General features: G+C 55.4%; 423 protein-coding genes, 14 tRNA genes, 3 rRNA genes, 1 other RNA gene, 2 pseudogenes and 1 other annotated feature (2 of these 444 only partly in view). Of the genes and pseudogenes, 228 read left to right on the forward strand and 215 right to left on the reverse strand.

Annotated elements, in window-relative coordinates:
• From accA to tilS, 4 genes are all read left to right on the forward strand, one after another.
• Positions 1 to 86 carry the 3' end of an acetyl-CoA carboxylase carboxyl transferase subunit alpha gene (accA, locus tag ELK40_RS04740; RefSeq protein ID WP_008501895.1) on the forward strand. It extends 874 nt beyond the left edge of the window, so 86 of the gene's 960 nt are visible here — the last part of the coding sequence; its start codon lies beyond the left edge, outside the window; it ends in the stop codon at positions 84 to 86.
• A gap of 100 nt (positions 87 to 186) precedes the next feature.
• Positions 187 to 2,319: a lysine decarboxylase LdcC gene (locus tag ELK40_RS04745; RefSeq protein ID WP_127729668.1), complete on the forward strand. Its 2,133-nt coding sequence runs from the start codon at positions 187 to 189 to the stop codon at positions 2,317 to 2,319.
• 65 nt (positions 2,320 to 2,384) lie between these two features.
• Positions 2,385 to 2,774, forward strand: a complete 390-nt coding sequence (locus ELK40_RS04750; protein ID WP_023334583.1) for a VOC family protein — start codon at positions 2,385 to 2,387, stop codon at positions 2,772 to 2,774.
• A gap of 58 nt (positions 2,775 to 2,832) precedes the next feature.
• Positions 2,833 to 4,122: a tRNA lysidine(34) synthetase TilS gene (gene tilS, locus ELK40_RS04755; protein WP_115876398.1), complete on the forward strand. Its 1,290-nt coding sequence runs from the start codon at positions 2,833 to 2,835 to the stop codon at positions 4,120 to 4,122.
• 28 nt (positions 4,123 to 4,150) lie between these two features.
• Here tilS and rof read toward each other — a convergent pair whose 3' ends face one another.
• On the reverse strand, positions 4,151 to 4,411 hold the full coding sequence (gene rof, locus ELK40_RS04760; RefSeq protein ID WP_008501890.1) for a Rho-binding antiterminator: 261 nt from the start codon (positions 4,409 to 4,411) through the stop codon (positions 4,151 to 4,153).
• Positions 4,398 to 4,598 (reverse strand): YaeP family protein, encoded by a 201-nt coding sequence (locus tag ELK40_RS04765; protein ID WP_008501889.1) that lies wholly within the window; start codon positions 4,596 to 4,598, stop codon positions 4,398 to 4,400. Before ELK40_RS04765 ends, rof begins: the two co-directional genes overlap by 14 nt.
• A 196-nt stretch (positions 4,599 to 4,794) precedes the next feature.
• On the opposite strand from ELK40_RS04765, the gene ELK40_RS04770 reads away from it, so the two are divergent.
• Genes ELK40_RS04770 through nlpE form a run of 3 tightly spaced genes read left to right on the forward strand, consistent with a single transcriptional unit; the run spans position 4,795 to position 6,492 of the window.
• Positions 4,795 to 5,340 carry a YaeQ family protein gene (locus tag ELK40_RS04770; RefSeq protein ID WP_115876397.1) on the forward strand — a complete coding sequence of 182 codons (546 nt, stop codon included), beginning with the start codon at positions 4,795 to 4,797 and terminating at the stop codon, positions 5,338 to 5,340.
• A complete protein-coding gene (gene arfB / locus ELK40_RS04775; RefSeq protein ID WP_032649720.1) occupies positions 5,337 to 5,759 on the forward strand; it encodes an alternative ribosome rescue aminoacyl-tRNA hydrolase ArfB in 423 nt (140 codons plus the stop codon). The genes ELK40_RS04770 and arfB overlap by 4 nt, the downstream gene beginning before the upstream one ends.
• 34 nt (positions 5,760 to 5,793) lie before the next feature.
• Complete coding sequence (nlpE, locus tag ELK40_RS04780; protein ID WP_115876396.1) at positions 5,794 to 6,492, forward strand: envelope stress response activation lipoprotein NlpE; 699 nt, start codon at positions 5,794 to 5,796, stop codon at positions 6,490 to 6,492.
• Positions 6,493 to 6,540: 48 nt separating this feature from the next.
• Here nlpE and proS read toward each other — a convergent pair whose 3' ends face one another.
• The 6 genes from proS to metN form a co-directional block, all read right to left on the reverse strand.
• Entirely contained in the window at positions 6,541 to 8,259 is a 1,719-nt protein-coding gene (proS, locus tag ELK40_RS04785; protein ID WP_090418973.1) for a proline--tRNA ligase, read from the reverse strand.
• A 112-nt stretch (positions 8,260 to 8,371) separates the two neighbouring features.
• A complete protein-coding gene (gene tsaA, locus ELK40_RS04790; RefSeq protein WP_127729670.1) occupies positions 8,372 to 9,082 on the reverse strand; it encodes a tRNA (N6-threonylcarbamoyladenosine(37)-N6)-methyltransferase TrmO in 711 nt (236 codons plus the stop codon).
• A complete protein-coding gene (gene rcsF, locus ELK40_RS04795) occupies positions 9,079 to 9,483 on the reverse strand; it encodes an Rcs stress response system protein RcsF (RefSeq protein WP_008501883.1) in 405 nt (134 codons plus the stop codon). The genes tsaA and rcsF overlap by 4 nt, the downstream gene beginning before the upstream one ends.
• A gap of 106 nt (positions 9,484 to 9,589) precedes the next feature.
• Positions 9,590 to 10,405, reverse strand: coding sequence for a methionine ABC transporter substrate-binding lipoprotein MetQ (metQ, locus tag ELK40_RS04800; protein ID WP_014168729.1), 816 nt, complete (start codon positions 10,403 to 10,405; stop codon positions 9,590 to 9,592).
• A gap of 40 nt (positions 10,406 to 10,445) precedes the next feature.
• Positions 10,446 to 11,099: a methionine ABC transporter permease MetI gene (locus ELK40_RS04805; RefSeq protein ID WP_003856130.1), complete on the reverse strand. Its 654-nt coding sequence runs from the start codon at positions 11,097 to 11,099 to the stop codon at positions 10,446 to 10,448.
• A complete protein-coding gene (metN, locus tag ELK40_RS04810; RefSeq protein ID WP_023310475.1) occupies positions 11,092 to 12,123 on the reverse strand; it encodes a methionine ABC transporter ATP-binding protein MetN in 1,032 nt (343 codons plus the stop codon). The genes ELK40_RS04805 and metN overlap by 8 nt, the downstream gene beginning before the upstream one ends.
• Before the next feature lie 188 nt (positions 12,124 to 12,311).
• Between metN and gmhB the strand changes: the two genes are divergently transcribed.
• From gmhB to dkgB, 8 genes are all read left to right on the forward strand, one after another.
• Positions 12,312 to 12,878 carry a D-glycero-beta-D-manno-heptose 1,7-bisphosphate 7-phosphatase gene (gene gmhB / locus ELK40_RS04815; protein WP_045907848.1) on the forward strand — a complete coding sequence of 189 codons (567 nt, stop codon included), beginning with the start codon at positions 12,312 to 12,314 and terminating at the stop codon, positions 12,876 to 12,878.
• Positions 12,879 to 13,246: 368 nt separating this feature from the next.
• Positions 13,247 to 14,788 (forward strand): 16S ribosomal RNA (locus ELK40_RS04820).
• Between the two features lie 69 nt (positions 14,789 to 14,857).
• Positions 14,858 to 14,934 (forward strand) — tRNA-Ile (locus ELK40_RS04825).
• A gap of 43 nt (positions 14,935 to 14,977) precedes the next feature.
• A tRNA-Ala gene (locus ELK40_RS04830) sits at positions 14,978 to 15,053 on the forward strand.
• A gap of 170 nt (positions 15,054 to 15,223) precedes the next feature.
• Positions 15,224 to 18,129, forward strand: a 23S ribosomal RNA gene (locus tag ELK40_RS04835).
• Between the two features lie 72 nt (positions 18,130 to 18,201).
• A 5S ribosomal RNA gene (gene rrf / locus ELK40_RS04840) occupies positions 18,202 to 18,317 on the forward strand.
• The 16S, 23S and 5S rRNA genes sit together here with 3 tRNA genes alongside, the layout of an rRNA operon.
• A 56-nt stretch (positions 18,318 to 18,373) precedes the next feature.
• Positions 18,374 to 18,450: transfer RNA gene (locus tag ELK40_RS04845), tRNA-Asp, on the forward strand.
• Positions 18,451 to 18,610: 160 nt separating this feature from the next.
• Entirely contained in the window at positions 18,611 to 19,414 is an 804-nt protein-coding gene (gene dkgB / locus ELK40_RS04850) for a 2,5-didehydrogluconate reductase DkgB (protein ID WP_115874283.1), read from the forward strand.
• Positions 19,415 to 19,443: 29 nt separating this feature from the next.
• Here the strand turns inward: dkgB and yafC are convergent, their stop codons facing one another.
• Entirely contained in the window at positions 19,444 to 20,349 is a 906-nt protein-coding gene (gene yafC, locus ELK40_RS04855; RefSeq protein ID WP_115874284.1) for a DNA-binding transcriptional regulator YafC, read from the reverse strand.
• 104 nt (positions 20,350 to 20,453) lie between these two features.
• Between yafC and ELK40_RS04860 the strand changes: the two genes are divergently transcribed.
• The 3 genes from ELK40_RS04860 (at position 20,454) to ELK40_RS04870 (ending at position 23,415) form a co-directional block, all read left to right on the forward strand.
• Positions 20,454 to 21,629 carry an MFS transporter gene (locus ELK40_RS04860; RefSeq protein ID WP_115874285.1) on the forward strand — a complete coding sequence of 392 codons (1,176 nt, stop codon included), beginning with the start codon at positions 20,454 to 20,456 and terminating at the stop codon, positions 21,627 to 21,629.
• Positions 21,630 to 21,765: 136 nt separating this feature from the next.
• Positions 21,766 to 22,566, forward strand: a complete 801-nt coding sequence (locus ELK40_RS04865) for an endonuclease/exonuclease/phosphatase family protein (RefSeq protein ID WP_024909448.1) — start codon at positions 21,766 to 21,768, stop codon at positions 22,564 to 22,566.
• A 75-nt stretch (positions 22,567 to 22,641) separates the two neighbouring features.
• Positions 22,642 to 23,415 (forward strand): class I SAM-dependent methyltransferase, encoded by a 774-nt coding sequence (locus ELK40_RS04870; RefSeq protein ID WP_127729672.1) that lies wholly within the window; start codon positions 22,642 to 22,644, stop codon positions 23,413 to 23,415.
• 52 nt (positions 23,416 to 23,467) lie between these two features.
• On the opposite strand, the gene mltD is transcribed toward ELK40_RS04870, so the two are convergent.
• The gene (gene mltD, locus ELK40_RS04875; RefSeq protein ID WP_115874287.1) at positions 23,468 to 24,832 is read right to left on the reverse strand and encodes a murein transglycosylase D; all 1,365 of its coding nucleotides are present in this window, start codon (positions 24,830 to 24,832) and stop codon (positions 23,468 to 23,470) included.
• A 68-nt stretch (positions 24,833 to 24,900) separates the two neighbouring features.
• Positions 24,901 to 25,659 carry a hydroxyacylglutathione hydrolase gene (gene gloB, locus ELK40_RS04880; RefSeq protein ID WP_127729674.1) on the reverse strand — a complete coding sequence of 253 codons (759 nt, stop codon included), beginning with the start codon at positions 25,657 to 25,659 and terminating at the stop codon, positions 24,901 to 24,903.
• A gap of 32 nt (positions 25,660 to 25,691) precedes the next feature.
• On the opposite strand from gloB, the gene ELK40_RS04885 reads away from it, so the two are divergent.
• Positions 25,692 to 26,408, forward strand: coding sequence for a class I SAM-dependent methyltransferase (locus tag ELK40_RS04885; protein ID WP_127729676.1), 717 nt, complete (start codon positions 25,692 to 25,694; stop codon positions 26,406 to 26,408).
• Here the strand turns inward: ELK40_RS04885 and rnhA are convergent, their stop codons facing one another.
• Positions 26,409 to 26,909 (reverse strand): ribonuclease HI, encoded by a 501-nt coding sequence (gene rnhA, locus ELK40_RS04890; protein ID WP_223540539.1) that lies wholly within the window; start codon positions 26,907 to 26,909, stop codon positions 26,409 to 26,411.
• 31 nt (positions 26,910 to 26,940) lie between these two features.
• Between rnhA and dnaQ the strand changes: the two genes are divergently transcribed.
• The 9 genes from dnaQ to ELK40_RS04935 all read left to right on the forward strand — a co-directional run bounded on the left by dnaQ (position 26,941) and on the right by ELK40_RS04935 (position 36,035).
• Positions 26,941 to 27,672: a DNA polymerase III subunit epsilon gene (dnaQ, locus tag ELK40_RS04895; RefSeq protein ID WP_048029949.1), complete on the forward strand. Its 732-nt coding sequence runs from the start codon at positions 26,941 to 26,943 to the stop codon at positions 27,670 to 27,672.
• A 132-nt stretch (positions 27,673 to 27,804) separates the two neighbouring features.
• Positions 27,805 to 27,881: transfer RNA gene (locus ELK40_RS04900), tRNA-Asp, on the forward strand.
• Positions 27,882 to 28,260: 379 nt separating this feature from the next.
• Positions 28,261 to 28,980, forward strand: coding sequence for an FCD domain-containing protein (locus ELK40_RS04905; RefSeq protein ID WP_023334601.1), 720 nt, complete (start codon positions 28,261 to 28,263; stop codon positions 28,978 to 28,980).
• Positions 28,977 to 29,990: an ABC transporter ATP-binding protein gene (locus ELK40_RS04910; RefSeq protein WP_127729678.1), complete on the forward strand. Its 1,014-nt coding sequence runs from the start codon at positions 28,977 to 28,979 to the stop codon at positions 29,988 to 29,990. The genes ELK40_RS04905 and ELK40_RS04910 overlap by 4 nt, the downstream gene beginning before the upstream one ends.
• Complete coding sequence (locus tag ELK40_RS04915) at positions 29,987 to 31,069, forward strand: oligopeptide/dipeptide ABC transporter ATP-binding protein (protein ID WP_127729680.1); 1,083 nt, start codon at positions 29,987 to 29,989, stop codon at positions 31,067 to 31,069. The genes ELK40_RS04910 and ELK40_RS04915 overlap by 4 nt, the downstream gene beginning before the upstream one ends.
• A gap of 2 nt (positions 31,070 to 31,071) precedes the next feature.
• Positions 31,072 to 32,586 carry an ABC transporter substrate-binding protein gene (locus tag ELK40_RS04920; protein WP_181899740.1) on the forward strand — a complete coding sequence of 505 codons (1,515 nt, stop codon included), beginning with the start codon at positions 31,072 to 31,074 and terminating at the stop codon, positions 32,584 to 32,586.
• Between the two features lie 18 nt (positions 32,587 to 32,604).
• The gene (locus ELK40_RS04925; protein WP_047174664.1) at positions 32,605 to 33,546 is read left to right on the forward strand and encodes an ABC transporter permease; all 942 of its coding nucleotides are present in this window, start codon (positions 32,605 to 32,607) and stop codon (positions 33,544 to 33,546) included.
• Between the two features lie 2 nt (positions 33,547 to 33,548).
• Positions 33,549 to 34,424 carry an ABC transporter permease gene (locus ELK40_RS04930; protein ID WP_111965866.1) on the forward strand — a complete coding sequence of 292 codons (876 nt, stop codon included), beginning with the start codon at positions 33,549 to 33,551 and terminating at the stop codon, positions 34,422 to 34,424.
• Between the two features lie 9 nt (positions 34,425 to 34,433).
• Positions 34,434 to 36,035 (forward strand): gamma-glutamyltransferase family protein, encoded by a 1,602-nt coding sequence (locus tag ELK40_RS04935; protein WP_127732733.1) that lies wholly within the window; start codon positions 34,434 to 34,436, stop codon positions 36,033 to 36,035.
• A 51-nt stretch (positions 36,036 to 36,086) separates the two neighbouring features.
• On the opposite strand, the gene ELK40_RS04940 is transcribed toward ELK40_RS04935, so the two are convergent.
• Positions 36,087 to 36,857 carry an amidohydrolase gene (locus ELK40_RS04940; RefSeq protein ID WP_023343415.1) on the reverse strand — a complete coding sequence of 257 codons (771 nt, stop codon included), beginning with the start codon at positions 36,855 to 36,857 and terminating at the stop codon, positions 36,087 to 36,089.
• A 108-nt stretch (positions 36,858 to 36,965) separates the two neighbouring features.
• Positions 36,966 to 39,410, reverse strand: a complete 2,445-nt coding sequence (gene fadE, locus ELK40_RS04945) for an acyl-CoA dehydrogenase FadE (RefSeq protein WP_115874293.1) — start codon at positions 39,408 to 39,410, stop codon at positions 36,966 to 36,968.
• A 239-nt stretch (positions 39,411 to 39,649) separates the two neighbouring features.
• On the opposite strand from fadE, the gene lpcA reads away from it, so the two are divergent.
• A complete protein-coding gene (gene lpcA / locus ELK40_RS04950) occupies positions 39,650 to 40,228 on the forward strand; it encodes a D-sedoheptulose 7-phosphate isomerase (RefSeq protein WP_010427884.1) in 579 nt (192 codons plus the stop codon).
• Positions 40,229 to 40,274: 46 nt separating this feature from the next.
• The gene (locus ELK40_RS04955) at positions 40,275 to 41,042 is read left to right on the forward strand and encodes a class II glutamine amidotransferase (RefSeq protein WP_008500262.1); all 768 of its coding nucleotides are present in this window, start codon (positions 40,275 to 40,277) and stop codon (positions 41,040 to 41,042) included.
• Here ELK40_RS04955 and dpaA read toward each other — a convergent pair.
• Positions 41,013 to 41,753 carry a peptidoglycan meso-diaminopimelic acid protein amidase gene (gene dpaA, locus ELK40_RS04960; RefSeq protein ID WP_023310497.1) on the reverse strand — a complete coding sequence of 247 codons (741 nt, stop codon included), beginning with the start codon at positions 41,751 to 41,753 and terminating at the stop codon, positions 41,013 to 41,015. The genes ELK40_RS04955 and dpaA overlap by 30 nt on opposite strands.
• Before the next feature lie 298 nt (positions 41,754 to 42,051).
• On the opposite strand from dpaA, the gene ELK40_RS04965 reads away from it, so the two are divergent.
• The 8 genes from ELK40_RS04965 (at position 42,052) to dinB (ending at position 49,258) form a co-directional block, all read left to right on the forward strand.
• Complete coding sequence (locus tag ELK40_RS04965; RefSeq protein WP_127729682.1) at positions 42,052 to 43,395, forward strand: Na(+)-translocating NADH-quinone reductase subunit A; 1,344 nt, start codon at positions 42,052 to 42,054, stop codon at positions 43,393 to 43,395.
• A 3-nt stretch (positions 43,396 to 43,398) separates the two neighbouring features.
• Complete coding sequence (locus ELK40_RS04970; RefSeq protein ID WP_127729684.1) at positions 43,399 to 44,634, forward strand: NADH:ubiquinone reductase (Na(+)-transporting) subunit B; 1,236 nt, start codon at positions 43,399 to 43,401, stop codon at positions 44,632 to 44,634.
• On the forward strand, positions 44,627 to 45,421 hold the full coding sequence (locus ELK40_RS04975) for a Na(+)-translocating NADH-quinone reductase subunit C (protein ID WP_115874296.1): 795 nt from the start codon (positions 44,627 to 44,629) through the stop codon (positions 45,419 to 45,421). The genes ELK40_RS04970 and ELK40_RS04975 overlap by 8 nt, the downstream gene beginning before the upstream one ends.
• Entirely contained in the window at positions 45,414 to 46,052 is a 639-nt protein-coding gene (locus ELK40_RS04980) for an NADH:ubiquinone reductase (Na(+)-transporting) subunit D (protein ID WP_115874297.1), read from the forward strand. The genes ELK40_RS04975 and ELK40_RS04980 overlap by 8 nt, the downstream gene beginning before the upstream one ends.
• Before the next feature lie 6 nt (positions 46,053 to 46,058).
• A complete protein-coding gene (nqrE, locus tag ELK40_RS04985; RefSeq protein WP_023334613.1) occupies positions 46,059 to 46,655 on the forward strand; it encodes an NADH:ubiquinone reductase (Na(+)-transporting) subunit E in 597 nt (198 codons plus the stop codon).
• Positions 46,656 to 46,665: 10 nt separating this feature from the next.
• On the forward strand, positions 46,666 to 47,889 hold the full coding sequence (gene nqrF, locus ELK40_RS04990; RefSeq protein WP_127729686.1) for an NADH:ubiquinone reductase (Na(+)-transporting) subunit F: 1,224 nt from the start codon (positions 46,666 to 46,668) through the stop codon (positions 47,887 to 47,889).
• A complete protein-coding gene (gene nqrM, locus ELK40_RS04995) occupies positions 47,889 to 48,092 on the forward strand; it encodes a (Na+)-NQR maturation NqrM (protein WP_023615899.1) in 204 nt (67 codons plus the stop codon). Before nqrF ends, nqrM begins: the two co-directional genes overlap by 1 nt.
• Before the next feature lie 107 nt (positions 48,093 to 48,199).
• Positions 48,200 to 49,258, forward strand: a complete 1,059-nt coding sequence (dinB, locus tag ELK40_RS05000) for a DNA polymerase IV (RefSeq protein WP_111965857.1) — start codon at positions 48,200 to 48,202, stop codon at positions 49,256 to 49,258.
• A gap of 77 nt (positions 49,259 to 49,335) precedes the next feature.
• Here the strand turns inward: dinB and pepD are convergent, their stop codons facing one another.
• A complete protein-coding gene (pepD, locus tag ELK40_RS05005; protein WP_115874299.1) occupies positions 49,336 to 50,793 on the reverse strand; it encodes a cytosol nonspecific dipeptidase in 1,458 nt (485 codons plus the stop codon).
• 260 nt (positions 50,794 to 51,053) lie between these two features.
• Here pepD and gpt point away from each other — a divergent pair, with 260 nt between their 5' ends.
• From gpt to crl, 3 genes are all read left to right on the forward strand, one after another.
• Positions 51,054 to 51,512 carry a xanthine phosphoribosyltransferase gene (gene gpt / locus ELK40_RS05010; protein WP_010427903.1) on the forward strand — a complete coding sequence of 153 codons (459 nt, stop codon included), beginning with the start codon at positions 51,054 to 51,056 and terminating at the stop codon, positions 51,510 to 51,512.
• Positions 51,513 to 51,616: 104 nt separating this feature from the next.
• The gene (gene frsA, locus ELK40_RS05015) at positions 51,617 to 52,861 is read left to right on the forward strand and encodes an esterase FrsA (RefSeq protein ID WP_127729688.1); all 1,245 of its coding nucleotides are present in this window, start codon (positions 51,617 to 51,619) and stop codon (positions 52,859 to 52,861) included.
• 57 nt (positions 52,862 to 52,918) lie between these two features.
• Positions 52,919 to 53,320: a sigma factor-binding protein Crl gene (gene crl, locus ELK40_RS05020; RefSeq protein ID WP_008500249.1), complete on the forward strand. Its 402-nt coding sequence runs from the start codon at positions 52,919 to 52,921 to the stop codon at positions 53,318 to 53,320.
• 136 nt (positions 53,321 to 53,456) lie between these two features.
• On the opposite strand, the gene phoE is transcribed toward crl, so the two are convergent.
• Complete coding sequence (gene phoE, locus ELK40_RS05025) at positions 53,457 to 54,509, reverse strand: phosphoporin PhoE (RefSeq protein ID WP_111965853.1); 1,053 nt, start codon at positions 54,507 to 54,509, stop codon at positions 53,457 to 53,459.
• A gap of 304 nt (positions 54,510 to 54,813) precedes the next feature.
• Between phoE and proB the strand changes: the two genes are divergently transcribed.
• From proB to ELK40_RS05045, 4 genes are all read left to right on the forward strand, one after another.
• Positions 54,814 to 55,917 (forward strand): glutamate 5-kinase, encoded by a 1,104-nt coding sequence (gene proB / locus ELK40_RS05030; RefSeq protein WP_021242883.1) that lies wholly within the window; start codon positions 54,814 to 54,816, stop codon positions 55,915 to 55,917.
• Between the two features lie 11 nt (positions 55,918 to 55,928).
• The gene (gene proA / locus ELK40_RS05035) at positions 55,929 to 57,182 is read left to right on the forward strand and encodes a glutamate-5-semialdehyde dehydrogenase (RefSeq protein WP_127729690.1); all 1,254 of its coding nucleotides are present in this window, start codon (positions 55,929 to 55,931) and stop codon (positions 57,180 to 57,182) included.
• 111 nt (positions 57,183 to 57,293) lie between these two features.
• Positions 57,294 to 57,369: transfer RNA gene (locus ELK40_RS05040), tRNA-Thr, on the forward strand.
• A gap of 87 nt (positions 57,370 to 57,456) precedes the next feature.
• On the forward strand, positions 57,457 to 59,397 hold the full coding sequence (locus ELK40_RS05045; protein WP_127729692.1) for a site-specific integrase: 1,941 nt from the start codon (positions 57,457 to 57,459) through the stop codon (positions 59,395 to 59,397).
• Between the two features lie 123 nt (positions 59,398 to 59,520).
• Here ELK40_RS05045 and ELK40_RS05050 read toward each other — a convergent pair whose 3' ends face one another.
• The 3 genes from ELK40_RS05050 to ELK40_RS05060 all read right to left on the reverse strand — a co-directional run bounded on the left by ELK40_RS05050 (position 59,521) and on the right by ELK40_RS05060 (position 64,116).
• Positions 59,521 to 59,853, reverse strand: a complete 333-nt coding sequence (locus tag ELK40_RS05050) for an NIPSNAP family protein (RefSeq protein ID WP_127729694.1) — start codon at positions 59,851 to 59,853, stop codon at positions 59,521 to 59,523.
• A 163-nt stretch (positions 59,854 to 60,016) separates the two neighbouring features.
• Positions 60,017 to 61,855 carry a UvrD-helicase domain-containing protein gene (locus ELK40_RS05055; RefSeq protein ID WP_127729696.1) on the reverse strand — a complete coding sequence of 613 codons (1,839 nt, stop codon included), beginning with the start codon at positions 61,853 to 61,855 and terminating at the stop codon, positions 60,017 to 60,019.
• Complete coding sequence (locus tag ELK40_RS05060) at positions 61,852 to 64,116, reverse strand: AAA family ATPase (RefSeq protein ID WP_127729698.1); 2,265 nt, start codon at positions 64,114 to 64,116, stop codon at positions 61,852 to 61,854. Before ELK40_RS05060 ends, ELK40_RS05055 begins: the two co-directional genes overlap by 4 nt.
• A gap of 236 nt (positions 64,117 to 64,352) precedes the next feature.
• Here ELK40_RS05060 and ELK40_RS05070 point away from each other — a divergent pair, with 236 nt between their 5' ends.
• Positions 64,353 to 64,910 (forward strand): recombinase family protein, encoded by a 558-nt coding sequence (locus ELK40_RS05070; RefSeq protein WP_047653282.1) that lies wholly within the window; start codon positions 64,353 to 64,355, stop codon positions 64,908 to 64,910.
• Between the two features lie 157 nt (positions 64,911 to 65,067).
• Here ELK40_RS05070 and ELK40_RS05075 read toward each other — a convergent pair whose 3' ends face one another.
• Positions 65,068 to 65,565 carry a hypothetical protein gene (locus ELK40_RS05075; RefSeq protein ID WP_000919052.1) on the reverse strand — a complete coding sequence of 166 codons (498 nt, stop codon included), beginning with the start codon at positions 65,563 to 65,565 and terminating at the stop codon, positions 65,068 to 65,070.
• A 238-nt stretch (positions 65,566 to 65,803) separates the two neighbouring features.
• On the opposite strand from ELK40_RS05075, the gene ELK40_RS05080 reads away from it, so the two are divergent.
• Complete coding sequence (locus tag ELK40_RS05080; RefSeq protein WP_001580470.1) at positions 65,804 to 66,268, forward strand: helix-turn-helix transcriptional regulator; 465 nt, start codon at positions 65,804 to 65,806, stop codon at positions 66,266 to 66,268.
• Positions 66,269 to 66,774: 506 nt separating this feature from the next.
• Here the strand turns inward: ELK40_RS05080 and ELK40_RS05085 are convergent.
• Entirely contained in the window at positions 66,775 to 67,689 is a 915-nt protein-coding gene (locus ELK40_RS05085) for a hypothetical protein (protein WP_127729700.1), read from the reverse strand.
• A 238-nt stretch (positions 67,690 to 67,927) separates the two neighbouring features.
• Between ELK40_RS05085 and ELK40_RS05090 the strand changes: the two genes are divergently transcribed.
• The 4 genes from ELK40_RS05090 to ELK40_RS05105 all read left to right on the forward strand — a co-directional run bounded on the left by ELK40_RS05090 (position 67,928) and on the right by ELK40_RS05105 (position 72,828).
• Positions 67,928 to 68,003: transfer RNA gene (locus ELK40_RS05090), tRNA-Thr, on the forward strand.
• Positions 68,004 to 68,178: 175 nt separating this feature from the next.
• Positions 68,179 to 69,351 carry a tyrosine-type recombinase/integrase gene (locus ELK40_RS05095; protein ID WP_127729702.1) on the forward strand — a complete coding sequence of 391 codons (1,173 nt, stop codon included), beginning with the start codon at positions 68,179 to 68,181 and terminating at the stop codon, positions 69,349 to 69,351.
• A gap of 1 nt (position 69,352) precedes the next feature.
• On the forward strand, positions 69,353 to 70,279 hold the full coding sequence (locus tag ELK40_RS05100) for a DUF1837 domain-containing protein (RefSeq protein WP_127729704.1): 927 nt from the start codon (positions 69,353 to 69,355) through the stop codon (positions 70,277 to 70,279).
• 2 nt (positions 70,280 to 70,281) lie between these two features.
• On the forward strand, positions 70,282 to 72,828 hold the full coding sequence (locus ELK40_RS05105) for a DEAD/DEAH box helicase (RefSeq protein WP_127729706.1): 2,547 nt from the start codon (positions 70,282 to 70,284) through the stop codon (positions 72,826 to 72,828).
• Between the two features lie 621 nt (positions 72,829 to 73,449).
• On the opposite strand, the gene ELK40_RS05110 is transcribed toward ELK40_RS05105, so the two are convergent.
• Positions 73,450 to 74,046, reverse strand: a complete 597-nt coding sequence (locus ELK40_RS05110) for a hypothetical protein (RefSeq protein ID WP_206529378.1) — start codon at positions 74,044 to 74,046, stop codon at positions 73,450 to 73,452.
• A gap of 333 nt (positions 74,047 to 74,379) precedes the next feature.
• Here ELK40_RS05110 and ELK40_RS05115 point away from each other — a divergent pair, with 333 nt between their 5' ends.
• A complete protein-coding gene (locus ELK40_RS05115) occupies positions 74,380 to 74,736 on the forward strand; it encodes a hypothetical protein (RefSeq protein WP_244599403.1) in 357 nt (118 codons plus the stop codon).
• Between the two features lie 5 nt (positions 74,737 to 74,741).
• Here ELK40_RS05115 and ELK40_RS05120 read toward each other — a convergent pair whose 3' ends face one another.
• The 8 genes from ELK40_RS05120 to ELK40_RS05155 form a co-directional block, all read right to left on the reverse strand.
• Entirely contained in the window at positions 74,742 to 75,512 is a 771-nt protein-coding gene (locus ELK40_RS05120) for a DUF4225 domain-containing protein (RefSeq protein ID WP_081758222.1), read from the reverse strand.
• A gap of 161 nt (positions 75,513 to 75,673) precedes the next feature.
• On the reverse strand, positions 75,674 to 76,351 hold the full coding sequence (gene catA / locus ELK40_RS05125) for a type A chloramphenicol O-acetyltransferase (RefSeq protein ID WP_127729708.1): 678 nt from the start codon (positions 76,349 to 76,351) through the stop codon (positions 75,674 to 75,676).
• A gap of 63 nt (positions 76,352 to 76,414) precedes the next feature.
• Positions 76,415 to 78,346 (reverse strand): GGDEF domain-containing phosphodiesterase, encoded by a 1,932-nt coding sequence (locus tag ELK40_RS05130; RefSeq protein ID WP_127729710.1) that lies wholly within the window; start codon positions 78,344 to 78,346, stop codon positions 76,415 to 76,417.
• 17 nt (positions 78,347 to 78,363) lie between these two features.
• On the reverse strand, positions 78,364 to 78,858 hold the full coding sequence (locus ELK40_RS05135; protein ID WP_024909477.1) for a molybdopterin-dependent oxidoreductase: 495 nt from the start codon (positions 78,856 to 78,858) through the stop codon (positions 78,364 to 78,366).
• Positions 78,859 to 79,258: 400 nt separating this feature from the next.
• Positions 79,259 to 79,846 (reverse strand): cytochrome b, encoded by a 588-nt coding sequence (locus ELK40_RS05140; protein WP_127729713.1) that lies wholly within the window; start codon positions 79,844 to 79,846, stop codon positions 79,259 to 79,261.
• Positions 79,843 to 80,916, reverse strand: coding sequence for a catalase family peroxidase (locus ELK40_RS05145; RefSeq protein ID WP_127729715.1), 1,074 nt, complete (start codon positions 80,914 to 80,916; stop codon positions 79,843 to 79,845). The genes ELK40_RS05140 and ELK40_RS05145 overlap by 4 nt, the downstream gene beginning before the upstream one ends.
• A gap of 161 nt (positions 80,917 to 81,077) precedes the next feature.
• The gene (locus ELK40_RS05150; RefSeq protein ID WP_127729717.1) at positions 81,078 to 81,689 is read right to left on the reverse strand and encodes a flavin reductase; all 612 of its coding nucleotides are present in this window, start codon (positions 81,687 to 81,689) and stop codon (positions 81,078 to 81,080) included.
• A gap of 217 nt (positions 81,690 to 81,906) precedes the next feature.
• Complete coding sequence (locus ELK40_RS05155) at positions 81,907 to 83,112, reverse strand: L-dopachrome tautomerase-related protein (protein WP_127729719.1); 1,206 nt, start codon at positions 83,110 to 83,112, stop codon at positions 81,907 to 81,909.
• 109 nt (positions 83,113 to 83,221) lie between these two features.
• Here ELK40_RS05155 and ELK40_RS05160 point away from each other — a divergent pair, with 109 nt between their 5' ends.
• Complete coding sequence (locus ELK40_RS05160) at positions 83,222 to 84,121, forward strand: LysR family transcriptional regulator (protein WP_127729721.1); 900 nt, start codon at positions 83,222 to 83,224, stop codon at positions 84,119 to 84,121.
• A gap of 16 nt (positions 84,122 to 84,137) precedes the next feature.
• Positions 84,138 to 84,647 (forward strand): hypothetical protein, encoded by a 510-nt coding sequence (locus ELK40_RS05165; RefSeq protein WP_115874312.1) that lies wholly within the window; start codon positions 84,138 to 84,140, stop codon positions 84,645 to 84,647.
• A 31-nt stretch (positions 84,648 to 84,678) separates the two neighbouring features.
• Here the strand turns inward: ELK40_RS05165 and ELK40_RS05170 are convergent, their stop codons facing one another.
• Positions 84,679 to 86,463 (reverse strand): diguanylate cyclase, encoded by a 1,785-nt coding sequence (locus tag ELK40_RS05170; protein ID WP_115874313.1) that lies wholly within the window; start codon positions 86,461 to 86,463, stop codon positions 84,679 to 84,681.
• A 119-nt stretch (positions 86,464 to 86,582) separates the two neighbouring features.
• Positions 86,583 to 87,692, reverse strand: a complete 1,110-nt coding sequence (locus tag ELK40_RS05175; RefSeq protein ID WP_024906767.1) for an AI-2E family transporter — start codon at positions 87,690 to 87,692, stop codon at positions 86,583 to 86,585.
• A 334-nt stretch (positions 87,693 to 88,026) separates the two neighbouring features.
• On the opposite strand from ELK40_RS05175, the gene mmuP reads away from it, so the two are divergent.
• The 6 genes from mmuP to tauD all read left to right on the forward strand — a co-directional run bounded on the left by mmuP (position 88,027) and on the right by tauD (position 93,937).
• Positions 88,027 to 89,427, forward strand: a complete 1,401-nt coding sequence (mmuP, locus tag ELK40_RS05180) for an S-methylmethionine permease (RefSeq protein WP_008503244.1) — start codon at positions 88,027 to 88,029, stop codon at positions 89,425 to 89,427.
• Positions 89,414 to 90,346 carry a homocysteine S-methyltransferase gene (gene mmuM / locus ELK40_RS05185; protein WP_127729723.1) on the forward strand — a complete coding sequence of 311 codons (933 nt, stop codon included), beginning with the start codon at positions 89,414 to 89,416 and terminating at the stop codon, positions 90,344 to 90,346. The genes mmuP and mmuM overlap by 14 nt, the downstream gene beginning before the upstream one ends.
• Before the next feature lie 178 nt (positions 90,347 to 90,524).
• Positions 90,525 to 91,487 (forward strand): taurine ABC transporter substrate-binding protein, encoded by a 963-nt coding sequence (gene tauA, locus ELK40_RS05190; RefSeq protein ID WP_001018397.1) that lies wholly within the window; start codon positions 90,525 to 90,527, stop codon positions 91,485 to 91,487.
• 10 nt (positions 91,488 to 91,497) lie between these two features.
• Entirely contained in the window at positions 91,498 to 92,265 is a 768-nt protein-coding gene (tauB, locus tag ELK40_RS05195) for a taurine ABC transporter ATP-binding subunit (RefSeq protein WP_127729725.1), read from the forward strand.
• Entirely contained in the window at positions 92,262 to 93,089 is an 828-nt protein-coding gene (gene tauC, locus ELK40_RS05200) for a taurine ABC transporter permease TauC (protein WP_048225831.1), read from the forward strand. The genes tauB and tauC overlap by 4 nt, the downstream gene beginning before the upstream one ends.
• Positions 93,086 to 93,937, forward strand: coding sequence for a taurine dioxygenase (gene tauD / locus ELK40_RS05205; RefSeq protein ID WP_111963457.1), 852 nt, complete (start codon positions 93,086 to 93,088; stop codon positions 93,935 to 93,937). The genes tauC and tauD overlap by 4 nt, the downstream gene beginning before the upstream one ends.
• A gap of 25 nt (positions 93,938 to 93,962) precedes the next feature.
• Here the strand turns inward: tauD and ELK40_RS05210 are convergent, their stop codons facing one another.
• Positions 93,963 to 95,675: a lysophospholipid acyltransferase family protein gene (locus ELK40_RS05210; RefSeq protein WP_127729727.1), complete on the reverse strand. Its 1,713-nt coding sequence runs from the start codon at positions 95,673 to 95,675 to the stop codon at positions 93,963 to 93,965.
• A gap of 127 nt (positions 95,676 to 95,802) precedes the next feature.
• Positions 95,803 to 96,777: a porphobilinogen synthase gene (gene hemB / locus ELK40_RS05215; RefSeq protein ID WP_028017695.1), complete on the reverse strand. Its 975-nt coding sequence runs from the start codon at positions 96,775 to 96,777 to the stop codon at positions 95,803 to 95,805.
• A 452-nt stretch (positions 96,778 to 97,229) separates the two neighbouring features.
• Between hemB and ELK40_RS05220 the strand changes: the two genes are divergently transcribed.
• Positions 97,230 to 100,004, forward strand: a complete 2,775-nt coding sequence (locus ELK40_RS05220) for an autotransporter outer membrane beta-barrel domain-containing protein (RefSeq protein ID WP_127729729.1) — start codon at positions 97,230 to 97,232, stop codon at positions 100,002 to 100,004.
• A 93-nt stretch (positions 100,005 to 100,097) separates the two neighbouring features.
• Entirely contained in the window at positions 100,098 to 100,721 is a 624-nt protein-coding gene (locus ELK40_RS05225; RefSeq protein ID WP_127729731.1) for a helix-turn-helix domain-containing protein, read from the forward strand.
• Between the two features lie 2 nt (positions 100,722 to 100,723).
• Here ELK40_RS05225 and ampH read toward each other — a convergent pair whose 3' ends face one another.
• Positions 100,724 to 101,884 (reverse strand): D-alanyl-D-alanine-carboxypeptidase/endopeptidase AmpH, encoded by a 1,161-nt coding sequence (ampH, locus tag ELK40_RS05230; RefSeq protein WP_111963450.1) that lies wholly within the window; start codon positions 101,882 to 101,884, stop codon positions 100,724 to 100,726.
• 204 nt (positions 101,885 to 102,088) lie between these two features.
• On the opposite strand from ampH, the gene ELK40_RS05235 reads away from it, so the two are divergent.
• From ELK40_RS05235 to ELK40_RS05245, 3 genes are all read left to right on the forward strand, one after another.
• A complete protein-coding gene (locus ELK40_RS05235; protein WP_127729733.1) occupies positions 102,089 to 102,622 on the forward strand; it encodes an isochorismatase family protein in 534 nt (177 codons plus the stop codon).
• Positions 102,623 to 102,737: 115 nt separating this feature from the next.
• Complete coding sequence (gene sbmA, locus ELK40_RS05240; RefSeq protein ID WP_104949290.1) at positions 102,738 to 103,958, forward strand: peptide antibiotic transporter SbmA; 1,221 nt, start codon at positions 102,738 to 102,740, stop codon at positions 103,956 to 103,958.
• Between the two features lie 14 nt (positions 103,959 to 103,972).
• Positions 103,973 to 105,070 carry a DUF1615 domain-containing protein gene (locus ELK40_RS05245; RefSeq protein WP_115874322.1) on the forward strand — a complete coding sequence of 366 codons (1,098 nt, stop codon included), beginning with the start codon at positions 103,973 to 103,975 and terminating at the stop codon, positions 105,068 to 105,070.
• On the opposite strand, the gene ELK40_RS05250 is transcribed toward ELK40_RS05245, so the two are convergent.
• Positions 105,067 to 105,366: a DUF2755 family protein gene (locus tag ELK40_RS05250; RefSeq protein WP_008503287.1), complete on the reverse strand. Its 300-nt coding sequence runs from the start codon at positions 105,364 to 105,366 to the stop codon at positions 105,067 to 105,069. The genes ELK40_RS05245 and ELK40_RS05250 overlap by 4 nt on opposite strands.
• Positions 105,367 to 105,613: 247 nt before the next feature.
• Between ELK40_RS05250 and ELK40_RS05255 the strand changes: the two genes are divergently transcribed.
• A complete protein-coding gene (locus tag ELK40_RS05255; protein WP_032646131.1) occupies positions 105,614 to 105,850 on the forward strand; it encodes a DUF2754 domain-containing protein in 237 nt (78 codons plus the stop codon).
• On the opposite strand, the gene ddlA is transcribed toward ELK40_RS05255, so the two are convergent.
• Positions 105,847 to 106,947 carry a D-alanine--D-alanine ligase gene (gene ddlA, locus ELK40_RS05260; protein WP_127729735.1) on the reverse strand — a complete coding sequence of 367 codons (1,101 nt, stop codon included), beginning with the start codon at positions 106,945 to 106,947 and terminating at the stop codon, positions 105,847 to 105,849. The two genes, ELK40_RS05255 and ddlA, sit on opposite strands and share 4 nt — an antisense overlap.
• A 103-nt stretch (positions 106,948 to 107,050) precedes the next feature.
• Between ddlA and ELK40_RS05265 the strand changes: the two genes are divergently transcribed.
• The 6 genes from ELK40_RS05265 (at position 107,051) to adrA (ending at position 112,718) form a co-directional block, all read left to right on the forward strand.
• Positions 107,051 to 107,734 (forward strand): extensin family protein, encoded by a 684-nt coding sequence (locus ELK40_RS05265; RefSeq protein WP_127729737.1) that lies wholly within the window; start codon positions 107,051 to 107,053, stop codon positions 107,732 to 107,734.
• Between the two features lie 168 nt (positions 107,735 to 107,902).
• The gene (locus ELK40_RS05270) at positions 107,903 to 109,117 is read left to right on the forward strand and encodes a multidrug efflux MFS transporter (RefSeq protein WP_127729739.1); all 1,215 of its coding nucleotides are present in this window, start codon (positions 107,903 to 107,905) and stop codon (positions 109,115 to 109,117) included.
• Between the two features lie 209 nt (positions 109,118 to 109,326).
• On the forward strand, positions 109,327 to 109,587 hold the full coding sequence (gene iraP, locus ELK40_RS05275) for an anti-adapter protein IraP (protein ID WP_024906786.1): 261 nt from the start codon (positions 109,327 to 109,329) through the stop codon (positions 109,585 to 109,587).
• Positions 109,588 to 109,686: 99 nt separating this feature from the next.
• Complete coding sequence (gene phoA / locus ELK40_RS05280) at positions 109,687 to 111,102, forward strand: alkaline phosphatase (RefSeq protein WP_127729741.1); 1,416 nt, start codon at positions 109,687 to 109,689, stop codon at positions 111,100 to 111,102.
• Positions 111,103 to 111,191: 89 nt separating this feature from the next.
• Positions 111,192 to 111,512, forward strand: coding sequence for a phosphate starvation-inducible protein PsiF (gene psiF, locus ELK40_RS05285; RefSeq protein ID WP_008503278.1), 321 nt, complete (start codon positions 111,192 to 111,194; stop codon positions 111,510 to 111,512).
• Between the two features lie 102 nt (positions 111,513 to 111,614).
• Positions 111,615 to 112,718: a diguanylate cyclase AdrA gene (gene adrA / locus ELK40_RS05290; RefSeq protein WP_127729743.1), complete on the forward strand. Its 1,104-nt coding sequence runs from the start codon at positions 111,615 to 111,617 to the stop codon at positions 112,716 to 112,718.
• A gap of 14 nt (positions 112,719 to 112,732) precedes the next feature.
• Here the strand turns inward: adrA and proC are convergent, their stop codons facing one another.
• Positions 112,733 to 113,542 carry a pyrroline-5-carboxylate reductase gene (gene proC, locus ELK40_RS05295; RefSeq protein ID WP_111963440.1) on the reverse strand — a complete coding sequence of 270 codons (810 nt, stop codon included), beginning with the start codon at positions 113,540 to 113,542 and terminating at the stop codon, positions 112,733 to 112,735.
• A 97-nt stretch (positions 113,543 to 113,639) separates the two neighbouring features.
• Between proC and ELK40_RS05300 the strand changes: the two genes are divergently transcribed.
• The 5 genes from ELK40_RS05300 to ppnP all read left to right on the forward strand — a co-directional run bounded on the left by ELK40_RS05300 (position 113,640) and on the right by ppnP (position 116,277).
• Positions 113,640 to 114,098, forward strand: a complete 459-nt coding sequence (locus tag ELK40_RS05300) for a YaiI/YqxD family protein (RefSeq protein ID WP_010428006.1) — start codon at positions 113,640 to 113,642, stop codon at positions 114,096 to 114,098.
• 144 nt (positions 114,099 to 114,242) lie between these two features.
• A complete protein-coding gene (aroL, locus tag ELK40_RS05305) occupies positions 114,243 to 114,767 on the forward strand; it encodes a shikimate kinase AroL (RefSeq protein WP_032639634.1) in 525 nt (174 codons plus the stop codon).
• 44 nt (positions 114,768 to 114,811) lie between these two features.
• Positions 114,812 to 115,003, forward strand: coding sequence for a protein YaiA (gene yaiA, locus ELK40_RS05310; RefSeq protein ID WP_023334675.1), 192 nt, complete (start codon positions 114,812 to 114,814; stop codon positions 115,001 to 115,003).
• Between the two features lie 237 nt (positions 115,004 to 115,240).
• Positions 115,241 to 115,918: an AroM family protein gene (locus ELK40_RS05315; RefSeq protein ID WP_032661586.1), complete on the forward strand. Its 678-nt coding sequence runs from the start codon at positions 115,241 to 115,243 to the stop codon at positions 115,916 to 115,918.
• 71 nt (positions 115,919 to 115,989) lie between these two features.
• The gene (gene ppnP / locus ELK40_RS05320) at positions 115,990 to 116,277 is read left to right on the forward strand and encodes a pyrimidine/purine nucleoside phosphorylase (protein ID WP_008503270.1); all 288 of its coding nucleotides are present in this window, start codon (positions 115,990 to 115,992) and stop codon (positions 116,275 to 116,277) included.
• Between the two features lie 48 nt (positions 116,278 to 116,325).
• On the opposite strand, the gene rdgC is transcribed toward ppnP, so the two are convergent.
• Positions 116,326 to 117,240 carry a recombination-associated protein RdgC gene (gene rdgC / locus ELK40_RS05325; RefSeq protein ID WP_023310540.1) on the reverse strand — a complete coding sequence of 305 codons (915 nt, stop codon included), beginning with the start codon at positions 117,238 to 117,240 and terminating at the stop codon, positions 116,326 to 116,328.
• Positions 117,241 to 117,363: 123 nt separating this feature from the next.
• On the opposite strand from rdgC, the gene mak reads away from it, so the two are divergent.
• Complete coding sequence (gene mak / locus ELK40_RS05330) at positions 117,364 to 118,269, forward strand: fructokinase (RefSeq protein ID WP_127729745.1); 906 nt, start codon at positions 117,364 to 117,366, stop codon at positions 118,267 to 118,269.
• A 76-nt stretch (positions 118,270 to 118,345) separates the two neighbouring features.
• On the opposite strand, the gene sbcC is transcribed toward mak, so the two are convergent.
• Both sbcC and sbcD read right to left on the reverse strand, forming a co-directional pair.
• A complete protein-coding gene (gene sbcC / locus ELK40_RS05335; RefSeq protein WP_127729747.1) occupies positions 118,346 to 121,477 on the reverse strand; it encodes an exonuclease subunit SbcC in 3,132 nt (1,043 codons plus the stop codon).
• Positions 121,474 to 122,679 (reverse strand): exonuclease subunit SbcD, encoded by a 1,206-nt coding sequence (sbcD, locus tag ELK40_RS05340; protein WP_127729749.1) that lies wholly within the window; start codon positions 122,677 to 122,679, stop codon positions 121,474 to 121,476. The genes sbcC and sbcD overlap by 4 nt, the downstream gene beginning before the upstream one ends.
• Before the next feature lie 187 nt (positions 122,680 to 122,866).
• Here sbcD and phoB point away from each other — a divergent pair, with 187 nt between their 5' ends.
• The 7 genes from phoB to ELK40_RS05375 all read left to right on the forward strand — a co-directional run bounded on the left by phoB (position 122,867) and on the right by ELK40_RS05375 (position 134,124).
• Positions 122,867 to 123,556: a phosphate response regulator transcription factor PhoB gene (phoB, locus tag ELK40_RS05345; protein ID WP_008503265.1), complete on the forward strand. Its 690-nt coding sequence runs from the start codon at positions 122,867 to 122,869 to the stop codon at positions 123,554 to 123,556.
• Between the two features lie 21 nt (positions 123,557 to 123,577).
• A complete protein-coding gene (phoR, locus tag ELK40_RS05350) occupies positions 123,578 to 124,873 on the forward strand; it encodes a phosphate regulon sensor histidine kinase PhoR (protein WP_127729751.1) in 1,296 nt (431 codons plus the stop codon).
• A gap of 409 nt (positions 124,874 to 125,282) precedes the next feature.
• Positions 125,283 to 126,602, forward strand: a complete 1,320-nt coding sequence (brnQ, locus tag ELK40_RS05355; RefSeq protein WP_111963434.1) for a branched-chain amino acid transporter carrier protein BrnQ — start codon at positions 125,283 to 125,285, stop codon at positions 126,600 to 126,602.
• Positions 126,603 to 126,683: 81 nt separating this feature from the next.
• The gene (proY, locus tag ELK40_RS05360; RefSeq protein WP_008503261.1) at positions 126,684 to 128,057 is read left to right on the forward strand and encodes a proline-specific permease ProY; all 1,374 of its coding nucleotides are present in this window, start codon (positions 126,684 to 126,686) and stop codon (positions 128,055 to 128,057) included.
• A gap of 163 nt (positions 128,058 to 128,220) precedes the next feature.
• On the forward strand, positions 128,221 to 130,038 hold the full coding sequence (gene malZ, locus ELK40_RS05365) for a maltodextrin glucosidase (RefSeq protein WP_127729753.1): 1,818 nt from the start codon (positions 128,221 to 128,223) through the stop codon (positions 130,036 to 130,038).
• Positions 130,039 to 130,126: 88 nt separating this feature from the next.
• A complete protein-coding gene (locus ELK40_RS05370) occupies positions 130,127 to 132,742 on the forward strand; it encodes a DUF2339 domain-containing protein (protein ID WP_127729756.1) in 2,616 nt (871 codons plus the stop codon).
• A complete protein-coding gene (locus ELK40_RS05375) occupies positions 132,739 to 134,124 on the forward strand; it encodes a DUF3999 domain-containing protein (RefSeq protein WP_115874335.1) in 1,386 nt (461 codons plus the stop codon). The genes ELK40_RS05370 and ELK40_RS05375 overlap by 4 nt, the downstream gene beginning before the upstream one ends.
• Positions 134,125 to 134,167: 43 nt before the next feature.
• On the opposite strand, the gene ELK40_RS05380 is transcribed toward ELK40_RS05375, so the two are convergent.
• Both ELK40_RS05380 and acpH read right to left on the reverse strand, forming a co-directional pair.
• On the reverse strand, positions 134,168 to 134,770 hold the full coding sequence (locus ELK40_RS05380) for a peroxiredoxin (protein WP_008503347.1): 603 nt from the start codon (positions 134,768 to 134,770) through the stop codon (positions 134,168 to 134,170).
• Positions 134,771 to 134,897: 127 nt separating this feature from the next.
• Positions 134,898 to 135,479 (reverse strand): ACP phosphodiesterase, encoded by a 582-nt coding sequence (gene acpH / locus ELK40_RS05385; RefSeq protein ID WP_115874336.1) that lies wholly within the window; start codon positions 135,477 to 135,479, stop codon positions 134,898 to 134,900.
• Between the two features lie 92 nt (positions 135,480 to 135,571).
• Here acpH and queA point away from each other — a divergent pair, with 92 nt between their 5' ends.
• The 7 genes from queA (at position 135,572) to ELK40_RS05420 (ending at position 142,238) form a co-directional block, all read left to right on the forward strand.
• Complete coding sequence (queA, locus tag ELK40_RS05390; protein ID WP_115874337.1) at positions 135,572 to 136,642, forward strand: tRNA preQ1(34) S-adenosylmethionine ribosyltransferase-isomerase QueA; 1,071 nt, start codon at positions 135,572 to 135,574, stop codon at positions 136,640 to 136,642.
• A 53-nt stretch (positions 136,643 to 136,695) separates the two neighbouring features.
• Positions 136,696 to 137,823 (forward strand): tRNA guanosine(34) transglycosylase Tgt, encoded by a 1,128-nt coding sequence (gene tgt / locus ELK40_RS05395; RefSeq protein ID WP_003859110.1) that lies wholly within the window; start codon positions 136,696 to 136,698, stop codon positions 137,821 to 137,823.
• Positions 137,824 to 137,845: 22 nt separating this feature from the next.
• Complete coding sequence (gene yajC, locus ELK40_RS05400) at positions 137,846 to 138,178, forward strand: preprotein translocase subunit YajC (protein WP_003859109.1); 333 nt, start codon at positions 137,846 to 137,848, stop codon at positions 138,176 to 138,178.
• Positions 138,179 to 138,205: 27 nt separating this feature from the next.
• Entirely contained in the window at positions 138,206 to 140,053 is a 1,848-nt protein-coding gene (gene secD / locus ELK40_RS05405; protein ID WP_127729758.1) for a protein translocase subunit SecD, read from the forward strand.
• A gap of 10 nt (positions 140,054 to 140,063) precedes the next feature.
• A complete protein-coding gene (gene secF / locus ELK40_RS05410) occupies positions 140,064 to 141,035 on the forward strand; it encodes a protein translocase subunit SecF (RefSeq protein ID WP_127729761.1) in 972 nt (323 codons plus the stop codon).
• Positions 141,036 to 141,177: 142 nt separating this feature from the next.
• Positions 141,178 to 141,543, forward strand: a complete 366-nt coding sequence (locus tag ELK40_RS05415) for a VOC family protein (protein WP_115874339.1) — start codon at positions 141,178 to 141,180, stop codon at positions 141,541 to 141,543.
• A 14-nt stretch (positions 141,544 to 141,557) separates the two neighbouring features.
• Entirely contained in the window at positions 141,558 to 142,238 is a 681-nt protein-coding gene (locus ELK40_RS05420) for a YafY family protein (protein WP_111963426.1), read from the forward strand.
• Positions 142,239 to 142,326: 88 nt separating this feature from the next.
• On the opposite strand, the gene ELK40_RS05425 is transcribed toward ELK40_RS05420, so the two are convergent.
• Both ELK40_RS05425 and ELK40_RS05430 read right to left on the reverse strand, forming a co-directional pair.
• Entirely contained in the window at positions 142,327 to 143,205 is an 879-nt protein-coding gene (locus ELK40_RS05425) for a nucleoside-specific channel-forming protein Tsx (protein WP_115876032.1), read from the reverse strand.
• A 270-nt stretch (positions 143,206 to 143,475) separates the two neighbouring features.
• A complete protein-coding gene (locus ELK40_RS05430; protein WP_115876033.1) occupies positions 143,476 to 144,015 on the reverse strand; it encodes a DUF3251 domain-containing protein in 540 nt (179 codons plus the stop codon).
• A 152-nt stretch (positions 144,016 to 144,167) separates the two neighbouring features.
• Between ELK40_RS05430 and nrdR the strand changes: the two genes are divergently transcribed.
• The 5 genes from nrdR (at position 144,168) to thiL (ending at position 147,773) form a co-directional block, all read left to right on the forward strand.
• A complete protein-coding gene (gene nrdR / locus ELK40_RS05435) occupies positions 144,168 to 144,617 on the forward strand; it encodes a transcriptional regulator NrdR (protein ID WP_008503337.1) in 450 nt (149 codons plus the stop codon).
• A gap of 4 nt (positions 144,618 to 144,621) precedes the next feature.
• Positions 144,622 to 145,725, forward strand: a complete 1,104-nt coding sequence (gene ribD / locus ELK40_RS05440) for a bifunctional diaminohydroxyphosphoribosylaminopyrimidine deaminase/5-amino-6-(5-phosphoribosylamino)uracil reductase RibD (RefSeq protein WP_127729763.1) — start codon at positions 144,622 to 144,624, stop codon at positions 145,723 to 145,725.
• Between the two features lie 87 nt (positions 145,726 to 145,812).
• Positions 145,813 to 146,283: a 6,7-dimethyl-8-ribityllumazine synthase gene (gene ribE, locus ELK40_RS05445; RefSeq protein ID WP_006176874.1), complete on the forward strand. Its 471-nt coding sequence runs from the start codon at positions 145,813 to 145,815 to the stop codon at positions 146,281 to 146,283.
• Positions 146,284 to 146,304: 21 nt separating this feature from the next.
• Positions 146,305 to 146,724: a transcription antitermination factor NusB gene (gene nusB / locus ELK40_RS05450; RefSeq protein ID WP_006809908.1), complete on the forward strand. Its 420-nt coding sequence runs from the start codon at positions 146,305 to 146,307 to the stop codon at positions 146,722 to 146,724.
• 77 nt (positions 146,725 to 146,801) lie between these two features.
• A complete protein-coding gene (gene thiL / locus ELK40_RS05455) occupies positions 146,802 to 147,773 on the forward strand; it encodes a thiamine-phosphate kinase (protein WP_127729766.1) in 972 nt (323 codons plus the stop codon).
• Between the two features lie 62 nt (positions 147,774 to 147,835).
• On the opposite strand, the gene ELK40_RS05460 is transcribed toward thiL, so the two are convergent.
• The 4 genes from ELK40_RS05460 to xseB all read right to left on the reverse strand — a co-directional run bounded on the left by ELK40_RS05460 (position 147,836) and on the right by xseB (position 151,902).
• Positions 147,836 to 148,810, reverse strand: coding sequence for an aldo/keto reductase (locus ELK40_RS05460; RefSeq protein WP_127729768.1), 975 nt, complete (start codon positions 148,808 to 148,810; stop codon positions 147,836 to 147,838).
• A gap of 62 nt (positions 148,811 to 148,872) precedes the next feature.
• Positions 148,873 to 150,735 carry a 1-deoxy-D-xylulose-5-phosphate synthase gene (gene dxs, locus ELK40_RS05465; protein WP_127729771.1) on the reverse strand — a complete coding sequence of 621 codons (1,863 nt, stop codon included), beginning with the start codon at positions 150,733 to 150,735 and terminating at the stop codon, positions 148,873 to 148,875.
• A 24-nt stretch (positions 150,736 to 150,759) separates the two neighbouring features.
• Complete coding sequence (gene ispA / locus ELK40_RS05470; RefSeq protein ID WP_115874344.1) at positions 150,760 to 151,659, reverse strand: (2E,6E)-farnesyl diphosphate synthase; 900 nt, start codon at positions 151,657 to 151,659, stop codon at positions 150,760 to 150,762.
• Positions 151,660 to 151,902, reverse strand: a complete 243-nt coding sequence (gene xseB, locus ELK40_RS05475) for an exodeoxyribonuclease VII small subunit (RefSeq protein ID WP_008503331.1) — start codon at positions 151,900 to 151,902, stop codon at positions 151,660 to 151,662.
• 191 nt (positions 151,903 to 152,093) lie between these two features.
• On the opposite strand from xseB, the gene thiI reads away from it, so the two are divergent.
• Positions 152,094 to 153,542 (forward strand): tRNA uracil 4-sulfurtransferase ThiI, encoded by a 1,449-nt coding sequence (gene thiI, locus ELK40_RS05480; RefSeq protein WP_111963420.1) that lies wholly within the window; start codon positions 152,094 to 152,096, stop codon positions 153,540 to 153,542.
• A gap of 94 nt (positions 153,543 to 153,636) precedes the next feature.
• Here the strand turns inward: thiI and yajL are convergent, their stop codons facing one another.
• The gene (gene yajL / locus ELK40_RS05485) at positions 153,637 to 154,230 is read right to left on the reverse strand and encodes a protein deglycase YajL (RefSeq protein WP_115874345.1); all 594 of its coding nucleotides are present in this window, start codon (positions 154,228 to 154,230) and stop codon (positions 153,637 to 153,639) included.
• Positions 154,193 to 155,104, reverse strand: coding sequence for a 2-dehydropantoate 2-reductase (panE, locus tag ELK40_RS05490; RefSeq protein WP_115874346.1), 912 nt, complete (start codon positions 155,102 to 155,104; stop codon positions 154,193 to 154,195). Before panE ends, yajL begins: the two co-directional genes overlap by 38 nt.
• Positions 155,105 to 155,225: 121 nt before the next feature.
• Between panE and ELK40_RS05495 the strand changes: the two genes are divergently transcribed.
• The gene (locus ELK40_RS05495) at positions 155,226 to 155,717 is read left to right on the forward strand and encodes a YajQ family cyclic di-GMP-binding protein (protein ID WP_023334701.1); all 492 of its coding nucleotides are present in this window, start codon (positions 155,226 to 155,228) and stop codon (positions 155,715 to 155,717) included.
• Between the two features lie 31 nt (positions 155,718 to 155,748).
• Here the strand turns inward: ELK40_RS05495 and ELK40_RS05500 are convergent, their stop codons facing one another.
• From ELK40_RS05500 to ELK40_RS05535, 8 genes are all read right to left on the reverse strand, one after another.
• Positions 155,749 to 157,110 carry an MFS transporter gene (locus tag ELK40_RS05500; RefSeq protein ID WP_115874347.1) on the reverse strand — a complete coding sequence of 454 codons (1,362 nt, stop codon included), beginning with the start codon at positions 157,108 to 157,110 and terminating at the stop codon, positions 155,749 to 155,751.
• Between the two features lie 150 nt (positions 157,111 to 157,260).
• Positions 157,261 to 158,148: a heme o synthase gene (gene cyoE, locus ELK40_RS05505; RefSeq protein ID WP_013095848.1), complete on the reverse strand. Its 888-nt coding sequence runs from the start codon at positions 158,146 to 158,148 to the stop codon at positions 157,261 to 157,263.
• An 11-nt stretch (positions 158,149 to 158,159) separates the two neighbouring features.
• Positions 158,160 to 158,486 (reverse strand): cytochrome o ubiquinol oxidase subunit IV, encoded by a 327-nt coding sequence (locus tag ELK40_RS05510; protein ID WP_006176899.1) that lies wholly within the window; start codon positions 158,484 to 158,486, stop codon positions 158,160 to 158,162.
• Entirely contained in the window at positions 158,486 to 159,100 is a 615-nt protein-coding gene (locus tag ELK40_RS05515; protein WP_008503324.1) for a cytochrome o ubiquinol oxidase subunit III, read from the reverse strand. The genes ELK40_RS05510 and ELK40_RS05515 overlap by 1 nt, the downstream gene beginning before the upstream one ends.
• On the reverse strand, positions 159,090 to 161,081 hold the full coding sequence (gene cyoB / locus ELK40_RS05520) for a cytochrome o ubiquinol oxidase subunit I (protein ID WP_014168864.1): 1,992 nt from the start codon (positions 161,079 to 161,081) through the stop codon (positions 159,090 to 159,092). The genes ELK40_RS05515 and cyoB overlap by 11 nt, the downstream gene beginning before the upstream one ends.
• Positions 161,082 to 161,097: 16 nt before the next feature.
• Complete coding sequence (gene cyoA / locus ELK40_RS05525; RefSeq protein ID WP_014882770.1) at positions 161,098 to 162,045, reverse strand: cytochrome o ubiquinol oxidase subunit II; 948 nt, start codon at positions 162,043 to 162,045, stop codon at positions 161,098 to 161,100.
• 477 nt (positions 162,046 to 162,522) lie between these two features.
• Positions 162,523 to 163,998 (reverse strand): muropeptide MFS transporter AmpG, encoded by a 1,476-nt coding sequence (gene ampG, locus ELK40_RS05530; RefSeq protein WP_115874349.1) that lies wholly within the window; start codon positions 163,996 to 163,998, stop codon positions 162,523 to 162,525.
• 46 nt (positions 163,999 to 164,044) lie between these two features.
• A complete protein-coding gene (locus tag ELK40_RS05535) occupies positions 164,045 to 164,623 on the reverse strand; it encodes a lipoprotein (RefSeq protein ID WP_023310568.1) in 579 nt (192 codons plus the stop codon).
• Between the two features lie 305 nt (positions 164,624 to 164,928).
• Between ELK40_RS05535 and bolA the strand changes: the two genes are divergently transcribed.
• The 9 genes from bolA to ELK40_RS05590 all read left to right on the forward strand — a co-directional run bounded on the left by bolA (position 164,929) and on the right by ELK40_RS05590 (position 175,291).
• A complete protein-coding gene (gene bolA / locus ELK40_RS05540; RefSeq protein WP_021241655.1) occupies positions 164,929 to 165,246 on the forward strand; it encodes a transcriptional regulator BolA in 318 nt (105 codons plus the stop codon).
• A gap of 330 nt (positions 165,247 to 165,576) precedes the next feature.
• A complete protein-coding gene (gene tig, locus ELK40_RS05550) occupies positions 165,577 to 166,875 on the forward strand; it encodes a trigger factor (protein WP_115874351.1) in 1,299 nt (432 codons plus the stop codon).
• Positions 166,876 to 167,135: 260 nt separating this feature from the next.
• Positions 167,136 to 167,759: an ATP-dependent Clp endopeptidase proteolytic subunit ClpP gene (gene clpP / locus ELK40_RS05555; protein WP_010428105.1), complete on the forward strand. Its 624-nt coding sequence runs from the start codon at positions 167,136 to 167,138 to the stop codon at positions 167,757 to 167,759.
• Positions 167,760 to 167,885: 126 nt separating this feature from the next.
• Positions 167,886 to 169,160, forward strand: a complete 1,275-nt coding sequence (clpX, locus tag ELK40_RS05560; RefSeq protein ID WP_023310570.1) for an ATP-dependent protease ATP-binding subunit ClpX — start codon at positions 167,886 to 167,888, stop codon at positions 169,158 to 169,160.
• Between the two features lie 182 nt (positions 169,161 to 169,342).
• On the forward strand, positions 169,343 to 171,697 hold the full coding sequence (lon, locus tag ELK40_RS05565; protein WP_023334706.1) for an endopeptidase La: 2,355 nt from the start codon (positions 169,343 to 169,345) through the stop codon (positions 171,695 to 171,697).
• Between the two features lie 210 nt (positions 171,698 to 171,907).
• Entirely contained in the window at positions 171,908 to 172,180 is a 273-nt protein-coding gene (hupB, locus tag ELK40_RS05570) for a nucleoid-associated protein HU-beta (RefSeq protein WP_002444653.1), read from the forward strand.
• Positions 172,181 to 172,392: 212 nt separating this feature from the next.
• On the forward strand, positions 172,393 to 174,264 hold the full coding sequence (ppiD, locus tag ELK40_RS05575; RefSeq protein ID WP_127729774.1) for a peptidylprolyl isomerase: 1,872 nt from the start codon (positions 172,393 to 172,395) through the stop codon (positions 174,262 to 174,264).
• 148 nt (positions 174,265 to 174,412) lie between these two features.
• Entirely contained in the window at positions 174,413 to 174,793 is a 381-nt protein-coding gene (locus tag ELK40_RS05585) for a helix-hairpin-helix domain-containing protein (protein ID WP_033144774.1), read from the forward strand.
• Between the two features lie 99 nt (positions 174,794 to 174,892).
• Positions 174,893 to 175,291, forward strand: coding sequence for a YbgC/FadM family acyl-CoA thioesterase (locus tag ELK40_RS05590; protein WP_024906822.1), 399 nt, complete (start codon positions 174,893 to 174,895; stop codon positions 175,289 to 175,291).
• A 61-nt stretch (positions 175,292 to 175,352) separates the two neighbouring features.
• On the opposite strand, the gene queC is transcribed toward ELK40_RS05590, so the two are convergent.
• Positions 175,353 to 176,048, reverse strand: coding sequence for a 7-cyano-7-deazaguanine synthase QueC (gene queC / locus ELK40_RS05595; RefSeq protein WP_008503311.1), 696 nt, complete (start codon positions 176,046 to 176,048; stop codon positions 175,353 to 175,355).
• 66 nt (positions 176,049 to 176,114) lie between these two features.
• Positions 176,115 to 177,815 (reverse strand): SgrR family transcriptional regulator, encoded by a 1,701-nt coding sequence (locus tag ELK40_RS05600; protein WP_127729776.1) that lies wholly within the window; start codon positions 177,813 to 177,815, stop codon positions 176,115 to 176,117.
• 101 nt (positions 177,816 to 177,916) lie between these two features.
• Between ELK40_RS05600 and cof the strand changes: the two genes are divergently transcribed.
• Positions 177,917 to 178,735 (forward strand): HMP-PP phosphatase, encoded by an 819-nt coding sequence (cof, locus tag ELK40_RS05605; RefSeq protein ID WP_115874355.1) that lies wholly within the window; start codon positions 177,917 to 177,919, stop codon positions 178,733 to 178,735.
• Positions 178,736 to 178,775: 40 nt separating this feature from the next.
• Here cof and ELK40_RS05610 read toward each other — a convergent pair whose 3' ends face one another.
• Positions 178,776 to 179,825, reverse strand: coding sequence for a PLP-dependent cysteine synthase family protein (locus ELK40_RS05610; protein WP_220353779.1), 1,050 nt, complete (start codon positions 179,823 to 179,825; stop codon positions 178,776 to 178,778).
• 112 nt (positions 179,826 to 179,937) lie between these two features.
• On the opposite strand from ELK40_RS05610, the gene ELK40_RS05615 reads away from it, so the two are divergent.
• The 5 genes from ELK40_RS05615 (at position 179,938) to amtB (ending at position 185,857) form a co-directional block, all read left to right on the forward strand.
• Positions 179,938 to 180,396, forward strand: a complete 459-nt coding sequence (locus tag ELK40_RS05615) for an Lrp/AsnC family transcriptional regulator (RefSeq protein ID WP_023310581.1) — start codon at positions 179,938 to 179,940, stop codon at positions 180,394 to 180,396.
• Positions 180,397 to 180,426: 30 nt separating this feature from the next.
• Positions 180,427 to 182,199 (forward strand): SmdA family multidrug ABC transporter permease/ATP-binding protein, encoded by a 1,773-nt coding sequence (locus ELK40_RS05620; RefSeq protein WP_127729778.1) that lies wholly within the window; start codon positions 180,427 to 180,429, stop codon positions 182,197 to 182,199.
• On the forward strand, positions 182,192 to 183,973 hold the full coding sequence (locus ELK40_RS05625) for a SmdB family multidrug efflux ABC transporter permease/ATP-binding protein (protein WP_127729780.1): 1,782 nt from the start codon (positions 182,192 to 182,194) through the stop codon (positions 183,971 to 183,973). The genes ELK40_RS05620 and ELK40_RS05625 overlap by 8 nt, the downstream gene beginning before the upstream one ends.
• 220 nt (positions 183,974 to 184,193) lie before the next feature.
• The gene (gene glnK, locus ELK40_RS05630) at positions 184,194 to 184,532 is read left to right on the forward strand and encodes a P-II family nitrogen regulator (RefSeq protein ID WP_008503304.1); all 339 of its coding nucleotides are present in this window, start codon (positions 184,194 to 184,196) and stop codon (positions 184,530 to 184,532) included.
• A 35-nt stretch (positions 184,533 to 184,567) separates the two neighbouring features.
• A complete protein-coding gene (gene amtB, locus ELK40_RS05635) occupies positions 184,568 to 185,857 on the forward strand; it encodes an ammonium transporter AmtB (protein WP_115874359.1) in 1,290 nt (429 codons plus the stop codon).
• A 96-nt stretch (positions 185,858 to 185,953) separates the two neighbouring features.
• On the opposite strand, the gene tesB is transcribed toward amtB, so the two are convergent.
• Positions 185,954 to 186,814: an acyl-CoA thioesterase II gene (gene tesB / locus ELK40_RS05640; protein ID WP_023310585.1), complete on the reverse strand. Its 861-nt coding sequence runs from the start codon at positions 186,812 to 186,814 to the stop codon at positions 185,954 to 185,956.
• Positions 186,815 to 187,014: 200 nt separating this feature from the next.
• On the opposite strand from tesB, the gene ELK40_RS05645 reads away from it, so the two are divergent.
• Positions 187,015 to 187,542 (forward strand): YbaY family lipoprotein, encoded by a 528-nt coding sequence (locus tag ELK40_RS05645; protein ID WP_024906833.1) that lies wholly within the window; start codon positions 187,015 to 187,017, stop codon positions 187,540 to 187,542.
• Positions 187,543 to 187,575: 33 nt separating this feature from the next.
• Here the strand turns inward: ELK40_RS05645 and ELK40_RS05650 are convergent, their stop codons facing one another.
• A complete protein-coding gene (locus ELK40_RS05650) occupies positions 187,576 to 187,887 on the reverse strand; it encodes an MGMT family protein (protein ID WP_032664021.1) in 312 nt (103 codons plus the stop codon).
• A 170-nt stretch (positions 187,888 to 188,057) separates the two neighbouring features.
• Between ELK40_RS05650 and ffs the strand changes: the two genes are divergently transcribed.
• The 6 genes from ffs (at position 188,058) to ELK40_RS05680 (ending at position 191,383) form a co-directional block, all read left to right on the forward strand.
• Positions 188,058 to 188,154, forward strand: an RNA gene (gene ffs / locus ELK40_RS05655) — signal recognition particle sRNA small type.
• 162 nt (positions 188,155 to 188,316) lie between these two features.
• Positions 188,317 to 189,366 (forward strand): N-acetylmuramidase family protein, encoded by a 1,050-nt coding sequence (locus ELK40_RS05660; RefSeq protein WP_023326799.1) that lies wholly within the window; start codon positions 188,317 to 188,319, stop codon positions 189,364 to 189,366.
• Positions 189,363 to 189,971 (forward strand): hypothetical protein, encoded by a 609-nt coding sequence (locus ELK40_RS22850; RefSeq protein WP_127729783.1) that lies wholly within the window; start codon positions 189,363 to 189,365, stop codon positions 189,969 to 189,971. Before ELK40_RS05660 ends, ELK40_RS22850 begins: the two co-directional genes overlap by 4 nt.
• A 93-nt stretch (positions 189,972 to 190,064) precedes the next feature.
• On the forward strand, positions 190,065 to 190,484 hold the full coding sequence (locus tag ELK40_RS05670; RefSeq protein ID WP_244599404.1) for a hypothetical protein: 420 nt from the start codon (positions 190,065 to 190,067) through the stop codon (positions 190,482 to 190,484).
• 435 nt (positions 190,485 to 190,919) lie between these two features.
• Positions 190,920 to 191,171, forward strand: a complete 252-nt coding sequence (locus ELK40_RS05675; protein ID WP_032638522.1) for a hypothetical protein — start codon at positions 190,920 to 190,922, stop codon at positions 191,169 to 191,171.
• A complete protein-coding gene (locus tag ELK40_RS05680; RefSeq protein ID WP_023310588.1) occupies positions 191,168 to 191,383 on the forward strand; it encodes a hypothetical protein in 216 nt (71 codons plus the stop codon). Before ELK40_RS05675 ends, ELK40_RS05680 begins: the two co-directional genes overlap by 4 nt.
• 81 nt (positions 191,384 to 191,464) lie before the next feature.
• Here the strand turns inward: ELK40_RS05680 and ELK40_RS05685 are convergent, their stop codons facing one another.
• A complete protein-coding gene (locus tag ELK40_RS05685; RefSeq protein ID WP_127729786.1) occupies positions 191,465 to 192,886 on the reverse strand; it encodes a PLP-dependent aminotransferase family protein in 1,422 nt (473 codons plus the stop codon).
• A gap of 86 nt (positions 192,887 to 192,972) precedes the next feature.
• Between ELK40_RS05685 and ELK40_RS05690 the strand changes: the two genes are divergently transcribed.
• The 3 genes from ELK40_RS05690 (at position 192,973) to ELK40_RS05700 (ending at position 197,925) form a co-directional block, all read left to right on the forward strand.
• Entirely contained in the window at positions 192,973 to 193,584 is a 612-nt protein-coding gene (locus ELK40_RS05690) for a hypothetical protein (RefSeq protein ID WP_111963402.1), read from the forward strand.
• A gap of 78 nt (positions 193,585 to 193,662) precedes the next feature.
• Positions 193,663 to 194,733, forward strand: coding sequence for a LacI family DNA-binding transcriptional regulator (locus ELK40_RS05695; protein ID WP_127729788.1), 1,071 nt, complete (start codon positions 193,663 to 193,665; stop codon positions 194,731 to 194,733).
• Positions 194,734 to 194,835: 102 nt separating this feature from the next.
• Complete coding sequence (locus ELK40_RS05700) at positions 194,836 to 197,925, forward strand: beta-galactosidase (protein ID WP_127729790.1); 3,090 nt, start codon at positions 194,836 to 194,838, stop codon at positions 197,923 to 197,925.
• Between the two features lie 39 nt (positions 197,926 to 197,964).
• Here the strand turns inward: ELK40_RS05700 and ELK40_RS05705 are convergent, their stop codons facing one another.
• Positions 197,965 to 198,804 carry a nickel/cobalt efflux protein RcnA gene (locus tag ELK40_RS05705; RefSeq protein ID WP_115874367.1) on the reverse strand — a complete coding sequence of 280 codons (840 nt, stop codon included), beginning with the start codon at positions 198,802 to 198,804 and terminating at the stop codon, positions 197,965 to 197,967.
• A gap of 134 nt (positions 198,805 to 198,938) precedes the next feature.
• Here ELK40_RS05705 and ELK40_RS05710 point away from each other — a divergent pair, with 134 nt between their 5' ends.
• On the forward strand, positions 198,939 to 199,211 hold the full coding sequence (locus ELK40_RS05710) for a metal-sensing transcriptional repressor (RefSeq protein WP_115874368.1): 273 nt from the start codon (positions 198,939 to 198,941) through the stop codon (positions 199,209 to 199,211).
• Here ELK40_RS05710 and ELK40_RS05715 read toward each other — a convergent pair.
• Complete coding sequence (locus ELK40_RS05715; protein ID WP_127729792.1) at positions 199,204 to 200,769, reverse strand: EAL domain-containing protein; 1,566 nt, start codon at positions 200,767 to 200,769, stop codon at positions 199,204 to 199,206. The genes ELK40_RS05710 and ELK40_RS05715 overlap by 8 nt on opposite strands.
• Positions 200,770 to 200,989: 220 nt before the next feature.
• Between ELK40_RS05715 and ELK40_RS05720 the strand changes: the two genes are divergently transcribed.
• The gene (locus ELK40_RS05720) at positions 200,990 to 201,250 is read left to right on the forward strand and encodes a type B 50S ribosomal protein L31 (RefSeq protein ID WP_010428154.1); all 261 of its coding nucleotides are present in this window, start codon (positions 200,990 to 200,992) and stop codon (positions 201,248 to 201,250) included.
• A gap of 2 nt (positions 201,251 to 201,252) precedes the next feature.
• Positions 201,253 to 201,393 carry a type B 50S ribosomal protein L36 gene (ykgO, locus tag ELK40_RS05725; RefSeq protein ID WP_003859006.1) on the forward strand — a complete coding sequence of 47 codons (141 nt, stop codon included), beginning with the start codon at positions 201,253 to 201,255 and terminating at the stop codon, positions 201,391 to 201,393.
• Here the strand turns inward: ykgO and ELK40_RS05730 are convergent.
• Positions 201,390 to 202,100: a GNAT family protein gene (locus tag ELK40_RS05730; RefSeq protein ID WP_127729795.1), complete on the reverse strand. Its 711-nt coding sequence runs from the start codon at positions 202,098 to 202,100 to the stop codon at positions 201,390 to 201,392. The genes ykgO and ELK40_RS05730 overlap by 4 nt on opposite strands.
• 101 nt (positions 202,101 to 202,201) lie before the next feature.
• On the opposite strand from ELK40_RS05730, the gene ELK40_RS05735 reads away from it, so the two are divergent.
• Positions 202,202 to 203,662 carry a PLP-dependent aminotransferase family protein gene (locus tag ELK40_RS05735; RefSeq protein ID WP_127729797.1) on the forward strand — a complete coding sequence of 487 codons (1,461 nt, stop codon included), beginning with the start codon at positions 202,202 to 202,204 and terminating at the stop codon, positions 203,660 to 203,662.
• Here the strand turns inward: ELK40_RS05735 and ELK40_RS05740 are convergent.
• From ELK40_RS05740 to acrA, 6 genes are all read right to left on the reverse strand, one after another.
• On the reverse strand, positions 203,634 to 204,101 hold the full coding sequence (locus ELK40_RS05740) for a YlaC family protein (RefSeq protein ID WP_023310598.1): 468 nt from the start codon (positions 204,099 to 204,101) through the stop codon (positions 203,634 to 203,636). The genes ELK40_RS05735 and ELK40_RS05740 overlap by 29 nt on opposite strands.
• A 117-nt stretch (positions 204,102 to 204,218) precedes the next feature.
• A complete protein-coding gene (gene maa / locus ELK40_RS05745; protein ID WP_023310599.1) occupies positions 204,219 to 204,770 on the reverse strand; it encodes a maltose O-acetyltransferase in 552 nt (183 codons plus the stop codon).
• A 204-nt stretch (positions 204,771 to 204,974) separates the two neighbouring features.
• Positions 204,975 to 205,193, reverse strand: coding sequence for an HHA domain-containing protein (locus tag ELK40_RS05750; protein WP_008499287.1), 219 nt, complete (start codon positions 205,191 to 205,193; stop codon positions 204,975 to 204,977).
• A 27-nt stretch (positions 205,194 to 205,220) separates the two neighbouring features.
• The gene (gene tomB, locus ELK40_RS05755; RefSeq protein WP_008499288.1) at positions 205,221 to 205,595 is read right to left on the reverse strand and encodes an Hha toxicity modulator TomB; all 375 of its coding nucleotides are present in this window, start codon (positions 205,593 to 205,595) and stop codon (positions 205,221 to 205,223) included.
• 510 nt (positions 205,596 to 206,105) lie between these two features.
• On the reverse strand, positions 206,106 to 209,252 hold the full coding sequence (gene acrB, locus ELK40_RS05760; protein ID WP_029741964.1) for a multidrug efflux RND transporter permease subunit AcrB: 3,147 nt from the start codon (positions 209,250 to 209,252) through the stop codon (positions 206,106 to 206,108).
• A 22-nt stretch (positions 209,253 to 209,274) separates the two neighbouring features.
• Positions 209,275 to 210,468 carry a multidrug efflux RND transporter periplasmic adaptor subunit AcrA gene (gene acrA / locus ELK40_RS05765; protein ID WP_045909753.1) on the reverse strand — a complete coding sequence of 398 codons (1,194 nt, stop codon included), beginning with the start codon at positions 210,466 to 210,468 and terminating at the stop codon, positions 209,275 to 209,277.
• Positions 210,469 to 210,608: 140 nt separating this feature from the next.
• Between acrA and acrR the strand changes: the two genes are divergently transcribed.
• Positions 210,609 to 211,262, forward strand: coding sequence for a multidrug efflux transporter transcriptional repressor AcrR (acrR, locus tag ELK40_RS05770; protein ID WP_023310602.1), 654 nt, complete (start codon positions 210,609 to 210,611; stop codon positions 211,260 to 211,262).
• A 113-nt stretch (positions 211,263 to 211,375) separates the two neighbouring features.
• A complete protein-coding gene (mscK, locus tag ELK40_RS05775) occupies positions 211,376 to 214,723 on the forward strand; it encodes a mechanosensitive channel MscK (RefSeq protein WP_127729800.1) in 3,348 nt (1,115 codons plus the stop codon).
• 1 nt (position 214,724) lies between these two features.
• Here the strand turns inward: mscK and rsmS are convergent, their stop codons facing one another.
• Together rsmS and priC are read right to left on the reverse strand one after the other, a co-directional pair.
• Positions 214,725 to 214,901: a pleiotropic regulatory protein RsmS gene (rsmS, locus tag ELK40_RS05780; protein WP_127729803.1), complete on the reverse strand. Its 177-nt coding sequence runs from the start codon at positions 214,899 to 214,901 to the stop codon at positions 214,725 to 214,727.
• Positions 214,902 to 214,915: 14 nt separating this feature from the next.
• The gene (gene priC, locus ELK40_RS05785) at positions 214,916 to 215,443 is read right to left on the reverse strand and encodes a primosomal replication protein N'' (RefSeq protein ID WP_127729805.1); all 528 of its coding nucleotides are present in this window, start codon (positions 215,441 to 215,443) and stop codon (positions 214,916 to 214,918) included.
• A gap of 50 nt (positions 215,444 to 215,493) precedes the next feature.
• Here priC and ELK40_RS05790 point away from each other — a divergent pair, with 50 nt between their 5' ends.
• The 9 genes from ELK40_RS05790 (at position 215,494) to ELK40_RS05830 (ending at position 224,862) form a co-directional block, all read left to right on the forward strand.
• Positions 215,494 to 215,871 carry a DUF454 family protein gene (locus ELK40_RS05790; RefSeq protein ID WP_127729808.1) on the forward strand — a complete coding sequence of 126 codons (378 nt, stop codon included), beginning with the start codon at positions 215,494 to 215,496 and terminating at the stop codon, positions 215,869 to 215,871.
• 150 nt (positions 215,872 to 216,021) lie between these two features.
• Entirely contained in the window at positions 216,022 to 216,573 is a 552-nt protein-coding gene (gene apt, locus ELK40_RS05795) for an adenine phosphoribosyltransferase (protein ID WP_000127359.1), read from the forward strand.
• An 88-nt stretch (positions 216,574 to 216,661) separates the two neighbouring features.
• A complete protein-coding gene (dnaX, locus tag ELK40_RS05800; RefSeq protein ID WP_127729810.1) occupies positions 216,662 to 218,590 on the forward strand; it encodes a DNA polymerase III subunit gamma/tau in 1,929 nt (642 codons plus the stop codon).
• Positions 217,920 to 217,984 (forward strand) — a sequence feature (DnaX frameshifting element). Its footprint overlaps the gene before it by 65 nt.
• A 55-nt stretch (positions 218,591 to 218,645) precedes the next feature.
• Positions 218,646 to 218,978 carry a YbaB/EbfC family nucleoid-associated protein gene (locus ELK40_RS05805; RefSeq protein WP_003858972.1) on the forward strand — a complete coding sequence of 111 codons (333 nt, stop codon included), beginning with the start codon at positions 218,646 to 218,648 and terminating at the stop codon, positions 218,976 to 218,978.
• Positions 218,978 to 219,583, forward strand: coding sequence for a recombination mediator RecR (gene recR, locus ELK40_RS05810; protein ID WP_008499298.1), 606 nt, complete (start codon positions 218,978 to 218,980; stop codon positions 219,581 to 219,583). Before ELK40_RS05805 ends, recR begins: the two co-directional genes overlap by 1 nt.
• 110 nt (positions 219,584 to 219,693) lie before the next feature.
• Positions 219,694 to 221,568, forward strand: a complete 1,875-nt coding sequence (htpG, locus tag ELK40_RS05815; protein ID WP_127729812.1) for a molecular chaperone HtpG — start codon at positions 219,694 to 219,696, stop codon at positions 221,566 to 221,568.
• A 195-nt stretch (positions 221,569 to 221,763) separates the two neighbouring features.
• Positions 221,764 to 222,408, forward strand: coding sequence for an adenylate kinase (gene adk, locus ELK40_RS05820; protein ID WP_006809841.1), 645 nt, complete (start codon positions 221,764 to 221,766; stop codon positions 222,406 to 222,408).
• A 124-nt stretch (positions 222,409 to 222,532) separates the two neighbouring features.
• A complete protein-coding gene (gene hemH, locus ELK40_RS05825; RefSeq protein ID WP_023616311.1) occupies positions 222,533 to 223,495 on the forward strand; it encodes a ferrochelatase in 963 nt (320 codons plus the stop codon).
• A gap of 62 nt (positions 223,496 to 223,557) precedes the next feature.
• The gene (locus ELK40_RS05830) at positions 223,558 to 224,862 is read left to right on the forward strand and encodes an inosine/guanosine kinase (protein ID WP_045909745.1); all 1,305 of its coding nucleotides are present in this window, start codon (positions 223,558 to 223,560) and stop codon (positions 224,860 to 224,862) included.
• Between the two features lie 92 nt (positions 224,863 to 224,954).
• Here the strand turns inward: ELK40_RS05830 and ybaL are convergent, their stop codons facing one another.
• Positions 224,955 to 226,631 carry a YbaL family putative K(+) efflux transporter gene (gene ybaL, locus ELK40_RS05835; protein ID WP_045909744.1) on the reverse strand — a complete coding sequence of 559 codons (1,677 nt, stop codon included), beginning with the start codon at positions 226,629 to 226,631 and terminating at the stop codon, positions 224,955 to 224,957.
• A 230-nt stretch (positions 226,632 to 226,861) separates the two neighbouring features.
• The gene (locus tag ELK40_RS05840) at positions 226,862 to 228,070 is read right to left on the reverse strand and encodes an MFS transporter (protein ID WP_115874380.1); all 1,209 of its coding nucleotides are present in this window, start codon (positions 228,068 to 228,070) and stop codon (positions 226,862 to 226,864) included.
• Between the two features lie 169 nt (positions 228,071 to 228,239).
• Between ELK40_RS05840 and ushA the strand changes: the two genes are divergently transcribed.
• Positions 228,240 to 229,892 (forward strand): bifunctional UDP-sugar hydrolase/5'-nucleotidase UshA, encoded by a 1,653-nt coding sequence (gene ushA, locus ELK40_RS05845; protein ID WP_115874381.1) that lies wholly within the window; start codon positions 228,240 to 228,242, stop codon positions 229,890 to 229,892.
• A gap of 90 nt (positions 229,893 to 229,982) precedes the next feature.
• On the opposite strand, the gene ybaK is transcribed toward ushA, so the two are convergent.
• The 3 genes from ybaK to copA form a co-directional block, all read right to left on the reverse strand.
• The gene (gene ybaK, locus ELK40_RS05850; protein WP_023343509.1) at positions 229,983 to 230,462 is read right to left on the reverse strand and encodes a Cys-tRNA(Pro)/Cys-tRNA(Cys) deacylase YbaK; all 480 of its coding nucleotides are present in this window, start codon (positions 230,460 to 230,462) and stop codon (positions 229,983 to 229,985) included.
• A 199-nt stretch (positions 230,463 to 230,661) separates the two neighbouring features.
• Positions 230,662 to 231,456, reverse strand: a complete 795-nt coding sequence (locus ELK40_RS05855) for a TraB/GumN family protein (protein ID WP_115874382.1) — start codon at positions 231,454 to 231,456, stop codon at positions 230,662 to 230,664.
• Positions 231,457 to 231,506: 50 nt separating this feature from the next.
• Entirely contained in the window at positions 231,507 to 234,005 is a 2,499-nt protein-coding gene (copA, locus tag ELK40_RS05860) for a copper-exporting P-type ATPase CopA (protein WP_127729815.1), read from the reverse strand.
• Positions 234,006 to 234,113: 108 nt separating this feature from the next.
• Between copA and cueR the strand changes: the two genes are divergently transcribed.
• Complete coding sequence (cueR, locus tag ELK40_RS05865) at positions 234,114 to 234,524, forward strand: Cu(I)-responsive transcriptional regulator (RefSeq protein ID WP_127729818.1); 411 nt, start codon at positions 234,114 to 234,116, stop codon at positions 234,522 to 234,524.
• Here cueR and ELK40_RS05870 read toward each other — a convergent pair.
• The 3 genes from ELK40_RS05870 to ELK40_RS05880 are packed head-to-tail and all read right to left on the reverse strand — an operon-like array spanning position 234,521 to position 236,780.
• A complete protein-coding gene (locus tag ELK40_RS05870; RefSeq protein WP_032656590.1) occupies positions 234,521 to 234,973 on the reverse strand; it encodes an NfeD family protein in 453 nt (150 codons plus the stop codon). The genes cueR and ELK40_RS05870 overlap by 4 nt on opposite strands.
• On the reverse strand, positions 234,970 to 235,884 hold the full coding sequence (locus ELK40_RS05875) for an SPFH domain-containing protein (RefSeq protein WP_008499312.1): 915 nt from the start codon (positions 235,882 to 235,884) through the stop codon (positions 234,970 to 234,972). Before ELK40_RS05875 ends, ELK40_RS05870 begins: the two co-directional genes overlap by 4 nt.
• A gap of 44 nt (positions 235,885 to 235,928) precedes the next feature.
• A complete protein-coding gene (locus tag ELK40_RS05880; RefSeq protein WP_127729821.1) occupies positions 235,929 to 236,780 on the reverse strand; it encodes a hypothetical protein in 852 nt (283 codons plus the stop codon).
• A gap of 143 nt (positions 236,781 to 236,923) precedes the next feature.
• Here ELK40_RS05880 and fetA point away from each other — a divergent pair, with 143 nt between their 5' ends.
• Complete coding sequence (gene fetA, locus ELK40_RS05885) at positions 236,924 to 237,595, forward strand: iron ABC transporter ATP-binding protein FetA (protein ID WP_127729823.1); 672 nt, start codon at positions 236,924 to 236,926, stop codon at positions 237,593 to 237,595.
• Complete coding sequence (fetB, locus tag ELK40_RS05890; protein WP_127729826.1) at positions 237,588 to 238,370, forward strand: iron export ABC transporter permease subunit FetB; 783 nt, start codon at positions 237,588 to 237,590, stop codon at positions 238,368 to 238,370. Before fetA ends, fetB begins: the two co-directional genes overlap by 8 nt.
• A 49-nt stretch (positions 238,371 to 238,419) precedes the next feature.
• On the opposite strand, the gene ELK40_RS05895 is transcribed toward fetB, so the two are convergent.
• From ELK40_RS05895 to tesA, 3 genes are read right to left on the reverse strand one after another with little or no spacing between them, the layout of a single operon-like run.
• Positions 238,420 to 239,274 (reverse strand): co-chaperone YbbN, encoded by an 855-nt coding sequence (locus tag ELK40_RS05895; protein ID WP_023310624.1) that lies wholly within the window; start codon positions 239,272 to 239,274, stop codon positions 238,420 to 238,422.
• Between the two features lie 58 nt (positions 239,275 to 239,332).
• On the reverse strand, positions 239,333 to 240,103 hold the full coding sequence (locus ELK40_RS05900; protein ID WP_023617270.1) for an SDR family oxidoreductase: 771 nt from the start codon (positions 240,101 to 240,103) through the stop codon (positions 239,333 to 239,335).
• Positions 240,104 to 240,131: 28 nt separating this feature from the next.
• Entirely contained in the window at positions 240,132 to 240,755 is a 624-nt protein-coding gene (tesA, locus tag ELK40_RS05905; protein ID WP_115874389.1) for a multifunctional acyl-CoA thioesterase I/protease I/lysophospholipase L1, read from the reverse strand.
• Between tesA and ybbA the strand changes: the two genes are divergently transcribed.
• The 3 genes from ybbA (at position 240,726) to ELK40_RS05920 (ending at position 245,153) form a co-directional block, all read left to right on the forward strand.
• On the forward strand, positions 240,726 to 241,412 hold the full coding sequence (gene ybbA / locus ELK40_RS05910) for a putative ABC transporter ATP-binding protein YbbA (protein WP_008499319.1): 687 nt from the start codon (positions 240,726 to 240,728) through the stop codon (positions 241,410 to 241,412). The genes tesA and ybbA overlap by 30 nt on opposite strands.
• Entirely contained in the window at positions 241,409 to 243,823 is a 2,415-nt protein-coding gene (ybbP, locus tag ELK40_RS05915; RefSeq protein ID WP_127729831.1) for a putative ABC transporter permease subunit YbbP, read from the forward strand. The genes ybbA and ybbP overlap by 4 nt, the downstream gene beginning before the upstream one ends.
• A gap of 184 nt (positions 243,824 to 244,007) precedes the next feature.
• Entirely contained in the window at positions 244,008 to 245,153 is a 1,146-nt protein-coding gene (locus ELK40_RS05920; protein ID WP_115874391.1) for a porin, read from the forward strand.
• 87 nt (positions 245,154 to 245,240) lie between these two features.
• Here ELK40_RS05920 and mnmH read toward each other — a convergent pair whose 3' ends face one another.
• The 6 genes from mnmH to ppiB form a co-directional block, all read right to left on the reverse strand.
• Positions 245,241 to 246,311: a tRNA 2-selenouridine(34) synthase MnmH gene (gene mnmH, locus ELK40_RS05925; protein WP_127729833.1), complete on the reverse strand. Its 1,071-nt coding sequence runs from the start codon at positions 246,309 to 246,311 to the stop codon at positions 245,241 to 245,243.
• Between the two features lie 84 nt (positions 246,312 to 246,395).
• Complete coding sequence (gene purK, locus ELK40_RS05930) at positions 246,396 to 247,463, reverse strand: 5-(carboxyamino)imidazole ribonucleotide synthase (protein WP_127729836.1); 1,068 nt, start codon at positions 247,461 to 247,463, stop codon at positions 246,396 to 246,398.
• Positions 247,460 to 247,969, reverse strand: coding sequence for a 5-(carboxyamino)imidazole ribonucleotide mutase (gene purE, locus ELK40_RS05935; protein WP_014882834.1), 510 nt, complete (start codon positions 247,967 to 247,969; stop codon positions 247,460 to 247,462). Before purE ends, purK begins: the two co-directional genes overlap by 4 nt.
• Positions 247,970 to 248,140: 171 nt before the next feature.
• Positions 248,141 to 248,350, reverse strand: coding sequence for a YdgH/BhsA/McbA-like domain containing protein (locus ELK40_RS05940; RefSeq protein ID WP_111963370.1), 210 nt, complete (start codon positions 248,348 to 248,350; stop codon positions 248,141 to 248,143).
• Between the two features lie 138 nt (positions 248,351 to 248,488).
• A complete protein-coding gene (gene lpxH, locus ELK40_RS05945; protein ID WP_127729838.1) occupies positions 248,489 to 249,211 on the reverse strand; it encodes a UDP-2,3-diacylglucosamine diphosphatase in 723 nt (240 codons plus the stop codon).
• Positions 249,212 to 249,214: 3 nt separating this feature from the next.
• Complete coding sequence (gene ppiB / locus ELK40_RS05950; protein ID WP_127729840.1) at positions 249,215 to 249,709, reverse strand: peptidylprolyl isomerase B; 495 nt, start codon at positions 249,707 to 249,709, stop codon at positions 249,215 to 249,217.
• A 174-nt stretch (positions 249,710 to 249,883) separates the two neighbouring features.
• Here ppiB and cysS point away from each other — a divergent pair, with 174 nt between their 5' ends.
• The gene (gene cysS / locus ELK40_RS05955) at positions 249,884 to 251,269 is read left to right on the forward strand and encodes a cysteine--tRNA ligase (RefSeq protein WP_127729843.1); all 1,386 of its coding nucleotides are present in this window, start codon (positions 249,884 to 249,886) and stop codon (positions 251,267 to 251,269) included.
• Between the two features lie 86 nt (positions 251,270 to 251,355).
• On the opposite strand, the gene ELK40_RS05960 is transcribed toward cysS, so the two are convergent.
• From ELK40_RS05960 to folD, 5 genes are all read right to left on the reverse strand, one after another.
• Entirely contained in the window at positions 251,356 to 251,877 is a 522-nt protein-coding gene (locus ELK40_RS05960) for a metal-dependent hydrolase (RefSeq protein ID WP_127729846.1), read from the reverse strand.
• Positions 251,878 to 251,950: 73 nt separating this feature from the next.
• Positions 251,951 to 252,967: a Mal regulon transcriptional regulator MalI gene (gene malI, locus ELK40_RS05965; RefSeq protein WP_127729849.1), complete on the reverse strand. Its 1,017-nt coding sequence runs from the start codon at positions 252,965 to 252,967 to the stop codon at positions 251,951 to 251,953.
• 83 nt (positions 252,968 to 253,050) lie between these two features.
• Positions 253,051 to 254,550 carry a PTS transporter subunit EIIC gene (locus ELK40_RS05970; RefSeq protein ID WP_024906880.1) on the reverse strand — a complete coding sequence of 500 codons (1,500 nt, stop codon included), beginning with the start codon at positions 254,548 to 254,550 and terminating at the stop codon, positions 253,051 to 253,053.
• A gap of 234 nt (positions 254,551 to 254,784) precedes the next feature.
• Positions 254,785 to 254,997, reverse strand: coding sequence for a ribosome-associated protein YbcJ (ybcJ, locus tag ELK40_RS05975; protein ID WP_023334767.1), 213 nt, complete (start codon positions 254,995 to 254,997; stop codon positions 254,785 to 254,787).
• Between the two features lies 1 nt (position 254,998).
• Positions 254,999 to 255,865 (reverse strand): bifunctional methylenetetrahydrofolate dehydrogenase/methenyltetrahydrofolate cyclohydrolase FolD, encoded by an 867-nt coding sequence (gene folD, locus ELK40_RS05980; protein ID WP_008499332.1) that lies wholly within the window; start codon positions 255,863 to 255,865, stop codon positions 254,999 to 255,001.
• A gap of 310 nt (positions 255,866 to 256,175) precedes the next feature.
• On the opposite strand from folD, the gene fimA reads away from it, so the two are divergent.
• The 6 genes from fimA (at position 256,176) to sfmF (ending at position 262,187) form a co-directional block, all read left to right on the forward strand.
• Positions 256,176 to 256,739 carry a type 1 fimbrial major subunit FimA gene (gene fimA / locus ELK40_RS05985; protein WP_023310641.1) on the forward strand — a complete coding sequence of 188 codons (564 nt, stop codon included), beginning with the start codon at positions 256,176 to 256,178 and terminating at the stop codon, positions 256,737 to 256,739.
• A 68-nt stretch (positions 256,740 to 256,807) separates the two neighbouring features.
• Positions 256,808 to 257,353, forward strand: a complete 546-nt coding sequence (fimI, locus tag ELK40_RS05990) for a type 1 fimbrial protein subunit FimI (RefSeq protein ID WP_127729852.1) — start codon at positions 256,808 to 256,810, stop codon at positions 257,351 to 257,353.
• 34 nt (positions 257,354 to 257,387) lie between these two features.
• Positions 257,388 to 258,080 carry a type 1 fimbria chaperone FimC gene (gene fimC / locus ELK40_RS05995; RefSeq protein WP_127729854.1) on the forward strand — a complete coding sequence of 231 codons (693 nt, stop codon included), beginning with the start codon at positions 257,388 to 257,390 and terminating at the stop codon, positions 258,078 to 258,080.
• Positions 258,081 to 258,094: 14 nt separating this feature from the next.
• Complete coding sequence (locus ELK40_RS06000; protein WP_115874400.1) at positions 258,095 to 260,656, forward strand: fimbrial biogenesis usher protein; 2,562 nt, start codon at positions 258,095 to 258,097, stop codon at positions 260,654 to 260,656.
• The gene (gene fimH, locus ELK40_RS06005; protein ID WP_115874401.1) at positions 260,649 to 261,656 is read left to right on the forward strand and encodes a type 1 fimbria D-mannose specific adhesin FimH; all 1,008 of its coding nucleotides are present in this window, start codon (positions 260,649 to 260,651) and stop codon (positions 261,654 to 261,656) included. Before ELK40_RS06000 ends, fimH begins: the two co-directional genes overlap by 8 nt.
• Positions 261,657 to 261,665: 9 nt before the next feature.
• Positions 261,666 to 262,187: a fimbria assembly protein gene (gene sfmF, locus ELK40_RS06010; RefSeq protein ID WP_115874402.1), complete on the forward strand. Its 522-nt coding sequence runs from the start codon at positions 261,666 to 261,668 to the stop codon at positions 262,185 to 262,187.
• A gap of 51 nt (positions 262,188 to 262,238) precedes the next feature.
• On the opposite strand, the gene fimZ is transcribed toward sfmF, so the two are convergent.
• The 3 genes from fimZ to ELK40_RS06030 form a co-directional block, all read right to left on the reverse strand.
• Entirely contained in the window at positions 262,239 to 262,871 is a 633-nt protein-coding gene (gene fimZ / locus ELK40_RS06015; protein ID WP_008499339.1) for a fimbria biosynthesis transcriptional regulator FimZ, read from the reverse strand.
• A gap of 799 nt (positions 262,872 to 263,670) precedes the next feature.
• Complete coding sequence (locus tag ELK40_RS06025) at positions 263,671 to 264,399, reverse strand: response regulator transcription factor (protein ID WP_111963361.1); 729 nt, start codon at positions 264,397 to 264,399, stop codon at positions 263,671 to 263,673.
• Between the two features lie 24 nt (positions 264,400 to 264,423).
• Positions 264,424 to 265,122, reverse strand: coding sequence for an EAL domain-containing protein (locus ELK40_RS06030; protein ID WP_115874403.1), 699 nt, complete (start codon positions 265,120 to 265,122; stop codon positions 264,424 to 264,426).
• Between the two features lie 278 nt (positions 265,123 to 265,400).
• On the opposite strand from ELK40_RS06030, the gene ELK40_RS06035 reads away from it, so the two are divergent.
• The 8 genes from ELK40_RS06035 to pheP all read left to right on the forward strand — a co-directional run bounded on the left by ELK40_RS06035 (position 265,401) and on the right by pheP (position 274,698).
• A tRNA-Arg gene (locus tag ELK40_RS06035) sits at positions 265,401 to 265,477 on the forward strand.
• A gap of 102 nt (positions 265,478 to 265,579) precedes the next feature.
• Positions 265,580 to 266,410, forward strand: coding sequence for a CPBP family intramembrane glutamic endopeptidase (locus ELK40_RS06040; RefSeq protein WP_115874404.1), 831 nt, complete (start codon positions 265,580 to 265,582; stop codon positions 266,408 to 266,410).
• A 354-nt stretch (positions 266,411 to 266,764) separates the two neighbouring features.
• Positions 266,765 to 267,781: an iron ABC transporter substrate-binding protein gene (locus ELK40_RS06045; protein WP_047748646.1), complete on the forward strand. Its 1,017-nt coding sequence runs from the start codon at positions 266,765 to 266,767 to the stop codon at positions 267,779 to 267,781.
• A 24-nt stretch (positions 267,782 to 267,805) separates the two neighbouring features.
• Positions 267,806 to 269,380: an iron ABC transporter permease gene (locus tag ELK40_RS06050; protein ID WP_164850617.1), complete on the forward strand. Its 1,575-nt coding sequence runs from the start codon at positions 267,806 to 267,808 to the stop codon at positions 269,378 to 269,380.
• 1 nt (position 269,381) lies between these two features.
• On the forward strand, positions 269,382 to 270,413 hold the full coding sequence (locus ELK40_RS06055) for an ABC transporter ATP-binding protein (protein WP_115874406.1): 1,032 nt from the start codon (positions 269,382 to 269,384) through the stop codon (positions 270,411 to 270,413).
• Between the two features lie 149 nt (positions 270,414 to 270,562).
• A complete protein-coding gene (gene yahO, locus ELK40_RS06060) occupies positions 270,563 to 270,838 on the forward strand; it encodes a DUF1471 family periplasmic protein YahO (RefSeq protein ID WP_023310654.1) in 276 nt (91 codons plus the stop codon).
• A 184-nt stretch (positions 270,839 to 271,022) separates the two neighbouring features.
• Positions 271,023 to 273,206 (forward strand): TonB-dependent siderophore receptor, encoded by a 2,184-nt coding sequence (locus ELK40_RS06065; protein ID WP_127729858.1) that lies wholly within the window; start codon positions 271,023 to 271,025, stop codon positions 273,204 to 273,206.
• 103 nt (positions 273,207 to 273,309) lie between these two features.
• Positions 273,310 to 274,698 (forward strand): phenylalanine transporter, encoded by a 1,389-nt coding sequence (gene pheP / locus ELK40_RS06070; RefSeq protein ID WP_115874408.1) that lies wholly within the window; start codon positions 273,310 to 273,312, stop codon positions 274,696 to 274,698.
• Positions 274,699 to 274,784: 86 nt separating this feature from the next.
• Here the strand turns inward: pheP and ELK40_RS06075 are convergent, their stop codons facing one another.
• Entirely contained in the window at positions 274,785 to 276,029 is a 1,245-nt protein-coding gene (locus tag ELK40_RS06075) for a mechanosensitive ion channel family protein (protein WP_127729861.1), read from the reverse strand.
• A 65-nt stretch (positions 276,030 to 276,094) separates the two neighbouring features.
• A complete protein-coding gene (locus ELK40_RS06080; protein WP_127729864.1) occupies positions 276,095 to 277,531 on the reverse strand; it encodes an MFS transporter in 1,437 nt (478 codons plus the stop codon).
• 107 nt (positions 277,532 to 277,638) lie between these two features.
• Between ELK40_RS06080 and ELK40_RS06085 the strand changes: the two genes are divergently transcribed.
• On the forward strand, positions 277,639 to 278,508 hold the full coding sequence (locus ELK40_RS06085) for a helix-turn-helix transcriptional regulator (RefSeq protein WP_127729867.1): 870 nt from the start codon (positions 277,639 to 277,641) through the stop codon (positions 278,506 to 278,508).
• Positions 278,509 to 278,538: 30 nt separating this feature from the next.
• Here ELK40_RS06085 and ELK40_RS06090 read toward each other — a convergent pair whose 3' ends face one another.
• From ELK40_RS06090 to ELK40_RS06115, 6 genes are all read right to left on the reverse strand, one after another.
• A complete protein-coding gene (locus tag ELK40_RS06090) occupies positions 278,539 to 279,147 on the reverse strand; it encodes a helix-turn-helix domain-containing protein (protein ID WP_115874412.1) in 609 nt (202 codons plus the stop codon).
• A gap of 397 nt (positions 279,148 to 279,544) precedes the next feature.
• Complete coding sequence (locus ELK40_RS06095; RefSeq protein ID WP_244599410.1) at positions 279,545 to 281,158, reverse strand: ShlB/FhaC/HecB family hemolysin secretion/activation protein; 1,614 nt, start codon at positions 281,156 to 281,158, stop codon at positions 279,545 to 279,547.
• Between the two features lie 146 nt (positions 281,159 to 281,304).
• The gene (locus ELK40_RS06100; protein ID WP_115874414.1) at positions 281,305 to 283,962 is read right to left on the reverse strand and encodes a filamentous hemagglutinin N-terminal domain-containing protein; all 2,658 of its coding nucleotides are present in this window, start codon (positions 283,960 to 283,962) and stop codon (positions 281,305 to 281,307) included.
• 410 nt (positions 283,963 to 284,372) lie between these two features.
• Entirely contained in the window at positions 284,373 to 285,026 is a 654-nt protein-coding gene (gene nfsB, locus ELK40_RS06105; RefSeq protein ID WP_115874415.1) for an oxygen-insensitive NAD(P)H nitroreductase, read from the reverse strand.
• A gap of 120 nt (positions 285,027 to 285,146) precedes the next feature.
• Positions 285,147 to 285,515, reverse strand: a complete 369-nt coding sequence (locus ELK40_RS06110; RefSeq protein WP_115874416.1) for an MmcQ/YjbR family DNA-binding protein — start codon at positions 285,513 to 285,515, stop codon at positions 285,147 to 285,149.
• Positions 285,505 to 286,095, reverse strand: a complete 591-nt coding sequence (locus tag ELK40_RS06115) for a TetR/AcrR family transcriptional regulator (protein ID WP_115874417.1) — start codon at positions 286,093 to 286,095, stop codon at positions 285,505 to 285,507. Before ELK40_RS06115 ends, ELK40_RS06110 begins: the two co-directional genes overlap by 11 nt.
• A gap of 190 nt (positions 286,096 to 286,285) precedes the next feature.
• Here ELK40_RS06115 and ELK40_RS06120 point away from each other — a divergent pair, with 190 nt between their 5' ends.
• Positions 286,286 to 287,389 carry an MBL fold metallo-hydrolase gene (locus tag ELK40_RS06120; RefSeq protein WP_115874418.1) on the forward strand — a complete coding sequence of 368 codons (1,104 nt, stop codon included), beginning with the start codon at positions 286,286 to 286,288 and terminating at the stop codon, positions 287,387 to 287,389.
• Positions 287,390 to 287,421: 32 nt separating this feature from the next.
• Entirely contained in the window at positions 287,422 to 287,763 is a 342-nt protein-coding gene (locus tag ELK40_RS06125; protein ID WP_047650664.1) for a RamA family antibiotic efflux transcriptional regulator, read from the forward strand.
• A gap of 56 nt (positions 287,764 to 287,819) precedes the next feature.
• Here the strand turns inward: ELK40_RS06125 and ELK40_RS06130 are convergent, their stop codons facing one another.
• Positions 287,820 to 288,068 carry a DUF1158 domain-containing protein gene (locus ELK40_RS06130; protein WP_013097677.1) on the reverse strand — a complete coding sequence of 83 codons (249 nt, stop codon included), beginning with the start codon at positions 288,066 to 288,068 and terminating at the stop codon, positions 287,820 to 287,822.
• A 479-nt stretch (positions 288,069 to 288,547) separates the two neighbouring features.
• Between ELK40_RS06130 and ELK40_RS06135 the strand changes: the two genes are divergently transcribed.
• The 3 genes from ELK40_RS06135 (at position 288,548) to ELK40_RS06145 (ending at position 295,563) form a co-directional block, all read left to right on the forward strand.
• The gene (locus ELK40_RS06135; RefSeq protein ID WP_127729870.1) at positions 288,548 to 291,256 is read left to right on the forward strand and encodes a cation-transporting P-type ATPase; all 2,709 of its coding nucleotides are present in this window, start codon (positions 288,548 to 288,550) and stop codon (positions 291,254 to 291,256) included.
• Positions 291,257 to 291,333: 77 nt separating this feature from the next.
• Positions 291,334 to 292,398 (forward strand): efflux RND transporter periplasmic adaptor subunit, encoded by a 1,065-nt coding sequence (locus tag ELK40_RS06140; protein WP_127729873.1) that lies wholly within the window; start codon positions 291,334 to 291,336, stop codon positions 292,396 to 292,398.
• Between the two features lie 9 nt (positions 292,399 to 292,407).
• Positions 292,408 to 295,563 carry an efflux RND transporter permease subunit gene (locus tag ELK40_RS06145; RefSeq protein ID WP_127729877.1) on the forward strand — a complete coding sequence of 1,052 codons (3,156 nt, stop codon included), beginning with the start codon at positions 292,408 to 292,410 and terminating at the stop codon, positions 295,561 to 295,563.
• Here the strand turns inward: ELK40_RS06145 and ELK40_RS06150 are convergent.
• On the reverse strand, positions 295,493 to 296,614 hold the full coding sequence (locus ELK40_RS06150) for a YbdK family carboxylate-amine ligase (protein WP_115874422.1): 1,122 nt from the start codon (positions 296,612 to 296,614) through the stop codon (positions 295,493 to 295,495). The two genes, ELK40_RS06145 and ELK40_RS06150, sit on opposite strands and share 71 nt — an antisense overlap.
• A 104-nt stretch (positions 296,615 to 296,718) precedes the next feature.
• On the opposite strand from ELK40_RS06150, the gene ELK40_RS06155 reads away from it, so the two are divergent.
• Positions 296,719 to 297,609, forward strand: a complete 891-nt coding sequence (locus ELK40_RS06155; RefSeq protein WP_127729880.1) for an oxidoreductase — start codon at positions 296,719 to 296,721, stop codon at positions 297,607 to 297,609.
• Here the strand turns inward: ELK40_RS06155 and ELK40_RS22855 are convergent.
• Positions 297,606 to 297,707: pseudogene (locus tag ELK40_RS22855) on the reverse strand (AraC family transcriptional regulator); the annotation flags it as partial. The gene ELK40_RS06155 and the pseudogene ELK40_RS22855 overlap by 4 nt on opposite strands.
• A 121-nt stretch (positions 297,708 to 297,828) precedes the next feature.
• On the opposite strand from ELK40_RS22855, the gene ELK40_RS06165 reads away from it, so the two are divergent.
• The gene (locus ELK40_RS06165) at positions 297,829 to 298,143 is read left to right on the forward strand and encodes a DUF6678 family protein (RefSeq protein ID WP_115874424.1); all 315 of its coding nucleotides are present in this window, start codon (positions 297,829 to 297,831) and stop codon (positions 298,141 to 298,143) included.
• A gap of 115 nt (positions 298,144 to 298,258) precedes the next feature.
• Here the strand turns inward: ELK40_RS06165 and ELK40_RS06170 are convergent, their stop codons facing one another.
• From ELK40_RS06170 to ELK40_RS06200, 7 genes and pseudogenes are all read right to left on the reverse strand, one after another.
• Positions 298,259 to 298,558 carry a hypothetical protein gene (locus ELK40_RS06170; RefSeq protein ID WP_127729884.1) on the reverse strand — a complete coding sequence of 100 codons (300 nt, stop codon included), beginning with the start codon at positions 298,556 to 298,558 and terminating at the stop codon, positions 298,259 to 298,261.
• Positions 298,559 to 298,788: 230 nt separating this feature from the next.
• Positions 298,789 to 299,292, reverse strand: a complete 504-nt coding sequence (locus ELK40_RS06175; protein WP_127729887.1) for a DUF2569 domain-containing protein — start codon at positions 299,290 to 299,292, stop codon at positions 298,789 to 298,791.
• 281 nt (positions 299,293 to 299,573) lie between these two features.
• On the reverse strand, positions 299,574 to 300,164 hold the full coding sequence (locus ELK40_RS06180; RefSeq protein WP_127729890.1) for a hypothetical protein: 591 nt from the start codon (positions 300,162 to 300,164) through the stop codon (positions 299,574 to 299,576).
• Positions 300,165 to 300,275: 111 nt separating this feature from the next.
• On the reverse strand, positions 300,276 to 300,686 hold the full coding sequence (locus ELK40_RS06185; RefSeq protein WP_127729893.1) for an Imm63 family immunity protein: 411 nt from the start codon (positions 300,684 to 300,686) through the stop codon (positions 300,276 to 300,278).
• 69 nt (positions 300,687 to 300,755) lie between these two features.
• Positions 300,756 to 301,175, reverse strand: coding sequence for a helix-turn-helix domain-containing protein (locus tag ELK40_RS06190; RefSeq protein WP_127729896.1), 420 nt, complete (start codon positions 301,173 to 301,175; stop codon positions 300,756 to 300,758).
• Positions 301,172 to 301,484: pseudogene (locus ELK40_RS06195) on the reverse strand (type II toxin-antitoxin system HigB family toxin). Before ELK40_RS06195 ends, ELK40_RS06190 begins: the two are co-directional and overlap by 4 nt.
• A 325-nt stretch (positions 301,485 to 301,809) precedes the next feature.
• Positions 301,810 to 302,706, reverse strand: a complete 897-nt coding sequence (locus ELK40_RS06200) for a LysR family transcriptional regulator (RefSeq protein WP_115874430.1) — start codon at positions 302,704 to 302,706, stop codon at positions 301,810 to 301,812.
• A gap of 129 nt (positions 302,707 to 302,835) precedes the next feature.
• Here ELK40_RS06200 and ELK40_RS06205 point away from each other — a divergent pair, with 129 nt between their 5' ends.
• Complete coding sequence (locus tag ELK40_RS06205) at positions 302,836 to 303,408, forward strand: flavin reductase family protein (protein ID WP_127729900.1); 573 nt, start codon at positions 302,836 to 302,838, stop codon at positions 303,406 to 303,408.
• A gap of 184 nt (positions 303,409 to 303,592) precedes the next feature.
• Here the strand turns inward: ELK40_RS06205 and ELK40_RS06210 are convergent, their stop codons facing one another.
• From ELK40_RS06210 to ELK40_RS06250, 9 genes are all read right to left on the reverse strand, one after another.
• A complete protein-coding gene (locus ELK40_RS06210) occupies positions 303,593 to 304,048 on the reverse strand; it encodes a hypothetical protein (protein WP_127729902.1) in 456 nt (151 codons plus the stop codon).
• A gap of 231 nt (positions 304,049 to 304,279) precedes the next feature.
• Positions 304,280 to 305,311, reverse strand: a complete 1,032-nt coding sequence (locus ELK40_RS06215; RefSeq protein ID WP_127729905.1) for a C45 family peptidase — start codon at positions 305,309 to 305,311, stop codon at positions 304,280 to 304,282.
• A gap of 21 nt (positions 305,312 to 305,332) precedes the next feature.
• Positions 305,333 to 306,055, reverse strand: a complete 723-nt coding sequence (gene glnQ / locus ELK40_RS06220; RefSeq protein ID WP_115876035.1) for a glutamine ABC transporter ATP-binding protein GlnQ — start codon at positions 306,053 to 306,055, stop codon at positions 305,333 to 305,335.
• Between the two features lie 2 nt (positions 306,056 to 306,057).
• Positions 306,058 to 306,714 carry a glutamine ABC transporter permease GlnP gene (gene glnP / locus ELK40_RS06225; protein ID WP_024906945.1) on the reverse strand — a complete coding sequence of 219 codons (657 nt, stop codon included), beginning with the start codon at positions 306,712 to 306,714 and terminating at the stop codon, positions 306,058 to 306,060.
• Between the two features lie 50 nt (positions 306,715 to 306,764).
• Positions 306,765 to 307,517 carry a glutamine ABC transporter substrate-binding protein GlnH gene (glnH, locus tag ELK40_RS06230; protein ID WP_127729908.1) on the reverse strand — a complete coding sequence of 251 codons (753 nt, stop codon included), beginning with the start codon at positions 307,515 to 307,517 and terminating at the stop codon, positions 306,765 to 306,767.
• A 125-nt stretch (positions 307,518 to 307,642) separates the two neighbouring features.
• Positions 307,643 to 308,197, reverse strand: a complete 555-nt coding sequence (locus ELK40_RS06235; RefSeq protein ID WP_181574023.1) for a carboxymuconolactone decarboxylase family protein — start codon at positions 308,195 to 308,197, stop codon at positions 307,643 to 307,645.
• Positions 308,194 to 309,522, reverse strand: coding sequence for an aspartate aminotransferase family protein (locus tag ELK40_RS06240; RefSeq protein WP_127729911.1), 1,329 nt, complete (start codon positions 309,520 to 309,522; stop codon positions 308,194 to 308,196). Before ELK40_RS06240 ends, ELK40_RS06235 begins: the two co-directional genes overlap by 4 nt.
• Positions 309,523 to 309,649: 127 nt before the next feature.
• Entirely contained in the window at positions 309,650 to 310,507 is an 858-nt protein-coding gene (locus ELK40_RS06245) for a MurR/RpiR family transcriptional regulator (RefSeq protein ID WP_127729913.1), read from the reverse strand.
• Positions 310,508 to 310,735: 228 nt separating this feature from the next.
• Complete coding sequence (locus ELK40_RS06250) at positions 310,736 to 311,617, reverse strand: LysR family transcriptional regulator (protein WP_127729916.1); 882 nt, start codon at positions 311,615 to 311,617, stop codon at positions 310,736 to 310,738.
• 105 nt (positions 311,618 to 311,722) lie between these two features.
• Between ELK40_RS06250 and budA the strand changes: the two genes are divergently transcribed.
• The 4 genes from budA (at position 311,723) to ELK40_RS06270 (ending at position 315,591) form a co-directional block, all read left to right on the forward strand.
• Positions 311,723 to 312,502, forward strand: a complete 780-nt coding sequence (gene budA, locus ELK40_RS06255) for an acetolactate decarboxylase (RefSeq protein WP_115874438.1) — start codon at positions 311,723 to 311,725, stop codon at positions 312,500 to 312,502.
• A gap of 13 nt (positions 312,503 to 312,515) precedes the next feature.
• Positions 312,516 to 314,195: an acetolactate synthase AlsS gene (alsS, locus tag ELK40_RS06260; RefSeq protein ID WP_115874439.1), complete on the forward strand. Its 1,680-nt coding sequence runs from the start codon at positions 312,516 to 312,518 to the stop codon at positions 314,193 to 314,195.
• A 20-nt stretch (positions 314,196 to 314,215) separates the two neighbouring features.
• Entirely contained in the window at positions 314,216 to 314,986 is a 771-nt protein-coding gene (locus tag ELK40_RS06265; protein ID WP_023618768.1) for a (S)-acetoin forming diacetyl reductase, read from the forward strand.
• A gap of 131 nt (positions 314,987 to 315,117) precedes the next feature.
• Positions 315,118 to 315,591: a cold shock domain-containing protein gene (locus tag ELK40_RS06270; RefSeq protein ID WP_111964451.1), complete on the forward strand. Its 474-nt coding sequence runs from the start codon at positions 315,118 to 315,120 to the stop codon at positions 315,589 to 315,591.
• 60 nt (positions 315,592 to 315,651) lie between these two features.
• Here ELK40_RS06270 and ELK40_RS06275 read toward each other — a convergent pair whose 3' ends face one another.
• The 5 genes from ELK40_RS06275 to ELK40_RS06295 form a co-directional block, all read right to left on the reverse strand.
• Complete coding sequence (locus ELK40_RS06275) at positions 315,652 to 316,356, reverse strand: ABC transporter ATP-binding protein (protein WP_127729919.1); 705 nt, start codon at positions 316,354 to 316,356, stop codon at positions 315,652 to 315,654.
• Positions 316,343 to 317,179, reverse strand: coding sequence for an ABC transporter ATP-binding protein (locus tag ELK40_RS06280; RefSeq protein WP_127729921.1), 837 nt, complete (start codon positions 317,177 to 317,179; stop codon positions 316,343 to 316,345). The genes ELK40_RS06275 and ELK40_RS06280 overlap by 14 nt, the downstream gene beginning before the upstream one ends.
• A complete protein-coding gene (locus ELK40_RS06285; RefSeq protein WP_127729924.1) occupies positions 317,172 to 318,005 on the reverse strand; it encodes an ABC transporter permease in 834 nt (277 codons plus the stop codon). The genes ELK40_RS06280 and ELK40_RS06285 overlap by 8 nt, the downstream gene beginning before the upstream one ends.
• Positions 318,005 to 319,018: an ABC transporter permease gene (locus tag ELK40_RS06290; RefSeq protein WP_127729927.1), complete on the reverse strand. Its 1,014-nt coding sequence runs from the start codon at positions 319,016 to 319,018 to the stop codon at positions 318,005 to 318,007. The genes ELK40_RS06285 and ELK40_RS06290 overlap by 1 nt, the downstream gene beginning before the upstream one ends.
• Positions 319,019 to 319,115: 97 nt before the next feature.
• On the reverse strand, positions 319,116 to 320,684 hold the full coding sequence (locus ELK40_RS06295; RefSeq protein WP_127729930.1) for an ABC transporter substrate-binding protein: 1,569 nt from the start codon (positions 320,682 to 320,684) through the stop codon (positions 319,116 to 319,118).
• A 201-nt stretch (positions 320,685 to 320,885) separates the two neighbouring features.
• On the opposite strand from ELK40_RS06295, the gene ELK40_RS06300 reads away from it, so the two are divergent.
• On the forward strand, positions 320,886 to 321,584 hold the full coding sequence (locus ELK40_RS06300; protein ID WP_127729933.1) for a GNAT family protein: 699 nt from the start codon (positions 320,886 to 320,888) through the stop codon (positions 321,582 to 321,584).
• 33 nt (positions 321,585 to 321,617) lie between these two features.
• Here ELK40_RS06300 and ELK40_RS06305 read toward each other — a convergent pair whose 3' ends face one another.
• The 8 genes from ELK40_RS06305 to betI all read right to left on the reverse strand — a co-directional run bounded on the left by ELK40_RS06305 (position 321,618) and on the right by betI (position 330,070).
• Positions 321,618 to 323,312, reverse strand: a complete 1,695-nt coding sequence (locus ELK40_RS06305; RefSeq protein ID WP_127729936.1) for a thiamine pyrophosphate-binding protein — start codon at positions 323,310 to 323,312, stop codon at positions 321,618 to 321,620.
• A 33-nt stretch (positions 323,313 to 323,345) separates the two neighbouring features.
• Positions 323,346 to 324,086 (reverse strand): SDR family oxidoreductase, encoded by a 741-nt coding sequence (locus tag ELK40_RS06310; RefSeq protein ID WP_111964443.1) that lies wholly within the window; start codon positions 324,084 to 324,086, stop codon positions 323,346 to 323,348.
• Between the two features lie 273 nt (positions 324,087 to 324,359).
• Complete coding sequence (locus ELK40_RS06315) at positions 324,360 to 325,007, reverse strand: anti-sigma factor (RefSeq protein ID WP_115874446.1); 648 nt, start codon at positions 325,005 to 325,007, stop codon at positions 324,360 to 324,362.
• Positions 325,004 to 325,558, reverse strand: coding sequence for a sigma-70 family RNA polymerase sigma factor (locus ELK40_RS06320; RefSeq protein ID WP_115874447.1), 555 nt, complete (start codon positions 325,556 to 325,558; stop codon positions 325,004 to 325,006). The genes ELK40_RS06315 and ELK40_RS06320 overlap by 4 nt, the downstream gene beginning before the upstream one ends.
• A 43-nt stretch (positions 325,559 to 325,601) precedes the next feature.
• Complete coding sequence (locus ELK40_RS06325; RefSeq protein ID WP_115874448.1) at positions 325,602 to 326,165, reverse strand: fasciclin domain-containing protein; 564 nt, start codon at positions 326,163 to 326,165, stop codon at positions 325,602 to 325,604.
• A 153-nt stretch (positions 326,166 to 326,318) separates the two neighbouring features.
• Positions 326,319 to 327,983, reverse strand: coding sequence for a choline dehydrogenase (gene betA / locus ELK40_RS06330; RefSeq protein WP_127729938.1), 1,665 nt, complete (start codon positions 327,981 to 327,983; stop codon positions 326,319 to 326,321).
• Between the two features lie 13 nt (positions 327,984 to 327,996).
• Positions 327,997 to 329,469 (reverse strand): betaine-aldehyde dehydrogenase, encoded by a 1,473-nt coding sequence (betB, locus tag ELK40_RS06335; RefSeq protein WP_127729941.1) that lies wholly within the window; start codon positions 329,467 to 329,469, stop codon positions 327,997 to 327,999.
• A 13-nt stretch (positions 329,470 to 329,482) separates the two neighbouring features.
• Positions 329,483 to 330,070, reverse strand: coding sequence for a transcriptional regulator BetI (gene betI, locus ELK40_RS06340; protein ID WP_127732737.1), 588 nt, complete (start codon positions 330,068 to 330,070; stop codon positions 329,483 to 329,485).
• Positions 330,071 to 330,198: 128 nt separating this feature from the next.
• Between betI and betT the strand changes: the two genes are divergently transcribed.
• Positions 330,199 to 332,232 (forward strand): choline BCCT transporter BetT, encoded by a 2,034-nt coding sequence (gene betT, locus ELK40_RS06345; protein WP_127729944.1) that lies wholly within the window; start codon positions 330,199 to 330,201, stop codon positions 332,230 to 332,232.
• A gap of 111 nt (positions 332,233 to 332,343) precedes the next feature.
• Here betT and entD read toward each other — a convergent pair whose 3' ends face one another.
• Both entD and ELK40_RS06355 read right to left on the reverse strand, forming a co-directional pair.
• A complete protein-coding gene (gene entD / locus ELK40_RS06350) occupies positions 332,344 to 333,000 on the reverse strand; it encodes an enterobactin synthase subunit EntD (protein WP_127729947.1) in 657 nt (218 codons plus the stop codon).
• A gap of 86 nt (positions 333,001 to 333,086) precedes the next feature.
• The gene (locus ELK40_RS06355; protein WP_115874453.1) at positions 333,087 to 335,336 is read right to left on the reverse strand and encodes a TonB-dependent siderophore receptor; all 2,250 of its coding nucleotides are present in this window, start codon (positions 335,334 to 335,336) and stop codon (positions 333,087 to 333,089) included.
• Positions 335,337 to 335,480: 144 nt separating this feature from the next.
• Here ELK40_RS06355 and fes point away from each other — a divergent pair, with 144 nt between their 5' ends.
• Genes fes through entF form a run of 3 tightly spaced genes read left to right on the forward strand, consistent with a single transcriptional unit; the run spans position 335,481 to position 340,757 of the window.
• Positions 335,481 to 336,680, forward strand: a complete 1,200-nt coding sequence (fes, locus tag ELK40_RS06360; protein ID WP_115874454.1) for an enterochelin esterase — start codon at positions 335,481 to 335,483, stop codon at positions 336,678 to 336,680.
• Between the two features lie 10 nt (positions 336,681 to 336,690).
• Positions 336,691 to 336,903, forward strand: coding sequence for an MbtH family NRPS accessory protein (locus ELK40_RS06365; protein WP_127729950.1), 213 nt, complete (start codon positions 336,691 to 336,693; stop codon positions 336,901 to 336,903).
• Complete coding sequence (gene entF / locus ELK40_RS06370; RefSeq protein WP_127729953.1) at positions 336,900 to 340,757, forward strand: enterobactin non-ribosomal peptide synthetase EntF; 3,858 nt, start codon at positions 336,900 to 336,902, stop codon at positions 340,755 to 340,757. The genes ELK40_RS06365 and entF overlap by 4 nt, the downstream gene beginning before the upstream one ends.
• A gap of 82 nt (positions 340,758 to 340,839) precedes the next feature.
• Here entF and fepC read toward each other — a convergent pair whose 3' ends face one another.
• The 3 genes from fepC to fepD are packed head-to-tail and all read right to left on the reverse strand — an operon-like array spanning position 340,840 to position 343,624.
• The gene (gene fepC / locus ELK40_RS06375) at positions 340,840 to 341,634 is read right to left on the reverse strand and encodes an iron-enterobactin ABC transporter ATP-binding protein (protein ID WP_127729956.1); all 795 of its coding nucleotides are present in this window, start codon (positions 341,632 to 341,634) and stop codon (positions 340,840 to 340,842) included.
• A complete protein-coding gene (gene fepG / locus ELK40_RS06380) occupies positions 341,631 to 342,620 on the reverse strand; it encodes an iron-enterobactin ABC transporter permease (RefSeq protein WP_127732739.1) in 990 nt (329 codons plus the stop codon). Before fepG ends, fepC begins: the two co-directional genes overlap by 4 nt.
• Complete coding sequence (gene fepD / locus ELK40_RS06385; RefSeq protein WP_127729960.1) at positions 342,620 to 343,624, reverse strand: Fe(3+)-siderophore ABC transporter permease; 1,005 nt, start codon at positions 343,622 to 343,624, stop codon at positions 342,620 to 342,622. Before fepD ends, fepG begins: the two co-directional genes overlap by 1 nt.
• 108 nt (positions 343,625 to 343,732) lie before the next feature.
• Here fepD and entS point away from each other — a divergent pair, with 108 nt between their 5' ends.
• Positions 343,733 to 344,980 carry an enterobactin transporter EntS gene (entS, locus tag ELK40_RS06390; protein WP_127729963.1) on the forward strand — a complete coding sequence of 416 codons (1,248 nt, stop codon included), beginning with the start codon at positions 343,733 to 343,735 and terminating at the stop codon, positions 344,978 to 344,980.
• A 46-nt stretch (positions 344,981 to 345,026) separates the two neighbouring features.
• On the opposite strand, the gene fepB is transcribed toward entS, so the two are convergent.
• Positions 345,027 to 345,986: a Fe2+-enterobactin ABC transporter substrate-binding protein gene (gene fepB / locus ELK40_RS06395; RefSeq protein WP_127729966.1), complete on the reverse strand. Its 960-nt coding sequence runs from the start codon at positions 345,984 to 345,986 to the stop codon at positions 345,027 to 345,029.
• Positions 345,987 to 346,174: 188 nt separating this feature from the next.
• Here fepB and entC point away from each other — a divergent pair, with 188 nt between their 5' ends.
• The 7 genes from entC to ELK40_RS06430 all read left to right on the forward strand — a co-directional run bounded on the left by entC (position 346,175) and on the right by ELK40_RS06430 (position 353,517).
• Positions 346,175 to 347,350: an isochorismate synthase EntC gene (entC, locus tag ELK40_RS06400; protein ID WP_127729969.1), complete on the forward strand. Its 1,176-nt coding sequence runs from the start codon at positions 346,175 to 346,177 to the stop codon at positions 347,348 to 347,350.
• Between the two features lie 9 nt (positions 347,351 to 347,359).
• Positions 347,360 to 348,970 carry a (2,3-dihydroxybenzoyl)adenylate synthase EntE gene (entE, locus tag ELK40_RS06405; protein ID WP_127729972.1) on the forward strand — a complete coding sequence of 537 codons (1,611 nt, stop codon included), beginning with the start codon at positions 347,360 to 347,362 and terminating at the stop codon, positions 348,968 to 348,970.
• 10 nt (positions 348,971 to 348,980) lie between these two features.
• Positions 348,981 to 349,835 (forward strand): isochorismatase, encoded by an 855-nt coding sequence (locus tag ELK40_RS06410; RefSeq protein WP_115874463.1) that lies wholly within the window; start codon positions 348,981 to 348,983, stop codon positions 349,833 to 349,835.
• A complete protein-coding gene (gene entA / locus ELK40_RS06415) occupies positions 349,835 to 350,590 on the forward strand; it encodes a 2,3-dihydro-2,3-dihydroxybenzoate dehydrogenase EntA (RefSeq protein ID WP_127729975.1) in 756 nt (251 codons plus the stop codon). Before ELK40_RS06410 ends, entA begins: the two co-directional genes overlap by 1 nt.
• A complete protein-coding gene (entH, locus tag ELK40_RS06420; RefSeq protein WP_127729977.1) occupies positions 350,591 to 351,004 on the forward strand; it encodes a proofreading thioesterase EntH in 414 nt (137 codons plus the stop codon).
• Between the two features lie 149 nt (positions 351,005 to 351,153).
• A complete protein-coding gene (cstA, locus tag ELK40_RS06425) occupies positions 351,154 to 353,259 on the forward strand; it encodes a pyruvate/proton symporter CstA (protein WP_127729980.1) in 2,106 nt (701 codons plus the stop codon).
• A 60-nt stretch (positions 353,260 to 353,319) separates the two neighbouring features.
• Complete coding sequence (locus ELK40_RS06430; protein ID WP_006809671.1) at positions 353,320 to 353,517, forward strand: YbdD/YjiX family protein; 198 nt, start codon at positions 353,320 to 353,322, stop codon at positions 353,515 to 353,517.
• On the opposite strand, the gene ELK40_RS06435 is transcribed toward ELK40_RS06430, so the two are convergent.
• The 4 genes from ELK40_RS06435 to ELK40_RS06450 form a co-directional block, all read right to left on the reverse strand.
• Positions 353,514 to 353,918 (reverse strand): helix-turn-helix transcriptional regulator, encoded by a 405-nt coding sequence (locus ELK40_RS06435; protein WP_127729982.1) that lies wholly within the window; start codon positions 353,916 to 353,918, stop codon positions 353,514 to 353,516. The two genes, ELK40_RS06430 and ELK40_RS06435, sit on opposite strands and share 4 nt — an antisense overlap.
• On the reverse strand, positions 353,899 to 354,195 hold the full coding sequence (locus ELK40_RS06440; RefSeq protein ID WP_127729985.1) for a type II toxin-antitoxin system RelE/ParE family toxin: 297 nt from the start codon (positions 354,193 to 354,195) through the stop codon (positions 353,899 to 353,901). The genes ELK40_RS06435 and ELK40_RS06440 overlap by 20 nt, the downstream gene beginning before the upstream one ends.
• Before the next feature lie 183 nt (positions 354,196 to 354,378).
• Positions 354,379 to 355,122, reverse strand: coding sequence for a 3-oxoacyl-ACP reductase family protein (locus ELK40_RS06445; protein WP_045909613.1), 744 nt, complete (start codon positions 355,120 to 355,122; stop codon positions 354,379 to 354,381).
• Positions 355,123 to 355,179: 57 nt separating this feature from the next.
• Positions 355,180 to 356,268, reverse strand: coding sequence for an oxidoreductase (locus tag ELK40_RS06450; RefSeq protein ID WP_127729987.1), 1,089 nt, complete (start codon positions 356,266 to 356,268; stop codon positions 355,180 to 355,182).
• A 158-nt stretch (positions 356,269 to 356,426) separates the two neighbouring features.
• Here ELK40_RS06450 and ELK40_RS06455 point away from each other — a divergent pair, with 158 nt between their 5' ends.
• The 4 genes from ELK40_RS06455 to ELK40_RS06470 are packed head-to-tail and all read left to right on the forward strand — an operon-like array spanning position 356,427 to position 361,243.
• Positions 356,427 to 357,929: a sugar ABC transporter ATP-binding protein gene (locus tag ELK40_RS06455; RefSeq protein WP_127729989.1), complete on the forward strand. Its 1,503-nt coding sequence runs from the start codon at positions 356,427 to 356,429 to the stop codon at positions 357,927 to 357,929.
• The gene (locus ELK40_RS06460; RefSeq protein WP_115874471.1) at positions 357,926 to 358,921 is read left to right on the forward strand and encodes an ABC transporter permease; all 996 of its coding nucleotides are present in this window, start codon (positions 357,926 to 357,928) and stop codon (positions 358,919 to 358,921) included. Before ELK40_RS06455 ends, ELK40_RS06460 begins: the two co-directional genes overlap by 4 nt.
• A 19-nt stretch (positions 358,922 to 358,940) precedes the next feature.
• Entirely contained in the window at positions 358,941 to 360,005 is a 1,065-nt protein-coding gene (locus ELK40_RS06465) for a sugar ABC transporter substrate-binding protein (RefSeq protein ID WP_048026943.1), read from the forward strand.
• The gene (locus ELK40_RS06470) at positions 360,002 to 361,243 is read left to right on the forward strand and encodes an LVIVD repeat-containing protein (RefSeq protein ID WP_127729992.1); all 1,242 of its coding nucleotides are present in this window, start codon (positions 360,002 to 360,004) and stop codon (positions 361,241 to 361,243) included. Before ELK40_RS06465 ends, ELK40_RS06470 begins: the two co-directional genes overlap by 4 nt.
• Before the next feature lie 52 nt (positions 361,244 to 361,295).
• On the opposite strand, the gene mtnK is transcribed toward ELK40_RS06470, so the two are convergent.
• Entirely contained in the window at positions 361,296 to 362,495 is a 1,200-nt protein-coding gene (gene mtnK / locus ELK40_RS06475) for an S-methyl-5-thioribose kinase (RefSeq protein ID WP_127729995.1), read from the reverse strand.
• Positions 362,496 to 362,599: 104 nt separating this feature from the next.
• On the opposite strand from mtnK, the gene mtnA reads away from it, so the two are divergent.
• Both mtnA and ELK40_RS06485 read left to right on the forward strand, forming a co-directional pair.
• The gene (gene mtnA / locus ELK40_RS06480; RefSeq protein WP_127729998.1) at positions 362,600 to 363,616 is read left to right on the forward strand and encodes an S-methyl-5-thioribose-1-phosphate isomerase; all 1,017 of its coding nucleotides are present in this window, start codon (positions 362,600 to 362,602) and stop codon (positions 363,614 to 363,616) included.
• A 42-nt stretch (positions 363,617 to 363,658) separates the two neighbouring features.
• The gene (locus ELK40_RS06485) at positions 363,659 to 364,129 is read left to right on the forward strand and encodes an SRPBCC family protein (RefSeq protein WP_127730001.1); all 471 of its coding nucleotides are present in this window, start codon (positions 363,659 to 363,661) and stop codon (positions 364,127 to 364,129) included.
• 53 nt (positions 364,130 to 364,182) lie between these two features.
• Here ELK40_RS06485 and ELK40_RS06490 read toward each other — a convergent pair whose 3' ends face one another.
• From ELK40_RS06490 to ELK40_RS06500, 3 genes are read right to left on the reverse strand one after another with little or no spacing between them, the layout of a single operon-like run.
• Entirely contained in the window at positions 364,183 to 364,725 is a 543-nt protein-coding gene (locus ELK40_RS06490; protein WP_023293046.1) for an acireductone dioxygenase, read from the reverse strand.
• Complete coding sequence (gene mtnC / locus ELK40_RS06495) at positions 364,722 to 365,411, reverse strand: acireductone synthase (RefSeq protein ID WP_127730004.1); 690 nt, start codon at positions 365,409 to 365,411, stop codon at positions 364,722 to 364,724. Before mtnC ends, ELK40_RS06490 begins: the two co-directional genes overlap by 4 nt.
• Positions 365,408 to 366,022: a methylthioribulose 1-phosphate dehydratase gene (locus tag ELK40_RS06500; protein WP_115874478.1), complete on the reverse strand. Its 615-nt coding sequence runs from the start codon at positions 366,020 to 366,022 to the stop codon at positions 365,408 to 365,410. The genes mtnC and ELK40_RS06500 overlap by 4 nt, the downstream gene beginning before the upstream one ends.
• Positions 366,023 to 366,144: 122 nt before the next feature.
• Here ELK40_RS06500 and ELK40_RS06505 point away from each other — a divergent pair, with 122 nt between their 5' ends.
• Positions 366,145 to 367,305: a pyridoxal phosphate-dependent aminotransferase gene (locus ELK40_RS06505; RefSeq protein WP_127730007.1), complete on the forward strand. Its 1,161-nt coding sequence runs from the start codon at positions 366,145 to 366,147 to the stop codon at positions 367,303 to 367,305.
• Here the strand turns inward: ELK40_RS06505 and ELK40_RS06510 are convergent, their stop codons facing one another.
• From ELK40_RS06510 to ELK40_RS06520, 3 genes are all read right to left on the reverse strand, one after another.
• Positions 367,306 to 367,932 carry a ParB/RepB/Spo0J family partition protein gene (locus ELK40_RS06510; protein ID WP_127730010.1) on the reverse strand — a complete coding sequence of 209 codons (627 nt, stop codon included), beginning with the start codon at positions 367,930 to 367,932 and terminating at the stop codon, positions 367,306 to 367,308.
• Entirely contained in the window at positions 367,917 to 369,140 is a 1,224-nt protein-coding gene (locus ELK40_RS06515) for a phosphoadenosine phosphosulfate reductase (protein ID WP_127730013.1), read from the reverse strand. The genes ELK40_RS06510 and ELK40_RS06515 overlap by 16 nt, the downstream gene beginning before the upstream one ends.
• Before the next feature lie 172 nt (positions 369,141 to 369,312).
• Complete coding sequence (locus ELK40_RS06520) at positions 369,313 to 370,212, reverse strand: LysR family transcriptional regulator (RefSeq protein ID WP_127730016.1); 900 nt, start codon at positions 370,210 to 370,212, stop codon at positions 369,313 to 369,315.
• A 622-nt stretch (positions 370,213 to 370,834) separates the two neighbouring features.
• Between ELK40_RS06520 and ahpC the strand changes: the two genes are divergently transcribed.
• Together ahpC and ahpF are read left to right on the forward strand one after the other, a co-directional pair.
• Positions 370,835 to 371,398: an alkyl hydroperoxide reductase subunit C gene (gene ahpC, locus ELK40_RS06525; protein ID WP_014882974.1), complete on the forward strand. Its 564-nt coding sequence runs from the start codon at positions 370,835 to 370,837 to the stop codon at positions 371,396 to 371,398.
• 127 nt (positions 371,399 to 371,525) lie between these two features.
• On the forward strand, positions 371,526 to 373,091 hold the full coding sequence (ahpF, locus tag ELK40_RS06530) for an alkyl hydroperoxide reductase subunit F (protein WP_127730019.1): 1,566 nt from the start codon (positions 371,526 to 371,528) through the stop codon (positions 373,089 to 373,091).
• 60 nt (positions 373,092 to 373,151) lie between these two features.
• Here the strand turns inward: ahpF and uspG are convergent, their stop codons facing one another.
• Positions 373,152 to 373,580 carry a universal stress protein UspG gene (gene uspG / locus ELK40_RS06535; protein ID WP_127730022.1) on the reverse strand — a complete coding sequence of 143 codons (429 nt, stop codon included), beginning with the start codon at positions 373,578 to 373,580 and terminating at the stop codon, positions 373,152 to 373,154.
• A 180-nt stretch (positions 373,581 to 373,760) separates the two neighbouring features.
• On the opposite strand from uspG, the gene ELK40_RS06540 reads away from it, so the two are divergent.
• Complete coding sequence (locus tag ELK40_RS06540; protein ID WP_111964406.1) at positions 373,761 to 374,999, forward strand: zinc-dependent alcohol dehydrogenase; 1,239 nt, start codon at positions 373,761 to 373,763, stop codon at positions 374,997 to 374,999.
• Between the two features lie 8 nt (positions 375,000 to 375,007).
• On the opposite strand, the gene yldA is transcribed toward ELK40_RS06540, so the two are convergent.
• Complete coding sequence (gene yldA / locus ELK40_RS22965; protein WP_271367125.1) at positions 375,008 to 375,097, reverse strand: small membrane protein YldA; 90 nt, start codon at positions 375,095 to 375,097, stop codon at positions 375,008 to 375,010.
• Positions 375,098 to 375,236: 139 nt separating this feature from the next.
• Complete coding sequence (gene rnk, locus ELK40_RS06545; protein ID WP_033144918.1) at positions 375,237 to 375,647, reverse strand: nucleoside diphosphate kinase regulator; 411 nt, start codon at positions 375,645 to 375,647, stop codon at positions 375,237 to 375,239.
• 246 nt (positions 375,648 to 375,893) lie between these two features.
• On the opposite strand from rnk, the gene ELK40_RS06550 reads away from it, so the two are divergent.
• Positions 375,894 to 376,511 carry a flavin reductase family protein gene (locus tag ELK40_RS06550; protein ID WP_111964405.1) on the forward strand — a complete coding sequence of 206 codons (618 nt, stop codon included), beginning with the start codon at positions 375,894 to 375,896 and terminating at the stop codon, positions 376,509 to 376,511.
• Here ELK40_RS06550 and rna read toward each other — a convergent pair.
• Positions 376,505 to 377,314, reverse strand: coding sequence for a ribonuclease I (rna, locus tag ELK40_RS06555; RefSeq protein ID WP_127730025.1), 810 nt, complete (start codon positions 377,312 to 377,314; stop codon positions 376,505 to 376,507). The two genes, ELK40_RS06550 and rna, sit on opposite strands and share 7 nt — an antisense overlap.
• Before the next feature lie 94 nt (positions 377,315 to 377,408).
• Positions 377,409 to 378,776 (reverse strand): anaerobic C4-dicarboxylate transporter DcuC, encoded by a 1,368-nt coding sequence (dcuC, locus tag ELK40_RS06560; RefSeq protein WP_127730028.1) that lies wholly within the window; start codon positions 378,774 to 378,776, stop codon positions 377,409 to 377,411.
• A gap of 392 nt (positions 378,777 to 379,168) precedes the next feature.
• Between dcuC and pagP the strand changes: the two genes are divergently transcribed.
• Entirely contained in the window at positions 379,169 to 379,786 is a 618-nt protein-coding gene (gene pagP, locus ELK40_RS06565) for a lipid IV(A) palmitoyltransferase PagP (protein ID WP_249429395.1), read from the forward strand.
• 190 nt (positions 379,787 to 379,976) lie between these two features.
• The gene (cspE, locus tag ELK40_RS06570; RefSeq protein WP_002439184.1) at positions 379,977 to 380,186 is read left to right on the forward strand and encodes a transcription antiterminator/RNA stability regulator CspE; all 210 of its coding nucleotides are present in this window, start codon (positions 379,977 to 379,979) and stop codon (positions 380,184 to 380,186) included.
• A gap of 219 nt (positions 380,187 to 380,405) precedes the next feature.
• On the opposite strand, the gene crcB is transcribed toward cspE, so the two are convergent.
• Positions 380,406 to 380,789, reverse strand: a complete 384-nt coding sequence (gene crcB, locus ELK40_RS06575; RefSeq protein WP_008501029.1) for a fluoride efflux transporter CrcB — start codon at positions 380,787 to 380,789, stop codon at positions 380,406 to 380,408.
• 67 nt (positions 380,790 to 380,856) lie between these two features.
• On the opposite strand from crcB, the gene ELK40_RS06580 reads away from it, so the two are divergent.
• A complete protein-coding gene (locus ELK40_RS06580; protein WP_127730031.1) occupies positions 380,857 to 381,645 on the forward strand; it encodes a deaminated glutathione amidase in 789 nt (262 codons plus the stop codon).
• Between the two features lie 125 nt (positions 381,646 to 381,770).
• The gene (tatE, locus tag ELK40_RS06585; RefSeq protein ID WP_023310742.1) at positions 381,771 to 381,974 is read left to right on the forward strand and encodes a twin-arginine translocase subunit TatE; all 204 of its coding nucleotides are present in this window, start codon (positions 381,771 to 381,773) and stop codon (positions 381,972 to 381,974) included.
• Between the two features lie 80 nt (positions 381,975 to 382,054).
• Here the strand turns inward: tatE and lipA are convergent, their stop codons facing one another.
• The 14 genes from lipA to leuS form a co-directional block, all read right to left on the reverse strand.
• A complete protein-coding gene (gene lipA / locus ELK40_RS06590; RefSeq protein ID WP_028019480.1) occupies positions 382,055 to 383,020 on the reverse strand; it encodes a lipoyl synthase in 966 nt (321 codons plus the stop codon).
• Positions 383,021 to 383,227: 207 nt separating this feature from the next.
• Positions 383,228 to 384,181 carry a YbeF family transcriptional regulator gene (locus tag ELK40_RS06595; protein WP_115874489.1) on the reverse strand — a complete coding sequence of 318 codons (954 nt, stop codon included), beginning with the start codon at positions 384,179 to 384,181 and terminating at the stop codon, positions 383,228 to 383,230.
• 291 nt (positions 384,182 to 384,472) lie between these two features.
• Positions 384,473 to 385,114, reverse strand: a complete 642-nt coding sequence (gene lipB, locus ELK40_RS06600) for a lipoyl(octanoyl) transferase LipB (protein WP_111964398.1) — start codon at positions 385,112 to 385,114, stop codon at positions 384,473 to 384,475.
• Between the two features lie 94 nt (positions 385,115 to 385,208).
• Positions 385,209 to 385,472, reverse strand: a complete 264-nt coding sequence (gene ybeD / locus ELK40_RS06605) for a DUF493 family protein YbeD (protein WP_006177135.1) — start codon at positions 385,470 to 385,472, stop codon at positions 385,209 to 385,211.
• A 106-nt stretch (positions 385,473 to 385,578) separates the two neighbouring features.
• Complete coding sequence (dacA, locus tag ELK40_RS06610; RefSeq protein WP_032638844.1) at positions 385,579 to 386,790, reverse strand: D-alanyl-D-alanine carboxypeptidase DacA; 1,212 nt, start codon at positions 386,788 to 386,790, stop codon at positions 385,579 to 385,581.
• A 139-nt stretch (positions 386,791 to 386,929) separates the two neighbouring features.
• Positions 386,930 to 388,042: an endolytic peptidoglycan transglycosylase RlpA gene (gene rlpA, locus ELK40_RS06615; RefSeq protein WP_127730034.1), complete on the reverse strand. Its 1,113-nt coding sequence runs from the start codon at positions 388,040 to 388,042 to the stop codon at positions 386,930 to 386,932.
• A gap of 16 nt (positions 388,043 to 388,058) precedes the next feature.
• Positions 388,059 to 389,171, reverse strand: coding sequence for a peptidoglycan glycosyltransferase MrdB (gene mrdB / locus ELK40_RS06620; protein WP_023310746.1), 1,113 nt, complete (start codon positions 389,169 to 389,171; stop codon positions 388,059 to 388,061).
• Positions 389,172 to 389,173: 2 nt separating this feature from the next.
• Entirely contained in the window at positions 389,174 to 391,075 is a 1,902-nt protein-coding gene (mrdA, locus tag ELK40_RS06625; RefSeq protein ID WP_008501038.1) for a peptidoglycan DD-transpeptidase MrdA, read from the reverse strand.
• Between the two features lie 28 nt (positions 391,076 to 391,103).
• Positions 391,104 to 391,571, reverse strand: coding sequence for a 23S rRNA (pseudouridine(1915)-N(3))-methyltransferase RlmH (rlmH, locus tag ELK40_RS06630; protein WP_023310748.1), 468 nt, complete (start codon positions 391,569 to 391,571; stop codon positions 391,104 to 391,106).
• A gap of 3 nt (positions 391,572 to 391,574) precedes the next feature.
• Positions 391,575 to 391,892: a ribosome silencing factor gene (gene rsfS, locus ELK40_RS06635; RefSeq protein ID WP_023334893.1), complete on the reverse strand. Its 318-nt coding sequence runs from the start codon at positions 391,890 to 391,892 to the stop codon at positions 391,575 to 391,577.
• Between the two features lie 268 nt (positions 391,893 to 392,160).
• The gene (nadD, locus tag ELK40_RS06640; RefSeq protein ID WP_045402141.1) at positions 392,161 to 392,826 is read right to left on the reverse strand and encodes a nicotinate-nucleotide adenylyltransferase; all 666 of its coding nucleotides are present in this window, start codon (positions 392,824 to 392,826) and stop codon (positions 392,161 to 392,163) included.
• Positions 392,819 to 393,850 carry a DNA polymerase III subunit delta gene (holA, locus tag ELK40_RS06645; RefSeq protein ID WP_127732741.1) on the reverse strand — a complete coding sequence of 344 codons (1,032 nt, stop codon included), beginning with the start codon at positions 393,848 to 393,850 and terminating at the stop codon, positions 392,819 to 392,821. The genes nadD and holA overlap by 8 nt, the downstream gene beginning before the upstream one ends.
• On the reverse strand, positions 393,850 to 394,419 hold the full coding sequence (gene lptE, locus ELK40_RS06650) for an LPS assembly lipoprotein LptE (protein ID WP_111964394.1): 570 nt from the start codon (positions 394,417 to 394,419) through the stop codon (positions 393,850 to 393,852). The genes holA and lptE overlap by 1 nt, the downstream gene beginning before the upstream one ends.
• Before the next feature lie 14 nt (positions 394,420 to 394,433).
• Positions 394,434 to 397,016 (reverse strand): leucine--tRNA ligase, encoded by a 2,583-nt coding sequence (leuS, locus tag ELK40_RS06655; protein ID WP_146749031.1) that lies wholly within the window; start codon positions 397,014 to 397,016, stop codon positions 394,434 to 394,436.
• A gap of 214 nt (positions 397,017 to 397,230) precedes the next feature.
• Between leuS and ELK40_RS06660 the strand changes: the two genes are divergently transcribed.
• Entirely contained in the window at positions 397,231 to 397,713 is a 483-nt protein-coding gene (locus ELK40_RS06660; protein ID WP_115876039.1) for a zinc ribbon-containing protein, read from the forward strand.
• Between the two features lie 63 nt (positions 397,714 to 397,776).
• Here the strand turns inward: ELK40_RS06660 and rihA are convergent, their stop codons facing one another.
• The 10 genes from rihA to miaB all read right to left on the reverse strand — a co-directional run bounded on the left by rihA (position 397,777) and on the right by miaB (position 408,001).
• Positions 397,777 to 398,715: a pyrimidine-specific ribonucleoside hydrolase RihA gene (gene rihA / locus ELK40_RS06665; RefSeq protein ID WP_127730037.1), complete on the reverse strand. Its 939-nt coding sequence runs from the start codon at positions 398,713 to 398,715 to the stop codon at positions 397,777 to 397,779.
• 120 nt (positions 398,716 to 398,835) lie between these two features.
• Positions 398,836 to 399,561, reverse strand: a complete 726-nt coding sequence (locus tag ELK40_RS06670) for an amino acid ABC transporter ATP-binding protein (protein WP_014883001.1) — start codon at positions 399,559 to 399,561, stop codon at positions 398,836 to 398,838.
• A complete protein-coding gene (gltK, locus tag ELK40_RS06675) occupies positions 399,561 to 400,235 on the reverse strand; it encodes a glutamate/aspartate ABC transporter permease GltK (protein WP_111964391.1) in 675 nt (224 codons plus the stop codon). The genes ELK40_RS06670 and gltK overlap by 1 nt, the downstream gene beginning before the upstream one ends.
• Positions 400,235 to 400,975 carry an amino acid ABC transporter permease gene (locus ELK40_RS06680; RefSeq protein WP_127730040.1) on the reverse strand — a complete coding sequence of 247 codons (741 nt, stop codon included), beginning with the start codon at positions 400,973 to 400,975 and terminating at the stop codon, positions 400,235 to 400,237. The genes gltK and ELK40_RS06680 overlap by 1 nt, the downstream gene beginning before the upstream one ends.
• A gap of 155 nt (positions 400,976 to 401,130) precedes the next feature.
• Positions 401,131 to 402,036, reverse strand: coding sequence for an amino acid ABC transporter substrate-binding protein (locus ELK40_RS06685; protein WP_008501049.1), 906 nt, complete (start codon positions 402,034 to 402,036; stop codon positions 401,131 to 401,133).
• 354 nt (positions 402,037 to 402,390) lie between these two features.
• The gene (gene lnt, locus ELK40_RS06695) at positions 402,391 to 403,929 is read right to left on the reverse strand and encodes an apolipoprotein N-acyltransferase (protein WP_127730042.1); all 1,539 of its coding nucleotides are present in this window, start codon (positions 403,927 to 403,929) and stop codon (positions 402,391 to 402,393) included.
• Positions 403,930 to 403,934: 5 nt separating this feature from the next.
• Complete coding sequence (corC, locus tag ELK40_RS06700; protein WP_021242574.1) at positions 403,935 to 404,813, reverse strand: CNNM family magnesium/cobalt transport protein CorC; 879 nt, start codon at positions 404,811 to 404,813, stop codon at positions 403,935 to 403,937.
• A gap of 89 nt (positions 404,814 to 404,902) precedes the next feature.
• Positions 404,903 to 405,370: an rRNA maturation RNase YbeY gene (gene ybeY / locus ELK40_RS06705; RefSeq protein WP_008501052.1), complete on the reverse strand. Its 468-nt coding sequence runs from the start codon at positions 405,368 to 405,370 to the stop codon at positions 404,903 to 404,905.
• Positions 405,367 to 406,413 (reverse strand): PhoH family protein, encoded by a 1,047-nt coding sequence (locus tag ELK40_RS06710; RefSeq protein WP_008501053.1) that lies wholly within the window; start codon positions 406,411 to 406,413, stop codon positions 405,367 to 405,369. Before ELK40_RS06710 ends, ybeY begins: the two co-directional genes overlap by 4 nt.
• Before the next feature lie 163 nt (positions 406,414 to 406,576).
• On the reverse strand, positions 406,577 to 408,001 hold the full coding sequence (gene miaB / locus ELK40_RS06715) for a tRNA (N6-isopentenyl adenosine(37)-C2)-methylthiotransferase MiaB (protein ID WP_111964387.1): 1,425 nt from the start codon (positions 407,999 to 408,001) through the stop codon (positions 406,577 to 406,579).
• Between the two features lie 135 nt (positions 408,002 to 408,136).
• Between miaB and ubiF the strand changes: the two genes are divergently transcribed.
• Positions 408,137 to 409,312: a 3-demethoxyubiquinol 3-hydroxylase gene (ubiF, locus tag ELK40_RS06720; protein WP_127730045.1), complete on the forward strand. Its 1,176-nt coding sequence runs from the start codon at positions 408,137 to 408,139 to the stop codon at positions 409,310 to 409,312.
• A 97-nt stretch (positions 409,313 to 409,409) separates the two neighbouring features.
• Here ubiF and ELK40_RS06725 read toward each other — a convergent pair.
• From ELK40_RS06725 to nagB, 12 genes are all read right to left on the reverse strand, one after another.
• A tRNA-Gln gene (locus ELK40_RS06725) sits at positions 409,410 to 409,484 on the reverse strand.
• A gap of 36 nt (positions 409,485 to 409,520) precedes the next feature.
• Positions 409,521 to 409,595, reverse strand: a tRNA-Gln gene (locus tag ELK40_RS06730).
• Positions 409,596 to 409,635: 40 nt separating this feature from the next.
• Positions 409,636 to 409,712, reverse strand: a tRNA-Met gene (locus ELK40_RS06735).
• Between the two features lie 17 nt (positions 409,713 to 409,729).
• Positions 409,730 to 409,804 (reverse strand) — tRNA-Gln (locus tag ELK40_RS06740).
• Between the two features lie 32 nt (positions 409,805 to 409,836).
• Positions 409,837 to 409,911: transfer RNA gene (locus ELK40_RS06745), tRNA-Gln, on the reverse strand.
• A gap of 23 nt (positions 409,912 to 409,934) precedes the next feature.
• Positions 409,935 to 410,019, reverse strand: a tRNA-Leu gene (locus ELK40_RS06750).
• Between the two features lie 8 nt (positions 410,020 to 410,027).
• Positions 410,028 to 410,104 (reverse strand) — tRNA-Met (locus ELK40_RS06755).
• 226 nt (positions 410,105 to 410,330) lie between these two features.
• Positions 410,331 to 411,995 carry an asparagine synthase B gene (gene asnB, locus ELK40_RS06760; protein ID WP_010428626.1) on the reverse strand — a complete coding sequence of 555 codons (1,665 nt, stop codon included), beginning with the start codon at positions 411,993 to 411,995 and terminating at the stop codon, positions 410,331 to 410,333.
• A gap of 249 nt (positions 411,996 to 412,244) precedes the next feature.
• On the reverse strand, positions 412,245 to 412,997 hold the full coding sequence (gene nagD, locus ELK40_RS06765) for a ribonucleotide monophosphatase NagD (RefSeq protein ID WP_023310763.1): 753 nt from the start codon (positions 412,995 to 412,997) through the stop codon (positions 412,245 to 412,247).
• Between the two features lie 44 nt (positions 412,998 to 413,041).
• Entirely contained in the window at positions 413,042 to 414,262 is a 1,221-nt protein-coding gene (locus ELK40_RS06770; protein ID WP_021242995.1) for an N-acetylglucosamine repressor, read from the reverse strand.
• Between the two features lie 8 nt (positions 414,263 to 414,270).
• Positions 414,271 to 415,419: an N-acetylglucosamine-6-phosphate deacetylase gene (nagA, locus tag ELK40_RS06775; RefSeq protein WP_127730047.1), complete on the reverse strand. Its 1,149-nt coding sequence runs from the start codon at positions 415,417 to 415,419 to the stop codon at positions 414,271 to 414,273.
• Positions 415,420 to 415,474: 55 nt separating this feature from the next.
• The gene (gene nagB, locus ELK40_RS06780) at positions 415,475 to 416,275 is read right to left on the reverse strand and encodes a glucosamine-6-phosphate deaminase (protein ID WP_013097568.1); all 801 of its coding nucleotides are present in this window, start codon (positions 416,273 to 416,275) and stop codon (positions 415,475 to 415,477) included.
• Between the two features lie 328 nt (positions 416,276 to 416,603).
• Here nagB and nagE point away from each other — a divergent pair, with 328 nt between their 5' ends.
• The 4 genes from nagE to chiQ all read left to right on the forward strand — a co-directional run bounded on the left by nagE (position 416,604) and on the right by chiQ (position 422,680).
• Entirely contained in the window at positions 416,604 to 418,625 is a 2,022-nt protein-coding gene (nagE, locus tag ELK40_RS06785) for an N-acetylglucosamine-specific PTS transporter subunit IIBC (RefSeq protein ID WP_115874499.1), read from the forward strand.
• A gap of 169 nt (positions 418,626 to 418,794) precedes the next feature.
• Positions 418,795 to 420,462 carry a glutamine--tRNA ligase gene (gene glnS / locus ELK40_RS06790; protein ID WP_115874500.1) on the forward strand — a complete coding sequence of 556 codons (1,668 nt, stop codon included), beginning with the start codon at positions 418,795 to 418,797 and terminating at the stop codon, positions 420,460 to 420,462.
• Between the two features lie 446 nt (positions 420,463 to 420,908).
• The gene (gene chiP, locus ELK40_RS06795; protein ID WP_032661118.1) at positions 420,909 to 422,306 is read left to right on the forward strand and encodes a chitoporin; all 1,398 of its coding nucleotides are present in this window, start codon (positions 420,909 to 420,911) and stop codon (positions 422,304 to 422,306) included.
• A 47-nt stretch (positions 422,307 to 422,353) separates the two neighbouring features.
• Positions 422,354 to 422,680, forward strand: a complete 327-nt coding sequence (chiQ, locus tag ELK40_RS06800) for a ChiQ/YbfN family lipoprotein (protein WP_111964473.1) — start codon at positions 422,354 to 422,356, stop codon at positions 422,678 to 422,680.
• Positions 422,681 to 422,773: 93 nt separating this feature from the next.
• Here chiQ and fur read toward each other — a convergent pair whose 3' ends face one another.
• The 4 genes from fur to ybfF all read right to left on the reverse strand — a co-directional run bounded on the left by fur (position 422,774) and on the right by ybfF (position 425,387).
• Positions 422,774 to 423,220, reverse strand: coding sequence for a ferric iron uptake transcriptional regulator (fur, locus tag ELK40_RS06805; RefSeq protein ID WP_014169146.1), 447 nt, complete (start codon positions 423,218 to 423,220; stop codon positions 422,774 to 422,776).
• 291 nt (positions 423,221 to 423,511) lie between these two features.
• Positions 423,512 to 424,042, reverse strand: coding sequence for a flavodoxin FldA (fldA, locus tag ELK40_RS06810; protein WP_008501067.1), 531 nt, complete (start codon positions 424,040 to 424,042; stop codon positions 423,512 to 423,514).
• Between the two features lie 155 nt (positions 424,043 to 424,197).
• Positions 424,198 to 424,485, reverse strand: a complete 288-nt coding sequence (gene ybfE, locus ELK40_RS06815) for a LexA regulated protein (RefSeq protein WP_023334913.1) — start codon at positions 424,483 to 424,485, stop codon at positions 424,198 to 424,200.
• A 128-nt stretch (positions 424,486 to 424,613) separates the two neighbouring features.
• Positions 424,614 to 425,387, reverse strand: coding sequence for an esterase (ybfF, locus tag ELK40_RS06820; protein ID WP_127730049.1), 774 nt, complete (start codon positions 425,385 to 425,387; stop codon positions 424,614 to 424,616).
• A 183-nt stretch (positions 425,388 to 425,570) separates the two neighbouring features.
• On the opposite strand from ybfF, the gene seqA reads away from it, so the two are divergent.
• On the forward strand, positions 425,571 to 426,119 hold the full coding sequence (gene seqA, locus ELK40_RS06825; RefSeq protein ID WP_008501070.1) for a replication initiation negative regulator SeqA: 549 nt from the start codon (positions 425,571 to 425,573) through the stop codon (positions 426,117 to 426,119).
• 24 nt (positions 426,120 to 426,143) lie between these two features.
• Complete coding sequence (gene pgm / locus ELK40_RS06830) at positions 426,144 to 427,784, forward strand: phosphoglucomutase (alpha-D-glucose-1,6-bisphosphate-dependent) (RefSeq protein WP_127730051.1); 1,641 nt, start codon at positions 426,144 to 426,146, stop codon at positions 427,782 to 427,784.
• 90 nt (positions 427,785 to 427,874) lie between these two features.
• Here the strand turns inward: pgm and potE are convergent, their stop codons facing one another.
• The 9 genes from potE to kdpF form a co-directional block, all read right to left on the reverse strand.
• Positions 427,875 to 429,188 (reverse strand): putrescine-ornithine antiporter, encoded by a 1,314-nt coding sequence (potE, locus tag ELK40_RS06835; RefSeq protein ID WP_127730053.1) that lies wholly within the window; start codon positions 429,186 to 429,188, stop codon positions 427,875 to 427,877.
• Positions 429,185 to 431,383 (reverse strand): ornithine decarboxylase SpeF, encoded by a 2,199-nt coding sequence (gene speF, locus ELK40_RS06840; RefSeq protein WP_127730055.1) that lies wholly within the window; start codon positions 431,381 to 431,383, stop codon positions 429,185 to 429,187. The genes potE and speF overlap by 4 nt, the downstream gene beginning before the upstream one ends.
• A gap of 254 nt (positions 431,384 to 431,637) precedes the next feature.
• Positions 431,638 to 431,742: a leader peptide SpeFL gene (speFL, locus tag ELK40_RS06845; RefSeq protein WP_003858645.1), complete on the reverse strand. Its 105-nt coding sequence runs from the start codon at positions 431,740 to 431,742 to the stop codon at positions 431,638 to 431,640.
• Positions 431,743 to 432,021: 279 nt separating this feature from the next.
• Positions 432,022 to 432,699: a two-component system response regulator KdpE gene (gene kdpE / locus ELK40_RS06850; protein ID WP_111964377.1), complete on the reverse strand. Its 678-nt coding sequence runs from the start codon at positions 432,697 to 432,699 to the stop codon at positions 432,022 to 432,024.
• The gene (gene kdpD / locus ELK40_RS06855) at positions 432,696 to 435,383 is read right to left on the reverse strand and encodes a two-component system sensor histidine kinase KdpD (RefSeq protein ID WP_127730057.1); all 2,688 of its coding nucleotides are present in this window, start codon (positions 435,381 to 435,383) and stop codon (positions 432,696 to 432,698) included. Before kdpD ends, kdpE begins: the two co-directional genes overlap by 4 nt.
• A complete protein-coding gene (gene kdpC / locus ELK40_RS06860) occupies positions 435,384 to 435,959 on the reverse strand; it encodes a potassium-transporting ATPase subunit KdpC (RefSeq protein WP_115874505.1) in 576 nt (191 codons plus the stop codon).
• A gap of 12 nt (positions 435,960 to 435,971) precedes the next feature.
• A complete protein-coding gene (gene kdpB, locus ELK40_RS06865; RefSeq protein ID WP_115874506.1) occupies positions 435,972 to 438,020 on the reverse strand; it encodes a potassium-transporting ATPase subunit KdpB in 2,049 nt (682 codons plus the stop codon).
• A gap of 18 nt (positions 438,021 to 438,038) precedes the next feature.
• A complete protein-coding gene (gene kdpA, locus ELK40_RS06870; RefSeq protein ID WP_127730059.1) occupies positions 438,039 to 439,718 on the reverse strand; it encodes a potassium-transporting ATPase subunit KdpA in 1,680 nt (559 codons plus the stop codon).
• Entirely contained in the window at positions 439,718 to 439,807 is a 90-nt protein-coding gene (gene kdpF, locus ELK40_RS06875) for a K(+)-transporting ATPase subunit F (protein WP_014069365.1), read from the reverse strand. Before kdpF ends, kdpA begins: the two co-directional genes overlap by 1 nt.
• A gap of 309 nt (positions 439,808 to 440,116) precedes the next feature.
• On the opposite strand from kdpF, the gene ELK40_RS06880 reads away from it, so the two are divergent.
• The 7 genes from ELK40_RS06880 (at position 440,117) to nei (ending at position 446,220) form a co-directional block, all read left to right on the forward strand.
• On the forward strand, positions 440,117 to 440,323 hold the full coding sequence (locus tag ELK40_RS06880; RefSeq protein ID WP_008501079.1) for a YbfA family protein: 207 nt from the start codon (positions 440,117 to 440,119) through the stop codon (positions 440,321 to 440,323).
• A gap of 596 nt (positions 440,324 to 440,919) precedes the next feature.
• Positions 440,920 to 442,332: a deoxyribodipyrimidine photo-lyase gene (phrB, locus tag ELK40_RS06885; protein ID WP_127730061.1), complete on the forward strand. Its 1,413-nt coding sequence runs from the start codon at positions 440,920 to 440,922 to the stop codon at positions 442,330 to 442,332.
• A 10-nt stretch (positions 442,333 to 442,342) separates the two neighbouring features.
• Entirely contained in the window at positions 442,343 to 443,086 is a 744-nt protein-coding gene (locus ELK40_RS06890; RefSeq protein ID WP_045909572.1) for a type 2 GTP cyclohydrolase I, read from the forward strand.
• A gap of 14 nt (positions 443,087 to 443,100) precedes the next feature.
• Positions 443,101 to 443,757, forward strand: coding sequence for a 5-oxoprolinase subunit PxpB (pxpB, locus tag ELK40_RS06895; protein WP_127730063.1), 657 nt, complete (start codon positions 443,101 to 443,103; stop codon positions 443,755 to 443,757).
• On the forward strand, positions 443,751 to 444,683 hold the full coding sequence (gene pxpC, locus ELK40_RS06900; RefSeq protein ID WP_127730065.1) for a 5-oxoprolinase subunit PxpC: 933 nt from the start codon (positions 443,751 to 443,753) through the stop codon (positions 444,681 to 444,683). The genes pxpB and pxpC overlap by 7 nt, the downstream gene beginning before the upstream one ends.
• On the forward strand, positions 444,670 to 445,410 hold the full coding sequence (gene pxpA, locus ELK40_RS06905) for a 5-oxoprolinase subunit PxpA (RefSeq protein WP_127730067.1): 741 nt from the start codon (positions 444,670 to 444,672) through the stop codon (positions 445,408 to 445,410). The genes pxpC and pxpA overlap by 14 nt, the downstream gene beginning before the upstream one ends.
• An 18-nt stretch (positions 445,411 to 445,428) precedes the next feature.
• Positions 445,429 to 446,220: an endonuclease VIII gene (gene nei, locus ELK40_RS06910; RefSeq protein WP_127730069.1), complete on the forward strand. Its 792-nt coding sequence runs from the start codon at positions 445,429 to 445,431 to the stop codon at positions 446,218 to 446,220.
• A gap of 99 nt (positions 446,221 to 446,319) precedes the next feature.
• On the opposite strand, the gene ELK40_RS06915 is transcribed toward nei, so the two are convergent.
• Entirely contained in the window at positions 446,320 to 447,603 is a 1,284-nt protein-coding gene (locus tag ELK40_RS06915) for a citrate synthase (RefSeq protein ID WP_045909567.1), read from the reverse strand.
• A 639-nt stretch (positions 447,604 to 448,242) separates the two neighbouring features.
• Between ELK40_RS06915 and sdhC the strand changes: the two genes are divergently transcribed.
• The 11 genes from sdhC to cydX form a co-directional block, all read left to right on the forward strand.
• Complete coding sequence (gene sdhC / locus ELK40_RS06920) at positions 448,243 to 448,647, forward strand: succinate dehydrogenase cytochrome b556 subunit (protein WP_020684965.1); 405 nt, start codon at positions 448,243 to 448,245, stop codon at positions 448,645 to 448,647.
• Complete coding sequence (gene sdhD / locus ELK40_RS06925; protein WP_127730071.1) at positions 448,641 to 448,988, forward strand: succinate dehydrogenase membrane anchor subunit; 348 nt, start codon at positions 448,641 to 448,643, stop codon at positions 448,986 to 448,988. Before sdhC ends, sdhD begins: the two co-directional genes overlap by 7 nt.
• On the forward strand, positions 448,988 to 450,754 hold the full coding sequence (gene sdhA / locus ELK40_RS06930; protein WP_024908800.1) for a succinate dehydrogenase flavoprotein subunit: 1,767 nt from the start codon (positions 448,988 to 448,990) through the stop codon (positions 450,752 to 450,754). Before sdhD ends, sdhA begins: the two co-directional genes overlap by 1 nt.
• Before the next feature lie 15 nt (positions 450,755 to 450,769).
• Positions 450,770 to 451,486, forward strand: a complete 717-nt coding sequence (sdhB, locus tag ELK40_RS06935; RefSeq protein ID WP_008501090.1) for a succinate dehydrogenase iron-sulfur subunit SdhB — start codon at positions 450,770 to 450,772, stop codon at positions 451,484 to 451,486.
• A 219-nt stretch (positions 451,487 to 451,705) separates the two neighbouring features.
• Positions 451,706 to 454,513 carry a 2-oxoglutarate dehydrogenase E1 component gene (gene sucA, locus ELK40_RS06940; protein ID WP_115874512.1) on the forward strand — a complete coding sequence of 936 codons (2,808 nt, stop codon included), beginning with the start codon at positions 451,706 to 451,708 and terminating at the stop codon, positions 454,511 to 454,513.
• A 14-nt stretch (positions 454,514 to 454,527) separates the two neighbouring features.
• Positions 454,528 to 455,748 (forward strand): 2-oxoglutarate dehydrogenase complex dihydrolipoyllysine-residue succinyltransferase, encoded by a 1,221-nt coding sequence (gene odhB, locus ELK40_RS06945; protein ID WP_127730073.1) that lies wholly within the window; start codon positions 454,528 to 454,530, stop codon positions 455,746 to 455,748.
• A gap of 83 nt (positions 455,749 to 455,831) precedes the next feature.
• Entirely contained in the window at positions 455,832 to 456,998 is a 1,167-nt protein-coding gene (gene sucC / locus ELK40_RS06950) for an ADP-forming succinate--CoA ligase subunit beta (protein WP_006809579.1), read from the forward strand.
• The gene (gene sucD, locus ELK40_RS06955) at positions 456,998 to 457,867 is read left to right on the forward strand and encodes a succinate--CoA ligase subunit alpha (protein WP_008501094.1); all 870 of its coding nucleotides are present in this window, start codon (positions 456,998 to 457,000) and stop codon (positions 457,865 to 457,867) included. Before sucC ends, sucD begins: the two co-directional genes overlap by 1 nt.
• A 732-nt stretch (positions 457,868 to 458,599) precedes the next feature.
• Complete coding sequence (gene cydA / locus ELK40_RS06960; RefSeq protein WP_032638923.1) at positions 458,600 to 460,168, forward strand: cytochrome ubiquinol oxidase subunit I; 1,569 nt, start codon at positions 458,600 to 458,602, stop codon at positions 460,166 to 460,168.
• A gap of 15 nt (positions 460,169 to 460,183) precedes the next feature.
• Entirely contained in the window at positions 460,184 to 461,323 is a 1,140-nt protein-coding gene (cydB, locus tag ELK40_RS06965; protein ID WP_048226125.1) for a cytochrome d ubiquinol oxidase subunit II, read from the forward strand.
• Positions 461,324 to 461,337: 14 nt separating this feature from the next.
• On the forward strand, positions 461,338 to 461,373 hold the start of the coding sequence (gene cydX, locus ELK40_RS06970) for a cytochrome bd-I oxidase subunit CydX (protein ID WP_003858598.1). It continues 78 nt past the right edge of the window; only the first 36 of its 114 coding nucleotides appear in the window; the start codon lies at positions 461,338 to 461,340; its stop codon lies off the right edge, out of view.

The raw sequence follows: 461,373 nt of genomic DNA on the forward strand, positions 1-461,373 counted from the left end.
CAGACCTGGCGGACCTGGACGTGCTGAGCAAAGAAGATCTGCTCAACCGCCGTTATCAGCGTCTGATGACCTACGGTTACGCGTAAGCCTCACAATTATCTGAAAAGCCGCACAATGTTGCGGCTTTTTTTATACCTGCGGTTTAGCCGGACTATGCTTAGCTAATGTTTTTTAAGGAGGAAGCCCATGAATATCATTGCCATTATGGGGCCACACGGCGTCTTTTATAAAGACGAGCCCATCAAGGAGCTGGAGCAAGCCCTGCAGTCGCGCGGGTATCAGCTAATCTGGCCGCACAACAGCGCCGACCTGCTGAAGTTCATCGAGCACAACCCGCGTATCTGCGGCGTGATCTTCGACTGGGACGAATATGATCTCGAACTGTGCAGCGACATCAACAAGCTGAACGAATACCTCCCGCTGTACGCATTTATTAATACTCACTCAACCATGGACGTCAGCGCCAATGATATGCGTATGGCGCTGTGGTTTTTTGAATATTCCCTCGGCGTGGCGGATGATATTGCGACCCGAATTCAGCAATACACGAATGAATATCTCGATAACATCACTCCGCCGTTTACCCGCGCGCTCTTCACCTACGTGAAGGAGGGGAAATATACCTTCTGTACGCCAGGCCATATGGCGGGGACGGCCTACCAAAAAAGCCCGGTGGGCTGCCTGTTCTATGATTTCTTTGGTGGCAACACGCTGAAAGCGGACGTGTCAATTTCGGTCACCGAATTAGGCTCTCTGCTGGATCACACCGGCCCTCATCTGGAAGCCGAAGAGTATATCGCCCGCACCTTTGGCGCCGAGCAGAGCTATATGGTGACCAACGGCACCTCGACCTCGAACAAAATTGTCGGGATGTACGCCGCGCCTGCCGGCAGCACCCTGCTGATTGACCGTAACTGCCATAAATCGCTGGCGCACCTGCTGATGATGAGCGACGTCGTACCGCTCTGGCTGTCGCCCACGCGTAACGCGCTCGGTATTCTTGGCGGCATTCCGCGCCGGGAGTTTACCCTTGAAGCCATTGAAAGTAAGGTCGCGGCAATTCCTGGTGCAAGCTGGCCTGTTCATGCGGTCATCACCAACTCGACCTACGACGGTCTGCTGTACAACACAAACTGGATCAAAAAGACGCTGGACGTGCCGTCGATCCACTTCGATTCCGCGTGGGTACCGTACACTAATTTCCACCCGATTTACGCGGGTAAAAGCGGCATGAGCGGCGAGCGCGTGCCGGGTAAAGTATTCTTCGAAACGCAGTCGACGCACAAAATGCTGGCCGCGTTTTCCCAGGCTTCGCTTATTCACATTAAAGGCGAGTACGACGAGGAGACCTTTAACGAAGCCTTTATGATGCATACCACCACCTCGCCGAGCTATCCGCTGGTGGCGTCTATCGAAACGGCCGCGGCGATGCTGCGCGGCAACCCGGGTAAACGTCTCATCAACCGTTCGGTGGAGCGCGCGCTGCATTTCCGTAAAGAGGTGCAGCGGCTGAAAGATGAAGCCGACGGCTGGTTCTTTGATATCTGGCAGCCGGAAGAGATTGATGAGGCAGAATGCTGGCCCGTCTCGCCCGGCGAAGACTGGCATGGTTTCCGGGATGCCGATAGCGACCATATGTTCCTCGACCCGGTAAAAGTGACGATCCTGACGCCGGGCATGGACGAGCAGGGCAGGATGAGCGATGAAGGTATTCCGGCCGCGCTGGTCGCGAAATTCCTTGATGAACGTGGCGTGGTGGTGGAGAAAACCGGTCCCTATAACCTGCTGTTCCTGTTCAGCATCGGGATCGACAAAACCCGGGCGATGGGATTGCTGCGCGGGCTGATGGAGTTTAAGCGAGCCTACGATCTCAACCTGCGGGTGAAGAACATGCTGCCGGATCTCTATGCGGAGGATCCTGACTTCTACCGTAATATGCGCATTCAGGATCTGGCCCAGGGGATCCACAGGCTGATCCGTCAGCACGATCTGCCGCGTCTGATGCTTCAGGCGTTCGATGTCTTACCGGAGATGAAGTTTACCCCGCACAAGGCATGGCAGCGCCAGGTGAAAGGGGAGGTCGAAACCGTTGAGCTGGAAAACCTGGTCGGGCGCGTATCGGCGAACATGATCCTGCCCTACCCGCCGGGCGTACCGCTCCTGATGCCGGGAGAGATGATTACCGAAGAGAGTCGGGCCGTGCTCGATTTCCTGCTGATGCTTTGTTCGGTAGGGCGTCACTATCCCGGTTTTGAGACGGATATCCACGGTGCGAAGCGCGACGAAAACGGCGTTTACTGGGTGCGAGTCCTAAAATAAGGGTGACCGCTTGCATGGTGCGGGTTTTCGGTTGTAACGTTCAGGGATCATAAAAAGGAGAAGCTATGCTGGGTTTAAAAGCTGTTCATCATATTGCGATCATTGCGACCGATTACGCGAAAAGTAAGGCCTTCTACTGCGACATCCTTGGCTTCACGCTTATGAGTGAGGCCTACCGCGAGGAGCGCGACTCCTGGAAGGGTGACCTGGCGTTAAACGGGCAGTATGTGATTGAACTGTTCTCTTTTCCTTTTCCGCCTGCTCGTCCGTCCCGCCCGGAAGCCTGCGGCCTGCGCCATCTCGCCTTCAGCGTCGATGACCTGGATAGCGCAGTTAAGCATCTGGAAGCACACGGCGTGACGTGCGAAGCGATTCGCGTCGATCCGTTCACCGACAAGCGCTTTACCTTTTTCAACGACCCGGACGGCCTGCCGCTGGAGCTTTATCAGCAGTAATGTTCGTCCTGTGTGATAATGCCCGCTCAGCTCGGGCATTTTTTATGTGTAATTCCCTATGATCTTACCCGCTATCGCACAAGCCGTTTCACCGTACCGCCAGCTGCTGGTGGGGTTTAGCGGTGGCCTGGATTCCACCGTTCTGCTCCATCGCCTTAAGCGCTGGCGCGATCGGGAACCTGACGTCCAGCTCCGGGCGATGCATATTCATCACGGATTAAGTCCTCACGCAGAGGAGTGGGTGGCGCACTGCGAAGCCTTGTGTGCGGCCTGGGCGATCCCGCTCATCGTTGAACGCGTCATGCTTGCGGAGGAAGGGCTGGGCATCGAGGCGCAGGCACGTAAAGCCCGCTATGCCGCGTTTGCCGGGGCATTACGTACCGGAGAAGCGCTGGTCACGGCCCAGCACCTGGACGATCAGTGTGAAACCTTTCTGCTGGCGCTTAAGCGGGGCAGCGGGCCGGCGGGGCTTTCTGCCATGCCGGCGCGTTCTGAATTTGCCGGCACAACGTTACTGCGTCCGCTGCTTGGCGAGACGCGCGCCTCGCTTGAAGCCTGGGCGCGAGAACATCAGCTGAGCTGGATCGAAGATGAGAGCAACCAGGATGACGGCTATGACCGTAACTTCCTTCGTCTGCGCGTCCTTCCGCTTTTAAGCGAGCGCTGGCCGCATTTCGCCGACGCGACGGCAAGAAGCGCCATGCTGTGCGCCGAACAGGAGTCGCTGCTGGACGAGCTGTTGAGCGGCGAGCTGGCTGGGCTGATTTCTGCCGACGGGGGGCTGGCGATCGCCCCGATGCAAGCGATGAGCCCGGTACGTCGCGCCGCGCTGTTACGCCGCTGGCTTGCCTCTCATCACGCTGCGATGCCGTCGCGGGCGATGCTGAGCCGTATCTGGGACGAGGTTGCCCTGGCGCGGGATGATGCTTCCCCGTGCGTCCACCTGAACGGTTTTGACGTAAGGCGCTACAAAGGGGAACTCTGGTGGGTAAAATCAACGCCTTCACTGACCGATGTGGTGCTCGACTGGCTTTCTCCTGAGCTTCCGCTGATATTGCCCGCTGAGGCTGGACGTGTCTCTATTATACCGTCTGGTCATGTGCGGCTGCCGGAGCCCGGTGAACCGGTAACGGTGCGCTTTAAGGCTGGCGGCATGCTGCATATCGTCGGGCGCAACGGGGGACGCAAGCTGAAGAAAATCTGGCAGGAGTGCAACGTGCCGCCGTGGCAGCGCGACACCACGCCGCTGCTGTTCTATGGTGAAACGTTGATTGCTGCGGCAGGGGTTTTCATTACGGAAGAGGGTTGGACAGAAGAGGGTGTCCGTTTTGAGTGGCAGAAAGCGTAACGGGCAGCCAGGCTGCCCGTTAGTGTCATCAGGATTCGCTCACCACGACGGTGCCGATTTGCGGGTGGCTGAAGCTGGCTATTTTGTCCAGGCGCAGCTCACGCGTCGCACCGGCATCTTCCACTATCAGGTATTCCACATTCTTGCGTGAAACCAGATCGCTGGCTTTTGCCTTCAACACTTCGCCATCTTTTAGCTCCAGCGTCAGTAATAAATGATGCTGGCAGGCGAGTTCGAGGTTGTCATAGTCATCACAATTGATGGGTTGATAAGTATCATTCATCGACATAATCGCTCACCAGTAAATTCGCCGCAGCATAAGCTGCTTTTTCCCTGACCGACTCTGAAAGGCTCTCATCAGAGGCCACTTCATTAAGCACTTTCAATACACAGCCCAACGCGTCCGGGACATACCCCAGATCTCCGCTGGCGATTTCCGCATACCGTTTGCGAATTAACTCACAATAATTATTCACATCCCCTCCCGCCAGCGCACTGACTTACTGTGAGATATCATTAAGCCTACGAAGATAAACTCGGTTTAGCAAGGTGACTATACCATACTCATTTAAGCAATATCAGCGCCTTGATAGCGGTGTATTTATCACCCCATAACAGCCTTTTGCCGCGGTTTTAGCTACAATGAGCGCCTGATTCGAATGGAGTTCTCTCATGGCGCTGAAAGCGACAATTTATAAAGCAGTGGTCAATGTGGCCGATCTTGATCGCAACCAGTTCCTCGACGCGTCGCTTACGCTGGCACGGCATCCCTCCGAAACCCAGGAGCGCATGATGCTGCGCCTGCTGGCGTGGATTAAGTACGCCGACGAGCGTCTGCAGTTTACCCGTGGGTTAAGCGCAGAAGACGAGCCTGAAGCCTGGCTGCGCAACGATCATCTGGGTATCGACTTGTGGATCGAACTCGGCCTGCCTGACGAGCGCAGAATTAAGAAGGCCTGCACCCAGTCCGCTGAAGTGGCCTTATTCGCGTATAATCAGCGTGCTGCGGAGATTTGGTGGCAGCAAAACAAGAGCAAGTGCGGACAGTTTAAAAATCTCACGGTTTGGTATCTGGATGATGAGCAGCTGGCTCAGCTGAGCGAGTTTGCCAGCCGGACCATGGTGTTGCAGGCGACGATTCAGGATGGCGCCATCTGGCTCTCTGGTTCTCAGAATAATCTGGAAATTCATTTGACGGCGTGGCAGCCCGCGTCATGATCGTCTTGTCCCGTAACGTCAGCATTCCTGACAACGAGCTGGAGATTACCGCCATCCGTGCTCAGGGGGCCGGTGGGCAGCACGTCAACAAGGCGTCGACGGCTATCCATTTGCGTTTTGACATTCGGGCCTCGAGCCTGCCAGAGTATTATAAAGAAAGCCTGCTTGCTGCCAGCCATCACCTGATCACCAGCGATGGTGTGATTGTGATCAAAGCCCAGGAGTACCGCAGCCAGGAGCTCAACCGGGAAGCGGCGATAGCCAGGCTGGTGGCGGTCATCAAAGAATTAACGGCAGTACAAAAAAGCCGTCGGGCAACGCGGCCAACCCGCGCATCGAAAGAGCGTCGGCTGTCCTCGAAGGCCCAAAAATCCACAGTGAAAGCACTACGCGGTAAAGTTCGTCGCCCAACAGAGTGACGAAAGGGAACACAATTTTCATAAGGAATTCATTGTGAAAAAAGCATTATGGTCAGCGATGGCAGTGAGCACGCTGTTTGCGCTTTTCGGGTGTAACAACCGCTCCGAAACGCAGATGTTACAACCCACGCAAACGGAAGAGTTAAAACCAATGCAGCAGAGCTGGCGCGGCGTATTGCCTTGCGCAGACTGCGAAGGCATTGAAACGTCTCTGTTCCTGCAAAAAGACGGCACCTGGGTAATGAACCAGCGCTATCAGGGCGCTAAAGAACCCTCGTCATTTGCAACTTACGGAACATGGGCGCGTACGGCTGAGAAGCTGGTTCTGACGGATACCTCCGGTGAGAAAACCTTTTTCCGCGCCAAAGGCGAGGGAATGGAGATGCTTGACCGCGAAGGCAACCCGATTGAATCCCAGTTCAACTACACGCTTGCGCCGGTAAAAGCGGCTCTGCCTGCCACGCCTATGACAATGCGGGGGATGTACTTCTATATGGCGGATGCGGCGATCTTTACCGACTGCGCAACCGGCAGGAAGGTTAGCGTGGCAAACAATGCGCAGCTTGAACGTGATTACGCCGTGGCACGCGGTAATGACAGCAAGCCGGTATTGCTGACGGTTGACGGTCACTTTACGCTTGAAGCAAACCCGGATAGCGGAGAGATGGTGAAAACGCTGGTGGCGGATAAAGGCGCGAAATTTATTGCGGGCAAAGACTGTAACAGTAAATAAGCTGACGTAGCACCATTAAAAAACCCCGCCTGAGCGGGGTTTTTTTGTTTAGCCTTTAATGGCTTTCACCAGGTAATCAAGGATGTCGCCGGTCTTGATCATCTGTTTTTCGCCGCTGCGACGGTATTTGTATTCAATCTCATCGCTGTCAAGGTTACGGTCACCGATAACGACGGTGTGTGGGATGCCGATCAGTTCCATATCGGCGAACATCACGCCCGGACGCTCTTTACGGTCATCCATCAGCACTTCGATGCCCTGAGCACGCAGCTCGGCATACAGCTTCTCGGCCAGCTCCTGCACGCGGTAAGACTTGTGCATGTTCATTGGCAGAATGGCGACCTGGAACGGCGCAATATTGTCCGGCCAGACGATGCCGCGCTCGTCGTAGTTCTGCTCAATTGCCGCAGCCACCACGCGCGTCACCCCGATACCGTAGCAGCCCATGGTCAGGATCTGGTTACGGCCATCTTCGCCCTGAACGGCGGCGTTCAGGGCGCGAGAGTATTTATCGCCCAGCTGGAAGATGTGACCGACCTCGATGCCGCGCTTAATCATCAGGGTACCCTGACCATCCGGGCTTGGATCGCCTGCGACCACGTTACGGATGTCAGCCACTTCCGGCGTCGCCACGTCGCGATCCCAGTTGATGCCGAAGTAGTGTTTACCGTCGATGTTCGCACCAGCGGAGAAGTCGCTCATAGCGGCTACCGTGCGGTCAATAACAACAGGCACCGGCAGATTGACTGGACCCAGTGAACCTGGACCCGCATTGACCACGGCGCGGATTTCCGCTTCCGTGGCGAACGTCAGCGGGCTGGCGACCTGCGGCAGCTTCTCGGCTTTCACTTCGTTCAGCTCGTGATCGCCACGCACCAGCAGGGCAACCAGCGGGTAAGCGCTGCCTTCGGTGGATTTCACCAGCAGCGTTTTCACGGTTTTTTCAACTGGCAGATTGAACTGCTCAACCAGCTCGGCAATGGTTTTCGCGTTTGGCGTATCAACCAGCGTCATCTCTTGCGTTGCCGCAGCACGCGGTTCTTTTGGTGCCAGCGCTTCTGCAAATTCGATGTTCGCCGCGTAGTCTGAAGAGTCAGAGAAGATCACATCGTCTTCACCGCTCTGCGCCAGTACCTGGAACTCATGGGATGCGCTACCGCCGATGGAGCCGGTATCAGCCTGCACAGCACGGAAATCCAGACCCATGCGGGAGAAGATTTTGCTGTATGCCGCGTACATTGCGTCGTAAGTCTCTTGCAGTGATTCCTGAGAGGTATGGAAAGAGTAGGCATCTTTCATCAGGAATTCGCGAGAGCGCATGACGCCGAAACGCGGGCGAACTTCGTCACGGAACTTGGTCTGGATCTGGAAGAAGTTCAGCGGCAGCTGTTTGTAAGAGCTCAGCTCATTACGAATCAGGTCGGTAATAACTTCTTCATGCGTTGGGCCGAGAACGAACGGACGCTCGCCGCGATCGACGAAGCGCAGCAGTTCAGGACCATATTGTTCCCAACGGCCACTCTCCTGCCACAGGTCAGCGGGCTGAACCACAGGCATGGACACCTCGATAGCACCGGCGTTGTTCATCTCTTCACGCACGATGTTTTCGACTTTTTTCAGGACGCGCACGCCGGTCGGCAGCCAGGTATATAACCCGGAGGCCAGCTTGCGGATCATCCCGGCGCGCAGCATCAGCTGATGGCTGATCACTTCGGCGTCGGCAGGCGTCTCCTTCAGAGTGGAGAGCAGATATTGGCTAGTACGCATGTTGTTACGGTTCCATTTCGACGATTGGAACAGGCTGAAACACCAGCCTGACACAAAAAAAGTGGTTTAGTTTACCAGTGTGATAAAGATGCCAAAAGAGAGGAGAACAAAATTACCTTGGTTCAAGGGCAAACACTTCAAAACCTGCCCCGGTGACGCGCCAGCGAACGTTAAAATCCATCAGCCAGACGGCGTACGTTTTTCCTGCTTCCTCTTCTTTACGGTAGGCCGGGCGCGGGTCCTGTGCCAGAACTTCGGTGATGAAATCCCGTAAGCGAGGATAGCGTTTCTCCAGCTGACCGAGCTGTGCGGTTATCTCAGGCGTAAAATACACCGGCATGTCCGCCTGTGGTGCGTCCTGAGCATAACTTGCACGCGCGTTCGGGAGCGCTTCGGCGAAGGGCAAATAGGGCTTGATGTCGATAACCGGCGTGCCGTCGACCAGGTCCAGGCTACCTAACTCCAGTATCACCCGATCTTTCTGGCAGCGTATGCCTTTCAGTTCAACCAGCGACATGCCAACCGGGTTTGGACGGAAGGTCGAGCGCGTTGCAAACACGCCCATTCTCGCATTACCGCCAAGACGAGGAGGACGCACGGTAGGTCGCCAGCCGCCTTCCATCGTCTGGTGAAACACGAACACCACCCATAGATGGCTGAAAGCCTCGAGCCCGCGTACCGCATCGGCCTGATTGTAAGGCGCAATCAGGTGAAGCTCACCGCCGCTTCCGCTGGTGACCAGACCGGGCTGGCGAGGGACGGCGAACTTCTCTTTATAAGGAGAGTGGATAACGCCTATCTGCTCGAACTGAAATGCACTCATTTCGCCGTGATGTTCAGCGCAGAACCGATGCAAACCGCCTGACGGTAGCAGCCCGGCGTGCCGCTGGTGACTTCACAGCTGTGCAGCAGAACCGCGTTAGCTTTCATTTTTGCGGCATTAATCTGCATGCGTTTACGCGCTGTCGGAATATTTGGTGGTGAGTCCTGATTGGTCGCCTGACAGGATTCGCCGCTCACTTCGCCCAGCTCACGGAACGGTTTACCGACGAGTTCGTCCGCTTTCGTGATAATGCGAACCGGCGCAGGGCGAACCACTTTCGGTTTCGCAGGCTCGGTCTTTGGCGGGGTTGCCGTGCTTTGAACAGGTTCAACGGGAGATCTGCTTAGCATAGAACAGCCGCTCAGCATGAGTGCTAAAAGACAGATCGGTAAAGCACGCATAATATTTCCTCAATGGATAATCAAAACGTCAGATATTGAATCAGTTGACTGCACAAATGACAAGACGGGCATAAGCCCGTCCTGATGATATTACACTGAGGTGAGATTACCAGCCTTTAACAGCGCCGCCGTTAAACACTTTGTTGGCTTCCTGGTAAACTTCATCTGACTGATAGGCCTGAACGAATTTCTTCACGTTTTCCGCGTCCTTGTTGTCTTCGCGAGTCACGATCAGGTTAACGTACGGGGAGTCTTTATCTTCAACGAAGATACCGTCTTTGGCTGGCGTCAGGCCAATCTGGCTGGCGTACGTGGTGTTGATAACGGCCAGAGCAATCTGTGCATCGTCCAGAGAACGTGGCAGCTGCGGTGCTTCCAGTTCAACGATTTTCAGATTTTTCGGGTTCTCGGTGACGTCCAGAACGGTTGGCAGCAGGCCAACACCGTCTTTCAGTTTGATCAGGCCCACTTTCTGCAGCAGCAGCAGGGAACGACCAAGGTTAGTTGGGTCGTTAGGTACGGCAACCTGAGAGCCAGGCTGCAGCTCGTCCAGTGATTTAATTTTCTTAGAGTAACCGGCAATCGGATAAACGAAGGTGTTACCGACACCCACCAGTTTATAACCACGATCTTTAATCTGCTGATCCAGGTATGGCTTATGCTGGAAGGCGTTGGCGTCGATATCGCCTTTGCTCAGCGCTTCGTTCGGCAGAACGTAATCGTTGAAGGTCACCAGCTCCACGTCCAGGCCATACTTCTCTTTTGCCACTTTCTGAGCAACTTCCGCAACCTGCTGTTCTGCACCTACGATAACGCCCACTTTAATGTGGTTTGGATCCTTTTCGTCTTGACCGCAACCCACCAGTGCCAGAGAGCCGATCAGCGCGCCTACTGCTGCGAAGGTCTTTAATTTAAACGCCATGTTTTATCCTTAACTCGTAGAGTTTGTGTTGTGTGTAACGTTATTTGTGCGTAACAGCCCGGACGATGCGATCGCCAGAGAACTGGATTAAGTAAACCAGAACAACCAGCAATACCAGAACGGTATTCATCACGGTAGCGTTATATCCAATATAGCCGTACTGGTAACCAATCTGACCTAAACCGCCGGCACCAACGGCACCGCCCATCGCGGAATAACCGACCAGGGTGATAAGCGTAATAGTTGCCGCATTCACCAGCCCTGGCAGCGCCTCAGGCAGCAGAACCTTGCGGACGATCTGCATCGGCGTGGCACCCATCGCACGGGAAGCTTCGATCAAACCGGTTGGGATTTCCAGCAGGGCGTTCTCCACCATACGGGCGATAAACGGCGCAGCACCAACGGTCAGCGGAACGATCGCCGCCTGCAGACCGATAGACGTTCCGACGATCACGCGGGTAAACGGAATCATCCACACCAGTAAAATAATGAACGGGATAGAACGAAAGATGTTCACCAGCGCAGAGAGCGTACGGTACAGCTTCGCGTTCTCAATGATTTGACCCGGACGCGTCACGTACAGCAACACGCCGACCGGCAGGCCAATCACAAAACCAAAGAAGCCAGAGACAAAGGTCATTGCCAGCGTTTCCCAAACGCCGCGAACCAGCAGCCACATCATCGGCTCAGACATAACCCAGTACCTCTACTTTTACGTGATGTTCTTGCAGCCAGGCAATAGCTGCCTGGGTTTCTTCTTGTGTGCCGTGCATTTCTGTCAGCATGATGCCGAACTTCACGCCACCGGCGTAATCCATCTGCGCGCTGATGATGTTGTTGTTCACGTTAAAGCGACGCGCGGTTTCGGAAAGCAGGGGAGCATCAACGGACTGACCGGTGAACTCCATGCGCAGCATCGGGACGCTGTCAGCAGCGGGTTCGGTCTTCAAACGCTCCAGATAGTCTTCCGGGATATCCAGATGCAGGGTGGACTGGATGAACTGCTGCGCCAGCGGGGTTTTCGGATGCGAGAACACTTCACTTACCGTGTCCTGCTCGATCAGTTCACCGTTGCTAATGACCGCCACGCAGTCGCAGATGCGTTTCACCACATCCATCTCGTGCGTAATAAGGAGGATCGTCAGGCCCAGACGACGATTAATGTCTTTCAGCAGTTCCAGAATAGAACGCGTGGTTGCGGGATCCAGTGCGCTGGTGGCCTCATCGCACAGCAGTACCTTAGGATTGCTGGCCAGCGCGCGGGCGATGGCCACACGTTGTTTTTGCCCTCCGGACAGATTTGCCGGGTAGCTATCATGTTTATCGCCCAGACCCACGAGGTCGAGCAGCTCGGTGACGCGACGCTTCACTTCTTCTTTCGGCGTGTTATCCAGCTCAAGCGGTAAGGCAACGTTGCCGAACACGGTGCGGGAAGCCAGCAGGTTAAAGTGCTGGAAAATCATGCCAATCTGACGACGCGCTTTGGTGAGTTCTTTCTCTGAAAGGGCGGTGAGTTCCTGACCGCCAACTTCTACGCTGCCCTGGGTTGGACGCTCAAGCAGGTTAACACAACGGATCAGCGTGCTTTTACCTGCACCCGATGCGCCAATGACGCCATAAATTTGACCAGCAGGAACATGCAGGCTGACATTGTTCAGAGCCTGAATGGTTCGGTTCCCCTGCTGGAACACTTTGGTGATATTGGAAAGTTTAATCATTAGATTATTTTTATCGTATGTAAGTTAGCCGTGGCATTTTCTTCTGCCAGATACGGGTGATGACCGTAAACAAAACGGATGTTAAGGCATCCAGACGTCTAAATCAATCCAACTCTGTACGATGAGCACTTTATTGCGCTGCGATTCATGAGATACTAGTCGAACATGCCTTTTTCAGGAGCAAACCGGTGGCAAAATCAGTACCCGCAATTTTCCTCGATCGTGACGGCACTATTAATGTGGATCACGGTTATGTCCATGAGATTGATGAGTTCGAGTTTATCGAGGGCGTAATAGATGCCATGCGCCAGCTGAAAGAGATGGGGTATGCGCTGGTGGTCGTGACGAACCAGTCCGGTATTGCACGCGGTAAATTCACCGAAGCGCAGTTCGAAACGCTGACGGAATGGATGGACTGGTCGCTGGCCGACCGCGGTGTGGATCTCGATGGCATCTACTATTGTCCGCACCACCCACAGGGAACCGTAGAAGAATATCGTCAGACCTGTGATTGCCGTAAGCCGCATCCGGGAATGTTCATCTCTGCGCAGGAGTTCCTGCACATTGATATGGCGGCTTCTTATATGGTGGGCGATAAACTGGAAGATATGCAGGCAGCTGCAGCAGCGGGTGTAGGGACCAAAATATTAGTGCGCACCGGCAAGCCAGTGACGCCAGAAGCTGAGAATGCGGCGGATTGGGTAATTAATAGTCTGGCCGAGCTGCCAAAAGAGATTAAAAAGCACCAAAAATAGCCTTTCTGGTGAAAAGATGAGCGGTTGAAATAAAAATGCATTTTTCCGCTTGTCATTCCTCGGCGGCCCCCTATAATGCGCCTCCATCGACACGGCGGATGTGAATCACTTCACAAACAGCCCGGTCGGTTGAAGAGAAAAAATCCTGCAATAACGGGTTGACTCTGAAAGAGGAAAGCGTAATATACGCCACCTCGCAACGGTGAGCAAAAGCCGCGTTGCACTGCTCTTTAACAATTTATCAGACAATCTGTGTGGGCACTCAAAGTGACATGGATTCTTAACGTCCTCGGACGAAAAATGAATACCAAGTCTCTGAGTGAACATACGTAATTCATTACGAAGTTTAATTCACGAGCATCAAACTTAAATTGAAGAGTTTGATCATGGCTCAGATTGAACGCTGGCGGCAGGCCTAACACATGCAAGTCGAGCGGCAGCGGAAAGTAGCTTGCTACTTTGCCGGCGAGCGGCGGACGGGTGAGTAATGTCTGGGAAACTGCCTGATGGAGGGGGATAACTACTGGAAACGGTAGCTAATACCGCATAACGTCGCAAGACCAAAGAGGGGGACCTTCGGGCCTCTTGCCATCAGATGTGCCCAGATGGGATTAGCTAGTAGGTGGGGTAATGGCTCACCTAGGCGACGATCCCTAGCTGGTCTGAGAGGATGACCAGCCACACTGGAACTGAGACACGGTCCAGACTCCTACGGGAGGCAGCAGTGGGGAATATTGCACAATGGGCGCAAGCCTGATGCAGCCATGCCGCGTGTATGAAGAAGGCCTTCGGGTTGTAAAGTACTTTCAGCGGGGAGGAAGGCGATAAGGTTAATAACCTTGTCGATTGACGTTACCCGCAGAAGAAGCACCGGCTAACTCCGTGCCAGCAGCCGCGGTAATACGGAGGGTGCAAGCGTTAATCGGAATTACTGGGCGTAAAGCGCACGCAGGCGGTCTGTCAAGTCGGATGTGAAATCCCCGGGCTCAACCTGGGAACTGCATTCGAAACTGGCAGGCTAGAGTCTTGTAGAGGGGGGTAGAATTCCAGGTGTAGCGGTGAAATGCGTAGAGATCTGGAGGAATACCGGTGGCGAAGGCGGCCCCCTGGACAAAGACTGACGCTCAGGTGCGAAAGCGTGGGGAGCAAACAGGATTAGATACCCTGGTAGTCCACGCCGTAAACGATGTCGACTTGGAGGTTGTGCCCTTGAGGCGTGGCTTCCGGAGCTAACGCGTTAAGTCGACCGCCTGGGGAGTACGGCCGCAAGGTTAAAACTCAAATGAATTGACGGGGGCCCGCACAAGCGGTGGAGCATGTGGTTTAATTCGATGCAACGCGAAGAACCTTACCTACTCTTGACATCCAGAGAACTTAGCAGAGATGCTTTGGTGCCTTCGGGAACTCTGAGACAGGTGCTGCATGGCTGTCGTCAGCTCGTGTTGTGAAATGTTGGGTTAAGTCCCGCAACGAGCGCAACCCTTATCCTTTGTTGCCAGCGGTTAGGCCGGGAACTCAAAGGAGACTGCCAGTGATAAACTGGAGGAAGGTGGGGATGACGTCAAGTCATCATGGCCCTTACGAGTAGGGCTACACACGTGCTACAATGGCGCATACAAAGAGAAGCGACCTCGCGAGAGCAAGCGGACCTCATAAAGTGCGTCGTAGTCCGGATTGGAGTCTGCAACTCGACTCCATGAAGTCGGAATCGCTAGTAATCGTAGATCAGAATGCTACGGTGAATACGTTCCCGGGCCTTGTACACACCGCCCGTCACACCATGGGAGTGGGTTGCAAAAGAAGTAGGTAGCTTAACCTTCGGGAGGGCGCTTACCACTTTGTGATTCATGACTGGGGTGAAGTCGTAACAAGGTAACCGTAGGGGAACCTGCGGTTGGATCACCTCCTTACCTTAAAGAACCTGCCTTTGCAGTGCTCACACAGATTGTCTGATGAAAAACAGCAGTAAAAATCTCTGCAGGCTTGTAGCTCAGGTGGTTAGAGCGCACCCCTGATAAGGGTGAGGTCGGTGGTTCAAGTCCACTCAGGCCTACCAAACTCCTTTTAAAGGATGAGCGGTACAGAGATTGCAAAACGATGGGGCTATAGCTCAGCTGGGAGAGCGCCTGCTTTGCACGCAGGAGGTCTGCGGTTCGATCCCGCATAGCTCCACCATCTTTTACTGCAAACACAAGAAAACTTCAGAGTGAACCTGAAAAGGTGCACTGCGAAGTTTTGCTCTTTAAAAATCTGGATCAAGCTGAAAATTGAAACGACACATCTTAATGGTGTGTTCGAGTCTCTCAAATTTTCGCAATCAGAAGTGAAACATCTTCGGGTTGTGAGGTTAAGCGACTAAGCGTACACGGTGGATGCCCTGGCAGTCAGAGGCGATGAAGGACGTGCTAATCTGCGAAAAGCGCCGGCGAGGTGATATGAACCTTTGACCCGGCGATGTCCGAATGGGGAAACCCAGTGTGATTCGTCACACTATCGTTAACTGAATACATAGGTTAACGAGGCGAACCGGGGGAACTGAAACATCTAAGTACCCCGAGGAAAAGAAATCAACCGAGATTCCCCCAGTAGCGGCGAGCGAACGGGGAGCAGCCCAGAGTCTGAATCAGCTTGTGTGTTAGTGGAAGCGTCTGGAAAGTCGCACGGTACAGGGTGACAGTCCCGTACACGAAAGCACACAGGCTGTGAACTCGAAGAGTAGGGCGGGACACGTGGTATCCTGTCTGAATATGGGGGGACCATCCTCCAAGGCTAAATACTCCTGACTGACCGATAGTGAACCAGTACCGTGAGGGAAAGGCGAAAAGAACCCCGGCGAGGGGAGTGAAAAAGAACCTGAAACCGTGTACGTACAAGCAGTGGGAGCACCTTCGTGGTGTGACTGCGTACCTTTTGTATAATGGGTCAGCGACTTATATTCTGTAGCAAGGTTAACCGTATAGGGGAGCCGAAGGGAAACCGAGTCTTAACTGGGCGTTAAGTTGCAGGGTATAGACCCGAAACCCGGTGATCTAGCCATGGGCAGGTTGAAGGTTGGGTAACACTAACTGGAGGACCGAACCGACTAATGTTGAAAAATTAGCGGATGACTTGTGGCTGGGGGTGAAAGGCCAATCAAACCGGGAGATAGCTGGTTCTCCCCGAAAGCTATTTAGGTAGCGCCTCGTGAACTCATCTTCGGGGGTAGAGCACTGTTTCGGCTAGGGGGCCATCCCGGCTTACCAACCCGATGCAAACTACGAATACCGAAGAATGTTATCACGGGAGACACACGGCGGGTGCTAACGTCCGTCGTGAAGAGGGAAACAACCCAGACCGCCAGCTAAGGTCCCAAAGTCATGGTTAAGTGGGAAACGATGTGGGAAGGCACAGACAGCCAGGATGTTGGCTTAGAAGCAGCCATCATTTAAAGAAAGCGTAATAGCTCACTGGTCGAGTCGGCCTGCGCGGAAGATGTAACGGGGCTAAACCATGCACCGAAGCTGCGGCAGCGACGCTTATGCGTTGTTGGGTAGGGGAGCGTTCTGTAAGCCGTTGAAGGTGTGCTGTGAGGCATGCTGGAGGTATCAGAAGTGCGAATGCTGACATAAGTAACGATAAAGCGGGTGAAAAGCCCGCTCGCCGGAAGACCAAGGGTTCCTGTCCAACGTTAATCGGGGCAGGGTGAGTCGACCCCTAAGGCGAGGCCGAAAGGCGTAGTCGATGGGAAACAGGTTAATATTCCTGTACTTGGTGTTACTGCGAAGGGGGGACGGAGAAGGCTATGTTAGCCGGGCGACGGTTGTCCCGGTTTAAGCATGTAGGCGGAGGTTCCAGGTAAATCCGGTACCTTATTAACGCTGAGGTGTGATGACGAGGCACTACGGTGCTGAAGTAACAAATGCCCTGCTTCCAGGAAAAGCCTCTAAGCATCAGGTAACACGAAATCGTACCCCAAACCGACACAGGTGGTCAGGTAGAGAATACCAAGGCGCTTGAGAGAACTCGGGTGAAGGAACTAGGCAAAATGGTGCCGTAACTTCGGGAGAAGGCACGCTGATATGTAGGTGAAGCCCCTGCGGGTGGAGCTGAAATCAGTCGAAGATACCAGCTGGCTGCAACTGTTTATTAAAAACACAGCACTGTGCAAACACGAAAGTGGACGTATACGGTGTGACGCCTGCCCGGTGCCGGAAGGTTAATTGATGGGGTTAGCGGTAACGCGAAGCTCTTGATCGAAGCCCCGGTAAACGGCGGCCGTAACTATAACGGTCCTAAGGTAGCGAAATTCCTTGTCGGGTAAGTTCCGACCTGCACGAATGGCGTAATGATGGCCAGGCTGTCTCCACCCGAGACTCAGTGAAATTGAACTCGCTGTGAAGATGCAGTGTACCCGCGGCAAGACGGAAAGACCCCGTGAACCTTTACTATAGCTTGACACTGAACACTGGTCCTTGATGTGTAGGATAGGTGGGAGGCTTTGAAGCGTGGACGCCAGTCTGCGTGGAGCCGTCCTTGAAATACCACCCTTTAATGGCTGGTGTTCTAACGTAGACCCGTGATCCGGGTTGCGGACAGTGTCTGGTGGGTAGTTTGACTGGGGCGGTCTCCTCCCAAAGAGTAACGGAGGAGCACGAAGGTTAGCTAATCCTGGTCGGACATCAGGAGGTTAGTGCAATGGCATAAGCTAGCTTGACTGCGAGAGTGACGGCTCGAGCAGGTGCGAAAGCAGGTCATAGTGATCCGGTGGTTCTGAATGGAAGGGCCATCGCTCAACGGATAAAAGGTACTCCGGGGATAACAGGCTGATACCGCCCAAGAGTTCATATCGACGGCGGTGTTTGGCACCTCGATGTCGGCTCATCACATCCTGGGGCTGAAGTAGGTCCCAAGGGTATGGCTGTTCGCCATTTAAAGTGGTACGCGAGCTGGGTTTAGAACGTCGTGAGACAGTTCGGTCCCTATCTGCCGTGGGCGCTGGAGAATTGAGGGGGGCTGCTCCTAGTACGAGAGGACCGGAGTGGACGCATCACTGGTGTTCGGGTTGTCATGCCAATGGCACTGCCCGGTAGCTAAATGCGGAAAAGATAAGTGCTGAAAGCATCTAAGCACGAAACTTGCCCCGAGATGAGTTCTCCCTGAGACTTTAAGTCTCCTGAAGGAACGTTAAAGACTATGACGTTGATAGGTCGGGTGTGTAAGCGCAGCGATGCGTTGAGCTAACCGATACTAATGAACCGTGAGGCTTAACCTTACAACGCCGAAGATGTTTTGGCGAAGAGACAGAACAATCAATTTCAGCCTGATACAGATTTAACAGAATTTGCCTGGCGGCTTTAGCGCGGTGGTCCCACCTGACCCCATGCCGAACTCAGAAGTGAAACGCCGTAGCGCCGATGGTAGTGTGGGGTCTCCCCATGTGAGAGTAGGGAACTGCCAGGCATCAAATTAAGTAGTAAGCCGGTGCATTAATCCGGTGGTTACAAGCAGTCTTCGGTGGAGCGGTAGTTCAGTCGGTTAGAATACCTGCCTGTCACGCAGGGGGTCGCGGGTTCGAGTCCCGTCCGTTCCGCCACTTATTAAAAGCCCTGAGCGTTAGCTCAGGGCTTTTTTCTTATCTGACGCTTAATTATTGCGAAATCAGCAAAAATCCTCTGCGTTTTGCGATCTTTTTCTCTATAACAACGCCAGCGATAATCGTCCTCAGTTTACGAACATAACGATTGAGGAATAGTATGACTCTCCCCGCATTTGGTCTGGGCACTTTCCGCCTGAAAGACGACGTTGTTATTGCATCAGTTAAAACCGCACTCGAACTGGGCTATCGCGCGGTTGATACGGCGCAGATCTATGAAAACGAAGCTGCCGTAGGACAAGCTCTCGAAGAGAGTGGTGTACCGCGTAATGAGCTGTTCATCACCACGAAAATCTGGATTGAGAATCTCAGCAAAGACAAGCTGATCCCAAGCCTGAAAGAAAGCCTGAAAAAACTGCGTACTGACTATGTAGATTTGACGCTGATCCACTGGCCATCACCGAATGATGCCGTCTCCGTGGAAGAATTCATGCAGGCATTGCTGGAAGCGAAAAAGCAGGGATTAACCCGCGAAATTGGGATCTCCAACTTCACGATCCCGCTGATGGAAAAAGCTATTGCTGCTGTTGGCGCAGAAAATATTGCGACCAACCAGATTGAGCTGTCTCCGTACCTGCAAAATCGTAAAGTCGTGGACTGGGCAAAACAGCACGGGATCCACATCACCTCATACATGACGCTGGCCTATGGTAAGGCGCTGAAAGATGAAGTGATTACGCGTATCGCTGAGAAACATAGCGCGACTGCCGCGCAGGTCATTCTGGCATGGGCAATGGGTGAAGGTTATGCCGTGATCCCATCTTCAACTAAACGTGAAAACCTGGCGAGCAACCTGTTAGCAACGGATCTTCACCTGGATGCTGACGATAAAAAAGCGATCGCAGCCCTGGAATGCAACGATCGCCTGGTCAGCCCGGAAGGTTTAGCTCCTGACTGGGATTAAGTTTGACCCGCCCTCTGTAACCTGAACCCTCACACAGCTCCTCCGGGAGCTGTTTTTATATGTTCACTCATAAAATCAATAAAGGCACGAATGCGCGTACTCACCGCTCTGTCACTGTAATACACCGCGCTAAAAGGCATTTCGACCGGCAGGCGTTTATCGGCCATCAATTCCACCAGCTCACCCCGGGCAATCTCCTTATCAATCATATAGTCTGACAAGCAGGCGATACCATTTCCTTCAAGGCACAGCTGCTTCAGCGTTTCCCCGCTGTTAGATGACAATCCGCTCGTAATTTCATGAAGTTGACCATCATGACAGGCGACAGGCCAGGTGTTCAGCGATACCGGCTCCGTAAAGCCCAGGCACAGATGCTGCTTCAGTTCTTCAACCGTCTCCGGTTTACCATGTTCAGCAATATACTGTGGCGACGCGATAATTTTACGGTAGCTGGCAAACAGAGGGCGGGCACGCAAGCTTGAATCGGTCAGCGTTCCCGCCCGAATAGCCACATCCACTTTACGCTCGATGAGGTTAATGAACGTCTCTGAGGAGACGAGAGAAAGCGTCATCTCCGGATAGCGTTCGCGGAAAGGTTTAATCAGCGGCATCAGAAAGTGAAGCACAACCGGCGTGGCTGCATCAATGCGCAGTAATCCGCGCGGCGTGCTGCGGGTCTCCATTATCTCGGTCTCCGCTGCGGCCATCTCCTGCAGTACCGACTGCACGCGGCGAAAATAACGCTCTCCTTCTTCCGTCAGGCTCAGCTGTCGCGTCGTTCGGTTGAGCAGACTCACTCCAAGCTTCATCTCCAGTTTTTTTACCGAACGGCTGATGGCTGAGTTAGCCTGTCCCAGCTGTTCGGCCGCGCGGCTAAAGCTGCCGCTTTCAACGACGGCGACAAAGATTGTCAGCTCTTCCGATGTTGCTTTCATTGTTGCACCACCTGCAAAATTCTATTGAGATTTTGACCATTTTTGTTATTTAAGCACTGGCGCATACTGCCTGTCATCTTAATCCTGATGATACGGAGTATTTTATGCCACTGGCGCTACTTGCCCTGACGATCAGTGCCTTTGCAATTGGCACGACCGAATTTGTTATCGTGGGGCTGGTTCCCACTATTGCTAACCAGCTTGCGATCTCGTTACCCTCTGCCGGACTGTTGGTGTCTATCTACGCCCTGGGCGTCGCCGTCGGGGCACCAGTGCTGACGGCACTGACCGGGCGTTTTCCGCGTAAGCAGCTGTTAGTCGCGCTGATGGTGCTATTCACCGCCGGCAACATTCTGGCCTGGCAGGCACCGGACTACACCACGCTGGTGATTGCCCGTCTGTTGACCGGCCTTGCGCACGGGGTGTTCTTCTCGATTGGTTCCACTATTGCAACCAGCCTGGTACCCAAAGAGAAAGCGGCCTCCGCCATTGCGATCATGTTTGGTGGACTGACCGTTGCACTCGTTACGGGCGTACCGCTGGGAACGTTCATCGGACAACACTTCGGCTGGCGCGAAACGTTCCTGGCCGTCTCCTTACTGGGGGTCATCGCCCTGGTGACCAGCCTGCTGCTGGTGCCGTCGAATATTCCAGGCCGGGCGAGCGCCAGCCTGCGCGATCAGCTGAAGGTGCTTACGCATCCGCGTTTGCTGATCATCTACGCGGTAACTGCATTGGGTTATGGCGGCGTATTTACCGCTTTCACCTTCCTGGCGCCGATGATGCAGGATCTGGCTGGCTTCTCCCCCAATGCCGTAAGCTGGATTTTGCTGGGATACGGTATTTCCGTTGCCATTGGTAATATCTGGGGCGGCAAGCTTGCAGATAAGCATGGCGCGGTACCAGCACTGAAATTTATCTTCGCCGCGCTGGTTGTTCTGCTGATGATTTTCCAGTTCACCGCTTCGATACACTACGCCGCGCTGGTCACGGTACTGGTCATGGGGATCTTCGCCTTTGGCAATGTGCCCGGGCTTCAGGTTTACGTTGTCCAGAAAGCCGAGCTTTATACGCCTAATGCAGTGGATGTGGCTTCCGGCCTGAATATTGCCGCTTTTAATATTGGTATCGCGCTGGGCTCCATCGTTGGTGGGCAAACCGTCGAACACTTCGGATTAACCCAGACCCCGTGGATTGGAGCGGTGATTGTCCTGGTGGCCTTCCTGCTGATTGGCCTGAGCGGGCGCCTTGATAAACCTGCTCGCGTCGCGCTGGGTTAATATAAGTAAGCGCTTGCTTACAAAACTGGAAAGCGGTTTCTCAGAAATTGCGTTGAAAGTGTGACCTAAAGTCCCTATAACATTAGAACCAGTCCGTTTTCCGGGCTGGTTCATGTTACAGAGGCTGTTTCCAAAAGTGCGAAAAAATACCTATGCCATGCGTTATGTTGCCGGAATGCCCGCGGAGAGGATCTTGCCTCCGGGGTCATTTGCGAGCATAAGCCAGGCATTACCCGCCGGCACGCCGTTAAGTAGCGATGAGAAAATCCGCGTACTGGTATGGAATATCTTTAAGCAGCAGCGTGCCGAATGGTTATCGGTGCTCAAGAATTTTGGAAAAGATGCCCATCTGGTTCTGCTCCAGGAGGCGCAAACCACCCCGGAGCTGGTACGGTTTGCCACCACGAACTATCTTGCCGCCGACCAGGTGCCTGCATTTGTCCTGCCGCAACATCCCTCAGGCGTGATGACGCTTTCTGCAGCACATCCCGTCTATTGCTGTCCGCTGCGCGAACGCGAACCTATCCTGCGTCTGGCGAAATCGGCGCTGGTGACGGTCTATCCGCTGCCGGATACCCGAATGCTGATGGTTGTGAATATCCATGCGGTAAATTTCAGCCTGGGCGTGGATGTCTACAGTAAGCAGTTACTTCCCATTGGCGATCAGATAGCGCATCACAGCGGGCCCATCATTATGGCCGGTGATTTCAATGCCTGGAGCCGTCCGCGCATGAATGCGCTGTATCGCTTCGCGCGCGAAATGTCGCTGCGTGAAGTTCGTTTTAGCGACGACCAGCGTAAAAAAGCCTTTGGTCGTCCTCTCGATTTCGTCTTCTATCGTGGTTTGAGCGTGCACGATGCCTCTGTTCTGGTGACGCGCGCCTCGGATCATAACCCTCTACTAGTCGAATTCAGTCCCGGCAAACCTGATAAATAATGGTGTGTCAGGTCTGCCGTGGGGCAGGCCTGCGCGGGTGCTGCCCTTTATTTTTCACTCACAAAGGACAGTACGATGACAACAACACACTCCCATCATGACAACGTAGAAAGACAGTTTGGTTCTCAGGCAAGTGCCTATCTGAGCAGCGCCGTTCACGCTTCCGGTCGCGATCTGGTGCGTCTCGGTGAGCGCCTGTCGGCATTTCCGCAGGCGCACGTGCTGGATTTAGGCTGCGGGGCAGGGCATGCCAGCTTCACGGCTGCGCAGCAGGTGGCGCAGGTTACCGCATATGACTTATCCAGCCAGATGCTGGAGGTGGTTGCTGAAGCGGCGAAAGCGAAGGGGCTGAACAACATCAATACGCGCCAGGGCTATGCCGAATCCTTACCGTTTGATGATGCGTCGTTTGAGGTGGTTATCAGCCGTTATTCCGCGCACCACTGGCATGATGTCGGCCAGGCATTACGAGAGGTCAAACGCGTTCTGAAGCCGGGCGGCACATTCATCATTATGGATGTGATGTCACCTGGGCATCCGGTGCGCAATATCTGGCTGCAAACGGTGGAAGCGCTGCGCGACACCTCGCATGTGCAAAACTACGCCAGCGGAGAGTGGTTATCGCTTATCACGGAAGCGGGACTGATTACACGCTCGTTAATCACAGACCGTTTGCCGCTGGAGTTTAGCTCGTGGATAGCGCGTATGCGCACCCCGGAAGCATTAAGTCAGGCGATCAGGCTGTATCAGGAGAGTGCATCCGCGGAGGTAAAGGCGTACTTTGAACTGCAAAACGATGGTTCATTCACCAGCGATACCATCATGGCTGAAGCGCAAAAAGCGGGATAAACAAAAAAGGCACCGAGGGGAATCGGTGCCTTTTTATCTTTCGATCGTGCTATCAGGAGTCTGGCGTAGCACTGTTCTTCACAAACAGCGTCAGCTGGTCGCCAGGTTTCAGATTGTCAGTATCATTGTTCCAGCGCATCACATCCTTGATGTTTACGCCGTGTCGTTTTGCGATACTGGACAGTGAATCGCCCTTGCGCACGCGATAGGTAATGCTATCGCTGTTGCTGGCGAGACGCTGTGCGCTGCTACCTGCACCTACCGTCAGAGTCTGACCCACTTTCAGGCCGGAGCTACGCAGATTATTCCACTGCTGCAGATCTTTCGCATTCACGCCAAGACGTGACGCAATGCCCGAAAGCGTATCACCTGAACGAACCTTATAGCTGCGGCTGTTGACTGATGATGCATCCGCGATCAGCGTTGACTGAACGGCGGCGATTTCACCAGAAGCTAAAGACTCACGTAACTGGTCAGCATGTTTCTGCGGAACCATTACATACTGCGGGCCACTTGCCCCCAGGGTTGAGCCTTTAACGCCAGCATTAAAGGTTTTCAATTTACTTACCGACATACCCGTCATATCAGCAACCTGTTGAATATCAACTGGATTGCTGAGGCGAACACGCGCCAGTGCACGACTTTCGTCTGGTGTTGGCAGTTGTACACCGTAACGCTTGCTGTTCTTGAGAATATCGCTCAAAGCCAGCATTTTCGGTACGTAAATCTTTGTTTCCTGTGGCAGTGAGAGCGACCAAAAATCGGTGGATTTACCCCGTGCTTTATTCGCTTTCATTGCCTTCAGTACACGACCTTCGCCACTATTATACGCTGCGACCGTTAACAGCCAGTCGCCGTCAAACATCTTGTTCAGACGTTGCATCATGTCGAGAGCGGCTGTCGTTGAAGCGACAACATCGCGACGCGCATCATAGTTGCGGGTCTGTTTCAGACCATAGTTTCGCCCTGTGCTCGGAATGATCTGCCAAATGCCTGCGGCATTGGCGCCAGACGTCGCGTGTGGGTCAAAAGCGCTCTCCACTATGGGTAGGAGTACCAGCTCCATAGGCATGTTACGTTTCTTAACTTGCCCGGCTATCCAGTACATATACGGCTCTGCCCGTAACGTTACATCGTGGAGATAGCTCTTATTTCTTAAATACTTCTGTTTCTGTTCGCGAATCCGGGTATTTTCCGGAATTCCCATCTTTAGCTCGTCGCCAATAGAGGTCCACAAGTCTTGATCCTGCGCGAAAGATGTTCCATCGTCCATCCAGCGCGCCGAACTTGCAAACTTCCCTGCTTCCCCTTGACCAGCTGCAGAAAGGCTCTGTGCGTGCTGTTGTACGTTGCTGCCATTCTGTGACTGGCAACCTACAAGCAGGACAGAGGCGAGTAATATCGCTTTTGCCTTCATGTGTGTGTCAATAGTTGCTTAAAAGACGAGCGATGATAACGGCGAAATTTTGAAAAGGCAACCCGCAATTATCTGAAGTTATCTTTCTTTGACCTTAACCATGCAAATCGCTGTTCTGGTTGTTGCAAATTTGTTTCTTGGTTAATTTTATTAATTAAATCAGTATCATCTGTTCGTAAAAATAAATTAATTTGGCGCTCGTTTTTCAGAATTACGGGGAGTGTTTTTTGGTTTTTTGCACGTAACTCCTTCACTTTGTGATAATAATCCTGAATCGCCCGATCCTCAGGCAACAGGCTGACGGCAAACTTCATATTTCCTAATGTATACTCATGAGCGCAACAAATAACGGTGTCATCGGGCAATGAGTTAATCTTCTGTAAAGACTGGTACATTTGCGCTGGCGTACCTTCAAACAATCTTCCGCAGCCTCCGGAGAACAAGGTATCGCCGCAAAAAAGATAAGGCTTACTGTAGAAACACAGATGTCCCAAAGTGTGACCCGGTGTAGCAAATACGGAAAACTCCCACTCACGTATGAGGATATTTTCGCCTTCTTCGACTACATGCGTGATTCCCTTATCTTGTGCTTCTGCCGGTCCGTAAACCGCAAGATGCGGAAAATGAGCGTGCAGTTCAGGCACGCCGCCAGTGTGATCGTTATGATGATGCGTCAACAGAATGGCTTCTGGCTGCCAGTCGTTCTCTTTTATTGCGCGCAGAACAGGGGCCGATTCTCCGGGATCGACAATGACGCATCGACGATCGTCGTCAACCAAAACCCAGATGTAATTGTCCTGAAACGCTGGAATACTGATAAGATTCATACATTACCTCTTATAGCGTGGCGGGTGTTTTGATGAAACCGGCAAGGATACCTCAGACTGTCGCAGCACCGGAACGTTGGGCGGAATTGCCCTGGGGTGAATATTATCGCGAAGCGTTAGAACAACAGCTGAAGCCCTGGCTCGCGAAAATGTATGGCTTTCACCTGCTTAAGATTGGCAATCTCAGCGCGGAAATCAATACCGAAAGCTGCGCTATCTCGCATCAGGTCAACGTCTCTCTCGGCGGATCGCCGGTTCAGGTAAAAGCAGATCCGTTGCATCTGCCGTTTGCGGAAAAATCCGTTGATGCGTGTTTACTCGCTCACACGCTGCCCTGGTGCAGCGATCCGCATCGTCTGCTTCGTGAAGCCGATCGCGTGCTTATTGATGACGGCTGGCTGGTACTTAGCGGATTCAATCCGTTAAGCCTGATGGGGCTGCGTAAGCTGGTGCCGGTGCTACGCAGGAATCCACCTTACAACAGCCGGATGTTCACCATGATGCGCCAGCTCGACTGGCTTTCACTGCTGAACTTTGAAGTGCTCTGCTACGGTGGTTTTCAGGTGCTGCCCTGGGCGCGTCAGGGTGGCGTGGTGCTGAGCACCCATTTCCCCGCCCTGGGCTGTTTGCAGTTTATCGTCGCGCGTAAGCGAACCATTCCCCTTACCCTTAACCCCATGAAGCAGAGCAAATCGAAAACGCCAATCCGCCAGACCGTTGGCGCCACGCGGCAATACAAAAAGCCGTGATCAGGATTCGGGCTGATAGCCCGCGTCCTCATGCGCAGGGTTAGCGGCCGCCGCACGCGCCAGCTCGTCACAACGTTCGTTTTCCGGATGGCCGGCGTGCCCTTTAACCCACTCCCATTTAATCTGGTGCTGACCCAGCGCAGCATCAAGACGTTTCCAGAGATCGACGTTCTTGACCGGTTTCTTATCGGCGGTTTTCCAGCCGCGTTTTTTCCAGTTATGGATCCACTGGGTGATCCCCTGACGCACGTACTGACTGTCGGTACTTAACACCACGTCACAATGTTCTTTTAATGCCTCCAGCGCCACGATGGCCGCCATCAACTCCATCCGGTTGTTGGTGGTCAGAAAATAGCCTTCACTAAAGGTTTTTTCGTGCTGGCGATAGCGCATAATCGCGCCGTAGCCGCCGGGCCCTGGGTTACCGAGACAAGAGCCATCGGTGAAAATTTCTACCTGTTTACGCATCTCTGGTAGACTTCCTGTATTCGAAACGTTCAGTTAAACGATAAGTCTGACATAAATGACCGCTATGAGCACTGCAATTACTCGCCAGATCGTCCTCGATACCGAAACCACCGGTATGAACCAGATCGGCGCGCACTACGAAGGGCATAAGATCATCGAGATCGGCGCCGTTGAAGTGGTGAACCGTCGTCTAACGGGGAACAACTTCCACGTTTACCTCAAGCCCGATCGGCTGGTGGACCCCGAAGCGTTCGGCGTTCACGGGATTGCCGATGAGTTCTTGCTGGATAAGCCGACGTTTGCGGATGTGGCTGACGAGTTCCTGGAATACATCAAGGGCGCTGAGCTTGTCATCCATAACGCCTCGTTCGATATCGGCTTTATGGACTATGAATTCAGCAAGCTTAATCGTGATATCCCGAAGACGAACACCTTCTGTAAGGTGACGGACAGTCTGGCGCTGGCAAGGAAGATGTTCCCCGGCAAGCGTAACAGCCTGGATGCACTCTGCTCGCGCTACGAGATAGACAATACCAAGCGAACGCTCCACGGGGCGTTGCTCGATGCCCAGATCCTGGCCGATGTCTATCTGACGATGACCGGCGGGCAGACGTCAATGAAGTTCAGTATGGAAAATGAGTCGCAGCAGACCCAGGGTGAAGCGGGCATTCAGCGTGTTGTTCGTCAGGCCAGTCGGCTACGGGTTGTTTTAGCCAGTGATGAAGAGCTGCTTAACCACGAATCCCGTCTTGATCTGGTGCAGAAGAAGGGCGGCAGCTGTCTGTGGCGTGCCTGAAAAAGCGCCGGAATGCCTGTAAAATCATCGGTTGGGCGATTTTTGCAGCAAACGATTCAAAACGCGAGAAAAAGCGTTGACGAGATCGGAGGCGCACCGTAATATGCGCCTCGTTCCCCAAACGGGAACAGTGGAGCGGTAGTTCAGTCGGTTAGAATACCTGCCTGTCACGCAGGGGGTCGCGGGTTCGAGTCCCGTCCGTTCCGCCACTATTCAGAAGGCCTGAATCAGAAATGATTCAGGCCTTCGTCGTTTCAGCATTCTGTAATCTCATCCTCTCTCTTATCGTTAACAAAAAGTTAATGTCTATAGTGCAATTAATTAACAATTGCACAGGTGTAGTGCGTTATTTGCACTGTTATTGTGCATTTTGCCACCGCGCCTCTCTTCAGACCTCATTCAGAATGTGTCTTTCTGTAAAAATAATTCACGCAGAATCATTTGGTTATCTCCCGCTTGCCAAAAAAATACCGAACCAATTACGTATTGGTTTGGTTATTGCTTAATCATTAGCACGATAAGCTTCATTCCATATCAATAACTTATCGTTAATAAAAATAAAGCAATGATGAAAGCGAGCGAACCAATATGGAAAAACCGTCACGGTTTCTGGCCAATTCCAGCACCGCGCTTGAGCAGTTGCGCGGGCTAATCAACCAGCATGAGTCAACACCAGGCATACCGCTGCCCACGGAACGTGAGCTGTCGGACACACTCGGCGTAGGACGACGTGAAGTGCGTCGTGCGCTCGACGTGCTGGAAGAAGAGGGGCGCATCTGGCGTAAGCAGGGCAAAGGGACCTTTATTGGCCCGGCGGCACCCGTTGAACCGCTGGCCCTTCAGGGATTGGTTCAGCAGACCAACCTTCTGGAAGTGATGGAAGCTCGTCTACAGCTCGAACCCGGCTTAGCCCGGCTTGCGGCACTGCGTGCCACCAGGGAAAACCTCGCGCTCATGCAGCGCATGCTGGAACGCATCGACAAGGTCAGCCCGGACGACCGCGATCTCAACGAACTCTGGGACAGCGCTTTTCACCGGGCGATTGCCGAGGCTGCGGGCAACCGCCTGATGCTCGGCCTGTTTGATGCCATTGATGCCGTCAGACGTGAACCGGGCTGGCAGCATCTGCGTGAATTAGCCCGCACGCCCGAACGTGTCGACAGCTATAACGACCACCACCATAAGATCATGTCTGCGATTATCCATCGCCAGCCTAATGAAGCCGCGGCCGCCATGCGCGAACACCTGCTCAGCCTGCAAACCGCCCTGATTCAGGCGATCCACCTCGAGGACGACTTCACGCCATGACGACAATCCCCTTTAAGGACGCCACGCCCGTATTGCAAGTAAAAAACCTCAACGTTACGTTCGCGGGCTCGCCGGTAAGCGTGCTTGACGGTATCTCGTTGACCGTCAGGGCGGGCGAAACGCTGGCGCTGGTGGGAGAATCCGGCTGTGGGAAAAGTATCACCTCCCTGGCGCTGATGGGGTTACTGCCCGCCAGCGCACGGATCGTCAGCGGGGAGATGCAGTTTCGTCGCCACGATCTGCGCAAGCTCTCGCCGCGGGAATATGCCGACCTGCGCGGTAGCGAGCTGGCGATGATTTTCCAGGAGCCGATGACCTCGCTCAATCCGGCATTTACGCTGGGGGATCAGCTGAGCGAAGCGGTTATGCGACACCAGAACGTCTCGCGCGCAGAGGCGATGAAGGTCGCGCTGCAGATCCTCGATAAAGTGCAGATCCCGGCGGCAGAGATGCGCCTCAAGGCTTATCCTCACCAGCTTTCCGGCGGCATGCGCCAGCGGGTGATGATTGCAATGGCGCTGATTAACCACCCCAAACTGCTGATTGCCGACGAACCGACCACTGCGCTCGACGTCACCATCCAGGCGCAAATCCTCGCCTTGCTCAACACCTTAAAAGAGGAAACCGGCACGGCGGTACTGATGATCACCCACGATTTGGGCGTGGTGGCAGAAGTCGCCCAGCAGGTAGCGGTGATGTATGCCGGACAGGTAGTGGAGCAGGGGAGCGTGGAGGCGATATTTGCCGATCCGCAGCATCCGTACACCATCGGCCTGATGGGCTCGATTCCCTCCCTTGGCGCACGCAAGGGCCAGCTCTCCACCATTCCCGGCGCGGTCCCGCTCCCGGAATCCATGCCGCAAGGCTGCCGTTTTGCGACGCGCTGTCCGTTTGCGCAGTCGCGCTGCCATGATGAAAAACCGCAGCTCACCACGCTCGGCGCGGGCCATCGGGTCGCCTGCTTCCGCGTGCCGCTCGAACATCACATTGCCCTGGGAGAGACCGCATGACCACGCCCATACTTGAAGCCCGTGACCTCAGCAAGCTTTTCCCAGGCCCCAAAAAGCTCTTTACTCCGGCACGGTTTGTCACGGCGGTCGATCGCGTGTCGCTTGCCGTCATGCCGGGCGAAACGCTGGCGATTGTCGGCGAGTCCGGCTCCGGAAAATCCACGCTTGGCCGTCTGCTGCTGCGCCTGCTGGCCGCCAGCGAAGGGCGCGTATTTTATCAGGGGGAAGAGATCACCCACGCCTCGGGCGCGCGCCTCAATCAGCTCCGCCGCGAGCTGCAGATCATCTTTCAGGATCCCTTCGCGTCCCTGAACCCACGCATGACGGTGGAGCAGATCGTCGGCGAGCCGCTGTGGCTGCACCAGAACATGAAGAAAGCGGACCGCCAGTACCGCGTTGCCGAGCTGCTTAAAACCGTGGGCTTGCCTGCCGCCTGGGCCGGGCGCTATCCGCACGAGTTTTCCGGCGGACAACGCCAGCGTATCGGCATTGCGCGCGCGCTGGCCTCGGGACCGAAGCTGCTGCTGGGGGATGAGCCGGTTTCCGCGCTGGACGTCTCCGTCCAGGCGCAGGTGGTTAACCTGCTGGAGAGCCTGAAGAACCAGCTGGGGCTGACGATGGTGATTGTCGCCCACGGTCTGGCGGTGATCCGCCACATGAGCGATCGCGTGGCGGTCATGTATCTCGGGCAAATCGTCGAGCTCGCCACCGTTGACGAGATTTTTGACGCGCCGCTGCATCCCTATACTCAGGCGCTGATCGCCTCGGCGCCGCAGATGCAGCCGGGCACTGAACGCGACGCACCGCTGCTGCAGGGGGATCTGCCCAACCCGGCCAGCCCGCCGTCCGGCTGTCGTTTCCACACCCGCTGCCCGTACGTCACCGACGAATGCCGCCAGGTTGAGCCGATCAATCAGGTGCTCGACGGTGGACGTCAGGTTGCCTGCCATCGCTGGCAGGAGATCAACCGCGATCGCAGCGTTATTCAGATCGCACCGCCATCCGCCGCTTTTCTGCGCCGCCGCGCGCTGTTTGAACACGCGGCCACTCACTCCTCCCTTCCTTCAAGGAACTCATGATAATGACAATCCGTAATTCTCTTTTGACCGTACTGGGAAGCGTTATGTTGCTTGGCGCGGCGCTGCCCGCTCATTCTGAAAGCGTGCTGCGAATCGGCCTGGGAGCAGACCCGGACATGCTCGACCCGCATCTGGCGCGTACCTACTATGGCCGCTTCGTCTTCGCCTCCCTGTGCGACAGGCTGGTGGACGTGGATGAAAACCTGAAGGTCGTCCCCGGTCTGGCCAAAGACTGGGCGTGGAGTGACGACGGTAAAACCCTGACGCTCATTCTGCGCGAAGGCGTCACCTTCCACGACGGTGAGAAATTCGATGCTGCCGCGGCAAAATACAACCTCGACCGCGCCCTGACCTTAAAAGGCTCTCTGCGTAAAAGCGAGATCTCCTCCGTTGAATCGGTAGAAGTCACCGGCCCGATGCAGATTGCGCTGCACCTGAAAACGCCTGATGCCGCGCTGCTGATGCAGCTCACCGACCGCGCGGGCGCGATGATGGCCCCTGAGGCGGCGAAAAAGCCTGACTTTGCCGCCCATCCCGTCTGTTCTGGCCCGTATAAATTCGACAGCCGCGTGTCCCAGGACCGCATCGTTTTGAGCCGCTTCGACAACTACTGGAACAAAGACGCCTACCACTTCGACAAAATTATCTATCTGCCGATCCCTGATGCCTCCGTGCGTCTGGCGAACCTGCGCGCGGGGGATCTCGACCTGACCGAAGGCATCGCCGCCAGCGACGTGAAAACCGTCGAAGCCGACAGCAAGCTGGCGCTGGCGAAGGTAACTGGCCTGGGCTATCAGGGCATTACCTTCAACATCAACAACGGCAAGGTGCCGGCTAACGACCCGTTCAAAGATGCCCGCGTGCGCGAGGCCTTCTCGCAGGCTATCGACCGCGATGCGTTAAACCAGGTGGTCTTTGAAGGACTGTATACGCCAGCCAACCAGGCGTTTTCACCGGTGAGTCCGTATCACGTCAACCTGCCGGTCCCGCCGCGTGACGTCGACAAGGCCAAAGCGCTGCTGAAAGCGGCAGGCATTACCGCGCCGCTAAACGTCAACCTGCTGGTGCCGAACAACCCAACCTCACAGCAGGTGGGGCAGGTGCTGCAGGCGATGGTCGCCGAGGCGGGCTTTAACCTGAACCTGCAGATGACCGAATTCGCCACGCTGCTCGACCGCCAGCAGAGCGGGGATTATCAACTGAGCTTCTCCGGCTGGTCGGGGCGCCCGGACCCGGACGGCAGCATCTACGGCTTTATCAACAGCAAAGGCACGCTTAACGATGGCCGCTACAGCAACGCGCAGGTCGATGAGTGGCTGATCCAGGCGCGCCAGAGCACCGACCAGGCCGCGCGCCAGCCGCTGTACGACAAGGTGGTGAAGCAGCTGCAAACGGATATGCCGATTGCCTACCTCTACTTCGAGCCGCGCATTTTTGGCCTGAACAAAAGCGTGCAGGGCTTTAAGCCATACCCGGACGGCATCGTGCGTCTGGCGGGTTTGACGCTGGCGAAATAAACGTCCTGAGGAGAACCCATGCTGGAACTGATTTGCAAACGTCTGCTGCTGGCTATTCCGACGCTACTGCTGGTGAGCATGATGGTATTCGGGCTGCAAAAGCTGCTGCCCGGTGATCCGCTGATTGCCATGGCCGGCGAGGAGCGCGATCCGGCGGTCATCGCCCAGCTGCGTGCGGAGCTGAATCTCGATGCGCCGATCCCCGTGCAGTATTTCCACTGGCTGACGCGGGCGCTGCAGGGCGATCTGGGCGTCTCCTTACGTACGCATGAACCGGTGACGCAGCTGATCGCCAGCAAGCTGCCGGTCACGCTGGAGCTGTCGCTGCTGGCGATGATTATCGCGCTGGTGTTTGGCATCAGCATGGGGATCCTCGCGGCGGTGAACAAAAACAGCTGGGTCGATCACGGGGCGAACTTCGTGGCGATCTCGGGGATCTCGATCCCGCACTTCTGGCTGGGGATCCTGCTGATTCTGGTCTTTTCGGTAAACCTGCAGTGGCTCCCCGCGTCCGGCTATGTGCCGTTCAGTGAAGATCCGCTCCAGAACCTGCGCACGCTGCTGCTCCCCGCATCCGTGCTCGGAACGGGTCTCGCGGCAACGCTGATGCGCCACACCCGCGCCTCGATGATTGCCGTGCTGAAGGCGGACTATATCCGCACCGCGCGGGCGAAAGGGCTACTACCGAAAGCGGTGATCCTGAAGCACGCCTTTCGCAACGCGCTGGTGCCGGTAATCACCCTCACCACGCTGCTGTTCGGCGAGCTGCTGGGCGGTGCGGTGCTGACCGAGCAGGTTTTCACCATTCCGGGCTTTGGCAAGATGATCGTCGACTCGGTGTTCAACCGTGACTACGCGGTGGTGCAGGGCGTAGTGCTGATTGTGGCAATCGGCTTCCTGCTGCTCAACCTGCTGGCGGACGTGCTCTACGTCCTTATCAATCCGAAAATGCGAGGGTAACCATGGCGGAACTGACGACGCAAACCGTTGTGCCTGCGCTGCCGCGGGCGCAAAACCGGGTGCTGAAGAAATTCCTCGGCAATAAAAGCGCGGTGATCGGTGCGGTGGTGGTGGGTTTCTTTGTGCTGGTGGCGCTGCTGGCGCCGTGGATCGCCCCTTTCGATCCGGTTAAAGCTAACTTCCTGGCGGTGCGCAAAGCGCCGTCGGCGATGTACTGGTTCGGCACCGACGAACTGGGGCGCGACATTCTATCCCGCATTATCTGGGGGGCGCGCACCTCGCTGATGGCGGGCTGTATGTCGGTCGTTATCGCGGTGGTTATCGGCGTGCCGCTGGGGCTGGTGGCGGGCTACTTCCAGAAGATGTGGGACGGCGTGATCTCGCGGTTTATCGAGGCGCTGCTGGCGTGTCCGTTCCTGATCATGGCGATCGCGCTGGGAGCGTTTTTGGGCCCGAGCCTGACGAACGCCATGATCGCCATCGGTCTTTCGGCGATGCCGATCTTCGCCCGCCTGACGCGCGGTCAGGTGATCGCTATTCGCAACGAAGAGTATATCGACGGCGCGCGGGCGATTGGCCTGCCGGATCGCTGGATCATCATCAAATACGTCCTGCCCAACGTGATGTCGCCGATCCTGGTGCAGGCCACGCTGGCGATTGCCTCAGCGATTATCGCCGAAGCCAGCCTGTCGTTTTTAGGGCTGGGGCAGCAGCCGCCCAATCCGTCCTGGGGCTCAATGCTCAACACCGCGAAAGGGTTTCTTGAGCAGGCGCCGTGGATGTCTGTTTTCCCCGGCGTGGCGATTTTCCTTGCCGTGCAGGGCTTTAATTTACTTGGCGACGGGCTGCGCGATGCGCTCGATCCGCGCCACGACTAAGGAGTCATGATGACCAAAGCGCTTGATTTTACGTCCGGTTACGCTTCACGACGCCCGCCAATGATGGGCCATAATGCTGTTGCCACGTCGCAACCCCTGGCGGCGCAGGCGGGGATGAAAATGCTGCAGCTGGGCGGCAACGCCGTTGATGCGGCCATTGCCACCGCGATGGCGCTGACGGTGGTAGAGCCGACCGGTAACGGGATCGGCAGCGACGCCTTTGCCATCGTCTGGGACGGTGAAAAGCTGCACGGCCTGAACGCCTCCGGTCGTTCGCCTGCGAGCTGGCATGCGGATCTGTTTGCCGGTAAAACCGCGGTGCCGGAAATCGGCTGGGACGCGGTGACCGTGCCGGGGGCGGTATCCGGCTGGGTCGCGCTGGCGGAACGCTTCGGCACGCTGCCGCTGACCACGCTGGCGCAGCCCGCCATTGACTACGCGCGCAACGGTTTCCCGGTCTCCCCGCTGATTGGGCATCTCTGGCAGCGCGGCTATAGCAAGCTGAAAGATCAGCCGGGCTTCAGCGCCTGCTTCGCGCCGGAAGGCCGCGCCCCGCGCGTGGGGGAAATCTTCCGTAACCCGGCGCAGGCGAACTCGCTGGAGCTGATCGCCCGCACCAACGGCGAAGCCTTTTACCGCGGCGAGCTGGCGCAGAAAATTGCTGCCTTCGCCAAAGAGCATGGCGCGCACCTGACGGCCGAGGATCTGGCGAGCCATCGCGTGGACTGGGTAGAGCTGCTGTCGCGCGACTTCGCGGGCGGTTCGGTGCAGGAGCTGCCGCCAAACGGCCAGGGGATCGCCACGCTGATTGCGCTCGGCATTCTTGAGCAGTGCGGCATTGAGAAGCATCATCCGGATTCCGTGCAGTCCCTGCACCTGTCCATTGAGGCGATGAAGCTGGCGCTGGCGGATCTCGACCGCTACGTGGCGGATGAAGATCATATGGCGTTCGCGGCGAAAGAGCTGCTGAGCGACCATTATCTGAAGTCACGCGCGGCGCTTATCGATCATGACAAGGCGTCCGATTTTGTCTACGGTTCCCCGACCCAGAGCGGCACGGTCTACATCAGCAGCGCGGACGCCAGCGGAATGATGGTCTCGTTTATTCAGTCCAACTATATGGGCTTTGGATCAGGCATCGTGGTGCCTGACACCGGCATCAGCCTGCAAAACCGGGGCTGTGGTTTTTCGCTTGATCCCAGTCATCCGAACGCGCTGGCGGGCAGCAAGCGCCCGTTCCACACCATCATTCCGGGCTTTGCGATGGACGGCAACGGCCAGCCGCTGATGACCTTCGGCGTGATGGGCGGCCCGATGCAGGCGCAGGGGCACATGCAGATGGCGCTGCGCATTATGCTGCACGGGCAAAACCCGCAGGCGGCAATCGACGCCCCGCGCTGGCGCGTGGTGCAGGGCAGGGAGGTGATCGTTGAATCGACGTTCGATCGCAACACGATTTCCGCCCTGCGCGAGCGCGGACATCAGATTGTGGTGGAAGATCCGCTTCAGGATTACAACTTCGGTGGCGCGCAGGTAATTTACCGCCTGCCGGAAGGACACTACGTGGCCGCGACGGAAAGCCGCAAGGACGGGCAGGCGCTGGTGAGTTAATATTTTATCCTCCCTCTCCCTTTGGGAGATGGGCGGGGTGAGGGGATAATTTCACTCAATGCTAAACGGATCCGCATCCTGCCACGCCGGGAACTTCTCCCGGTACTCCTTCAGCGCCGTCAACGACAGTTCGGCATCAATGCGCGTTGCCTGGTGCGGCTCGGCGGTGGCGATGATCTCGCCCTGCGGATTCACCACCCGGCTGTCGCCGCGATAGTGATGCCCGTTACCGTCCGTCCCCACGCGGTTGCAGCCCACCACGTACGCCTGGTTCTCTATCGCGCGCGCCACCAGCAGCGACTGCCAGTGCAGGGAGCGCGGTGCAGGCCAGTTGGCAACATACAGCGCCAGGTCGTAATCGTTGCGGTTACGCGACCACACCGGGAAACGCAGGTCGTAGCAGACCAGCGGCAAAATACGCCAGCCGCGCCATTCAAACACCACGCGCTCGTTACCGGCTTCATAGTGATGATGCTCATCCGCCATGCGGAACAGGTGGCGTTTATCGTAGAAATGCACTTTCCCTTCCGGCTCCACCAGCAGGAAGCGGTTCACCGGCCCGCGTTCGGTCTGCAGAGCGGCGCTTCCGGCAATCAGCGCGTTGGTCTGCTGCGCTTTGGCGTGCATCCAGGCGACCACCTCATCCTGAGGCATTGACTGTTTTGCCGCTTCCATGGCGAAGCCGGTGGTGAACATTTCCGGCAGGACAATCACATCACGCCCGGTAATGTCTTCCAGTTGACGATCAAAGTGGCGCAGGTTGGCGGGGCCATCCATCCACACTAAAGGTTGCTGCAAAATAGAAATCTTCAGACCAGGCACAATTCAGACTCCTCAAACGACCACTTTTTGACACTGTAGCACGACATAACGAGAAAATGTGGCAATAAAAAACCCCGCGCGAGGCGGGGTTTGTATAAGCGAAACGCGTTATGCCGCTTCAGGTTTGCGGTGCTTCTCCGGCAGCTTTACCGGCTGCGTCGCCAGCTCGTCCGGTTCGAAATCATCCACGTTAATGCTGCGCAGACGGCTCTCTTCGGCTTTCACCAGCAGAGCGGCTTCATCTTTATTGATAATACCGCCTGCGAGCGCCTGTTTTGCCAGTTCGTCCAGACGGGTAAACGGCAGGTTTTTGCCCAGCTGTTTACAGATCTTCTGATGAATCGGGTCGGCTGCCATCACGTCCAGCAGCGCCTCTTCCAGCAGACCCACCGGGTTATGCTGCGTCGGTGCCAGATACTGACCGCGACCGATGCGGGAGCGGGTTGCGCTCGGAACCTGCAGGATCTTCGCCACCTTGTGGTCCAGCTTGTCGGACGGCGCCAGATGGTGACGACCGGTCGGGAAGATCACCGCGCGCAGGGCACCCGCCACGAAGCGGTTCGGGAAGTTTGCCAGCAGATCGTCAATCGCCTGTTCAGCCTGATACATCGCATCCTGAACGCCCCAGTGTACCAGCGGCAGATCCGCTTCCTGACGGCCTTCATCGTCGTAGCGTTTCAGGACCGCAGAGGCCAGGAAGATCTGGCTCAACACATCGCCCAGACGGGCAGAGATACGCTCGCGACGCTTCAGGCTGCCGCCCAGCACCGCCATGGAGACGTCAGACAGCAGGGCCAGGTTGGCGCTCAGACGGTTCAGATGCTGGTAATAACGTTTGGTTGCATCGCCGGTCGGCGTGGCGCTGGTAAGACCGCGCGTCAGGCCCAGCCAGAAGCTACGTACCTTGTTGCTGCCCACGTGACCGATATGTTTGAACAGCAGCTTATCGAAGGCATCCACGTCGTTGTTCTGCGCAGCGGCCATCTCTTCCAGCACGTACGGATGGCAGCGAATTGCGCCCTGACCGAAGATCATCATGCTGCGGGTCAGGATGTTTGCCCCTTCCACGGTGATGGCAATCGGTGCGCCCTGATAGCCGCGCGCCAGGAAGTTGCCTTCGCCGAGCATAATGCCTTTACCGCCCGCGATATCCATCGCGTCAATAATTGACTGCTGCGCGCGGTGGGTACAGTGGTACTTCACAATGGCCGACAGTACGGCTGGTTTTTCGCCCAGCATAATGCCGTAGGTAATCAGCGTGGCGGCAGCGTCCATCACGTAGGCGTTGCCCGCGATACGCGCCAGCGGCTCTTCGATACCTTCCATCTTTCCGATGGAGATTTTGAACTGACGACGGATGTGCGCGTAGGCACCAATCCCCATCGCCACAGACTTCAGACCGCCGGTTGAGTTCGACGGCAGTGTAATGCCGCGGCCCACAGACAGACATTCCACCAGCATACGCCAGCCCTGACCGGCCATTTTCGGACCACCGATGATGTAGTCAATCGGTACAAAGATATCCTGGCCGCGGGTCGGACCGTTCTGGAACGGTACGTTCAGCGGGAAGTGACGACGACCAATTTCAACGCCTGGGGTAGAGGTTGGGATCAGCGCACAGGTAATGCCCAGATCTTCTTCGCCGCCCAGCAGTCTTTCCGGATCAGAGAGCTTAAAGGCCAGACCCAGCACGGTGGCGATAGGCGCCAGGGTGATATAACGCTTGTTCCAGGTCAGGCGCATGCCCAGTACCTGCTCGCCCTGCCACTCGCCCATGCAGACCACGCCGGTATCCGGGATCGCGCCCGCATCGGAGCCCGCTTCCGGGCTGGTCAGCGCGAAGCAAGGGATTTCCTGACCGCGTGCCAGACGCGGCAGGTAGTGATCTTTCTGCTCTTCAGTACCGTAATGCTGCAGCAGTTCGCCCGGGCCTAAGGAGTTAGGCACGCCAACGGTAATCGCCAGGATCCCGGAGACGCCCGCCAGCTTTTGCAGGACGCGAGCCTGAGCGTAGGCGGAGAACTCCAGGCCGCCGTACTCTTTCTTAATGATCATCGCGAAGAAGCGATGCTCTTTCAGGTACGCCCACAGTTCCGGCGGCAGGTCGGCCATTTCATGGGTGATGGCAAAGTCGTTTGCCATGCGGCACGCTTCTTCAACCGGGCCGTCAATAAAGGCCTGTTCTTCAGCGGTCAGGCGCGGCTGCGGATAGTTATGCAGCTTTTTCCAGTCCGGGTTGCCCTGGAACAGATCGCCTTCCCACCAGGTAGTGCCTGCGTCAATCGCTTCTTTCTCGGTACGCGACATTGGCGGCATCACTTTGCGAAAGCCCTTGAACACCGGCGCAGAGATCATTGATTTACGCATCGGGGCAAAGTTAAACGGCAGAAGAATGATGGCAAGAGGGACTAAAAGCCAGATATTCCAGAGGCCTGCGACGCCAAGCGCAGCCGTCCAGGCCAGAAGAATCAGGCTGCTCAGGAATAAACTCACGCGGTGATAGAACAACACACCGAGCAGAACAACGGTTGCGAGAATGCTCAAAATCATCATAAAGAAAAGCTCCCTTGCTTGTAGGAGGTCTGACCACTTGTGATGATATGGTTGTAGTTGATGTGAATTCCTTTAGCAATGTGTTTACAAAATAATTACAACCTGGTTCACATTGTTCGTGTTTTAGCCGGCACAAAAAATCAAAACGCCGGACGATTCGCATGGCTTTAGCTTCTCGCTTTTCCCGCTATCCGGTACACTCCACTGTGTTATTTCATCAATACTGAAGGATTATCCTCATGTACCAGGATCTTATTCGTAACGAACTGAACGAAGCGGCGGAAACGCTGGCTAACTTTCTGAAAGATGATGCCAATATTCACGCTATTCAGCGCGCAGCGGTCCTGCTGGCCGACAGCTTCAAAGCGGGTGGCAAAGTGCTCTCCTGCGGTAACGGCGGCTCTCACTGTGACGCGATGCACTTCGCAGAAGAGCTGACCGGACGCTATCGCGAAAACCGTCCTGGCTACCCGGCGATTGCGATTTCCGACGTCAGCCACATCTCCTGCGTAGGCAACGACTTCGGTTACGACCACATCTTCTCCCGCTACGTTGAAGCGGTAGGCCGTGAAGGCGACGTGCTGCTGGGGATCTCTACCTCCGGCAACTCCGGCAACGTGATCAAAGCGATCGCCGCCGCGCGTGAAAAAGGGATGAAAGTCATCACCCTGACCGGTAAAGATGGCGGTAAGATGGACGGTACGGCGGATGTCGAAATTCGCGTTCCGCACTTCGGTTATGCTGACCGTATTCAGGAAATTCACATCAAAGTGATCCACATCCTGATCCAGCTGATCGAAAAAGAGATGGTTAAGTAAGACTTCGCTGGGGGCACTCTTGCCCCCGCTGTTGTGGAGGTGTTGTATGTGCGAACTGCTCGGGATGAGCGCCAATGTGCCAACCGATATCTGCTTTAGCTTCACCGGGCTGGTTCAGCGCGGTGGAGGAACCGGGCCGCATAAAGACGGCTGGGGCATCACCTTCTACGAAGGCAAAGGATGTCGCACGTTCAAAGATCCACAGCCCAGCTTTAACTCACCGATTGCCAAACTGGTGCAGGACTATCCCATAAAGTCCCGCTCGGTGATCGCCCACATCCGTCAGGCTAACCGTGGCGAAGTGGCGCTGGAAAATACCCATCCGTTTACACGCGAGCTGTGGGGCCGTAACTGGACCTATGCGCACAACGGGCAACTCACGGGCTATAAATCGCTGGAGACGGGCAATTTCCGCCCGGTCGGCGAGACGGATAGCGAAAAAGCCTTCTGCTGGCTGCTGCACAAGCTGACGGAGCGCTATCCCCGCACGCCCGGCAACATGGCCGCCGTGTTCAAATACATCGCGACGCTGGCAACTGAACTGCGCGAAAAAGGCGTGTTCAACATGCTGCTCTCTGACGGGCGCTATGTGATGGCGTTCTGCTCGACTAATCTGTTCTGGATCACCCGCCGTGCGCCGTTTGGCGTTGCGACGCTTCTCGATCAGGATGTGGAGATAGATTTTCAGAAGGAGACCACACCGAACGATGTGGTCACTGTTATCGCAACGCAGCCGCTGACGGGCAACGAAACCTGGCAAAAGATTATGCCAGGCGAGTGGGTGCTATTTTGTCTCGGGGACCGTGTAATTTGACGCCAGCTGTGGATGGACGACTTCGTGGCTCAGCGGTTTGCTGACCACGTAACGGCCATCTACGATAGAGACCACCGGCGGCTTGTGGGTCTGCTCAAAATAGTCGTACCCTGGCTTCAGCTGTTTCCAGAAATCCGCGTAGTAAGAATATTTGTGACGCGCCATGTTGGCGTCCGTCATGCGGAACGGATAGATGCTGACCTGAACGTTAGGCTGCCCAAAGACCAGCGCGCCCGTCACGAACTGGAAAATCTCATCAATGCCGGAGTCGGTCATCGCATAACAGCCGATAGACACGCAGGCACCGTGGATCATCAGATATTTACCTTCATAACCGTGTGCACGGTCATAGGCATTCGGGAAGCCGATGTTAATGGCTTTATAGAAGCGGCTGTCAGGCTTGAGCTGGCTGCGCTGAACGTTGTAGAACCCTTCCGGACTTTTGAAATCGCCCTGACGCTGTTTTGGCCCCAGTCCGCCGGAGTAGTTACAAATTTTGTAACTATCAAGCAGCTGATATGTCTCGCCCATTTTCACAAACAGATCGAGAGTGCGCTCTTCCTTGAAGATCTGAATATAAACCGGCGATCCCATTAACTGCTGTTTATATTCCTTGCTGACCGGCGTCGTTGAGCTATTACTGCTGAGCAGTCCGGCAAACGACATGCACGGCATCAGAAGCATCGCAATGAACAATGCGATTTTACGCATACTACTAGTTCCTTGATAAAACCATGACCAACTTGCCAGGACGGCAAAAGAGACCCGAAATCAGATTATTCTGTTAGGAGCGCTCACATTAGCACCGCTATAGATTTTCGCAAGAGCCGGGCGGTGAGTTTACAAATTAGTTTTACTTAATAAACCATCAAAATTGCGATGGTTCCAAAAACTTTGCGCATTAGCTCGCAATTTGGCGCGCGCAATGGCGGATACCCTGCCCGCGGAAAGGGGAAAATGTTACACTTTGCGCCCACTGGATTGTTGTTCATGGAAACCTGCTAACCACATGTTTAAAATAAAAAAAGGACTTGATCTGCCGATTGCAGGCGTGCCCGCGCAGCACGTTTCGACAGGCGCAAGCGTCCGTCATGTCGCCATTTTGGGCGACGACTATCTGGGAATGCGCCCTTCAATGCTGGTACAGGAGGGCGATCGCGTGATCAAAGGACAGGCGCTCTTCGAGGGCAAAAAAAATCCCGGCGTGATGTTCACGGCCCCCGCGAGCGGCACCGTTGTGGCCATCAACCGTGGCGAACGGCGCGTTCTGCAGTCGGTGGTCATCCGCATTGAAGGCGATGAAAAGCGTGAGTTTGCCCATTATGACGCCGCAGAACTCGCTGCGCTGAACCGTGACGCCGTTCAGGCTCAGCTTCTGACGTCCGGTTTATGGACCGCGCTTCGTACGCGTCCCTTCAGCAAATCCCCTGTTCCGGGCACGGAACCGGCCGCGATTTTCGTCACGGCAATCGACACCAACCCGCTCAGCGTGGATCCGCAGCCGGTTATTCTGGCGCAGCGCAAAGCCTTTGATGACGGACTGACCGTTTTAACCCGCCTGACTTCGGGGAAAGTCCACGTTTGCCAGGCCGGCGGCGGCAAGCTTGGGGGGCATCCGCAAGGGCAGGTCACGTTTAATGAGTTTGCTGGCCCGCATCCGGCGGGGCTGGTCGGGACGCACATCCATTTCCTTGAGCCAGTAAGCCTGACGAAACAGGTCTGGCACCTTAATTATCAGGACGTCATCGCCATCGGTAAGCTTTTCACCGCTGGTGAACTCTGCGCTGAACGGATAATCGCCATCGGTGGACCGCAGGCTGCAAACCCGCGCCTGGTGAAGACGTTGCTGGGGGCAGACATCAATGAACTGCTGGTGGGGGAAATGAAAGAGGGTGAAAACCGCCTGATTTCCGGTTCGGTCCTCAGTGGCCGCCATGCTGTCAATGCGCACGCGTATCTGGGACGTTTCCATCTGCAGGTCAGCATTGTGCAGGAAGGGCGCGAAAAAGAGCTGTTCGGCTGGGTGCTGCCCGGTGCGGAAAAATACTCCGTCACCCGGACTACGCTGGGCCACTTCCTGCGTAATAAGCTGTTTAGCTTCTCGACCAGCACGCACAGCGGCGAGCGCGCCATGGTCCCGATTGGCAACTACGAGCGCGTCATGCCGCTGGATATTCTGCCTACCATGCTGCTGCGCGATCTGCTCGCTGGGGATACCGATAGCGCGCAGGCGCTGGGCTGTCTGGAACTGGACGAAGAAGATCTGGCGCTCTGTACTTATGTCTGTCCGGGCAAACACGAATATGGACCGGTATTGCGCGAGGTGTTAACCCGCATTGAGCAGGAAGGATAACCGATGGGCTTAAAACACCTCTTTGAAAAAATTGAGCCGCACTTTACCGAAGGGAAGCTCAAAAAGTACTACCCGTTGTATGAAGCCACGACGACTATTTTCTACACGCCGGGGCTGGTGACGAAAGGGGCGGCGCACGTTCGCGATGCCATCGACCTTAAGCGCATGATGATTCTGGTATGGTTTGCGGTCTTCCCGGCGATGTTCTGGGGCATGTACAACGTTGGCTTGCAGACCATTCCGGCGCTGCACCACATGTACGATGCGCAGCAGCTGGCGCAGGTGATCCAGTCTGACTGGCACTACCGCCTGGCCCAGTCGTTAGGGGTGAACTTCGCGCCAGACGCGGGCTGGATGAGCATGATGACGCTGGGCGCGGTGTTCTTCCTGCCGATTTACATCACGGTATTTATCGTGGGTGGCTTCTGGGAAGTGCTGTTCGCCATCATCCGTAAACATGAGATCAACGAAGGCTTCTTCGTGACCTCGATTCTGTTTGCCCTGATTGTCCCGCCAACCTTACCGCTCTGGCAGGCGGCGCTGGGCATCAGTTTCGGCGTGGTGATTGCCAAAGAGATCTTCGGCGGCACCGGGCGGAACTTCCTCAACCCGGCGCTGGCGGGACGTGCGTTCCTCTTCTTTGCCTATCCGGCGCAAATCTCAGGCGATCTGGTCTGGACGGCGGCAGACGGCTTTTCCGGCGCGACGCCGCTTTCACAGTGGGCCGCACACGGCGGCGAAACGCTGGTGAACAACGCTACGGGTCAGCCCGTGACCTGGTTTGATGCCTTTATTGGCAACATTCCGGGCTCCATCGGAGAAGTCTCTACGCTGATGATTTTGCTCGGCGGCGCGATCATTCTTTTTGGCCGCGTGGCCTCCTGGCGAATTGTTGCGGGCGTGATGATCGGCATGGTGCTGACCGCCACCCTGTTCAACGTTATCGGTTCGACCACCAATCCGATGTTCTCCATGCCGTGGTACTGGCATCTGGTGCTGGGTGGCTTCGCGTTCGGCATGATGTTCATGGCAACCGACCCGGTCTCGGCCTCCTTCACTGACAAAGGTAAATGGAGCTATGGCGTGCTCATTGGCGCAATGTGTGTCCTGATCCGCGTGGTCAACCCGGCGTACCCGGAGGGGATGATGCTGGCCATTCTGTTTGCCAATCTGTTTGCGCCACTCTTCGATTACCTGGTGGTGCGGGCCAACATCAAGCGGAGGAAGGCGCGTGGCTGAAGTAAAAAATAACGACAGCATCAGCAAAACGCTGCTGGTGGTACTGGTGCTCTGCCTGGTCTGCTCCATTGTCGTAGCCGGCTCTGCCGTGGGGTTAAAACCCCTGCAGCAGGAGCAACGTGCGCTGGATAAACAGCGCAACATTCTGGCCGTCGCCGGGCTGATGCAGGAAGGAATGAGCGCAGACGACGTTTCTGCCGTCTTTGCTGAACGTATTTCGGCACGTCTGGTGGATTTAAAAACGGGTGAACTGCTCGATAAAGACCCGGCAAAATTCAACCAGGCGCTGGCGCTTAAAGATCCGCAGATGAGCCTGACGCTGGAGGCATCCCAAGATCCCGCGGGGATTAAGCGTCGCAGCAACCTTGCCGAAGTTTATCTGGTTCGCGATCCCCAAAAACGCATTCAGGAAGTGGTACTGCCTATTTACGGTAATGGTCTGTGGTCAATGATGTATGCCTTTGTCGCTCTTGATACCGATGGCCGCACGGTCAAAGGCATTACGTATTACGACCAGGGCGAAACCCCGGGGCTGGGTGGTGAAGTTGAGAACCCTAACTGGCGGGCACAGTTTGTCGGCAAGAAAGTGCTCGACGATAACGGCCTGCCTGCGCTGAAGGTGATGAAAGGGGCGGCTCGTTCCGGTGATGACTACGCCGTTGACGGGCTTTCCGGCGCCACGCTCACATCAAAAGGCGTGCAGCACAGTTTTGATTTCTGGATGGGCGAGCTGGGCTTTGGTCCTTTCCTGAAAAACGTACGTGAAGGAGCGCTGAACAATGGCTGATACCGGTGAACTGAAAGAAGTCAAAAAAGTACTCATTGGCCCACTGCTCGCCAATAACCCGATCACGCTGCAGGTGCTGGGCGTCTGTTCAGCCCTGGCGGTGACGACCAAACTGGAAACGGCGGTAGTGATGACGCTGGCGGTTACGCTGGTCACGGCGTTCTCCAGCATGTTTATCTCGATGATCCGCCACCACATCCCCAACAGCGTGAGGATCATCATCCAGATGGCGATCATCGCCTCGCTGGTGATCGTGGTCGATCAGCTGCTGCGCGCCTTTGCCTATGAAACCTCCAAACAGCTCTCGGTGTTTGTCGGGCTGATTATCACTAACTGTATCGTCATGGGGCGTGCGGAAGCCTACGCCATGAAAATGCCGCCGCTGGCGAGCTTTATGGACGGCATCGGCAACGGCCTCGGCTACGGCGTGATCCTGCTTACGGTTGGGTTTCTGCGCGAGCTGATTGGCAGCGGCAAGCTGTTTGGCATCACGGTGCTGGACACGGTGCAGAACGGCGGCTGGTATCTGCCAAACGGCCTGTTCCTGCTGGCCCCTAGCGCATTTTTCATTATCGGTTTGTTGATCTGGCTGATTCGTACGTTGAGACCAGAACAGCAGGAAAAGGAGTAACCGACGATGGCTCATTACCTGAGTTTATTTGTGCGGGCGGTGTTTGTTGAAAACATGGCGCTCGCGTTTTTCCTGGGCATGTGTACGTTCCTTGCCGTGTCTAAAAAGGTCTCCACGGCATTTGGGCTGGGCGTGGCGGTCACCGTTGTGTTGGGGCTTTCGGTTCCGATTAACAATCTGGTCTACAACTTTGTGCTGCGTGACGGCGCACTGGTGGAGGGGGTTGATCTCAGCTTCCTGAATTTCATCACCTTTATCGGGGTGATCGCGGCGCTGGTGCAAATCCTCGAGATGATCCTCGATAAGTACTTCCCGTCGCTGTACAACGCGCTGGGGATCTTCCTCCCGCTGATCGCGGTGAACTGCGCCATCTTTGGTGGCGTCTCGTTTATGGTTCAGCGTGATTACAACTTCAGTGAATCCGTGGTGTACGGTTTTGGTTCCGGCATCGGCTGGATGCTGGCGATTGTCACCATGGCGGGGATCCGCGAGAAAATGAAATATGCCAACGTGCCTGCGGGTCTGCGTGGCTTAGGGATCACCTTTATCACCACCGGGCTGATGGCGCTGGGCTTTATGTCCTTCTCCGGTGTGCAGCTATAAGGGCTAACAGATGGAAATTATTCTTGGCGTGGTGATGTTCACGCTGATCGTACTGGTGCTGTCAGGGTTAATTCTGGCGGCGCGCGCGAAGCTGGTGAATTCCGGTGACGTGGTGATTGATATTAACGACGACCCGCAGAGTCAGATCCGCACGCCAGCGGGTGACAAACTGCTCAACACGCTCTCCGGTAACGGTATTTTTGTCTCCTCAGCCTGCGGCGGCGGCGGCTCCTGCGGGCAGTGCCGCGTGACGGTAAAAGAGGGCGGTGGCGATATTCTGCCCACCGAGCTGGCGCATATCACTAAGCGTGATGCAAAAGAGGGCTGCCGTCTGGCCTGTCAGGTCGCAGTGCGTCAGAACATGAAGATTGAACTGCCGGAAGAGATTTTCGGCGTCAAAAAATGGGAATGTGAAGTTATTTCTAATGATAACAAAGCCACCTTTATCAAAGAGCTGAAGCTGCGGGTACCGGAAGGGGAAGATGTCCCGTTCCGCGCCGGCGGATACATTCAGATTGAGTGTCCTGAGCATACCGTGGCATATGCGGACTTCGACGTTCCGCAGGCGTACCGCGCCGACTGGGACAAATTCAATCTCTTCCGTTTTGTATCCGAGGTAAAAGAGCCGACGCTGCGCGCCTACTCGATGGCCAACTACCCGGAGGAGAAGGGCATTATCATGCTCAACGTGCGTATCGCCACGCCGCCACCGAATGTGCCGGATGCGCCGCCGGGTGTGATGTCGTCATACATCTGGTCCCTGAAGCCGGGCGATAAGGTGACCATCTCCGGTCCGTTCGGGGAGTTCTTCGCGAAAGATACCGACGCGGAGATGGTCTTTATCGGCGGCGGTGCCGGTATGGCCCCGATGCGCTCGCACATTTTTGACCAGCTCAAGCGGCTCGGCAGCAAGCGTAAAATCAGCTTCTGGTACGGGGCGCGCTCGCTGCGCGAAATGTTCTACGACGACGAGTTTGAACAGCTGGCGCGTGAAAACCCGAACTTTACCTTCCACGTGGCGCTTTCCGATCCGCAGCCGGAAGATAACTGGACGGGCTATACGGGGTTCATTCACAACGTGCTGTATGAAAACTACCTCAAACAGCACCCGGCGCCCGAGGACTGCGAGTTCTATATGTGTGGTCCGCCGATGATGAACGCCGCCGTGATTAAGATGCTGAAAGATCTCGGCGTCGAAGATGAGAACATCATGCTTGATGACTTTGGAGGCTGATGATGCTGACGTTTCTGGCAACCTTTGTGGTTTTTGTGCTTGTCATCTTCGGCATGTCGTTAGGCTGGATCGTTAAGCGGAAAAGCATTCAGGGCAGCTGCGGCGGTATTTCCTCCATTGGTATGGAGAAGGTCTGCGACTGCCCGGAACCGTGCGATGCGCGGAAGAAAAGGATGGCGCGCGAGCAGCAGCGCATTATCTAGTCTTGTCTGTCGGGTATGGCAAAGCCGTCACCCGACAATTTCCACGCACGCTTCTCAACCCTCATTTGTTTACTGTATACTTATCCAGTGATAAGTGAGGGCATACTATGCGCAAAATAATCCATGTTGATATGGACTGCTTTTTTGCCGCAGTGGAGATGCGAGACAACCCGGCGCTGCGGGATATTCCCATCGCCATTGGCGGCAGCCGCGTTCAGCGTGGCGTCATCAGCACCGCCAACTATCCTGCGCGCAAATTTGGCGTGCGCAGCGCCATGCCGACGGCGATGGCCTTAAAGCTTTGTCCTCATCTCACGCTTCTGCCCGGCCGGTTTGAAGCCTATAAAGAGGCTTCCCTTCACATCCGGGAAATCTTCTCCCGCTATACCTCTCTCATAGAGCCGCTGTCGCTCGACGAAGCCTATCTGGACGTGACCGACAGCGTTCACTGCCACGGCTCCGCCACGCTGATGGCGAAGGAGATCCGCCAGACGATTTTCAACGAGCTGAATTTGACGGCGTCGGCGGGCGTCGCGCCCGTTAAATTCCTTGCCAAAATCGCCTCCGATTTAAATAAGCCCAACGGTCAGTACGTCATCACACCGGAAGAGGTGCCTGCATTTTTAAAAACGCTGCCGCTCGGCAAAATCCCCGGGGTAGGAAAAGTTTCTGCCGCAAAGCTGGAAAGCATGGGGCTACGGACCTGTGAAGACGTGCAGCAAAGCGATCTCGCCATGCTGCTCAAGCGTTTCGGGAAGTTTGGCCGCGTGCTGTGGGAGCGCAGCCAGGGAATTGACGATCGCGATGTGAACAGCGAGCGGCTCCGTAAATCCGTCGGCGTTGAGCGAACCCTCATTGAAGATATTCATGACTGGTCCGAATGCGAAATGATCATCACGGAACAGCTTTATCCTGAGCTGGAACGGCGTTTAATCAAGGTGAAGCCGGACCTGCTGATTGCCCGTCAGGGTATCAAATTAAAATTCAACGATTTCCAGCAGACCACGCAGGAACACGTCTGGCCGCGACTGAATAAAGACGATCTTATCGCGACGGCAAAAAAGGCATGGGAAGAGCGCCGGGGCGGGCGAGGGGTAAGGCTGGTGGGATTGCACGTCACGCTGCTGGATCCGCAGCTAGAGCGACAGCTGGTTCTGGGATTGTAAAAAAGCCCGGTGGCGCTACGCTTACCGGGCCTGGATTTTTCACCCTCTTCCACAGGAAGAGGGCTGGGATGAAGATGTTATTTCGCAGGGATCGCTTTCAGCAGTTCAGTCAGCAGCGTCCAGTAGTGACCGACGCTTTCGATATGAACCTGCTCATCCGGCGAGTGTGGACCGGTAATGGTTGGCCCGATGGACACCATATCCATATCCGGATACGGTTTCTTGAACAGACCACATTCCAGACCCGCGTGGATCACCTGAATGTTTGGCGTGCTGTTGAACAGACGCTGGTAAGTTTCACGCACCAGCGCCATCACCGGAGAGCTTGCATCCGGCTGCCAGCCCGGGTAGCTGCCTTTTGCAGACGTTTTCGCGCCCGCCAGCGTGCCCAGAGATTCCAGCATGCTCACCACGTACTCTTTACCGCTGTCGATAAGGGAGCGGATCAGGCAGATGATTTCCGCGCTGTCGTCGCTCATGGTCACCACGCCCACGTTCAGTGAGGTTTCCACCACGCCTTTCGCCACGTCAGAGTTGCGGATCACGCCGTTTGGCGTCGCGTTCAGCAGCTGAACGAAGGAGTCACGAGACTGTACGGTCAGCGCGGCTTTATCTGTAGAAACAGATTCCAGCACTACGGTCAGGTTCTTCTCTTTCGCCGACAGTTCGTTTTTCAGGATATCCAGGTATACGGTGGAGAGTTTTTTCAGCTCGTCCGCTTTTGCTGCTGGAACCGCTACGGTGGCGAACGCTTCGCGTGGGATCGCGTTACGCAGGGTACCGCCGTTGAAATCCACCAGACGCAGATCCAGCTCGGCCGCATGGCCTGCCAGGAAGCGTGCCAGCAGCTTGTTGGCGTTGCCCAGACCCAGGTGAATATCGCCGCCGGAGTGGCCGCCTTTCAGCCCTTTCAGCGTCAGCTTGAAGGTCTGGAAGCCCGCAGGTATCGCTTCGCGCGACAGCGGCAGGGTAGAGATAAAATCAATCCCGCCCGCGCAGCCCATGTAGATCTCGCCTTCTTCTTCTGAGTCGGTGTTGATCAGGATATCCGCCTGCAGCCAGTTCGCCTGCAGACCGAAAGCGCCGTCCATGCCCGCTTCTTCGGTCATGGTCAGCAGCACTTCCAGTGGACCGTGCTCAACGCTGTCGTCAGCCAGCACCGCCAGCGCAGACGCCATACCGATGCCGTTATCCGCGCCCAGCGTGGTACCGCGTGCTTTCACCCAGTCGCCGTCGATGTACGGTTGAATCGGGTCTTTGGTGAAGTCGTGAACGGTGTCGTTGTTCTTCTGTGGCACCATGTCCAGGTGCGCCTGCAGCACAACCGGTTTGCGGTTTTCCATGCCTGCGGTTGCAGGTTTGCGGATCAGAATATTGCCAACCTGGTCGCGTTCAGCATGCAGACCTTTTTCCTTCGCCCAGCCCATAATATGTTCGGCAAGCTGTTCTTCATGGTAGGAAGGGTGTGGAATGGAGCAGATTTTGGCAAAAATATCCCACAGCGGCTGCGGAGATAGTTGAGACAGTTCAGACACGATAAGTCTCCTTGTCGAGGCGCTGCAAACAGGGTTGCAGGTCACAGGGTTAGCAGGTTAATAGTTACCACAAGTCAGGCTTGCGAGATGAAACTGAGAATACCACTTTCTCTGCTGGCTGGTAGCATAAAGCATGTAAAAACTCAGGCAGAGGGCGCTAAACACTGGTTTTTAGTGCGTCAGATCTCTATAATCTCGCGCAACCTATTTCCCCCTCGAACACTTTTTAAGCCGTATAAAAACAGGCTGGGACACTTCACATGAGCGAAAAATACGTCGTCACCTGGGACATGTTGCAGATTCACGCACGCAAACTGGCTGCGCGTCTGATGCCTTCCGAACAGTGGAAAGGCATTATTGCCGTCAGCCGTGGCGGTCTGGTACCGGGGGCGCTGCTGGCACGTGAGCTGGGTATTCGTCATGTCGATACCGTTTGCATCTCCAGCTATGACCATGACAACCAGCGCGAGCTGACCGTGCTGAAACGTGCGGAAGGTGACGGTGAAGGCTTCATCGTTATTGATGACCTGGTGGATACCGGCGGTACTGCGGTCGCTATCCGCGAAATGTATCCTAAAGCGCACTTCGTCACTATCTTCGCTAAACCGGCTGGCCGCCCGCTGGTTGACGATTACGTGATTGATATCCCGCAGGATACCTGGATTGAACAGCCATGGGATATGGGCGTGGTCTTTGTACCGCCGATTTCAGGCCGTTAATACCAGTACGTAACTTTACACGCCCGGCTATGTCGGGCGTTGTTCTTTTTGGCCTGCCACGCGTTACAATAGTCTTCATATGACGTATTCATGGAGGCAACGCAATGACGCAGGCGAATCTCACCGAGACTCTCTTCAAACCCCGTTTCAAACACCCTGAAACGTCGACGCTGGTGCGTCGCTTTAATCCGGGTACCCAGCCTGCCGTCCAGTCCGCGTTAGACGGTAAAAACGTGCCTCACTGGTATCGCATGATTAACCGCCTGATGTGGATCTGGCGCGGTATCGACCCCCGTGAAATCCTTGATGTGCAGGCACGTATCGTGATGAGTGAAGCCGAGCGTACCGACAGCGAACTCTATGATACCGTGGTGGGCTACCGTGGCGGAAACTGGATCTATGAGTGGTCTAAACAGGCGATGGTTTGGCAGCAAAAAGCCAGCCAGGAAGAGGATGCCACGCGCAGCGGCAAGCACTGGCTGCATGCGGCCAATCTCTACGCCATTGCCGCGTATCCACATCTGAAAGGTGATGAGCTGGCTGAGCAGGCACAAGCGCTGGCGAATCGCGCTTACGAAGAGGCAGCTCAACGCCTGCCGGGCCAGATGCGCGAACTCGAGTTTACCATTCCGGGTGGGTCATCCATCACCGGGTTCCTGCATATGCCTGAAGGTGAAGGCCCGTTCCCGACCGTCCTCATGTGCGGCGGGCTAGATTCGCTGCAAATCGACTATTACAGCCTGTATGAGCGCTACTTCGCACCAAAAGGGATCGCGATGCTGACGCTTGATATGCCTTCAATTGGTTTCTCATCCAAATGGAAACTGACTCAGGATTCCAGCCTGCTGCACCAGCATGCGCTAAAAGCGCTGGAAAACATTCCGTGGGTTGACCACACCCGCGTGGCGGCATTCGGCTTCCGTTTCGGCGCGAACGTCGCGGTGCGTCTGGCTTACCTTGAATCTTCTCGCCTTAAAGCCGTCGCCTGCCTCGGCCCGGTTGTACACGCCCTGCTCAGCGATCCTGCCCGTCAGGGCAACGTACCTGAAATGTACCTTGATGTGCTGGCCAGCCGTCTTGGCATGCATGATGCATCAGACGAAGCGCTGCGCGTTGAGCTCAATCGCTACTCGTTAAAAACGCAAGGCTTGCTGGGACGTCGCTGCCAAACGCCGATGCTGTCGGGGTTCTGGAAAAACGATCCGTTTAGCCCGGAAGAAGAGTCGCGCTTAATCACTTCGTCATCTGCGGATGGCAAATTGCTTGAGGTGCCGTTCAGCCCGGTCTATCAGAATTTCGACAAAGCACTGAAAGAGATTACGCGCTGGATAGCTCAGAGATTGTGTTAATAGATTGCTAAATTTCGCTGGTTTGGTAAAACAGTGGCTTCACAAAAGGAGATCGCAATGACGTTACCGAGTGGACACCCGAAAAGTAGATTGATTAAGAAGTTCATGGCTCTTGGCCCGTATATTCGAGAAGAGCAGTGTGAAGAGAATCGCTTTTTTTTCGACTGCCTGGCTGTATGCGTCAACGTGAAGCCTGCACCCGAAAAACGTGAATTCTGGGGCTGGTGGATGGAAATGGAAGCAGAGGAAAAACGCTTTACGTATAGCTACCAGTTTGGCCTGTTTAATAAAGACGGCAACTGGCAGGCGACCACCATTAAAGATCAGGAAGTCATTGACCGCCTGGAATACACCCTGAAAGAGTTTCACGACAAAGCGAGCGCACTGCTGGCGACTCTGGATCTCAAGTTCGAACCCGCAGATGACTTTTCCAGCGAAGCGGTGAAGCTGACTGCCTGATAGCGTCACAGCGCCGGGTGGCGGCTTCGCCTTACCCGGCCTACAAAATGCACTATCCCGTAGGCCCGGTAAGCGCAGCGCCACCGGGCAAAAAAAATCCCGGCTCAACTGCCGGGATTTTCTTATTCGGATAATCTTAGAACTGGTAGGTCATACCCAGTGCAACGATGTCATCGCTGCTCACGCCCAGTTTATTTTTGTCGTCAATCTGGTTGATTTTATAATCAACAAAGGCGGACATATTTTTGTTGAAGTAATAGGTCGCGCCAACGTCAATATATTTCACCAGATCTTCGTCACCAATACCTTCGATATCTTTGCCTTTAGACTGGACATAACCCAGGGACGGGCGCAGACCGAAGTCGAACTGATATTGTGCGACCACTTCAAAGTTCTGCGCTTTATTTGCAAACCCACCGGAAATTGGCGTCATATTGCGCGTTTCAGAATACATTGCAGCCAGATAAATATCGTTCGCATCATATTTCAGACCGGTTGCCCAGGCTTCTGCTTTCTGGCCCTGGCCACGCGCCAGCAGGTTCTGAGCGTTGGTGCGGTCAGAGTTGGTGTAGGCGCCGCTGACGGCGAAATCGCTGCCGCCGAAGTCATAGGTCAGAGAGGTACCAAAACCGTCACCGTTCTGTTTCTTGGCGTCACGGTTTTCGTTTTTTCCCTGGTACTGCAGGGTCATGTCCAGGCCGTCAACCGCGCCGAAGAAGTCGGTGTTACGGTAGGTGGCAAGACCGGTCGCACGCTTGGTCATGAAGTTATCGGTCTGCGCGGAAGAGTCGCCACCGAACTCAGGGAACATATCGGTCCATGCTTCGACGTCATACAGGGCACCCAGGTTACGACCGTAATCCAGTGAACCAAAGTTTTTCAGCTTCAGGCCCGCGAACGCCAGACGCGTCTTCTGAGTAGAGTCGCTCTCGGCTTTGTTACCTGCAAATTCAGATTCCCAACGGCCATAGCCCGTCAGCTGATCGTTAATCTGCGTTTCGCCTTTAAAACCGAAACGAACGTAAGTCTGATCGCCATCTTTGGTAGCATCATCGCTGATGTAGTGCATGGCTTTCACTTTGCCGTACACGTCCAGCTTATTACCATTTTTATTATAAACTTCAGCTGCGTGAACGGATGCAGAAGCCACTACGCCCATAACCATTAATGCCAGAGTGCTCTTTTTCATTTTCGATCCTGTCTTATAAACGCGCTAAAAAATTCGCTGGACGATAAGCTCATGCTTAAGTCCCGTGAAAAAACAGGAAGGGTTTTATCGTTCTGGAATGAAACTTTTATGACAAACTAAGAATAATTTTAAAAAACTGTGATTTATTATTTCGGTAATAAAACTGTCAAATTCTCCCGCTACGCTTCCTGATCCCGCGCAACAAAGTGTTTCGCGATGTGCTAAGGCAGTTGGCAACGGGGCTGACTCCTGTTAAAACGTTCGTTTGACATTACTTTCCCTTATCGTTGAACGGCAGAGAATCATGAGTGACAGCCAGACGCTGGTGGTAAAACTCGGTACCAGTGTTTTAACAGGCGGATCGCGCCGCCTAAATCGCGCCCACATTGTTGAGCTTGTACGTCAGTGCGCTCAGTTACATGCCGCAGGGCATCGTATTGTGATTGTGACCTCCGGGGCGATTGCCGCCGGGCGTGAACACCTGGGTTACCCCGAACTCCCCGCGACGATCGCCTCCAAACAGCTGCTGGCCGCCGTGGGACAAAGCCGACTCATTCAACTCTGGGAACAGCTGTTCTCTATCTATGGCATTCATGTCGGGCAGATGCTCCTGACGCGTGCGGATATGGAAGACAGAGAGCGCTTCCTGAACGCCCGCGATACCCTGCGCGCGCTGCTGGACAACAATATTGTTCCGGTCATTAACGAAAACGATGCCGTTGCTACCGCTGAAATCAAAGTGGGTGATAACGATAACCTCTCGGCGCTGGCCGCCATTCTGGCCGGCGCCGATAAATTACTGCTTCTGACCGATCAGCAGGGGCTGTTCACCGCCGATCCGCGCGCTAACCCGGAAGCCGAGCTGATTACCGACGTTCATGGTATCGACGATGCGCTGCGCGCCATCGCCGGTGACAGCGTTTCAGGCCTCGGAACGGGCGGGATGGGGACCAAGCTGCAGGCCGCCGACGTGGCGTGCCGCGCCGGTATCGACACCATCATTGCGGCGGGCAGCCGCCCTGGCGTGATTGGCGACGTGATGGAAGGCATCTCCGTCGGCACCCGCTTCCACGCTCAGGAATCTCCGCTGGAAAACCGTAAACGCTGGATATTTGGCGCGCCGCCTGCGGGCGAACTCGTCGTCGATGAAGGGGCAACCGCCGCGATTCTGGAACGAGGAAGTTCATTACTTCCTAAAGGAATTAAAAGCGTGACAGGCAACTTCTCCCGTGGTGAAGTGATCCGTATCCGTAACCTCGAAGGCCGCGACATCGCCCACGGCGTAAGCCGCTATAACAGCGATGCCCTGCGCCGCATCGCGGGTCACCATTCGCAGCAGATCGACGCCATTCTGGGCTATGAATATGGCCCGGTTGCCGTGCATCGCGATGACATGATTATTCGTTAAGGAGCCAGAACATGCTGGAACAAATGGGCGCCGCCGCGAAGGCCGCCTCTTACAAACTGGCGCTCCTTTCCAGCCGCGAGAAAAACCGCGTGCTGGAAAAAATCGCTGATTATCTCGAATCACAGTCTCAGGAGATTTTGCTCGCCAACGAGCAGGATTTACTGGAAGCGCGCCGCAACGGTCTGAGCGAAGCGATGCTCGACCGTCTGGCGTTGACCCCGGCCCGCCTGAAAGGCATCGCCGACGATGTTCGTCAGGTATGCAATCTGGCCGACCCGGTAGGGCAGGTGATTGACGGTGGGCTGCTGGACAGCGGTTTACGCCTGGAGCGCCGTCGCGTGCCGCTCGGCGTTATCGGCGTTATTTATGAAGCCCGACCAAACGTGACGGTGGATGTCGCCTCCCTGTGCCTGAAAACCGGCAACGCCGCCATTCTGCGCGGTGGGAAAGAGACCTGGCGCACCAACGCCGCGACGGTGAAAGTCATTCAGCAGGCGCTGGAAGAGTGTGGCTTACCGGCGGGTGCCGTGCAGGCAATTGAGAGCCCGGACCGCGCGCTGGTCAACGAAATGCTTCGCATGGACAAATACATCGACATGCTGATCCCACGCGGTGGCGCGGGCCTGCACAAGCTGTGCCGCGAGCAGTCGACGATTCCGGTGATCACCGGCGGTATCGGCGTGTGTCATATCGTGGTAGACGACAGCGCTGAGATTGCACCGGCGCTGAAGATTATCGTTAACGCGAAGACCCAGCGTCCAAGCACCTGTAACACCGTGGAAACGCTGCTGGTGCATCAGGACATTGCAAACGCCTTCCTGCCGGCCCTGAGCAAACAGATGGCCGAGAGCGGCGTGACGCTGCATGCTGACGCCAGTGCGCTCGCGCTGCTGCAGGATGGCCCGGCTAACGTCGTTCCCGTCAACGCGGAGCAGTACGACGACGAGTTCCTGTCACTGGATCTGAACGTGAAAATCGTGAGCGATCTCGACGACGCGATTGCGCACATCCGTGAGCATGGCACGCAGCATTCTGACGCCATCCTGACGCGTACGCTGCGCAATGCCGATCGCTTCGTGAACGAAGTAGATTCTTCTGCGGTGTATGTGAATGCCTCCACCCGCTTCACCGACGGCGGTCAGTTCGGCCTCGGCGCTGAGGTAGCGGTCAGCACGCAGAAACTGCACGCGCGCGGTCCGATGGGGCTGGAAGCACTGACCACGTATAAGTGGATCGGCTTCGGTGACGATACGATTCGTGCGTAAATAATCACGGGTGATGCAAAAGTAGCCGTTTGATTCAAAAGGGCATTGACGCATCACCCGGTTAGATCTAACCTTTTGCCCCGTGGTTACACTCGTAACCGGCCTCTCAGGGCCGATATAGCTCAGTTGGTAGAGCAGCGCATTCGTAATGCGAAGGTCGTAGGTTCGACTCCTATTATCGGCACCAGTCACTTCTATTTCATTGATTTAATTAACTTTAAATTCATTCAGAGTGAAATCGCGTAGCCTCTCCTACATAGAGGTCATACAGCCGATGGCTCAACGTGATAATCTGTATCGCCGTAGCAGCGGTATTTATGTTGTCCGTATTGCAGTTCCCGCCCGATACCGTCTCTACACGGGACAGCGTGAGATTCACGCTTCAACAGAAACAAACGACATCAGAAAAGCGCGAGCGATTGCCGCAGGTCTATTGGTTGTTTGGCAGCGATGTCTGGGTGAGTATCAAGAATTGGATAGAGAAAAGTTGGTAAGCAGTGCGCCTGCTTTGGCTGGCGAAGGAATGATCAGCCTCGCTGAATTTTGCGGTTTAACGAGCGCTTCCCTGCAACAAGTGGCGCAGCGACTACTTGATACAAATATCCCGCTTTTTTGGCTTGCTGATGGGCGTCCTGCCTACTATGTAGAAGATCTTTCACTCGTTGATAAGGATGATCCTGAGGCTTCTGGATTTATCATCGATAGTGCCATTAACATCGGGATCAGAGGTTCTCTGACCGGTTATGTTCAGCCCCTGGTTTTATCACGTATATTACGTCAGATGATCGCTGGCGAGCTGCTGGATGCAGAAACCGCATTTAAATCCTCAGAGGCTTCATCCAAAGCCGCTTGGTTTGTTGACTTTCCCGGTGTCGAAATCTCGCCTAGTTCATTAATGATTCATCGTGTGCAAGCTGAGCGCTTACGATTATTTTGGCTGTCACATAGCGCAGCGGTTTCTCCAATCATGCCTGAAAAACCAAAAGCAATTCCCCCTGTATTATTGCCCTCATCAATACCGGATAATGAATATGTAAATCGTAAATACTACTCAGTGAAAATGAGCGAGTTATGTGAAAAATATATTCGCTACAAGCGTGGAGGGAAATTCACGGAAAAGGCAGAAAATCGAGTTCGGGAAGGTTTTGGCTTACTCCTTGAAGTCATGGGTGATTCAACGCTTGAAAAAGTTGACCGTGACTTCCTTCGTAAATATGAGAGCTTACTAAGGTCGATACCTGCAAGGCGCGATCTGGCAAAAATAAGATATAAAATCAATGATGTTCATGAATTGATTGTCAAGGCAAAAGAGAATAGTGATCCTCTAATGAGCGATAATGCCGTTCGTAAATATATGCGAATTCTCTTCGAGGCTTTCCAGTGGGCTGATGGAGAAGGCATTTTTATTAAGTCTCCTGCGAATAAATTCTTTGCACCTATTGAAAATGAAAAGATGGATCAGGATTTCAAATCTAATTTCACTGATGAGGATTTGAAAGCTATTTTTGGTATGCCTTGGTATAAACGTGGGACTGTCGATAAAAATAGTCAGGGGCAATTCCATCATTATCGTGCATTTCATTACTGGCTACCGCTAATTGGCTTTTTTACCGGCGCGAGGATAAATGAATTATGTCAGCTTTATCTTGACGATATTAAGCAGGATGCGGTCGGGTTTTATTTCTTCGAAATCAGCAATGAGCGTGCCGATCAGTCGCTAAAAACTATTCATTCGCGGCGGAAAATACCGTTGCATCCGACATTGATCAAACTTGGATTAGTCCGCTATTGCGAAGCATTGAAGAAAGCAGACCATGAACGTTTATTTCCCGAGCTTCCTTACCACCCTGTAAAAGGATATGGCGATAAAGCTTCGGACTGGTTTAATCGCTCGTTGCTCAAAGAACGGTTAGGCTTTGAAAAAGAGAGCAAAAAATCTTTCCATTCATTCCGTCACACGTTTTCTACTAGACTTAAACAAGCTGGAATCGACAGCGAGACGCGTGCGCAGTTTGTTGGGCATATCCGCGGTTCTGGCGAGACAGAGAACCGGTATAGCAAAGATCATCCACCAGCAGCCCTCTATGCTGTGCTTGAGAGCGTTACGTTAGGGCTACCGGAAGTTGCTCCATTTGTTTGCGAAGATGGTGTGGTTGCTGTAGCTGATGCGCTACGGATTAAACAGAGCAACAAATCGCGAAAAGAACCGCAATAGCCTGAATTTCTCTTTTGCTCTAACGCGCTCAGAACGATTTTGGCGCGTTTTTTATTAAGGGTGGTGATTTTCATAGTGCTGAATTTGGATACGCTCAAAACGCGTTTGGTGAAATTTGATGACCTACGATTGCACCCGCAGCCCTTCCACGTTTTCTGATGGTAGATTCATCACTGTTTTAATGCTGGTCTCTATGCTGCCAACGATGTCTTCGCGTGGGCCGCTGCGCCAGTCATCACTTGCGTAAAAAGCATTAAGAACCGTAGCCATGCTTTCAGCACTGTCAAAGGCGCGAATCAGATAGTAGCAATCCGGGTCATGTAACGAGTTACCAAACGAAACAACATCGATCCCGTGGCGTTGGTGCAGGGGAACACTGATTTTCTGCATTATGGCGTGAAAAGCGGCGCCGCTGCCTTTTCGTAAGGTGTATTGCAGTATTTCGACGGTTCTCAATTTTATTCTCCATTAATGGTCGACTGTGTGCTTAAAATAACAAGATGTATAAGTGAACATATTATTCAACACCAACTTTTGTTTCTTACCGATGGTTCGTATTAAGTGAACCAACATTTTTATGATGTCAGTTCACTTTAAAATATCCTATTACTGCTTTTAATTAAATTATTTCTATTTCACTCGAATCAAACCATCCTTTATGTAGTAGGTTTTTTCTTAGCATTTCTGTATTATCTGTATAAGCAAGAATGGCGAGGCTTTTTTGTGCTCGACTACATGTGACGTAAAATAGTCTTCTAGTTCTGTCTTCACTAGTATCTTTACCTTCTTTCTCATTATCTAAATCAGTTTTGGTTTTTTCTTTAACACCGAAAAGTTTGTCATAACTAAACATAAAACCTTTAGCCTCAGAATCATCAATTAAAACTAGAACACGAGGAAATTCTAGACCTTTAACTCCCTGATGAGTATCGATGTTTGTCTTCCCTTTGACATAATTATAATATTTATCAAATTGACATAAAGGAGAGCTAAACGCTTTCTGCCAAGCTTCAATGATATCATCTTGTGAGTTATTGTTACTTTCTAGGATTTCTTGTATAGAATCTGGGACGTCAAGTAATTTTATTTCATTTATCTTATGTAGTAAATTAATTGTGATAAGTTCGGGGTTTGTAGAAATAAAACTCTTTAACATATCAAGAGAGTTTCTGATCTGTGTAAGTGGCGAGGTATTATTTGTGTTTTTTAAAAGATGTTCTCTTTTTAATAAGGGTGCATTTGTTCGTAAAATGTTAGTGATAGTAAAAGTATCATTTTTAATACAGGCGGATATTAATGGTGAAACAATTCCACAAATGAAATTTATATTACCCAGAGAGCCCTCTAAAAGCCCAGTTTTTAATCGCTCAATTTGATAGAGAGGAGTGAACATGTCTATAAAACCCATACGTGTTGCGGCCATATGATGTTCTAATATTAGGGTGTTTACTAATGAATCATGGTTTTCCCAATCATCATCTAAAGTAATTTCTCTCATTCTTTTTTTTACAAACGATTCATCTCTATCTTTATTATCAGAATGACATTCTTTTATAAAAATTCTTACATATCCTTCCTCGGCATCTTCTCTGGCCTTTTGCTTATGATTATCCACTTGACTTCTAATTAAATTAATTAAAGCAACCACTCTTTTTGGAGAACGATAGTTAATGCTTTTTTCAGGTTTTTTCCAGTGTTCGTCAAGGCATGCCTCTAAATCACTTTTACCATCAGAGTATATCCTTTGCATCATGTCCCCTAACAGACCCACCGAGAATGTATCTCTGTTATTTTTCTCAACTTCGAGTAATGCATTCATTAGCAGTTTGTTAGTATCTTGGCTTTCATCAATTAAAAGAATTGGATGGCGATTAACCAATATTTTCTGCATTGTATATTTTCTGTCTAGAAAATAAGAACCGAGTTTAATGACTTCTGAATGATTTAGAGAGTCTTTAGTTCTATTATCCCCGGTAGGGTTGTATGTGAATTTATATACATCTGATAAGTTTTGCAGACGTTTTTCTTTGGAAACTATTTTTCTTTCTCTTTCTAAAGAAGCTTGTGAAACTCTAGTTGTTCTGCTTTGTTTGTCCCTTAAATCAGCTATCTCCGCAGCAATGTTTTCCATTAACCAAGATTTTATATCACTGGAGTGATGCCTAATTAGCTCCCATAGGAAACTATGAATTGTAGACACATCTATTAATTTGTTGAATTTAACTCTTCTTTTTATTTCATCACAAGCCGCATTGGTGTATGTTATCACGGCTATTTTTTTTCCTCTTAGCCTGAACTCTTCTGAGTGACTCTTCAAAATCATTTCCAGAACATTAACTAAAGTCCTGGTTTTACCAGAGCCAGCTCCAGCATAAAGAAGGAAACTATGCTTTTGAGTGCCCGTTAAGTAATTATGTATATTAGAATCTAATATTTCCTCAGTTTGTTTGATAGTCATTTGTTTTCTCCATCACTGGCTAAATCAGAAACAAGCTCTAATTGTTTTATTTTTATCTTTTCTTCGAGCCACTTTAGACCATTACTTATATAATTAGGTGTGTTTAATTTATCGCTTTCGTCATGGTAAAGTATATCTAATGCAAATTCAGCTTTATTACCTTTAGATAAGTGTAAAAATGATTCCTCTCCAAATTCCTCTGCATTTTTGCAATTAGTAATTGATGCTTTGAATTTCTTCACTAAACCATTACCAGTAAGATTACTGAAAAAATCTAGATTATTGTAGACTAATGAGTCTTCGAACGTGTTTGGTAAAAATTCTTGGTTAACACCTTTGAATACAGCCAAAACAGGAATCTGAAAAGCTGAGTAAACATAAAAGAAATCATTATATTTCTTTTCTTTCTTATCTTCCGTGAGTTTATACAATTCATCGACACCGGTAACTTCTGGAACCCAACTTGCAAGCGTTGTATTACTTGTAACGAAACCGCTGCCTTTCTTAGAGGGCTTAACCTTGCCATCTTGTGAATCCTTAGGGTCTAAATCCGTAATAATTAGAGTTAAAAGATTCAAACTAACAATCAGATTCTTTAGTCGATGGGCATGGCTACCACCAATCTCTAATAAGGTAATGTAGCTTTGATTTAAGAAAGGGTAGTGTCTTCTAATTAAGTGAGGAACTAAAATCCTCTCGGCTGGGCCTTCAACAAGAATTACTGCATCTGCAAAGAATAAATCACAATGTGTTGCCTTTAGGTATCTTATTACAAATTTTTCCGTATCATCATTTACACCAAAAACATTGGAAAGATTGATTACTGTTGATACAGGGATCTCATGTTCTTTACAAGCAGGAATTCTTCTAAAGTATCGTAAAGAAGAAAATTTACACTCGTGGGCAATATGGCTCGAATGTGTGCTTATAATGAGTTGTGTATGAAGCTCTTCTTTATCGCCTAAATTATTATGATTCCTCAATATATCATATGCTTTCCTAATGAAGATTTGTTGCACTTGTGCATGCAAGTGAGCTTCAGGTTCTTCAATCAAAACCAAATGCAGGGGAGCTGGAAAATCCTCTTGATTGTCGTCTGCTAATTTTTTATTTGTAGCTTTGCCAACTTTCATCCAACTATCTCTGAACCCCATTAGTCTAAATGCAATTGAGATTAAGTTTTGATAACCTAGTCCATTATAACTCTCTGGCAATCTTAAATAGTCTAAAGATACATTGCTTAAAGCATTAGTTAACTCATATTGAACTGCTGAGTCGTGATTTAAGCCATCAATTGGTTCTATTTTTGTAGAGATTTTTAGTTTAGGATCAGTTACTCCTGGATAGTTGAGGCCTTCAACTTCTTTTATGGCTTGGGAGAAACAGTTTTTTAATCTTTCATCAAATGTATCCTGAGCATCACGAATGGCTTGTAGAGCTTCGATATCTGATAGTTCAGGGCTTTCTATTGGGTTTAGATGTTTCGAATAATAATCTCTCAACTGTGTGTTTAATTTGCTATTCTCTTTGTCGGCAGCAGAGGGGCTTCCAAAGCCACGTTGTGCATTGATCTCATCAATTCTTATTAGATCTTTGAGAGGTATGCCATCAAGTAATGTTTGCTGACTGTCTATTCTTTGGGGTTTGGCTATTCCATTATCAGATGATTCTAATTTCGAAGGATCTAAGCTATAACACTTAATTGTAAACATTGAGTTCAACTTTCTTGAAAGATATTCATAAATATCTTTAGGCCACAATGCTATTGTGTAATTTTCTTTATCAATCCGCTCAGAAATTCGGTCGTGTATATCTAATGAATTTTGGCGGGAAGATATGAAGTCCTCAAAGAAAACATCAAATTTCTTGGGTTCATATCTCAGTCTTACTCCAATTAAACCTCCATTCCACTCTAACGTTGGTAGTATATGATTGACATATTGGAGCTCATTTTCTTTCGCTTCGATCCAAATATCCATGCAAGGAAAAAGATCTGAGAAAGCTTCCTGTGATTTAGCAAGGTCTATATTTTCCTCAGTTAACCATTGTTCAGTGATATCTTTTATTTTTGCCCAATTGCAAAGTGTCAAATCATTTACGCTAAACCGCGAGGCATCAACGAGGAAATGTCCTAAGGCCTCCATTGCAGCCGTTTTACCGCTATTGTTAGCACCAACAAAGAGAGTGGTTTTTTCTGCAATATCTATGCGGACAGACTTCAACTTTCTGAAATTCTTAATTTCAATGAAATTTATTTTCATATTAATAATATCCTTATGAAATTATTTTGCTGTGCTAAAGAAATGTTTACGTTTCGATTAGAACATAACCACTTTGATTGTGTAGTCAATAGAAACCATGATGTAAGAAATCGACCGTTTTCTGGCACCTCCCAATCGCACGCCTTCACACTGTTGGAAAAATAGCCTTGGCTTTTCTGACAGGCCATCCTAATGTTGGCCTCGTTTTCTGGCAGGGGTCAGATGAGGAGATAACAATGGCTACTTTTGGCTACGGGCGTGTTTCAACAACGCAGCAGGATACTGAGAACCAGCGACTGGAGCTTGAGCAAGCTGAGTGGCAAATTGACTATTGGTTTGCCGATATTGTCAGTGGGAAGGTTCCGGCTATGCAACGTAAAGCGTTCTCTGAAATGCTTAGCAAAATTCGCGATGGTGAAACGTTGGTAGTTGCAAAACTAGACCGTCTGGGACGTGATGCGATTGATGTTCTCCAGACGGTCAGGGCACTGGCAGAGCGTAATATCAAGGTGATCGTCCACCAGCTTGGAACTACTGACCTCACTTCTGCTGCCGGTAAGCTTCTGTTGTCTATGCTGGCAGCCGTTGCGGAAATGGAGCGTGACCTACTTATTGAACGCACTCAGGCGGGGCTGTCACGAGCAAAAGCTGAAGGAAAGAAGCTGGGCAGACCGTCGAAAATCGCACCAGAAGCCCGTAGGGCGATTATAGAGAAAAAGAATAGCGGGACCAGTATCAGTGCGTTAGCGCGTGAATACGGTGTTTCCAGAGCGACTATAGCCGCGCTGCTTTAAATGCTTCTAAACTTTCATTGCAACCCCGAGTTTTGGGTTGGTTAGCGTGAGAGATTCAAAACGAAAGAAAGATTGTGACACCGTTTCCGGTTAGAGCAGCAAAGAAGATCGACGAGGTTGAATGCCCCCACTTATAAGTTCGGGGGGCTTATAGTGGTTACTCAAATGAAGCCGCGATGACTTCCCCGGTGTTGGCGTTGAATACACAAAAATATTGGAGTGGTGTTTGAATCCCAAGGCTATTAATCGCCTTAGCTTGTTGCCCGAATATTTGAATAGTTTGTTTGCTCTTGTCGTGCCAGAGGTAGGTGCTGAAAACTGGTTGCTCTTCGCTATCTAGCCACACATGGCGAAATGTCGCTTTCTCATCCATTACCTGTTTGCACTTTTTGACGGGGTTATGATGTGCTTTTGCATAGCATTCTGGCTCGTTAATCAAGCACAAGGCATTTTGTTTTTCTCCCGGGAGTTCAGCGCTAACAGCTGCGAATGCACTTAATCCCAGCACTAGTGAGAGCGTTCCCAGAACACCCCATGAGATTGCTCGTAGAGTGCTGATCTGCCGTTTTGATGTAACGTGCGCGACCATGCTGTAACTGGCCCAACTGAGCACGGCTCCCGCTATCATAGGTAATATAAAATCTGATCCCGCCATGATTTCCTCATTTGCCAAACAACATCACATCTCATAGTGAGCGCTGAAGACACCCAACCTGTGACAGCCATCATACGATATTGGCTTGATTTGTCACTAATAGTATTCATTTTGAATCTTTGATTGTAGCGATACAGACTTCTCGTGAGGGTGATTGTGCTCACAATAGGGATCGTTAGATTCGAAATGTCTCATATGGAGCGTGGCCTTACAGTGGTCAAAATTGCACATTCAGTGCATGAAAAAATCCCTAAGAATACAGTTTGGCGAGCGGGTAAAAGAGTTGCGCGTTGCCACCGGAATGAGCCAGGAAGCGTTTGCGGATCGGTGTGGGTTTGCACGTAGCTATATGAGCCGCATTGAACGTGGCGGTTCTAATGCATCTCTCGATGCCATTGAGGTGCTGGCTAGCGCTCTCAGTGTTGAACCGTGGCAGTTGTTAGTATTCGACTCATCCGAAGAAAACGACCCAGAACTACTGGTTCCCTATGCGGCGGATGGGACGTGCTTTAATCCCGAACTGGCGAGTAGTCGCGATGGTTCATTTGCAGTAGGAGATAAAGCCGCTCAGAAGCGTTTTGGCTCGTTTATCGAAGCCCTTGAATATCTCCGTAGCATGGAGACGGCAAAGTGGCGTAGGCCGAATTCTGCGGGCAATTGGGGAATTGTGTCTGCTGTTAAATGGGATAAGCTTAGGAAGTAGTGCCAGTATAAGGATATAAATTTGGCAAATAGGATTTATACATTGCATCCCCATAATGGATGCTGTCCACCCTAGGACTTTTGATTCTTTCGGCTGTATATAGATAATCATGAAACACGGGTGCGTTACAGAGGCGTTACGTATCGCTTTTAATGTTTTTTATTATTAGATTCAAGTTGTTATGATTTTTGTGGTGGATTCAAAAAATAAACTCACTCCGTGAGTTTTTGCCAGTTTTATTTTGCTCCGAATCTTCACCCTTCCCGAGAGTTGTTCTTCTATGATAACTCAGGCTGCGTAAGCAGCCCGTCGCGACAAAGTCGCGACCCTGTTATTGGGTAATTAGTTACAAAAGTTAGAAAGCTAAGCAATACCCTAGTCATACAAAGAACTATGATTTACGCGGGTTTTATGGCAAAAGAGATAGCTCCCATACTGGGTAAACTAATCGCGCATAAACCCGGTAAATTGTTTTTCAAGGCTATCGTTTCATTCAAATTTTGAGTTCACATCTTTTTCTCATATGAATCTAAACGTTGTAAAACAGCTTTTAATGATGATTTAAGCCTCTTCTCATCGTGGCTTTCCCCTGTCATAAATCTCATTATCTGCGCTAAACTCATGTATGATTTATCGGATATGCGGGAAGCAAGCCAAACATTAACCCAATGAGGAATATGTTTTGCTAGATTTCTCCGTTTTGTTACTGAAACTTCAAGTCTCTCCGTGACTTGTGCAATCCCCAATGAATGCAACTTGCCACCTCGGACATCTCCTTTTTGAAGTTTCCGCCATGAATCACGGTGTTTTTTAGATTGATACTGTGCTAACTCCCATTGAAGGTTTACATTGATCTGTAATGCCCTGATTTTTACGTCAGTTGTCCAATTTAGACGCGCAAATTTTTCTGCCAAGATCCAGTCAAATTCTTCACGCTGAAATAGGTGCTCAAACTCTTCTGCACCTACCGCTTTTTTTTGTCCTTGTATCCATGTCCAGTGCATATCGATGACTTGGCGGTCAATGCTTAATTGGTTTGGTTCATCATCAGACGTTCTTTTAGGTGATGAAGGAAGCGCACGAAATCTCGGAGCTATGTATTGTGAAATATTCAACGCAATTGACAATGACACTGCTTCATCTCGATGGTTTAGGTAATCATTTTTGTTTTCAAGGATAGAGCGTAGACATTGCGCTATATCATTACCATTTTTTGTCAAAACGATCTCTGATGCTTTTGAAACGAGATCTTTAAAAGGAGTAATACCGGGGTGTTTCTCAAGAACTTCTTGAGGTTCGGTAGACATACTACGGGCTGATGTCGCCTGTTCGTTCTCTTTGTCGAGAATCGCAGCAAGGACATCAATTTGCTGATCATTTGGAAGCTCAAGCTGACTACGTAAACTAGTTTCTGATGACATAATTCCCACTCCTTAGTTGAATAAGCGGGACATTATTTTGTGAACTTAGGCTTTTCAATGCTTCTGGTTGGCTATTTTTAAACGGTAACATAACATATTGTTTTATAATTATTTTCATTTTAGGCTATTTTACGTCATGAGTTTTTTAGTGCTCTGTAGAGGACATTGGCTCTCCTACAAAACTGTCCTACAATGCGATTTCATCATTGATTAATGCTTTATGGTTACGCGCCCCAAAGCCGATATAGCTCAGTTGGTAGAGCAGCGCATTCGTAATGCGAAGGTCGTAGGTTCGACTCCTATTATCGGCACCATCTTAACTTCCTCAAACGTCCGTATTCATCCATAAATACTCTGATTTATAACGATTTTACCGCTTTTGGGTCCATCATCGTCTGTAACCATCCAGTAGAATCCGATACGGAATGTGTATAGGATTGTATATAGGATTGTGTATATATTCCTGTTCGGTCTTGGATTCCTATACACATGCCTTTAAACGATATGCAGATTCGTCGCGCTAAGCCTGAAGATAAACCCTATACGCTTGGGGATGGGCAAGGCTTGTCATTGCTTATAGAACGTAATGGAAGCAAGAGCTGGCGGTTCAGCTATCGCTATGCTGGCAAACCCAAAATGATCTCGCTTGGGGTTTACCCAACGATCACCCTTGCTGATGCTCGTTCCCGTCGCGATGAAGCTCGAAAACTTGTGGCAGAAGGAAAGAACCCTAGTGAGGTTCGAAAAGAGCAAAAGTTGGCTCTGCAAACAGAGTCAGAGAACGCCTTCGAAAATATAGCCAGAGAATGGCATCAACTCAAATCTGCTAAATGGTCGGTGGGATATGCATCAGACATCATGGAAGCGTTTAATAACGACATTTTTCCTTATGTCGGAACAAGGCCAGTGGGAGAGATTAAACCGTTAGAGCTGCTGAACGTTCTGCGTAAAATTGAGAAACGTGGTGCGTTGGAGAAAATGCGAAAAGTTAGGCAGCGTTGCTCAGAAGTGTTTCGCTACGCAATTGCAAAAGGTAGGGCGGAGTACAATCCTGCGGCGGATCTCTCCAGCGCTCTCGATGTACACCAATCCAATCAATTCCCGTTCCTAAAAGCTGATGAGATACCTGATTTTCTGCGTGCCTTAGAGGGTTATACCGGGAGTAAGCTTGTCCAGATAGCGACGAAATTACTGATGATTACGGGCGTTAGAACCATCGAATTACGTGCGGCATTGTGGCAAGAATTTGATCTGGATAACGCTATCTGGGAAATTCCTGCTGAAAGGATGAAAATGCGCAGGTCACATCTTGTGCCATTGTCTACTCAGGCGTTAGATTTACTCAATGAACTTAAGACCATGACAGGGAACTATCATTATGTTTTTCCGGGGCGGAATGATCCGGACAAGCCTATGAGTGAGGCGAGTATTAACCAAGTTATCAAGCGTATTGGCTATGGTGGAAAAGTCACTGGGCATGGCTTTAGGCATACTCTATCAACAGTACTTCATGAAAAAGGATATGATAGCGTGTGGATAGAAACTCAATTAGCACATGTGGATAAAAATACTATACGTGGCACTTATAACCACGCGCAATACATTGATAATCGTAAATGCATGTTGCAAAGCTATGCGAATTTTATTTTAGGGAAAGAATAATATGGGCAAGTTTGATAATTTAAATGAATATGTCGCGGTAAGACAAAAAGATTTTGAAAGTTGCATAAATGTTGTAGAACATGAACTCCATATTGATTGTGTATCAACTAATCTGAGATTTCATCATATTAAATTTAATGGAAATGGAACCCCTATGGTGAAGGCGTTAGCTTGTAAGTTATATGAGTATATTATTGATTACTGTCTTTCTGCTCGTGAGCGTTCTGATACTCTTACACCGCAACAATCAATGATATTATCAAAACAAGCCAGAGACTTGTTTCGGCATCCAAAAATTACTGATAACTCACCAGATAAGACAGGTGAAGCAGGTGAGACCTTACTATTTTTTTTAATGGAAGCTGTACTTGGTGCCCCTCAGTTAGTTGCTAAGATGGAGCTAAAAACGAATTCTAATGACGAAGTTAAAGGGTCTGATGGTATACATGTAAGATGGAATGAGCAGGATAAACTTGTTGATTTGTATTTTGGAGAGGCTAAATTATATAAAAAAGTATCAAGTGCGTTAGATGAAGCTTTAAAAAGCATCTCATCATTTCACGAGAGCGAAATGTATAAGCATGAGTTTAATATAGTTACTAAATTTTTCAAATATGCAAATGATGAAATTAAGAATGCAATAAGTGAGCTTATTGTTTCCGGAGAGCCAGGGCCAAATATTAGGCTTAATCACGCCTGTCTCATCGGTTACAATTGGCACAAGTTTAATAAATTAAAAGCTACTAACGAACTGTCTTTAGAGCAGCACTTCCTAAAAGAATTTAAGAATGATTTACCAAGACTAAAAAAATTGTTAGAGGATAAATTTATATCCTTTCCCCAGAAACATCTTAAGTTTGATGTTTTCTTTATTCCCTTTCCTTCAGTCACTGATTTTAGGAATGAATTCAATGCCGCTTTGGACTAATTATGAAAGAGATGAATGAACTATATCTTAGATTGATTAAAGCTAGTGTGGTTAAATTACTCGGTTTTGTCAGGGATGAATTTGCCATCACTCAGGAAGAAATATATAAATTACTCTCATATGCTTCTATCTTATCATTGTCTGATAATGTTCTAGATAAATCAAAATCATATGAGATTGTTAGTCGTGTATTTGAAGTGACTAATGATTTTAACCCTAAATTGATTAATGCTGCAGATCTCATTTTGTCTCGAATAGGGAATTTCCCTGGGCGATTGTTAATGAGAAATAGATTCAATCGAGGGGAGGAACCAGATCTTTCACTACCTTTTTCATTAGAAAGAATAGCGAGAGAGGCAGAGAACTCATTTGATGATAAAAAATTAACAGATTTCCAATATAATCTTTTTTCATCGCTGGATAAATACGCATCGCTTAGCGTATCTGCCCCAACTTCGGCTGGTAAATCATTTGTTTTAACCTTAAATGCAATAAGGTGTATTAAGAATCATTCTAAAGAATGTATAGTTTATATAGTTCCGACTAGAGCACTTATAAGTGAAGTATCTACGAGGATACGAAGTGAATGCATAAATGCAGGTTTATCTAAGACAATAATAAGAACATCCCCAGCTTTAGTGGACAGAGAGAAAATTGTTGAAGGGTTAGTTTATGTATTAACTCAAGAAAGATTTATTAGTTTACTTACCGAGTCAGTAAGTCACCCTGATTTTGTTGTTAATTTACTTTTAATAGACGAAGCACATGAAATACAAAAAGGTAAAAGAGGGATCTTGCTGCAGAATGCAATAGAGGTATCGCTTGATTTATATCCTAATGCTAACGTTATGTTCTCTAGTCCATTAATAAAAAACCCTGAGTATTTTTTATCTGTATTCAAACGAGAATATAGAAGTAAGTATTTTGTCGAAAGGATCTCACCTGTCGCGCAAAATGTTTTATTGGTTAATCAAGTTGATAGGAAAGTAAAAACAATTTGCGTTTCTAACCTGCTAGAAGGAATGCATGTTGATATTGGTGAGTTTGAGATTGATTTTTCTTTCCGTGGTGGAAAGGTTCAGCAGAAATCATCTTTTGCAAAATTTATTTCCGATAATGGAGGGGCCGTGATTGTTTTTGAAAATGATCCTTCTGCTGCTGAAGATGTTGCCCTATCTTTGACAGAAAAACTGATTATTGAAGACGCTCAGCCTGACTACTTGGAATTTATTGATTTTATTAAGGAAGAAATGCATAGCGACTATTCTTTAGCGCATTGCATGGAGCATAAAGTCGCTTTTCATTATGGGAATATGCCATCAATAATTAGAAGTGGGATAGAATATTTTTTCAAACGTGGGGATATACAATATATTGTTTGCACGAGCACCTTGTTGCAAGGGGTTAACCTTCCAGCAAAACATATTATATTAGATAACCCTCATAGTGGTTCCAATTCAATGTCTCGTGCTGACTTTTTAAATTTATCCGGCAGGGCTGGCAGATTACTTCATGAATTTCATGGGAATGTTTGGTGTTTGAGACCTAATGATTGGGATGCAAAAGTTTTTGAAGGTGAAAAGCTTCAGGTTATAAATTCTGCTATGTCTGATGTAATGTTGGATGGTGGTGGGATTATTTGCAATGCTATAGATGGGTTGCTTATTGACCCAATTGAAAAGGATCTTGCTGATGTAGCCTTTGCAAAGCTATTTCACGAAATCAGGCGTGATGATTTACAATTGGAGTATTTCCTCAGAAATGATAAAAGTGAGGGGTATCATGAAGTATTAGAATATAACTTTAATAAAATCTCCATGATGAAAATTAATGTTCCCGATGAGTTGCTTAGAATGAATATCGGGATTAGACCAGATTATATACAAAGACTCTATGATTTATTTAAAGGGTCTGCAAATTTAGATGATTATTCTCTATACTCACCTTTTAAAAAAGGTGGTAAACAAAGAATTGATTTGGCTATTGAAATCATAAGGGATATATTCTCTTGGGATATTAGCCACCAACATTCTCTATGGATAAGTATGCTGGCTCATAAATGGATGACAGGCAAATCATTGAGCAGTCTCATCTCTTTCGAAGTCGACAGAGCATTTTCTCTGGAAGAAAGAAATAAAAGCGAAAAGGATATTTCTTTTAAAAGGAAAAAAGTTTCGTCGACTATTCGTGGTGTTCTCAAAGGTCTAGAGACTCAAGTTAGATATAATTTAGTGAGATATATTAAAGTTTATCAGGATGTTTTAAGGTTTGTCATGGGAGAGCGCAATGAAGGTGCAAAAGCAGTACTGGTGGAAAATATCAGCGCCTATCTGGAATTTGGCTCTTGTAATCCGATTGATTTAAATCTTATGTCATTAGGACTTTCACGTAGCACAGCATTATTAGTCAGAAAGAAAGTAAAACTTCCCCCGGAAGGGACCCCTGAGGATTACCTTTCTTTCCTTAGAAAGGTAAATTTCGATAAGACTTCTATACCGTCATATAGTATGAGGGAAATAAAGGATGTATTGGGAGATATGAAAATTTAAATATTCGCTACTGGCGCGCAATGCTCTTCCTGCCACGCCTGCCCGTTTAAGGAGTTGCGTTTATTGCAATTGCAACGGCGGGCTCTGGCGGCGCTGCGACTGGCGCTAGCAGGGTTACAGGGATGGGGAAAACACCTGCAAAACAATGCATCCTTTGGATGCATTGCTTAATTCGGGAAAAATGACGGTGTTTAGGGGGGACAGGTTACTGCGCGGCCAGTTCGGCGCGGTGACGGAGGTAAATTACACTCTATTCATCGGTGAATAGAGTGTAATTTTTTATCCATCAAGCAGCGTCAAGCGTGGAATACTTTCTACCACGCTGTTCTGCTCTAAACTGCTGAGATTCGCCCTTGTTCCTTTCGTTTCAACAGCGCACCATAGAAGCGAGATTTACCCCCGTCTTGACCATACCAGCTTCTTTAAATTTGTACGATCGGCACCATTTAACCCCACTGCGCGCACTCGTAGCCCCGCCACGCCTGCCCGCTTTATGGAGTGGTTTCATGCAGTTGCATGATAGGCTCTTAACCGCGCCTTATCTGGCCTGAGAAGTAAAAATGCAAGTGCATATAGTCATGCGATTTCAAGCAGTATAGACATGCACTCAGGCTACAGACATCAAAAAACCCGGCACTGGCCGGGCTTAAGTGAGCTGTTCAGGTCAGAACAGCTTTCTTTTTTTCTGTCTTCATGTGGTGCTGAACCGGTCAGACTCATCACGTCGTCCCGGAATCTCAACGGCAATATTTCATTCGTCCACTTAAGCATTAGATTCAGGATAAATTCACGATACAACGTATCTGCATCATTTGTCCCTTCAATAATGCCCGGTATATGCACTGAGCTATTCCGCTCGAATTGCTTGTACTTCATCCAGAGTAGGCTGCTCAATTCGGAACCGTGGAAAATAAAAAAGTCTCGTAAAAGCTCATCGATACGCTCCTCAGTGATGCCATGATGGCAGTTCACATAGGCGTTTGCCTTACGCGCGGTCGTGTCAGCCAGTAGCGGCAGCAGCTCTTCTTTTTCAGTAATCTGCCCGGCCAGTTCTGTGGCTGTTTCCTGTTGTTCCAGATACTCAGCCCGAAGAGCTTTCATCTCCGGCGTTACGATGCCGCCGCTCTGGTTAAGCAATTCCCTGAACTGCGCCCGATTGTCTTTGCTGGCCTGCTCAGTTTCGGTCTGATGCCGGCGGCAGAGCCCTGAGGTTGTCAATGGCTGCTTCTTCGGCCCCTCTGGCTTCCATCCGGGCCTCCGTTTTTAGGTAGAGGTTGATAATCCGGGATTGGCAGCCGGAGGAAAAGCCTTTTGTCAGTGTTTTCTTCTGGAGGGCTATTTTGTATGCGGCATAAGTTGGGGCATTCAGAGTAAGGTCGAGAGTGATGCCCACATTGAAGCTGAATGTACACCAGAGAGAAGATGTTAAATCAAGAAAGAAAGCCTATAAGCTTGCAGATAATGCTGGTTTATCTTCACCCGCCCGGCTATCTCAGGAATTTCGTTAGTAAGGTTAGTGTTTAAAAAAGCTCATCTTAAAGGTATTCTTGCATGAACATACCAATCATGAAGATAGGCGAGCAAGTGGCCAGTGAACTGACGGAAAAAGATCTGCTAGATAATGGTTTTTCGCGTAAGCAATTATCTCGTCTGAAAGAGGTATTAAGCAGGAATGAAAATGCTGGCGAAACGCTTTCAACTTTAGTGGATGATCTAAGTAAGCGTTTTTATGGTGGATTGATTTGTCTGATGCTTATCCTGGCACCGCTGATTTTCCTTCCCGTCTTTTATACTCCCTCTATGCTGGTATATTACCTACCTGTTGCAGTTTTTGGCGCGATTGCAGTCTGGTATCTGATACCGCTAGGCCTTTCATGGAAAGCGCATAAAATGATGAAAGGCCGGTAGGGTTCTCACTGCGTTTTATCGTTACTCTGCAACTGGTAAAGAGTATGCCCAATTTTGGCACCCTTCAACGTTGCCCCGGCACCCTTAATCGCCAGGGCCGTCCGGCTCATGGTGTTTACCTGTCTCATGAAGTCCGGGGCGAGATAACGGTACAGACGCCAGGCATCGGGCTTCAGAGTGAGTTTGAACATACCATAATAGGACGTACTTAGATCTACCATCTGATAAGCAAGTAAACCCACTTTGCGGTCAAAGCCCAGAAATTCTGCCGAACCTTCAAAGCCATCACGCATAAAATTGATGGGTGACGCCTTTCCCGCCAACTTCTGGACACTCTCTGCTGCTGAAGATACGCCATTAAGTACCAGCGTTGCGCCAGCTATGATCCCAAGCATATTTCCGACCGGAACGGATGAGGCAATAACTCCAATACCGCCTGCAACCTGCAAACCGGAAATGACTACACCGATAAAATCGATGGCATAACCAAAGTATTTACCATTCTCTTCATAGATCCTGACTGATGCCGTGAGAACAGACTCACCTGTTCTGAGCATTCTGTCCTGAATCTTCAGATTATTATTTTCCTCGCGAATATTCTGGATACACAGCTGACATTCCTGTTCCGTCGCGCCATTCCTGATGGCTGCCAGTTGATATTTTCCAAAATCACGCACATTGTCCTGAAAACGCATGCGTGTCAGAGCATCTTTAATATGAAATCCCGATACAGCGAGCGCTGTATTCATCAGTTGATTCACTTCTAATGAGGCCATCGTCAGGAAATAGCCAGAAAAGCGATTACCACCTGTATAGATATCCAATTCCTTCCCTCGAATCGTAATAAAACCGAGAACATATAGTAGCACATGCATTTCGGACAGCCGTTAGAACAGTATTCCTTGCTGCCAGCTACCTATCAAAATATTTTAGTGCATCAGCCATTACATTCCTCTGACAGCCCCGACAAACCATCACACATCTCCTGCAACTCATTAAACATCCTTGCCACATGGAAGCCATCGCACACTGAATGATGGACCTGCACCGCGAGCGGCAGCAGTACTTTTCCATCCTGTTCGTAGTATTTTCCAAACGTGAACATAGGCGAAAAGAAGTTCTTCATGTGCGCAATGTTCATATTAAAGTTGGTAAACGTTACCCACGGAATAGACGAGACGAAAAAGACATTTTCCCGGGATTCTTCCTTAGGCCAGTACGAAAGGATATTTCCATAGCGGGCCGTATCTTCTGCATACGTGTTCTGGAAGTGATGAATATTGCCGTCATAGTGGCTCCACAATGACGAAAACGTCTCCGTTTCAGGGTGGAAAATGGTGTAGCTGGGATGAACTTCATTCCATATGACAAGCTCATTGTCCTTCATAGCCATGCGGAACTCAGGATGCCTGTTCATAATTTCAGACAGGAGAAAAATGATCGTCGGGTAAAACTTCCAGCCAACCGCTTTGATGTGTTTCCTCAGCGCGGTAATGTCGATCAGAACGGTTTGGTTAATTGTGCATTCAGCAAATGACTGGAAGACTTCAAAATGCTCCTTCCTTGGCCAACGAGATAAATCAACAGGCGTATAGGCCGGGGCTGTTTTTTTCATTGCTTAACCTTTGATTATCAATCGTCTATATGATTTTGGGCCATAAACTACCGGACAACCATTTCAACCGTATCTAATCTTACTGTCAATCTCAGCCTGGGGTTTTCCGAACAGGTATCCCTGCACGAGATCGCAGCCAAGCGCCTGAAGGCGTTCAAGCTGCGCTTCGGTTTCAACACCTTCTGCAATAACCCGCATATTGAGGCTTTTCGCCATGCCGGTAATTAACTTAACGATATTAAGGGCATCATCCTGCGTGGATATCGGATTCACAAAGGATTTGTCGATTTTGATTTTATCAAAATTGAGTTCGCTCAGTCGTGAGAGTGACGAATAACCCGTTCCGAAATCATCGATAGAAATTTTTACACCCAGCGCTCTGAGCTTTTTGAGAATAGTGATCGGCATGTTGCTGTCACTGAAGAGTGAAGACTCCGTTACCTCTAACTCAAGTCGGCTAGCCGGTAACCCAGTCTCTTTCAGGATGGACTGCACCATCGTTGTAAAAGATTTATTACCCAACTGAATAGGCGAAACGTTTACAGAGATCCTTGCCGGAACGGCCCAGGAAACTGCTTCCCGGCAGGCAAGCTCAAGCACGGTTTTGCCGATCTGATTGATCATCCCCGTTTTTTCAGCGACGGAAATAAAATAATCTGGTGCAAGCATCCCCTTCACCGGGTGTATCCAGCGAATCAGCGCTTCATAGCCGTAAATCTCATTGCTGAATGAATCGACAATAGGCTGATAATAAACAACGAATTCACGGTTATCGATCGCCAGTGCCATATCATGTTCAAGAGTTCTGCTTTCCTGCAACTTTTGCAGCATCCATTGACGGAAAACTTTTATCTGCTGTGAACCCTCTTTTTTGGCTTCGTAGAGCGCCAGATCGGCAAATTTATAAAGATAATCAGAGCGTCGTTCATTATCAGATAAAACGATACCCACGCAGGTGGCGATTTTTATCAGCTGGTTATTTATCGTATAGGGCTGGCTAATATGCTCGCTGATTTCTTTGGCGCGTGAAACGGCAGCAGTTTCGGTGAGTCCACTTGACAGAAGGGCAAACTCGTCTCCGCCTAAACGGTAAAACGTATCCGTTGCGCTGCTCATCGAGGTCAGCCGTCGGGATACCTGATTCAGGAGCAAATCTCCCGTATCGTGGCCATAGGTATCGTTGACCTCTTTGAAGCGGTCTAAATCAAATAACATCACCGTGACGGGGACGTGATTTTTATCTGCCTGAAGATTAATTTTGTTGAGATCGTCCCAGAAGAAAAGGCGGTTTTTCATGCCGGTGAGGGAGTCATGATAAACATCATACTCCAGCTTCGCGTTCTGAATTTGCAGTTTTTCTTTTGATATTTGAAGTTCATCAGCCAGGCTTTTAACCTGCATATGTGCTTTCAGAATGTTTTTATTCTGGTAGATCATTAGGAAGCCAAGAATAAAGCTTAAAATCACCAGGAGCAAAGAAAGTGCGGAATAAATATAATACAGTATTTGTATTTTGTTGTTGGATTCATTAACAGTGTTAATATCTTTTGTTAATGCCGTTGCAGACAGCTGGCTGAGCGGTGCATCGAGCTCATGCATATTTGTCAGGTACGCCTGTAACTCTGGGTGGTTCATTTTTTCAAGATGACTATCGAGATAGGTAAGTATTTTTTCTAAGCGTAAAGCCAGCTCCTGATGCGTTTTATCGCTGTCAATGTAGCGACCTAAATCTCCCCCCTTCATTAAATCGGCCTGGCTAAGCATAATTTCGAGGCGCATGCGGACCTGGTCTATCGTAACGTCATCGGTATCGGTTGCGTATAGACCAAGCCATGATTCAAAACGGTAATACTCTGATACCAGTTGTGCCACGGACCAGGACTCAGTGTATTGAGTCAGTTTTTGCAATTCCTGCTGTCGATCGTAAACAAGGAATGCAATATATCCTGTCGTGATAAAAAGAGAAAAAATGATACCAACCAGTATCCTGTTCATTATGTTCTCCTGAACGACTACTCAATCTTCATTTTGCTAACCTGCCATGCTGATCGTGAGTAATAAATCTGATTATTCAACTCAGGAAGACTGTCATAGGGGTATACAATGAACGATGGGCCTTTATCGCGGATGCGCATATATTCGCCATTGACCTTTAAGGCAAGTATGGCGTTGTATTTTTTAAAGTCGCTGAGAGGGATGACGGTTGAGTAATCATTGAGCGCAATAACATTAACGTTTGTACCTTTTGCACCCACATAATCCATGAGCTTGCTCATTGGGACACCCTCAAACTTCGTACGACCGTTATACCAGGGGGAGGTCGTCTCGAAACTCACTACTCCAAGTTTTTCAAGGCTGGCGAGATCAAACACTGCTTTTCCATTTTCGTTGGTATTTTCTATATTACCGTAAATCGTTAAAATGGGTTTACCAACTGGTTTTGGCAGGTCGCCAGCCCAGGTTACACTTTGTACAAGACAGCATAACAGCAGTAGGGTTAATCGCATTTTGACCTCCACCTTTTTAACGTAAGTATAAGAATTATAATTTAGATATCACACGAGTTGATATATTTTGTTGGGAAGTAAGGGGTTTTATCGTTTTTATTGATATAAACTCATTTTAATCAATGAGTTAGGTGTTGCAGGTGGCAGGGTGTTTGATACTCGAGCGACGCTTAACTTTTTGATAAAAGCTAAAATTGCGGGCATAAATGCTCTTCTGTTTAAAAAATAATCGCTTTAATTGATTGATATTAACTTCCACGACAATTTTTGGATGTCCGTGGCTTTTTGGGACGCGAATCTGGAGACTAAATACGCGCCCCGGTTGTGACCGTAGTTTCAGGATGACGTTGATAAGCGAGGACACGAACATTCTGATTGTGCGTGTCCCATTCCGCTTTGCTTACTTGAGGCCATCCTCGGTTGCCGTCGCCGACTTACCCCCTTTCGCCATGCTGGAAAACACTGCGTCCCGGTAGATCCATGCATGAACGAGTGCCGCAGAGAGATGGACCAGCACCACAGCAAAAAGCAGCTTTGCCAGAAGGCTATGGGCGTCGTGACACCAGGCATACAGTGCTGAACTGGTCGGGACAATCGCCGGCAGGTTGACGCCATCAAACATCACAATCGGCAGGCCGACTGCCGACAGTTGCGCCCAACCCAGCAGCGGCATTGCCAGCATTAGCCCATACAGCATCCAGTGTGATGCCTTTGCGGCAAGCACCTGCCAGACGGGCAAGTCGGCAGGAAGTGGCGGCGTCCGGCTAAGAAGCCGGTTGACCAGACGCACCAGTGCCAGCAGTAAAATGGCGACACCCAGCGGCCGGTGCAGGTCGATTAACCAAATCCGGTGATGCAACGACGTCATCATCGCGACACCGATGAACAGCATCGCCAGGATCATCACCGCCATCAGCCAGTGCAGGCTTCGCGCCAGGATATTGAAATGCTGCGGCGCGTGCTCTCGCATATCTTTATTCGAGCTCATTTTACCTCCTGCTTTTGCACGGCTTCGGTGGCCTTGCCGTAGCCGATTTCCCGCTCGCGGCGGCTGAAAGAGTGGGAGTAGGCAGCGGAGCGTGCGTTTAAGATGGGATCATCAGACACCGCAACGCCTGCTGGAACGACAGAAGGATCAAAGTTAACGTCGCGGCACGCGCCTGTGGATTGTGCTTCGACGCGCGTCACTTCCAGCGTGCCGGCCACCATCTTTTTGCGATCGTCCGGCCATGGCTGGGAAGGATCGTCTACCGGATCGCCCGGCTGTGCGAGCTGCAAAACGTAATCCCAGTAGAGCGGCTTCTGCGCCAGGCGCTGACGCAGGTTTTCAAACAGGAAGTTGTCATCGGCTTTCTGTCGTTCTTCATCGCTTATCGACAGGAAAGGCTCGTGCGGACGCATCATCCAGCGAACGGCCTGGCGATCCCCCTGCGCGTTCACAAGGTAAAAGGCGTTAATGCTGTAAAACGTCGCGCCCGCGAAGCTGCCGGGCGCGGGTTTTTGTGCCGCCCATTTAAGATATTTCTCCGCCTCAGGGTACGCTTTTAAAAAGTCTTTGAGACGCTGCGGGTCCGGTTTTCCGGTGGCTGCATCAACAGCAGTGGCTTTTCGCAAGGCCAGAAAACCTTCCGGGCTGTGCGTGGCGAAGAAAGGCTCGTTGTTCATCGCCATTCGCCATTGTTGCTTGTCATCTGTCTTCAGCAACAGCGCCATGCTCAGGGTTTTGGTCGTACTATCCGGGGCATGGGGATCGCCAGTACCAATAGAGAATCGGCCCACCACGGGCACTTCCTGCTGCGAGAAGAGGCGGGAGGTTGAAAGGGAATCAGCCGAGCCGTTTGGCGTAAAGGTACCGGCAAAGCAGATGCCTTTTCCATGCGCGCGACGAAAACCTGGCGGGAAGGGTTTCGGTGTTTCACCCACCAGTGCCTGGCTGACCGTGCGTGACCCAAGCCAGCCCGCCGTCCATGCAAAAGCAGAAGCCAGCGTACCGGCGACAACGGCGATCGCAGCCAGCGCACCCCAGGTTTTTTTGGACCTCAAATCCAGTTTCGACATAGACGTTTTTCCAGAACAAAATACCATCACCTGTCATGCACAACGTATCGTGCATGACATGTGGTAATACAGTGGCGAATATGGCTCGAGTATAGGAACTAAGGGGCGTAAAGAAAGAATATCACGAAAAGTTTAAATCTTTCCGCTGTCATAAGACCGGATTACTCATCGTGTCGGAAATTTTGACCGAGTCGGTGACCCAGCGTGAAATAGTGGCGAAATATGTAATAGAAGGGGTTCCATTTCTCCACATTAAATTTTACACCCCTCTGAGTACGAATTAATAATACTTCAGATATGTGGACGCAGGTTATCATGGCATCAACGGACACCAGGCTCCCCTGCGAACCGGTCAGCGCCGATCTTCCACAAACTTTAGCCTCTATTTGTACAGGACACTCTTTAATTCTCAACGAGTTAATCGTTACCGCATTTACTTTATGGAAATTTCCGCAGCTAAACTTGTCCTGTTCAAAAACATATCCCATCTTTTTCTTCCATTCCGGTGGCGATGCTTTTCCCGTTTTATTTGCGATAGCTTCAATATTCTGCCAGAGCCTGCTGTCCGGTATGTTCAGGACAATATCGGGATTACCCGTGATATTTTCATAACACTTTCCGGAGGTGCCAAGCCCGAACACGATATTCCGGTCAAGGATCCACCACGACGAGATCGGGCTCAGGTTTGTTGAACCGTCAGGATTTTGGCTGGAGATAATGGCGACCGGTGTACCAAAATATAAAGAAGCAAAATCGACCTGCTGGGTTTTCATTTTTTATCCTTTGAGTAGCGGAGGCCCAGCCTACTTTGTGCAAACGTGCGTTACTTCGGTGAAGCGCGAAGTAAAACGCGCCTCACTACAATTCCCTGGAACGTAATCTTAACCACTTCCTTCTGAGCGGGAGAAAGACATCACGTGCAGCTTTTAAGGAAATAAAATCATCTGAAATTATGAGCCCATTTATGCTGGGCTCCTGGTTTACTTGCTCTTATTTTTGTAAAGCACTGAGAGGCAAGCGCCACAAATCATAGCGTTCTTCTCCCGGTTTAACGGCTCCCGCGAAGTGGTCATTGAGGCGACTCGAGGTAAATACCAGGTCTCCGTTCGGACGGATTGCCGGCGTGTCTGGCCAGCGCACCTCTTCGCTTGCCGCAATCAGCGACATGGAAAGGCTCTCAGGATCGTATCTGACGATGCCATTGCGTGTGACATCGGTAATGTAGAGGTTACCTTTTACATCTGTCACCATTCCGTCGGTGTTGCCCCCCACGCTCCCCAGATTGCGGATCTGCCCGGCAATTTGCGCATCGGTTGACGCGGGCTGCCTCAGTATCGCGGTCGGTACCGCATACGCGCGCGTGCCGGTTGTCACCGTCCAGTACAGCGTGCCCGCATCGGGTGAAAGCGCAATGCCATTGATACCTATCAGTAATGGTTTACCAGGCCAGACTTCAGCCCCGTGCGAGACGACGTTAACGCCAGGCTCAATCTGCAGCGCAGGATGACGATCGAGCACGCGTCGAGCCATACCGGCGGCGAAATCAACGATAATTAGTCCTACCTGGTTTTCAGGAGCACTCCGCGAGCCGCTGTCGGAGATATAGGCGACACGGCGGTTCTCATCGACAACCACATCATTAAGGAAACTTGCCTTGCGGTCCGCTACGCCGTCCAGGGCGATACGTTTAATGGTTCGGCCTGAACTGAGATCCAGCACGACCAGTTTTTGCGACCCCACGGGGGACTCTGTTTCCCCTGCAACAAACCCCATGTCCAGCGCCCAAAGCCAGCCGTTTTTACGGTCAATATAAAAACCGAGCACGTTACGCAGGCTCTGAGAGGGATCGGTGTTCACCGCATTCCCCTCGCGGGATGGAAACGCCGTCAGTCGGGCAGGGCCGGACTGTACCGTTGTATCCAGAATGCTTAACGTGGCGGGTGCTGCGGCGGAAACCAGCCGGGGCGTGCTGACAAAGGCCCGGTCCTTTGCATCAAAGTGGATACCCGCAATAGGGGCATTGACCGAACCGGAGAACGCCGCCGGTATCTTTCCGTCTTGAGCGGTATCCCAGCTCACACCGGCATAGCTTCGCCAGCGCTCCAGAGGCGCGTGTTTCGCCGCGTTGACAACACTCGGGAAAGAGAACAGCGCCGCCATTGCGATGGCGGGCAGAATAAGGGGGCGGTTGAACATTGACAGGCTCCAGTGGAACGTTCAGGTGATGAATGCTGGCCACTTTACTCATCGCCCAACGGGAGATAAATTAGCCAAATTGAAAAACATTTGTTCCTGAGAGAGCAAAATGAGCCGGAAATTCGATTACCTGGGCGACGTTGAAGTGTTCATTGCTGTGGTTGAACACGGCTCATTTACGGGCGCAGCGGTTGCCCTTTCAACCACCCCTTCGGTACTGAGCCGCGCGGTCACTCGCCTGGAAGCGCGTCTTGGACGGCAGCTGTTACAGCGCACGACCCGCCGGGTGGGGCTGACCGAAGCCGGACGCGTCTATCTTGAGCAGGCTCGCTCAGCGTTTTCTCTGCTCGATGACGCCGAACGCGTTGGCCGGGGTCAGGAGGGGGATCTGACCGGTCGCGTGAGAATGAGTGTCCCGACCACCTATGCCCACTACCGCCTGCCGCCGCTGCTGGCTCGCTTTACCCAACAATATCCGCGCGTTCAGGTGGAGCTGAACATTACCAATCGCAACGTTGACCTGATCGCAGAGGGGTTCGATCTGGCGATCCGTCTGGGGCAGTTGCCTGACAGCGGGCTGGTGGCGCGTAAGCTGGAAGACGCGGCATTGCTTCTGGTCGCCTCTCCGGACTACCTGCATCGGAGAGGAAAGCCTCGGACGCTGGAAGAGCTGCAGCGCCATCAGTGCCTGCCATTTATCATGCCGCGCACCGGGCGTATCGCCCCCTGGGTATTTCATGACGAAGGGCGCGATATTGACTGGATACCGGCCTCAACTATCGAAATATCAGACGATGTACTCGGCGTGGTTTCGCTGGCGGAGCAGGGGATGGGGATCTGCCAGAGCTATGAATTTATCGTTCGCGACAGAATAGAGCGCGGCCAGTTAGTTGAGGTGCTGCCGCACCTTCGGGGACGATCGCGACCTTTCTCCGTGCTGTTTGCCCCGCACCGACGTCAGTCAGCAGCCACCCGGGCAATGATTGACCTTCTGACCCGACAAGAATGACAAGGACGAGTCCACCATGAAAAAAGCGCGTTTTTCCTTTTGGATCCCTCTCATCGCGGGCGGGATAGCACTGATATCGGGTTTTGTGGTCTGGTCAGTCAACATTTACCGCGTGACATACCTTTCGATCCGCGGGGAGCAGTACCTTGCCTGTGGGGCGTTGCTGCTGGCGCTGGTGCCGATGGTCTATTTCATCAGAAAGGGGAGACTGAAAGGTAAGCGCCTTGCTGACGCGGTAAAAATTTACCTCGGCTTCTTTATTTGCAGCCTGCCGGTTGCCATGTTCGTGGTCTTTACAACGGCCTGGCTGCTGGAGGGGGTCTATTCGGCCTGGAGCAAACCTTACCGGTATGAGTCCAGTACCCGCCACAGCTGCTCGGGTGCGGAAGTCTACGAGCCGGAATTAAAGAAGGAGATCCGCATCTGTAACCCGCAGGGTAACGTTTATTCCGATACCACCCTGTATGTGGAAAAGCGGAGCAATGCCCTGGGGATTGTGGTGCTTTGGGCTATCACGCGCGCCTGAATCGGGGAAAGTCAGGGCGCGAGAATCAGCGTCAGCCCGCCTCCAGCATCCCAAAACTCACAATCCGCGCGCGTCCCAGCTCTTTTGCCCGGTATAGCGCCACATCCGCAGCGCGCAGCAGGTTGTCGGTCTGGGCATGTTGTGGGTAGCTGGCAATACCAATCGACACGTCCACCGGCCCAATCTCGGTCAGCCCGTAGCGAATCGACAGCTCATGCACGCCGGTGTAAATCTTCTGCGCGCAGGCGTACGCTTCTGCTTCATCGGCACCGGAAAGCAGCACCAGAAACTCCTCGCCCCCGTAGCGGAATGCCAGCCCGTTATCATGTGCGGCCCGCTGAACAATTGACGCCACGCTTTTAATCACCAGGTCGCCCGCTTCATGGCCGAAACGGTCGTTGATGCTCTTGAAGTGGTCAATATCAATCATCATGCAGCTTAACGGTACGCCAGTGCGTATCGCCTGCGCCGTTTGGGTTTGCAGGGTATCTTCCAGATGATGACGGTTACGCAGGCCGGTGAGCGGGTCAAACAACGCTTTTTCCAGCAACGCGTCGCGCAGACGCTGGTTGGCCAGCGCCAGGCCGAGCGCCTCGGCCATCAGTTCCAGATACGCGCGAGAAGGGGCATTGTCCGCTGTGATATTCTGGAAGGAGAGCAGGCCAATGGCCTCGCCCTGAGCGATAAGCGGCACGCAAAGGGCGCTTTCCGCCTGGGATGGCGGAAGATGGTAGCAGGCGATATCCGGCTCGCCGTTCACCGGCGGGTGACTCTGCCCGCGACGCACGGCCCAGCACTCGTCCGGATGGAACGTCGTCTCTTCCCCAACCGGCGAGAGCCATTGCGCGACGCAGCGCATCTGCCACGGTTCGCGATCAAGGACGTAGAGTCGGCCCGCGATCCCCGGCGCGATGTTGGGAGCAAACAGCTCCGCCACGTTAATCACATCGTTAAAGTTCTCACACCCCTGCAGCCGCTGGGTCATGCGCGCCAGCAGCTCGCGGATGGCCCAGTCGGCATCGCGCTCTTTTTCCAGACGCTGCCGCGCCAGGCCGTTTTCACGAAAGATGCTGATGGCCTGGGCCATATCGCCTATCTCATCGATCTGGTTGAAATTGGGCGTTTCAACCGCGTAATCCTGGGATGCCAGACGGTGCACCACGTCGCTCAGGCGGACCACGGGGCGGAGCACGCGGCGTTTTAATATAAAGCCGAGCACAAACAGGAACAGCAGGGCGGTCAGGCCGACCGTCAGCTCAGAGGCGGTACGCAGCGCTTTCGATTTTTTTGTCGCCTCCTGAACGGCGGCGATGACGCGCTTATCGAGTATCTGGCGGAAGTGATCGAGCTGATTCTGCGCGCGCTCAAGCTCCTGCTCATAGGGCTGACCATAGAGTAAGGCAACGGCCTGGGCGTCTTCTCCGCGTTCCAGGCTGGCGAGGGCGGTTCGCTGCTCGTCCTGCAGCTCATCGACGATCTTTATTCCTTCATGCAGCAGGGCCAGTTCTTCATCCGATGCGCCATTATCCTGCAGCTTTTCCAGCCGAAGCTCGATGCGCTTCAGACTGTTTTCTGCCTGGTTATATTCCTTGAGAGCCTGAGGATCTTTTTTGATGACGTACAGCCGTGCTAAATCAGACTGCGCCCAGATATCGGTTTCAATATCTTCCGTCAGCTGATCAAATTTCTGCCGTTGTTCAACGGCCTGGCGCTCGAGGTTATCCGCATTGGACGCCATCAGCATGATGATGCCGGAGGCGATGGTCAGGCAGACCGTGGCCCCATAGGCCCAGTTTGTTATCGTCGCGATTCGCACCAGATGATCCTTTTACGACATGAGTAGGATGGCGTTCTTCAAATTATAGAAAACGTCTGATTTAAGGCGAAAAAAAAGGCGGCTCAGTGCCGCCTGGTGTGGTCTTTATCGTCACGTCCTTACAAATCTGGAGGATTTTTTCCTTCTTCGATGAAGTCGGGGTCCAGCTCTTCGGCGTTACCTTCGTGATCGCGCCCTGAGAAGAGGTTCCAGCAGGCGATAAACAGCGCGGCAATGAGCGGCCCAATCACAAAGCCGTTAATGCCGTACAGCTCCATGCCGCCGAGGGTGGAGATCAGAATCAGGTAGTCCGGCATTTTGGTGTCTTTTCCGACCAGCAGCGGGCGCAGGATATTGTCCACCAGTCCGACGACGATCACGAAGAAGCCGACAATAAACAGCCCCTGCCAGATCTGGTGCGTGGCGAACAGGAAGATTGCGGCGGGCACCCAGACAATCGCCGAGCCGATGGCGGGCACCAGGGAAAGGAAGGCCATCAGAGCGCCCCAGAGCACGCTGCCGTCAATACCGGCAATAGCAAACGCAATCCCGCCGAGGATGCCCTGAACAACCGCCACCGCCGCCGTACCTTTTACCGTGGCCCGCGACACGCCGACGAATTTGGCGAACAGGTGCTGCTTGGCGAAATCAGACAGCGGCAGAGAGTCGAGGATCTGGCGCACCAGATACGGGCCGTCTTTCAGCAGGAAGAACAGCAGATAAAGCATAATGCCGAAGCTAATCGCAAAGCCAAACGTGCCTTTGCCGATCAGGAACGCGCTGCCGGCGAGATATTGCCCGCCCTGTAGGGCAACATCGGAGAGTTTTTTCTGGATCTGCGCCGCGTTGGTCAGGTTGTGATCCGCCAGGAAGCCGCTGGCCCAGTCAGGCAGGTGGTTGAAGATGCTCGCCACCACTTCCGGGAACTGGGTATTGTTCTCCTGCAGTTTGGTGTAAACCACGTTCAGCTCAATGGCGAGCGAGGAGAGGATCACCATCAGCGGAATAAAGACGATCAGGCAGATAATACCGATGGTCAACAGCGAGGCCAGCCCGTTGCGATCCCCCAGCGCGGCGCGCAGCTTGTTTTTTACCGGATTGAAGATAACGGTCAGAATGGCGGCCCACAGAATGGCGGAGAAGTAGGGCGACAGCACGTCGAAGAAGGCCCAGGTGACGAGGGCGAGAATGAAAATAAAGAAACCTTTAGTCAGTCCATTAAAGCGCATAGTGATTCCTGGTAACGAATAAGCAGTGTCGACTATAGAACTGATTGTGAGAATTACCAACCCTTGCGCCGGGCAGTGTTGCGGTATGACTCCGCTCTTCACGGATACCACTTTCGACTGACCGAAGTTCGCCTTTTCCCGCACCATGCTGTAAGTATCTGCTTGCGGAGGTGCTTATGGCCTGGCGTCCGATTCTCTATGTGATCCTCACAACCCACCCCAGACTCAGCGCGCGGCGCGCCCGTTTGCGTCTGGTCATCTAGCTTTTTATTAACAATCGCGGTATAACACACCTTCTTTGGATGTTTAGATGTCCATACGTATAGAAGGTAATATGCAAACACAACAAGAAAATGGGCAGCTTAAGCGCACCATGAAAACACGCCACCTGATTATGCTCTCGCTGGGTGGCGTGATTGGGACAGGGTTATTCTTCAATACCGGCTACATCATTTCCACGACCGGGGCTGCGGGCACGCTGCTGGCGTACCTGATAGGCGCGCTGGTGGTCTGGCTGGTGATGCAGTGTCTGGGCGAACTTTCCGTAGCGATGCCGGAAACCGGCGCGTTCCACGTCTATGCCGCTCGCTATCTTGGCCCGGCGACGGGCTACACCGTGGCATGGCTCTACTGGCTCACCTGGACGGTGGCGCTCGGCTCGAGCTTCACCGCCGCGGGTTTCTGCATGCAGTACTGGTTCCCGCAGGTGCCCGTCTGGGCGTGGTGCGTTGTCTTCTGCGTGGTGATTTTTGGCCTGAACGTCATCTCGACGCGCTTCTTTGCTGAAGGCGAATTCTGGTTCTCGCTGGTGAAAGTCATCACCATCATCGCCTTTATTATTCTGGGTGGCGCGGCGGTCTTTGGCTTTATCCCGATGCAGGATGGTTCACCCGCGCCGGGCTTAAGCAACATTACCGCCGAAGGCTGGTTCCCGCACGGCGGCCTGCCGATCTTGATGACCATGGTGGCGGTGAACTTTGCCTTCTCCGGGACCGAGCTCATCGGTATTGCGGCGGGGGAAACTGAAAATCCGCACAAGGTGATTCCGGTCGCGATCCGCACTACCATTGCGCGCCTCATCATCTTCTTTATCGGCACCGTGTTTGTGCTGGCGGCGCTGATCCCGATGCAGCAGGCGGGCGTGGAAAAGAGCCCGTTCGTGCTGGTGTTTGAAAAGGTCGGTATTCCTTACGCGGCGGATATTTTTAACTTCGTGATCCTGACGGCGATCCTCTCGGCGGCGAACTCCGGGCTGTACGCCTCCGGGCGCATGCTGTGGTCGCTCTCTAATGAGAAAACGCTGCCGCGCTGCTTTGCCCGGGTGAACAAAAACGGCGTACCGCTGACGGCGCTCTCGGTTTCTATGCTCGGCGGCGTGCTGGCGCTGTTCTCAAGCGTGGTGGCGCCGGACACGGTGTTCGTGGCGCTCTCGGCAATTTCGGGCTTTGCGGTGGTGGCGGTGTGGATCAGCATCTGCGCGTCGCACTTCGTTTTCCGTCGTCGCCATCTGCAGTCCGGGCAGCCGCTCTCTGCGCTGCAGTACCGCGCGCCGTGGTATCCGCTTGTGCCAGTGCTCGGGTTTATCCTCTGCGTGGTGGCCTGTGTCGGCCTGTGGTTTGACCCAAGCCAGCGCATTGCCCTTTATTGCGGGATCCCGTTTGTCGCCCTGTGTTATGGTGCCTACTACCTGACCCGAAATATGACATCGCAGGAGCCCGAACATGTCGCAGAATAATCCGCTTACCGCCCTCCTTGAAAAACAGCCGTTTGTGGTGCTGGATGGCGCGATGGCGACGGAGCTGGAAGCGCGCGGCTGTAACCTGGCAGACAGCCTCTGGTCTGCCAAAGTGCTGATGGAAAACCCGGAGCTTATCCGTGAAGTGCACCTTGATTACTACCGCGCGGGCGCGCAGGTGGCGATCACCGCCAGCTATCAGGCCACGCCTGCTGGCTTTGCGGCGCGCGGCCTCGACGAGGCGCAATCCCGGGCGCTGATTGGCAGAAGCGTGGAGCTGGCGCGTAAGGCGCGTGAAGCGTATCTGGCTGAAAATCCGCATGCGGGCACGCTGCTGGTGGCGGGATCCGTTGGGCCATACGGCGCGTATCTGGCGGATGGCTCAGAGTATCGCGGCGACTACGTGCGCAGTGCGGAAGCATTTACCGACTTCCACCGCCCGCGAGTTGAAGCGCTGCTGGACGCGGGCGCTGACCTGCTGGCCTGCGAAACGCTGCCCTCGTTTGCCGAGATTAAGGCGCTGGCGGCGCTTCTGGCCGGGTATCCCCGCGCCCGGTCGTGGTTCTCCTTTACCCTGCGGGACAGCGAGCACCTGAGCGACGGCACGCCGCTGCGTGACGTGGTCAGCGTGCTGGCAAACTCGCCGCACATTGTCGCACTGGGCATTAACTGTATCGCCCTGGAAAACACCACGGCCGCGCTGAAGCATCTGCAAAGCCTGACGCCGCTGCCGCTGGTGGTCTACCCGAACTCGGGCGAGCATTATGACGCAGTGACCAAAACCTGGCACCACCACGGTGAAGCGTGCGAGACGCTGGCGGGGTATCTGCCGCAGTGGCTGGAAGCCGGCGCGAAGCTGATTGGCGGATGCTGTCGCACCACGCCGAAGGATATTGCTGAGCTGAACGCGCAGCGCTGATGCTCTCACCCTGACCCTCTCCCACGGGGAGAGGGGAAAAAACGAACCGCACAAAACCAACTATCCTTTCCCGCTTTTTATCTAAAAACGAATCGTTATGAGCGATTCATTTTTATTCCTTTATCAAAATTCCCGCGTTGGAAATACTGCCCTCATAACAACAAGGGGAGCAGGCACTATGGCAATTTCATCGCGAATCACACTACTCGGCGCACTGGCGCTGTGGGCATTTCAGGCGCAGGCGGTGGACGTCACCGTCGCGTATCAAACTTCTGCGGAACCGGCGAAAGTCGCGCAGGCGGACAACACCTTTGCCAAAGAGAGCGGCGCGAAAGTCGACTGGCGCAAGTTTGACAGCGGCGCGTCCGTGGTGCGTGCGCTAGCCTCCGGCGACGTGCAGATCGGCAATATCGGTTCCAGCCCGCTGGCGGTTGCGGCCAGCCAGCAGGTGCCGATTGAGGTGTTCCTGCTCGCCTCGCAGCTCGGTAACTCTGAAGCGCTGGTGGTGAAGAAAAACATCACCAAACCGGAAGACCTGATCGGCAAACGCATCGCCGTGCCGTTTATCTCCACCACCCACTACAGCCTGCTGGCGGCGCTGAAACACTGGGGCATCAAGCCGGGGCAGGTACAAATTATCAACCTCCAGCCGCCGGCGATTATCGCGGCCTGGCAGCGTGGCGACATTGACGGGGCCTATGTGTGGGCACCGGCCGTGAACGAGCTGGAAAAAGACGGCACCGTGCTGACCGACTCCGAAAAAGTGGGCCAGTGGGGGGCGCCAACTCTCGACGTGTGGGTCGTACGTAAAGACTTCGCCGAGAAACATCCTGAGGTGGTGAAAGCCTTCGCCAAAAGCGCGATTGATGCCCAGCAGCCGTACATCAGCAATCCTGATGAATGGCTGAAGCAGCCCGCTAACCTGGAAAAACTCTCCCGCCTGAGCGGCGTGCCGGAAGCGGACGTGCCGGGGCTGGTGAAGGGCAATACCTATCTGACCCCCGCGCAGCAGGTGCAGCAGCTGACCGGGCCGGTAAACAAAGCGATTGTTGATACCGCCACCTTCCTGAAAGAGCAGGGCAAAGTGCCCGCGGTGGCGACGGATTACAGCCAGTACGTAACCGATCGTTTTGTGAAATAAGGAGCCCGCCATGCTGAATATTACAAATCTGTCTGCTGATTACGGTGGTAAACCCGCGCTGGAGGATATCAACCTGACGCTGGACAGCGGTGAACTGCTGGTGGTGCTGGGTCCGTCCGGGTGCGGAAAAACCACGCTGCTCAATCTGATCGCCGGGTTTGTCCCTTATCAGCATGGCACCATTCAGCTGGAAGGCAAAAAGGTGGAAGGCCCCGGCGCCGAGCGCGGCGTGGTCTTCCAGAATGAAGGTCTGCTCCCGTGGCGCAACGTGCAGGAAAACGTGGCGTTTGGGCTGCAGCTTGCGGGCATCAACCGCGAACAGCGGCTGGAAACGGCGCGGGCGATGCTGAAAAAAGTGGGGCTGGAAGGGGCGGAAAAACGCTTCATCTGGCAGCTTTCCGGCGGCCAGCGGCAGCGCGTAGGTATTGCCCGCGCGCTGGCGGCGAATCCGCAGCTGTTGCTGCTGGACGAGCCGTTCGGGGCGCTCGACGCCTTCACCCGCGAGCAGATGCAAACCCTGCTGCTGCGCCTGTGGCATGAGACGGGCAAGCAGGTGCTGTTGATTACCCACGATATCGAAGAGGCGGTGTTTATGGCCACCGAGCTGGTGCTGCTCTCGCCGGGGCCGGGCCGCGTGCTGGAGCGTTTGCCGCTGGATTTCGCCCGCCGCTACGTCGCGGGGGAACCCGTGCGCAGCATCAAATCCGATCCGCTGTTTATCGAACAGCGTGAGTGCGTTTTAAGCCGCGTGTTTGAACAGCGGGAGGCCTTCTCATGAGCATCGTCTTCAGTGAAAAAACGCGCCGCACGCGTCTGGCGCTGCGCTGGCCTTTCTCACGTCAAATCACGTTGAGCGTCGGCACGCTACTGGTGCTGCTGGCGGTGTGGTGGGCAGTTGCTGCCCTGCAGTGGGTCAGCCCGCTGTTTCTGCCGCCGCCGGGACAGGTGCTGGCCAAACTCATTACCATCGCCGGGCCGCAGGGCTTTATGGATGCCACACTCTGGCAGCACTTAGGCGCTAGCCTGGCGCGCATTCTGGTGGCGCTGCTGGCGGCGGTTATTATCGGCATTCCCGTGGGGATTGCGATGGGGCTGAGCCCGACGGTGCGCGGCATCCTCGACCCGCTGATTGAGCTTTACCGTCCGGTCCCGCCGCTGGCCTATCTGCCGCTGATGGTGATCTGGTTCGGCATCGGTGAAACCTCAAAAATCCTGCTGATTTATCTGGCGATTTTCGCCCCGGTGGCCATGTCGGCGCTGGCGGGCGTGAAGAGCGCCCAGCAGGTGCGGATCCGCGCGGCGCAGTCGCTGGGAGCCAGCCGCACGCAGGTGCTGCTGTTCGTGATTTTACCGGGCGCACTGCCGGAGATTTTAACCGGGCTACGCATCGGCCTTGGCGTGGGCTGGTCCACGCTGGTGGCCGCAGAGCTTATTGCGGCCACGCGCGGCCTTGGCTTTATGGTGCAGTCGGCGGGGGAGTTCCTGGCGACTGACGTGGTGCTGGCAGGGATCGCGGTGATCGCCGCGATCGCCTTCGGATTAGAACTGGGGCTGCGCGCGTTACAGCGCCGTCTGACGCCCTGGCATGGAGAAATACAATGAGTGAACGTCTGACCATTACCCCGCTGGGGCCGTACATTGGCGCACAGGTATCAGGCCTGGATGTGACCCGTCCGCTGAGCGATAACCAGTTCGAGCAGCTGTACCACGCGGTGCTGCGTCATCAGGTGGTATTCCTGCGCGAGCAGGCGATCACTCCGCAGCAGCAGCGCGCGCTGGCCCTGCGCTTTGGCGATCTGCATATTCACCCCGTCTATCCGCATGCGGAAGGGGTGGAGGAGATTATCGTCCTCGACACCCACAACGATAATCCGCCGGACAACGACAACTGGCATACCGACGTAACCTTTATCGAGACGCCGCCTGCGGGGGCGATACTGGCGGCGAAGCTGCTGCCGGATACGGGGGGCGATACGCTGTGGGCCAGCGGGATTGCGGCGTATGAGGCGCTGTCAGTGCCGTTCCGGACGCTGCTGAGCGGGCTGCGGGCGGAGCATGACTTCAAGAAATCGTTCCAGGAGTACAAGTACCGCAAGAGTGAAGAGGAACATCAGCGCTGGCAGGAGGCGGTTGCGAAACATCCTCCGCTGCTGCACCCGGTGGTGCGGACCCATCCGGTCACGGGCAAGCAGGCGCTGTTTGTGAACGAAGGATTCACGACGCGCATTGTGGATGTGTCCGAGAAAGAGAGCGAGGCGCTGTTAGGTTTCCTGTTCGCGCATATCACCAAACCGGAGTTCCAGGTACGCTGGCGCTGGCAGGAGAATGACCTGGCGATCTGGGATAACCGCGTGACGCAGCACTACGCCAATGCGGACTATTTGCCGCAACGCCGGATTATGCAGCGGGCGACGATTTTGGGGGATAAGCCGTTTTACCGTGCGCCTTGATCCCCTTACCCTAACCCTCTCCCTTTTAGGGAGAGGGCTGTAAATGCGCCTCAATATACCGCTGATAGCGGTTCGCCTTCAGATAACACAAATCCACCAGCACCAGCCCGTCAACACAGTTGCTGAACGCCGGGTCGCTGCCAAAATCAATAAACTGCACGCCGCCGGGCTCGCACAGCTCGGAATATTGCTTGTATAACGGTGGAATACCGCACCCAAGATTACCGAGCAGGGATTTCAGCTTTGTTAGATCGTCCACGTAATCCACGCCGCCAAACTGCGCGAGCACGTCCGGCAGCGATGCGGGATACGGTTGACGTGAGGCGGCGAGCGGATGCGTCGCCGGGAACCACAGGCGATAAAATGCCACCAGCAGATCCCGCGCGGCAGGCGGTAAGCCGCCGGAAATGGAGACCGGGCCAAACAGGTAGCGGTAGTGCGGATAACGCGCCAGATAGGCCCCAATGCCGGACCATAAATAGTCCAGGCCGCGGCGTCCCCAGTAGCGCGGCTGGATAAAGCTGCGCCCCAGCTCAATACCGTGTTCCAGTACGTCCTGCATTTTGTCGTCGTAGTGGAACAGACTATAGCTGTACAGCCCCTCAACGCCGCGCTTTTCGATCTGCATGGCCGTCGGCATAAAGCGATACGCCCCGACGATCTCCAGATCGTCCTCATCCCACAGGATCAGGTGCAGATAATCATCGTCGTAGCTGTCGGTGTCCCGGCGTTTGCCGCTCCCTTCCTCCACCGCGCGAAAGGCAATCTCGCGCAGGCGGCCCAGCTCGCGCAGCAGCGGGGCGTCTTCCTGGCCGTTTCGCTGCCAAAGATAGATGGTTTTACCGTCGCTGGTTTTTCCCAGGCTCTCGGCCTGCGCCAGCGCGCGTTTCAGTGTGGCCCGGTCTTCCGGACGGGCAATCGCGCACTGGGTTTTAAAGACTCCGGGCAATCCCTTGCCAAGACGCATCACGTGCTGACGGCACTGCTCGGCCATCTCACGCGACGAAAGGTTAGCGCTGTGCCAGTGATGCCACGTAATCTGCTGGCCGATTTTGATCGGCAGCTGGCTGTGGCGGCGGCGGAACATCTGCTGCATCAGCAGCAGCATCGACAGCGTCGGAGAGACCAGCGTGCTGGCATAAAAGAGCAGGCTGTTATGCGCCTGAATATGCACCGGCAGCAGCGGGGCGCGCAGCTTGCCGGCGAGTTTGATAAAGCCGGAGTGCCATTTCTTATCGCGAATGCCCTTGAGCGTAGGGCGGGAAACTTCTCCGGCCGGGAAGAAGATCAGCACGCCCGCGTTTTGCAGATGCTGTTCCATCTGCACCAGGGACGATTTCGCCGTCCTGCCGCCCATATTGTCCACCGGAATAAACAGCGAGCTGAGGGGCTCAAGGTGGGTCAGCATCCGGTTGGTCACGACTTTAACATCGCGCCGCACGCGGGAGACGGCGTACATCAGCGCCAGGCCGTCCAGCGTACCCGTCGGGTGGTTGGCAATAATGACCAGCGGGCCATGTTCGGGGATTTGTTCAAGATCGCGGGCGGAAACGGTGCAGAGAATATCAAGGTGCTCCAGAACTTGCTCCACCATATCCAGTCCTTTCAGGTGGCGGTGTGCCGCGGCAAATTGCTGAAATTCGTCTTCGTAGAACAGTCTTTTTAATAGACTTTTTTGCCAGGGTGCGGGCCTCGCCTGAGGCCAAAGATCGTCGAGAACGCTATCGAGGCTAAACATGGTTACTCCTCCTGCCGTCTTGCGAAGACAGTAGAAGGAGCAGATGTCGGTTGTATTGCAGTTTGGTGAAGATTAGCGCAGAGAACAGGCCGGGCCAGGCGAAGCCGCCACCCGGCGCTAAAGCGGATTAACGCAGAATTTTTTTCTCGGCCAGATCCAGCGCGAAGTAGCTGAAGATCAGATCCGCGCCCGCGCGTTTGATAGCGCCGAGGCTTTCCAGGACCACTTTCTCTTCGTCAATTGCACCCGCCAGCGCGGCGAATTTGATCATCGCGTACTCACCGCTGACCTGGTAAGCGCCCAGCGGCAGCTCGGTGCGCTCGCGGATGTCGCGCAGGATATCGAGATACGCGCCAGCCGGTTTCACCATCAGGCAGTCTGCGCCCTGGGCTTCATCGAGCAGGGATTCACGAATCGCTTCCCGACGGTTCAGCGGGTTCATCTGATAGGTTTTACGATCGCCTTTCAGCGCCGTTCCCGCCGCTTCGCGGAACGGGCCGTAGAAGGAGGAGGCGAATTTGGTGGAGTAAGACATGATGGCGGTGTCGGTGAAACCGGCCGCGTCCAGCGCCTGACGAATCGCCTGAACCTGTCCGTCCATTGCGGCAGATGGCGCGATGAAATCCGCACCTGCTGCGGCAGCGACCACAGCCTGTTTGCCAAGGTTCAGCAGGGTGGCATCGTTATCCACGCCGTGATCGCACAGCACGCCGCAGTGGCCGTGAGAGGTATATTCGCAGAAGCAGGTGTCGGACATCACCACCATTTCCGGCACGGTCTCTTTGCAGATGCGGGACATGCGGGCGACGAGGCCATCTTCTTTCCACGCGTCGCTGCCGGTGGCGTCAGTATGGTGGGAGATGCCGAAGGTCATCACCGAGCGGATACCCGCGTTGGCGATACGTTCGATCTCACGCGCCAGATATTTCTCCGGAATGCGCATTACGCCCGGCATGGCTTCGATGGCTTTGTAGTCATCGATCTCTTCTTCAACAAAAATCGGCAACACCAGATCGTTTAAGGTCAGGGTTGTCTCTTCAAACATAGCGCGCAGTGCAGGTGACTTGCGCAGGCGGCGGGGACGTGCAATTAAATCGGTCATGGTATGCCTGATGTTTGTGGAACAAAGAAGGCTAGTGTACCTCAAAGTGGCGACGGGTGTTTTACTAAAGTGGGCATTTTGCTTTTGCAAAATGCGGCAGGTGAGTTTGCCTGTTACCAATAATATATAATGCAGGTCACTATAACTCTGAGAGAAGAATGAGATATTCGTGTTATTTCTATATGGTAATGAATGCATAATCAAAAATGATTTATTATTTTTATGGTGTTTTTTCGATTGATTTGGCCGTGCATTAACATTCTGTTTTTATAATATTTATTTTATGACGCCTTATGCTTTGTGGTCTGGATGTGTTTTTTGTCTGAATACGGACTTAATGGAAACATTCATTGAACCTTTTCGAAGTGAAACTGCATAATTCCCTCCGCAATTAAATATTGCAAATTCATTGATGGACAAACTTGCTTACGTCCCTGAGGAGGGATGACCCAATGCAAACATGGAAAAAGAAACTGGTTGTATCTCAACTTGCATTAGCCTGCACTCTGGCTATCGCTTCTCAGGCCAATGCGAAGGATATTTCTGGTACGACATATAATACCTTCGGATACGATAATACAGCGTCCACTCCCTGGTATTATGGTTATGCCGACTGGGATTACTCAGATGCCATCCACGATGGTGATATTTATCCCGTGATTAATAAAGCCACCGTGAATGGCGTTATTTCAACGTATTATCTTGATGATGGTATCAATGGTCGGGCAAATGCGTTGAGCATTTCCAACAGCACCATTAATGGCATGATCACTTCTGAATGTATGACCGCCTCGTGTGCTGATGGTATAGATACCGACGGCACGGCCCATTCTCAGTACGATCGTTTTAGCCTGACCGTGGATAACTCTACGATCAACGATACCTATGAGCATTACGCTTATGACGTCGTAAATGGTCAGAGCACAGAAACGCATTATCTGGACACCTATGCTCTCGGTAACGCGATTACCCTGGATGTAGAATCGGATATCGTGATCCAGAATAACTCCCACGTTGCGGGGATTACCCTGACGCAGGGGTATCAGGAACTGGATAATACCCCATACGACGGAGTTGAAGGCGTAGCCAACAGCAGCAAAGTCTTTACCGACACGCTAGTTGTGAAAGATTCGGTACTGACTTCCGGTGCGTACAGCGATTTAGGGACCAGCGGATTCTACGGTCAAAGCGCGAAGCCGAGCGACTACGGTGAAACCAACGCGACAGCGGCAGATGATGCGGCACTGATTGTGGCCGCCAGCGCGTCTGATAACGCGATGCAGACCACCGCCACGTTCGATCACTCCACCGTGACTGGCGATATTCTGTTCTCCAGCACCTTCGACAACAACTTCTACCCGAACGGCGATCCGGCAACCGATACCACCGCAGACGGCATCTATAACCCTACTACCAACGGCTGGGATGGCACCGATAAGCTGGATGTTACTCTCACCAACGGCAGCAAATGGGTCGGTGCAGCGCAGTCCAGCGTCGAGGCTATTGGCACGGCGCAGATGTATGGCCAGGGCTACAGCAACGTAGACTGGAGCACTCTGTCTCCTAACAGCATTTGGCCGGATTCCACCTATGACAGCAACGGACATGTTACGGGCGAAGCGGTGTATCAGAGCGGTCTGTTTAACATCGCGCTGGATAACGGCTCCGAGTGGGATACCCGTAAGATGTCTAACATCGACACGCTGACGGTAAACAACCATTCTCAGGTCAATGTTGAAAGCTCTGGCCTGCTGGCGGATACCATCACTCTGACCAATGCTTCCTCATTGAATATCGGCGACAGCGGCGACGTAGCCACCGACCATCTGTATCTGGACAGCTATAGCCGTGCGGCACTGACGGAAGAAACGGCCGATCTTTATGCCAACACTATCACCGTGGATAACGGTGCAGAACTGGCGCTGGGGCTGGGCCAGGTTGATACGCACAATATGGTACTGACCGATGGCGGTGTGTTAAACGTTGCCAGCCGTGATTACGTGCTGAACAGCGATCTGAACAACGCTCGCTATATCACCAACGATAAGCGCAGCGCCGATTATGACTACGGCGTTGTGGCCATTAACTCTGACGGCCATCTGGCGGTGAACGGTGATGTTGCAGGCAACTACCAGGTCCGTATTGACGGCGCGACCGGAACAGGTTCCGTTGCTGATTACAAAAACAAAGAGATTATTCGCGTTTATGACAATAACGCGGATACCACAGCCAGCTTCACTGCCGCAAACAGAGCCGATTTAGGTGCTTACACTTACCAGGCGCAGCAGCAGGGTGACTCCGTTGTCCTCCAGCAGAAAGCGCTGACCGACTACGCGAATATGGCGCTGAGCATTCCTTCTGCCAATACCAATATCTGGAATCTGCAGCAGGATACCGTAGGCTCGCGCCTGACAAACAGCCGTCACGGCCTGGCGGATAACGGCGGAGCGTGGGTGAGCTACTTCGGCGGCAACTTCGACGGTGACAGTGGCGTTATCAGCTACGATCAGGACGTGAGCGGTATTATGGTGGGTCTGGATACCCAGATTGACGGTAATAACGCGAAGTGGATCGTCGGTGGTGCGGCAGGTTTCGCGAAGGGTGATATCAGCGATCGTACCGGTCAGGCCGATCAGGACAGCCAGACGGCGATGATCTACGCGTCAGCGAAGTTTATGAACGACCTGTTCCTTGACAGCTCCCTGAGCTACACCCGCTTCAACAGCGATCTTTCCGCTAACATGAGCAACGGCCAGTATGTTGACGGTAATACCACCAGCGACGCTGTTGGTTTTGGGCTGAAGCTGGGCTATGACTGGAAACCAAACCTCTCTGGCTACGTTACGCCATATGCAGCCGTATCTGGCCTGTTCCAGTCTGGTGATGATTATCGTCTGAGCAATGACATGCGCATGGATGGGCAATCTTACGACAGCCTGCGTTATGAACTCGGTGTTGATACGGGTTACACCTTCAACTACGGCGGCGATCAGGCTCTGACCCCTTACTTCAAACTGGCCTATGTCTATGACGACGCCGATAACAATGCCGATATTAACGGCGACGGCATTGATAACGGCGTGAAAGGTTCAGCTGTTCGTGTTGGGCTGGGCACCCAGTTCAGCTTCACGAAGAACTTCAGTGCTTACACTGATGCCACTTATCTGGGCGGCGGTGACGTTGACCAGAACTGGGGCGCAAACCTTGGCGTGAAATATAACTGGTAATGCATAAAAGCGGGGGAGGGATGACCTCCCCACTTTTTACAAAAGCAATAAAAATAATATTGAACCGACAAATACGGATGTTTTGAGGTCTGCATGAACGTTAATGCGAAACCGCTTTCTGAATTACGCCGGCTCGAACAGTGTTTAATATCGGCCAGTACTCCTTTTACATGTACGCCCCAACAATTAATAACGTCAGATGAATGGAATGAGCCTCGTACGATCGTATTACAAACCGGTGTTATTGAGGTCTACCGTTCCTCTGATGAGCTGCTGGTTGGAATTGCGACTGCTCCTTTTATTTTCGGTCTGTCGACGGTGATGATTCATCACTCTCAGGAATATAGGGTGATGGCAAAAACGGCCTGTACCGGTTTTTATTTGTCTACGGAAACCACCCGTCAACTCATTCAACAGAATTCACTCTGGAAAGAGGCCTTCTGCTGGTTATCGTGGATAAATTACATTCTTGAAAAACGCGATATGCAGCTGGTTGGCAATAACTCCTATCACCAGATCCGAGCGATGCTGTTAAATATGGCCGAGTGGGATGAAACGCTGCGTTCAAAAATCGGTGTGATGAATCATATTCAGCAAAGCACACGTATTTCACGTTCTGTTGTTGCCGAGGTTCTGGCCGCCCTGCGACAGGGAAACTATATCAATATGAGCCGGGGCAAGCTGGTCAGCATCAACCGCTTGCCCACGGAATATTAATATCAGTTGGACGCGGTAAGAACCTGGGCTTTATTGGCGCTCAGCTCAGCCACCAGGTTATTAATCCCGTCACTCATATTGACGAAACGCGTATGCGGGGAGCGGGTGACCACCACAAATGCGCCCACGTTTGACTGCGGGATCATGGCCATATAGGTGATGAACCCACCACCGCCGCCGGTTTTCTGAATAATTCCCGGACGGCCATTTTTTGGCGCCATATAGACCCAGCCCATGCCGAGCGCATCGGCTTTACCCGGCACGTCCATCCCGATGACGCGGTGCAGCTGGGTACGCTGATAAATCAGGGTTTGCATACGATCGGCCTGGCTGCTGCGAGCGTAGAAATCCGAGGAAAGGAACTGCTGCATCCAGCGCATCATGTCGCCAGGCGTGGAATAGACCCCGCCGCTGCCCACGGCCGCGAGCGTGTTATTACAGGGGCTTGCGCCTTTCTCCGCCACCATCAGGCGACGGCATTGATCCGGGGACGGGGTAAAGGTGGTGTCTTTCATGCCCAGCGGACGGGTTATCTGCTCTTCAAACAGCTGCGTATAAGGTTTGCCAGCCGCCGTTGAAAGGGCGTCCGCCAGCAGGTCAAAGGCCAGGTTTGAATAAGAGGCCTGCGAACCCGGAGCCGCCTTCAGCGTGGCGGTACTCAGATAGCTCCAGCGCTGGTCGCGCGTTGGCCAGACAAATACGTCACGGTGCGCCGCCCCGCCCGGCTGCTCACGCGGCAGGGCGCTGGTGTGGGTGGCAAGGTTCACAAGGCGAATCGGCGTACCCTGATAGGTTGGAACCCGGGCGCCTGGAGGCGCGTATTTGCTGAGCGGGTCGTCGAGCTTCACCACGCCCTGGTCGAGCAGTTTCACCAGCATTTCGCTGGTCATCAGCTTGGTTAAGGACGCGATGCGGATAACGGAATCCAGCTGCGGATGAATGTTATTTCCCGGGCGCGTTTCGCCAAAGCTGCGGAACACGCGCTGGTTTCCGTCGATGACGACCATCGCCATTCCGGTCGCGCCGCTGCCGTAATAGATAAGGTTCGCGTAGCGATCGGCAATATCTGAAGCTAAAACGGGAGCCGTCAGCGGTTGGGCTGCCTGGGCGGTAGAAAAGCTCACCGCACACAGCGCGGCAAAAGAGAGCAGACAACGTTTCAACGAAAAGCATCCATGAAGTGAAATAGGAAAGTTATGGGTATTTATACTACTAAACGGTACCGCGCAATGCCCCGAATTGCATAACGATAGCGAGAAAAACGTAACCATGGGTAAATATGAACAATTTACTTACGAGCCATCTCCCATTTTGTGACATCGGGCTTATGATAGGCACCAGTGTCACTCAATCTTACGGAGAACGGTATGTCTGAGAAGCGTGTGGTTATGGTTGTCGATATGCAGAACGGGGTATTTAAAACCCCTCGTCATCAGCGCGAAAAGTGTGTCTCTCTGATCAACCAGCTTACGCAGGCTGCCGACAAGGTGATTTTTATTCAGCACACCGAGGCCGGGGGGCTGGAAGAGGGAAGTGAAGGGTTTGCGCTACTGCCTGAACTCCATCAGCCGGCTGACGCGCTTTACGTGACCAAAACGGCCTGTGATGCCTTCTACAACACCGGGCTTGAGACGCTGCTGCGTGACCAGGGCATTCGCGAGTTTGTCATCTGCGGCTGCGCCACCGATTACTGCGTCGATGCGACGATCAAGAACGGCGTTAGCCGGGGTTATCACATCACAGTTGCGGAAGATGCCCATACCACATCCAACCGCCCGGCTGCTGAAGCACAGATCCTGATTAACCATCACAACGACGTCTGGCGTAACTTCATTGCGCCAGCGAACCCTCTCGCAGTGAAACGCACCGAAACAATTCTCGAAAACTGGAAAGCGAACTAATAATCAACCCTCGGGTCTGACCTTTTTGCCTGAGCCGGGAGGCTGGCCTGGGCAGGTATTTCGTTTGGTAACGTGTTGTGCACAGCAACAGCCATAACAACAAGAAGGAAGCATTATGTTTAAGTCTTTTTTCCCAAAGCCGGGGCCTTTTTTCCTGTCGGCATTTATTTGGGCACTCATCGCTGTCATTTTCTGGCAGGCGGGCGGCGGCGCATGGCTGACGCGCATCACGGGAGCGACAGGCGAGGTACCGATTAGCGCGGCGCGCTTCTGGTCGCTCAGCTACCTGCTGTTTTATGCCTACTACACGGTGTGCGTAGGGCTGTTTGCCCTTTTTTGGTTTGTCTATTCTCCGCACCGCTGGCAGTACTGGTCGATCCTCGGCACATCGCTGATTATCTTCGTGACCTGGTTCCTGGTGGAAGTGGGCGTGGCGGTTAACGCCTGGTATGCGCCGTTCTACGATCTGATCCAGACCGCGCTGAGCTCGCCGCATAAGGTGACCATCAATCAGTTCTACCATGAAGTTGGCGTCTTCCTCGGCATCGCCCTGATTGCGGTTATCATCGGCGTGATGAACAATTTCTTCGTCAGCCACTACGTTTTCCGCTGGCGTACCGCGATGAACGAACATTATATGGCGCACTGGCAGCACCTGCGCCATATCGAAGGTGCCGCACAGCGTGTGCAGGAAGACACCATGCGTTTTGCCTCCACGCTTGAAGACATGGGCGTCAGCTTTATCAACGCCATTATGACGCTGATTGCCTTCCTGCCGGTGCTGGTAACGCTCTCGGCGCATGTACCGGATTTGCCGATTGTCGGCCATATTCCGTATGGTCTGGTGATTGCCGCGATCGTCTGGTCGCTGATGGGGACGGGCCTGCTGGCGGTGGTGGGGATCAAACTGCCGGGGCTGGAGTTTAAAAATCAACGCGTCGAAGCCGCATATCGTAAAGAGCTGGTTTATGGCGAAGACGATGCCAACCGCGCCTCGCCGCCGACCGTCCGCGAGCTGTTTGGCGCCGTGCGTCGCAACTATTTCCGTCTCTACTTCCACTATATGTATTTCAACATCGCGCGTATTTTGTATCTGCAGGTGGATAACGTTTTCGGTTTGTTCCTGCTGTTTCCGTCCATTGTTGCGGGTACGATTACGCTCGGTCTGATGACGCAGATCACCAACGTTTTCGGTCAGGTTCGCGGGTCGTTCCAGTACCTGATCAGCTCCTGGACCACGCTGGTAGAACTGATGTCCATCTACAAACGTCTGCGCAGCTTTGAACGCGAGCTGGACGATCGTGACCTGCAGGAAGTCACCAACACATTTAGCTAATACAGGAAGTTGCTATGTCTTTTGCCGTACCGCGCGCGTTACCGTTGACCATTCTGGCCGCTTTTGTACTGGCAGGCTGTGCCGAAAAGGGGGCTGCTCCGCTCAAAAAGGGCGAGAAGCCCGTTGATGTGGCGAGCGTTGTGCGGCAGAAAATGCCCGCCAGCGTAAAGGATCGCAATGCGTGGGCAGACGCGCTGGCAAAAACCTTTGAAAGCCAAAAGATCGCGCCGACCGAGGAGAACATCTGTTCGGTGCTGGCGGTGGCGCAGCAGGAGTCAATGTACCAGTCAGATCCGGCTGTGCCGGGTCTGAACAAAATCGCCTGGAAAGAGATCGACCGCCGCGCGGAGTCCATGCATATCCCGGTGTTCCTCGTGCATACCGCGCTTAAAATCACCTCGCCGAACGGCAAAAGCTACAGCGAACGGCTGGATACGGTGAAAACCGAAAAACAGCTTAGCGCCATCTTTGATGATTTCATCAGCATGGTCCCAATGGGGCAGAAGCTGTTTGGTTCACTGAACCCGGTCCACACCGGTGGCCCAATGCAGGTAAGCATCGCGTTCGCGGAGAAACACACCGACGGCTATCCGTGGAAAATCGACGGTACGGTGCGCCAGGAGGTCTTCTCTCTGCGCGGCGGACTGTGGTTCGGCACGTATCACCTGTTGAACTATCCGGCGAACTACGATGAGCCGCTGTACCGCTTTGCCGACTTTAACGCCGGCTGGTATGCCAGCCGTAATGCGGCATTCCAGAGTGCGGTCAGCCGCGCAAGCGGCGTCAAGCTCGCGCTGGACGGCGATCTCATCGCTTACGGCAGCAGCGAAGCAGGGAGCACTGAGCTTGCCGTACGGAAACTTTCTACAACGCTGGGTCTGAGCAACAGCGACATTCGCCGTCAGCTTGAGAAAGGCGATAGTCTGGCCTTTGAGAAAACGGATCTGTACAAGAAGGTGTTTGCGCTCGCAGAGCAGAAAAGCGGGAAAACGTTACCGAGGGCTATCCTGCCGGGCATTCAGCTGGAAAGCCCGAAGATCACGCGTAACCTGACCACCGCGTGGTTCGCAAAACGCGTGGACGATCGTCGGGCTCGCTGTATGGGGCTTTAACGGCGACGGCGAAAGCGCAGCACTAATGCCACAACGCCCAGAATCATACATCCCGCGAGGAAGGGGATCAGCCCGAACAGGGTGCTGACGCCAAAGCCAATCTCAACTCGCGGGCGTCCGTTATCCTGCACCTGCATCAGGTGTTCATAAACGCCAGGCGCATGGACCAGCATATTGAGTAGCTGTGAGCCGGCCCAGAAGCAAAACAGGACAAACAGGGCATACGCGATATTACCCGCCGTAGAGGTTTTTGGTTTTCCGCCAAAAATCGGTTTCGACAATGTAAAGTCAGCCATGATGACCTCCGGATAAATCGCTCTGTTAATACGCTTCGTACAGGGTGAGTTTGACAGGTCATCGCATTTGTCAATATCAGAATCGTGGTAATTTACGCGCCGGAATCCTCCTGGATTGTTGATTTCTGCAGCACGTCACAATTTATTAACTTAAGTGAAATTGCGTCGCGTTTCAGAATTTCCGTATCTGCCACAGACCTGGCCGTAAAACTGTGAGAGGATGTCTTTTTTTCCTGCCGGAGTTGTTATGAAGCTCACGTCCAAACTACGCCGTGACTGGCACTACTACGCCTTCGCTATCGGGCTGATCTTTATTCTTAACGGTGTTGTGGGCCTGTTGGGGTTTGAAGCAAAAGGCTGGCAAACGTATGCCGTAGGGCTGGTGACCTGGGTCATTAGTTTCTGGCTGGCGGGGCTGATTATCCGCCGTCGCCCTGAAGAGACGACAGCGGATGAGGCTGAGTCGGCGAAGAGCGCCGATTAACCGTTTACGGAATTTTTAAGCGCGCTGTCGGCGGCGTGACGCTCCAGCGCCAGCTCGATCAGGCGGGTGATCAATTCCGGGTAGCTCAGGCCGCTCGCCTGCCACAGCTTCGGATACATGCTGATGTTAGTGAACCCCGGCAGCGTGTTAATTTCATTGATCACCACCTCGTTTTCCGCCGTCAGGAACACATCCACGCGCGCCATGCCGCAGCAGCCGAGCGTCTGATAAGCGCGAATGGCGATCGCCCGGATCTTATCGTTAACCGCCGGATCGAGATCCGCAGGCACGACAACCTGTGCGCCTTTATCATCAATGTATTTGGTGTCGTACGAGTAGAAGTCGCTGTTTAAGACCACTTCACCGCAGGTGCTCGCCTGGGGAAAATCGTTGCCCAGCACGGCGCACTCAATTTCACGACCTTTGATGCCCTGCTCAACCACCACTTTATGGTCGAACTCAAACGCCAGGCGGACGGCTTGCGTGAACTCAGCTTCGCTGGTCACTTTGCTGACGCCCACGGAGGAGCCCTGGTTTGCAGGCTTCACAAACAGCGGCAGACCCAGCTCTGCGCTGATTTGCGTGAAGCTGTGTTTGTCGCGGTTGGCGCGGGTGAGCGTCACGAACGGCGCAATATTCAGCCCGGCATCGCGCAGCAGGCGTTTGGTGACGTCTTTGTCCATGCACGCGGCTGAGCCGAGGACGTCCGAGCCGACGAACGGCAGGTTGGCCATGCGCAGCATTCCCTGCAGGGAACCATCTTCGCCCAGGGTGCCGTGAACAATCGGGAAGACGACGTCGATCTGGGCGAGAGCCTGCGCGTTGCCGGCGTCGATGAGCTGCCCTTTTACGACGCCGGGTACGGTGGCGACGCTAATTTCTGAAGGATTCAGGGCGATATGTGCCGGATCGTGGGCATTCAGCAAATACTGGCTGGCATCGTTAACGTGCCACTGGCCCTGTTTATCAATGCCCAGCAGCACCACGTCGAAACGGCTTTTATCGATCGCATCAACGATATTTTTGGCCGATTGCAATGACACTTCGTGTTCCGCTGATTTTCCCCCAAAGACAATACCTACGCGCTGCTTAGCCATCTCACTCTCTTCCAGTATGACGAAAAGCCAATAACATACCACGATGCCCGGCGGGTTTCGCGGCCTTCTGCCATAATGTTTTGGGGAATGTTGAGGGGGGAGAGTGAAAGGAAAAACGCTGCTGACCGTATTTATCATTTTGGCCATCGCAACGGTGGGTTACCGCTGGTTGCCGCCTTACTACAACCCTTTCATGCCGCTGACGCTTGACGACCCGCCGGGTCGAATCACCCAGTATAAGCTTCGGCGTTTAACCCCCGAGGCGTGCGCGAGCCTGCTCGCACAGGCTAATCAACGCGATCTCATCCGCACCCGGCCGGTGGCTGACAGCGGCGGCGCGTGTCCGCTTAATAACGTCGTGCGCGTGAGTGACTTCGGCCCGGTCGGGCTGAACAGCAGTTTTCTTGCCAGCTGCCCGCTGGCGCTCAGCTCAGCCCTCTATATCAGCCAGCAGGCCCGGCCGCTGACAAAACGTTATACGGGCAGTGACCTGGCGCGTATCGACCACCTCGGCAGCTTTGCCTGCCGCAATATTTATCATCGCCCTGACGCGCGCCGCAGTGAACATGCCACGGCGGAGGCGCTGGATATCGCTGCTTTTCGTCTGGCGAACGGTGAACGCGTCACGGTGCTGAACGGCTGGAAGGCGGCCACCACGCAGCCCTGGCTGAAGGCCATGCTGGCGGCGAGCTGTGGGTACTACGGAAACGGACTGGGGCCGGAGTATAACGCGGCGCATGCCAACCATTTTCATCTGGGAATGCGCGGTTTTGGCCTCTGCCGTTGAAGCATAATATTCCGCCAGAAAATGGATGAATTGTGACTTATTTCACAAATATGATGACTGGGGAGATAAAACACCAAAGTCAGTCGGGCCGCATCTCTGGTGCGACGTTAATACGCGTAACTTGCTAATCTGTCGGCGAATTCGCCTAAAAATGAAGACTATTTCTTTATGGAATCCTGGAAAGTTAATCTCATCTCGGTCTGGTTCGGGTGCTTCTTTACCGGACTGGCCATCAGCCAGATTTTGCCGTTCCTGCCTCTGTACGTGTCGCAGCTGGGGGTGACCTCGCATGAAGCCCTTTCCATGTGGTCCGGTCTGACGTTCAGCGTCACGTTTCTGGTTTCCGCCATTGTGTCACCGATGTGGGGCAGTCTGGCGGATCGGAAAGGCCGTAAGCTGATGCTGCTACGCGCCTCGCTCGGGATGGCGATCGCCATTCTGCTGCAGGCCTTCGCCACCAACGTCTGGCAGCTGTTCTTCCTGCGGGCGGTGATGGGGTTGACGTCCGGGTATATTCCAAACGCCATGGCGCTGGTCGCCTCTCAGGTGCCGCGCGAGCGTAGCGGCTGGGCGCTGAGTACGCTCTCCACGGCACAGATCAGCGGCGTCATCGGTGGGCCGCTGCTGGGGGGCTTTCTGGCGGACCACGTCGGGCTGCGCGCGGTATTTATCATCACCGCGATCCTGCTGGTGGTCAGTTTTCTGGTCACGCTCTTTCTTATCAAAGAGGGGGGCCGACCGGTTATCAGTAAATCTGAACGCCTGAGCGGCAAGGCCGTCTTCGCCTCGCTGCCCTATCCGGGACTAATGATCAGCCTGTTTGTGACCACTATGGTTATCCAGCTTTGTAACGGTTCGGTCGGTCCGATTCTGGCGCTGTTTATCAAGTCGATGGAGCCGGAGAGCACGAATATCGCTTTTCTTAGCGGCATGATTGCCGCCGTGCCGGGCGTATCTGCCCTGATTTCCGCGCCGCGTCTGGGAAAACTGGGGGACAGGATCGGCACGGCGCGCATCCTGATGGCGACGCTGATCTTTGCGGTGGTGCTCTTCTTCGCGATGTCGTTTGTCACCTCTCCGCTTCAGCTTGGCATATTGCGATTTCTGCTCGGCTTTGCTGATGGCGCCATGTTGCCTGCGGTACAGACCCTGCTGGTCAAATATTCCAGCGACCAGGTGACGGGGCGTATTTTTGGATATAACCAGTCGTTTATGTATCTGGGGAATGTTGCCGGCCCGCTTATTGGCGCATCCGTTTCTGCGATGGCCGGTTTTCGTTGGGTATTTGCGGCGACAGCGATTGTCGTTTTAATCAATGTTATCCAGCTGGCTATTGCGCTGCGACGCCGCAGACAAATGGCGGAGGCCAAATCGGCGAAGTAACGATTTCACAGATGTATTATATATTCTTATGGTAGCCGCATTTTTATATAACAAAATGCGGCGCTTTTTTATAGAAAAACGTTTCGCTCACGGCGCTGCCTCTTTATTTCCGTTCCTGTATCACTTTTGCATACCATAATTAATTTCTTCTCTTTGCAATAGGGATTCAGAGTGATAACTTCAGACAAAACTGAAAAGGAACTGGCACGATGAAAAACCTCATTGCTGAATTGCTGGTCAAGCTGGCACAAAAGGAAGAAGAGTCAAAAGAGCTGGTGGCTCAGGTCGAAGCGCTTGAAATTGTGGTCACCGCGCTGCTGCGACAAATGGCGAAAACCGATCAGCAGGCGTTGATTGAGAGCGTGGAAGGCGCGCTGGATAGCGTCAGGCCTGAATCGCAGGTACCGGTTGAGGATGCTGAGATGCTCCACCAGTACGTAAAGAAGCTGTTAAGGCATCCGCGCAGCTAAACCGTCACAGGACGTAACGACGTGTCATAGAATTGTCATGCAGGATGCCTATAGTCGCTCTGTTTTTATTTTTATGTATTTGTACATGGAGAAAATAAATTGAAACAGAGCGCACTTTTCATCGCATTACTTCCCTTGTTAATTACCCCTGCCATTTATGCTGATACGACGCAAACCAGCGTGCTGGATAATCGTGCGGCAGAAGGGGATATCACTCAGCCAGGCGGCGCGCGTCGTTTATCTGAAGATCAAACTGCTGCTATTCGCGCTTCGCTGAATGATAAGCCGGCGAAAAATATTATTCTGCTGATTGGCGATGGAATGGGGGATTCCGAAATCACGGCGGCGCGAAATTATGCCGAGGGTGCGGGCGGCTTTTTTAAAGGTATCGACGCATTACCGTTGACCGGACAATATACCCACTACGCGCTGGATAAAAAAACCGGTAAACCGGATTACGTAACGGACTCCGCGGCCTCTGCCACTGCGTGGTCCACCGGCGTGAAAACCTATAATGGTGCGCTGGGCGTGGATATTCACGAAAAAGATCATCAAACCCTTCTGGAGATGGCAAAAGCAGCGGGCCTGGCGACCGGCAACGTCTCCACCGCTGAACTTCAGGATGCGACGCCTGCGGCGCTGGTGGCACACGTGACCTCGCGTAAGTGCTACGGCCCGTCAGTGACCAGCGAAAAATGCCCTACAAATGCGCTGGAAAAAGGCGGCAAAGGTTCGATTACGGAACAGCTGCTGAACGCGCGTCCTGACGTGACGCTGGGCGGCGGCGCGAAAACCTTCGCGGAAACCGCGACGGCGGGCGAGTGGCAGGGCAAAACGCTGCGCGAGCAGGCGCAGGCTCGCGGCTATCAGCTGGTGAGTGACGCAAATGCTCTGGCGGCGATAAGCGAGGCGAACCAGGATAAACCGCTGCTGGGGCTGTTCTCTGACGGCAACATGCCCGTGCGCTGGGAAGGACCAAAAGCCTCGTATCACGGCAATATCGATAAGCCTGCGGTGACCTGTACGCCAAACCCGAAACGCACGGACAGCGTACCGACGCTGGCGGCGATGACCGATAAAGCGATCTCTCTGCTGAGCAAGAGCGAAAAAGGGTTCTTCCTGCAGGTAGAAGGCGCGTCGATCGATAAGCAGGATCATGCGGCAAATCCGTGCGGTCAGATTGGCGAAACCGTCGATCTGGACGAAGCGGTGCAGAAAGCGCTCGCGTTCGCGAAAAAAGACGGTAACACCCTGGTGATCGTCACCGCGGACCACGCGCACGCCAGCCAGATCGTTCCGCCAGATACCAAAGCCCCTGGCCTGACGCAGGCGCTGAACACCAAAGATGGTGCCGTCATGGTGATGAGCTACGGTAACTCTGAAGAAGAGTCCATGGAGCACACGGGCACCCAGCTGCGTATTGCCGCCTACGGCCCGCACGCGGCCAACGTGGTAGGCCTGACCGATCAAACGGATCTGTTCTACACCATGAAGGCTGCGCTGGGCCTTAAATAATAAAATCCCGGCGGAAATCACATCTGCCGGGTGGTTTTTTTCCTGTCACGAACCAGACTTACAGGGAATGTTCACAAAAGGATGGTGCAATGAAAACAACATTACTGGTTACTCTGCTCTCCGGCCTGTTCCTGGTCGCATCGGCGAACGCGGAAGAGAAAACGTTAACGCCGCAGCAGCAGCGTATGACCACCTGTAATCAACAGGCGACGTCTCAGAGTCTGAAGGGCGATGCTCGTAAGACCTACATGAGCGACTGCCTCAAAAACGGCGCCTCGAAGCCGGCTGAAAAAAGCCTCACGCCTCAGCAGCAAAAGATGCGCGAGTGTAATGCCAAGGCAACCGAGCAGTCCCTTAAAGGGGATGACCGCAGCAAGTTCATGAGTGCCTGCCTGAAGAAAAAAGTGTAGTTCGAACGGGTGAGCGGCATCGGCGGCTCACCCGAAATTTCATACTTTCCCCGCAGACCCCCTCTCTATAATTTGGGAAAATGTTTCAGAATATTCCCAAAAATGATGAATGATGAAACGTATTACAACAAAAAGCGCCTTCGGGAAGAGTGGAATTTAACCCTTTCTCAGGATGACCCTCACCGTGCCGGCATTCAGTTTGCCCGGCGGGTTCGGCTGGCGCGCGCCGTGGGGCTGGCAGCGATGTTTTTCCCGGTTGCGGGAATGCTGGTCACCCATTTTTTACCCGGAGGCTGGTGGCTTTTACTGGTGGGGTGGGCGTTCGTCTGGCCCCATTTCGCCTGGCAGTTATCCTGCCGGGCCGCGTCACCTCAACAGCAGGAAGTGTTCAATCTTAAGATCGATGCCATTATTGCCGGGCTCTGGATCGGCGTGATGGGGATGAGCGCGTTACCCTCGGCAGCGCTGGTGATGATGGTAGGGATGAACATGATGGGCTCCGGGGGCTGTCGCCTGTTTATCCCGGGGATCCTGTTGACCCTGCTCTCCGCGCTGGTGACGCTGCCGCTTGTCGGCCGCGTGGCCGTCTTTAACCCCGACCCGGTGGAGTGGGGCCTAACGCTGCCCGTACTGGTGCTTTATCCCATGCTTTTTGCCTGGCTCAGCCACCGCACCGCCGTCAGGCTTGCAGAGCACAAGCAGCGGCTGGAAATGATGAGCACCCGCGACGGCATGACCGGGGTCTTTAATCGCCGCCACTGGGAAATGCTGCTGCGAAATGAATTTGAGCATTGCCGCCGCGACCACTGCACCGCCACGATTTTGCTGATTGATATCGACCACTTTAAAAACATCAACGACACCTGGGGGCACGCTGTGGGCGACGAGGCGATCATCGCCATTACGCGTCAGCTCCAGCGGTCAGTACGGTCAGGTGATGCTATAGGCCGGTTTGGTGGGGATGAGTTTGCGGTGATTATGTCGCAGACCGCGGCGGAAAGCGCCATCGCGGTGATGTCGCGGTTGCATGAGCGGCTGGAAAAACTGACGTTACCGTGCGCACCAAAAGAAGCCCTGCGCATCAGCGTAGGCGTTGCTCCCTGGGGGCCGCAGTTTGGACATTATCGGGAATGGCTGAAGGCGGCTGACGTCGCGCTGTACAGGGCGAAAAATGCCGGGCGCGGCCGCACCGAAGTGGCCGCCTGACGCCCGGTCAGAAATCAGGATTTACTCAGCTTCTCTGATTTTTCCATGCATTTTGCCATTGCCTCAATGACGGCCGAGCGGAACCCGCGCTCCTCCAGCACCCGCACCGCTTCAATGGTGGTACCGCCAGGGGAGCAGACCATATCTTTCAGCTCACCCGGGTGTTTACCGGTCTCCAGCACCATTTTGGCGGAGCCCATGACGGCCTGCGCGGCGAATTTATACGCCTGGGCGCGCGGCATTCCGCCAAGCACGGCGGCATCGGCCATCGCTTCTAAAAACATGAAGACATACGCAGGGGCTGATCCACTGACGCCTACCACCGGATGGATCATCGATTCGGCAATCACTTCTGCTTCGCCGAAGCAGCGGAAAATGTTTAGTACATCAGCCACTTCTTCTGAGGTCACCAGCGCGTTAGGCGTGACGGAGGTCATGCCGGCGTTGACCAGCGAAGGGGTGTTGGGCATCGCGCGGACGATTTTGCGGTCATGACCGAGCGCGCGCGCCAGCTGATCGAGGGTGACGCCCGCGGCAATCGACACCACCAGCGTCTCTTTATTCAGGCTGGAGGTGATATCGCTCAGTACTTTGATCATGATGTTCGGCTTTACGGCGCCAAAGACGATATCGGCAACCTGGGCCACTTCCTGCGCGCTTTCGGCGGCGTTGATCCCGTATTGATCGCGCAACGCGGCGACCTTGTCCGGTGACGGGGTATAGACCCAAATCTGACCCGGCAGCACCTGCCCGCTGGCGATCAGGCCGCCCAGGATGGCTTTGCCCATGTTACCGCAGCCGATAAACCCGATTTTCTTGTCCATCACGATTCTCCGTCATTATGCGTTGTTTTCTCTGATTGATAGCTTAACAACGAAATGCAGGCGACAATAGTCGGCAGAGTTATTATGGGGAGACAATATGGCGATTTGGGTTGATGCGGACGCGTGTCCGAATGTGATTAAAGAGATTTTATTTCGCGCCGCCGAGCGCGTTCAGATGCCGCTGACGCTGGTGGCGAACCAGAATATTCGCGTACCGCCTTCGCGCTTCATCCGCTCTTTACGCGTGCCGGCCGGGTTCGACGTGGCGGATAACGAAATTGTCCGCCTGTGCAGCGCGGAGGATCTGGTGATCACGGCGGATATTCCGCTGGCTGCCGAAGTGCTGGAAAAAGGGGCCGCGGCGCTCAATCCGCGCGGAGAGCGATACTCGCCGTCGACCATTCGCGAGAAGCTCACCATGCGCGATTTTATGGATACGATGCGGGCCAGCGGCGTGCAGACCGGGGGACCGGACAGCCTGTCACAGCGCGATCGTCAGCAGTTTGCTGCCGAACTGGATAAATGGCTGCTGGAGGTGAAGCGCCGCACAGCGTAATGATAATTATTGTCAATTTGTGGTACAGTGTGGCTTCCACAGGGTTGTCATCCCGTACCGCTTTGCAGTAAAGTAATCGCAACATCTTCTGCAATTATTTCTTTACACTCTTCAGCCATCCGGCATCAAGGGGAACACCTGGCTATGACCCAACCCATCTTTTTAGTTGGCCCCCGCGGCTGTGGGAAAACCACCGTTGGCCTGGAGCTGGCACGCGTGTGTCATCGCCAGTTTGTGGATACCGACCACTGGCTGCAAACCGAGGCCGGAAAAACCATCGCTGAGATTGTTGAGCAAGAGGGATGGGAGAGCTTTCGCGCGCGCGAAACGGCCGCGCTGAAAGCGGTCACCACCCCGTCTGCCGTGATCGCGACCGGGGGGGGCATTGTTCTGGCGGAGTGTAATCGTCACTTTATGCGCGAAAAGGGGATTGTGATCTACCTTAGCGCGCCGGTGTCGGCCCTGGTTGGGCGTCTGGAAGCCTTTCCGGAAGAGGGGCAACGCCCTGCGCTGACCTCCAGGCCGCTGAACGAAGAGGTGAGTGAAGTGCTGGCGGAACGCGATGCGTTATACCGCGAAGCGGCTCACCACGTGGTGGATGCGTCAGCCTCTCCCGAAGACGTTGTGATTCAGATTATTACCGCCCTGCGTTTGGCTTGCGCCAGCTAAGCGGCGTCTATACTTATAGCTCAGACATAAAAAAAGGATGAGCTATGCCAACCAGACCTCCCTATCCGCGTGAAGCGCGCATTGTTACCGTTGAAAAAGGCCATACGGGTCATACCGTGACCTGGTATCAACTGCGTGCCGATCACCCCAAGCCGGACTCGCTGATCAGTGAACACGAGACTGAACAGGAAGCGCTGGATGCGAAACGGCGCTATGAAGATCCCGACATAACCTGAATGTTTTCCTAAACGCTCCAGGATCGTGCCTGAATCACACTTTTTACTCATCGTGAAAGTTAAGCAGGAGTTAATATTTAGTTATTACAAGTAACTCTGGTATCGGCAGGCGATCTTTACATTTCGATGTCGGGATCACCTGCTACGCTTGGTGCTGTTTTGTTGAAAAAACGAACTGTGCAGCGTAGTGAGCCTGTACCTGTGTGCACGATGTTGGAGTAATGGAAGGCGATAAAGATGAAGGCAACGTTGGCGATCCTCACCATTGGTGTGGTCCCTGTAAGCGAAGTGTTACCGCTCTTAACCGAGCATGTATCTGAACAACAGATAACGCATCTTAGCCTGTTGGGGAAGATGAGTCGGGAAGAGGTCATGGAGGACTACGCTGTCGAGGCGGGGGAGGATCCCCTGGCGACGTTATTAAGTGACGGTAAACTGGCGCACGTTTCACGCCAGAAAATCGAGCGCTCGCTGCAGGGCGTGATAGAAGTGCTCGATAATCAAGGTTATGACGTTATTTTGCTGATGAGCACGGCTCCCATTAAGGGGCTCACGGCGCGCAATGCGATTTTGCTGGAACCGATGCGGATCATTCCGCCGCTGGTGGCCTCCATCGTGGATGGTCATCAGGTGGGGGTGATTGTCCCCATCGAGGAGCTCATGGATAACCAGGAGGCAAAATGGCACGTGCTGGAAAAAGTGCCCTTGTACGCGCTGGCGAATCCGTTCTGGGACAGCGAGGCCAAACTCATTGCGGCCGGGAAGGAACTGCTGGAGAGAGGGGCCGATGTCCTGATTCTGGACTGCCTGGGTTTCCACCAGCATCATCGTGATTTACTGCAAAAAGCGCTGGATGTCCCGGTGCTGTTATCCAACGTACTGATGGCTCGCCTGGCCTCGGAACTGCTCGTGTAATGATTTTGCGTGACAGGTGATGAGCATGGCCCCTATAGTGAATTTTTATCTAAAAATATAAGGGCCAGTTCATGCTTCAGAGTAACGAATACTTTTCCGGTAAAGTGAAATCCATTGGTTTTACCAGCAGCAGCACTGGCCGCGCCAGCGTTGGCGTAATGGCAGAAGGGGAATACACCTTTGGCACGGCGGAAGCGGAAGAAATGACGGTCGTCAGCGGTGCGCTGAACGTCCTGCTGCCGGGCGAAACGGAATGGAAAGTTTACGCTGCCGGGCAAGTTTTCAACGTCCCTGGCCACAGCGAATTTCATTTGCAGGTGGCTGAGCCCACCTCTTATCTGTGCCGCTACCTGAAATAAAAAATTAGCCGGGTGGCGCTAACGCTTACCCGGCCTACGTTTTGCCCGTTATCTCTGCGCTTCGCCGCCGAGACCTTCCACCAGATTCTGAATCAACGCGGCCAGCTCGCCGGTCATCAGGATGAAATCCGCGTCAAAACGCTGGGCGTAATCTTCCCTGTCGATATCTTCGTTCTGATCGCGCAGCTCGTCGCAGAACTTCAGACGCTTCACGGAGCCGTCGTCGCACATCACGAACTGGATGCGCTGCTGCCAGTCGAGCGCCAGCTTGGTGACCACTTTACCCGCTTCGATGTGTACGGCGATCTCGTCGCTGACCAGATCCTGCTTCTTCGCGCGGATCACGCCGCCATCTTCCAGCAGGGCTTTCAGCTCGGCTTCATCAAGGATCTGGAAGCCCTGGGCCGCAGCGCCGCTGCGTACCCATTCGGTCAGCGTCAGCTCGATCGGCGTTTCCAGCGCCAGCGGAACGACCGGTAAAGATCCGATGCTTTTGCGCAGCAGGGCCAGCGTATCTTCTGCTTTCTTGGCGCTGGCGCAGTCCACCATGATCAGCCCGTTGACGGTGTCGATCCACATCATGGTCTGGCTGAAGCGGCTAAAGGCGCGCGGCAGCAGGGAGTGCAGTACTTCGTCCTTCAGCGAATCTTTTTCGGTTTTTTTCAGCTTGCGGCCCTGTTCGGCTTCCAGCTTAAAAATTTTCGCCTCGAGCGCCTGCTTAACCACCGGCGTCGGCAGGATTTTCTCTTCTTTACGGGCACAGACGATAATTTGACCCGTGCTGCTGGCGTGGGTCAGTGCATCGCTTTGTGAACCCATTGGCGGAACCCAACCGGTTTTTGCCATATCCTGGCTACCGCAAGGGGAAAAGGTATAAGCGGCTAACTGTTTTTCCATCTCTTCTGCACGCAGCGAAACGTCGCGGCTGAGACGGTAAACCATCAAATTTTTGAACCACAGCATGATAATTTCCACGGCCTTGTCGTTAAATCAGCGGGCATGATAACGAATTGTCGCATCGCTTGCATTGCTAATCGGGATGCGTGCTTCTACTCTGTTGATAATCAAAATAATGAGGAGAGTCTTGTGCGTATTGGGATCGATTTGGGCGGCACCAAAACAGAAGTTATCGCACTGAGCGAGCAGGGGCAGCAGCTGTTTCGCCATCGTCTGCCAACGCCGCGCGATGATTATCGCCAGACTATCGAGACGATTGCTCAACTGGTTGAGATGGCCGAGCAGGCGACAGGGCAAACCGGGAGCGTAGGGATGGGGATCCCGGGGTCGATCTCGCCGTATACCAGCGTGGTTAAAAATGCCAACTCCACCTGGCTCAACGGTCAGCCGTTCGATAAAGATTTGAGCCAACGTCTGAACCGGGAAGTGCGTCTCGCCAACGACGCTAACTGTCTGGCGGTCTCCGAGGCCATCGACGGCGCGGCGGCAGGTGCCCAGACCGTGTTTGCCGTGATCGTCGGTACTGGCTGCGGTGCGGGCGTGGCGTTTGGCGGACGCGCCCATATCGGCGGTAACGGCACCGCGGGTGAGTGGGGTCACAACCCGCTGCCGTGGATGGATGAAGACGAGCTTAAATACCGCGCTGAAGTGCCGTGCTACTGCGGAAAACAGGGCTGTATTGAGACGTTTATTTCCGGTACCGGTTTTGCGACCGACTACCATCGCCTGAGCGGCCAGCCGCTTAAGGGAAATGAGATTATGCGTCTGGTCGAAGCGCAGGATCCGGTGGCGGAGCTGGCGCTGAGCCGCTACGAAATGCGGCTGGCGAAATCGCTGGCCCACGTGGTGAATATTCTCGATCCAGACGTGATTGTGCTCGGCGGCGGCATGAGCAACGTCGACCGGCTGTACGCCACGGTACCGAACCTGGTGAAACAGTGGGTTTTCGGCGGCGAGTGTGAAACTCCGATCCGCAAAGCTGTCCACGGTGACTCCAGCGGCGTGCGCGGCGCGGCGTGGCTGTGGCCGGAATAAAAGCAAATAGTGTTTATTCCCTCTCCCTGTGGGAGAAGGCAAGGGTGAGGGGCACCAGAACGTACCGTTCCACCCTTCACCCCACCGCAAATTCCTTATCCAGCCTGCTATACCCCAGCCCGTTAATTTTCTTCACCTTGATCTGCACCGGAATACGCTCTTTCATCGCCTCTACGTGGCTGATCACGCCGATGGTTTTCCCGGTGGCGTTCAGTGCGTCGAGCGCATCCAGCGCCGTATCCAGCGTTTCACTGTCGAGCGTGCCGAACCCTTCATCCAGGAACAGGGAATCGATCCGCGTTTTATGACTCACAAGATCGGAAAGCGCCAGCGCCAGCGCCAGGCTGACCAGGAAGCTCTCGCCGCCTGAGAGCGTGCGGGTATCACGAACCGCATCCGCCTGCCACGTATCCACCACTTCCAGCTCCAGCGCGTCGCTGGCCTTACGCTGCAATAAATAACGCCCGTGTAAACGGTTAAGCTGCTGGTTAGCAAGCCAGACAAGATTGTCCAGCGTCAGCCCCTGGGCGAACTTGCGGAACTTGTCGCCGGTGCTCGAGCCGATCAGCGCGTTCAGGTACCCCCAGTCGTCTGCCTGGCGCGCGGCCTCTTCAATTTCCTGCATCAACGCCAGCTGATGCTGCCGGTTATCGCTGTCCTGCTTAAGCTGCTGACGGAACTCACCCTGATGCGTGGTGTTCTCGCGCAGCCGTTGCGCCAGCTGCTGCAGCTGGCTTTGCAGCGCAGGAGCATCTTCGTTGAGCCCTTCCGGCCGCAGCGCCAGATGAGACTGCAGCTGTTGGTTCGCCTGATCGCAAAGGGCCGCGGCCTGCTGTATCTGGTTTTCCAGCGACTGCTTTCGCTGTTCGAGGTGGCGAATGGCATCGTCATCCAGCAGGGCGGCAAGAAACGCGTCCTGGTCGGCAAAGCAGCTCGCCGAGAGCGCCGCGCTGAACTGCGTCTGCGACTGCTGCAGTCGCTCTTGCTCCAGCTTTTCCTGCTGCTGCTGCGCGGTGAGCTGGCTTTGCAGCGACACGCATTCGTCGTGGATGGCGCGCCAGTTATCAGGGATAACCGGTTCGGCCTCTTCGCTGTGCGTTTCCGGAAGCGCGTCGAGCAGCGGCTTCAGGGCGTTTATGCGTTCCTGAAGCACGCCGTGCTGCGCGTGCTTCTCCTGCCACTGCGCGAATTCAGCTTCACGGGCCTGAAGCCAGGCGCCTTCCTGACCCTCTTCAGGTGCGTTAAGTGAGAGCGCGAGCAGGGCATATTCCAGCGCCTGGCGCGTGGCCGCCAGCTGCTGCTGATACTGTCGCTCCTGCGCTTCCTGCTCGTTCAACTGGTTTTGCAGGGTCAGACGCTGGCTGAGCTGATAAAGCTGGCGCTCGTACTGTTCCTGTTCGTTCAGCCATGGTGCGATATCATCCTGAATATTCAACGCAATGTTCAGGGACGTGCAGGCCGCCATCCATTCTTTAGTGAGCGCTTGCTCTTCCTGAGAAAGCGTCTGCGCGTCGTCTGTTTCACGCTGGATCTGCTGAGTCAGGGCATTGACCTGCCCCAGCACCAGCAGGCCTTCCTCTTTAAGGGCGGCGACCTCTTTTTCCAGGGCATCACGGCGGCGCTGGTTATCCGTCAGCTCAAGCGACTGATATTGCTCAACGGCCGGATGTTCGCAGGAACCGCACAGCGGACAGGGTTTACCCGCCTCAAGCTGCGAACGGTAATGCTCCAGCTTCTTGATTGTTGCTTCGGTTTCGCACAGGGCTTTCAGGTCGAGATAGTGCTGGTTTTTTTCTTTGTACTGCTGGCGGCGCAGCGTCAGCGTTTCATTGAGTTTATTTTGTTCGGCCTGCGCCTTCTGCACGCTTTCACCGCTCTGACGCAGGCGCTTTTGCAGCGGCTGATAGCGGGCATGCAGCGACGTCAGCTGCTGGCGCAGCGTGCGTGACCGGGACTGCTGCTCCATGGCTACGCTGACTTCGTCCGCCGTTAGCGTCAGCGCATTTTCCGGCATCTCAGCCAGCCTGTTGCGTAATTCACTTATCCGCGCCGCAAGCGAGGCTAACTGCGTTTTATCGCGGTTAAGCTGCGAGAACTGGGCACGCCATCCGGCGATCTCCTGCCCCAGCAGGCGATAACGCTCGTGCTCCGCCAGCCACTGCGCCAGCGCCGTCAGTTCGGTCTGAAGCTGCTCGTGGTTACGCAGGGCGGTATTGCGAATACGCGAACGCAGCGCGGTTCTGGCTTGTAAGCGAGTATTTACTTCGATAATACGCTGCTGCGTTTGCGTCAGGCGCGCGGTTTGTTCCTGCTGATGCTCCCAAAGCGGTCGAAGCTGGGCGGCGGGCAGAGCAAGCTGGAGTTTTGCCAGCTCAGGTGCTGCGTCCGCCAGCGCCTGTTGCGCATGCTGCTGGAGCGCGTTGACGCGCTGTTGCTCTCTTACGAGCTCTTCATGGCGCGTAAGCCACTGAAAATCTTTCTGTTGGCTTTGCTGCTGTTCCAGCAGGATTTTCTCTTCGTCAGTAAGTGCCTGCAAACTTTGCTGTAACTGCTGCTGTTGCTCTTCACTCAACAGCACAACGCCCGCCGCCTGCGCCTCGCACTTTTCAAGCACGCTGCGGGCGGCTTTGTGTTTTTCAAACACCATGGCGGAAATCTGGCCGTAGATCTCGGTGCCGGTCAGCTCTTCCAGCAGCTCGGCGCGATCGCTCGGCTTGGCATTAAGGAAGGCAGCAAACTGCCCCTGTGAGAGCAGCATCGAGCGGGTAAAGCGGCCATAGTCCAGCCCGGTGAGCGCGGCGGTTTGCTCCAGTTTATCCGTCACTTTGTCGGCCAGGATTTTGCCATCTTCGCAGCGCGCCAGCTCAACGCGCGGTGCCTGCAGGTTGCCGTCCGGCTGGTTGCGCGCCCGGTTCTGGCTCCAGAAGGCGCGGTAGGCGATGCCTTTTACCTCGAACTCCACTTCCGCCAGGCACTCGGCGGTGTCGCGCGTCATCAGATCGTTTTGCGCCTGGGAGACCTTATTCAGGCGCGGCGTTTCGTGATAAAGCGCCAGACAGATGGCGTCGAGCAGGGTAGTTTTACCTGCCCCGGTCGCGCCGGTGATGGCAAACAGCCCGTTGCTGGCAAACGGCTCAGCGGTAAAGTCAATTTTCCACTCGCCCTTGAGGGAGTTGATATTTTTCAGGCGCAGGCTCAGAATTTTCACGCGTTTTCTTCCTCATCATTGAGCGCATGCAGGGTATGGCTGAACAGTTCGCTGAGTCTTGCGCGCTTCGTGTCGTCGATTTCCTCCTGCGAGAGCCTGCGTTCAAACACCTCTTCAACCCGAAGCTCACTGAGCGTTTCGCGTTGAGCGCTTAACAGAATTTTCTCGCGCTGCTCGCGGCTGCGGCGCACCAGTAACACCTCTACCGGCAAGTCTTCGGTCAGCGCCTGGATTTTTCGCTGCATATCGTGCAGGTAGTCGTCGGTGGTGATTTCGATATCCAGCCAGACGGGGGGATCTTGCTCGACGCCGCGCCACTGCTCCAGCTGGGCGGTAATGGCGTAGAGATCGCCCTTCAGCACCGCCAGCGGCTGGGTGACGGGCACCTCCAGCGTCTCGACGGCGCTGAGTTTGCCCTCGCTAAAACTCACCAGATGCACGGATTTGGCTTTGCCCGTTTCGTCAAAGCTGAGCGAAAGGGGGGAGCCGCAGTAGCGGATGTGCTCGCAGCCGCCGACGATCTGCGCCCGGTGAATGTGTCCGAGCGCAATGTAGTCGGCGGGCGGGAAGTTTTGCGCCGGAAAGGCATCCAGCGTGCCGATATAGATGTCGCGCACGGCGTCACTTTTACTGGCCCCGACGGTGGTGAGGTGCCCGGTTGCAATAACCGGAATCGGCTGGTCACCCCGCAGAGCACAGGCTTCGGCGTGCTGCTGGTGGTAATAGTCGGTGATGGCCTGTAATAAATGCTGCTGCTTTTCCGCGCCCGACAGCCCCGCCTGGCTTTGCACGATGTCCCGTGGACGTAAAAAGGGAATCGGACACAGAACCGCCCCCGGCGACCCGTCGCGTTTTTTCAGGATCTGCGGGGCGTTCCCGGCGCTGGCGACGACGGTGGTATTGAGAAACGCCAGAATGTCGCGGGATTCATTCAGCGTTGCGACGGAATCATGGTTGCCGGCGACAATCACCAGATGACAGCCGGTTTGCTGCAGATTCACCACGAAGCGGTTATACAGCTCGCGCGCATAGCTCGGCGGCGAGCCGGTATCAAAGATGTCACCCGCCACGATAATCGCATCCACCTCGTGCGTCCGGGCCGTTTCCAGCAGCCAGCCCAGGAACGCTACATGTTCAGCCGCACGGCTTTTGCTGTAAAAATTTTGACCCAGATGCCAGTCCGAGGTGTGAAGTATGCGCATAGCTGATCCGTGGCAAAAAAGAGAAAGCAGGATTATAAACGTTCAGAGAAGGGAAAATAACCGCTGTAATAAAACAACGGTTTGCCCGTTAACGTGGTACTGTTTTTCATAAATCTGTCATAAATCTGACGCATAATGGCGCCGAATTACAAACTTGTAACGTAAATAAGATAAGACAGGGCAAAGTATGGCGAGACGTATTCTGGTCGTAGAAGATGAAGCTCCAATTCGTGAAATGGTGTGCTTCGTGCTCGAGCAAAACGGCTTCCAGCCGGTTGAAGCGGAAGATTATGACAGCGCAGTGAACCAGCTGAATGAACCCTGGCCCGATCTGATTCTGCTGGACTGGATGTTGCCCGGCGGCTCCGGACTGCAGTTTATCAAACACCTGAAGCGTGAAGCGCTGACCCGCGATATCCCGGTTGTGATGCTCACGGCGCGCGGAGAAGAAGAGGATCGCGTGCGCGGTCTGGAGACCGGTGCGGACGATTACATTACTAAACCGTTCTCCCCAAAAGAGCTGGTGGCTCGCATTAAAGCCGTGATGCGCCGTATTTCGCCGATGGCGGTGGAAGAGGTGATCGAAATGCAGGGGCTGAGCCTTGATCCTACTTCTCACCGTGTGATGACCGGTGAAAATCCCCTCGACATGGGGCCAACCGAATTTAAACTCCTGCACTTCTTTATGACCCACCCGGAGCGCGTTTACAGCCGCGAGCAGTTGCTGAATAACGTCTGGGGAACTAACGTGTATGTCGAAGACCGGACGGTTGACGTACATATCCGCCGACTGCGAAAAGCGCTGGAACTGAGCGGCCACGATCGCATGGTGCAGACGGTCCGCGGCACGGGTTATCGTTTTTCTACCCGTTTCTGAACAATGACAGGAGTGTGACGCGTGCTGGAACGTCTGTCATGGAAAAGGCTCGTCTTTGAACTGATCTTATGCTGTATTCCGGCCTTCATTCTGGGGGCCTTTCTTGGACACCTGCCGTGGTTTCTGCTGGCGTCGGTCACCGGGCTGCTCATCTGGCATTTCTGGAACCTGCTGCGCCTCTCCTGGTGGCTGTGGGTTGACCGAAGCATGACGCCGCCGCCGGGAAGCGGCAGCTGGGAGCCGTTGCTTTACGGTCTGCATCAGATGCAGATGCGTAATAAAAAGCGTCGCCGCGAGCTGGGAAGCCTGATTAAGCGTTTTCGCAGCGGTGCAGAGTCGCTGCCGGATGCCGTGATCCTGACCACCGAAGAAGGGACGATCTTCTGGTGTAACGGCCTGGCGCAGCAGCTGCTGGGCCTGCGCTGGCCGGATGACAATGGCCAGAATATCCTCAACCTTCTGCGCTATCCCGAGTTCACGCTGTATCTGAAAAAGCGTGATTTCACCCGTCCGCACAATCTGAAGCTCAATAATGGCCGCCATCTGGAAATACGCGTGATGCCCTACAGCGATAAGCAGTGGCTGATGGTGGCGCGCGATGTTACCCAGATGCACCAGCTGGAAGGGGCGCGTCGCAACTTCTTCGCCAACGTCAGCCACGAACTGCGAACCCCGTTGACCGTGCTGCAGGGCTACCTGGAGATGATGCAGGAGCAAACGCTGGAAGGTGCGCCGCGTGAAAAAGCGCTGCACACCATGCGCGAGCAAACGCACCGGATGGAAGGGCTGGTGAAGCAGCTGCTGACGCTCTCGAAGATTGAAGCGGCGCCAACGCTCGCGCTGAATGACACCATTGATGTCCCGATGATGCTGCGGGTCGTGGAGCGTGAAGCGCAGACGTTAAGCCACAAAAAGCATCACCTGACCTTTGACGTCGACGACACGCTGAAGGTGCTGGGCAGCGAAGATGAGCTGCGCAGCGCCATTTCCAACCTGGTGTATAACGCGGTGAATCATACGCCGGAGGGGACGGATATCGTGGTGCGCTGGCACCATACCCCAACGGGGGCCGAGTTTAGCGTGGAGGACAACGGGCCGGGGATTGCGCCGGAGCATATTCCGCGTCTGACCGAGCGCTTCTACCGTGTGGATAAAGCGCGATCGCGCCAGACGGGCGGAAGCGGCCTGGGGCTGGCAATTGTGAAACACGCGGTGAATCACCATGAAAGCCGTCTCGATATTCAGAGTACGCTGGGTAAAGGAACCCGCTTCAGTTTCGTTATTCCGGAACGATTAATTGCCAAAAAGATCGCCTGACGGCGGGCGTGTCATTTTACCTTTCCACGGGTCAGCCATCGCTGGCCCGTTTGCTTTGCAGTCAAGCGAAACGCGGATGAATTTTATACGGCTGGCTGTTTTTTGTTCGCATGTTTAGCCATGGGTTTTTCTTATAAACAGCGTATTGTGCTGGTGCTTATTTTCATGCTGGCATATTGTTCTGGTTTTGCGATCCCACCTTGCCTTTAAACGTTATAAGCGTTTAAATTGCGCCCCAGATACTGTCAGACCGACTGTATTTGCGTGGTAAATCGAAAAACTATTCTTCTCCACGCCAGGACGGGAGCATTTCCCGCTGAAATTGAGCAAATTTTCGGCTGTATCGTCCCGTGAGGGATATCGAAAATCTCAATGTTTTCAACACCACATCCACAGGCAGTAAGGTTTTATGACCCATCACTTAAAATCGCGTGACATCATCGCGCTGGGCTTTATGACATTTGCGCTGTTCGTTGGCGCAGGCAACATCATTTTCCCTCCAATGGTTGGCTTACAGGCGGGTGAACACGTCTGGACCGCCGCGTTTGGTTTCCTGATTACTGCCGTGGGTCTGCCGGTGCTGACCGTCATCGCGCTGGCGAAAGTCGGCGGCGGTGTGGATAGCCTCAGCACCCCGATTGGCAAAGTGGCGGGCGTTCTGCTGGCAACCGTCTGCTATCTCGCCGTTGGCCCGCTGTTTGCGACCCCGCGTACGGCAACCGTGTCCTTCGAAGTGGGTATTGCTCCCCTGACCGGTGACGGTGCGATGCCGCTGTTTATCTACAGCCTGATCTACTTCGCGATCGTGATTCTGGTTTCCCTCTATCCGGGCAAGCTGCTGGATACCGTGGGTAACTTCCTGGCTCCGCTGAAAATTGTGGCGCTGATTGTTCTGGCGGTAGCGGCCATCGTCTGGCCAGCCGGCCCGATTAGCGACGCGATGGACGCCTATAAAAACGCCGCGTTTTCTAACGGCTTTGTGAACGGTTACCTGACGATGGATACGCTGGGCGCGATGGTGTTTGGTATCGTGATCGTTAACGCCGCGCGTTCCCGCGGTGTGACCGAAGCGCGTCTGCTGACCCGCTACACCATCTGGGCTGGCCTGATGGCCGGCGTGGGGCTGACGCTGCTGTATCTGGCTCTGTTCCGTCTGGGTTCCGATAGCGCCATGCTGGTTGAGCAGAACGCCAACGGTGCGGCTATCCTTCACGCCTACGTGCAGCACACCTTCGGCGGTGCGGGCAGTATGCTGCTGGCAGCGCTGATCTTCCTGGCCTGTCTGGTTACCGCGGTTGGCCTGACCTGCGCCTGCGCAGAGTTCTTTGCACAGTATCTGCCGCTTTCTTACCGCACCCTGGTATTTATCCTCGGTATCTTCTCCATGGCGGTGTCTAACCTCGGTCTGAGCCACCTGATTCAGGTCTCTATTCCGGTGCTGACGGCGATTTACCCGCCGTGCATCGTGCTGGTAGTGCTGAGCTTTACTCGTCCGTGGTGGAACAACTCTTCACGAATTATTGCGCCAGCCATGTTTATCAGCCTGATTTTTGGTATCCTTGACGGGATTAAAGCATCAGCTTTCGCGCACATACTGCCGGCATGGACACAGCGTCTGCCGCTGTCCGAGCAGGGGCTGGCCTGGCTGATGCCTACCGTTGTTGCGCTGGTTCTGGCGATTATCTGGGACCGTGCTGCAGGGCGTCAGGTCGCATCGAACGCTCATTAATCAACGGCAACAAACTGTTTAACCACGGGGCTTAAGGCCCCGTGGTTTTTTGTTTTTTTCGTGTTGAATGGCAAGATTTAAATGGAAAGCACTAACAAACTTAAACGTGGATTGAGCACGCGCCACATCCGCTTTATGGCGCTGGGCTCTGCTATCGGCACCGGTCTTTTTTATGGCTCGGCAGATGCCATCAAAATGGCCGGTCCTAGCGTTCTGCTGGCGTACATTATCGGCGGCGTGGCGGCGTATATCATCATGCGCGCCCTCGGCGAAATGTCGGTTCACAACCCCTCCGCCAGCTCATTCTCCCGCTACGCGCAGGAAAACCTCGGCCCGCTGGCCGGGTTTATCACCGGCTGGACCTACTGCTTCGAAATCCTGATTGTTGCGATTGCCGACGTGACGGCGTTTGGCATCTACATGGGCGTCTGGTTCCCGGCGGTACCGCACTGGATTTGGGTGCTGAGCGTGGTGCTGATCATTTGCGCCGTCAACCTGATGAGCGTGAAGGTGTTCGGCGAGCTGGAGTTCTGGTTCTCCTTCTTCAAGGTCGCGACCATCATCATCATGATTGTGGCCGGTTTCGGGATTATTATCTGGGGTATTGGCAACGGCGGGCAGCCGACCGGGATCCACAACCTCTGGAGCAACGGCGGCTTCTTCAGCAACGGCTGGCTCGGGATGGTGATGTCGCTGCAGATGGTGATGTTCGCCTACGGCGGTATCGAGATTATCGGTATCACCGCCGGGGAAGCGAAAGATCCGGAGAAATCCATTCCGCGCGCCATCAACTCTGTGCCGATGCGTATTCTGGTGTTCTACGTGGGTACGCTGTTCGTGATCATGTCCATTTACCCGTGGAATCAGGTAGGCACCAACGGTAGCCCGTTTGTCCTGACCTTCCAGCATATGGGCATTGCGTTTGCGGCCAGCATTCTGAACTTTGTGGTGCTGACCGCGTCGCTTTCGGCGATTAACAGTGACGTCTTTGGCGTAGGCCGTATGCTGCACGGCATGGCGGAGCAGGGCAGTGCGCCGAAGGTGTTCGCCAAAACCTCACGCCGCGGCACGCCGTGGGTGACCGTCGTGGTGATGACCGTGGCGCTGCTGTTCTCGGTTTACCTGAACTACATCATGCCGGAGAACGTCTTCCTGGTGATTGCATCCCTGGCGACCTTCGCAACCGTCTGGGTGTGGATCATGATCCTGCTGTCGCAGATTGCCTTCCGCCGTCGCCTGTCGCCGGATGAGGCGAAAGCGCTGAAGTTCAAAGTACCGGGCGGCGTTGCGACGACCGTCGTGGGGCTGATCTTCCTGGTGTTTATCATTGGCCTGATTGGCTACCATCCGGACACCCGCATTTCACTGTACGTGGGCTGCGCGTGGATTGTGCTGCTGCTGGTGGGCTGGGTGTTTAAATGCCGCCGCGACCGTCAGTTGGCGGAAGCGCAGTAATCTTTTTTTCTCCCTCTCCTTGTGGGAGAGGGTTGGGATGAGGGCATCAGGCTGCACTGGTGCCTCCTCCCCCGTCCTCCTCCCCCAATAAATCCCATCATGGTGAGCTATCCTTAACCACCCTGTGGCAAGGTGACGTCAATTTCATCAAAGGGGATTCGTGATGTTAAATGCCTGGCACCTTCCGGTTGCCCCATTTGTTAAGCAAAACAAAGACAACCTGGTGATTACGCTCTGGCTGGCGGGTGAAAACCAGCCTGAACGCGTGACGCTCCGCGCCGAAATCGATAACGAAGAGACCGGGTTGAAAATGCACAAGCTGCGCAGCCAGCCGCAGCCTGGCATCACGGCCTGGCGGGTGAATATCGACCTGCGCAGCGGGCAGCCTCGCCGCCGCTACAGCTTTAAGCTTTTGTGGAACAACCGTCAGCTGTGGTTTACCCCGCAGGGGTTTAGCCGTTTCCCGCCCGCACGGCTGGAACAGTTTGCGGTCGATTACCCGGATAACGGCCCGCAGTGGGTTAACGATCAGGTCTTTTACCAGATTTTCCCGGACCGTTTTGCGCGCAGCGAAAAGCGCACTGCCGACCAGGATAAGATCTATCACCACCATGCGGCGGGTCATGACATTATTCTGAAAGCGTGGGACGAGCCGTTAACCGCGCAGGCGGGCGGATCGACCTTCTACGGCGGCGATCTCGACGGCATCAGCGAAAAGCTGCCGTACCTGAAAAAACTCGGCGTGACGGCGCTGTATCTCAACCCGGTATTTAAAGCCCCGAGCGTACACAAGTACGATACCGAAGATTATCGCCACGTTGACGCGCAGTTTGGCGGTGACGAGGCGCTGCTGCGCCTGCGTAAGAACACTCAAAACGAAGGCATGCGCCTGATTCTGGACGGCGTGTTCAACCACAGCGGAGATTCGCATACGTGGTTTGACCGGCATAACCAGTCGATGGGCGGGGCATGTCATAACCCGGACTCGCCGCAGCGCGACTGGTACAGCTTTAACGAGGAGGGGCGTGCGCTGGACTGGCTGGGTTACCCAAGCCTGCCGAAGCTGGATTTCCAGTCGCCGTCTCTGGTGAACGAGATTTACGGCGGGGAAGACAGCATCGTGCGCCACTGGCTTAAGGCACCATGGAATATGGACGGCTGGCGCCTGGACGTGGTGCATATGCTCGGTGAAGCGGGCGGAGCGCGGAATAACCTTCAGCACGTCGCCGGGATCACTCGCTCGGCGAAAGCGGCCCAGCCGGAGGCGTTCGTTTTTGGCGAGCACTTTGGTGACGCGCGCCAGTGGCTGCAGAACGATGCGGAAGATGCGGCGATGAACTATCGCGGCTTTACCTTCCCGCTGTGGGGATTCCTCGCCAACACCGATATCTCCTACGATCCAAATCATATCGACGCGGAAACCTGCATGGCGTGGATGGAGAACTACCGCGCCGGGCTGTCGCATCAGCAGCAGCTGCGGATGTTTAACCAGCTCGATAGCCACGATACCGCGCGCTTTAAATCCCTGCTGGGCAAGGATGTCGCGCGTCTGCCGCTGGCGGTCACCTGGCTCTTCACCTGGCCGGGCGTGCCGTGCATCTACTACGGAGACGAGGTGGGGCTGGACGGCAACAACGATCCGTTCTGCCGCAAAACCTTCCCGTGGGAGCCAGAGAAGCAGGACAAGGTGCTGTTCAGCCTGTATCAGCGCCTGGCGAAGCTGCGTAAGCAGAGCCTTGCCCTGCGCTACGGCGGCTGTCAGGTGGTCTATGCGCACGATAACGTGGTGGTGTTTGCTCGCGTCTACAATCAGCAGCGCGTGCTGGTGGCCGTTAACCGGGGCGAGGCGTGCGAAGTGGTGCTGGATGATTCACCGCTGCTGAAGGTGGCGGCGTGGAAGAATAAAGAGGGCAAGGCGACGATACAGGACGGCGTGCTGGCGCTGCCTGCGGTATCCGCGACGATCTGGTTCGGCAGTTAAGACCTGCTAATGTTTCCACCTTTTAAGATGGCGCAAATGCAACGATTTGTGTCAATCTTAACGGATCGTTTACGGTGAAGGTGGAAACATGGACGAGCTTTACATCCTTGGCTGTTTGTTCCTGGTATTTGCGCTGCTGGTTGCGCCCGTGCTTGCGGTTATCGGGTTTAACCGAAGTACGGCAGCGCGGCAGGAGATAGCCCTGCTGCGCCAGCGCATTGAGGCGCTTGAGCACCGCGGCGTGTCTGAGAACGCGCCGGAACCGGTGCAGACCGCCGCGCCGGAGGCTGTTACCGCGCCGATAGTGGAGGAAGCTCCCGCGGCTGCTGACCCCTGGCGCCCCGATATTTCCGCTTCCGTGGCAGAACCCGCTCTGGCGCCTGCGCCAGCGGCAAAACAGCCTTCAGCCTTTGGCGGCATCCTGACGTCGCTGGCGCGCTGGTTCATGCAGGGCAATCCGCTGGCGAAGCTGGGCATTCTGCTGCTCTTCCTCGGCCTCTCTTTCCTGCTGCGCTATACCGTCGAACATTCCCTGTTCCCGCTTGAGCTGCGCCTCGTGGCAACGGCGCTGTTTGCCGTTATTCTGCTGGCGATTGGGTGGCGGGTGCGGCACAGGCAGCGCGTCTATGCGCTGATCCTCCAGGGCGGGGCGACCGGCGTGCTATACCTGACGGTGTTTGGCGCATTCCGGCTCTGGCAAATGCTGCCGATGACGCTGGCCTTTGCGCTTCTGGTGGTGATTTGCGCGGCGAGCGTCGGGCTGGCGGTGCTGCAGAAGGCGCTGAGTCTTGCCATGCTGGCGAGCCTTGGCGGATATCTCGCGCCGCTGCTGTTGTCTACCGGGGGCGGCAGCTTTGTGGCGCTGTTCTCTTTCTATCTTCTGCTTTCTATCGGCATTCTTGCTATCAGCATCTGGCAGCACTGGCGCGAGCTGAACCTGCTCGGGCTGCTGTTCACGTTCGGCGTGGGCGGCCTGTGGGGGCTGAGTGATTACCAGCCTGAAGACTATTGGATCTGCCAGCTGTTCCTGATTGCCAATACGCTGATTTTCGGCGTGCTGAGCGTGGCGCTGTCGCTGCGGGCGCAGGATAAAGGGAAGCAGATTATCGACGGCGTGCTGCTGTTTGCCCCGCCGCTGGTTGGTTTTGGAATGCAGTACGCCATGACGCAGCACTGGGACTATGGCCCGGCGCTGAGTGCCCTCGGATATGGTGCCTTTTATCTTACCCTCGCGTTCCTCGCGCTGCGTCGCTATCCCTCCCTCGGACGACCGCTGGTCATGGCGGCGCTGGCGATCGGCGGCGGGTTCGCCACGCTCGCCATTCCGCTGGCGCTGTCGGCTCGCTGGACGGCGATGGCCTGGGCGCTGGAGGGGCTGGGGATTCTCTGGCTGGGCGTGCAGCAGCATCAGCGTCGCATGAGCTATAGCGGGACGGCGCTGCTGGTGCTGGCGCTCGGCAGCGCGCTGTGGGCACAAACGGACGGCGTTACGGCGCTGAGCCTGTTCCTCATCTTCGCCATCCTCAGCCTTTGCTGGCTGGCTGCGGCCTGGCTGTGGCGGAATCTCTTTCTGCCGGTCAGCTGGGCGCTACTGGCAGGCGGGCTGCTGTTCTGGATAGTGGCGCAGCTGGGCGCGTCGCAGCTGGTACTGACGAAGGAATTACCGATTCTGGCGGGCGTGCTGGCGCTGACGGCGGCGTCGGTCTGGGGCTGGCGGCAGGTGGCTGCTAGCCTGACGTGGCGGGAGCTGGATGCCAGCAAATGGCTGCTGTGGCCGGTTATGCTGCTGATGGTGGGTTATCAGCTCTGGCATCAGCAGATCGTTACCGCCGGCTGGTCAAACCTGGCCTGGTGCGTTGCGCTTCCTGCCGCGCTAATGCTGTTGCGGCGCGATGGTGAAAGACTCCTGCCGCGCATCGCGATGGGGCTGCATTTGTCGCTGTTCTGGATGATTTTGCTGGCGCTGGCCGCGGAGCTTTACTGGTTTGCCCGGTCTCTGCCGTGGGGAATGGCGGCCTGGGGAAGCGGATTAGCGATGGCCGCAGGCGGCGGGGTGATTATGGCGCTTTCTGCAGCCGTACGGCGTCGCGTGTGGCCGTTCCGGGAGTGGCCTGCGCTCTATGCGTGTCTGGCATCGATCCCTGTCGTCGTGGCGCTGCTGGTATTGCTGGTGGTGACCAATTTCCAGGACGGCGTGGTCTATCGTCAGACCTGGCTGCCGCTGGTGAACCCGCTCGAGGAAGGTGCTGCGTTCGCCTTGCTGGGGCTGGTGGTCTTTTATCGGGTGGTGGATCGCTACTACCCGTCATGGCTTGCGCAAGCGCGCCCGTGGCCTGCCGTCGCGATTATGGCGTTTGGCTTCTGGTGGCTAAACGGTGTGCTGATGCGCGCCCTGGCCTGGTACGGCGACGTGGCCTGGAATATGGCATCGCTGTGGGATTCGCGGCTGATCCAGACAAGCTTTGCCCTGTTCTGGATGTTGAGCGCGCTGGTGGTCATGATCCATGCCACCCGCAAGGCTTCCCGGCAGGAGTGGCTTTGCGGTGCCGCGCTGCTGGGTGTGGTGATGGTGAAACTGATGCTGGTGGACAGCGCGGGCGGAGGCGGTCTGTCGCGCGCGGTGGCGTTTATCGGCGTGGCGATACTGGTACTGATAGTGGGCTATTTCTCGCCGCTACCGCCAAAAACAGGAGATGAAAAATGAAATGGATGAAAGCGGTTGCGTGTACCGCGCTGCTGGCGCTTTCCGGCCCGGCGTTCTGCGACGAAGTACCAACGGAATCGCCCCGTGACTATGCCTTTGGTCGTTCACTCGACACGTCCGTTCCTTCCCGGTGGTATCGGGTAATGCTGCCGCTTGCCGTCTATGAGCAAAGCACGTCGCCGGATCTGCACGATGTCCGCGTCTTTAACCAGTCGGGTGAGCCGGTTCCCTTTAGCCTGATCGCCGCGACGCGCCCGCAGGCGACAGCGCAATCCACGGCGCTGCGCCTCTTTCCGCTTGACGCCTCGCCGCTCGCGGCTGCCTCAGACGCCGGTGACAGCGATAAGATCCGGCTCCGATCCCGAAACGGCATTGAGATTGTGCTGGAGGGGCAAAAAGCCGCTGCGGCCGGGCAACATTACCTACTGACCCTGCCGGAGCAGACGACGGGTGAACTGGTCATATCCCAGCTGCAGCTCCTCTGGAATACCCATGAGACGCCGTGGCAGGGAACGGCGTCGGTCTATTACAGCGAGGATCTCAAGCGGTGGTATACCCTGCGCGAGGATATGCCGCTGCTGGACGTCGTCAGCGGTCAGGATCGTCTTAAGCTCGATCGGCTCGATACCGATACGGTTTTATCTCCCGATGCGAATCGCTATCTCATGGTGGTGCTGAATACGCAGAGCCAGGGGGTAACGTTGACCGGCGTAAACGCAATCAGCGCACCTGCCCAGACGGCCCCGGAAGAGATTAGTCTTGAAGGGGAAGGTGAGCAGCTATCGACAAGTGAAGCTCAGTGGCGCTGGGCGCGCCCGCAGCCGCTGAGTGCTGTCAGCATCTCGCTGAACGGCGATGGCGTTCTTCCCGTGGAGATCGCGTGGCGGAGTACCGAAAAAGAGGCATGGCACCCCCTGAAGAAAGAGGTTATTTACCGTCTGGAGGGGAAAACGTCCGGACCGGTTTCGCTTAGCGGGGGCCTGGTGCAGGCAGTGAAAATCACGACGCTGAATGCGCGACTGCCAGAATACCTGCCGAGCGTTACGGGGCATCGCGACCGCTATGATCTTGTGTTCAACGCGCAGGGGAAAGCGCCGTACGTCCTCGCATGGGGCAACGGTGCCGCAAAGCCTGCCAGCGTGGAGCCTGACATGCTGATCCCAGCCGACCTGCGCAAGACCTATGATATGGCGAACCTGCCGCAGGCCGATATTGTGGATGATGTCGCGTTGGGCGGCGAGGGGCGGCTGAACGCCACCTCTGCAGCTGAGCGGGCGAGCTGGCTGAACGCCCTGCTGGTATGGGGCGTACTGATTGCGGGCGTGATCCTGCTGGCGGGCATGGCCTGGCGCATCTGGCGAGAGACGCAGCGTAAGGCATAAAAAAAGGCCCGCATAAGCGGGCCTTTTTCGTAAACCGTGCCGATTACAGGCTGGATACGTTCTCAGACAGGTATTTAGCTACGCCGTCTGGGGAAGCAGCCATACCTTCTTTACCTTTTTCCCACTGAGCCGGGCACACTTCGCCGTGCTCTTCGTGGAACTGCAGCGCGTCAACCATGCGCAGCATTTCGTCGATGTTACGACCCAGCGGCAGATCGTTCACAACCTGGTGACGAACGATGCCGTTCGCGTCGATCAGGAAGGAACCGCGCAGCGCAACGCCAGCGTCCGGATGTTCGATACCGTAAGCCTGCTGGATTTCGCGTTTGATGTCCGCAACCATTGCGTATTTCACCGCACCGATGCCGCCTTTGTCGACAGGGGTGTTACGCCATGCGTTGTGTACAAACTCAGAGTCGAAGGAGACGCCAACAACTTCCACGCCACGCTTCTGGAATTCTTCATAACGTTTGTCGAACGCGATCAGCTCAGACGGGCAAACGAAAGTGAAGTCCATTGGCCAGAAGAACAGAACGGTCGCTTTACCGTTGGTGTGCTGTTTGAAGTTGAAGTTTTCAACGATTTCACCGTTGCCCAGAACTGCTGCAGCTGTAAAATCCGGAGCCGGACGAGTTACCAGAACCATATGATTCTCCTGTAGATACTAAGGTTATTTGGAACGCAACGCGAGCCAGTATAGAGAGTGTTCATGGATAAGACAAAGAGGTGGTGACAATCGTTCCGCCAGCTTTTACCTATCAATGTGATTTCTGTTAAAGCTGTTTGTTTTTCGCCTGCACCATCATGCGCGGGTAAAACTGCCAGAAGCGGGTCTCCAGCGCATCGTAATGTTCATCCAGGTCATACCAGGAATCCCGCAGCGCATCCAGGCGTGGGCGACGGCTCGCCATCCCGTTCAACACGTTCTGGATGAAGTCCATCTCGCGATAGCGCTCCAGCCAGCGTTCCGACCACAGGTAGTTATTCAGATTCACAAAGCGCGGCGGCGAGTCGGGCAGAATGATCGACACCTGCTGATGGGCATAGCGCACAAATTCGGGCAGGGGTAGCTCCGGCGAGAGCTGTGCCCAGTGGCGCGACAGGAAGTGATCCCACATCACGTCGAGGGTAATCGGCGCAACGCGGCGCGTTTCCGGCCGAAACCACGCTTTGGCTTCCGTCACTTCCGGCAGCTTATCCGTCAGCACGTCGATGCGGCGGTGCATAAAAATCCCGTCGACAACCTCAGGGGAGTAGTCCTCCGCGGGGTTGCCGCGAACGAAATCGGCCAGCAAATTGCCGGAAAGGGAACTGTCAGCAAGGTGCGCGAGATGCAGGTGAGCGAGAAAATTCATGCGTTTTATTTGTCCGGGGGCGGCTAGTTGTTGCAGCAAAAGGGTGTGAGCACTAGACTATGCCGCCTGTTTTTAAGTCACGAGTATACGTCATGCGCGTCGCCGATTTCTCCTTTGAACTACCTGAATCCCTGATTGCTCACTATCCCATGCCTGAGCGCAGCAGCTGTCGCTTACTGTCACTGGATGGGCCAACGGGCGAGCTGACGCACGGTACTTTCACCGATTTGCTCGACAAGCTCAACCCTGGCGATCTGCTGGTCTTTAACAATACCCGCGTGATCCCGGCGCGCCTGTTCGGCCGTAAAGCCAGCGGCGGCAAGATTGAAGTGCTGGTCGAACGTATGCTCGATGATAAACGTATTCTGGCACATATTCGCGCCTCCAAAGCCCCGAAGCCGGGCGCGGAGCTGCTGCTGGGCGATGATGAGAGCATCAAGGCGACCATGACCGCGCGCCACGACGCGCTGTTCGAGGTGGAGTTCAACGACGAACGCACGGTGCTCGATATCCTGAACGCCATCGGCCACATGCCGCTGCCGCCGTATATTGAGCGTCCGGACGAAGAGGCTGACCGCGAGCTGTACCAGACCGTCTACAGCCAGAAGCCTGGCGCCGTCGCTGCGCCGACCGCGGGCCTGCATTTTGATGAGCCGCTGCTGGAGAAACTGCGCGCGAAGGGCGTGGAGATGGCGTTCGTGACGCTCCACGTCGGCGCGGGGACCTTCCAGCCGGTGCGCGTGGACAGCATTGAAGATCACATCATGCACTCTGAGTATGCCGAAGTGCCTCAGGACGTGGTGGACGCGGTGCTGGCGGCGAAAGCGCGCGGCAGCCGCGTCGTGGCGGTCGGTACGACGTCCGTGCGCTCACTCGAGAGCGCCGCGCAGGCAGCGAAGAACGATCTTATTGAGCCATTCTTTGGCGATACGCAGATCTTTATCTACCCGGGCTATCAGTACAAAGTAATTGACGCGCTGGTGACCAACTTCCATCTGCCTGAATCGACGCTGATTATGCTGGTTTCCGCGTTTGCCGGTTATCAGCACACTATGGCGGCCTACAAGTCTGCGGTAGAACAAAAATATCGCTTTTTTAGCTACGGGGACGCGATGTTTATCACGTACAATCCGCTGGCTTTGAATGAGCGTGTCGGGGAATAAGTCCGCGGCACCGTTTTACAACGTTGGACTGTTTTTCTGACGTCGGAGAAAAAATGAAATTTGAACTCGATACCACCGACGGTCGCGCGCGTCGCGGTCGCCTGGTGTTTGATCGCGGCGTGGTGGAAACCCCCGCGTTTATGCCTGTGGGCACGTACGGCACCGTAAAAGGGATGACGCCGGAAGAAGTAGAAGCCACGGGCGCACAGATTATCCTCGGCAACACCTTCCACCTGTGGCTGCGTCCGGGCCAGGAGATCATGAAGCTCCACGGCGACCTGCACGATTTCATGCAGTGGAAAGGCCCTATCCTGACCGACTCCGGCGGCTTCCAGGTCTTCAGCCTGGGCGATATCCGTAAGATCACCGAACAGGGCGTTCACTTCCGTAACCCGATCAACGGCGATCCGATTTTCCTCGATCCGGAAAAATCGATGGAGATTCAGTACGATCTCGGATCTGATATCGTGATGATCTTCGACGAATGTACGCCATACCCGGCCGACTGGGATTACGCCAAGCGTTCAATGGAGATGTCTCTGCGCTGGGCGAAGCGAAGCCGTGACCGTTTTGACTCCCTGCAGAACAAAAATGCGCTGTTCGGCATTATCCAGGGCAGCGTTTACGAAGATTTACGCGATATCTCTGTTAAAGGTCTGGTAGAGATAGGTTTTGATGGCTACGCTGTCGGCGGTTTGGCTGTGGGTGAGCCGAAGGAAGACATGCACCGTATTCTGGAGCATGTCTGCCCGCAAATCCCGGCGGATAAACCACGATACCTGATGGGCGTGGGGAAACCGGAAGATCTGGTTGAAGGCGTACGCCGCGGCATTGATATGTTCGACTGCGTCATGCCAACCCGCAACGCGCGTAACGGCCATTTGTTCGTTACCGATGGCGTGGTGAAAATCCGTAACGCGAAGCATAAGAGTGACACCAGCCCGCTCGATTCTGAGTGCGATTGCTATACCTGTCGCAATTATTCTCGCGCGTATCTGCATCATCTCGATCGTTGCAATGAGATTTTGGGCGCGCGTCTCAATACCATTCATAATCTTCGTTATTATCAGCGCTTAATGGCTGGTTTACGTAAGGCTATCGAAGAGGGTAAATTAGAGAGCTTCGTGACCGATTTCTACCAACGTCAGGGGCGGGATGTTCCACCGTTGAACGTTGATTAATTTTAATAATGAGGGAATTTGAATGAGCTTTTTTATTTCTGATGCGGTAGCGGCAACAGGTGCTCCAGCGCAGGGCAGCCCGATGTCTCTGATTCTGATGCTGGTTGTGTTCGGTCTGATCTTCTACTTCATGATCCTGCGTCCACAGCAGAAGCGCACCAAAGAGCACAAAAACCTGATGAACTCCATTGCGAAAGGCGATGAAGTGCTGACTAACGGTGGTCTGGTCGGTCGCGTAACCAAAGTGGCTGAAAACGGCTACATTGCTATCGCCCTGAACGACACCACTGAAGTGGTCATCAAACGTGACTTCGTAGCTGCCGTTCTGCCGAAAGGCACCATGAAGGCGCTGTAATCCCAACTTTTCCCAAAGGGAACTGCCGTGTTAAACCGTTATCCTTTGTGGAAGTACATCATGCTGGTCGTCGTGATTCTCGTCGGCCTGCTGTACGCGCTTCCCAACCTGTATGGTGAGGATCCGGCTGTTCAAATCACTGGCGCGCGCGGTGTCGCCGCCAGTGAGCAAACGCTGATCCAGGTCCAGAAAACGTTACAAGAAGAAAAAATTACCGCTAAGTCTGTGGCTCTGGAAGAGGGCGCAATTCTTGCTCGCTTCGACACCACCGACACGCAGCTCCGCGCTCGCGAAGTGCTGATGGGCGTGCTGGGTGACAAATACGTCGTGGCGCTTAACCTTGCCCCTGCAACCCCGCGTTGGCTGGCTGCGATGAAAGCAGAGCCAATGAAACTCGGTCTTGACCTGCGTGGCGGCGTTCACTTCCTGATGGAAGTGGATATGGATACCGCGCTCGGCAAGCTGCAGGAACAGAATATCGACAGCCTGCGCAGCGATCTGCGTGATAAAGGCATCGCTTACACCACCGTGCGTAAAGAAGATAACTACGGCATGAGCATCACGTTCCGCGACAGCGCGGCGCGCGATCAGGCTGTAGATTATCCGACTCAACGTCACCGTGACCTGGTGATCTCCTCGCAGGGCAGCAACCAGCTGCGTGCGGTGATGACCGATGCGCGCCTGAAAGAAGCGCGTGAATATGCCGTTCAGCAGAACATCAACATTCTGCGTAACCGTGTAAACCAACTGGGTGTGGCCGAGCCGCTGGTACAGCGTCAGGGTGCTGACCGTATCGTGGTTGAACTGCCGGGTATTCAGGACACCGCGCGTGCGAAAGAGATTCTGGGGGCGACCGCAACCCTGGAATTCCGTCTGGTGAATACCAACGTTGACCAGTCTGCTGCCGCTTCTGGCCGTATTCCGGGTGACTCCGAAGTGAAACAGACCCGCGAAGGTCAGCCAGTTGTGCTGTACAAACGCGTGATTCTGACCGGTGATCACATCACCGACTCCACGTCGAGCCAGGACGAATACAACCAGCCGCAGGTTAACATCTCGCTCGATAGCGCGGGTGGTAACATCATGTCTAACTTCACCAAGGACAACATCGGTAAACCGATGGCAACCCTGTTCGTGGAGTACAAAGACAGCGGTAAGAAAGATGCAAACGGTCGTGCTGTGCTGGTGAAAGAGGAAGAGGTGATTAACATCGCCAATATCCAGTCTCGTCTGGGTAACAGCTTCCGTATTACCGGCATCAACAACCCGAACGAAGCGCGTCAGCTCTCCCTGCTGCTGCGTGCCGGTGCGCTGATTGCGCCAATTCAGATTGTTGAAGAACGTACCATTGGTCCAACTCTGGGTATGCAAAACATCCAGCAGGGCCTGGAAGCGTGTCTGGCCGGTCTGGTGGTCTCTATTCTGTTCATGATCTTCTTCTATAAGAAGTTTGGTCTGATTGCGACCTCTGCGCTGATTGCGAACCTGGTGCTGATTATCGGCATCATGTCCCTGCTGCCGGGGGCGACGCTGACCATGCCGGGTATTGCGGGTATCGTTCTGACCCTTGCGGTGGCGGTCGACGCCAACGTACTGATTAACGAACGTATCAAAGAAGAGTTGAGCAACGGTCGTTCTGTTCAGCAGGCGATTGACGAAGGTTATAAAGGCGCGTTCAGCTCTATCTTCGATGCGAACGTAACAACACTGATCAAGGTTCTTATCCTGTATGCAGTGGGTACCGGCGCTATCAAAGGCTTTGCGATTACAACCGGTATCGGTGTCGCAACGTCAATGTTTACCGCTATTGTCGGCACCCGTGCCATCGTGAACCTGCTGTACGGCGGCAAGCGCGTCAAAAAGCTGTCTATCTGAGGAGTGCGTTGTGGCACAGGAATATACTGTTGAACAATTGAACCACGGCCGTAAAGTCTGGGACTTTATGCGCTGGGACTACTGGGCCTTCGGCATTTCAGGTTTCCTGCTGATTCTGTCCATCGCCATTATGGGCGTGAAAGGCTTTAACTGGGGGCTCGATTTTACCGGTGGTACGGTAATTGAAATCTCCCTGGAAAAACCGGTCGATATGGACCAGATGCGCGAATCGCTTCAGAAAGCGGGCTTTGAAGAGCCGCTGCTGCAGAACTTCGGCAGCAGCCGCGACATCATGGTACGTATGCCGCCGGTGCACGATGCCAACGGCAGCCAGGAGCTGGGCAGTAAGGTTGTTAGCGTGATTAACGAAACAACCAGCCAGAACGCGGCGGTTAAGCGTATTGAGTTCGTCGGCCCAAGCGTAGGTGCTGACCTGGCGCAGACCGGTGCGATGGCGCTGCTGGTGGCGCTGATCTCCATCCTGGTGTACGTCGGTTTCCGCTTTGAGTGGCGACTGGCGGCCGGTGTGGTTATCGCCCTGGCGCACGACGTGGTGATCACCATGGGCATACTGTCGCTGTTCCACATTGAGATTGACCTGACGATCGTGGCATCACTGATGTCCGTTATCGGTTACTCGCTGAACGACAGTATCGTGGTATCTGACCGTATTCGTGAAAACTTCCGTAAGATCCGTCGCGGTACGCCGTACGAAATCTTTAACGTGTCGTTGACCCAGACGCTGCACCGTACCTTGATCACCTCCGGTACTACCCTGATGGTGATCCTGATGCTGTTCCTCTTCGGTGGTCCGGTACTGGAAGGCTTCTCGCTGACCATGCTGATTGGTGTCACCATCGGTACGGCGTCGTCTATCTACGTTGCGTCCGCCCTGGCACTGAAACTCGGCATGAAGCGCGAGCACCTGCTCCAGCAGAAAGTCGAGAAAGAAGGGGCGGATCAGCCGTCCATTCTGCCGTAAGGCGACGTTTAGCGCGTTATCGAAATCCCGGTCGGTTGACCGGGATTTTTTTTATCTGCTCCTGACAAACACTCCTGACAGTATGCTGTCAGGAGCCCTGTCGTAGACTCCTTCTGAACCCAAACAACAGGCAGGAGGATGTATGAAAAGCGTCATTAACTGGTTTGAAATTCCGGTCTCGGATATGGAGCGCGCCATCAAATTTTATGAGCCCGTGATGCAGCTTGCGCTGCGTCGCGAGAAAATGGACTGTGCGGAGCTGGCCGTTTTCCCGCATGAGGATCCGGGTACCGGAGGCGCACTGGCAAAATTTGACGGCGTTACACCGTCTTTGCAGGGCGCTATTATTTACCTGCATACTGACAATCTGGCGGCCACGCTCGATCGCATCGCCTCTGCGGGCGGCGAGTGCGTGTTTGGCCCGCTGGAACTGCCGCATGGCATTGGCACTATCGCCTTGTTTACCGACAGCGAGGGCAACCGCGTCGGGCTCCATCAACCTGCCTGAGAGCGGACAAAGTTATGACCCGACGCGCTGACCGTTTGTTTCAGATTGTGCAGATCCTGCGGGGCAGGCGTCTGACAACGGCAGCGCATCTCGCGGACCGGCTTGGCGTGTCCGAGCGCACGGTATATCGCGATATCCGCGACCTGTCGCTTTCCGGCGTGCCGGTGGAAGGTGAGGCGGGAAGTGGATATCGGCTGATGTCGGGCTTTGACCTGCCGCCGCTGATGCTGACAAATAAGGAGTCCGAGGCGCTGATCGTCGCGATTCGCCTGCTCAAAACCTGGGGTGGGGAATCGCTGTCGCGCGAGCTGGAGTCGGCTCAGGAGAAGGTGCTGGCTATCCTGCCCGAGGAGAGCCGCCGAAAGGCGGAGCAGACGCGGATCTACGCCCCGGACTTTTGCATGCAAAGCCACTCCCGCAGCGATTTTGACATGATTCATCAGGCGATTTCCGCCCAGCGCGTGCTGGCGCTGCATTACCGTGATGAAGCCGGACAGCTGTCTAAACGTGAGGTTCAGCCGCTGGGGCTATTCTTCTGGGGAGAGCGCTGGCTGCTGGCCGCGTGGTGTGAACGGCGCGATGACTATCGCTGTTTCCGGCTCGACCGATGCCTCAATATTGTGGCTACGGAGAGGCGTTTTAGCGAGAGCGCGGACAGGTCTCTGGCGGATTTTTTGCGGAAGGTGAAGCAGTAAAAGGCCGGGTGGTGGCTACGCCTTACCCGGCCTACATTTGGGTCGTAGGCCCGGTAAGCGTAGCGCCACCGGGCGAAACCCGCACTGATTAGAAGTTGTAACCTACAACCAGGTAACCACCCCAACCGGTAGAACGGACGTTTTCTTTCATCCAATTCAGGTCGGCGTCGTCGTTCCACTGACCGCCGTTGTGCCAGTAACGCGCCACTACAGAGTAGTGCCAGTGATCGTAGTTCAGCGCCAGGATGTGGCTGGAGGCGATGGAGTCGTTAGTACGCTGTTTAATACCGTTCTCTGCGTAACCGCTCTTATCTCCCAGTTCTGAACCCCAGTCGAAGTTTGTGAAGCCGATGTAGCTCAGGTTACCGCCCCACAGCTGAGTGATTGGTACAAAGTATTTCACTTTGAAACGGTAGCCATCCCACTCATTCTGGTTTTCTGCACCGTAGTTCTGCCACTGGTATTTCGCGTAAACGTTCAGGGACAGGCTCATTGGCAGGCCGGTGTCGATGTCCGTACCCAGACCCATATACCAGGTGCTCTGACGACCGGACTCGTTGCGGCCCATGTCGTAGATATAGTTGTTCGCGAAGTACCACTCTTTGAACGGACCGAAGCTGAGGTCGGCGCCGGTCAGCTTGTCGATGGAGAAGCGCGGCTCGATCTCCATGAACAGCGGAGAACCGTGGTTCCAGATACCTTTTGCCTGAGAGTTACCGCCGAAGAAGACCGGTGCATCCATGTAGCCGTAGAAATCAAACCAGTCTTTCTTGGCGAATGCTTCGTACTCCAGGTAGGTATCGTTGCGGATCTGTGGTCCGAAACGGGTGTGGTAGCTGCCGACGACGTTAACGCTCTGGTGCCACCAGTCGGAGAGGTATTGTGGTTTATCGTTTTCCGCTGCGTTAACAGTGAAAGAGGAAGAAAGTGCCAGCACGGCGCCAGCTGCGAGTAATGTTTTTTTCATAATCATGCCACTGATTGAAATTCCCTTTCGGGAGTGAAAAATGCGCGAATTGCGTTTCTAAATATTTCGTGTTTCTGCGGTGCCTATTATAGGAATCCCTGCTCACAAAAATATGTGTTGTTTCACATATCTCTCACACGCGTAATCGATTGCGTTCACGTTTGCGTACTTTAAACGGCCGGGATTGTAGCGGCAATCATTTATGTTGCCAATCCATACGAAATGTAAATGTTAGCGGAGTGACATTGCGCTCCGCTAAAAAGGAGGGGATTAGTGCGCGGCGGGTTGAATGTCGTGAATGCGGATAAAGCCTAACTGTTCCGGCGTAAGGCCGCTTAACTGAAGCGGAATATCCACATCGCTTGGTGCTAAAACACTGGCCGGGGCGGTGAAGAGCTGATTCTTCACGTTCACCTCCTGGTAGCTCTCAGTAGTGCCCTGGATCTGCCCCCACTCGACGGTGCCGCTGAAGGCCGGAAGCGGATCGTTGGACTCTCCCTGGATGCGTAATGTTGCGCGAGTACCATCTGCGTTCGCCGCCACATTCACCAGAGACATTTTTAGCGTGCCGATCTGACTATTGAGACGCGCAGGCGTATTCGCGCCCGGAAGCAGATAAACCCCGCTGCTGGATTTGGCATTCAGCGCGTTTTGCTGGGTGATTTTCACCGTTTCTTTGTTCAGCTTGTCCATCGCCGTATTGAGCGTATTGACGCTCTGTTTCAACTGACGGACTTCGGTTTGCTGTGCACAGGCGCTAAGGGTGAAGAGGCTCCCCACCAGCAAGATTTTCAGGTAACGTCTTGTCATTGCGTTTATTTCCTTGAAATAACGGATCGCCTTAATGGTAGCCAGCATCATCATGTGAGATATAGATCCTTTGTCTCAAAAAGCTCTTCCTTTGTTGTCAGGCCAGATCAGGGTAAAATGAAAATTAGTTAACCAGATAACAGGGATACCGTATGCATTGCCCATTCTGCTCCGCTGTGGATACCAAAGTCATCGACTCTCGTCTTGTGGGCGAAGGGTCATCCGTACGCCGTCGTCGGCAGTGTCTGGTGTGCAACGAGCGTTTCACGACCTTTGAGGTTGCAGAGCTGGTAATGCCGCGCGTGGTAAAAAGTAACGACGTGCGCGAGCCGTTTAACGAAGAGAAACTGCGCAGCGGGATGCTGAAGGCCCTCGAAAAACGTCCCGTCAGCGCAGACGACGTGGAGATGGCGTTAAACCACATAAAATCTTACCTTCGTGGTTTGGGTGAGCGTGAAGTGCCAAGCAAAATGATCGGCAACCTGGTGATGGAGCAGTTGAAAAAGCTCGATAAGGTCGCTTATATCCGCTTCGCCTCGGTCTACCGCAGCTTCGAAGACATCAAAGAGTTTGGCGAAGAAATCGCCCGCTTACAGGATTAAGCTCATGCAGGATGAGATCTACATGGCGCGAGCCATGAAGCTGGCGCAGCGCGGCCGTTTTACTACCCATCCCAACCCGAACGTCGGGTGCGTTATCGTCAACGATGGCGAGATTGTAGGAGAGGGGTTTCACTATCGGGCGGGCGAACCGCATGCCGAGGTTCATGCGTTGCGCATGGCCGGTGAGAAGGCGCGCGGTGCCACAGCCTACGTCACGCTGGAGCCCTGCAGCCATCACGGGCGTACGCCGCCGTGCTGTGAAGCGTTGATCGCGGCGGGTGTTTCACGCGTGGTCGCATCGATGCAGGACCCAAATCCGCAGGTGGCGGGACGCGGTCTGTATCGTCTGCAGCAGGAAGGCATTGACGTCAGCCATGGTCTGATGATGCAGGATGCGGAAGCGCTCAATAAAGGTTTCCTGAAGCGCATGCGCACGGGGTTCCCGTATATTCAGCTCAAGCTGGGCGCCTCGCTGGACGGCCGTACGGCAATGGCAAACGGTGAAAGCCAGTGGATCACTTCTCCACAGGCAAGGCGCGATGTGCAACGCCTGCGCGCGCAAAGCCATGCTATTCTCACCAGCAGTGAAACCGTTCTGGCTGACGATCCGGCCATGACCGTGCGCTGGGACGAGCTGAATGCCGATACCCAGGCTCTTTACCCGCAGGAGAACCTGCGTCAGCCGCTGCGTATTGTCATTGATAGCCAGAACCGCGTGACGCCGGAGCACCGCATCGTCCAGCAGCCTGGTGAGACCTGGATTGCCCGCACCAAAGAAGATACGCGCGAATGGCCGGAAGGCGTGCGCAGCATTCTGGTGCCGGAGCATAACGGCCATCTGGATCTGGTGGTGCTGATGATGCTGCTCGGCAAGCAGCAGGTGAACAGCATCTGGGTAGAGGCGGGGCCAACGCTCGCCGGTGCGCTCTTACAGGCCGGGCTGGTGGATGAACTGCTTGTTTACGTTGCGCCTAAACTGTTAGGCCACGACGCGCGCGGCCTGTTTGTGCTGCCCGGCCTTGAAAAACTGGCCGACGCACCGCAACTCACATTTAGCGAGATTCGTCCGGTAGGTCCGGATGTCTGCCTCCACTTAACGACAGCGTAATTGCTCCTGAAATAGGGAAGCAGTGCGCAAAGTATTATGATAAAATCCGCCCCCCTGCGGGGCCAAATGAACCCGTAAAGGAAGAGTATGAACATTATTGAAGCTGCTGTAGCTACCCCGGACGCTCGCGTCGCCATCACCATTGCGCGTTTCAACAACTTCATCAACGACAGCCTGCTGGAAGGTGCGATTGACGCCCTGAAACGTATCGGTCAGGTTAAAGATGACAACATTACCGTTGTTTGGGTTCCAGGCGCTTACGAACTGCCACTGGCGGCAGGCGCGCTGGCGAAAACCGGTAAATACGACGCGGTGATTGCGCTGGGTACCGTTATTCGTGGCGGCACTGCGCACTTCGAATACGTTGCGGGCGGTGCAAGCAACGGCCTGGCACACGTTGCGCAGGATGCTGAAATTCCTGTCGCATTCGGCGTGCTGACCACCGAAAGTATTGAACAAGCCATCGAACGTGCTGGCACCAAAGCCGGTAACAAAGGTGCAGAAGCTGCACTGACCGCGCTTGAAATGATTAATGTATTGAAAGCCATCAAGGCCTGATTTTTTTGTAAGGGGAATTCCGTGAAACCTGCTGCTCGTCGCCGCGCCCGTGAATGTGCCGTCCAGGCACTTTACTCCTGGCAGTTGTCCCAGAACGACATCGCTGATGTTGAATACCAGTTCCTGTCAGAACAGGACGTGAAAGACGTTGACGTTCTGTACTTCCGTGAACTGCTGTCGGGAGTGGCGACTAATAGCGCGTATCTCGATGGTCTGATGAAGCCATACCTGTCCCGTCTGCTCGAAGAGCTGGGCCAGGTAGAAAAAGCAGTGTTGCGTATTGCGCTGTTTGAGCTGTCTAAACGTGATGATGTGCCGTACAAAGTGGCCATCAACGAAGCGATCGAACTGGCGAAAACCTTCGGCGCTGAAGACAGCCACAAGTTTGTAAACGGCGTACTTGATAAAGCAGCACCTGCGATCCGTCCCCACAAAAAGTGATCCGCAAACCGGAGTCCTGCATTGCCTGACGGGCGGTGCGGCTCCGGTTTTTTCTTTTATTTGCTGAGGCATAACGTATGGCATGCGGCGAATTCTCCCTGATTGCCCGTTATTTCGACCGTGTCAGAACCTCTCGTCTTGATGTTGAAACCGGCATCGGCGATGACTGTGCACTTCTCAATATTCCAGAAAAACAGACGCTGGCCATCAGCACCGACACTCTGGTGTGCGGCCGTCATTTCTTACCGGATATCGATCCTGCCGATCTGGCGTATAAAGCACTGGCGGTTAACGTCAGCGATCTGGCGGCGATGGGTGCCGATCCCGCGTGGTTAACGCTGGCGCTGACGCTGCCTGAGGTGGACGAATCCTGGCTTGAAGCTTTCAGCGATGCGCTGTTTGAGCAGCTTAACTACTACGATATGCAGCTGATTGGCGGTGATACCACTGCCGGGCCGCTGTCGATGACGCTGGCGATCCACGGCTATGTGCCGCTCGGCCGCGCCCTGAAGCGCTCGGGTGCAAAACCCGGCGACTGGATCTACGTCACCGGTACGCCGGGTGACAGTGCGGCAGGGCTGGCGATTCTCCAGGATCGCTTAACCGTAAAGGATGCCGACGACGCGGCGTATCTGGTGAAACGCCATCTGCGCCCAACGCCGCGTATTCTGCACGGCCAGGCGCTGCGCGAGCGCGCGAGCTCTGCTATCGACCTCTCTGACGGGCTGATCTCAGACCTTGGCCATATTTTAAAGGCCAGCGGCGTTGGGGCGCGCGTTGATCTGGATCTGTTCCCGCTGTCAGAGGAACTGCTTCGTCATGTCGAACCTGAGCAGGCGCTGCGCTGGGCGCTGTCCGGTGGCGAAGATTACGAGCTGTGCTTTACCGTTCCGGAGCTGAACCGTGGAACGCTCGACGTGGCGTTAGTGCATCTTGGTGCGAAATTCACCTGCATAGGTCAGATCATGCCGGAGAGTGAAGGGCTGAAGTTTGTGAAAGACGGTGCGCCGGTTACGCTGGACTGGAAAGGGTACGATCACTTCGCGTGAGTTTGTACGCTTTGTATTGCCGGGCGGCGGCTCCGCCTTACCCGGCCTACAAAAGATGGGGCTTATTTAAACCCCACCACCGGATGCGGCTGATACGGCGTCTCCAGCTCGGCAACCTGTTCGGGCGTCAGCGTGATATCCACCGCGTTTAACAGTTCGTCCAACTGCTCTTCCCGGGACGTGCCGATAATGGGAGCCGCGACGCCGCGCTTGCCCAGCAGCCACGCCAGCGCCACCTGGGCGCGGGTTGCGCCGGTATCATCGGCAATCCCGGCCAGGCGTTCGGCAATCAGTGCATCGCTGGCCTCTGTTCCTTCATAGAGATTTTTTCCCACTTCATCCGAGACCAGACGGGCCGTAGTTTCGCCCCACGGACGGGTCAGGCGACCGCGCGCGAGCGGGCTCCACGGGATGACCGCCACGCCCTCCTGATGGCACAGTGGCAGCATCTCACGCTCTTCTTCACGATAGATCAGATTGTAGTGATCCTGCATGGTGACAAAGCACGCCCAGCCGTGCTGCGCCTGCAGATCCAGCGCCTGGGCAAACTGCGACGCATGCATAGACGACGCGCCGATGTAGCGTGCTTTACCGGCTTTGACCACGTCGTTGAGCGCCTCAAGCGTCTCCTCGATCGGCGTGTTGTAATCCCAGCGGTGAATTTGCAGCAGGTCGACGTAATCCATGTTCAGGCGTCTGAGGCTGTCATCAATGGAGCGCAGGATCTGCGCGCGAGAAAGGCCCTGCGGCAGGTCACCCACCGGGTAGTAGACCTTGGTGGCAACGACAACGTCATCCCGACGGGCAAAATCGCGCAGGGCGCGGCCGACAATCTCCTCGCTGCTGCCGTCGGAGTAGCTGTTGGCGGTGTCAAAGAAGTTAATGCCGCCCTCGATGGCGCGTTTGATAATCGGACGGCTGCTCTCTTCCGGCAGCGTCCAGGCGTGGTTCCCCCGATCGGGCTCGCCAAAGGTCATGCAGCCCAGGCCAAGTCGGGAAACCTTAAGGTCCGTTTTTCCTAATGTTGTGTATTGCACGGTTCCGCTCCTGCTGTTTAAACACCAGGTTTAAGCATAGCAGGAGCGGAAAAGGGGAGGGATTAGTCCAGCCAGGCGCGGATTTTAGCTTCCATACCGGCAGCGTCCAGGCCAATCGCCGCGCGGGCTTCGTCCTGGGTACCTTGCGGAATGAAATGATCCGGCAGGCCGAGGTTCAGCACCGGCACGGCTTTACGATTTGCCATCAGTACCTCGTTCACGCCGCTGCCCGCACCGCCCATGATGGCGTTTTCTTCCAGCGTCACCAGCACGTCGTGGGCCTCAGCCATACTCAGGATCAGAGATTCGTCGAGCGGCTTCACAAAGCGCATATCCACCAGCGTGGCATTCAGCGTTTCAGCCACTTTCGCGGCCTCGGGCATCAACGTGCCGAAGTTCAGGATCGCCACTTTTTCACCGCGACGCTTAACCACTCCTTTACCAAGCGGCAGTTTTTCCAGCGGCTGAAGCTCAACGCCTACCGCATTGCCGCGCGGGTAGCGAACGGCGCTTGGGCCATCCTGATAGTGGTAGCCGGTAAACAGCATCTGACGACATTCGTTCTCGTCGCTTGGCGTCATGACAACCATATCCGGAATGCAGCGCAGGAACGACAGGTCAAACGCGCCCTGGTGCGTCTGACCATCGGCACCGACGATGCCCGCACGATCGATAGCAAACAGCACCGGCAGCTTCTGAATCGCCACGTCGTGAATCACCTGATCGTAGGCGCGCTGCAGGAAGGTGGAATAGATAGCGACAACCGGCTTGTAGCCGCCGATCGCCAGGCCCGCTGCAAACGTCACCGCGTGCTGCTCGGCAATGGCCACGTCGAAATACTGGTCCGGGTATTTTCTGGAGAACTCCACCATGCCGGAGCCTTCGCGCATGGCCGGGGTGATCGCCATCAGCTTGTTGTCTTTTGCGGCGGTTTCGCACAGCCAGTCGCCGAAGATTTTTGAATAGCTCGGCATGCCGCCGCTGCTTTTTGGCAGACAGCCGCTGGACGGGTCAAATTTAGGCACCGCGTGGAAGGTGATCGGATCTTTTTCCGCCGGTTCGTAGCCGCGCCCTTTTTTGGTCATGATGTGCAGGAACTGCGGGCCTTTCAGGTCGCGCATGTTCTTGAGCGTGGTCACCAGACCCAGCACGTCGTGACCGTCAACCGGCCCAATATAGTTAAAGCCCAGTTCTTCAAACAGGGTACCCGGCACGACCATGCCTTTGATGTGCTCTTCGGTGCGCTTGAGCAGCTCTTTAATCGGCGGTACGCCAGAGAAGACTTTCTTGCCGCCTTCACGCAGCGAGGAGTAAAGCTTGCCGGAGAGTAGCTGCGCCAGATGGTTATTCAGCGCGCCGACGTTTTCGGAAATCGACATTTCGTTATCGTTGAGGATAACCAGCATGTCCGGCTTGATGTCGCCCGCGTGGTTCATGGCCTCAAAGGCCATACCGGCAGTGATAGCGCCGTCGCCAATCACGCAGACGGTGCGGCGCTGCTTGTTCTCTTTCTCGGCGGCAACGGCAATACCGATGCCCGCCGAAATGGAGGTAGAGGAGTGGCCGACGCTCAGCACGTCGTACTCGCTCTCACCGCGCCACGGGAACGGGTGCAGGCCGCCTTTCTGACGAATGGTGCCAATTTTATCGCGACGTCCGGTCAGAATTTTGTGCGGATAGGCCTGGTGACCCACGTCCCAGATGAGCTGATCGAACGGCGTGTTATAGACGTAGTGCAGCGCCACGGTCAGCTCTACCGTGCCAAGCCCGGAGGCGAAATGGCCGCTGGAGCGGCTTACGCTGTCGAGCAGGTAGCGACGCAGCTCGTCGCACAGCTTCGGCAGGCTCTCTTTCGGCAACAGACGTAACTCCTGGGTGGAGTCAACTAACGCCAGTGTCGGGTATTTGGCAATATCAAAACTCATCAAAGGCTCATCGAGATATATAGTTTATTTATCACGCTGGATTATATAGTCCGCTAGCGCTTCCAGTGCCGAGGTATCCAGCGATTGCGCGGCCAGCTGATTCAGCGACTGGCGGGCATCGTCAATCAGATCCCGGGCTTTACGTTGGGCTTGCTCAAGACCCAGCAGGGCGGGGTAGGTACTTTTGCCAAGCTGCTGGTCCGCACCCTGACGTTTACCCAATGTTGCAGTATCGCCCACCACATCCAGAATGTCATCCTGAACCTGGAATGCCAGACCGATACTTTCTGCGTATCTGTCCAGAATCGGCAGGGCTTTGCGCCCTTGTTCACCCGCGCTCAGCGCGCCCAGGCGAACGGCGGAACGAATCAGTGCCCCGGTTTTATGGCGGTGAATACGCTCCAGCTGTTCCAGATTAACCTGACGTCCTTCCGCTTCAAGATCCAGCGCCTGTCCGCCGCACATGCCGGCCACGCCGCTGGCCATTGCCAGCTCGGAGATCATCGCCAGACGGTCGCGGTCAGCCACTTCCGCCATTGGCGCGTCGCTCAGAATCGAGAACGCCAGCGTTTGCAGGGCATCACCCGCCAGGATGGCATTCGCCTCGCCAAACTTGATATGGCAGGTGGGTTTACCCCGACGCAAATCGTCGTCGTCCATCGCCGGGAGATCGTCGTGGATCAGCGAGTAGGCGTGAATGCACTCAACGGCGGCTGCCGGAGCGTCCAGCGTGCTATCGCTGATGCCAAACATATTGCCGGTGGCATACACCAGGAACGGGCGCAGGCGCTTTCCACCCAAGAGTGCGCCATAGTGCATGGCTTCAACCAGTGGAGTGTTCTGAAAAGGCTGTGGCGCAATAAAACGGCGCAGGGCGTCGTTGGCGCGTACGACACGCGCCTGAAGCTCGTTGGCAAAATCCATTTACTCGGCGTCCGGTGTGAAAGGCGTGGTTTTCGCGTCTTCGCTGTCGGAAAGCAGGATCTGCACGCGCTGCTCGGCCTGCTGCAGCTTGACCTGCCCCTGGCGCGCCAGCTGCACGCCACGCTCGAATTCGTTGAGCGCCTCTTCCAGCGGGAGATCGCCGCTCTCAAGACGGGTAACAATTTGCTCCAGTTCACTCAGCGCAGTTTCAAAACTGGCCGGTGCGTCGTTCTTCTTCGGCATAGTGAATTGACTCTTATATTCTTCGCCCCGACATGGTAACGGACTCGGGCGGATAAGCAAATAACGCGCAATGTGCACAGGAGCGGCGCGATGGTGGTATACTTGCGCGCCTGGATGCAGCCACGGGTGTGGGCTGCTGTACTCTTTTCCATTACAAGCCTTAACAGGCTTGCCTAAGAAACATTGCCGCCATGAAGTTTATCATTAAATTGTTCCCTGAAATCACCATCAAAAGCCAATCTGTGCGTTTGCGCTTTATTAAAATTCTCACCGGGAACATTCGTAACGTATTAAAGCACTACGACGAAACCCTCGCTGTGGTGCGCCACTGGGACCACGTTGAGGTCCGTGCGAAAGACGAAAACAAACGTCAGGATATTCGCGACGCGCTGACCCGTATTCCGGGGATCCACCATATCCTGGAAGTGGAAGATGTTCCGTTCAGCGATATGCACGACATCTTCGAGAAAGCGCTGGTCCAGTACCGTGACCAGATCGAAGGCAAAACCTTCTGCGTGCGCGTCAAGCGTCGCGGTAAGCACGAATTCAGCTCCATTGAAGTGGAACGTTATGTCGGCGGCGGTTTAAACCAGCACGTTGAAACGGCGCGCGTACGTCTGACCAACCCGGACGTGACGGTGAACCTGGAGATCGAAAACGATCGCCTGCTGCTGGTGAAAGGGCGCTATGAAGGTATCGGCGGCTTCCCTATCGGCACCCAGGAAGACGTATTATCCCTGATCTCTGGCGGCTTCGACTCCGGCGTCTCCAGCTATATGCTGATGCGTCGCGGCTGCCGTGTGCACTACTGCTTCTTCAACCTTGGCGGCGCGGCGCACGAAATCGGCGTTCGTCAGGTGGCGCATTACCTGTGGAACCGCTTCGGCAGCTCCCACCGCGTGCGTTTCGTGGCAATCAATTTCGAACCTGTGGTCGGCGAAATCCTCGAGAAAGTGGACGACGGTCAGATGGGCGTCATCCTTAAGCGCATGATGGTGCGTGCGGCGTCCAAAGTGGCTGAACGCTACGGCGTGCAGGCGCTGGTCACCGGCGAAGCGCTGGGCCAGGTCTCCAGCCAGACGCTGACCAACCTGCGTCTGATCGACAACGTATCTGATACGCTGATCCTGCGTCCGCTCATCTCCCATGACAAAGAGCACATCATCGATCTGGCGCGCGAAATCGGCACCGAAGATTTTGCCCGCACCATGCCGGAATACTGCGGCGTGATCTCTAAAAGCCCAACGGTGAAAGCGGTAAAGGCGAAGATCGAAGCGGAAGAAGAGAACTTCGATTTCAGCATTCTGGATAAAGTGGTGGAAGAAGCGTCCAACATTGATATCCGCGAGATTGCCCAGCAGACCGAGCAGGAAGTGGTTGAAGTGGAGACCGTGAGCGGTTTCGGCGCGAACGATGCGATTCTGGATATTCGCTCCATTGACGAGCAGGATGATAAGCCGCTGCAGGTGGAAGGCGTCGAAGTGGTTTCTCTGCCGTTCTACAAGCTGAGCACGAAGTTTGGCGATCTCGACCAGAGCAAAACGTATCTGCTGTGGTGTGAGCGCGGGGTGATGAGTCGCCTGCAGGCGCTGTATCTGCGCGAGCAGGGCTTTGCGAATGTGAAGGTGTATCGTCCGTAGTTTCTCGCCCGGTGGCGCTTCGCTTACCGGGCCCACGGTACCGTGTATTTGTAGGCTGGGTAAGGCGTAGCCGCCACCCGGCTTTTTTTATGCACTACTCTTCATAGTAATTATAAATCCCCGCAGGCATCACCAGCGATGATGCCACTTCGTAGGCCTTCTCGCGCCCGACCAGCAGGTCAATAATCTTTAAGCCAAAATCAATCGCAGTGCCAGGCCCCTGGCTGGTCAACAGGTTTACGCGCGGGTCCCAGACGACGCGTTTGTCCACCCAATGTTCTTCCGGGATCGTATCCTTCAGCCCCGGGAAGCCGGTCATATTGCCGACGGGGAAGATATCGTGCGGAACCAGAACCGTTCCCGCGGCGGCGCAGATAGCCGCGACGATACGGCCTGACAGATGGAACTGGCGCACGGTCTCGACCAGCAGCGGGCTATCGCGAAAACATTCCGCGCCTTTTAGGCCGCCGGGCAGCACGATGATGTCGTAATCTCCGTCTGCCACCTGAACAAGCGGCGCGTCTGCCAGGATTTTCACCCCGCGTGAACAGGTGATTGCAAGATTGCCGTCGCTGGCGACGCTGGCGGTGGTGACCTTAATGCCGCCGCGCACCATCAAATCAATGGTGGTGACCGCTTCCATCTCTTCGCTACCAGGGGCGAGGCAGATCAGTGCTGACGCGCTCATATTCACTCTCCTTACGTTTAACCAGGTCATACAGACGGGCGTTTTCCGGCACGGCGATGCCGTGTGCGCGGGCGCGTTTTAGCAGATATCCCGTGATGTAGTCGATCTCCGTGTGGCGTAATGCCCGAACATCCTGCAGCATTGAGGAGATGTTTTCTGCTGTACTCTCAATGACCTGCTCGACATAGCAGCGCAAATCGTCTGCCGAGGTATGCAGCCCTTCCCGCTCAACGACCGCCGCGACTTCCGCACACAAAATGGCAACGTCCTGCGGATGATTTTTCAGCTCCCCGTTCGGGCAGTTCCACAGCGCCGTCAGCGGATTGATCACGCAGTTTACCGCAAGCTTACGCCACAGCTGAGGGCGGATGTTGTTGTGCCATGCGACGTCCGGCAAGACCTTTTGCAGAACATCGGCAAGATAGCTGTAGTCGCCATCCTGTGGTCTGGCAGGACCCATGTGCGTCACGCCGCTGGCGACATGCACAATGATGTTGCCGTCGCGACGGGCTGCGTGCGTGGTTGTCGCCATCAGCAGGGGCTGCGGGACGCTTTTCAGCTCATCGAGGGTACCCATGCCATTATGCAGCAGCAGTATGGGCGAAGTGGGGGGGAGCTGCGCGGCCAGTGTCTTTACCGCGTCTGAGACCTGCCAGGCCTTGAGCGTCACCAGTAAAAGGTCGCTTTGCGCCAGGAAATCAGGATCGTTGGCGGTGAGAGATTCGTTAAAGATGCTTCCGTCTTCACCAATCAGGTTTACACTGCAGTAGGGTTGGGGCACTCGCAGCCAGCCCTGAGCCTCATGTCCGTGCTTGCACAGCGCGGTCAGCCACAGCTGACCAAGCGCTCCGCATCCGAGCACCGTAATTTTCATTGTTCCTCCTCACCTGCAACTGCGCCAGGTGTTACAGCTTAATTATACAGCTAAGCTTCTGTTGAGTTATGCCTCGTAGCGGGTATTATGCAACGCAACAAAAGTGAAGGGAGAAGAAAAGATGCCATCTTTCGATATTGTTTCCGAAGTTGATATCCAGGAAGTTCGCAACGGCGTTGAGAACGCAACCCGCGAAGTTGAGTCACGTTTCGATTTTCGTGGCGTTGAGGCGTCGTTTGAGCTGAACGATGCAAATAAGACCATTAAGGTGCTGAGCGAGTCTGATTTCCAGGTGAATCAGCTGCTCGATATTCTGCGCGCCAAGCTGTTAAAGCGCGGCATCGAAGGGACGTCTCTCGATGTGCCGGAAGAGTTCGTGCACAGCGGTAAGAACTGGTTTGTAGAAGCCAAGCTGAAGCAGGGTATTGAGAGCGCGGTGCAGAAGAAAATCGTTAAGCTCATCAAAGACAGCAAGCTGAAGGTGCAGGCGCAGATCCAGGGTGAAGAAATTCGCGTGACCGGTAAGTCCCGCGACGATCTCCAGTCCGTAATGGCGCTGGTGCGCGGCGGCGATTTGGGACAACCGTTCCAGTTTAAAAACTTCCGCGATTAATATAAAAAGCCCGGTTAAACCGGGCTTTTTATCACGCCTTGAGCGCCTGCTCGACTTCGAAGCGGTTAGTCATTTTACTGTCTATCTTGACGTAAGCGCTGCGCTCTTCCGGGACAATGAGCACGTCCGTCACGCCCTCTTTTTCTTCCAGACGCTGCTTAAGCGCATCGCTGATTTCCACATCATCCGGGATTTCTATCCGCAGGCTGCTCACGTAGCGCGGCTCTTTCATGGTGCTGGCGACCAGCAGCCAGACTGTCGCTAACAGCGCACCGGCGAGAAATACGGTTTGTGAATCAAACAGGCCGTCCACCCAGCCGCCGAGCGAGCCGCCGATCGCCACGCCGAGAAACTGGCTGGTGGAGTAAATACCCATTGCCGTACCTTTGTAACCGGCGGGCGACTCTTTGCTGATAAGCGACGGCAGCAGCGCTTCCATCAGGTTAAAGGCCAGGAAGAACAGCTGCACGCCGGCAATCAGCTCCCAGAAGTGCGGACCGGCACCCCAGAGCACGATTTCGGCAATCAGCAGGACCGCCACGCAGCCCACGAAGACGCGCTTCATTTTGCGCTTCACTTCGGCGTAGATGATGAACGGCACGACGGAGACAAACGAAATCAGCATCGTGACCAGATAGATTTTCCAGTGCTCAGCCGCCGGGAAACCCGCTGCCGCAAGCTGGCCGGGCAGGGCGACAAAGGTCGACATCAGCAGGATGTGCAGACACATAATGCCAAAGTTCAGCTTCAGAAGGCGCGGCTCGACAATCACTTTGCTGAAGCAGCCTTTTACCATCCCGGATTCACGGTTGAGGACGTGGTTTTTGCTGTCCGGCACGACCCACAGGGTTAACGCAATACCAATGGTTGCCAGCACGGCAATCATCCAGAACAGGGCGTGCAGACCCAACGTGTGCGTAATGATGGGGCCAAGCACCATCGCAATCGCAAACGTTACGCCAAAGCTCACGCCGATGAACGCCATTGCTTTGGTGCGGTTTTGCTCGCGGGTTAAGTCGGACAGCAGCGCCATCACCGCGGCGGCAATCGCGCCGGAGCCCTGCAGGGCGCGGCCGAGTATAATCCCCCAGATGGAGTGGGAGAGGGCGGCAATTACGCTTCCGAGCACAAAGACCAGCAGCCCGCCGACGATCAGCGGCTTTCTGCCCACCCGGTCAGAAAGCAGGCCAAAAGGGATCTGGAAAACCGCCTGCGCCAGGCCGTAGATGCCGATCGCGAGTCCAATCAGCGCCTCGCTGGCCCCCTGCAGCGCCATACCGTACGTGGTCAGAACAGGCAGGACCATAAACATGCCAAGCATCCGTAGCGAGAAGACAGTCCCTAAGCCCCAGGTCGCGCGTAGCTCGCCTGGCGTCATTTTATAATCGTTCATTACCACCTCAGTTCAAAAGCAGGCCATAGTGTAGTGCGGGGAAGGGGCGGGGTAAATAAAGGGTTATTTAACAAATATTACATGCGTTATTAGTAGATTCAGCGAATAAAAAAGGGTGCCGAAGCACCCCCTTTATTGACCTGTTTTGGCTTACCAGACGTAAGTCAGCAGGTTATGTGAATCCGGCACCATAAAGTCTACGGACATCATCACGGACAGCGAGGTGATGGCCACAATCGAGAACACAAACAGTTTGCGCGCCCAGACTTTGTCATCTTCCACTTTGTAACCGCGCAGCGCCATACCGAGCCACCAGACGCTCACCGCAGCCGCTACCGCCAGATATTTATATCCAGCGTAACCACCCAGAGAGAGCATCAGCGTTGCCACGGCAAAGGCGATGATGTACAGCGTGATGTGGTTCTTGGCAACCGAAATGCCCTTCACGACCGGCAGAACCGGGATGTTCGCTGCCTGATAATCCTTAAAGCGGAAAATCGCGATGGCATAGGAGTGCGGCATCTGCCACAGGCTAAAGATAGCCAGCAGGATCAGCGCACCGCTGTCGAACTCATTCGTGACCGCGCAGTAGCCAATCACCGGCGGCGCAGCGCCGGAGAGAGAACCAATCAGCGTGCCGTAGACGGAGTGACGCTTCATATACAGGCTGTAGACGCCCACATACACCACGAACCCCATCACCCCCAGCCAGCAGGCCAGCGGGTTAGCACCAAACCACAGCAGCATAAAGCCAGCAATACCCAGCAAGGTGGCGTACACCAGCGAGACGGAAGGGGCGATCAGGCCTTTCACCAGCACCCGATTTTTGGTCCTTTCCATCTTCTTGTCGATATCCATGTCGATGTAGTTGTTAAATACACAACCGGACGCAACAACCAGTGACACACCGACCAGCGTGTAGATAAAGAGGGTGTAATCAATGCTGCCCTTAGAGGCCAGCAGGAACCCTCCGATCACGGAGATCAGGTTGCCAAAGATGATGCCTGGTTTCGTTACTTGCAGGTATTGCTTAAACATACTCGCCGCTCTTAGTGAACCATCATGTTGTAGTTGAGGTTCCACATAATCCAGATGGAACCGACTACCAGGATAGCGATGATAATCACGGTAAAGATAAAGGCGGTCATATTCCAGCCTTCATCGGACTTGGTGTTCATGTGCAGGAAGCAAACCAGATGCACCAGAATCTGAATCACAGCGGTTACCAGGATTGCACCCAGGATAACCGGCTTAGACGCAGAACCGCTCATCACCATCCAGAACGGGATCACCGTCAGGATGATCGACAGGATGAAACCTGTCATGTAGGTTTTTACGCTGCCGTGGGAAGCGCCATGATCGTTAGAATGACTCATTACATCGCCCCCATCAGATAGACAACAGAGAACACACAGATCCACACCACGTCCAGGAAGTGCCAGAACAGGCTCAGGCACAGGATACGGGTACGGTTAGTACTGGTCAGGCCGCGACGGGAGATCTGGAACATCAGGACTGCCATCCAGATCAGGCCGGAGGTCACGTGCAGACCGTGAGTGCCGACCAGCGCGAAGAACGCGGACAGGAAGCCACTGCGATCCGGGCCGAAGCCTTCCATGATCAGGTGATGGAATTCATAGATTTCCATCCCGATAAATCCAGCACCAAACAACCAGGTCAACGCCAGCCAGGAAACAACCTGGCTCTTGTTGTTTTTGTACATGGCGATAGCCGCCATGCCGTAGGTGATGGAGCTGAATAACAGCAGTGCGGTTTCAACCAGAACGAACGGCAGTTCAAAGATGTCCTTGCCGGTCGGGCCGCCCGCTGTGCCGTTCACCAGAACGGCATAGGTTGCGAACAGACAGCAGAACAGAATGCAGTCGCTCATCAGGTAGATCCAGAAACCGAAGACTTTGGTCGGTCCTGTATCGTGGTGCGCATGCTCATGCGCGTGGGCAGTTGAGTGCGCCAGAGTATCAGTTGCCATTTTTCAGCCCCGCTTTAGAAATCTCGTCGAAATGCTGATTTTCCAGCTTCTCAACTTCACGGACTGGTACGTAGTAGTCCACGTCCTCGTCAAAGCTCTTCACAATCCAGCTGATTACGATGCCGGCGAAGCCAACAATCGCCATCCACCAGATGTGCCAGATCATTGCGAAACCAAATACCGTTGCGAAGGCGGCAATCACGATGCCCGCACCGCTGTTTTTCGGCATGTGGATCTCTTCGTAATGAGCAGGTTGCTTGTACGCTTCACCTTTCTCTTTCATTTCCCAGAATGCGTCACGTTCATGAACCTGCGGCACAATGGCGAAGTTATAGAAAGGAGGTGGAGAAGAGGTCGCCCACTCCAGCGTACGGCCACCCCATGGGTCACCGGTCAGGTCACGGTTCTGATCGCGGTCGCGAATAGACACGTAGAACTGAATCAGCTGAGACGCGATACCACAGGCAATCAGCACGGCACCGCCCGCTGCAACCATCAGCATTGGGTGGAACTGCGGATCGATCTGCTGGCTCAGGCGACGGGTCATACCCATGAAGCCCAGCACGTACAGCGGCATAAATGCTACGAAGAAGCCGATGATCCAGAACCAGAACGCGCGTTTACCCCATTTTTCGTTCAGCGTGAAGCCGAACGCTTTTGGCCACCAGTAGGTTACGCCAGCGAAGCAGCCGAAGACCACGCCACCGATGATAACGTTATGGAAGTGCGCAATCAGGAACAGGCTGTTGTGCAGAACGAAGTCAGCGCCCGGTACCGCCAGCAGTACGCCGGTCATCCCACCTACGGAGAATGTTACGATGAAGCCGATGGTCCACAGCATCGCTGAGTGGAACACGATACGGCCCTGGTACATGGTGAACAGCCAGTTGAAGATCTTCACCCCGGTAGGGATGGCGATAATCATGGTGGTGATACCGAAGAAGGCGTTTACGTTCGCGCCCGCACCCATGGTGAAGAAGTGGTGCAGCCAAACGATGAACGACAGAACGGTAATACACACGGTTGCCCACACCAGAGAGGTGTAACCAAACAGACGTTTACGCGAGAAGGTTGCCGCGATTTCGGAGAACACACCGAACACAGGCAGAACCAGAATGTACACTTCCGGGTGACCCCAGGCCCAAATCAGGTTGATGTACATCATCATGTTGCCACCCATATCATTCGTGAAGAAATGGGTGCCCAGATAGCGATCCAGGGTCAGCAGCGCGATGGTGACGGTCAGAATTGGGAAGGAGGCAATAATCAGGATGTTGGCGCACAGAGATGCCCAGGTAAATACCGGCATCTTGAACATGGTCATGCCAGGGGCACGCATCTTGATAATGGTCACGAAGAAGTTGATACCGGTCAGGGTTGTACCGACACCGGAGAGCTGAAGCGCCCAAATCCAGTAGTCGACGCCAACGCCCGGACTGTACTCAATTCCTGACAGCGGTGGGTAAGCCAGCCAACCGGTCTGCGCGAATTCGCCCACGCCCAGTGACAGGTTAACCAGGATAACGCCGACAACCGTGAACCAGAAGCTCAGGTTGTTCAGGAACGGGAACGCCACGTCTCGCGCGCCGATTTGCAGCGGAACGACAACGTTCATCAGACCGATAACCAGCGGCATCGCCACGAAGAAGATCATGATAACGCCGTGGGCGGTAAAGATCTGATCGTAGTGGTGCGGTGGCAGGAAGCCGGCTTCACCCGCAGAAGCGAGTGCCTGCTGGCTACGCATCATGATCGCATCCGCAAAGCCACGAATTAACATGACGATACCGACGATGCAGTACATGATACCGAGTTTTTTGTGGTCAACCGAAGTCAGCCACTCGTTCCAAAGGTAGCTCCACTTACCGAAGTAAGTGATCAGGGCCAGTAAGGCCGCGCCACCAATGATAATTGCAGCCACCGTAACCACGATAATCGGTTCATGGTAGGGCACTGCATCCAGTGTCAATTTTCCGAACATTTTCTTCCTCGGCCCCTTAGTGAGCGGTTTCCGCGTGGCTCATGTCCATGCCTTCCATACCTTCGTGCGCGCTGTGCTCGCCTTCTGGCTGGGTCATGTCCATGCTCTTGCCGTGATCCATAAATTTGCCAATAACATCTTTGAACAAATCAGGTTTCACATTAGAGAAGTACTCCACCTTGTTGTATTCGCTTGGTGCAGCCACTTTTTCGAACGCCGCCATGTCAGACATGGTGTTTGGAGACTGCTTCGCTTTTTCAACCCACTGGTCGAAAGCGGCACGGTCTGGCGTCGCAATAGCTTTGAACTTCATACCTGAGAAGCCCGGGCCGCTATAGCTGGCGGAGATACCATCATAGGTGCCTGCTTCATTCGCGATCAGATGCAGGTTGGTCTGCATACCGGCCATCGCGTAAATCTGGCTACCCAGACGTGGGATGAAGAAGGAGTTCATTACGGAGTTGGAGGTCACTTTGAACTGAACCGGAGTGTTCGCCGGGAAGGCGATTTCATTCACGGTAGCAATACCCTGCTCTGGATAGATGAAGAACCATTTCCAGTCCATGGAGACCACTTCAATGGTAATAGGTTTCTCATCGTGAACCAGCGGTTTGCTTGGCTCAAGTGCGTGAGTGGTTTTCCAGGTCAGCACGGCAAGGAACAGGATGATCAGAATAGGTACCGTCCAGACCACAGCTTCCACTTTATTGGAGTGTGACCAGTTAGGGCTATACTTCGCATCTTTATTGCTCGCACGATACTTCCAGGCGAAACCAACAGCCATCAAAATGGCAGGAATAACCACAATCAACATCAGGCCAAAAGCCGTCAATATCAGTGAACGTTGTTCCAGTCCAATCTGTCCTTTGGGGTCTAGTAGTGCAGAATCACAGCCACTGAGTAATACAGTGCCCGCGAATAATGACAACCATCCCAAACTTTTATTGTATTTCCCGAGTCTCATTTAACGACCTCAATTCCACGGAGTCTGGTGGCGTTTAAAGTGTGCGGGCATTTTACGGGAAGGTTACATTACTGTAAACATCATTAGGCCTGTGTCAGGAAGGTGTTACCGGGTTCTGCCGCACGTGTCACAAGTGTTGCAAATTATGTCGGTTTTTATGACCGAAGCCGCACGGCATGGGCTTTATAACGAAAGGACCCCCAAGCATACCCTAAAAGGGGCAATTGGTATAACCATTGTTGAAAATAAACAAAAAATTAACAATTAATTATCAATAAAAAGACATATAAAAAACGAAAAATCAAACTCTCGTATGCTGAATCGTTTAATGAAAAATAGCGTTTTGGAATAGGAGCCAATAATTTCCAAATCCTATCCCGCACAAAACAACAAATATTTTTTTTGCGCCTGGCGGCTATTTCGTCGTTATAATTTCGGTTAGTGATTACAACGGGAAATAACCTTTCGCATTTTTCTTCAGGTCATCTGCGTTTTACGCAACGCCATGAAATCAAGCAGACCTCCGATCAGGATCCCGGCGATAGCCAGCAGGGCGCCTGCGTCCAGCAGAAGGGCTTCGAAAGGGAGTGCCAGAGAGGTGCTGGCATTGATAATAAGCACCACGAGCCAGAGCGCCAGAGCAATGCAGCCCGCCATTAACAGACGTAACGCAAAACGGTAGGCGCGGTGATATTCGGTGCGCGGCATAAAGTGTTCTGTTCGCTGGGTATATTCCAGCGTCTGACGGCAGACCAGCAGCAATAAAATTCCCGGCACGGCAGCTACGACCGAGAAGAGATAAAATGTTGGCCAGCCGTGGGCTTCCACGAACCAGCCGGCAATCGGGCCAACGTACACCCGGCCAACGGCTGAGAGCGCCGAGAGCAGAGCGAACTGAGTGGCTGAAAACGACTTATTGCACAGGGTCATCAGCAGGGCGACAAACGCCGCAGTGCCCATGCCGCCGCAGAGGTTTTCGAAGAATACCGCTGTGGCCATGCTGATCGTATGTTTGTCGGTAATCGACAGCAGCCAGTAGCCTGCGTTAGAGGCACCCTGAAGGATGCCGAAAATTAGCAGCGCGCGAAACAGGGTCAGACGCTGCATCAGCACGCCGCCATAAAGCGCGCCGACGATGGTGGCAAACAGCCCAAGCGTTTTATTCACCACGCCTACTTCACCGGCGTCAAAACCGACGCCGCGGATCAGGAAGGTGGTGGTCAGGCTCATGGCGAAAGCATCGCCCAGCTTATAAAGGACGATAAGCAACAGGATCAGCCAGGCGTTGTTGCGGCCAAAAAAGTCACGCAGCGGTTCGGCGACGGCCTGCTCCAGCGAGCGGGGTACCGGAATAACGTTACTCGGTTCGGGCGCGAACAGCGTCGCGATAATGCAGGGGACAAGCAGGGCGGCCATCAGCCAGTACATACCCTGCCAGCCGAGGTACCTGTCGGCGAGCCACAGCGCCAGCCCGCCGGAAACCAGCATCCCGAGGCGATAGCCCAGCACGCTGATTGCTGCACCAGCACCGCGCTCTTCCGCAGGTAACACGTCCGTCTTCCAGGCGTCGAACACGATATCCTGAGAGGCGGAACAGAAAGCAATCACTACCGCAAGTGCGGCCATCCAGCGAAGCTGGGTGGTGGGTTCAAGAAGGCCCATACCCGCAATAGCCAGCAGCAGCAGAATCTGCGTCATCACTAACCAGCCGCGCCGACGCCCGAGGAAAGGCGGCGTGTAGCGATCCATGACCGGAGACCACAGGAACTTAAAGACATAGGCCTGGCCGACAAGCGAGAAGAACCCAATGGTTTTAAGATCGATGTTTTCAACCGTCATCCACGCCTGAAGCGTGCCGGAAGTGAGCGCGAGGGGTAAACCGGAGGCAAAGCCGAGGATCAGCAGAATCGCTGATTTCGGTTGCTGGAAAATGCGTAAGTAATGGCTGGACATGTTCTTATAAAACTGACCCGGTGATACACCGGGTCAGCGAGCGGGATTAACGCGCGTTCTGCTTGATGAAGTCGTGAATGCTGGTGTCCTGCGCCATATCGGCGATGGTATCGGTCAGCACGCTGTTAACGGCGTTAGCAATGTTCTGGTTGGAGGCCTGGAACGCACCTTCAACAGAATAGCTGGCGCGGTAGTTTTTGGTCATCTTGTTGCCATTCTTCGCGGTGGCAATGATGGCGATATCCGCTTTGGTCGCGATGTTGTAGCGCACGTTGCCCTGAGACACGTCAGCGTACAGGTTGTTCACGATGATCTGCAGATCGACCGCGCCGCTTGGGCCAATCATATACCCGCGAGCGGTCATCTGTTTCTCCAGCACTTCCTGCAGCAGGAAGCGCAGGTCACGGGACGCGGTGAGGGTAACCTGCTGGTTATCGCGGGTCACTTTAGCCAGCGCTTGATCCTGACGCTGATCGGCGCCGTTAATGCTCACGGTGACGCCCATCAGGCTTGGGTCCTGCTGAGGCAGGGTGATTTTTGGTGAGACATCAATAGTGGTTGGCGGGGTAGCGCAGCCTGCCAGCATAAAAAGGGCTACCAACGGAAAGAAGAGTTTTTTTAACATTTTCGGGTTCTCAACGAATCGTAAGCATATAAAGAGAAAAATTGTCGCCATCATAACATCGCCAACGGCAAGGGGAAGTGGTCAACGCATGTAAATTCATCGCCTTGTCCGAAAACTGACCAGTTCACCGTTTTTCTCAAACCGTGTATGACAAAACGTATGAGTCTCACAGTGAACTTCATTCGTTTGAATGAGAAAATCAGACGAAAGCTAAATATTTGTTGTCAAGGTGTAATGGAAACGGTAAAAGCGGCTAACATTTAAAGGGATGGGTGACATCCTGGCGTTGTCGGAGGAGTAATTTCATGATGATACGTGAGCATATAGAAGATAAATTAAGGGCAGCGTTCAACCCTGTTTTCCTCGAAGTCGTCGACGAAAGCTATCGTCATAACGTGCCGGCAGGTTCTGAAAGCCACTTTAAAGTGGTTCTGGTTAGCGATCGCTTCACGGGAGAACGTTTCCTGAATCGACACCGCTTGATCTACAGCACCTTGACGGAAGAACTCTCCACGACCGTGCATGCGCTGGCGCTGCATACCTACACCATTAAGGAATGGGAAGGTCTGCAGGATACGGTTTTCGCATCGCCACCTTGTCGCGGTGCAGGCACTATCGCCTGATAAATCGGATTTGCAACGGCTGGAGCTTTTCCAGTATGTTGCTTAGAGATTTCCTCAAAACGGCCTCCGGGCCGTTTTGTTTTGTCTACGTTTTGAGCGGATGGTGCGATTTTAAGGCTAAAAATAGCCTTAAAGTGTGAAAAAAGCCGCAGCAACATGCCCCAACCGTTCTCGACTCACCTAAGTGATGCCGCTATAATGCCGCGTCTTATTGAATGTCTTCGGGATGATTCTGGCGACAGGGAATGTGAATCTGCACTAAGAGAGCATCCCGGTATAACAGACAGATTCAGAGTTGACCGAGCACTGTGATTTTTTTGAGGTAACAAGATGCAAGTTTCAGTTGAAACCACTCAAGGCCTTGGCCGCCGTGTAACGATTACTATCGCTGCTGACAGCATCGAAACTGCTGTGAAAAGCGAGCTGGTCAACGTAGCAAAAAAAGTACGTATTGACGGCTTCCGCAAGGGCAAAGTACCAATGAATGTTGTTGCTCAGCGTTATGGCGCTTCCGTGCGTCAGGATGTGCTGGGTGAACTGATGAGCCGCAACTTTATCGATGCGATCATCAAAGAAAAAATCAATCCGGCCGGCGCGCCGAACTACGTTCCAGGCGAATACAAACTGGGCGAAGACTTCACCTACTCCGTAGAGTTCGAAGTGTACCCGGAAGTTGAGCTGAAAGGTCTGGAATCTATCGAAGTTGAAAAGCCAGTTGTTTCCGTGACTGACGAAGATGTTGACGGCATGCTGGAAACCCTGCGCAAGCAGCAGGCGAACTGGAAAGAGAAAGAAGGCGCTGTTGACGCTGAAGACCGTGTCACCATCGACTTCACCGGTTCTGTAGACGGCGAAGAGTTCGAAGGCGGTAAAGCGTCTGACTTCGTACTGGCAATGGGCCAGGGGCGTATGATCCCAGGCTTCGAAGACGGTATCAAAGGCCACAAGGCTGGCGAAGAGTTCACCATCGACGTGACCTTCCCGGAAGAATACCACGCTGAAAACCTGAAAGGGAAAGAAGCGAAGTTCGCTATCAACCTGAAGAAAGTTGAAGAGCGCGAACTGCCAGAACTGACTGAAGAATTCATCAAGCGTTTCGGCGTGGAAGATGGTTCCGTAGCGGGTCTGCGTACCGAAGTGCGTAAGAACATGGAACGCGAACTGAACGGCGCGGTGCGTAACCGTGTGAAATCTCAGGCGATCGAAGGTCTGGTTAAAGCCAACGAAATCGACGTTCCAGCTGCCCTGATCGACAGCGAAATCGACGTTCTGCGCCGTCAGGCTGCACAGCGTTTCGGTGGCAACCAGCAGCAAGCGATGGAACTGCCGCGCGAGCTGTTCGAAGAGCAAGCGAAACGCCGCGTTGTTGTTGGCCTGCTGCTGGGCGAAGTGATTCGTACCCACGAGCTGAAAGCTGACGAAGAGCGTGTGAAAGGCCTGATCGAAGAGATGGCTTCTGCATACGAAGATCCATCAGAAGTGATCGAGTTCTACGGTAAGAACAAAGAGCTGATGGACAACATGCGCAACGTTGCCCTGGAAGAGCAGGCTGTTGAAGCGGTACTGGCGAAAGCGAAAGTGACCGAAAAAGCGACCTCTTTCAACGAACTGATGAACCAGCAGGCGTAATTTCGCCCCAACGGTTTAAAGTTTGAACAGAAAACCCGTTGCCTTGCGGCAGCGGGTTTTTTTTATCGCAGCTATAGCCCAGGAAGAGTGCTAAAACGCCCTTTCGGTGTTAGCGTAACAACAAAAGGTTGTTATGCTTGAAATAGGGCACTGTAAACCCCATAAGTACGTAATCACGATGAATGAGACTGGCTGATAATCCGTCCGTAAGGTTACAATCAGTACAGCAGGTGTTTTCAATTTTGATCCAGGAGACGGAAATGTCATACAGTGGCGAACGAGATAACTTTGCACCCCATATGGCTCTGGTGCCAATGGTTATTGAACAGACCTCACGTGGTGAGCGTTCTTTTGATATCTATTCCCGTCTGCTCAAGGAACGCGTTATCTTTCTGACTGGCCAGGTGGAAGACCATATGGCTAACCTGATCGTGGCGCAGATGCTGTTTCTGGAAGCGGAAAACCCGGAAAAAGACATTTACCTGTACATTAACTCCCCGGGTGGCGTGATTACAGCAGGGATGTCCATTTATGACACCATGCAATTCATCAAACCTGATGTAAGCACTATCTGTATGGGTCAGGCTGCATCTATGGGCGCGTTCCTGTTAACAGCAGGAGCGAAGGGTAAGCGTTTCTGCTTGCCAAATTCCCGCGTGATGATTCACCAGCCGCTGGGCGGTTATCAGGGGCAGGCGACGGATATCGAAATCCACGCCCGCGAAATTCTGAAAGTAAAAGCGCGCATGAATGAACTTATGGCGCAGCATACGGGTCAACCACTCGAGCAGATCGAGCGCGATACCGAGCGCGATCGCTTCCTCTCTGCTCCAGAGGCAGTTGAGTACGGCTTAGTCGACTCCGTGTTGACCCATCGTAATTGATGCCCGCGACGCGAGTGTGCCGCTATACTAAGGTAGGGCGGCACGCTGCTCATTGCAGCTTGCGTCTTAGAATGGCATTTGCGTCGTCATGTGCGGCACAAAGAACTTAAAAAGAGGTTTGGACTCATGACAGATAAACGCAAAGATGGTTCGGGCAAACTGCTGTACTGCTCTTTTTGCGGCAAAAGCCAGCATGAAGTGCGTAAACTGATTGCCGGGCCGTCCGTGTATATCTGCGACGAATGTGTCGATTTATGTAACGACATTATTCGCGAAGAGATTAAAGAAGTCGCACCGCACCGTGAGCGCAGCGCGCTGCCAACACCGCATGAAATTCGTCATCACCTTGACGACTACGTCATCGGACAGGAGCAGGCCAAGAAAGTGCTGGCGGTAGCGGTCTATAACCACTACAAACGTCTGCGTAACGGCGACACCAGCAATGGCGTAGAACTGGGTAAAAGTAACATTCTGCTGATCGGCCCAACCGGTTCCGGTAAAACGCTGCTGGCTGAAACCCTGGCGCGTCTGCTCGATGTTCCGTTCACGATGGCGGATGCCACCACCCTGACCGAGGCCGGTTACGTGGGTGAGGACGTTGAAAACATCATTCAGAAACTGCTGCAGAAGTGCGATTACGACGTACAGAAAGCCCAGCGCGGGATTGTTTACATCGATGAGATCGACAAGATCTCCCGTAAATCAGACAACCCGTCCATCACCCGTGACGTATCGGGTGAAGGCGTACAGCAGGCACTGCTGAAGCTGATTGAAGGTACGGTCGCCGCCGTTCCGCCACAGGGTGGTCGTAAACATCCGCAGCAGGAGTTCCTGCAGGTTGATACCTCCAAGATCCTGTTCATCTGTGGTGGTGCGTTTGCTGGTCTGGATAAAGTCATCTCCCACCGTGTTGAAACCGGCTCCGGCATTGGTTTTGGCGCAACGGTGAAATCGACGTCCGAAAAACCAAACGAAGGCGAACTGCTGTCTCAGGTTGAACCGGAAGATCTGATCAAATTCGGTTTGATCCCTGAGTTCATCGGCCGTCTGCCGGTTGTGGCAACGCTGAATGAGCTGAGTGAAGACGCGCTGATCCAGATCCTGAAAGAACCGAAAAACGCACTGACCAAGCAGTATCAGGCGCTGTTCAATCTGGAAGGCGTTGACCTGGAATTCCGCGACGAAGCGCTGGATGCTATTGCCAAGAAAGCGATGGTCCGTAAAACCGGTGCTCGTGGTCTGCGTTCAATTGTTGAAGCAGCACTGCTCGACACCATGTACGATCTGCCGTCGATGGAAGACGTTGAGAAAGTGGTGATTGACGAGTCCGTTATTAGCGGTCAAACCAAGCCGCTGCTGATTTACGGCAAACCGGAAGCGCAGCAGGCATCTGGCGAATAATTCACCAAATCATACAAGCAGTTAATCAAAAAGGGGGGATTTTATCTCCCCTTTACTTTTTCCGTATTCATAGCGTTGAATGTGTGGGAAACATCCCCATATACTGGATACATGTTAATGGTTATGTGAAGCACAGTGACATGACCAGCTTACCTGGCGGACACTAACTAAGAGAGAGCTCTATGAATCCTGAGCGTTCTGAACGCATTGAAATCCCCGTATTGCCGTTGCGCGATGTGGTGGTTTATCCGCACATGGTCATACCCTTATTTGTAGGGCGGGAAAAATCTATCCGTTGCCTCGAAGCCGCTATGGATCATGATAAAAAAATCATGCTGGTGGCGCAGAAAGAAGCATCAACGGATGAGCCGGGTGTAAACGATCTTTTCACCGTCGGGACCGTGGCCTCTATTTTGCAGATGCTGAAGCTGCCTGACGGCACCGTGAAGGTGCTGGTAGAAGGCCTGCAGCGTGCGCGTATTACCACTCTGTCAGACGACGGCGAACACTTCTCTGCCAAGGCAGAGTACCTTGATTCGCCTGAACTTGATGAGCGCGAGCAGGAAGTACTGGTTCGCACCGCGATTAGCCAGTTTGAAGGCTACATCAAGCTGAACAAGAAAATCCCACCAGAAGTGCTGACGTCGCTGAACAGCATCGACGATCCTGCGCGCCTGGCGGACACCATCGCTGCCCATATGCCGCTGAAGCTGGCTGACAAGCAGTCCGTGCTGGAAATGTCCGACGTTAACGAGCGTCTGGAATACCTGATGGCGATGATGGAGTCTGAAATCGATCTGCTGCAGGTTGAGAAGCGCATTCGCAACCGCGTGAAAAAGCAGATGGAGAAATCTCAGCGTGAGTACTATCTGAATGAGCAAATGAAGGCCATTCAGAAAGAACTGGGCGAGATGGACGACGCGCCGGACGAAAACGAAGCCCTGAAGCGTAAGATCGACGCGGCGAAGATGCCGAAAGAGGCGAAAGAGAAGGCCGAAGCAGAACTGCAGAAGCTGAAAATGATGTCTCCAATGTCGGCTGAAGCGACCGTTGTACGCGGCTACATTGAGTGGATGGTGCAGGTTCCGTGGAACGCCCGCAGCAAGGTCAAAAAAGACCTGCGTCAGGCACAGGAAATCCTGGATACCGACCACTACGGCCTGGAACGCGTGAAAGACCGCATTCTTGAGTACCTCGCGGTACAAAGCCGTGTAAACAAAATTAAAGGCCCAATTCTGTGCCTGGTAGGACCGCCGGGGGTGGGTAAAACCTCTCTGGGTCAGTCCATCGCCAAAGCGACCGGACGTAAGTATATCCGTATGGCGCTGGGTGGCGTGCGCGATGAAGCGGAAATCCGCGGTCACCGCCGTACCTACATCGGTTCTATGCCGGGTAAACTGATCCAGAAGATGGCGAAAGTGGGAGTTAAAAACCCGCTGTTCCTGCTCGATGAGATCGACAAAATGTCGTCGGACATGCGTGGCGACCCTGCGTCTGCACTGTTGGAAGTGCTTGATCCAGAACAGAACGTGGCGTTCAGCGATCACTACCTGGAAGTGGACTACGACCTGAGCGATGTGATGTTCGTAGCGACCTCCAACTCCATGAACATTCCGGCCCCGCTGCTGGACCGTATGGAAGTGATCCGTCTCTCGGGCTATACCGAAGACGAGAAGCTGAATATTGCTAAGCAGCACCTGCTGCCGAAACAGATTGAGCGTAACGCGCTGAAAGCCAACGAGCTGACCGTTGAGGACAGCGCGATTATCGGCATCATTCGTTACTACACCCGTGAAGCGGGCGTGCGTAGCCTTGAGCGTGAAATCTCGAAGCTGTGTCGTAAAGCGGTGAAACAGCTGCTACTGGATAAGAGCCTGAAACACATTGTGATTAACGGCGACAATCTGCATGCCTATCTCGGCGTTCAGCGCTTCGACTACGGCCGCGCGGACAACGAAAACCGCGTTGGTCAGGTGACCGGACTCGCATGGACGGAAGTGGGCGGCGATCTGCTGACCATCGAAACCGCCTGTGTACCGGGTAAAGGCAAACTGACCTACACCGGCTCGCTGGGTGAAGTGATGCAGGAATCCATCCAGGCTGCGCTGACCGTGGTGCGCGCGCGTGCGGAGAAACTGGGAATTAACCCTGATTTCTACGAAAAACGCGACATCCACGTGCACGTACCTGAAGGGGCGACGCCAAAAGATGGTCCAAGCGCGGGTATTGCCATGTGTACCGCTCTGGTTTCCTGCCTGACCGGGAACCCTGTGCGTGCCGATGTGGCAATGACCGGTGAAATTACGCTGCGTGGCCAGGTTCTGCCGATTGGTGGTTTAAAAGAAAAACTGCTGGCGGCACACCGCGGTGGGATCAAAACCGTATTGATCCCTTACGAAAACAAACGCGATCTGGAAGAGATTCCGGACAACGTGATTGCCGATCTGCAGATCCATCCTGTTAAGCGAATTGAGGAAGTTCTCAGTCTCGCTTTGCAGAATGAACCCTCCGGAATGCAGGTTGTAACCGCAAAATAGTGACCTCGCGCAAAGAGCGTCAATAAAAACAAGGCTGGTAAGTGATTTCGCACTTGCCAGCCTTTTTTTGTATAGCTAATTTAGATTGCTGATTAGGTCAGCCATCAACAACGGGTGTTGTAAGGTCATGGCAGGCCTGATATAACTGCTGCGCGGTCGCGTTGTGAAGGATTCAGGCGCGATATAAATTATAAAGAGAGGAAGAGAACAGTGAATAAATCTCAACTGATTGACAAAATTGCTGCTGGTGCTGATATTTCTAAAGCTGCAGCTGGACGTGCGTTAGATGCATTAATTGCTTCTGTTACTGAATCTCTGCAGGCTGGGGACGACGTTGCACTGGTAGGCTTCGGTACTTTTGCTGTTAAAGAGCGTGCTGCCCGTACTGGCCGTAACCCTCAGACCGGTAAAGAGATCACCATTGCTGCTGCTAAAGTGCCGGGTTTCCGTGCAGGTAAAGCGCTGAAAGACGCAGTAAACTGATTGCTTTCCCGTTTCAGGGAAGCCGGAAAGTACAAGGGCGCATCATTTGATGTGCCTTTTTTGTTTGTCCAGACCTGATTTGTGCGAGTTTATGCGAGTTGTGGGCTGACAATCGCCCCGTTTTCTTGTCACAATACGCCTTCACGCGCGACGGGCAGGATTTTCCGTCAGCGTCAGGTAACCAGTCACCTACAGCGGAGTGTTGTTACACCATGATGGACAGCTTACGCACGGCTGCTAACAGTCTCGTGCTCAAGATTATTTTCGGTATCATTATCGTGTCGTTCATATTGACCGGCGTGAGCAGTTACCTTATTGGCGGTGGCGCAAACTACGCCGCAAAAGTGAATGGCCAGGAGATCAGCCGCGGTCAGTTCGAGAATGCTTTTGCCGGTGAACGTAACCGTATGCAGCAACAGCTGGGCGACCAATTCTCTGAACTGGCGGCGAACGAAGGGTACATGAAGACTCTGCGCCAACAGACGTTGAACCGTCTTATCGACGAAGCGCTGCTCGATCAGTATGCCAAAAAAATCGGCCTTGGCATTAGTGATGAGCAGGTGAAAAAAGCCATCTTCTCCACCCAGGCCTTCCAGTCTAACGGTAAATTCGACAACGCGCGTTACAACAGTATCGTCAACCAGATGGGGATGACGGCCGATCAGTACGCTCAGGCGCTGCGTAACCAGCTGACCACCCAGCAGCTCATCAATGCTGTCGTGGGCACCGATTTCATGCTCAAAGGTGAAACGGACGAACTGGCCGCGCTGGTGGCACAGCAGCGTGTTGTACGCGAAGCGACCATTGATGTTAACGCCCTGGCGGCGAAACAGCAGGTGAGCGACGCTGACGTTAACGCCTGGTACGAACAGAACAAGAATTCTTTTGTTTCTCCAGAGCAGTTCCGCGTGAGCTACATCAAGCTGGATGCGGCCGCGCTGCAGGAAACCGCGTCTGATGCAGAGATCCAGTCTTACTACGATCAGCATCAGGATCAGTTCACTCAGCCCCAGCGTAACCGCTACAGCGTGATTCAGACGAAAACCGAGGCTGATGCTAAAGCGGCGCTGGATGAGCTGAACAAAGGCGCTGATTTCGCGACCGTTGCGAAAGCGAAATCCACCGACATTATCTCGGCGAAAAACGGCGGTGATATGGGCTGGCTGGAAGACGCGACCACGCCTGACGAGCTGAAAAATGCCGGTCTGAAAGAGAAAGGCCAGCTTTCTGGCGTCATTAAGTCTTCCGTCGGTTTCCTGGTCGTGCGTCTGGACGACATCACCGCGGCGAAAACCAAGCCGCTGGCTGACGTCCGCGATGATATCGCAGCGAAAGTGAAACAGGAAAAAGCGCTGGATGCCTACTACGCACTGCAGCAGAAGGTTAGCGATGCTGCCAGCAACGACAACGAATCTCTGGCAGGTGCAGAGCAGGCGGCGGGCGTGAAGGCGGTTGAAACTAGCTGGTTTGGTCGTGACAACCTGCCGGAAGAGCTGAACTTCAAACCGGTTTCCGATGCCATCTTCAACGGTGGTCTGGTGGGCGAGAACGGCACGCCGGGCAGTAACTCTGACATCATTACCGTCGACGGCGATCGTGCGTTTGTGTTGCGCGTCAGCGAGCATAAGCCAGAAGCGGTCAAACCGCTGGCGGAAGTGAAGGATCAGGTCATCGCTCAGGTTAAGCACAACAAAGCTGAACAGCAGGCGAAACTGGATGCTGAGAAGATTCTGTCCGATCTGAAAGCGGGTAAAGAAGACGCGCTGAAAGCGGCTGGCCTGAGCTTCGGTGAAGCGAAAACGCTAAGCCGTACCGGTCAGGACCCTATCAGCCAGGCCGCGTTTGGTCTGACTCTGCCTGCGAAGGACAAGCCAAGCTTCGGTACCACCACCGATGCGCAGGGTAACGTCGTTCTGCTGGCGCTGGATGAAGTGAAAGCCGGCACCTTACCAGAAGCGCAGAAGAAAGCGATGGTTCAGGGAATTACCCAGAACAATGCCCAGATTGCCTTCGAAGCCATGATGAGCAACCTGCGTAAAGAAGCCAAAATCAAGCTGGGTGATGTAATGACTCAGCAGCAGTAATTACGTGTCTGCTCGCAGATTTTCGTAACGCTCTGCAAAAACTAAAGGCCGCTTTCGCGGCCTTTTCCATTTCTGCAATCTGCTGTTTGTGCCGGTTTGAACTGGCGGCTATCGTGACGTGGCTGTCAACAAACAAGGAGATAACAGCATGAAATGTGGAATCAAAGCACTGTTAATTACGCTGGCTATTGCCACCACCGGGATGAGCGCGGGCGCGCTGGCGTCGGCCCCCGCCGCCAAAACACAAGCTACCCAGAGCAAGTCCGACGCGGCAGCGCCGGTGCAGGGGCAAACCAAAGCGACAGATGCCGGTAAAAATGCGGATGATGACGGTACGCGGGTCAGTATCAATTCTGCCTCAGCGGAAGATCTCGCCCGTGCGTTGAACGGCGTGGGCCTGAAAAAAGCGCAGGCCATCGTCAGCTACCGCGAAGAGTATGGTCCTTTCAAAACGGTCGACGATCTCAAACAGGTGCCGGGCATGGGCAGCGCGCTGGTTGAGCGCAACCTCTCACACCTGACATTGTAATTACGCAATTTCTTGCACTGCGGCAAAATTTTGCCAGGATAAAGAGGTCATACCAGTTATGACCTCTCATCCTACAATAACAGTAAAGGCTATTGCGCTATGCAGACAAAAATCAAAGTACGCGGTTTTCATCTCGACGTTTATCAGCATGTGAACAATGCCCGCTATCTTGAGTTTCTTGAAGAAGCGCGGTGGGACGGGCTGGAAAACAGCGAAAGCTTTCAGTGGCTGACCGCGCACAACATCGCGTTTGTGGTCGTCAATATCAACATCAACTACCGCCGTCCGGCCGTGCTGGGCGATGTGCTCACGGTGACAAGCCAGGTACAGCAAATCAATGGCAAAAGCGGGGTGTTAAGCCAAGTGGTGACGCTCGATCCAGAAGGGCAGGTGGTGGCTGATGCGCTGATCACCTTTGTCTGTATCGATCTGAAAACGCAGAAAGCGCTGCCGCTGGAAGGGGAGTTGCGTGAAAAGCTGGAGTTGATGATCGCGTAAGACTTGTTAAGGCGTACTCGTGCTGTCGACACCCGTTTTGCGACAGCACGGTCAAGTAGCCCTATTTTAGGCCGGTCTTTTTCTGCATCGCGGCCATCACGCCGGCTTTATCGGCAAGATAGTGGTTCAGTCCGTTAGCGCGAAGATTACAGGCCGCGCACTGGCCGCAACCGTCGCCTTTGATACCGTTATAGCAGGTGAGCGTTTCGCTGCGAACCAGGTCCAGCTTGCCCCAGTAATCCGCCAGCGCCCAGGTTTCGGCTTTATCCAGCCACATGAGCGGAGTTTCAAAGCGCGTCTCTTTCGCCATCCCCAGATTGACGGCGTGGTTTAGCGCTTTCACGAACTCATCACGACAGTCCGGGTAGCCGGAGAAGTCGGTCTCGCAAACGCCCGTGATCACCGCTTCGGCTTTTACCTGATAGGCGTAGATCGCCGTCAGGGTCAGGAAGAGGATATTACGGCCCGGCACGAAGGTATTCGGAATGCCGCTGGCATCAGGTTCGTAGTCCGGGACGGGAATACTGTCGCGTGTGAGGCTGCTCACGGCCAGTTCATTTAACAGCGTAACGTCCAGCACCTTGTGCGCGCGTGCACCCAGTTTCAGGGCAAGTTCACGGGCAACGTCGATTTCAGCGCGGTGGCGCTGACCATAATCGAAAGTGACACAGTGAACTTCATCGTACTGATGAAGGGCCTGAACCAGGCAGGTAGTAGAGTCTTGTCCTCCGCTGAACACGACGACGGCACGTTTCATAAATCATCTCGACTGTTACGGTAAAAACGTTATGTTACCGTCTGCCTGTGGCGGCGACCAGCTTCTTCACGATTTAGGGGCGGGAAGCCAGGCTTCGGTAAAGTCAAACCAGCCGCGGGTATTGAGACGTATACCATTCACGCCTGGTGGAGCACTGATTTGGTATTGATAATTAAAGAGTGGTGTCAGCACCGCACTTTCCATTAACCGGTTGAAGATGGCTTCCAGCCCCGCGTGTCTATCCCGCGCTTCTGCCTGCGTCTGTACCGCATCCAGCGTCGCTTGCAAATGGGCGTAAGCCGGTGCGCTAAGAACGTGCGGCCAGAGGGCATCACAGCGCAGCCACTGTTCCAGCGTATATTCTGGCGCTTCGCCAATAAGCCTGTCGCCCATCATGATGTCTGCATCGGCAAGCTCCAGGCATCCGTCCCACGTCTTGGCGTCGTGAAAGATGACGGTCAGTTCACACCCCTGTAGCGCCAGGTATGCCTTCAACTGGCTGGCCATGGTGTGAAGCTCAACAGGGAGATGATAAACCAGCGTCAATGCTTCAGGGAGAGTTACGCCCGATAAATCAGGCCATTCGGGGATGGTCCAGCCGGGAAGCAGTTCCTGAGTTGGCGTGATGAGCCCTTCGTTTAGTGGAAGGGTGTGGAGAAGCCGGGAGAGATGAATGATATTGATAAGCCGCTTTGCCTGGAGCTCACTCAGACGTGTGCTCTGTTTTAACGTAAGGTAACAGAACCCCAGGCTGGTGCTGCTGCTTACCAGCCGCAGACTTTCCAGCTCGTCGGCCTCGCCGATCGCGATTTGCACCGGGTGACGACAGCTGGTACCCAGCCTGTAATCAAAAAGCTGGGGTGTGATCCAATATTCGATGGCTTTGAGCAGCGGATGACTCAGGTGATACTGCTCATGGCTTTCCAGACGAACCAGGTCGGGCTCAAAGGCAGCCAGCCGAAAGGGGCCTGAGCCAACCGAAGGATGGTCGGGATGCGCCAGACGGCTACAGTAGGTTGCCAGCCTGTGCGGTAGCCAGTAGTCAGGTTGATGCAGCGTAAACGTCAGACACTGTGGATGCGTTGTCTCAATATTTAAGACACTCTGTAACAGGGTGCGCAGGGCGGGGAGCGTCAACAGCGCTGTCAGACTTCGCTGGAGTTGCGCCGTTTCTATTTTATCGCCGTTATGCCAGTGCAGGGTGGAGCGAATGTAGAAATGCCAGCGCATGCCGTCAGCAGAGACATCCCAGTGATGCGCCAGATCGCCCGTGGGTTCACTGCTGTTACCGTTAAAACGCGTCAAGCCTGAGAACACCTGTCCTGCCAGATGCTGCTCCGCCCGACCAGGTAAAAAACCCGGCTGCAGCGGCTCCAGGGAGCGATAGTAGGGAATGCGCAGCGTCGGCGTATCGTTTTGCCACTGCCCGCCCAAAAAAGGATGCAGTAATGACCGCAGCGCTTCAGGGGCAAGCTGGGCCAGTTCCAGCGCGTTATGCTGCTGCCCGCTCTTCAGCGCCTCCTCCATCATCGCATTGCGCAGTGACTCCGGCGCGACATGAAACGTCAGCTCACCGCGCTTACCGCGGCCAGACTGCGCTCGCCAGCTCAGCCATCCCGCCTCCTGGGCCTGACGCAGTAACGTTCGGACATGCCGCTCGCTGCAAAAGCAGCGGGCAGCCAGATCGCTGATAGTGACCTGTTGCGTTGCACCCTGGGAAGGCTGCCAGAGGCGGTGATACTGATTGAGTCGATTGAGCTGGCGCATAAGAAACCCGGAACAATAATTTTCATCTATTCACTATTACTTCCGTATATCTCACACGATACTGATGCACAAGTTAACCGCATCACATTTCGGGAGTAATCATGGCTCGGCTCGCTGCATTTGATATGGACGGTACGCTGTTAATGCCGGATCACCGTTTAGGGGAAAAAACCCTGAACACGCTGAAGCGCCTGCACGAGCGAGATGTTACCCTGACGTTTGCCACCGGGCGTCATGTTCTGGAGATGCGCCATCTGCTTGGTGCGTTTTCCCTCGACGCTTTTCTGATTACCGGCAACGGGACGCGAATTCATTCTATAGAAGGCGATGTACTGCACCGTCAGGATCTCAATCCGGAAGTGGCGGATATCGTGCTGCACAGCACCTGGGACACTAAGGCCAGTATCCACGTCTTTAACGATCGGGGTTGGTTTACCGGAAGCGAAATCCCGGAATTATTGCACGCGCATGTATACAGCGGCTTCAGGTACCAGCTTATCGATCTGCGTCGGATCCCCGCCCATGCGGTCACTAAGATCTGTTTCTGTGGCGATCACGACGATCTGTGTCGCTTACGGATTCAGCTGAATGAGGCGCTAGGCGACCGGGCGCATCTGACCTTCTCGGCGGTTGATTGTCTGGAAGTGCTGCCGGTGGGCTGTAACAAAGGTTCCGCTCTGGCGGTTCTGAGCGACCACCTGGGCTTAACGCTCCAGGAGTGTATGGCGTTTGGTGATGCCATGAACGACCGCGAAATGCTGGGTAGCGTAGGTCGCGGTCTGATCATGGGAAATGCGATGGCGCAGCTGAAAGCAGAACTTCCCCATCTGCCGGTTATTGGCCACTGCCGCAATGAAGCAGTGTCTCATTTTTTGACTCATTGGCTGGACAACAACAATCTCCCGTATTCCCCCGAATAGTGAGACCCTTCCAGCAAGCCAGACTTCGGTCTGGCTTTTTTTATTTCACCAGTTCTGCAATCTGCGCTTTCCACGGGGCGATATCGCCGATGTTGGCCTGCACCCACTCCGCATTGTAGTAAGTTTCAAGGTAGCGCTCTCCGCTGTCGCACAGCAGCGTGACGATGGAACCGGTGCGGCCCTCTTCGCGCATGCGTGCGGCAAGCTGCAGTGCTCCCCACATATTGGTGCCCGTCGATGCGCCCACTTTGCGGCCCAGCTGCGTTTCCAGCCAGTGTGCCGTTGCCACGCTTGCGGCATCTGCCACGCGCATCATCTCGTCCACCACATCGGGGATGAAAGAGGGCTCCACGCGCGGGCGGCCAATCCCTTCAATTTTACTGCCCACCGGGCTGCGCAGGCCGGCATCGCGATTTTGCCAGTAGTCGAGGAACACGGAGTTTTGCGGGTCAACCACCATCAGCTGGGTATCGTAACCCTGACAGCGGATGTAGCGTCCGATCGTGGCTGACGTGCCGCCGGTACCGGCGCTCATGACGATATAGGACGGAACCGGATGTGGTTCGTGGGTCATCTGGCGGAAAATACTGTCGGCAATGTTGTTATTGCCGCGCCAGTCCGTCGCGCGCTCGGCGAAGGTGAACTGGTCCATATAGTGGCCGTTCAGCTCGCGGGCCAGCATTTCAGAGGCGGCGTAGATTTCGCAGGCGCTTTCCACAAAGTGGCAGCGTCCGCCGTAAAATTCGATCTGTTCGATTTTGCGTTTTGCGGTGCAGGACGGCATTACCGCGATAAACGGCAGGCCCAGCAGGCGGGCAAAATAGGCTTCGGACACCGCCGTTGAACCGGACGAAGATTCAATGATAGTCGTGCCTTCTTTAATCCAGCCGTTACATAAACCGTATAAAAACAGCGAGCGCGCCAGGCGATGCTTCAGGCTGCCGGTAGGGTGAGTGCTTTCATCTTTCAGATAGAGCTGAATGCCGTCAAATCCCGGCAGGGAAAGGCGAATCAGGTGCGTATCCGCCGAGCGCTGATAGTCGGCATTGATTTCGCTGATCGCATGTTTAACCCAGGTGCTATTCATCATCGTTATCCGTTTGTCATTTTGTGCCTAGGATAGCGAAAAGCACAGAAAAAATTGTTGCTATCTGGCCTTTAAAATAGAATGAAGGGAGAAAATTTTTCTCTGAGAGGTGGGGATGCTAGATAAAATTGACCGCAAGCTCCTTTCATTGCTGCAAAATGACTGTACCCTCTCTTTGCAGGCGCTGGCAGATGCCGTTAATCTGACCACCACCCCGTGCTGGAAGCGTCTTAAGAAGCTGGAAGATGACGGCATTCTTCTGGGGCGCGTCGCGTTGTTAGATCCCGAAAAGCTGGGGCTTGGGTTGACCGCATTTGTGCTGATAAAAACTCAGCATCACAGCAGCGAGTGGTATTGCCGCTTCGTCACCCAGGTGTCTGAGATGCCCGAAGTGCTCGGTTTCTGGCGCATGGCCGGCGAGTACGATTACCTGATGCGCGTCCAGGTGGCCGACATGAAGCGCTATGATGACTTCTACAAGCGGCTGGTGAACAGCGTGCCGGGGTTATCGGACGTCACCTCAAGCTTCGCCATGGAACAGATTAAATACACCACAGCATTACCTATTGAATAACTTCGTAAAACACCTTCAGGAACAAACCGCGTGCGATTATTTGCCCAATTAAGCTGGTACTTTCGTCGGGAGTGGCAACGCTACCTCGGTGCAGTCGCCCTGCTTATTATCATTGCCATCCTGCAGCTGATCCCGCCGAAAGTGGTGGGCTACGTCGTGGATGGCGTCACCGAACAGCATTACACCACCGCACGGGTGTTGATGTGGGTTGGCACGCTGGTGCTGACGGCGGTCATTGTTTATCTGCTGCGCTACGTCTGGCGCGTGCTGCTGTTTGGTGCGTCCTATCAGCTGGCCGTTGAGCTACGTGAAGATTTTTACCGCCAGCTGAGCCGACAGCATCCCGAATTTTATCTGCGCCATCGCACCGGGGATCTCATCGCCCGCGCGACGAACGACGTCGATCGCGTGGTCTTTGCCGCCGGGGAAGGGGTGCTGACGCTGGTGGACTCGCTGGTGATGGGCTGTGCGGTGCTGATCGTGATGTCCACGCAGATCAGCTGGCAGTTGACCCTGCTCGCCCTGCTGCCGATGCCGCTCATGGCGCTGGCGATTAATCGCTATGGTGAACAGCTACACGAGCGTTTTAAGCTGGCGCAGGCGGCGTTTTCGTCGCTGAACGATCGCACCCAGGAGAGCATGACCAGCATCCGCATGATCAAAGCGTTTGGTCTGGAAGACCGGCAGTCTGCGCTGTTTGCCGCCGATGCGGCAGACACGGGGGCGAAAAACATGCGCGTCGCGCGTATCGACGCCCGTTTCGATCCGACGATTTATATCGCAATAGGCATGGCAAATATGTTGGCCATTGGCGGCGGAAGCTGGATGGTAGTGCAGGGCACGCTTACCCTGGGGCAATTGACAAGCTTTGCGATGTATCTGGGTCTCATGATCTGGCCGATGCTGGCGCTGGCCTGGATGTTTAACATCGTGGAGCGCGGCAGCGCCGCCTACAGCCGTATTCGCGCCATGCTGGCCGAAGCGCCGGTGGTCAATGACGGCAGCGAAGTCGTACCGGAAGGACGCGGCGTCATGCATGTCGACGTCCGCAAGTTTGTCTATCCACAAACGGAGCATCCGGTGCTGGAGAACGTCAGCTTTACGCTTCAGCCGGGCCAGATGCTGGGCATCTGCGGCCCGACGGGAGCCGGTAAAAGTACCGTGCTCTCTCTGCTCCAGCGCCACTTTGACGTCACCGAGGGCGATATTCGTTTCCATGATATCCCCCTGACGAATCTGCTGCTGGACGAGTGGCGTGGTCGCCTGGCGGTCGTCAGCCAGACGCCGTTTTTATTTTCGGACACCGTGGCGAACAACATCGCCCTTGGCCGCCCTGGGGCGACGCAGGAAGAGATTGAACACGTGGCGCGTCTGGCCAGCGTTCATGATGATATTTTGCGTCTGCCGCAGGGGTACGAGACGGAAGTCGGGGAACGCGGCGTCATGCTGTCCGGCGGGCAAAAACAGCGTATCTCCATTGCCCGCGCGCTGCTGCTGAATGCTGAAATCCTGATTCTGGATGATGCACTTTCCGCCGTGGACGGCCGTACCGAGCATCAAATTCTGCATAACCTGCGCCAGTGGGGCGACGGACGCACGGTCATTATTAGCGCCCACCGTTTGTCTGCGCTAACCGAAGCCAGCGAAATTCTGGTCTTGCAGCACGGGCACATTGCCCAGCGCGGGCAGCATGAAACGCTTGCCGAGCAGCCGGGCTGGTATCGCGATATGTACCGCTATCAACAGCTTGAGGCGGCGCTGGACGATGCGCCGGAAGAAAATGAGGAGGCCGCCAATGCGTAAGCTCGGAACGATGTGGCCGACGCTCAAACGTCTGCTGGCCTACGGCTCGCCGTGGCGTAAACCGCTCTCCATTGCCGTGCTTTTACTCTGGATTGCGGCGATTGCTGAAGTGAGCGGTCCTTTGCTCATTAGCTACTTCATCGACAATATGGTCGCCAAAAGCTATCTGCCCCTGGGGCTGGTGGCGGGGTTAGGCGTGGCCTACGTTGGCCTTCAGCTGGCGGCGGCAGGGCTGCACTATGCTCAGTCGCTGCTGTTTAACCGTGCTGCCGTGGGCGTCGTGCAGCAGTTGCGCACCGACGTCATGGACGCGGCGCTTCGCCAGCCGCTCAGCGAGTTTGATATCCAGCCGGTCGGGCAGGTCATTTCGCGCGTGACCAACGATACCGAGGTGATCCGCGATCTGTACGTCACCGTTGTGGCGACCGTATTGCGCAGCGCTGCGCTGATTGGCGCGATGCTGGTTGCGATGTTCAGCCTTGACTGGCGCATGGCGCTGGTGGCGATCACCATCTTCCCAGCGGTATTGATCGTCATGGTGATTTACCAGCGTTACAGCACGCCGATTGTGCGCCGGGTTCGCGCCTATCTGGCCGACATCAACGATGGCTTCAACGAAGTGATTAACGGCATGAGCGTCATCCAGCAGTTCCGCCAGCAGGCCCGCTTTGGCGAACGCATGGGGGAAGCCAGCCGTTCGCACTATATGGCGCGTATGCAGACGCTGCGGCTTGATGGTTTCCTGCTGCGTCCGCTGCTGAGCCTTTTCTCGGCGCTGGTGCTTTGCGGGCTGCTAATGCTCTTTGGGCTGAGCTCAAACGGTACGATTGAGGTGGGCGTACTGTACGCCTTTATTAGCTATCTTGGACGCCTTAACGAGCCGCTGATCGAGCTCACTACCCAGCAATCGATGCTGCAGCAGGCGGTGGTCGCCGGTGAGCGCGTGTTTGAGCTGATGGACAGGCCGCGTCAGGCCTACGGCAATGACGAGCAACCTCTGCAAAGCGGGACTATCGCCTTTGATAATGTCTCGTTTGCCTATCGCGAAGATCGGCTGGTGCTGCAGGACATCACGCTTGACGTTCCGTCGCGCGGTTTCGTGGCGCTGGTGGGGCATACCGGCAGCGGTAAGAGCACGCTTGCCAGCCTGTTGATGGGCTATTACCCGGTCACGCGCGGCGAAATCCGCCTCGACGGGCGCCCGCTCGCGTCTCTCAGCCACACCGTGTTGCGTAAAGGCGTCGCGATGGTGCAACAGGATCCGGTCGTGCTGGCCGATACCTTCTACGCCAACGTGACTCTGGGACGAGACTACACTCAGGAACAGGTCTGGGACGTGCTGGAAAAAGTGCAGCTGGCAGAGCTTGCGCGCGGGTTTAGCGATGGGATCAATACGAAACTGGGCGAGCAGGGGAATAATCTCTCTGTCGGGCAAAAGCAGCTCCTGGCGCTGGCGCGGGTGCTGATTGAAACGCCGCAGATCCTGATTCTGGATGAAGCCACTGCCAGTATTGACTCCGGCACCGAGCAGGCCATCCAGCAGGCACTCTCCGCCGTACGCGACCATACGACGCTGGTGGTGATTGCCCACCGTCTTTCCACCATCGTCGATGCCGATACCATTCTGGTGCTACATCGCGGACAGGCCGTTGAACGTGGTACCCACCGTGAACTGCTGGAAGCAAAAGGGCGCTACTGGCAGATGTACCAGCTGCAGCTGGCGGGCGAAGAGCTGGCGGCCAGCGTGCGCGATGAAGAGTCGCTTAGCGCCTGATGCACCAAAATGAGGCGGCGCGCTAACAGTCATTCCTGTTGGTGCAAAACTGAAACGCACCATGCACCGGCATGGTGCGTTTTTTTTCACCAGTTCGATTATCAAGGCCGTGTAATGCTCTGTGCGCCGCCGTTCCTCCTCGTTTGCATTTCTGGCACATCCCTTGCAATACCTTCTGCGTAAGCTACGGCCATTACCGAATTCTGACTGGAGGGGATCTATGAAGCTGGTTACGGTTGTAATCAAACCATTCAAACTCGAAGACGTGCGTGAAGCGTTGTCTTCAATGGGTATTCAGGGACTGACTGTCACCGAAGTGAAAGGCTTTGGTCGTCAGAAGGGTCATGCCGAGCTTTATCGCGGGGCGGAATACAGCGTTAACTTTCTGCCAAAAGTAAAAATTGATGTCGCGATTGCTGACGATCAGCTTGATGAAGTCATTGATGTCATTAGCAAAGCGGCCTACACCGGCAAAATTGGCGACGGCAAAATTTTCGTTGCCGAACTGCAGCGCGTCATTCGCATCCGTACCGGCGAATCTGACGAAGCGGCATTGTAAATAACGCCTGGCACACAGTGATAGGGATCGAGAAAATGAAGATAGCAACACTTAAAACGGGTCTGGGTTCGCTGGCGCTGCTGCCGGGCCTGGCGCTGGCTGCTGCCCCTGCGGTGGCTGATAAAGCCGATAACGCCTTTATGATGATCAGCACCGCGCTGGTGCTTTTCATGTCCATTCCGGGCATTGCGCTGTTCTACGGCGGCCTGATCCGTGGCAAAAACGTTCTCTCCATGCTGACGCAGGTTGCCGTGACGTTTGCGCTGGTCTGCGTGCTGTGGGTGGTTTACGGTTACTCGCTGGCGTTCGGTACGGGCAACGCGTTCTTTGGTAACTTCGACTGGGTGATGCTGAAAAATATTGAGCTGACCGCGCTAATGGGCAGCTTCTATCAGTATATTCACGTGGCGTTCCAGGGCTCCTTCGCCTGTATTACCGTCGGGCTGATTGTGGGCGCGCTGGCGGAGCGTATTCGTTTCTCTGCTGTTCTGATCTTCGTAGTGGTCTGGATGACGCTCTCCTATGTGCCGATTGCGCACATGGTCTGGGGGGGCGGTCTGCTGGCAACCCATGGTGCGCTGGACTTCGCGGGCGGTACCGTTGTACACATCAACGCCGCGGTAGCGGGTCTGGTGGGGGCCTACCTGATTGGCAAACGCGTGGGCTTCGGTAAAGAAGCGTTTAAACCGCACAACCTGCCGATGGTGTTTACCGGTACTGCGATCCTCTACTTTGGCTGGTTTGGCTTTAACGCCGGCTCTGCGAGTGCGGCCAACGAAATCGCCGCGCTGGCCTTCGTGAACACCGTTGTTGCCACGGCGGGTGCGATTCTCTCCTGGGTGTTTGGCGAGTGGGCGGTACGCGGTAAACCTTCTCTGCTGGGTGCCTGTTCGGGTGCCATCGCCGGTCTGGTCGGTATTACGCCTGCGTGTGGTTATGTCGGTGTCGGTGGTGCGCTGCTGGTTGGCCTGGTCTCGGGTCTGGCGGGTCTGTGGGGCGTGACCGCACTGAAACGTGTGCTGCGCGTCGACGACCCATGCGATGTGTTTGGTGTTCACGGCGTGTGCGGCATCGTGGGTTGTATCATGACTGGTATCTTCGCCGCGAAATCGCTCGGTGGCGTGGGTTACGCGGAAGGTGTCACCATGGTTCATCAGGTGCTGGTGCAGCTGGAAAGTATAGCTATCACCGTTGTCTGGTCTGCCGTTGTGGCCTTCATTGGCTATAAGCTGGCGGATATGACGGTGGGTCTGCGCGTACCGGAAGAGCAGGAGCGCGAAGGTCTGGACGTCAACAGCCACGGCGAGAATGCGTATAACGCCTGATAAACAGCAAAACGGCAACCAGAGGTTGCCGTTTTTAATGTGTATTCCCTCTCCCGGTGGGAGAGGGTCAGGGGGAGGGCATCAGGCCGCACACAATCACCCGCGATTACGCATCACCCCTTCCTGCACCGTCGAAGCGACCAGCACGCCGTCCTGAGTATAAAATTCTCCACGCACAAATCCGCGCGCGCTCGACGCTGACGTGCTCTCCACGCTGTAAAGCAGCCACTCATTCATGTTGAACGGACGGTGGAACCACATGGAGTGATCGATCGTCGCGACCTGCATCCCTTTTTCCAGGAAACCAACGCCGTGCGGCTGCAGCGCCACCGGCAGGAAGTTGAAGTCAGACGCATAGCCCAGCAGATACTGATGGACGCGGAAATCTTCCGGCACGGTCCCGTTGGCACGGATCCAAACCTGGCGTTTCGGTTCGGCAGTATGCCCTTTCATTGGGTTGTGGAACTCAACCGGGCGGATCTCCAGCGGCTTATCGCAGAGAAACTTCTCTTTGACCTGCGGCGGAAGCAGATGCGCCAGCGCGCGAGCAATATCCGTCTCTGATTTTAAAGAGTCAGGTGACGGAGCCGGGGGCATCACTTTCTGATGCTCGTAGCCCGGCTCCGGCGCCTGGAAAGAGGCCGTCATGTAAAAGATCGGCTTGCCGCTCTGAATGGCCGCTACGCGGCGTGCGCTGAAGCTGTTGCCGTCTCGCAGAACTTCAACGTCATACACAATCGGTTTTGCGCTATCGCCAGGGCGTAAGAAGTAGCTGTGGAATGAATGCACCAGACGGTCTGCCGGGACAGTCTCCTTTGCTGCGTACAGTGCCTGTCCGACGACTTGCCCCCCGAATACCTGGCGTAAGCCGAGATCTTCGCTCTGTCCGCGAAAGAGTCCTTCCTCAATTTTTTCCAGATTTAGTAATGTCAGCAGATTGTTCAGTGCCTGACTCATAGTTGTCCTCAATAAACGCCGCAGCGAAAGATAGGCAGAGTATAACGCAGAAATGAAAGTGGTCCGATGGGTAGAATAATCTGAATATCGGCACGTTTTCAGGCATAAATCGGTGATCTGTGCCACACTTGAATACGTTATGTGATTGAAACGACATCGGATGGGATCGATCCCGCTGGTGCATTGATAAGGAGACTTCAATGAAACTCGTGCCCATGCTTAGTGGTGTAGCTATTGCGGTGGCGTTGTCCGCCTGTGCCGGTAAGAGCGCCCAGGTGCCGGTTCCAGCTGCAGATCCGAACGGGATTAACACCCTTTCACAGCAGTCCATTCAGCAGCCTAACGTTTCCGGTACAATCTGGATCAAGCAGAGAGTCGCTCTGCCACCGGACGCGGTACTAACGGTAACGCTGTCTGATGCTTCCCTGGCCGACGCGCCGTCTAAAGTCGTGGCCCAGCGTGCGGTCCGTACAGAAGGTAAGCAGGCGCCATTTAGCTTCGTGTTGCCGTATAACCCGTCGGACGTGCAGCCTAACGCCCGTATTCTGCTGAGTGCAGCGGTAACCATCAACGGTAAGCTGGTCTTTATCACCGATACGGTTCAGGAAGCAATCAACAACGGTGGGACAAAAATCGACCTGAACCTGGTGCCGGTGCAGCAGACCGAAGTACCGGTCGCACCGCAGACCAATCAGCCGTCTCTGCCAACCCCACCGACTCAGATGTAATTTCTGCATTTCCCCTCTCCTCCGGGAGAGGGGTCAATATATCCAGCGAAACTTCTGCAAATCGATCTGACCCGACCCTGTCACCTGGACACCCTCTGAAAGTAACGCCTGACGCTGACGCTGAAGATCCGGCCCGGTGAGCGAAATGTTCCCATGACGATTCACCACGCGATGCCAGGGTAACGTACTGCCTTCCGGTAGCCGTTTCAGGACGCCTCCAACCTGTCGCGCCGCGCGCGGGGAACCGGCCAGGCGCGCAACATCACCATAGGTAGTGACATAGCCTTCCGGGATTGAGGCCACGATTTGCCATACGCGCTGTGGAAAGGAGTCGTGTTCGTCCATACCTTCACCTGTGGGGGGGTTCTGGAACGCTATGGTAAACGAAGATCTTCATGATTGCTGCGCCTGTTTGCGCAAGAAACCAGCATCCGGTTGCTGGTCGCTTGCAATTGGGCTTTAGCACAGGGATAATGCGCCAGCGCGTTGGTTATCAACGCTCTCAATGGGGGCTCTGTTGGTTCTCCCGCAACGCTACTCTGTTCACCAGGTCAGGTCCGGAAGGAAGCAGCCAGGGCAGACGACGTGTGTGCCGGGATGTAGCTGGCAGGGCCCCCACCCATTTGTGCTCCCAATAATTCCTGTTTTCAGTGTTTACCTGGTGCGGCGCAAGTGGCGTATCAATGCCTGCTGGATGTGAGCAGCTTGATGCTGTCGATCACGAGATGCGGTTTCCCACTAACCGTATATTTTTTCATTTATGAGTACTCAGAAATGGATAATTCTCTCAGACGTTTGTCACCTTTATTGAAAAGTGCCGTAGGAACGCCAGGTAAAGCAGGAAACTTTCAGCGCGACGTGATTATCGTGCAATACCTGTTTAATCTCATTAAGCCTATCATCCAGTATGACATCCCAGAAGATGGGATTATTTCCCCGACATTGATCAGAACCATCAGCCAGTTTCAGTCCATTCATTTGCGTTTCCAGCATCCCGATGGGGTTATTGAGCCAGAAGGGAAGACTTTCCGTGGATTAGTTGCTGCTGCGATGAAATATCCCCTTGCGTCCCAACAATCGTCTTTCACGTCTTCATTTTTTAGGCAACCTTCTGCCAATGAAAATAGCGTCCGTCAGCTGGTTAACGATTATCTGAGAAAAGAGCGCTACAACGTAGCAGATGAAACCCTTGAGCGAAGCAAGCTGATGGCACCTGGTATTGATGGGGCTGTATCGCTGACGGAACAGGACTTTACTGAAGCCTGGGAAAATCTTAATCGTCGGGTAGAACTGAATATCATCAAAGCTTTTTCTATTGTGGAGTCGGGCGGACGATCTGGGTTTAATGCTTTAAATCTACCGATTATTGCGTATGAAGGGCATATTTTCCGTAAATACACCAAAAGGAAATACGATCAAACCCACCCTTTTTTGTCTTATAAATATGTAAAGAAAGCGGGTCCGGAATGGCAAAAAAACAATATCGACCAGCTTTCTGCATGGAATACCCTGGCGAAGGCTTACGCACTTGATGCCGAAGCTGCGATAAAATCGTGTTCATGGGGGATGTTCCAGATTATGGGGTTTAATTACGAATCGTGCGGTTATAAAGATCTCGGCACATTTTTAAAAGATATGAAGTCAAATGCCGGTAAGCAATTAAATGCTTTTTTACATTTGTGCAATAAGAACAGCTCACTACTGTCGGCAATGGTAAATAAGGACTTTTATAATATGGCATTCAACTATAACGGAAGCGATTTCGGTGATTATGACGTTAAAATTCGCAGAACGTATGAAAGCCTGGAGAAGGGGCGGAGATGAAAATTAAAATGATGCGCATAGTTTGCGGTTTTTCAGTCTTAATGGCGGCGTTTTCTTCGTATGCCACGACGCTACAGTCTGGCGTATATGAAAGTTTGTTACTCGCCGTCTCTCCGACGGGCAATATCACCGGGTATTACTCTGAATCGGCTGAAGACAGCGTAAAACGTACCTGCACTTTCTTTCTGACAGGCCATGTTTCAGCGCAACAGCCAGACACCATCACTTCATGGTCTTCATCTGTGCTCGCGGGCCATATTGCCGCGAATACCGCGGGTGTCACATTAGCCATTCCTGATGGGCAAAACCATGCTGGGTGTATGAATGTGCTGATGCCTGAAATTGCGACAGGTCTGGAACTGGAGAGGACGCGGCTGACACAGTGGCAAACGCTGATGAAGGTAAGCAGCCCGCGGGCTTATCTGAGCTCCACGCCTGATGCCGCGACCCGGCGTAAAGCCTGGATCGTTAAAGGAGACGTAGTAGGGGTAATACAAACCCAGGCTGGCTGGGCAGAGGTAGAGTTTGTCGCCCGTAGCGGAAAAATGACGCACGGCTGGGTGAATAGCAATGACGTTCAGCCGTTAACGCCTCCTGCATCCTGATCGATTTATTTCTCACCCTGAATTCAATATTGCCGGGCGATGCTTTCGCATCGGCAATCTCATTAAGCTAATCCGTAACGCTATTTTCCCCGCATGACCGCACCCTATGACACTGAAAATGAGAGTATAGCTAGCCGTCAAGGGCCCACCCATTTGTGCGACAGATATTCCGCTCCCGCTCTCACGGTAGATGAGATCGAACATGCCCGTCGTATGGCCCTGGCAGGTAAAATTGAAGCGTTCACACAATTTGTGAACTCTTGCCGGAGCGTGATCAAAAACTATGAGCCGCCAGTGTTCAGGTTCACAGGGGAAAATGTGGTCGCTTTATCTTCTTGTACGGCGGTATCTTTAAGGACTGCGGTTAGTCGTCCATATTATGGTTATGTTAAAAAAGCCGTAAAAGATGAACAGCCAGAAGACCTATTTACAGTCAAAGGCAGCAATACGAACCTCCAACCACTGATTGAAGAGGTTGGGCGATCCTACATGGTAGTGGAAAATGTAGCTTAGATGGAGTTTGGTCAAAAGCCATACAAAGCCGGGTCAGCCCCGGTTTTTTTGTGTCTGTCGCATGAGAAAACGGCTTGCCAGTGTATACTTTTGGTGATACAAAATCATTGCCCCACCGCTTTTTAGTGCATTGAAATACATAGGTTTTATTAGAAAAAGCTTAGCTGGCAGGGCCCCTACCCATTTCCGCCCTCATAAAATCTTCCTGCTTTCACCTCTCACTTTTGACTGCTATCCCACAATAATACTATGCCTATATCGTGTAATATATATTTCATCGTGCTGAAATATTATTGTCATAAACCTGTAATAATAGACTGTCATTTTATAATTGGACGTCTATTTTCTTCCATAACTCGAAAAAATTTATATCTGGATAACATTCTTAACTTCGTGTATTAAATAAAGTACTTATTCCGAAGGGAAGTGACAAACATGGCTACAGCGGTATTAAACGTTAAGATTGATGACGCGCTAAAAGAAAGGCTTCGCCACTATGCGGAACTCAATAACGAGAATTTAAGCGTGACAACAGAGAAACTGCTGCTGCTGGCATTCGAAGCAGTAGAAGAGGCGGGAGTATCGGAAGAGGATATTGATAATCAGCATACGGAAGAAGAGAGTGTTTCTCCTTTTACTCCTAAAGAAATCAAGGCTCTGCGTAAACTTCTGAAGAAGAGAAAATGAAACAACAACTGTCAACTGCCAGTGACTACAACGAGGCCTGCGATCTGTTGCGTTCAGGCTACGTGAAGCATGTACGTCTTGGCTGGAATGTTGGAAGCGATGAGTTCTTTCGTATTGCGTCTGACTGGTGTGATACCGGTGCAAAAATAAAGAAAGACGGTGATAATTTCGTTATTTCACTAAAAGGCTTTCCTATTCCTCCTCAGCATTAAACACTGACCAGTGAAAACTGCTGACTGCATCTATTACAGTCAGCAGTTTTTATTTTATGATCTGCTTCAAATATTTTAATATTAGATTACGCTGCGTTTTAACGATGGCACGTTTTTATTCAGGGCGAGCCATAACGGTTTGATCCTCAGTAACGCCTGCTCAAGCTCTGTCGATTCCAGCGAGAAGGGCATACGTAAATAGCGGTCAAACGCCCCCGATAAACCAAATCGCGTCCCGGTTCCAAGGTTAATCCCGATTATTTCTGCCCGTGCGGCAAGCTGTGTCGCCAGCATGCCCGGTAGCTCTATCCAGTAGGAGAGCCCGCCTTCCGCCTCGTGGAATTTCCACTCCGGGAAATGTTCTCGCAGCAGGTCACCGCATCGATCGCGCCGTTCCGCTAGCATCTTCCGGCGTGCGGGCAGAAACGTCTCGCTGTTGTTAATGAGCCACTGCATTGCCAGCTGTTCCAGCAGCGGCGAGCCTAAATCCAGCGTATCCCGCGTCTGGGCAAGCGTGGCGATGGTGCGCGATGAGGCGCGGATCCAGCCTAGACGCAGCCCTCCCCAGAAGCTTTTGCCGGCAGAGCCTAAAGTGATGACGGTGGCCTGCGGGTTGAAGGCAGCCAGCGGTGGCGGGGGAGGCGCATCAAACCAGAGATCCACCATCGTTTCATCCACCACCAGAGCCGTGCGGGTTTGGGCTGCAATATCCGTGATGGCCTGACGGGTGGCAATATCCATACAGCGCCCGGTCGGATTATGAAAATCCGGCATCAGGTACGCCAGGCGCGGCGCGGTTTGGGCAAGCGTGGCGGCGAAGCCATCCGTATCCCAGCCGGTTTCCGGCAGCGACACCCCCACGGGCCGACACTGCGCGCCCTGAATGGCGGCAATCGCCAGCGGATAGGTGGGGTGATCGACCACGACGCGATCCCCGGGCCCGGTCATCATCCGCAGGACCAGCGCGAAGCCGCTGACGGCGCCATTGACCACCATCACTTCGTCCGCGCGGGTGGGAAGACCCCGCGCGGTATAGCGTGCAGCGATGGCTTCCCGCAGCGTCAGCAGCCCTAGCTGATCGTAGCCCGTCAGCGAGAGATGCTGGGTAATGGCCGTGAGCGCATGGGTATACGCCTGATGGATCTCCGGCCCGGCATTGAGGGCGGCAGTGGAGAGATCCAGTGCCGCGCTCGCCGCGGAAAGAGTGGGAACGGCGCGCGTATCCGGGAGGATCACGCGTGACCCGCTGCCGTGGCGGCTTTCAAGATATCCCTCTTCACGCAGGTGGGCGAGCGCGCTGCTGACGGTGGTACGGCTCACGTCCAGCGCCGCGGCCAGCTCACGCTCGCCCGGCAGCCGCGTATTCAGTGCCAGCCGTCCATCAAGGATTAATAAACGCAGCGCGTCGGCCAGCTGTCGCCAGAGCGGGGTTCGGGATGAGGCTTGTTGCCAGTGGCCTAAAAGGCGTACCAGAGACTGACTTCCGAAGCGGCGTGATGACATATGCAGTCCACTATTTGAAAACTGGACATTAATCATAGTGCCATTTTAGGTCAGGATGAAAGCCTGGTTCACTGGAGAAGATAAAAATGGTACGTCGTCTGCTACAACTCTATGTCGGTTTAGGACTGTATGGCCTGTCCACCGCGATGTTTATTCGTTCCGATTTGGGCGTCGACCCCTGGGATGTATTTCACCTTGGGGTGGGGTTACAGCTGGGAATGACTATCGGAACGGTGATTATTGTGACCGGCGCTGCGGTGCTGCTGCTGTGGATCCCGCTGCGCCAGATGCCGGGGCTTGGCACGATCAGTAACGTGATTTGTATCGGTCTGGCAGCGGACGCCAGCATGGCGCTTATCCCGGAACTGGAATCGTTACCCGTTCGAATCGCTTTCCTGGTGTCGGGCATCGTGATGAACGCGATTGCGACCAGCATGTACATCGGTGCCGGTTTCGGGCCAGGCCCGCGCGACGGTCTGATGACCGGCATTCACGCCCGGCTGGGGTGGTCCATTCGTAGCGTGCGCACCTCAATTGAAGTGTCCGTCCTGCTGATTGGGTGCGTGCTTGGCGGCACCTTTGGCGTGGGAACCGTACTTTATGCCCTGACCATTGGCCCGCTTATCCAGCTCTGTCTGCCCTGGTTTCGCCAAAAGCCGCGCATTGCGGAAATACCTCAGCCGGAGCGGGTTGTTTAATTTTGCGAAGCGCTCACATGTTTTAACGGCGTCGCTGTGCCACAATAATGGGCCCCGACTCACGCGATGCCACAATGCATGAAAGCTATCACTCTCTACGATGTCGCCCTCCTTGCGGGGGTTTCTTATCAGACCGTTTCCCGCGTCATTAACGACGCGGAGCATGTTTCTGCCCGCACGCGGGAAAAGGTGCAGCAGGCGATGGCGGAGCTGCACTACGTGCCTAACCTGCGCGCACAGCAGCTGGCGGGTAAACGCACCCGCACGCTGGGACTTATCACCACCGATCTGGCCCTGCATGCGCCCTCGCAAATTGTGTCGGCGGTAAAATCCCGCGCGGCGGAACAGGGGGCGAGCGTTCTTATCTCCATGGTGGAACAGCCGCAGCACTGTCAGGTCGCGCTTCAGGCGCTACTGGCGCAGCGGGTGGACGCGCTGCTGGTGAATGTTCCGCTTGACGATCTGCTCGCCGAAGAACTCAGGGCACTGGCGTCGCCCGTCCCGGTGCTGTTCCTCGATGTGGCACCTTCAGCGCGGGTAAACAGCCTCGTGTTTAACGCGGAGCAGGGGGCGCGTCTGGGCGTTGAGCATCTGCTTTCGCTGGGGCATCGACATATTGCTCTGCTGAGCGGGCCGGAAAGCTCGGTCTCTGCTCGGGCGCGTCTGGGGGGGTGGAAAGCCGCTCTGGCCCGCGCGGGGTATGAAGCCGCTGAGGTGGCTTACGGTGACTGGAGCGCCGCCAGCGGCTATGAGAAAGGGCATGTCCTTCTGTCGGGGACGATATTACCGGATGCCATTCTGGTGGCTAACGATCAGATGGCGCTCGGGGTAATGCGCGCCTGCGCGGAAAAAGGGATCGCTATTCCTGGCCAGATGTCGGTGGTCGGGTTTGACGATACGGCCGACAGCGCCTGGTTTTCCCCGCCGCTGACGACCATTCGTCAGGCGTTTCGCGATGCGGGTGAACGCAGCGTGGAATGGCTGCTGGCCCCCACCGGGGAGGAGGCGTGCTGGCAGGTTCAACTGCCGGTGACGCTGGTTACCCGTCATTCAAGCGCACGCCGCAACCCGAAGCAGGCTGAACGCGAGGATCTGGCGGAGCAGCTGAGAAGCCTGGCACTCCTTGCCGAGCAGATTGCCCGCAAATAAAACTTTGTGATCTGACTCGCTACCCTGCGAATGGGCGCTTTACCATCGCCGGGTGCCAGGGCATGTTAACCAAAATTGTGAGCGCTTCGCAAAGAGGTTACTATGTCCACCACTTCACCGCTGACCCTCAGCGCCATTCTGGCCCGTCGGGACTGGGAAAACCCCGGCGTCACCCAGTGGAACCGTCTGCCCGCACATGCGCCGTTACACAGCTGGCGCAATGAATCTTCCGCCAGAGATGACGCCGGATCTACCAGCAGGTGCTCTCTCAACGGGCTATGGCGGTTTAGCTATTTTTCAGCGCCGGAGCAGGTTCCTCAAGCATGGGCAATTGAGGATTGCGAGGATGCCGTCGCAATGCACGTACCGTCAAACTGGCAGATGCAGGGGTTCGACACGCCCATCTATACCAATGTCACCTATCCCATCTCCGTTAACCCACCTTTTGTGCCGCAGGAAAATCCGACAGGTTGTTACTCGCTCACATTTGAAATGAATGACGCCTGGCTTCAGAGCGGGCAAACCCGCATCATCTTTGACGGCGTGAACTCGGCGTTCCATCTGTGGTGCAACGGGAAGTGGATAGGCTATTCCCAGGACAGTCGACTGCCCGCCGAATTTGACCTCTCGGCGGCATTACGCCCCGGGCAGAACCGCCTGGCGGTCATGGTATTGCGCTGGTGCGACGGCAGCTATCTTGAAGATCAGGACATGTGGCGCATGAGCGGCATTTTCCGCGATGTGACTTTGCTGCATAAACCCGATACCCGGATTGCCGATTATCACGTGGTGACGGACCTGAATAAGGAGCTGGACCGCGCGGTGCTGAAGGTTGATGTCGCGCTGGCAGGCGCTGGCTTTGCAGACTGCGAGGTGGTTTTTACCCTGTGGCGCGCGGAGGAAAAATGCGCCTGCGTTTCCCGGCGTCCAGGGTCAGCCATCGTCGACGAGCGCGGCAGCTGGGCAGAGCGCTTAACGGCGGCGATGCCCGTTGAACAGCCCGCGCTCTGGAGCGCTGAAACGCCAGAACTGTATCGCCTGACGATTGCGCTTATCAACCCGCAGGGTGAAGTGCTTGAGATTGAGGCGTGCGACGTGGGCTTCCGCCGCGTTGATATCAGCAATGGCCTGCTGAAGCTCAACGGTAAACCGCTGCTGATCCGAGGGGTTAACCGGCACGAGCATCACCCGGAAAACGGCCAGGTGATGGACGAAGCGACCATGCGCCGCGATATCGAAATCATGAAGCAGCACAACTTCAACGCCGTGCGCTGCTCGCACTACCCGAACCATCCGCTGTGGTACCGGCTTTGCGATCGCTACGGGCTGTACGTTGTTGATGAAGCCAACATCGAAACCCACGGTATGGTGCCGATGAGCCGCCTTGCAGACGATCCGCGCTGGCTGCCCGCCATGAGCGAGCGCGTGACCCGAATGGTGCAGCGCGATCGTAATCATCCCTCAATTATCATTTGGTCGCTGGGCAATGAGTCCGGGCACGGCGCAAACCACGACGCACTGTATCGCTGGGTGAAATCCACGGACCCGACGCGTCCGGTGCAGTATGAAGGCGGCGGCGCGAACACGACGGCTACCGATATTGTTTGTCCGATGTACGCCCGTGTCGATCAGGATCAGCCCTTCCCGGCAGTGCCTAAATGGTCAATCAAAAAATGGATCGGTATGCCGGACGAAACGCGTCCGCTGATCCTCTGTGAATACGCTCACGCGATGGGAAATAGCTTTGGCGGGTTCGCGAAATACTGGCAGGCGTTTCGCAGTCACCCTCGCCTGCAGGGGGGATTTGTCTGGGACTGGGTCGATCAGGCCCTGACGAAACAGGACGAAGCTGGCAACGCGTTCTGGGCCTACGGGGGAGACTTTGGCGATAAGCCGAACGATCGGCAGTTCTGCCTCAATGGCCTGGTATTCCCCGATCGCACGCCGCACCCGGCGCTGTACGAGGCGCAGCGCGCCCAGCAGTTCTTCACCTTTACGCGGGTCAGCACCTCGCCGCTGGTGATTGAGGTGCAAAGCGGCTACCTGTTCCGCCACACCGATAACGAAGTGCTGAGCTGGACGGTTGCCCGTGACGGGGACGTGCTGGCCGAGGGCGAGGTGACGCTCTTGATGTCGCCTGAAGGCACCCAGCGTCTGGAGATCGACCTGCCGGAGCTGAAAGCCGGGCCGGGTGAGGTCTGGCTGAACGTAGAAGTACGCCAGCCGCGGGCAACGCCGTGGTCACCGGCTGACCATCGCTGCGCGTGGGAGCAGTGGCCGCTGCCGGCTCCACTCTTTATTGCTCCGCCAGCTCCGGTGGGCGAGCCGCCGGTCTTGACGCAAAACGATCGCGTTCAGGAGATCTCCCATCGTCAACAGCGCTGGCAATTCGATCGCGCAACCGGAAATCTGACTCAATGGTGGCGAAATGGCGTTGAAACGCTGCTTTCACCTCTGACGGATAACGTCAGCCGCGCGCCGCTGGACAACGACATTGGCGTAAGTGAAGCGACGAAGATCGATCCGAACGCCTGGGTTGAACGCTGGAAAGCGGCGGGCATGTACGATCTCACCTCGCGCGTTCTGCACTGTGAGGCAGAGCAGCACGCAGACGAGGTGGTGGTCAAAACCCAGCACGTCCTTGAGTATCGCGGCAAAGCCCTGTTCATGAGCCGTAAAGTCTGGCGGGTGGACGAGCGAGGCGTTCTGCATGTCGATATTCAGGTCGATATTGCATCTGATATCCCGGAGCCTGCGCGCGTTGGCCTGAGCGTTCATCTTGCCGAAACGCCGGAAAACGTCTCCTGGCTGGGGCTGGGGCCGCATGAAAACTATCCGGACAGAAAGCTGGCGGCACAGCAGGGGCGCTGGACATTACCCCTGGCGGAGATGCACACGCCGTATATCTTCCCGACGGAAAATGGTTTGCGCTGTGATACGCGGGAGCTGACGCTGGGAACGCATCAGCTAAATGGCCAGTTCCACTTCTCGGTGAGCCGCTACAGCCAGCAGCAGCTGCGGGAGACAACCCATCATCATCTGCTCCGGGAAGAGCCGGGATGCTGGCTTAACCTCGATGCGTTCCATATGGGCGTGGGCGGCGACGACTCCTGGAGCCCCAGCGTTGCACCGGAATTCATTCTGCAGACACGTCAGCTGCGCTATACCTTCAGCTGGCAGCAGAACCCTTAACTGACCGTGGAGAGGCGGCCACAGAGCGTGGCCGCAGGCTTACGCCAGAATGCCGCTCAGGCCATGCAGGCTCATGTAAATTCCTACCACGGTAATCAGCGCAGCGGAGATCCACGGTGCCTTACGTGAGAATTCGCTAAACCCGGGCCAGCGTTTGGTCGCGTGCTTGAGGCTTAAGGCGGCAATCGCGCCGGAAGCGACCAGCGTTAACGCCAGACCAATACTGAAGCTGAACACCAGCGTCGCGCCGAGGGCGAAATGCTTCAGCTGCAGGCAGATCAGCAGCACGGTGATGGACGCCGGGCAGGGGATAAGTCCGCCGGTCAGGCCAAACATCACAATCTGTCCGGTGGTGACATTTTGACCGCTGAAGCGGCGGTTAATATCCTGCGCGTGAGCGCGCTGGTGGGCGTCCTGCCACTCTTCTTCAATCAGCGTGTGTTCGTGGTGATGATGATCATGATGGTGGTCATGTTCATGTTCATGTGCATGGTCGTGGTGGTGATGGCTATCATGGTCGTGATGATGATCGTGCGGCTGGCTCTCTTTCCAGGTTCGCCACGCCATCCACAGGGCGATCGCAACGATCAGCACCCCGGAGATCAGCTGGAACCAGGGTTCGGACGTATGCGCATCCCAGCCCCGACCAAACCATAATCCCGCCATCGCAACGAGCCAGACCACCGCCGTATGGGAGAGCGTTGCCGCCAGGCCAAGCAGTACCGCCTGTTTCAGCGTGCCGCGGATGGCAACAATAAAGGCTGCCATCATTGTTTTTGAATGGCCTGGTTCCAGGCCATGCAGCGCACCGAGCAGGATAGCGCTGGGAACAAACAGCCAGGCATTGCCCTGCTGAAGAAGTGAAGCAAAATCGGTCATGGGAAATTCCGGAGTGGAAAGCGTGCGGAGATACTACTCCCCCCCAGTAGCGTAATACTACCCCCCAGTAGAAAAATACTCAGGGGGAGTAGAGCGTGATATGCTTTAAAAGCTAAAAAATTAGGGATACAGAGATGTCACATACCGTTAGAGACAAGAAGATGTTACTGACTCGCCTGAAGAAAATTCAGGGGCAAAGCACCGCGTTGGAAAAAATGCTTAACAGCGATCACGAATGCGCCGAGGTGTTACAGCAGCTGGCGGCGATCCGCGGGGCGGTCAATGGCATGATGATGCAGGTGATCGAAGGACATTTAACCGATCACGTGGTGAAAGAGCCTGAAGAAGCGCAGCGTGAAGCCGATCTTGGCGTGGTGTTGCGGGTGATCAAATCCTATCTTAAGTAGCGTGCGTGCCGAGGTTATTTTCTGCCCAAAGAATAAATTCCGTTTTTGGCAGTGCCTTGCTGTAGTACCACCCCTGCCCGTACTGCACGCCGTGACGGTGTAGCCAGGCGAGCTGCCCTGCGGTCTCGATGCCCTCCGCCACCATCGCCAGCTTCAACGACTTTGCTATTTCAATGATGTGCGGCGTCACGTTTTTATACTCCAGCGCATCGACGAACGATTTATCAATTTTTAGCGTGTCGACGTCCAGATCCTGCAGATAGCTCAGGCTGGAATAGCCCGTGCCAAAATCATCAATATAGACAGGGTGCCCCGAACGGCGGAATGCGGCGATAGCCGGCGCGCTGATTTTGGGATCGGCAAAGCCGCGCTCGGTGAGCTCAAGGGCGATTTGTCGGGGTTGTATTTGCCACTTATTCAGTAGCTGACTCAGTAAAGGTGGCAGGATGCCGGAGGTTAAATCGGCAGGGGCGAGGTTAATGGAGATATGCTGATCGGGCTGGCGTTGCAGCCAGTGGCCCATATCTTCAAACACCTTTTCGATGACTAACTGCGTCAGCTGCGAGATGAGCCCCGTTTGCTCGGCAAGGGGGACAAAAATATCCGGCGAGAGGCTGCTTCCGTCTGGCTGCGGCCAGCGCGTCAGCGCTTCTGCGCCCACAATTTTTCCGCTACTGAGCGCCACGATGGGCTGATAGTGAACCACAAAATCCCGGCTGTTAATGGCGTCAAGCAGGCGATTGCGCGGCGACTGGATACGACGCAGGATCCGCAGGACAAACAGCGCGGCGAGCAGACTTATTAACATGCCGAACGGTAACCAGAAAAGAAGCTGCCGGTGCCAGGTTTCAGCCAGCGGTTTGAGCGTTGCCCATGCGACGACGGTAAATCCAAGCTCAGGTACAGACTTCATGACGTACATTGAACCGTTGTACTGCACGCTTTTGACATCCCGCTCCTGAACCATGTCGCGGATGTGAGAATTGAGCTTACTGCTGCTGGCGAATATGCGGTGTGTTGTAGTGCCTACCAGGGCGGCATCAATCGCTATCTCGCCGAAAGGGATAACGTCCACCAGCGAGGCAGGATCGACCATGACAAGGTAGTGGCCTTTTCCCAGCACTGCCATGTAGCGGTTAAACCCAAGATCGTTTTGCGTGGTCAGCCATGCGCTGTAACCATCTTCGGTAATGCGCATCGGTGGGGGGAAAGGGGGAGCATGACTGGTTTGCTCGAGGGAGGAGCAGAGCGGCTGGAGGTTATCGATATAAATCACTTCCTGAACATATCGCCACGAGAAAGCGACCCGGCGCATCTCTCTTAACTGCAACGGGCTACACGGCACCCCTTCAAAGGCCTGCAGGTGATCGAGCGCTTCTTTTGCCTGATCCACAACTCTGTCGGTTCTTACCAACACGCGTGACGCATAGTTATCCAGCGCATTGGCAAACTTATCTTCCGCCTGGCGATGGGCCAGCCAGATGCTCAGGCAAATGGGAACCAGCACAGAAAAGATAAGTATGCCAGTCACCAGACTGACCAGATGTCGGGTTTTCATGCTGTCGTGTCCTTCCTCGTATACCCGTTCCTGGGCATTGAGTTCCTTGCCTGAAGAGAAAGATTTTACCGCGAAATGATATAGTTATAGCACGTGGGCAGCCAGGTTTTCATTTTATCTCAGGCAAACGAGAAAATATCGCCCGGCGAGAGGGGGTTGTTTTTTCGAACTGGCCTGGATATTATTTTGTTATGTTATAACAAAACAAAAAGGATTTACGATGAAGCCTGATATCCATCCAGCCTATCGCACCGTGGTATTCCACGACACCAGCGCTAATGAATACTTCAAGGTTGGCTCAACCATTAAGACCGACCGCGAAATTGAACTCGACGGTGAAACGTATCCGTACATCACCATTGAGGTTTCTTCAAAATCGCACCCGTTTTATACCGGCAAGCAGAAAACGTTCTCCACGGACGGTAGCGCCGCGCGCTTCCGCAAGCGTTTTGGCGGTTTTCTCAATGCGAAGCGGGGCTAACCATGCAGGTACTTAACTCATTACGCAGTGCAAAGCAGCGTCACCCGGATTGCCAGATAGTCAAACGCAAGGGACGCTTATACGTGATTTGCAAATCTAATCCGCGCTTTAAGGCGGTTCAGGGACGTAAAAAAAGACGCTAGACGCGCGTTTCTCGCCAGCTTTCCAGGGATCTTTTCTGTTTGCCATCGGCAGTAAAATTGTCGGTGGCAAGCCAGCTTTCAAAGGCGCTCGCCAGCGCCGGCCACTCTTTGTCGAGAATAGAAAACCAGTCGGTATCCCGGTTACGGCCTTTTATGACCAGCGCCTGGCGAAAGCGCCCCTCAAACTGAAAGCCCAGACGCAGCGCTGCTTTACGGGAAGGCTCGTTCAGGCTATTGCACTTCCATTCATAACGTCGGTAGCCCAGGGTATCGAACACGTGCCGCATCAGCAGATATTGCGCCTCTGTCGACCCTGGCGTGCGGCTTAACAGAGGAGAGAAGTGAACGTGCCCCACTTCCACGACCCCGTTTTTAGGGTCGATCCGCATCAGGGACAGCGTCCCGACAGGAGACTCGGTCTGGTTATCCATAACGGTAAAGTGGATGGGATCGGATAACTCACTTACGCTCGCCACCCATTTGGCAAACTCTTCTGCGGTGGCATCGGGTTCACGCAGTAGCCACGTCCAGCTGCGGGTATCTTCGGCCAGGGAATAGGCGGAGAACAACGCGTGGGCATGTTCCACGCGCAGCGGCTCAAGCCGACAATAGTGACCCTGAAGGACCACCCGGGACGGGTATTGACGAGGTTGCCAGTCGATAAGGGCTTCGCCTACAGGCTGTCCAAACTCATTGAATGTATTCATTTTTATTTCCATGGCGTTGAAAAGAACTCCAGATTAGTGAATTGCTGGTTCCTTAAAAAGAACCACCAGGCTATGTTTTTCTGGTACCACCAGGAGGAAAGATGAATATACCGGGTGATGAGCTTTACACTTTGCTCCATGCTGCGCTGAAAAAGCGTGGGCATGAGACGCTCCAGCGCACGCTCTATCATGCTTTGCGGGAGGCGATACTGTGCGGCAGGCTTCGGTCCGGCAGCCTGCTGCCCGGTTCGCGAACGCTGGCGCAGCAGATCTCGGTTTCCCGAAACACCGTCAATGCGGCGCTGGACCAGCTCACGCTCGAAGGTTATTTGCTGCGTAACCGTCAGGGGACAAGGGTGGGGCAATTTGCTCATCGTACGATTGCCCGGACGCTGCCGGATCCTGACGTCAGGCTGACAAAACGTGTCGCCCTGCTGCCCGCCCCTGTGCCGCGCGACACTCCTGTGATGTCGTTCACGCCGGGAACGCCTGCCATTAACTATTTCCCCTTGCCGCTGTGGCGGCGATTGTACGATCGTGTTCTGCGCGAGGAGGGAAGTGCCCTGTTAGGCTATGGAGACCCGGCCGGTGAACTGTCTCTTCGGGCAGCGATTGCCCGGCATCTCGCCTTGTCCCGTGGTATCGACTGCGACGCCAGCCAGATTGTGCTCACCGAAGGTGCACTTGAGGGGGTCAATCTCTGCACGATGCTGTTAAGCGAGCCTGGCGATGTCGCCTGGGTAGAAAACCCTGGCTACAGCGGGGCAAAGAGTGCGTTTGTTAAAACCGGCCTGGCGATAACGGGAATACCGGTTGATGACGAGGGAATGTGCTGGGAAGGGCTGGATGCGCCTGCCCCCTCAATGATCTTTACATCGCCTTCGCATCAGTTCCCTTACGGGAGCGTGCTTAGCGCGCGGCGGCGGCTGGCGCTGCTGGACCTGGCCCGGCAGCACAACGCGTGGATCATTGAAGATGATTACGACAGCGAGTTCCGTTATGCCGGTGAGCCCGTACCGGCGATGCTGGGAATGGTTAACAATGCGCCCGTTGTGTATCTGGGGACGTTCAGTAAAACGCTGTTTCCGTCACTTCGCATGGGGTTCATGGTGTTACCGCCAGCGCTCGCTAAGGCGGTTCGTCCGGCCATCGGCTCGCTGTTGCGGGGTGGGCATCGTGCCGAACAGCGCACCCTGGCGCTGTTCATTGAAGAAGGTCATTACGCCCGCCACCTTGCCGCCATGCGTCGGCTGTACCGTAAACGCTACCGCCAGCTGCGGGAGGTGCTGGGCGCCGAGCTTCATTCTCCGCACCGCATTCTGGCAGGCGAAGGTGGGATGCATCTGACGCTGGCGATAGACGGTATTGACGACCAGAGGCTGGTGGCGAAGGCGAGAGCGTTTCAGCTGGCACCCGCTGCACTGAGCGGGTATTACCTGGAGGCGAAGCAGGGGCAAACCGGGCTGGTTTTAGGTTACGGTAATACCTCTGCTTCTCAGTTTGCGCCTGGGATCCGACGTCTGCAGGCGTTAATTACGCAGCAGCAGGGCGGGAAAGGGTAAAGACATCATAGAATGAGAGCTGTCCTTTGGTGGAGACCATTTTCTGCAGCTTCTCTTTTTGCCCGGCTTCAACTGCCGGAGAGTGCATGATGTTTTCGATCAGCTCCTCTGGCACGTAACGCGTGTTGTACCATTCGCCGTTATAGCAGACCCGAAAATCGAGCACGTCGATATCTTCGTAACGGTAGCGCGGATTCACGTCGAAAAAGAAAAAGGCGTTAAAGACGACAAACAGTACAACCAGCAGCCAGACGGAGTCCACCAGCGTTTCGGACTTCAGCATAACAATAAGCGTCGCCAGCCAGGCGGCATACATGGCGACAAACAGGCCAGGATGTTTGCGAATAAAGCTAATGCTAAAGCGCGGGCGATTATCGCGCTTTTCGCGGAGGTTAAGATCGTCGATGGTGGCGGTAAGCAGGCGCTGTATCTCGGTCATTTTTTGCCTTCATGAGAGTTGACAATACAGGGTGTCTGCCAATTTTAGGGGAGCCATCAGGCTGAAAAAAGTAACAGTCTGGCGCTAAAAGACTATAACAGTTGACTCCCCGCGACCTCACAGCGTTTTGATAATTTTTGCCGGGTTGCCGCCAACGACGACGTTAGCCGGGACGTCTTTCGTCACGACCGCGCCGGAGGCCACCACCACATTATCACCAATGGTGACGCCAGGGTTAATGACCGCCCGGCCACCAATCCAGACGTTATTTCCAATATTGACGGGTTTTCCAAACTCCACGCCGCTGTTTCGTTCCTCCGCATCCAGCGGGTGGGTTGCCGTATAAATATGAACACCCGGCGCGAGCATACAGTTATCGCCAATATGAACAGGGCAGACATCCAGCATCACGCAGTCGAAGTTAGCGTAAAAGTTTTTGCCCAGATAAATGTTATATCCGTAGTCGCAGCGGAAGCTCGGCTCTATATAAGCGCCTGCGCTTTGTCCGAGAAGTTCCGCCAGAATGTTCTGGCGTTCTGTTTTTTCATCAGGCGCAGTGTGGTTATAGCGGTAAACCAGATGGCGGGCCCGCAGTCGGTCAGCCCGTAATGTCTCATCGCCGGGGCGATAATGTTCACCGGCAATCATTTTCTGTTTTTCTAAGCTCACTGGAAACCTCTCTGGATGTTATTACCCCAGATTAATCGGAACAGGCCAGAAGGGGAACGTTCCCGGAAAGCCGATGTGACCATCGTCACAACATTGCTGTTGTTGAACGCGTTTTACACGGAGACCTGGCTTACGCACAGGGGGCATAACGGGATAGGTAAAACTCAGAACGAGGCGTAGAACTCTACAGACACCCTTCAAAGATTAACGGACAAATTTCCACACAGAAGTAGGGATTTTGTCATACAGCTTATTCATTGTTAGTTCAGCAAGACGATGGTCAGCGGCTGAATAAAATACCGCCAGTTCATTATCAGAAAGCTCGTATTTATTCTTTTCAATGACGCGTTCAAGCGTGTCAATTGACTGACAACGTCGTAAGCGCATCAAATAATCGATCTTTGTGAGTGGTTTATCAGACATAAATTCACCTTAGTAATTGTAATAATTTTAACAGGAAAGACTCACCGGGTTAGCTCTGCTCACGTTGACGAAACAGCGGAATAGCCGATTTCCCGATTTACGCCATTTTTGCAAATCCTGAGCGTTAATGCCGTAACTGCTGAACAACATAAAGGTGTCGTCCAGGTATTCATCAATTTGCTCAATGAGCTTATTATCTTCATTGTACTTAATTTTATAATTAAGTGCGAAGGTTGCGATATGCTCTATCAGCTCATTCAACTGTAAATTGATGGCAGACGTTGGATCGTTTACCCAGCCATGGTTACTTTCATCAAGATTGGCAAGGCAGTCATGGTACAAGGATTCGCAGAGAAATTTCAACTGCGCGATATCATGCCTTTTTGGCGAGTACTCGTCCATAGCGCATCCCCTTCTGAGTGATTTCTTACTCACCGAACATCATTGTCGGGATGGATACAACTGACTTAGCTACATGAGTGCTGTGTTCCTGATAACCTAACTATAAGCCACTCCTTCCTGGATTTCACCGCGCTATTACGAAAAATTACAAATAAAACCGCAGGCTGGGAGCGTGAACGCAAATGGTCGTCCTGGACTCAACGTTTTTATCCAAATTAACGACGGTGCTTTATCGCTTCCTTACGTTTCATTGGCTTAGCAAAAATGATGAGAAAAGTTTAGATTCAGACTTATCTTTGTAAGAACTTCTTATTAGGAATATTCCTAATACTTTAAGCGGGGAAATGAAATTAAAAAAATCCCGATTTCACCGATTAAGTTATCAATTAATTATGATATGTCTATTTAAGATGGCAGAAAATAAATTGAACCACAATAAGCGTAATTTATGATTTTTTCTGAAAATGAAAAAGGCCGCTAATGCGGCCTTTTTATCATGTGAAACCGGTATCAGTGAGGTTCTACCGAATGACTGTGTTCAACATCTTCATTCTTTCGGCTAAAGCGGCGGCGAACCACCACGAAGAACACCGGTACGAAGAAGATGGCCAATACGGTCGCGGTAACCATACCGCCCATCACACCAGTACCTACTGCGTTCTGCGCACCGGAGCCCGCTCCGGAACTGATAACCAGCGGCAGTACGCCGAGGATAAACGCCAGTGACGTCATCAGGATCGGGCGCAGACGCATACGAACCGCCTCAAGCGTCGCCTCAATAAGACCTTTGCCTTCTTTCTCCATCAGATCTTTGGCGAATTCAACGATAAGTATCGCGTTCTTCGCCGACAAGCCAATGGTTGTCAGCAGGCCTACCTGGAAGTAAACGTCGTTGGTCAACCCACGGAACGTCGCCGCAAGCAGCGCACCGATAACCCCGAGTGGAACCACCAGCATAACGGAGAACGGAATCGACCAGCTCTCGTACAGTGCCGCCAGACACAGGAAGACCACAATCAGTGAAATGGCGTACAGAGCAGGGGCCTGGTTACCGGACAGACGTTCCTGATAGGACATACCGGTCCAGTCATAGCCGATACCCGCAGGCAGTTTGCTCGCCAGCTCTTCCATCAGGTTCATGGCTTCACCGGTGCTTCGGCCCGGTGCGGCCTGACCCAGGATCTCCATAGACGGCAGACCGTTATAGCGTTCCAGACGCGGTGAACCGTATTCCCAGCGTGACGTTGAGAACGCCGAGAACGGAACCATCTGACCATTGCTGCCGCGCACGAACCAGCTGTTGATATCGTTCGGCAACATACGGTACTGCGCCTCTGACATCACGTACACTTTCTTCACACGACCGCGATCGATGAAGTCGTTAACGTAGCTACCGCCCCAGGCTGCGCCCAGCGTGGTGTTGATGTCACTGATGGATACGCCCAGCGCCTGAGCTTTTTCCTGATCGATGTCGATTTTGTACTGCGGCGTATCTTCCAGGCCGTTTGGACGTACGCCGACCAGCAGGTCAGGGTGTTTAGCGACTTCACCAAACAGCTGGTTACGCGCCTGCGTCAGTTTCTCGTGACCCAGGCCACCCTGGTCAATCAGCTGGAAGTCGAAGCCGGTCGCGGTACCCAGTTCAACAATCGCTGGCAGGTTAAAGGCGAAGACCATTGCATCTTTAATCTGCGAGAAGGTGCCCATTGCACGGCCGGTGATGGCTTCAACCTTGTTCTTTTCGCCCGGACGTTCAGACCAGTCTTTCAGAGAAACGAAGGCAATACCGGTGTTCTGACCACGACCCGCAAAGCCAAAGCCGTTAACCGCAAACACGGATTCAACGTTGTCTTTCTCTTTGGTGAGATAGTAGTCCGTCACTTCATCCAGCACTTTCTGGGTACGCTCTTGCGAGGCACCTGCCGGAAGCTGCGCCATCGTCAGGAACACGCCCTGGTCTTCATCCGGCAGGAACGAGCTTGGCAGACGAACGAACAGGAAAGCCATGCCCACCACGATGATGATATAGAGCAGCAGGTAACGACCGGTGCTGCGCAGGATGTTACCCACGCTGTCGGTGTAGTGGTGCGTGCTTTTATCGAACATGCGGTTAAACCAGCCGAAGAACCCTTTATGCTCGCCGTGACCGCCTTTCTGAATCGGCTTCAGCATGGTGGCACACAGGGCAGGGGTCAGGATCAACGCCACCAGCACCGACAGCGCCATCGCGGAAACGATGGTAATGGAGAACTGACGGTAAATCGCACCGGTAGAGCCCCCGAAGAAGGCCATCGGAATAAATACCGCAGACAGCACCATCGCGATACCGACCAGCGCGCCCTGGATCTGACCCATCGATTTACGGGTCGCTTCCTTCGGCGGCAGACCTTCTTCTGCCATCACGCGCTCGACGTTCTCTACCACCACGATGGCGTCATCCACCAGCAGGCCGATGGCGAGCACCATCCCGAACATCGTCAGGGTGTTTATCGAGTAGCCAAATATCGACAGGATCGCAAAGGTCCCGAGCAGAACAACCGGCACGGCAATCGTTGGGATAAGCGTCGCGCGGAAGTTTTGCAGGAACAGGTACATAACCAGGAAGACGAGGATGATCGCCTCAACCAGCGTCTTAACCACTTCGTGAATCGAAATTTTGACGAACGGCGTGGTGTCGTACGGGTAAACGATTTTCAGACCTGACGGGAAGAACGGCTCCATCTTCTTCAGCTCTGCGCGGATCGCCGTGGCGGTGTCCAGGGCGTTAGCGCCTGTCGCCAGTTTGATACCCAGACCGGAAGCCGGTTTACCGTTAAACTTCGCGATGATGTCGTAGTTCTCACCGCCCAGCTCGACTTTCGCCACGTCGCGCAGGCGAACCTGCGAGCCGTCCTGGTTCACTTTCAGCAGAATTTTGCTGAATTCATCGGCAGAGGTCAGACGGGTCTGCGCGATGATCGAGGCGTTAAGCTGCTGGCCTTTCACCGGCGGCGTACCGCCTAACTGACCGGCCGCTACCTGGGCGTTCTGCGCTTTAATCGCACTGATCACGTCAACCGGGGTCAGCTGGAAGTTGTTCAGCTTGTTCGGATCCATCCAGATACGCATCGCGTACTGGGAACCGAACAGCTGCACGTCACCCACACCGGAAGTACGGCTGATGGCGTCCTTCATGTTGGCGCCCACGTAGTCGGAAATATCCTCCTGCGTCATGGTGCCGTTGGTGTTGATAACGCCGACAACCATCAGGAAGCTGCTGGACGATTTCTCGACGCTCACGCCCTGCTGTTGTACTTCCTGCGGCAGCAAAGGCATCGCCAGCTGCAGTTTGTTCTGCACCTGAACCTGCGCAATGTCAGCATCCGTACCTGACTGGAAGGTCAGGGTGATCTGCACCGTACCGGTAGAGTCACTGTTTGAGGACATGTACATCAGGTTATCGATACCGTTCATGTTCTGTTCGATAACCTGGGTGACGGTGTCCTGCACCGTTTTCGCATCAGCCCCCGGGTAGGTTGCGGAAATTGTCACCGCCGGTGGCGCAATCGTTGGATATTGCGCGACAGGCAGCTTCAGGATCGCAAGTCCCCCGGCCAGCATGATGATAATGGCGATCACCCATGCAAATATGGGGCGATCGATAAAGAAATTAGGCATGTCTTAACGGCTCCTGTTTAAGTTAAGACTTGGTTTGTTCTGACTGGCCAGCGGCCGAAGCTTGTTGTTTATCGTCAGATTTCACTTCCTGTGCTTTAACCTGCGCGCCAGGACGAACTTTTTGCAAACCAGAAACAATTACGCGATCGCCATCTTTCAGACCTTCCGTCACCAGCCATTTATCGCCAATCGCCTGGGTGGCGGTGATATTGCGCGTTTCGACTTTGTCATCAGCCCCAACAACCAGCGCGCTCGCATCGCCGCGTGGCGTACGGGTCACACCCTGCTGTGGAACCAGAAGTGCGGTTGGATTTGTTCCTTCCTCCAGACGTGCGCGAACGAACATACCTGGCAGCAGATTTTTGTCAGGGTTCGGGAAAATCGCACGTAAGGTGATGGAACCGGTGGTCTGGTCGACCGTCACATCAGAGAATTCCAGGGTACCTTCCTGCGGGAACTTGATACCGTCGTTGGTAATCAGCTCCACCTTGGCTTTGCCGTTTTCCTGTTTCAGGGTGCCGTTAGCCAGCTCCTGTTTCAGGCGCAGGAAATCGTTGCTGGACTGCGTCACGTCAACGTAGATCGGATCGAGCTGCTGCACGGTCGCCAGCGCAGTGGTCTGACCGTTCTGCACCAGAGCCCCTTCCGTGACAGAAGACTTACCAATACGTCCGCTAATCGGGGAGGTCACTTTGGTATAGGCCAGGTTAATGCGCGCGGTTTCGACGGCTGCTTTGGCTGCCACCACGGCTGCGTTAGCCTGCTGTGCATCTGCCAGGGCGGTATCGTAATCCTGTTGGCTGATGTACTTAGTGCCGAGCAGTTTTTGGTAGCGGTTCAACGTCAGCTGAGCAATTTTAGCCGCGGCCTGTGCTTTAGCCAGATCGCCTTTCGCGCTTTCATAAGACGCCTGATAGGTTGCGGGATCAATCTGATACAGAGACTCACCGGCCTTCACATCACCGCCTTCGGTGAAGTTACGCTTCAGGATAATGCCGCTAACCTGAGGACGCACTTCCGCAATGCGGTAAGCATTTGTACGGCCTGGTAATTCGGTGGTGATTTGTAGAGGTTCAGATTTGAGCGTAACAACGCCTACTTCTGGCGCCTGCTGAGCTCCTTGTTGAGCCGGTTTGTCGTCACATCCTGTTAGCGCTAAGCTGCCTGAGAGCATCAGAACGACCGCCAGAGGCGTTAACCCTCTGTTTTTGTTCATATGTAAACCTCGAGTGTCCGATTTCAAATTGATCAAGGGTCCTGAGTCTAAAACCCATTGCTGCGTTTATATTATCGTCATGCTATGGTACATACATTCACAAATGTATGTAAATCTGACTCCTGTAAATTCACCCACCTATGGCACGAAAAACTAAACAACAAGCGCTGGAAACCCGACAACACATTCTGGATGTGGCAATACGTTTGTTCTCACAGCAGGGTGTTTCATCCACCTCGCTGGCGCAGATTGCTCAGGCTGCCGGTGTGACGCGAGGAGCGATTTACTGGCATTTTAAAGATAAGTCAGATCTGTTCAGTGAAATCTGGGAGCTTTCAGAGTCCAGCATTAGCGATCTAGAGAGTGAGTATCGGGCAAAATTCCCTGACGATCCACTCTCAGTATTGAGAGAAATATTAGTATATATCCTTGAAGCAACGGTAGTTGAAGAACGTCGCAGATTAATGATGGAGATTATTTTTCATAAATGCGAGTTCGTGGGCGAGATGGCGGTTGTGCAGCAGGCACAGCGCAGCCTAAGCCTGGAGAGCTATGACCGTATTGAACAGAACCTGAACCTGTGTATGCAGGCAAAACTATTACCGGCCAATCTCTTGACCCGACGGGCGGCAATCCTGATGCGCAGCTACATTTCCGGTCTGATGGAAAACTGGCTTTTCGCGCCGCAATCCTTTGACCTTAAAGAGGAAGCCCGCAGCTACGTGGCGATTTTACTGGAAATGCTACAGCTCTGCCCCACGCTGCGCAGCGACGCGCCTTCGCTAACGGCCTGATCCCTTTCCAGGATTTATCTCAGAGGATAACGTTCGCGCTATTCTGCTTTCGGCGAGCGTGATATTCTTCACGCCGGACTATTTTCGGTCATCTTCTGACATCATTCACAACTATGCTGCCCATCAATCGCTCGCAACATCCTGTTTTTGCATTGCTCTTTGCGATGCTGTTTTTCTTCGCCACGGCGCCGCTGACCTGGGCCCGCGCCGATAACAGCAACGATATTCCCTCGCGCGGCGATGTTCAGTCGCAGCTCGACACGCTGAACAAACAAAAAGATCTCTCCCCGCAGGAGAAACTCATCCAGCAGGATCTGACAGAAACGCTGGAAACGCTGGATAAAATTGAACGCGTAAAAGCAGAAACGGTCCAGCTTCGCCAGAAGGTGGCGCAGGCACCTGAAAACATGCGTAAGGCCACCGAAGCGCTGAATGCCCTCAGCGATGTGGATAACGACGACGAGACGCGCAAGACGCTCTCGACGCTCTCCTTACGTCAGCTCGAGTCCCGCGTGGCTCAACTGCTCGACGACCTGCAAACCGCACAGTCGGATCTCGCAACGTATAACAGCCAGCTTGTCTCTTTGCAGACCCAGCCCGAGCGCGTGCAAAACGCGATGTACGCAGCGTCTCAGCAGCTGCAGCAAATCCGCAACCGCCTCAACGGCACGACGGTAGGCGAAGGCACGCTGCGCCCGACGCAGAATACCCTGCTGCTGGTGCAGCAGACGTTGCTCAATGCGCAAATCGAACAGCAGCGTAAAAGCCTGGAAGGGAATACGGTGCTGCAGGACACCCTGCAGAAACAGCGCGATTACGTCACCGCGAATATTAATCGCCTCGAACACCAGCTTCAGCTGCTGCAGGAAGCGGTCAACAGCAAGCGCCTGACGCTAACGGAAAAAACCGCCCAGGAGGCCGTATCGCCTGACGAAACCGCCCGCATTCAGGCGAATCCGCTGGTGAAACAGGAGCTCGAGGCCAACCACCAGCTTAGCCAGCGCCTGATACTGGCGACCGAAAACGGCAACTCGCTGGTTCAGCAAAATATCAAGGTGAAGAACTGGCTGGATCGCGCCCTGCAGGCTGAACGCAACATCAAAGAGCAGATCGCGGTCCTGAAGGGCAGCCTCCTGCTGTCGCGTATTCTCTACCAGCAGCAGCAGACGCTTCCGTCCGCCGACGAGCTGGAGGACATGACCAACCGCATTGCGGATTTACGTCTGGAACAGTTTGACGTCAACCAGCAGCGCGATGCCCTTTTTCAGAGCGATACCTTTGTCGCCAAAATTGAAGAGGGGCATTCCAGCGACGTGAACCCGGAAGTGCACGACGCGCTGCTCCAGGTCGTGGATATGCGTCGCGAACTGCTGGACCAGCTCAATAAACAGCTGGGTAACCAGCTAATGATGGCCATTAACCTGCAAATCAACCAGCAGCAGCTGGTGAGCGTCTCGAAAAGTCTGCAGGAAATCCTGACCCAGCAGATTTTCTGGGTGAACAGCAACAAGCCGATGGACTGGGACTGGGTCAAATCCTTCCCTGAGACGCTGAAAACGCAGATCAAGAGCATGAAGATCACCGTAAACTGGGAGAAAGCCTGGCCTGCGGTAATGATTGCTTTCCTGGCCGGTTTACCGCTGCTGCTGATTGCCGGCCTGATCCGCTGGCGTCTGGGCTGGCTGAAAAAATACCAGGCGAAGCTGGCCTCCGAAGTAGGGCAGCTGCGCAACGATAGCCAGCTCCATACGCCAAAAGCGATTCTGATCGATCTCATCCGCGCCCTGCCGGTGTGCCTGATTATTCTGGCCGTGGGCCTGATTCTGCTCACCATGCAGCTCAACGTCAGCGATCTGCTGTGGGCGTTCAGTAAAAAACTGGCGCTGTTCTGGCTGGTGTTTGGCGTGTGCTGGAAGGTGCTGGAAAAAGACGGCGTGGCGGTGCGTCATTTCAACATGCCTGCGCAGCTGACCAGCCACTGGCGTCGGCAGATTGTGCGCATCAGCCTCGCGCTTCTGCCGCTGCACTTCTGGTCGGTTGTCTCTGAACTTTCCCCGCTGCATCTGATGGATGATGTGCTGGGCCAGCTGGTGATCCTGCTGAACCTGCTGCTGATTGCGATCCTGATGTGGCCGATGTGCCGCGACAGCTGGCGTGATAAAGAGTCCCACAATATTCGCCTGGTCACCGTGACGGTGCTGGCGATCATTCCGCTGGCGCTGATGGTGTTGACGGCAACGGGTTACTTCTATACCACGCTGCGCCTGTCCGGGCGCTGGATTGAAACGGTCTATCTGGTGATCGTCTGGAACCTGCTTTATCAGACCGTGCTGCGCGGCCTGAGCGTGGCGGCCCGCCGCATTGCCTATCGCCGCGCCATCGCGCGTCGTCAGCATCAGGTGAAAGAGGGGGCCGAAGGCGCTGAGCCGCAGGAAGAGCCGACCATCGCGCTGGAGCAGGTTAACCAGCAGACGCTGCGCATTACCATGCTGGTGATGATCGCCCTGTTTGCCGTGATGTTCTGGGCTATCTGGTCCGATCTTATTACCGTTTTCGCCTATCTCGACAGTATTACCCTCTGGCAATACAACGGTACCGAAGCGGGCGCTGCGGTCATGAAAAGCGTGACCATGGGCAGCCTGCTGTTTGCACTGGTGTCGTCGGTGGTCGCCTGGGCTCTGATCCGCAACTTGCCAGGCCTGCTTGAAGTGCTGCTCCTGTCACGTCTGAATCTCCGCCAGGGGGCGTCCTACGCCATTACCACGATCCTCAACTACGTGATCATTATTGTTGGGGCGATGACGGTCTTTGGCTCGCTTGGCGTCTCGTGGGATAAACTGCAGTGGCTGGCGGCGGCCCTCTCGGTCGGTCTTGGTTTTGGCCTGCAGGAGATCTTCGGTAACTTCGTGTCCGGCCTGATCATCCTGTTCGAACGTCCGGTACGTATCGGCGATACCGTCACTATCGGCACGTTCTCGGGAACGGTTAGCAAGATCCGTATTCGCGCTACCACCATTACCGACTTCGATCGTAAAGAGGTGATCATCCCGAACAAAGCGTTCGTGACCGAGCGTCTGATCAACTGGTCGCTCTCGGATACGGTAACGCGCGTGGTGATCCGCCTGGGCGTAGCCTATGGATCGGATCTGGATAAGGTGAAAGAGGTGCTGTTGAAGGCGGCGTCTGAGCATCCGAAAGTGATGCACGATCCGGCTCCGGCGGTGTTCTTTACCACCTTTGGGCCGAGTACGCTGGATCACGAGCTGCGTTTATACGTGCGTGAACTGCGCGACCGCAGCTACACGGTGGATGAGCTTAATCGCTCTATCGATCGTCTGTGTCGTGAAAACGATATTAATATCGCCTTCAACCAGCTTGAGGTTCACCTGCGTAACGAGAAAGGTGATGAGCATACGGAAGTGAAGCGCGACATTAAGGGCGACGACCCGACTCCGGCTTAATCTATTTTCCCTCTCCCACAGGGAGAGGGTTAGGGTGAGGGGGAAGTTTCCCCTCAAAATCCCGCCGCACAATCTCCAGCGCTTTAAGCACCGTCCCGGCGGGGATCTGATGATTCTCCAGCAGCATAATCAAATCGACGGCCAGCTTGACCTCATCGGGTGCATTTTCCAGTGACATGGGTGTGGCTCCTGTTAACGGGTCAAACGTTCAATGACGCGCTCAATTTCATCCAGCGCCTGACGGCAGCGGACGATGCGCCCTTCCAGCGCGCTAATCTCGCGCATCAATAGCTGCTGCTCTTCCAGCGTTTCGCTGTGGTTCAGACGCACCTCGCGTTCGCGCTTCATCTCAAACAGCCGGCGCTCAAACTCCTGGTTCTCCAGCCGCTTGCGCTGCCATTTACCGAGCCCCGGCGAGGCGCTGTCCCAGGCGCGCAGCGGCCAGGCGGTAATTTCGCGATGCAGGGCGGTGATCTGCTCAGTGAGATGCTCCGCAAGCCACGCCACCTGCTCCTGCCGTTCACTCTCCACCGCATGGCGAAGCTCGTCGAGGTTCGTCTGCGCTTCAGCAAGATAATCCTGAATGACGGTGCTGCGGGTACGAAAAAGCTGCCGGTCAAAGCGCGGCTTCAGCGTGACGTGCCCCATTAGCGGCGTGGCTTGCTCCCGCAGAGCAATCAGCTGATTTTGCAGCCTCTCAAGAAGCAGTGCTGTTTTCAAGGCGCTCTCCAGTGGTAAAGTAGCCGTTCAGTTTGATAACGATTCGCATTATGCAGCGTACTATTTTAATCATCATTGGCTGGCTCGCGGTAGTGCTTGGCACGCTGGGTGTGTTTTTACCCTTGCTGCCGACCACGCCATTTATCCTGCTGGCGGCCTGGTGCTTCGCCCGCTCGTCGCCGCGTTTTCACCACTGGCTGCTCTACCGCTCATGGTTTGGCGGCTATCTGCGGCACTGGCAAAAACACCGGGCCATGCCGCCCGGCGCGAAGCCGCGCGCGATCGCAGTGATCCTTATCACCTTCGCTATTTCATTATGGCTGGTGAAAATGATGTGGGTGCGGATCCTGCTGCTGGTCATCCTGATCTGTCTGCTTATCTTTATGTGGCGGATCCCCGTGGTTGATGAAAAGCAACAAAAGCACTGAAGCCTCATCATGGCTGTTGCAATTATCACGCGCAGCCAGTAAATTCGACCGTTTTCGAGCACAGGTGCGCCTGGTCAAAGGTTAAACAATTGTTGCCTTGGCCGACTCGTTGCGCGCTGTGAGTAACACTGTTTCATTTAGGCAAAACCGATGACCGCAACTGCACAGCAGCTTGAATATCTGAAAAACAGCATCAAAAGCATCCAGGACTATCCAAAGCCTGGCATTCTTTTCCGTGATGTCACCAGCTTGCTGGAAGACCCGAAAGCGTACGCGCTCAGCATTGAACTGCTGGTCGAGCGTTATAAAAACGCCGGGATCACCAAAGTAGTAGGTACCGAAGCCCGTGGCTTCCTGTTTGGCGCACCGGTTGCGCTGGCAATGGGCGTGGGTTTTGTGCCGGTGCGTAAGCCGCGCAAGCTGCCGCGTGAAACCATCGCAGAAAGCTACGAGCTGGAGTACGGCACCGATCAGCTTGAGATCCACGTTGACGCGATCAAGCCTGGCGACAAAGTGCTGGTGGTTGACGATCTGCTGGCGACCGGCGGCACCATTGAAGCGACCGTGAAGCTGATCCGCCGTCTGGGTGGCGAAGTGACCGACGCGGCCTTCATCATCAACCTGTTCGATCTCGGCGGTGAACAGCGCCTGGAAAAACAGGGTATTACCAGCTACAGCCTGGTGCCTTTCCCGGGTCACTAATCCCGGTTTTCACAACCTCGCTCAATGGGTGAGGTTGTGATAGCATTCCCCTCCATAAATTCACCTTCCAGCGTTGCAGAGCCTGCCCATGAGTTATCAGGTGTTAGCCCGTAAATGGCGACCACAAACCTTTGCTGACGTTGTCGGTCAGGAACATGTGCTGACGGCCCTGGCGAACGGCTTGTCGCTAGGTCGCATCCATCACGCCTACCTTTTTTCCGGCACCCGCGGCGTCGGTAAGACCTCTATTGCCCGTTTGCTGGCAAAAGGTCTCAACTGCGAAACCGGGATTACCGCCACGCCGTGCGGCGTGTGTGATAACTGCCGGGAGATCGAGCAGGGGCGTTTTGTCGATCTGATCGAGATCGACGCCGCTTCGCGTACCAAAGTGGAAGATACGCGCGACCTGCTGGACAACGTCCAGTACGCCCCGGCGCGCGGCCGCTTCAAGGTCTACCTGATCGATGAAGTGCACATGCTGTCGCGCCACAGCTTTAACGCTCTGCTGAAGACGCTGGAAGAGCCGCCCGCGCACGTGAAGTTCCTGCTGGCGACTACCGATCCGCAAAAGCTGCCGGTCACGATTTTATCGCGCTGCCTGCAGTTCCACCTGAAGGCGCTGGACGTTGAGCAGATCCGCGCGCAGCTTGAGCATATTCTTGATGAAGAGAAGATTGTCCACGAACCGCGCGCCCTGCAGCTGCTGGCCCGCGCGGCGGACGGCAGCCTGCGTGATGCGTTAAGCCTGACCGACCAGGCGATTGCCAGCGGTGACGGGAAGCTTTCCACCGAGGCGGTCAGCACCATGCTCGGCACGCTGGATGACGATCAGGCGCTGTCGCTTATCGAAGCGATGATTGCCGCCAACGGCGAACGCGTGATGTCGCTGGTGAATGCCGCCGCTGCCCGGGGTATTGAATGGGAAGGACTGCTGGTTGAGATGCTCAGCCTGCTGCACCGCGTGGCGATGCTGCAGCTTTCTCCGTCCGCCATCGGTGCGGATATGGCCACCATTGAACAGCGGATGCGTGAGCTTGCGCGCACCGTGCCGCCTGCCGACGTGCAGCTGTATTACCAGACGCTGCTGATTGGCCGCAAAGAGTTACCGTTCGCGCCGGACCCCAGGATGGGTGTTGAAATGACGCTGCTGCGCGCGCTGGCGTTTCATCCGCGTATGCCATTGCCGGAGCCGGAAGTGCCGCGGCAGTCTTTCGCGCCGGTCGCCCCTACGGCGGTGATGTCGCCGCAGCAGGTCCCACCGCAGACGACACCGCCGCCGCAGCAAAACGTACCGCTGTCGGATGCTACCAGTTCGGTGCTTGCCGCACGCAGCCAGCTGCAGCGTGCGCAAGGAGTAACCAAACCAAAAAAGAGTGAACCGGCAGCGCCAGGAAGAGCGCGGCCGGTGAACAACGCCGCGCTTGAACGACTGGCCTCGGTAACGGAGCGCGTACAGTCGCGTCCGGCACCGTCCTCGCTCGAGCAGAAAGCCCCGGTGAAAGAAGAGGCTTACCGCTGGAAGGCAACCACCATCACCGAAGCGGTGAAGGAAGAGGTCGCCACGCCGAAAGCGCTGAAAAAGGCGCTGGAGCATGAAAAAACGCCGGAGCTTTCCGCGAAGCTTGCCGAAGAGTCCATCGCGCGCGACGCCTGGGCCGCCGAGGTCAGTAAGCTCCAGCTGCCGAAGCTGGTCGAGCAGGTCGCGCTGAATGCCTGGAAAGAGCAGGACGGCAATCAGGTACGTCTGCACCTGCGTCCAGGCCAACGGCACCTCAATTCCCCTGGCGCGCAAAAGGCGCTGGCCGAGGCGCTCGCCGCATTACAGGGTGCGCCGGTTGAATTGACTATCATTGAAGATGATAATCCGGCAGTGAAAACGCCGCTCGAGTGGCGCCAGGCCATTTATGAAGAGAAGCTCGCGCAGGCGCGCGAGGCGATAATTGCGGATAACAACATTCAGACCCTGCGCCGGTTCTTCGACGCCGATCTGGATGAAGAGAGTATTCGCCCCATTTGATCGTGAGTCTGACTTACGGTTGTAATCCCTTAAACGTGAAAGAAGAGAGAAGCCTATGTTTGGTGGAAAAGGCGGTCTGGGTGGCCTGATGAAGCAGGCTCAGCAGATGCAGGAAAAAATGCAGAAGATGCAGGAAGAGATCGCTCAGCTGGAAGTCACGGGTGAGTCCGGAGCCGGTCTGGTCAAGGTGACCATCAACGGTGCGCACAACTGCCGTCGCGTTGAAATCGACCCGAGCCTGCTCGAAGACGACAAAGAGATGCTGGAAGATCTGGTTGCAGCCGCGTTTAACGATGCTGCGCGCCGTATCGACGAAACTCAGAAAGAGAAAATGGCCTCCGTTTCCAGCGGCATGCAGCTGCCGCCTGGCTTCAAGATGCCATTCTGATGCAAACCAGTCCGCTGCTCACGCAGTTAATGGAAGCACTGCGCTGCCTGCCGGGCGTTGGTCCGAAGTCGGCGCAGCGCATGGCGTTTACGCTATTGCAGCGCGACCGCAGCGGCGGGATGCGCCTGGCGCAGGCTTTAACCCGCGCCATGTCAGAAATTGGTCACTGTGCGGATTGCCGTACCTTTACCGAGCAGGACGTGTGTAACATCTGCACGAACCCGCGTCGTCAGGAAAACGGCCAGATTTGCGTGGTGGAGAGTCCGGCGGACATCTACGCCATCGAACAAACCGGGCAGTTTTCCGGGCGCTATTTCGTGCTGATGGGGCATCTCTCCCCGCTGGACGGTATTGGCCCGGACGATATCGGTCTTGACCGCCTTGAACAGCGTCTTGAGTCCGAAACGATCAAAGAGGTGATCCTCGCCACTAACCCCACGGTGGAAGGGGAGGCAACCGCCAACTATATCGCCGAGCTGTGCTCGCAGTATGGCGTTGACGCCAGCCGCATCGCCCACGGCGTGCCGGTCGGCGGCGAGCTGGAGATGGTGGACGGCACCACGCTGTCACACTCTCTGGCCGGACGTCACAAGATTATTTTCTGACCAAACGGAGGCTGCGCGCGCGGCCTCCGCTTGAAAATTTCCCCCCGTATCCCCATCTCTCACTCAACGTTTTAAAACCCCATTAAATGGCATTGTTGAGGTCGACATAGATGAAAGGACAAGAAACCCGTGGTTTCCAGTCAGAAGTAAAACAGCTTCTGCACCTGATGATCCATTCCCTGTATTCCAACAAAGAAATTTTCCTGCGTGAGCTCATTTCCAACGCCTCGGATGCGGCGGACAAGCTGCGCTTTCGCGCGCTGTCTAACCCGGATCTGTACGAAGGCGACGGCGAGCTGCGCGTGCGCGTCTCGTTTAATAAAGAGAACCGCACCCTGACCATCGCCGATAACGGCATCGGGATGAACCGCGACGAGGTGATCGACCACCTCGGGACCATCGCGAAATCCGGCACCAAGGCGTTCCTGGAGTCCATGGGCTCAGACCAGGCGAAAGACAGCCAGCTGATCGGCCAGTTCGGCGTCGGTTTCTACTCGGCGTTCATCGTGGCGGATAAAGTCACCGTGCGCACCCGCGCGGCGGGCGACAGCGCTGAAAACGGCGTGCTGTGGGAATCCAAAGGGGAAGGCGAATACACCGTTGATGACATCACCAAAGCGGACCGCGGCACCGAAATCACCCTGCACCTGCGTGAAGGCGAAGATGATTTCCTGAACGACTGGCGCGTGCGCTCCATCATCAGCAAATATTCCGACCATATCGCCCTGCCGGTTGAGATTGAAAAACAGGAAGAGAAAGACGGTGAAACCATCGTTTCCTGGGAGAAAATCAACAAGGCGCAGGCGCTGTGGACGCGCAACAAGGCTGAAATCAAGGACGACGAGTACAACGAATTCTACAAGCACATCGCCCACGATTTTACCGACCCGCTGACCTGGAGCCACAACCGTGTGGAAGGCAAGCAGGAGTACACCAGCCTGCTGTACATCCCGGCACAGGCGCCGTGGGACATGTGGAACCGCGATCACAAGCACGGCCTGAAGCTGTACGTGCAGCGCGTCTTCATCATGGACGATGCCGAGCAGTTCATGCCGAACTACCTGCGCTTCGTGCGCGGTCTGATAGATTCCAACGACCTGCCGCTGAACGTCTCGCGTGAAATTCTGCAGGACAGCGCCGTCACTCGTAACCTGCGCAACGCCCTGACCAAACGTGCGCTGCAGATGCTGGAAAAACTGGCGAAAGACGATGCGGAAAAATATCAGACCTTCTGGAAACAGTTCGGTCTGGTGCTGAAAGAAGGCCCGGCTGAAGACATGGCGAACGTTGAAACCATCGCCAAACTGCTGCGCTTCGCCTCTACGCACACCGACTCCTCCGCTCAGACCGTGTCGCTGGAAGAGTACGTCTCCCGCATGAAAGAAGGGCAGGAGAAGATCTACTACATCACTGCCGACAGCTACGCCGCGGCGAAGAGCAGCCCGCACCTGGAGCTGCTGCGTAAGAAAGGCATCGAAGTGCTGCTGCTTTCTGACCGCATCGACGAGTGGATGATGAACTACCTGACCGAGTTCGACGGTAAGGCGTTCCAGTCCGTTGCCAAAGCCGACGAGTCTATCGACAAGCTGGCGGATGAAGTTGACGAAAGCGCGAAAGAAGCCGAGAAGGCGCTGGAGCCGTTCGTTGAGCGCGTGAAAACCCTGCTGGGCGACCGCGTGAAAGAGGTGCGTTTCACTCACCGTCTGACCGACACCCCGGCCATCGTCACGACCGATGCCGACGAAATGAGCACCCAGATGGCGAAGCTGTTCGCGGCAGCGGGCCAGGCGGTACCGGAAGTGAAATATATCTTTGAGCTTAATCCGGATCATCCGCTGGTGAAACGCGCGGCGGATACCCAGGACGACGCCCGCTTTGCCGAGTGGGTTGAACTGCTGCTGGATCAGTCCCTGCTGGCCGAACGCGGCACGCTGGAAGATCCTAACCTCTTCATTAAACGTGTGAATGCGCTGCTGCTGGCGTAATTGACCACGCCTCCCCTGGTCTTCTCCCTCTCCCTGTGGGAGAGGGCCGGGGTGAGGGCAACAGACCGCACGACTCCAAATAATCACCCCTCATTAACCGTTTCAGCCTTCCTCCCTTCCTTGAGCGATGCCCGTTCTGGTGGTATTGTTTAGCGCTTTTGAAAAATTGAAACGACTTTTGAGGGGATTTTCGCAATGCGTATTATTCTGCTTGGCGCTCCGGGCGCGGGTAAAGGAACTCAGGCTCAGTTCATCATGGAGAAATACGGTATTCCGCAAATCTCCACCGGTGATATGCTGCGCGCCGCTGTTAAATCTGGCTCCGAGCTGGGTAAACAGGCGAAAGACATCATGGACGCAGGCAAGCTGGTGACCGACGAGCTGGTGATTGCTCTGGTTAAAGAGCGCATTGCTCAGGAAGACTGCCGTAACGGCTTCCTGCTGGACGGCTTCCCACGCACCATTCCTCAGGCTGACGCCATGAAAGAAGCGGGCATCAACGTGGACTACGTTCTGGAGTTCGACGTACCGGACGAGCTGATCGTTGACCGCATCGTTGGCCGTCGCGTACACGCTGCTTCTGGCCGTGTTTACCACATCAAATTCAACCCGCCTAAGGTTGAAGGCAAAGACGACGTGACCGGCGAAGAGCTGACCACCCGTAAAGACGATCAGGAAGAGACCGTGCGTAAACGCCTGGTGGAATACCATCAGATGACCGCGCCGCTGATCGGCTACTACACCAAAGAAGCGCAGGCGGGTAACACCAAATACGCCAAAGTTGACGGCACCAAAGCCGTGGCTGACGTACGTGCAGAGCTGGAAAAAATCCTCGGCTAATCGCGCGCCTCTCACCCGGGCTCCCGGGTGAGAAATATTCTCATCTTACCTATTACAGCAATGGGTTTCGTTTAAACGCATTTCCGCTACAATTGACAACCTATCAAATGGTTAAGAGGCGTGAATGAGTCAGGCGAAAACCGGCATCCTGCTTGCCAATCTGGGCACTCCAGAAGCACCTACATCAGACGCGGTAAAACGCTACCTGCGACAATTTTTAAGCGACACGCGCGTCGTGGATTTCCCGCGACTGCTGTGGTGGCCGCTGCTGCGTGGCGTCATTCTGCCGATTCGTTCCCCGCGCGTCGCCAAACTTTATCAGTCCGTCTGGATGGAAGAGGGCTCGCCGCTGATGGTCTACAGCCGTCGCCAGGAAAAAGCGCTGGCCGCCCGCCTGCCGGAGATGCCCGTCGCGCTCGGCATGAGCTACGGCAAACCCTCTCTGGAAAGCGCGGTGGAATCACTGCTGGCGCAGGGCGTGGACCATATCGTCGTGCTGGCGCTCTACCCGCAGTACTCCTGCTCGACCGTGGCCGCCGTCTGGGACGAGCTGGCCCGCATACTGGCGACCCGCCGCCGCATTCCGGGCGTGACCTTTATTCGCGACTACGCGGATAACGAGCTCTACATCAAGGCGCTTGCTAACAGCGCGCGCGCGTCGTTTGAAAAACACGGCGAGCCTGATCTGCTCCTGCTCTCCTATCATGGGATCCCGCAGCGTTTCGCTAACGAAGGGGATGATTACCCGCAGCGCTGTCGCGATACCACCCGCGAGCTGGTCTCCGCCCTTGGCCTGCCGCCGGAGAAGGTGATGATGACCTTCCAGTCGCGCTTCGGCCGCGAGCCGTGGCTGACGCCGTACACCGATGAAACCCTCAAAATGCTTGGCGAGAAGGGCGTGAAGCACATCCAGGTAATGTCGCCGGGCTTCTCGGCTGACTGTCTGGAAACGCTGGAGGAGATCGCGGTGCAAAACCGGGAATTTTTCCTGGAGGCTGGTGGCGAAAAGTACGAGTACATTCCGGCGCTTAACGACTCGCCTGAGCACATCGACATGATGGTCTCGCTGGTAACGAACGGTCGCTAATCGCACTTCGGGCCGGGTTTGTGCTACCATTCCCGGCCCATATTCTTCGTACAGTTCAGACCATGAAATTTCCCGGTAAACGCAAATCCAAACACTACTTCCCCGTCGATGCCCGCGATCCGCTCCTGCAGCAAATCCAGCCAGAAAATGAAACCAGCGCGGCCTGGGTCGTCGGTATCGACCAGACGCTGGTGGACATTGAAGCGAAAGTGGATGATGCGTTTGTCGCCCGTTACGGTCTGAGTGCCGGCCACTCGCTGGTCATTGAAGACGACGTTGCCGAAGCGTTGTATCAGGAGCTGGTGCGCGAAAACCTGATTACCCACCAGTTCGCCGGCGGTACCATCGGCAATACCATGCACAACTACTCCGTGCTGGCCGACGACCGCTCGGTGCTGCTCGGCGTGATGTGCAGCAACATTGAAATCGGCGGCTATGCCTACCGCTATCTCTGCAACACCTCCAGCCGCACCGATTTGAACTACCTGCAGGGCGTCGACGGCCCGATTGGCCGCTGCTTTACCCTGATCGGTGAATCCGGCGAGCGCACCTTCGCCATCAGCCCGGGTCATATGAACAAGCTGCGCGCCGAGAGTATTCCGGAAGAGGTGATTGCGGGTGCCTCGGCGCTGGTGCTGACTTCCTATCTGGTGCGCTGTAAGCCGGGCGAGCCGATGCCGGAAGCGACCATGAAGGCGATTGAGTACGCGAAGAAGTACGACGTGCCGGTCGTTCTGACGCTGGGTACTAAATTCGTTATCGCCGATAATCCTGAATGGTGGCAGGCGTTCCTGAAAGAGCACGTCTCGATTCTGGCGATGAACGAAGAAGAGGCCGAAGCGCTGACCGGCGAAAGCGATCCGCTGCTGGCGTCTGACAAAGCGCTGGACTGGGTGGATCTGGTGCTCTGCACCGCGGGCCCGGTTGGGCTGTATATGGCAGGCTTCACGGAAGAAGAGAGCAAACGCAAAACCCAGCACCCGCTGCTGCCCGGCGCGATTGCCGAGTTTAACCAGTACGAGTTCAGCCGCGGCATGCGTTATAAAGATTGCATTAACCCGCTGCGCATCTACTCGCACATCGCCCCTTACATGGGCGGACCGGAGAAGATCATGAACACCAACGGCGCGGGCGACGGTGCGCTGGCCGCGCTGCTGCACGACATTACCGCCAATGCCTACCACAAAACCAACGTGCCGAATTCCAGCAAGCATAAGTTCAGCTGGCTGACCTATTCGTCGCTGGCGCAGGTATGCAAGTACGCCAACCGCGTAAGCTATCAGGTGCTGAACCAGCACTCACCGCGCTTAACGCGTGGCCTGCCTGAACGGGAAGACAGCCTCGAAGAGGCTTATTGGGACAGGTAAAATCAAAACGGCAACCCAGGTTGCCGTTTTTAGTGTTTATTCCCTCTCCCTGTGGGAGAGGGCAAGGGTGAGGGGACCAGATCGCACCAAACTTACCCCGTCACCGCCTCTTCAACCGGTGGTTTCTCCAGCAGCGTCAGCATGGTGTTAGCAATCTCGCGCTCGCCCATCACCACCTTATCTGCACCGCGCTCGGTAATGTACTCCACCTCGTCGTCATAGTGCGCCCGGGCGATAATCTCAATCGTTGGGCACTTCGCGCGCGCGGAGGCCACAATCTCACCCGCTTCATAGCCGTTGGGTATGGTCAGCAGCAGCCAGCGGGCGCAGTCCAGATGCGCCAGATTCATGATCTCTTCGTTCGCCGCGTTGCCCAGTACCGCACGAATACCGCGCTCGCGAAGCTCGTCGACGCGGGTGCGTGAGGTTTCAATCACCACCAGCGGAATGCCCTGCGCCATCAGCTTCTCGCCGAGCAGGCTGCCCACGCGGCCAAAGCCGACCAGCAGGGCATGATTGCAAATATCAACCGGGATCTGCTTCTCTTCTTCAATGGCTTCTTCAAGCGTCTGCTCTTCCAGCGTTTCGGTTTTATCGAGGTATTTTTCCAACAGGGCAAACAGCACCGGGTTCAGCATAATCGACAGGATCGCCCCCGCCAGCACCAGGTTTTGTCCCGCCTGCGGCAGCAGGTTCAGGGCCATGCCCAGACCGGCCAGAATAAAGGCGAACTCACCGATCTGCGCCAGGCTGGCGGCAATGGTCAGAGCCGTCCGCGGGGAGTGGCCAAACATCCGCACCAGGAAGAAGGCGGCAAGCGACTTACCAAAAATAATGATCGCCAGCGTGCCCAGCACGGCCAGCGGCTGCTGGATCAGCACCAGCGGATCGAACAGCATCCCGACGGAGACGAAGAACAGCACGGCAAACGCATCGCGCAGCGGCAGCGTGTCGTGCGCCGCACGGTGGCTCAGCTCTGACTCGTTTAACACCATCCCGGCGAAGAACGCACCCAGGGCAAAGGAGACATCAAACAGCTCAACGGCACCAAAGGCGATACCCAGCGCCAGCGCCAGCACGGAGAGGGTGAACAGCTCGCGGGAGCCGGTCGCCGCGCTGCGGGACATGATCCACGGTACCAGACGGCGGCCCACCAGCATCATGATGGCGATAAACGCCACCACTTTACCGATGGTGATGCTCATATCCAGCGCCAGCGAGGCGAAGCCGACGTTGTCTTTTTCCATCATTCCGGCGACGGCGGGCAGCAGCACCAGCGTCAGGACCATGACCAGATCTTCAACAATCAGCCAGCCAATCGCGATCTGCCCGCGCTGGCTGTCAATCAGTTGTCTCTCCTCAAGCGCGCGCAGCAGCACCACGGTACTGGCGGTTGAGAGACACAGCCCAAATACGATGCCGGTCATCAACGACCAGCCCAGCACGGCCGAAAGCGCCATCCCAAGCAGCGTCGCCACCCCTATCTGGGCGATCGCTCCCGGTATGGCAATCGACTTTACCGCCATCAAATCCTTCAGGGAAAAATGCAGACCGACACCAAACATCAGCAGAATCACGCCCAATTCCGCCAGCTCAGGGGCCAGTTTGGTATCCGCAACAAAACCTGGGGTAAACGGTCCCGCCAGCACACCTGCCAGCAGATAACCGACAAGAGGAGAAATACGCAGTTTATTGGCAATCATGCCGAGGATAAAAGCGAGCACAAGTCCACCAACAATGGTGGTGATAAGCGGTGTGGCGTGGTGCATTCCGTCTCCTTTCGTTGTGGGTGTTCCTTTTTGGTGAAAAACCAAAAAACCGAGTAATAGTTTATGACAATTTTTACCCTTATGTTTATGAATAATTGTTGAAGTTTGAATAAAACAGCAATATGCACGTAAAAAAGCGCATTTTGATAAATTCAGCGAGTGGAGAAAGAAGAAACCCTTATGGCATCAGGGTGTCAGGCAGCCAAAGTCAAACTTTGGCTGCCCGTAATTTACGCTTTGTGGCGGTTATCAGGCAGGAATATGGTCAACATCCCAAGAAGTGGCAGGAAAGCGCAGATTTTATAAACCAGGAAGATGCTGGTGTGATCCGCAACCATCCCTAACACCGCTGCACCCAGCCCGCCCATGCCGAAGGCAAAACCGAAAAAGAGTCCGGAAACCATACCGATACGGCCAGGCAGCAGCTCCTGGGCATAAACCAGAATGGCGGAAAACGCGGAGGCGAGGATAAAACCAATAATCACGGTTAAAATGCCCGTCCATTCAAGGCTGGCGTACGGCAAAATGAGGGTAAAGGGCGCCACGCCGAGGATAGAGCCCCAAATGACATATTTCCGCCCGATCTTATCACCCACGGGCCCGCCAATGACCGTACCGGCCGCGACGGCGAACAGGAAGGCAAACAGGTGGATCTGCGCGTTTTGTACCGATAATCCGAATTTTTGCATCAGATAAAAGGTGTAATAGCTGCTGATGCTCGCCATATAGAAGTATTTCGAGAAAATCAGCACCAGCAGGACGGAAACCGCCAGGATAACCTTATTGCGCGGCAGGGGATTGATAACCTTCGCTTTAGGTTTTCCTTTATTCACGCGATGCTGAGCGGCATACCAGCGGCTAATCTGTGCCAGCACGATAATCGCCAGCAGCGCGGCCAGAACAAACCACGCCACGTTGCCTTTACCGTACGGGGCAATAATCACCGCGGCCAGCAGCGGGCCGAGAGAGCTACCAAAATTACCGCCCACCTGGAAAAGTGACTGCGCCAGGCCATGACGACCGCCGGACGCCATGCGCGCCACGCGGGAAGACTCCGGATGGAACACGGACGAGCCGGTGCCTACCAGCGCGGCGGCAATCAGCACGGCTTCAAAACTCCCGGCCATGGCCAGCAGCACCAGCCCGCTTAAGGTAAAGCACATGCCAACCGGCAGCGACCACGGCATCGGGTATTTATCCGTCCAGTAGCCCACCACCGGCTGCAGCAGCGAGGAAGCCAGCTGGAAGGTCAGGGTGATCATCCCGATCTGCACGAAGGTTAACGAAAATTCGGACTGCAGCAGCGGGTAAATTGCCAGAATCAACGACTGGATCATGTCGTTGAGCAGGTGCGAGAGACTGATTGCGCCTAAGACTTTAAAGGAGGTGCGCGACGCCGGCGCGCCCGGAACGGGCTGAGTTGATTCACTGATTGCCATAGAGAGAAGTACCACGTCTTTAGTTATTAGAGGTGCAGGGTGTAATTATTATCCGACTAACATACCCGCCCGGGACATTTGAAGAAAGTCGCAATTCCGAAAACTTATTTGTCTATTCTTATTAGTCACTGTAATTTCTGCCTTTGTCTATTGGTCAGGGAGAGAGAAGATGAAGTTAATGAAGCGGGGCGTCGCGCTGGCGCTCATCGCGGCGTGGGGTCTGGTAAGCCTGCCCGCGCAGGCGTATGAAAAAGACAAAACCTATAAAATCACCATTCTGCATACCAACGACCACCACGGCCATTTCTGGCGCAGTGAATACGGCGAATATGGCCTGTCGGCACAAAAAACGCTGGTGGATGGAATACGTAAAGAGGTGGCGGCCCAGGGGGGCAGCGTGCTGTTGCTCTCAGGCGGCGATATCAATACCGGCGTGCCGGAATCCGATTTGCAGGACGCCGAGCCCGATTTCCGCGGCATGAACCTGATTGGCTACGACGCGATGGCCGTCGGTAACCATGAGTTTGATAATCCGCTGAGCGTCCTGCGTCAGCAGGAGAAATGGGCCAAATTCCCGTTCCTCTCTGCCAACATTTACCAGAAAAGCACCGGCGAACGCCTGTTCAAGCCGTGGGCGCTGTTTAAGCGTCAGGATCTGAAGATCGCGGTCATCGGCTTAACCACCGACGATACGGCGAAAATTGGCAACCCTGAGTTCTTCACCGATATCGAATTCCGCAAACCGGCAGACGAAGCGAAGCTGGTGATTCAGGAGCTGCAGCAAAACGAAAAGCCGGACGTGATTATCGCCACCACGCACATGGGGCACTACGACAACGGTGAGCACGGCTCCAATGCGCCGGGCGACGTGGAGATGGCGCGCAGCCTGCCGGCGGGCTCGCTGGCGATGATTGTGGGTGGTCACTCACAGGATCCGGTATGCATGGCATCCGAGAACAAAAAGCAGGTGGACTATGTCCCGGGGACGCCGTGCGCGCCGGACCGTCAGAACGGTATCTGGATCGTACAGGCGCACGAGTGGGGCAAATACGTGGGCCGGGCGGACTTTGAGTTCCGTAACGGCGAGATGAAGCTGGTTCATTATCAGCTCATCCCGGTCAACCTGAAGAAGAAAGTGACCTACCCGGACGGGAAAAGCGAGCGCGTACTTTACACGCCAGAAATCGCTGAAAACCAGCAGATGCTCTCCCTGCTGACGCCGTTCCAGAACAAAGGCAAGGCGCAGCTGGACGTGAAAATCGGCACGCTGAACGGGCGTCTGGAGGGGGACCGCAGTAAAGTTCGCTTCGTGCAGACCAACATGGGGCACCTGGTGCTGGCGGCGCAAATGGCGCGCACCGGGGCTGATTTTGGGGTGATGAGCGGCGGCGGTATTCGAGATTCCATCGAAGGTGGAAACATCACCTATAAAGACGTTCTGAAGGTGCAGCCGTTCGGCAACGTGGTGGTTTATGCTGACATGAGCGGAAAAGAGGTCATTGACTACCTCACCGCCGTGGCGCAGATGAAGCCGGATTCCGGGGCCTATCCGCAGTTTGCCAACGTGAGCTTTGTGGCGAAAGACGGCAAGCTTAACGACCTGAAGATCAAAGGCGAACCGGTTGACCCGGCGAAAACCTACCGTCTGGCGACGTTAAGCTTTAACGCCACCGGCGGCGACGGCTATCCGCATATTGATAATAAGCCGGGATACGTGAATACCGGCTTTATCGATGCGGAAGTGCTGAAGCAGTATATCGAGCAGAATTCGCCGATTGACGTGAATGCGTATGAGCCGAAAGGTGAGGTGAGCTGGCAGTAGTGCGGTTGTGTTGCCGGGTGGCGACTTCGCCTTACCCGGCCTGCATTCGAATCGTAGGCCCGGTAAGCGCAGCGCCACCGGGCAATTTGCTCAATCCCGTCGCGCAATATCCGCAAACTTCGCGTCCAGCATTTTCGCCAGATCGCCCGCCGCCAGCTCAATGTCCAGCCCGCGTTTGCCGCCGGAGATAAAGATGGTGTCAAACTCCTGTGAAGGGGCATCGATCAGCGTCGGCAGGCGTTTTTTCTGTCCGAGCGGACTGATCCCGCCCACCAGGTAGCCCGTGGTGCGTTGCGCCACCATCGGATCCGCCATATCCACCTTCTTCGCCCCCAGCGCTTTGGCGACCTTCTTCAGATCCAGCTGTCCTGCCACGGGCGTCACCGCGACGGCGAGGTGCTTCATATCGCCGTTCACCGCCACCAGCAGCGTTTTATAAACCTGGTCAGCGTTCAGCCCCAGCTTGCGCACCACTTCATCACCAAAGTTGGTTTCATTCGGATCGTGATCGTAGGTGTGGATCCGGAAAGAAATGTTGTTTTTTTCGAGTAATTTAACGGCGGGAGTCATAGCTATCCTTCTTACGACAGACAATTCATGCAGCCAGCATACGCCTGACGTTTGTCTAAAAAATAGCACCATCTTGCGCAATAGTATTGGCAGTGATGGTCACTTTGAGCGACAATCGGCTCAACCGAAGGTCTCCTTCGGCATAATAAAAACGATGAAATTCCTCTTTGACGGGCCAATAGAAATATTGGCCATTTTTTTACTTCAGCAACGACGGTAAATTCCCTTCCCCGTACAAATGTAACGCCCCAACCGCCACCACGTAATGCCCCGCAGGTAAAGCATGCAGTGTCTCTCGCCAGGCTTTGTTACGCGCATTCATCAGCACATCATACAGCGATTCGCTGAACGTTGACGGTAACGCTAGCCTGCCGTCCGCGGGCGGCGCATCCAGCCACCAGCCAATCATCGTTTGCAGCAGGCGCGCGTTGGTGTGCCAGTGGGTCAGCGTATCATCCAGCAGCATCAGACCGTCGTCGGGAAGCTGTCGCAGGAGCGCAATCTGGCTGTTCGTTCCTTCCAGCTCGATGATGGGCAGGCTGCGCGCCCTTGCCGCGTTCAGCAGCTGGTAATCAATGCCGTAGTCACCGCGCAGGCCCAGACGCTGCGCCTGCGTGGCCTGCAGTACCATCGCGATTTGCCACAGCGGCAGGGTATCAATCATGGAGAGCGATACGCCCGTCTCATCGGCGACGCGCGTCAGTTCCGCAAGCTTGGCATTATCCAGACGTTCCGCCAGGCTGAGATCGCTTTCGAGCCCGGCAAACGGCGACTCCTGACCCGAAATGTCCGCCTCAACGACCAGCGCGTCGGCGTGTTTAAGCAGTTTTATCAGGCCCGGAGGCAGGGGAGACATATCCTGCGTGCCCATATGGATGCTGCCGACCAGATGCAGGTGCTGCCCGCCGGGAAGCGAGATATCCAGACCGGGCCAGGCATAACGGCGAGGAAAGAGGGCGCGAAACGATGTTTTTATACGATGAAACAGACCCATACGCGCTCCATGAACGGAAAGGTTCATGCTAGCGCGTACGGGTACAAGGTTCAATCCTTCGGTTTAAAGCGCAGCAGGCGGTTGGCGTTACTTACCACGGTAATGGAGGAGAGCGCCATCGCCGCACCCGCGACCACTGGATTAAGCAGCGTACCGGTCAGCGGCCACAAAATGCCGGCAGCAATCGGGATGCCGAGCGAGTTGTAGATAAACGCCCCCAGCAGATTCTGCTTCATGTTGCGCAGCGTGGCTTTTGAAATGGCCAGCGCGTCGGCAACGCCCATCAGGCTGTGGCGCATCAGCGTGATGGCAGCGGTTTCGATGGCGACATCGCTCCCGCCGCCCATAGCGATCCCTACGTCCGCCTGGGCCAGCGCCGGGGCATCGTTAATGCCGTCGCCGACCATCGCCACCTGACGGCCCTGACGTTGCAGTTTCTTGATGGCGTCCGCTTTGCCGTCCGGCAGTACGCCTGCAATGACCTCATCAATTCCGGCCTCTTTCGCGATGGCGTTGGCGGTGGTGGGGTTATCCCCGGTCAGCATCACCAGACGGTAGCCCGCACGGTGCAGGCGCTGTAAGGCATCCACGCTGTCCTGGCGAAGCGGATCGCGTACGGCCAGCAGCGCGGCGGCTTTGCCATCCACCGCCAGCAGAACCGGGGTGGCGCCCTGTGACGCCTGCGCCTTCAGCTCGTTTTCCAGCGCGGCGGTATCAACACCGTTTTCATTGAGCAACGCCTGGTTGCCCAGCAGCAGCGCGTGGCCTTCTGCTTCACCGCTCACGCCGAGCCCGCGCAGGGTGCGGAACTGATTCACCTGCGGCAGGGCAGACGCATTCGCTTTATCGAGAATGGCGCGCGCCAGCGGATGGCTTGAGCCTTGCTCCAGCGCGGCGGCAAGCCGAAGCGCCTCTTCTTCGGTAATGCCAGCGGTCGTAACGGCGACCACCTGTGGTTTACCTTCGGTCAGCGTGCCGGTTTTATCAAACACCAGCGTGTCCAGGGTGCTGGCCCGCTGCAGCGCGTCCGCGTCCCGCACCAGTACGCCAAATTCGGCCGCGCGGCCTACGCCGGAGATAATCGACATCGGCGTCGCGAGGCCTAGGGCGCACGGACAGGCGATGATCAGCACCGTGGTGGCGATTACCAGGGTATACACAATCTGCGGTGCCGGGCCGAAAAAATACCAGATAGCCGCGCTCAGCAGGGCAATGCCGACCACCACCGGCACAAAAATGGCCGAGATTTTATCAGCAAGCTGGCCAATCTCCGGCTTGCTGCTCTGGGCCTGGCGCACCATGCGAATAATACGCGACAGCGTGGTGTGGCTGCCGACGGCACTGGCGGTAAACAGCACGCTGCCGTCCTGCACCACCGTACCGGCATGCACGGCGTCGCCATCTGATTTCTGCTGGGGAATAGGCTCCCCGGTCAGCATCGCTTCATCCAGCCAGGCTTCGCCCTGGGTTATCTTGCCGTCAACGGGAACCCGATCGCCCGTGGTCAGACGCAGCGTCATGCCGGGCTGAACCTCGGCCAGCGGAACGCTCTTTTCCCCCTCGTCCGTGACCACGCGGGCCGTCGGCGGGGTTAAATCAAGCAACCTTTCCAGCGCTTTCGAGGAGCGCTGGCGGGCGCGGGCTTCCAGCATATGGCCTAAGTTGATCAGGCCGATAATCATTGCGCTCGCTTCATAATAGAGATGCCGCGCTTCCATCGGGAACCACTGTGGCCAGACGTTCACGCTCATCGAATAGAGCCACGCCGCGCCGGTACCGAGCGCAACCAGCGTATCCATCGTCGCGGTGCGGTTTTTCAGGCTCTTCCAGGCGCTGGTATAGAAATGACCGCCCGCGAATACCATCACCGCCAGGGTAATCAGACCGATCGCCAGCCACAGGGTGCGGTTGTCAGCGGTGACCATCATGTTGTCACCCATCATGCCCCACACCATCACCGGAATACCCACCAGCATGGCGACGATGGCCTGCCAGCGGAAGCGCTTCATGGTGGCGATAGCCGTTTCCTGCTGGCGCTCGCGACGCTCGGCATCGTCTTCGATGGCCTCCGCGCCGTAGCCCGCTTTCTCAACGGCCTGCACTAATTCTGCGGCGGAGGCACTGCCCATAACCAGCGCAGTACGCTCCGCAAGATTGACCCGTGCCTGGGCGACGCCCGGTACCGCCTGCAGGGCGTTTTGTACCCGGGAGACGCAGCTGGCGCAGCTCATGCCGTTGATCAGCAGCTGTTGGCTGTCATCAATATCATCCGCTGCCGGAAGCTCAGGAGTGGCCGCTGTCAGTGCTTCCGACGGGGATGATGACTCTGCCAGCGGTTTAGCCTTTGGGTGGCTTAACTCCGCCCCGTAACCGGCCTGCTTGATGGTATCGATCAGCGCATCCGCGCTGGCGCTGCCGGTCACGGCCGCATGATCGATAGTCACGTCAGCGTTTTCCACATCAGGGCGCTGTTCCAGGCTTTCTTTAACGCGTTTGACGCAGTGGCCGCAGGAGAGGCCGTCCAGCGTCAGGTCGATAGTGTGAGACATAACAAAACTCCCGTATAATGAACTGGTCAGTAGTTGACCGGAGTAACGCTTTTCGCTAACTGTTATGAAGGTTAAACCTTCCATCAAGGGGAAGGTCAAGGGGGAATTGTGAATATCAGTGACGTGGCAAAAAAAACCGGCTTAACCAGCAAAGCGATCCGCTTTTATGAAGAGAAGGGGCTGGTCACGCCGCCGCTGCGCAGTGAAAACGGCTACCGCAGCTACACGCAGCTGCATCTGGATGAGCTGACGCTGCTTCGCCAGGCAAGACAGGTCGGTTTTAATCTGGAAGAGTGCGGCGAGCTGGTTAACCTGTTCAACGATCCGAAGCGTCACAGCGCCGACGTGAAAAAACGCACCCTGGAAAAAGTGGCTGAAATTGAACGCCACATCGTCGAGCTGCAGGCGATGCGCGAACAGCTGCTGCAGCTCGCGGACTCCTGTCCGGGGGATGACAGCGCCGACTGCCCGATTATCGATAATCTTGCCGGCTGCTGCCACCGTAAAACCCTCGCTTAGCAGGCTTTCACCCGCAGGGTAATGCCTTCCACGGCAATGACCTCCACCCGCGTGCCGGCGCTGAGGTCATCGTCGGCCACCACCGGCCACGAGCTGTCGCCCACCCGCATGTGTCCGCGTCCGTTCACCAGCGCGGTGTCGAGCGTAAAACGCTTGCCGACAATCTGCTGTCCGCGCTGGTTAAGGTGGGCGTCGACCGGTTTCTGCTCTTTGACCCGCCGGTTAAGCCAGCGCCACCACAGCCAGGCGGCCACCAGCGTCAGCGCGGCGAACAGCGCGCCCTGCCACGCCCAGTCCAGGGGAAGGATCCAGACCAGAAGACCCGTAATGACGGCGGCAACACCGCTCCAGAGCAGGTAGCCGTTGCCGCCCAGCATCTCCGCCGCCAGCAATAAGCCACCGAGGCTTAGCCAGAAGGCGTGAGGATGTGCAACGATGAGCTCAATCATTTTTTACGCTCGTTTCCGCTGTCCTTGATCAGTTCGGCTATGCCCGCGATAGAGCCCATCAGGCTGCTGGCGTCCAGCGGCATCATCACCACTTTGCTGTTGTTCGCCGAGCCAATCTCTTTCAGCGCGTCGGTATATTTTTGCGCGACAAAGTAGTTCACGGCCTGGATATCACCGGCGGCGATTGCCTCGGACACCATCTGGGTGGCGCGGGCTTCCGCTTCGGCTGAACGTTCACGCGCTTCCGCCTGCAAAAACGCGGACTGACGGTCGCCTTCCGCTTTCAGGATCTGCGACTGTTTTTCACCTTCCGCTTTGAGGATCTCCGCCTGACGTACCCCTTCGGCTTCCAGAATATAGGCGCGCTTGGTTCGCTCGGCCTTCATCTGGGCGTTCATGGAGGCAATCAGCTCCGCTGGCGGGCGCACGTCGCGGATCTCAATACGGGTAACTTTGATCCCCCACGGGTTGGTGGCCTCATCGACAATGTGCAGCAGACGGGTGTTGATGCTGTCGCGCTGGGAAAGCATCTCGTCCAGCTCCATCGAGCCGAGCACGGTACGGATGTTGGTCATCGTCAGGTTGACGATCGCCAGCTCCAGGTTGCTGACCTCATAGGCCGCTTTCGGCGCGTCAATCACCTGAATAAAGCAGACGGCGTCGATGGTGACGTTGGCGTTATCCTTGGAGATTACTTCCTGGGACGGAATATCCAGAACCTGCTCCATCATGTTGATCTTGCGACCAATTCTGTCCATGAACGGAACAATCAGGCTTAAGCCTGGCTGGAGGGTATTGGTGTAGCGACCGAAACGCTCGACGGTCCACTGATAGCCCTGAGGGACAATTTTGACGCCTGCGCCCACAATAACCAGCGCAACGAAAATAAGGACAGGAACAACGATAAGCATAAAAACCTCCTGTTTTGCATGCTGTGATGAGTGAAAGTGTGTGTTTATTGCTCGTAAGTATAGGTAAAGTCAGAGATGAATCCATCACCCGCTTCGGCAATGGCTTTGGATAATCCCTGGTAGTACTTCTCCAGCCCCAGCGCTTCGATACGCTGGATCTGTTCGCGAATGGGGGCGCAGAACAGAACGGCATTTCCCGCTTCAACGCGCTTGTTATTGGGAGGAAGATCGCCCGCGATGGCCTTGAACCACGTTCTGATACCCTGCTTTAAATTATGCGGCGCTTTAGTCAGGTTATCCATGCCCGTCAGAACCTGCAGGGTGGGAAACTCATCGGCCAGCACGGCGGTTTTCATGCGCGCAAAGAACTGGCTGAACAATTCAAACGATCCCAGATCGGTGACGCGCGGTTTGGTCGTTTTACCGTTTTTATTGCCGATTTTCCCTGCGGCTGACGCTGCGGCCGGAACCGCATTCACCTTTTCCAGCTCCAGCCCGAATAACAAATTACAGTGCGCACGGCGCTCTTTCAGCGGGTAGGACATCAGCACGTCAATGAATTGGGTGGCCTTTACATCCGCAAGATCGTGGTTGATAAGCCACTGGATACGAGAAAATTCAGCCGGAGAGACGAACCAGTCGGGTACCTCATTGAAACGTTTGGATTTTCCCTTGCCGTCAAATTCCAGGAAGTGTGTCCCGTTGTCGAAGGCGAAATAGCAATTTTTGAAACTGCCGATCGTGGTGTTCACGATAAGCGCCTTCTTAACAAAATCCACCACCTCTGCACCGATGACAAAACGCGTGAGTTCCGACGATTTGATGACTTCCATTAATGTTTCGACATCAGGAACACCAGGCTTCAGGGAAGGAAACTCATAAAAGATATGTGCCATGCTGCTTACTTCCTGTAGTGATGGTGGAGACAAATGACAAACAAAAAGTTTAACACTTGCTTTAGCGTGAGGCTATTCGCGCTGTGCGGGCGAAAGGATTATGCTACAGGCGGTTATTACACGAAGCGGTTAACGGAAGCGCAATGAACGATAAAAAAAACCTTTTGCATCTCAGGGACGTCGGGTTTCGAGTCGGGGAAAACACGATCCTGCAGCACGTCGGGTTTAGCCTGTCGCCGGGCGAGTTTAAATTAATCACGGGTCCCTCAGGCTGTGGGAAAAGCACGCTGCTGAAGATTGTGGCTTCACTCCTCAACCCGACGGAGGGAGCCATTCTGTTTGAAGGCGAGGATATCGCGTCGCTTTCCCCGGAAAGCTATCGCCAGCAGGTCTCGTACTGCGTGCAAACGCCCGCGCTTTTTGGCGATACGGTTTACGACAACCTGATTTTCCCGTGGCAAATTCGCAATAAAACGCCGGAGCCGGAAACGTTTACCCACGATCTGGCCCGCTTTGGCCTGGCGCAGGAGACGCTGACCAAATCCATCAACGCGCTGTCGGGCGGCGAAAAGCAGCGGGTCTCGCTGATCCGCAACCTGCAGTTTTTGCCGAAGGTGTTGTTGCTGGACGAAATCACCAGCGCGCTCGATGACGTCAACAAGCGCAACGTTAACGAGATTATTCATCGTTACGCCCGGGAGCAGAACATTGCCGTGCTGTGGGTGACGCACGACGCTAACGAAATAACCCATGCGGATGACGTGATTATGCTCCAGCCGCACGGCGGAAAAATGCAGGAGGCAAACCGTGGGTGAACATAACATTACCAACGAATCTCTGGCCTTTTCGATGGTGCTGGTGCTGATTGCGATTGTGGTCAGCTACCGGGAAAAGCTGGGGCTGGAAAAAGATATCGTGTGGAGTATCTGCCGCGCGGTGGTTCAGCTCATCATCGTCGGCTATGTGCTGAAGTATATCTTCAACGTTAACCACGCGGTGCTGACGCTGCTGATGGTGCTCTTTATCTGTTTCAACGCGGCGTGGAATGCGAAAAAGCGCAGTAAATACATAGATAAGGCCTTTATCTCGTCGTTTATCGCCATTACCACCGGGACGGCGCTCACGCTGGCGGTGCTGGTGCTCTCCGGCTCGATTGCCTTTACGCCGATGCAGGTTATCCCTATCTCCGGGATGATTGCGGGGAACGCCATGGTGGCCGTTGGGCTCTGTTATAACAATCTCGGCCAGCGCTTCAGCAGTGAACAGCAGCAGCTGCAGGAGAAATTAAGCCTGGGAGCGACGCCTAAAGTGGCCTCGGCGCGGCTGATCCGTGAGAGCATTCGCTCATCGCTGATCCCAACGGTAGATTCAGCCAAAACGGTGGGGCTGGTGAGCCTGCCGGGCATGATGTCGGGGCTGATTTTTGCCGGTATCGATCCGGTCAAAGCGATTAAGTATCAGATCATGGTGACGTTTATGCTGCTCTCCACGGCAAGCCTGTCAACCATCATTGCCTGCTACCTGACCTATCGGAAGTTCTACAACACGTGCCACCAGCTGGTGGTAACGCAATTAAAGAAAACGGGTTAAGCCTGTTTTCCAGGCCCGGTAAGCGTTAGCGCCACCGGGCATTTTTTTGTTAGTAGAGCAACGCGTACAGCTGACGACGATACTTCGACGCCAGCGCGTCTCCGGTGCCCAGCGCGGCCAGAATTTCCTGGAACATCTTGCGCGCCTGACCGTCTGCTGCTGCCAGGTCTTTTTGCAGGTGGCTGAACAGCAGCTCCAGCGCCTCTTCGTTACGCCCCACCTGGTGCAGCTGCAGCGCCAGCTGGCTTGCCAGCGCGGCATCGGCCGGGTTGTCGGCAACCTGCTGCTGCAGCTGCTGAATTTCCGGGGTGTCCGCGGCCTGTTTCAGCAGCTCAATCTGCGCGACCAGACCCTGATAGCGGGTGTCCTGATCCTGCAGCGGAACCGTCTTGAGTACGGCTTCCGCGTCTTCTGAACGGTGCAGGGCGATCTGCGTTTCCGCCAGCAGCAGGCCAATCTGGCTGTTCTGATTCGACAGCTGCCACGCCTCTTTGAGCAGCGGCAGCGCCTCGTCGTATTTACCTTCCTGCATCAGCGCCATGCCTTCCTGCGCTTTCAGCTCTTCTTCACGCGGCAGCACTTTATCCAGCAGGGCGCGGATAGCCTCTTCCGGCTGCGGCCCCTGGAAACCGTCAACGGGCTGGCCGTTCTGGAACAGATAGACGGTTGGGATGGCGCGCAGACCAAACTGAGACGCCACCATCGGCTCGGCGTCACAGTCCAGCTTGGCGAGAATGAACTGACCGTTGTACTGCGCGGCAAGGCTTTCCAGCACCGGCGTCAGCTGCAGGCAGTGTTGGCTGCGTTCAGACCAGAAGTAGAACAGGACCGGTTTGGTCATCGACTGTTCAAGAGTCTGTTGCAGGTTAGCTTCTGTGATATTGACGATATTCTGTACGGACATGCGGCTTTCTCTTTTGTCGGTTTGTTCTTTACATGGGGATGAGCGTCGTCGCTTCAACTCAACCGTGCAAAATTTTGTCCATTATCCGGCCCGGCAGCAGGCGCTTTAACCAGCCTACGGCGTGGGTGACCAGCGTTACCGGATAGCGCATTTTGGGATGTTCACTCTCAAAAGCATGGCGCACTTTGGCTACCACCGCCTCTGGCCCGAGGGTAAAACGCGCGGCGATGCCGGGGTTTTCGACCGGTTTATCCGCCTGCGTCTGGTTCACGTTTTCGGTAAAGCGGGTGCGGATCGGGCCGGGCTCAATCAGGCTGACCTTAATGCCGCTGTGGCGTAACTCCATGCGCAGAGCGTCGGACCAGGCCTCCAGCGCATATTTGCTGGCGGCGTAGGCGCCGCGGCCCGGGGTGGAAATCAGTCCCATCACCGACGACGTCATCACGATGCGCCCTTCACCGTGCGGCAGCATCGCGGGGAGCAGACGCATGGTGAGCTGATGCACGCCGAAGAAGTTGGTCGAAAACTGCTTCTCCAGCGTTTCGCGGGAGAGGGTATCCAGCGGGCCATACACGCCGTAGCCGGCATTATTAAAGAGCCCGTACAGACGATTACCGGTCAGCGCGATCACCTCATCGGCGGCGCGCTCAACGCTTTCCGGCGAGTCCATATCCAGCAGCACGCCGGTAAAGCCCAGACCGTTCATGCGTTCGACGTCGTCAGGTTTACGACAGGCCGCCAGAACCCGAAACCCCTGGCGCTTCAGTTCGAGCGCGCTTTCCAGGCCGATTCCACTGGAACATCCTGTAATTAAGACCGATTTTTGCATAACTTTACCTGTCAGGATCTCCGCTTAATCAGGAGTCATGTTTAACTAAAGGAGCCAGCCGCGTTGCCATCCAGTCGGCAATAAACGGCTGCGCATCGCGATTGGGGTGGATCCCGTCGTCTTGCATCCACTGGGGTTTGAGATAGACCTCTTCCATGAAAAATGGCAGCAGCGGAATATCAAACTCTTTGGCAAGCTTAGGGTAGATCGCGCTAAAGGCCTCATTATACCGACGACCGTAGTTGGCGGGCAGGCGAATTTGCATCAGCAGCGGCTGGGCGTTTGCCGCCTTGATGTCCTGCAAAATGGTGCGCAGCGTTTGCTCGGTTTGCTGAGGCTGGAAACCGCGCAATCCATCATTACCGCCAAGCTCAACCAGCACCCAGCGCGGCTTATGCTGTTTGAGCAGCGCAGGCAGGCGCGATAAACCCTGCTGCGAGGTATCGCCGCTGATGCTGGCGTTGATTACAGACGTTTTGCTCTGCCATTTGTCATTGAGCAGGGCGGGCCAGGCCGCGCTGGCCGCCATGCGATAGCCTGCGCTCAGGCTGTCGCCGAGAACCAGTAACGTGTCCGCTGCCGCCGCGCGGAAGGTCATCAGAATCAAAAACAGGAAGGGCAAATGCCAGCGGAAAACAGTGTTGAAGTTCATCATCTTAAGAAGTCCGTCGGTCAGGGGGAGCACGAGCTTTCCATCCTTACCGGAGTTGAACTCGTTGTCAAACGCGCTGAAACCATCGCGCTGATTGGCGAATCCGGTTCCGGCAAGTCCACGCTGCTGGCGATTTTAGCCGGTCTGGACGACGGCAGTAGCGGCGAGGTCCACCTTGTCGGGCAGCCGCTGCATCAGCTTGATGAAGAGGCGCGGGCCGCGCTGCGCGCGCGTCACGTTGGTTTTGTCTTTCAGTCCTTTATGCTGATCCCGACCCTGAACGCGCTGGAAAACGTTGAGCTCCCGGCGCTGCTGCGCGGTGAAAATAGCCGTGAAAGCCGCGCTCACGCGAAGGCGCTGCTGGAGCAGCTCGGTCTGGGTAAACGTCTCGACCATCTTCCCGCCCAGCTTTCCGGCGGTGAACAGCAGCGCGTGGCGCTGGCCCGCGCGTTTAACGGCCGCCCTGAGGTGCTGTTTGCCGATGAGCCTACCGGCAACCTTGACCGTAAAACCGGGGACCGGATTGCCGACCTGCTGTTTTCGCTCAACCGCGAGCATGGCACTACGCTTATCCTCGTGACCCACGATCCGCAGCTCGCGGCGCGCTGCGACCGTCGCCTGCGGCTGGTCAACGGTGTGCTGCAGGAGGAAGCATGATTACCCGCTGGTTCTGGCGCGAGTGGCGCTCGCCCTCGCTGCTGATTGTCTGGCTGGCGCTCAGCCTGGCGGTGGCCTGCGTGCTGGCGCTCGGCAGCGTCAGTGACCGCATGGAAAAAGGGCTCAGCCAGCAGAGCCGGGAGTTTATGGCGGGAGACAGGGCGCTGGAAAGCTCCCGCCCCGTGTCGTCGGGCTGGATTGAAGCAGCGCGCAAAGAAGGGCTGAAGGTGGGGGAACAAATCACCTTCCAGACCATGACCTTCGCGGGCGACACGCCGCAGCTGGCGAGCGTCAAGGCCGTCGATGATATCTACCCGATGTACGGTGACTTACAGACCAGCCCGCCGGGATTAAAGCCAACGCCCGGTACGGTGCTGCTGGCATCGCGTCTGATGGCGCTGCTGAACCTGAAACCTGGAGACAGTATCGACGTGGGCGACGCCACGCTGAAAATCGCCGGAGAAGTGGTGCAGGAGCCCGACGGCGGTTTTAACCCGTTCCAGCTTGCGCCTCGCCTGCTGATGAACACCGCTGATGTCGCGGCCACCCATGCCGTACAGCCGGGCAGCCGCGTCACCTGGCGCTATAAGTTTGGCGGCACGCCCGCCCAGCTTGTCGCGTATGAAAAATGGCTTCAGCCGCAGCTCAAACCAGAGCACCGCTGGTACGGGCTGGAGCAGGATGAGGGGGCGCTGGGTAAATCTCTGGAGCGCTCTCAGCAGTTCCTGCTGCTTTCGGCCCTGTTGACCCTGCTGCTGGCGGTGGCGGCGGTGGCCGTGGCGATGGGGCACTACTGCCGCAGCCGCTACGACCTGGTGGCGATCCTCAAAACCCTCGGGGCGGGCCGGGCGCAGCTGCGCAAGCTGATTGTCGGCCAGTGGCTGATGCTGCTGGTCCTGTCCGCGCTGACCGGCGGAATAATGGGGCTGCTGTTTGAAAAACTGCTGATGGTGATGCTGAAACCGGTGCTCCCGGCCGCACTGCCGCCGGCCAGCCTCTGGCCGTGGCTGTGGGCGATGGGCGCGATGACGGTGATCTCGGTGCTGGTGGGGCTCCGACCCTACCGCCTGCTGCTCGCCACTCAGCCGCTGCGCGTGCTCCGCAACGATGTCGTGGCGAACGTCTGGCCACTGAAATTCTACCTTCCGGTGATTATTGCGGTGACGGTAGGGCTGCTGGCGTGGCTGATGGGCGGCAGCACGCTGCTGTGGGCGGTGCTGGCCGGAGCGGTTGTGCTGGCGCTGCTGTGCGGCGTGCTGGGCTGGATCCTACTCAACCTCCTGAAAAGGGTGACGGTAAAATCGCTGCCCGTGCGCCTGGCGGTCAACCGACTGCTGCACCAGCCCTGGTCTACGCTCAGCCAGCTGTCGGCGTTCTCGCTGTCGTTTATGCTGCTGGCGCTGCTGCTGGTGCTGCGCGGCGATCTGCTCGATCGCTGGCAGCAGCAGCTTCCACCGGAAAGCCCGAACTATTTCCTGATCAATATCGCGCCTGAGCAGGTTACGCCGCTGAAGGGCTTCCTGGCGGAGCATCACATTATTCCCGAGTCGTTCTACCCCATCGTGCGTGCGCGTCTGACGCAGATCAACGGGCAGCCAACGGAGGGGAACAAGGACGAGTCGCTTAACCGCGAGCTGAACCTGACCTGGCAGGAGAAACGCCCTGACCACAACCCGATAACCGCCGGCACCTGGCCGCCAAAAGCGGGGGAGGTGTCGATGGAGGAGGGGCTGGCGACGCGCCTGAACGTGAAGCTGGGGGACAGCGTCACCTTTACCGGCGATACCCAGGATTTTACCGCGAAGGTCACCAGCCTGCGTAAAGTGGACTGGGAAAGCCTGCGGCCCAACTTCTTCTTTATCTTCCCGCCGGGGGCGCTGGACGGGCAGCCGCAGAGCTGGCTGACCAGCTTCCGCTGGGAAAACGGCAACGGCATGCTGACCCAGCTCAACCGGGAGTTTCCGACGGTCAGCCTGCTGGATATCGGCGCGATCCTCAAACAGGTGGGGCAGGTGCTGGAGCAGGTGAGCCGTGCGCTGGAAGTGATGGTGGTGCTGGTGACGATCTGCGGCGTGCTGTTGCTGCTGGCCCAGGTGCAGGTGGGCATGCGCCAGCGCCATCAGGAACTGGTGGTTTACCGTACGCTGGGGGCCGGAAAGCGGCTGCTGCGAATGACGCTCTGGAGCGAGTTTGCGCTGCTGGGGCTGGTGGCCGGTCTGGTGGCCGCCATTGGCGCAGAGACGGCGCTGGCGGTGCTGCAGACAAAGGTCTTCGACTTCCCGTGGGAGCCTGACTGGCGTCTTTGGTTGATCCTGCCTCTGTGCGGCGCTGCGCTGCTTTCTCTCTGCGGAGGCTGGCTCGGCACGCGGCTGTTAAAGGGCAAAGCCCTGTTCCGTCAGTTTGCCAGTTGATTTAGCACCGTGATAATTACGCGTCGGTTTTTAATTCCGGCGCGTAGTATTAAAATGGCACAAAGTGATAATACCCACTCATTTAGTAGCACAAAACATTAAAAAACCGACCACACGGCCCGATTATTTCCAGTTAATATTCACCCGCTAAATATTTAGCAGCGTGTCTATTAAGGGAAAAATAATGACTATAAAAAAATCAGCGCTGGCGGCAACGATCGGCGCGGCAGTGGCATTGACTACCTTCGCTTCTCAGGCGGAAATCACGGTTCTTAAGCAGGATCCTCAGGCGGGTAACCCGCTGAGCCGCCTGAACTTCACCGTTGGCGGCAGCATTCGTCCTCAGTTCCAGAACATGACCGGCGACGACGGTAAAAACAGCTACAAGCGTAACGGTTTTGACGGCGGTACCCGCTTCCGTTTCGCTGCAGATTACTACCTGTTTGATGATATCAGCTGGGTAAGCTACTACGAGCTGGGGGTGAACTTCCCTGCAATGTTCAACTGGGATAACCACTACAGCGAGAGCGATCACGACACGACGCGTCGTATGCTCTACACCGGTCTCAAGAGCGACACCTGGGGTACGCTGACCTTCGGTCAACAGAACAGCGTTTACTATGATGTGGTGGGCGCGAAAACCGATATCTGGGACTACGACATGATTGGTCAGGCGCCGGGTAACGGGATCAAAGGCGATTACGACGGTTCTTACCGTTCACGTAAAATGCTGAAATATAAGAAAACCGTGGGCGATGCTGACATTTATGCATCCTACCTGTTTGAAGACAGTGAATACCTGCCGGGCAACGGCCTGCGCTACAAGCGTAAAGGCGGCGGCTCGCTGGGCCTGGATTACCACCTGACTACCGACCTGACCTGGGGCGCCGCGTGGAACTACACCCGCGCCGACATGCGTAACCCGGACAACGGCGACAGCAAAACCTACGACCAGAACATTCTCGGTACCGCGCTGAGCTGGACCCCGGACAACTGGACCTTCTCCGCAGGCGGCGGCTGGTATCAGAACTTCCTGACCACCAAAAAAGTGTCTGTTAACGATTACTTTGCGGGCGACGCGTGGGGTATTGAGTACTTCGCCGGTTATAAATTCCCAGTCGGTCAGTATGCGGTTAAATCCATCCAGCCTTACTTCATGGGTGATCGCATTGAGTACGTGAACGGCCGTAACTACCAGCGCATCGACAACGGCGTGGGTATCAGCTTCCAGCTGGATTACGGTTTCCGCGTGGATTACGAACACGTGTTCACTTCCAGCACCGACAACCTGGGCGACATGAACCTGGTGCGTCTGCGTTACGACTTCTAAGCCGTCTGTTCCCCGGTGGCGCTGCGCTTACCGGGGCTACAAATGCACGCGTAGGCCGGGTGAGGCGTAGCCACCACCCGGCTTTTTTCAGCGATTAAGCCAGTCAGCGACCTCGCCGTACGTCCCGCGATAGACAATCTTCTCCGCCTTTTTCTCCAGCTGATAGCCGTACATCGGGTCGTAATAGTCGTTCAGCAGCGGCGCAAGCCAGCTGAAGTGCGCGTCCGTACGGCCAGATCGTTGCTGTTCCAGCAGCGCGGAATCTAACAGCGCGGTAAATTCCGCAAAGCGCTGCAGCCCAAGACGGCGGCGTATGGCGAACAGGCCGTGATGCAGGTACTCGCTGTATTCTTTCCATCCCGCTTCTTCACCGTAGGCCGCAGAAAAATCCGCCCACATGTGGTCGAAATACTCTTCGCGCAGCCGTTCAAGACGGATCTCAAACGGATCCTCGACCACCACGATAGGGGCTTCAACCATGCGGTCGCGCAGGCACTCCGGCAGGTGGTTGGAGCCAATCATCCGGCCTTCGTCTTCCAGCACCCAGCGTGCGGCGTCTTTTTTCAGGAGCTCAGCCGCAAGGTGATTTTCAAAGCTGGCCTGGGAAAGCTGCGGCGTGAGCGTGCGGCCAAACGACGAACCGCGATGGTGCGCCAGCCCTTCCAGATCGATACCCTGCGCGTGCTGCTTCACCAGCAGGGTTTTACCGTTCCCGGTACAGCCGCCAATAAGCACCATCGGCTTTTGCGACTGCTCAATGGTCACCTGAATCGCAGTCTGGCGCAGGGCCTTATAGCCGCCGCGGATCAGCGGGTAGTCGATACCCGCCTCTTTCAGCCAGGCCTGCGAGATATGCGAGCGCTGGCCGCCGCGCGCGCAGCAGAGAAAGCCCTCAGGATGGGCAAGGCTGGCTTCCCGCCAGGCGTTGATGCGTGCTTCACGCGTGTCGCCGTTCACCAGGCGATGGCCGAGCGCCAGCGCGGCCTCGGGGCCCTGGCGTTTATAGCAGGTGCCGACGGCGGCGCGCTCGTCGTCATTCATCAACGGCAGGTTAATGGCGGCGGGCATCGCCCCCTGGACAAATTCGATCGGCGCGCGAACGTCGATTAAAGGGGTATCAGACGCGAGGATCGCGCGATAGTCCGTTCCATCGTTCATGGTTATTCCAGAAGAAAACTCAGCAGCAATGGGCGGGGATTTTACGCCGGGGAAGGGGAAGGTCAACTCCCCGGCGCAGATGTCTTACTTGAGCTTTGACTGTGCCCAGACAATACCGCTCGCGTATTCCGGCGGCAGGAGCGGGATCATGGCTTCCAGCGTGGCGCTCAGGCGGCCCGTGTCGCTGTCGTTCAGGTTCAGGTGACCGACCTTACGACCCGCGCGAACCTCTTTGTCATACCAGTGCAGATGCACGAGCGGCAGCTTCAGCCAGTCGTAGTTCAGATCGGTGCCGATCAGGTTGATCATCACCGACGGGCTGTTGACCACCGGCTGCGGCAGCGGCAGGTCGGTGATGGCGCGCAGGTGCAGTTCGAACTGGCTGATGGACGCGCCATTTTGCGTCCAGTGGCCGCTGTTGTGCACGCGCGGTGCCAGCTCGTTGATTAGCAGGCCAGACGGCGTCACAAAACACTCCATCGCCATGACGCCCACGTAGCCCAGCTCGTGCATGATGGCTGAGAGCATCTCTTCCGCCTGCGCCTGCTGGTCAGCATTGGCGTGCGGGAAGGCGACGCTGGTGCGCAGAATGCCGTCCTGATGCAGGTTATGCGTCAGCGGATAAAACACCGTGCGGCCGTCATGCCCGCGCGCGCCAACCAGCGAGACTTCACCGCTGAAGTTAATGCCCTGCTCAACGATGCATTCGCCGTAGCAGTCGTCCGGCAGCTCGGCGGTGTCGTTTGCGCGCAGGCGCCACTGGCCGCGGCCGTCGTAGCCGCCCACGCGGCGCTTCACGATCGCCAGCTCGCCCAGCATGGCGAAGACGTCGTTCCACTCGCTTTTACCGGACAGGAGCTGCCACGGTGCGGTCGGCAAACCGAGCTTGTCGAACAGCTGCTTTTGCGTCAGACGGTCGGCAATGATTGGGAACACGTCGCGGTTAACAAAAGCGTTGTGACGCGCCAGCTCGCGGGTCAGAGCGGTCTCCGGCCAGCGTTCGATCTCGGCGGTGATCACGCTCTGGTGGAATGGGACGGCTTCCGGCTCGGCGTCCAGCCCGACGGGCCAGACGGCAATCCCCAGAGGTTCACCGGCCTGACGCAGCATGCGGCCTAACTGGCCATTACCGAGGACGCAAACCTGCTTCATGCCGCACCCCGCGGGTCTGGATTGTCCAGCACTTCGTCGGTCTGGGCTTTACGCCACTCCGCCAGACGCTGATGCAACGCTTTATCGTGTGTCGCCAGGATCTGCGCAGCCAGCAGGGCGGCATTGGCGGCACCCGCTTTGCCAATAGCCAGCGTGCCGACAGGAATACCGCGCGGCATCTGGACGATGGAGTAGAGGCTATCCACACCGCTTAACGCGGCGCTTTGTACCGGGACGCCCAGAACCGGTACCAGGGTTTTGGCGGCAATCATGCCCGGCAGATGTGCTGCGCCGCCCGCGCCGGCAATGATCACCTCATAACCATTCTCTTCGGCGCTTTCTGCGAAGCTGAACAGTTTGTCAGGCGTACGGTGCGCGGAGACCACTTCAACGTGGTGCGGAACATTCAGGATTTCAAAGATTTCGGCGGCGAACTGCATGGTAGCCCAGTCGCTTTTGGACCCCATCACGATGGCGACACGCGCCGGATTATTGCGGGAAGACATGCGTCTTAAAACTCCTGTGGTGCGAAACACACTGCTTTCGAGGGCACAGAGAATAGCATGTTATACGGGCAAGGAAAACGGTTGCGCGGTTAAATCTTGAGCCGTTGTTGCCGTCAATTCATAACAAAACAGACCGCATTCTGGCGGTCTGTTTTCGTCGATGGGCAATCATTATTTCGTCAGTTCTGCGGTCATATAGACGCGGTTGTCGACCTTCGCGCTGGTGATTTTGTAAGACGCACCCTGTTCAGCAGCCTGTGCAGCGATTTTCGCTTCTGCGCGGTCAAGGGTAGAGGCAGTTGCGCTCACGCTTTGAGCGAAAGAACCGAAAGAAGCCAGAGACAGAGCAGCAACTGCAACGAAAGTTTTGATGGATTTCATGGTCGTATTCCTTAAGTATTTTGTTTGGGATAGGGTGTTTTGCCCTGATGTGATAAATAGTAGACCGACCACGGACTGATTAAAATCGAAACAATTTGCCAATATTGTTCAAAAAAATAGAATGAATTTTGAGGGGGATTAAAACGGGAAAGCGATCAGCTCGACGCCCTCTGGCGTGACTTTGACCATGGAGCCTTCGGTGTGCCAGGCTCCCAACACCACGCGATGGGCCGGTTCGCCGTTGGCGATAAGGGAATGGACGTCTGGACGATGGGTATGACCGTGTATCAACCACTGAACGCCATGCTTTTCCATCACGCTCACCACGGCCTGCGGATTCACGTCCATGATGGTCATGGATTTGCTGCTGTTGGCGGCTTTGCTGCCCGCACGCATTCTGGCGGCGATACGGTTGCGGATAAACAGCGGCAGGGCAAGGAACACCTTCTGGATCCACGGGGTGTGGACCTTGGCGCGAAACGCCAGGTAGCCGGTATCGTCGGTGCAGAGCGTGTCGCCGTGCATGATCAGGACCTTGCGGCCATAGAGATCGAGCACCCGTTCTTCCGGCAGCAGCGTCATGCCGCTTTCGCGGGCGTAGCGCTTGCCGATCAGGAAATCACGATTGCCGTGAATGAAGTAGCAGGGGACGCCGGAATCTACCAGCGCGTGAATGGCGGCGGCCATTTCACGGTGCAGCGGGTTAGGGTCGTCGTCGCCAATCCAGGCTTCAAACAGGTCGCCCAGGATGTACAGCGCATCGGCGCTTTTCGCTTCACCGCGTAAAAAACGCAGAAAACCGGCGGTAATCGCCGGTTCTTCTGTTTGCAGATGCAGATCTGCAATAAAGAGTGTCGCCACCAATTACTCGCTGACGGTCACGCTTGTAATCACAACGTCTTCTTTAGGAACGTCCTGGTGCATACCGCTGCGGCCAGTAGCGACGGCTTTGATCTTGTCAACCACGTCCATACCTTCAACCACTTCTGCGAATACGCAGTAGCCCCAACCCTGCAGGCTTTCGCCGGAGAAGTTCAGGAAGTCGTTGTCAGCCACGTTAATGAAGAACTGCGCGGTAGCAGAGTGAGGCGCTTGAGTACGTGCCATCGCCAGCGTGCCGCGGGTGTTTTTCAGGCCGTTGTTCGCTTCGTTCTTGATCGGCTCTTTAGTGGCTTTCTGGTTCATGCCAGGTTCGAAACCGCCGCCCTGGATCATAAAACCGTTGATCACGCGGTGGAAAATGGTGTTGTTGTAGAAACCTTCGCGGCAGTAGTCCAGGAAGTTTTTAACTGTTTCAGGCGCTTTGTCATCAAAGGTTTTGATTACGATATCGCCATGATTAGTGTGGAAAGTAACCATTTTTGCATCCTGTTCCGTTATTGTGGTACGTCGACCCGCCTTCGGGTCATCTATAGGGGCTTGTTATAGCATAACCACAGGATGCGATCACCTTGCATTGTGTGCTGCTTCGGGTTTGAATTACGGGTAGAATAGCCGGTTTTCAACCACACACGTGTTTACATGGAATCTTCGATGTTAAAAATCTTTAATACAATGACGCGCCAAAAAGAGGAATTTAAACCTATCCATGCCGGGGAAGTTGGCATGTACGTGTGTGGTATTACGGTTTACGACCTCTGTCACATCGGCCATGGCCGTACCTTTGTCGCCTTCGACGTGGTGTCTCGCTACCTGCGTTTTCTGGGGTACAACCTGAAATACGTGCGCAACATCACCGACATCGACGATAAGATCATCAAGCGCGCCAATGAAAACGGCGAAAGCTTTGTCGCGCTGGTGGATCGCATGATCGCTGAGATGCACAAAGACTTCGACGCCCTGAATATTCTGCGTCCGGACAGCGAGCCGCGCGCGACCCACCATATTCACGAAATCATCGAGATCACCGAAAAGCTGATCGCCCGCGGTCATGCCTACGTTGCGGACAACGGCGACGTCATGTTCTCCGTGCCGACGGACCCCACCTACGGTGCGCTTTCCCGTCAGGATCTGGATCAGCTCCAGGCCGGTGCCCGCGTTGACGTGGTTGACGTGAAGCGTAACCCGATGGACTTCGTGCTGTGGAAGATGTCCAAAGAGGGTGAACCAAGCTGGCCATCCCCGTGGGGCGAAGGCCGTCCGGGCTGGCACATTGAATGTTCCGCGATGAACTGCAAACAGCTGGGCAAACACTTCGACATTCACGGCGGCGGCTCAGACCTGATGTTCCCGCACCACGAAAACGAAATCGCGCAGTCCACCTGCGCCCACGGCGGCGAGTACGTGAACTACTGGATGCACTCCGGGATGGTTATGGTTGACCGCGAGAAGATGTCGAAATCGCTGGGTAACTTCTTCACCGTGCGCGACGTGCTGAAGTACTACGACGCGGAAACCGTTCGCTACTTCCTGATGTCCGGCCACTATCGCAGCCAGCTGAACTACAGCGAAGAGAACCTGAAACAGGCGCGCTCGGCTCTGGAGCGCCTGTATACCGCGCTGCGCGGTACCGACAGGTCTGTTCCTGCTGCAGGCGGCGAAGCGTTCGAAGCTCGCTTCGTTGAGGTGATGAACGACGACTTCAACACACCGGAAGCCTACTCCGTGCTGTTCGACATGGCGCGCGAAGTGAACCGCCTGAAGTCAGAAGATGTGGCGGCCGCGAATGCGCTGGCATCCCATCTGCGTAAGCTCTCTTCCGTGCTTGGCCTGCTGGAGCAGGAGCCGGACGCGTTCCTGCAGAGCGGTGCGCAGGCAGATGACGGTGAAGTGGCGGAAATTGAAGCGTTGATCAAGGCGCGTCTGGAAGCGCGTCAGGCGAAAGACTGGGCGGCGGCAGATGCGGCTCGCAACCGTCTGACCGAGATGGGCATCATCCTGGAAGACGGCCCGCAGGGAACCACCTGGCGCCGTAAGTAAGTCTGTAACGCCCGGAGGCGCTCACGCTTGCCGGGCCTACAGGCAAAAGTAGGCCGGGTAAGGCGCAGCCGCCACCCGGCTTTTTTTTACCTTCTTTTCCACCACAACATTCCCATCAGCACCACCCCCGGCAGCCACACCCACAGCAGTTCCGAGATAATGACCTCATGCCCGTACGGCGTGGTATAGCGCGACAGCGCAAACGGCGCCACCTTAATCATCTGCCAAGGCGCAAAGAAACGTTCATCTGACCACGGCCACAGCCAGCCGACGCCTTTCCCGCCCGTGGTAATCGAATCCAGCAGGCTGTGCGACAGCAGTGACACGGTTAAAAACAGCCAGCATCGCGTCAGGCTGGTCCTGAACCATCGTCGTCCAGTCAGCACGCAAAGTATCGGCACCACGAAGGCAAACAGCAGGGAGTGGGTAAAGCCGCGGTGGCCGAAAACATTGCCGTACGCGACGCCAAATTTAAATGCCAGCACGTCGGCATCCGGAAGCATGGCGAGGATAATCCCGGCAAACAGCAGGCGGGGAGGAATCACTTTGGTTCCCAGGCCTAAGCCCAGGCAAAGCGGAACAGCAGCGTGCGTAATAACGGTAGGCATTGTAATTATCCATGGCAAATCATGGAAATATAGCAGTCATCCCGCGCTAAAAAACCTGTGCGAAATTCTGAATTTACGCCGACTCGCGAGCGATAAGCTGCCCGGAGAGCGTAATACGCTGGGTTTGCAGCGTCGGCTCCTTCAGCGTGCGGATAATCAGCCCGGCCGCCTGACGCCCCGTCTCTTCGCTGGCGGACGAGACGTAGGTAAACGAGGGTGAGGTGAGGTTAACGTGGAGCATATCTTCGAAACCGACCAGCGCGACCTGCTGCGTCAGAAAGACATCTTTACCCACCGTACGCCCGACCTGATGAATACCGGAGATGGAGCCGATCATGGCATCCGGCGAGTGGCAGAGCAGGGCGGTGATGGTATTGTTTTTTTCCAGCAGCTGGCGGGTGGCGAAACCCGCGGCCAGCGTGTCATCGCTGCAGGCCGGAGAGTATTCATCGCGCCAGACCAGCCCGTTTTGCGCCATCGCGCTGCGAAAACCGAGCAGGCGCTGTGCGCGGATAAGGCAGCCTTCGCGTCCGCCAATGTAGGCAATATTGCGGTGACCGCGCTCGATAAGATAACGCACCGCCAGACTGGCCGCCTGTCGGTTATCGCGCATCACCAGATTGCATTTTTCATCCAGCAGCGACTGCGAGACCACCACCAGCGGCAGCGGGCAGCGGCGAATCTGTTCCGGCAGGGTAGACGTGCGGGTATCCGAGGCCAGATAGATAACTCCGGCGACGCCCTGCTGCTTAAACGACAGCAGGCAGCGCTCAAGATGGTCATGGTCGTTCTGGGGCTGACCGAGAAAAACCATATACCCCTGTTTTTCGAGATCCTGAACGATGCTCGCCATCACCTTGATGGAGAAACTGTCGCTAAAGTCACGGAGGATCAGGCCAATCAGGTTGGACGTATTGGCGCGGAGGTTGGCAGCGGCAACGTTATGAACATAGCCCAGCGTATTGATGGCAGCGTTGACCTTCTCGATCGTTGCCTCTGAGATTTTCCCTTTCTGGCGCAGCACCAGCGAGACGGTTGAGACCGACACGCCCGCGTGCTTTGCGACATCAATAATGCTGACTTTCTTCAAAACCGCTCCCTGAAATTTACCGATTATCAGCCAGATAAAACACGTCTCCCAGCGTACAGGAGACGTGTCGTTCAGGCATCTTATTATTTGCCGATCATGGTGGACATGGTCTGGGCGATAAACTGTGCTCTGGCACCGAAAATCACCTGAATACCGTTGTCGCCGACAAACACCACGCCGCGCGCGCCGAGTCCGTTCAGACCGTCTTTATCCACCACCTCGCTTTTTGTCACTTCCAGGCGAAGACGGGTGATACAGGCGCCGACGGAGTCGATGTTATGCGCACCGCCCAGCAGGGTGATGATCTCTGTCGCGAGTTCGGAATCCGATTTCTCATCCGCGTTAGCGGTCACTTCAGTGCGGCCCGGCGTTTTCACGTCGAAACGACGGATCACAAAGCGGAACGTGAAGTAATAAATCAGGCCCATTGGAATGCCGATGATAATGGCGCTCAGGAAGTGGGTCTGGTAGCCGTTAAAGGACGGCAGGATCCCGAATGACAGATAGTCAATAAAGCCCGCGGAGAACGACTTGGCGATATGCGCATGCAGCAGGTACATGGTCATGTAGGCCAGGCCCGCCATGATGGCGTTAAAGACGTACAGGATCGGCGCCACGAAGATAAAGGTAAACTCAACCGGTTCGGTGATCCCCGTCAGGAAGCAGGTCAGCGCCGCGGAGAACAGAATACCGGCCGCGATTTTCTTATTCTTCGTATGGGCTTCGTGATACATCGCCAGGCATGCCGCAGGCAGCGCGAACAGCATCAGCGGGAATTCACCCTGCATGAACTTACCAGCGTTCTGGTAGGTGTCGCTGCTGAAGGATTTCACCCCTTCTTCCAGCATCTTGAACCAGATGGTCTGGTCGCCGTGGATCACCTGGCCTGCCTGGGTGGTGTAATCCCCAAACGAATACCAGAAGGACGGATACCAGATATGGTGCAGACCTAGCGGGATCAGCGCGCGCTCTACCAGACCGAAGATAAAGGTCGACGCCGCCTGATTATCACCGTTCACCACCACGGAGAGCGCGTCGATACCGGCCTGAATATGCTGCCAGACGTATGGCAGCAGCAGCCCCATCAGGAACGAGAGGAACGCCGTTGCAATCGCCACGAAGCGCTTGCCGGAGAAGAAGCCGAGGAACTCCGGCAGCTGCATGGTGTGGAAGCGGTTATAGCACCAGGCCGCGAGAATACCGCAGATTAGGCCGCCGAAGACGCCCATCTGCAGCGTCGGAATGCCCACCACCATGGCGTATTTCCCGCCCTGAGAGGCCATTTCCGGCGTGATGCTCAGCACGGTGCTGATGGTGATATTCGTGACAAACACCGATACCGCCGCAGACAGCGCCGCGATGCCGGATTCTGACGCCAGACCCACGGCGGAGCCAATGGCAAAAAGCATCGGCAGGTTATCAAAAATAACCCCGCCCGCGTTCATCATCAGCGGCAGGTGGAACTTATCGCCGAAGGCCAGCAGCAGGCCCGCAGCGGGGAGCAGTGAAATTGGCAGCATTAAGGCGCGACCAATCATCGATAACTTAGACAGCGATTTAACAAACCCTGATATCAGACTCATGCTGATTTCCCCCGAGTAGCGCTTTTTTTGCGCTGTTATTGTAAGTAGAACGTTTTAGTAGAACGTTCTACTTATCGTGGGCAAAGAGTGAAAAACGCGCAACTGAATTTTCACTTTTCAACAGATGAAATAGTGATTATTTGAAGTGGATCGATAAATAACCGCGATGGGTGTGAGGGGATTTTATATCCCCTCTCCCTGTGGGAGAGGGTTAGGGTGAGGGCATCAAACGGCTCAGGCCGTAACGGTTACGCTCTGTCCTTCAAAGCTCACGGTCTGGCCCGCGACAATCTTGCAGCGCTTGCGCGTTTCTACCACGCCGTCGACTTTTACCAGCCCGTCGGCGATAACGATTTTCGCCTGTGCGCCGCTTTCGCTCCAGCCTTCCAGCTTGAGCAGGTCGCACAGCTCAACGTGCGGGTGTTTACCTAATGAAAAAGTCGCCATCTTACGCGTCCTCTACGTCGTGATATTCTTCGCACGCCTGCAGCGTATTCTGAATCAGCGTTGCTACGGTCATCGGGCCTACGCCGCCCGGTACTGGGGTAATGTAAGAGGCGCGCGCGGCGGCATCTTCATACACCACGTCGCCGACCACTTTGCCGTTTTCCAGACGGTTAATTCCGACGTCCACGACAATCGCGCCCTCTTTGATCCACTCGCCCGGAATAAAGCCCGGCTTGCCGACCGCGACGATCAGCAGATCGGCGTTCTCGACGTGGTGACGCAGGTTTTTGGTGAAGCGGTGGGTGACGGTGGTGGTGCAGCCGGCCAGCAGCAGCTCCATGCTCATCGGACGGCCCACGATGTTGGACGCGCCGATGACCACGGCATTCAGACCGTAGGTGTCGATATTATAACGCTCAAGCAGCGTCACGATACCGCGCGGCGTGCACGGGCGCAGACGCGGCGCACGCTGGCACAGGCGGCCAACGTTGTACGGGTGGAAACCGTCCACGTCTTTATCCGGTGCGATACGCTCCAGCACCTTCACGTTGTCGATACCGGCGGGTAGCGGCAGCTGAACCAGAATACCGTCGATTTCTTTATCGGCGTTCAGGGTGTCAATAAGTTCCAGCAGTTCTGCTTCGCTGGTGGTTTCCGGCAAATCGTAAGAGCGGGAGACGAAGCCCACTTCTTCACACGCTTTGCGCTTGCTGCCGACATAAATTTGCGATGCCGGGTTGCTGCCAACCAGCACAACGGCCAGCCCGGGGGCGCGTTTTCCGGCAGCTTTACGCGCCTTCACTTTTTCCGCGACCTCAGAGCGCACCTGCTGCGCAATCGTTTTACCGTCAATAATCTTTGCTGCCATCAGAGAGAAGATTCCGTCTGTAACGTTTGAAAGGGGGGATGGCGTGTATTTTGTCAGAAGCGAGCGTCGCTGTCAGTCACCCTTTACGCGTTTTTATCAGCGTGACGCAAAAACCCTTCTTAAGGGATGGTCAATTTCTTAGGCGGGATTAGGATGTGACCTGGCGAAATGGCAGCGTTTTGACATATTTAAAAACCGTGTCCTGAGCTACTTTGTCTCCTCCGAAATAAGCTTTCAATTCATCAATTGAACGTATTTCTTATTCCCGATTATTCGCGGGAAGGGTTATTTACATTTTAAAGGAATAGACATGAAACTCAGCAACATTGCTTCTACTGTTATTGCAACTTTGGCCCTGGTTGCGGGTGCCGCAAATGCAGCGGATCCTGCTGCGCCGGTTTCCGTAAATGGCGGTACCGTACATTTTAAAGGTGAGCTGGTTAATGCTGCTTGTTCAGTAAATACTGATTCTTCCGAGCAGACCGTTAATCTGGGTCAGTATCGTACCGCGAAATTCACCAAAGTGGGCGACACCACCTCTAATATCCCATTCAACATTGAACTGAACGATTGCGATCCGCTGGTTGCCAAAACTGCAGCCGTTGCGTTCACCGGTCAGATCGACCCAACCGACAAAACCCTGCTGGCCGTCACCTCCGGTAACAACGACAACACCGCGAAAGGCGTGGGTATCGAGATCCTCGACAGCAAATCCAGCGTTCTGACCCCGGACGGCGCGACCTTCTCTGCTGCGCAGACGCTGATCGAAGGGACCAACACCCTGAAGTTCACCGCACGTTACAAATCAACGGCTGCCACCACTGAGCCAGGCCAGGCGAACGCTGACGCCACCTTCGTAATGAAATACGAGTAATTCCTCCGCACAGGGATGTTCAGGCCTCAGGGACGAGGCCCGTCATACGCTAATGCCAGGAACGAAGGATGACAAGGACTGGAACACTACTGCTGTTAACCCTTGCGATGGCTTGCCCGGCATCGGCGCATACCGTGGTGATCGAAGGCGGCAAGGTTCATCTCAGAGGTGAACTGGTGAACGGCGGCTGCGCCGTGGCGCCCGACAGCCAGAATATGCGCATCGACATGGGCCAGTACCGAACCAATTCATTTTCCGGTGTGGGCAGTTTTTCCACGGTGAATGTGCCTTTCACCGTACGGCTGCTGGACTGCAGCGTTGATGTTTCGCGCACCGTGGGGATCCAGTTTCAGGGCATCACACCCGCAGAGGATCCGCAGGTCTTTCTGGCGACATCGCGGCCGGGTGAAACACCCGTCAGCAGCGGCGTCGGGCTTGCGCTCTTTGACGAACAGCAACGTCAGATAATCCCAAACGCTACGGCCGTCAGCTGGCTGCCTGTCGATACCCGCGAGCTCGCGTTCCATTTTAGCGCCCGCTATCGGGCTATTTCCGAACATCTCGAGCCAGGCAAAATTCAGTCGGATGTCTGGTTTACGTTGATTTATCCGTAACACCTGCGAACACATTATTAAAGGTACGGTTGTGATGAATACCCTAATTAAACCAGGACTTTTTTTATCGTTTATTTTGATGATGGTTTCTGCATGCGCAAATGCATCCGGCGGTATTGCACTGGGGGCCACGCGCGTTATTTATCCGGCAGAGGCGAAGCAAACGTCGCTGGCGATCACCAACAGCAACAAACAGGAACGTTATTTAATTAACGCGTGGATCGAAAATGCGAGCGGGCAAAAAGAAAAAACGTTTGCCGTCACTCCGCCCCTGTTTGTTAGCGAGCCGAACAGCGAAAACACGCTGCGTATTATTTACGCCGGGCCGGCGCTGCCTGCCGATCGCGAATCGCTCTTTTACATGAACGTGAAGGCGATCCCGTCGGTGAACAAAGCGAAAACGGAAAACAATAACGTGCTGCAGCTGGCTATCCTTTCACGCATCAAGCTGTTTGTGCGCCCGAACAACCTGGCGATGCAGCCGGAAGAGGCGCTTTCCCAGCTGCGGTTTGAGCGCACGGGCAACCATCTCAAAGTCAGCAACGCGTCGCCGTATTACATCACGCTCGTTAATCTGAAGCTGGGCGGGCAGACGCTGGACAACCTGATGGTTGCGCCGAAAAGTTCGTCTCAGCAGGTGCTGCCAGCCGGTGCCAGCGGTACGCTTTCCTGGCAGAGCGTGAATGACTACGGTGCCATCACCCCGGCGCGTAGCGTCAACCTGTGAGCAGAGTCAGGGCGATGAAAAACCACCAGGGACGTTACTGCCCGGTTGCGCTGGCGCTGATGGCTGCGCTCTGGCCGCAGGCTGGCTGGAGCGAAAGTTATTTCAACCCGGCCTTTTTGTCCGACGATACCGCCAGCGTGGCGGATTTGTCGCGTTTTGAACAGGGACACCAGCAGGCACCCGGCGTTTATCGCGTGGATATCTGGCGTAACGATGAGTTTATCGGTACCCAGGACGTGCGTTTTGAGCAGGCAGAGAACACGCCGCCGGTGGCGGGCGGTTTGTCGGCGTGCATTACGCGCGCGATGCTCGATCGCTTTGGCGTCAACGTCGCGGCGTTTCCCGAGCTGGCTAAGGTGCAGGGCGAGACCTGCGTTCCGCTGACCACGGCTATACCCGGCAGCGAAACGGTATTCAACTTTGCCTCGCAGCGTCTGGACGTCAGCCTGCCGCAGGTGGCTTTGCAAAACAGCGCCCGGGGCTATATTCCGCCTGAACAGTGGGATGAAGGTATCCCCGCCGCACTGGTGAACTACAGTTTCTCCGGTAACCGGGGAAGCGAAGACGACAGCTATTACCTCAACCTGCAAAGCGGATTGAACTATGGCGCCTGGCGTTTACGTAACAACGGCGCATGGCGGTACACGCAGAATAACGGGCAGCGGCACAGCGAGTGGCAGAATATTGGCACCTGGGCGCAGCGCACCGTCATCCCGCTGAAAAGTGAACTGGTGCTGGGCGACAGCAATACCGGGAATGACGTCTTCGACAGCATGGGTTTTCGCGGCGGGCGGCTTTTCTCGTCTGACAGCATGTACCCGGACAGCCTGCAGGGCTACGCGCCGACCGTGCGCGGGATCGCCCGTACGCCCGCCAAAGTGGTCGTTCGACAGAATGGCTACGTTATCTATCAAAGCTATGTGCAGCCGGGCGCATTTGCCATCACCGATCTTAACCCCACCTCCTCAAGCGGTGACCTGGAAGTCACGGTCGAAGAGAAAGACGGCACCCAGCAGCGCTATACCGTGCCGTACTCCACCGTGCCGCTTCTGCAGCGTGAAGGGCGCTGGAAGTATGACCTCGTGGCGGGGGATTACCGCAGCGGTAACAGCGATCAGGATACGCCATTCTTCACCCAGGGAACCCTGATTACCGGTCTCGCCAACGGTTACACGCTCTACGGCGGAACTCAGCTGGCATCGCGCTATACCGCGGTGGCCGTCGGGGCCGGAAAAAACCTGGGCGACTGGGGCGCGGTCTCGCTCGATATCACCCACGCCCGCAGCCAGCTCGCGGACGATAGCAAGCATGAAGGGCAGTCTCTGCGCTTCCTCTACGCGAAATCCCTTAACGGCTTCGGCACCAACTTCCAGCTGCTGGGCTACCGCTACTCCACAAAAGGGTTTTACACCCTTGACGATGTGGCCTGGCGCTCAATGGAGGGCTATCAGTATGCCGATAGCAAGAACGATAACGATGTGCCGGACGTGCAGAGTTATCACAACCTGACGTGGAATAAAAAAGGTCGCTTCCAGCTCAACGTTTCTCAGTCGCTGGGGGACTATGGCTCGGTCTATATCTCCGGTAGCGAGCAGACCTACTGGGGAACAGACGAGACGAATCTCTGGTACCAGCTGGGCTACGCGGGAGGCATGAAGGGGATCAACTACTCCGTCTCGTGGTCGTGGAACAAATCCGTCGGGATCGACGGCACCGACCGCATCGCGTCGTTTAACGTCTCCGTGCCGTTCAGTATCTTTACCCGTCAGGGCTATCGCCGGGACAGCGCGATTGACCGCGCCTACGCTACGGCATCCGCCAGCCGGAACAGCGATGGCGACACAAGCTGGCAAACCGGCGTCAGCGGCACGCTGCTGGAAGACCGCAACCTGAACTACAGCGTGACCCAGGGACACACCAGCACCAACGGCTCAAGCGGAAGCGCCAGCGCCAACTGGCAGGCGACCTACGGCACATTGGGCGTCGGCTACAACTACAGCGACGATCAGCACGATCTCAACTGGCAGCTCTCCGGCGGGGTGGTCGGCCACGCCGATGGCGTGACCTTCAGCCAGCCGTTGGGGGACACCAACGTGCTGATCAAAGCTCCGGGGGCATCTGGCGTCAGCGTGGAAAACCAGACCGGCGTGAGAACCGACTGGCGTGGTTACGCGGTGATGCCGTATGCCACTGTCTACCGCTACAACCGTGTGGCGCTGGATACCAACACCATGAGCAACAACACCGATATCGAAAACAACGTGAGCAGCGTGGTGCCGACCAAAGGCGCGCTGGTGCGCGCCAGCTTTGATACCCGCATCGGCGTGCGCGCCCTGCTGACGGTGATGCGCGGCAACCAGCCGGTGCCGTTCGGCGCGGTGGTTCGCGAAAACCGAAGCGGCGTGACCAGCATGGTGGGGGATGACGGGCAAATTTACCTGAGCGGGCTGCCGCTGGAAGGCGAACTGCTGATCCAGTGGGGCGACGGGGCGCAGTCCCAGTGTCGCGCGCCTTACAGCTTGCCTGAAAAGAGCCTGCAACAGGCAATCACACTTAAGGGGATCGGCTGTGATTAAAACTCAAATCTTTGCTTTGTCGCTTCTGGCGTTACTGCCTGCGACAAACGCATTAGCGACCGTGTGCGTCAATGAAAAAGGCGTGCCGACGGAAGTGCATTACGATCTGACGGATAAATTCAACAGCTCGAATAACCAGATCGGACAGGTCGTGACGCTCAGCGAGAAGTCGCAGTGGGTAGGGGTCAATGCCGTCTGCCCGAAGGGCACCGTCGGGAATACCACCAAGCGTAGCTATGTGACCGATTATCAGGTAACGGGAACGAGCGATGGCTACCAGTATCTGAAGCTTAACGACTATCTGGACGGGGCCATGAAAATCACGGACAGCTATGCTGGCGTGTTTTATCCGCCTAAAAGCTATATCCAGATGGGGAGCCATCCTAACGTCTCCAAAAACAAACCGTTTGGCGTTCAGGACTCCAGCCTTGTCTTCCGCCTTAAGGTGACCCGGCGTTTTATTAATATGGTCGTTATCCCGCGCGCCACCATGTTCCGCGTCTACGTCACCACCACCTCATCCGATCCGTTAACCACGCCGGTTTATACCATTAGCTACAGCGGAACCATTCAGGTGCCGCAAAGCTGCGCCATTAATGCCGGTAACGTGGTGGAGTTTGATTTCGGCGACATTGGCGCCTCCCTGTTCAGCAAGGCGGGCGTAGGTAACAAACCGGAGGGCGTCTCATCGCAGAGTAAAACCATCGCCATTAAATGCACCAACGTAGAGGCGAACGCCATGCTGACGATGCGCGTCGAGGCGGAAAAAGTCTCTGATAATGTTTTGGTATCGGATAACCCGGATGTGGGATTCATCATTGCTAATCAGAGCGGGGCGCCGCTGACGCCTAACAACCTGACAAGTAAAATTCCGTTCCGCCTTGACGACAGCGCGCAGGCGCAGGTGGGGATCCGGGTCTGGCCGGTGAGCGTGACGGGCAACAAGCCTGCGGAAGGGCGCTTCACCTCGCGCGGGTATTTGCGCGTGGATTACGATTAAGGAGCCGATATGCGAAACGGGATCCGTTTAATCACCGTGGCGCTCTTTGCGCTTTGCACACAGGCCCAGGCGGACACCGCGTTGGGCGAAATTAATATTCGGCTCTACGGCAATATTGTCGATTTTACCTGCGTCGCGGAAGGCAGCGACAGCGACAAGACCGTCACGCTGGGCACCTGGCCCACCAAACAGCTCAGCACCACCGGGAGCCGCACGCAGCCCATGCCGTTTACGCTGAAGCTGACCGGCTGTCCGCCGGGCTCGGCGTCCATCACGTTTTCGGGTAAAGCCGACGGGAGCAATAGCGGCCTGCTGGCGCTGAATGACGCCAGTACTGCAAGTCGTGTCGCGGTAGAGATCAGGGATGCGGATAAAACGCGCCTGGCTCTCCAGCAGGCCAGCCAGCCGGTCTCGGTTGATGCGCAGGGGAATGCGATACTGTCGTTTTATGCCAATTATATTGCCACCGCAGATAACCCTCAGCCCGGACGAGCCGATGCGGATGCCACCTTTATGATTAACTATAATTAGCACTGACCGCACTCCCTGCAGCTCAGATAAGCTGCAGGGAGTGAATTCAGGTTAAAGCAGTTCGTGCGCTTTGGCGTAATCAATTAATTCCACGATGCTTTGCACACCCAGCTTGGAATAAATATTGGATTTATGCGCGCTAATGGTTTTGTTGCTTAATAGTAGCTGTTCTGCAATTTCCTTATTGGATAATCCATTCGCCAGATATCGTAATACCGTGACCTCGCGGTTCGATAATGGCATATCTACTGCCATCCCTTTCCCTGAACCCAAATGGTTTATAAAGTTCAGCGTTTCTGACGGGAAAAAGGAATAGCCCATCAGGATCATTTCTACGGCGTTGTAAATCTCACCCAAATCTTTACGTTTACTGACGAAGCCATTTGCCCCGGCGCGAATGGCGCGACCCGCGTAAAATAACTCTGATTTAGACGAGAGAAACAGAACCTTAATGTCTTTGTTTAAGTTTCTGATTCTCTTAAGCAAAGCGAAAGCATCCGTGCCCGTGAGTTCAATGTCAAGGATCACCAGATCGATAGGGTGATTGCGGATACAGTCAAGGACTTCATGGCTATCGCCAGACTTGAGCTTGACTGTGATATTCTTATTTTTCTGTAGCAGGACTTCTATCGACATTCTGACGATAGGATGTTCGTCCATAATGATAACGGATGCCGGTTTCATTTTTAATGCCTCAGATTGTTAAAAGCGTTGTGTAGAGTTTGTAAAACTCTCGAAATGCCGGAAGGATATAATGTGCAGATCCCTATACCGTAGTATTTCCCTGGAAAGAGCGAAAGCATCCTTGTTTACGTAATGAAAAGAACTATGCCTCAGCGCGGTCATCTCATTAGGCTGGTGTTGGCAAAAAGGTTTTTCTTATTCAGATTTGATACGCATCTTATTATACAGGGTAAGTTTTTTCCGAAAACCCTGTAAATTAATATCCGCTTATGGGTTTGTATTATCTTCTGGATCTGAATCGCTATTTTTTTAAATTTAGCGGAAATATCCTGTTATCTCATTTACCGCATATTTTCATCTTTATGTAATAACAAAAAATAACAGATATCTCTTTATGTTGATTAATTGTTAACGAAAATACCCATCATTTAGGGGGACTAACCCACGCTGATGAGCTCAACAATTGCCCTCGCAGGCCGCCAGTCCTTCATCTGAAAGCGCGCTGGTTGATTAGAAGGTCCGCATCTCCTGCACAGGAGAACATGCTATCCGCTTTGCTTTTTCCTCCTGGACGTTGTCGCTAAGCTGCTTGTTTTTACATCATTATCATCTTGTTAACGCTATCTGCATTCACTTAACGGATGGAGTAAAGTGCTGCCGTTTGTTCATTCTGTGGCATTTCACAATGTTCGCGTCCTTAAATTAGGAATAGTTATAAATTCGATTTAATTGTTAAAAATTAACATTTATGCAACGCAAGTGGTAAGTAAATTCCTAAACAGCTTTAGGAAATAAGGGGTTAGGACGTGAGTGAAAATGTGCAGTCTGAGAGGTTATTAAGAAGATGTAGCAATTCCTGACGATGGCTCAGCCCGAGCTTCACCAGGATGCAGCTGAGACGATAGATAATACGGCTATAGGGACGATTCTGCATAAGGGCAATCTGACGTAATGTCTTGCCCCGGGAAAGCTCCTGCAGGATGGGCCATTCGTTGCGTGAAAACCAGTCTTTCTCCGTACCCTGCGGAGGGAGGGTATCCAGCAGGCTCTGCTGGAGCGCAGCGGCATTCAGCTGGCGTTCGAGAACATGAAAGGGACCTGCCGCTTTGCAGAAGAGGCGGGTGTCGTAATTATCGGCCCTGACCAACAGCCAGGGCGTCAGGAACGGAGGAAACAGACTATGCCGTCTCAACTGATCCAGTTTCTCCAGAAGCCCCGTGGACCGGCTTTCAATATCCACGACCAGACGGGCTGAGGGCCACTGCGTCTGAGCGATGAGGGCATCGTCCAGCGTGGCGTAGTCGCAGCAGCTGCTCAGGGGAAATTGCCCGTTGAGAAAACCGGTGCGCAGGTAGTGATCCTCAGTCACCAGAAGGATAAAAGGGGCGTCTGTTTTGCGGGGCTGGCTGATGGACTGGCTCAAGAATTCGAGCCGGTCGAAAAAGGGGGGAGCAAAAGGTGAGCGCGTAAATCCCAGTGCATCACTTCCTGTACGCCGCCGCCGGTAACGGCGCACTGTCATTCGCATGGTCTCCCTCCTGGAAATGGCTTTCTAATCCTCCGGCCATGTCCAGGACGGCCAGTAATACCCCTGGCCGAGATCTGCGCCTGCCTGCAGTGCACAGGTACGATCGCGTTCAGTCTCAATACCTTCAATAAGCACTTTCCCGGCAAGCTGAAAGCAAAGGGAAACCAGTTGCCTCAACTCAGGGGTGTCGCGTAAACGCCAGAATGCTTCCTTATCTATTTTGATGCCGCTTAACGGGAGTCGAAAGGATAAAAACGACTGCACTAAGACGTCATCTATGTCGTCCAGCCAGATTGCGTGCCCTCGTCTGCTCAACTGATGGAGATTCTGAACCACGAACTGCTTCTGTGCGACGGAAAGCGCCAAAATGGACGCGGGGTCGACAAACTCAATATTGAGCGGCACGCAGGATAATCTTATAAGTCGCTGAAAAGACGTGGGCTCTGTCAGAACGGTTATCGGCAGATTAATAAAAAGGTTATGACCGTGCGGCGTATTTTTTAACGCGGCAAGCTGCGCTTCAAGCAGCGTTATCGACCAGTCTGCGGACCGATCGCAAAAAAAGTCCTCACTGTGCCGCGTGTCGGCCAGAACGCTAAGGACCTCGACGCCAACCTGACGCAAGGAGGTAAGGGCGACGATGGGCTCAAGCTTAATGCCGACGATGTCCTGAGATATGTACTGTAACCGGGGGGGCGTATCGATCAGGTTTTGCGCTGTCACTCCATTGTCCTGTTGTCTGTCAGCCTCCAGGCGGCCGGGATACCTGACTCTAGTGTGACGAGCTGACGTTCGGGAAAACAGCAGGCGTTACTTAAATGCAACTAAGCCTTTTCGCAGCGCTAAATTTTACGGTGAAACAGGACAAAATGTTGAGAAAATAGCCGTATTTACAATCGGCTAGCGGTAATTGACTCTGAAAACGGAAAAGGCATTGACTCACCTGCCATTGACCGTATAATTCTTCGCGTTTCACCACCGCGAAGTACACACTTCTCAGTGCGCCCTTAGCTCAGTTGGATAGAGCAACGGCCTTCTAAGCCGTAGGTCGTAGGTTCGAATCCTACAGGGCGTGCCATTTAATTCCATAGAGTTACGCCTCCTTCACATCCTCCTGATTTCGATTGTGGGACATATTTGGGACATCGCCCCTAAAATTTACCGGTCATGAAGGACATTTATGTGGTATCTACTCGCAACTTCGCTTGCCGCACTCTCTCTTAATAAAAGCCTGGCTTACCTGATACTGGGATTAACGGCATTTCTCGGCTGGAAACAGAGTATTCTTGACGCCCCGGCGCTGCTGGTTATTGCATCAATCGTTGTTGGCTGGTCTGTTGTTGAATGGCTACGTAATAAAAATAATAAATACACATATCTGGTCGAAGGCCTGTGCGTGGTCATCGCCGTTGCCCTGGTTATGCATGTGCTCCCGGGCTTCCATAATCCCAAAGTGCTGGATGCTGTCGTCGTTGGTCCGCAAAGCATACCGTTCAGTATGTACTTTAATATGGACAAGGCGGTGGTGCCGTTCTTTTTAATTACGTGTATGCCAACGTTATTCGTAGCAAAACCCCTCTATAAAGCTGGCAAGGTCGGCTGGGCGATATTGGTTCTTGCGGTACCCGCGCTGTTACTTCTGGCTGTGGCGTTGGGCGGGCTGAGAATTGAGCCGCATGCGCCAGAATGGTTCGCGCAATTTGCCCTTGCGAATATTTTCTTCGTCTCTTTGGCTGAGGAAGCCTTGTTCAGAGGCTACCTTCAGCAGCGCTTGTCCCGGATCGTTCATCCTGTTGTCGCGCTGTTGATTGCCTCAGTCATCTTTGGGCTGATGCATTATAGCGGCGGTTTACTGCTGATTATTTTTGCCAGCCTCTCCGGCATTATTTATGGCCTGGCGTGGATGTGGAGCGGCAGGCTCTGGGTTGCAACGTTATTCCATTTTGGGCTGAACGGCGTGCATTTATTGTTCTTCACCTATCCTGTATATGCCCCTCATGCGGTTATGTGATGCTTTTTAAATTAGTAGCCTTATAAATTTAGATACCTCCGGATAAGCATACAAAGCCCCGCAATATCGGGGCTTTTATATCTGCCGGGCGCATGAATAACAGATTTACCTTCGCGTCATAATAAATAGAAGGCTAATTAATTCATTGCAGGCAGGCTTAAGGTTTTCTTAATCTAATAATTATCTCTCATTAAAATTTGGATTTTTATCATTCTAAAATCTGCTAAAAAGAAATTTTACACTTTTACGACTAAACTCGATTGATACTAATTATCATTAGCGTTGTTGTATGCTTTAATCCTGTCCCACAAAGCTATGAGTGGTTACTCCCGTTGGTCTATTAAGGATATGTTCATGAATTCTCGCCTGCTGTCCTGCTTCTCGCTTGCCTTGTTGTCTTCCTCCCTTTTCCTTTCCACACAATCGGTTGCCGCCGATAACAACGAAGGTATCGTTGTTTATAACGCGCAGCACGAAAACCTAGTGAAGTCGTGGGTTGACGGTTTTACTAAAGAAACCGGTATTAAAGTCACGCTACGTAATGGTGATGACAGCGAGCTGGGTAACCAGCTGGTGCAGGAGGGCAGCGCGTCGCCGGCAGACGTATTCCTGACGGAGAACTCGCCGTCCATGGTGCTGGTGGATAATGCAAACCTGTTTGCGCCGCTGGATGCAGACACCCTGAAGCAGGTACCGGCGGAATATCGTCCTGCGCACGGCCGCTGGATCGGCATTGCCGCCCGCAGCACGGTATTCGTGTATAACCCGGCAAAACTCAGCGAACAGCAGCTGCCTAAATCGCTGATGGATCTGGCGAAACCCGAGTGGAAAGGCCGCTGGGCGGCATCTCCTTCAGGCGCGGATTTCCAGGCCATCGTGAGCGCGATGCTGGCGCTGAAGGGCGAGAAGGCCACCCTGGAATGGCTTAAAGCGATGAAAGCCAATTTCGTTGCCTATAAAGGCAACAGCACCGTGATGAAGGCGGTCAATGCCGGCCAGATTGATGGCGGCGTGATTTATCACTACTACCGCTTTGTCGACCAGTCCAAAACCGGTGAAAACAGCAAAAACACTCAGCTCTATTACTTCAAACACCAGGATCCGGGTGCGTTCGTAAGCCTCTCCGGCGGTGGCGTGCTGGCGTCCAGCAAACACAAAGCGCAGGCGCAGGCCTTCATCAAATACATTACCGGTAAAGAAGGTCAGGAAAGTCTGCGTACCAACAATGCCTTTGAGTATGCAGTGGGCGTGAACGCGGCCTCCAACCCGAAACTGGTTCCGCTGAAAGATCTTGATGCACCGAAAGTTGAACCTTCAACGCTCAACAGTAAAAAAGTTATCGAGCTGATGACGCAAGCCGGTCTGCTGTGATCCTGAGAGTGAAGTGAACGTCTTATGTCTGGTCTGAGTCTCGACATCGGAAAAAACAGAGTGCAGGAGCCTGTCCGCAGGCGTCCTGCACTGCCGATGGTTGCGTTAGCTGTGTTGTTTTCATTAATGGCGCTTCTGCCTTTGGGTTTTATCATTGCCATTGGCTTTGAGACCGGCTGGGAAACCATTAAGGCGCTGGTGTTTCGCCCGCGTGTGGCTGAGCTGCTCAGCAACACGCTGTGGCTGACGGCTTTAGCGGTTCCGCTGTGTATCGTGACGGGCGTGGTGATAGCCTGGCTCACAGAGCGCACGCAGCTTGCCGGACGGGGCATCTGGTCCGCGCTGGCGGTCGCTCCGCTGGCCATTCCGGCGTTTGTGCAAAGCTATGCCTGGGTGAGCGTTGTTCCCTCCATGCACGGGCTCTCTGCGGGCGTGTTCCTTTCCGTACTTGCCTACTATCCGTTTATCTATATGCCGGTTGCGGCGGTGCTGCGTCGCCTTGACCCGACGCTTGAAGATGTCGCCGCGTCGCTCGGCACGCCGCCGTGGAAGGTCTTTTTCCGCGTGGTGCTGCCCCAGCTTAAGCTGGCTATCTGCGGCGGCGCGCTGCTGGTGGCGCTGCACCTGCTGGCGGAATATGGCCTGTACGTGATGATCCGCTTTGATACCTTCACCACGGCAATTTATGACCAGTTTCAGTCTACCTTCAGCGGCCCGGCGGCAAACATGCTGGCGGGCGTGCTGGCCTTGTGCTGCCTGGCTATATTAATGCTGGAAGGCGTGACGCGTGGAAAAGCCCGCTACGCGCGAATTGGCGCCGGGGCCGCGCGCGAGCAGAAACGCTGGCCGCTGAAGCCTGCGGCGGCCGCGCTGGGTCAGCTGTTTTTCATCGTGCTGATCGTGCTGGCGCTGGGCGTGCCGTTAATTGTTCTGTGTCGCTGGATTTGGCTCGGCGGCGTGCAAAACTGGATGAGTGCCGATCTCTGGCACTCCCTGCGCCAGACGCTGATGCTCGGCGTGGGCGGCGCACTTCTCACGACCGTGTGCGTGATCCCCATCGCGTGGCTCGGTATCCGCTATCCACACCGCATCTTCCGGATGCTGGAAGGGTGCATCTATATCACCAGTTCGCTGCCGGGCATCGTCACGGCGCTGGCGCTGGTCACCGTCACTATTCATTACGCCCGTCCCATTTACCAGACGGAAATTACCCTGTTCCTGGCCTACCTGCTGATGTTTATGCCCCGTGCGCTCATCAACCTGCGGGCGGGGATTGCTCAGGCGCCTGTTGAGCTGGAAAACGTGGCGCGCAGCCTGGGCAGCACGCCCGCGAAGGCGCTCTGGAGCGTCACGATGCGGCTGGCCGCGCCGGGTGCGGCAGCGGGGGCCGCGCTGGTTTTCCTCGGCGTCAGCAACGAGTTGACCGCCACGCTGCTGCTCTCTCCGCTGGGCACGCGCACGCTCTCCACCGGATTCTGGGCGCTAACCAGTGAAATTGACTATGTTGCCGCCGCCCCTTACGCGATGCTGATGATCCTGATTTCACTCCCGCTGACCGCCATTCTCTATATGCAGTCGAAGAAAATTGTAGGGCTATGACATGCTTGAATTAACCGCCATTTCTAAATCGTTTTCTGATGTGCAGGTGCTCGACAGCTTAAACCTGAGCGTTGCGCCGGGGAGCAGGACGGCGATTGTCGGGCCGTCCGGGTCGGGGAAAACCACGCTGCTGCGTATTCTTGCCGGGTTCGAAACGCCCGACACCGGACGTATTGTCATGCAGGGGAGAACGCTGTTTGATGAAAACAACTTTGTTCCCGCCCACCTGCGCCGGATCGGTTTTGTACCTCAGGAAGGGGCGCTTTTCCCCCACCTCAATGTGGCAGACAACATTGCCTGGGGGCTGGACGGCACTCGCCGCGAGAAGCGCCAGCGCGTTGAGGCGCTGATGGAGATGGTCTCTCTGGACAGGCAGCTCGCAACGCACTGGCCCCATGAGATTTCCGGCGGACAGCAGCAGCGCGTGGCGCTTGCCCGTGCGCTGGCCCAGCGTCCTTCACTGATGCTGCTGGATGAACCTTTCTCGGCGCTGGACACCGGCCTGCGCGCCATGACCCGTAAAGCCACGGCCGATCTGCTGGCCGAAGCGGGCGTGGCCTCGATTCTGGTCACCCACGATCAGAACGAAGCGTTGTCCTTTGCCACGCAGGTCGCGGTCATGCGCTCCGGGCGCTTCACGCAGGTCGGGACGCCTTATGAGGTGTACACCCGTCCGGTTGACGAAGAGACGGCGCTGTTTCTTGGCGATGCGCTGATCCTGCCTGCGCAGCTCACCGCGGGCTACGCCCTGTGCGCCCTGGGTGAGGTGCCCACGGACAATGCGCAGGCTACAGGGCAGGGCAGAGTGATGCTGCGCCCGGAACAGCTGAGCGTGACGGCATGTGCCTCCCATGAAAGCCCAATTTCGATTCTTGATGTGGACTTCACCGGCCAGTTGTCGACGCTCACCCTTGGGCTCGCCGGGCAGCACGAGCCCGTGACCCTGAAGACCGTCAGCCAGCCAGGATGGAACCCTGGCACGGCGGTACGCATTGATATTGCTGGCACCGCGCGTGTATTCGAATATTCTTAATATTCGGTAGTAATTTCATGCAACGGGTTGTTATAAAAGATTTTTCCCGAACGTATGGCATTCTCTGAGATTCTCTACCATGCTCATAAAACCTCACCGCAATGCGTGAGGTTTTTCGTAGTTGCTGATTAATCTCAAGGAAAAAGGTTATGAAAAAGACGACTGCTATTTTGTTGGGAACGGCGTTACTGTTTACAACCAATGCTTTTGCTGCACAGCTACTCACTAAAAGCGAGTTCAAAAAAGTTGCATCTCAATATAAAAAAATCGGTACGGTAAACACCTCGAATGAAGTATCGGTGGATGATGCAAAAAAAGAACTGATTGAGAAAGCCGATAAGAAAGGCGCGGATGTCCTGGTGCTCACTTCAGGGAACACCAACAATAAAATTCACGGTACGGCCAATATCTACAAGAAAAAATAACGTCATTGCAGCCACCCCGAAACGGGGCGGCTGTTCACCCTCTTTTCTCGCCATACCTCCTCATGAACGCGGTTACACTTGCTAATGCATTTATAATGCGTATAGTTCTCATTTGCATTTCAGCAAACACATTCTAAGGCCCGACAACGGGTCATTTTTGCGCGCACTTTCAAATGAGTTAACGATGAACAACACCAACATACACAAAACGCTGCTGGCGCTCGCCGTTGGCGCAATAACACATTCCGCCTTCGCGGCTGACGATCAAAAAGAAGATACCCTCATCGTGCAGGCTAAGCCTGCCAGCGAGTTCAAACCCGGTGGCGACCAGCTGGTACCGGCCTTCCTTGACGGACAGGTGGCGAACGGCGGACGCATGGGAATGCTGGGCCAGCAGAACGCCATGGACGTGCCGTTCAACATCATCAGCTACACCTCAAAGCTGGTGGAAGATCAGCAGGCGAAAACCATTGCTGACGTGGTCGCTAACGACGCGGGCGTGCAGTTCGTTCAGGGGTATGGCAACAGCGCGGAAACCTACCGCATCCGCGGCCTGAAGTTTGACGGTGACGACATGACCTTTGGCGGTCTGTCCGGCGTGCTGCCGCGGCAGGTAGTAGATACCCAGATGGTCGATCGCATCGAGATCTTCAAAGGGGCCAACTCGCTGATGAACGGCGCGGCGAGCTCCGGCGTGGGCGGGATGATCAACCTTGAACCTAAACACGCGGGCGAACTCCCGCAGGCGAAAGTGGGCATCGACTATACCTCTGATTCCCAGATTGGCACCACGCTGGATGCGGGCCGTCGCTACGGCGACAGCGACCAGTTTGGCGCGCGGGTGAACCTGGTCCATCGCGAAGGGAAAACCGGCATACCGAATGACCGCCGCCGCACCACGCTGCTCTCTACCGGCCTGGATTACAGCGGTGACCGCTTCCGCACCTCGCTGGATCTCGGCTATCAGAAGAAAACCTTCCACGGCAGCCCGACCAGCGTCAATATTTCCGCGGTGGATTTCGTGCCCGAGCCGCCGAAAAACGATCGCAACTTCTCGCAGAAGTGGGCCTACAGCAACATCGAAAACGAGTTCGGGATGTGGCGCAGCGAGTACGACATCACCGACGGCTGGACCGCCTATACCGGCCTGGGCGCGCAGCACGCGCACGAAGAAGGGATCTACAGCGCGCCGAAGCTGGTGGATAAAAGCGGTAAGGCAACGGCCAGCCGCCTTGATACCAACCGTATCAGCGATTCCGTCAGCGGCATGGCGGGCATTCGCGGTAACTTTGATACCGGTTTTATCTCGCACAAGGTAAACGTCGGCTATTCGGCGATGACCAAAAACGAAAAAATCGCGTGGAAAATGTCGGCTGCGAAGGATAACCCGACCACCAACATCTACCACAATACCGGCGTCGATATTCCGGACAGCACTAACTTCAACGGCTCTGGCGGAAAGTACAGCGATCCGCTGACCAGCGGACGCACCCGCACCCAGGGCTGGCTGCTGAGCGATACGCTGGGTGTGCTGGACGACAAACTGCTGTTCACCGCCGGCGCCCGCCACCAGAAAGTGGTCATTCGCGGGTATAACAAAATTACCGGTGCGGAAAACGCGGCGGATGGCTTCGACGGCAGCCGCTGGATGCCAACCTACGGCGTGGTCTACAAGCCGTGGGAGACGCTTTCCCTCTATGCCAACCATACCGAAGCGCTGCAGCCGGGCAAAACCGCGCCTAATACCGCCACCAACTACGGCCAGAGCACCGGTATCGTTCACTCTAAGCAGAATGAAGTGGGCGTGAAGGCGGACTTTGGCCGCGTAGGCGGATCGCTTGCGCTGTTCGAAATCAAAATGCCGTCGGCGATCCTCGACGACAGCGGTCACTACGGCCTTGACGCTGAACAGCGTAACCGTGGCGTGGAGCTGAACGTCTTCGGCGAGCCAATGCTGGGGATGCGTCTGAACGCCAGCGCTACCTGGCTGCAGGCTGAGCTAACCAAAACCAAAAATGGCGTGAATCAAGGTAACGATGCGATCGGTATTCCGAACTTTTACGCCGTGCTGGGCGCAGAGTACGACATCAAGCCGATTAACGGCCTGACTGCCACCGCCCGCGTGAACCACTCCGGCGCGCAATATGCTGACCTTGCAAACACCAAAAAGCTGGACAGCTACACCACGCTGGATCTGGGGATGCGCTATCGCTTCGCGGTGAACCACAATGCAAACCAGATGACCGTTCGCGCGGGAATCGACAACGTGACCAATGAAAACTACTGGTCCAGCGTGGACGATTCCGGTACCTATATTACGCAGGGCGAACCGCGCACCTTTAAGGTTTCGGTTGGCTACGAATTCTAAGCGTTCCATCTCGTTATCCGGGGCAGGGATGCCCCAATCCCTTGCTACCTCCAGCATGAAGTGTTAAAACGTGCCCCTTCTAAAAAAGAGACAGGGGTAGGACGTGAAAGACGCGTCATCCGCTTCAGGCCATGGTAGCGCCGAAGCCTCGTCGGATCAGAATCCGACGCTGCAACGTGGGTTGCAAAATCGACATATTCAGTTAATTGCCCTTGGCGGCGCAATCGGTACCGGGCTGTTTCTCGGCATCGGCCCCGCTATTCAGATGGCTGGCCCGGCGGTTCTGCTGGGTTATGGTATCGCCGGGATTATTGCCTTCCTGATCATGCGCCAGCTTGGCGAGATGGTCGTTGAAGAGCCGGTTTCAGGCTCCTTCGCGCACTTTGCTTATAAATACTGGGGCCCATTTGCCGGCTTCCTGTCCGGCTGGAACTACTGGGTAATGTTCGTGCTGGTGGGGATGGCGGAGTTAACCGCCGCAGGCATCTATATGCAGTACTGGCTGCCGGATGTCCCGACGTGGGTCTGGGCGGCGGCCTTCTTCATCATTATTAACGCCGTTAACCTCGTCAACGTCCGCCTGTATGGCGAAACCGAATTCTGGTTTGCGCTGATCAAGGTGCTGGCGATTATCGGCATGATCGGCTTTGGCCTGTGGCTGCTGTTCTCTGGCCACGGCGGCGAGCGCGCCACGATCGACAACCTGTGGCAGCACGGCGGCTTCCTCGCCACCGGCTGGAAAGGGCTGATTCTCTCCCTGGCGGTGATCATGTTCTCCTTCGGTGGGCTGGAGCTAATTGGCATTACCGCCGCCGAAGCGCGCGACCCGCATAAAAGCATTCCAAAAGCGGTTAACCAGGTGGTGTATCGGATCCTGCTGTTCTACATCGGCTCGCTGGTGGTCTTGCTGGCCCTCTATCCGTGGGTGGAAGTGAAGTCCGACAGCAGCCCGTTCGTGATGATTTTCCACGATCTGAACAGCAACGTGGTCGCCTCGGCGCTGAACTTCGTCATTCTGGTGGCGTCGCTGTCGGTCTATAACAGCGGCGTTTACTCAAACAGCCGTATGCTGTTTGGCCTCTCCGTACAGGGCAACGCACCGCGCTTTTTAACCCGCGTTAGCCGTCGCGGCGTGCCGGTGAACTCTTTGTTGCTGTCAGGGGCCATCACGTCGCTGGTGGTGCTGATCAACTACCTCCTGCCGAAAGAGGCCTTCGGCCTGCTGATGGCGCTGGTTGTCGCCACGCTGCTGCTGAACTGGATCATGATCTGCCTGGCGCACCTGCGCTTTCGCGCCGCGATGCGTCGCAAGGGACGCGAAACGCAGTTCAAAGCGCTGCTTTACCCGGCGGGGAACTACATCTGTATCGCTTTCCTGGGGCTGATTCTGGTGCTGATGTGCACCATGGATGAGATGCGCCTGTCCGCGATGCTGCTGCCGGTGTGGGTTATCTTCCTGTTTGTGGCGTTTAAGCTATCCCGAAAAAAGTGATCTGCTTTTCACCCTCTCCCCGTGGGAGAGGGCCGGGGTGAAGGCACCTGACCGCACCTGCCTTCACGCCCGGTGTCCGAAACTGATTATCTGACGATGACCCCCGACAGGGAGCGAATATCATTCCCCGTCGGCGACTGGTGAATACGCAGACCAAATTCATCCACCACCGCGAAAATATGGTCGAAGATGTCGGCCTGTATCTCCTCATATTCTGCCCAGACCACCGTATTGGTAAAGGCATATATTTCAATCGGCAAGCCATTCGCGTCAGGCGCCAACTGACGCACCATCAGCGTCATATCTTTGCGAATGCGAGGGTGGTTGCGAAGATATTCGTTCAGGTAGGCGCGGAAGGTGCCAATATTGGTCATCTTGCGAAGGTTTAATACCGATTCCCCTTCACCGTTCTTCTGATTCCACAGGTTTATTTCCTCATGTCGAGCGGCCAGATAGGGCTTAAGCAGTTTCGCCTGAATAAGTTTCTGCTGTTCTTGCTCGTCGAGAAAATGAATGCTGGTGGTATCAATGTTCAGGCTGCGCTTAATGCGTCGACCGCCGGAGGCCGACATGCCGCTCCAGTTGATAAAGGCGTCGGAGACCAGCGCCCACGTCGGAATGGTCGTAATCGTATTATCGAAATTTCGCACCTTAACGGTGGTCAGGCCGATGTCCGTCACCGTGCCGTTGGCACCGTATTTCGGCATCTCCAGCCAGTCACCGAGCTTGAGCATGTCGTTGGCGGAAAGCTGAATCCCCGCCACCAGTCCCAGTATCGGGTCTTTAAACACCAGCATCAGAACGGCGGCCATGGCGCCCAGACCGCTGATCAGAATCGCCGGGGACTGACCAATCAGCAGGGAGATAATCAGTATTCCCACCAGGATGGCGCTCACCAGCTTGATGCCCTGGAAAATCCCCTTCAGCGGCAGCTGTGATGCGGTGGCCATTTTCTGCGACAGATTGAAAATCACGTCCAGCAGCGAGAAGAAGGAGAGCAGGGCATACACCATCACCCACAGCTTCGCGCAGGTGGTGAGTATTTCCGCCGCTTCGCTGCCTTTTTGCAGCCACAGTACCGCCTGGACGTTGACGATTATCCCCTGCAGGGTAAAGGCCAGACGGTGAAATAATTTATTCTGGGTGATGATCTGCAGCCATAAATGGCTGCTGGCCTGCGCGCGTTTTTCGAATGCGCGAAGCACGCCTTTGTGCAGAATAAAATGAACGATGATGGCGGTAAGAAAAATAATACCAAAGATAATCACTAAAGAGGTGGTGTGATTAATTTCAATGCCTAACTCTTCAACCTGAGCAATCAATTCCTGCATAACGTCTCCTGTATTTTTGCAGCCCCATAATGGCGGCTGCGGATCTATTATGCAAATTCACAGGCTTATTTGGTGGCCTGGCAGATCTTCGCCACCGGCAGACACAGGCGATGGCGGATGCGCAGCGTCGCCAGGGCAAGCACCACCATCATCGCCGTTTCCACCATCAGGAAGACGTTAACTGCCTGGGTGTAATCCCCGTGATGGTTCTGCAGCGCGTGCAGCAAAATGGCGCCAAAAATGGCCGGGCCAAGCCCCAGCGCGGCCTGCTGCAGGGTACTGAGAATGGCACTCGCGGCCCCGGCGTCGTTAGGCTGAATATCGCGCATCCCGATGCGGTAGAAGCTGTTCACGATCAGCGCTTGCCCGTAGCCCACCAGTCCGGTGGCGGGTGCCAGCGTCAGGGTGGTGTTGTTCATGCCCCACAGCCGGAACGTCGCCATCAGCGCCAGCAGGCCAGTAATCTGGATTGCCAGACCCGTCAGCAGAATAGTGCTGGTGCTGTAGCGGGCAATCAGCCGCGGCGCGAACCAGGCCGAAACAAAGTAGGTCACGCCAAGGGCGATAAAACTGTTTCCGGACTGCCATGGGGCCATCCCCAGACCGGTTTGCATGGTGAGCGCCATACAGAACATAAAACCGGACCAGACGCTGAAAAAGAGCATCGCAATCAGAATGCCAAAGCGGACGCTGCGAAGCGAAAGCAGGCGCGGCGGGATCAGCGGGTGGGCATTCTCACGCTCCTTTTTGCGCGCATTCAGCGCCATCAGCCAGGCCAGCGGGACAAGGGCGAATAGCATCGCCTTCAACGGCCAGGACCAGTGCCACTGCGGGCCGAGCGCCATCGGGAACAGCAGGCAGCAAAGCATAATGGCCAGCAACACGGTACCCGGCCAGTCGATGCGTGACGGCGTCTCACGACGGGTTTCCGGTACGAAGCGACGGCTCAGCGCCAGCACCACCAGACAAATCGGCACGTTGATAAAGAAGGCGTTTCGCCAGCCCAGCCCGGCGATATCCGCCGATACCAGCCAGCCGCCGCCCATCTGCCCGACGATAAACGCAATCCCGCCGATGCCGCCGAACAGGCTGATGGCTTTTGCATGCGCCGTACCTTTCAGCGTCACGTGCAGCGTGGCAAGAATTTGCGGCATGATGAGTGCGGCACCCGCGCCCTGAACGATGCGCGCGGCCAGCAGCTGTTCAATGTTCCCCGCCATCCCGCACAGCAGCGAGGCCAGGCCAAAGCTCGCTACACCCCACATGAACAGACGCCGACGGCCAAAGTTATCCCCCAGCTTGCTGCCGAGCGCCAGGCAGACGGCGAAGGCCACGCCGTAAAGGGCCATAATCAGCTCCAGCTCGGTGGCGGTAGCGTGCAGCGAATGGGTGATGGCGTCCAGCGCCACGTTGGTGATTGAGGTATCAATCATCGGCAGCATCTGGCCGGTTAGCAGCAATATCAGGCCAGCGCGGCCCGGTGAAACAACTGACGTATTCATGGTAACTCCATTGCGTCATTCATCAGATGGTCGTAGCATCTACCATCAGATAAACGGGTACCAGTTCTTGCTTATACTGGTACTGGCACTACCATGCAGGGGGATTTATGGCGCTGATGTCTGAACCTGTCGTCTCACTTCAGGATGACACCCGAAAACAGCTCGGGGCATTTTTACGCACCCGGCGTGAAAGCCTCGATCCGCAGCGTCTCGGCCTGCCGCGCAGCGGCCGCCGCCGCACGCCGGGTCTTCGTCGGGAAGAGGTGGCGATGCTTGCGGACGTGGGCGTGACCTGGTACACCTGGCTTGAGCAGGGCAGGGACGTCAATCCGTCCAGCGCGGTGATGGCGGCCGTGGCAAAAGCGCTGCAATGTACCCCAACTGAAGCCCGGCACCTGTTTGTATTAGCCGGTTTACCGCCGGGTGAAGCGCCGCAGGCGGTCTGCTGCGAGGGCATCAGCGAAGGCACGCGCCGCCTGCTGGATACGCTGATGCCGAAACCCGCCAGCATTCAGAAACCGAACTTCGATATCGTGGCGTGGAACGACAGCTTCGGGCATCTGATGGGCGTCGATTTCAATGACATCCCTCCCGAAGATCGCAACTGTATTTATCTGTTCCTCACGCATCCGGCGTGGCGCGCGCGCCTCGGCAGACGCGACGACGTGCTACCCATCTTTGTCTCCTATTTCCGCGCGGCGATGGCCGAACACCGGGGCGATCCGCTGTGGGAGGCCAAACTGGCGCGCTTCTTCGCGGTCTCCGAAGAGTTCAAAACCCTGTGGCACCAGCGCAACGAAGTGCGCGGCGTGGAGAACCAGCTCAAGCTGTTTACCCATCCCGAGCTGGGGGATTTTACGCTGCAGCAGATGTACTGGTATTCCGCGCCGCGAAACGGCTCGCGGCTGCTGGTGTATCTGCCGGTGGATGAAGCAGGGGAGCGGGCGATGGCATGGCTGGAGAAAAAAAAGATTTAGCACCGCGAGTGGCTTCGCGCCAGGTGTTAACTAGTACTTTTCTGGCAGTTTATGCACTGCTATAAGTATGCCGCGTTTAATGTCTATATGACCATCGATGCGCAGATCGCTCAGAATTTTCATGACGCGGCTGCGCGAAAGACGTGTTTTTTCCTGGATATAATCACAGACATTAATTGTCAGACGTAAATCGTCTTTCTCATTTATTAATGCAATGATGTTTTCTCGTATTATCTCATAAGTTGACAGGCCTACAGAGACGTTATTGATTTCAATGAGTCGCTTGATTCCAAACATATAGAGTAGAGCAGCTTCTTTCCAGAGGCGTTCCCGGTCGATGATATTCAATACTTCATTTCGTGGAATGATTTCATATTTAACCTCACCGCAGGCTTTAAAACAAAGATTCGCATTCATGTCCATCAGGGCATTCATACCCACTAACATCGGGCCCTGAAAGTATTTCATGAGCAATTTTCCTCTGGTGCGATAGGCTGCCATCATCCCCTCATGGATAACCAGCGTCATCGGTTCGGGATATTTCTCCATAGTGATTATTTGCCGTGAAACTGCTTGTCGGACACGGTGTGGATTTGTAATTGCTGCAATTATTCTTTTTTCTTCATTTTCAGGTTTCATGATTTTGTATTATTCCTGGGAGTGCTTACATTTAATCAAAATAACTGAATGTGTAGAACACAAATTACATATTCCTGCGAGTTGCTAAGATCATTACTGATGAAAATAAACCGTCCTTAAAACGCTGAAGATAACAAAGGACAAAAACATAGAGAAGATAACGTGTCGGGATCGGCTATTAGCAAGTCAGAATTATGAGCGAAGTGATGTTTATATTTTGACTGTAAACAGTTTCCGCATAAGGTGTTGCGGTAATAGGTTAAGCTGCCAGTGGTGTTCAGATTATAGCAGAGGTGAACATCGCTGCGCAAACGAGTAGCCTGAAGAGGGTAAAAACACGTTTTAACCCTCTCAGGGAGTGACTGATCCTGATATGTCTCGAGCGGGCGGTCAGGCATCAGTATTGCCACTGGAGCGAAACACCCAGCGTGACGGGACTGGTATGCAGTTCATCCGGCTTTGAAAGCGGGGTACCGATGAAAAAGTCATAGCCAAATTGACCTTTGACGCCTCGAATGCCAGCCACTGTCCCGGCAAGGTGTGCGCCACTCCAGTAATCATTTTCAGAGCCGCTAACCTCACCGTAATCCACGCCAATATAGGGCTGCATCCCCCACTGTGGCAGGTTAAGATCAATGTCATTGCGTAGATACCAGCCCTTATCCGCATAGATCGACATTTCTCCATCAAAGCCTCGCACAGTCCAGCGGTTGCCAATAGTGAACTTATCCGGTTGGGTGAGCCGATCTGGTGACGTTTGCTGCATAAAATGCGGCTCGTAGCTAAAAGCATTTCCGGCCAGTTTGAAAGGGAATACCCCATCAACTTTAAGCGTAAGGATCCTTGCCTGTGGATCAGCGCTGCCCACCAGCTCTTCAGCATCAGGTTGTTCACCAAACCACGGAGCCGCATGCTGGTATCCGAAACTGGTCGTAAGTTGACCCGCTGAAAAATAGGCAATGTTATTCAGGCTTAACTGCCAGCTGCTGGTATCCCGATGCTGTACTTCCACTTCCACGTCATTAAGGTCATAGCGTGAGTCACGCTTGATCGTTTTAAAAGCCAGCGTGGTTTTCTGACTGGCGCTGCGGAAGATTACGCGGTTCAGGGCAGCCGTCATTAATTTTTCGTCGCTGCTGTACTGGTAGCGAAATTCACCGTTGCGGAGAGTTTGCGTGGAACGATAATGGCTGGCATAAAGGTCAAGCGACCAGTATCCCAATGGAACAGAATAAAAGGCCGAGCTGTTATCGTTGCGACGACCATCTTCATTTTTGAATCCGCCACCATAAGCAATGTAAAACATGTCATTTAATGAGGTTGCGTTATCAAGATAAAAAGCGAGCCCTCCCTGATAACGTCCGGTGTGTTTACTGCCTGAATCATCAAACCATGAGCCCAGGCGCCAGGATTTTGGCTGTTTGCGGGTCACCTCAATACGAGTATCCCCGGGACGATTGCCGGGAAGCAAACGTATACTTGCCTGAGTGCCGGGTATGCGCTGCACATTCTCTAAGCCTTGCTCTAGCCCGCGTAAATCGAGAAGATCGTTTTGGCCTTCCGGAATATTGTTCCATGCATGTAAAGGATGACCGTTTAACTCTTTTATGTCTATTTCGCTGATGCGACCAGGCAGAATTGTAAAATGTAAAATACCATTACGTAAATTCTGCTTGGGAACTAATATGCGAGTAGTAATAAATCCATGAGAAATGAGGCGATTCTGCATCGCAGTATGAAGGTTTTTAATGCCCCCGGAACCAACACACTGTTTCTCCGTCTGTTTTATGAGATCGCGAAAAGTCAGCCAATGTGGAAGCGACTCTGCGCCATCAATAACGACGTGCTGGATATCATAGCAAAAAGCTTCTTTGGTCAGAATCAATGTATCACTTGCGCGCGTTCCTTCTGCAGAAAGCAGCGACTTACTTTGAGGCGCCAGCTGGTCATGCCTGGCCTGATCCTGTTGCTGAGTGGTCGCAGACTCAGCCTTTACGTAACCGGCCGACATTACGAGGAGCGACGCTAAAAAGACAGCGAGGCGAGGGTAAGAGATAATCATGTTATTGGCTTCAGAGATTCTGAGGATGTTTAACCCTGGTTTAAAGAAATAAAAAGCCCCATAACCAAAAATGGGGCTTTGAGAGTCATGGATTATTACATAGCGGTGTTAATGCCATATCCGCCAGGGAAATAGACTATTTCAGTAATGGTTCTGCCGAAGTAGGTATCGCCAGGATAAAAGACCATGCCATTTTCCCAAACACCATTACCCTCGGGAGTGCCGTTTGGTTTAATTGAATTATAGCTGGTGCTATTATCCATATTATTTCCATTCCAGCTGTTATTGTCATTAATAAAGCCGGAGTTGTCGATGGAAGTATTGTTACTATCAGGGGTGATTACATTATTGTCCGGATTGTCAGTGCCAGTCTGATTAATTACTCCTGTGTTATTTACGAAACCAGTGGTTCGGACATACTTGCCAGTGATGATTCCACCCTTTTCGTTATTTATACCATTGTAAGTGTTTAACTGAACATCCTCGGCACTGGTTATGTTACCGCTATTCGTCAAAGTGTTGCTGGTGACATTGATACCATTTTCTGCCGACAGCGTTCCTCCGTTGATAAGGTTGATCCGTTCCATCTGAGCATTAAGTTTATTGCCAGCGCTGATAACACCTGTGTTATAGACTGAAGATGGATAGTAGCCGTAGCCGCCGGAAATGAACATGTTGATATCATTCGCAGAGCGGATTTCACCATCGTTTTGAAGGTTATTCATTAGGTTAAGTGTGGTGTCACCTCCTGCCTGGAGCTGGCTGCCCGCTTCTGTAGTCACAGCTGAGGCATTGATTGTAATGTTACGATCCGACTTAATGTCTCCGCTGCGCAGATTATTCAGATTATTAAGGTTTAAATTGATGTCGTTTTTACTTAAAATGGAACCACTGTTATTAAGATCGGACAGCTGAAGATCCATCTGATCGGCAGTCAATGTACCGCTATTTTCCAGTGCGCTGCTGTTCATCTGCATTGCAAGATGACCTTTTGCAGTAATATTACCGCTATTGGTCACTGGACCAGCGTAATTATTCCAGCCATTCGAACCAATGTTCAAAGCCAGGTCTTGGCCAGCAGCGATAGTCCCTGCATTCTGGAACGTACCGGTAACGGTCATATCAATATTACGACCTGCCTGAAGTGTGCTGTTGAGGTCAGAGTTATAGGCCCTTGCATACATGAAAATATCATTGTCAGCGGTGATGGCACCCGAGCTATTATCCAGTGCGCCATTTACGGAAAGTGAACCTTCACTATGGATAGTCCCATTATGGTTAGAAAGCAGATCGTCGCCACTCAACTGCAGTTGGCTGTCGTGACCAAAGGACTGAATAATGCCGTTATTGTTATTGAGTACATTGGCGCTGATCGTATTCCAGCCATTACCGGCTGAGATCAGCCCATTTTCGTTGTTTAGCGCGCGGGTAGTTACGTTCATTGACGCGTTACTGGCGAGCTGGCCAGATGTATTATCGATATTGGTGGTATCTAGGCTAAGAGCACCCTTCGCCACAATCTTGCCCTGAGTATTGTTTATGCCACGGGCGTCCGAATTACTATAGGCATAAGACGCGCGTTGAACCAACAGTTCGCCATTACTGAGTATTTCCCCCTGCGCATTATCCAGTGAATCAGCCATCACAAAGGTGCTGGCATTTCCCTGTACTGAGCCAGCTGTGTTGAGAGTAGTTTTACCCGCCAGGTTAACCATGTCCGCTTTGATAAGGCCATGGCTGTTATCAACCATTTCATCTGCTGTGATGGAGACCACGCCGTCGGAGGTAATTTGACCGTTACGGTTTACTACGCTGGTACCCTTGATCATTGCTGCGTTTCCAGCATTCACATGGCCGCCATTGTTTTCGACGTTACCATTAACGTCAATCGAAAGCGTGTCGTTTGCAGTAAGATCGGTATGGTCAAGACGAACGCCGACACCGGTATCCGTACCTTCCATAAAGATTTTATTGGCATACATTGAGCCCAGCGCAGATACATCTAGTGCTAATTCGGGAGCTTTGCTGTCATCATATCTTTTCTGAACACGACCCTTTTTATCAATATGGTTGTTACCCGTGATAATATTCAGCTCATTGGCCTGCAGCTTCGCGTTAACTTTGACTGACCGGGAGATAATATCTGTATATTGAACCGCGCGGGTATCCATACCTTTTCCGGTAATGTTAACCTCGCCTTTGCTAATATCCAGTCCTGTTACATTACCGTTTGCATCAAAATTGGCGGTACCGGTGGTTAAGGTCGCGTGATTCGTATTAATAAAACCACATCCATCACAGGTAATCCCGGATGGGTTAGCAATAATAACCTGAGCAGATTTTCCAGCGACTTCAATCATGCCATTTAACTGGCTTGGGTCGGAAGAGCGTACTTCATTTAGAATGACTTTTGCACTACCGCTTGCCATATTTGTATTGCCATCAATCATACCTGCTAGCTGAGTGTTAGACGCCGCGCCACTGTTATTAAGAATAACACCGTGAGTGTCAACGTTAAATTCAGAGTAGACGTTATGAGAGACGCCTTCTGCGCTGGCTTTATTAATATCAACAATCGTTGTACCGTTTGAATTAGTGTGGATACCGGGTTGTTCCGTATTTCCTGCAACAACGGCAGCGTGAACAGGCATGATCATGCCCAGAGCTAACATAGTAGCGAAACAGGTCGGCGCGAGTTTGGCGTGCAAAACCTGACGTGTGAGGTGGGTGCTTACTGCACATTTATTTTTCATATCTCTATCCTTGTATTCCTTGAAATAATAACGCCCATCGTGTGTTAAAATGGGTTTTAAATGGAATCATGCGAAATCAAAAATCCTTTAAAAGACTTGTAATTATTTATTTCAATATGTCTTTTTATTACGGTGTGCCTTTAGTGATAAAACTAAATTGATTTGTTTGAATTTTGCGCAATGGATTCGTGGTGTTTATGAAACTAAAGGAGAGTATTGATATGCATTAATAAAAAAAGGCTTACGGAAAGAATATAATATAAAAAATATATGATGGATTTTATGAATAAGTATTTCTATGCTGTTACAAATTGCTGGGGGTATTTGTGAACTTTATCGAAGGAAGAATCATAACCCAAAGAAAGCGTCACTGAAAACAGGCACGCCGGAACCCGACGTGCCAGAAGGGATCAGCACTCGGTCACAATCGTGCTCAGCGGCAGGCGAGATTTTGGCAGCGTGGCGTTGAAATCTTCCACGCTGTGATGCCCAACCGGCACCACCACCAGGCTGGTGAAGCCCTTCTCTTTCAGGCCAAACTCTTTGTCGAGGATCGCGGCGTCGAAACCTTCAATCGGTACTGCGTCCAGACCCATAGCGCCCACGCCCAGCAGGAAGTTGCCGACGTTCAGGTAAACCTGCTTCGCCATCCACTGGTCGTCATCTTTCAGATCCACGCGGTGCATGTCGGCGAAGTAGGTGCGGCCCTTATGGTTCGCGGCTTTAGCTTCCGGCGTGTTGAAACGGCCATCGGCCTCTTCCTGGTCGACAACGCGCTCCAGCCATGCATCGTCCATCGCGGTTTTCGCGCAGAACACCACCACGTGAGAGGCATCCAGCATTTTGCGTTCGTTGAACACATAGGTGCCCGCAGCGGATTTCGCCACGCGCGCTTTTCCTTCCTCGGTGCTGGCCACGATGAAGTGCCACGGCTGGGAGTTGGTGCTTGACGGGCTGTACTGCAGCAGGGTTTTGATTTTTTCCGCTTCTTCAGCGGTCAGTTTTTTGCTTGCGTCGAACGCCTTGGTGGAGTGGCGTTTCAGCGCAACAGAAATGATATCCATAACAACTCCTGATGATGAAATTCGCCCGCGTGCGGGCGCGAAAGGTGAGCAGATTACAGCGGGACGCGGAAAAAGATAAGGGCAATTCGAGCGCTTAATCTGTTCGTCTCAGACGAACAATCAGACCGGCCGGATCCACTTCTGGTCTTTTTTCGGCAGTTTATCCACCACCAGATGCCAGGAATCAATAATGAGATCGGTAACCAGTTCCGGCGTCACGTCTTCAGTGCCGTAAAGGGAAATCCAGTGCTTTTTGTTGAGGTGATAGCCCGGTTCAACGCCGCGATAAATTTGCTGATTTAACAGCGATTTTTCCGGGGCTGACTTCAGGCTGACGTGCGGGCGCCCGTGTGCGACGGCCACAATCATGAAAATTTTTCCACCCACTTTAAACACGTCAAACTCCGGCCCGAACGGCCAGCAGTGTTCGGTGAACGGCAACTCCAGCGCCACGCGTTTTGCGTGCTCCTGCAACGTTTTACTGTCCATCGCTCTCTTCCTGGGCAAGCCCGCGCCACATCACCTCAAAGCCGAGCGCTTTAAACTCAACGGCTCGGGACGGATCGCGGGTGGCAAATTCCATTGTGCTTTCGGCCAGCGATAAGAAAAGCGCATCGCCAAACATTTTAAACTCATCAGACATAAACACCTGACGCACCGAGCGGCGGCAGAGTTCATGCAGCTCCGGGAACATCTCTTTCACCGCCAGTTCCGTTTCGGCGCTCAGCTTTTCACTGACGCCAATCTGGCGGATCGCCGCATGCGCAACGGGGTTACGAATGCCCCAGTCCACATAGCTGTTCCAGATATTGCGGGTATGTTCTTTAGGCAGCGTGATGGTGCGATCGAGGTTCGCCAGCATGGTCTGGCAGAGATCCTGCTTCAGGTGCAGATAGAGGGCATTCAGCAGATCGTCTTTCGTAGCAAAGTAGCGGAACAGGGTGCCTTCGGCGACGCCCGCCTTACGGGCAATAAGCGCCGTTGAGGCGGCAATACCTGACTGTGCAAACGCCACCGTTGCGGCTTCCAGTAAGGCCTGTTTTTTATCTTCACTCTTCGGACGTGCCACTAAATTTTTCCTCCTGCCAATTATAAAAACCTTGATTGAAACACGTGCTTTGACACGCTGCAACGCGGAATGTCAAAGATCGAAAACGTCTTGACGACTTTATCATCATATCTATAATGAGTGCTTACTCACTCATAATCAAGTTTACCCTGCGCACGCTATCGGATGGGGCGCGTTTTCGGGTCAGGATATGAAAAAAACTCTCTTCATCTGCGTGGTGTTAATCATGATTATTGCTTCAGCCGCGAGTTTACCGTTTGTTCTGAATGCCGGATTCGGCCAGCCGCCGCAGGGTGAACGGCTTACTGAAGTGGAGGCCTCCCCACAGTATCGCGAGGGGAAATTCCACAATACGCTGCCGACGCCGGGTTATAACGGTGACAAAAATATGCTGGTCGCGATGTGGGAGTTTCTGACCAAAAAAACCGAAAACGCCCGCCCGGCCCAGCCGCTGCCGCTGGTGAAAACCGATCTTGCGAGCCTGCCGCTGGAGCAGGACACCCTGGTGTGGCTCGGTCACTCATCGTGGTATCTGCAGCTCGCGGGTAAACGCATCCTGATTGACCCGGTTCTTGGCAACTATGCCGCGCCGTTCTCGTTCCTCAATAAGGCCTTTGCCGGCGAGTATCCGTGGCGCGCTGAACGCATGCCGGAGATCGACCTGCTGATTATTTCGCACGATCACTACGATCATCTGGATTACGCCACCATCAGGGCGCTACTGCCGAAGGTAAAGCGCGTGGTGACGCCGCTGGGCGTGGGATCCCACCTGCGCTACTGGGGGATGAAGCCCGAGATTATTGACGAGCGCGACTGGAACCAGTCGGTACGCATCAGCGATGAATTGACGGTGCACGTTCTGCCAGCGCGTCACTTCTCCGGTCGCGGCATCAAACGCGATCGCACTTTGTGGGGCAGCTTCATGTTCGTCACGCCAGAGCAGAAGGTTTACTACAGCGGGGATTCCGGTTACGGCCCGCACTTCAAGGCCATCGGTGAACAGTTTGGCGAAGTGGACGTCGCCATCATGGAAAACGGCCAGTACGACCAGGACTGGAAGTACATCCACATGCTGCCGGAGGAAACGGCGCAGGCCTCGGCGGACCTGAACGCGAAAGCCGTGGTGCCGGGGCATAACGGACGCTTCGTGCTGGCGAAACACGCCTGGAACGATCCGCTGATCCAGCTGGCAAAAGCCAGCAAGGATAAAAATTATCGGTTGCTGACGCCGGAACTGGGCGAGCCCGTCCGGGTAAGCGACAGCGCACAAACCTTTCGTGCGTGGTGGGAATAATGTTTAAGCGAGAAGCAGAGGGGGACAGCAGTATGACCATTTCCGCTCAAGTCATAGACACTATCGTCGAATGGATCGACGACAATCTGCACCAGCCATTACGAATTGAAGAGATTGCCCGCCACGCGGGTTACTCGAAATGGCACCTGCAGCGGCTATTTATGCAGTACAAAGGGGAGAGTCTGGGGCGTTATATCCGTGAACGTAAGCTGCTGCTGGCGGCGCGCGATCTGCGTGAATCCGACGCCCGGGTGTATGACATCTGCCTGCGTTACGGGTTTGACTCGCAGCAGACGTTTACTCGTATCTTCACCCGTACGTTCAACCAGCCGCCTGGAGCGTACCGCAAGGAGAACCACAGCCGGACGCATTGAACGCAAACCAAAACAAGCCGGGCCAGGCGAAGCCGCCACCCGGCTTTTTTATTGGCTCAGGATGCCAGGGAAAACCACCGTCGCCAGACGAAACGCAGCACGAAGAATTCAATCGCCCCGAGCAGTAAAAACCACACGCAGAACAGAATGGTGTAAAGCTGATTAAGATCGACCATGTGAAAGGTCTGAACCAGCTTCTGCGCCAGCACCAGCCCAAGCGAAGGCGCCGGGAGCAGCAGGCACGAAAGCAGGGCCAGTAATAAAATGCCGCCTGCGGTGAGCAGCGATTCTAGCGGGTGTTTCATCGTAATGTTAATCGTCAGTTAAAAATGTCATTGTCCGGCATTCTGTAACGTAAAGCAATATCAGACCCGCTGACCTTTTTGAATAAAACAAAGACATTATTACTGCGCACAAATAACAACATACGACCCGGCGTTTATATTAATATCGCGTTATGTAAATAAACGTCCGCATCAGGAAAATAATTTTACAAATGTATAGGTGCTATAACCAATTAACGTGGCAATAACAATGGCCGCGATAACGTATAACACCAGTCTGCGCCCGCGATAAATACCCCACATGGTTCCCCCTCGTTTAGTTTTGGTTTAGAAACATTTTGTAAAAATCAGATCATCGAAATAGTTTTAATCAGTTTTGAATAACCGAGAAGTCATTATATTGCGGTGGATCAATTTTACCCGCAAGACTTTAAAATGAATTTATTTAAGCCCGAAAGGAATTCAGGCTTCTGTTCACCGGAAATTGAAGGAAAAATACGATGACTGAAAAAAAATTGACTCCTAACGTGCCGCCTTCCGGCGGGCTGGCATACCAGCAGACCGTAGAGCAGGCGCTTGCACATGCGCAGAGCCAGGCAAGCGGTCTGGACCGTGCAGAGGCGCAGGCGCGTCTGCAAAAAACAGGGCCGAACGCGCTGCCGGAGAAAAAAGGCAAACCCGCCTGGCTGCGTTTCTTAGCCCATTTTAATGATGTGCTGATTTATGTCCTGCTGGCCGCCGCCGTATTAACGGCAGTAATGGGCCACTGGGTTGATACGCTGGTTATTTTGGGCGTCGCGGTAATCAATGCCCTAATTGGTCATATTCAGGAAAGCAACGCGGAAAAATCCCTGAAGAGTATTCGTAATATGCTCGCCAGCGAAGCTCGCGTTATTCGTAACGGCAACCACGAAACAATCCCCACAACTGAAATAGTCCCGGGCGATATTATTGTATTACGCGCGGGGGATCGTATTCCGGCGGATATGCGTTTAATCGAAGCGCATAATTTACGCGTGGAAGAGGCGATTCTGACCGGTGAATCGACCGTGGTGGATAAACACGTTAATCCACTGAGCGGGGAATTACCGCTAGGCGATCGCACCAACATGGTCTTCTCCGGGACGACCGTCAGCGCGGGCGGCGGTATCGGTGTGGTCACCTCGACCGGTAAGGATACGGAACTCGGCCACATCAACCAGATGATGGCGGGTATCGAAAAGCACCGTACGCCGCTGCTGTTGCAGATGGACAAGCTGGGTAAAGCGATCTTCGTGATTATTCTGGCGATGATGGCCGCGCTGTTTGTCTTCAGCCTGGCATTCCGCGAGATCCCGATGGGCGAGCTCCTGCTCTCTCTGATTAGCCTGGCGGTTGCCTCCGTACCGGAAGGTTTGCCGGCAATCATCTCCATCATCCTTTCGCTGGGCGTGCAGGCGATGGCGCGTAAACGGGCGATTATCCGCAAGCTGCCGACGGTTGAAACGCTCGGCGCGATGACCGTGGTCTGCTCGGATAAAACCGGCACCCTGACCATGAACGAGATGACGGTTAAAGCGATCATCACCGCCGACGCCTGCTACCGCGTGGACGGCAACAGCTACGAGCCGGTAGGCAACATCTATCTGGAAGGTAGCGACGAGCCGGTCCACATCCAGCCGGGCACCGTGCTGGAGCAGTACCTGCGTACCATCGACCTGTGTAACGACAGCCAGCTGATTCAGGACGAGCGCGGCCTGTGGGGCATCACCGGTGGGCCGACCGAGGGCGCGCTGAAGGTGCTGGCGGCGAAGGCCAGCCTTGAGCCGGTAATGACCACGCTGGTTAACAAGATCCCGTTCGACTCGCAGTACAAGTACATGAGCACCCACTACCAGATTGGCGGTGAGGAGCAGATCCTGATCACTGGCGCTCCGGACGTCATTTTCGCCCTCTGCGTGCAGCAGCAGACCCGTTACGGTGCAGAAGCCTTCAACCGCACGTACTGGGAAAGTGAGATGGAGCGCTATGCGCGTCAGGGGCTGCGCATGGTTGCCGCGGCGTTCAAGCCGGCGAACGGCGAGCAGGAACTGACGCACGATGACCTGAGCCACGGCCTGATCTTCCTCGGCATCGCCGGGATGATGGATCCACCGCGCCCGGAAGCGATTGATGCGATTAACGCCTGCCAGCAGGCGGGGATCCGCGTGAAGATGATCACCGGGGATCACCCGCAGACGGCGATGAGCATCGGCCAGATGCTGGGGATCGCCAACAGCGAGCAGGCGGTCACCGGCTACGAGCTGGAGAAGATGGACGACGCCGCGCTGGCGGAAGCTGCGGTGAAGTATGACATCTTCGCCCGCACCAGCCCGGAGCATAAGCTGCGCCTGGTGAAAGCGCTGCAGGACAAAGGCGAAATCGTTGGCATGACCGGCGACGGCGTAAACGACGCCCCGGCGCTGCGTCAGGCGGACGTGGGCATCGCGATGGGCATCAAGGGCACGGAAGTGACCAAAGAGGCGGCGGATATGGTCCTGACGGACGATAACTTCGCCACCATCGCCAGCGCGGTGAAAGAGGGGCGTCGCGTTTACGACAACCTGAAGAAGACCATCCTGTTCATCATGCCGACCAACCTGGCGCAGGGGCTGCTGATTGTGATTGCGCTGCTGGCGGGGAACATTATTCCGCTGACGCCGGTGCTGATTCTGTGGATGAACATGGCCACCTCAGCCACGCTCTCCTTCGGCCTGGCCTTTGAGGCCGCCGAGCGCAACATCATGCGCCGTCCGCCGCGTCAGACCGGGCAGCATGTGATGGACGCCTACGCCGTCTGGCGCGTGGCCTTCGTCGGTACCATGATTGCCATCGCCGCCTTTGCGCTGGAAGCCTGGCTGGCTCCGCGCGGCCACAGCGCGGAGTTCATCCGCACCGTGCTGCTGCAGATGCTGGTCTGCGCCCAGTGGGTATACATGATTAACTGCCGCAACACCGAAGGGTTCTCCCTCAACCGCGGCCTGCTGGCGAACAAAGGGATCTGGCTGGTGACGGGCGTACTGTTCCTGCTCCAGGCGGCGATTATCTACCTGCCGTTTATGCAGATGCTGTTCGGCACCGAAGCGCTGCCGCTGCGCTACTGGTTCGTGACTCTGGCGGTGGCGGGCGTGATGTTCTTCGTCGTCGAAATCGAGAAGCGACTGACCCGCAGGTTCCGTAAGGCTGCATAACAAAGAACCCCCTCACTCTGCCCTCTCCCCAAAGGGGAGATGGTTAGGGTGAGGGGAGACAACGCTGAGGTACTCCCATGAAACTTCCACTCCTGTTCGCACTTCTTGTCAGTACCCTGCAACCCGTCTTCGCCGCCGCGATCCCCGTTCGCGTTGCCACCGTGGAGCAAACCGCCCACGCCGCCGAGCGCCAGATCCCGGGCCGCATCGAAGCTATCCACACCGTAGAGCTGCGCGCCCGCACGGAAGGCGTGATCACCAAAATTCACTTCCGCGACGGGCAGTACGTGAAAAAAGGCGACGTGCTGTTCGAGCTGGACGACGCCGAGCCGCGCGCTGCCCTGCGCCTGGCGCAGGCCGAAGTGAAAAGCGCCGAAGCCACGCTGCGCCAGGCGCAGCAGCAGCTTTCCCGCTTTGAAAGCCTGGGCAGCAGCAACGCTATCAGCCGCCACGACGTGGACAACGCCCGCATGCAGCGCGACGTCGCCAGTGCCGCTCTCGAGCAGGCGAAAGCCCGGCTCGAAGCCCGCAACGTCACCCTGAGCTACACCCGAATCACCTCGCCAATTGACGGCCGCGTGGGCCACAGCAGCTTCCACGTGGGTAGCCTGGTCAACCCGGCGAGCGGCGTTTTGGTGGAGGTGGTGCAGCTTGACCCGATCCGTATCGCCTTTGCGCTGGAAGAGGGGGCATTTTCCACCAAAGCCGGACAGCATGCGGATATCAACGCTATGAAGCGTGCCTGGCAGGCGCTGATCGACAGCAACGGACAGCGCGTCAGCGGCGAGCTGACGTCAGTGGATAACCGCATTGACCCGCGTACCGCCAGCGTGATGCTGCGCGCCGAGTTTGCCAACCCGCGCCATCAGCTGCTGCCCGGCGGCAATGTGAACGTGTTTTTGCGTCCGGCAAGCGAGCAGCCGGTGCTGACCCTGCCTGCCGCAGCGGTGCAGCAGAACGGCGACGGGTTCTTTGCCTGGGTGGTTAATGCCGACGGAAAAGCCGAAATGCGCCCGCTGAAGGTCGCCGGACAGATCGGCCAGCAGTTCCGGATTTTATCCGGCGTGAAGTCCGGTGAGCGAGCGATTACTGACGGTGCGCAGCGCGTGCAGCCCGGCGCTGCCGTCCAGATATTGAATTAAGGAGCCATCATGCTGACGTTTTTCATCAAACGCCCGCGCTTCGCGATGGTGATTGCGCTGGTCATCACCCTGCTGGGGGCCATTGCGCTGAGGATTATTCCGGTGGAGCAGTACCCGCAGATCGCGCCGCCGGTGGTGAACGTCTCTGCCAGCTGGCCGGGCGCCAGCTCGGCTGACGTGGCGGAGGCCATCGCCACGCCGCTGGAGACGCAGCTGAACGGCGTGGACCATATGCTCTACATGGAGTCCACCAGTTCGGACGAAGGCACTTACAGCCTGAACATTACCTTTGCGGCGGGCACGGATCCGGATCTCGCGGCCATCGACGTGCAAAACCGCGTGGCGCAGGCCGTGGCGCAGCTGCCGACCGAGGCGCAGCAAAATGGCGTGCAGGTGCGCAAGCGTGCCACCAACCTGATGATGGGGGTAAGTCTTTACTCACCGAACAACACCCACACGCCGCTGTTCGTCAGCAACTACGCCAGCACCCAGGTGCGCGAGGCGCTGTCGCGTCTGCCCGGCGTGGGGCAGGTGCAGATGTTCGGCGCGCGCGACTACAGCATGCGCATCTGGCTGCGCCCGGACCGCATGAACGCCCTGAACGTCACCACCGACGACGTGGCGCAGGCGCTGCGCGAGCAGAACGTGCAGGGGGCGGCGGGCCAGGTGGGCACGCCGCCGGTATTCAACGGCCAGCAGCAGACCCTGACCATCAACGGGCTGGGGCGCTTAAGCCAGGCCGACGACTTTGCCGACATCATCATCCGCGCGGGGGATATGGGCCAGCTGGTGCGCCTGAAGGACGTCGCCACCATCGAGCTCGGCTCGCGCAGCTACAGCTCCGGCGCGCAGCTGAACGGGCACGACTCCGCTTATCTCGGCATCTACCCTACGCCGTCCGCCAACGCCCTGCGCGTGGCCGACGCGGTGCGCGCGGAGCTGGAGCGCCTCTCGACGCGCTTCCCGGACGACCTGGTCTACGAGGTGAAGTTCGACACCACCTCCTTTGTTGCCGCGACCATTAAAGAGATCGGCGTCTCGCTGGCGCTGACGATGCTGGCGGTGGTGGTGGTCGTTTCCCTGTTCCTGCAGAGCTGGCGCGCGACGCTGATTGTCGCGCTCGCCATTCCGGTGTCGCTGGTGGGCACCTTTGCGGTGCTCTACACGCTTGGCTACTCCGCCAACACGCTCAGCCTGTTTGCCATTATTCTGGCGCTGACCATGGTGGTAGATGACGCCATCGTGGTGGTGGAGAGCGTCGAAACGCTGATGGCGGAAGGGCAGAGCCGCACGGCGGCGACCGCGCTGGCGCTGCGCCAGATTGCCGGGCCGGTCATCGCGACGACGCTGGTGCTGCTGGCGGTATTTGTGCCGGTGGCGCTGCTGCCGGGCATTGTCGGCGAGCTGTACCGCCAGTTCGCGGTTACGCTTTCCGCCGCCGTGACGCTCTCAAGCCTGGTAGCGCTGACCCTGACGCCCGCCCTGTGCGCGATGCTGCTGCGTCCGCGCCCGGAGAAACCTGCGGCCGTTTATCGCGCCTTCAACCGCGGGCTGGACGCTACGCGCGGTTTCTACACCCGCCTCGTGCATGTCTTAAACCTGCGTCCGTGGCTGGCGCTGCTGGCCACCGCAGGCGCGGCGGCAGTCGTGCTGTTCAGCTTTACGTCGATGCCAAAAGGCTTCCTGCCGCAGGAGGACCAGGGCTACTTCTTCGCCAGCGTTCAGCTGCCGGAAGCGGCCTCGCTGGAGCGCACCGAAGCGGTGATGACCACCGCGCGGGAGCTGATCGCCAAACATCCGGCGGTGGAGGACGTGATTCAGGTCTCCGGGTTTAACATCCTCAACGGCACCAGCGCCTCCAACGGCGGGTTTATCTCCATCATGCTGAAGGACTGGAGCGAGCGTCCGCCGCTGGAGGAGGTGATGGGCACCCTGCAGCGCCAGCTGCTGGCCCTGCCGGAAGCCACCATCATGACCTTCGCGCCGCCGACGCTGCCGGGGCTGGGCAACGCCTCCGGCTTTGACCTGCGCATCCAGGCTCAGGCGGGGCAGAGCCCGGCGGAGCTGGAGCGCGTGACGCGAGAGGTGCTGGTGAAAGCCAACCAGCACCCGCAGTTGACCCGCGTGTTCACCACCTGGAGCAGCAACGTGCCGCAGCTGACGCTGACCGTTGACCGCGAGCGCGCCGCCCGCCTCGACGTGCCGGTATCGCGCATCTTCAGCAGCCTGCAGACCGCCTTTGGCGGCACGCGCGCCGGGGATTTCAGCATCAACAACCGCGTCTACCACGTGGTGATGCAGAACGAGATGCAGTGGCGCGAGCGCGCCGAACAAATCAGCGAGCTGTTCGTGCGCAGCAACAGCGGCGAGCGGGTACGCCTGAGCAACCTCGTCACCATCACGCCGACCGTCGGCGCGCCGTTCCTCCAGCAGTACAACCAGTTCCCGTCCGTGTCGGTGAGCGGCTCGGCAGCAACTGGGGTGAGCAGCAGCACCGCGATGGCGGTGATGGGCGAGATCCTGGCGGCAAGCTTGCCTGCGGGGTACGACTACGCCTGGAGCGGCATGTCTTATCAGGAGCAGCAGACCGGCAATCAGGCAATATGGATCGTGCTGGCGGCGGTGGTGATGGCGTGGCTGTTCCTCGTCGCCCAGTACGAGAGCTGGACGCTCCCGGCGAGCGTGATGCTCTCGGTGCTGTTCGCCCTCGGCGGGGCGCTGGTCTGGCTATGGATGGCGGGCTACGCCAACGACGTGTACGTGCAGATTGGTCTGGTATTGCTGATAGCATTAGCGGCTAAAAACGCGATTCTTATCGTGGAGTTCGCCCGTGCGCGGCGGATGGACGGAATGGCGATTGTCGATGCCGCGCGGGAAGGGGCCTCGCGCCGCTTCCGTGCGGTGATGATGACCGCCGTGTCGTTCATCATCGGCGTTCTGCCCATGATGCTGGCGACCGGCGCAGGCGCCCAGAGCCGCCGCATCATCGGCACCACGGTCTTCAGCGGCATGCTGGTGGCGACCGTGGTGGGGATCCTGTTCATCCCGGCCCTGTTCGTGCTGTTCCAGCGCCTGCGCGAGTGGGGCCACGGCCTTACGGACTCGTCGCCCACAGCTCGCAGTGCTTCTGCACCAGAGAAATTAGTGAGCCGCCGTCGGCAATAAAGTCCCGCATGCGCTGCGCCTCGCTCTTGCCCTGCTTTAACAGCAGGGCAATTTCATTGATTGCGCTCGTCGCGCCGAGCTTATCGGCAGACGGCGCCACCTGCTCCAGCAGCCAGGCGATGTCTTCCGCCACGGTTTTTTGCTCACCGGTATGCACGTCCGTCAGGATCCCCTCCAGCCCGTAGCGACACGCCTGAAAACGGTTAAAACGGTACAGCAGAAAATCCCGTTCCTGATGCTTATACGGCCGCGAGGTCAGCAGCCAGTGGGACGTGGCCTGAATCAACCCGGCGATGTTAATCGCGTGGCCGAGCGTCAGCGGCGTATCCATCACCCGCACCTCCACGGTGCCAAAATGCGGGCTGGGGCGAATATCCCAGTGCAGATCTTTGATGCTGTCGATCATGCTGGTGGAGCTCAGGCGGCGGAACAGCCCCTCGAACTCCTGCCAGCTGTTGACCCACGGCATCTGTCCGTTATCCGGGAACCCGGAGAAGATATTGAGCCGCGACGAGGAGAACTTCGTGTCGGTGCCTTGCATGTACGGCGAGGCGGCCGCCAGGGCAATAAAGTGCGGCACAAAGCGCGACAGGCCGTGCAGGAGGTAAATGGCGTCATCCCCGGTCCGGCAGCCGACGTGAACGTGCTGACCGAATACCGTCGCCTGCAAAATCAGATAGCCAAAGCGCTCCAGCGTGACGTTATAACGCTCGTCGTCGCACACCTCCTGGCGCTGCCATTTCTGGAACGGGTGCGTCCCGCCGCCGCAGATCTGGATATGCTGCTCCGCCGCCGCGCGCAGGATGCTCTGCTGCATCACCGAGAACTGCGCCGCTGCCTGGTCGATGGTCTGACACACGCCGGTGGCGATTTCGAGCATGCTTTCGGTGATATCGTGTTTGACTTCACCGCCTTTGATGTCGTCTTTGACGGCGGCGATGAGCGCGGAGGAGTCCTGGCTGAGATCGTAGCCCGGCGGGTTAACCACCTGCAGTTCGAGCTCGATGCCAAGGGTGAACGGTTCAGAGGATTTGAAATCGGGTAAAGGCATGGCGCACTCCGTTGTCTGTGAATGTTGAGTATAGACAACGGGTGTGGCGCGCTCGTCTCAGGGTGGTATAACTGATAGCAGGCTTAGCAAAAGGGGAGTGACTCATGTCTGACTATCCAACCATTGCGCTGATAGGACCCGGTGCGATTGGCACCACCGTTGCCGCGGTACTGCATGACGCTGGCCGCACGCCATTGCTCTGCGGACGGACCGCGCATCCGGAATTACGCCTGCGCCATGACGAAGGTGAAACGGTGGTGCCCGGTCCGGTACTAACCGACCCGACGGCCATCACGCGCCCCGTCGATCTTGTTTTTGTGGCGGTGAAAACGACGCAAAACGCCGACAGCGCCGGATGGCTGCGCGCGCTGTGCGATGAAAATACGGTGGTCTGCGCCCTGCAAAACGGCGTAGAGCAGAAGGCTCAGCTTGAGCCTTTGGTCAGTGGCGCGACTGTGCTGCCGTCGGTGGTCTGGTTCCCGGCGCAACGCGAGCCGGATGCCTCCGTCTGGCTGCGCGCCAAACCGCGCCTGACGCTGCCGGACGTGCCTCAGGCGCAGCGGGTGGTGCAGGCGCTTCACGGTACGCGCTGTGAAGTTGAGCTCTCGGCAGATTTCCCTACCGTCGCCTGGCGCAAGCTGCTGCAAAATGCGGTCGCCGGGCTGATGGTGCTCGCCAACCGCCGCGCCGGGATGTTCAGGCGCGAGGATATCAGCGAACTTTCGCTGGCCTACCTGCGCGAGGGGCTGGCCGTCGCCCGCGCCGAAGGGGCGAAGCTGAACGATGACGTAGCGCAGGAGATCCTGGCGAACTTCCAGCGCGCGCCTGAGGACCTCGGCACGTCGATTCTCGCTGACCGTCAGGCGGATCGTCCGATGGAGTGGGATATCCGCAACGGCGTCATCCAGCGCTACGGCCTCAAACACGGCATTGCGGTGCCCATCAGCGACGTGGTGGTACCGCTGCTGGCGGCGGGGAGCGAGGGGCCGGGTTAACGGTTATTGTTTTTCCGTTCGGCAAAGCAATGGGCGGGCGTGCTGCCCATCGCTTTTCTGAACATGGTGATAAACGCGATCACGGATTCGTACCTGAGAGTGGGGGGCGATAGAGAGGCGGGAAGATAAGTGAATATGAATTTCAGCTTTGTGCCATAATTTTACGTGGTTATCCTGGTAGCGTGTTAATCTGTCGGGAGCAGAACCCGGGAGGTTCAAATGCTTTATAGCTGCATGAATAATACAAAATGGAATGAGATCCGCATGGCAATGGTTAGCATGGAATCTCCCCCCTTATGGAAAATCACTTTTCTCAATGGCTATGAATCTGCAGTTGATGGCGAGTGGTTTTACCATTTCTGTGAAGGTGGCTATTTGGATATCAAGTATCTTGATATTATGACACACTCAGTAGAACAACATACCATGGTAGGTACTATTCTTCGCGCTATTCATCTCCCTGGAATCGAGGTATCAACCGGTTATAGAATTTGGGGACACGCAGATTCGGTCAGCTATGTAGATTATCTTTAACCAGATAAAATCGTTTAATGGCTAACAGGAATAAGTTAGTTTTTGCGTAGAATTGGCCTCTACTCCTCACTGTCTAAGCGTTACACTGAAAGTTATTAATTCAAAGTCAATACAATCAGACATCTTCCCATAGCGGCATCAATTCTTCAGGTAATTGTTCCTTATCAAACCCCTCAAACCAATACACAGAGCCTTGCTGTCCAATAATCGGCACTTCTCCCCACCCCGGATAAAACAATGCGCGACTCCAGTCAGGCTTGAGACGACCACGCCGTTTAAGGCGCTGACCATTACACGCAGTTGCTCGTATTGAAGGAAAATTAATAAAGAAACTTAACGGCATTTTCTCTTTGCGCGCACGTTGTAATTGCCTTGATATCCAGTCCTGGTTACGTCTGCGAAGTTTTTGTTTCATTGGCTACTGTTCTGATTCTACTCACTTATCAATCAATGCTCTCACTGTAATCCGACGCCATGCTTTCTACAAGAGTGTCCGTTCTTAACTCAGTGCGGACCTTACCCACTTTTCTGCCCTTTCCGTATCATGAGCAGACGGTGATAGCGTCCGCTCAGTGTTGATGACTGTATGTGCATTAGTATAGCCATGCATCTTCTGTCATCAAAATGATGAAGCCACTCGTGCTTTTATCGGATAAACGTTCTTTTTACGCGAACAGAGGTTATGAAATAGGGAATCCAAATTAAAGCCGTAATTACGTTTCTAAAAAGAGGTACAAGTTCATTATATCCAATTTCAGCGCCAGGAATTAATATGTAAAGCAGATAGGTATTAAATGACATTGTCGTCACGATTGATATTAAAAACAAAATGTAAAGCTTTGGTAGCGATTTCTTCTTTCTTAGGAAAAATGAAAGGACGGTGGCTGTAAAAAGAAACTCGCCAATATAAATAACCAGGGAAACTATGAAGAAAGTTTTTGCATTTGCATTCAGATGCGAATAATTATCTATCGTAAATTTAAATGCATCTGTCATTGCAAAAAGATAGGAAGCAGCAGTAACCACTAATCCTAAAAGGGGGAGAAAAAGAAACCCTCCAATTTTCCTGAAGTTTTTATCTTCACAACTGTCGCAAAACTCTCTGTCCTGAGGTATTTCGACCCCACACTTTATGCATCCCCATTCCATATATGGACCTTTGAAGTATTTTATAATTTACAATAGATTAAACGAAGTCTATTACAAACGCAACTGACTGATAAATAAGTATGCTGTGCAGGTAACTTTTTCGAGTAAATTTGAGTTAAGGGGAGATTCCCGCAGCACAGATATTCATTCTAAGTTCCTACCAGGGACCGCGCTTTGCTAATAACGGTTCCTAAAACATTTCTTTCCGACAGTTCCCGATCGGAAACGAATATTTAAAGTAAAGTGCTAACGCTGAACACCATAAGGTTCTCTGTTGCACTTCAGTCCAGCTTCTCGATATTCATCCTAACCGCTTTCAGCGTTCTCCTGCGGATCCAGCCGCTGCCCGCCCGTATTACCAGCCAGTAAGCCGCCATCATGAGCCGGGTGCTTCTGTCCGGGCAAAAGACGAACGTTTCCGTACTGAGTTCATGCTTGCCTGGCGCCAGTTCCTTTACCTGGTAGCGCAGCAACAGTGTCGCGCTGCCCGGCACGGCAGGCGTCTGAAACGCGCTGGCATCCGGCACGCTTTCCAGACCGAAATCTGCACGCCAGAATTGCCCTCTTAAGCCATAGCAAAGCTCCGATGCTGAATTTTTCAAAAGGGTAAAACTGTGCAGACCAAAGTTGCTGATTGAGCCAGCCTGCTGATCGCGCAGAAGTTTTTGCGGTAATTGCCGCAAAGCCATCAACCGACGAATCACAGCATCTTGCCGGACGTCAAAGTTGGCAATCAACGGCAGAATATGTTCAGGGTGCGCAGTATGAATGACCGTTCGGTGTTTTTCATGAAACTGGAACTGAGGTAAAAAAGCGGGGACATCCTGCCACTGAGCAAGCGCTTTGCGGGTTACGAATCCAGGATTCAGCATTTCTCTTCCTTGTCATCCCTTGAGTGCAGCCAGAGTATCAGATGGCGTGCTGCAGGCAATCACCAGGAAAAGAGAGGGGGGTAGGGCAGTAAATGTAACAAGCCGGTTGGGTTAACGATGTTCGCTTCTTTGCGAATGGAGAAGCTGAGTGATTTCTTTGCGCTTTCTTGTTGCCCATTCGGGCTTGACTGAGAGCATTAAACTGTATTCCTTTCTGAAATAAACTTCTCTGTATTCCCGTTCAGATGAATGTTTTGCTGCATAGGTTGAGGCCAGCCCCGCCACGGCACTCTCCACAAACCAATAAAGAATTTCATCGTCACTGAGCGTTACTTTTCGCTGTATTTCAAGACCCCTTTCACTGATGATAAAATGATATTCTTTCCCATGAATTTCCAGATAGGGAGTTGCAACCCCATCAGGTTGGTTAGGGATAAAGAAGTAATGATTTGGTCTTGTGCCTCCCCCAAGTTGCTCACCTATTTTTAGAAGCTCGTTTCGTAGTTCTTCAATCGTTTTCATCAGCATTCCTTTGTTATTTTATGTGAACCACTCATTTTCGCAGAATGGGTGCACAGAGTCTGCTCGCGATTACTTCCCCACAAACGCACTCACAGGCAAACCGAAACGCTTCGCCAGCGCCCGCATATGATCCAGGGTCAATGTGCGCTGTCCATTAAGGATCCGACTCACCAGAGACTTTTTGCCAATCTCGTTCTCGAAATCGCTCTGAGTGAGTTGGTACTGATCCATCAATGTTCGTAATAACGCAACGCCTGACGGAATGCGGGCAACACGCGCGTTAAATTCTGCAAACTCCGGAGACTCGTTTTCGTATTTATCGATTTTCGCGGTAAGCATCTCTACCAGCGGGCTATCGGGGTCGTGCTCAATAAGATGTTCCACCATCGCCAGAGCATCCTCGTAATCTTGTCGCGACGGGGTTGAGCCCAGGAAGGGAAGCTCGTTAGTTAGCTCGTTTGCCGCTTTGATGGCTGCTGCATAATTCATTCTTTCGTTCTCCGGTAGAGGTCCGTGAGCTTGTCATACTCTGCGTGCGTGCTGATGTGTTTGATGAAGATCTTTCCACGCTCAAAATCAGCAAAAAACATCACTCTTAAATGCCTGCCACCCACATCAATGACCCACCATTTTTCCCGGTATTTCATCCTGTCCAGGCTGGGGAAGCGCTTTTCGCATATTGCCTGGTGAGGGGGAGTGTTCCTTTTTTAGTACCTGGCAAAGGTCGTCCAGGGCGAGTGATCGATTGGGAAAATGACTGGCCGCCGTATCGAAAGGCGCTCTTGAGACTACGTGCATCCATGCCCTTGTTTCCAGAATGGAAACATTATAGGTGGTGATTGGTGAGTTGACAATGTGGAAACTACGATGGGAGTGCAGTTTCTTCATGCTCGTGATTACGGCGCTCATTTAATGAGTGCGAATACTTTAAGAGGTGGTGGTGAGAGATTAAAGTGGATGGTATGGCTCGGTTTTGGGTATTTGTTTGATTTGCGTAGCGTATTCAGGAATTGTTGGGTGAGAGGGATTTCTGTGGGTGAAGGTTTTGCTCACAGCAGTATATGGAAGTGTGTGAAAGATGCGTCCGCTTTGTGCCAGCAGCGGACGTTGCGCGGTATGTTAGTTATGATACGAAATGTTTGCGTAAGATTTTTTCTAATAGTGAAAAAATTACTGTGACCCTTTTTGGAGTAACCGTCTGATAAGGCCGATATAAATAAAATTGCCATTTCTCCTGTCGCAGTTCTGGCAGGGGTTTTATGAGTTGACCATTTGCTAAGTACTCTCTACAGATAAAATCGCTGGACTGTACAACCGTTTTGCCAGCCAAAGCGGCCTGAATTTCTGCGTATGGGTCCGTAGTATAAAATTCAATATGACGAGGGACAAAGGTATTCACTGCGTCACTCATAAATTCAAAGATTTTTCCCGTTTCAGGATTAAGTAAACCACTGAATGGATAACGTTGCCGAAGATCTTCTAAATCCGTTGGAGCTCCCAGGCGCGCAACGAGTTCTGGGGATGCTACTAAAATATGTTCCACCTGCGTGATATTTTTAATGATAAAGTTTGGATTAGGTTCTCGCCCGACGCGTATACCTATATCGATACGATGCTCGACAGTATCAAGTTTCATCATGTCTAAACGCCAGTCGATAAATAATTCAGGATATGGGCGTAGCGCAGTCAATAGTTCATATAATACTTGTTCATGCTTTGGAAATCGAAGCGACGTGATACGGACAATGCCCTTCATTTCATTATCATCTTTCGCCGTCTGAAATAGTTTTTCCGAATCCTCAAGCAGTCGCCTGGCTTGAGGTAAAAAAAGCTCACCGAAGCTTGTGAGAAAGATCGAGCGAGTATTGCGTCTGAAAAGGGGTTCATCAAGCTGTTTCTCCAGCTCAGCGATTGTTCGTGTTACAACCGATGGCGAAACCGAAAGCTTTATAGAGGCTTCGCGGAAGTTGAGGGTCTCAGCGGCGATGATAAAAAACTTCAGAGCATCAAGTTTGTTCATGATTGTTGTGAAAGTTGCAATAATGTTTTTTGATATTAGCAATTAATTTGCAATTATTCCAATCGTATAATCAAACCATCAAACAAGTAATCTATCGTATCCTTTTATCAGAACTTTGAAGAGTAATTTATGGCAATACAACCAGTAGAATTAAACAAAGCCTATCGTTTATTGCAGCTCGGGCCAACGACGATGATATCGGCTAAAAATAATGGTATTGAAAATGTCATGGCAGCTGCCTGGGTGGGATTAGTAGGCAATAACAAAGTGATGGCTTTTATAGGTCCACAGGCATTTACACGCGGCCTTGTCGAAAAAAGTGGATATTACGTTGTCCAGATCCCCGTAGTAAAACAGATGGAAATAGTTTTATATGCTGGAGGCCACAGTTATTCTGACACACCCGATAAAAACAGTAAAATTCCACTATTTTATCAGGAAGAGTTCGATCTTCCTTTAGTTGAAGGTTGCGCTGGCTGGCTAGTCTGTAAGGTCATACCCAATGTAGAAAATGAAAAGCAGCACAACTTGTTCATGGGGGAAATTGTCGGAGCATGGAGTGATGACCGCGTTTTCAGAAATGGGCACTGGATTTTTGATGATGCACCTGATGAATTACGTACTGTCCATTACGTAGCTGGCGGACAGTTTTACTCCATTGGTAAAGGTACAAAATTCAATTATGGTCCAGGAAAAGACTAATCCTTACTTCTGTATAAATGTAGCCATATAACATGGCTACATAGAGGTAATAGTATAAAAAAACAACCGACTTAAGATGTCCGCTTTTCGCTCTTAACAGACAATCAATAAATAACATTGTATTTTGTATGAGGCCGAAATTCTGCTTCTTACCCAGCAGAATTCCAGCCTTCCATCACCCGCCTCAGTGTGCCGTGATATACGGCTCCTTCACAAACTCCGCCAGCAACCAGACCATATCATGCAGCAGCCCGGTCAGTTCTTTCGCCACGCTCATGGGCAGTGTTCCGCCCATCACCGCCAGCGTTAACGCTACGGCATAATCCACCTGCAACGTCGTTTCCTGCCAGCAGTCCGGCACGCAGGAGGTAATCTTTTCCCCCGCAACCAACTGTTCAACCAGATACGGCGGAAGTTCCGAGTCACAGCACTCGCGCAGCCGTTTCAGCGCAGCCAGTAATCGCGTACAGAGCATGGCAAACGTCACCGCGTCGTCAGTTTCCACCAGTACGCTTACGTAAGCGGCGCAGGCATCGGCCAGTTCGAAGAGATCCGCAGAATCGGAAATTGGGTGGTTGATGAGATGATGAACAGCGCTTTCCTCAGAAAGCGCGTAGGAAAATTCAGGGGTAGTCGCCATTTAGCATCCTCTTTGTCCAAAAATGTCATGTCATGCTAACGGGTTCCTACGCCCGGTTACGGATGTACCGCAACGCAGGCACTTTACGGCGGTGAAAAAAGGAAGGAAAGGGGATGCCCCTGAATTACATAAGGTTGCTTGCAGGTTTGCGAGGCGGCTTCCAGAACGGCATTGCCGGGTGGCGGCTACGCCTGACCCGGCCTACAAAAATCACAGCCCTGTAGGCCCGCGCTAGCGCAGCGCCGCCGGGCCTTCCTGCTGTAAAATGGGTTTTTGCCGATCGTGTGTGAATATCTGCCATTTTATCTGCGACGTACTCAGGGTAAAAATGGCCGTGGCCAGCGTGTTCTCTTCATCCGGGTCGTGTGGCGAGAGACGATAAATCGGGAGCGCGGGATCATGCTGGTCTGAAAGAATTCCCAGAGCCGCTGCAGCATCAAGGTGAGATTGCGTCTCCAGCCAGGCGTTTAGCCGCTGCTGGCGTGACCGGGAGCTGTCAGTGATTACCTGCTCAACCGCATCAAGCTGAGGGTGGATAAGGTGATTAGCATGGGCGAAAACGTCCCGCAGCGGCGTGACGGAACAGCCTGTTCCCGTCGCCTCCACGCTGAACAGCCGGTTGTCTCCCATTTGTCCCAGCGTATGATGAAAGGCTCCGGCGCGTGGTGATGAGGTCAGTATAGTGACAGCTTCATCCAGGCTGGAGGCATTCAGCGCAGCGCGGGCAAGTATCTGGCGCGGCATGCCGTCCGGACGGTGCAAAGCGCGTATGTTATTCACCGTATTCACTACGCCCTTTTCGTTTACGGCGAAGGTATGTCCGCAAATCGATCCCGGATAAGCAAAACTGGTGAACGCCAGGCCATCATCCGGGGTGATGCTGACGATGGCGCAGTCATTGCGAAGCTGCGGGAAACCGTCTTCATTATGCGCGATAATCAGCTCTCCCTCCGCGGTGCTTCCCGCTACCGTGGTGCAACCATCAGAGGTTGAGCGCACCAGATCGCCGCGGCAGTTCCAGGCAAACACCTCATCAAACGGTGCATCCAGGCCCTCGGCCAATCCCTCCAGCTCCTGCCAGATCGGGGGATACTGAGACTGCACCCGCGAGCGCATGCTCCGGGTCTGTTCTGCGTCTTTCATGGCGGTAACGGTTTGCCACAGCGCCGTTTGCGTCAGTTTTGCATGCCAGGCCTCGCGTCCGAACGCGCCAAGCGCCTGACCTACTGCAAAAGCGGAACCACGAATGTCGATTTTTTTCATAGTGTTGCTATTCACTTCTGTTCAGGATACGTGTTGCAAAAATTCTTTCAGGCGTGGATTGCGACTGCTATTCAGCAGCATATCAGGTGGACCATCTTCGGCAATGGTACCGCCATCAATAAAGATTAGCCGGGATGCCACATCGCGGGCGAAGCCGATTTCATGGGTCACAATCACCATGGTCATGCCTTCTTCCGCCAGCGAGCGCATGACTTTCAGCACCTCGTGCCGTAATTCGGGGTCCAGCGCTGAGGTCGGCTCATCGAACAGCATCATTTTCGGCTTCACCGCCAGGGCTCTGGCAATAGCCACGCGTTGCTGCTGACCGCCCGAGAGCTCAGAGGGGTAGTGACTGGCGCGTTCGCGTAAGCCAACGCGGTCCAGCAGCGCCAGCGCCTGTTCCCGCGCGGCGGCTTTGCCCTGTTTACGTACGCGAACCGGACCAAACATTACATTCTCCAGCGCCGTCAGGTGGGGAAACAGATGGAACTGCTGAAACACCATCCCGGCTTCACGGCGGATATCACATTCGTTAGCGTGAGGATCGGTAATATGCATTCCCGCTACCAGCAGCGTGCCGGAGGAAATTTCCTCCAGCTTGTTAATGCAGCGCAGCAGCGTCGATTTGCCCGAACCGGAAGGTCCGATGATCACCACGACTTCGCCAGCATCAATTTTTAAATTGATGTCGTGCAGCACCTGAGTGGCGCCGAAATTTTTCGACACTGCGCTAAATTCAACCATGCTCATAAAATATGGATCCTCTTTTCCAGTTGCTTCAGCAGGAAACTCAGGCACAGCGTCACCAGCAGGTAAATCATTGCCACTGCGGTCCAGACTTCCAGCGCGCGGAAATTACCGGCAATAATTTCTTGCCCCTGACGAGTCAATTCCGCCACACCAATCACAATAAACAGCGAGGTGTCTTTAATACTGATAATCCACTGATTGCCCAACGCAGGGATCATACGGCGTAATGCCAGCGGCATAATGACATGCCATAGCGTGCTGCGCTGGGATAATCCCATTGCCAGGCTGGCCTCTCTAAAACCTTTATTAATTGAGAGGATCGCTCCTCGGGTGATTTCTGCAATATAAGCACCCGAGTTAATCACAATGGTCGTAATGGCCGCCGTTACCGGGTCGATATGAATCGGTAACACCATGGGGAGTGCGAAGTAAATAAACATCACTTGCACCATAATAGGCGTTCCGCGGATTAACTCGACAAAGACTAAAGAGACTGTCTTTGATATTTTTCCTCCGAGCGCCCGGCAGGTTCCCGCCAGCAGGCCAATAACAAAACCACCCAATAAACCTGATAATGAAATAATCAGCGTCAGCTGTAGTCCTTGCAACAGCAGCGGCAGGGACTCCCAAATATATTTACTGTCGAAATTCATATGTTACTCGTTAAGATGCAACGAGGTCGGATCGCTCCGACCTGGCGGGATTATTTTGGCTGTTTAGCAAACCACTTCACGTAAATCTTGCTGTAAGTCCCGTCCGCACGTAACGCCTGCAGCGCAGCGTTGATCTTCGGCGTCAGAGCGCTGTTCTTCTGCATGGCAAAGCCGTAGTGCTGCGGCAGAATGCTGTCAGTCTCGCCGGTCGATTTCACTTTGCCATCGCCCGCCGTTTTTACGTAATAGAGCACGTTGGGGGAATCGTGCACCACCGCATCAAGGTTACCGGCCTGCAAATCAAGATAGGCGTTGTCGATATTCGGGAATTCAACATAGTTCGCCTTATATTTGCTTTTCATAAAGCTGGCCGCCGCCGTTCCCTGCTTTAATCCCACTTTCTTTCCTGCTAAATCGCTGAATTTAGTAATGGTGTTATCGCTGCTTTTCACCGCCATTAATAAATCAGCATCATAATAACCGTCGCTGAAATCGACGACCTGTTTACGCGCGTCGGTTATCGTAATGCCCGCCATGGCGACATCCAGATTGCGTGATTGCAAACCCGGAATCAGTCCCCCGAAGTCCATCGGGCGTAATTCGTAGCTGACATCCATTTTTTTGGCGATGGCATCCCACAAATCAATATCAAAGCCGACGTATTTATCGCCTTGTTTAAATTCAAAGGGGACAAAGGCGGTATCAACGCCAACCGTTAATTTATCCTGCGCTTGTGCCACAAAACTGGCGGAGCAAGCGACCAGTGTTAACGTAACTTTTAATTTAGTGAATAATCCAGACATGATAACCCTCGGCGTCAGTGAAGTAGCGTGCATGAATGTCACCCGGCGAAATACATCGGCGGAATGGGAAAATAAAACGTTGATATGCAGGGCGCACTTTCATGCGCCAGATTTAAAACGAAAGCTTATGCGGGAATAATCTCATCCCGGCTGTCGGGTACCGGCGTCTGTGCGCCGTTCATTACCATTGAGAGAAAACTGTAATAGCCATTGATGCCGATCAGATCCACCACGCCTTTCTCGCCCCAGAGCGCGATAGCGTGCTGCCAGGTGGCATCGCTGACCTTCTGCTGCTCCTGTAACTCCTTGCAAAAGTGATAGACCGCCCATTCATCCGGCTGCAGATCCTCTGGAAGACGCTTTTCATTAATCGCCTGCACCGACGCGGCAGAAATACCCTTCTCGCGCGCTATCGGAGCGTGAATCGCCCACTCAACAGGCTGCGACCAGTGCCGCGCGGTCATCAAAATCGCCAGTTCCGACAGGCGCTGTCCCAGCGCGCTGCGATAACGCAGATATTCCCCCATGCGTTGCGCATGCGCCATGAGCTCTGGACTGCGCAGCAGCGGCTCGAAAGGTGGCAGCAGCGCACCGCGAGGCCCGTTGATTATCTCTTCGGCCAAAGCGCGCTGCTGGTCGTCCCACTCATGCTCCGCCAGCGGCGGTAAACGATTGATCATAATTTGCTGGTCTCTTCGCGAATCACGGTGTTCAGCGTGTCTACCACAAAGTCGAGCTGGCCAGGCGTGACGATAAACGGTGGTGCGATCAGGATATGGTCGCCGTACTGCCCGTCAATGGTTCCACCCATTGGATAGACCATCAGCCCACGTGACATACAGTTTGCTTTGATTGCTGCATGCAGCTTCAGGGCAGGATCGAAGGGGGTTTTGCTGGCTTTATCGCGCACCAGCTCAACCCCCGCAAACAAGCCGCGTCCACGCGTATCACCGACGTGGGGTAATTCCCCCAGTACTTCACGCAATGCGTTGTGCAGGTAAGCCCCCTGTTGCCTCACCGCCTGCAGCAAATTATCGCGCTCAATCACCTGCTGCACGGCCAGGGCTGCGGAAGCGGCGGTCGCGTGGCAAATGTAGGTGTGCCCGTGCTGGAACAGACCGCTACCGGCCTGCAGCGCTGAGACAATCTTCTCGCTCGCTAATACTGCGCCAATCGGCTGATAGCCGCCCCCCAGCCCCTTCGCGATGGTCACCAAATCCGGCACCACATCATCCTGTTCAAACGCATGCAAAGTGCCTGTGCGTCCCATGCCGCACATGACTTCATCCGCGATATAGAGGATGCCGTATTTATCACACAGGTTGCGTACGCCTTTAAGATAGCCCGGGGTGGGCGGCGTGGCGCCGGTGGTAGCCCCCACCACGGTTTCTGCGCAGAAACCAATAATGGTGTCGGGACCGGCCTCAATAATGGCGTGCTCCAGCTCGTTGAGCAGGCGCGTGGTGTATTGCTGCTGGGTTTCGTCATCGCGGCGGTCGCGATACTCATTGCAGGCCGAAACGCGGATCACGTCGATCAGCAAGGGAGCAAACTGGCGGCGACGCCATTCGTTGCCTCCTACCGCGAGCGCCCCAAGGGTATTGCCATGATAGCTCTGCTTACGGGCGATAAATTTGGTGCGCGACGGCTGTCCGATCTCAACAAAATACTGGCGCGCCAGCTTAAGCGCGGTTTCAACCGCTTCCGAACCGCCCGAAACGAAATAGGCATAGTTAAGATCGCCAGGCGCCGTGCGCGTCAGCTGTTCAGCAAGCTGTTCAACGGTGTTGCTGGTAAAAAAACTGGTGTGGGCATAGGCCAGCCGATCGATCTGGCGGTGCATCGCAGCCAGCACGTCCGGATGCGCGTGGCCTAAACAGGAAACGGCGGCGCCACCGCAGGCATCCAGATACTGTTTTCCCTGTGCATCAAAAATGTACGCCCCCTGGGCGCGTACCGCCACGGCGGGCGTGCTGCGTAAACTGCGGTGAATGATATGGGTCATGCGGGTCCTGCTCCTGAATGCGCTGTGCTAATAAAGCGCATCTTGCAGGATCCATTTGTATCGCGTCAATTTCATTTTGATCCAAACGCATTCTGTTTTCTTATGCCGAATGCAAATGAATCATTTTTCAGGGTTTCCCAGGGACCACATAGGCACCAGAGTCGATAAGATAGCGTTCAGCATTTTCGATTTTATTCACTGCATCTCGACCATGTCGCGCGACCAGCATCGCCAGTAAACACTCGGCGAGCCCCATGCCGGACACTACGGAAGGGAAAAATGACGGGCTGTCGACAGAGAATAGCAGCGTGCAATCGGCAGCCTGGGCTAATGGCGAGACGGGAGAATCCGTGATGGCGACGATTGTCGCGCCCGCCTGCCGGGCCGCGCGCAGGACATCCAGCGACTCACGGGAATAGGGGGCAAAACTGGTGAGTAACAGGCAATCTTGTGCTGTTAATTCACGCGTGAACACTTCGATGTTGCTCGCCAGACCATCAATGAGCGACGCTTGACGATTAAACAGTCGATAGACATAAAACAGCGACCAGGCGATAGGAAAGCTGGCCCGGAAGCCGCAAATATAGACATTCTCGGCCGCGTCCAGCAGCGATACGGCCTGCTCCATCGCCTGATGGTTTTCGTGCTGTGTAAAAGCCAAATTTGCCTGATGCGCCTGAAACACCTCTTCATACAGCTTCGGCTGAGTGCCTTTGGCGATCAGCTTCTCGGCCTTTGATACATATGTATCATTGCGCAGTCCGAGTTCATCAATGAATGCGTCCTTGAGTTCACCCCAGCCGTTGTAGCCTAATCGTTGCGCCAACCGCAGCAGCGTGGCGGGTTTTACACCGGCTTCACTGGCGAAGGCGCGCATCGATAGCACCACCAGTTGATTGGTATTCTGTAGCGAGAACTCGGCAGCACGCTGTAATTCTGCAGACAACTCACTGAATGTACTGACAATATTTTCCCTTGGATTCATAGCAAATAGTCCCGCTGTTTAAGGTTAGCGCTGCTGTTGTCAAGTGACGTTCGATCTTTGCAGACTGAACGGACTCGCGTTGTCCCGGAAACGGATGATGAAAACACAGCGTAAATAAGTCAACGGGGAGCTGAACAGAGATCATCAGGCGTGTGAAAGCCAACCTGACCGCGTCCCCAACCGTAGGCTCGCGCAAGCGCAGCGCCGCCGGGCACAGCCGCGCTGCCGTCACCCCTCGCTCAGCATCGTCAAAAACCGCTTCACCGTCCGCGAGCGTTCAAACCGCCGCCAGCACAGTGCGATATCGGTATAAAGCTCCGGCGAGCTCAGCGCGTGGTAGGTGACATTCGGCGGAGAAATGGCCGCCATGGATTTCGGTACCAGCGCGAACCCGCCGCCGGCGGACACCATGCTCAGGGAGGAGGAAAGCTGCGACGACTGCAGCGCGTGCTGCACGTCGATCCCGGCCCGCTCGCAGCAGCCGTGAACCCGCTCGTACAGCCCCGGCGCGACCTCCTGCGGGAACAACACTACCGGCGTATCCCGAAGCTGTTCTAACGCCAGCGAACCGCACGCTGCCAGCGGATGATCGCGATGCAGCGCCACCACCATCGGCTCCCGGTCGAGGATTTTTAACTCGAACGCCTTGCTGCTCTCGCACGGCAGGCGCACGAAGGCGATATCCAGTTCACCCTCCGCCAGCATCGTCGTCAGCGACGACATATTGGCTTCCACCTGGTGAACCTGCACCGCCATATTCTGCACCTGAAACTGGCGAATCAGCGCGAAAATTTTGGGATGAAAAGCGTCGGAGCTGGTGATGCCAATCGACAGGTTTCCGTTCAGCCCGCGCGCGATGCCGCGGGCTTTTTCCAGCGCGGCGTCGCTCAGCGCCAGGATCTTGCAGGCGTCCTCGTAGAAGGCTTCTCCCGCCTCGGTCAGCTCCACGCCCCGCGTCAGGCGCCTGAACAGCGGCGTGCCGACTTCCTCTTCGAGCCGTTTGATCTGCTGACTCAGAGGAGGCTGTGAAATACCCAGCGCTTCGGCCGCCCTGGTGAAGTGTCGCTCGCGTGCAACCGCGACAAAATACCGCAGATAACGAAGTTCCATATCTAAAACGTCTCAAACCAGCATGGTTTCTATATTGGAACTCTCTGCTGAATCGGGTCAACATTTATTTAACCTTTCTAAATAAAGTTGAAGAGGACGAGCACGATGATGCATTCATCTGCCTGCGACTGTGAGGCCAGCTTGTGCGAGACCCTGCGCGGGTTTTCCGCCCAGCATCCTGACAGCGTGATCTACCAGACATCGCTAATGAGCGCCCTGCTAAGCGGCGTGTACGAAGGGGAGACCACCATCGCCGATCTGCTGGCGCACGGTGATTTTGGCCTGGGCACCTTCAACGAGCTGGACGGCGAAATGATTGCCTTCAGCAGCAAGGTATACCAGCTGCGCGCCGACGGCAGCGCCCGGGCCGCGAAGCCGGAGCAGAAAACGCCGTTCGCGGTGATGACCTGGTTCCAGCCGCAGTATCGTATCACCTTCAATGCGCCGGTCAGCCGTCAGCAGATCCACGACGCGATCGACCAGCAGATCCCCTCCGATAACCTGTTCTGCGCGCTGCGCATTGACGGCAATTTCCGCCACGCCCACACCCGCACCGTACCGCGCCAGAAGCCGCCGTACCGCGCGATGACCGACGTGCTGGACGACCAGCCGGTGTTCCGCTTTAACCAGCGTGAAGGGGTGTTGGTCGGGTTCCGCACGCCACAGCATATGCAGGGCATCAACGTGGCGGGCTACCACGAACATTTCATCACCGACGACCGTCAGGGCGGGGGGCATCTGCTCGACTACCAGCTGGAGAGCGGCGTGCTCACCTTCGGTGAAATTCACAAGCTGATGATCGACCTGCCCGCCGACAGCGCGTTTTTACAGGCCAACCTTCACCCCAGCAATCTGGACGCAGCGATCCGTTCCGTCGAAAACTAACAGGAGAACTATCGTGAACAGTGAGAAACAGTCACGTCAGTGGGCGCACGGCGCCGATTTGGTTGTCGGCCAGCTGGAAGCGCAGGGCGTGAAGCAGGTGTTCGGGATCCCGGGGGCGAAAATCGACAAGGTCTTTGACTCCCTGCTGGATTCCTCCATCGAGATTATTCCGGTGCGTCACGAAGCGAACGCGGCGTTCATGGCGGCGGCGGTAGGGCGTCTGACCGGCAAGGCCGGGGTGGCGTTGGTGACCTCCGGGCCCGGCTGTTCGAACCTGATCACCGGCATTGCCACCGCCAACAGCGAAGGCGACCCGGTCGTGGCGCTGGGCGGGGCGGTGAAGCGGGCAGATAAAGCCAAACTGGTGCACCAGAGCATGGACACCGTCGCCATGTTCAGCCCGGTCACCAAATACGCCGTCGAAGTGAGTGCGCCGGACGCGATTGCTGAGGTGGTTTCCAACGCGTTTCGCGCCGCCGAGCACGGCAGGCCGGGGGGCGCGTTCGTCAGCCTGCCGCAGGATATTGTCGATCAGCCCGCCACGGGGGCGATTTTGCCTGCCAGCGGCCCGGCGCTGATGGGCCCGGCACCGGAATCCGCCATTAACGACGTGGCGAAGCTTATCGAAAAGGCCAAAAACCCGGTCATCCTGCTGGGGCTGATGGCGAGCCAGCCCGCCAACAGCGCCGCGCTGCGCAAGCTGCTGGAAAAAAGCCGTATTCCGGTCACCAGCACCTATCAGGCCGCCGGGGCGGTGAATCAGGAGCACTTCACCCGCTTCGCCGGACGCGTCGGTCTGTTCAATAACCAGGCGGGCGACCGGCTGCTCCATCTGGCGGATCTGATTATTTGCATCGGCTACAGCCCGGTGGAGTACGAGCCGTCCATGTGGAACAGCGGCGACGCCACGCTGGTGCACATTGACGTGCTGCCTGCCTATGAAGAACGTAACTACGTGCCGGATCTGGAGCTGGTGGGGGACATTGCCGAAACGCTGAATCTGCTCGCTAACCGTATCGACCATAAGCTCGAGCTGAGCCAGCGGGCCTCCGAAATTCTGGTCGATCGCCAGCATCAGCGCGATCTGCTCGATCGTCGCGGCGCCTCGCTCAACCAGTTTGCCCTGCACCCGCTGCGCATCGTGCGGGCTATGCAGGATATCGTGAATAACGACGTGACGCTCACCGTGGATATGGGCAGCTTCCACATCTGGATCGCCCGCTACCTCTACAGCTTCCGTGCGCGTCAGGTGATGATCTCCAACGGTCAGCAGACCATGGGCGTCGCGCTGCCGTGGGCGATTGGCGCGTGGCTGGTCAACCCGCGCCGCAAGGTGGTTTCGGTCTCCGGCGACGGCGGCTTCCTGCAGTCAAGCATGGAGCTGGAAACCGCGGTGCGCCTCAACGCTAACGTGCTGCACATCATCTGGGTGGATAACGGCTACAACATGGTTGCCATTCAGGAAGAGAAAAAATACCAGCGTCTTTCCGGCGTCGAGTTCGGCCCGGTCGATTTCAAAGTCTATGCCGACGCCTTTGGCGCGAAAGGCTTTGCCGTGGAGAGCGCCGACGCGCTCGAACCCACGCTGCGTGCGGCGATGGATGTGGATGGTCCGGCCGTAGTGGCCATTCCCGTTGACTACAGCGATAACCCGCTGCTGATGGGCCAGCTCCATCTCAGCCAGATTTTGTGACTCAACATAAGGACAGAGAAATGCAAAAAGTTGCTCTCGTAACAGGCTCAGGCCAGGGGATTGGTAAAGCGATTGCGCTTCGCCTGGTGAAAGATGGCTTTGCCGTCGCCATCGCCGACTATAACGCGGAAACGGCCAGAGCCGTGGCCGATGAAATTATCCGCAACGGCGGTAACGCCGTCGCCGTGAAGGTGGACGTCTCTGACCGCGAGCAGGTATTTGCGGCGGTGGAGAAAGCCCGCACCGCGCTGGGCGGTTTCCACGTGATCGTCAATAACGCCGGGATCGCGCCGTCTACGCCAATCGAATCCATCACGCCGGAGATTGTCGACAAGGTCTACAACATCAACGTGAAAGGGGTGATCTGGGGCATTCAGGCGGCGATTGACGCGTTCCGCAAAGAGGGGCACGGCGGCAAGATCATCAACGCCTGCTCCCAGGCGGGCCACACCGGTAACCCGGAGCTGGCCGTCTACAGTTCCAGTAAATTCGCGGTGCGCGGCCTAACCCAGACCGCCGCGCGGGATCTTGCTCCGCTGGGGATCACCGTTAACGCCTACTGCCCGGGCATCGTGAAAACGCCGATGTGGGCGGAGATCGACCGTCAGGTCTCCGAGGCGGCGGGTAAACCGCTCGGCTACGGAACCGAGACTTTTGCCAAACGCATTACGCTTGGCCGCCTTTCCGAACCGGAAGATGTCGCCGCCTGCGTTTCATACCTGGCGGGACCGGATTCCGACTACATGACCGGCCAGTCTCTGCTCATCGATGGTGGGATGGTGTTCAACTAAATTCTAATAAGCTCTGACATGAGTTTTCCCCTGCACCCGTGCAGGGGCTTTTTTTTGTCTCCTCCGTCATTGTGCATTACACTGCGCGCTGCAAAACTTTAGTCATTACGATCTGACAGGCGGTAACAGCGATGAACGGTACAATCACAACGTGGTTTAAAGATAAAGGCTTTGGATTTATCAAAGATGAAAACGGCGACAACCGCTATTTTCATGTGATTAAGGTCGCGAACCCCGATCTGATTAAGAAAGATGCCGCGGTGACCTTTGAGCCAACGACCAACAACAAAGGCCTTTCCGCCTACGCGGTGAAGGTGATCCCCGAAAGCAAACATCTCTATATCGCAGGCGAGCGCGTGAAGCTCAGCTCGATTAAGTCCTTCGTGGTGTTCAGCGAAGAAGAGCCTGCCGATACCAAAATCGACAAAGAGAATGCGGTGCTGTCGGTGGGGCTGCTGATGAACAGCATCAAGCCGAAATCTGATAAAAAGCCGGGCGAAATGCGCACGGTGAAGAAGCTGGCGATCACCACCTTCCAGAACACGACGCTGATCTTCACCGAAGATGAGATCGACATTGATGCCACGGTGAAGCTGCTGAAGTAATTGTAGGCCGGGTGGCGGCGATGCCTTACCCGGCCTGGAAAACCCGCGCCGCCGCACGGTTTACCCCATCCTGTGCTCGCCTCTTAACATAGCCTCACGGTCAAACACCTTCTGGATCTTCCCGTGCGCCATAAACGCCGCCCGGTCGGACATATGGGCAATCACGTCCGCGTCGTGGCTCACCAGCAGATAGGTCATCTCGTGCTCGGCCTTAAGACGGTTGAGCAGGTTCAGGATCTCCGCCTGCACCGACATATCCAGCGCCGAGGTCGGCTCGTCCAGCAGCAGAAGCTGCGGGCGCAGCAGCAGCGCGCGGGCAATAGCCACGCGCTGGCGCTGGCCCCCGGAAAGCTGGTGCGGGTAGCGCCTGCCCGCGTCGGCGGAAAGCCCCACCTGCTGCAGCGCATCCGCCACCTTTTCGGCAATCTGCGTTTCGCCGTGGATTTTTAACGGCTCCGACAGGGTGCGCGCAATGGTGTGGTTCGGGTGCAGCGACGCCCACGGATCCTGAAATACCATCTGCACGTTGCGGCGAAGCTCGCCTTCAAAACGTCGTCCTGGCGTTAACGCTTCTCCCAGTAGCGCAATACTGCCGCGCCACTCGCGCTGCAGCCCAGCCAGCACGCGCAGAAGGGTCGATTTGCCGCAGCCGGACTCACCGATCAGGCTGAACGTCTCGCCTCTCTCAATGCTAAAGCTGGCGGCCGAAACCGCCGTTTTTTCCCCGAAGGTGACCTGCACCTGGTTAACCTCAACGAGCGCCATCGTTGGCCTCCTTCCACGGCTGCGAACGATCGAGCGTCGGCAGCATCTGTCCATAGGTATTGGCGTCTGGACGACAGGTCCACAGGGTTCGCGTGTACGGATGCGTCGCCTGCGGGAGATGGCTTGCCGCCATCTCATCGACCTTTTCGCCCTGATACATCACCAGCACGCGGTCGCAGTGCTCCGCCACCAGCGGCAGATCGTGGCTGATTAACAGCATCGCCATCTGGCGTTCTTCGCACTGCTGCACCAGCAGCTCGAGGATCTGGTTGCGCAGGCGGGCGTCCAGCGCGGAGGTGGGTTCATCGGCAATCAGCACCTGCGGGTTGTTGAGCAGCGCCATCGCAATCATCACCCGCTGGCCCATGCCCCCGGAGAGTTCCCCGGGGTAGCGCTGGAGGACATGTTCGTTGAGTCCGACGGCGCGGAGGATGTCGTGAATGCGCGCCAGGCGTTCAGCGCGGGGCAGGCGCTGATGCAGGGTCAGCGCCTCATCAAGCTGAGCGGCGACGTTTTTCGCCGGATTCAGCGCGTAGCGCGGGTCCTGCAGGACCATCGCAATCCCGTTACCGCGCAGCGCCTGCCAGCGGCGGGCGTTCAGGGTCAGCAGGTCGTTGCCAAGCACGTTAAGCCGGTTGGCGCTCACGATACCGGGTTTTCGCACCAGACCCATCAGCGCGCGGGCGGACATGGACTTGCCGGAGCCGGATTCCCCCACCAGCGCCAGCCGCTCGTTGCCAAGCGTAAAGCTCAGGTTGTTGACCACGCGCGCGGCGGGGTAGTCGATATTCAGCGCATCGACGATGACGCGGGGTTCATTCATGCTGTGGCTCCAGTACGTCGCGCAGGCCATCGCCCAGCAGGTTAAACGCCAGGCTGGCAAACAGGATGGCCCCGCCCGGAATGGCGGCAATCCACCACTGGTCGAAAATCACCTGCATGCCGTCGGCAATCATCGCTCCCCATTCGGCCATGGGCGGACGTGCGCCAAGGCCGAGGAAGCCGAGACCGGCGGCGGCCAGAATAATGCCTGCCAGATCCAGCGCCAGCCGCACAATCGCGGACGGCAAACACAGGGGCAGAATATGCCCGACCAGCAGGCGCAGGCCGCGAATGCCCATCATCTCTGCTGCGGCCAGGTAATCGCTGTGGCGCAGACGCTGAATTTCACTCCGCGCCTGACGCGCGTATGCGGGCCAGGTGGTTAAGGCCAGCGCCAGCGCGCCGTTGACCAGCCCCGGGCCAAGCATCGCCACAAACGCGAAGGCGAGGATCAGGCGCGGCATTGACATCACCACGTCGGTAAAACGCATCAGGATGCGCTCCAGCCAGCCGCCGTAGTAGCCGGACAAAATACCCACCAGCAGCCCGGCGGGCAGGGTAATAACGGTGACTAACGCCACCAGCCCGAGCGCCGGACGGGTGCCGTAAATCAGGCGCGAAAGCAGATCGCGACCGTAGCTGTCTGTGCCCAGCCAGTGCTGGCCGTTCGGTGCCTGCAGGCGCGCGGCGGCGTCCTGCCAGTTCGGGTCAACCGGGGCCAGCCACGGCGCGAACAGGGCAATAACCCCCAGCAGCGCGATGGCAACCAGCCCGCAAAATGCGGCAGGGGAGCGGCTTAGCCGGCGTAAGAAGAGATAAAACGGCATCAGCGCACCCTGGGATCGGTTGCCCGCACGAGCAGGTCGGTAAGGTTATTGATCAGGACAAAGCAGACGCCAATCAGCAGCGTGCCGCCCATGACCGCGGTGGTGTCTCCGGCGAACAGGGCGGTGGTGAGATAGCGCCCGATCCCCGGCCATGAGAAGACGGTTTCGGTCAATACCGCGCCCTCCAGCATGCTGGTGTAGGCCAGCGCGATCACCGTCAGCAGGGTGCCGCGAATGTTCGGCAGCACGTGTCGCAGCAGGATGGTCACCTCCCCGGCACCTTTTGCGCGGGCAAGCAGGATGTACTCTTTGTTCATCTCGCTCAGGCAGGCCGAGCGCGTCAGGCGGGTAATGCTTGCCAGCGAGTAATAGGCCAGCAGCAGCACCGGCAGCACCAGGTGGCTGAGGGCGTTGCGGAACGCCTCGCGATCGCCGGAAAGCCAGGTATCTATCAGCGCAAAGCCGGTGCGCGGCTCGACGGTGAACTGCCAGATATCGTCCAGCCTGCCGGGACCCGCGCTCCACTGCAGCTTTGCGTAGAACAGGGCCAGCATCAGCAGGCCGAGCCAGAAAATCGGTACCGAGTTGCCGAGCAGGGTGAGGGTTCTGATGGCTAAATCGAGCGGCGAACCGGCGTAGCGAGCGCACAGCACTCCGGCAGTCACGCCGAGCACGGCGCCGATGATTAACGCCAGCGTTGCCAGCTCCAGCGTGGCGGGGAATGCGTGCAGCAGATCCTGCAGCACCGGCTGTCCGGTGGCGCTGGCGGTGCCTAAATCCCCGTGGGCAAGGTTTTGCAGGTAATGCCAGAACTGCACGGGCAGGGGCCGATCCAGCCCTAGCTGGTGGCGAACCTGATCGTACGTCGACTGGCTGGCGTGATCGCCGACGATCTGCAGCACGCGATCGACCGGTGAAAACGCCGAGAGCGCAAACGTGACGAGCAGCAGCCCGAAGAGCGTAAGCAGCAGGGTCAGCAGGCCCTGAAGCACGCGGGTGGAAAGATGTGGCATGGGAAATCTCTTCATGCCGGGTGCGGCTTCGCCTTACCCGGCCTACAAAAACCGAGAACACAGGCCGGGTCAGCGCAGCGCCACCCGGCAACAAGGGCTACTTCGTGACGCGATCGTACCAGACCATATCCGCGTTCAGCCCCTGCTGATACCCCTTCACGTTATCGCGCACCACGATCTGGGTTTTGCCCTGATCGACGAACACGTACGGCGAGCTCTGCTGCAGCTGTTCCTGCATTTTCTTGTACAGGTCCAGACGCTTCGCCGGATCCGGCTCGGCAACCGCCGCCAGCGTGGCCTTGTTCAGCTCCGGAATTTTCCAGCCGTTCAGACCGGCCACGGTGCTGGACTTCCCGTCGTTCCACGCGAAGGCGCTGGCGTTTGAGTGCGCGTCGAAGTAGTCCGGGATCCACAGACGAATCGCCGCCTGATGCTGCTTGGCGCGCACGCGGGCATAGACCTGGCTCCCGGCTGCAGGCAGCAGATCCACCTTCACGCCACCCTGCGCAAAGCTCGCCTGCATCGACTGGGCGATGGTAATAAACGGCGGCTTGTTCTCCACGTCCAGCGTGAAGTGCGCGTCCTTAATGCCCGCTTTGGCGAGAATGGCTTTCGCTTTTGCCGGGTCAAACTTAAACGGGTTGTCTTCCAGCGCGCCCGGCAGGCCGACCGGCAGGAAGCTCTGATGAACAAAATACTGGCCTTTCAGCAGATTTTTGGTGATGCCTTCATAATCTACCAGCCAGCGCGAGGCTTCCCAGAACGCCGGGTTGTTCAGAAGCGGGTTGGCGCTGTTGCCGGTGTTAAACACCAGGTAATTCTGCTCCGCAGACGGGATGCTCAGCACCTTCACGCCCGGCTTGCCGTCCAGGGCGCTTATCTGATCTGCACCGAGATCGCGCGCCACGTCCGCATCACCCTGCTGGATCAGCAGGCGGCGCGAAGCCGGATCGGGGACGTTTTTAATGATGATGCTTTTCAGCTTCGGCGCGCCGCCGGGGGCGGAGTCGTTGGCTTCCAGCACGATGGCCTGATGCGGCTGATAGACGCGCATTTTGAACGCGCCGCTGCCCGCCGAGTGCATTTTTAGCCACGCGTTACCGAAGTCATTATCCTTCACGTTCGCGGCGACCTGTTTTTCATCCACGATAGAGGCAATCGGCGTGGAGAGAATATTCAGCGCCACCGACGGGCTGACGTCCGCCGTCCAGTGAAGCTGGAGGGTGTGCTCGTCCACCTTTTTCAGCTGGCTGGCGATGTTGCTCGCGTCCCAGCCCAGCACGTTGAGAATAAAGGCCGGGGATTTGTTCAGCGTCACGGCGCGGGTATAAGAGAAGATCACGTCTTCCGGGCGCAGCGGGTTGCCGGAGGCGAATTTCGCATCGGGCTTAAGCTTGATGGTCAGGGTTTTTGCTGCCGCGTCCGCTTCCCAGCTTTCTGCCAGAATCGGCGTGATTTTTTCCGGGTTATCGCGGTCCGGCTGCACCAGACGCTGGTACAGACTCGGGACGGTCTGGATGCTGGAAAGCTCGTTGGCTTCGGCCGGGTCGAGGCTCACGATGTCATCGAGCCCCTGGGCAACCACCAGCGTGTTGGGCGGAGTAGCGGCGTGGACAGCGCCTGAGAGCGCAGCCAGCACCAGTAACGGCAACAGTTTTTTTGTCATAGCGATCCCTGAGAAGAATATATTGTGATTGTTTTATGCTCCGCTACGTTAGGTCGAGTGTGACATTCCGCAAAGTCGAAATTCAGCTTTACTTATGCCTTCCGGGAATATCGCATGCGCTCGGGCTATTAAAACACGCTGCTTTTCGCCTGCTTTTTAACCTGCTATAACAAATGCCTTACCTTTCAGGGAGTCACCGCCGTGCCCGAAATCAATCAACATGGTCAAACCGTTAACGATATCGTTCCGGACTGGAAAGGCGCGCGCGTATTAACCCGCACCCCGCTGTTCGGCCAGTATTGTCGCCTGGAGCCGCTGGACGCCGATCGCCACGCGGCCGATCTCTTTGAGGCCTACGCGCTGGGCGACGACAGCGACTGGACGTGGCTTGCCAGCACGCAGCCCACGAGTGTGGAAGCCACCGCGCACTGGATCGTGGCGAAGGTTATGGACGATGAGCTGGTGCCGTTTGCCGTCATTGATTTACGCACCGAGCGGGCGGTAGGGCTGGTGAGCTATATGGCCAACGAGCGGCTGTTGGGCTCGGTGGAAATTGGTCACGTCACCTGGTCGCGCAAAATGAAAGGATCCCGCATCGGCACCGAAACGGTGTGGCTGCTGCTGAAAAATGCGTTTGAGCACGGCTACCGGCGCCTCGAGTGGAAGTGTGATTCCATGAACGTTGCCTCACGCAGGGCGGCGGAGCGGCTGGGGTTTGTCTGGGAAGGGCGCCTGCGCCAGAAGCTGGTGCGCAAAGGGCGCAACCGCGACAGCGATATGCTTTCTGTTATTGACGGCGAATGGCCACAAAGAGACGCGGAGCTGCGCGCCTGGCTGGCGGCGGAGAATTTTGACCATGAAGGGCGGCAGATAAAGCGGCTTGAGGCGTTTCGGTTATAAGTTTTTTATGTTGGGTACAGCGTAAGCGCGCGATTAATCCGCGGAAATCGCGATTTCAATCAGGTTGGTTTTTCCTGACTGCAGGCCGCGCGTTACCGCTTCGGCGATATCTGCAGCCTCGGTTACCCGGCAGCAGTGGACGCCCATGGCGGTGGCAAGCGACTGAAAATCAATATGCGGGTTCACCAGGTCCATCCCGATAAAACGCCCCAGCCGCGTTGAGCTGTAGTCAGCCTGGCTCTTCATAAAGTTTTTCAGGATGTTGTACTCCCTGTTATTCATGACGATAAAGGTGACCGGCAGATTTTCGTGTGCCGCCGTCCAGAGCGCCTGCGGCGAGTACAGGGAGGCCCCGTCGCCTATCAGGCAGACCACCGGCTCACGCCCGCGTCCCAGCGAGTGCCCTACTGAGGCAGGCATCCCCCAGCCCAGTCCGCCGCCGCGCATAAAATAGTAGCGCTGATGCTGCTGGTCAGAGATGAACCGGCGGACATGCCGGGCGGTCGCTATCGCCTCATCCACGATGGTGGTACCCGCCGGAATGGACCGGATGACTTCCCAGGCCGCCACCATCGGGGAGATCGCCGGGCGTAGCTGCTCGGCGGCCAGACGTTCTTCCTGCTGCTGCCACTCCTTCTCCCGTTCGTCGCGGGCCGCAACCAGCAGCCGCTGGTGGACCAGCGTGCTGGCGATCAGTCGCTGCTTAAGCTTTGGCAGCAGTTCATGCAGGGACAGTTTGATATCCCCCATTACTGAAAGGCGAGTGGCATAGGTGCGGCCAAGCTCGTGCATATCCGCCGAAAGCTGATATACCGCGCAGGTTTCCGGAATGGCCTCGCCCTCGCTGTACAAAATAGTGATCAGGCTTCTGCCGCCGATGATAAATACGGCATCGTAGGCGTTGATGATGCTGGCAATTTCGCTGGCGGTGGTGGGCATATTGCCCCGCCAGAGCGCATGCTGCGTAGGGAAGGGCAAATTCAGGGGCCAGGAGGAGCCGTAGACATGGGCGCTGAGCGCTTCAGCAAGCTGGACAATCTCCTGCGTCGAGCCGCTGGAGTGAACTTCATCTCCCGCCACAATCATGATCCTGCCCGGGGTGACTTCGCTGAGCGCCTCCGCCAGCTCGTCCAGCGAGCCCGCGACGGTGTGGTAGTTCACTCTGGATGCCGTCTGTATTCCGGCGTCGCTCAGCTCTTCCATGACGTTCATCGGGAGTGAAAGCAGGACCGGGCCACCCGGAGGGTAGCTGGCCGCGTGAAACGCGCGGCGCACAAGAACCGGGAGCTGGTCGGCGCTGGTAACCTCCTGCGCCCATTTCATGACCGGGGAGCCTATGGAAACAATATCGTCATACAGCAGCGGGTCGCGGACGTAGTGCCGCGTGTCCTGCTGTCCGACGGTGACCACCAGCGGAGTTTTCATGATCCGCGAATTAATGAGGTTCCCCATGCCGTGTCCCAGGCCGCTGGCGGTATGCAAATTAATAAAGCCCGTTTTGCCGGAGGCTTTTGCGTAGCCGTCGGCAATGGCCACTACGGTGCTTTCCTGAAGCGCGAGAATATAGTGAATATTTTCATGGCGAAGCAGGGCATCAATGAGCGGAAGTTCGGTTGTTCCGGGGTTGCCAAAAATATATTCCACCCCTTCACTCTCCAGCACTTCAAGAAGAATGTCGGCACCCGATCGCATATTTAAATCTGATAAGGACGTTAATGATTTAATCATAATGACACCTCATTCAGCATTATTTAACGCCGGCTAAAATTCTTCCTGCGTCGGACGAACAACAATTTCATTAATATCAACGTCGCCAGGCTGTTCAATAGCAAATAAAACCGCGCGGGCAATTGCGTCAGCCGGAATAGCCTGCTTATAAAATTCATGCAGGAACTGTTTGCTTGGGGCATCAGAGCTGCCGAACTGCAGTTCGCTTTCGACGGCACCGGGAGAAATAAGCGTCGTGCGGATGGTTTTACCCGCCTCCTGACGTAAGCCTTCACTCAGCGCGCGGACGGCGAATTTCGTGGCGCTATACACCACGCCGCCAGGGGCCAGCACTTTGATGCCCGCGACGGAGGCAACGTTTATAAAATGCCCGCGGCCCTGACGCTGGAACACCGGGAAAGCCGCGGCGATGCCGTACAGCACCCCTTTCAGATTGGTATCAATCATCTTGTCCCATTCGTCGGTTTTCAGCTCGCTGAGCGGGGCGATAGCCATAAAGCCCGCGTTATTGATCAGCACATCCACGCGCTGGTAGGCGGCAACGGCAGCGTCAATGGCGCGCTGCACCTCTTCCTGACGGGTGACATCGGCCTTTACGGCTATCGCCTGGCCACCCTGCTGGATGATGCGGTCCACCAGGGCATTAATTTTCTCCAGACGACGGGCAACAAGCACCAGTGAAAAAGGTTTATCTGCCAGATGAAGGGCGATGGCCTCACCAATACCGCTGCTGGCGCCGGTGATAACAACAACTTTGTTTGCACTATTATTCATGATCTTATCTCGCTATTGAGTGATGCAAAAAATAAAAGGCAGAGAAGCGTTAATGAATAATGACAAATTCATTAACGCGTTTTTTGATATATTGTGTATCAGGAATAAAAGGATGTTCGTGTAAAACTTAATGGAGTGCGGAAGAGTCTGTCAATGTCGTTTTTTAATAATTAAACTAATTGCAGGGCTAATATTTAATTCTTATAGGTAACCGAGGGTATTATATAAATGAAATTGGTTAACGATAGCGGCCCTGCGAACAGGGCCTGAGGATTACAATTTGCCACTGTAAAGCACCGGCCCTGTCGGGAGGCCAGTGGGCGAGCCGCCCTCTGGTTCAAGGCTTATGGCTATCATGGCGTCAGGAGGGAGAGTTGTGTTCCTGAGGGTGACGCGTGTCGGTATGTCGTTATGCAGCAGCCCCATGGAGACCGGCGCCTGCCCGCCTGGGATCAGCCAAAGCTGCAGGCTGTGTTGCGCCGCGACGGCCGTCGGCCGAAGTGGGGCAATGCTCAAGTGCTGGCGGCTGGCATCCGCGCTGATGACCCACTCCCCGTGCTGTTGGGCATCGTTGAGGACCATCAGCGGAACGAGTTCCGGGGCTCGGGTGGCATACCAGGCAACGACCGCCAGGGCGGCGAGTGAGGCTGCAACCATCCAGCCGACATAAGGCCGACTTTTGCGTAAAGGCATTTTAGGCGGCAGATCGAGGGCGATTCTTTTCCACACCGTCTCGGGTGGAGGGACGGGCACAAGATGGCTATCCAGCGTGCTGAACATTTCCTGCCAGTACGCGACGCGGGCGGCCAGGGCGGGTTCATGGGCAACCCGTTTCTGGAACTGAAGCCGTGCTCCTCCCCGCAGCGTGCCGAGGGCATACTCTGCTGCCAGCATGTCGTCGCGTTTTTCTGCGTCATTCATAGCCCGACACACTCCCGAAGATGGTCCATTGCCCGACGTATCCAGCTTTTCACCGAGCCAAGAGGCTGCTGGAGCCAGTCGGCAATGTCGCTGTGAGACATTCCCTGATAGTAGGCGAGCGTAATGCTCTGGCGCTGCTCGCTGCTCAAATGTTCGAGACACTGCCTGAGCCGTGCTGCCTGCCCATCGTCGTGCCAGTTATTCTGCTCATCGTTCTCGCAAGGCAAAAGCGCTTCGTTATACGGCGTCTCGCGGTCGGCAGCCCGGGTTTGCCCGCTGCGCAGCCAGTCGATACAGCGGTTGCGCACAATATGCGTAAGCCAGGTCATCGGGGAGCTCAGTGCAGCGTTGTAGGTTTCAGCTTTACTCCAGACGGTGATAAAACAGTCGTGAAGGATCTCTTCTGCCCATGCGCGGTCGTGCAGCATGCGCAGCGCAACGGCAAACAGGTGAGGCGATGTAAGTCGGTAAAGTTGTTCAAATGCGCGGCGATCGCCGTTTGCGACCGCCTGCATTAATTTCAACTGCTGTTCAGCCAGCGCGTTATCCATGATTTTCCCGGAAGGCAACGTCACACTTCCGAAGTATAGACAACTACTTAGGCATCAGGACGGTATCAATCACATCGATCACGCCATTTTTCTGATGGACGTCGTAGGTGCTGATGTTCGCCACGTTACCTTTACCATCCTTGAGCTGAATATTGTGCGGGCCGTTACTCATGATCCACAGTGGCTGACCGTTAACGGTCTTCAGCTCCGCGCGGCCGCCGCCCTGTTTAATTTTCTGCTCCAGCGCTTTCATATCGTAATTACCGGCGACCACGTGATAGGTCAGAATGCTGGTGAGCGTGGCTTTGTTTTCGGGTTTGACCAGGTTCTCGACCGTGCCGGCAGGCAATTTCGCAAACGCCGCATTGGTTGGGGCAAACACGGTGAATGGCCCTTTGCTCTGGAGAGTATCCACCAGCCCGGCCGCTTTGACGGCAGCCACCAGCGTAGTGTGATCTTTCGAGTTCACGGCGTTTTCAACAATATTTTTGCTCGGGTACATTTCCGCTCCGCCCACCATCACGGAGCCTGACGTCATGGCTGCTGATGCGCCTGCACAGAAGAGTAAAGCGCTGGTTACGAATGCAACACGGGTTAGCTTTTTCATCATCTTTCCTCGGATTAGGGAGCAAAGGGGTTGCTCACATATGCATATACGAGGGGAGGATGGAAACTGGATGCAGGAAAATAAAAAAATTTTGGGTGGGAAGATAAACGCCCTCTCCCTTGAGGGAGAGGGCTCGGGTGAGGGGAAATATCCTCAGCGTCTTACCGGCGCCCCGTTCGCCACATAATACGCGGCCGTACTTTTTGCCAGCGGCTCGCGCCCGCGGATCGCGTCGGCAATCTTTTCGCCGATCATAATAGTGGTGGCGTTCAGGTTGCCGGTGATGATCTGCGGCATAATCGACGCATCCACCACGCGCAGCCCTTCCAGCCCGTGAACGCGGCCTTCGCCGTCGACCACCGCCATCTCGTCGTAACCCATCTTGCAGGTGCCGCACGGGTGGAACGCGGTTTCGGCGTGGTTACGCACGAACTCGTCCAGCTGCTCGTCGGTCTGGCAGTCAATACCCGGACTGATTTCACGGCCGCGGTACTTGTCCAGCGCGGGCTGGTGCATGATCTCGCGGGTGATGCGGATCGCGTCGCGGAACTCCTGCCAGTCCTGCTCGTGGGACATATAGTTGAACAGGATCGCCGGATGCTGGTGCGGATCGCGCGACTTAATGCGCACGTGCCCACGGCTCGGGGAGCGCATGGAGCCAACGTGGCACTGGAAGCCGTGCTCTTTCACCGCGTTCGAGCCGTTGTAGTTAATCGCCACCGGCAGGAAGTGGTACTGAATGTTCGGCCACTCGAACTCCTCGCGGCTGCGGATAAACCCGCCCGCTTCGAAGTGGTTGCTCGCGCCCACGCCGGTGCCGCCAAACAGCCACTCGGCGCCAATCTTCGGCTGGTTCCACCACTGCAGGGCAGGGTAGAGGGAGACCGGCTCTTTGCATTCGTACTGGAGGTACATCTCCAGGTGATCCTGCAGGTTTTCGCCCACGCCGGGCAGATCGTGTACCAGCGGGATATCGAACTGCTTCAGCAGGTCAGCGTTGCCCACGCCGGAACGCTGGAGGATCTGCGGGGAGGCAATCGCCCCGGCACTCAGCAGCACTTCTTTCTTCGCCGTTGCTTTGGACGGAATGGTGCTTTCGCCCTCCAGCCACTCGACGCCCACCGCGCGCTTGCCGTCAAACAGAATGCGATCGGTCATGGCGTGGGTGCGGATGGTCAGATTCGGACGGGGTTTCGCCTGATCCAGATAGCCGCGCGCGGTGCTGGCGCGTCGGCCCTGCGGCGTGACCGTGCGGTCCATCGGGCCGAAGCCTTCCTGCTGATAGCCGTTGAGATCGTCAGTACGCGGGTAGCCTGCCTGCACGCCCGCCTCCACCATGGCCTCGAACAGCGGGTTCACGCCCGGCTTCGAGGTGGTGACGCTCACCGGACCGTCGCCGCCGTGATAGTCGTTCGGCCCAACGTCGCGGGTCTCTGCCTTGCGGTAGTAGGGCAGGCAGTTGAGGTAGCTCCAGTGCTCCAGGCCCGGCTCTTTTGCCCAGTGGTCGAGGTCCATCGCGTTACCGCGGATGTAGCACATGCCGTTGATCAGCGACGAGCCGCCCAGCCCTTTGCCGCGCCCGCACTCCATGCGGCGGTTGTTCATGTACGGCTCTGGCTCGGTTTCGTACGCCCAGTTATAGCGCTTGCCCTGCAGCGGGAACGCCAGCGCGGCGGGCATCTGGGTGCGGAAGTCAAAGCGGTAGTCCGGCCCGCCTGCCTCAAGCAGCAGGACGGTAGTGTTCGGATCTTCAGTCAGTCGTGTAGCCAGCACGTTGCCGGCAGAGCCGGCCCCGATAATGATGTAGTCAAATTGCAAATAAACCTCCCGGTTAAAATATGGACTGGAATTTACCCATCTCAACCTGGATGGACTTCACCTGGGTGTAGCTCTGGAGCGTCATGACGCCGTTCTCGCGGCCAATGCCGGAGTGCTTGTAGCCGCCGACCGGCATCTCTGCGGCGGATTCACCCCAGGTGTTGATCCAGCAGATGCCCGCTTCGAGCTGATGAATGGCGCCGTGGGCGCGGTTCAGGTCGGCCGTGACGATGCCCGCCGCCAGACCGTAGTCGGTATCGTTGGCGCGGCGAATCGCTTCTTCATCGGTGTCATAGGTCAGGATGGACATCACCGGGCCGAAGATCTCTTCGCGCACGATGGTCATCTTGTCGGTGCAGTCGGTGAACACGGTCGGGGCCACCCACGCGCCGTTATCGAAGCCTTCGCCCTTCAGCACGTCGCCGCCGCACAGCACGCGCGCGCCTTCCTCTTTGCCTTTGGCGATGTAGCGCATCACGCTGTCGCGGTGCGGGAAGCTGACCATCGGACCAAAGTTAGTGGTTTCATCTAACAGATCGCCCGCGCGGATGCGGCCCACGCGCTCAACGATTTTCTGCTCAAACGCGGCTTTGAACTTAGCCGGAACAAACACACGGGTGCCGTTGGTACACACCTGGCCGGAGCTGAAGAAGTTGGCCATCATGGCGATGTCCGCCGCGAGATCGAGATCGGCATCGTCGAAAATAATCAGCGGGGATTTGCCGCCCAGCTCCATCGTCACCTCTTTCAGGGACGAGGCCGCCGAGTTGGCCATCACTTTTTTTCCGCTGGCGACGCCGCCGGTAAAGGAGACTTTGGCGATGCCCGGATGCTCGGTCAGGTACTGGCCGGTCTCCGCGCCCACGCCCGGAAGGACGTTAAACACGCCGTCCGGCAGGCCCGCTTCGGTGTAGATCTCTGCAAGCTTCAGGGCGGTGAGCGGGGTCACTTCGCTCGGCTTGAAGATCATTGCGTTGCCCGCCGCCAGCGCCGGGGCGGATTTCCACAGGGCTATCTGGATCGGGTAGTTCCACGCGCCGATGCCCGCCACCACGCCCAGCGGCTCGCGGCGGGTGTAGACGAACGAGGTCTCACGCAGCGGGATCTGGCTGCCTTCCAGCGCCGGGATCAGCCCCGCGTAGTACTCCAGCACGTCCGCGCCGGTGACGATGTCGACGGTGGAAGTTTCGGAATACGCTTTACCGGTGTCGAGGGTTTCCAGCTTTGCCAGCTCGTCGTTGCGCTCGCGCAGGATGTCGACGGCGCGACGCAGGATGCGCGAGCGCTCCATGGCGGTCATCGCCGCCCAGACTTTTTGCCCGCGCGTTGCGCTTTCTACGGCGCGATCGACGTCCTCGCGCCCGGCGGCCTGTACGGTCGCCAGGACTTCACCGTTGGCCGGGTTGATGGTCTCGAAGGTGCGACCGCTGGTGGCCGATGTATAACCACCATTGATATAAAGCTGCTGTTCTGCCATTCGGGACATAAATTCTCCTCGGTTATTCGGTCGGTAAATGCTGGCTGATAAAGTGGCTGGTCAGTGACTGGGCCAGGGTCTTATCCAGCGGCTTGCCGCTCAGCGCGGCGCGCAGCCACAGCCCGTCGATCAGCGCCGCCAGCCCGTAGCCCGCCTCCTGGGCCTGTTCGCGCGGAAGCTCGCGGCGGAACTCGTACACCAGGTTCGACAGCAGGCGGCGGCTGCTCACCTGCTGCAGGCGGTAGAGCATCGGCTGGTGCATGCTGCTCGCCCAGAAGGCCAGCCAGGCCTTCATTGCCGCGCCGCTGGTCTGGGTTTCATCAAAATTGCCGCCGACAATCGCCTGCAGACGCTGCTCCGCGCTGCCGTTCGGCAGGGCGTGCAGGCGGCTCAAAACCGCGTCGCGCAGCTGGCCGGTGATGTCGCGCATGGTCGCTTCCAGCAGACCGTTTTTGTCTTTGAAGTAGTGACTGATGATCCCCGTGGAAACGCCCGCCCGACGGGCGATCTGCGCGATCGTCGCGTCATGCATTCCCACTTCATTTATTGCTTCCAGCGTGGCGTCGATAAGCTGCCTGCGCCGGATCGGCTGCATCCCCACTTTGGGCATTGTTGCCACTCCATTCATCAGCGTTGGTTATACATTAAAGCGGTTTTTGATTGGACGTTCAATATAAAATGTGTCTTAATTGTTGCGGATTTGGATTTTAATAGTTACAAAAACAGTGAGGATACTGGATGACAGACCTTTCACAGGACAGAGAAAAAGACAAAATCAACCCGGTCGTTTTTTATACGTCCGCCGGGCTGATTTTGTTGTTTTCCCTGACGACGATCTTCTTTCGTGATTTTTCTGCCGAGTGGATTGGGCGCACCCTGAACTGGGTGTCGAAGACCTTCGGCTGGTACTACCTGCTGGCGGCGACGCTCTATATTGTCTTCGTGGTCTGCATTGCCTGCTCGCGCTTTGGTTCGGTAAAGCTCGGGCCTGAGCAGTCCAAGCCCGAGTTCAGCCTGCTGAGCTGGGCCGCGATGCTGTTTGCCGCAGGCATCGGCATCGACCTGATGTTCTTCTCCGTGGCGGAACCGGTCACGCAGTATATGCAGCCGCCAGAAGGGGCGGGGCAGACGATGGAGGCCGCGCGCCAGGCGATGGTCTGGACGCTGTTCCACTACGGACTGACGGGCTGGTCGATGTACGCCCTGATGGGCATGGCGCTCGGATACTTTAGCTATCGTTATAATTTACCCCTCACCATTCGCTCTGCGCTCTACCCGATCTTCGGTAAAAAGATTAACGGCCCGATTGGCCACAGCGTCGACATTGCGGCGGTGATCGGCACCATCTTCGGCATCGCGACAACGCTCGGGATCGGCGTGGTGCAGCTCAACTACGGGCTGAGCGTGCTGTTTGATATTCCGGACTCGATGGCGGCGAAAGCGGCGCTGATCGCGCTCTCCGTCATTATCGCCACTATTTCGGTGACGTCGGGCGTCGATAAGGGCATCCGCGTGCTCTCCGAGCTGAACGTGGCGCTGGCGCTGGGCCTGATCCTGTTCGTGCTGTTTATGGGTGATACCTCGTTCCTGCTCAATGCCTTAGTGTTGAACGTGGGAGACTACGTGAACCGCTTTATGGGCATGACGCTGAACAGCTTCGCCTTCGACCGCCCGGTAGAGTGGATGAACAACTGGACGCTGTTCTTCTGGGCGTGGTGGGTCGCGTGGTCGCCGTTTGTCGGCCTGTTCCTCGCGCGCATTTCGCGTGGCCGCACCATTCGTCAGTTCGTAATGGGCACGCTGATTATCCCGTTCACCTTTACCCTGCTGTGGCTGTCGATTTTCGGCAACAGCGCGCTGCACGAGATCATCCACGGCAATGCAACCTTCGCGCAGGAAGCGATGGCGCACCCGGAGCGCGGCTTCTATAGCCTGCTGGCGCAGTATCCAGCGTTCACCTTTAGCGCCTCCGTGGCGACCATCACCGGCCTGCTGTTTTACGTCACCTCGGCGGACTCCGGCGCGCTTGTGCTGGGCAACTTCACCTCGAAGCTCAAAGACATCAACAGCGACGCGCCGAACTGGCTGCGCATCTTCTGGTCCGTTGCCATCGGCCTGCTGACGCTCGGCATGCTGATGACCAACGGCATCTCGGCGCTGCAGAACACCACGGTGATCATGGGGCTGCCGTTCAGCTTCGTCATCTTCTTTGTCATGGCCGGGCTGTATAAATCGCTCAAGGTGGAAGACTACCGCCGCGTCAGCGCCAGCCGCGACACCGCGCCGCGTCCGATGGGGGCGCAGGACAGGCTGAGCTGGAAGAAACGCCTGTCGCGCCTGATGAATTACCCGGGCACGCGCTACACCAAACAGATGATGGAGACCGTCTGCTTCCCTGCGATGGAAGAGGTGGCGCAGGAGCTGAGGCTGCGTGGCGCCTACGTGGAGCTCAAAAATCTGCCGCCGGAGGAGGGCGAGACCCTGGGTCACCTGGATCTGCTGGTGCACATGGGCGACGAGCAGAACTTTGTTTATCAAATCTGGCCGCAGCAGTACTCGGTGCCCGGGTTTACCTACCGGGCGCGCAGCGGGAAGTCGACCTACTACCGGCTGGAGACCTTCCTGCTGGAAGGAAGCCAGGGGAATGATTTGATGGACTACAGCAAGGAGCAGGTGATCACTGACATCCTGGATCAGTATGAACGGCACCTGAACTTTATCCATCTCCACAGGGAAGCGCCGGGTAATAGCGTGATGTTCCCGGATGTTTGAGCCTTGATCTGAAGAACGTATAAAGGCATCGCCGCTGTCCTCATGCCGGGTGGCACTGCGCTTACCCGGCCTACAAACCGCTTTACTGTAGGCCCGATAAGCGTTGCGCCATCAGGCTTTTAGCAGTGTCCACACGCTCGTATCATTATTCTGCCAGATGAGGGTGAAGCGTTTACCCTCAGGATAGTCTCCAGCCGGGTGCGAAAGCGCCAGCGTGATTGTTTTTTCCGTTAACTCTGTGACTCTCGCCCACTCAAACCCCATAAAAGTCTTCACCTGCGGAAAGAACGCCTTAAACAAACTTTCTTTGGCGCTAAAAGTGAGCGTCAGCGCTAGCGCAAAAGGGTAGCCCGAGCGCGTCAGGCACATCGCTTCCTGTGCATCAATGATACCGTCCGGGATTTCGCGGGCTTCACGGTCTGGAAGAATGGCTTCGCAATCAATACCCACAAGCGCATCTGGATGACTGACGACAACCGCCATTGCCTGCGTGCCGCTGTGGGTGATGCTCCCTGAGACGCCTTCCGGCCAGAGCGGTTCACCGCTGGGGCCGATACCGGGAATTACGCGTTCATTTATCGCACTGAGGGCATGCGCGGCGGCAGTGCGGCCTGCCAGATGCTCGGCTTTGCGTTTGCGTCCGGCGTTTGAAAGCTCTGCATGATGGGGGAGCCAGAGAAGATCGGCGTCGGTGAAGGTAGTTGGGTCGAAGGTGACGTGGTGGACGGTGTGGCCGGCGAGAATGAACGTGGTGTGGGTTGTGCGCATGTTTTCCCCTCTGTCAATAAATAGTGCGACCTGATGCCCTCACCCCGACCCTCTCCCACAGGGAGAGGGATGCGTTGTTGCCTTTATCAGAATCGCGTATTCACGCTCATATACCACGTGCGGCCTGGCTCATTATAGGTATAAGCCCCCGCGCCGTACATATAGGCGCCGGTGGTGGCGTTCCCGGTCGTCTGGGCATTCCCCGCACGCCACTGGCGCTTGTCGAAGACGTTATCCACGCCGCCGGTCAGGCTGACGTTTTTCGTCATGTCCCAGGTTGCGCTCAGACCAACGATGCTGTACGGACTGACTTCGTCTTTCTCAGACCCTGTCACAGGCTGACCTTTGTAGTTGTACTTCTTCGGCTGCTGCTTGCCGTACCAGGTAAAGGTCGACTGGAGCGACACGTCCTGATGCACCTGCCAGCTCAGGGTCGAGTTCAGCGTGTACTCTGGAATAATTGACAGACGATCGCCGGTCTCCTTGTTCTTGCTCTGCAGCATGTATGTAATATTGTTGGTCCAGTTAATGGTGTCGCTGACCGGTACGTTCAGGGAGCCTTCCAGGCCCTCGACCACCGCCTTCGGTACGTTTTCCCACTGGTAGATATCCGTCTTCACTTTACCGGACGAGGTGTGACCGATCGGCGCGTAGCCCGCTTCGATCTTGTCGCGGTAGTCGTTACGGAACCAGGTCACGCCCGCCAGCCAGCCGTCGCGTTTCCACTCCAGGCCAATCTCTTTGTTGATGCTGGTTTCGGCCTTCAGGTCGTCGTTACCCATCATGTAGCAGCCCACGCCGTCGGAGCTGGCGTAGCAGCCCTGACCTTTGCTGTAGAGCAGGTAGTTCGGGTTGGTCTGGTACAGGCTCGGCGCTTTGTAGGCGCGGGCGATCCCCATCTTCAGCGTGAAGTCATCCCCCAGACCCTGCGACAGGTTAAGTGACGGGCTCCAGTTGTTGCCGACGATGGTGTGATGGTCGAAGCGCAGGGCAGGGGTCAGCATGGTGCTGTCGGTCAGCTCCATGTTGTTCTCGGCGAACAGCGAGAAAATCTCTGCCGAGGTGTACGGGCTGCGGTCGTTGCTCATGCCCGGAATGATGCCGCCCTGCTGGGTTTGCGTGAAGGAGGTGGAGTCCTTCATACGCTGCTGGTTCCACTCGGTGCCCAGCGTCAGGTTCTGGTTAACGAGGAAATCAATCGGCAGGTTGATTTCACTGTGGAGCATCACGTCGGCCAGATCGGTGTCGGTGAATTTATTACTGTTGAACAGGCCTTCCAGACCGCCCGCCAGCCCTTCGCCCAGACGGGAGTTGCGGGTGTGCTCGTACTGTGCCCAGTTGCTGGTCGTGATGCCGTTATCCCAGCCGCCGTTCCAGGTCACCGCGAAGTTCTGGCGATAGATACGGTTGGTCTCTTTGCCGTAGTTCTTCTTCACCAGGCCGCTGGAGCTGTTGTCGTTGTTGGTGTTCTGGGTATCACCGGCGTAGAGGTTATTCTGACGGCTGTAGCCCGCCTCAAATTCCAGAGACTGCATCGGCGCAAAGTCCCAGCGCACCACGCCGTTGATGTCTTTATTTTCCACCCCTTCACGGCCCGCGGGCAGCGTGTCGGCGTAGGCACCGGTTCGGTCAGACTGGTGACCCTGGTTGATGTCCCACGCGTCGGCCTGGGTTTTGTCCAGGTTACCGAACATGCGGAAGCTGAAGTCGCCGCCCAGCGGGCCGCTCAGGCTGAAGTTGGTGCGTTTGGTGGAACCTTCATCCTTGTGCTCAGGCGCATTCAGGTAGGTGTTCCAGGAGCCGTGCCACTGGTCGTCGAATTTTTTGGTGATGATGTTCACCACGCCACCTGCCGCGCCGTTGCCATAGCGCGCGGCGGCCGGACCGCGGATCACTTCGATGCGCTCGATCATCTCCGGCGGCACCCAGCCGGTATCGCCGCGCGTATCACGCTCGCCGCGCCAGCCCAGACGGATGGAGTTACGGCTGGTCACCGGCTTGCCGTCGATCAGGATCAGGGTGTTTTCTGGCCCCATGCCGCGGATATCAATCTGACGGTTATTCCCGCGCTGGCCGCTGGTGGAGTTACCGGTCAGGTTAACGCCCGGCATGGTGCGGATGATTTCCGCCACGTCCCGCGCGGGCGGGTTTTTACGTATCTCATCGGCGGTGATGGTCGATACCCCCGGCGCCTGCAGATTCTGCTCGGCGGCGGTGATCACCATCGTGTCTTCGTGCTGCGCAGAGGCGGTGTTGTCGTCTGCCAGAGCGGGCAGCGCGACGCCGTAAATCCCTAAATTGACCAGCAAGGCCAGAGAGTGAATCTTCTTATTCATTGTACGTCCTGCTTTTGTGGTTGTTTTATGAGCGCTTCCCACAGCGCGGGCACTACGCTATTGCAAATGCAAATAGTTATCAATAATATTATCAATAAAATTTGCTCTGAAACAAAAAAGACTGTTAAACATGAGGTTATAAGGGTGACGGCGTTAACAACGGGAAGTGAGGCGTGGTGGCAGTCGAAAAACGGGCCTGAATGGAAGCCGGAAAAGGGAAAATATCGCGTCACGTTCTGGTGGCGTGACCCGGCAGGAACGCAAACAACGTCACCGATCAAACGCGTCTGGCTCTACGTCACCGGCGTGACCGATCATCACCAAAATGCCCGTCCGCAGTCCCTCAAACGCATTCCCGATACCGACGTCTGGCAGTGGCAGGGTGAGTTCAGCCCCGAGTGGCGCGGGAGCTACTGTTTTATCCCTTCTGAAAATGAAAACGATTTTGCCAGCGTCGTGTTTGAAGGCGAGCAGCCGGACCGCATGGCGCTGCGCGAGGGCTGGCGCAGGCTGCTGCCGCACGCGGTTGCAGACCCGCTGAATCCGCAGAGCTGGCGCGGCGGGCGCGGCCATGCCGTCTCCGCGCTGGAGATGCCGGACGCGCCGGTTCAGCCGGGCTGGAATCATCCCGATACGCCGTATCAACCTCCGATTTGCGTTGAGTGGGAAAGCGCGCGCCTGAAAAATCGCCGCCGCATCTGGATTTTCACCACCGGGGACGACAACCTGGAACGCCCGCTGGCGGTGCTGCTCGACGGGCAGTTCTGGGCCGAAAGCATGCCGGTCTGGCCTGCGCTGGCGTCTCTCACCGCCGAGCGCAAATTACCGCCTGCGGTCTACGTCTTAATCGATGTTATCGACATGCAGCATCGCAACCGCGAGCTGCCGTGCAATCCCGATTTCTGGCTGGCGGTGCAGGAAGAACTTCTCCCCCTTGTCCAAAAACGCGCGCCGTTCAGCGACCGCGCCGACCGTACGGTGGTCGCAGGGCAAAGCTTTGGCGGGCTCGCGTCTCTTTATGCAGGCCTCAACTGGCCGCAGCGTTTTGGCTGCGTGCTCAGCCAGTCCGGCTCCTACTGGTGGCCGCACCGCGGCGGGCAGCAGGAAGGGCTGTTAATCGAACAACTTAAAGCCGGTGAAATAACCCCTCGCGGGCTACGCATCATTCTTGAAGCCGGGCGCAACGAGCCGCTCATCTTCCGCGCGAATCAGGCGATTTACGCCGCGATGCAGACGCACCAACCGGTTATCTGGCGTCAGGTTGACGGCGGACACGACGCGCTTTGCTGGCGCGGTGGGCTGACGCAGGGGCTGATGACCCTCTGGCAGCCGCTTATTCACTAACGGAGTCTGTATGGAATTCAGCAATCCTTTCGATAATCCGCAGGGACAGTTCGCTATTTTGCAAAATGACCAGGGGCAGTACAGCCTGTGGCCGCAGCAGTGCGAACTGCCGGCAGGGTGGCGCGTGGTGTGCGAAGCACAGTCTCAGGAGGCGTGCCAGCAGTGGCTGGCGGAACACTGGCAAACGCTTGAGTCGTCTCACTTTGCGGGGGAGAACACATGAACCGTCTTCCTCTCGTCGCTGCCCAGCCAGGTATCTGGATGGCGGAACAGCTGTCCACGCTGCCAAACGCCTGGAGCGTGGCGCACTACACCGAGCTGAAAGGCGATATTGATGCGCCACTGCTGGCAAAAGCCATTGCCGCAGGCATGATGCAGGCCGATACCCTGCGCATGCGCTTTGCGGAAGAAAACGGTGAGGTGTGGCAGTGGGTGGATGACACCTTCATTCTGCCGGAACCGCCCGTTGTTCGCGTTGATTCCCACGCCGCCGCCGTGGCGCTGATGGAATCCGATCTTAACCAGAACCTGCGCGTCGACAGCGGCCAGCCGCTGGCATTTCACCAGCTGATTCAGGTCGGTGAAAACCACTGGTACTGGTATCAGCGCTATCATCATCTGGTAGTGGATGGCTTCAGCTTCCCGGCCATTACCCGCCAGATCGCCGCAATTTATGCCGCGTGGAAAAAGGGCGACCCCACGCCGGAATCCCCGTTTACCCCATTTGCAGAGGTGGTGGACGAGTACCAGCGCTATCGCGAGAGCGATGCGTACCGGCGCGACGGCGCCTTCTGGGCCGAGCAGCGTAAACAGCTGCCTTCTCCGGTCTCGCTCTCTTCCGCGCCGCTGCCGGGCCGCGCCGCCACGACCGATATTCTTCGCCTGAAGGTTGACGCCGACGGTCGAGCCTTTAGCCATCTTGCTCAGGCGGCAGGGCAGACGCAGCGTACTGAACTGGCGCTTGCGCTGGTGGCGCTGTGGCTGGGCCGTCTTACCGGACGCCTGGACTACGCCGCCGGGTTTATCTTTATGCGCCGCATGGGGTCTGCCGCGCTGACCGCGACCGGCCCGGTGCTTAACGTCCTGCCGCTGGCGGTCAATATCAATGCGCAGGAGAGCCTGCCCTCGCTGGCGCTGCGCCTGGCGAACCAGCTGAAAAAAATGCGCCGCCACCAGCGCTACGACGCCGAGCAGATCGTGCGAGACAGCGGGAAAGCGGCGGGTGATGAAGCGCTGTTTGGTCCCGTGCTGAACGTTAAGGTGTTTGATTATCAGCTGGATATCGACGGCGTGGAGGCCATCACCCACACGCTGGCGACCGGACCGGTGAACGATCTGGAGCTGGCGTTGTTCCCGGACGAGCAGGGCGGATTAAGCATTGAGATCCTCGCCAATAAGCAGCGTTACGATGAAGCGACGCTGAAGCGTCACGTCGCTCGCCTGAACGCGATGCTGATTCAGTTTGCGGCCAACCCGGACCTGCGCTGTGGTGAAGTGGAAACCGTTTCTGAACAGGAATACGCGCAGCTTGAGCGCATCAACGATACCGGACTGGCGCTGCCGTCCACCACGCTCGCGGATCTGGTGGCGGAACAAGCGAGCAAAACGCCGGACGCCCCGGCGCTGGCGGATGCGCATATTGAGCTGAACTATAGCCAGATGCGCGAGCAGGTCGTCGCGCTGGCAAACCAGCTGCGCGAGCGCGGCGTGAAGCCGGGCGACAGCGTGGCGGTGGCCCTGCCGCGTTCGGTATTCCTGACGTTAGCATTACACGGCATTGTGGAGGCGGGCGCCGCGTGGCTGCCGCTCGACACCGGCTACCCGGACGATCGCCTGCGGATGATGCTCGAGGACGCGAAGCCGTCGCTGCTCATTACCACTGACGAACAGCTTCCGCGCTTTAGCGATCTGCCGATTACTGCCTTTAGTTACAACACACTCTTACCGGCCACCGATGCTGAACCGCTGCGTCTGGCGAAGCCGGAGCAGACGGCGTATATCATCTTTACCTCCGGTTCGACCGGGCGTCCGAAAGGGGTCATGGTCGGCCATACCGCTATCGTCAACCGCCTGAAGTGGATGCAGGATCGCTACCCTCTGAACGCGAACGACGTGGTGGCGCAGAAAACGCCGTGCAGCTTTGACGTGTCGGTGTGGGAGTTCTGGTGGCCGTTTATCGCCGGGGCGAAGCTGGTGATGGCCGAGCCGGACGCGCACCGCGATCCGCAGGCGATGCAAAGCTTCTTCGCCCACTACGGCGTGACCACCACCCACTTCGTGCCGTCGATGCTGGCGGCGTTTGTTGCCTCACTGACGCCGGAAAACGTCGACTGCTGCAAAACGCTTAAGCAGGTGTTCTGCAGCGGCGAAGCGCTGCCGACGGAACTGTGCCGCGAGTGGGAACAGCTGACCCACGTGCCGCTGCACAACCTCTATGGCCCGACGGAAGCGGCGGTAGACGTCAGCTGGTATCCGGCGTATGGCCCTGAGCTGGCGGCAGTTGCAGGCAACAGCGTGCCGATCGGCTTCCCGGTGTGGAACACGGGCCTGCGCATTCTGGATGCCATGATGCGCCCGGTGCCGTTCGGCGTGGCGGGCGATCTCTACCTCACCGGCATTCAGCTGGCGCAGGGATATCTGGGCCGTCCGGACCTCACCGCCAGCCGCTTTATTGCTGACCCGTTCGCTCCCGGCGAGCGCATGTACCGCACCGGCGACGTTGCCCGCTGGCTGGATAACGGCGCGGTGGAATATCTCGGCCGCAGCGACGATCAGCTAAAAATTCGCGGTCAGCGCATTGAGCTGGGCGAAATCGACCGGGCGATGCTGTCGCTGCCGGACGTGGCCCAGGCCGTGGCGCACGCCTGCGTCTTCAACCAGGCGGCTGCAACGGGTGGCGATGCCCGTCAGCTGGTGGGGTACGTGGTTTCTGGATCCGGTTTACCGCTGGATCGTGACGCGCTGCTGGAATCACTCAAAGCCCAGTTGCCGCCGCATATGGTGCCGGTTGTGCTGCTGCAAATCAGCGCGCTGCCGCTGAGCGCCAACGGCAAGCTTGACCGCAAGGCGCTGCCGCTGCCGGAACTGACCCGCAATACCTCCGGGCGGGCGCCGGAAAGCGAAACCGAAATCGCCGTCGCGCGGGCTTTTACCGCGCTGCTGGGCTGCGAGATCAATGACATCGAGGCGGATTTCTTTGCCCTCGGCGGCCACTCGCTGTTGGCCATGCGTCTGGCGGCGAAGCTTAGCCGCACGTTCAACCGCAAGGTGACGCCGGGGCAAATTATGGTTGCCTCCACGGTGAGCAAGCTTAGCGCGCTGTTGGATTCTGCGATGAGCGACGAGCAGGCGCAGCGTCTGGGGTTTGAAACGCTTCTGCCGCTGCGTGAGAGCGACGGCCCGACGCTGTTCTGCTTCCATCCGGCGTCCGGCTTCGCCTGGCAGTTTAGCGTCCTGGCGCGCTATCTCAGCCCGCGCTGGTCAATCGTCGGCATTCAGTCGCCGCGCCCGGACGGCCCGATGCAGCAGTGCGCGGATCTTGATGGGGTGATCGACCATCATCTGAACACGTTGCGTAAGCAGCAGCCGCAGGGGCCGTATTATCTGTTCGGTTATTCCCTCGGCGGCACGCTGGCGCAGGGTATTGCGGCCCGCCTGCGCGAGCAGGGTGAAGAGGTGTCGTTCCTCGGCCTGCTGGATACCTGGCCGCCGGAAACCCAGAACTGGGCGGAAAAAGAGGCTAACGGTCTCGACCCGGCGGTGCTGGCGGAGATCGAACGCGAGCGTCAGGCGTTTATCGCCGCCCAGCAGGGGCAGGGCTCCAGCGAGCTGTTTAACGCCATTGAGGGCAACTACGCCGATGCGGTGCGGCTGCTCACCACGGCGCACAGCGCGCGCTTTAACGGCAAAGCGACGCTGTTTGTCGCCGAGCGCACGCGCACGATGGATCCGCAGGCCGCATGGGCGCCGTGGGTGGCGGAACTTGAGGTGAACAGCCAGGACTGCGCCCACGTGGATATCATTTCACCGCAGGCGTTTGAAAAGATTGGGCCGGTACTGAAGGAAATTTTAGGATAGTACAAATGCCCGGTGGCGCTGCGCTTACCGGGCCTACGGGAGCTAAATGTAGGCCCGGTAAGGCGTAGCCGCCACTCGGTAATTACCGCCGACCTAACGGCACCACCAGCGGCGTACCCGCCACCGGATCGTCGATTATCATGCAGCGCATGCCGTAGATCCGCTCTATAAGCTCCGGCGTGACAATCTCTTGCGGCGCACCCTGGGCCACAATCTCACCGTCCCGCAAGGCAATCAGGTGCGTGGCGTAGCGGCATGCCTGGTTTAAATCGTGCAGTACCGCCGCCAGGGTGTACCCCTGCGTGCGGTTCAGCTCGCTCAGCAGCTCCAGCAGGTCAATCTGATGGCTGATGTCCAGCCACGTTGTCGGCTCGTCCAGCAGCATGATCGACGTCTCCTGCGCCAGCACCATCGCAATCCACGCCCGCTGACGCTGGCCGCCGGAGAGGGTGTCCACGCTCTGCCGGGCGAGATCGGCGATCCCCGTCGCCTGCATCGCGCGGTTCACCGCCTCGTCATCTTCTTTGCGCCAGCGGGTAAACAGCGGCTGGTGCGGGTAGCGCCCGCGCGAGACCAGCTCCTGCACCGTGATGTCCCCCGGCGTAGTGGCGTTTTGGGCCAGCAGCCCGATGCGGCGTGCCACCTCTTTGCTGGCGAAGCGCTGGATCTGCTCCCCGTCGAGGAAGACGCTGCCTTCCACCGGCGTCATCAGGCGGCTCAGCGTGCGCAGCAGGGTCGATTTGCCGCAGCCGTTCGGGCCGATAATTGCCGTGAAGTGGCCGTCCGGAATGGCAACGGTTAAGTCTCGGGCAATGATTTTTTTGCCGTAGCCGAGGGTGAGATGTTCGCCGCGCAAGCGGGTGGTTGTATCTGTCATTTCTTGCGTGACTCCTGAACGAGCAAGACGATGAGGTAAATCCCGCCGAGGCTGACGGTCACTACGCCCACCGGCAGTTGATAAGGCATAAACAGCTGTTGGGCGCAGAGATCGGCGGCCAGCAGCAGCAGCGCGCCGCACAGCGCCGCCTGGGTTAGTCCCCAGCGCGCCGTCCCGCTAAGACGTCGCGCGATATGCGGTGCCACGAGGGCGATAAACGAGATTGGCCCGGCGATCGCCGTAGAGGCTGCGGTCAGCAGTACGGCGACCAGCATCAGCATCAGGCGCGAGCGCTCGACGCTCACGCCCAGCGCGCAGGCGCTGTCGTCGCCCATCTCCAGCAGCCGCATGCGGCGAACCAACAGCAGCGCGCCGATAAACATCAGCACAATCAGCGGCGCGGCGGGCCAGGTTTTGCCCCACGTCAGGCCGTTAAGGGAACCTGCGTACCACAGCCCGGCGGAAAGCGCCGTTTCCAGCGAGGCCTGCAGCAGCAGCCAGGTATTGAAGGCCATCAGCATCGCACGTACGCCGATACCGATAATGATCAGCCGGAAGGTGTCGATGCCGTTGCGCCAGGCCAATAGCCAGATAACCAGCGACGTCAGAATGCCGCCCGCCATTGCCGTAAAGGTAATGGCCGTCAGGTGCTGACCGAACAGCACCATCGCTACCAGCACGCCGCTCCAGGCCCCGGTGTTGAGTCCCATCACGTCCGGGCTACCGAGCGGGTTGCGCATCAGCGACTGGAATATCGCACCGCTGACGCCGAGCGCCGCACCTACCAGAATTGCCATCGCCACGCGCGGCAGGCGCCATTCGGTGACAACCATGGTGATATTGCGCGGCGCGCTGCCGAGCAGGGCGTTAAGCACCTGAGAAAAATCGAGCGTCACCGCGCCGCTGCGCAGGCTCCAGACCGCCAGCAGCAGAATGAGGATACTTAGCAGCGAGACGCTGGTGAGTAAACGACGGGACGGGGCCATCATGCGCCACCTCCGCGTCTACGTCGTACCAGGAAGATCAGCACCGGCGCGCCGATAAAGGCGCTGACCACCGAGACGCGCAGCTCGCCCGGCACCAGCAGGCGACCCAGCACGTCGGCAAACAGCAGCAGCGCAGGAGTAGCCAGCAGCGTGACCGGCAGCGACCAGCGGTGATCCGTCCCCACCAGCCAGCGCGACATGTGCGGCATCATCAGGCCGATAAAGGCAATCGGGCCGACCACGGCGGTCGCGCTGCCGCACAGGACGGTGATGGCCAGCAGGCCAATCAGCTGCGTGCGCGCCACGCGGTTGCCTAGAGCGGTAGCGGTGTCGCTGCCGAGGCTCAGGCTGTTCAGCGCCCGGCTTAAAAACAGCGCCACGGCGGCAGCAATAATGACCGGGAACGCCACCACTTTCAGGGTTTCAAGGGTGCGGATATCCAGCGAGCCGGCCTGCCAGAAGCGCAGCTGGTCGTAGACGTCCGGGTTGAGCAGGGCGATGCCGTTAGATAAGCCTTCCAGCACCGCCGCGAGCGCCACGCCCGCCAGCGTCAGGCGTACCGGACTCAGCTGGCCGCCGCCCTGGCTGCCGGTAAACGCCACTAGCAGCGAGGCGGCCAGCGCGCCGCAGAAAGCCATCGCCAGCTGTTCAAAGGGAGAAGTAAACCCAAACAGCGCCGCTCCGAGCACGATGGCAAAGCTGGCGCCAGAGTTAACGCCGAGAATGCCGGGGTCCGCCAGCGGATTGCGGGTGAGGGTTTGCATCAGGGCACCGGCAAGGCCGAGTGCGCCACCGGCCAGCAGCCCGGCAAGGGTGCGGGGCAGGCGAGCGTCGAGCACGATAGTGCAGTCAGCGCTTTGGCAGGTGCCAGTGAGCGCATCAACGATGACGGACGCGGGAAGCGGCTTCGCGCCGACCAGCAGGCTGAGTGCAGTCGCAAGGATCAACAGCAGCAATAAAACGGGCACGGCAATGGCGCGCACCGAAGAAGAGGAAAACGACATAGCAACATCCATGATTTGATAATGATAGTGATTATCGTTATCTATCTTATTTGGCTATGTTAGCATGTGCGCCCATGGAATGGGTAGAATTACACTCAAGGCTTTGTCATGAATCAAAAATCCTGGCTGCTTAACCTCAGCCTGCTCAAAACGCACCCGGCCTATCGCGCCGTGTTTATCGCTCGCTTTATCTCCATTTTATCCCTCGGCCTGCTCGGCGTGGCCGTGCCGGTCCAGATCCAGACCATGACGCACTCCAGCTGGCTGGTGGGGTTATCGGTTACCTTAACCGGCGGGGCGATGTTTATCGGCCTGATGGTTGGCGGCGTGCTGGCGGACCGCTACGAGCGCAAGAAGCTGATCCTGCTGGCGCGCGGCACCTGCGGCGTGGGCTTTATCGGGCTGTGTCTGAACGCCATGCTGCCTGAGCCGTCGCTGATCGCCATTTATGCCCTGGGGCTGTGGGACGGCTTTTTCGCCTCGCTGGGCGTGACGGCGCTGCTGGCGGCCACGCCCGCGCTGGTCGGGCGAGAAAATCTGATGCAGGCGGGGGCGATCACCATGCTCACCGTGCGCCTCGGCTCGGTGATTTCACCGATGGTGGGCGGCCTGCTGCTGGCGACCGGCAACGTGGCGTGGAACTACGGGCTGGCGGCGGCAGGGACCTTTATCACCACGCTGACGCTGCTGCGCCTGCCGCTGCTGCCGCCTCCGCCGCAGCCGCGTGAGCACCCGCTGAAATCGCTGATGGCCGCGATTCGTTTCCTGTTCAGCAACCCGCTGATTGGCGGCATTGCGCTGCTCGGCGGCCTGCTGACCATGGCGAGCGCCGTGCGCGTGCTGTATCCGGCATTAGCGGGAGAGTGGCAGATGAGCGCCTCGGAGATTGGCATTCTCTACGCGGCCATTCCGCTCGGCGCGGCGTGCGGGGCGCTGACCAGCGGCAACCTGGCGGAGAGCGCGCGTCCGGGGCTGATTATGCTGCTTGCCACTCTGGCGTCGTTTATCGCCATCGGCTTCTTTAGCCTGATGCCGGCGTGGGCGCTCGGGGTGATGTGCCTGGTGATATTTGGCTGGCTGAGCGCCATCAGTTCGCTGCTGCAGTACACCCTGATCCAGACCCAGACGCCGGAAGGGATGCTCGGGCGCATCAACGGCCTGTGGACGGCGCAGAACGTCACGGGCGATGCCATTGGCGCGGCTATCCTCGGCGGGCTGGGGGCGATAATGACCCCGGCGGCGGCGGCGAGCAGCAGCGGGTTTGCGTTAGCGATGGTTGGCGTGATTTTGTTAGTGGCGTTGGTGGAATTGCGGCGGTTCAGGCAGGAGGTTGTGTTGAACGACGGTGTGGCCTGATGCCCTCACCCCGGCCCTCTCCCACAGGGAGAGGGTGGGAAAATGCCTACTTAAACAACGTATTCAATCTGTCTAACACCAGCATCGCGCTGTAATAATCCAGGCGGAACGTCTCGGTTCCCAATGCCCAAACCCGTTTGTTTTTCACCGACGGCAGATGCGCCAGCAGCGGGTTGGCGTAAATCGCATCCACATCTTTCTGGTCGCCGGCAAACACGAACAGCCCTTCGCCGTTCAGTCCCGTTGCCAGGTTTTCACCGCCCAGCTGGATAATATCGTGCCGCTTGCCCTGGCTTGTTGAGGTCTGCAAACCGGCGGGCAGGTCCGCCAGCGTAAAGCCCAGCTGTTGCAGCAGCTTGCCCTGCGCCGATTCTGCGGTCCACAGGTTGGCGCTGTGCGCGGCGGCGGTGTAGACGATGGCGTTCACCGGCTCCGGCGGCAGCTTCATCTGCTGTTTCACCTGCGCGAGCTGTTTATCAAACGCGGCAATGCGCTCTTCGGCCTGTTTTTCCTGCCCGGTGATGGTGCCCAGTTGCGTCAGCAGTGCCTGCCAGCTCTTGTCGTCGTAGTTGATGATAAGCGTCGGCGCGATGGCGGAGAGCTGATCGTACAGCGCCAGCGCGGAATCACCGCCGGTGGCGCTGATCAAAATCAGATCCGGCATTTGCGCGGCCACCGCTTCGGCGCTCGGTTCGCCAATATACATCCGTGCAACTTTACGCTGTTTCGCAATATCGCCCCACTGGCGCAAAAAGCCCTGCGCATCGGCCACGCGGTTGTTCGGCGTGGTCGCGCCGCTGGCGACGACCGGGGCGTCAATCGCCAGCAGGGAGCCGGTTAAGGTCACGCTGGTAGAGACAATGCGCGTCGGTTTGCTCTCTAGCGTGTGAACGCCGCGGCTGTCAGTCACCTGACGCGGCCAGTCGGCGGCAGCGGCTGAGGTAAGTCCTAAAACAAAAAGTGCCAATAAAAGCAGGGGATTACGGGAAGCAGCAGGGAATTTCACAGCGCGGGATCCTGTTTTTGCTGAAGATAATGCTTCTCATTTTCATGGTTGCAGCATCTGGATGCAAGCTTTTGTCGCACAAGTTATTTGCCCGACGGTTGACAGCGGAGCGATGTGGGATTAGGTTAGCCGACGAAAATATAAATGATAATCATTATTGCTTCTTTTATCATTTTAAGGAGGATGATATGGATACGTCCCTGGCTGAGGAAGTTCAGCACGCAGCAACCACGCTGGAATCAGACCGTTTTTTCTTTATGTCGCCTTACCGCAGCTTTACTACGTCCGGCTGCTTTGCCCGCTTCAGTGAACCCGCAGTTGGCGGTGACGATCCGGCGGGTCGCTTCCAGCAAAAATTAGCCCAGGCCTTCCTGAATGCGAAAGCCAGCGGTATCGCTCATCCGGTGATGGTAGGGGCTATCCCGTTCGATACCCGCAAGCCGTCCTCTCTGTTTATTCCCCAACGCTGGCAGACCTTTTCCCGTCCGGCACGTCAGCAGTCTGCACGTTATTTTTCCGGCTCGCAGGCACTGAAGGTGGAACAACGCACCGAGATCCCGCCGCAGCCCGTTTTCGAAGAGATGGTCGCTCGCGCCGCGTCGCTCACCGCCACGCCGCAGGTGAACAAGGTGGTGCTGTCGCGCCTGATTGATATCGCGACCGACAAAAACATGGACAGCGGTGCTCTGATGGAGCGCCTGATTGCCCAGAACCCGGCGAGCTTCAACTTTCACGTGCCGCTGGAAGACGGCGGGGTGCTGCTCGGCGCGAGTCCGGAACTGCTGCTGCGCAAAGAGGGCGCGCACTTTAGTTCGCTGCCGCTGGCAGGCTCGGCGCGTCGTCAGCCCGATGATGTATTAGATCGCGAAGCGGGCAATAAGCTGCTGGCCTCTGAAAAGGATCGCCACGAGCACGACCTCGTGACCCAGGCGATGAAGGCCATTCTGGCACCGCGCAGCCATCATCTCACCATGCCTGATTCTCCTCAGTTGATTACCACGCCGACGCTGTGGCATCTGGCGACGCCGGTTGAAGGTGACGCGCGTGAAAACGAAAACGCCCTGACCCTGGCCTGCCTTCTGCACCCGACCCCGGCGCTGAGCGGCTTCCCGCATCAGGCGGCGAAAGAACTGATCGCCGAGCTTGAGCCGTTCGACCGCGAGCTGTTCGGCGGCATCGTCGGCTGGTGCGACAGCGAAGGCAACGGCGAGTGGGTGGTGACCATCCGCTGCGCGCGTCTGCATAAAAATACCGTTCGTCTGTTTGCCGGTGCGGGCATTGTGCCTGCCTCCTCGCCGGTGGGCGAGTGGCGCGAGACGGGCGTGAAGCTCTCCACCATGCTCAACGTATTTGGTTTGCACTAAGGAAGACTCATGACCATTCCCTTTACCCGCTGGCCTGAGGCATTTGCCCGCCGCTACCGTGAAAAAGGCTACTGGCAGGATCTGCCGTTGACCCACATCCTGACGGATCGCGCGGACAGCGATGCCGTGGCGATAATTGACGGCGAGCGGCACATCACCTACCGCGCGCTGAATCAGGCGGTGAACAACCTGGCCTCAGCCCTTCAGGGGCGTGGACTGCATCGCGGCGAGACCGCGCTGGTGCAGCTCGGCAACGTGGCCGAGTTCTACATCACCTTCTTCGCGCTGCTGCAAATCGGCGTCGCGCCGGTCAACGCGCTCTTTAGCCACCAGCGCAGCGAGCTGAACGCCTACGCGGCGCAGATCAACCCCGCCGTGCTGATCGCCGATCGCGACCATGCGCTGTTTGCGGGCGATGACTTCCTCAACGCTTTCGTGGATGAACACCGTTCGGTACGCGTCGTGCTCCTGCGCGGCGATAAGGGTGAACATGCCCTGGAAAAGGCGATTGCGCGTCCGGCGGACAACTTCATCCCGAACCCGACGCCCGCCGACGAAGTGGCCTTCTTCCAGCTCTCCGGCGGCAGTACCGGCACGCCGAAGCTGATCCCGCGCACGCATAACGACTACGACTACAGCATCCGCCGCAGCAACGAGATCTGCGGCATTACCGCCGAAACCCGTTACCTGAACGCGCTCCCCGCCGCGCATAACTACGCCATGAGTTCGCCGGGATCGCTGGGCGTCTTCACCGCGGGCGGCTGCGTGGTGCTGGCGAACGATCCGAGCGCCACGCTCTGCTTCCCGCTGATTGAACGACATCAGATTAACGTCACCTCGCTGGTCCCGCCGGCGGTGAGCCTCTGGCTGCAGGCGATTGCCGACGGCGCGGGCAGCGCGCAGCTTAAATCACTGAAGCTGCTGCAGGTGGGCGGCGCGCGCCTCTCCGCCACGCTCGCGGCGCGCATTCCGGCGGAAATCGGCTGCCAGCTTCAGCAGGTGTTCGGCATGGCGGAAGGGCTGGTGAACTACACCGCGCTCGACGACGCGCCGGAACGCATCATCAACACCCAGGGCCGCCCGATGTGCCCGGACGACGAAGTGTGGGTGGCCGACGAGCATGGCAACCCGCTGCCGCTCGGGGAGGTCGGACGCCTGATGACGCGCGGCCCGTATACCTTCCGCGGTTATTTCAACAGCCCGGAACACAATGCCAGCGCCTTCGACGCCGACGGCTTTTACTGCTCCGGGGATCTGATCGCCATCGACGAGCAGGGCTACATCACCGTGCAGGGTCGTGAGAAAGATCAGATCAACCGCGGCGGGGAGAAGATCGCCGCCGAAGAGATCGAGAACCTGCTGCTGCGCCATGAGTCGGTGATCCACGCCGCGCTGGTGAGCATGGAGGACAGCCTGCTGGGCGAGAAGAGCTGCGCGTATCTGGTGGTGAAACAGCCCCTGCGCGCGGTCGAGGTGCGTCGCTTCCTGCGCGAGCAGGGCGTTGCCGAATTCAAGCTGCCGGACCGCGTGGAGAGCGTGGATGCGCTCCCGCTAACGCCGGTCGGCAAAGTCGATAAGAAACAGTTGCGCCTGTGGCTTGCTGAACGCGCCCGGGGCTGAGGAACAGAGTATGGCCATCCCAAAATTAACCGCTTACGCGCTGCCAACCGCCGCAGAGTTGCCGACCAACAAGGTGAACTGGGCGTTTGAGCCCGAGCGCGCGGCGCTGCTGATCCACGATATGCAGGAGTATTTCCTGAACTTCTGGGGCGAAAATAGCGCGATGATGCAGCAGGTAGTAGCGAACATCGCTAAACTGCGCACGTACTGCAAAGAACACAATATCCCGGTTTACTACACCGCGCAGCCAAAAGAGCAGAGCGATGAAGACCGCGCCCTGCTGAACGACATGTGGGGGCCGGGCCTGACCCGCTCGCCGGAGCAGCAGCGCATCGTCGCCGAGCTGACCCCGGACGAAGCGGACACGGTGCTGGTGAAGTGGCGCTACAGCGCATTTCACCGCTCGCCGCTGGAGCAGATGCTGAAAGAGACGGGCCGCAACCAGCTGCTGATTACCGGCGTGTACGCTCACATCGGCTGCATGACCACCGCCACCGACGCCTTTATGCGCGACATTAAGCCGTTCTTTATTGCCGACGCGCTGGCAGATTTCACCCGTGACGAGCACCTGATGTCCCTGAACTACGTGGCCGGACGCTCGGGCCGCGTGGTGATGACCGACGAGCTGCTGCCGTCCGTTCCGGCCTCGAAAGCCGCGCTGCGCGAGCTGATCCTTCCGCTGCTGGACGAGTCCGACGAGCCGATGGATGACGAAAACCTGATCGACTACGGCCTGGATTCAGTGCGCATGATGGCGCTGGCCGCCCGCTGGCGCAAAGTGCACGGCGATATCGACTTCGTGATGCTGGCAAAAAATCCCACTCTCGACGCCTGGTGGGCGCTGCTTTCCCGCGAGGTGAAGTAATGGCGGGATTCGATTTTACCGGCAAAACCGTCTGGGTGACGGGCGCGGGGAAGGGGATTGGCTACGCGACTGCACTGGCGTTTGCCGAAGCAGGCGCACAGGTGACCGGGTTCGATCTGGCCTTCCCGCAGGATGACTATCCGTTTGCCACCGAAACGCTGGACGTGGCGGATGCCGCACAGGTACATGAGGTTTGCGGGCGCGCGCTGGCTTCGCTCGAACGGCTGGACGTGCTGGTCAACGCCGCGGGCATTCTGCGCATGGGGGCGACGGACCAGCTCTCGCAGGAGGACTGGCAGCATACCTTCGCGGTCAACGTCGGCGGAGCGTTCAACCTTTTCCAGCAGACGATGGGCCAGTTTCGCCGCCAGCAGGGCGGGGCGATGGTCACCGTGGCGTCCGACGCGGCGCACGCGCCGCGCATCGGCATGAGCGCCTACGGCGCATCGAAAGCGGCGCTGAAAAGCCTGGCCCTGACCGTCGGGCTGGAGCTGGCGGGCAGCGGCGTGCGCTGCAATCTGGTGTCGCCGGGCTCAACGGACACCGATATGCAGCGCACCCTGTGGAAAAGCGACGATGCGGAACAGCAGCGCATCCGCGGCTTCGGCGAGCAGTTTAAGCTCGGCATTCCGCTGGGCAAAATTGCCCGCCCGCAGGAGATAGCTGCGACCGTGCTGTTCCTTGCCTCCGATGCCGCCAGCCACATCACCCTGCAGGATATCGTGGTGGACGGCGGCTCCACGCTGGGGGCATAAATGATCTGGAAACGTCATTTATCGCTTGAAGAACTGAACGCCACCAGCGTGAATACCCTGGTGGCGAACCTGGGCATCATCTATACCCGCCTCGGGGATGACACGCTGGAAGCGGAGATGCCGGTAGATGCGCGAACCCATCAGCCGTTTGGCCTGCTTCACGGCGGTGCCTCGGCGGCGCTGGCGGAAACGCTCGGCTCAATGGCCGGATTTCTGATGACCCGCGACGGGCAGAGCGTGGTGGGAACGGAGCTGAACGCCACGCATCATCGGGCAGTTTCCCACGGTAAGGTTCGCGGCGTGTGTCAGCCGCTGCATCTTGGGCGTTCGAGCCAGAGCTGGGAGATTGTGGTCTTCGACGAGCAGGGGCGGCGGTGCTGCACCTGCCGGTTAAGTACGATGGTGCTGGGCTAACCCAGGCAGATCAAAGTGATCGGCTTAACACTGTGGTGTAAATCTCTGGTTTGACCACGCATTATTGCGTTTCAAAGTTGTTAAATTTTTCCGGTTGTTCTAGAAACAAAATGTAACATCTCACTGTTTCACAACAACGGACAACAACTATGAACAACTCAGGGAAATACCTTACATGGGCAGGGCTCTCCGTTGTGGGAGCCTTTGCCCTGGGCTATATCGCCCTCAACCGGGGGGAACAGATCAATGCGCTCTGGATCGTCGTCGCCTCGGTCTGCGTTTACCTGATCGCCTATCGTTTTTATGGCCGCTATATCGCGAAGAACGTCCTGGGCGTTGACGCAACGCGCATGACGCCTGCCGTTCGCCATAACGACGGTCTGGACTACGTGCCGACCGATAAGAAAGTGCTGTTCGGTCACCATTTTGCGGCGATTGCCGGGGCAGGCCCGCTGGTGGGGCCGGTGCTGGCGGCGCAAATGGGCTACCTGCCGGGGATGATCTGGATCCTGGCGGGCGTGGTGCTGGCAGGCGCGGTGCAGGACTTTATGGTGCTGTTCGTCTCTACCCGCCGCGACGGACGTTCGCTGGGTGAGCTGGTGAAAGAGGAGATGGGGGCCACTGCCGGGGTGATTGCGCTGGTGGCGACCTTTATGATCATGGTGATCATCCTCGCGGTGCTGGCGATGATCGTGGTGAAAGCGCTGACCCACAGCCCGTGGGGAACGTATACCGTTGCCTTTACCATTCCGCTGGCGCTGTTCATGGGGATCTACATCCGCTACCTGCGTCCGGGCCGGATTGGTGCAGTGTCGGTGATTGGCCTGGTATTCCTGGTGTTCGCCATTATCTCCGGCGGCTGGGTGGCGGAAAGCCCGACCTGGGCGCCGTTCTTCGACTTTACCGGCGTACAGCTGACCTGGATGCTGGTGGGCTATGGCTTTGTGGCGGCGGTGCTGCCGGTATGGCTGCTGCTGGCTCCGCGTGACTATCTCTCAACGTTCCTGAAAATCGGCACTATCGTCGGGCTGGCGATCGGCATTCTGATTATGCGCCCGACCCTGACCATGCCGGCATTAACCAAATTCATCGACGGTACCGGCCCGGTCTGGACCGGCAATCTCTTCCCGTTCCTGTTTATCACCATCGCCTGCGGTGCGGTGTCGGGCTTCCACGCGCTGATTGCCTCCGGTACCACGCCGAAGATGCTGGCGAATGAAAATCAGGCCTGCCTGATCGGCTACGGCGGTATGCTGATGGAGTCCTTCGTGGCCATTATGGCGCTGGTCTCCGCCTGCATTATCGACCCGGGCGTGTATTTCGCGATGAACAGCCCGATGGCGGTACTGGCCCCGGCCGGCACCGTTGACGTGGTAGCGTCTGCCGCGCAGGTGGTGAGCGGCTGGGGCTTTGCGATCACCCCTGATACGTTGACGAGCATCGCCAGCGAAGTGGGCGAGCAGTCGATTATCTCCCGCGCGGGCGGCGCGCCGACGCTGGCGGTCGGCATGGCGTATATTCTTCACGGCGCGCTGGGCGGGCTGATGGACGTGTCGTTCTGGTATCACTTCGCCATCCTGTTTGAAGCGCTGTTTATCCTGACGGCGGTGGATGCGGGAACCCGTGCGGCGCGCTTTATGCTGCAGGATCTGCTGGGCGTCATCTCCCCGAACCTGAAGCGGACCGATTCGCTCCCGGCTAACCTGCTGGCGACGGCACTGTGCGTGCTGGCGTGGGGCTACTTCCTGCATCAGGGCGTGGTCGATCCGCTGGGCGGGATCAACACCCTGTGGCCGCTGTTCGGTATCGCCAACCAGATGCTGGCGGGCATGGCGCTGATGCTCTGCGCGGTAGTGCTGTTCAAGATGAAGCGCCAGCGTTACGCCTGGGTGGCGCTGGTGCCAACCGCGTGGCTGCTTATCTGTACCCTGACGGCGGGCTGGCAGAAAGCCTTCAGCCCGGATAATAAGGTGGGCTTCCTGGCGATTGCCAACAAGTTCCAGGCGATGATCGACAGCGGCAAGATCCCGGCGCAGTACACCGAATCGCAGCTGTCGCAGCTGGTGTTTAACAACCGTCTGGACGCCGGGCTAACCATCTTCTTTATGGTGGTGGTCGTGGTGCTGGCGTTGTATTCTCTCAGGACCGCGCTGGCGGCGTTGAAAAACGATAAGCCAACGGCGAAAGAGACGCCGTACGAGCCGATGCCTGAAAACCTGGAAGAGATTGTGACCCAGGCGAAAGGGGCGCATTAACCTGTGTGCCGGGTGGCGGCTTCGCCTTACCCGGCCTACATTCCCTGTGAGATCAGAACTATGTTCGACACCCTTTCCAAAGCCGGTAAGTACCTGGGCCAGGCCGCCAAAATGATGATTGGCGTGCCGGACTACGACAACTACGTCGAGCATATGCGCGTCAATCATCCGGACCAGACGCCAATGACCTACGAAGAATTTTTCCGTGACCGCCAGGACGCCCGCTACGGCGGCAAGGGCGGGGCGAAGTGCTGTTAACCCTCTTTCGGTAAATAGAGGCTGATCTGTTCCTGCTTACAGCCGTAGATCGCCGCCAGCTTTTCGCGGGTGCGCTTTTGCGGACGGGAGTCCAGCGCTTCCAGCTGTGACACGGCGGACTGGCTGATGCCGAGTTTCTCCGCCACCTCCTGCTGGGATAGCCCGCGCAGGATACGCCACGCGGCCTGCAGGCTGACGTTCTCGTTATGCATGACGTCGCATACTTCACCAGGTAATCCTACGTCATCATAACAATCGTGTTCGACTTCAATATCCTCTAGATCATCATCGGTTTCGTCGTCAATTTCTGCCATCTGTAAGCACATACGAAAGTATTCATCATAGGGAATAACGACGTACTGCGCTTTTCCGTCATCGTCCTTAATTAGTTGAACAGCCATAGGGGGCTTTCTCCTTGTGAAGGTAGGTCGTTGATGTTCTGCGCTTGACGGCCAAAACATAACAATGGTTATCGGGATCGTCCCGAAGTGTAATCAGAATGCGGTAATCGCCAACGCGTAGCCGAAAATGATTTTCTGTTGCCGATATTTTTTTGATATCGGGCCGGGGAGCTGAGCGATCGTCCAGCTCAGCAAGTTTTGCTTTGATTCTTCGCTGATATCGGCCATCGATTTTGGAAAATTCTTTCTTTGCATTCTTTGACCAGACAATCTTCATCCGTACCTCCACTGTACGCCCACATAAAATATAAGGAAATAATAAGACTATTAGATAAATTCCGAATTTCTTATGGGGTACTGTAGAGCGGAGAAAAAATACAGGTAAGAGGCAAAACGCATACCGTCGAGGCGGCTCGAAAAGGCCTCTGCCGGGCGACAGAGGCTTGCATGGAGATTGCGATCAGGCGTTCAACCCGCCGTCCACATCCAGGCCGGTACCGGAGATCTGCCCGGCGGCTGGGCTGGCAAGAAACGTGACTGCCGCCGCGATGTCTTCCGGCTGGCCGTAGTGGCCGACGGCGATCATCTGGCGCTGAGCTTCCGCCTGTTCGCCGTCTTCCGGGTTCATATCGCTGTTGGTGGGGCCGGGGTGGACAAGGTTAACGGTAATACCGCGCGGCCCCAGATCGCGAGCCAGCCCGCGGGTGAGGGAGTTGAGTGCAGACTTGGTCATCGAGTAAACGGCAATACCCGGCATCGCCACGCGGTTGGCCAGACAGCTGCCGATGTTGATAATGCGCCCGCCGTCAGACATGTGCACCAGCGCTTCCTGAATGGCGATCACCACGCCGCGAATGTTGACGTTGATGAGCGCGTCGATGTCCGCCAGGGTCATGGATTCCAGCGGGCCGCCGCGCGCGATCCCGGCGTTGTTGACCAGGATGTCCAGCCCGCCAAGGGAACGCGCCGCATGGGTGACGGCATCCTGAATCGCCTGCGCGCTGGCGCTGTCGGCCTGCACGGCTTCGCTGTGTCGTCCCAGCGCCTTAATCTCCTCAGCGACCGCCTGGGCTTTATCGGCAGATTTTTCATACGTAATAATCACATCCGCACCGGCGCGCGCCAGCGACAGTGCAATAGCCCGACCCAACCCGCGGCTGGCACCGGTAACCAGTGCCTTTTTACCTGTTAAATCGATCTGCATGATGACCTCGTTACGAGAGTGGTAAGAATCATCATTAGGTATAGACGGTCAGGGAGATTAACGGCTGAAGTATTCCACCTTCTCAAACGCCGCGCGCAGAACGTCGGGCGTTAACGTCACCGGCAGATAATGAATTGACTCCACCGGACGCAGGGTGTGGGCAATCACCTTATCCAGCTCCTCTCGGTTGTTAATATCGACCTCCAGCGCGCGAAGCGTGGTCGGCAGGTTAAAACGCCGATACGCCGAGACCAGCTGTGCCAGCACGTCGTCCTGGCCGAGCAGGGCGCTCTGCACCAGAATGCCGTAGGCCACCTTGGTGCCGTGGAGGTATTTTTCCGTCTGCGGCAGCACGGTCAAACCGTTGTGCACCGCATGCGCCGCCGCCACGCGGGTATAGCGTTCGCCCAGACCGCCGACCATCCCGCCGCCTGCGATAATCGCATCCACCACGTCCCGGAACGCCTGCGTCTGTTCACCGCGCTGCTGGTCAGCCAGGGCTTCCTCACTGTGCTCCAGCAGCACGTCGCGGATAGCCAGCGCGCCGTTGATGCCCAGCCGCACGGTCAGCGGCAGCTTTTCAGGCTGCGGGGCGAGCACTACCGCTTCGTACCACTTCGCCAGCGTATCGCCGATGCCCGCCAGCAGGTATTCCGCGGGTGCGTTAAGGACGATCTGCGGCTCCACCAGCACCAGGAAGTTGGCGTCGTCGAAGATCTCAAAATGCAGCGCCTGACCGGCATCGTTGTACCAGACGGAGAGCGGGGTCCACGCCGCGCAGGTGGCGGCAATAGTGGGGATGCCCACGAACGGCACTCCTAAGCGGCGCGCCACGGCCTTGACGGCATCGAGCACCGCGCCGCCGCCAACGCCAATCACCACGCTGGCGTCGCTGCCGGATTCATTCACCAGATGGGTGACGTCGCGCTCGCTGCAGTGGCCTTTAAACAGCAGGTGTTTCGCCCCCGGCGCATTAAAGCTCTCCGGCAGGAAAGGGCGCGCGCCTTCGATCGCGCTCTCGCCGTAGATCCACACCGCGCGGGAAAGCTGTTCAGGGGTAAAGAAGTCATTCAGATGCGCAAGGCTTCCGGAATGAGAGAAGTAATTCGCCGGGCCAGGCACGACGCGGATATCGGTGTTGCTCATGATGGTGTCCTTTTTGGGAAGCGCTAACCCGATGTTATGTCTGGACATCCGGATGGCTAATAATATTTCGCTTTAACTTATGCCTTTTCCGTCGTTGTCAGTCAACCGGAGCTGTGAAAAATTCGATAAATCAGAAGAGTAATGAAGGATTTACGCGGATGGTTTCCAGTCGCCTTGAAATGCGCGGTATCAGCCTGGCCTTTTCCGGCTTTCAGGCGCTGTCGCGCGTGAATTTCACCTTATCCGGCGGCTCCGTACACGCGCTGACCGGCGCCAACGGCGCGGGAAAATCGACGCTGATGGCGGTACTGTGCGGGACGCACGACCACTATGAGGGCGAGATCAGCATTAACAACCAGCCGGTAAACATCCGCGAACCGCTCGATGCCAAACGGCTGGGGATCCACCTTGTGCAGCAGGAGGTGGACGTGGCCCTGATCCCGGGGTTAAGCATCGCCGAGAACATCATGCTCGACCAGCTGGCGCAGCCGGGGCATCGCTTCAGCTGGCGCGCGATCCGTCAGCAGGCGAGACAGGCGCTGGCGCAGCTGGATGTTTCTCTGGACGTACGCCGTTCCATCGACAGCTGCACGCTTGCCGAAAAGCAGCAGATTTTGCTGGCGCGGGCGCTATCCCACCACTGCCGTTTTTTGATTCTTGATGAGCCCACCGCGCCGCTGGACGCGCACGAGAGCGAGCGCCTGTTTGCGGTAGTCAGACGCTTAAAGCAGCAGGGCATCGGCGTGGTGTTTATCTCCCACCGCATTCACGAGCTGAAGGCCATCTGCGACACCCTGACGGTGCTGCGCGACGGCAAGCTGATTGAGTCCGGACCGATGGCCGATCTTAGCGGAGAAGCGATCGTCGAGAAGATGCTCGGCCACGTGCTGAGCGATATCTATCCGCCCGCGCGGCCGCCGCACGGCGAAGAGACGCTCCTGCGGGTAGAAGGTCTGCACGACGACGCGCTGCTGAAAGATATCTCCCTGCACCTGCGCAAGGGCGAAATTCTTGGTATTGCCGGGCTGGCGGGGGCGGGAAAAACCGAACTCTGTAAGGCGCTGTTTGGCGCCAGCAAAAGCCGCGTGGCGCGCGGTGAGCTGAATCAACAGCCCTGGCAGCCGCGCGACCCGGCGGACTCGGTGCTGCGCGGGCTGGCGCTGGTGCCGGAAGAGCGGCGCAAAGAGGGTATTTTTATCGACGAGCCGGTAAGCATGAACCTTGCCGTGTGCGCCGATAACAGCTTCTCGCGCTGGAGCCTGTTCGGCCATCGTCAGGCGTGGCGCTGGGCGGAGGAGGTGATCGCCCGCGTCGGCGTTCGCGCGCGCGGTCCCGGGCAGGTTTTGCGACGTCTCTCCGGCGGTAACCAGCAGAAGGTGGCCATCGGCAAGTGGCTGCGTAATGACGCGAGCGTGCTGATCTTCGACGAGCCGACCAAAGGCGTGGACGTGAAGGCCAAAACCGATCTGTTCCAGCTGATTGACGGCCTGGCGCGCGAGGGCAAAGGGGTGATTTACGCCTCCGGCGAATTTGCCGAGCTGGTCGGGCTGTGCGACCGCATCTGCGTGCTGTGGGACGGGCGCATCGTGGCGGAAATCGCCGGGACCGAGGCCCGTGAAGAGACACTACTTTATTATTCAACCGGAGGAACGGCGTCGTGAGCAAGGCCCTTTCAGTAAACGCGACGGCGTCTGGCCGTCAGCAGATTTTCGATTTTCTCTACAGGTGGGGCATGTTGCTGACCGTCGTCGCGCTGGTGGCCGTCTTTGGCCTGGCGTCGGACAGCTTCCTCGATCCGAACAACATCATCAACATTCTTCGCTCGATTGCCATCGTGACGGTGATTGCCATCGGCGTGTCGATCTCGCTGACCATCGGCGGATTCGATCTCTCCGTGGGGTCTACCGCGTCGCTGGCGAACGCGCTGGTGATTTCCCTTTTCGTCTGGCACGGCTTTGGCACCACCGAGTCGATTCTGATTACCCTCGCGCTCTGCACGCTGGTGGGGCTGTTTAACGCCTTTCTGATCGTCATCCTGCGCATTCCGGACATGCTCGCGACGCTGGCCAGCCTGTTTGTGATCCAGGGCGTGGCGATGACCTACAGCTACGGCGGGTCGATTACCGAAAACATGGTGCTGCCGAGCGGCGATATGGCGGAAGGGACTATTCCGGCGACGTTCAGCCTGCTGGGACAGGTGCCGACCATCGTGATCGTCATGCTGGTGGTGACCGTGCTGGCACAGCTGGGGCTGTCGCTCACCACTCATGGACGCCGGATGTACGCCATTGGCGGTAACCCGGAAGCGGCGCGTCTCTCCGGCATTCGCACCACCCGCTACAAGGTGGCGGCCTACGTGATTGCCTCGCTGCTGGCGGGCCTGGGCGGGATTTTGCTGGCCTCGCGCATTGGCTCGTCGCAGGTAAACGCGGGCGGCGGATATCTGATGGATGCGGTGGCGGCGGCGTGGATTGGCTTCTCGCTGGCCGGGTCCGGCAAGCCGAACGCGCTGGGGACCCTGGTCGGGGCGGTTATTCTCGGCGTGCTGTCGAACGGGCTGGTGATGCTCTCCGTGCCGTATTACGCCATGGACATTATAAAAGGGCTGGTGCTCGCGGTAGCGCTGGCGATTACCTACATACAAAAACGCTGACAACACAACGGGATAAAAAATGAAAAAGATTGCACTCTCTTTGGTGGCATTAGGGTTATTCACCGCTCTGCCTGGCTTTGCGGCCACGCCTGCACCGCTTCCGGCGGCCATTGCCAACCATGACGGCCCGATCCGCATCGCGGTGATCCGTAACCTCGGCTCAGACGACAACACCACGCAGTTTATTGCCGGGGCCATTCAGGAAGGGAAGAAGCTCGGCTTTAAGGTCAGCACCTTTTTAAGCAACGGGGACGACGCCAAATTCCAGGACTTCGTGAACCAGGCCATCAGCCAGAAGTACGACGGGATTATCCTGTCTCAGGGCCGCGATCCGTACTCCACCGCGCTGGTGAAGAAGGCGGTGGACGCCGGGATTAAGGTCGCGGTATTTGATACCGCCGTCAACGGCGAGATCCCGGGCGTGACCGTTACCCAGCAGGATGATGCCTCCCTGACGAACCTCTCCTTCGGCCAGCTGGCGAAAGATTTCAACGGCAAGGCCAATATCGTCAAGCTGTGGGTGGCGGGCTTCCCGCCGATGGAGCGTCGTCAGGCGGCCTATAAAGAGCTGCAAAAACAGTATCCGGACATTAAAGAGCTGGAGTCTATCGGCGCAGTCTCTTCCGACGTGCAGGGCGACACCGCCAACAAGGTGGGCGCAATCCTCGCGAAATACCCGAAAGGTAAAATCGACGCCATCTGGGGAACCTGGGACGCCTTCAGCCAGGGCGCGTATAAGGCGCTGAAAGAGAACGGCCGTACCGAGATTAAACTCTACAGCATCGACATCTCCAACCAGGATCTGCAGCTGATGCGCGAGCCGGGCAGCCCGTGGAAGGTGAGCGTGGCGGTGGATCCGAAGCTGATTGGCGCGACCAACGTGCGTCTGGTAGCGAACAAGATTGCCGGGGAAGCAACGCCAGCGACCTACGATTTTAAGGCAGCCGCCATTCCTCAGGCGCTGCTGACCGCCCAGCCGGGCGCGGTGAACGTGGCGTCGCTGGGCAAAATCATTCCGGGCTGGGGCCAGACGGAAGATTTTATCGCGCCGTGGTTTGCGACGCTGGAAGCGAAAAATAAATGAGCGAGCTCCCTACGCCCGAATACAGCCGCAATATGCGGCTGATTGGCCATAGCGATCAGGGTGGTCGCCCGGACGGCGTGCAGCTGATGGTGCATCGCGGTTTCGCCTATATAGGCCATATGGTGTCGCAGGGCTTTTCGATTGTCGACGTGCGCGACCCGAAAAACCCGAAAGCGGCAGGCTACGTGCCCGCACCGCCGGGCACCTGGAACGTGCACCTCCAGGCGCATGACGATCTCCTGCTGGTCATTAACGCGCGGGATCTTTTTGCCGATGCGCGTTTTGCCGACGAGAAGGTCTACTACACCCGGCAGGTGGGCGAGACAGTCAGCGACGTGCAGGACAAAGGCTGGAGCGCGGGGCTTCGCGTTTTTGATATCTCCACGCCGAACAAGCCGCGCGAAATCGGTTTTCTGTCGCTGAGCGGTATCGGCATCCACCGCATCTGGTACGTCGGCGGACGCTGGGCGTACGTGTCGGCGCTGATCGACGGCTTTACCGACTACATCTTTTTGACGATCGACCTGGCCGACCCGCGTAAGCCTGAGGTGGCAGGGCGCTGGTGGCTGCCGGGGATGAATCAGGCAGAAGGGGAGAAGCCTAACTGGCCGGAAGGGAAACGCTACGCGCTCCACCATGCGATTATTGCAGGCGATACCGCGTATGGCAGCTGGCGCGACGGCGGCCTGACGCTGCTGGACGTGAAGGATCGTACCCAGCCTAAGCTCATCAGCCACCGTAACTGGAGCCCGCCGTTTGGCGGCGGCACGCACACCGCGCTGCCGCTGCCCGACCGCGATCTGCTGGTGGTGCTGGACGAAGCGGTGCTCGATAACCAGGAAGACGGCGAGAAGCTGATCTGGCTGTTTGATATTCGCGAGCCGTCGAATCCGGTCAGTATTTCTACCTTCCCGCAGCCGGATGAAACCGACTACGTGGCGAAAGGGGCGCATTTTGGGCCGCACAACCTGCACGAGAACCGGCCGGGGAGCTTCGTCAGCTCGACGCTGATTTTTGCGACGTATCAGAACGCGGGCGTGCGCGCGTATGACATCTCAAATCCGTATCGGCCCGTGGAAACCGGTGCGCTGGTGCCTGCGGCACCGGAGAAAATGATGGATACTCGACCGAATCGCCCGCAGGTGATCCAGTCGTGTGACGTGTTTGTGGATGCGCAGGGAATTATCTACAGCACGGACTATAACGGCGGGCTTTCGGTGATTGAGTATTTGGGGTAAGCGCAGTTTGATGCCCTCACCCCGGCCCTCTCCCGCAGGGAGAGGGAGAAAATCAACTGTACTGCCGCACCCGCGCCACCAGATCTTCCGCACTGTCGATGCGGTCAGCAATCACAATGAGCGCCTTGCCGAGCGTTATCGCGTGGCGCAGGCATTCGTGTCGCATGGCCTCGTCCTGAATGGTGTCGATATCCGCGACGTGGGAAAGCCCGACGCTGCGGCGAATGAGTTCGGTGCCGCAGAAGCCGATGGCGTCATGCCAGACCTTTTTCAGGAACGCAGAGGCGTAACCCGGCGCGCCGAGCGCGGCGTCGCGCGTTTTCTCGTGTGCCAGCGCCTGGAAGCGTTCCGCGAAGGTGTTCCACAGCTCCTGAATATCGGTCAGGCGCTGCTCGCGCGCGGCGGCGGCATCGCGAATGCCCAGGTGCCCCGGCAGGCCGCAGAAGTTCAGCAGCAGGTTGCCGATGGCGGTACCGACGTCAAAGCCCATCGGCCCGAAATAGCCGAACTCGGCGTCGATGGCCTTCAGGCTGCCGTCGGCCACAAAAATCGAGCCGCTGTGGATGTCTCCGTGCAGCAGGGCTTCAGCCTGAGAAAAGAAGCGGTGCTTGAGGGAGGCCACGGCAATTTTCAGCTGGGCGTCGTCGCGTAGCGCGGCGACGTCATTTTCCAGCTCGGCCGGGTAGCTGTTGCGTTCGTGGATCTGGTACGGATCGTTGAAGAACAGATCTTCGGTGATCTCACACATCTCCGGGTTGATGAATTTCGCCACCTGCGCTTTCTTCTCGTGCGGGTGCAAGTAGAAATCGCTGGTGTAGAACAGCGCGTGCGCGAGGTATTCACCCAGCTGACGCGCCGCCAGCGGGTAATAATTATTTTTGATCAGCTCGCCGCGCCAGATGCGATGGCTGGAGAGATCTTCCATCACCATCACCGCAAGCTCCGGATCGAAGTGGTGGATTTTCACGGTGTGCTGCGGGCTGTGCCGGTAGTGCTCGACCAGGGTTTGCGCCTCCAGACGGGCGCGGTCCAGCGTCAGCGGCCAGGACTCGCCGACGCAGCGCACGTAGGGCAGCGCCTGCTTTACGATGATGCGGCTCACGCCCGCGCTGTCGAAAATTTTAAAGACCAGATTGAGGTTGCCGTCGCCAATCTCCTGCGCCTCTACCAGCGATGAAGGATCGTCAAGTCCGCCAAACTGCCTGGCATACTCCACGGCGTCCTGAGCGGTAAAGGTACGGTATTGCGACATGGCCTGCTCCTCACGAGTTTTTAAATTAAGACATGTAGACGTCTATACATCTGGATTTCATCCTGACACAATGTGCTACAACAACGCAACAGGGAATTAACGACATGCAGACATTACAGACGACCAGCCTGCGGGTGGCGAATAATCAGCTCTTTATTCTCGACCAGCAGGCCCTCCCGCAGGAGAAACGCTGGCTGGATGCCTCGACCGTAGAGGCGCTGGTTGGGCATATCCACGCCCTGCGCGTGCGCGGCGCGCCGCTGATTGGTCTCTCTGCAAGCCTGCTGCTGGCGCTGCTGGCGGAAAACGGCAAAAGCCGCGACGAGCTGGCGGTTGCGCTGGAAACCCTGCGCGCGTCCCGCCCGACGGCGGTGAACCTGATGAACAATCTCGACCGCTTGAAGATTGCGCTGTGGCAGGAAGAGTATGTTTCGGCGCTGGTGTCGGAGGCGCTGCGCCTGATTGATGAAGATAAACGACTCTGTGATGCCATTGCGAAAGCGGGCAGCGCGCTGGTGAAGCCCGGCAGCCGCCTGCTGACCCACTGCAACACCGGCGGACTGGCAACGGCGGGGGTCGGTACGGCGCTTGGGGTCATTGCTCGCGCGCACCGGGAAGGCAACGTCAGCAACGTCTGGGTCGATGAAACCCGCCCGCTGCTGCAGGGGGGAAGATTAACCGCCTGGGAACTGGGCGAGCTGGGCGTGCCGTATCAGCTGATTACCGACTCCATGGCCGCCAGCCTGATGGCGAAAGGGCAGGTAGACGCCGTGTGGGTGGGCGCAGACCGCATTGCGGCTAACGGCGACGTGGCGAACAAAATCGGCACCTACTCCCTGGCGGTGCTGGCAAAATTCCACGGCATTCCGTTCTATGTGGCCGCGCCGCAAACGACCCTCGATCCGGACTGCCCGAATGGTGACGCGATCCCGATTGAGCAGCGCGCCGTCAGCGAGGTGACGGGCGTCGCCGGAAGCTTTGGCGCGGTGCAGTGGGCGCCGGAAAACGCGCAGGTCTACAACCCGGCGTTTGACGTTACGCCAGCCTCGCTGATTAGCGGCTGGGTGCTGGATACGGGCGTGGTCACGCCGGAAGAGGTTGCGGAAGGGAAATTTGCCTGAGTCCGGCTATCCTTTAAGGGGCTCCCTTAAGAGGACAACATCGTGACGCTCGATCCTGAAACTGACTTAAAACTGGAGCGCGTGGTGGATGCACCGCGCGACCTGCTTTGGCTCTGCTGGACTACGCCGGAACACATCAAAAACTTCTTCATTCCTGCTCCCCATAAGGTGACCGAATGCGATCTCGACCTGCGCGTGGGCGGGCGGTTCAACACCGTGTTTGAGGTGGACGGTCAGCGGATGGATAACCGGGGCGTCTTCCTGGAAATCGATCCCGGTAAAAAGCTGGTCTTTACCGACGGCTATACCGAAGGCTGGAAACCGGCCGAGAAGCCGTTTATGACGGCGATTTTGTTGCTGGAAGATGTCGGGGAGGGGAAAACCCGCTATACGGCGATTGCGCGTCATCCGACGAAGGAGATCCGCGAGCAGCATGAACAGATGGGCTTCCACGAAGGATGGGGGATTGTGCTGGATCAGCTGGTGGGATATGTGAAGGGATTGAAGGTGTAACGCGCGCGGATGCCCTCACCCTTACCCTCTCCCACAGGGAGAGGGAGAAAAGATCATGCCAGGCGTGGATACGCATCCGCGATGGCATCACCGGTAAACTGGGCCACCCAGCCTTCCGGGTTATCGAAAATACGAATGGCGGTAAAGTTCGGCTCTGAGCCCATATCAAACCAGTGCGGCGTGCCCGCGGGGACGGAGATCAGGTCGTTTTTCTCGCACAGCACCTGATACACCTCATCGCCAATGTGCAGGCAGAACAGCCCCGCGCCTTCCACGAAAAAGCGTACCTCGTCTTCGCCGTGGGTGTGTTCGTTCAGGAACTTCGCGCGCAGCGCATCTTTCTGCGGATTGTCGGCGCGCAGGCTGATCACGTCCCAGCTCTGGTAGCCTTTTTCCGCCACCAGTTTGTCGATCGCATGTTGATACGCCTCGATCACGGCTTCAGGGGCGGGATCGTGTCCTAAATCGCGATCCGCAGCCCAGCGTTCAAACCGAACGCCTTTCGCGTTGAGCTGTTGGGCAATCTCGGCGGCGTCGGTGCTGTGCCACTGGTGTTGACTGGCGTCTTTGTCGGAATAAATGGTCAATGCGCTCATGAAGGGATCTGCTCCGGGTTAATCTCGTCAAACTGGTGGACCTGATGGTGGTGGCTTGCGCCGTCATCATCACCGCGAATCAGCTGCAGGGTACGAAAACCTGCCTGTTCAGCCGCATCCAGCTCCTGATGAATATCGGACAGGAACAGGATCTGCGACGGGGCAATGCCCGTTTGCGCCGCGATGTTCTGATAAGACTGCACCTCGCGCTTGGCGCCGATGTGGGTGTCGAAATAGCCGCTGAACAGATGAGTAATATCACCTTCGTCGCTGTAGCCAAATAACAGTTTCTGCGCGGCGACGGAGCCAGAGGAATAAACATAGAGATCAATCCCTTGCGCTTTCCACTTTTCCAGCGCAGGCAGCACGTCCGGGTAGAGGTGTCCGGTAAAGTCGCCGTTAACGTAGCCGTCGTGCCAGATGATCCCCTGCAGGGCTTTGAGCGCGGTCGATTTGCGGTCTTCGTCCATAAAGGCAAACAGAGCGTCGATAAGTTCGCCGACGCTGGCGTGCGGGTTATCGATTTCATCACGCAGGTTGTCCAGAATGGATTTGACCGGCTCGGCGTACTGCTGCGCGGTCACGAAGGCCGCCAGCCGCTCACGCGCGTAGGGGAACAAAACGTCATGGACAAAACGAATATCGCTGGTGGTCCCTTCAATATCCGTCACAATCGCGCGAATCATATTCTCTCCAGTTGTCGTAAACGCATTTCGCATTCAAATAAGAATTCTAGCCCTTCCAGATGACGGCGGGCCTCGGCCACGTCGCGTCCCCAGCAGGTTAAGCCATGACCGCGCAGAAGAAAACCATAATTAAGCGGGCGTTCCTCTGCGTAATGGGCGATTCGGGAGGCGAGGGCGTCGATATCCTGGTCGTTATCAAAGATCGGGATAGCCACCGTGTCCATATGCGTGGTCTGCCCGGTGAGGGATTTTTGCATCTCAAAGCCGCTGATGTTGAGCTCGGCTTCTTTGACCAGACGGGACAGCACCGTGGCGTTAACCGTGTGAACGTGAAGGACGGCGTTGGCTTCAGGAAACAGACGATAGATAAGGGTGTGCAGCCCGGTCTCCGCCGACGGTTTACGACCGGACGGGGCGCGATTGGTGGCAATCTCGACCTGCAGGAAGTCATCGGTGGTGAGGCTGCCTTTGTCCTTTCCGGATTCGCTGAGCCAGCACAGATGTTCGTCCTGACGCACCGACATATTGCCGCCTGTGGCGGGGGCCCAGCCTTTGGCACCAATCCAGCGGCAGGCGTCGACCAGATGCGTGAGTTGCAGATTATCTCTCATTTCCTTTTACCCTCTCGGCCAGGAATATCCATATGGTTTAGACGTCTAAGCGTCTTGATTGCCAAAGACTAACATCGTGTTATAGTGGCAGCAACATAAGTATTACAGACAGGCACGACACAATGAGCAATAACGCATTGATTCCGCAGAGTAAACTTCCCAATCTCGGTACCACCATCTTTACGCAGATGAGCGCTCTGGCGCAAAAGCACAACGCCATTAACCTTTCTCAGGGGTTCCCGGATTTCGATGGCCCGACGTATCTGCAGGAGCGTCTCGCTTACCACGTGGCGCAGGGGGCAAATCAGTATGCACCGATGACGGGCGTGCAGGCGCTGCGGGAAGCCATTGCGGATAAAACGGCGGAGCTGTATGGCTATAAGCCCGATGCGAACAGCGACATTACGGTGACGGCAGGGGCGACCGAAGCGCTGTATGCCGCCATCACCGCGCTGGTGCGTACGGACGATGAAGTCATCTGCTTTGATCCGAGCTACGACAGCTATGCGCCTGCGGTTGAACTCTCCGGCGGCGTGGTGAAACGCGTGGCGCTCCAGCCGCCGCATTTCCGCCCTGACTGGCAGGCGTTTGCTGCGCTGCTGAGCGACAAAACCCGCCTGGTGATCCTGAATACCCCGCACAATCCGTCGGCGACGGTGTGGCAGAAAGCCGATTTCGCCGCGCTGTGGCAGGCAATTGCGGAACGCGAAATTTACGTGCTGAGCGATGAGGTCTATGAGCACATTTGCTTTGCTGAAGAGGGACACGCCAGCGTGCTGGCCTATCCGCAGCTTCGCGGGCGTGCTATCGCCGTCTCGTCATTCGGCAAGACTTACCATATGACCGGCTGGAAAGTGGGCTACTGCGTCGCACCGGCGGCCATCAGCGCTGAGCTGCGCAAGGTGCACCAGTACCTGACCTTTGCCGTGAACACGCCGGCCCAGCTGGCGCTGGCGGATATGCTGCGCGCTGAGCCCGGACATTACCGCGAGCTGCCGCACTTCTATCGTGAACGTCGGGATCTGTTTGTGACGGCATTAAGCAAAAGCCGTCTGGAAATTTTGCCCTCAGAAGGGACCTATTTCCTGCTCGCGGACTACAGCGCGATATCGGAGCTGGACGACGTGAGTTTCTGCCAGTGGCTGACGAAAGAGGTCGGCGTGGCCGCCATTCCTCTGTCGGTGTTCTGCGCCGATCCCTTCCCGCACAAGCTGATCCGCCTGTGCTTTGCGAAGCAGGAATCGACGCTGCTGGCGGCGGCAGAGCGCCTGAACACGCTCTGATTATTTCACCGTCCAGGCTTCTGAGTAACGGCGGTCTGCAAACAGCTCCAGCAGGCCGTTGATTTGCTTGAGGCGCAAGACTTCATCGCTGTCCATTCCCAGCTCCTTGCCTATTCTCTCATCATTCCAGCCAAGCAGCGCCAGCTCGCGAACGATTTCCGACATGGCGTTAATCTGGTGTCGACCCCGCGCCCGATTGTGGCGAATCGTGGCGGCCATACGGTTATGTTTATCCTGCCGATCCCGACGCAGGCAGGTGACGGGGAGATAACCCTTAAGCTGACGCTTCAACGCCGGCCGATTTTTACCGATTTCATGGCGATGAAAACCATCCACGATTTCGTAGTGTTGCGGTTCACTTTCTGTCACAACGATAGGTTGGGTGAATCCATCGAGTTCCAGCGACTTACTGAGCAGCCGTTTTTCTGGGGGGGCAACGTTATTGGGATTGTAATCGTTAGCGGTAATAGCGTCCTGTCTTATCCAGAGGACGCAGTCTATCGGTTGCTCGCGAAACGGACTGTGTTTATGGATTGCCTCACGAAAAGCATTTATGGCGTTAATGCGGTCCTCTTCTGAAAGTGACTGAAGGTACGTTTCCATCTCGGTGATTAGTCTTTGTCGCATAATATGCCCCACTCCTTGCGTTTAGCCTTCACTCTGTCGCTGTAGCGCTGATAATGTTTGGGTTTGTTCGGGCTGAACGATAGCGCCCTGCACCAGTAGTCGTTATTCAGGAGAACTTTGCAAATACGGCGCCATGAGGGAATGTCTTTGGCTCCGATATCACCGTCCTGAGTATCGGGAATATCCTCCATGCCTCTCTTCTGATACCAGTGCAGATAAATGGCGATTTTATTGCGGTAATGCTCAGCCGTATTTTGCGGCATGCTTTCGAGGAGCAACATGGCATATTCGCGCCAGCAGAGGTGTTCGGGTTTCAAAATTTTTCGGTGACCATAAAAATGATTATCGTGTCCGGCGTACATTCCTCCGCTGCGCGCGCCGCTCACGCGCTCGCACATGGCCGCCCAGCGATCGGGCTCAACAACGTGGTAGAGCCATAGTCCCTGGCGCTGTTCCGGGCCAAAGGGTTCACAAATACGCATGTAGCGTAGCGGCACGCCAGCCTGAAACATCAGGTCATAAAGTGGGTTATAGCAACAACCTGATTTGGCGAACCAGGTCCATATATCGGCGGTTTTCCAGTCGTAGAGAGGATAGATATACCAGGCATGTCCTCCTGGTGCGACGGTAGTCCAGGGCTTATCGTCGGCAAACCGCTGCTTACGCGCCGATGCGATAGCCAGGAAACGGTTGTAAGACTCATCGGCGCGGATGCCAATCAGTACCGCCGCCGGGCGATTGAGAGAGAACCAGTCGCAGAAACTGCGGACAAAGGTTTCAAACGTCATGCCAGGCTGGTAGAAAGGAAAATAAGCGGGATCGGTTATCGCATCGTCAGGAGGCTGGCGGACCCATTGGGTACCGGGTTCCCAGCATTGCCATTCCGGCTGGAATTGCGACAGTGAATTTTGCGTTGTCAGGGGAAGCGCGACCCACCAGAAATGGTCAATGACATCGCTGTACAATTCACGCATATGTTGCACATGGTTAATGGTATGGGAAAACTGAGCCTCCCAGTCAATAAAGAGCACATCTATTTTGACTTTCATCTGTCGCGCCTGTTGGGCAACCAGATGCAGCATGACGGTGGAGTCTTTTCCACCTGAAAAAGAAACACAGGTTCTGGGAAAATTTTCGAGAGTCCATTTTATTCGCTCCCGTGCAGCAGTAAGAACATCCTGGTTTAAAGGGTATTTATAAATTGACATGCTTATTCTCATCCTGAGGAATAAATACCAGACTGTAGCGTCAAAACTAAAGATAGGATTATATCAGTCAATAATTAATTGGATATATGACGGTTATGTCGCGTAGTTCTATAACGGTGGTGTATGTTTTAACAGTATGTTTCCCATTTGGTGCGAAAGCCCCATCAATATCTCACGGTAATGATATTTCTTCAATAAAACTGGCGAATGCCGAGCTATTGAGCGCAGAACGATTATACATCATGTAAATATCAATGCTGGGGAAATGAATGTCTGTTTCCACTTTGCGCAGGTTGAGGGCAGGCCCATATTGTTCGAAGGCCGACGTGGGTACTAAACCTATGAGATCGGATGAACCGATCATCGACAGAAGGGATATAAAAGAGTCGCTACGATAGACGATATTTCTTTCGAATAACAGGTTATCGGCCTTGTCCTGATAGCCTTTGAAGCTGTTCTCACCGTTCAGGCAGGCGGTGAAGTTTTCATTCAGAATTTCTTCACGCGTAGGATTTTCACCGAGACGGGGATGACCCTCCCGACAAACGAGAACGAAAGGAAGTTTATGGTAGAGGCTACAGGCGACAGAATGACTGTTAGAAGAGGAATACGAGAATATCAAGTCCGCTCTTCTGTAGGCTAGGAGATCTTCCGCTGAATCAGGAGAAAGAAAAATATCATGTAATTCAATTGAATAGTTATGGTTGTTCATGAGCAGTTTTATAGGGTCAAGGGTTGCTTTCGTACTCATAAAATGCGGGCAATAAATGACAAAATTCTTCTTCAACCCGCTGCTGTGCATGATATTGATAGTCTGCTCTAGCTGGTTCAGGTTCTGTTCCAGATGATGATGCAAATTGACGCCGACGGTCGTGGGCGTGATCCCTTTTCCGGAACGGATAAACAGAGGATCGTTAAGTTGTCCTCTCAGGCGTTGCAGTGACTGGCTCACGGCAGAGGGCGTGATATACAGCGTCTCGGCGGCTTTACTGATACTAAGGTGTTGGTAAATACACTCGAAAATGACTAACAGATTAAGATCGAATTTTTTAAGGTCATAGAGGTTTGCCATGTTTCGTCCTGAGATGCTGCGTTTGCTGTGGTTATCATATAACTGATAACAATAGTTCGAAGCTAACCATTAACAATCCGTTCGGTTAACTTTCTTAGTTTTAAATTAAAATCATCTTAATATATCACGGTGCCAGATTATTGATATAGCGCTTCGAAGACGATTAGGATAATTTTATCCTCGAGGTGGGAGTGAGCGTATTAAATGACAATTGTCACTTATATATTGTGATTGTTTTATAATAAAAATAAATTTATAACGCTCCGCAATGATGTTCGACATAGCCTATCACAGCCATAGGCAGGAATGCCTCTCTTATGGATTGCTCAATCCCAGCGCGGGTGGTGTAATCAAACGGCTGTTACCGCCTTGATATAAAGGGTTGTAGAGCGCAACGCAACGCCAGTTTCGGCTGGCACTGAATGTACCTGCGGGGAATTCAGGTATCAGGGCCGCCCGTTAAGGCGGCCTTTTTACTTTTAGGCTTTCCTGTAAAAGGTTCACCTTGTTGTCTTGTCGACGTTGTAAGGTTTGGCTGATTGATTTGATAAAGCATACGCATTAGCCCCGATGAATAAAGTTGGTTACCTTACATCTCAACGAAAACACGGAGGAAGTACAGATGTCTTTGATTAATACCAAAATTAAACCTTTCAAAAACCAGGCGTTCAAAAACGGTGAGTTCATCGAAGTTACCGAGAAAGATACCGAAGGCCGCTGGAGCGTCTTCTTCTTCTATCCGGCTGACTTTACCTTCGTTTGCCCGACTGAACTGGGCGACGTGGCAGACCATTACGAAGAACTGCAGAAGCTGGGCGTAGACGTTTACTCTGTCTCTACCGATACCCACTTCACCCACAAAGCATGGCACAGCAGCTCTGAAACCATCGCCAAAATCAAATACGCGATGATCGGCGACCCGACTGGCGCCCTGACCCGTAACTTCGACAACATGCGTGAAGATGAAGGCCTGGCTGACCGCGCCACCTTCGTTGTTGACCCGCAGGGCATTATCCAGGCTATCGAAGTTACCGCTGAAGGTATCGGCCGTGATGCTTCTGACCTGCTGCGTAAAGTGAAAGCCGCTCAGTACGTGGCTTCTCACCCAGGCGAAGTGTGCCCGGCGAAATGGAAAGAAGGCGAAGCAACGCTGGCTCCATCCTTAGATCTGGTTGGTAAAATCTAAGTTTTGCCCATTCGGTAATCAATGGGCGCACCCGCGCCCATTTCATTCCAGCACCATGATGCAAGTTGCATTCAGGCCGCCCGTATAAGGCAGCTTGCATGATGACGTCTTAAGAGAGGGAAGAACAATGCTCGACACAAACATGAAAACCCAGCTCAAGGCCTACCTTGAGAAACTGACCAAACCCGTTGAGCTGATTGCTACGCTTGACGACAGCGCCAAATCGGCAGAGATCAAGGAACTGCTGGCGGAGATCGCCGAGCTGTCGCCGAAAGTGACCTTCAAAGAAGACAACGCGCTGCCGGTCCGTAAGCCCTCTTTCCTGATTACCAACCCAGGGTCCGATCGGGGACCACGCTTTGCTGGTTCTCCGCTGGGTCACGAGTTTACCTCACTGGTGCTGGCGCTGTTGTGGACCGGTGGTCATCCGTCAAAAGAAGCGCAGGCGCTTCTGGAGCAAATCCGCGATATCGACGGTGATTTCGAGTTTGAAACCTACTACTCGCTCTCCTGCCACAACTGCCCGGACGTGGTGCAGGCGCTGAACCTGATGTCGGTCCTGAACCCGCGCATCAAGCACACGGCGATTGATGGCGGTACCTTCCAGAATGAAATCACCGATCGCAACGTGATGGGCGTTCCGGCGGTCTACATGAACGGCAAAGAGTTCGGCCAGGGCCGCATGACGCTGACTGAAATCGTTGCCAAAGTGGATACCGGTGCTGAAAAACGTGCGGCGGAAGAGCTGAACAAACGCGATGCCTACGACGTGCTGATCGTCGGTTCTGGCCCTGCCGGCGCGGCAGCAGCGGTTTACTCCGCGCGTAAAGGTATTCGTACCGGCCTGATGGGCGAACGCTTTGGCGGCCAGGTGCTCGATACCGTGGACATCGAAAACTACATCTCCGTGCCGAAGACCGAAGGCCAGAAGCTGGCGGGGGCGCTGAAGGCGCACGTCAGCGACTATAACGTGGACGTGATCGACAGCCAGAGCGCCAGCAAGCTGGTTCCGGCAGCGGTCGAGGGTGGTTTACACCAGATTGAAACCGCCTCTGGCGCGGTGCTGAAAGCCCGCAGCATTATCATTGCCACCGGTGCGAAATGGCGCAACATGAACGTCCCGGGTGAAGATCAGTATCGCACCAAAGGCGTGACCTACTGTCCGCACTGCGACGGTCCACTCTTCAAAGGTAAACGCGTGGCGGTGATTGGCGGCGGTAACTCCGGCGTGGAAGCGGCCATTGACCTGGCGGGGATTGTTGAACACGTAACCCTTCTGGAGTTCGCTCCGGAGATGAAAGCCGACCAGGTTCTTCAGGATAAAGTTCGCAGCCTGAAAAACGTCGACATCGTACTGAACGCGCAGACGACGGAAGTGAAGGGCGACGGCAGCAAAGTGACCGGTCTGGAATATCGCGACCGCGTGAGCGGCGACGTGCACAGCGTTCAGCTGTCAGGGATCTTTGTGCAGATTGGTCTGCTGCCAAACACCACCTGGCTGGAAGGCGCGATTGAGCGCAACCGCATGGGTGAAATCATCATTAATGCGAAGTGTGAAACCAGCGTGAAAGGCGTGTTTGCGGCGGGCGACTGCACCACCGTGCCGTACAAACAGATCATTATCGCCACGGGCGAAGGGGCGAAGGCGTCTCTGAGTTCATTTGACTATCTTATTCGCACCAAAACCGCATAAGAAAAGAAAGTAAGGCTACACCTGCAATAGCGAGAGGCCACCGAAAGGTGGCCTCTTTTTTTATCTGACGACCATCACCGGTATATGGGTGTGGCGGATGACGCTGGAGGCGTTAGAGCCCAGCAGATGCGTGGTAATGGAAGGGTTGCGCGAACCGATGACCACCACGTCTGCCTTCAGTTCGTTCGCCAGTTCGTTTACCGCATCGCGAACGCTGCCGAATCTGACGTGCGTTTTGATTCGTGAAGAGTCGATGCTGAAGTGGCTGACCATGGTTTGCAGGCGCGTTTCCGCCTCGTGCTGCAGATGCTCTTCGAAGCGACGCACGTCGGCAGCAAAGCGGTGCAGGCTCAGGCTGGCGGAGCCTGGCAGTACGTGTAAAAGATGGATAACACCGTCCTGCTGCGCCAGGAACTCCGCATGGCGAACGGCCTTGTCGCTCAGCTCCATCTCAAAAACATCAACCGGCATAATGATTCTCTGATACATACCCGTTTCTCCTTGTTTATAAACGCTGAACTCATTTAACCATAAAATATTAATGGTTTCTGTAAGCGCTCCGTCAGTTTTCTTATCTCACCAGGATAAATCTCAAAAGCCCCGTATTCCAGGGCAGACCTTCAGGGGTAGCTACCCTTATACACTTACCTGAAGCCTTTCGGAGGTCGCATGAAAGCACTTACGTATCACGGTCCGCACCATGTTCGCGTCGAGAATGTCCCCGATCCCATCATCGAACAGCCTGACGATATCATTCTGCGCGTTACGGCCACGGCTATATGCGGCTCCGATTTACATCTTTATCGCGGAAAGATCCCGAAGGTGCAGCACGGCGACATTTTTGGCCATGAGTTTATGGGGGAAATCGTCGAGTGCGGCACAGAGGTGAAGAATTTGCAAAAAGGCGATCGCGTGGTGATCCCCTTTGTCATCGCCTGCGGAGACTGTTTCTTCTGTCGTCTGCAGCAATACGCGGCCTGTGAGAATACCAATGCCGGGCAGGGTGCCGCGCTGAACAAAAAGCAAATACCCGCACCGGCCGCGCTGTTTGGCTATAGCCATCTCTACGGCGGCGTGCCGGGGGGACAGGCGGAATATGTCCGCGTGCCAAAAGGCAACGTCGGGCCGTTTAAGGTCCCGCAGCTTCTTTCCGATGATAAAGCGTTATTCCTTTCCGATATTTTGCCCACGGCCTGGCAGGCGGCAAAAAATGCGCAGATTGAAAAAGGCTCAAGCGTAGCGGTTTTCGGTGCTGGGCCGGTGGGGCTACTGACCATTGCCTGCGCGCGACTGCTGGGGGCTGAGCAGATCTTTGTTATCGATCATCATCCGTACCGGTTGCGATTTGCAGAGGCGCGTTACGGCGCAATCCCTATCAACTTTGATGATGATAACGACGCGGCGGAAAAAATCATCGAACAGACCGCGGGCCATCGCGGCGTTGACGCCGTGATTGATGCAGTCGGGTTTGAAGCGAAAGGTAGCACCACTGAAACGATCCTCAGCAATCTTAAAATTGAAGGTAGTAGCGGCAAAGCGTTGCGTCAGTGCATTGCTGCCGTACGGCGCGGTGGGGTGGTCAGCGTACCCGGCGTGTACGCTGGGTTTATTCATGGCTTCCTGTTTGGCGATGCCTTCGATAAGGGGCTGACGTTTAAGATGGGCCAGACGCACGTCCATGCCTGGCTGGGTGAACTGTTACCGCTGATCGAAAAAGGGCTGCTTACCCCGGAAGAGATCGTGACCCATTATCTTCCCCTTGCGGATGCGGAACGCGCCTATAAGGTATTCGAAAAACGGGAGGAAGAGTGCCGGAAGGTGATTCTGGTCCCTGGTGCGGAAACACCCGAGGCCGCAGAGCAGAAAGTTAAGGGCCTGGTAAATGCTTTCCCGGGTGGGGTTGCATGAGTTCTCGCTTAACTGTGGCGTTCAAGATAAAGCACGGCCGCGACGATAATCGCCACAATAATGAGAAAAATAAGTGTGATAGCCAGTATCTCACTCATGACCGTCCCCGCGGCACCAAAACAGATTAAGCCTGGGTTAAGGGTCTTTTGCGCGATATAAGAAAATGGGGTGAATTTACGGAAAGAGGATGCGGCTGCATCCTCTGTGCAAAGCGGGTGGGCGCTTGTTCAGAAGTGTTTAACGCAGGTAATCGCCCGCAGCTTCTGGCTGGTAGAGCAACGCCAGTACTTCCAGATGGGCAGAGGCGCCGCCCGGCAATTCCCAGTGGATCGTATCCCCCGTACGCAGCCCCAGCAGTGCGGCACCCACAGGGGCCAGAACAGAAAGCTGTGTGCTGCTGTCGGTCATCTGAGCCGGATAAACCAGCGTGCGGGTCAACTCTTCACCGGTGGTCAGGTTGCGGAATTTCACCTGGCTGTTCATAGTGACCACGTCATGCGGCATCGTCTCAGGCGTGCACATCTGTGCCCGGTCGAGCTCCTCATTAAGGGCGTCGGCCACGGGGAGCGAGGCGAACTCCGCTTTTTCCAGCAGTCTGTCGATACGTTCTGCGTCGAGCTCATTGATGATAATGGTAGGTCTGGACATTTTTTACTCCATGTCGTTAATGCTGCGTCTAACGCAGAAACTGATCCAAAAGAAAACCCTCGCCGTCTGGCAGCGAGGGTTTAACTCTCCCGATGATACTGGCTGAGCGCGCAAGTTTGAAGTGATGAAGGTCACATTCATGGTCCATATGAATTTTCGCTGAAATTTATTCAGTCTTCATTCCCGGCGGAATACGTTACGCTGAGTGTCCTGTATCCGGGCGTTGCCCACCAACGAGAGAGCACTATGTACTTCTATCAACCGTCCCAGGGGCACGGCCTGCCGCATGACCCGCTAAACGCCATTATTGGTCCACGTCCGATTGGCTGGATCTCCTCCTGCGATAAGGCCGGTCAGCTCAATCTCGCGCCGTATAGCTTCTTTAACTGCTTTAACTATCGCCCGCCGATCATCGGCTTTTCCAGCAACGGCTGGAAGGACAGCGTGCGTAATATTACCGAAACAAAGGAATTTGTCTGGAACCTGGCAACGCGCGATCTCGCGCACGCGATGAATCAAACCTCTGCAATGCTTCCGCACGATCGGGATGAATTTAGCTTTGCCGGGCTCACGCCAGCGGCAAGTCAACTGGTTAACGCGCCCCGCGTCGCAGAAAGCCCGGTGAACTTTGAGTGCCGCCTGTCACAGTGCATTCAGCTTACCGGTGCCGACGGCACACCGGTCGATACCTGGCTGGTGTTGGGGGAGGTGGTCGGTATCCATATTGCCGAAACGCTGCTGGAAGAGGGGATATACCAGACGGCGAAAGCGCAGCCCATCCTGCGTGCGGGTGGGCCGACGGCGTATTATGGCATCAGTGACGAAAACCGGTTTGATATGGTTCGCCCGACTGTGGGTCAGTAACCGGCTTTATCAATCACGAATTGATTTCCGCAGTTACCTGGATGTGGCTGCGGCGCAAATGACGCTGCAGAAAGCGGGTTGTTGATAGTGTCAGCCTTCAGCGAAATCTGCATCTCGGTCAGATACGCCGGGTTGCCGTTGCATGTCAGCTTGATCGCTTTGATGTTCTCCCTGCCCCAGCTTTTGGCAACGGCACTGTCAAAGTCGCTGCGATTGACGGGTTTTCCGTAGTTATCGGCAAGGAATTTACCGACCGCACTGTTTTTAACTTCCTGGTTCATTCGCACCATCGTGCCGAAATAGGCATCCGGATCGAAACCAAAGCAGACGCCATGTTTGGCGTATTCGTAGCGTTCCAGGCAGGAATTACCGCCTGCACCCGGCATCACGTCGTTGAGCTTTGCGGCAGCGGAAAGCGACAGCCCGGTTTCGGCGGCATCGCATTTGCGGCTGGCCTTCACTTCCGGCATGTTCGGAATGGGGCGCGTGGCGCAGCCAAAACGCATCCATCGACGCTCATCCACCCCGCGTGCGGCGATGGATTTTGGCAGGCCGGGCCATAGTCCGTGAACGGTCAGAAAATCGGCTTTATTATCACTCTCTTTTTGCAGGCGACATTCGTCAGGTTCATTGCGGTTGCGTTCGACCATGCTCTGGCAAAACCCGGTTTGCCAGGACAGAGCCAACACATAGCGATCGAAATCGCCGTACTGTGTTGCCTTAAGCGGTTCCGCCTGTGCGGAGAAGATACAGAGAGCAAGCGCCATTGCGCCAGACGGGACGACGATATCCTTCCTGAACATATGATTTCCTGATCGAATGAGCACGATTAATTTCTGGAAGTTATTAAAGCACAAAAAGCGCCCGCAGGCGCTTTTTGGATATCAGTAATTTAGCTTAGGCCGCGCCGGGAACCAGCACTTCCGTGGCGATAATCACGATAATCAGACCAACCAGAACGGGTACTGAGGTGCGCTTGACGACTTCAAATGGCGAGATTTTCGCCATTCCGGCAACGGCAACGACCACGCCCGACACCGGCGAAATGGTACGGCCCAGGTTTGACGCCTGCAGCATGGGAATGGAGAGATAGGCCGGGTTAATACCGGACGAGTGAGCCAGCTTCGGGATCATCTCAACGAAAGCGTAGAAAGGGGCATTGCCGGAACCGGTGGTCATCGCCGCCAGCATGGTCAGCACCACCAGAACCAGCATCAGGATAATACTGGCCGAGCCGAACGAGGTGGCGATAGAGATCAGGCTCTGGATAAAGCCGATCGTGCTCAGACCCTGGGCAAAAACGCCCGCTGCAACCAGCAGAATCACCACGCCAGCGAAGGCATCCGCCATACCGCGATACGCTACTTCCAGACCCGAGAAGACCTTTTGCGTGTTAAAACCGCGCACAAACTCCAGCGCGGCGGCAAGCAGCATACAGATAACCAGAATGGTGATGATGTGCAGCTGTGGACCCCATTTGCCGTCAAAAATCAGCACTCCGACGATCGGAGTGAACGGCAGAATGGCATAGAGCGCGGGAGCGGTGGTGGTGATTTCACTCACATCCATCATTTCATGGCTAATGTTTTCTTTCTTATCGAGATAGCGTTGCCAGAAGAAATGCGCGATCCCCATGCCCACTATGGCAACGATTGAGATCGGTAACGTGGTTTTAAAGGCGAAGTCGATGAGTGACATCTCCGCCGCCTTTGCCGCCAGCACAACGTCGCCGGAGGTCGGGGAGAGAATAATGGCTGCCGGAGACGCACAAATTGCCGCGGCCGCGCCACGGCTGATGCCCACGTTCACCATAACCGGGAACAGCGTGGCCATCAGCAGTACGCCAAGTCCGGTAGCCGACGAAACGGCCAGCGACATCAGGCAGGCGAGGAAATAGGCCGCGACCATCAGCAGATATGGCGAATTGATGTATTGCAGAGGTTTGGAGGCAAGCTTAACGACCATATCGTTAGCGCCGATGTGGGTCATATAGGCCGCAAAACCACACAGCATCATGATCATCATGCCCAGATCGCCGCCGCGGCTCATGAGCAATATTTTAATGTATTCAACAATATCTGTAGCGCTGTAACCGGTGCTGGTCGCGCTGGCAGGCAACACCTGATGCCCCATTATTGCGCTGATAATCAGCAGTGTTAAACCGCCAACAAATAATACGCCCGTGGCTGAGTAGCCTTTAATGATGTAGCGTGCGACGCCGACAATGACGACGACTCCAATAAGGAGTTCGAATAGCGTAAGCATGATTTCCCCTGTATCTCTGCTGCAATGGAGCACAAAAAATCAATAAAAAATGAAGGATGAAAATGTGCCGAATAATTGGCCTGTTCTTGCTGATTAAAATCAATAAACAGACGACTAGAGAACAGAACAACCGTGTTTTTGCCATGGTTCATACATTTATGTCATGAGGCCCTTGACCGTCAGAAATAGCGCAACATGTCCCAATAATGATAACAAATTGTTAATGCTTTGTGTGGTTTTGCATGTCACTGATTAAGAAGGTTAAAGTATAATCCCACACTCCGAATGGGATTATTTGGGCGTGCTGCATGCTCTCTTTAAGAATATTCCCGGAAAGAGGCCGAATAATTAGGAATAACGCCGATGTCGTTAAGACTTGATTCAACTACTTTATGGTAAACTTTGCTTCGAATACTAAGAATGGTAATTGCATTGTGATCGTACGTAATACATTTTTCTCTATTTTGTTGTTTATTTTTGGGCAGTTAACGTTTTCTTCTGTTGCACAGGCAGAAGGCAAAGAGGCGGATAAAGGCTGGTTCTCAACCTTTACGGATAATGTTTCCCAGACATGGACTGCACCTGAACATTATGATCTCTATGTTCCGGCAATAACGTGGCATGCGCGGTTTGCTTATGACAAAGAGAAAACCGATAAATACAACGAGCGTCCATGGGGTGCGGGTTTTGGTCAGTCGCGCTGGGATGAAAAGGGAAACTGGCATGGCATCTATCTGATGGCCTTCAAAGACTCGTTTAATAAATGGGAGCCTATTGGGGGTTATGGTTGGGAGAAAACCTGGCGCCCGCTAGCGGACGAAAACTTCCACGTCGGTTTGGGCTATACCGCCGGGGTCACTGCACGTGACAACTGGAACTACATCCCGATCCCAGTGCTGCTGCCTTTGGCCTCTATTGGCTATGGCCCCGCAACGTTCCAGATGACCTACATTCCGGGTACGTACAACAACGGTAACGTTTACTTCGCATGGATGCGTTTTCAGTTTTAACTGACAAAACGTTACATGCTGGTGAAAAAACGCGCAGACGTTGATTCATAAGCGATAAAAATCTGTCAGTGAAAATTAACGCGACTTTAGTCACTTTTTATCAAAGATCCGCTGGACAAAAGGTCCCACAATTGATGTACTGATAACCGACACAGCATTTGTGTCGTTTTTTAATGTAAAGGTAATTTTGATGTCTAAGATTAAAGGTAACGTTAAGTGGTTTAATGAGTCCAAAGGATTCGGTTTCATTACTCCTGAAGATGGCAGCAAAGACGTGTTCGTACACTTCTCTGCAATCCAGTCTAATGGTTTCAAAACTCTGGCTGAAGGTCAGCGTGTAGAGTTCGAAATCACTAACGGTGCCAAAGGCCCTTCTGCTGCTAACGTAATCGCTCTGTAATTCAGACGCGTCAGCAAGAATTTCAAAACCCGCTCAACGAGCGGGTTTTTTTCGTGTTGAATCAGCCAAGCAGATACATTTTCAGGAAGCTGGCAACGATCAGCACGCTCAATAACACCATTCCTGCGCTCATCAGACTCTGTTTCATTCTGTCACCCTCGTTCAGTACTGCATTCAGAGTGACAGAGAAAAATTAAGCCAACATTAACGGTTCGGCTGTTAATGCGCGCTTGCGGAAGAAAATAGCCAAAATGCGATCCCCGTCATCGCAAAAGAGCCGAGCATATTGATCGCCATATTCATCAGCGCCCAGCCGATACGGCCTTCCTGAAAGAGAAAAACTGTCTCCGCAGAAAAGGTTGAGAAGGTGGTCAAACCGCCGCAAAATCCGGTGGTAATCAATACCTTCCACATTGGGTCGATATGCGTCATTCGGTTAAACCAGGCCAGCCCCATGCCAATGATAAAAGCACCAATCAGGTTAGCGGCAAGCGTCCCCATGGGAATCGCCTGATGCAGGGGATTAAACCGCATACTCAGAAACCACCGCGCAACGCTACCCGTTCCCCCACCAATAAAAACGGCTAAAAGTAGTTGTAACACGCTAAATACCTGCTATTTGATGTGTAAGAGAAGCGAGTTTAACGCCGTTTATGATAAGGGGACAAATATGTATGTTGCGGTAGGGCAGTTTGTGGTCACGCCTGAGTGGCATAAAAATGCGCTCACGTGCGTCAACCTGATGAAGCAGGCCGGGCAGAAAGGGGCGTCGCTGCTGGTTCTCCCCGAGGCGCTGCTGGCCAGGGATGATAATGACCCGGATTTATCCGTGAAGTCCGCGCAGCCGCTGGACGGCGAATTTTTACAACATTTGCTCGCCCAGAGCGCGGGCAATACGATGACAACAATCTTAACGATCCATGTCCCCTCCACGCCGGGTCGCGCAGTGAATACGCTGGTGGCGATTCGTGACGGGGCCATAGTCGCACGTTACGCCAAGCTTCATCTCTATGACGCGTTCAGCATCCAGGAGTCGAGGCTCGTTGACCCCGGAGACAATATCCCACCGCTGCTGGAGATTGACGGATTCAGGATCGGGCTGATGACCTGCTATGACCTGCGTTTTCCCGAGCTGGCGCTGCATCTGGCGCTGCAGGGTGCGGACGTACTGGTGCTGCCTGCCGCGTGGGTCAAAGGGCCGTTAAAAGAGCACCACTGGGCAACGCTGCTTGCGGCACGCGCGCTGGATACCACCTGCTATGTCGTTGCCGCAGGAGAATGTGGCACGAAAAACATCGGGCAAAGCAGGGTGGTTGATCCGCTGGGGGTGACGATAGCCGCCGCCGCTGAAGCCCCGGACTTGCTGGTTGCGGAGATAAAACCAGAGAGAATTGCGCTTGCGCGTCAGCAATTACCCGTTCTTCTTAATCGTCGGTTTGCGCCACCGCAATTATTGTGATGTTTTTTTCAACAATGCTTGATTCACCTTGTTACAGATTGCTATTGTGTGCACGCGCTAAATGACCGTTAATACAATCAGGTTTTGGCGCTGAATGCAGCCTGTTATAAGTAAAGAAGGTATCTATGGGTGAGATTAGTATTACCAAACTGCTGGTGGTTGCCGCACTGGTCGTCCTGCTGTTTGGTACCAAGAAGTTACGCACGCTGGGTGGTGACCTGGGGGCTGCCATCAAAGGCTTTAAGAAAGCGATGAACGATGATGATGCAGCGGCGAAGAAAAGCGCCGAGGATGACGTCCCGGCAGATAAGCTTTCTCACAAAGAGTGACAGCATCGCCCAAGGGCTTGCGAAAAAAACCGGCTCATGTGGCCGGTTTTTTCGTATTACTGTAAATGAATATTACAGCATTATTTCACTTCTTCGCCTTTAGCCTGCATATCGGCATGGTATGAAGAGCGAACAAATGGGCCGCATGCTGCGTGGGTGAAGCCCATCGCCATCGCTTCGGCTTTCATTTCATCGAACTCGTCCGGGCTCACGTAGCGCTGTACCGGCAGGTGGTGACGGCTTGGCTGGAGATACTGTCCCAGGGTCAACATGGTCACACCGTGGCGGCGAAGATCGCGCATCACCTCGATGATTTCGTCGTTAGTTTCACCCAGACCCACCATCAGACCAGACTTAGTCGGAATATGTGGATGCGCTTCTTTGAAACGCTCCAGCAGTTTCAGAGACCAGTTATAGTCAGCACCCGGGCGTACCTGACGGTAGATACGCGGCACGTTCTCCAGATTGTGGTTAAACACATCTGGCGGCGTAGCGGTGAGGATATCCAGCGCGCGGTCCATACGGCCACGGAAGTCAGGCACCAGCGTCTCGATTTTGATGTTTGGACTTTTCTCGCGAATGGCCGTAATACAGTCGGCGAAGTGCTGCGCTCCGCCGTCACGCAGATCGTCACGGTCAACGGAGGTGATAACTACGTAACGCAGCGCCATGTCGGCGATAGTCTGCGCCAGCTTCTGGGGTTCGTTAGCATCAGGTGCGACTGGACGGCCATGAGCAACATCGCAGAACGGGCAGCGACGGGTACAGATAGCACCCAGAATCATAAACGTCGCGGTACCGTGATTGAAACATTCAGCAAGGTTAGGACAAGAGGCTTCTTCACAAACGGAGTGAAGGCCATTCTTGCGCATCGCCGCTTTGATCCCCTGGATACGCGAAGAGTCGGCCGGAAGTTTGATTTTCATCCATTCCGGTTTTCTTAACAGCGCCTCGCGCTCTGTAGCCACGTTTTTAACCGGGATAAGGGCCATTTTATCGGCATCGCGGTATTTAACACCGCGTTCCATCACAATGGGTTTACTCATAGCGTGCGTGTTCCAGTTGCGAATATCGAAGGAAAGCGTTTCAATTCAAGGGAATGTTGTATTTATCAACTATTTTTGAACGAACGACAGGCAGTATATCATTGAAACGGTCGTTAAAGCAGCCTGCCAGATCGCCAATTTGTAAAATAGTTGTTGTTTTGTGCCTTTTGCCCTGCCCGTTGCAGGGACTTGTGCTGGGTAAACCTGTCAGAAGGCCTGACGGATAATGCGGATAACGTTTTCCAGGACCGGATCGCGCAAACTCAGCTTGTTATAATGCAGTGAAATCTCGATAGATTCCGCATTAAGCTGGCTGAGCGGAATGCTTTCCAGCGGCCAGCATTTTCGTAGCAGACTGTACAGGCGTGATGGCATAACGCACAGCATGTCGCTGCTACCGATCAGGGATGCGGTGGTAAACATATTGTAGCTGCTGAAGCTGATCTGTCGTTCAGGGAAAATTTCATCAATGCGCTGACGAAGTGCATGGTTAGACTGCCCTTCGGTCATGAAAGACGAATGGTCGTAGTTGCGAAGGTTTTCGATGGTCAACGGCTCGCTAAGAGCAGGATGCTGCTGGCGGCAAACCAGCACCAGATTATCTGCATAGAGCACATTTTGACCCAGCGCTCTGGCACTGAAGCTGCCGCTTTCTATAATCAGGTCCGTCTGGAACTGGGCAAGTTGAATGTCAGGTTCATTGAGAGGCACATTGCGAAGCAGGAGCTGCGGAGCATGCTCTTTCACGGCCTGAAAGATCGCAGGCATGACCAGTACACCCACAGAAGGGGAACAGCCGATGGTGATGGTTCTTTGCTTATCATAGCTCCCGGTTAAATCCAGTGCGCCCAGAATCGACTCCAGACCCTGGCTGATGTACTCATGCAGATGCGTGGCGTAAGCCGTCGGCGTTACCCCCTGGCCCTTACGGATAAATAACGGGTCAGGAAATATAGCGCGCAGCTTTTGGATTGACTGGCTTATTGCTGAAGGCGTGAGATTAAGAATTTTCGCAGCGTTAACGATACCCTTATGGACATATACTGCCTCAAAAATAGTCAATAAATTGAGATCAATATTACGTAAAGTCCGAAAAATTTGCGGCTTGTCTTCGCCACCAGGTTCATTCAGTCGTTTGGCTGGTAAATTATTATACTCCACGCTTTCACTCCGTATACATTCACAATATGAATGATAGTTGAATTTATTTATTATGCTTGTAGAGATTCGTAAAGTGTTGGTTTTGTTTCACTTGTTTATCAAAAGCAAACACTTGTGTGATAATTGCTCACGTTACTTATGCCGTGTTTGCCGTACTTGCTGGAGGCTAAATAATATGTAGCGGTAATATTCGGGCGCTTCGAAAATATAGAATCTGTGGATTATTGTAAAGCGCAAAAACGGTAAATAAACGGTGGCCCGCCAAATTAGCGAGCCATGTTGTATGATATATTAAGCAGCGATATATTCGTGTGGGGGATTGTTAAGTAGTGCTAAAACATTCTTCAAAAGCACGGGACGAATACTGTCTGGCGTAGCGGTTTCAACCCACTGACGAACTTGCGTCATTTCCATGCCGGCGTAGCCGCAGGGGTTTATGCGCTGGAAAGGGGCGAGATCCATATTAATGTTCAATGCCAGGCCGTGGAACGAACAGCCTTTACGAATACGCAGCCCCAGAGAGCAGATCTTCATTTCCCCAACGTACACCCCAGGCGCATCGGCTCGCGGATGCGCATCAATACCATATTCCGCCAGCGTGTTGACGACAGTTTGTTCCAGTAAGGTAACCAGTTCGCGGACGCCCAGCTTTCTGCGCTTCAGGTTGAGCAGGACGTACATCACCTGCTGCCCGGGTCCATGGTAAGTGACCTGACCGCCGCGATCGCTCTGAATAACCGGGATATCTCCCGTCATTAACAAATGTTCTGCTTTACCCGCCTGACCCTGAGTAAATACCGGCAGGTGTTCGACAAGCCAGATCTCATCCGGGGTGCTGTCATCGCGTGAATCGGTGAAGTCATGCATAGCCTGGGAGACAGGCTCATAAGGTTGCAGCCCGAGGTGACGGACCAGAATTTTATCCTGATACAAAACTGCGTCTCCGAAGACGAGGGACAAAAGGTGTGCGGGATTATATCACAGCGGGGAGAGGGGTTACCCGGCAAACCGGGTAACCGCGAAGGGGCTACAGCACCATACGAACAATTTCGATATTGCCGAGTTCTTCGTAAAGCGTTTCAACCTGCTCAATATGTGTCGCAGTGATGGTAATAGAAACCGAGTGGTAGTTGCCCTTGCTGCTTGGTTTTACTGACGGAGAGTAGTCACCGGGCGCATGGCGCTGTACCACTTCAACCACCTGATCAACCAGCTCAGGTTTCGCCAGACCCATTACTTTGTAGGTAAATGAGGTAGGGAATTCAAGCAGTTCGTTAAGTTTGGTTTTCATGTCAGCTCCGGCGTAACGTCAAAAAATAATAACTCCCACGTCAGGTGGGAGTTATCAGGATACTTAGTATATGGGGATCAAAATCACACTTTCAAGTGTTCAATTTTTAACCAAACCAGTGGTGGAACATCAATTTAATGTAATCAATGATTTTGCCGAAGAAATTGCCTTCAGGAATTTCTTGCAGGACCACCAGCGGACGCTGATCGATCGTTTTGCCATCCAGCTGGAAGTTGATGGTGCCCACAACCTGGTTCTTCTGCAGCGGGGCGTGCAACTCGGTGCTGTTCAGTACGTAGCTGGCTTTCAGATCCTTCATACGACCACGCGGAATGGTCAGGTACAGGTCTTTATCAACGCCGAGAGAAGCACGGTCGTTGTCGCCGAACCAGACGGGTTCAGACGCAAACTCTTTGCCTGCTTTCAGTGGATTCACGGTTTCGAAGAAACGGAAGCCCCAGGTCAGCAGTTTCTTGCTTTCTGTTTCACGACCTTTGAAGGTGCGGCCGCCCATCACGGCAGAGATCAGACGCATCTGACCTTCAGTGGCAGAGGCCACCAGGTTGTAGCCCGCTTTGTCGGTGTGGCCAGTTTTGATGCCGTCAACGTTCAGGCTGTTATCCCACAGCAGACCGTTACGGTTGGTCTGACGAATACCGTTGAAAGTGAACTCTTTCTCTTTATAGATAGAGTATTCATTGGGGACATCGCGGATCAGCGCCTGACCAATCAGCGCCATGTCACGCGCGGAGCTGTACTGGCCGTCTGCATCCAGGCCGTGTACGGTCTGGAAATGGCTATTTTTCAGACCCAGCGCGTTCACGTAGCTGTTCATCAGACCCACGAAGGCGTCCTGGCTACCGGCGGCGAAATCGGCCATTGCCACGCAGGCGTCGTTACCCGACTGCAGGTTGATACCGCGAATCAGCTGGGAAACAGGAACCTGCATACCCGGCTTCAGGAACATCAGAGAGGAACCTTTGAAAACAGGGTTCCCGGTTGCCCACGCATCGTTACCGATGGTGACCAGATCCGATTCTTTGAATTTACCTGCCTTCATCGCCTGGCCGATAACGTAGCTGGTCATCATTTTGGTCAGGCTGGCCGGGTCACGGCGGGCATCGGCATTCTGTTCTGCCAGCACTTTGCCAGAGTTGTAATCGATCAGGATGTAGGATTCCGCGTCGATTTGCGGAACGCCAGGGATCATGGTCTTGATATTCAGGTCATCAGCGTGAGCTGCAGAGAGCGCAGCCGCGCAAAGGGCCGTGGTCAGCGCCATGCGCTGCACAAAACGAGCAGAAAAAGTGGTCTTCATGGTCAGAACTACGACATCCGTGATGGAATTAAAAAAAGTGCCTTACTATAGCAAATGCTATTCAGGCAGGCATCCGACTTTAAGCATGAGTTTGTGAATGCGTTTTACACAAACTGACAATTCGGATACCGCCGGTTAATTATTTTGCAACAGCGATAAATGACTGAAGCTGAGCTTCATTCTGCAAACGCTGCTGCAGGGAGGCGGCCTGCGATTTGCTGGCAAACGGCCCCATCTGAATGCGCCAGACCGCACCGTTCTGCTCAACGCGTCCTGGTACGCTAAATTGCTGGCTCAGACGCTGCTGATACTGTTTGGCCCGGGCCTGATCGCTCACTGCACCGACCTGAACCACATAGCTGCCGCTGGCTGCTGTTGGAGCCGCCACCGCCGCACTTTGCGTGGCCGCGGGCGCCGTTACGGGAGCCGGCTGGGTTGCTGGCGCGGCAACGGGAGCAGGGGCTGGAGTAGGCTCACTGCCTTCCAGCACGCCCGAGGCTAAGGTCGTTGGGGCGCCAAGAAAACCGCTACTCTTTACCGGCGCGCCGGTAGAATCCTCGCTTTGCAGCGTATCATTACTGATCGGGCGGATTTCTCCCCCCGGCTGAGCAGGCTCTGCCGGAGACGAGACGCTTCCCATTCCGCCGTCAAGATTTGGGCGGTCAGGAAGGGCATAGGTCTGTTTTGCGACCGTCGTACACGCGGTTCCCGGCCCGGAGAGCGAACCATCCTGCGCGACGATAATCGGGTCAATACGGACCTTGGTGTTGTTCGAGGTGTTCAGGCGATCGGCAGACGCGCGCGACAGGGAAATCACCCGGTCATTCCCGTACGGGCCGCGGTCGTTGATGCGCACGACGATCATACGGCCGTTCGCCAGGTTGGTGATACGGGCGTAGCTCGGGATAGGCAGCGTCGGATGTGCTGCCGTCAGCTGCATTGGGTCGAACGCTTCCCCGGATGCCGTCAGGTTACTGCCTGGCTCGGCATCATAAATGGCGGCAAAGCCCGCCTGACTGAAACGGGAAGGGTCCTGAACAATTTTATAGCTTTTGCCGTCGCGCTCGTAATCCTGATTGGCACTGGCATTCAGCGGTTCATAAACGGGATCGGCACCGCTGATTTCAACGATCGGGCCATTACACACCGCAGGCTGCGGCGGCGCGACGGTTGCCTGTTGCTGACCATCATCACTTGTGCAGGCCGCAAGTAAACTTGCCGCAATGCAGATCCCCAGCCACTGCTTACGCATTCCGATCCCCTTATTTTTATACGCTTTTTGACAACATTTTTCTGTGGGTATGGATCGACATCACGATACCAAACCCGGCCATCAACACGATCAGTGCCGAGCCTCCGTAACTCACCAGCGGCAGCGGTACGCCTACCACCGGCAGAATACCACTCACCATACCAATATTTACGAAGACATAAACGAATAAAATCAGCATCAACCCGCCAGCCATGACGCGACCAAAGGTGGTTTGCGCGCGTGCTGCAATCCACAATCCACGCATGATCAGCAGTACATAGAGCGCCAGCAATATTAAGATGCCAACCAGTCCCAGTTCTTCCGCCAGTACGGCAAAGATAAAGTCGGTGTGGCGTTCCGGTAAAAATTCCAGCTGAGACTGCGTGCCGTGCAGCCAGCCTTTACCGCGCAGTCCGCCGGAGCCAATCGCAATCTTTGACTGAATAATATGATAGCCCGCGCCCAGCGGATCGGTTTCCGGATCGAGCAGCATCATAACGCGCTGGCGCTGGTAGTCATGCATCAGGAAGAACCACAGGATAGGAATGAAAGCCGCAATCAGCACCACCGCGATACCAATCAGGCGCCAGCTCAGTCCCGACAGGAACAGGACAAACAGGCCGGAGAGGGCAATAAGGATTGAGGTCCCCAGGTCAGGCTGTGCCGCAACCAGCAGCGTTGGCAGGAAAATCAGCACCAGCGCGATAGCGGTATTCTTCAGAGACGGCGGACAGACGTCGCGGTTGATAAAGCGTGCCACCATCAGTGGAACGGCGATTTTGGCAATTTCAGAGGGCTGGAAGCGGACAACGCCCAGATCCAGCCAGCGCTGCGCCCCTTTTGAAATGGCGCCAAACGCATCGACCGCAACCAGCAGAATAATACAGAAGATGTAGAGATAGGGCGCCCAGCCTTCGTAGACGCGCGGCGGGATCTGCGCCATCACCACCATGATAATTAGACCCATGGCGATCTGGCCGATTTTGCGCTCCATCATCCCGATGTCCTGGCCGCTGGCGCTCCAGATAACCAGCGCGCTGTAAACCAGCAGAGCCAGCAGGATCAGCAGCATGGCTGGGTCGATGTGGATTTTGTCCCACAGCGATTTTTTATTTGGATTATCCGTCATGATTATTGGTCCTCCGCCGCAGCGGCGGCCGGGTTTTCAGCCGGCAGTTCGGTGTTGTTATCACCCAGCATAATGTGGTCAAGGATCTGGCGCATGATGGTCCCTACTGCAGGCCCGGCACCGCCGTTCTCGAGAATCATCGCCACCGCGACCTGCGGGTTGTCATAAGGAGCAAACGCCGTCATCAGCTTATGGTCACGCAGACGTTCAGCAATGCGGTGCGCGTTATAGGTTTCATTGGCCTTAAGACCAAACACCTGCGCAGTACCGGACTTCGCCGCCACTTTGTACGGCGTCCCGGCGAAATACTTGTGTGCGGTACCGTTCGGGCGGTTTGCCACGCCGTACATACCGTCTTTCGCAATTTCCCAGAAGCCTGAATGTATGTCACCCACCGGGGCTTCATGCGGCTGGTTCCACGGCACTTTTTTGCCGTCTTCAACCGTACTCTGCAGCAGATGCGGCACTTTCACCACGCCGTCATTGATGAGGATCATCATGGCTTTGTTCATCTGAAGCGGCGTTGCCGTCCAGTAGCCCTGACCGATACCCACCGGAATGGTGTCGCCCTGATACCACGGTTTTTTAAAGCGCTTCAGCTTCCATTCGCGCGTCGGCATGTTGCCGGAGCGTTCTTCTGCAAGGTCAACGCCGGTATAGTGCCCGTAGCCGAATTTGCTCATCCATTCTGACAGGCGGTCGATCCCCATGTCATACGCCACCTGATAGAAGAAGGTATCCGCAGACTCCTCCAGCGATTTGGTGACGTTCAGATGACCGTGGCCCCATTTTTTCCAGTCACGATAGCGCTTATCTGAACCCGGCAGCTGCCACCAGCCTGGGTCAAACAGGCTGGTATTACGGTTGATGACGCCGGCACTCAGCGCAGAAACCGCGACGTACGGTTTAACCGTTGATGCCGGCGGGTAAACCCCTTGCGTTGCACGGTTCACCAGCGGCGTGTTCGGATCGTTCAGCAGACCGGAATAGTCTTTACTGGATATGCCGTCAACGAAGAGGTTCGGGTCATAGCTAGGCATGGAGACCATCGCCAGGATGCCGCCGGTACGAGGATCGGTGACCACAACGGCTGCACGACTGCCCGCCAGCAGGGTTTCAATATACTGCTGAAGCTTGAGGTCGAGCGTCAGATAGACGTCATGCCCCGCCTGAGGCGGCACTTCTTTCAGCTGGCGGATCACGCGGCCACGGTTGTTAACCTCAACCTCTTCATAGCCGGTTTGCCCGTGCAGAACGTCTTCGTAGTAACGTTCGATCCCCAGCTTACCGATATCGTGCGTTGCGGCGTAGTTGGCCAGCTTGCCGTCTTTATCAAGACGGTCAACGTCTTTGTCGTTAATCTTGGAAACGTAGCCAATCACATGCGTCAGCGCGGAGCCGTAGGGATAGTAGCGACGCTTATAGCCCTTCACTTCCACGCCGGGGAAACGGTACTGGTTCACCGCAAAGCGGGCCACCTGGACTTCCGTCAGATTGGTTTTAACCGGAATGGAGGTAAAACGGTGAGAGCGGGCGCGCTCTTTTTTGAAGGCGGCGATATCGTCATCGTTAAGGTCGACAACGCTCTTTAGCGCTTCCAGCGTATCCTGAACGTTATCGACTTTTTCCGGCATCATCTCGATTTGATAGATGGTGCGGTTTAGCGCCAGCGGGGTGCCGTTACGATCGTAAATAATGCCGCGGCTGGGTGCGATAGGCACCAGCTTAATACGGTTTTCGTTTGAACGCGTCTGGTAGTCGGTAAAGCGGACAATTTGCAGATTATAAAGGTTGGCGATCAGCACGCCGGTAAGCAGCAAAATCCCGGTAAAGGCGACCAGCGCCCGGCGCACAAACAGCGCGGACTCAGCCGTATAGTCGCGAAAAGAATTCTGTAGTTTCATCCGCTGCTTAATCTACCCTGGTCAGTCATTACTCGCGGTGATAGGGGTGGTTGGTAGTAATGCTCCACGCGCGATACAGGCTTTCAGCCACCAGTACCCGAACGAGCGGATGGGGAAGCGTCAGCGCGGAGAGGGACCAACTTTGTTCAGCCGCCGCTTTGCAGGCAGGGGATAACCCTTCTGGCCCGCCAATCAACAGACTGACGTCACGGCCATCCTGCTTCCAGCGCTCCAGTTCTTGCGCCAGCTGCGGCGTATCCCAGGGTTTACCTGGAATATCGAGGGTGACGATGCGGTTCTTGCCTGCGGCAGCCAGCATCAGTTCGCCCTCTTTATCGAGAATACGTTTGATATCAGCGTTCTTGCCGCGCTTACCGGCGGGAATTTCCACCAGCTCGAACGGCATGTCTTTTGGAAAACGACGCAGATATTCAGTAAAACCGGTTTGTACCCAGTCCGGCATTTTGGTGCCGACGGCGACCAGCTGCAACTTCACGCATTAACCCCAGAGTTTTTCCAGCTCATACAGGCGACGGCTCTCGTCCTGCATGACGTGGACAATCACATCGCCGAGGTCGACTACCACCCAGTCAGCCGTCGCTTCACCTTCAACGCCCAGCGGCAACAGCCCTGCTGCACGCGATTCCTGAACCACGTGATCGGCAATCGAAACAACATGACGCGTCGATGTACCGGTGCAGATGATCATGCAGTCGGTAATACTGGATTTACCCTTAACGTCGATAGCGATGATGTCCTGACCTTTCAGGTCATCAATTTTGTCAATAACAAAATCCTGGAGTGCTTTACCCTGCAAGTTTTCCCCCTGGGTGAATGAGATTGTAAAACTTTGAATTCGTAGCCAGACAGTATACCTGAACTCACGCCTGTGTCGGGACAAATGTCTCCGGTCGGGCTTCAGAAGGCGGGTATCATCCCACCCTCCGCCTGAGATTGCATCGCCATTTTTGTAAAACAATTTCTGTAAAGCAATTATCGGCGGGAAAGTCTGGCAGCGGAGAATAACAGTATGGCTTACCCTGTCAAGGCAGGATAAACAATAAGCCCCTTTTTATGCCCTCCGGCTATTCATCTGCGCTTTTCTGATACAAACCGTGCGCATGGATATAGGCTAACACCGGTGCGGGGAGCAGATCGTCACAGGCTAAACCCTGCTGTAAACGCTCACGAATGAGGGTCGCAGAGATATCGAACCACGGCGTTTCCGCAAGATAGATCTTCCCGGCAGGCTGATTATGAAGATCTTCAACATTATCGGTGAGATGGTCTTCCAGCCACTGCTGGTACTGCGCTTCGCGCATGGTCAGCGGATAGCCCGGACGGCGGCAGACCAGCAGGTGGCTGTTCTCCAGAATAGTTTCATACTGATGCCATGTGGGGAAATTCAGCAGGGAATCCTGGCCGATGATAAACGCCAGCGGCTGGTCTGGCCCTTGTTCGGCGCGCCACTCCTGAAGCGTCTGAGATGTCCAGGAGGGTGTGTCGCGACGCAGCTCACGCTCGTCAAGTCGGAAGAGGGGTTTATCCGCAATGGCAAGGGCAAGCATCTCTTTTCGCTGCTCGCTGGTCGCCTCGGGCTGTGGACGATGGGGCGGGACATTGTTGGGCATAATGGTGACGCGCTGAAGGCCGATCAGATTCGCCAGAATTTCAACCGGCTTCAGATGCCCGTAATGTACCGGGTCGAAGGTGCCGCCATATAAGGCCTGTAAAGAATGCATGCTATCCATCAATAAAAACGTCTGCCAGCGCCTTGTGGCAGAGCAGCAGAGAAAGGCTTTCCAGCTCCGCCCACACCGACTGGCCGTAATCTTGTTTTAACGTGAGCTCTGCGCGCATCAGAAGCTGTACAGCCTGACGAAGCTGTTCCTGACTCAGGCGGTTGACGGCCTCGGTGGTCAAAGCCCGGCGATTTTGCCACACGCGGTGTTTATCAAACAGCGAACGCAGCGGCGTATGGGCAGACTGACGCTTGAGCGTAATCAGCAGCAGTAATTCGCGCTGCAGCGTACGCAGCAGAATAACGGGTTCGCTCCCTTCGAGACGCAGCTGTTGCAGAATATGCAGGGCGCGTTTGCTTTTCGCCGACAGCAGCGCGTCCACCCAGTGGAACGGCGTGAAGTGTGCCGCGTCGTTAACGGCCTGCTCGACGCGCGGCAAGGTCAGCTTGCCATCCGGCCAGAGCAGGGAGAGTCTGTCCAGCGCCTGTGCCAGTGCAAGCAGATTGCCTTCATAGCAGTAGCAGAGCAGTTGGTTCGCCGCATCATCCAGCTCAAGGTTGTTCTGCTTCGCTCTCGCTGCGACCCATTTTGGCAGATGCGCCTGTTCAGGCGTCTGACAGGTGACCTGCACTGCGTGGGCTGCGAGTTGTGTGAACCACGCCGCGTTTTCCTGCGCTTTGGTGAGCTTGTTACCGCGCACAATCAGCAGCAGATCGCTGTGAAGCAGGCTGACCAGCGTGGCCAGCTGTTCATTGATGGCCGCGTTAGGGCCGTTCTCCGGCAGCAGGATCTGAATAGTCTGGCGCGACGCAAAAAGGCTCATCGCCTGACAGAGTGAGAAGAGGGCATTCCAGTCGGTGCTGTTATCCAGCTGGACGGTGTGGTGTTCATCAAAGCCCTGAGAAGCGGCCTCATGCCGCACGGCATCAAGGCTTTCCTGAAGTAATAACGGATCGTTTCCAAGAAGCAGATACGCCGCGCGCAGCCCTTCTTTGAGCTGCGCGCGGAGTTGTTCAGGATACAGCCTGATCATCATTTACCCAGAGAGTTAGCAGCAGGAAGCGTGCCGGCAACCGGTTTTTCAACAATGTCAGAGCCTTGTTTGGTAGACGCTGCAATACTTGGCAGTTTACGGATCAGCTGTTCCGCCGCCTTGTCGTACATTTCGTTGATGATAATCTGCTGTTCGGCATCTTTTGCCAGCGCCGTCTGCGGGTTATCGAAGAACGAACGGTACACTTTCGTGCTGATCGGATAGATGTCTTTACCCGGGATCAGGACCGCTGCGCTGACCGTCAGCACCATCTGATATTCAGCTGTACGGCCATCCTGGAAGATAGAAGCGGTATCTCTCGACAGACCTCCTCCTATAATACGCAGAGACGGTACATCCTGGCGCAGCGTTTGTTTCTCAACAAGCTCAACGCCGTTCAGACGCAGCTGATTACGAATTGCCCGGCTGAGTGGGCCATTCGGATCTGATGAGTCGAAAATCATCGTTTTCATCTCAGCAGGCACCGCCGTGGTATTGCGCAGGTGCCATCCGCAGCCAGCGGTGACAAGCACCGCCAGTGATAAGAGTATTGTTGCCAGTTGTCGCACGTTTCCTCCCGCGCTTAGCCAACGACCAGATTGAGCAGTTTACCCGGTACGTAGATCACTTTACGTACGGTAACGCCCTCAAGATATTTTGCGACCAGAGGTTCCTGACCCGCGCGCTCGCGAACCTGTTCTTCGGTTGCATCGACCGCCACGGTAATTTTACCGCGGACTTTACCGTTCACCTGAACCACTACCAGCGTCGTGTTTTCCACCATCGCTGCTTCGTCAGCCTGCGGCCACGGCGCGTTGTCGATATCTCCTTCGCCTTTCAGCTCCTGCCACAGGGTGAAGCTAACGTGTGGAGTGAACGGGTTCAGCATGCGAACAACAGCCAGCAGTGCTTCACGCATTAAGGCGCGATCCTGCTCACCGTCCTGCGGGGCTTTCGCCAGCTTGTTCATCAGTTCCATAATAGCCGCAATTGCGGTATTGAAGGTCTGACGACGACCAATATCATCGGTTACTTTTGCAATCGTTTTATGAACATCACGACGCAGCGCCTGCTGATCTTCAGTCAGTGCGGCGGCGTTCAACGCTGGGGCATCACCCAGAGCAGTATGTTCATAAACCAGTTTCCAGACGCGTTTCAGGAAACGGTTAGCGCCTTCAACGCCAGATTCCTGCCACTCCAGAGTCATATCAGCCGGAGAGGCAAACATCATGAACAGACGAACGGTGTCAGCACCGTAGCGCTCAACCATCACCTGTGGGTCGATACCGTTGTTTTTCGACTTGGACATCTTGCTCATGCCGGTATAAACCAGTTCATGACCTTCGGCGTCTTTCGCCTTCACGATACGGCCTTTCTCGTCGCGCTCGACAATGGCATCAACCGGAGAAACCCAGTTACGCTCGCCGTTGGCGCCGACGTAATAGAATGCATCTGCCAGCACCATGCCCTGACACAGCAGCTGTTTGGCCGGTTCGTCAGAGTTCACCATGCCCGCATCGCGCATCAGCTTGTGGAAGAAGCGGAAGTAGAGCAGGTGCATGATGGCGTGTTCAATGCCGCCGATGTAGATATCTACCGGCAGCCAGTAGTTTGCCGCTTTGGAATCCAGCATGCCTTCCTGATACTGCGGGCAGGTGTAGCGCGCATAGTACCAGGATGACTCCATAAAGGTGTCAAAGGTGTCGGTTTCACGCAGCGCAGGCTGACCGTTGACGGTGGTTTTTGCCCACTCAGGATCGGCTTTGATCGGGCTGGTGATGCCGTCCATGACGACGTCTTCCGGCAGGATCACCGGGAGCTGATCTTCCGGCGTTGGCATCACGGTGCCATCTTCCAGCGTCACCATTGGGATTGGTGCACCCCAGTAACGCTGACGGGATACGCCCCAGTCGCGCAGACGGAAGTTAACCTTACGCTCACCCACGCCCAGAGAGGCCAGCTTATCGGCGATGGCATTGAAGCCCTCTTCGAAGCTCAGACCGCTGAACTCGCCGGAGTTGAACAAGGTCCCTTTTTCGGTCAGCGCTTGTTCAGACAGGTCTGGTTCTGAACCGTCAGCCGCCAGGATAACAGGCTTGATGGTCAGGCCATATTTGGTGGCAAATTCGTAGTCGCGCTGATCGTGACCCGGAACGGCCATCACGGCGCCCGTGCCGTATTCCATCAGTACGAAGTTGGCGGCCCAGACAGGGATCGCTTCGCCCGTCAGCGGGTGAATGGCTTTAAAGCCGGTATCAACGCCTTTTTTCTCCATCGTTGCCATATCGGCTTCGGCCACTTTGGTGTTGCGGCATTCGTCGATGAAGGTAGCCAGTTCCGGATTGTTTTCCGCTGCTTTCTGCGCCAGCGGGTGACCTGCGGCCACGGCCAGGTAGGTCGCGCCCATGAAGGTGTCCGGGCGGGTGGTGTAGACGGTCAGGGTCTGGTCGTAGTTCTCAACGTTGAAGGTGATTTCCACGCCTTCGGAACGGCCGATCCAGTTGCGCTGCATGGTCTTAACGGTATCTGGCCAGTGGTCCAGGTTATCCAGATCGTTCAGCAGCTCATCAGCATAAGCGGTGATTTTGATAAACCACTGCGGGATCTCTTTACGCTCTACTTTGGTGTCACAGCGCCAGCAGCAGCCATCAATAACCTGTTCGTTCGCGAGAACGGTCTGGTCGTTCGGGCACCAGTTAACGGCAGAGGTCTTCTTATACACCAGCCCTTTTTTGTACAGCTCGGTGAAGAACTTCTGCTCCCAGCGATAGTATTCGGGGGTACAGGTTGCCAGCTCGCGGCTCCAGTCATAGCCAAAGCCCAGCATTTTGAGCTGGTTTTTCATGTACGCGATGTTGTCGTACGTCCACGGTGCCGGTGCGGTGTTGTTTTTGACCGCTGCGCCTTCCGCAGGAAGACCGAACGCATCCCAGCCGATAGGCTGGAGCACGTTTTTGCCGAGCATGCGCTGGTAACGCGCAATCACATCGCCGATGGTGTAGTTACGCACGTGGCCCATGTGTAGTCGACCAGAAGGATAGGGAAGCATCGACAGGCAGTAATACTTCTCTTTGCTCTCGTCTTCGGTTACTTCAAAGGTGCGCTTCTCGTCCCAGTGTTGCTGGACTTTTGATTCTATCTCTTCCGGGCGGTATTGCTCTTGCATGGCAGCCAGTGGTCCTGTTTTCAATACAGCTACAAATGTAGCCAATGGATGTGGTAATTCAGATCCGCATAGCATAGCCCAAACGCCCGCGTCAAAACAGCCTTTCGCACAAATGCGCTTTGCAGGAATTTACCGGGTCTGTGCTTCACCTGACAAAGCGGCGGTGAAATAAGGTCTATTATTAGAAATAGTTACTTACCCGGGAGGCAAAATGATGAACAAGGTTGCTCAATTTTACCGCGAACTGGTGGCGACACTGACGGAACGGCTGCGTAACGGCGAGCGCGATATCGATGCGCTGGTGGAGCAGGCGCGTGCCCGCGTGTCGCAAACGGGTGAGTTAACGCGAACCGAAGTGGAAGAGGTGACGCGTGCCGTGCGTCGCGATCTGGAGGAGTTCGCGCGCAGCTACCAGGAGAGCCAGGAGGAGGTCACGGACAGCGTTTTCATGCGGGTGATCAAAGAGAGCCTGTGGCAGGAGCTGGCCGATATCACGGATAAAACGCAGCTGGAGTGGCGCGAGGTCTTTCAAGATTTGAACCACCACGGTGTGTACCACAGCGGTGAGGTGGTCGGGCTGGGAAATCTGGTGTGCGAGAATTGCCACCACCATATTGCGGTGTATACGCCGGAGGTTCTGCCGCTATGTCCGAAATGCGGCCACGATCAGTTCCAGCGTCGGCCGTTTGAGCCCTAGGTAAAGCGCAGGTTTGCGCCCTCTCCCTGTGGGAGAGGGCCGGGGTGAGGGCATCAGGCCGCACTACGCACTATAGTAAGCCAGCCTCTCCGCCAGCAAATCCACAAACGCCTCCCGGTCAATATCCACCATCACCGTAGTATTCGGCTTATTTCCCGTCAGAGAGTAGTAGTCCACCACCGTCATGCCCTGGGTGTATTTCCCCTGCGTTTCGACGCCAACCCATCTGTGAACCGTAGTAAACATCTCCGGTTTTAACAGCCAGGCAATGGTGCACGGATCGTGCAGCGGCGCGCCGTGGAAGCCCCACTTCTCGGCTTTGTGATACTCCATAAAGAAGTCGAGCAGCTCAGCCACGGTTGTCGCGACCGGATTACCCACGGCACGGAAGCGCTCAATGTCGTCTGCCATAATCTGTGCGCGATGGGTCACGTCCAGCCCTGCCATCACAACTGGTAAGCCTGACTGGAACACAATCTCCGCCGCTTCCGGGTCGACAAAAATGTTGAATTCTGCGGACGGCGTCCAGTTTCCCAGCCCCATGGCTCCGCCCATGATGACGATACGGGCGATTTTACCGTGCAGTTCAGGATGGCAGTTCAGCAGCAGCGCGACGTTGGTTTGCGGTCCCGTTGCCACCAGCGTGACGGGCTCCGCGCTCTCGCGCAGCACCTTCGCCATCAGCTCCACGGCGGTACAGTTTTGCGGCGTAAAGCCCGGCTCCGGCAGTGCCGGACCGTCCAGCCCGCTTTCACCATGCACGTTATCCGCGATAATTAATTCACGCATCAGGGGCTTGAGGGCGCCACCGGCGACGGGAATATCGGTGCGCCCAAGCAGCGTCAGCATGCGCAAAACGTTACGCAGGGTTTTATCCGGCGTCTGGTTTCCGGCGGAAGAGGTGACGGCTTTGACGTCGAGTTCGGGGGAGGCAAATGCAAGAACGAGCGCGATCGCGTCATCATGACCCGGATCGCAATCGAAAATGATGGGTTGTGCCATAGCGTTCTCCATTCATAGCGTTATTTTGTGACAAGGTTAACGCTGCAATGTGACGCCGAATAGATAAAGAGAGTTAAAGCGTGAAGCAGTGCGCAATCCGCAGATTGCGCACCGGGAAGATTAATGCAGGATTTTGGCGAGGAAATCTTTCGCACGTTCAGATTTCGGGTTGGCGAAGAACTCCTCTTTCGGAGAATCTTCGACAATTTTCCCTTCGTCCATAAAGATCACGCGGTTGGCCACCTTACGGGCGAAGCCCATTTCGTGGGTCACAACCATCATGGTCATCCCTTCGTGCGCCAGCTCGACCATCACGTCCAGCACTTCGTTGATCATCTCTGGATCGAGCGCCGACGTTGGCTCATCAAACAGCATCGCCACCGGATCCATGCACAGCGCGCGGGCGATCGCCACACGCTGCTGTTGGCCGCCGGAGAGCTGCGCCGGGAACTTATCGGCATGCGCCGAGAGCCCAACGCGTTCCAGGAGCTTAAGGCCTTTCTCGCGCGACGCTTTTTTATCACGCTTTAGCACTTTTACCTGAGCCAGCGTCAGGTTCTCAATAATGGAGAGGTGTGGGAACAGCTCAAAATGCTGGAACACCATGCCAACGTGAGAGCGAAGCTGGGCGAGGTTGGTTTTCTTGTCGTTGACTTTGGTGCCGTTGACGACGATCTCACCCTGCTGGACCGGCTCCAGTCCGTTAACGGTTTTGATCAGCGTCGATTTACCGGAACCGGACGGCCCGCACACCACTACCACATCACCTTTTTTTACCTCGGTGGAGCAGTCGGTCAGCACCTGAAAGTGCCCATACCATTTAGAAACATTTTTCAGGGAAATCATTATACCGTCCTTTTCTTCAGCCAGCTGACCAACAGCGACGCGCTTAAACTAATCACAAAATAGACCGCACCCGCAAAGAGCACCATCTCAACCTGCGTACCATCACGTTCACCGATGGTTGACGCGGTACGGAAGAAGTCTGCCAGACTCAGAACGTAGACCAGCGAGGTATCCTGGAACAACACGATACCCTGGGTAAGCAGGAGCGGAACCATGGCGCGAAACGCCTGCGGCAGAATAATGAGCTGCATGGACTGCCAGTGCGTCATCCCCAGCGCCAGCGCGGCGCTGGATTGCCCGCGGGAGATACTCTGAATGCCCGCTCGGATAATCTCAGAGTAGTAAGCGGCCTCAAACATCGAGAACGCCACCATCGCCGAGATCAGACGGATATCGGTTTTCGGCGACAGCCCCAGTACGTTTTGCAGGAAGCCGGGCACGATCAGGTAAAACCACAACAGCACCATCACCAGCGGGATGGAACGGAACACGTTAACGTAGGCGGTCGCAAACCATGCGAGCGGCTTAAAGCTCGACAGGCGCATGACGGCCAGCAGGGTGCCCCAGACGATACCGACGATGATGGCAATGACGGTGATTTTTAAGGTAATCATCAGTCCATCAAGCAGGTAAGGCATGGATGGAACGACAGAACTCCAGTCAAATTCGTACATTATTTGCCCCCCACGTTGCCCGGCAGGCGAATTTTGCGTTCAACCAGGTTCATCACCAGCATGATGAAAGCGTTAATCAGAACATACGCGAGCGTGATCGCGGTGAAGGATTCCCACGCGTGAGCGGAGTAATCCAGCAGTTTGCCCGCCTGCGCGGCCATATCGACCAGGCCGATAGTCGAGGCGATGGCCGAGTTTTTCACCAGGTTCATCATCTCTGAGGTCATCGGTGGAACGATAACGCGGTAGGCGTTTGGCAGCAGCACGTAGCGGTAGGTTTGGGGCAGCGTCAGGCCCATCGCCAGGCCCGCATTTTTTTGTCCGCGCGGCAATGACTGAATGGCGGCACGCACCTGCTCGCAAACGCGCGCAGCGGTAAACAGCCCCAGACACATCATGGAGGAGACAAAGAACTGCACGTTCGGATCCAGTTCCGACTTGAACCACATGCCAATATTTTCCGGCAGCAGTTCCGGGATAACCAGATACCAGGTAAAGAATTGCACGATCAGCGGAACGTTACGGAACAGTTCCACATACAGGGTGCCAAGTGTTGAAAGAAAGCGGTTAGGGACGGTGCGCAGAATACCGAACAAAGAACCGACAAGAAACGCGATAATCCACGCCGTTATCGATAATGCCACGGTGACCTGAAAGCCGCTCCACAGCCAGCCAAGATAGGTGGTGTTGCCGAACGGGGCTTGTTGCAGGAATATGCCCCAGTTCCAGTCGATTGACATAATAAACTCCAGAAAAAAAAGGGTAGCAGCGCTACCCTCGAAGATTGGTGAGAAGCTCATTTTTCGCGCTGAGTGGGGAACGACCACTCAACGTATAGTCTGTCCATGCTTCCCGACAATCGAGAGGGCAGGAGATCCCGCCCCTGTTGTTCTAATTAGTTAAGAGCCTTGTCATTTGGAGATTTGAACAGCGCTTTCATGTCGTCAGACAGTTCAAAATTCATGTTCAGGTTTTTCGGTGGAATCGGGTTCTTGAACCATTTGTCGAACCATTTTTCCGCTTCGCCGGAGGTCTGCACCTGAGCGATGGTGTCATCGATCAGCTTTTTAAACTGCGGATCGTCTTTACGCAGCATACAGCCGTAGGCTTCTTTCGACTGCGCGGTACCGACGATATCCCAGTTGTCTGGTTTTTTCGCTTTCGCACGCTCGCCCGCCAGCAGGGCGTCATCCATCATAAACGCGACGGCGCGACCGCTTTCCAGGGTACGGAAGGAGTCGCCATGGTCTTTCGCGCTGATGATGCGCATGTCCATTTTCTTCTCGTCGTTCAGCTTGTGGAGCAGCACTTCTGACGTGGTACCGGAGGTCACGACAACCGCTTTACCTTTCAGGTCAGCGAAGTCTTTGATCTCACCGCCTTTCTTCGTCAGCAGGCGGGTACCCACGACAAAGATGGTGTCAGAGAAAGCAGCCTGTTTCTGACGCTCCAGGTTGTTAGTGGTGGAGCCACACTCGAAGTCAAAGGTGCCGTTTTGCAGCAGTGGAATACGGTTCTGTGAAGTGATTGGGATCAGCTTCACCTGCAGGTCAGGTTTGTTCAGCTTTTTCTTCACGGCTTCAACGATGGCGTTGGAGTAATCCTGTGAATAGCCCACGACTTTTTGCGTGTTGTCGTAGTAAGAGAACGGGACAGAAGATTCACGGTGGCCGACCACGATAACGCCGTTTTTGGCAATCTTGTCGAGAGTACTGCCTGCTGCAGGCGCATCTTCAGCGTGAACCACGCCTGCAGACATTCCCATAACCAGCATTGCTGTGGCCAGTTTACGTAATTGCATACCCAACTCCTTTTTTATCAGCGCCAGCGACGCATTGATACCCATTGTGATGTTGTTATATCTCGCGCAATGCGAGTGCAGTGTTATGCAAGCTTGTTAACATTTAGTCTGGCTTAATGTAAAGATTTTGCTGCGTTATTGTTTATTTTTGCGAAGCGCGCCGCACCATTCAGAGGCAAATATCTCCCGTTGCACCGTTACGGTGCTACCGGTGATCTACGCTGGTGCGACAAAGTTGCACGTTAAGCCAAACTGCGTTTACCTGAATAAACAAAGCAATAGGCGTGCCAGTTTTAAGATTTGGGAGGGATTGCCGGGTAAGGCGTAGCCGCCACCCGGCAACAGAAGGGAAGGTTATTTACGACGCTGGCGCAGGCTCATCAGCACCGCGCCAAAGCCGAATAGCGCGGTCAGGATCCACAGCGGCCAGTTGCCGGTGCGCGCATATGGCGTCAGCCCGGTGGTTGGCGTGACATTCGTGGTCAGCACCTCTCGGGTAAACTGCGGGATCATCGCCTGGATTTCACCCTGCGGACCAATCACGGCGGTGATGCCATTGTTGGTGCTGCGCAGCAGCGGACGCGCCAGCTCCAGAGAGCGCATACGTGCCATCTGGAAGTGCTGCCACGGGCCGATAGACTTACCAAACCAGGCATCGTTGGAGATGGTCAGCAGATAGTCTGTATCAGGGCGGAAGTTATCGCGCACCTGCTCGCCGAGGATGATTTCGTAGCAGATAGCCGCCGTCAGGGCTGCGCCGTGCGCGTGCAGCTGAGGCTGTACGTACGGGCCGCGGCTGAAGGAGGACATCGGCAGGTCGAAGAACGGGGCCAGCGGGCGCAGAATCGACTCCAGCGGGACAAATTCACCGAACGGCACCAGATGGTTCTTGTTGTACCGGTCAGTGGAGTGGTAGCTGTATTCGCTGTCTTTTCCGAGCGTAATGATGGTGTTGTAGGTGTCGTAGCGGTTCTGCTGATTCAGACGCGCATCGACAATCCCGGTGATTAGCGTGCTGCCACGCGAGAGCAGCAGGTCGTTCATCATGTTGAGGAACGGCTGCTGATTGATTTCCAGATCGGGAATGGCAGACTCCGGCCAGATAATCAGCTGCGATTTGCCCATCACCTCTTCGGTGGCGTTGGCGTAGATCTTCAGCGTGTTCAGCAGCTCTTTCTCGTCCCACTTCATAGACTGCGGGATATTCCCCTGCACCATGGAAACCTGCATGGCGCGCGCGGGCTCAGGCGTGAACCACTGGATATAGCGCAGCGGGAAGGGAAGGGCGAACAGCACCAGTGCCATAACCAGAGGCTTCCAGCCGCGCGTGACCAGCGCCAGGACCAGCAGGCCGCTCACCACCATCAGCAGGAAGTTGATGGTCTCAACGCCCATTACCGGCGCCAGACCTTTAAGCGGGCCGTCAATCTGACTGTAGCCGAACTGCAGCCACGGGAAGCCGGTCAGCACCCAGCCGCGCAGGAATTCGGTGATCTGCCAGACCACCGGCGCGGCAATGGCGACGCGTAGCCAGCTGGTTTTGGGCCACAGGCGAGAAAGGATGCCGGCGAACAGACCGGTATAAAGCGAGAGATACGCGGCGAGCAGTACCACCAGGAAGACGTTTACCGGGCCAGGCATACCGCCAAACTGGGCGATGCTGACGTAGACCCAGTTAATACCTGAGCCAAACAGCCCCAGTCCCCAGAAGTAGCCGATAGCGGCAGCCTGTACCGGACGACGGTTCAGGGTCAGACCCTGAAGCCCCATCAGGGAGAGAATGGCCGCGGGCCAGATATCGTAAGGAGAAAAAGCCAGCGTACCGCTGGCTCCGAGTAACAGCGCCAGCAGCAAACGGACGCGCTGGCGTTCAAGCAATGGGGCAAATGCCATTTACATTAATCTTCCAGTTTTGGCACCGGTGAGTCGTCCGGCGTTCTGACGTGAACCTGTATAATACGTCGGCTGTCGGCCATGGCTACTTTGAACTGGTAACCGTCGATGTCAACGGTCTCACCGCGCGCCGGGAGATGACCAAAGGCCTGCATCACCAGCCCGCCAATGGTATCGACCTCTTCATCGCTGAAGTGGGTCCCGAAGGCGTCGTTGAAGTCCTCAATGGAGGCCAGCGCGCGCACGGTCCAGGTGTGGCGGCTGAGCTGACGGAAGTCGATATCCTCTTCTTCGTCGTACTCGTCTTCGATTTCGCCCACGATCAGCTCAAGGATATCCTCGATCGTGACCAGACCGGAGACGCCACCAAATTCATCAATAACAATCGCCATGTGGTAACGCTGAGAGCGAAACTCTTTCAGCATCCGATCCACACGTTTACTTTCCGGCACAACCACGGCCTGGCGTAACACTTTTTCCATGCTGAAGGCTTCGGCATCGCTGCGCATAAACGGCAGCAGATCTTTCGCCATCAAAATCCCTTCGATGTGATCTTTGTCTTCGCTGATGACCGGGAAACGCGAGTGGGCGGATTCGATGATGACATCGAGGCACTCGTCCAGGGTCTGGTTACGTTTCAGGGTGATCATCTGCGAGCGGGGGATCATGATATCGCGAACGCGCTGGTCGGCGATGTCCATAACCCCTTCGAGCATTTCGCGCGTATCTTCATCGATAAGGTCGTTCTGCCCGGAATCACGAATCAGCTCCAGCAGTTCATCACGGTTTTTGGGTTCGCCGTGGAAAAGCTGGTTCAGAATGAGGGAGAAAAATCCCTTTTTACTGGTTGTCGTGTCGCTACTGTGTGAATTGTCGTCGCTCATGGCGTTTGTTAAGGGTTCTCTTGTTAGTTCAACGTATACAGCCACGCGATATCCTTTCGTGGCGGCAGGGGAGTCAGTCAGGTGACGGACTATTCTTTCTCGGCAATGTACGGATCCTCATAGCCCAGAGCAAGCATTATCTCTGTCTCGAGGGACTCCATCTCTTCCGCTTCGTCATCTTCAATGTGATCGTAGCCGAGCAGATGCAGACTGCCGTGTACCACCATATGCGCCCAGTGGGCCTCAAGCGGCTTTTGCTGCTCTTTGGCTTCCTGTTCAACCACCTGACGGCAGATGATCAGATCGCCCAGCAGCGGCATCTCAATGCCCGGAGGCGCTTCGAACGGGAAAGAGAGCACGTTGGTCGGCTTATCTTTCCCGCGATAGGTCAGGTTAAGCTCATGGCTTTCCGCTTCATCCACCAGGCGAATCGTAACTTCTGATTCTTCCTGAAACTGAGGAATAACGGCATCCAGCCATTTCTGAAACTGTGCCTCATCTGGCATGCCGGAATTGTCTTCACAGGCCAGCTGTAAATCGAGGATCACCTGACTCATTTCTGTTCTTGCTCCTGCGCTTCGCGCTTACGTTCTGCGGCCAGTTCGGCCTTACGCTTCTGATCCGCCTCTTCCCAGGCTTCATAGGCGTTTACGATACGCGCGACCACCGGGTGGCGTACCACGTCTTCACTGTGGAAGAAGTTAAAGCTGATTTCGTCGACCTCGGCCAGCACCTCGATGGCGTGGCGCAGGCCGGATTTGGTGCTGCGCGGCAGGTCGATCTGGGTGACGTCGCCGGTGATGACCGCTTTCGAGTTAAAGCCGATACGCGTCAGGAACATTTTCATCTGTTCGATGGTGGTGTTCTGGCTTTCATCAAGAATGATGAACGCATCGTTCAGCGTACGGCCGCGCATGTAGGCGAGCGGGGCCACTTCGATAACGTTACGCTCAATGAGCTTCTCGACCTTCTCAAAGCCCAGCATTTCGAACAGCGCATCGTATAAAGGACGCAGATACGGGTCGACCTTCTGGCTCAGATCGCCCGGCAGGAAGCCCAGCTTTTCGCCCGCTTCAACGGCCGGACGGGTCAGCAGAATTCGACGGATCTCCTGGCGTTCCAGCGCATCGACCGCCGCGGCAACGGCCAGATAGGTTTTACCCGTGCCCGCCGGCCCCACCCCGAAGGTGATGTCGTGGTCGAGGATATTGGCGATGTACTGTGCCTGGTTTGGCGTACGCGGCTTAATGACGCCACGTTTCGTCTTGATATTGATTGCCTTACCGTAGTCCGGAACGCTTTCCGCGCTTTGCTCAAGCACGCGCGCCTCTTTAATGGCGAGGTGAATTTGTTCCGGTTCGATATCCTGAATTTCGCCGCGCATGGGGGATGTATCCACATACAGGCTACGCAGAATGTCCGCAGCGGCGTTGACGCAGATAGGGCGCCCGGTAAGTTTGAAATGATTATCGCGACGATTGATTTCGATACCGAGACGTCGCTCCAGTTGTTTGATGTTGTCATCAAACGGCCCGCACAGGCTCAGCAGGCGAGCGTTGTCTGCTGGCTCAAGGCTAATTTCACGCGTATCTATGTTCAAACTGTTCCTCTTTAATTGGTTAACTGACCCGCTGCCACACGGCGCAATAAAACGGTCATTACCGAAATTATTCACGCCACAGAATAAAGGCGCAAGCGTTGCGGAAGATATTGGGGACGATGAGAGGAAATACAAGGCCTGCCGGAAGGGCAGGCCAGAAGGATTATGGCTGGTAAATCCCAACGCCAGAATCATTTTCTTTGCGAGTACGAGAGATGACGGATTCCGGTGACTCGGCAATACGCAGGCCCATTTCGTCCTCGGTGCGGACCACTTTCGCGCGCAGCGAGTTGGTCAGCACTTCGATAATCTCGACGTCCACAAACTTACCGATCATATCCGGGGTGCCTTCAAAGTTCACCACGCGATTATTTTCGGTACGACCAGAGAGTTCCATAATGCTCTTGCGGGAGGTGCCTTCCACCAGAATGCGCTGAACGGTGCCGAGCATGCGGCGGCTCCAGGCGTTGGCCTGCTGGTTAATACGCTCCTGCAGAATATACAGACGCTGCTTTTTCTCTTCTTCCGGCACATCGTCAACCATATCGGCCGCCGGTGTCCCTGGACGCGCAGAGAAGATGAAGCTGTAGCTGACGTCAAAATTCACTTCACCGATGAGCTTCATGGTGCGCTCGAAGTCATCAGCGGTTTCGCCAGGGAAGCCGACGATAAAGTCAGAGCTAATCTGGATATCCGGACGCGCTTCACGCAGCTTGCGAATGGTGGACTTATATTCCAGCACCGTATGCGGGCGGCCCATCAGGTTCAGCACGCGGTCAGAGCCGCACTGAATCGGCAGGTGCAGGAAGCTCACCAGTTCTGGCGTATCGCGATAGACGTCAATGATGTCGTCGGTAAACTCCATCGGATGGCTGGTGGTAAAGCGAATGCGGTCGATGCCGTCAATCGCGGCCACCAGGCGCAGCAGCTCGGCAAAGCTGCCGGTCGTGCCGTCGTAGTTCTCACCGCGCCAGGCGTTAACGTTCTGGCCCAGCAGGTTCACTTCGCGCACACCCTGCGCGGCAAGCTGTGCGATTTCAAACAGAATGTCATCTGCCGGGCGGCTGACCTCTTCACCACGGGTGTACGGCACCACGCAGTACGTGCAGTATTTGTTGCAGCCCTCCATGATGGAGACGAAAGCGGTTGGGCCATCGGCTCGCGGCTCAGGCAGGCGGTCGAATTTTTCGATTTCCGGGAAGCTGACGTCAACGACCGGGCTACGGTTGCCGCGAACCTGATTGATCATCTCCGGCAGGCGGTGGAGGGTCTGAGGACCAAAGACAATATCCACATACGGGGCTCTCTGGCGGATCAGCTTGCCTTCCTGCGACGCGACGCAGCCGCCCACCCCGATGATCAGGTCCGGATTTTTTCGTTTGAGAAGTTTCCAGCGTCCTAATACGTGAAAGACTTTTTCCTGCGCTTTTTCACGAATCGAACAGGTGTTCAGCAGCAGCACGTCCGCTTCTTTCGCATTTTCAGTCAGCTGGTATCCGTGGGTGGTATCCAGCAGATCGGCCATCTTGGATGAATCGTATTCGTTCATCTGACAGCCCCAGGTTTTTATATGGAGTTTTTTAGTCATCGACTTGCTCAGCTCAGGATTGCAAGCCGCGTATTGTAATGCTTTGGTGGGGTTGTGACCAGTATGAAGGTTGTGTGTCTCAGGACCGCAAAAATCCGGTAAACTTAAGGGATTCTCCAATAAGGAAAATTGACCATGACACTCCTACACACCGAAGTTGCCGTTGTCGGCGGCGGTATGGTCGGCGGCGCGCTGGCGCTGGGGCTGGCGCAGCAGGGATTTGAGGTAACGGTAATCGAACAGGCGGCTCCGCCAGCCTACGATCCCGCCAGTAAACCGGATGTGCGCATTTCCGCTATCAGCGCGTCGTCCGTCGATCTGCTGCGCGGGCTGGGCGTCTGGGAGGCGGTGCTGGAAATGCGCGCGCACCCCTATAGCCGTCTTGAAACCTGGGAGTGGGAAAATGCCCACGTCGCGTTTGATGCCGCTGAGCTGAAGCTGCCGCGCCTGGGCTATATGGTGGAAAACAACGTGCTCCAGCGGGCGCTCTGGCAGTCGCTGGAGGCGCATCCGCAGGTGACGCTGCGCGTGCCTGCGTCGCTTAAGGCGCTGCATCCTCACGAGAGTGGCTATCTACTGACGTTCGATAGCGGCGATGAGCTGGCCGTGAAGCTGGTTATCGGGGCGGACGGCGCCAACTCGCAGGTCAGACAGATGGCGGGTATCGGGGTGCATGCCTGGCAGTACGAGCAGTCCTGCATGCTGATTACCGTCCAGTGCGAGAATGCGCCGGGCGAGAGTACCTGGCAGCACTTTACCCCGAACGGCCCGCACGCCTTTTTACCGCTGTTCGATAACTGGGCGTCGCTGGTGTGGTACGACAAACCGGCGCGCATTCGCCAGCTGCAGGGGCTTTCAATGGAACAATTGCAGCGGGAAATTCTGCTGCATTTCCCGAGCCGTCTGGGCAACGTCACGCCGGTCGCCGCAGGGGCATTCCCGCTCACGCGTCGTCATGCGTTGCAGTATGCCCGTGAAGGGCTGGCGCTGGTGGGCGATGCGGCACACACCATTCATCCGCTGGCCGGGCAGGGTGTCAACCTGGGGTATCGTGACGTCGATGCGTTACTGGATGTGCTGGGCAGCGCCCGCGAACACGCGGAAAACTGGGCCAGCCATCAGGTCCTGAAGCGTTATCAGACGCGACGCATGGCGGATAACTTTATCATGCAGTCGGGAATGGATCTGTTCTATGCCGGGTTCAGCAATGATTTAGCCCCGGTGCGCATTCTGCGTAATATTGGATTGATGGCAGCGGAGCGTGCCGGTGGTCTGAAGCGTCAGGCGCTGAAATACGCCCTGGGACTTTAATATTTATGCCCTCTCCCCGTGGGAGAGGGCATCAGGCTACTCGATTCTGAACAACAAAAACAAAAAAGCCCGCAGAGCGGGCTTGTTTGTTACTAAGTGGCTGGGGTGCAGGGATTCGAACCCCGGAATGCTGGTATCAGAAACCAGAGCCTTACCGCTTGGCGACACCCCAATTGCGTTAAACAAACTGCTTAACGACTTTTTAAATTGGCTGGGGTACGAGGATTCGAACCTCGGAATGCCGGAATCAGAATCCGGTGCCTTACCGCTTGGCGATACCCCAACAATTTGTCTTGATTACCGAAAAATCGACAATCTTAATTTGGTGGCTACGACGGGATTCGAACCTGTGACCCCATCATTATGAGTGATGTGCTCTAACCAACTGAGCTACGTAGCCAGTACTGCAATCTTCGATGGCTGGGGTACCTGGATTCGAACCAGGGAATGCCGGTATCAAAAACCGGTGCCTTACCGCTTGGCGATACCCCAATACCGCGGAGAACCGCAAAATCGAAGAAATATGGCTGGGGTACCTGGATTCGAACCAGGGAATGCCGGTATCAAAAACCGGTGCCTTACCGCTTGGCGATACCCCATCCGTGCAACGCTTACCCGGGAATGGTGCGGGAGGCGAGACTTGAACTCGCACACCTTGCGGCGCCAGAACCTAAATCTGGTGCGTCTACCAATTTCGCCACTCCCGCAAAAAAGATGGTGGCTACGACGGGATTCGAACCTGTGACCCCATCATTATGAGTGATGTGCTCTAACCAACTGAGCTACGTAGCCATCTTTTTTCGCGTTACCTTATCGGCGTTGCGGGGCGCATTATGCGTATAGACCCTTGCAGCGTCAACACCTTTTTCAACGAAAATAGCCGGAATGTGACTGTTTGGTTAGGTTGCGAACAGCGTGACCGAATATTCGGCAATTATTGGTTATTAATCAGATTTAGGCGGTGAAATGTGAGGCAAAAAAAACAGGCCCCTGAGGGGCCTGATTGCGATCTAGGTGATTATTTGTAGGCTGACTGGTGAACGCCTACCGCGCGTCCTGATGGATCGTTCATGGATTTGAACGATTCATCCCATTCAATCGCTTTGGCAGAAGAGCAGGCGACGGAAGGGCCACCCGGTACGCACTCCGCAGCACTCGGCACCGGGAACAATTCTTCAAAAATTTCACGGTAGAGATACGCTTCTTTCGAGCCCGGCGTGTTGTACGGGAAGCGGAAGCTTGCGGTTTCCAGCTGTTGGTCAGAAACCTGTTTCGCAGCGACCTCTTTCAGGGTGTCGATCCAGCTATAACCTACACCATCGGAGAACTGCTCTTTCTGACGCCATGCCACGCTCGCCGGCAGGTAGGATTCAAAACATTCACGCAGGATATGTTTTTCCATTTTGCCGTTGCCGCACATCTTGTCCTGCGGGTTGATGCGCATTGCCACGTCGAGGAATTTCTTATCCAGGAACGGCACGCGCGCTTCTACGCCCCAGGCAGACATTGCTTTGTTGGCACGCGCGCAGTCGAACATGTGCAACGCCTGCAGCTTACGCACGGTCTCTTCATGCAGCTCTTTAGCGTTTGGCGCTTTGTGGAAGTACAGGTAGCCGCCAAACACTTCGTCAGAACCTTCACCGGAGAGCACCATCTTGATGCCCATCGCCTTGATCTTACGCGACATCAGGTACATCGGCGTTGAGGCTCGGATGGTGGTCACGTCATAGGTTTCAATGTGATAGATCACATCGCGGATCGCATCCAGACCTTCCTGCACGGTGAAATGAATTTCGTGGTGCACGGTGCCGAGGTGGTTTGCCACTTCCTGCGCGGCTTTTAGATCCGGTGCCCCTTCCAGACCCACGGCAAAAGAGTGCAGCTGTGGCCACCAGGCTTCTGAGCGCTCCTGATCCTCCACGCGACGAGCCGCAAATTTCTTGGTGATGGCCGAGATCACGGAGGAGTCCAGGCCGCCGGAGAGCAGCACGCCGTAAGGTACGTCTGACATCAGGTGGCTTTTCACGGAATCTTCCAGCGCCTGACGCAGCTCAGCTTTGTCCGTGACGTTGTCTTTTACCGCGTCGTAGTCGAACCAGTCACGCTGGTAATACTGACGGATCTCGCCGTCTTTGCTCCACAGATAGCTGCCTGCCGGGAACTCTTTAATGGTGCGGCAGACCGGTACCAGGGCTTTCATCTCAGAGGCCACGTAGAAGTTGCCGTGCTCATCGTGACCCATGTACAGCGGGATAATACCGATATGGTCACGGCCAATCAGATAAGCGTCTTTTTCGCTGTCGTACAGGGCAAAGGCAAACATACCCTGCAGGTCGTCCAGGAACTCGGGACCTTTCTCCTGATACAGCGCCAGGATCACTTCACAGTCAGAACCGGTCTGGAATGCGTAGCGGTCGCCGTATTCGGCGCGCAGCGCCTGGTGGTTGTAGATCTCACCGTTGACAGCCAGCGCATGCGTTTTTTTCTCGTTATACAGCGGCTGTGCACCGGCGTTGACGTCAACAATAGACAGACGTTCGTGAGCCAGAATTGCTTTGTCACTGGCGTAAACGCCTGACCAGTCCGGGCCGCGATGGCGCATCAGGCGGGACAGTTCGAGTGCCTTTTTACGCAGTTCGCCCGCGTCAGTTTTAATATCCAGTACGCCAAAAATTGAACACATAACCTTCTCCGTTAACCCTGTTGCTTTGTAATGTTGCTTGCTTATGAAAATGCCGCAAAGGGGCAGGGCGCGCAAGCGTTTTACGGATGAAAACGGAAATAGTGCAATAGTGATTGCGGAATAGTGAAAAAAGAGTACGCCATGAGTTCTTTTATTGATGATTATGCAATGAAATGTGCTTTTCGTTAGATAGGGTTTTATTTGTGTAGGCCATAAATGAAAAACCACGCCCTGAGGCGTGGTTCGGTATCAGATGATGTCAATTTCATCGACGGAGGGGTAAATCCAGCTCGGCCGGAACGGCATCGAATCAATGTCATCAAGTTGAGAGACGCCGGACAGGACCAGAATCGTCTCCAGACCCGCCTGGAAACCTGCCAGAATATCGGTGCGCAGGTTGTCGCCGACAATAACGGTTTCTTCAGAGTGGGCCTGCATCTTATTGAGCGCGGCACGAATGATCCACGGGCTCGGTTTACCGACCACGAACGGCTGACGCCCTGAGATTTTCTCGATACCGGCGCAGAGCGCGCCGCAGGCCGGATAAAAACCACGGCCATGCGTATCCGGGTTGGTGGCGATAAAGCGCGCACCGCTGGCGACAAAGTATGCTGCTTTATGCATCATCTCCCAGTTAAAGGAACGCGTCTCGCCGACAATCACAAAGTCCGGGTTCACGTCAGTGATGGTAAAGCCTGCTTTGTAGAGCTCGTGTATCAGCGCACCTTCACCCACCACGTAGGCTTTCTTTCCTTCCTGACGCTTCAGAAAATCCGCCGTGGCCATCGCCGAGGTATAAAACACGCTGTCCGGGACGTCGACGCCCGCCGTGGCAAAGCGGTTTGCCAGATCCTGACCGGTTTGAGAAGGGTAGTTCGTGAGCAGAACCAGTGGCATTCCTTTGTCGATGATACGGTGAAGAAACTCCGCAGCACCCGGCACGGCAACGTTGTCGTGCATCAGCACGCCGTCGATATCACAAATTACGTTCTTAATGGTCATGGATATTCCGACATAAAAAAAGAAGGCGTTACTATAAGGTTCGATCAGCTTTCCAGCAAATGCTGGAGCAGAATTCCGTTGAGCATGGCGCGTTTGACCAGCGCGAACGCGCCAATCGCCGAGCGATGGTCAAGCTTTGAACGAACCACCGGAAGATTCTGGCGGAATGCTTTCAGCGCCTGGGTGTTAATACAGCCTTCAATCGCAGGGAGCAGAACCTTTTCCGCTTCCACAATTTCACCGGCGATCACCACTTTTTGTGGGTTAAACAGGTTAATGGCGATGGCGATGGTTTTCCCCAGATGGCGCCCCACCTGCTCGATCACTTCACAGGCCAGCGCGTCGCCTTTATTAGCGGCTTTGCAGATGGTGCCTATCTTGCAGTCGTCCAGCGTGACGCGGCTTTGATAACCCTGTTCAAGCAGATGGCGAACGCGCTGCTCGATGGCCGTGTTGGCGGCGATGGTTTCAAGGCAGCCAAAGTTGCCGCAGTGGCAGCGCTCCCCGAGAGGTTCAACCTGAATGTGGCCGATCTCTCCGACGTTACCGTTGCGCCCAATAAAAATCCGGCCGTTAGAGATAATGCCTGCACCCGTACCGCGGTGGACGCGCACCAGAATAGAGTCTTCACAGTCCTGGCTCGCACCAAAGTAGTGCTCTGCCAGCGCCAGAGAGCGGATGTCGTGACCCACAAAGCAGGTCACTTTAAAACGCTTTTCCAGCGCGTCGACCAGCCCCCAGTTTTCAACCTGAATGTGCGGCATATAGCGGATCACGCCGCTTTCCGGGTCGACCAGGCCGGGCAGGATCACGGAGATGGCGATGAGTTCGCGGATCTTGCGCTGACAGCTTTCAATAAACTGCGCGATGGTATTGAGCAGCGCATGTTCCAGCGTCTCCTGGGTGCGTTCCGGAAGAGGGTAGTGTTCTTCCGCAATGGCTTTACTGCTCAGATCGTACAGCGTGAGGGTAGTGTCATGGCGGCCCAGACGGACGCCAATAGCCTGAAAATTGCGGGTTTCGGTAATAATAGAGATGGCGCGGCGGCCCCCGGTGGAGGCCTGCTGATCGACTTCTTTGATCAGACCGCGCTCAATGAGCTGGCGGGTAATTTTTGTCACGCTGGCGGGAGCAAGCTGGCTTTGTTCGGCTATCTGAATCCGCGAGATGGGGCCGTGCTGGTCAATCAGGCGGTATACCGCCGCACTGTTAAGTTGTTTAACGAGATCGACATTACCGATTTGAGCTTGTCCGCCAGGTGTCATACTTTTACTTACTCAGTGACGACCTCGTTACCATTAACGATGGTCTTAATAATTTTATAATCGTGTGTGAATGCCGTCAGGTTTGCAACCATACCTGGTGCAATTCCGCCGAGCTGTTTATCCACGCCCATTGCGCGAGCCGGATACAGGGTTGCCATACGCAGGACTTCATCAAGCGCAATCCCGCAATGTTCTACCAGGTTACGCACCCCTTCAATCATGGTCAAAGAGGAACCGCTCAGCGTACCGTTTTCATCCACACACAGTCCATTGCGGTAGTATATTGTTTTACCGGCAAAAATGAACTGCTCAATATTTGCACCTGCCGGTGCGGTGGCATCCGTCACCAGACAAAGCTTGTCACCTTTCAGCCGCTTAGCGTTGCGAATGTTGGTGTAATCGACGTGTAAGCCGTCAGCAATAATGCCGCAGTAGACGTCTGGCTCATCCAGAATCGCCCCGACCAGACCCGGTTCACGGCCTGTGATATACGGCATGGCGTTGTAAAGGTGAGTTGCGAAAGTAATTCCCGCGCGGAAACCGGCTTTCGCTTCTTTCAGCGTTGCGTTTGAGTGGCCTGCTGAAACGATAATCCCGGCGGCGGCCAGCTTGCTGATGACATCCGTACCCGTCATTTCAGGCGCCAGCGTCACTTTGGTGATCACATCGGCGTTGGCACACATGTAGTCAACCAGCTCTGCATCAGGTTTACGCACGTAGTCCGGGTTATGCGTTCCTTTCTTGACCATATTCAGCCATGGCCCTTCAAGGTGCAGACCCAGCGCCTGGTTAGGATGTTTGGCCAGGTATTCTCGCATCACGCGGATACCCTGCTTCATAAGGTCATCACTGCTGGTGATGAGCGTTGGCAGATAGCTGGTGCAGCCCGATTTCTCGTTGGCTTTCTGCATGATCTCCAGCGTTTCTACCGTCACCGCATCCGCGGTGTCATTGAATTGCACACCGCCGCAGCCGTTGAGCTGCACGTCGATGAAACCGGGGGAGATTACTGCTCCATTGAGTGAGCGCTGTTCAATCTCCGGCGGCAGTTCTGCCAGCGGGCAAACACGTTCAATCAGGCCATCAGCGATAACAATCGCATGGTCATCCAGAATATCATGGCCGGTATAAATCCGACCGTGGGTTAAAGCGTACATAACGACCCCCGGTTAAAAAAAGCGGCCGCCTCTTGATGAAGAGGCGGTTATTCAATTACAGACCTTTGATGTTCTCAGCTTCTAACTCGTTGAAGTACTTCAGCGTTTTAACCTTCAGCTCCATCGTGGACGGCTCATCGCAGACGATGACTGATTTCGGATGCAGCTGCAGGCAGCTTATGGTCCACATATGGTTTACGTTGCCTTCAACGGCAGCCTGGAGCGCCTGGGCTTTCACGCTGCCCAGCACCAGAATCATCACTTCTTCAGCATCCAGCAGGGTGCCTACGCCTACGGTCAGGGCGTATTTTGGAACCTGGTTAACATCGCCGTCAAAGAAGCGGGAGTTTGCCACGCGCGTGTCATGGGTCAGCGTTTTAATACGGGTGCGGGAAGCCAGAGATGACGCCGGTTCGTTAAACGCGATGTGACCATCATTACCTACACCACCCATAAACAGATGGATCTTACCGTAAGAACGGATTTTTTCTTCATACTGACGGCATTCTGCGTCAATATCAGGCGCGTTTCCATTCAGCAGGTTAATATTTTCAGCTGGAATATCAACGTGATCAAAGAAATTACGGTGCATAAAGCTATGGTAGCTTTCCGGGTGGTCTTTCGGTAAGCCAACGTATTCATCCATGTTGAATGTCACAACATGCTTGAAGCTAACCTGGCCTGCTTTATGCATCTCAACCAGCGCCTTGTAGGCAGTCAGCGGTGTGCCGCCTGTCGGAAGTCCAAGAACGAAAGGACGATCGGCAGTTGGTTTAAAGGCGTTGATACGGTTAACGATATGGCGAGCGGCCCATTTACCAACTTGTTCAGCAGTTGCCAGGGGAATCAGTCTCATTGTTCACCTCAAGAGTTAAAGTAGAAGAGTGGGCGGATAGCTATCGGAACCTGATACTTAAGCGTAACCTGGAAACTTTCAGGCCGGATCAATCCGTCTTGATTTTTTGAATGATAAAATAAGTTTTCACTGTTAGCCAGTGCAAGGGAGGGTTAATAACGATATTTGGTGACAAAAATCACAAAAAGTACGCGTTTAATTTGCGATACGAATTAATTTTTCACACACTCACAATGCCAGTGAAGCATCAACTGTATCTATAGTTCGTGACACAATAAAAAACAGAGCTGAGAACATGCCTTAAACGGGGTCTCATAGGGGGAAGAAAGTGAGTATTCTAGGTTATTTACAAAAGGTTGGCCGCGCACTTATGGTGCCGGTCGCCACGCTGCCTGCCGCAGCCATCCTGATGGGTGTCGGCTACTGGATCGACCCCAACGGCTGGGGTAATACCAGCGCGCTGGCGGCGTTCTTTATCAAGTCAGGTTCCGCCATTATCGACAATATGTCCGTGTTGTTCGCGATTGGTGTGGCTTACGGTATGTCCAAAGACAAAGACGGTGCCGCTGCGCTGACCGGTTTTGTCGGTTTCCTCGTCTTAACCACTCTCTGCTCACCTGCAGCAGTGGCCATGATCCAAAAAATTCCGGCGGACCAGGTTCCGGCGGCATTCGGTAAGATCAGCAACCAGTTTGTCGGTATCCTTGTGGGTATCATCTCTGCCGAACTGTATAACCGCTTCAGCAGCGTAGAGCTGCCAAAAGCGCTCTCCTTCTTTAGCGGCCGCCGTCTGGTCCCTATCCTGACCTCGTTTGTGATGATCGTTGTCGCGTTCATCATGATGTACGTCTGGCCGATGATTTTCGACGGTCTGGTGAACTTCGGTGAGCATATCCAGAAACTGGGTTCTGTCGGTGCGGGCGTGTACGCGTTCTTCAACCGTCTGCTGATCCCGGTTGGTCTGCACCACGCGCTGAACTCCGTGTTCTGGTTCGACGTTGCCGGTATTAACGATATCCCTAACTTCCTGGGTGGCGCACAGTCCATCGAAGCAGGTAAAGCGGTTGTCGGTATCACCGGTCGTTACCAGGCGGGCTTCTTCCCGATCATGATGTTTGGTCTGCCGGGTGCTGCGCTGGCTATCTACCACTGCGCGCGTCCAGAGAATAAAGCGAAAGTGCTGGGTATCATGATGGCGGGCGCGTTCGCGGCCTTCTTCACCGGTATCACCGAGCCGCTGGAGTTCTCCTTCATGTTCGTGGCGCCGGTTCTGTATGTGATCCACGCCGTGCTGACCGGTATCTCCGTGTTCATCGCTGCCAGCATGCAGTGGATTGCCGGTTTCGGCTTCAGCGCCGGTCTGGTGGATATGGTGCTTTCGTCCCGTAACCCGCTGGCGACCCACTGGTGGATGCTGATCCCGCAAGGTCTGGTGTTCTTCGCGATCTACTACGTAGTGTTCCGTTTCACTATCACCAAATTTAACCTCATGACCCCGGGTCGTGAACTGGCCGTGGCCGGTAGCGAAGCGGATGGTCAGGATGTGAACGTGAGCGGTGCTCAGGACCAGGACGTTTCAGGTCTGGCGCGTCAGTACATCGCCGCAGTAGGCGGTTCTGACAACCTGACCGGTATCGATGCCTGTATCACTCGTCTGCGTCTGAACGTCAAAGACTCTTCCCTGGTGAACGAAGCGCTGGCCAAACGTCTGGGCGCGTCCGGTGTTATCCGCCTGAACAAAACCAGCGTGCAGATTATCGTTGGCTTTGTGGCAGAGAAAATTGCTAATGCCATGAAAACTACCGGCCCGGTAGCCGCAGCAGAAGCTTCTGCCGCACCTGCCGCCGCGCCAGCGGCTGCAAAACCGCAGGCGGTACCCAACGCCAAAACGATAGCCGCGCTGGTTTCACCGGTAACCGGTGAAGTCGTTGCGATTGAGCAAGTGCCTGACGAAGCCTTCGCAAGCAAAGCGGTCGGTGACGGTGTGGCGGTGAAACCAACGGACAAAACCGTTGTGTCTCCGGCTGCCGGTACCATCGTGAAAATCTTCAACACCAACCATGCGTTCTGCCTCGAAACCGAAAATGGCGCGGAGATCGTTGTCCATATGGGTATCGATACCGTTGCGCTGAACGGCCAGGGCTTTACTCGTCTGGTGGAAGAGGGCGCTGAAGTGGTGGCAGGGCAGCCGATTCTGGAAATGGATCTGGACTTCCTGAACGCCAACGCGCGCTCCATGATAAGTCCGGTCGTTTGCAGCAACATCGACGACTTCAGCGGCCTGGTCATTCAGGCGAAAGGTCAGGTTGTTGCGGGTCAAACACCGCTGTACGAAATTAAAGGCAAGTAATCGCTCCTGAGTAGAGTCATGCCTTAAGCGGCGGGGGAGATCCTCCGCCGCTTTTTTTTGCAGCAAATGCCCCCATTATTTTCTTCAGAGACGTTTTAAGGGTTGTCACTACGTCCGGCTTATAAGATCATATGCCGTTATACGTTGTTTACGCTTTGAGGAATCCACGATGAGTGAGGCTGAAGCCCGCCCGAGTAACTTTATTCGTCAGATCATCGATGAAGATCTGGCCAGTGGTAAGCACACCACAATTCATACCCGCTTTCCGCCGGAGCCGAACGGCTACCTGCATATCGGGCATGCGAAGTCCATCTGCCTGAACTTTGGCATTGCGCAAGACTACCAGGGACAGTGCAACCTGCGTTTCGATGACACCAACCCAGTAAAAGAAGACATCGAATACGTTGAGTCCATTAAGAACGACGTGCAATGGCTGGGCTTCAACTGGTCTGGCGATATCTGCTACTCCTCTGACTATTTTGATCAGCTGTACGCCTATGCGGTAGAGCTTATCAACAAAGGTCTGGCGTATGTCGACGAGCTGTCTGCTGACGAGATCCGTGAGTATCGCGGTACGCTGACCGCACCAGGCAAAAACAGCCCGTTCCGCGACCGCAGCGTGGAAGAGAACCTGGCGCTGTTTGAAAAAATGCGTGCCGGTGGCTTCGAAGAAGGCAAAGCGTGCCTGCGTGCCAAAATCGACATGGCGTCTCCGTTCATCGTGATGCGCGATCCGGTGCTGTACCGCATTAAGTTTGCGGAACACCACCAGACCGGCAACAAGTGGTGCATCTACCCGATGTACGACTTTACCCACTGCATCAGCGATGCGCTGGAAGGCATTACGCACTCCCTGTGTACGCTGGAGTTCCAGGACAACCGTCGTCTGTACGACTGGGTTCTGGATAACATCACCATTCCTGTGCATCCGCGCCAGTACGAGTTCTCTCGTCTGAACCTGGAATACACCGTGATGTCCAAGCGTAAGCTGAACCTGCTGGTGACCGACAAGCACGTTGAGGGCTGGGATGACCCACGTATGCCTACCATTTCTGGTCTGCGTCGTCGTGGTTACACTGCCGCCTCTATTCGTGAGTTCTGCAAACGTATCGGCGTGACCAAGCAGGACAACACCATCGAGATGGCGTCCCTTGAATCATGCATTCGCGAAGATCTCAACGAAAACGCTCCGCGCGCGATGGCGGTTATCGATCCGGTGAAACTGGTTATCGAAAACTATCCGCAGGGTGAAAGCGAGCTGGTCTCCATGCCTAACCATCCGAACAAACCGGAAATGGGAAGCCGTGACGTGCCGTTCAGCGGCGAGATCTGGATTGACCGCGCTGACTTCCGCGAAGAAGCCAACAAGCAGTACAAGCGTCTGGTGCTGGGTAAAGAAGTGCGTCTGCGTAATGCCTACGTCATCAAAGCCGAGCGCGTTGAGAAAGATGCAGAAGGGAATATCACCACCATCTTCTGTTCTTATGATGCTGAAACGCTGAGCAAAGATCCTGCGGATGGCCGCAAGGTGAAAGGCGTTATCCACTGGGTGAGCGCATCCCACGCGCTGCCGGTAGAAATTCGTCTGTACGATCGTCTGTTCAGCGTGCCTAACCCTGGTGCTGCGGAAGACTTCCTGGCGACCATCAACCCGGAATCTTTGGTGATTAAGCAGGGCTATGCGGAGCCTTCTCTGAAAAACGCTGAAGCAGGCAAAGCGTTCCAGTTCGAACGTGAAGGTTACTTCTGCCTGGACAGCCGACACAGCACGGCAGAAAAACCGGTATTTAACCGTACCGTAGGTCTGCGTGATACCTGGACGAAGATTGGCGAATAATATTGCTGGTCTGGTCAATGAGAGACAAACGCCGCACTATGCGGCGTTTTTTTATTTAACGATCAGGGTATTAAGCCAGGGCCTAAAAAGGTGTGATAAAAATATCAGGTCAATGAGGTGCTACTTATTTTTCAAAAAAAAGTTTGTGTCATTAGGAAAAACAAAAAGGTTATAAGAAAGGGAAGATGTTTCTCGTCTAGCCACTGAAATACTTGAAAATTTCCCGCCATTCCTCGACTCCCTGCAAATGTTACAAAGCACTACTAATTATGTGCACTTCGTCATAATCCTGACTTTTGTCCGCTAAAAAGCATTGATAATTCGCGTCGCGAAAAATAACCTAACGACGGTAGTTAATTCGAGGGTATTTAAAACTACCCCTGACCATTTGGTCTTTTTTATTTACGCCGTTTCAGGCGTTTTAATTCGTCAAAGAGGAATAATCTATGCGTACGTTCAGTGGCAAACGTAGTGCGCTGGCGCTGGCTATTGCCGGTGTGACAGCAATGTCGGGCCTGGTGGTGACACCAGAGGCAAAAGCGGCGGGCTTCATCGACGATTCTACCCTCACGGGCGGTATCTATTACTGGCAGCGTGAACGTGACCGTAAAGACGTCACCGAAGACAAATACAAAACCAACCTTTCTCATTCCACCTGGAACGCCAACCTGGACTTCCAGTCAGGCTATGCCGCGGATATGTTCGGTCTGGATATTGCTGCGTTTACCGCGATTGAAATGGCGGAAAACGGCGACAGCGCCCACCCGAACGAAATTGCCTTCTCCTCCAGCAATAAAGCGTATAAAGAAGACTGGTCCGGGGATAAGAGCGGCATCAGCCTTTACAAAGCCGCTGCAAAATTTAAATACGGTCCGGTATGGGCGCGCGGTGGTTATATTCAGCCAACTGGCCAGACCCTGTTAGCACCGCACTGGAGTTTTATGCCGGGTACCTATCAGGGTGCGGAAGCCGGGGCGAACTTTGACTACGGTGATGCGGGTGCGTTGAGCTTCTCCTATATGTGGACCAACGAGTACAAAGCACCCTGGCACATCGAGATGGACAAGTTCTACCAGAACGATAAGAAAACCAAAGTCGATTATCTCCACTCGCTGGGGGCGAAATACGACTTCAAAAACGATCTGGTTCTCGAAGCAGCATTTGGCCAGGCGCAAGGGTATATCGATCAGTACTTTGCCAAGGCCAGCTATAAGTTTGATGTCGCGGGTAGCCCGCTGAGTACCAGCTATCAGTTCTACGGTACGCGCGACAAAGTCAGCAACGGTGGCGTCAATGACATTTATGATGGCACCGCGTGGCTGCAGGCGCTAACCTTCGGCTATAAGGTCGGTCAGGTTGATTTACGTCTGGAAGGAACATGGGTGAAGGCGGAAGGGCAGCAGGGCTACTTCCTGCAGCGTATGACCCCGACCTATGCCTCATCCAACGGTCGTCTTGATATCTGGTGGGATAACCGCTCAGACTTCAACGCCGACGGCGAGAAAGCGGTCTTCTTCGGCGCAATGTACGACCTGAAAAACTGGAACCTGCCTGGCTGGGCGGTGGGCGCTTCTTACGCTTACGCCTGGGATGCAAAACCTGCCGATATGGCAACTCCGGACGCATACTACGATCCCAACTATCGCCTGAAAGAGTCTTCTTACAGCCTCGATGCTATCTATACCCTGCAGGATGGCCGCGCGAAAGGCACAATGTTCAAACTGCACTTCACTCAGTATGACAACCACTCCGATATCCCGAGCTACGCGGGCGGTTACGGCAACATCTTCCAGGATGAACGTGACGTGAAATTCATGGTTATCGCACCGTTCACAATCTTCTGATGAATCTTCCGGCGGGTTAGATCCCGCCGGACCGGAGACTGCATATGATGAAAAAAATCGTAATCGTCGCGTTGCTGGCATCAGGGCTGGTGGCGTGTGCTCAGAGTGAGGCACCGAAAGAAGATTCCCGGCTGAAGGAGGCCTATAGCGCCTGTATTAATACAGCAGAAGGATCGCCGGAGAAAATTGAAGCCTGTCAGAGCGTGCTGAACGTGCTGAAGAAAGAGAAAGCGCATGAGCAGTTTGCGACGCGGGAGAACGTCCGGGTGATGGATTACCAGGCCTGTATCCAGGCGCGTAAAACCGGTAACGATCAGGAAGTGACCAAACGTTGCGATAAGATCTGGAACGAGATACGCAACAATAATAAATAAGTTGCTTTACGCCCGGTGGCGCTGCGCTTACCGGGCTTTTTTCTGGCAAAAAAAAAGCCAACCTTTCGGCTGGCTCAGAGTATGAACACTTGATTATTTTGCGTCGTGCGCGTGGTCATCTTCGCGGCAGTCGCCTTCAGCGCAGTGACCGTAAAGATACAGGCTGTGGTTGGTCAGGCGGATACCGTGACGCGCGGCGATTTCACGCTGGCGCGCTTCGATGGAATCATCGCTGAATTCAATGACCTTGCCGCAGTCGAGGCAGATCAGATGATCGTGGTGCTGCTGCTGGGTCAGTTCGAAAACAGATTTACCGCCTTCGAAATTATGACGGGTGACAATGCCCGCGTCATCAAACTGGTTCAGCACGCGATAGACGGTAGCCAGCCCAATCTCTTCACCCATGTCGATAAGACGTTTATAAAGGTCTTCCGCACTGACATGGTGATTGTCTGGACCCTGAAGCACTTCGAGGATTTTTAACCGAGGAAGCGTAACTTTCAGGCCAGCCTTCTTTAATGCGGTATTGTTGTCAGTCATGCGGAATCTGTCCTGTTGCTAAACGATTCACTTCTGTAGGAAGTGACAGAAAATGCACCTGGGATAATGCGTCTCATTATAGAACTGCCATGGCTAAATGAAAACTGCAAGTCTCAGGCAAAATATGCTTATAAAAATGGGGCATCACCAACAAACTTGCTCAATGGAAAACCACATTTTATCAGGGAGACATTGTACAGGTCTGGGCGAAAAAGTTAAAAGATTGTAGCAATTAATTTAATCGGTTTGACCTGGTGCGCGGGCGCAACCGCCGTTGCGCCGCGAGAAAAATCAGGCGTTAAGAATATCGTCCAGGTGCAGTTCTTCACGGATCTGCTTAACCCATTTCTCAACGCGCTCGGCGGTCAGTTCTGGCTGACGGTCTTCGTCGATGGCCAGACCCACGAAATGATCGTCATCGGCCAGGCCTTTAGACGCTTCGAAGTGGTAACCAGCGGTCGGCCAGTGGCCTACGATAACCGCGCCGTTCGGCTCAATGATGTCGCGGATGGTCCCCAGCGCGTCACAGAAATACTCAGCGTAGTCTTCCTGGTCACCGCAGCCAAACAGGGCAACCAGCTTACCGTTGAAGTCCACTTCTTCCAGCGTCGGGAAGAAATCATCCCAGTCGCACTGGGCTTCACCGTAGTACCAGGTTGGGATACCCAGCAGCAGAATATCATAGCCTTCCAGATCTTCTTTGCTGCTCTTGGCAATGTCATGCACATCAGCAACGTCTTTACCGAGCTGTTTTTGAATGTTTTTTGCGATATTTTCGGTATTGCCGGTATCACTGCCAAAGAAAATGCCGATGATTGCCATGAGTAAAATAACCTCTTGAAACTTAATAGTATGGTGGCGCAATTCGGCCACGGATAAGGGCAATAATAGCAGAACTGGCAACCCTGCGGAAACAGCTATCGCGCAGGACTGCACTCTGTGCTACATGAAAAGGGTAATAAAGGGGATTTTCAGACTTATGCCTGGCTGCGTAACGTCTCAAGCTGGGCGATTAACATCTCTTCAATGAGCTCGCTGCGGCTGATATTTCGCGCGTCAGCCAGCTCGTTCAGCGCATCGACGGCGTCGGCGTTAAGCTTCAGTTCGACACGCTTAAGCCCGCGATTTTTATCGCGTTTAAGCTGATTGCGTTTATTGATACGCAGCTGTTCATCGCGCGAAAGCGGATTCGTCTTCGGTCGTCCCGGGCGACGCTCATTCGCGAACAGATCTAGTGTCGTACGGTCCGTTTGTTCTTTGGCCATGATTCTGAGACTTCGGGGGAAACACGCCGCCCTGCTAATGCCCGGGCGATAAGCGCGCCATCATACATCACCAAAAACGGCACGCCAACGACTGGAAGCCCGCAGCCTTCCAGTCGCTTTCTTTTTAATCAATTTGTCGTATCAGCGAGATAGCGGCGAATGGCGCGCAGCACGGCATCGGGTTTTTCTGCGTGCACCCAGTGTCCGGCACCGGCAATCACGTGGGCGCGAGCCTGCGGGAATTGGGCCAGCAGCGTGTCGCGGTACGCGTCGGTAACGTAAGGAGAGTTACCGCCGCGAATAAAGAGGGTAGGGTGCGGCCAGGCGGGGACGGTTTCCCAGCCCACGATGTTGTTGTACTGGTTCCATAGCACCGGCACGTTAAAACGCCATTGGCCGTCAACAAACGACTTCAGCAGGAACTGGACTACGCCTTCTTCATCAAGATGCTCACGCATGACGGCAGCCGCCTGTTGGCGAGTCGCGACGCCCGCTTCGGTGACCGCATTGATGGCGGCAAAAATTTCGTCGTGGCGGCGGACGTCGTAATCCACGGGCGCAACATCAATTACAACCAGGCCGTTAATACGCTCCGGGGCCAGTGCCGTCAGGGCCATCACCGCTTTGCCACCCATTGAATGCCCGATGAGGGTCACCTTTTGCAGGTCGTTGGCATCCAGCGTATCCAGCAGATCCTGCGCCATTGCCGCGTAGGTCATCTCGTCGGATCGGCCGGAAAGACCGTGATTGCGCATATCGACCTGTAAAACATCGTGGTCGGTAACCAGATCGCGCGCCAGCACGCCCAGGTTATCCAGGCTGCCAAAAAGCCCGTGAACCAGTACGATGGGAGAATTATTGTTCGGCGTTTGTGCAGTTTGCGCTCGGGTATTCAATTTCATGGCAAAGTTCTTTTTTTACGTATGTCAGGTTAGGGTATCATGTTGACCATTCTGCCGCCCGGCTGCAAGGTTCCAGTTTAATCTGACTTTTGCCGCCAACCTGGTTTGACGCTATCCGCTGTTGGGATTTGACCTTATAATCCCAATGACTTGTATTCAGATAAGATATCGCACTGGATTAAGATGAAAACAATCGAAGTTGATGACGAACTCTATCAGTATATTGCCAGCCAGACGCGGCATATCGGGGAGAGCGCGTCCGACATTTTACGGCGCATGCTTAAAATTTCCGCCGCTTCACAGCCTGCTACCCCAGTCACCAAAGATGTCGTGTCTCAGCCAAGCGTTGTTGCACAAGCAAAACCTGCCGTGACGCCGGCAAAAGATAAAGTGCGCGCGATGCGCGAGCTGCTCCTTTCCGATGAATACGCGGAGCAGAAAAAGGCGGTTAACCGCTTTATGCTGGTGCTGTCTACACTTTACTCACTGGATAACAAAGCGTTTGCTGAAGCGACCGAGTCGCTGCACGGTCGTACTCGCGTCTATTTCGCGGGCGACGAGCAGACGCTGCTGCAAAATGGCAATCAAACCAAACCCAAACATGTTCCTGGCACCCCTTACTGGGTGATCACCAATACCAATACGGGCCGCAAGTGCAGCATGATTGAACACATCATGCAGTCCATGCAGTTCCCGGCGGAATTGATTGAAAAGGTTTGCGGTACAATTTAACCCTTGCATCAGAAGGACCCGGTAATGGCAAATCACAGCCGTGCAGGCCAACCTGCACAACAAAGCGATTTGATTAACGTCGCTCAGCTGACCGCGCAGTATTACGTGCTGAAGCCGGTCGTGGGCAACGCAGAACACGCAGTGAAGTTTGGTACATCTGGTCACCGCGGCAGCGCGGCGCGCCATAGCTTTAACGAACCGCACATTCTGGCCATTGCTCAGGCCATTGCGGAAGAGCGCGCTAAAAACGGCGTTACCGGTCCGTGCTACGTGGGGAAAGATACCCATGCCCTGTCTGAACCGGCGTTCATCTCTGTGGTGGAAGTGCTGGCGGCAAACGGCGTTGATGTGATTGTTCAGGAGAACAACGGCTTCACCCCAACGCCTGCGGTCTCTAACGCCATCCTGGTGCACAACAAAAAAGGTGGCGCGCTGGCTGACGGTATCGTTATCACGCCATCCCACAACCCGCCGGAAGACGGTGGTATCAAATATAACCCGCCTAACGGTGGCCCGGCAGACACCAACGTCACCAAAGTGGTGGAGGATCGCGCGAACGCGCTGCTGGCTGATGACCTGAAAGGCGTGAAGCGCATCTCTCTGGATGCGGCCATGGCGTCCGGTCGCGTGAAAGAGCTGGATCTGGTTCAGCCGTTCGTGGAAGGCCTGGCGGATATCGTCGATATGGCGGCCATCCAGAAAGCCGGCCTCAAGCTGGGCGTGGATCCGCTGGGCGGCTCCGGTATCGAATACTGGAAACGTATCGCCGAGCACTACAAGCTGGATCTGACCATCGTGAACGATCACGTCGATCAGACCTTCCGCTTTATGCACCTGGATAAAGACGGCGCGATCCGCATGGACTGCTCCTCCGAGTGCGCGATGGCGGGCCTGCTGGCGCTGCGTGATAAATTCGATCTGGCGTTTGCTAACGACCCGGATTACGACCGTCACGGTATCGTCACTCCTGCCGGGCTGATGAACCCGAACCACTATCTGGCCGTTGCGATCAACTACCTGTTCCAGCACCGCCCGCAGTGGGGTAAAGAGGTGGCCGTCGGTAAAACACTGGTTTCCTCCGCGATGATCGACCGCGTGGTTGAGGCGCTGGGCCGCAAGCTGGTGGAAGTGCCGGTGGGCTTCAAATGGTTTGTTGACGGTCTGCACGACGGCAGCTTTGGCTTCGGTGGTGAAGAGAGCGCGGGGGCCTCTTTCCTGCGCTTCGACGGCACGCCATGGTCAACCGATAAAGACGGCATCATCATGTGCCTGCTGGCGGCGGAAATCACCGCGGTCACCGGTAAGAACCCGCAGGAACATTACAACGAGCTGGCGGCACGCTTTGGTGCACCAAGTTATAACCGTATTCAGGCCAGCGCGACGTCAGCCCAGAAAGCGGCCCTCTCCAAACTCTCACCGGAGATGGTCAGCGCAAGCACCCTGGCGGGCGACCCGATCACCGCACGTCTGACGGCGGCACCGGGTAACGGCGCCTCCATTGGTGGACTGAAAGTGATGACTGAAAACGGCTGGTTCGCCGCTCGCCCATCCGGCACGGAAGATGCGTATAAAATCTATTGCGAAAGCTTCCTCGGCGCTGATCATCGTCAGCAGATTGAGAAAGAAGCGGTAGAGATTGTCAGCGAAGTGCTGAAAAACGCGTAAGTGCGGTTTGTGTGCCGGGCGGCACTGCGTTTGCCCGGCCTACAACAACGATCGTAGGCCCGGTAAGCGCTAGCGCCACCGGGCTTTTTTTCAACTGTGCTTATTCTTCAATTCAAACCGTGGTGACACCAGACCGTACAGCGTCCAGCCCATAAAGGTTACCATTGCCCCGTAGAGCATCGCTTCCTGGCCCGATGAGTAGAGCGCATAGAAGCTGTAAATCGCGCCAATCAGCGCCACGATATTGGCCGCGCGCGCTTTGCGCGGATCCACCTTCGCCACTTTCTGAATGATCACCAGCGCCGCCATCGACAGAATATACGGAATGATGTTCGTCACGACCGCCAGGTTGACCAGCACGTTGAACTGGCTGTTCAGCGACGGGCTAATGGTCATCAGCGACAATCCGCTCTGGAAGATGACAATCGCCAGCATGCCCTGCACCGGCGCATCGGCTTTGGTCACGCGGGAGAAGATTTTTGGGAAGTAACCTTCATCAGCCGAGGATTTAAACACCTGCGCGATGGTGAACTGCCAGCCAAGGAGTGAACCGCAGCACGACATGACCATCAGACCCATAATCACTTTCCCGACTTCCGGCGTGAACATCTGCGCGAAGGCCAGTCCGAACGGTGCCGTAGAGTTAGCAAGTTCCATGTTTGGCACAATCCCGGCAATCACGTTAGTCGAGACGATATAGATCACCGCCGCGCCCAGCGTACCGCCGAGGACCGCAATCGGGACGTTCTTTTCCGGATTATCAACGACTTCTGCGTTCGCACAGGCGGATTCCAGACCGAGGAAGGCCCAGAGCGTCATGGCGATAGAAGAGCCGACTGCGCTGAAGAACGGCACATGGTGCGGGTTCCAGGAGTTGGCGTACAGGGTCGGGCTGAACCAGAACCAGCCGATGATGCACAGGCCGACAACGGGAATAATTACCCCCCAGACGGTGATGCTGGAGAGCTGTCCGGTGATACGCGCCCCGCCAAAGTTAGCCACGGTGCAGATCCACAGCACGCCGATGGTGGCCAGGCCAATCTGTACCGGGCTGAGCGTCGCGCCAAACAGCTCCGTACCGTAGCCCACGGCGGAGATGGCAATCGCCACGTTGGCGATCAGCAGCGACACCCCGTAGGTATAGTTGGCCATAAAGTTGCCAGACTTACCAAAGGCATACTCGGCGTAGCCCCCCATGCCGCCTGACTTGCGGCTGAACATCCCGCACTTGGCAAACGCCCACGCCAGCGCCATTGAGCCTACGGCGGTCACCAGCCAGGAGATGATAGAGATGGTACCCACCTCAGCCAGTTTGGTTGGCAGCATGATAATCCCGGAGCCCATCATGTTCACCATGGTGAGGATAGTTAGCTGCACCACGCCCATCTTATTGGACTTACTCATAATTTCTCTCCTTTCAGCAGCGCGGGCTGAGTGGCGGGTTGTTTGATGACGTTACAGCGAACCTGTTTGCGGCCCTCGCACTCTTCGACGTACACACCCTGCAGCTCCGGCGCGAAGCCCGGCAGCAGGTTGATGCCTTCTTCCAGCGCCGCGAAGTAGCGCAGCACGGAGCCGCCCCAGACCTCCCCAGGGACCACGCACAATACCCCCGGCGGATAAGGAAGGGCGCCTTCCGCGGCGATGCGGCCTTCCGCGTCGCGCAGTGAAACCAGTTCAACTTCACCGCGCAGATAGGCGTAGTTGGCGTCCTGCGGGCTCATCATCACGCGTGGGAAATGGGACTTGCGGAACATCTCTTTCTGCAGCTGCTTCACGTTGTGGCGGGCATACAGGTCATGCATCTCCTGGCAGATCTGGCGCAGGGTGTAATCCGCGTAACGTTCCGGATGCTGTTTGTAGAGAGAAGGCAGGACGTCTTTCAGCGGAACATCGCTCTCGAGCAGTTTTTCGAAGCGCACCAGCTGCGCCACCAGCTGCTGCAGTTTGCCCATATCTTCCGCAGGCGTGAGCAGGAACAGGATCGAGTTGAGATCGCATTTTTCCGGCACGATGCCGTTTTCACGCAGGAAGTTAGCGAGGATAGTGGCGGGCACGCCGAAGTCGTCATACTCCCCGGTGCGGGCGTTAATGCCCGGCGTGGTTAGCAGGAGCTTGCACGGGTCGATAAAATACTGATGCTCGGCGTAGCCTTCAAAGGCGTGCCAGTTTTCACCCGGTACGAAGTGGAAGAAGCGCAGATCGGTCGCAATTTCCGCCGTGTCCCAGCTTTCCCACGGACGGCCATCCACCGTCTCCGGCACGAAGGGGCGCAGATAATGGCAGTTTTCCAGAATCAGCTTGCGCGCTTCGATACCGTTCACCACGCAGTCCATCCACATGTTGCGGCCGCTCTGGCCTTCATGCATCTTGGCGTTAATGTCCAGCGCGGCGAACAGCGGATAAAACGGGCTGGTGGAGGCGTGCATCATAAAGGCATTATTCAGCCGCTTGTGCGGGACATAGCGCTGCTGTCCTTTGATGTGGCTGTCTTTTTTATGGATTTGCGAGGTCTGGGAGAAGCCCGCCTGCTGTTTATGCACGGACTGGGTAACCAAAATCCCCGGGTCGTTTTCGTTCAGCTCCAGCAGCAGCGGAGAGCAGTCGGCCATCATCGGGATAAACTGCTCGTAACCCACCCAGGCGGAGTCAAACAGGATGTAATCACACAGATGCCCAATCTTATCCACCACCTGACGGGCGTTATAGATGGTGCCATCGTAGGTACCCAGCTGGATCACCGCCAGGCGGAACGGACGCGCATCGCGCGCACGGCTCGGCGCCACCTCCGCCACCAGCTCGCGCAGATAACTTTCTTCAAAGCAGTGGGCGTCAATGCCGCCAATAAAGCCGTACGGGTTGCGCGCGGTTTCCAGATAGACTGGCGTTGCGCCTGCCTGGAGTAGGGCACCGTGATGGTTGGATTTGTGGTTGTTGCGGTCGAACAGCACCAGGTCGCCCGGCGTGAGCAGGGCGTTAAGTACCACTTTGTTGGATGACGAGGTGCCGTTCAGCACGAAGTAGGTCTTATCGGCATTAAAGACCTTCGCCGCATGTTGCTGCGCAATGCACGGCGCGCCTTCGTGAATCAGCAGATCGCCCATCGCCACGTCGGCGTTACAAAGGTCGGCGCGGAAAAGCGTCTCGCCAAAGAAATCCACAAACTGATTGCCGGCAGGATGGCGGCGGAAGAACTGGCCGCCCTGATGGCCCGGGCAGTCGAACGCACTGTTGCCCTGCTTCACGTAGTCGACCAGGGCGCGGAAAAACGGCGGGCGCAGCTGGGTTTCATACTTTTGGGCTGCCGCTTCCAGCTGGCGTCCATAAAAGTCGTTGCTGGTGTCTGAATACTCAAATACGCCATGAATGCGCGATAAATAGTCTGCCGGAATGAACTCTTCTTTCTGCGTCGCGACAAATACGGGAATGCCAAAACCGGTGGCTTCTATTTCGTCCAGTATCCCGCCGGTAATATCACTGACCGCCAGAACAATAGCGGCGACATCGATATAATCAGAGGCTCTGACATCCACCAGTTCACGCTGGGTGGTAAAGCAATCAGGACAAGCGCGGCTGGCTGCGATTTTTAAACTTTTCATCTTTCTCTCTTTATTTTAGGTAATAAGCGTCCCTCGATTTCTTGCAAGAAAGAAATCGATAATTTTCCGGAAAAAAAGCAAAGGGTGGCCGCTGATTAAAATCAGTACATTGCTTTTTTGATGATTGAAATTCAGTCCGCCCGGTGCGGATGAGTCTGAATCAAGATGAATGAGCGCACGAGTTCACAGGCAAAGACCTGTAAAATAAGATGTTTCAGGATAACCTGTAAGCGAGTGCGCCAGAAGTCGAAGGACTACCGGGCATTAAAGAGATGAAAGTCAAAGCAGTTTCGGTGGGCAAACATCATGATATGCGTTGTCCGCCTTATATGGGGCATTAAGCGATTGTTGTTTTCCATGTTTCATTTTCCTTTCAGTAATTGAAAGCATGGTCATTTTATCCAGGAAAAAGCGATTAACTGTGAACAAGATCACCGTTAACCGATCAAATCAGAAATAAATATTCGTTTTTGATGAATATCGCAGATCAAAATTCTGATTTGTTGGTGTTGCGTTAACAGGTTGTATTATTAATGTTTTAAATGAGCAAAAATAGCCCGTAAAAATAACTTATGGGTTATTTGTGAAATATTGTCTGAGGTATTTCGGTTTTATTTAAAAATAAAATGAATAGTTATTCAAAGCATAAACCGATAACCGATACCGGTTTCAGTTAATAAATGGCGAGGGCGAGCGGGGTCGACTTCGAGTTTCTGACGAAGATGTCCCATATATATGCGTAAATAGTGACTATGCTCCACGGCGTTGGGTCCCCACACCTGACTTAACAGCTGGCGCTGGGTGAGAACCTTGCCGTGGTTGTTGAGCAGCACGGCGAGCAGGCGAAACTCAATGGGCGTAAGATGAATTTCCTCTTCGCCGCGCAAAATGCGCCGCGCGGCCAGGTCAACCCGGATATCCCCAAACGCGTAGGTTGGATCGGCAGGCGTGGTGGCGCTGTGGCGACGCAGCGCCACGCGAAGGCGAGCCTGAAGCTCGCCGATACCAAACGGTTTAATCAGATAGTCATCCGCCCCGGCATCCAGCGCGGCGATTTTATCCGTCTCTTCAGTACGGGCGGAGAGCACGAGGATCGGCATCTGGCTCCACTGGCGGACTTCACGAATAAAATCGATGCCGTCGCCGTCCGGGAGTCCCAGATCGAGGATCACCAGGTCCGGCTTGCGGGTAGCGGCCTCAATTAAACCCCGCTGAAGCGTACCCGCATCATGAACGCGCAGACCGTCTCCTTCCAGCGCAGCGCGCAGAAAACGGCTAATGGCGATCTCATCTTCAACAATCAGAACGTTAATCACAAATCCTCTGGTAATTCATTAAGTTCTGGCGGGGTTTCCAGAGGAAGTGTAACACAAAACCGCGCGCCGCCTTCGGGACGATTCTCCGCGGAAATGGAGCCGCCATGCACGTCAATGATCGCCTGACAAATCGCCAGCCCCAGCCCCACGCCCGGAATGGCCGACTCCTTGTTGCCGCGTGCGAATTTCTCGAAAATAGCCAATTCCTGCCCGGCTGGAATGCCGGGGCCGGTATCCCAGACGTTAAGGCGAAGGGTGCCCTCTTCCACCGTCGCATCAACCCCAATCTGAGCACCGGCGCCCGCATATTTGCCGGCATTTTCCAGCAGGTTGATCAGCACCCGTTCAAACAGCGGACCATCGACATGAATTAAGGTCAGGGGCTCGGGCATGTTCAGCACGATATGTCGCCCGCCCAGACCGGGTTCGAGCATTTTCAGCGCGCTGCCCACCACCTCTTCCAGCGTGAGCCACTCTTTTTTGAGGTTAAAACCGCCCGACTGGATACGCGCCATATCGAGCAGGTTATTCACCAGACGCGTGGTATTCAGCACATGCTGGCGGATCTCGCTGGCCTGAAGGGCATGTTTAGAGCCTTCCGCCGCCAGGTCCAGCGTCAGGATTTCTGACTGACCAAACAGGACGGTGAGCGGTGTTCGCAGATCGTGAGAGAGCGCCGCCAGCAGCGAGTTACGAATGCTTTCACGCTCGCTCGCCAGACGGGCCTGTTCCTCGCTGGCGGTGAGGGCCAGCCGCTCCAGCGCGCTGGCAACCAGCAGCGTAAAGGTCTCCAGCAGTCGCTGCTGTTCGGGGATCATCAGCTGGCGCAGGTTGGAAGGCTCCACGATGACCAGCCCCTGATTTTTATCGGCGCTGCGCAGGGGCAGAATTTGGTAGGGCACGCCGGGGAGGGTGTCGGTCCCTGCGCCCGCCGGTAAGCCTTTGTCAAAGCTCCAGCGCGCGATGGCTTCGTCCCAGGGCGTCATGCCTGAGGCCGACGTCAGCGGGCGCAGCTTGCCGTGTTCGTCCGGGAGTAAAATCAGGTTGCTGGCATGAAACGTCGAGCGGATAAACTGCTCGCTGGTCTGTACGATATCCAGCGGCGTGCGGCCCACCGCCAGCGATTTCGACATCTCATAGAGATGGCGCGTGCGCTGTTCGCGATAGCGGGCGATACGCGCCTGATAGCGCACGCCCGCCGTCAGATTGCCGATCACCAGCCCGACGGTGAGCATCACGGCAAAGGTGAGGATGTACTGCACGTCCGAGACGGCGAGCGTCCCGCGGGGAGCAATAAAGAACAGATCGAAGCTGATGACGTTAATCACCGTCGCCAGGACCGACGGCCAGCGCCCGTAAAAGAGCGCCACCACCACCACGCCGAGAAGGTAGATCATCACCAGGTTGGCGGCGTCAAACGCAATCAGCCACTGGCTGGCAATCACGGTAATCAGGGCGCAGAGCACGACGGCGACAAGACAGCCGCGAAGCTGAATGCGCCATTTATCGCTGAAGGTGCGGCTGTCCGGCGCACGATTGGGTAAGGGGGTAGGTTTGTCGTCCAGCGCCACGATCACCAGATCCAGATCCGGCGCGCGACGGGCCAGCTTGTCGGCAAAGGATTCGCGGCTAAACCAGCGGCGATGCTGACGACGGCCAATGACGATTTTCCCCAGGTTATGCTCGCGCGCGTAGCGCAGAATGGCTTTATCTTCCTGAGGATCGGAAAGGGTGGCGGTTTCCGCACCCAGCTCCTGCGCAAGGCGAAGCGAACTCAGGATCGCGCGACGCTGGTTTTCGGGCAGCGCGTGCAGCTGCGGCGTTTCGACATACACCGCATGCCAGACGCTGCCAAATTTGGCAGCCAGGCGCGCGGCGGTGCGGACAAGCTTTTCATTGCCGCTGCCGTGGCCCACGCACAGCAGGATGGCGTCCCGCGTGTGCCAGACGCGTTCCTGGCCCTGCAGGTCGCGCCAGGCGCGCATCTGATCGTCCACCCGGTCGGCGGTTCGGCGCAGGGCCAGCTCGCGCAGGGCTATCAGGTTGCCTTTACGGAAGAAATGTTCGATGGCGCGCTCGGCCTGACCGGCGATATAGACTTTGCCTTCGTGCAGGCGCTGGCGCAAATCATCGGGCGGCAGGTCGACCAGCACCACCTCGTCTGCGGAATCGAAGAAGGGATCGGGCACTGTTTCGCGCACCTGAATGCCGGTCACGCCGCTGACCACGTCGTTCAGGCTTTCGAGATGCTGAACGTTAACCGTCGTGAACACATCGATACCGGCTTCAAGTAACTCTTCAACGTCCTGCCAGCGTTTGGGGTGGCGCGAGCCTGGCGCATTGCTGTGCGCCAGCTCGTCCATCAGGATAAGCGCGGGGCGGCGGGCGAGGGCGGCATCGAGATCGAATTCAGTGACTAACCGACCGCGATGGCTGATGCGGCGGGGCGGCTGGGTTGCCAGCCCCTTCAGCAGTGATGCCGTCTCTTTACGTCCGTGGGTTTCAACCACGCCGATCAGAATATCGAGCCCCTGCGCCCGAAGCCGCTGGGCTTCCGTCAGCATAGCGAAGGTTTTCCCGACGCCCGCGCAGGCGCCGAAGAAAATTTTCAGTTTGCCGCGATGGGCTTCAGCCGTCTGTTCAAGCAGCCTGTCCGGATCCGGGCGCATGGGCTCGTCGGTCATTTAGTTTTTCCTTAGCGCGTCCAGCGCCAGATTCAGCTCAACAATATTTACCACGGGCATGCCGATGAAGCTGACCAGCGGCTTTTGCGTGTGCGCGGCAACCAGCTGGCTCACCTGTTCGACGGTCAGCTGACGGGCGGTGGCGACGCGCGGGATCTGCCATGCCACGGCTGCTGGCGTCAGGCTGTAGTCCAGCCCGCTGGCCGAGGTGGTCACCAGCTCCACGGGAACGTCACGGCTGGCCTGTGGATTCGCGGCACGCAGGGCAGCCACGCGCTCAGTAACGGCTTTATCAAGCTCGGGGTTGCTGCCCGCCAGGTTACTGCCGCCGGATGCCATCGGATTATACGGGCTTTCGGCAGTGGCGGAAGGGCGTCCCTGGAAGTAGCGGGCATCCGTAAAGTTCTGACCAATCAGGCGAGACCCGCGGTTTTCACCGTTTTGCATAATCAGCGAGCCGTTAGCCTGATCCTTAAACCACCACTGGCCCAGCGCGGTGGTCACCAGCGGGTACAGCCCGCCGGTAATGAGAGACAGCAGAATAAACAGAAGTATAGCGGGGCGTAACATCGTCATTTGATTCACCTTTTAAACCAGGTCGAACAGCGTCAACAGCAGGTCGATAACCTTGATACCGACGAAGGGCACCACCAGCCCGCCCAGGCCGTAAATCCACAGGTTGCGGCGCAGCATGGCGGCCGCCGTGAGCGGCTTATAGCTCACGCCCTTCAGCGCCAGCGGGATCAGGAAGACAATAATCAGGGCGTTAAAGATCACTGCGCTCAGAATGGCCGAGGCCGGAGAATGTAGGTGCATTACGTTCAGGGCGTTTAATTGCGGATAGGTCGCAGCAAACGCGGCCGGAATGATGGCGAAATACTTCGCCACGTCATTAGCGATACTGAACGTGGTCAGCGAGCCGCGCGTCATCAGCATCTGCTTGCCGATGTGTACCACTTCAATCAGTTTGGTCGGGTTAGAGTCGAGGTCGACCATGTTGCCCGCCTCTTTGGCTGCCTGGGTACCGGAGTTCATCGCCACCGCCACGTCGGCCTGCGCGAGGGCAGGAGCATCGTTGGTCCCGTCACCGGTCATCGCCACCAGACGGCCTTCCGCCTGATACTGACGAATCAGTGCCAGCTTGGCTTCCGGTGTGGCTTCGGAAAGGAAATCATCCACGCCCGCTTCGGCGGCAATCGCCGCGGCGGTAAGACGGTTATCCCCGGTGATCATCACCGTTTTGATCCCCATCTTACGCAGCTGGGCAAAGCGCTCCTTGATGCCGCCTTTGACGATATCCTTCAGCGCAATCACCCCGAGCACGCGCGCGCCTTCGGCCACAACCAGCGGCGTTGCCCCCTGACGGGCCACGCTTTCAACCAGGTTGTCCACTTCCGGTGGGAAGTGACCGTTGTTGGCCTCGATGTGGCGGCGGATCGCGTCAACCGAGCCTTTACGGATCATGCGATCCTGGATGTTGATGCCGCTCATGCGGGTTTGCGCCGTGAAGGGTACGAACGTGGCGTGCAGGCTCTGAACGTCGCGCTGGCGCAGGTTAAAGCGCTGCTTGGCGAGGATCACAATGCTGCGGCCTTCCGGGGTTTCATCAGCAAGCGAGGAGAGCTGCGCGGCATCCGCCAGCGTTTTTTCATCCACGCCCGGGGCGGGTAGGAAATCTGACGCCTGACGGTTACCAAGGGTAATGGTGCCGGTTTTATCCAGCAGCAACACATCCACGTCACCGGCGGCTTCTACAGCACGCCCGCTGGTGGCGATAACGTTGGCTCCGAGCATACGGCTCATGCCGGCCACGCCGATGGCCGACAGCAGGCCGCCGATGGTGGTGGGGATCAGGCAGACCAGCAGCGCCACCAGCACCGTGACGGTGACCGCGGTACCGCCATAGGCAGAGAATGGCCACAGCGTGGCGGTTGCCAGCAGGAAGACAATGGTCAGGGCCACCAGCAGGATGGTCAGGGCAATCTCGTTTGGCGTTTTACGGCGCTGTGCGCCTTCCACCATGGCGATCATCCGGTCGAGGAAGGTTTCACCCGGGTTAACGCTGCACTGGATCACCAGCCAGTCGGAGAGAATGCGCGTCCCGCCCGTCACGGAGGCGAAATCGCCGCCGGATTCACGGATAACCGGCGCGGATTCCCCGGTGATGGCGCTTTCATCCACCGATGCGCCCCCTTCAATGACTTCGCCGTCGCAAGGGATGATGTCACCGGCTTCAACCAGCACCACATCGCCTTTACGCAGTTCATCTGCCGGAACGTGGTCCATCTGAGCGCCGTATTTCGGTTCCCGTAGCTTGCGCGCGAAGGCGGTTTTTTTCACCCCTTTCAGGCTGTTGGCCTGGGCTTTACTCCGGCCTTCCGCCAGCGCTTCCGCAAAGTTGGCGAACAGCACGGTAAACCACAGCCACAGGCTGATGGCGCCGGTAAACATCGCATTTCCCGGCATATGGCCCGTTCCCATGGCAATCGCCAGGGCGGTGGTCAGGACGCTTCCCGCCCAGACGATAAACATCACCGGGTTGTGCCACTGCACGCGCGGGCTCAGCTTTTTCACCGCATCCATGAGCGCCTGGCGAACTAATGACGGTTCGAACAGGGCCAGTTGTTTACGACTCATGACAATTTCTCCGCAAAATCAGCGTAAAGAGAGGTATTCCGCGACCGGGCCTAACGCGAGGGCGGGGATAAAGGTCAGGGCGCCGACCAGCAACACGGTGCCCGTCAGCAGGCCGATAAACAGCGCGCCGTGGGTCGGTAATGTCCCGGTGGTGGTCGGTTGGATTTTTTTATTCACCAGCGATCCGGCAATCGCCATGACCGGCACAATGATCCCGAAGCGGCCCACAAACATGCAGAACGCCAGCAGGCAGTTCCAGAACGGTGAGTTGGCGCTTAGGCCCGCAAAGGCGCTGCCGTTGTTGTTGGCGGCCGAGGAGACGGCATACAGCACTTCGCTAAAACCGTGAATACCGGGGTTAAAGATACCGCTGCGTCCGGCCTCGGTCATCAGCGCCAGCGCGGTGCCGAGCAGCACGAGAGCCGGGGTGACCAGGATCGCCAGCGCGGTTAGTTTCATCTCGCTAACGTCGATTTTTTTACCGAGGTATTCCGGGGTGCGGCCAATCATCAGACCGGCAATAAACACCGCCAGCAGCACGAACAGCAGCATGCCGTAAAGACCGGAGCCCACGCCGCCAAACACCACCTCGCCAATCTGCATCAGCCACATCGGGATCATGCCGCCCAGCGCCGTAAAGGAATCATGCATGGCATTGACGGCCCCGCACGACGCAGCCGTGGTGACCACCGCATACAGGCTGCTGGCGAGAATGCCAAAGCGGCTCTCTTTACCTTCCATATTGATTGCACTATCGGCCCCGAGTGAGAGGAAGTGCGGATTACCCTGCCATTCAGCCCACATCACCAGCGCAACACAGACCACAAAGATCAGCGACATGGTCCAGAGCAGGGTACGGCCCTGACGGCGATCGTTAACTACGTCACCAAAGGCAAAGCAGAGCGCGGCGGGGATCAGGAAAATCGCCAGCATCTGCACAAAATTAGTCAGGGCGGTCGGGTTTTCAAACGGGTGCGAGGAGTTGGCGTTGAAGAAGCCCCCGCCGTTCGTTCCGAGCATTTTGATGGCTTCCTGCGACGCCACTGGCCCCATCGGCAGGAGCTGTTTTGCGCCTTCCAGCGAGGTATATGGCGCGTAAGGCAGCAGGTTTTGCAGGCTGCCCTGCTGAATGAAGAACAGCGCGATCAGCAGCGCAATCGGCAGCAGGATCCACAGCGTAATGCGCGTCAGGTCTACCCACGCGTTACCCAGCGTACTCACTTTCTGACGCGCAAACGCACGCGTCAGCGCGAAGATCACCGCAATACCGCTGGCGGCAGAGAGGAAGTTCTGCACGGTTAGCCCGACCATCTGGCTGAAGTAGCTGAGCGTGGTTTCACCAGCATAGGACTGCCAGTTGGTGTTAGTGACAAAACTGACTGCCGTGTTAAGCGCGAGATGCCAGGACAGGCCCGGTAACTGTTGCGGATTCAAAGGCAGGATACCCTGCAACATCAGCATGGCAAAAAGCGCAATGAGCCCGACGATGTTCAGCAGCAGAATGGCGATCAGATAGTCACGCCAGTTCATCTCCCGATCGTCTATACCCAGTACGCGCCAGATCCCTTTTTCAACGCTTCCCGTTCCGGGCAGGGGAACGTTATTGATTAGCCGTGCCAGCCCCGAGCCCAGTGGCCTTGCCAGAACGAACAACACCACTAAGAAACTGGCAATAAGCAAAAACGCCTGAGCAGCCATCAGAATGCCTCCGCATTAATCAGGGCATAAACCAGATAACCCAATAACAGGAACACCAGCACGATGCCGGCAATAAGACCTGCACTCACAATCCACCTCCGGGTGACTTTTGTTGTTGTGCTAACGGTAGGATTTCTGGCGCAAAGATTTCGCAAAAATGAGAAGGGCGGGTGTAAAAAAAGTATAAAAATGGCAAAGCCCACAATTTAACTATTGATAAGTAAATCGTTAACTTTTTTGTAACTTAATTACGGCGTGAATGTAAATTTTCGCTAAACGGACGAAAATAAGTGGTCGGATGAGTAGTAAAATTACAAACAAAGCGATATTATTTTAGCCAGGTCACAGATTTTGAATTTTCCGGATGACGTTTCCGGCCAACTATAGGGGAGAAAAATATGGATCTTTATAAAGAGTTTCCGGCTCATATCGTGTTCATGCGCCGCGCTTTCGCCGTAGTGGCTGGCGTGCTGGCTCTGCCGGTGATGCTGTTCTGGAAAGATCGTGCGCGTTTTTATAGCTATCTGCACCGCGTCTGGGCGAAAACCAGCGAGAAGCCGGTGTGGATGGATCAGGCCGAGAAAGCGACCTGCGACTTTTACTAAGACTACACACAGCAATAAAAAAACCGCCAACAGCAATGTGGCGGTTTTTTTGTCCCTTCGGATTCGCGGTCCGTTGGGTGGTCTTGCAGCCCCTACCCGGGATTTTTATCATACCCTCCTGTAAGCAGATGGCAATCCCTGGAAGCCTTTATAAAATCCTAATTTTCTTCGAGTATCTTACCTTTGCAACGGATGTTCATTATGATGCGGCGTCCCTTTCCGCCATCTCGCAAATGGGCATCGGTCCTGGGAAAGGTATTTTTACAGCTGTAAAGCAGTCCGCCTACCCGGGCTTGTGTCCACCGACTTATCACCGGTGGTGAACGGTGGAGCGGTTAGCAGCAGAGACCGCATAATGAAACGCTATTTTTGCATCGCGTTCATTGTCGCAAGCGTACTCGTTGTCAAAAGTGATGAACCGATCGGGTTTGTTGCATTTACCACGATAGCGCAAGACAAGTAGCGTTAAGGCCGCCTCGGGCGGCCTTTTTTATTTCATCCGGTCTACACTTCATGGCAAAGTACAGTAAAAGCGCGCCGCTTTTTCCTTTGGTGGCGTGCCCTTACGGACATAATGGATATTTGCCTGGAGTTTTATGCCCACCCATCTGGTTTGGTTTCGCGCGGACCTGCGCGTACATGACAACTTCGCACTCGCGGCAGCCTGCCGTTCCGATGACGCCAGCGTGCTGGCGCTGTTTATCGCTACGCCTGAACAGTGGCAGCAGCATGATATGGCCCCGCGGCAGGCGGCTTACCTCAAATCGCATCTGAACGATCTGCAACACTCACTTGCTGAAAAAGGTATCCCCCTGATCTACAAAGAGGTCAGTGATTTTGCCGCGCAGCTTAAGATGTTGCGGGAGGTATGTCAGCAGAACGGCGTCACGCATCTTTTTTATAACTACCAGTACGAGCTGAACGAACGGCTGCGGGATCGCCAACTGGAGAACATTCTGGGCGAGGTGGTTTGTGAAGGATTTGATGACAGCGTAATGCTGGCACCGGGCAGCGTCATGACCGGCGGCCACGAAATGTATAAAGTGTTCACGCCGTTTAAAAATGCTTTTGTTAAACGTCTGAAAGAGGCGCTGCCGGAGTGCGTACCCGCACCCGCAGCCAGAGGGGAAGCCATAACCACGCTGCCTGAATTAACGTTTAACTATCCCCAACAGACATTCGATGAGCTTCTGTTCCCCGCAAACGAGAAGGCAGCAATTGCGAAGCTGCGCCAGTTTGGCAAACAGGGCGCGGGAGAGTACGAGGCGCGCAGGGATTTCCCGGCGATTGAAGGGACAAGCCGCTTATCGGCAAGCCTGGCGCTGGGCGTGCTCTCTCCTCGTCAGTGTCTACACCGTCTTCTGGCCGAGCAGCCGCAGGCAATGGACGGTGGAGCGGGGTCGGTGTGGCTGAACGAACTTATCTGGCGTGAATTTTATCGGCATCTGATGACGTATCATCCCGATCTCTGTAAGCATCGTCCGTTCATTCCCTGGACCGACAACGTAAAATGGCAGCACGATGAGGCACTTTTACAGGCCTGGCAAAAAGGGGAGACGGGCTATCCGATTGTTGATGCTGCCATGCGCCAGCTGAATGAAACCGGGTGGATGCACAACCGCCTGCGAATGATTACCGCCAGCTTTCTGGTGAAGGATCTGCTTATCGACTGGCGTATCGGAGAGCGCTATTTTATCTCTCAGCTGATCGATGGCGATCTCGCCGCGAATAACGGCGGCTGGCAGTGGGCTGCCTCTACGGGCACCGATGCGGCTCCCTATTTCCGGATTTTTAATCCAACCACTCAGGGACAAAAATTTGATGCCAACGGCGACTTTATCCGCCGCTGGTTGCCCGCGCTCAGGAACGTTCCTGCGAAAGCGATCCACGACCCGTGGGCATGGGCGGATAAACAGGGCGTAAAGCTCGATTATCCCCGCCCGATTGTTGACCATAAACAGGCGCGTGTCGCCACGCTGGAAGCGTACGAAGCCGCCAGAAAAGTTTGAGAGCATAAAGATGAAAAACAGTGAACTGGAACGCCTGATTAACGAAAAACTCAATACCGCCTCCTTTAGCGACTACGGTCCTAATGGCCTGCAGGTAGAAGGGCGCGAAACGGTACAGAAAATTATCACCGGCGTCACGGCAAGCCAGGCGCTGCTCGACGAGGCTGTCCGTCAGGAGGCCGATGCGGTGATTGTCCATCACGGTTACTTCTGGAAAAACGAATCACCGATTATTCGCGGCATGAAGCGCAACCGCCTGAAAACGTTGCTGGCAAATGACATCAACCTGTACGGTTACCACCTGCCGCTGGACGCACATCCGGAGCTTGGTAACAACGTTCAGCTTGCCCGACTGTTGGGGATTACCGTAATGGGCGAAATCGAGCCGCTGGTGCCGTGGGGCGAGCTGGCGATGCCGGTTCCGGGGCTGGAACTGGCTTCCTGGATTGAAGCGCGCCTGGGGCGTCGTCCGCTGTGGAGCGGCGATACCGGTCCGGATACGGTGAAGCGTGTTGCCTGGTGCACCGGAGGCGGGCAGGGCTTTATCGACAGCGCCGCGCGCTTCGGTGTTGATGCCTTTATCACCGGCGAGGTTTCCGAGCAGACCATTCACTCGGCGCGTGAACAGGGGCTGCATTTTTACGCGGCAGGCCATCATGCCACCGAGCGCGGCGGCATTCGCGCCCTCAGCGAGTGGCTGACGGAAAATACCGATCTGGATGTGACCTTTATTGATATTCCTAACCCGGCCTGATGAGAGGTGCCTGAGTGCAGCGAGCGCGTTGTTATCTTCTGGGAGAAACGGCAGTGGTTCTGGAACTCGAGCCGCCGGTGACCCTTGCCACGCAAAAGCGTATCTGGCGGCTAACCCAGCGTCTGGTCGATCTGCCGGATGTGGTTGAAGCCATTCCGGGGATGAATAACATCACGGTGGTGCTGCGTAGTCCGCATACGCTGGCGCTGGATGCCATTGAACGTTTACAGCGCTGGTGGGAAGAGAGCGAGGCGCTGGAGCCGGAATCGCGTGCCATTGAGATCCCGGTCGTTTATGGCGGTACGGGGGGACCGGATCTTGGTGTGGTCGCAGACCACTGCGGGCTCACCGAAAAGCAGGTTGTTGAGTTGCACAGTTCGGTTGACTACGTCGTCTGGTTCCTGGGATTCCAGCCCGGATTCCCGTATCTGGGGGGATTATCTCCCCGGCTGCATACGCCGCGCCGCGCTGAGCCGCGCCTGAGCGTACCGGCGGGGACGGTGGCTATCGGTGGCGAGCAGACCGGCGTTTATCCGCTGACATCGCCCGGTGGATGGCAGCTTATCGGGCATACCGCCACCCCGTTATTTGAACCCGTGCTGGAGACGCCGATACTCCTGCGGCCCGGCGACACCCTTCGCTTTATCCCGCAGAAGGAGGGGGTATGTTAACGCTTATTCGCGCCGGGCTTTACACCTCCGTACAGGATGCCGGGCGCTTTGGCATGCGTCAGTCCGGCGTGAGCTATTGTGGTGCGCTGGACCGTCCAGCGCTGGAAATCGCTAATGTGCTGGTGGGCAACCCCGGCAGCACGGCGGCGCTCGAAATTACGCTCGGCCAGTGTGTCATTGAGTTTGGTCAGGAGACCTGGTTCGCGCTCACCGGCGCAGGCTGTGATGCCATGCTGGACGGCAAAGCGGTGTGGACCGGCTGGCGTCTGCGGGCGAAAGCCGGACAGCGTCTGACCTTAAAGCGTCCTCTGCACGGCGTGCGTAGCTATCTTGCGGTGGCTGGCGGCATTGATGTGCCTGACGTGCTGGGCTCATCCAGTACCGATCAGAAAGCCGGGATTGGCGGTCACGAAGGACGGTTGTTGCGCGATGGCGATCGCCTGGCGATTAAGCCCTCTTCGCGTCACTTCTCGACGGCTCAGGGGGTAAAACAACTCCTCTGGGGAAACCAGATCCGCGCCTTACCGGGGCCGGAATATCATGAGTTCGACGAGGCCTCAAAAGAGTCCTTCTGGCGCTCGCCGTGGAAGCTCAGTCCGCAGAGTAACCGTATGGGTTATCGTCTGCAGGGGCAGCCGCTGATCCGGACGACCGACAGAGAACTGCTCTCCCACGGTTTATTGCCAGGGGTTATTCAGGTTCCGGGCAACGGGCAACCGATCGTCTTAATGAACGACGCGCAGACGACGGGGGGCTACCCGCGAATTGCCTGCATCATTGAAGCCGATCGCTACCATCTGGCGCAAATTCCCCTCGGACAGCCGATTCACTTCGTTCAATGTTCGCTGGAGGAGGCGCTAAAGGCGCGGCAGGATCAGCAGCGCTATCTCGAACAGCTGGCGTGGAGGCTCGATGGTAAAGATTGATTTGAATGCCGATCTGGGCGAGGGCGGCAGCGCCGATGCGGCGCTGATGACGCTGGTCTCCTCGATCAATATCGCCTGCGGCTTCCACGCGGGCGATGCGCAAACCATGCTAGAGAGCGTGCGTAACGCCATCAAAAACGGCGTCGCGATAGGCGCACATCCGAGCTACCCTGACCGGGAAAACTTTGGCCGCACCGCGATGGACCTGCCGCCTGAGACGGTTTACGCTCAGGTGCTCTACCAGATTGGCGCGCTGGAGGCGATGGTGCGCGCTGAGAACGTTGTGCTGCGCCACGTGAAGCCGCACGGCATGCTCTATAACCAGGCGGCGAAAGATCCGGCGCTGGCGGAGGCGATTGCCCGCGCGGTACGCGATTGCAACCCGCAGCTGATTCTGGTTGGCCTGGCGGGCAGCGAGCTTATTCGTGCCGGAGAACGGCTGGGGCTGACCACGCGGCAGGAGGTGTTTGCCGATCGGGGATTCATGCCTGATGGCAGCCTTGTACCGCGTACGCAGGCCGGTGCGCTGATTACCGATGAAGCGAAAGCGCTGGCCCAGACGCTGGAGATGGTGCGCTACGGGCGAGTGACCGCCGTGGATGGCACAACGGCGCACGTTCAGGCTGATACGGTATGTTTGCACGGCGATGGCGAGCATGCGCTCCAGTTCGCGCGCCGCCTGCGGGCCGCGTTCGCTGAAGAGGGCATTCTTGTCAGCGCAGATTAATCATGAAAGGACAGAAAAATGCCAGAAGGCCCGGAGATCCGCCGCGCGGCGGATAGCCTCGAGGCGGCGATAAAGGGCAAACCGCTGACGGAGGCCTGGTTTGCTTTTCCTCAACTGAAACCGTTTGAATCACAGCTGGTGGGGCAGTCGGTAACGCATATTGAAACGCGCGGCAAAGCATTGCTCACGCATTTTTCCCATAACCTGACGTTATACAGCCATAACCAGCTTTACGGCGTCTGGCGCGTGGTGGAGGCGGGTGAACAGCCGCAAACGAAACGCGTGCTGCGCGTCAGGCTGCAAACGGCGGATAAGGCGATCCTGCTCTATAGCGCCTCTGATATCGAAATGTTAACGCCTGAGCAGGTGCTCACGCACCCGTTCTTACAGCGGGTTGGGCCGGACGTGCTGGATATGCGCCTGACGGCGAGCGATGTGAAGGCCCGGCTGTTATCGCCTGCATTCCGCAACCGGCAGTTTTCCGGCCTGTTTCTTGACCAGGCCTTTCTGGCCGGGCTTGGCAACTACCTGCGGGTGGAAATCCTCTGGGAAGTCGGGCTGGCGCCGCAGCATAAAGCCTCTCAGCTGAGCGATGAACAGCTGGAGGCGCTGTCCCACGCGCTGCTGGACATCCCGCGGCTGTCGTACAACACGCGTGGCGTAGTGGATGAAAACAAGCATCACGGGGCGCTGTTCCGCTTTAAGGTGTTTCATCGGGCGGGGAAAAAGTGCGAGCGGTGCGGCGGGATTATCGACAGGATGATGCTCTCTTCAAGACCCTTTTACTGGTGCCCGCACTGCCAGAAATAAAAGTAAAACGGTAACCCTTGGGTTACCGTTTTTAATGTTTTCACCCTCTCCCTGTGGGAGAGGGCCGGGGTGATGGCATCAGGCCGCACCCAACATCTTTTAGCGCTTCAGGTCAGACTTAAAATCACGCTGCTCGTAGCCGGTATACAGCTGACGAGGACGCGCGATCTTCATGCCTTCGCTGTGCATTTCGTTCCAGTGCGCAATCCAGCCTACGGTACGCGCCATAGCGAAGATCACGGTGAACATGGAAGACGGAATGCCCATCGCTTTCAGAATAATGCCAGAGTAGAAATCAACGTTCGGGTAGAGTTTCTTCTCGATGAAGTACGGGTCGTTCAGCGCGATGTGTTCCAGCTCCATCGCCACTTCCAGCAGATCATCTTTGGTACCCAGCTCTTTCAGCACTTCGTGGCAGGTCTCACGCATCACAGTGGCGCGCGGGTCGTAGTTTTTGTAAACACGGTGACCGAAGCCCATCAGGCGGAAGGAATCATTCTTGTCTTTCGCGCGACGCACGAACTCAGGAATGTGCTCAACGGTGCTGATCTCTTCCAGCATCTTCAGTGCCGCTTCGTTCGCGCCGCCGTGCGCCGGTCCCCACAGGGAGGCGATGCCCGCAGCGATACAGGCGAACGGGTTCGCGCCTGAAGAGCCCGCGGTACGGACGGTAGAGGTAGAGGCGTTCTGTTCGTGGTCAGCGTGCAGGATCAGAATACGGTCCATCGCGCGTTCCAGAACCGGGTTCACTTCGTACTCTTCGCACGGCGTGGAGAACATCATGCGCAGGAAGTTACCCGCGTAGGAGAGGTCGTTGCGCGGATACACAAACGGCTGGCCGATGGAGTATTTGTAGCACATCGCCGCCATGGTAGGCATTTTGGACAGCAGACGGTAAGCGGCGATTTCACGGTGACGCGGGTTATTCACGTCAAGGGAGTCGTGGTAGAACGCTGCAAGCGCACCGGTAATACCGCACATCACCGCCATTGGGTGAGAGTCACGACGGAACGCATGGAACAGACGGGTAATCTGCTCATGGATCATGGTGTGACGGGTCACGGTGGTTTTAAATTCATCGAACTGGGCCTGCGTCGGTTTTTCGCCGTTCAGCAGGATGTAGCACACTTCCAGGTAGTTGGATTCGGTGGCTAACTGATCGATAGGGAAGCCGCGATGGAGCAGGATACCTTCGTCACCGTCAATGAAGGTGATTTTGGATTCGCAAGATGCGGTAGAGGTAAATCCAGGGTCAAAGGTGAACATCCCTTTGGAACCCAGCGTACGGATATCAATAACATCCTGACCGAGCGTGCCTTTTAGCACATCCAGTTCAATAGCAGTGTCACCATTTAGGGTGAGCGTTGCCTTTGTATCAGCCATTTACGGTCTCCTTAGCGCCTTATGCTTAAGACTGCGCTTTACCGGATTTGCTTTCAGCTGTTAATCACCGTTACCAGATTGTTATTTGGCTTACCGCTCAGCTCACGAGGACAAACCAGGGTACAGAGCTATGGCGCCTTGCAGGTAAACGAATGAAATATCAGTGAAACAACAGCAAATCAGCGTTTTTGCAGTCCGAATTATTCAAACCTGTATATCACTAATAACTGTCCTGATAACTTCGGTCAATACCATCACACTGTTACATAACTATTTGTCAGGTGAAAGAGAGACCTCATAACTTTTGCGCATTATATGCCTTTTCTGATGACGTTTGTAACAATATTGTTTAACATTTGTCAAATCAGATGATTAAAAATTAAAAAGATGTTGTTATCGTGACCCTGATCACTGTTCCAGAGAAAACCCGACAAACTGTATGTAGGTTAATTGTAATGATTTTGTGAACGGCCTATACTGCCGCCAGGTCTCCGGAACACCCTGCAATCCCGAGCCACCCAGCGTTGTAACGTGTCGTTTAAGCATCTGGAAGCAGTGTTTTGCATGACGCGCAGTTATAGAAAAGGAACGCTGCTTGACCCGCATCGCAGTCCGGAGGAAGGAAACAATAAGAACAGCATGTGGGCGTTATTCATGATAAGAAATGTGAAAAAACAAAGACCTGTCAATCTGGATCTCAAAACGATCCGGTTCCCCGTAACAGCAATAGCGTCCATTCTGCACCGTGTTTCTGGTGTGATTACGTTTGTGGCGGTCGGTATTCTGCTGTGGTTACTGGGCACCAGCCTCTCTTCCCCTGAAGGATTCCTCCAGGCCTCTGCCATCATGAACAGCTTCTTCGTGAAATTCATCATGTGGGGCATTCTGACCGCGCTGGCGTACCACGTCGTCGTGGGTGTTCGCCATATGCTAATGGACTTTGGCTACCTGGAAGAGACTTTCGAAGCCGGGAAACGCTCCGCTAACATTTCATTTGTGATTACTGTCGTGCTTTCACTTCTCGCAGGAGTTCTCGTATGGTAAGCAACGCCTCCGCATTAGGACGCAACGGCGTACATGACTTCATTCTGGTCCGTGCTACCGCCATCGTTCTCACTCTTTACATCATCTATATGATCGGTTTCTTCGCGACCAGCGGCACGGTGACGTGGGAAATCTGGAGTGGGTTCTTCGGATCCGCCTTCACCAAAGTGTTCACCCTGCTGGCCCTGTTCTCTATCCTTATTCATGCATGGATTGGCATGTGGCAGGTGTTGACCGATTACGTTAAACCGCTGGCGATTCGCCTCCCACTGCAGCTGGCCATTGTGGTTGCACTGGTGGTTTACGTTATTTATGGATTCGTTGTGGTGTGGGGTGTGTAATGAAACTGCCAGTCAGAGAATTTGATGCTGTTGTAATTGGTGCCGGTGGCGCAGGTATGCGTGCCGCACTGCAAATTTCCCAGAGCGGCCAAACCTGTGCGCTGCTCTCTAAAGTTTTCCCGACCCGTTCCCATACTGTGTCCGCGCAGGGCGGTATTACCGTTGCGCTGGGTAACTCCCATGAAGATAACTGGGAATGGCACATGTATGACACGGTAAAAGGTTCCGATTACATCGGCGACCAGGATGCCATCGAATATATGTGTAAAACCGGTCCGGAAGCGATTCTGGAGCTGGACCACATGGGTCTGCCGTTCTCCCGTCTGGAAAATGGCACTATCTATCAGCGTCCATTTGGCGGCCAGTCGAAAAACTTCGGCGGCGAGCAGGCGGCACGCACCGCGGCGGCGGCTGACCGTACCGGTCACGCGCTGCTGCACACCCTGTATCAGCAGAACCTGAAAAACCACACCACCATCTTCTCCGAGTGGTATGCGCTGGATCTGGTGAAAAACGCCGATGGCGCAATTGTTGGCTGTACCGCGCTGTGCATCGAAACCGGTGAAGTGGTTTACTTCAAAGCGCGCGCTACCGTGCTGGCGACCGGCGGTGCAGGCCGTATCTATCAGTCCACCACCAACGCCCACATCAACACCGGTGACGGTGTCGGTATGGCTATCCGCGCGGGCGTGCCGGTGCAGGATATGGAGATGTGGCAGTTCCACCCAACCGGTATCGCCGGTGCAGGCGTTCTGGTAACAGAAGGCTGCCGCGGTGAAGGTGGCTACCTGCTGAACAAACACGGCGAACGCTTCATGGAGCGTTATGCCCCGAATGCGAAAGACCTGGCGGGTCGTGACGTGGTGGCGCGTTCCATCATGATCGAAATCCGTGAAGGCCGCGGCTGCGACGGCCCATGGGGTCCGCACGCGAAGCTGAAGCTCGACCATCTGGGTAAAGAAGTGCTGGAGTCCCGTCTGCCGGGCATCCTGGAACTCTCCCGCACCTTCGCGCACGTCGATCCGGTGAAAGAGCCGATTCCGGTTATCCCAACCTGCCACTACATGATGGGCGGTATTCCGACCAAAGTGACCGGTCAGGCGCTGACCGTGAACGAGCAGGGCGAAGACGTGGTCATTCCTGGCCTGTTCGCGGTGGGCGAAATTGCCTGCGTATCCGTACACGGCGCTAACCGTCTGGGCGGCAACTCCCTGCTGGATCTGGTGGTGTTTGGTCGTGCGGTGGGTCTGCATCTGCAGGAATCCATTGCCGAGCAGGGCGCGCTGCGTGACGCAACCGACGACGAAATTGATGCCTCTCTTGAGCGCCTCAACCGCTGGAACGGCAACCGTAACGGCGAAGATCCGGTGGAAATCCGTAAAGCGCTGCAGGAATGTATGCAGCACAACTTCTCGGTATTCCGTGAAGGCGACGCGATGGCCAAAGGTCTTGAGCAGCTGAAAGCGATCCGCGAGCGTCTGAAAAATGCCCGTCTGGACGACACCTCCAGCGAGTTCAACACCCAGCGCGTTGAGTGCCTGGAGCTGGATAACCTGATGGAAACCGCGTTCGCGACCGCGATGTCGGCAAACTTCCGTACCGAAAGCCGTGGCGCCCATAGCCGCTTCGACTTCCCGGAGCGTGATGACGAAAACTGGCTGTGTCATTCCCTGTATCTGCCAGAGTCGGAAACCATGACGCGTCGTAGCGTCAACATGGAACCGAAACTGCGTCCGGCGTTCCCGCCGAAGATTCGTACTTACTAATGCGGAGACAGGATAATGAAACTCGAATTCTCAGTTTATCGTTATAACCCGGATGTTGATGACGCTCCGCGCATGCAGGACTACACCCTGGAAGCGGAAGAAGGTCGCGACATGATGCTGCTGGATGCCTTAATCCAGCTGAAAGAAAAAGATCCAACGCTGTCGTTCCGCCGCTCCTGCCGTGAAGGGGTTTGTGGCTCTGACGGTGTGAACATGAACGGCAAAAATGGCCTGGCCTGCATCACGCCCATTTCAGCGTTGCAGCGTCCCGGTCAGAAAATTGTTATCCGTCCTCTGCCAGGCCTGCCGGTCGTGCGTGATTTGGTGGTAGACATGGGGCAATTCTATGCACAATATGAGAAGATTAAGCCTTACTTATTGAATAATGGGCAAAATCCACCGGCTCGCGAGCACTTACAGTCTCCTGAGCAGCGTGAAAAACTCGACGGTTTGTACGAGTGTATTCTCTGCGCATGCTGTTCTACGTCCTGCCCGTCGTTCTGGTGGAACCCGGACAAGTTTATCGGTCCGGCCGGTCTGCTGGCTGCCTATCGCTTCCTGATCGACAGCCGCGACACCGAAACCGACAGCCGTCTGGAAGGACTGAGTGACGCTTTCAGCGTATTCCGCTGCCATAGCATCATGAACTGCGTCAGTGTGTGTCCGAAGGGGCTGAACCCGACGCGCGCCATCGGCCATATTAAGTCGATGCTGCTGCAGCGCAGTGCGTAAGTAGTGAGAGGGGAGCGCTGTTCCCCTCACCTTAACCCTCTCCCACAGGGAGAGGGAATAGATTGCAGAAACCTTTAAAAACTGCCCTGAAGTCTAGACAGTTTCTAAAGGTTCCTTCGCGGGCCACAAAGAGCTCGCAGGTGAACCCCGGCACGTACACGTGGTGTGCGTGGTAGTTTCTACGGCGAAAGTAAGCATAAAAATGCTTAAGGGATCACGATGCAGAACGGCGCAATGAAAGCCTGGCTGGACTCTTCTTACCTCTCTGGTGCCAACCAGAGCTGGATAGAACAGCTCTATGAAGACTTCTTAACCGATCCTGACTCAGTGGACGCAAACTGGCGTTCCATGTTCCAGCAGTTGCCTGGTACAGGGGTCAAACCGGATCAATTCCATTCCAAAACACGTGATTATTTCCGTCGTCTGGCGAAGGATGCCTCACGTTACTCTTCTGCGATTTCCGACCCTGACACCAATGCGAAGCAGGTTAAAGTCCTGCAGCTTATCAACGCTTATCGCTTCCGTGGTCACCAGCATGCGAATCTCGATCCGCTGGGACTGTGGAAACAAGACCGTGTGGCCGATCTCGATCCGGCATATCACGATCTGACCGAGGCCGATTTCCAGGAAAGCTTTAACGTAGGTTCCTTTGCCATCGGCAAAGACACGATGAAGCTGGGCGATCTGATTGACGCGCTCAAGCAAACCTACTGCGGCTCCATCGGCGCGGAATACATGCACATTACCTCTACCGAAGAGAAGCGCTGGATCCAGCAGCGCATCGAATCCGTAGCGGGCCACGCGACCTTCTCGGCTGACGAGAAAAAGCGCTTCCTCAGCGAACTGACCGCAGCGGAAGGCCTTGAGCGCTATCTGGGCGCGAAGTTCCCGGGCGCAAAACGCTTCTCGCTGGAAGGCGGTGACGCCCTGGTGCCGATGCTGAAAGAACTGATTCGTCACGCAGGCAAGAGCGGCACCCGTGAAGTGGTGCTGGGCATGGCGCACCGTGGTCGTCTGAACGTGCTGGTCAACGTGCTGGGTAAAAAACCGCAGGACCTGTTCGACGAATTCGCGGGCAAACATAAAGAACACCTCGGCACCGGCGACGTGAAGTACCACATGGGCTTCTCGTCGGATATCGAAACCGAAGGCGGTCTGGTTCACCTGGCGCTGGCGTTTAACCCGTCACACCTGGAAATCGTCAGCCCGGTGGTTATCGGTTCCGTGCGCGCGCGTCTGGATCGTCTGGACGAGCCAAGCAGCAATAAAGTTCTGCCAATTACCATCCACGGTGATGCGGCGGTAACAGGGCAGGGCGTGGTGCAGGAAACCCTGAACATGTCCAAAGCGCGTGGTTATGAAGTGGGCGGTACCGTTCGCATCGTGATCAACAACCAGGTGGGCTTCACCACCTCTAACCCGCTGGATGCGCGTTCTACCCCGTACTGCACCGACATCGGTAAGATGGTGCAGGCGCCGATCTTCCACGTTAACGCGGATGACCCGGAAGCCGTGGCTTTCGTGACCCGTCTGGCGCTGGACTTCCGTAATACCTTCAAACGCGATGTGTTCATTGACCTCTTCTGCTACCGCCGTCACGGCCACAACGAAGCGGATGAGCCAAGTGCAACCCAGCCGCTGATGTATCAGAAAATCAAAAAACACCCGACTCCGCGCAAAATCTATGCTGACAAGCTGGAAGGCGACAAAGTGGCGACGCTGGAAGATGCGACCGAAATGGTCAACCTCTACCGCGATGCGCTGGATGCGGGCGAATGCGTAGTGAAAGAGCTGCGTCCGATGAACATGCACTCCTTTACCTGGTCGCCGTACCTCAACCACGAGTGGGATGAGAGCTACCCGAATAAGGTTGAGATGAAGCGCCTGCAGGAGCTGGCTAAACGCATCAGCACCGTGCCGGACGCTATCGAGATGCAGTCGCGCGTGGCGAAAATTTATGCTGACCGTCAGTCCATGGCGGCAGGCGAGAAGCTCTTCGACTGGGGCGGTGCGGAAACGCTGGCCTACGCAACGCTGGTTGATGAAGGCATTCCTGTTCGTCTGTCCGGTGAAGATGCGGGCCGTGGAACCTTCTTCCACCGTCACGCGGTTGTTCACAACCAGTCCAACGGTTCAACCTACACCCCGCTGCAGCACGTGCACAACGGTCAGGGCCAGTTCAAGGTCTGGGACTCCGTGCTGTCTGAAGAAGCTGTTCTGGCCTTCGAATACGGTTATGCCACCGCTGAACCACGCACCCTGACCATCTGGGAAGCGCAGTTCGGTGACTTCGCTAACGGTGCGCAGGTGGTTATCGACCAGTTCATCTCCTCCGGCGAGCAGAAGTGGGGCCGTATGTGTGGCCTGGTAATGCTGCTGCCGCACGGTTATGAAGGTCAGGGTCCGGAGCACTCTTCCGCGCGTCTGGAACGTTATCTGCAGCTCTGCGCCGAGCAGAACATGCAGGTCTGCGTACCGTCTACTCCGGCTCAGGTGTACCACATGCTGCGTCGTCAGGCGCTGCGCGGTATGCGTCGTCCGCTGGTGGTGATGTCGCCGAAATCCCTGCTGCGTCACCCGCTGGCGGTGTCGAGCCTGGATGAGCTGGCAAATGGCACCTTCCTGCCGGCCATCGGTGAAATTGACGAGCTGGATCCACAGGCCGTGAAGCGTGTGGTGATGTGTTCTGGTAAGGTTTATTACGACCTGCTGGAACAGCGCCGTAAGAACGATCAGAAAGATGTCGCCATCGTGCGTATCGAACAGCTTTATCCGTTCCCGCACCAGGCGGTGCAGGAAGCGCTGAAACCGTACGCTCACGTTCATGATTTTGTCTGGTGCCAGGAAGAGCCGCTTAACCAGGGCGCATGGTACTGCAGCCAGCATCATTTCCGTGAAGTGATTCCATTTGGGTCAGCCCTGCGCTATGCAGGTCGCCCGGCCTCCGCCTCTCCGGCGGTAGGGTATATGTCCGTTCACCAGAAGCAGCAACAAGATCTGGTCAATGACGCGCTGAACGTCGATTAATTAAAGGATACATAATGAGTAGCGTAGATATTCTTGTTCCCGACCTGCCTGAATCCGTAGCAGATGCGACCGTCGCTACCTGGCACAAAAAACCAGGCGATGCCGTTAAGCGCGATGAAGTGCTGGTAGAAATCGAAACTGACAAAGTGGTACTGGAAGTACCGGCTTCGGCGGATGGCGTTCTGGACGCGGTGCTGGAAGATGAAGGTACTACCGTCACCTCTCGTCAGATCCTGGGTCGCCTGCGTGAAGGCAACAGCGCGGGCAAAGAGTCCAGCGCAAAATTTGAAGAGAAAGCCTCTACGCCGGCTCAGCGCCAGCAGGCTTCTCTGGAAGAGCAGTCTAACGACGCTCTCAGCCCGGCGATCCGTCGCCTGCTGGCGGAACACAGCCTCGACCCGGCAGCCATTAAAGGCACCGGCGTTGGCGGCCGTCTGACCCGTGAAGACATCGACAAGCATCTGGCGAAAGCGCCTGCTCAGGCCGAAGCGAAAGCTCCTGCGGCGGCGCCAGCAGCTCAGCCTGCGCTGAGTGCCCGCAGCGAAAAACGCGTGCCGATGACCCGCCTGCGTAAGCGCGTTGCCGAGCGTCTGCTGGAAGCGAAAAACTCTACCGCGATGCTGACCACCTTCAACGAAGTGAACATGAAGCCAATCATGGACCTGCGCAAGCAGTACGGTGACGCGTTTGAAAAACGTCACGGTATCCGTCTGGGCTTTATGTCCTTCTACGTGAAGGCGGTGGTTGAAGCGCTGAAACGCTATCCGGAAGTGAACGCGTCCATCGATGGCGATGACGTGGTTTACCACAACTATTTCGACGTCAGCATGGCGGTTTCTACTCCACGCGGCCTGGTAACGCCGGTTCTGCGTGATGTGGATACCCTGGGTATGGCTGACATCGAGAAAAACATTAAAGAGCTGGCTGTGAAAGGCCGCGACGGCAAGCTGACCGTAGATGACCTGACCGGCGGTAACTTCACCATTACCAACGGCGGCGTATTCGGCTCGCTGATGTCTACCCCGATCATTAACCCGCCGCAGAGCGCGATCCTGGGTATGCATGCCATCAAAGATCGCCCTATGGCGGTAGACGGTAAAGTTGAGATCCTGCCGATGATGTACCTGGCGCTCTCTTACGATCACCGCCTGATCGACGGCCGCGAGTCCGTGGGCTTCCTGGTAGCGATTAAAGAGCTGCTGGAAGATCCAACCCGTCTGCTGCTGGACGTCTAGTTTTGCAGTCTTGCCCGGCGGCGTATGGCTGCCGGGCCAATAAAAGCACGACCTAACGATTACCTGAAGGATGGATAGAACACATGAACTTACATGAATATCAGGCCAAACAGCTGTTTGCCCGGTATGGCTTACCGGCTCCGGTGGGTTATGCCTGTACTACCCCGCGTGAAGCAGAAGAAGCCGCATCTAAAATCGGTTCCGGCCCTTGGGTAGTTAAGTGTCAGGTTCACGCTGGTGGCCGTGGTAAAGCGGGCGGTGTGAAGGTTGTTAAGAGCAAAGAAGAGATTCGTGCGTTTGCTGAACATTGGCTCGGCAAGCGTCTGGTAACGTACCAGACAGATGCGAACGGCCAGCCGGTTAACCAGATCCTGGTGGAAGCGGCGACCGATATCGCGAAAGAACTTTATCTGGGCGCGGTTGTTGACCGTAGCTCCCGTCGCGTGGTGTTCATGGCGTCTACCGAAGGCGGCGTGGAAATCGAAAAAGTGGCGGAAGAAACCCCGCACCTGATCCACAAAGTGGCTATCGATCCGCTGGCAGGCCCAATGCCTTACCAGGGTCGCGAGCTGGCGTTCAAGCTGGGCCTGGAAGGTAAACTGGTTCAGCAGTTCACCAAGATCTTCATGGGGCTGGCAACTATCTTCCTGGAGCGCGATCTGGCGCTGATCGAGATCAACCCACTGGTGATCACCACCCAGGGCGATTTGATCTGCCTCGACGGCAAGCTGGGCGCTGACGGCAACGCGCTGTTCCGCCAGCCGGATCTGCGCGAAATGCGCGACCAGTCTCAGGAAGACCCGCGTGAAGCACAGGCTGCGCAGTGGGAACTGAACTACGTGGCGCTGGACGGCAACATCGGCTGCATGGTTAACGGTGCGGGCCTGGCAATGGGCACCATGGACATCGTTAAGCTGCACGGCGGTGAGCCAGCAAACTTCCTCGACGTAGGCGGTGGCGCAACCAAAGAGCGCGTAACCGAAGCGTTCAAAATCATTCTCTCTGACGACAACGTGAAGGCCGTTCTGGTTAACATCTTCGGCGGCATCGTACGTTGCGACCTGATCGCCGACGGTATCATCGGTGCGGTAGAAGAAGTGGGTGTTAACGTTCCGGTGGTTGTGCGTCTGGAAGGTAACAACGCTGAACTCGGCGCGAAAAAACTGGCTGACAGCGGCCTGAATATTATTGCAGCGAAAAGTCTGACGGATGCAGCTCAGCAGGTTGTTGCCGCAGTGGAGGGGAAATAATGTCAGTTTTAATTAATAAAGATACCAAGGTTATCTGCCAGGGCTTCACCGGTAGCCAGGGGACTTTCCACTCCGAACAGGCAATTGCCTACGGTACGCAGATGGTTGGCGGTGTTACGCCAGGTAAAGGCGGCACCACCCACCTGGGCCTGCCTGTGTTTAACACCGTGCGTGAAGCCGTAGAAGCGACGGGCGCCACCGCGACCGTGATCTACGTTCCGGCACCGTTCTGCAAAGACTCTATTCTGGAAGCGATCGACGCAGGCATCAAACTGATCATCACCATCACCGAAGGCATCCCGACGCTGGATATGCTGACCGTGAAGGTGAAGCTGGATGAAGCTGGCGTGCGTATGATTGGCCCGAACTGCCCAGGCGTTATCACCCCGGGCGAATGCAAAATCGGCATCATGCCGGGCCACATTCACAAACCGGGTAAAGTGGGCATCGTGTCCCGTTCCGGTACCCTGACCTATGAAGCGGTTAAGCAGACCACCGACTACGGTTTCGGCCAGTCCACCTGCGTGGGCATCGGCGGTGACCCGATTCCGGGCTCTAACTTCATCGACATCCTGAAGCTGTTCCAGGAAGATCCACAGACCGAAGCGATCGTGATGATCGGTGAGATCGGTGGTAGCGCGGAAGAAGAAGCGGCTGCTTACATCAAAGAACACGTGACCAAGCCAGTTGTGGGCTACATCGCGGGTGTGACTGCGCCGAAAGGCAAGCGTATGGGTCACGCAGGCGCGATCATCGCCGGTGGTAAGGGTACGGCTGATGAGAAATTCGCAGCGCTGGAAGCCGCAGGCGTGAAAACCGTTCGCAGCCTGGCGGATATCGGCGAAGCACTGAAATCCATCATTAAGTAAGTCCTCTCTGCTCCCCGAAAGGGGGGCGTTGCAGTATAAAAATGTCCGTTTCGACATGGTTGGCCGCTGTAAAGCGGCCTTTTTTATTGCCTGCCGGGCGTCATGCAATAGTCACAATTGGGTGTTAATTAGAGAGGATGTAAAAGTAAAATAATTGTTATTTATTTGCCTTTAAGAGAGCAGATGGAAAAAAATAAAAAACGCACTAAAATTTATGTCCTGAATAAATCAGTCATTAAGCGTAACTGAGTTAATAAAAATCACTTCTGTTTATATTCATCCGTCGATTCGATAACCTTAATTGTATTTCATATACATATCTTTAACATGGTTTTTACCATGTTCACCACATCAAAACACAATTAACATTAAGAATTGTTTTTGATTTAAATCAATGTTTAATCCTTGGAAAAAGGCGCTGAAAAGCGCTAAATTGTTCCCGATCAAAATGGCCGAAAAGTGGTAATTTTGCTATAAATTGATCGCCGTCGAAAAACGTAAATGTGATTCAATAAAAACCTGTTTATTGTAAGGGTTTTGCAGCGTATTATATTTGCGGGATCAATTTGAGTTTTTTATTAACGTATTTGTAACCTCACGTCATCGTTTTTATCCTCCCTCAGGGTAATAACGACGACAAGGATGCGAATAATTTGTATTGGGGCATGCGTGTGGATCTCTTTCTGACGGGGTCCACTCTCGGAGTCTTCATGCGATGAGCAAGGAGTCATGATGTTAGATATAGTCGAACTGTCGCGCTTACAGTTTGCCTTGACCGCGATGTACCACTTCCTGTTTGTGCCACTGACGCTCGGTATGGCGTTCCTGCTGGCCATTATGGAAACGGTATACGTTCTCTCCGGCAAACAGATTTATAAAGATATGACCAAGTTCTGGGGCAAGTTGTTTGGTATCAACTTCGCACTGGGCGTGGCAACCGGTTTGACCATGGAGTTCCAGTTCGGGACTAACTGGTCTTACTATTCCCACTATGTAGGGGATATCTTCGGTGCGCCGCTGGCCATTGAAGGTCTGATGGCATTCTTCCTCGAATCCACCTTTGTAGGTCTGTTCTTCTTCGGTTGGGACCGTCTGGGTAAAGTCCAGCATATGGCGGTGACCTGGCTTGTGGCATTAGGTTCGAACCTTTCCGCGCTGTGGATCCTGGTTGCGAACGGCTGGATGCAGAACCCTATCGCGTCTGATTTCAACTTCGAAACCATGCGTATGGAGATGGTCAGCTTTGCCGAGCTGGTCCTGAACCCGGTTGCTCAGGTTAAATTCGTTCACACCGTCGCTTCTGGCTACGTGTGCGGCGCGATGTTTGTGCTGGGCATCAGTTCTTACTATATGCTGCGTGGTCGTGACTTCGCGTTTGCTAAGCGCTCCTTTGCTATCGCTGCAAGCTTCGGTATGGCTGCCATCCTCTCTGTTATCGTTCTGGGTGATGAATCCGGTTACGAAATGGGTGACGTGCAAAAAACCAAACTGGCCGCCATCGAAGCCGAATGGGAAACCCAGCCGGCGCCTGCTGCCTTTACGCTGTTCGGTATTCCCGATCAGGACGCGCAGGAAAACCGCTTTGCCATTCAGATTCCTTACGCGCTGGGTATCATTGCCACTCGTTCTGTTGATAAGCAGGTGACGGGTCTGAAAGAGCTGATGGTTCAGCACGAAGAGCGTATTCGTAACGGTATGAAAGCCTACTCGCTGCTGGAACAGCTGCGTGCTGGCTCTACAGACCAGACCGTCCGCGACCAGTTTAACGACGTGAAGAAAGATCTGGGTTATGGCCTGCTGCTGAAGCGTTATACCCCGAACGTTTCTGATGCGACGGAAGCGCAGATCCAGATGGCAACCAAAGACTCGATTCCACGCGTTGCGCCTCTGTACTTCGCATTCCGTATCATGGTGGGCTGCGGCATCATCATGCTGCTGATCATTGCGGCGTCCTTCTGGTCTGTGATTCGCAACCGCATCGGCGAGAAAAAATGGCTGCTGCGCACCGCGCTTTACGGTATTCCACTGCCGTGGATCGCAATTGAGTCCGGCTGGTTTGTTGCGGAGTATGGCCGTCAGCCATGGGCGATCGGTGAGGTCCTGCCAACGGCGGTAGCGAACTCGTCCCTGACCGCAGGCGACCTGATCTTCTCCATGCTGCTGATTTGTGGTCTGTACACCCTGTTCCTGGTGGCTGAACTGTTCCTGATGTTCAAGTTCGCGCGCCTTGGCCCAAGCAGCCTGAAAACCGGTCGCTATCACTATGAGCAGTCCACTGCGACTACTCAGCCGGCACGCTAAGACAGGAGTCATCAAATGATCGATTATGAAGTATTGCGTTTTATCTGGTGGCTGCTGGTCGGCGTTCTGCTGATCGGTTTCGCCGTCACGGATGGTTTCGACATGGGGGTGGGGATGCTCACCCGTTTCCTCGGTCGTAATGACACCGAGCGTCGAATCATGATCAACTCCATCGCCCCGCACTGGGACGGTAACCAGGTGTGGCTGATCACCGCAGGCGGCGCGCTGTTCGCTGCCTGGCCGATGGTCTACGCGGCGGCGTTCTCCGGTTTCTATGTGGCGATGATTCTGGTGCTGGCCTCTTTATTCTTCCGTCCGGTCGGTTTCGACTACCGTTCCAAGATTGAAGACACCCGCTGGCGCAACATGTGGGATTGGGGCATCTTCATCGGTAGCTTCGTTCCACCGCTGGTGATCGGCGTGGCGTTTGGTAACCTGCTGCAGGGCGTACCGTTCCACCTGGACGAATACATGCGTCTTTACTACACCGGTAACTTCTTCCAGCTGCTGAATCCGTTTGGTCTGCTGGCCGGTGTCGTCAGCGTGGCGATGATCATCACTCAGGGCGCAACCTACCTGCAGATGCGTACTGTAGGCGAGCTGCATCTGCGCTCCCGCGCGACGGCTCAGGTTGCTGCGCTGGTTACGCTGGTCTGCTTCGCGCTGGCCGGCGTGTGGGTGGTGTACGGCATTGATGGCTATGTGGTGACGTCTGCCATTAACCACACCGCACCGTCTAACCCGCTGACCAAAGAAGTGGCGCGTCAGGCGGGGGCATGGCTGGTGAACTTCAACAATACCCCTGTGCTGTGGGCGATCCCGGCTCTGGGCGTGCTGTTGCCGCTGCTGACCGTGTTGACGTCTCGTCTGGAGAAAGGCGCTCTGGCGTTCGTGTTCTCATCACTGACCCTGGCGTGCATCATCCTGACGGCGGGTATTGCGATGTTCCCGTTCGTCATGCCATCCAGCACCATGCTGAATGCTAGCCTGACCATGTGGGATGCTACGTCCAGCCACATGACGCTGAACCTGATGACGTATGTTGCTTGCGTGTTCGTTCCGATCGTTCTGGCCTACACCATCTGGTGCTACTGGAAAATGTTCGGTCGCATCACGAAAGAACATATCGAAAGCAACACCCACTCTATGTACTAAGTAAGGAGCTGAATATGTGGTATTTCGCATGGATTTTAGGGACGCTTCTT

The sequence above is a fragment of the Enterobacter sp. N18-03635 genome, from assembly GCF_004006055.1.
Lineage (GTDB): Bacteria > Pseudomonadota > Gammaproteobacteria > Enterobacterales > Enterobacteriaceae > Enterobacter > Enterobacter vonholyi.

Coding starts and splice junctions, on each gene's coding strand:
- ELK40_RS05270 (WP_127729739.1), top strand. CDS start 107,903: ATGGAATCCTGGAAAGTTAATCTCATCTCGGTCTGGTTCGGGTGCTTC.
- sucD (WP_008501094.1), top strand. CDS start 456,998: ATGTCAGTTTTAATTAATAAAGATACCAAGGTTATCTGCCAGGGCTTC.
- ELK40_RS05175 (WP_024906767.1), bottom strand. CDS start 87,692: ATGCGCTTTAATGGACTGACTAAAGGTTTCTTTATTTTCATTCTCGCC.
- ELK40_RS05855 (WP_115874382.1), bottom strand. CDS start 231,456: ATGGGTCTGTTTCATCGTATAAAAACATCGTTTCGCGCCCTCTTTCCT.
- ELK40_RS06455 (WP_127729989.1), top strand. CDS start 356,427: ATGGTTTCCAGTCGCCTTGAAATGCGCGGTATCAGCCTGGCCTTTTCC.
- ELK40_RS06355 (WP_115874453.1), bottom strand. CDS start 335,336: ATGAATAAGAAGATTCACTCTCTGGCCTTGCTGGTCAATTTAGGGATT.
- ELK40_RS06320 (WP_115874447.1), bottom strand. CDS start 325,558: ATGGATAACGCGCTGGCTGAACAGCAGTTGAAATTAATGCAGGCGGTC.
- ELK40_RS05085 (WP_127729700.1), bottom strand. CDS start 67,689: ATGTCATCAGAAACTAGTTTACGTAGTCAGCTTGAGCTTCCAAATGAT.
- glnK (WP_008503304.1), top strand. CDS start 184,194: ATGAAGCTGGTTACGGTTGTAATCAAACCATTCAAACTCGAAGACGTG.
- ELK40_RS06490 (WP_023293046.1), bottom strand. CDS start 364,725: ATGAGCGCATTGACCATTTATTCCGACAAAGACGCCAGTCAACACCAG.
- ELK40_RS04910 (WP_127729678.1), top strand. CDS start 28,977: ATGACGACAATCCCCTTTAAGGACGCCACGCCCGTATTGCAAGTAAAA.
- yajC (WP_003859109.1), top strand. CDS start 137,846: ATGAGCTTTTTTATTTCTGATGCGGTAGCGGCAACAGGTGCTCCAGCG.
- rdgC (WP_023310540.1), bottom strand. CDS start 117,240: ATGCTGTGGTTCAAAAATTTGATGGTTTACCGTCTCAGCCGCGACGTT.
- ELK40_RS05055 (WP_127729696.1), bottom strand. CDS start 61,855: ATGACTATCAAACAAACTGAGGAAATATTAGATTCTAATATACATAAT.
- ELK40_RS05960 (WP_127729846.1), bottom strand. CDS start 251,877: ATGCCTACCGTTATTACGCACGCTGCTGTTCCGCTTTGCCTGGGCTTA.
- thiI (WP_111963420.1), top strand. CDS start 152,094: ATGAAGTTTATCATTAAATTGTTCCCTGAAATCACCATCAAAAGCCAA.
- ELK40_RS04770 (WP_115876397.1), top strand. CDS start 4,795: ATGGCGCTGAAAGCGACAATTTATAAAGCAGTGGTCAATGTGGCCGAT.
- adrA (WP_127729743.1), top strand. CDS start 111,615: ATGATGAATGATGAAACGTATTACAACAAAAAGCGCCTTCGGGAAGAG.
- ispA (WP_115874344.1), bottom strand. CDS start 151,659: ATGGATTTTGCCAACGAGCTTCAGGCGCGTGTCGTACGCGCCAACGAC.
- ybeY (WP_008501052.1), bottom strand. CDS start 405,370: ATGAGTCAGGTGATCCTCGATTTACAGCTGGCCTGTGAAGACAATTCC.
- ELK40_RS05100 (WP_127729704.1), top strand. CDS start 69,353: ATGGGCAAGTTTGATAATTTAAATGAATATGTCGCGGTAAGACAAAAA.
- ELK40_RS06770 (WP_021242995.1), bottom strand. CDS start 414,262: ATGACACCTGGCGGACAAGCTCAAATCGGTAATGTCGATCTCGTTAAA.
- ELK40_RS04930 (WP_111965866.1), top strand. CDS start 33,549: ATGGCGGAACTGACGACGCAAACCGTTGTGCCTGCGCTGCCGCGGGCG.
- ELK40_RS06045 (WP_047748646.1), top strand. CDS start 266,765: ATGAATTCTCGCCTGCTGTCCTGCTTCTCGCTTGCCTTGTTGTCTTCC.
- tig (WP_115874351.1), top strand. CDS start 165,577: ATGCAAGTTTCAGTTGAAACCACTCAAGGCCTTGGCCGCCGTGTAACG.
- ELK40_RS05535 (WP_023310568.1), bottom strand. CDS start 164,623: ATGTTAAAAAAACTCTTCTTTCCGTTGGTAGCCCTTTTTATGCTGGCA.
- ELK40_RS05610 (WP_220353779.1), bottom strand. CDS start 179,825: ATGATGAATAGCACCTGGGTTAAACATGCGATCAGCGAAATCAATGCC.
- folD (WP_008499332.1), bottom strand. CDS start 255,865: ATGGCAGCAAAGATTATTGACGGTAAAACGATTGCGCAGCAGGTGCGC.
- apt (WP_000127359.1), top strand. CDS start 216,022: ATGACCGCAACTGCACAGCAGCTTGAATATCTGAAAAACAGCATCAAA.
- ELK40_RS06175 (WP_127729887.1), bottom strand. CDS start 299,292: ATGGAATGGGGATGCATAAAGTGTGGGGTCGAAATACCTCAGGACAGA.
- cydA (WP_032638923.1), top strand. CDS start 458,600: ATGTTAGATATAGTCGAACTGTCGCGCTTACAGTTTGCCTTGACCGCG.
- dinB (WP_111965857.1), top strand. CDS start 48,200: ATGCGCAAAATAATCCATGTTGATATGGACTGCTTTTTTGCCGCAGTG.
- ELK40_RS05615 (WP_023310581.1), top strand. CDS start 179,938: ATGCTAGATAAAATTGACCGCAAGCTCCTTTCATTGCTGCAAAATGAC.
- ELK40_RS06055 (WP_115874406.1), top strand. CDS start 269,382: ATGCTTGAATTAACCGCCATTTCTAAATCGTTTTCTGATGTGCAGGTG.
- ELK40_RS05155 (WP_127729719.1), bottom strand. CDS start 83,112: ATGTTCAACCGCCCCCTTATTCTGCCCGCCATCGCAATGGCGGCGCTG.
- ELK40_RS05690 (WP_111963402.1), top strand. CDS start 192,973: ATGGTACGTCGTCTGCTACAACTCTATGTCGGTTTAGGACTGTATGGC.
- ELK40_RS06215 (WP_127729905.1), bottom strand. CDS start 305,311: ATGAAAAAAATCGACATTCGTGGTTCCGCTTTTGCAGTAGGTCAGGCG.
- metQ (WP_014168729.1), bottom strand. CDS start 10,405: ATGGCGTTTAAATTAAAGACCTTCGCAGCAGTAGGCGCGCTGATCGGC.
- sdhC (WP_020684965.1), top strand. CDS start 448,243: ATGTGGGCGTTATTCATGATAAGAAATGTGAAAAAACAAAGACCTGTC.
- cstA (WP_127729980.1), top strand. CDS start 351,154: ATGAACAACTCAGGGAAATACCTTACATGGGCAGGGCTCTCCGTTGTG.
- ELK40_RS06080 (WP_127729864.1), bottom strand. CDS start 277,531: ATGAATACGTCAGTTGTTTCACCGGGCCGCGCTGGCCTGATATTGCTG.
- ELK40_RS05940 (WP_111963370.1), bottom strand. CDS start 248,350: ATGAAATCCATCAAAACTTTCGTTGCAGTTGCTGCTCTGTCTCTGGCT.
- ELK40_RS06325 (WP_115874448.1), bottom strand. CDS start 326,165: ATGAAAAAGCTAACCCGTGTTGCATTCGTAACCAGCGCTTTACTCTTC.
- ppiB (WP_127729840.1), bottom strand. CDS start 249,709: ATGGTTACTTTCCACACTAATCATGGCGATATCGTAATCAAAACCTTT.
- ELK40_RS06150 (WP_115874422.1), bottom strand. CDS start 296,614: ATGCCTTTACCCGATTTCAAATCCTCTGAACCGTTCACCCTTGGCATC.
- ELK40_RS05135 (WP_024909477.1), bottom strand. CDS start 78,858: ATGCGATTAACCCTACTGCTGTTATGCTGTCTTGTACAAAGTGTAACC.
- ELK40_RS05515 (WP_008503324.1), bottom strand. CDS start 159,100: ATGGCAACTGATACTCTGGCGCACTCAACTGCCCACGCGCATGAGCAT.
- dkgB (WP_115874283.1), top strand. CDS start 18,611: ATGACTCTCCCCGCATTTGGTCTGGGCACTTTCCGCCTGAAAGACGAC.
- fur (WP_014169146.1), bottom strand. CDS start 423,220: ATGACTGACAACAATACCGCATTAAAGAAGGCTGGCCTGAAAGTTACG.
- leuS (WP_146749031.1), bottom strand. CDS start 397,016: ATGCAAGAGCAATACCGCCCGGAAGAGATAGAATCAAAAGTCCAGCAA.
- ELK40_RS06500 (WP_115874478.1), bottom strand. CDS start 366,022: ATGAGAGATAATCTGCAACTCACGCATCTGGTCGACGCCTGCCGCTGG.
- fepG (WP_127732739.1), bottom strand. CDS start 342,620: ATGGCCCCGTCCCGTCGTTTACTCACCAGCGTCTCGCTGCTAAGTATC.
- ELK40_RS06155 (WP_127729880.1), top strand. CDS start 296,719: ATGTCTGACTATCCAACCATTGCGCTGATAGGACCCGGTGCGATTGGC.
- mtnK (WP_127729995.1), bottom strand. CDS start 362,495: ATGTCGCAATACCGTACCTTTACCGCTCAGGACGCCGTGGAGTATGCC.
- nadD (WP_045402141.1), bottom strand. CDS start 392,826: ATGGATAGCATGCATTCTTTACAGGCCTTATATGGCGGCACCTTCGAC.
- ELK40_RS06550 (WP_111964405.1), top strand. CDS start 375,894: ATGTACTTCTATCAACCGTCCCAGGGGCACGGCCTGCCGCATGACCCG.
- ELK40_RS05060 (WP_127729698.1), bottom strand. CDS start 64,116: ATGAAAATAAATTTCATTGAAATTAAGAATTTCAGAAAGTTGAAGTCT.
- ELK40_RS05370 (WP_127729756.1), top strand. CDS start 130,127: ATGGACGAGCTTTACATCCTTGGCTGTTTGTTCCTGGTATTTGCGCTG.
- mmuP (WP_008503244.1), top strand. CDS start 88,027: ATGCAAACACAACAAGAAAATGGGCAGCTTAAGCGCACCATGAAAACA.
- ELK40_RS05225 (WP_127729731.1), top strand. CDS start 100,098: ATGAACGTTAATGCGAAACCGCTTTCTGAATTACGCCGGCTCGAACAG.
- ppiD (WP_127729774.1), top strand. CDS start 172,393: ATGATGGACAGCTTACGCACGGCTGCTAACAGTCTCGTGCTCAAGATT.
- ybaK (WP_023343509.1), bottom strand. CDS start 230,462: ATGACTCCCGCCGTTAAATTACTCGAAAAAAACAACATTTCTTTCCGG.
- ybfE (WP_023334913.1), bottom strand. CDS start 424,485: ATGGCCAAAGAACAAACGGACCGTACGACACTAGATCTGTTCGCGAAT.
- sbcD (WP_127729749.1), bottom strand. CDS start 122,679: ATGCGCATACTTCACACCTCGGACTGGCATCTGGGTCAAAATTTTTAC.
- ELK40_RS05590 (WP_024906822.1), top strand. CDS start 174,893: ATGCAGACAAAAATCAAAGTACGCGGTTTTCATCTCGACGTTTATCAG.
- ELK40_RS06135 (WP_127729870.1), top strand. CDS start 288,548: ATGACTGAAAAAAAATTGACTCCTAACGTGCCGCCTTCCGGCGGGCTG.
- odhB (WP_127730073.1), top strand. CDS start 454,528: ATGAGTAGCGTAGATATTCTTGTTCCCGACCTGCCTGAATCCGTAGCA.
- ubiF (WP_127730045.1), top strand. CDS start 408,137: ATGACACTCCTACACACCGAAGTTGCCGTTGTCGGCGGCGGTATGGTC.
- chiQ (WP_111964473.1), top strand. CDS start 422,354: ATGAAAAAAATCGTAATCGTCGCGTTGCTGGCATCAGGGCTGGTGGCG.
- ELK40_RS06660 (WP_115876039.1), top strand. CDS start 397,231: ATGAACAAGGTTGCTCAATTTTACCGCGAACTGGTGGCGACACTGACG.
- ELK40_RS05895 (WP_023310624.1), bottom strand. CDS start 239,274: ATGTCCGTACAGAATATCGTCAATATCACAGAAGCTAACCTGCAACAG.
- dpaA (WP_023310497.1), bottom strand. CDS start 41,753: ATGCGTAAAATCGCATTGTTCATTGCGATGCTTCTGATGCCGTGCATG.
- proS (WP_090418973.1), bottom strand. CDS start 8,259: ATGCGTACTAGCCAATATCTGCTCTCCACTCTGAAGGAGACGCCTGCC.
- nagA (WP_127730047.1), bottom strand. CDS start 415,419: ATGTACGCTTTAACCCACGGTCGGATTTATACCGGCCATGATATTCTG.
- rcsF (WP_008501883.1), bottom strand. CDS start 9,483: ATGCGTGCTTTACCGATCTGTCTTTTAGCACTCATGCTGAGCGGCTGT.
- ELK40_RS06200 (WP_115874430.1), bottom strand. CDS start 302,706: ATGAACAAACTTGATGCTCTGAAGTTTTTTATCATCGCCGCTGAGACC.
- tomB (WP_008499288.1), bottom strand. CDS start 205,595: ATGGACGAGTACTCGCCAAAAAGGCATGATATCGCGCAGTTGAAATTT.
- acrA (WP_045909753.1), bottom strand. CDS start 210,468: ATGAACAAAAACAGAGGGTTAACGCCTCTGGCGGTCGTTCTGATGCTC.
- ELK40_RS05145 (WP_127729715.1), bottom strand. CDS start 80,916: ATGTCGAAACTGGATTTGAGGTCCAAAAAAACCTGGGGTGCGCTGGCT.
- ykgO (WP_003859006.1), top strand. CDS start 201,253: ATGCAGGTACTTAACTCATTACGCAGTGCAAAGCAGCGTCACCCGGAT.
- ybaL (WP_045909744.1), bottom strand. CDS start 226,631: ATGCACCACGCCACACCGCTTATCACCACCATTGTTGGTGGACTTGTG.
- betB (WP_127729941.1), bottom strand. CDS start 329,469: ATGTCCCGAATGGCAGAACAGCAGCTTTATATCAATGGTGGTTATACA.
- chiP (WP_032661118.1), top strand. CDS start 420,909: ATGCGTACGTTCAGTGGCAAACGTAGTGCGCTGGCGCTGGCTATTGCC.
- ELK40_RS06680 (WP_127730040.1), bottom strand. CDS start 400,975: ATGTCAATCGACTGGAACTGGGGCATATTCCTGCAACAAGCCCCGTTC.
- ELK40_RS05045 (WP_127729692.1), top strand. CDS start 57,457: ATGGCTCAACGTGATAATCTGTATCGCCGTAGCAGCGGTATTTATGTT.
- nqrF (WP_127729686.1), top strand. CDS start 46,666: ATGGAAATTATTCTTGGCGTGGTGATGTTCACGCTGATCGTACTGGTG.
- cysS (WP_127729843.1), top strand. CDS start 249,884: ATGTTAAAAATCTTTAATACAATGACGCGCCAAAAAGAGGAATTTAAA.
- ELK40_RS04885 (WP_127729676.1), top strand. CDS start 25,692: ATGAAACCGGCAAGGATACCTCAGACTGTCGCAGCACCGGAACGTTGG.
- ELK40_RS06265 (WP_023618768.1), top strand. CDS start 314,216: ATGCAAAAAGTTGCTCTCGTAACAGGCTCAGGCCAGGGGATTGGTAAA.
- ahpC (WP_014882974.1), top strand. CDS start 370,835: ATGTCTTTGATTAATACCAAAATTAAACCTTTCAAAAACCAGGCGTTC.
- ELK40_RS06880 (WP_008501079.1), top strand. CDS start 440,117: ATGGATCTTTATAAAGAGTTTCCGGCTCATATCGTGTTCATGCGCCGC.
- ushA (WP_115874381.1), top strand. CDS start 228,240: ATGAAGTTAATGAAGCGGGGCGTCGCGCTGGCGCTCATCGCGGCGTGG.
- ELK40_RS05585 (WP_033144774.1), top strand. CDS start 174,413: ATGAAATGTGGAATCAAAGCACTGTTAATTACGCTGGCTATTGCCACC.
- ELK40_RS06235 (WP_181574023.1), bottom strand. CDS start 308,197: ATGATCAATCGTTTACCGCCGCTGGCGGAGCATGAGTGGGACGACCAG.
- ddlA (WP_127729735.1), bottom strand. CDS start 106,947: ATGGCTAAGCAGCGCGTAGGTATTGTCTTTGGGGGAAAATCAGCGGAA.
- mmuM (WP_127729723.1), top strand. CDS start 89,414: ATGTCGCAGAATAATCCGCTTACCGCCCTCCTTGAAAAACAGCCGTTT.
- glnP (WP_024906945.1), bottom strand. CDS start 306,714: ATGAATTTCGACAGTAAATATATTTGGGAGTCCCTGCCGCTGCTGTTG.
- ribE (WP_006176874.1), top strand. CDS start 145,813: ATGAACATTATTGAAGCTGCTGTAGCTACCCCGGACGCTCGCGTCGCC.
- proB (WP_021242883.1), top strand. CDS start 54,814: ATGAGTGACAGCCAGACGCTGGTGGTAAAACTCGGTACCAGTGTTTTA.
- entS (WP_127729963.1), top strand. CDS start 343,733: ATGAATCAAAAATCCTGGCTGCTTAACCTCAGCCTGCTCAAAACGCAC.
- rof (WP_008501890.1), bottom strand. CDS start 4,411: ATGTCGATGAATGATACTTATCAACCCATCAATTGTGATGACTATGAC.
- ELK40_RS05870 (WP_032656590.1), bottom strand. CDS start 234,973: ATGATTGAGCTCATCGTTGCACATCCTCACGCCTTCTGGCTAAGCCTC.
- ELK40_RS05150 (WP_127729717.1), bottom strand. CDS start 81,689: ATGAAAACCCAGCAGGTCGATTTTGCTTCTTTATATTTTGGTACACCG.
- nqrM (WP_023615899.1), top strand. CDS start 47,889: ATGATGCTGACGTTTCTGGCAACCTTTGTGGTTTTTGTGCTTGTCATC.
- dcuC (WP_127730028.1), bottom strand. CDS start 378,776: ATGCTTACGCTATTCGAACTCCTTATTGGAGTCGTCGTCATTGTCGGC.
- nei (WP_127730069.1), top strand. CDS start 445,429: ATGCCAGAAGGCCCGGAGATCCGCCGCGCGGCGGATAGCCTCGAGGCG.
- betT (WP_127729944.1), top strand. CDS start 330,199: ATGACAGACCTTTCACAGGACAGAGAAAAAGACAAAATCAACCCGGTC.
- cyoB (WP_014168864.1), bottom strand. CDS start 161,081: ATGTTCGGAAAATTGACACTGGATGCAGTGCCCTACCATGAACCGATT.
- ELK40_RS04970 (WP_127729684.1), top strand. CDS start 43,399: ATGGGCTTAAAACACCTCTTTGAAAAAATTGAGCCGCACTTTACCGAA.
- lnt (WP_127730042.1), bottom strand. CDS start 403,929: ATGGCATTTGCCCCATTGCTTGAACGCCAGCGCGTCCGTTTGCTGCTG.
- ELK40_RS04915 (WP_127729680.1), top strand. CDS start 29,987: ATGACCACGCCCATACTTGAAGCCCGTGACCTCAGCAAGCTTTTCCCA.
- ELK40_RS06505 (WP_127730007.1), top strand. CDS start 366,145: ATGAGCAATAACGCATTGATTCCGCAGAGTAAACTTCCCAATCTCGGT.
- entC (WP_127729969.1), top strand. CDS start 346,175: ATGGATACGTCCCTGGCTGAGGAAGTTCAGCACGCAGCAACCACGCTG.
- ELK40_RS06145 (WP_127729877.1), top strand. CDS start 292,408: ATGCTGACGTTTTTCATCAAACGCCCGCGCTTCGCGATGGTGATTGCG.
- seqA (WP_008501070.1), top strand. CDS start 425,571: ATGAAAACAATCGAAGTTGATGACGAACTCTATCAGTATATTGCCAGC.
- dnaQ (WP_048029949.1), top strand. CDS start 26,941: ATGAGCACTGCAATTACTCGCCAGATCGTCCTCGATACCGAAACCACC.
- acpH (WP_115874336.1), bottom strand. CDS start 135,479: ATGAATTTTCTCGCTCACCTGCATCTCGCGCACCTTGCTGACAGTTCC.
- ELK40_RS05830 (WP_045909745.1), top strand. CDS start 223,558: ATGAAATTTCCCGGTAAACGCAAATCCAAACACTACTTCCCCGTCGAT.
- sdhD (WP_127730071.1), top strand. CDS start 448,641: ATGGTAAGCAACGCCTCCGCATTAGGACGCAACGGCGTACATGACTTC.
- ELK40_RS06165 (WP_115874424.1), top strand. CDS start 297,829: ATGCTTTATAGCTGCATGAATAATACAAAATGGAATGAGATCCGCATG.
- nrdR (WP_008503337.1), top strand. CDS start 144,168: ATGCATTGCCCATTCTGCTCCGCTGTGGATACCAAAGTCATCGACTCT.
- ELK40_RS05720 (WP_010428154.1), top strand. CDS start 200,990: ATGAAGCCTGATATCCATCCAGCCTATCGCACCGTGGTATTCCACGAC.
- ELK40_RS05375 (WP_115874335.1), top strand. CDS start 132,739: ATGAAATGGATGAAAGCGGTTGCGTGTACCGCGCTGCTGGCGCTTTCC.
- ELK40_RS05075 (WP_000919052.1), bottom strand. CDS start 65,565: ATGGCGGGATCAGATTTTATATTACCTATGATAGCGGGAGCCGTGCTC.
- yajL (WP_115874345.1), bottom strand. CDS start 154,230: ATGAGCGCGTCAGCACTGATCTGCCTCGCCCCTGGTAGCGAAGAGATG.
- entD (WP_127729947.1), bottom strand. CDS start 333,000: ATGCGCACAACCCACACCACGTTCATTCTCGCCGGCCACACCGTCCAC.
- ELK40_RS05645 (WP_024906833.1), top strand. CDS start 187,015: ATGAAACTCGTGCCCATGCTTAGTGGTGTAGCTATTGCGGTGGCGTTG.
- gloB (WP_127729674.1), bottom strand. CDS start 25,659: ATGAATCTTATCAGTATTCCAGCGTTTCAGGACAATTACATCTGGGTT.
- ELK40_RS05705 (WP_115874367.1), bottom strand. CDS start 198,804: ATGACCGATTTTGCTTCACTTCTTCAGCAGGGCAATGCCTGGCTGTTT.
- acrR (WP_023310602.1), top strand. CDS start 210,609: ATGGCACGAAAAACTAAACAACAAGCGCTGGAAACCCGACAACACATT.
- ELK40_RS04805 (WP_003856130.1), bottom strand. CDS start 11,099: ATGTCTGAGCCGATGATGTGGCTGCTGGTTCGCGGCGTTTGGGAAACG.
- ELK40_RS06025 (WP_111963361.1), bottom strand. CDS start 264,399: ATGCGAATGACAGTGCGCCGTTACCGGCGGCGGCGTACAGGAAGTGAT.
- cyoE (WP_013095848.1), bottom strand. CDS start 158,148: ATGTTTAAGCAATACCTGCAAGTAACGAAACCAGGCATCATCTTTGGC.
- amtB (WP_115874359.1), top strand. CDS start 184,568: ATGAAGATAGCAACACTTAAAACGGGTCTGGGTTCGCTGGCGCTGCTG.
- frsA (WP_127729688.1), top strand. CDS start 51,617: ATGACGCAGGCGAATCTCACCGAGACTCTCTTCAAACCCCGTTTCAAA.
- ribD (WP_127729763.1), top strand. CDS start 144,622: ATGCAGGATGAGATCTACATGGCGCGAGCCATGAAGCTGGCGCAGCGC.
- ELK40_RS04920 (WP_181899740.1), top strand. CDS start 31,072: ATGACAATCCGTAATTCTCTTTTGACCGTACTGGGAAGCGTTATGTTG.
- lpcA (WP_010427884.1), top strand. CDS start 39,650: ATGTACCAGGATCTTATTCGTAACGAACTGAACGAAGCGGCGGAAACG.
- psiF (WP_008503278.1), top strand. CDS start 111,192: ATGAAAACAACATTACTGGTTACTCTGCTCTCCGGCCTGTTCCTGGTC.
- ELK40_RS05430 (WP_115876033.1), bottom strand. CDS start 144,015: ATGACAAGACGTTACCTGAAAATCTTGCTGGTGGGGAGCCTCTTCACC.
- budA (WP_115874438.1), top strand. CDS start 311,723: ATGATGCATTCATCTGCCTGCGACTGTGAGGCCAGCTTGTGCGAGACC.
- arfB (WP_032649720.1), top strand. CDS start 5,337: ATGATCGTCTTGTCCCGTAACGTCAGCATTCCTGACAACGAGCTGGAG.
- ELK40_RS05080 (WP_001580470.1), top strand. CDS start 65,804: ATGAAAAAATCCCTAAGAATACAGTTTGGCGAGCGGGTAAAAGAGTTG.
- sucC (WP_006809579.1), top strand. CDS start 455,832: ATGAACTTACATGAATATCAGGCCAAACAGCTGTTTGCCCGGTATGGC.
- purE (WP_014882834.1), bottom strand. CDS start 247,969: ATGTCTTCCCGCAATAATCCGGCGCGTGTCGCCATCGTGATGGGGTCC.
- ELK40_RS06130 (WP_013097677.1), bottom strand. CDS start 288,068: ATGAAACACCCGCTAGAATCGCTGCTCACCGCAGGCGGCATTTTATTA.
- ELK40_RS06240 (WP_127729911.1), bottom strand. CDS start 309,522: ATGACCCATATCATTCACCGCAGTTTACGCAGCACGCCCGCCGTGGCG.
- sucA (WP_115874512.1), top strand. CDS start 451,706: ATGCAGAACGGCGCAATGAAAGCCTGGCTGGACTCTTCTTACCTCTCT.
- ELK40_RS05250 (WP_008503287.1), bottom strand. CDS start 105,366: ATGGCTGACTTTACATTGTCGAAACCGATTTTTGGCGGAAAACCAAAA.
- ELK40_RS04745 (WP_127729668.1), top strand. CDS start 187: ATGAATATCATTGCCATTATGGGGCCACACGGCGTCTTTTATAAAGAC.
- ELK40_RS06410 (WP_115874463.1), top strand. CDS start 348,981: ATGGCCATCCCAAAATTAACCGCTTACGCGCTGCCAACCGCCGCAGAG.
- ybcJ (WP_023334767.1), bottom strand. CDS start 254,997: ATGGCGACTTTTTCATTAGGTAAACACCCGCACGTTGAGCTGTGCGAC.
- ELK40_RS05840 (WP_115874380.1), bottom strand. CDS start 228,070: ATGGCAATCAGTGAATCAACTCAGCCCGTTCCGGGCGCGCCGGCGTCG.
- phoB (WP_008503265.1), top strand. CDS start 122,867: ATGGCGAGACGTATTCTGGTCGTAGAAGATGAAGCTCCAATTCGTGAA.
- lipA (WP_028019480.1), bottom strand. CDS start 383,020: ATGAGTAAACCCATTGTGATGGAACGCGGTGTTAAATACCGCGATGCC.
- entF (WP_127729953.1), top strand. CDS start 336,900: ATGAACCGTCTTCCTCTCGTCGCTGCCCAGCCAGGTATCTGGATGGCG.
- aroL (WP_032639634.1), top strand. CDS start 114,243: ATGACCCAACCCATCTTTTTAGTTGGCCCCCGCGGCTGTGGGAAAACC.
- tauA (WP_001018397.1), top strand. CDS start 90,525: ATGGCAATTTCATCGCGAATCACACTACTCGGCGCACTGGCGCTGTGG.
- dnaX (WP_127729810.1), top strand. CDS start 216,662: ATGAGTTATCAGGTGTTAGCCCGTAAATGGCGACCACAAACCTTTGCT.
- ELK40_RS05165 (WP_115874312.1), top strand. CDS start 84,138: ATGAAAAAAGCGCGTTTTTCCTTTTGGATCCCTCTCATCGCGGGCGGG.
- ELK40_RS05805 (WP_003858972.1), top strand. CDS start 218,646: ATGTTTGGTGGAAAAGGCGGTCTGGGTGGCCTGATGAAGCAGGCTCAG.
- entA (WP_127729975.1), top strand. CDS start 349,835: ATGGCGGGATTCGATTTTACCGGCAAAACCGTCTGGGTGACGGGCGCG.
- ELK40_RS05095 (WP_127729702.1), top strand. CDS start 68,179: ATGCCTTTAAACGATATGCAGATTCGTCGCGCTAAGCCTGAAGATAAA.
- ELK40_RS05700 (WP_127729790.1), top strand. CDS start 194,836: ATGTCCACCACTTCACCGCTGACCCTCAGCGCCATTCTGGCCCGTCGG.
- ELK40_RS05115 (WP_244599403.1), top strand. CDS start 74,380: ATGAACATACCAATCATGAAGATAGGCGAGCAAGTGGCCAGTGAACTG.
- pgm (WP_127730051.1), top strand. CDS start 426,144: ATGGCAAATCACAGCCGTGCAGGCCAACCTGCACAACAAAGCGATTTG.
- ELK40_RS04750 (WP_023334583.1), top strand. CDS start 2,385: ATGCTGGGTTTAAAAGCTGTTCATCATATTGCGATCATTGCGACCGAT.
- ELK40_RS06470 (WP_127729992.1), top strand. CDS start 360,002: ATGAGCGAGCTCCCTACGCCCGAATACAGCCGCAATATGCGGCTGATT.
- ELK40_RS06085 (WP_127729867.1), top strand. CDS start 277,639: ATGGCGCTGATGTCTGAACCTGTCGTCTCACTTCAGGATGACACCCGA.
- ELK40_RS06580 (WP_127730031.1), top strand. CDS start 380,857: ATGTATGTTGCGGTAGGGCAGTTTGTGGTCACGCCTGAGTGGCATAAA.
- ELK40_RS05695 (WP_127729788.1), top strand. CDS start 193,663: ATGAAAGCTATCACTCTCTACGATGTCGCCCTCCTTGCGGGGGTTTCT.
- nqrE (WP_023334613.1), top strand. CDS start 46,059: ATGGCTCATTACCTGAGTTTATTTGTGCGGGCGGTGTTTGTTGAAAAC.
- yaiA (WP_023334675.1), top strand. CDS start 114,812: ATGCCAACCAGACCTCCCTATCCGCGTGAAGCGCGCATTGTTACCGTT.
- fimI (WP_127729852.1), top strand. CDS start 256,808: ATGACAAGGACTGGAACACTACTGCTGTTAACCCTTGCGATGGCTTGC.
- fimA (WP_023310641.1), top strand. CDS start 256,176: ATGAAACTCAGCAACATTGCTTCTACTGTTATTGCAACTTTGGCCCTG.
- ELK40_RS06180 (WP_127729890.1), bottom strand. CDS start 300,164: ATGCTGAATCCTGGATTCGTAACCCGCAAAGCGCTTGCTCAGTGGCAG.
- miaB (WP_111964387.1), bottom strand. CDS start 408,001: ATGACTAAAAAACTCCATATAAAAACCTGGGGCTGTCAGATGAACGAA.
- kdpA (WP_127730059.1), bottom strand. CDS start 439,718: ATGGCTGCTCAGGCGTTTTTGCTTATTGCCAGTTTCTTAGTGGTGTTG.
- ELK40_RS06285 (WP_127729924.1), bottom strand. CDS start 318,005: ATGCCGTTTTATCTCTTCTTACGCCGGCTAAGCCGCTCCCCTGCCGCA.
- gpt (WP_010427903.1), top strand. CDS start 51,054: ATGAGCGAAAAATACGTCGTCACCTGGGACATGTTGCAGATTCACGCA.
- tauC (WP_048225831.1), top strand. CDS start 92,262: ATGAGCATCGTCTTCAGTGAAAAAACGCGCCGCACGCGTCTGGCGCTG.
- adk (WP_006809841.1), top strand. CDS start 221,764: ATGCGTATTATTCTGCTTGGCGCTCCGGGCGCGGGTAAAGGAACTCAG.
- ELK40_RS05245 (WP_115874322.1), top strand. CDS start 103,973: ATGTCTTTTGCCGTACCGCGCGCGTTACCGTTGACCATTCTGGCCGCT.
- ELK40_RS05740 (WP_023310598.1), bottom strand. CDS start 204,101: ATGACCGAGATACAGCGCCTGCTTACCGCCACCATCGACGATCTTAAC.
- proA (WP_127729690.1), top strand. CDS start 55,929: ATGCTGGAACAAATGGGCGCCGCCGCGAAGGCCGCCTCTTACAAACTG.
- bolA (WP_021241655.1), top strand. CDS start 164,929: ATGATGATACGTGAGCATATAGAAGATAAATTAAGGGCAGCGTTCAAC.
- ELK40_RS06065 (WP_127729858.1), top strand. CDS start 271,023: ATGAACAACACCAACATACACAAAACGCTGCTGGCGCTCGCCGTTGGC.
- ELK40_RS06315 (WP_115874446.1), bottom strand. CDS start 325,007: ATGAATGACGCAGAAAAACGCGACGACATGCTGGCAGCAGAGTATGCC.
- ELK40_RS05735 (WP_127729797.1), top strand. CDS start 202,202: ATGAATATACCGGGTGATGAGCTTTACACTTTGCTCCATGCTGCGCTG.
- brnQ (WP_111963434.1), top strand. CDS start 125,283: ATGACCCATCACTTAAAATCGCGTGACATCATCGCGCTGGGCTTTATG.
- tauD (WP_111963457.1), top strand. CDS start 93,086: ATGAGTGAACGTCTGACCATTACCCCGCTGGGGCCGTACATTGGCGCA.
- clpP (WP_010428105.1), top strand. CDS start 167,136: ATGTCATACAGTGGCGAACGAGATAACTTTGCACCCCATATGGCTCTG.
- ELK40_RS06520 (WP_127730016.1), bottom strand. CDS start 370,212: ATGGCAAACCTCTATGACCTTAAAAAATTCGATCTTAATCTGTTAGTC.
- ELK40_RS06125 (WP_047650664.1), top strand. CDS start 287,422: ATGACCATTTCCGCTCAAGTCATAGACACTATCGTCGAATGGATCGAC.
- ELK40_RS06110 (WP_115874416.1), bottom strand. CDS start 285,515: ATGGACAGTAAAACGTTGCAGGAGCACGCAAAACGCGTGGCGCTGGAG.
- ELK40_RS05675 (WP_032638522.1), top strand. CDS start 190,920: ATGGCTACAGCGGTATTAAACGTTAAGATTGATGACGCGCTAAAAGAA.
- ELK40_RS06670 (WP_014883001.1), bottom strand. CDS start 399,561: ATGATTTCCCTGAAAAATGTTTCTAAATGGTATGGGCACTTTCAGGTG.
- malZ (WP_127729753.1), top strand. CDS start 128,221: ATGTTAAATGCCTGGCACCTTCCGGTTGCCCCATTTGTTAAGCAAAAC.
- speF (WP_127730055.1), bottom strand. CDS start 431,383: ATGAAAAGTTTAAAAATCGCAGCCAGCCGCGCTTGTCCTGATTGCTTT.
- ybeD (WP_006177135.1), bottom strand. CDS start 385,472: ATGAAAACCAAACTTAACGAACTGCTTGAATTCCCTACCTCATTTACC.
- ELK40_RS05500 (WP_115874347.1), bottom strand. CDS start 157,110: ATGAACGATTATAAAATGACGCCAGGCGAGCTACGCGCGACCTGGGGC.
- ELK40_RS06245 (WP_127729913.1), bottom strand. CDS start 310,507: ATGAATCCAAGGGAAAATATTGTCAGTACATTCAGTGAGTTGTCTGCA.
- ELK40_RS04980 (WP_115874297.1), top strand. CDS start 45,414: ATGGCTGATACCGGTGAACTGAAAGAAGTCAAAAAAGTACTCATTGGC.
- ELK40_RS05425 (WP_115876032.1), bottom strand. CDS start 143,205: ATGAAAAAAACATTACTCGCAGCTGGCGCCGTGCTGGCACTTTCTTCC.
- ELK40_RS05235 (WP_127729733.1), top strand. CDS start 102,089: ATGTCTGAGAAGCGTGTGGTTATGGTTGTCGATATGCAGAACGGGGTA.
- entE (WP_127729972.1), top strand. CDS start 347,360: ATGACCATTCCCTTTACCCGCTGGCCTGAGGCATTTGCCCGCCGCTAC.
- ahpF (WP_127730019.1), top strand. CDS start 371,526: ATGCTCGACACAAACATGAAAACCCAGCTCAAGGCCTACCTTGAGAAA.
- sbmA (WP_104949290.1), top strand. CDS start 102,738: ATGTTTAAGTCTTTTTTCCCAAAGCCGGGGCCTTTTTTCCTGTCGGCA.
- glnH (WP_127729908.1), bottom strand. CDS start 307,517: ATGTCTGGATTATTCACTAAATTAAAAGTTACGTTAACACTGGTCGCT.
- ELK40_RS05875 (WP_008499312.1), bottom strand. CDS start 235,884: ATGCTTATCGTTGTTCCTGTCCTTATTTTCGTTGCGCTGGTTATTGTG.
- cof (WP_115874355.1), top strand. CDS start 177,917: ATGGCTCGGCTCGCTGCATTTGATATGGACGGTACGCTGTTAATGCCG.
- ELK40_RS04905 (WP_023334601.1), top strand. CDS start 28,261: ATGGAAAAACCGTCACGGTTTCTGGCCAATTCCAGCACCGCGCTTGAG.
- clpX (WP_023310570.1), top strand. CDS start 167,886: ATGACAGATAAACGCAAAGATGGTTCGGGCAAACTGCTGTACTGCTCT.
- ybbP (WP_127729831.1), top strand. CDS start 241,409: ATGATTACCCGCTGGTTCTGGCGCGAGTGGCGCTCGCCCTCGCTGCTG.
- ELK40_RS05210 (WP_127729727.1), bottom strand. CDS start 95,675: ATGTTTAGCCTCGATAGCGTTCTCGACGATCTTTGGCCTCAGGCGAGG.
- ELK40_RS06430 (WP_006809671.1), top strand. CDS start 353,320: ATGTTCGACACCCTTTCCAAAGCCGGTAAGTACCTGGGCCAGGCCGCC.
- mrdA (WP_008501038.1), bottom strand. CDS start 391,075: ATGAAACTACAGAATTCTTTTCGCGACTATACGGCTGAGTCCGCGCTG.
- glnS (WP_115874500.1), top strand. CDS start 418,795: ATGAGTGAGGCTGAAGCCCGCCCGAGTAACTTTATTCGTCAGATCATC.
- mltD (WP_115874287.1), bottom strand. CDS start 24,832: ATGAAGGCAAAAGCGATATTACTCGCCTCTGTCCTGCTTGTAGGTTGC.
- htpG (WP_127729812.1), top strand. CDS start 219,694: ATGAAAGGACAAGAAACCCGTGGTTTCCAGTCAGAAGTAAAACAGCTT.
- acrB (WP_029741964.1), bottom strand. CDS start 209,252: ATGCCTAATTTCTTTATCGATCGCCCCATATTTGCATGGGTGATCGCC.
- nfsB (WP_115874415.1), bottom strand. CDS start 285,026: ATGGATATCATTTCTGTTGCGCTGAAACGCCACTCCACCAAGGCGTTC.
- sfmF (WP_115874402.1), top strand. CDS start 261,666: ATGCGAAACGGGATCCGTTTAATCACCGTGGCGCTCTTTGCGCTTTGC.
- phoE (WP_111965853.1), bottom strand. CDS start 54,509: ATGAAAAAGAGCACTCTGGCATTAATGGTTATGGGCGTAGTGGCTTCT.
- yahO (WP_023310654.1), top strand. CDS start 270,563: ATGAAAAAGACGACTGCTATTTTGTTGGGAACGGCGTTACTGTTTACA.
- yldA (WP_271367125.1), bottom strand. CDS start 375,097: ATGAGTGAGATACTGGCTATCACACTTATTTTTCTCATTATTGTGGCG.
- mtnA (WP_127729998.1), top strand. CDS start 362,600: ATGCAGACATTACAGACGACCAGCCTGCGGGTGGCGAATAATCAGCTC.
- glnQ (WP_115876035.1), bottom strand. CDS start 306,055: ATGGTTGAATTTAGCGCAGTGTCGAAAAATTTCGGCGCCACTCAGGTG.
- ELK40_RS06445 (WP_045909613.1), bottom strand. CDS start 355,122: ATGCAGATCGATTTAACAGGTAAAAAGGCACTGGTTACCGGTGCCAGC.
- ELK40_RS05750 (WP_008499287.1), bottom strand. CDS start 205,193: ATGTCTGATAAACCACTCACAAAGATCGATTATTTGATGCGCTTACGA.
- ELK40_RS05970 (WP_024906880.1), bottom strand. CDS start 254,550: ATGAGTCTGATATCAGGGTTTGTTAAATCGCTGTCTAAGTTATCGATG.
- ELK40_RS06100 (WP_115874414.1), bottom strand. CDS start 283,962: ATGAAAAATAAATGTGCAGTAAGCACCCACCTCACACGTCAGGTTTTG.
- cydB (WP_048226125.1), top strand. CDS start 460,184: ATGATCGATTATGAAGTATTGCGTTTTATCTGGTGGCTGCTGGTCGGC.
- queC (WP_008503311.1), bottom strand. CDS start 176,048: ATGAAACGTGCCGTCGTCGTGTTCAGCGGAGGACAAGACTCTACTACC.
- rlpA (WP_127730034.1), bottom strand. CDS start 388,042: ATGCGTAAGCAGTGGCTGGGGATCTGCATTGCGGCAAGTTTACTTGCG.
- ELK40_RS06290 (WP_127729927.1), bottom strand. CDS start 319,018: ATGCCACATCTTTCCACCCGCGTGCTTCAGGGCCTGCTGACCCTGCTG.
- ELK40_RS22850 (WP_127729783.1), top strand. CDS start 189,363: ATGAAAATTAAAATGATGCGCATAGTTTGCGGTTTTTCAGTCTTAATG.
- ELK40_RS06440 (WP_127729985.1), bottom strand. CDS start 354,195: ATGAAGATTGTCTGGTCAAAGAATGCAAAGAAAGAATTTTCCAAAATC.
- fimZ (WP_008499339.1), bottom strand. CDS start 262,871: ATGAAACCGGCATCCGTTATCATTATGGACGAACATCCTATCGTCAGA.
- ELK40_RS06275 (WP_127729919.1), bottom strand. CDS start 316,356: ATGGCGCTCGTTGAGGTTAACCAGGTGCAGGTCACCTTCGGGGAAAAA.
- xseB (WP_008503331.1), bottom strand. CDS start 151,902: ATGCCGAAGAAGAACGACGCACCGGCCAGTTTTGAAACTGCGCTGAGT.
- ELK40_RS06050 (WP_164850617.1), top strand. CDS start 267,806: ATGTCTGGTCTGAGTCTCGACATCGGAAAAAACAGAGTGCAGGAGCCT.
- ELK40_RS05120 (WP_081758222.1), bottom strand. CDS start 75,512: ATGGCCTCATTAGAAGTGAATCAACTGATGAATACAGCGCTCGCTGTA.
- entH (WP_127729977.1), top strand. CDS start 350,591: ATGATCTGGAAACGTCATTTATCGCTTGAAGAACTGAACGCCACCAGC.
- ELK40_RS05680 (WP_023310588.1), top strand. CDS start 191,168: ATGAAACAACAACTGTCAACTGCCAGTGACTACAACGAGGCCTGCGAT.
- ELK40_RS04955 (WP_008500262.1), top strand. CDS start 40,275: ATGTGCGAACTGCTCGGGATGAGCGCCAATGTGCCAACCGATATCTGC.
- ELK40_RS06270 (WP_111964451.1), top strand. CDS start 315,118: ATGAACGGTACAATCACAACGTGGTTTAAAGATAAAGGCTTTGGATTT.
- ampG (WP_115874349.1), bottom strand. CDS start 163,998: ATGTCCAGCCATTACTTACGCATTTTCCAGCAACCGAAATCAGCGATT.
- hemB (WP_028017695.1), bottom strand. CDS start 96,777: ATGACCGATTTAATTGCACGTCCCCGCCGCCTGCGCAAGTCACCTGCA.
- ybfF (WP_127730049.1), bottom strand. CDS start 425,387: ATGAAATTGAATACCCGAGCGCAAACTGCACAAACGCCGAACAATAAT.
- fldA (WP_008501067.1), bottom strand. CDS start 424,042: ATGGCAATCATCGGCATTTTCTTTGGCAGTGATACCGGCAATACCGAA.
- speFL (WP_003858645.1), bottom strand. CDS start 431,742: ATGGAAAACAACAATCGCTTAATGCCCCATATAAGGCGGACAACGCAT.
- ELK40_RS06540 (WP_111964406.1), top strand. CDS start 373,761: ATGAAAGCACTTACGTATCACGGTCCGCACCATGTTCGCGTCGAGAAT.
- yafC (WP_115874284.1), bottom strand. CDS start 20,349: ATGAAAGCAACATCGGAAGAGCTGACAATCTTTGTCGCCGTCGTTGAA.
- ELK40_RS05220 (WP_127729729.1), top strand. CDS start 97,230: ATGCAAACATGGAAAAAGAAACTGGTTGTATCTCAACTTGCATTAGCC.
- ybbA (WP_008499319.1), top strand. CDS start 240,726: ATGCCAGCGGAAAACAGTGTTGAAGTTCATCATCTTAAGAAGTCCGTC.
- ELK40_RS06510 (WP_127730010.1), bottom strand. CDS start 367,932: ATGCGACAAAGACTAATCACCGAGATGGAAACGTACCTTCAGTCACTT.
- ELK40_RS06095 (WP_244599410.1), bottom strand. CDS start 281,158: ATGTCGGCCGGTTACGTAAAGGCTGAGTCTGCGACCACTCAGCAACAG.
- ELK40_RS06120 (WP_115874418.1), top strand. CDS start 286,286: ATGAAAAAAACTCTCTTCATCTGCGTGGTGTTAATCATGATTATTGCT.
- crl (WP_008500249.1), top strand. CDS start 52,919: ATGACGTTACCGAGTGGACACCCGAAAAGTAGATTGATTAAGAAGTTC.
- ELK40_RS04870 (WP_127729672.1), top strand. CDS start 22,642: ATGACAACAACACACTCCCATCATGACAACGTAGAAAGACAGTTTGGT.
- ELK40_RS06250 (WP_127729916.1), bottom strand. CDS start 311,617: ATGGAACTTCGTTATCTGCGGTATTTTGTCGCGGTTGCACGCGAGCGA.
- ELK40_RS06890 (WP_045909572.1), top strand. CDS start 442,343: ATGAAAAACAGTGAACTGGAACGCCTGATTAACGAAAAACTCAATACC.
- recR (WP_008499298.1), top strand. CDS start 218,978: ATGCAAACCAGTCCGCTGCTCACGCAGTTAATGGAAGCACTGCGCTGC.
- rna (WP_127730025.1), bottom strand. CDS start 377,314: ATGTTCAGGAAGGATATCGTCGTCCCGTCTGGCGCAATGGCGCTTGCT.
- purK (WP_127729836.1), bottom strand. CDS start 247,463: ATGAAGCAGGTTTGCGTCCTCGGTAATGGCCAGTTAGGCCGCATGCTG.
- ELK40_RS05140 (WP_127729713.1), bottom strand. CDS start 79,846: ATGAGCTCGAATAAAGATATGCGAGAGCACGCGCCGCAGCATTTCAAT.
- pagP (WP_249429395.1), top strand. CDS start 379,169: ATGGTAAACTTTGCTTCGAATACTAAGAATGGTAATTGCATTGTGATC.
- tesA (WP_115874389.1), bottom strand. CDS start 240,755: ATGAACTTCAACACTGTTTTCCGCTGGCATTTGCCCTTCCTGTTTTTG.
- ELK40_RS05600 (WP_127729776.1), bottom strand. CDS start 177,815: ATGCGCCAGCTCAATCGACTCAATCAGTATCACCGCCTCTGGCAGCCT.
- tsaA (WP_127729670.1), bottom strand. CDS start 9,082: ATGAGTGCATTTCAGTTCGAGCAGATAGGCGTTATCCACTCTCCTTAT.
- sdhA (WP_024908800.1), top strand. CDS start 448,988: ATGAAACTGCCAGTCAGAGAATTTGATGCTGTTGTAATTGGTGCCGGT.
- ELK40_RS04935 (WP_127732733.1), top strand. CDS start 34,434: ATGACCAAAGCGCTTGATTTTACGTCCGGTTACGCTTCACGACGCCCG.
- ELK40_RS05710 (WP_115874368.1), top strand. CDS start 198,939: ATGTCACATACCGTTAGAGACAAGAAGATGTTACTGACTCGCCTGAAG.
- kdpC (WP_115874505.1), bottom strand. CDS start 435,959: ATGACGATGTTACGCCCCGCTATACTTCTGTTTATTCTGCTGTCTCTC.
- tatE (WP_023310742.1), top strand. CDS start 381,771: ATGGGTGAGATTAGTATTACCAAACTGCTGGTGGTTGCCGCACTGGTC.
- mnmH (WP_127729833.1), bottom strand. CDS start 246,311: ATGAACGATGGAACGGACTATCGCGCGATCCTCGCGTCTGATACCCCT.
- ELK40_RS05130 (WP_127729710.1), bottom strand. CDS start 78,346: ATGAACAGGATACTGGTTGGTATCATTTTTTCTCTTTTTATCACGACA.
- ELK40_RS06090 (WP_115874412.1), bottom strand. CDS start 279,147: ATGAAACCTGAAAATGAAGAAAAAAGAATAATTGCAGCAATTACAAAT.
- ELK40_RS06685 (WP_008501049.1), bottom strand. CDS start 402,036: ATGCAATTACGTAAACTGGCCACAGCAATGCTGGTTATGGGAATGTCT.
- lon (WP_023334706.1), top strand. CDS start 169,343: ATGAATCCTGAGCGTTCTGAACGCATTGAAATCCCCGTATTGCCGTTG.
- tilS (WP_115876398.1), top strand. CDS start 2,833: ATGATCTTACCCGCTATCGCACAAGCCGTTTCACCGTACCGCCAGCTG.
- thiL (WP_127729766.1), top strand. CDS start 146,802: ATGGCATGCGGCGAATTCTCCCTGATTGCCCGTTATTTCGACCGTGTC.
- kdpD (WP_127730057.1), bottom strand. CDS start 435,383: ATGACCGACGAGCCCATGCGCCCGGATCCGGACAGGCTGCTTGAACAG.
- fetA (WP_127729823.1), top strand. CDS start 236,924: ATGAACGATAAAAAAAACCTTTTGCATCTCAGGGACGTCGGGTTTCGA.
- betI (WP_127732737.1), bottom strand. CDS start 330,070: ATGCCCAAAGTGGGGATGCAGCCGATCCGGCGCAGGCAGCTTATCGAC.
- dacA (WP_032638844.1), bottom strand. CDS start 386,790: ATGAAGACCACTTTTTCTGCTCGTTTTGTGCAGCGCATGGCGCTGACC.
- ELK40_RS04965 (WP_127729682.1), top strand. CDS start 42,052: ATGTTTAAAATAAAAAAAGGACTTGATCTGCCGATTGCAGGCGTGCCC.
- ELK40_RS05920 (WP_115874391.1), top strand. CDS start 244,008: ATGACTATAAAAAAATCAGCGCTGGCGGCAACGATCGGCGCGGCAGTG.
- ELK40_RS06185 (WP_127729893.1), bottom strand. CDS start 300,686: ATGAAAACGATTGAAGAACTACGAAACGAGCTTCTAAAAATAGGTGAG.
- ELK40_RS05160 (WP_127729721.1), top strand. CDS start 83,222: ATGAGCCGGAAATTCGATTACCTGGGCGACGTTGAAGTGTTCATTGCT.
- proC (WP_111963440.1), bottom strand. CDS start 113,542: ATGGACAAGAAAATCGGGTTTATCGGCTGCGGTAACATGGGCAAAGCC.
- ELK40_RS06210 (WP_127729902.1), bottom strand. CDS start 304,048: ATGGCGACTACCCCTGAATTTTCCTACGCGCTTTCTGAGGAAAGCGCT.
- iraP (WP_024906786.1), top strand. CDS start 109,327: ATGAAAAACCTCATTGCTGAATTGCTGGTCAAGCTGGCACAAAAGGAA.
- ELK40_RS05715 (WP_127729792.1), bottom strand. CDS start 200,769: ATGAAAACCCGACATCTGGTCAGTCTGGTGACTGGCATACTTATCTTT.
- ELK40_RS06515 (WP_127730013.1), bottom strand. CDS start 369,140: ATGTCAATTTATAAATACCCTTTAAACCAGGATGTTCTTACTGCTGCA.
- ELK40_RS05315 (WP_032661586.1), top strand. CDS start 115,241: ATGAAGGCAACGTTGGCGATCCTCACCATTGGTGTGGTCCCTGTAAGC.
- pxpC (WP_127730065.1), top strand. CDS start 443,751: ATGTTAACGCTTATTCGCGCCGGGCTTTACACCTCCGTACAGGATGCC.
- ELK40_RS05900 (WP_023617270.1), bottom strand. CDS start 240,103: ATGCAAAAATCGGTCTTAATTACAGGATGTTCCAGTGGAATCGGCCTG.
- ELK40_RS05660 (WP_023326799.1), top strand. CDS start 188,317: ATGGATAATTCTCTCAGACGTTTGTCACCTTTATTGAAAAGTGCCGTA.
- potE (WP_127730053.1), bottom strand. CDS start 429,188: ATGAGTAAGTCCAATAAGATGGGCGTGGTGCAGCTAACTATCCTCACC.
- corC (WP_021242574.1), bottom strand. CDS start 404,813: ATGAGCGACGACAATTCACACAGTAGCGACACGACAACCAGTAAAAAG.
- metN (WP_023310475.1), bottom strand. CDS start 12,123: ATGATTAAACTTTCCAATATCACCAAAGTGTTCCAGCAGGGGAACCGA.
- ELK40_RS04860 (WP_115874285.1), top strand. CDS start 20,454: ATGCCACTGGCGCTACTTGCCCTGACGATCAGTGCCTTTGCAATTGGC.
- ELK40_RS05070 (WP_047653282.1), top strand. CDS start 64,353: ATGGCTACTTTTGGCTACGGGCGTGTTTCAACAACGCAGCAGGATACT.
- proY (WP_008503261.1), top strand. CDS start 126,684: ATGGAAAGCACTAACAAACTTAAACGTGGATTGAGCACGCGCCACATC.
- ELK40_RS05685 (WP_127729786.1), bottom strand. CDS start 192,886: ATGTCATCACGCCGCTTCGGAAGTCAGTCTCTGGTACGCCTTTTAGGC.
- mrdB (WP_023310746.1), bottom strand. CDS start 389,171: ATGACGGATAATCCAAATAAAAAATCGCTGTGGGACAAAATCCACATC.
- ELK40_RS06040 (WP_115874404.1), top strand. CDS start 265,580: ATGTGGTATCTACTCGCAACTTCGCTTGCCGCACTCTCTCTTAATAAA.
- catA (WP_127729708.1), bottom strand. CDS start 76,351: ATGAAAAAAACAGCCCCGGCCTATACGCCTGTTGATTTATCTCGTTGG.
- sdhB (WP_008501090.1), top strand. CDS start 450,770: ATGAAACTCGAATTCTCAGTTTATCGTTATAACCCGGATGTTGATGAC.
- ELK40_RS05105 (WP_127729706.1), top strand. CDS start 70,282: ATGAAAGAGATGAATGAACTATATCTTAGATTGATTAAAGCTAGTGTG.
- ELK40_RS06450 (WP_127729987.1), bottom strand. CDS start 356,268: ATGAGCAACACCGATATCCGCGTCGTGCCTGGCCCGGCGAATTACTTC.
- ELK40_RS05380 (WP_008503347.1), bottom strand. CDS start 134,770: ATGGTTCTGGTAACTCGTCCGGCTCCGGATTTTACAGCTGCAGCAGTT.
- ELK40_RS05790 (WP_127729808.1), top strand. CDS start 215,494: ATGCAGCGTACTATTTTAATCATCATTGGCTGGCTCGCGGTAGTGCTT.
- tgt (WP_003859110.1), top strand. CDS start 136,696: ATGAAATTTGAACTCGATACCACCGACGGTCGCGCGCGTCGCGGTCGC.
- holA (WP_127732741.1), bottom strand. CDS start 393,850: ATGATCAGGCTGTATCCTGAACAACTCCGCGCGCAGCTCAAAGAAGGG.
- ELK40_RS06305 (WP_127729936.1), bottom strand. CDS start 323,312: ATGATTAAATCATTAACGTCCTTATCAGATTTAAATATGCGATCGGGT.
- ELK40_RS06170 (WP_127729884.1), bottom strand. CDS start 298,558: ATGAAACAAAAACTTCGCAGACGTAACCAGGACTGGATATCAAGGCAA.
- ELK40_RS06365 (WP_127729950.1), top strand. CDS start 336,691: ATGGAATTCAGCAATCCTTTCGATAATCCGCAGGGACAGTTCGCTATT.
- nagB (WP_013097568.1), bottom strand. CDS start 416,275: ATGAGACTGATTCCCCTGGCAACTGCTGAACAAGTTGGTAAATGGGCC.
- mscK (WP_127729800.1), top strand. CDS start 211,376: ATGCTGCCCATCAATCGCTCGCAACATCCTGTTTTTGCATTGCTCTTT.
- dxs (WP_127729771.1), bottom strand. CDS start 150,735: ATGAGTTTTGATATTGCCAAATACCCGACACTGGCGTTAGTTGACTCC.
- ELK40_RS05670 (WP_244599404.1), top strand. CDS start 190,065: ATGACCGCACCCTATGACACTGAAAATGAGAGTATAGCTAGCCGTCAA.
- ELK40_RS05880 (WP_127729821.1), bottom strand. CDS start 236,780: ATGGCACATATCTTTTATGAGTTTCCTTCCCTGAAGCCTGGTGTTCCT.
- ELK40_RS05510 (WP_006176899.1), bottom strand. CDS start 158,486: ATGAGTCATTCTAACGATCATGGCGCTTCCCACGGCAGCGTAAAAACC.
- ppnP (WP_008503270.1), top strand. CDS start 115,990: ATGCTTCAGAGTAACGAATACTTTTCCGGTAAAGTGAAATCCATTGGT.
- ELK40_RS04925 (WP_047174664.1), top strand. CDS start 32,605: ATGCTGGAACTGATTTGCAAACGTCTGCTGCTGGCTATTCCGACGCTA.
- ELK40_RS06465 (WP_048026943.1), top strand. CDS start 358,941: ATGAAAAAGATTGCACTCTCTTTGGTGGCATTAGGGTTATTCACCGCT.
- uspG (WP_127730022.1), bottom strand. CDS start 373,580: ATGTATCAGAGAATCATTATGCCGGTTGATGTTTTTGAGATGGAGCTG.
- ELK40_RS06280 (WP_127729921.1), bottom strand. CDS start 317,179: ATGAATGAACCCCGCGTCATCGTCGATGCGCTGAATATCGACTACCCC.
- queA (WP_115874337.1), top strand. CDS start 135,572: ATGCGCGTCGCCGATTTCTCCTTTGAACTACCTGAATCCCTGATTGCT.
- cyoA (WP_014882770.1), bottom strand. CDS start 162,045: ATGAGACTCGGGAAATACAATAAAAGTTTGGGATGGTTGTCATTATTC.
- ELK40_RS05300 (WP_010428006.1), top strand. CDS start 113,640: ATGGCGATTTGGGTTGATGCGGACGCGTGTCCGAATGTGATTAAAGAG.
- rihA (WP_127730037.1), bottom strand. CDS start 398,715: ATGGCACAACCCATCATTTTCGATTGCGATCCGGGTCATGATGACGCG.
- ELK40_RS06295 (WP_127729930.1), bottom strand. CDS start 320,684: ATGACAAAAAAACTGTTGCCGTTACTGGTGCTGGCTGCGCTCTCAGGC.
- ELK40_RS05415 (WP_115874339.1), top strand. CDS start 141,178: ATGAAAAGCGTCATTAACTGGTTTGAAATTCCGGTCTCGGATATGGAG.
- mtnC (WP_127730004.1), bottom strand. CDS start 365,411: ATGATTCGCGCGATTGTGACGGATATTGAAGGGACCACCAGCGATATT.
- cspE (WP_002439184.1), top strand. CDS start 379,977: ATGTCTAAGATTAAAGGTAACGTTAAGTGGTTTAATGAGTCCAAAGGA.
- ELK40_RS06435 (WP_127729982.1), bottom strand. CDS start 353,918: ATGGCTGTTCAACTAATTAAGGACGATGACGGAAAAGCGCAGTACGTC.
- ELK40_RS05255 (WP_032646131.1), top strand. CDS start 105,614: ATGAAGCTCACGTCCAAACTACGCCGTGACTGGCACTACTACGCCTTC.
- fepD (WP_127729960.1), bottom strand. CDS start 343,624: ATGTCGTTTTCCTCTTCTTCGGTGCGCGCCATTGCCGTGCCCGTTTTA.
- rsmS (WP_127729803.1), bottom strand. CDS start 214,901: ATGTCACTGGAAAATGCACCCGATGAGGTCAAGCTGGCCGTCGATTTG.
- ELK40_RS05730 (WP_127729795.1), bottom strand. CDS start 202,100: ATGAATACATTCAATGAGTTTGGACAGCCTGTAGGCGAAGCCCTTATC.
- phrB (WP_127730061.1), top strand. CDS start 440,920: ATGCCCACCCATCTGGTTTGGTTTCGCGCGGACCTGCGCGTACATGAC.
- tauB (WP_127729725.1), top strand. CDS start 91,498: ATGCTGAATATTACAAATCTGTCTGCTGATTACGGTGGTAAACCCGCG.
- ELK40_RS06075 (WP_127729861.1), bottom strand. CDS start 276,029: ATGCAGGAATTGATTGCTCAGGTTGAAGAGTTAGGCATTGAAATTAAT.
- ELK40_RS06205 (WP_127729900.1), top strand. CDS start 302,836: ATGGCAATACAACCAGTAGAATTAAACAAAGCCTATCGTTTATTGCAG.
- gltK (WP_111964391.1), bottom strand. CDS start 400,235: ATGTACGAATTTGACTGGAGTTCTGTCGTTCCATCCATGCCTTACCTG.
- tesB (WP_023310585.1), bottom strand. CDS start 186,814: ATGAGTCAGGCACTGAACAATCTGCTGACATTACTAAATCTGGAAAAA.
- fepC (WP_127729956.1), bottom strand. CDS start 341,634: ATGACAGATACAACCACCCGCTTGCGCGGCGAACATCTCACCCTCGGC.
- ELK40_RS05420 (WP_111963426.1), top strand. CDS start 141,558: ATGACCCGACGCGCTGACCGTTTGTTTCAGATTGTGCAGATCCTGCGG.
- pxpA (WP_127730067.1), top strand. CDS start 444,670: ATGGTAAAGATTGATTTGAATGCCGATCTGGGCGAGGGCGGCAGCGCC.
- ELK40_RS06190 (WP_127729896.1), bottom strand. CDS start 301,175: ATGAATTATGCAGCAGCCATCAAAGCGGCAAACGAGCTAACTAACGAG.
- panE (WP_115874346.1), bottom strand. CDS start 155,104: ATGAAAATTACGGTGCTCGGATGCGGAGCGCTTGGTCAGCTGTGGCTG.
- copA (WP_127729815.1), bottom strand. CDS start 234,005: ATGTCTCACACTATCGACCTGACGCTGGACGGCCTCTCCTGCGGCCAC.
- ELK40_RS06310 (WP_111964443.1), bottom strand. CDS start 324,086: ATGAATAATAGTGCAAACAAAGTTGTTGTTATCACCGGCGCCAGCAGC.
- kdpB (WP_115874506.1), bottom strand. CDS start 438,020: ATGAGTCGTAAACAACTGGCCCTGTTCGAACCGTCATTAGTTCGCCAG.
- asnB (WP_010428626.1), bottom strand. CDS start 411,995: ATGTGTTCAATTTTTGGCGTACTGGATATTAAAACTGACGCGGGCGAA.
- rnk (WP_033144918.1), bottom strand. CDS start 375,647: ATGTCCAGACCTACCATTATCATCAATGAGCTCGACGCAGAACGTATC.
- fadE (WP_115874293.1), bottom strand. CDS start 39,410: ATGATGATTTTGAGCATTCTCGCAACCGTTGTTCTGCTCGGTGTGTTG.
- ELK40_RS05625 (WP_127729780.1), top strand. CDS start 182,192: ATGCGTAAGCTCGGAACGATGTGGCCGACGCTCAAACGTCTGCTGGCC.
- ELK40_RS05495 (WP_023334701.1), top strand. CDS start 155,226: ATGCCATCTTTCGATATTGTTTCCGAAGTTGATATCCAGGAAGTTCGC.
- hemH (WP_023616311.1), top strand. CDS start 222,533: ATGAGTCAGGCGAAAACCGGCATCCTGCTTGCCAATCTGGGCACTCCA.
- ELK40_RS06915 (WP_045909567.1), bottom strand. CDS start 447,603: ATGGCTGATACAAAGGCAACGCTCACCCTAAATGGTGACACTGCTATT.
- ELK40_RS05650 (WP_032664021.1), bottom strand. CDS start 187,887: ATGGACGAACACGACTCCTTTCCACAGCGCGTATGGCAAATCGTGGCC.
- ELK40_RS06000 (WP_115874400.1), top strand. CDS start 258,095: ATGAAAAACCACCAGGGACGTTACTGCCCGGTTGCGCTGGCGCTGATG.
- fimC (WP_127729854.1), top strand. CDS start 257,388: ATGAATACCCTAATTAAACCAGGACTTTTTTTATCGTTTATTTTGATG.
- nagD (WP_023310763.1), bottom strand. CDS start 412,997: ATGACCATTAAGAACGTAATTTGTGATATCGACGGCGTGCTGATGCAC.
- ELK40_RS06140 (WP_127729873.1), top strand. CDS start 291,334: ATGAAACTTCCACTCCTGTTCGCACTTCTTGTCAGTACCCTGCAACCC.